Genomic DNA, 461,373 nt, shown 5'->3' with positions numbered 1-461,373 from the left:
CGCGCTGGAGTACCCGGCGTGCGCACAGCACGAGGCGCTGATCAACGCGGCCTTCGAGGGCCGCGCGGTCACCATCCTGTGCCCCTACGACGAGGAGCACCTGGACGAGAGGGCCCTCGCCGACGCGGCGGTCACCCACCCGGTGATCGTGTCCCGTGACGGACGCCGGACCAGCGACGTCTACGACTGGCGCTCCGTCGTCGACCGCTACAACGAGGCGCTGGAGCCCGCGGCGGACGCGGCGGTGCTCTCCTTCGACGCCGCGAACCTGTACACGGCCCGCGCGTTCACGGTCGAGCAGGCCGGCCGGCTCGGCCTCGGCGGGCAGCGGCTCCAGGACGCCGAACTGGCGGTGGCGGAGCTGACCACGAACAGCGTGGTGCACGGCGGCGGACACGGGACGCTCGCGGTCTGGGCCGAGGCGGACCGGCTCGTGTGCGAGGTCCGCGACACCGGCCGGCTGACGGACCCGCTGGCCGGCCGCAGGCCGCCCGCCCGGGGCCAGATCGGCGGGCGCGGCCTGATGCTGGTGCACTACGTGGCGGACCTGGTGCGGCAGCACACCGGCGACGACGGCACGACGGTCCGCTTCTACCTGACCTGTTGAGCCGCCCCGCCCGTCGAGCCGCCCCGCCCGTCAGTCCTGCGCGCGCAGCGCCGCCCAGGTGGCCTTCGTGACGACGCCGTTGGCCTTCAGCCCCCGGTCGCCCTGGAAGCCGCGGACGGCCGCCTCGGTGTCCTCGCCGAAGGAGCCGTTGACGCCCGAGGCGCCCACGCCGTAGCCGCGTTCGGTGAGCATGCACTGCGCCTGCCGCACCCGCTTGCCGGTGTCGCCGAGGCTGGTGCGGCCACTGCCCGCGTAGTACGCGCAGTGGGCGATCCAGGGCGGCGTGCCCGGCTCGACCGGCGTGGCGTCGGGGGAGGGGCTCGGGGAGGCGGAAGCGGAGACGTCGCCGGCCGGGGCGGAGGGCACGCTCCCCGGACCGGCGGCCGGGGGCGAGGACGCCGGGCGGGACGGCGCGGCGTCCTCCTCGGCCGTGACGACGTCGGCCCGCCCGTTCGACGAGCCCGCGACGGAGGCCCGTTCCCTGGCGCCGGCCGAAGGCGTGCCGCCGCGGACCCCGGTCGTGGGAACACCGCCCGCCTCGCTGCCGTACGGCGACTCGGAGGCCCGTGGCGAGGCGGTCGCCGGGTCGTCGTCGTGCATGAGGGAGAAGGCGCCGGCGGCGACCGCGCACAGGACGGCGACCGAGGCGAGGGCCGCGACCCGCCTGCGCCGCGCCCGTGGCCCGGCCGCGGGCGCGGGCGACGCCGCCACGTCGGCCGGCTCCGTGCCCGCCGGCTCCTTGCCCGCCGGCGCCGGGGCCCCTTCCGGGGAGGCGTGGCCGGACGGCGCCGGGGCCCCCGGCCGGGGACCGCGCCCGGACGGCGGCTCCGCGGGCCCGGCCGCCCGTCCCGCCCGGTGCTCGGCGGGGCGCAGGCCGGCGGCGCGTTCGACGGGAAGGCGGTACAGGGTCTCGTAGGCGTGCTGCCGGGCCAGCACCGCGCCGCGCAGCGGCTCCGGCCAGCCGGTCGCGGCGGCGCGGGCCCCGACCGCGTCGATCAGGTCCCGCGGGGCGGGGCGCAGTCCCGGTTCCTTGGCCAGACAGGCGGTCAGCAGCGCGCCCAGCTCCGGGTCGGCCGCCGCCACCGCGGCCGTCACCTCCGTGTTCGGTTCCTCGAAGGCCACCCGGTGCATCACGTCCACCCCGGTGCCGTCGCCGAACGGGGCCCGTCCGGTCGCCGCGTAGAGCAGGGTGCCGGCCAGCGAGAACACGTCGGAGGCGGTGTCGCAGTGACCCGTCCTCAGGTACTCCGGGGACATGTAGGCCGCGGTGCCCACCCGGTTGCCGGTCCCGGTGATCGCGCTGGCGTCCAGCGCCTTGGAGATGCCGAAGTCGATGACGTACGCGCCCCGAGCCGACACCAGCACGTTGGACGGCTTCAGGTCCCGGTGGACCACCTCCACCGCGGCGAGCGCGGTCAGCGCCCGCGCCAGCTCGGCGGTCAGCCGCCACACGGCGGCCGTCGGCAGCGCCCCGCCGCCGCGCACCGCGTCGGCGAGATCGAGACCGGGGACGTACTCGGTGGCCATCCACAGCAGCCGGTCGTCCCAGCCGGTCCCGCGTAAACCGGGGGCGTGCGGCGGACCGAGCCGGCCGTGCACCGCCGCCTCGCGTTCGAAGCGGCGCTGGAAGCGGACGTCCTCGGCGTACTCCGGACGGATCACCTTCACCGCGAAGAGGCCGGGCGTGTCGTCGGCGGCCCGGGCCAGGTAGACGCGGCCCATCCCGCCGCTGCCGAGGAGCGCCACCGGCACGAAGGGCCCGACCCGGTCCGGGTCGCCGGTCCGCAGGGGTGTGGCCCCGGTCCGGCGGAGCGCGGCGGCCTCTTCCGCCGTGGAGTTCAGTGGGGACGGCAGCTGGTCGGACACGGAACTCCCGAAGTGATGTTCGTCGTAACTCAGTTCGCACAGGGCGGGAGATCGAGGCTAGCCGAGCCGGGCCTCGTGCTCAGCGTTTCTCGCGGTTCCGTCCGCCCGGCGCGGCCGGCGGCGGACCCGCCGCCCGGCACGACGCAGGCGGGTGAAGCCTGAGGCGCCGTCAGCTCCACGGGGCATGCATGAGGATCTCCGCCGTATCCGGCCGGGTCGGCGGAATCGACGCGCTGGAGGCGAACGTGATGAAGGAACGAGAAGAACCGACCGGCCCGCCCGTCCTCAGGGTCCCGGTCCTCATCGTCGGCGGGTCCCTGGTCGGCCTGGCGACCTCGTTGTTCCTGGGCAGGCTCGGCGTGCCGCACCTGCTGGTGGAACGGCACGCCGGCACCTCCATCCATCCCCGCGGCCGCGGGAACAACGTCCGCACGATGGAGCTGTTCCGGGTGGCCGGCGTCGAGCGGGACATCCAGGACGCGGCGGCCACCCTCGCCGACAACCACGGCATCCTTCAGACGCCCACCCTGGTCGGCGACGCGGGCGAATGGCTGTTCCGCGACATCGACCCGGGCGGCGGACTGGCCCGCTTCAGCCCCAGCTCCTGGTGCCTGTGCAGCCAGAACGACCTGGAGCCGGTCCTGCTCGACCACGCGCGGCGGCTCGGCGGCGACCTGCGGTTCTCCACGGAGCTGATGTCGTTCGAGACCGACGCGCACGGCGTCACCGCCGTGGCGAAGAGCCGCGAGACCGGTGAGCACATCACCGTCCGCGCGGACTACCTCGTCGCCGCCGACGGCCCGCGCAGCCCCGTCCGCGAGCAGCTCGGCATCGGCCAGAGCGGGCCGGGCGACCTGTTCCACAACGTCAGCCTGACGTTCCGGTCCCGCCGCCTCGCCGACGTCGTGGGCGACCGCCGCTTCATCGTCTGCTACCTGACCAGCCCGGACGCCGACGGCGCGCTCCTGCCCGTGGACAACCGCGAGAACTGGGTCTTCCACGCCCCGTGGCACCCCGAACAGGGGGAAACCCTGGAGGAGTTCACCGAGGAGCGGTGCGTCGAGCACATCCGGCGGGCGGTCGGTGTGGCGGACCTCGACGTGGAGATCACCGGCCGGGCGCCCTGGCACGCCGCGCAGCGGGTCGCCCGCAGCTACCGGTCCGGCAGGGTGTTCCTGGCCGGAGACTCGGCCCACGAGATGTCCCCGACCGGGGCCTTCGGGTCCAACACCGGCATCCAGGACGCCCACAACCTCGCCTGGAAGCTGGCCGCGGTGCTCGACGGCTGGGCGGGGGAGGGGCTGCTGGACACCTACGACGCCGAGCGCCGGCCCGTCGCGGAGGCCACCAGCGCCCGTGCCGCCGTCAGGTCCGCCGAGCACAGCCACCCCGGGTTCGCCGCGCCGGCCGGCTCCGGCGGCGGCGGCCCGCAGCGCGGCATCCTCAACGTGGCCCTCGGCTACCGCTACCCGAAGGGCGCCGTCGTCGGCGCGGACCCCGAGGTCCCGGTCGTCCCCGAGGGCCTCGACCTGAACGGCGGCCCCGGCAGCCGGGCGCCCCACCTGTGGGTGCGCCGCGGCGGCGAGCGGATCTCCACCCTCGACCTCTACGAGCGGACCCTGGTCCTGCTCAGCGACGCCGGGGAGCCGGGCGGCTGGCACGAGGCCGCGGGACGGCTGGCCGCGGAACTCGCCCTTCCGCTCCGCTCGTACCGGGTGGGGACGGAGGCCGGCGCCGACCTGGTCGCGGAGGACGGCGCCGACTGGGCGGAGCGGCACGGCACGGCCCGCGGCGGCGCCGTGCTGGTCCGGCCCGACGGATTCGTGGCCTGGCGTGCGCAGGGCCCCGACCGGGAGGCCGAATCGACGCTGCGCCAGGTCCTGACCGCCGGGCTCTCGCTCTCCTGAAGCTCCTGCGAGGCCGCGCGCCTCACCCGTGTGAACGCCCCGAGTGGTGCCGCGGAGCACCCTGTCTGACGGTGGATCACGTCCCGGACGGGCCCGTCGAGCTGACGCGGTGTCGGCTGCCCGGCCGTGACGGAAGGACCATCGGATGCGCTCTGCTCGCACCACTCCGGCCACCGCTGCCACCGCTGCCGCCCTCGCGGCGGGCGCTCCCGGCGCCCAGGCGGCCGACGGCGGCCGGGACCACGACGGCTCGTCCCACGGCCCGGAGGACGGCTCCTCCACCGGCACGGGCGGCGGCCCCCGGTCCGGCGAGCACGACCGGCACGACGGCGACGGACAAAGGGGCGAGCACGACGAGTCCCGCGGCCGCACGCACACGGGCGGCGGCGCCCTCGCCGGCCACTCCCTCGCCGCCGGCGGACCCGGCACCCCCGCCCCGACCGGCGCCGGCCCGCCCGCCCTGCGCCGCCACAAGACGGTGAGGGCCGCCGCGGGCGCGACCCCTGCCGGCCGCGACCGCGAAGCCGCGGCCGCCGCGCGCGCCCCGCGCGGCGGCCCGGCCCGCCTCTCGCGGCCCCGCCCCGCACCCGCCGCCGCGCCCGAGTGAGGTAATCCCCGATGGCAGTCCCCCCGTCCTCCTCCCCTTCCCCCTCCGGCCCCTCCGGCGGTGAGCCGGGATCCGCCGAAGAAGGAGGCTCCCGCACCAGCCTGATGATGATCTGCGCCTCGATCGCCGTGGTCGTGGCGCTCGGCCTGGCCGGCGGCAACGACGCCCCCTCCGGCACGGCCAGCCCGCCGCACGCCCCGCCCGCCGCCTCGGCCCCCGCGGACCCCGCACCGGACGGCCCCGCGGGGGACGCGCCGGAGGCGCAGGCCCCGCCGGCGTCCGACGGCCGAGCGGTCGGAAAGCACCTGCCGCGCTCCCGCCCCGTACGCCTGCTCATCCCCAAGATCGCCGTCGACGCCCCCTTCACCGACCTCTCCATCGGCCCCAGCGGACGGCTGAACCCGCCCCCGGCGAGCGACGTCAACCTCGTCGGCTGGCACGCCAAGGGCGCCTCCCCCGGGGAGACGGGCACCGCGATCATCGCCGGACACGTCGACACCAAGACGTCCCCGGCCGTCTTCGTGCGCCTCGGCGAACTGGCCAAGGGCGATCTGTTCCACGTCCTGCGGGCCGACGGCACCCGGGCGACCTTCCGGGTCGACAGCGTGGAGACCTTCGCCAAGGACGACTTCCCCAGCGAACGGGTGTACGCCGACACCGCGCAGGCCCAGGCCCGCCTGATCACCTGCGCGGGCGACTACGACCGGCAGGTCAAGGACTACACGGACAACCTGGTCGTCTTCGCTCATCTCGTCTGACGTTCACCCGGCCGGTCACCCGCGTAGTTCATCCGACTCGCGCGCTTGCGGGGACGGGCACAGGATCGAGGAACGCTGACGTCGCATCACCGCGGCCGACGTTCACTTCCCCCTCCGTGAAGGAGATGTGCGCAGGATGACCACCACGTCCGAACGTGTTGCAGGCTCGCGGACTCGACAGGCGTCGCAACGCGTCTCCCAGTCCGTGTTCGACGGCTCCCGCCTTCGCGTCGTCCTCCTGGTCGACGTCTACGACGGGGCTCAGCAGCAGTTCCTGGAGGCCTACGAGCAGCTCTGCAACCAGGTCGCGTCCGTCCCCGGACATGTCAGCGACCAGCTGTGCCAGTCCATCGAGAACCCCTCCCAGTGGCTCATCACCAGCGAGTGGGAGAGCGCCCCGCCGTTCCTCGCCTGGGTCAACAGCGAGGAGCACGTGCGGATGGTGGAGCCGCTGCACAGCTGCGTGCGCGACACCAGGTCGCTGCGCTTCCACGTCGTCCGCGAGACGGGCGGCCCGGCCCCCGGCGACCAGGGCAAGCGCCGCCTCCAGTCGTCGCCCCGCATCGGCGACGGCATGATCCGGCACGCGCTGACCTTCACGGTCAAGCCGGGCAGCGAAGACATCGTTGCCAAGATCCTCGCCGACTACGCCTCGCCCGAGCCGCAGGTCGACGACACCACCCGGCTGTGCCGCACCTCGCTGTTCATGCACGGCAACCGCGTCGTGCGGGCCATCGAGGTGCGGGGCGACCTGCTGTCCGCGCTGCGCCACGTCTCCCGCCAGCCCGAGGTGCGGGCCGTCGAGGAGGCCATCAACCCCTACCTGGAGCAGGACCGGGACCTCAACGACCCCGAGTCCGCGCGGGTGTTCTTCACCCGGGCCGCGCTGCCCGCCGTCCACCACGTGACGGCGGACCGGCACGACGCGCAGGCCGAGCGGTACGCCCTGTGCTACCCGACCCGGCCGGACCGCGGCATGAAGCTGGCCGAACTGCTCGCCCGGCAGGACGAGGCCGCCGCGGACGACCCGCGCAACCCGGTCCTGCGCAGCACGATCTTCCAGCGCGACGACGTCGTCGTCCGGCTGATCGACGTGCGCGGCGGACTCGGCTCCGCCGACCCCGGCCAGGCCCTGGGCCTCGCCGACCCCCAGCAGGTGGCCGAGCTGACCACGCTCCAGGACGACGCGGCCGCGTCCGGCGGGTCCGCCGCGAAGGACGTCCGGCTCGCGCGGTTCCTGGAGCTGGCGCGCATGGACCTCGTCACCGACCGCCGGTCGCCCGAGGCCTGATCTCCCCTCACGTGGGCGGGGGCGGGCCTCCCGCCCCTCCCACGCCGGCGCAGTACACCATCGGAGGAACGTCGTGATCACATCCCGTCCCAGAGTCGTGGATCTCAGCGAGGTCGAGCCCAACACCCGGCGCGGCGGCGACCTGCGCGCCATGCTCACCCCCGCCACGGTCGGCTCGACCAGCGGTTTCATGGGCGTCGCCCTCATCAAGCCGGGCGACCGCATCGCCGAGCACTACCACCCGTACTCCGAGGAGTTCGTCTACGTGGTGTGCGGGCAGCTGGAGGTGGACCTCGACGGCGAGGCGCAGGCCCTCCAGCCCGAGCAGGGGCTGATGATCCCCGTCGGCATGCGGCACCGCTTCCGCAACGTCGGCAACGTCGAGGCCCGCATGGTCTTCCACCTCGGCCCGCTGGCGCCCACCCCGCCGCTCGGCCACGTCGACACCGAGGAAGCCGACGCCGAGCCGGTGGTGATCGGCTCCGAGGCGGCCGCACGACGTCAGGTGCGGTCATGACCAGACGCGTCGCGGTCACCGGCATAGGCATCGTCGCCCCCGGCGGCATAGGCGTGCCGGCGTTCTGGAAGCTCCTGGCCGAGGGGCGCACGGCGACGCGCGGCATCACGTTCTTCGACCCGGCCGGCCTGCGCTCGCGGATCGCCGCCGAGTGCGACTTCGACCCGGCGGCCCACGGCCTGGACGCCCGCGACGCCGAACGGTGCGACCGCTACATCCAGTTCGCCATGGTCGCCGGAGACGAGGCGGTCCGCGACGCCGGTCTCGACCTCGCGGCCGAGAACCCCTGGCGGGTCGGCGTCTCCCTGGGCACCGCGGTCGGCGGCACCACCCGGCTGGAGAAGGACTACGTCCTCGTCAGCCACGGCGGGCAGCGCTGGGACGTGGACCACCGCGAGGCGGCCCCGCACCTGCACCGCGCCTTCACCCCCAGCACGCTGGCCTCCACGGTGGCGGAGCGCTTCGGGGCGCGCGGCCCGGTGCAGACCGTCTCCACCGGCTGCACCTCCGGACTCGACGCGGTCGGCTACGCCTTCCACACCGTCGAGGAGGGCCGGGCCGACATCTGCATAGCCGGCGCCTCGGACTCGCCGATCTCCCCGATCACCATGGCGTGCTTCGACGCGATCAAGGCGACCTCCTGCAACAACGACGACCCCGCCCACGCCTCGCGTCCCTTCGACGCCGACCGCGACGGGTTCGTGATGGGCGAGGGCGGCGCCGTGCTCGTCCTGGAGGAACTGGAGCACGCCCGCGCCCGCGGCGCCCACGTCTACTGCGAGCTGGGCGGCTACGCCACCTTCGGCAACGCGTACCACATGACCGGCCTGACCAGCGAGGGCCTGGAGATGGCCCGGGCCATCGAGGCCGCCCTCGACCACGCCCGCGTCGACGCCGGCGCGATCGACTACGTCAACGCGCACGGGTCGGGCACCAAGCAGAACGACCGTCACGAGACCGCCGCCGTGAAGCGGGTCCTGGGCGCGCACGCCTACGACACCCCGATGAGCTCCATCAAGTCCATGGTGGGCCACTCCCTGGGCGCGATCGGGGCGATCGAACTCGTCGCCTGCGTCCTGGCGCTGGCCCACCAGGTCGTGCCGCCGACCGCCAACTACGAGACGCCCGACCCCGAGTGCGACCTGGACTACGTCCCCCGCGTGGCCCGCGAGCGCAGGCTGAGCAGCGTGCTCTCGGTGGGCAGCGGGTTCGGCGGCTTCCAGTCCGCGGTGGTCATGAACCGGCCGAGGGAGAAGACACGATGAGCGAACCCCTTCAACGGCGCCCGGTCGTCACGGGAATCGGCGTGGTCGCGCCCAACGGCGCCGGCACGGAGACCTTCTGGAAGTCCACCAGGGAGGGCATCAGCGTTCTGGACCGGGTCACCCGCGAGGGCTGCGAGCACCTGCCGCTGCGGGTGGCGGGCCAGATCCGCGACTTCGACCCGTCCGCCGCGGTCGAGGAGCGCTACCTCGTCCAGACCGACCGGTTCACCCACTTCGCGATGGCCGCCGCCGACCAGGCGCTGGAGGACGCGGGCCTGAGCCGGGCCGAGACCGACGCCGCGCCGTACTCCGTGGGCGTGGTCACCGCGGCCGGCTCCGGCGGCGGCGAGTTCGGCCAGCGCGAACTGCAACAGCTGTGGAGCAAGGGCAGCCGGCACGTCGGCCCCTACCAGTCCATCGCCTGGTTCTACGCGGCGAGCACCGGCCAGATCTCCATCCGCCGCGGCTTCAAGGGCCCCTGCTCGGTCGTCGCCGCCGACGAGGCCGGCGGCCTGGACGCCCTCGCCCACGCGGCGCGGGCCGTGCGCCGCGGCACCGACGTGATCGTCGCCGGGGCGACCGAGGCGCCGATCGCCCCGTACTCGCTGGTCTGCCAGCTCGGCTACGAGGAACTCTCCACGGTCGACGACCCGACCCGTGCCTACCGCCCGTTCACCTCCGCGGCCTGCGGGTTCGTGCCGGCCGAGGGCGGCGCCATGATGGTGGTGGAGGCCGCCGGGACCGCCCGGGCACGCGGGGCGCGGGCGCGGGCCGTCCTCGCCGGACACGCGGCGACCTTCACCGGCGCCTCGCGCTGGGCCGAGTCCCGGGAAGGGCTCGCCCAGGCCGTCCGGGGAGCCCTGGAGGAGGCCGGCTGCGCCCCGGAGGAGATCGACGTGGTCTTCGCCGACGCCCTCGGCGTCCCGGAGGCGGACCGCGCCGAGGCGCTGGCCATCGTCGACGCGCTCGGCCCGCACGGGACCCGGGTGCCCGTCACGGCGCCGAAGACCGGCATCGGGCGGGGGTACTGCGCGGCGCCGCTGACGGACGCCGCGGCGGCCGTGCTCACGATGGAGCACGGTCTGATCCCCCCGACCCCCAACGTCTTCGACGTCTGCCATGACCTCGACCTCGTGACCGGCCGCGCCCGCACCGCCGAGGTGCGCACGGCACTGGTCCTGAGCCGGGGACTCATGGGGTCGAACTCGGCGCTGGTGCTCCGGCACGGCGCCGCCGACGCCTCGTAGCGAGGCGCCGCCCAGCCAGGAGACAACGCTCAGCCAGGAGAGAAGAGGAACCGATGACCGACCGCATCACCGTGGAAGAGCTGGCCGAACTCATGAAGAAGTCCGCCGGCGTCACCGTCGCCCCGGACCGGCTGCGGGAGCCGGAGACCGGCTTCGACACCCTGGGCGTGGACTCGCTGGGGCTGCTCGGCATCGTGGGCGAGCTGGAGAACCGGTACGGCACGCCGATGCCGCCCGACGCCGAACGCTCCAAGACGCCCCGCGAGTTCCTCGACCTCGTCAACAGCGCCCTCATGACAGGAGCCTGAGATGTCCGGACACACACAGAACGAGATCACCATCGCCGCGCCCCTGGACCTCGTCTGGGAGATCACCAACGATCTGGAGAACTGGCCGCGGCTGTTCACCGAGTACGCGTCCGTCGAGATCCTCTCGCGGGAGGGACGCAGGACGACCTTCCGGCTGACCATGCACCCGGACGAGAACGGGACCGTGTGGAGCTGGGTGTCGGAGCGCGAGCCGGACCGCGAGACGCGCACGGTCCAGGCCCGCCGGGTCGAGACGGGCCCGTTCGACCACATGAACATCCACTGGCGCTACGAGGAGGTCCCGGGCGGCACGCGGATGGTGTGGACGCAGGACTTCGCGATGAAGCCGGAGGCTCCGGTCGACGACGACTGGATGACCGACAACATCAACCGCAACTCCAAGGTCCAGATGGGCCTGATCCGGGACCGCATCGAGAAGGCCGCCGCCGAGCGCGGCGCCACTCCCGGACTGACCGACTGAGCCGGACGGAGAACGGTTCCATGCACCAGGCCCTCATCGTCGCCCGGATGGCCCCCGGATCGGCCCCCGACATCGCCAAGGTGTTCGAGGAGTCCGACCGGGGAGAGCTGCCGCACCTCGTCGGCGTCGTCCGGCGCAGCCTCTTCCAGTTCGGCGACGTCTACATGCACATGATCGAGTCGGAGCGCGAGCCCGGCCCCGCCATCGCGAAGATCACCGGACACCCCGAGTTCCGGGACGTGAGCGAGCGGCTGTCCGCGTACGTCAGCGCCTACGACCCCGAGACCTGGCGCTCCCCGAAGGACGCCATGGCGCAGCGCTTCTACCTGTGGGAGCGCGAGCCGGCCGGCTGACCCCGGTCGTCACCGGTCGCCGGGCCCGCGGCGCTGCGGGCCCGGCGACCGGTGGTCTGCGGGGTGCGAGGGACGGAAGGGGGGCGCGTCAGCCGCCGACGTGGCAGTCGAACGCGTGCAGGTAGGGGTTGACCGGGCTGATGTCGTCGATGACCAGGCCCGCGTCGGTCAGCCGGGCGACCATGCTCTCGGTGGTGTGCTTGGCCCCTCCGACGTTGAGCAGCAGCATCAGGTCCATGGCGGTGCTGAACCGCATCGACGGGGTGTCGTCGACGAGGTTCTCGATCACCACGACCCGTGCTCCGGGGCCGCCCGCCTCGCGCACGTTGCGCAGCGTGCGGGCCGTGCTCTCGTCGTCCCACTCCAGGATGTTCTTGATGACGTAGACGTCCGCCTTCACCGGGACCGCCTCGCGGACGTCGCCCGGCACCACGCGCGCCCGGTCGGCGAGGTCGCCGCCGGGGAGCAGCCTCGGCACCGCGTTCTCCACCACGCGGGGAAGGTCGAGCAGCGTCCCGTGCATCGTCGGGTACTTGTCCAGCAGGCTCGCCACCACGTGCCCCTGGCCGCCGCCGAGGTCCGCGACGGACGAGTTGCGCGACAGGTCGAGGAACTGCGCCACGTCCCGCGCCGACTGCACGCTGGACGTCGTCATGGCGCGGTTGAAGACGTCCGCCGACTCCGGGGCGTCCTCGTTGAGGTAGGGGAAGAACTCCTTGCCGTACAGGTCCTGCACGACGTTGCGGCCGGTGCGCACGGCCTCGTCCAGCAGCGGCCAGGCGTCCCACGTCCAGGGCTCGGTGCACCACAGGGTGATGGCGCGCAGGCTGGCCGGGTCGTCCTCGCGCAGCAGCCGCGAGACGTCGGTGTGCGCGAACGTCCCGTCGGCCCGCTCGGCGAACACGCCGTAGCAGGACAGGGCCCGCAGGAGCCGGCGCAGCGGCTTGGGCTCGGTCTTCACCGCGGCCGCGAGGTCCGCCACGGGCATCGGGGCGTCGCCGAGGGCGTCGGCGACGCCCAGCCGGGCCGCCGCGCGCAGGGCGGCGGCGCACGCCGCCCCGAACGCGAGTTCCCTCAGCCGCATGGACGGGGGCGGGACGGGGGGCGCCGCCCCCTGCACCGGCGGGTCCGAGAGCTCGGGAGGCTGAACGGTCGTCATCTGCCGCCTTCTTTCCTGCGTGGGTTCCTGAGTGCCTGAGGTTCCTGGAGCGCGCGGAGTGCGGGGAGCGCGTGGAGTGCCGAAGCCGCCGGTGGCCGGGGTCTCGTGCCCGGTGCCCGGCTGAACGGCGTCGGCGGGCGGCCGTTCAGCACAGGCCGGCGGGCTGCGAGGCCCGGCACGAGTTGCCTTCGAAGGTGTTGCCCTTGCCGGCGGTGTCCGTGTTCACCAGGTCCGCGGGGGAGTTGCCGCGCAGGTCGTTGTCGCTGATGCGGTTGCGGTCGCTGGTGGTGCCCACGAAGCTCTTGAACAGGACGATGCCGCCCGAGAGCGGGGACGTGCCGGCGTTGTCCTCGATCACGTTGTGGGTGATCAGGCTGTCCTCGGCGCCGGTCAGCACGATCCCGGATCCCTGAAGCGCGTCCAGCCGGGCGGTCTTGGGGCACGACTTGTTGTTGCGCACGATGCGGTTGTCGCGCACGGTCACGAGTCCGGCCTTCGGCTTGTTCTCGTCGCCGACGACGAAGACCGCGGCGCAGTTGCCGGTCAGGTGGTTGTGCGCGACGGTCAGGTTGCGCAGCCGGCGGACGGTGACGCCGATCCGGTTGCCCTCCAGCCGGTTGCGCTCGACCACCGTTCCGTCCGTGTCGGTGGCGCCCTGCTCCTGCGAGACGCTGTTGGCGAGGAACAGTCCGGCGTCGCCGTTGTCCCGGGCGGTGTTGCCCCGGAACACGCCCCGCACGGAGCCCTCCTGAGCGATGCCCCAGACCCCGTTCTTCACGGCGGTCACGTTGCGCACGGTCAGGTGGTCGGTCGCCGCGGCGTAGACGCCGTTGCGGGTGAAGCCGGAGACGGTCAGGGCGGCGACGGTGACGTCCTCGACGCGGTCGCCCCCGGTGCCGACGATGCAGATGCCGTTGCCGCCCGCGGCGCAGGCGCCGACGGCCGCGGGCTCGACCGTGCGGGGGGTCTTGGCCGTGCCTGGGGCCTTGGCCGTGCTCGGGGTCTTGGCCGTGCCCGTGGTCTGCGCGGCGTCGGCGGCCGGCTCGAGCACCGTGCGCCCGCCCATGCCGCGCAGGGTCAGCCCGGGCGTGCTGACGGTGACGCTCTCGTGGTGGACGCCGGGGCTCAGCAGCACCGTGTCGCCGGGCTGGGCGGCGTCCACCGCCTTCTGGATCGACTCCCCCGGCTTGACCAGGTGGATCCTGTGCGCGGCGGCGGGCGGGGCCGCGCCGAGGCCCGTGCCGAGGAGCGCGGCCGTGCACGCCAGGTATGCGATATGGCATTTCTTCATATTGCTGACGTTATGACCGGAAGGACCCTCAGGGGGTGTGATGGGCCATCCGGCGGCGTGTCACGCCGCCGGATGCGCCGTCCTCGCGGTAAGGGGAGCCGTGTCGGCGGGGTCAGGGGGAGCGGTGGCCCCGGCCGCCGGGCGCCCGGCGGGGGAGGGGCCGGGGGCGGGCCGCCCTGGGCGGCGGCTCCTCGGCGGGCCGTGTCCCGGCCGGTTCGTCCTGCCAGGCCTCGTAGTCGCTGAACGCGTCGTCGGACCCGGAGCCGCCGCCCAGGGCGGACATCGCGTCGGAGTGGCGGGACTCCGGGACGTTCCTGACCATGGCCAGTGTCAGCGTGTCGGAGTCGGACGGGGCGTCGGCGGGGCGGTGGGCGAGGGTGTCGGGCAGCATGACGAGGGACGTCGTGCCCGACCGTTCGCCGGACGGCCGCAACTGCACGCGGATGCCGTGGTGTTCGGCCAGTCTGCCGACCACGAACAGGCCCATGTGCTGGGCGATGTCGACGTCGACGGTCGGCGGATGGGCCAGCTTGTGGTTGATCGTCGCGAAGTCCTCCGCCGCCAGGCCGATGCCCTCGTCGTGGATCTCGACCATGATCCGGCCGTCGGGCAGCCGGGCCGCGGTCACCCGCACCTGCGAGCGGGGCGACGAGAACACGGTGGCGTTCTCCAGCAGTTCCGCCAGCAGGTGCACGAGGTCGGTCACGGCGCGGCCCTCGATGTGCACCTCGGGCAGGCCGGAGAAATGGATGCGCTCGTACTGCTCCACCTCCGAGGAGGCCGCGCGGATCACGTCGACCAGCGGCAGCGGCCGGTCCCACGCCTGCGCGGGCTTCTCCCCGCCGAGCACGAGGAGGTTCTCGCCGTTGCGGCGCACGCGGGTCGCCAGATGGTCCAGCCGGAAGAGGTTCTCCAGCTGGTCCGGGTCGGTCTCGTTGTCCTCCAGGCTGGTGATCAGGGTGAGTTGGCGTTCGATCAGGGACTGGCTGCGGCGCGAGAGGTTGGTGAAGATCGCGTTGATGTTGCCGCGCAGCCGGGCCTGCTCGGCGGCCAGCCGGACGGCCTCGCGGTGGACGTGGTCGAAGGCCCGGGCCACCTCGCCGATCTCGTCGGTGGTGTCGATCGGGATCGGCGTCACCCGGATGTCGGCCCGGCCCGCGTCGGGCTGCGACATCTGCTCGATGAGGCTCGGCAGGCGCTTTCCGGCGATCTCGATGGCGGAGGCGCTCAGGCGGCGCATGCCGGTGCTCATCGTGCGCGCCACCCAGGAGGCGAGCAGGAAGGCGGCCAGCACCGAGGCGAGCACGAGCGCGGTGTTGGTGATCGCGTCGCGCCGTGCGTCGTCGGCGATGTCCTGGGCGCTCGCCAGCGCGGCGTCGGTGAGGTTCACCTGGACGCTGCGGTAGGCGTCGAAGCCCAGGGTGGACGCGGCGAAGAACGACTCGGGGGTGATGCCCTTCGCGGCGAGTTCGCCGGCCGGCGTCCCGGCGGCGATCGCGGTGATCATCTCGGCCATGGGGGGCGGGCTCACGTAGGGGCGTCCCGCCGCCGACGCCTGCGCGGCGGCCTCGGAGCTCTGCTGTCTGCCGCGCGCCTCGGCGGCGGCCAGCGCCTGTCGCAGCCTCGCCGTGTCCTCGGCGGTTCCGGCGCCGGCGTACTCCTGGAGGCCGACCTGTTCGAGGTAGGCGTAGGAGCGGAACGAGGCGAGCTGGGCCTTCAGCTCTCCCGGTGCCAGGGCGGCGCGGTCCTCGACCAGCAGGTGGGTGCCGATGGAGCGGATCAGGGACTCGGTCGCCTGCGTCAGGGACACGGCGTAGAGCGTGCGGCCGAAGCTCGTCCGGTTGTCGCTGCCGAAGCCGAGCTCGTTCGACAGTTCCATCAGGGGGTGCTGGACGGTGTGGTAGCTCTCCTCCGTCCGCACGCCGGACATCCGCGAGGTGAACGCGTTGGCCCGCACGGCGGCGAGCTGCTTCTCGCCCTCGCGGACCAGTTGCACGCGCCGCGTCAGACCGCCGGTCCCGGGGATCCGGGCGGCCGCGCGGTCGAAGGCCGCGGCGTCCGCGTCGGTCGTGGCACGGGCCCGCACGACCGCGTCCGTGGCCTTCTTCTCGGTCAGCAGCGGGATGACCGAGACGTCGCGTTCGTTGATCGCGTCGCTGGCGTACTTGTTCGCCGCCTGGACGAGTTCGGCCACCCGGACCGCGTCGTCGGCGTCCTGCCAGGTGTCCACCGAGCGTTTCACCCGCACGCCCCCGAGCACGAGGGCGACGAGCACCGGGATGAGCAGGACGGCACGCAGTCGTCGGCCCACGGGCCAGTTGCTGGTGAGGGACCTTCTTCGTCCCTCCGCCGCGGGTGAGTTGTTCGGCACGGTCGTCCTATCGCCTGGAACGCGGCGCACGTGACGCGCCGTTCTTCCCTCACTACGGGGAGACGGCGGCGCTGCGTTCAAAAAGTGGTGCAAGTTTCACCAAAATCGGAACGGCACCACCGTAGACCGCGCGGAGGCACCGCACAGCCGAACGGAGATACTCATGTCCGCACAAAGTCGAGTGTCCGCGCAAAGTCGAGTCCTCGTCGGCGGGCTGCCGCGCGCCCCCTGGGCCGGGCTCCGTGCCCTCCTGGCCGGCCGTGCGCCCGTCAGGCCCGGCCGTGCGCCTCGTGGGAGCGCCGTGACAGCGAGTCGACGACCACGGCGGCGAACAGCACCCCGCCCGTGATCACGAACTGGACGGCCGGGGGAGTGTCCGTGATCGCCATGCCCGAGGCGATCGACTGGATGACCAGCATGCCGAGCACCGCCGACCACGTGGTGCCGCGCCCGCCGAACAGACTGGTGCCGCCGATGACGGCCGCCGCGATGGCGTTGACCAGCAGCACGCCCGACCCCGACGTCTGACTGACCGAGGTGATCCGCGAGGCCAGGAACAGGCCCCCGATCGCGGCCATGGTCCCCGACGTCGCGAGGACCGCCGTCTGCACCCGCGTCACGTCGATGCTCGCCCGCCGGGACGCCTCGATGCTGCCGCCGAGCGCGTACACCTGCCGCCCGTGGTGCGTACGGCGCAGCACGAGGTCGAGGACCGCGACCAGCACCAGGAAGACCAGCAACGCCAGCGGCAGCCCCTGGAACCGGTTGAGCGCGTAGGCGACGGAGAACGCCAGCACGGCGGTCCCCCCGGTGCGCACCAGGACGGCGCGCAGCGAGCGGTGCGGCATGCCGACGGCCCGGCGGCGGCGCCGGGCCCGGTCGGACACGAGGAAGACCGCCGCCGCGGCCACCGCCGCCAGACCGTAGGCCACCGCGTCGTCGGCGAAGTAGTAGCTGGTCAGCCGGGCGACCAGCCCGTTCTCGTCGAGGTTGACGGTGCCGCTGTCCCCGAGCACGGCCAGCATCAGACCGTTCCAGGTGAGCAGCCCGGCGAGCGTGACCACGAACGCCGGCACCCGCGTTCTGGCGATGGAGTAGCCCTGCACCGTGCCCGCCACGGTGCCCACGAGCACCGCGACGATCAGCGCGAGCCACTCCGGCACCCCGTTGTTCACGTTCAGCACGGCGAAGACCGCCGCCGCCAGTCCGCTGATCGACCCGACGGACAGGTCGAGCTGCCCGAGCAGCAGCACGAAGACGATGCCGACCGCGATCAGTCCCGTCCCCACGATGTCCACGCTGAGATTGGACAGGTTGCGCGGCGAGAGGAAGTTCTGGTTGAGGCACTGGAAGGTGATCCAGACGACGGCCAGGACGAGGACGACGGGGAGCGACCCCAGTTCACCGGCGCGCAGCCTGCGCCGGACGGCCTCGGCCGCGCTCCGCGCGCCACGGGAGACGCCCCGCATGCTCTTCACTGCCCCGCCTCCCGGCCGGCCGGCCGGCGGGGCACGTTCTGCGCGGCGCCGGTGATGGACGAGACGATCTGCTCCCGGGACGCGGCGTTCACGTCGGGGGAGCCGTTGCTGCGGCCCGGCCGCAGGATCGCGGCGCGGTCGGCGAGTGCCTTCACCTCGCCAGGGTCGTGGCTGGCGAGCGGGACGCCGGGACCGCGGTCCCGCGACCGGTCTACCAGGTCGAGGACCTCGGTGGTCTCCTCGGAGCGCAGCGCGGCCGTGGGTTGGTCCAGGAGGAGCACCCGCGGGTCGCCCGGGAGTGAGCGGGCGGTGGCGACCGTCCGCCGCCGGCCGCCGGAGAGCGACCCGACCGGGCCGCTCAGGCCGGGCAGTCCTCCGGCCGGCCGTTCCGGCGGCTGCCCGGTGCGGCGCTCCCTCTGCACTTCGTCCAGGAACCCGGACCGGCGCACCTCGCGGCCCAGGAAGGGATTCCCGGGGATGTCGAGGCTCCCGCACGGGGCGAGGTCCCGGTGGACGGCGGCGAGGCCCGGGTCCCGGGCGTCGTGCGGACGCCGGACGCGGACCGGCCGCCCCCGCCGGCCGATGACGCCCTTCTCCGCCGGAGCGACCCCGGAGACGGCCGGCAAGGGGGGATCCGGCACGGGAACCACCTCCTCGGTCGCGGGTCAGGTCAGTCCGGCCCGGGCGCAGGCGGCGCGCAGCCGTGGGACGCAGATCTGCCCGACCGTGTGCAGGCCGTCCTTGACGACGGTGTCCCCGATGTTGTCGGCCGTCACGGACACCGGGGTGAGCAGCACCGAGGCGACGGCCTGTCCGTCGCGCGTCGGCACCTCGCCGGTGGCCACGGGCCCGAGGCTCTGACCGCGCGCCGCCGCCACGGCCATGGCGCCGCCCGCGGCGGCCTCCGGACCGAACGGCTTGAACACGGTCATGTACTGCTCGCCGCCGACGATCCGCCGCAGCGCCGACAGTTCGGCGTCCTGCCCGGTGACCGGCGGCAGTGGGCGGACCTTGTTCGCCTTGAGGGCGGAGATGCTCCCGCCGGCCAGTCCGTCGTTGGCGGCGTAGACCCCGTCCACGGCGTCGTCGCCCAGGGCCGCGAGCGCCCCGGACATGTTCATGTTGGCGGTCTCCGGCCGCCACTGCGGGGTGTCGTAGGCCTTGCCGATCTTCACCTTCCCGTCGAGCACGGACAGCGCGCCGCGCCGGAACGCCCGCGCGTTGGGATCGCCGGGATCGCCGTTCATCATCACGATCCGGGCGCCGGGCACCTTGTCGCCCATCGCCTTCAGCAGCGCGCGGCCCTGGAGCCTGCCCACCTCCACGCCGTCGAAGGAGACGTAACCGGAGATCGGGCCCTCGGCGAGCCGGTCGTAGGCGATGACCGGGACGCCGGCGGCGTGGGCCTGCGAGACCGCGGGGGCGAGCGCGCGGGCGTCCACGGGGACGAGGACGACGGCGTCCACGCCCCTGGTGATCATCGCGTCCATCTGCTCCTGCTGTAGGGCCACATCGCCCTTGGCGTTGGCGTGCTCGACCGTGCAGGTCGCGCACAGCTCCCGGATCCGCTTCTCCAGCAGGGGCCGGTCCTGCGTCTCCCAGCGTGCCGTCGTCGAGTCCGGCAGCAGCAGACCGATGCGCGGTCCGCCCCGACCGGCGGGACCGCCGTCCGCGTCCGCCCCGCACGCCGCCAGCACGAACGCGGTGGAGACGGCCGTCACGGCGGCTGCGGTGTCCCGAATGCAGGCCTTCATATGCGATACCCGCCGTAGACGACAATAAGGTGGATATGTTCGGTTGATCCTTGTATGCGATTCTGGTGGGTGGGTGCCCCGATCTCAACCTGTCGGCACCTGCGGCAGGACGGGAGGTACGGTGCGCAGATGCCTCGACCGGGCCCTGGCCTTCGCCGGAGCGGCACAGACCGCGGTCTACGCGCCCGCCGCCGGCGAGGGGGAACTCCGGCTGATGGACGCCTCCGGAGGCGCTCCCGTCGGCGTCCGGCCGCCGGACCGGCTGGAACTGTCGGGCGACTCGCCCGCCGCACGCGCCTACCGGACCGACCGGGCCCTGTGGCTCACCGCCCGGCCCCCGCTCGGCGTGCTGCCCCTCGACGCGGACGGCCGGCGGTTGGGCTGCCTCGTCGTGCAGGGCGCGGCGGACGGCTTCGACCTCGAGCAGCGCCGGTTCCTCGAACGCTACGCCGACGCGCTCGCCGTCCTCCTGCGACCGGTCGCCGACGCGCCCGCGCCGGTGCCGCTGCTCGTACCCGCCCTGCGCAGCCTGCGCGTCGGCTCGTTCGTCCTGTTCCCGGACACCGGCCTGATCGAGGCCGACGAGACGCTCCTGGACCTGGTCGGCATCACCCCCGACGACTTCGACGGCAAGGTCGACACCCTCCTCGCCCACGCCCTGCCCGAGGACATGCACGCCCTGATGTCCGTCCTGGAGCCGTCCGCCCAGGCCACCGTCCGACGGGACCTGGAGTTCCGGGTCCGCGGCCCCACCGGCGAGATGCGCTGGCTGAGCCTGAGCTGCCGCGTGGCGGGAGGCGCCCCCGACGCGCCCGGAGAGGTGCTGGGCGTGGTGACGGCCACCCCGGTCCTGCGCCGCGGCACCGACGACGTCGCCCGCATCCAGTGGCTGACCGCCGCCCTCGACGACGCCGCCACCGTCCGCGACGTCGGCCGCGTCGTGGTCTCCGCCCTGCGCGAGCCGCTGGGCGCCGACCGGGTGGCCCTCGCCGCCATCCAGGACGACCGGCTCCTGGTCACCGTCCTCGACCCGCCCCAGCCCAGCGCCTGGCCCGAGGTGTGGCGCAGCGAGTGGCGCACCGAGTGGCCCGACGCGCCGCTGCGCGCCCTGCCCACCCTCCAGGCCGCCCTGCGCGACGGCCGGATGGACCTGTGGCCCGCCGGCACCGGCTTCGAACCCGGACTGGCCGGCGTCGGCGACGGCGGACTGGCCGTCCTGCCGCTGCCCGCCAAGGGCCAGGTCGCCGGCGTGTGCCTGGTCGGCTGGGAGCGCCCCCACGAGTTCGTCCCCGAGGAACGCTCCCTGCTCACCGCCACCGCGGCCCTCGTCGGCCAGGCCCTCAAGCGGGCCCACGCCCACGACGCCGAGCAGGAACTCGCCACGATGCTCCAGCGCAGTCTGCTGCCCCGGCGGCTGCCCGAACTGCCCGGCGGCACCGCCGTCGCCCGCTATCTGCCCGCCAAGCGCGGCCTCCAGGTGGGCGGCGACTGGTACGACGTCATCGCCCTCTCCGAGGACCGGGTGGCCCTGGTCATCGGCGACGTCCAGGGGCACAGCGCCGGCGCCGCGACGATCATGGGCCAGATGCGCACCGCGGTCCGGGCCTACGCCATGGAGGGCCACCCGCCCGACGTGGTCGTCTCACACGCCAACCGGCTCCTCGTCGCCATGGAGACCGACCTCTTCGCCACCTGCTGCTACGCCGAACTCGACATGGAGGAGGGCAACACCCTCTTCGTGCGGGCCGGTCACCTCGCCCCCCTGGTCCGCGGCCCCGACGGCGTCACCGAGGAGATCGAGGTGGCCGGCGGGCCGCCGCTGGGCATCCTCGCCGAGGCGGACTTTCCCATGACCGCCGTCGAACTGGCCCCCGGCGCCGTCCTCGCCCTGGTCACCGACGGTCTGGTCGAGGCCGCCGACCTGCCCCTGGACGAGGGCATGCGCCGCACCCGCGCCGCACTCGCCGCCGCCGATCCCGCGGACCCGGGCGCCATGGCCGACGAACTGCTCGGCGACGTCGGCCGCCGCGAGGACGACGTGGCGCTGCTGCTCCTGCGCTACGACGGCATGAAGACCCGCCCCATCCGGGCCGGATGGATGGTGTGGCGGCTGCCCGACGCGGTCATGCACGCCCGCCGCTTCACCGCGCGCACCCTGCGCCGCTGGAAGGTCCGGGAGGCGGCCGACGCCGTGCTGCTCGTCGTCTCCGAACTCGTCACCAACGCCCTGGTGCACACCCAGGGACCGGTCCGGCTCGACCTGGTCCTGCGCGGCGACCGGGTCCGCGTCTGCGTGAGCGACTCCTCGCCGCGCGCGCCCGCCAAGCCCGTCATCGTCGACTGGGAGTCGACCGGCGGCCGTGGCCTGCTGCTCGTCGACGCCATGTCGGACTCGTTCGGCTCGGTGCCGGTGGCCGGCGGCAAACAGGTGTGGAGCGAGATCACCGTCGCGGAGGGAGCGCCGTGACCATCCGCCGGCAACAGGTCCTCGCCGTGCTCGCCGCGGCCCTCGTCGCGATCGCCCTGGCCTCCTGCTCAGGCGGCGGGCGGCGGGAGGCCCGGGACGGCTTCACCGTGGGCCTGCTGCTGCCGAGCCGCGCGGTCCCGCGCTGGGAGCACTCGGACCGCCCGCTGATCGAGGCGCGGGTGCGCAGGCTGTGCCCCGGCTGCACGGTGGAGTACGCCAACGCCGAGAACGACGTGACCCGGCAGCGCCAGCAACTGGAATCCATGGTCACCAAGGGGGCCAAGGTCATCGTCCTCGACGCCGCGGACACCCGGGCGGTCCGCTCCTCCGTGCAGGAGGCCGACCGGGCCGGCGTCAAGGTCATCGCCTACGACCGTCTCGCCGAGGGCCCCGTCACCGGCTACGTCGGATTCGACGCGCTGCGCATCGGGCGGCTCCAGGGCGAGGCGCTGCTCAAGGGCATGGGGCGGAGGGACGGGGGAGGCGACGTCGTCATGATGAACGGCGACCCGTCCGGCCCCAACGCGGCCCGGTACAAGAAGGGCGCGATGTCCGTCCTGTCCGGCCAGGTGCGGGTCGCCCGCTCGTACGACACCCTCGACTGGAGCACCCAGAACGCGCACGGCAACATGTCCGCCGCCATCGCGGCCCTCGGCCCGGACCGGATCGACGGGGTCCTCGCGGCCAACGACTCCATCGCGGCCGGCGTCGTCGCCGCCCTGAAGAGCGCCGGGGTCACGAGATTCCCGCCCGTCACCGGCCAGGACGCCGACCTCGACGCCGTGCGACGCATCGTCAAGGGCGAGCAGTACATGACGGTGTACAAGCCGTTCAAGGACGAGGCGGCCGCGGTGGCCGCGATGGCGGTCGCCGTCGGACGGGGCGAGGATCCGCGCGACAGCGCGACCACCACCACCGACAGCCCCACCACCGCCCGCATCCCGTCCGTCCTGCTCACCGCGGACGCGGTGACCGTCGACGACATCCGGCGCGTCCTGGTCGACCGCGGCGTCTACACCGTCGCCCGCATCTGCACCCCCCGGCTCCGGGCCGCCTGCGAGCGGGCCGGGCTCACCCCGTGAGGGCGCCGCGCCTCAGTGCTGGTGCGGCTGCTGCTGCGGCGAGCCGTACTGCTGGCCGTACGGCTGGCCCGCGCCCGCGCCCTGGACGAGCAGCTGGTCCGCCTGCTCCTTGGTCACGCTCTGCTCCGCGCCGCAGAAGGTGCACTGCGTCGCGTACTTCGTCGAGATCGGGAACAGCGGCACGAAGAACAGCGTGAACTTCGTGACGCGCTTCCTGAGCGTGTGAGCGGCGGGGTTGCCGCAGCGGCCGCACACCAGCGTCAGTATCGCCAGCTGGTAGAGGTATCCCTTGGTGCCGAAGATGATCACGCTGTGCTTCCTTCTGGGAGGGGTGTCGGTCTGTACGGCCCAGTCTGCTGCATCCCCTCACCCGCGTGAGCGGCAGCCGGGTTTTTGCCGTGGGCCACGCGGGCGACCTCCCGGCCACGACTGCGCCGGGCGCCGCCGCGCCGAGGGATGGTCGTCTGGCCGCCGCCCGGCGGAGTGCCCCACTTCGCAGCAAGGAAGGGCCCCATGCCACGAGTTCCCCGTCCGGCGGTCGCCGCCGCCGTTCTCGCCCTCGGCACGCTCGCCGCCGCTCCCGCCGCGGGAGACGGACCGGCCGTCACCGCTCTGCGCGTCGCCGCCCACTTCGACCTCGCCCGGGGCCAGTCCCCCGAGAACGTCGCGCTCGCCCCCGACGGCTCCGCCGTCCTGACCCTGTCCAACGCCCGGCAGGTCGTGGACGTGAACTGCCAGGGCCGGACCCGGCTCCTCGCGACGCTGCCCGCCGTGGCGAACCCGCACACGCCCGTCGTCGGCGCGGCCGTCGTCCTGGGCATCGCCCGGGCGCAGGACGGCACCCTGTTCGTCAACTACGCCACCGGCACCGCCGCGACCGGCATCTGGCGCATCCCCGCCCACGGCGGAAGGCCCCGCCAGATCGCCAAGCTGCCGCCGGCCGGCTTCCCCAACGGCCTCGCCCTGGACGAGCGCCGGGGCGTCCTCTACGCCGCCGACTCGGTGCTGGGCACCGTCTGGCGCGTCCCGCGCGCCGGGGGAGCGCCCACGGCATGGGCCACCGGCGCCGCACTGGAGCCGCGCAACCCCCGGCCCGCGGCCAAGGTCGGCGCCAACGGGCTCCGGCTCCACCGCGGCGCCGTGTGGGTGTCCAACACCAACGCCGGCACGCTGCTGCGCGTCCCCGTGCGCGAGAACGGGTCGGCCGGCGCGATCCAGACCCGGGCGACCGGTCTCTACGCCGTCGACGACTTCGGGTTCACCGAGCGGCACCGCGACACCGTCCTCGCCGCCATGACCGGCGGCAGCGAGGTCGAGCTGGTCCGCCCGGACGGCACCCACCACGTCGTTCTCACCGCGGCCGACGGACTGTCCAACCCCACCGCCGTGGCCGTCCGCGGCCGGACCGTGTACGTCACCAGCGCCGGGTACTTCACCCAGCGGGACCCGAACCTGCTGCTCGCCCGCGTCGACCAGCGCGACCGCGACTAGCCGGCCCACCCCGCACGCCACGTGTCCCGGGGGCGACGCCCTCGGGACACGTGGCGTGCGGACGGGCCGGCTCCGCCGGAGCCGGCCCGTCCGCGCAGCGCCCCCGACGCGTTCACGACCCGACGGTCGTTTCAGCGGCCGGGATTCCCCCGGTCGTTCAGCCCTTGTTCACAGCCCCGATCCCAGGCGCTGCGTGGTGTAGGCGCATTCCGTGTAGACATAGCCCGACCGCAGCTCGGCGGTGTCCGAGGCGGGCGTGGCGAGACTGTCGCCCATCGGTTTGTGCAGGAAGTACGTGGTGCCGACGGGCAGGCTGATGGTGCGCTCCGGATAGTTCTTCCCGCTGTCGCCGCACGGCTTGAAACGCGGATTGAGAGTCGTGCCCAGGGAGTACCCCTTGCAACCGCCGCAGGCCTTGAGGGTGAAACTCCCGGTGACCGGGCCCGTGTAAAGGACGGTGATCTCGTCGGGGCTGTCGTTCTGCACCGTCACCGAGATGCTCCCGCCCGTACGGGTGGTCGGCAGGGTCCGTCCGGCGGCCGGCACGGTCCGGGCGATCTCCGCCGCTATCGCGATCTTCTTCGCCCGCGGGGCGTTCTTCGCGGTCTTGTGGGCCGAGGCGTAGTCCGTCAGGGTCGTCTGCGCCGCGTCGAAGTCGCCGTCCCGGTACTGGTCCACACCGCAGGTGTACGCACCCGCGTCGGCGCTGCCGGCGGCCCGCCGCGAGTCCTTGCCGAGGGCGTCGGCCACGCCCGGGCCCCCGCCCGTCAGGCCGTCGATCCGGGTCCCCAGAGTGCGCAGCCGCTCGACCGCCGTGCAGGGATCCGCCCCGGCCAGCTCCTTCTCCGTGCGGACCACGGCGGCCGCGACGGCCGGTTCGACCTTCGCCGCCTGCGCGGACCCGGGGAACGTGGTGAGCAGCTCCCCGAACTGCGACGGCCAGGTGGCCTCGCCGGACGTCAGCGCCGCCGACGCGCACGCGTACAGCGAGGTGGCCAGCCGGTCGTCGGGCCAGGTCCTGAGGTCCCCGAGGTCCGTGCCGGGCAGGCTCTTCGGAACGGTGCGCAGGTACTTCAGCGGCGCCGTCGCCGCGCAGTAGTCACCCCGCGCGAAGGGCGCGCCGACCGTCGTGTAGAAGGTCTTCATCCGTGACGGCACCCGCTGCGCCGCCCGGGAGTCCGGGTGGTCCGCCCGCAGGCCGGAGTACACCGACAGGGCGCCGTCGTAGTCGGCCTGGGCCGTGCTGAAGGCCTTCCCGCCCGCGGCCTCCACCGCGCGGTCGGCCTCGTCGAGGCGGTCGAGGAGCATCTGCTGCGTCGCCTCGTCCCGCGCGCCGTCGTACAGCACCACGCCGCCGGCCGGCGCCACGAGCAGGACGAGACCGAGCCCGAGCGCGAGCGGGGCGTGGCGCAGTCCGGCGAGCCGGGTGCGCAGGCCCACGCGCGCGCCGTGCGCCGCCGCCGCGGCGAGGAACGCGGCGTACAGGACCAGGGCGAGGACCGGGACGCCGTCCGGGTCGGCGGGCAGGGCCACGAGGAGCAGGGCGGCGGTGGCGGCCCAGCACAGCGCCATCAGGACCCAGCGGCGCACCAGCGCGTAGCCCAGGCCGAGCCCGCCGAGGTTGAGCACGGCCACCGCGACGGCCCGCACCCCGTCCGCGGGCGCCGGCGGCGGCGCCGAAGGCATCGGTGGTGCTTGGATCGTGTAGTCGTGTCTGCCGTACTGGTCCCCCGACATGGCGGCTCCCCCCGGTCAACTGCGCTCGCCCATCTGCGATTTGTCAGTGTACGGGCGCGGAGGGGGCGCCGACAGGGGCGGCCGGGCCCGCCCTGCGCCCGGCCGCGCGAGCGGCTCGCACCGGGGGGCGGGCCGGACGGCCGCTCGCGGGCCCGGACGACGCGGGACCGACCGGACGGAAAGCCGGCCGGGCCGCCACGCGCAGGGGCGTGACGGCCACGGCTGCTATCGCGTCAGGCATGGTCAGGCCACACCCCCGGCCGTCTTCACCGTCCTCTTGCGGCGCAGGGCGTACAGGCCGGTGCCGGCGAGGGCGAGGACGCCGAGTCCGCCGGCGGTGAGGGAGGGGCCGGCGAGGGCGCCGCCGCCGGTGTGCATGCCGCCGCTGGGCTTGTCGTGCTCGCCCTTCCAGCCGCCGCCGTCCTCCTGGTGTCCGCCGCCCCAGGAGCTGTCCTCCTGGCCGGAGGCGTCCTGGCCCTGCTCACGGCCGTTGTCGTGGCCGTTGTCCTGCTCCTTCTGCCAGTCCTTGTCCTTGTAGGTCTCGGGGTCGAAGCGGGGGTCCTTGGCGGCGGAGCCGTCGCGGTCGCCGCCCTGGGTGAGGGCGGTCAGCGCGCCGCCGCCGGTGTGCATGCCGCCGTGGGGCGAGTCGTGGTCGCCGCGGTCCTCCTTGTCGTGCTTGCCGGACCAGGAGCCGTCGTCCTTGCCGGTGGAGGAGCTGTCCTCCTTGCTGTGGGACGAGCCGTCGTGGTCCCAGCCGCCGTCGGCCGCGTAGGCGCCGGGAGCGCCCACCGCGAGAGCGGCCGTCGCGGCCGCGGTCGCCAGGATCATGCGAGCAGAACGCATCTGAGGGTCCTTCCGTCACGACCGGGCAGCCGACACGACGTCAGCTCACCTGACCCGGCCTGACGTGATCCACCGTCAGCCAGGGCGCGCGCCGCCACCACTCGGGGCGGTCAGCCGGGTGAACCCGGCCGCCCTGCCCCCACTCCGGGCACCCGACTCCTGCCCGCGAAAAGGATCACTCCTACGGCGTAGCGGAGAATCGTTTCGCGGGGTGAACGGCCCGTGACGTCCGGGCAGTTCGGCGGTTCCGCGACGATCCTGGTGCAGCCATTCCGCCGATCGGCGGCCCCGGAGCCTCCCGGTTCCGGGACCGGTCCCGATCCCCACCCGGCAAGGAGTTCTGCTGTGCGTGTTCGTCGTACGGTGCTCGGCACCCTCGGTTCCGCCGCTCTCGTCTTCGCCTCCCTCGGCGCGGTGACCGCCACCGCGGGTCCGGCCGCCGCCAACCCCTGCGGCTTCTACGAGACCGGTTCCGACGCCTTCTACAACCACTGCACCTCCGACGGCTCACGGGTGGTCATCAAGGTCGAGGTGGCCCGCGCGCCCGACCACGAGTGGTGCGTCGGACCGGGCACGACCTGGCTGGGCTCGGCGTCCAGGATCCAGGGCGCGCACTACACCGGCCGCCTCTGCTGACACCCGCCGGGGTTCACGACGCACAGGGCCCGGGACGAAGTCGAAGCCGTCCCGGGCCCCGGCGCACCCGCCCTGGATACGCGACGGGGGCGGACAACGGCCCGCGCCGGACGGTCACTCCACCCCGCACGTGCACCCCGTGGCGCCCGGCGTCGGCGGTGGCCGTGTCCTCGCCGGGGGCGGTCACCGGCCCGATCCCCGACGCGGTGCGCGCGATGGTCCGTCGCCCGCGGAAACCCCGTGACGGCCGCACGGCCGCGACCCCTGTGCACGCCCCGCACGTCCGCACGGCTGGGCACGGTCGCCGGGTCGCTCGCAGCCGCGCGGTTCGTTCGTGCTCGCGTGGTCCTCGGGTTGGTTCGCGTGACGGCCTCATCCCGCGCGGCCGTGTCCCGGCCGGAGGCGGTCACCGGCCCGATCTCCGACGCGGTGCGCGCGATGGTCCGTCGCCCGCGGGAGCCGCGTGACGGCCGCACGGCCGCGACCCCTGTGCACGCCCCGCACGTCCGCACGGCTGGGCACGGTCGCCGGGTCGCTCGCAGCCGCGCGGTTAGTTCGTGCTCGCGTGGTCCCCGGGCGGGTTCGCGTGACGGCCTCACGCGGTTACCGGGACGGCCGCCGTCAGCGGGCGCGCACGCGTCGTACGAGGTCGGCGGCCGCCCGCGGCCACTCGGGGCGGTCGAAGGCGAAGCCGGCGTCGAGCAGGCGGCCCGGGACGACGCGCCGGCTCTTGAGGAGCAGTTCGGTGTCGGAGCGCAGGGCGAAGGCGCCGAGTTCGGCCATCCATCTCGTCGCGGGCAGACCTGCCGGGACGCCCCAGGCGTGCCGCAGTTCGCGCATGAAGGCGCGGTGCGGCAGGGGAGAGGGGGCCGCGAGGTTCACCGGCCCGTCGAGGTCGTCCCGCGCGACGAGGAACTCGACGGCGCGGACGAAGTCGTCGTCGTGGATCCACGACACGTACTGCGCGCCGCCCGCGACCGGCCCGCCCAGTCCGAGCCGGACCAGCCGCAGCAGGACGTCGAACACCCCGCCCCGGTCCGGGCTCATGACCATCGCGGACCGCAGCGCCACCTTGCGGGTGCGGGGGGTGTCGGCCCTCTCCTGCTCCGCCTCCCAGGCCCGCGCGATGTCGACGCTGTAGCCCCAGTACGCCGGGACGCCGGGCTCGGCGCCGCCGATCACGCCGGTGGCCTCGTCGTTGGGGGCGTCGAAGCGGTGGGCGTAGATCGTGGCGGTGCTCATCTGGAGCCACACCTTCGGCGGCCGGGCGGAGGCGGCGATCGCCTCGCCCACGGCCCGCGCGGAGTGCACCCGCGAGTCCATCATCGCCTTGAGGTTGGCCGGCGTGTAGCGGCAGCTCACACTGCGGCCGGCCAGGTTGACGACGACGTCGCTGCCGTCCACCGCGTCGGTCCACGGCCCGGGAGTCCTGCCGTCCCAGGCGATCTCGCCGCGGCCGGCGGGCCGCCTGCTCAGCACCACGACCTCGTGTCCGGCCGCGGCCAGCGCACGGCGCAGCACGGTCCCCACCTGTCCGGTCCCGCCGGGCAGCACGATCTTCACGGGTAGGCCCCCTCCCTGTCGGAAGAGGACACTACCCCCAGTTTGAACGTGTTCAAAACACCGCCGGGCACTGCTCGGGGTCGGTGCGCGCGGGCGGGGGAGCCGGGAAGCGCTCGGCGGGACCGCGTCCGGACGCGGGGGCGCGCCCGCCGGAGCCGGGAGCCGTTGAGCCCGGAGCCGGGAGGCGGGAGGCGGGAGCCGGGAGTCGGGAGAGGCGGGGGCCGTGCGGGCGGCGGCCGGTGTCCGGGCAACCGGCGGGCGGGCGCGGGGATTTCGGGCCGGCGTCGCGGTTATCAGGTCAAGCGTCCCGGACTCTTGACTCGGAAGGAGTCTGTCGCGATCCTCGACCCACAATCTTGCGCCGGTCATGACAACCGGGGGAGTGGGCGGAACGCTCCCCCCGACCGCGCCTTCCCCCGACCGAAGGACGTGGGCCGTGACCGTGACCGGACGCCCGTACCGCAGACGCCGCGACGCCACCGTCGTCTCGCTCCTCCTCCTCGTCCTCGCGGCGGTCCTCGGCCCCACGCCCAGCTCGGCGGCCGGCTCGGACTGGTGGACGCCCACGGCCAGGCCGAACCCCGACTCGCAGATCGGCGTCACCGGCGAGCCGTTCACCGGCACCGACGCCGCGGGGAACGTGCGCGGGTTCGTCGACGCCCACAACCACCTGTTCTCCAACGAGGCCTTCGGCGGACGCCTGATCTGCGGCAAGGTCTTCTCCGAGGCCGGCATCGCCGACGCCCTCAAGGACTGTCCCGAGCACTACCCGGACGGCACCCTCGCGATCTTCGACTACATCACCCACGGCGGCGACGGCAAGCACGACCCGGTCGGCTGGCCGACCTTCAAGGACTGGCCGGCCTACGACTCCATGACCCACCAGGCGAACTACTACGCCTGGGTCGAGCGGGCCTGGCGCGGCGGACAGCGGGTGCTCGTCGACGACCTCGTCACCAACGGCATGATCTGCTCCGTCTACCCCTTCAAGGACCGCAGCTGCGACGAGATGACCTCGATCCGGCTCCAGGCGAAACTGGCCTACGACCTCCAGGCGTACGTCGACAAGCAGTACGGCGGCGCCGGCAAGGGCTGGTTCCGCATCGTCCTCGACAGCGCCCAGGCCCGCGACGTCATCAAGCAGGGCAAGCTCGCCGTCGTCCTCGGCGTCGAGACCTCCGAGCCGTTCGGCTGCAAGCAGATCCTCGACATCGCCCAGTGCGGCAAGGCCGACATCGACAAGGGACTGGACGAGCTGTACGCGCTGGGCGTGCGCAGCATGTTCCTCTGCCACAAGTTCGACAACGCGCTGTGCGGCGTCCGCTTCGACGAGGGCGGCCTCGGAACGGCCATCAACGTCGGGCAGTTCCTGTCGACGGGCACCTTCTGGCAGACCGAGAAGTGCACCGGCCCGCAAGCCGACAACCCCATCGGCACCGCCGCCTCCGCGGCCGAGTCCGACCTGCCCGCGGGCACCCGCGTCCCGTCCTACGACGCGAACGCGCGCTGCAACACCCGCGGCCTCACCGCGCTCGGCGAGTACGCGGCGCGCGGCATGATGAAACGCAAGATGATGCTGGAGATCGACCACATGAGCGTCAAGGCCGTCGGCCGGGTGCTCGACATCGCCGAGGCCGCTTCCTACCCCGGCGTGATCTCCTCGCACAGCTGGATGGACCTCGACTGGACCGAGCGCGTCTACGCCCTCGGCGGCTTCGTCGCCCAGTACATGCACGGCTCGCAGGGGTTCGTCGCGGACGCCGGACGCACCAAGGCGCTGCGGGACAAGTACGGCGTCGGCTACGGCTACGGCACCGACTTCAACGGCATCGGCGACCACCCCGCCCCGCGCGGCGCCGACGCCGCCGACAAGGTCACCTACCCGTTCCGCACCGCCGACGGCGGCTCGGTCGTCGACCGGCTGACGACCGGCTCGCGCACCTTCGACGTCAACACCGACGGAGCCGCCCACGTCGGCATGATCCCCGACTGGATCGAGGACATCCGGCGCGTCGGCGGCCAGGACGTGGTGAAGGACCTCCTGCGGGGCGCCGAGTCCTACCTCGGCACCTGGGGCGCCTCCGAGCGGCACCAGGCGGGCGTCAACCTCGCCAAGGGGGCCGCGGCCACGGCCAGTTCGTCGGAGTCCAACCCCTTCACCAGCTACCAGCCGGGCCGGGCGGTGGACGGCGACCCCGGCACCCGCTGGGCCAGCGACTGGAGCGACGACCAGTGGCTGAGCATCGACCTGGGCGCCACCGGCCTCGTCCGCCGCGTCACCCTCGACTGGGAGCGCGCGTACGGCAAGGCGTACCGCATCGAGCTCTCCGCCGACGGCACGAACTGGCGGACCGTCTGGTCCACCTCGTCGGGCGACGGCGGCCTGGACACGGCCTCCTTCGCCGCCGCCCCGGCCCGCTACGTCCGGGTGCACGGTCTGGGCCGCGGCACCGACTGGGGATACTCGCTGCACGAGGTGGGCGTCTACAGCAGCTGACGGCCACCGCAGCGACGAACGCGAAGGACACGCTCATGCCACGGATGCCGTCGGCCGAACGGCGCCGTCAGCTGACCGAAGCGGCCATCAGGGCCATGGCCCGGGACGGCGTCGCCACGACGACGACCCGGGCGATCGCCGCCGAGGCGGGCGTGTCCCTCAGCGTCTTCCACTACTGCTTCGACTCCAAGCAGGCCCTGGTGGAGTCCGTCATCACCACCATCACCGACCACTACGTGACCCTGGTCAAGGAGGCGCTGCGCCCCAGGGCGACCCTGGAGGACACCGTCCGGGCCGGCTTCCAGGCGTACTGGGAGCATGTGCGCACGCATCCCGACGAGCACATGCTGACCTACGAACTCACCCAGTACGCCCTGCGCCGGCCCGGGTTCGAGCACCTGGCGCGCCGTCAGCACGAGATGTACCGCGAGGCCTACACCGACCTCATCGAGCAGCTCCGCGCCGACATGGACCTCGGACTGCGGGTGCCCGTCGCCGTGCTCGCCCGCTACCTGGCCGCGATGACCGACGGCCTGACCCTCAACTACCTCGTGCTGGGCGAGGAGGAGGCCTGGAGCGGCGTCCTGGACACGGTCACCGCCCACGTCGCCTCCCTCGTCACGGCCGGCGGGCCGGTCGGCGCCCCGCGGCCGGCCGAGGGCGCCGCCCGGTGAGCGGCCGGCCCCCGTCCCGTCAGGGGGCGGTGGCCCGCGCCACCAGGAGGGCGACGTCGTCGTGGTCCTCGGGGTGGCGCAGCCCGTACAGCAGGAGGTCGCAGATCTCCTCCAGCGGGCGCTCCGGCTCGTCCAGGAAGCTCAGCAGGACCTCCAGCCGGTCGTCGATGGAATGGTGCCGGGTCTCGACGAGACCGTCCGTGTAGAGGACCAGCAGGTCGCCGGGGGCGAGTTCGGTCGTGGTGGCCTCGAAGGGCACGCCGCCGACGCCCAGCGGGGCCCCGGCGGGCAGGTCGAGCAGCCTCGGGCGCCGGCCGGGGCGGGCCAGCGCGGGCGGCATGTGCCCGGCGTTGGCCGCCAGGCACCGCCCGGTCCGGGGGTCGAACACGGCGTACAGGCACGTCACGATGTAGTGCTCCAGATCGCAGGTGATCTTGTCCAGGTGCTGGAGCACGGCCGCCGGTTCGAGGTCGAGGTCCGCGTACGCGCAGGTGGCGGTGCGCAGCCGGCCCATGGTGGCGGCCGCGTCGATGCCGTTGCCCATCACGTCCCCGACGACCAGCGCCGTCTTGTCGTCGGTCAGGGGGATGACGTCGTACCAGTCGCCGCCCACCTCGCTGGTGGCCTGGGCGGGCTGGTAGCGGGAGGCCAGCTCGAGGCCGGTGTGGCGGGGCGCGTGGTCGGGCAGCAGGCTGCGCTGGAGGGTGAGGGCGGTGTTGCGCACGCTCTGGAACCAGCGGGCGTTGTCGATGGCCACGGCGGCCCGGCCGGCCAGCTCCGCCGCGAGGATGACGTCGTCCTCGTCGAACGGCAGCGGATTGCGGGTGCGTTTGAGGTCGAGCGCGCCGAGCACCTCCCCGTGCGCGATCAGCGGCACCGCGAGGTACGAGTGGACGCCGGCCCGGGCCAGCAGGGCGCCCGCCTCCGCGTCCCGGGCGATCCGCGGCAGGTCGCGGTCGCCGACGTGCGGCACCAGCACCGGGCGGCCGGTGTGCACGCACAGGGTGACCAGGCGGTCCCCGTCGTAGGCCGCGAGATCGCCGGGCGAGTCGGCAGCGCGCACCGCCACGGTGGGATGGCCCGCCTTCAGGGCCAGGGCGCGGAACAGCTCCGGGCCGTTGTCCGGGCGGCGCGAACGGCGACAGGCCAGCGCGGAGTCCAGGACGTCCACGGCGACCACGTCGGCGAGCTGGGGAACGGCGATCTCGGCCAGTTCGAGAGCGGTCTGCTCCACCTCCAGGGTGGTGCCGACCCGCGTGGACGCCTCCGCGATGAGGGCCAGCCGGCGGCGGGCCCGGTCGGCCTCGGCGGCCGCGCGATGCCGTTCGGTGACGTCGACCACCGAGGCGGCCGCGCCCAGCACCCGGCCGCCGGGGTCCTCCAGCCGGTAGAACGACAGCGACCAGGCGTGCTCGCGGTCGGGGTCGGTGGGCGGACGGCCCACGTGGTACTGGTCCAGCAGCGGCGTGCCCGTGGTGAGCACCTGGCGCAGCGCGGACTCGATGGTCTCGACGTCGGGCAGCAGCAGGGTCTCGCCCAGCAGGCGGCCGACGTGGTCCTCGGCGGGGACGCCGTCGATCGTCGCGAGCGCCGGGTTCACCAGGAGGTAGCGCAGGTCGGGGTCGAGCAGGGCCAGCCCGATCGGGGACTGGTTGATCAGCCGCTCGCACAGGGCCAGGTCGGTCTCCACCCGCTGGAGCAGGGTGTGGTCGGCGGCGATGCCCAGCGCGTACACGTCCCCGAGGTCGTCCTGGAGCCGCATGTTGCGGAACTCCATCAGACGGGTGCTGCCGTCCTTGTGCCGGATGGGGAAGGCGCCCGCCCAGCTGCGGCCGGTCTCCAGCACCTCCGCGAACAGCTTCGCCACGGCCTTGAGGTGCTCGGGGTGGATGAACAGCCGCGCCGCGTACTTGCCCAGCGCCTCCTCGGCGGTGTACCCGATGAGCTCCTCGGCCTGCGGGGTCCAGAACACGATGCGCCCGTCGGAGTCGACGACCATCGCGGAGACGCTCAGCACGTCGAGCAGCCCGGTGGGCGGGGGCGTCCTCGGACGGTACACGTCGCCGTCGGACATGGGGTCGGATGTCATCGGATCCTCCTCCGGCCCTTCCATGCTGCCTCCCGGACGGCGTGTGCGGTAGCCGGGCGGCCCGTGGCGGGCGCGGTCCGGCGCCGTGCGCATCGGGCGGACTAGCAGGACCATGGTCCTGTGGAGGACGGCACCCATGGATTCTGCGCGAGAAGCTTTCGAGGTCCCGACGCCCGCAGGTCCAGGCGATCTCCTGGACGCGTCCACCGACGCGGCGGCGATCCTCTCGGCCGGCGGCGTCGTGAAGGGCTGGACCCGGCAGGCGGAGGCACTCCTCGGCCGGGCGGCCGCGGACGTCGTCGGCCGGTCCGCGGCGGAACTGGTGGCGATGGACCGCGACCCGGCACGGGTGGCCGCCGTCGCGGAGCGGTGCCGGGCCGGCATGGGGTGGAGCGGCGTCGTCTCCCTGCGCCGCGGTGACGGCCGCACCCTCGACGCCGACCTGCGCGTGTCCGCGTCGTTCCACGTGGGCGGCGCGGAGTGCTTCCTGGTCTCGGCCCGCGAGCGCGGCCACCGGTGGGCGGTCGGCCAGTCCGTCCTCGACGGGTTCCTCACCCGCTCCCCGGTCGGGATGGCGGTGATGGACCTCGAACTGCGGTACGTGTGGCTCAACGACACCCTGGAGCGCTTCGGCGGCGTGCCCCGCGAACAGCGGCTCGGCCGCCGGCTCAGCGACCTGCTGCCCGGTCTTCAGGGGGTCGCCCTCGAGAAGCTCATGCGCAAGGTCCTGGAGACCGGCGCCCCGGTCACCGACTACGAATACGTCGGCTGGAGTTGGGCGGACCCCCACCGCCGGCACGCCTACTCCACGTCCTTCTTCCCGCTGGAGGGCGCCGACGGCTTCCCCGCCGGGGTCTGCTACATGGTCCAGGACGTCACCGAACGGTGGACCGCCCGGCAACTGCTGTCGCTGGTCAACGAGGCGGGGACCCGCGTCGGCACCACCCTCGACGTCATGCGCACCGCGCAGGAACTCGCCGACTTCTGCGTCCCGCGCTTCGCCGACTTCGTCATCGTCGACCTCCTGGAACCCGTCCTCAGCACGGAGGGACACGGCACCTGGCTCACCGACGCCGGGCCGCCCCCCGACCGGCCCGTGATGCGCCGGGCCGGGATGGCCTCGGTGCGCGAGGGCTGCCCGGAGGCCGTCGCTCAGGTCGGGGACAGCGTGGACTTCGTCCCCCCGCCGCACGGCGCGAACCTGCTCATCGACGGCGAGCCGATCCTCATCCCGGTGCTCGACGGGTCCGACGAGCTGTGGACCGCCGCACAGCCCGAACGGGCGGCGCACATCGACGAGTTCGGACTGCACTCGCTCATCTCCGTGCCGATGCGGGCCCGCAACACCGCGCTGGGCCTGGCCACGTTCGTCCGGTCCCTCAACCCCGTCCCGTTCCAGCCCGACGACGTGCTGCTGGCCCGCGACCTCGTGGCGCGCGCGGCGCTGTGCGTCGACAACGCCCGGCGGTACACCAGGGAGCACACCGCGGCCGTCACCCTCCAGCGCAGCCTGCTCCCGCACGCACTCGTCGGCGGCACGGCGCTGGAGGCGGCCTCCACCTACCTTCCGGCCGATCCCACGGACGGCGTCGGCGGCGACTGGTTCGACGTGATCCCGCTGTCCGGGGCGCGCGTCGGCCTCGTCGTCGGCGACGTGGTGGGGCACGGCATCGCCGCCGCGGCCAGCATGGGGCGGCTGCGCACCGCGGTGCAGACCCTCGCCGACATGGAGATGCCCCCGGACGAGCTGCTCGCCCACCTCGACGACCTGGTCCTGCGGCTCAGCGCCGAGCGCACCGACGACTCCTCCGCACCGCAGGGCTCGACCGGCTTTCTCGGGGCGACCTGTCTGTACGCCGTCTACGACCCGGTCACCCGCCGGTGCACGATGGCCCGCGCCGGGCACCCGCCCCCGGTGGTCGTCGCCCCCGACGGGCGCGTGTCCTTCCCCGAACCGCCCGCCGGGCCGCCCCTGGGACTCGGCGGCATGGCGTTCGAGGCCGCCGAGATCGAACTCGCCGAGGACAGCCTCATCGGCCTCTACACCAACGGCCTCATCGGCGGGGCCGGCCAGGACATGGAACAGGGCATGACCCGGCTCGGCGAGGCGCTCGCCGGACCCCACGGCGACCTGGACGCCCTGTGCACGTCCGCGGTGCGCCGGCTGGTGCCCGTGCCCCGGTCCGACGACATCGCCCTGCTGCTGGCCCGCACCCACGCCCTGGCCCCCGACCGCGTCGTTTCCTGGGACGTGCCCGCCGAGCCGGCCGCCGTCGCCGACGTCCGGGCCCGCGCGACCCGCCAGGTGGCGGCCTGGGGGCTGGGCGACCTCGCCATGACCTCCGAACTCATCGTCAGCGAGCTGGTGACCAACGCGGTCCGCTACGCCACCCCGCCGATCCGGCTGCGCCTGCTCCGCGACGCGCGCCTGACCTGCGAGGTGTCCGACGCCAGCAGCACCGCCCCGCGGCTGCGGCACGCCCGCATCACGGACGAGGGGGGCCGCGGACTGTTCCTGGTGGCCCAGCTCGCCCATCGCTGGGGGGCCCGGTACACGGCCGACGGAAAGATCATCTGGGCCGAGCAGGAGATCCCCTGAGCGGCGCGGAAGCGGGCGCACCGGCGCGGAGTTGCCGGGCCCGGGGCCCGGGCGGAGACTGGTGACGGAGCCCTCCTCGACCCACGTCGCACGCCGTTCTTCGCCGGCGCAACACCACGGAGGATCAGTTGGCGTCTCCGCCCCGGTTGCGGTTGCTCGGCGGTTTCCGGCTGGAACTCGCCGACGGGACCGCCGAACCGTGCCGCAACGGCCAGCGTCTCCTGGCCTTCATGGCACTGCGCCACAGGGCGACCCGCACCGTCCTCGCCGGCACCCTGTGGCCCGAGGTCACCGAGGAGCACGCCCGCGGCAGTCTGCGCACCGCCCTGTGGAAGCTGCCCCGCGCCGAGCCGCCCCTCGTCGACTGCCGGGGGGACTCCCTCCAGATCGCCCCGGCCCTGCACGTCGACGTCCACCTCCTCGTAGGGACCGCGCTCGCCGTGGTGCGCGGCTGCGGCCCGCCGCCCGACGCCCTCTCCCCGCCGGGCCCGCTGCTCGGCGAGGACCTGCTGCCGGGCTGGGACGAGGAGTGGGTCCTCGTGGAGCGCGAACGGCTGCGGCAACTGCGGCTGCACGCGCTCGACGCCCTCGCCGAGGCGCTCGTCCGGCAGGACCGGCCCGCTCTCGCGCTGGAGGCGGCCTGGGCGAGCGTGCGCGCCGAGCCGCTGCGCGAGAGCGCCCACCGGGCCGTCGTCTCGGCGCATCTCGCCGAGGGCAACCTCAGCGAGGCGGTGCGCCATTACCGCGCGTTCCGCCGTCTGCTGCGCGAGGAACTGGGCGTCGAGCCCTCGCCCCGGTTCACCCGCATGCTCCCCGAACGGCTGCCGGCGCCGCCCACCGCGTCCGCCCCGGCCGCCCGTGACGCATTCCTCACCGGTCCCCGGTGCGAGGCAGTGGACCCGCCCCCCGGGCCGGGCCGATCGTGGACGCCATGAACGATCACCCCACGCTTGCCGCCGGCCCCGACCACGCCGCCGGCGTCGAGGCCGCCGAGGTCCGCCGGTTCTGGAGCGGGCTCGGCCTGCCCGGACTCGTCGACGTCCACACGCACTTCATGCCCGAGAGCGTCCTGCGCAAGGTGTGGGAGTACTTCGACGCGCTCGGACCGCTGACCGGCGGTCTCTCCTGGCCGATCACCTACCGCCACGAGGAAGCCGAACGGGCGCAACTGCTGCGGGAGTTCGGCGTGCGGGCCTTCACCTCGATGCTGTACCCGCACAAGCCGGGCATGGCCCGCTGGCTCAACGGCTGGGCGGCCGGCTTCGCCCGCCGCACCCCCGACTGCCTGCACACCGCAACCCTCCACCCCGAGCCGGGCGTCGAGGCCTACGTCCGCGAGGCCGTCGAGGAGGGCGCGCGCGTCTTCAAGGCGCACGTGCAGGTGGGCGCCTACGACCCGGCCGACGAACTCCTCGACCCGGCCTGGGGGCTGCTGGCCGAGGCGCGGGTCCCCGTGGTGATCCACTGCGGCTCCGGGCCCGCGCCCGGCAAGCACACCGGCCCGGAGCCGATCGGCCGGGTGCTGGCCCGGCACCCCCGACTGCGCCTGATCGTCGCGCACATGGGGATGCCCGAGTACGAGGAGTTCCTGGACCTCGCCGAGCGGTACCCGGAGGTGCGCCTGGACACGACCATGAGCTTCACCGACTTCGCCGAGCGGCTCGCGCCGTTCCCCGCGGCGGCCCTGCCCCGGCTGGCCGCCCTCGGCGACCGCATCCTGCTCGGCTCCGACTTCCCCAACCTCCCCTACCCGTACATCCGTCAGCTCCAGGCCCTGCAGCGGCTGGACCTCGGCCCGCGGTGGCTGCGCGCGGTGTGCCACGACAACGGGGCCCGCCTCTTCGGACTGTGACCCCGGTGCCCCCGCCCAGCCACGCAGGGCGGGACGCCGCGAGGCCGCGGTCCGGGCCGCGAGGCCGCGGTCCGGGCCGCGGGGCCGCCGGCGGGTCCGCCACGAGCCCACGAGGAAGCGCACGCCCATGACGAACGTGAACACCTCCGCCGCCGGACGACGCGAACGCGTCCTGCGCGCGGCCGTGCGGCAGGGGCTCCTCGCACCCGACCGCGCCGTCCTGGCCGCCTTCGTCGACCTCGACGGCGTCGCCGCGAGCGTGCGGGCGCTGCACGCGGCGTTCCCCGGCGCCGTGAGCGTCCTGCACACCTTCGCGGCGAAGGCGAACTGCCTGGTGCCCGTGCTCAGGGAACTGCGCGCCCTCGGCATGGGCTGCGAGGCCGCGAGCGCCGGCGAACTGGCCCAGGCCCTGGCCGCCGGCTTCGCCCCCGACCGGATCGTCTTCGACTCCCCGGCCAAGACGCGCCCGGAGCTGGCGCGCGCACTGGAGCTGGGGGTCGCGGTGAACGCCGACAGCTTCGAGGAACTCGACCGCATCGACGCGGTCCTCGCGCGCGGTCCGTCCTCCTCGCGGATCGGCGTGCGCCTCAACCCGCAGGTCGGAGGCGGCCGCATCGCCGCGATGAGCACGGCGACCGCGACGTCCAAGTTCGGCGTCGCGCTGGACGACGACGGAAACCGCCGGCGCCTCCTCGACGCGTTCCGCGCCCGCCCCTGGCTGACGTGGGTCCACACCCACGTCGGCTCGCAGGGCTGCCCGCCGGAACTGCTCGCCGAGGGCGTCGCCAGGGCCGTGGCCTTCGCCGACGAGGTCGGCCGCACCACCGGCCGCCGGGTGAGCGGCATCGACATCGGCGGCGGGCTCCCGGTCGACTTCCGCGGCGACGACACCGGCCCCGGCTTCGACGCCTACGCACGGCGCCTCCAGGAACGTGTGCCGCGCCTGTTCGGCGGCGAGTACCGGGTCGTCACCGAGTTCGGCCGCTCCCTGCTGGCCAAGAACGGGTTCACCGCCGCCCTCGTGGAGTACGCCAAGACCTCCGGCGGACGCTCCGTCGCCATCACCCACGCCGGCGCCCAGGTGGCCGCCCGCACCGTGTTCATGCCGTCCGACTGGCCGTTGCGGATCACCGCCCACAACCCCGACGGCAGCCCCAAGGCGGGCGAACCGGTACGGCAGGACATCGCGGGCCCGTGCTGCTTCGCCGGCGATCTGCTCGCCCGGGACCGCCCCCTTCCGCTGCTCGCGCCCGGCGACATCGTCTGCCTCCTCGACACCGGCGCGTACTACTCCTCCACCCCCTTCCACTACAACAGCCTTCCCGACCCCGCCGTCCACGGCGTGCGCGTCGGCCCCGCGGGCGACATCGCGTTCGAGCCGCTGCGCCGTGCGGAGACCCTCGAAGACGTCCTCGCCCGCACGGGAGGCTGACGCCCCGGCGGACGCGGGCTCACCAGCCGGTCGGCGGCATCTCGCCATATTCGCCGCGAGGTGGCGCCGCCCGCGGCAGCTTCATGACACGGGCGGCGCCACCGGTCCCGTACGGTCCCGCGCGCCGCGCACCCGGGCCGACGCGGACTCCCGCCCGCCGTGCGCGAACCTGCGAGGAGGCCCGACGGACGCGGGGAGTCCGGTGACCGGTGCGCGCTCGCGCCCACGGTAGGCCGGACGGCCCGCGGTTCCGGCGGAGGGACCCACCGCGTCACGACTTCGTAAGACTCCGCAGGGCGTTCGAGGGGGACGGGCACGGTCCCCCTCGAACGCCCGCGAGCGGCTCACCAGCGGATTCTCGCCCGCGGACGGTAACGCCTTGCATGAGGCTGACCTGTGGAAATAGCCTCTGCTGAAGCCGGTGGAGGGTTGCCGGCCCGGGAAGGTCCGGAATCACCGTCGGAGACATGCTCCGTCCGGTGTCCGCAGTCCGCTTGGGCAGCAGAACCCCATTCCGGGTCCTCCACCGATACCGGAGCGGTTCAGTGCATGATGTCGGCCTCCTGGCGCTGACGCGGTCAACGGGTTGCGCGGTACGCGCGGTGCGGCCCCACGCCCACACCGCCGCGACGGACGGGAGACGGACCGACCGGAACCGGCCGCACGACGAACCCGGCCCGGCGCGCCCGCCGCGCGCGCAAGCGCGACGGACGGAGGAGGCCGGGGTGTGACGCCCGCGCGCGTCCGCCGGTTCCGGAAGGCCTCAGGGCCACGGATCCCCCGGCGGACCCGTCCGGCGTCCGTACCGCACCGGGAAAGTCGATATGTCCGTACAGTCCTCCACCCTGGCAGTCCCCACCGCCCTGCGCCCCTCTCCACCGCCGCTGCGCCGGCCGCGACGGCCGCGCTGGTCGTTCGCCTCGGCGAGGCACCGCGTCCCGCTCCTGGCCGTCGCCGTCGTCCTCCCGCTGTACTGGGGGTGGGACGCCTTCCTCGCCACGGGCGGCGGCGACCTCGCCGCCCAGTACGCGTGGGCGGGATTCGTGGGCAGGCACCCGGACACGCCCTACGGTCTGTTCTGGTTCGGCGGCACCCACACCGTCAACTACAGCGTCATATCGCCCCATCTGATGGCACTGCTCGGCGTCCGCGCCGTCTCCGTGCTGTCCGGGGTCAGCGCCACCTGGATGCTCGCCGCGCTCCTGGACCGCACCCTGGCACGGGTGGCGCTGGCGCCCGCGCTGGTCGGCGCGCTGGCCCTCTGGTACAACGTCGTGCTCGGCCGCACCACGTTCGCCCTCGGCCTGGCCTTCGCGCTCGCGGCCCTGCTCGCCGTGGCGGACCGCGCCCCCCGTCCCGCCCGGCTCACCGCCGCCGCGCTCGGGGCGCTGTTCGCCACCATGGGCAGCCCGGTGGCCGGACTCTTCCTGCTGGTGGCGGGCGCCGGATACCTGATCGCCCGGCAGTACGCCAAAGGGCTCGCCCTGGTCGTCCCGCCGGTCGTGGTCGTCGGTCTGACGACCGTGCTGTTCCCCTTCCAGGGCGAACAGCCCATGGCGGCGGGCCGCATGATCCTGCCCGTGCTGCTCTCCGCCGCCGTCATGTGGGCGTCCCCGCGGGAGTGGCGGGTGGTGCGGGCGAGCAGCGCCCTGTACGCCGCCGGCGTCGTCCTGACCTGGCTCATCCCCTCGCCGATCGGCAACAACGTGGAGCGGCTCGCCCTGCTCTTCGCCCCCGCGGTGCTGCTCGCGGCGGCGCTGCACCGCCGCTCCCGGCGCATCCGCCACGGCGTCCACCGCTCCCGGATGCGCGCGATGGCGATGGTGACCGCCCTCTCCGTCTCCTATCTGTGTGTGACGTCGCTGATGCATCTGCGCGGCCCGGACCCGGTGCCGGGCTGGGTCACGCACACCGACGGAGTCCTCGCCGCGCTCGACCGGCTGGGCGCCGACCGCGGCCGCGTCGAGCTGCCGACGGACCGCGACCACCGCGGGGCCACCCTCCTGGGCCCGCACGTCGAGCTGATGCGGGGCTGGAACCAGCAGCTGGACGTCGAGCGGGGGCGTCTCTTCTACGAGGGGAAGCTCGACGGGCCGAGCTACCACGCCTGGCTGCGCCACTGGGCGGTCGGCTTCGTCGTCCTGCACGACGGCACACCCGACCGGTCCGCGGTGCAGGAGACCGCGTTGATCAAGGCGGGCCAGGACTGGCTGGAGCCCGTCTGGCAGGACCGCTACTGGAAGATCTACCGCGTCCGCGACACCCTGCCGCTGGTCTCCGCCCCGGCCGAACTCCAGCACGCGGGTGAGGCGGAGCTGACGCTGAGGATGCCGCACGCCGGGACGAGCACCGTGCGGATCGAGTACTCGCCGTGGCTGCGCGCCGAGGGCGCGTGCCTCAGCGCGGACGGCCAGTGGACCCGGCTGACCGTGGCCAAGGCGGGCGTGTACCGCCTGACCTCCGACTACGCCGGCGGCCCCGTCGACGAGCGCGGCTGCTGGCTGGACGACTGAGGGGCGTCCACCGGGAACGCCGAAACCGCTGCCCCTCCGGGCCGTTGTCGACGCGCTGGGAGCGGCCCGGCTGCGGCCGCAGATCGAGGTCGAGCAGACGCCGGCCGCAGCGGGACGCCGCCGGGCCGCACGGAGGCCGTCACGCGTTCGGCGCCTCAAGCAACGCCTGGGCGCCGGTCCCGCGGCCCGACGGGAGGCCGGGGCGAACCGCTTCCACGCAAGCGCTTCGACGGGAGCGGCAGGACCGGCGGTCGACGCGCTCGACGGCGCCCACGCGCTCGATGCCGCGCCGCGCGGCCGGAGAGGCGCGGCGACGCGGACCGGACGGCCGCCATGCCGTGCCGTGTCGGCGCCCGCCCGGTCGGCGGTGTGCCGGGGGAGCCCCGCGGCCACGCCCCAGCTCACCGGCCTGACGGGCGGTCACCCCCCGGCTGCGGGCCGGTCACCGAAGACGCCCCCGAACCCGGCCACTGCCGCCGGCGGGCGAGGATCAGCGGCCGTCCACCCGCTCCACAGGGGGTGTTGTCCGAGGGACCGAACCGGCCTGGGACGGCGGAATTCGGCCGTCGAACCCAACCGTCGAACCGATTCCGCGACAACGTTCCCCGCGGAAGCCTCCCCACCCTTGACAGCGCGGGGAGCCCGGAGCACCGTCTCCCCCCGGACGTCTCCGCAATCCCCCTGTGAACACGGCGCCTTGCAGCGCCTCCGGTCTGTCCGCGCCACGACGCGCCCCGATCGCGTCGTCCGGCACGGGAGGGAGATCAGATGGGCACCACGCGTACCCGACGCCGCCCGCCGTCCCTGAGCGGGGGCGTGCGCCGGCTGATCGCGGCGTCACGACGCCGTGGCGGCGCCGACGACGCGCCCGGCCGGACCCCCGCCCCGCGCCCGGCCCGCCCGCCCGGCTCCCGGCCCGAGACGCTCGCCTGCGCGGGGGCGGCCGCCGTGCTGGACCCGCACATCCTCCGACCAGCCGGCCGTCTGGAGCAGTGGAGTCCCGGCTGACGCGCTCCACGCACCCCGAACGGCTCCGAGCACCCGAACGCCCCGGCCCGTGACCGGCCCGCCCGGCTCACGGGCCGTTCGACGCACCCGCTGTCCCCCACCGGTGAGGAACCCCATGAAGTCGAGGAAGACGCGCCCGGCACTCCTGGCCGCGGCGCTGACGACCGCGCTCGGATTCGGCGGCGCACTGCCCGCGGCCGCCGGCACCGGCGGCGAGTCACCGCCCGCCGCCCCGCCCTCCGCCGTGCGGACCGCGGCAGTGCCGACCGCTCTGCGGCTGATGCCGCTGGGCGACTCGATCACCTGGGGAGTCGGAAGCCCGTCCGGGAACAGTTACCGGGACTTCCTCGGGACTCGGCTGGCGGCCGACGGACATGCCCTGGACTTCGTCGGCTCGGGCCGCAACGGCACCATGTCCGACCCGGACAACGAGGGCCACTCGGGCTGGCGGATCGACCAGATCGACGGCATCGCGGACTCCGTGCTGGCCCGTCACCGCCCGAACGTGGTCACCCTGGAGATCGGCACCAACGACCTCAACGGCAACTACCAGGTCCCGACCGCCCCGGACCGGCTCCGCTCGCTCATCGACCGGATCACCCGTGACGTGCCCGGCGTGACCGTCCTCGTCGGCACCGTCATCGTCTCCACCAGCGCCGCCGAGGAGGCCCACCGGGCCGGCTTCAACTCCACGCTTCCCGGCATCGTCCAGGCCCAGCAGGCCGCCGGCAGGCATGTGCGCCTGGTCGACATGAGCGCGCTGACCGCCGCGGACCTGTCCGACTCCCTGCACCCCAACGACAACGGCTTTCGCAAGATGGCGGACGCCTTCAGCGCCGGCGTCCGGGCCGCGGACGCTGCGGGCTGGATCGAGCCGCCGGCCTCCGCGGGCGGACAGGTGCGCTCGGGGATCGCGGGGAAGTGCCTCGACGTCAAGGGCGGCGCCGGCGTCAACGGGACGGCCGCGGACATCTGGACGTGCAACGGCTCCGCCGGGCAGCAGTGGTCCGCACGCTCCGACGGCACCCTGCGGGCCCTCGGCAAGTGCCTCGACGCGGCGGGGCTCGGCACGGCCAACGGCACCAAGGTCCAGATCTGGGACTGCAGCGGCGGCGCGAACCAGAAATGGCAGTCCTTCAACGGCGGTTACCGCAATCCCGCCTCCGGGCGATGCCTCGACGACCCCGGCGCGTCCGCCGCCGACGGCACCCAACTGGTCCTGTGGGACTGCAACGGCCGCGCCAACCAGCAGTGGACCTCTCTGCCCGTCACCTGACGCCCCCGGTGAGGTGACGGGGAACCACCCCTGCCGGGCCCTGGTCCGGCCCGCCCCGGCCGGGGGCGAACCACCCGCGCCCGCGACGGCAGCCGTCGCGGACGCGGGTCTCGGCATGCCCCGCGGCGGTGCTTTGACCAGGGGAAACATGGGACGGTTCGGTTTCTGACGGGGCGTGACATGTGTATTGACAGCGCGCCCGGCACATGGGATCACTGACGACATGGGATGTCTGAGCGCGCTCCCCGTGGGCGCGCTCCGCGAGTGCTCTCGGTGAGCGCTCTCCGGCACGCGGCGGATCCGGCCGCCGACGGCAGAAACCCACCGTGACCGTTCGCGGGTCCCGAGTGCCGCGCACCGCGCGCACGTTCACCACGAGCGGGGACACGGGATCACCGACCACGGATCACCGATGACCGCTGACTGATGACCGCTCACTGATGACCAAGCACCAATCACCAAGCACCGATTACCGATGACGGAAGAAGGCTGCATGAAACACAAACCGTTCTTACTGTCCCTCGTGGCCGCGCTCCTCCTCGTGCTGACGGCCGCGGGCACCTCGTCCGGCAGCGGTCTCGGCCCCGGCACGCATGCGCCGGCCGCCACGACAGCCGCCGCCGCGGCGAGCGCCGGCTGCGGCAGGGCTCCGGCGCTGACGAGCGGCGCCCACACGATCCAGAGCGGCGGCCAGAACCGCAGCTACCTCCTGCGGGTGCCGTCCGGCTACGACAGCAACCGCCCCTACCGGCTGGTCTTCGGCTTCCACTGGCGCGGCGGCACGGCGGGCGACGTCGACTCGGGCGGAACGGACGGCTACAACTGGTCCTACTACGGCCTGCGCCGCCTGGCCGACGCCGCGAACAACGGGACGATCTTCGTCGCCCCCCAGGGCAACGGCAACGGCTGGGCCAACCCCGGCGGCCAGGACATCGCCTTCGTGGACGCCCTGGTCGGCCAGATCGAGTCGGGCCTGTGCGTCGACACCACCCAGCTGTTCGCCGCGGGCTTCAGCTACGGAGGCGCGATGTCGTACGCCCTCGCCTGCTCCCGGGCGACGGTCTTCCGCGCGGTGGCGGTCTACTCCGGCGCCAACCTCAGCGGGTGCAACGGCGGCACGCAGCCCATCGCCTACATGGGGCTGCACGGGCTCCGGGACAACGTGCTGCCCATCTCGGCGGGACGGGAACTGCGCGACACCTTCGTCCGGGCCAACGGCTGCACGCGGCAGAACCCGCCCGAGCCGGCCAACGGAAGCCTGACCCACATCATCACCACGTACTCCGGCTGCCGGTCCGGCTACCCCGTCGTGTGGGCGGCGTTCGACGGAGCGGGCCACGACCCCGGCCCGGTCGACGGCTCCACCGGTGACGGCTGGCGCACCTGGACGTCGGCCGCGGTGTGGCAGTTCTTCAGCCAGTTCGGCTCCGACCCGAAGCCGCCGCTCCCGTCCGGCGGCCAGGTCATCGGCCAGGCGTCGGGACGCTGCCTCGACATCGGCAACTCCAGCACGACCGACGGCACCCAGGCGCAACTGTGGGACTGCAACGGCGGCGTCAACCAGCGGTGGACCTACACCGCCGCGAAGCAGCTCGTCGTCTACGGCGACAAGTGCCTGGGCGTCGGCTCGTCCGGGGGCGACGGCGCCCCGGCGGCGATCCGGGGCTGCGGCGGCCAGGCGGACCAGCAGTGGAACGTCAATCCCAACGGCACGATCACATCGGTGCAGTCGGGGCGCTGCCTGGACGCGAGCGGTCTGGGCACCGCCAACGGGACGAAGATCCAGGTGTGGAGCTGCTCGGGCGGATCGAACCAGCTCTGGCGCCTGGCGAGCTGACCCGACGGGGGCGGGCACGGCGGGGGGCCGGGCACGACGGGGGCCGGGCGCGGCGGGGGCCCGGCCCCGGCCCCTCCGGTCCGCCGTCTCCGGCCGGACGTCGAACCAGGGCGACCGTATATCTGTCACCGCGAAGCGAGAATTCCGCCGACCGGGCCCTGAGGGTTTTAGGATTGACGGGCGGACGCGAAATTGTGTTCCGTGCACGGGCCGTTTCGGCGTGCTACTGTCGATCTCAGTTGCAGTTGTGGTTCCCGAGACTTCAAGTGCCCCACCGGAATTTCGCGGTGCGGAGCGCTTTTGTATTTCCGGTCTTTTCCGGGTGGGTGATCAATTGCGGCGACACGGCATCCGCGCAGTGCGGACGCCGATGCACTGCCCCGAAGGAGAATTGACATGGCTGCTGGTACCGTGAAGTGGTTCAACGCGGAAAAGGGCTTCGGCTTCATCGAGCAGGACGGCGGCGGCGCCGACGTCTTCGCCCACTACTCGAACATCGCGACGCAGGGTTTCCGCGAGCTGCTCGAAGGCCAGAAGGTCACTTTCGACATCGCCCAGGGCCAGAAGGGCCCGACGGCCGAGAACATCGTTCCGGCCTGACGTCGCGCACACACGTAGCTGGGGCCCGCATCCTTCGGGGTGCGGGCCCCAGCTGCATGCTTTCCGCTTTTCCCGCTCCGTCGTCGCCCCGCATTCCGGGCTTCCCCTGCGGCTCACGTTGCGAGAATTGCCCGTCGGACCGCTCTCCCCTTCTCCTTTGTGAGGCCCCATGCGCTGCGTCATCGCCCGTTTCCCGTTCGAACTCACCAAGGGCGGGGTCCTGGATTCGATGAAGGGCGTCAAGCCCGAGCCGGTCACCGGCGAATCCGTGACCATCGGCCGCCGCCACTACCCCGTCAAGCAGGTCGGCCAGGTCCTCACCCGCCAGGACCGCCGTGACTTCAGCGCCGCCGAGGTGACCCGCGCCATGGCCCAGCTCGGCTTCACCTGCCGCAGCGTCCCCGGTGCCGCGCCCGCCCCCGTGGGCGTCCTCAGCTCGCTGCAACGCGCCTCCGCGATGCTCGGAGCCCCGGCCCCCGCCTCCGCGACGGCCTGACGAAGCGGCTGCCCGTACCGCACGGGCTGGCCGCACTGACGGCTGTCGCCACGACGCCCCCGCAACCGTGAGGCGGATTCTCGGGGTCCTCGCAACACCTGATGGCTTATGCGGCCGTCAGTAGATCACGCAGGCGCTCGGCTGGGGTTCTCCAGCCGAGCGTTTTGCGTGGCCGGCCGTTGAGTTGCTGGGCAACGTGTTCGAGGTCTGCGGGACTGTGCGCGGAGAGGTCGGTGCCTTTGGGGAAGTACTGCCGCAGCAGGCCGTTGGTGTTCTCGTTCGATCCGCGCTGCCAGGGCGAGTGGGGGTCGCAGAAGTAGACTGGCACGCCGGTGGCCACGGTGAACTGCTTGTGCGCGGCCATCTCGCAGCCCTGGTCCCAGGTCAGCGAGCCACGCAGGTGCTCGGGCAGGGTCTGGATCAGCGGCACCAGCACATCGCGGACTTCCTCGGCCGTGTGCCCGCCGGGCAGATGTCCGAGCAGGACGTAGCGGGTGGAGCGCTCGACCAGGGTCACTATCGCGCTCTCGCTGCGGGGGCCGACGATCAGATCGCCTTCCCAGTGGCCAGGAACAGCCCGGTCCTCGACCTCCGGCGGCCGCTCGGAGATCATCACCATCTCGTCGACGAAGCGGCGAGTGCGCTGCTCCGGGCTGCGGTGGGGCTTGCGGCGGGTGCGTCCGGTGCGCAGCGCCAGGGCGACCTCGCGGCGCAGTCCGCCGCGGGCCTGGACGTAGACCGCCTGGTAGATCGTCTCCGGACTCACGCGCATGCTCTCGTCGTCGGGGAACTCGATGAGCAGAGCGTGGCAGATCTGCTCGGGCGACCAGCGTTCCTGGAGCTTGGCCGTAGCGAAGTCGCGCAACGCTCCTTCCCGGGCCAGCTTGGAGTCCTTTGGACGCGACCGGCTCTTCGCCCATGCCCGCTGGGCTTGGTGCGGCCGGTAGACGCCGTTGACCGCACGGGCGTCGATCTCACGCTTGACGGTGGAGGCCGGCCGGCCGAGTGCCCGTCCGATCGCGCGCAGCGAGCGGCCCTCACGGCGCATGTCGGCGATCAGCTCCCGCTCGGCCACGGTGAGGAAACGGGGGTGCAGCCCGGCCTCGACCGCGGCAACGGACGGCTTCGACGCGGCAGTAACGATGGTGATCACACCGGTCGTATAGTCGATCAGGCGGCCGTCTGCATGCAGGCGCGAGTGGCCGATCTGCCGGATCCCTTGGTCCCAGTCCCGAGCGGTGCGCTCGTGGACGCCGACCTGCGCGGCGGCATCGCGGCGATGGACTCCGGCCGCACGCAGCCGCTCGTACTCCGCCCGACCGGGATGCCCGGATGTGCCGGGCTTGCCGCGACCTCGGACACCAGCCTGACGGGCCCATCCGAACGCCGTATTGCGGTTCACTCCGACTGCGCGAGCGGCAGCGGTGATGCCGCCGTCCTCCCGATCCAGCGCCTCGAAGAACTTCGCCTTCAGCACCTCAAAATCCACGATCCCCGCAACTCCCTGAACTCCAGGGTGTTGCGGGGATCAATAGAACCCGCCTGACCGGTTCCGGGGGCGTCGTCCGCTGTGCCGCCGTGCGGCCGTGTCTCAGGCGTCGATGATGACGGGGATGATGAGGGGCTTGCGGCGGTAGGTGCGGAACGCCCAGTTCGCCACGGCGCGGGCGACGAGCTGTTCCAGCTGGCGTGCGTCCCCGACGCCCTCCTCGGCCGCGGTGGCCAGGGTCTTCTCGATGACGGGGATGACGGGCTCGAAGGTGGCCTCGTCGTGGACGAAGCCCCGGGCCAGGAAGTCGGGGGCCTCGGCGAGCGCGCCGGTGTCCGCGTCGACGATCGCCACCACCGTGACCACGCCCTCGGAGGCGAGCGTGAGACGGTCCTTCAAGGACGCCTCGGTGGCTCCGCCGACCTCCATGCCGTCCACGTAGACGTTGCCCGCGGGGACCTTGCCGGTGATGGACGCCTTCCCGCCCACGAGGTCGACGACGACGCCGTCCTCGGCGATGACGACCCGCTCGGGGTCGACACCCGTACGGATGGCGAGATCGCCGTTGGCCCGCAGATGACGCCATTCGCCGTGCACGGGCATCACGTTGCGCGGCTTGACGATGTTGTAGCAGTAGACGAGTTCGCCGGCGCTGGCGTGACCGGAGACGTGCACCTTGGCGTTGCCCTTGTGGACCACATGGGCGCCCCACCGGGTGAGTCCGTTGATCACGCGGTAGATGGCGTTCTCGTTGCCCGGGATGAGGGAGCTGGCGAGCAGGACCGTGTCGCCCTTGCCGATGCGGATGACGTGATCGCGGTTGGCCATCCGCGACAGCGCCGCCATCGGCTCGCCCTGGGACCCGGTGCACACCAGAGTGATCTTGTGGTCCGGGAGCTTCTCCAGCTCCTTGGTGCTCACCACCAGACCGGACGGAACCTTCAGATAGCCCAGGTCACGGGCGATGCCCATGTTGCGGACCATCGACCGGCCCACGAAGGCGACCTTGCGGCCGTGCTGGTGGGCGGCGTCCAGCACCTGCTGGATGCGGTGCACATGGCTGGCGAAACTGGAGACGATGACCCGCCGCGGCGCGGTGCGCATCACCTGCTCGATCGCCGGGTTCAGCTCCCGCTCCGAAGTGGTGAAGCCGGGCACCTCGGCGTTGGTGGAGTCGGTGAGGAACAGGTCCACGCCCTCCTCGCCCAGACGGGCGAAGGCGCGCAGGTCCGTGATGCGGTCGTCGAGGGGGAACTGGTCCATCTTGAAGTCGCCGGTGTGCAGCACCATCCCGGCGCCGGTGCGGATCGCGACCGCGAGGCTGTCCGGAATGGAGTGGTTGACCGCCACGAACTCGCAGTCGAAGGGGCCGAAGCGCCGCCGGTCGCCCTCCCGCACCCGTACCGTGCGGGGCCGGATGCCGTGCTCCTTGAGCTTGGCCTCCAGGAACGCCAGCGTCAGCTTGGAACCGACCACGGGGATGTCGCGCCGCTCGCGCAGCAGGTACGGCACGCCGCCGATGTGGTCCTCGTGGCCATGGGTGAGGACGATGCCCACGATGTCGTCCAGTCGGTCCCGGATCGAGGTGAAGTCCGGCAGGATCACGTCCACGCCGGGCTGGGTCTCCTCGGGAAACAGCACGCCGCAGTCGACGATGAGCAGTTTGCCGGCGTACTCGAAGACGGTCATGTTGCGGCCGATCTCACCCAGGCCGCCCAGGGCGATGACCCGCAGCCCTCCTTCGGGAAGGGGAGGGGCGGCTTTCAGTTCGGGGTGCGGATGACTCATACCCTGACGGTACCCGGAGTGCGGGACGGAGTGATCCATTGCCCCGCCTTCCACGACCCGGCGGACGGCCGGCCGGGGGAGGAACCCGGGCGTCTCGGTCCGCCGCCGGCGTCCGGCGTCGGTGTGACCCCCTCCTGGTCGATCCGCATACGTCCGCTGCGTCCCCTTGAACGCGCCGCTGTCCGGTTGTCGCCGGTCCGCCGTAAATGCGTGGACCCGGAGCCTCCGCGAACGGGACACTTCCGACTTCCGACCTCCGGGAGTGTGATGGGCACCACAGAGAAACCAGGACCGACGCCGGACAGGAGCGCGGTGCTTCTGGCGCTGCGCCACTACGGCCGCGAACTGCTGCGACTACGCCGGCTGGCGCTGCCCGCGCTGCTGCTGCCGGCCCTGGGCAACATCGGCATCCGCTACATCGCCCCTCTTCTGATTGCCAAACTGGCAGGTCAGGCCGCCGACGCGGGCGGTCTCACCCTCGGCACGGCACTGCCCTACGTGCTGGGCTTCGGTGTGACGCTGCTGCTCGCCGAAGCCGTGTGGCGGGTCGGGCAGCACTGCCTGAACCGCGTGGACGCCCTCGGCATGGAACACCTCTACGTGAGCGGCATGGACGAACTCCTCGCCAAGGACGCCGCCTTCTTCCACGACAACTTCGCCGGATCCCTCACCAAACGGGTGCTGAGCTTCGGCAAACGCTTCGAGGACTTCGTCGACACGGTGACGTACCGGATCGTCGGCAGCCTCGTCCCGCTGGTGTTCGGCGCCGTCGTGCTGTGGAGCTACGAGCCGATGCTCGTCGTCGGCCTCCTGACGATGATCGCGCTGACCGTGCTGGCGGCGACGCCCCTGATCCGCCGTCGGCAGAGGCTCGTCAACGACCGTGAGGCGGCGATCGCCCGGGTCTCCGGTCACGTCGCCGACAGCCTCGTCAACATGGAGACCATCCGCGCGTTCGCCGCCGAGGACCGCGAGGCCGACGAGCACCGCCGCCGCGTGGCGGACTCCCGGCGCCTGACGCTGACCTCGTGGGACTACGGCAATCTGCGCGTCGACACCCTGATCGCTCCCCTGTCCGTGCTGACCAACGTGCTCGGTCTGCTGGTCGCCGTCGTCCTCGGCGGCCCGGGCCAGGGGGTGGAGGAGGTCGTCGTCGCGTTCACCTACTACTCCAACGCGACCCAGATCATGTTCGAGTTCAACCAGATCTACCGGCGGCTGGAAAGCTCGATGACCGAGGCGGCGCAGTTCACCGAGCTGCTGCTCGACCCGCCCACCGTGCTCGACCCGGGCGAACCCGAACCCCTCGCGCCGCGGGACACCGGCGTCCGCTTCGCCGCGGTGACCTTCGCCCACGCGGGCGCCGAGCCGATCTTCCGGGGGCTCGACCTGGACGTGCCCGCGGGCGCGCGCGTCGGCCTGGTCGGCAGGTCGGGCGGCGGCAAGACCACGCTCACCCGGCTCCTGCTGCGGATGTCGGACATCGACGGCGGACGCATCCTGATCGGCGGCCAGGACATCAGCCGGCTGCGCCAGAGCGACCTGCGCTCCCTGATCGCCTACGTCCCGCAGGAACCCGCCATGTTCCACCGCAGCCTGCGCGACAACATCGCCTTCGCCCGGCCCGGCGCCACCGACGAGGAGATCCACGCCGCGGCGGCCGCCGCACACGTCACGGAGTTCGCCGGCCGGCTCCCCGACGGCTTCGGCACCCTGGTGGGCGAGCGGGGGGTGAAACTCTCCGGCGGCCAGCGCCAGCGCGTCGCCCTCGCCAGGGCCATCCTGCGGGACGCCCCGATCCTGCTGCTCGACGAGGCGACCAGCGCGCTGGACTCGGAGAGCGAACTCCTCGTCCAGGACGCCCTGTGGCGGTTGATGGACGGCCGTACGGCCCTCGTGGTCGCCCACCGTCTGAGCACGGTCGCCGGAATGGACCGCCTCGTCGTCCTCGACCACGGGCGGGTCGTCGAACAGGGCACGCACGAGGAACTCCTCGACGCCGACGGCGCCTACGCCAGACTCTGGCAGCACCAGTCGGGCGGCTTCCTCGGCGAGAGCACCCCGCAGCCTGCCGGACCCCCGGCCCCGGAACCCCGCTCCGGCGCACTGCCCGGACCGCCGCCCCGGACGCCGCACGACGACCGTCGGACGCCGTCGGCGGCCCGCACCGGCCCGTCGTGACGGCCCCCTGAGCCACCCCGCACCCGCCCGCCCCGCCAGGTCGGGGGCACCGGCGCCGGACAGCCGGACACCGCCCGTGCCCTCGACACCCTCGGGACCGCCTGTCCGGCGACCGGCCGGGGGGCCGGGTTCGCGGGAGGTCGCGGGCAGCAGCCGTGCCGGGGAGGGCGGGTGTCAGCCGTGGTCGGTGCCCGCGCTCATGCCGGCGATCGTGTGGGCCCTGATACCGGGGTGCGGTCCCTCCGGGAGCCGTCCCGCCACGGCGCGCACGTGGTCCTGGGCCGGCCGGACCAGGCCGTCGTACACCGCGACGCAGACCTCACGCGCCTGCGACCGCGGCCACTCGGGCGGCAGCAGCCCGATCGGGAGCAACGGATCCAGGATGGGGAAGTGGCGGTAGGCGTGCATCACCTCGGTGCGTGCGCGCACCGCTTCGGCTCCGGAGACGTCCCCGGCGTCGATGCGGGGAAGCAGACTGCTCCACCGGCTGACGAACGTCCGGTAGTGCGCGGCGATGCCGGCGAGGTCCCATGCCTCGACCGGGTTGCGGTTGGCCTCCGTCTCCAGGTTCTCCTGCCGCGCGCGGAACACGCTCACCGCTCCCCGCGCCAGATCGGCCACCTCGGTCCGCCCCTTCGGCGTCAGGGGGTGCGGCGACACCCAGACCGCGTCGTAGAGCGGCGCGAAACCCCGCCACCGCAACGCCGTCCGCAGTGCGCGGCGCCGTGTGCTCTGCGCTTCCGGAACGGAGAAGGCGATCAGGGTCCACCAGCCGTCCCACGAGTCGGGCCGGGTGGTGAACGCGGCGATCGAACTGCCGCCGCTCCACAGATCCTCGGCGGCCCGCGACGTCAGCCGGTATGAGCTGTACCGCCCCTGCCGGCTGCCCTCCAGCACCCCACGACGAGCCAGCCTGCTGATCGTCGTACGGGCGGCGCCTGCGGCCACCTGGAACTCGCCGAGCAGCGCCACGATCGCCGCCGACGGCAACCACGCGCGGTCGGGGAAGGTGTAGTCCGCGATCAGGGTCACCGTCAGTCCCTGCGGTGACATGCTGCTCTGCCAGCCGGGGGAGCGCACCGGACCACCGGCGCCGCCCTCGTCGGAGAAGAGTTCTTCCAGGTGGGACAGGTTCGGCAAGGTCAGCTCCGACACGATCGAAACGGCGTCCACCACACTACCGGCCGGGGAATCACCGGAACGGGTCAACAGCGGATCAACGGCCGGACGACACGTCGTGGCCCGCGACCGTTCCGGGAGCCCGGGGACGGGGCCGCGAGAACTTCCGGATTTCGTGCGCGAGGGATGTCGAGAACGTCGGGCAGGCTCCGTCCCAGGGACACGAGCGGCCACCCACGTGCCGCCGGACGAACGACGCCGACGGAGGAACGATCACCATGCGACCGAACGAGATCGCCGAGGTCCTGAACCGCCCGCTCAGCCGCGAACTGCTGGCCCGCGACCTGACCCGACTGGCATACGTCGCCAAGGACGGCACACCGCGCAGCATCCCGATCGCGTTCACCTGGAACGGTTCGGAGATCATCCTGTGCACCACGAAGAACGCCCCGAAGCTGCACGCGCTGCGCCGGAACCCCATGGTCGCCCTGACCATCGACACGGAGGCTCATCCACCGAAGATCCTTCTCATCCGCGGGCGGGCCGAACTGGACGTCGTCGACGGCATCCCGGAGGAGTACCTCCAGATGAACGGCAGCTACGAGATGACGCCCGAGCAGCGCGTCGCGTGGGAGGCCGAGATCCGCTCCCTCTACGACGGCATGGTCCGGATCGTCGTCACCCCGACCTGGGCGAAACTCATCGACTTCGAGACCACCCTGCCCTCCGCGGTCGAGGAACTGGTCCGGCGACGGGCCGAACGGGAGCAGTCCTGACAGCGCCGCCCGTGGCGCGACCCGGGCGGGCCCGGCCTTCGGGCCGAGCCCGCCCCGCCGTCCCCCACCCAATGCCGATGTCGAAACATTCGGAAACCTCTCCGAACCTTTGACGCCACAAGCTAGGAATGCGGAGCCGTCAGGTCAAGGTCTCTCGCTGATCTGTCCACAAACAGCCCTTCCCTCGTTCTTCGCGGGCTCGCGTCAAGGCCTGCCGTTTCAAGGGCTTCTGGCACGGGAGAGGGTGAGCGGGTGAGGCTTGCCGGGCGTCAGGGGTTTCGAAAGATTCGGAAATTCATCGGAAACTTTCCCTGCGCCGAGTATTGACGATCCACCGTCAATCCCTCAATCATCCCTCTCTGGGTGGCCGACGGCGGTTCGATATTCCGAACCGCGTTGCCCGTAGGTCGCCCCCGACCGCCGCGGCCCGGCGCCCGACCCCCCGGCCCGTCCGTCCGCCGCACGGGAGCGGATGACGCACGCCGCTGCGCTTCAGTCCTTCCCTGATGTCTATCTTGGAGGCACAGACATGGGCTCCTACGCCCTTCCCAGACCCGGCGTCCGCCGGAAGATCCGCGGCCTGTTGCTGGCGCCGGCCGTCTGCGTCCTGGCCACGGTCGCCGCACTGGTCGTCCCGCCGCCGAGCGCGCACGCCGCCGAGAGCACGCTCGGCGCCGCGGCGGCGCAGAGCGGCCGCTACTTCGGCACCGCCATCGCCTCGGGCAGGCTGGGCGACTCGGCCTACACGTCGATCGCGGGCCGTGAGTTCAACATGGTCACGCCCGAGAACGAGATGAAGATCGACGCCACCGAACCGCAGCGGGGCCAGTTCAACTTCTCCGGCGGCGACCGCGTCTACAACTGGGCGGTGCAGAACGGCAAGCGGGTCCGCGGGCACACCCTGGCCTGGTACTCCCAGCAGCCCGGCTGGATGCAGAGCCTCAGCGGCGGGACGCTGCGCCAGGCGATGATCGACCACATCAACGGCGTCATGGCCCACTACAAGGGAAAGATCGCCCAGTGGGACGTCGTGAACGAGGCCTTCGCCGACGGTAATTCGGGCGCCCGGCGCGACTCCAACCTCCAACGCACCGGCAACGACTGGATCGAGGTCGCCTTCCGCACCGCGCGCGCCGCCGACCCGGCCGCCAAGCTCTGCTACAACGACTACAACGTCGAGGACTGGACCTGGGCGAAGACCCAGGCCATGTACTCCATGGTCCGCGACTTCAAGCAGCGCGGCGTGCCGATCGACTGCGTCGGCTTCCAGTCGCACTTCAACAGCGGGAGCCCCTACAACAGCAACTTCCGCACCACCCTCCAGAACTTCGCCGCCCTCGGCGTCGACGTGGCCATCACCGAACTCGACATCCAGGGCGCGTCTGCCTCGACCTACGCCAACGTGACCAAGGACTGCCTCGCGGTCTCGCGCTGCCTCGGCATCACCGTCTGGGGCGTGCGCGACACCGACTCCTGGCGATCCGAGCAGACACCGCTGCTGTTCAACGGCAGCGGCGCCAAGAAGCCCGCCTACACCGCCGTCCTCGACGCACTCAACGGCGGCACCACCACCACGCCCCCCACGGGTGGCGGCACGATCAAGGGCGTCGGCTCCGGCCGCTGCCTCGACGTGCCCGGCGCCGGCACGGCCGACGGCACGCAGCTCCAGCTCTGGGACTGCCACAGCGGCACCAACCAGCAGTGGACGTACACCTCCGCCGGCGAACTCAGGGTCTACGGCGACAAGTGCCTCGACGCCGGCGGCACCGGTAACGGCGCCAAGGCCCAGATCTACAGCTGCTGGGGCGGCGACAACCAGAAGTGGCGCCTCAACTCCGACGGATCCATCGTCGGCGTCCAGTCCGGCCTGTGCCTCGACGCCGTCTCCAGCGGCACCGCCAACGGCACGCTCGTCCAGCTCTACTCCTGCACCAACGGCAGCAACCAACGCTGGACCCGCACCTGAGACGCCCTGTCACGGCGAGGGCGCACCGAAGGCCGACCCGATGACGACCTGGACGACTCAGGCGACTTGGACGACCTGGACGACCTGGACGACCTGGACGATCTGAAGTGCGGTGCCCCTCCCGCTCCACCGTGCGGACGCCCACCGTGCGGTCCCGGGCCGCCGCCCGCCGCGGCGGCCCGGCCGATCCCTCACCACAAGCGGCCCGACCGCCGGACCGGCAGGCCCAGCGGCCGGGCCGCCCGGCGGTCGGGTCATCTCGTGGTCGGGCTGCCCGGCGGTCGGGTGATCCGGCGGTCGGGCTGCCCGGCGGCCGGCGACACGGCACCGTCGGGCGGCCCGACTTCGGGCTCCGGCTCCGGAAGGACCAGGCTCTAGAAGAACCCGAGCTTCTTCGGACTGTAGGAGACGAGGAGGTTCTTCGTCTGCTGGTGGTACACGCACGGCGCCTGCTTTGATCTGCGGAAACGATAATGCTGTCGGTGGAAGCCGCCAGCTTGGTCCGGGAATGGCCCGGACGGTGATCGACGGAACACCTCCCATCGCGCGAAGGTGTTCTGTGGAGCCGGGCGGCGGAGATGGTGGCCCGGCTAATGGAGCGCTTGGAGGACCGGGGCTGGTGCCCCGGATCTGTCCGCTTCCGGGATGGTGCATCGGTCCGGGCGGGTCCCTACCGTCCGCCGTGACTGGCACCGAGCCGGAGCGGGGGTGTGTGGCGCAGCAAGAAGTTCTGCGGGCGTTTCAGTTCGAGCTGGACCCGGCCCCGGCTCAGGTGGAGGTGCTGTCGCGGCACGCGGATGCCACTTGGGGGGCGTTCAACCGTGCGCTGGGGGGATGAAGGCGGCCGCGTATCGGCAATGGCGGCACGTCGTTGACCTCATCACCCATGAGCTGGGCTTGCCCTGCTGACCTGACTTGGCCGCTCTGTACGCGACACCGTCCAAGATGCTTGTTAACGCGCTGAGGCTGCCTAACCGGAGACCTGCCCGCCGAGCCCCCATGACATGGATGAGCTTTGGAAGGGCGTCGGCCTCTGGCGCCCTCTCCGGCAGGCTACCTGAAGGCAGTTACGCGTCGGCCGCACCCAATCCACAGCAGTCGAAGAGGGCGATGTCGAAGCGTAAGTCTGCCAGGTAGGCGAGCGGTTGGTGAGTACCCCGCAGCCGCACATCAGTCTGCTTCTGAGCTCGGTCGTCGCATGTCGTGCGACGTGGTCCTTTCTGGGATTTCGCTCGTTCGGGAGGAACCAGTGGGCGCGGCTCGCGCGTGCTCCGGGATGGACGAAGTCAAACCGGGGGTGATGATCTCCTGAAAGGATGCTCAAGGACGCGAAGGCGAAAAATAGTTGATGGATGAGGAGCCGCGTGTGACTGGCATGATCAACGGCCGGTTTCATCTGCTGCCGCAGGCGGAGAAGCGCCAGGGCGGTATGTCCGAGGTGCGCAAGGCAGTGGATGTCTTGAGCCCGGAGGGCGCGTACGCGGCGGTGAAGCTGCTCAAGCGGCGCGACGACGAGGAGAGCACGCGGATCTTCCTCGACCGTGAGACCGCCTCGTTGCGGGCGCTGACCCATCCGAACATCGTGCGGATGCTGGATTCGGGCTGGGACGAAGGACTCGAGCAGTACTTCATCGTCCTGGAGTGGGTCGACAGGAGTCTGAAGGACGAGATGAGCGGGGGCCGTCCGCTGGACTGGCCGGCCTACTTCGCTCGGATCGGGCGGCCGTTGGCATCTGCTCTCGCCTACGCTCACGAGCAGCGGGTGGAGCACAGGGACATCAAGCCCGGAAACGTCCTCTTGACCAGTGATGGCACGGTCAAGCTCGCCGACTTCGGGATCGCCAAGGTCGTGGAGACGGCGGCGGCGCCCGCGACGGACCACACGGTCGCTGACTACGGTTCCAGCCTGTACAAGCCGTTGGAGAAGAGCAGCGTCGGCTGGGTCAGGGACGTCTACGCGTACGCCGTCCTGGCCATCCAGGTCCTGTCCAACAGCAAGGCCCGCGACTACCCCGGACTGCTGTCCGCGCTGGACGAGCTAGAGATGGACACCGATGTCCGCGCGATTCTGAAGTCCTGCATCGACCTCGAACCGCAGAAGAGGCCAGCCAACGCCATCGTGCTGGAGCACCAACTGCTGGAGGCGGAGCGACGTTGCGGCAACCGTGACGCGCGGCAGCGCAACTCGGTGTGGCTGAAGATGACCAAGAGCGCCGCAGAGAAACTCGTCACCGTGCCGGAGGGGGAGGAACTGAGCCTCGACCAGGTCATGGCGCGCGCCAAGTCAGAGGTGATGTCCGATATATCGGGCACGGTGCATGTCGACTACGGCTGGAACCCGGCCACGAAGGAGGTCGACACCGGGACGGTGCGGGTCTTCGGTCGGAAGCTGTTCCTGCGCATGGTCGGCGACGACAATAACTCCGACCGGTGCGTCATCGTGTCCGCAGAAGAGCGGCCGGAGGAATGGTTGGCGAAGCGCCGGGATTCTGCACTCAAGCTTGATCCGATTCTGAGCTGGAGCTTCTACGATCCGGGCGAGGACCCGGCCAACCGCGGCCTGAACGTGCTGCTGGCGGCCCTCAACACGCATGTCGAGGCCCGCGAGGAGAAGGGCCGCGAAGACCGGCGGCAGAATCTCGGGGACCTCTTCGATGGCTGGCGGCACGTCCTGGAAGCCCGCGAGGAGATCGCGGCGAACGGGCGGCAGCCCGTCGCCTACGACAGAACGGAGGGCACCTCGTACACGCGGTCCTTCAGCCTGGGCGCCACCGAAACGGTGATGGAGATCGGCGACGAGTGGTCGGTCGTGGAGTACCCCTACAGTCGGCCCATCGACCGGGGGGTCGTCACCAGTCGGACCGAGGACACCGTCCAGCTCCGGATGACTCGTGCCAAGACGGCGCTGCCGCGCTGCGGTTACTTGCTGCCCTTCCTCGGCCCCAGCCAGAGCGCCATCAACCGGCAGCGCGACGCGCTATCCACGGTCGCCGCCGAGCAGAGCAGTAACCCCCATTTGGGCAAGATCATCGAGAATCCGCAGGAGATGCCGGTCCTGCCTCCGGTCGAGGTCACCTCCTGGGTCCGCGCCGACCTCGACCAGAGCAAACGGGATGTCGTCGTGAGCGCGCTGGGGACGCAGGACCTAGTGCTGGTCGAGGGCCCGCCTGGCACCGGTAAGACCACGGTGATCGCGGAGATCGTCGAGCAGACCCTCAGCCGCAAGCCGGACGCACGAATTCTCATCGTCAGCCAGACCCACATCGCCATCGACAACGCGCTGCGCCGTCTGGAGGAGGCGGGTATCGACGGTCTGGTGCGTCTGGGGCGCCCGGACGATCCGCGCATCGATCCCGCCGCGCAATCGCTGCTGTTGGACCGGCAGGTCAAGAGGTGGACGCAGAGTGTTCGGGCCCGGGCGGAGAGGCATCTAGAAGCGGTCGCGATCCGACAGAAGCTGGAGACACGGCACCTGAAGGCGGCCCTCTTGCTGGAGGAGGCGGCCGCCGTCGCCACCGACCTCGCGCACGTCGAGGGCCGGCTCGTGGAACTGACCGCTCAGCCTTTGCCCGACCGCACCACCTCCGCGCGGGAACTGGGAGAGGAAGCGGTCACCGTCGGCGCCCGCCGGGAGACGCTCCTCGAACAGCGAACGGCCCTGGTCGCCGAGATCCAGAGTGCCCTGGACGGTGACCTCACCCTGCGCGAGGCCATGACCGCGCGGGAGTGCCGGGACGCCGTCGAGGCCCTGTTTCCGGCAGCTGGTCCCGGACAGGACCTCATGCGGCTGCTGCGCTTGCAGGGCGAATGGCTCAAGCGGATCGGCAGCGACCCGCACCTGATCGCCAGTTTCCTGCGGACCCGGAACGTGGTGGGCGGCACAGCCCTGGGCTTCCTGGGGCATCCGGCGGCACGTGCCCTGGACTTCGACCTGTGCATCTTCGACGAGGCGTCGAAAGCGACCGCGACCGAGGCACTGGTCCCGCTGGCGCGCGCGAAGCGGTGGGTGCTGGTGGGGGACACCAGGCAGCTTCCGCCGATCGACGAGGACCTGCTGCGCAACGGCAAGGCCATGGAAGATCACCAGCTGACCCCGGAGATCGTGCAGACGACGCTGTTCCAGCACCTGGTGGACAATGCACAGCCGCCGGTTAAGCACCTGCTGCGCGAGCAGTACCGGATGACGCCCGCCATCGGCAACATGATCAGCAGCTGCTTCTACGACAACGAGCTGCTCTCTCCCAATCCGCACGAGCTGCCGGGGTACGGGGGCATCAACCGGCCTGTGCTCTGGATGGACACCAGCTTTCATCCGGGGCGGCGTGAGACGGAGCGGTCCGGCACCGAGACCAGCGTCTCCAACCGGCTTGAGGCCCAGATCGCGGAGAAGCGTCTGGAGGTCATCGACTACGCGATCGGGAAGGGGGCGGTCCAGCCGCCCGGCGGCAAGCCCCTGGAGGTTCTGGTCATCGCGCCCTACGGCCGTCAGGTCGAGACGCTCAAGAAGCAGCTGGCCAAGAAGAAGCTGAGGCACTTCACGCCCGAGGTGCTCTCCGTCGATGCCGTGCAGGGCCGCGAGTGCGACCTCGCGGTCTTCTGCGTCACCCGCAGCAACTCCGACGGCCGGTTCGGGTTCCTGGGGCAGCCCTACTGGCGGCGCATCAACGTCGCCCTCTCCCGCGCCCGGTTCGGGCTGATCATCGTCGGGGACGCCGGCTTCTGCCGCAGCAAACCCGGCGCCCTGCGCAACGTCCTCGACTACATGAGCAGCCACCCGGAAGACTGTGAGATCCGCGATGCCAACGTTCAGTGAGGACAGCCTGCTGGCCGTCCGCTTCGGAAATGCCCGCACCGGCTTCGACCTCGTCGGCATCGTCGACGCGGCCCTGCCCGTCGCCCGCATCACCGCCGAGGTCCTCGCCCAGGACAGCAAGGACATCCCCCTGCTGGAGGAGTACGTCCTGCGGCTGGTCGACCAAGGGGAGAGGGCACCGGAATCCATCGCCGGGTTCCTCGGCCTGGACGTCGCCATGGTCAACCAGACCGTAGCGGTCCTCTTCGGCTCAGACGACTTGCGCTGGACCGCTCCCGTGCCCGGCACAGCGCCCGTTCCGCGGCTACGCCTGACCGAGAAGGGCCGCTTCACCGCGACGAAGGCGGCTGCCATCGTTCCGGTCCGGGTCAGCCAGTCCCTCGTCTTCGATCAGATGCTATGGCGGGCCTCCCCCTACAGCCGCCGCAGCACCATCTCCCGGGACGTGGCCACCGAAGCCGGAATGATCATGCTGCCTGCCGCGCGGTCCGGTCCAGTCGAGGACGGCGAGGTGACCGCCGAGGAGATCACTACCCTCCTTCAGGAGAACGGCACCACCACCCGCGAAGTCCTGCAGGTAAAAAGCATCGTGCAGACCCGGACCCGTCACGTCCTGCCGGTCAAGCTCCTCGTCTACGCGGACGCTGAACGCGTGGACATCGAGCTCGGTGTCGTCATCGATGGCGAACTGAGCGACCGCCACGAGATCGAACTGATCGGCCTCGGCGGCGCCAAGGGCCTCGGCATCAACGTAGAGCGCGAGCCTGAGCGCCCCCTGCTGGAACCCGACATCGAAGAGGCCCGGATCCCCCTGCAGGAGGTCACCCAAAAGCGCGCAGAGCAGGCCGCCGTCCAGCTCAACTCCCCGGCACCCCTACCCCTCCCCGCAAAGCCGAAGGCCCTAGAGTCGCAGGCAGAGGAGATCCGCGCAATCGGTGTCTTCGAGCACCCGGAGCTCCTCGACGAAGCCCTCACCAGCGCCCGGAAACGCATCCTGATCATCTCGCCGTGGATCACCGGCGCGATCGTCACCACGGCGTTCGTCGGCAAACTGGAACGCCGGCTGCAGCGTGGCGTGAAGGTGGACATCGCTTACGGCTATGACGACAGCGAGAATAGGACCGACCCGAATGCCATCAGAAGGCTGAACAACCTCGCTGCGCGATACCCCGAGAAGCTGCACGTGGCGCGCCTCAAGAGCAACCATGCCAAGATCCTCCTCTTCGACGATGCCTGGGTGACCACCTCCTTCAACTGGCTCTCCTTCAAAGGTGATCCGGACCGCACCTACCGGGTGGAGGAGGGCACCCTGATCCGGAATCGGGAAAAATCTGACGTCTACTATGCCCGCTACCTCGAACTCATTGGCGACAACCGCCGATAGGCCAGCACCGTTGAGTCCTGCCTGCTTCGAGCCGGCTCCTCGGCCCTTGGGCCGGGAGGGCGGGAGAGGTGGCCCGCCTGGAGGCCCTGTGGGCGCAGCAGGGTGGCGCGCCGCGGGTGCTGGCCGACCGGCGGGCGGAGATCCACGGTGGGCCCCGGAACTGGCCCGCACGCGTGGCTGGTTCGGCGGGGCTTGGTGCATTGGCCGTCCTGTTCCGATCCCCGGTTTCACCTCCCACTCACGCGGAGCAGCTTCGGGCACTAGCCGTCCTTGACGAGAGGCGGGGGTCCATCCATCTACGCGCAGGGATGGACCCCACGAACGGCGCTTCTCAGTGGCCGCGCACACGAACCGAGGCACGGGAGGCAAAGAACCAACTGACTGTTTCCGCCGCTAGCCAAGGCCCGCTGTACCTATCCGTGACTTCTGGTGGCCGGCCAGACGGTGGCCGTGTCGATCACGAAGCGGTAGCGGACGTCGTTGGCCTGGACCCGGTCGTACGCCTCGTCGGTGCGGATAATCGCGATCTCCGCGCCCACGGCCTGAGCATGAGGTTCACCGTCGTGAACAGGTTTGAGATCCAACTCTGACGGACCCTGAAATGGGCGGTCTAATGCTTCCCCCATGGCAGGTTCCCATGGTCAACGACATGCGAGGCAGGCTACTGGTTACGCGTCGTCTGACGGCTGGGGCCTCGCTGGGTTCGGAGTGATGAACACTGCGAGGCAGCGGAACTCGCTACTTGGGCCCTCCAGCTGGGTGTATGGACGCCAGGCGAGCATGTAGGCACCCCGCAGCACTCGGGTGTTGTCCGGGAAGGAACCGTCGGCCCACAGCAAGGTGCCGCTCAGTTCGCGGCCGTGGTGGAGGCGGAACTCCTCGTCCCTGGTGGGCATCCTGCGTTGCCTGGGGCGCCACAGGGCCGCCTCGTTTGTGATGAGCAGGGCCAGCCCGTTCTGGTCCTCGCGGTCGCAAAAGCGTTCCAGCCTTCCTACATCCCGCAGGAATTCCCTACGCGCGACGTCCGGCGCGTTGTGTCCGCGCAAGTCGTACTCCTCGGGAGGGATCCCTGCTGTACCCGACCACTGTCGGGTCACATACTTGAACTCTATTGCCGTACGGCCCGCGGGTCCAAGGCACAGTAGGTCCAGGTACTCCGAGGCATCGTTCCCGCGTACCGGGACTTCGAGACGGCACCTGACCTCCGGTGCGACCTCGCCTACCGCGAGGGCGAAACTGTGCTGGAGATCGGCCTCGGAGTGGAACACCGGCCGCCGTGCGCGTAGACACGCCAGGACTTCGTCCAGCGCAGCGCTACCCGCGATCGTCTCCGGGGTGGCGGGCGGGCGCGGGGGCATGGGTATCGGTGTGGCCACGACGCCATTCAAGACTGTGCGGCCTGTCCTTGTCAGCTGGTGGTGGATCACAGTCGACAGGAAGTCGGCCACATCGTTGGACGCCGAGGCGCTCGTGGTCCGCCGAACGCATCTTTAAAGGGGGGGCGATACACAGGATGCCGTCAGGCGGCAGCGATCTCCTAAAGAAGGTTCGTGCGACGGGACCCCGGCTTGCTCGACTACTCCGTGTCAGCGGCGGCGTGCATCGTGACTGACGGTTATCGTGCCGTGTCTCGGGAGCACGTTCCGTACGCGGTACGGCCTCCTCTGATGCTGGTCAGGGTGAGGGGGATGGCCGTGCTGCACCTGCAGCGGCAGCGCCACCGGTCGGTGGTCTTCCCCGGATAGGGCTCCAACGGCTCGAACCCGGCGGCGCGTGCCTCCGCGGCGGCTGCCGCGGGATCGGTTCGGCCACCGGATCGGGGGCACTTCTTGCAGCCGGTGGTTCCGGCCGGACGGATGACAGGCGCGCCATGACCTCGTTTCCGCAGGAACAGCGGCTGCGCCAACGGTCCGTGGTACGGCCGGGGTACGGCTCCAGCGGCTCGAACCCGGCCGCTCGCATTTCGGCAGACGCACGCTCGTCGGTTGCCGAGTTGAGGGCACAGAACCGGCAGCCCTTCGACCCGCTGTTGTCGTTGGAGTAGGTGGGGCTGGTTTCCCAACCGCACGTGGTGCAGCGGCACCGCCACGGCGTCCGGCTGCCCGGGTAGGGTTCCAGCGGTTGGAGTCCGGCCGTGCGCATAGTTTCTTGGGCCGGCTACAGGACGCATGCCGCCGGGAAGCGCCCTGGCTGGCTGGACTGGAGGATTTCGTTCCGTCCGATCCCCGTCAGGTCGTGCTCACACGGCTCGGTGATGAGGTACTGCGGCTGGCTCCCGGCCAGGTGGAGAGGCGACTGGCCGACGTCACGCGGTGGAAGACGGTGGCTCAGGCGACGGATTCGGTACTGGTGCCCGAGCTGGGGTTCGGGATCTCCGAATACGTCGAGGTGGGATTGCGGTACGCCGATCTTGCCATTCGGGCATTGGCCTCATCGTGGCCCGATGGAGACGTGCCGACGGAAGGTCCCGCAAGGTTGACCGACCAGGAACTGGCGGCGCCAGAGGTCCTTCTGAGCATGCCGGTGGAGGCGATGGTCGCCCCCTCCGAAACACTGCGGGCCGCGCTCAACTGGGCTACCGCAACTCGATCCCTGCACTGGCCGAACAGCGCGAGCGATTCCGCCACGAGCGACGGGGCGGCGAACGCCGCCGGCACGCGGCGCGGGCGCCAAGGACAAGCTCTCCGAAGCCGATCGGATCCTGGCCACCGTGCTCTACCTGCGCAAAATCGGTACCCACGGCCTGCTCGCCCAGCTCTTCGGCGTCACCGGAAGCACCCTCACCCGCGCTATCCAGGAAGTGCAGCCCCTCCTCGCCGAGTCTGGCCCCGCGGTCCCGCCGTCAACAGCCAGATTCCGCACACCCGCAGACGTCGCTGCCCGCCTCGACAGGTACGGCAATCAGCAGCCAAGGAAGATCAAACCAGCATGTTAATTCTCTGCGCGCCCTTAGATAGCGGTTGGTGCCGGAAGACGCAATCCCGTGCGGAGTGTGTACTCCCCACACCCGCTCGGCCCTCAACGCCCAGGCCGGCCACATGCGGCCACGTTCAGGCCGTACCCGAGAGGGATGAACATCAGGCGGGCGGTGAGCTCCACCATCGTGAGCCCCGGAAGGATCAGGCCACCGGGGCGTAGTCGTTCACGCGTCGGTCCTCTGCTCCGGCGCCGGCACACCGGTGGTGTCCTCCTCCGGCATGGTCGTCGGCGCGGTCTCGGCACTGGCGCGGCGGACGCGCCTCTTCTCGTGGACCACGGCTCCGATGACGCCGAAGCCGGTGGCGGCGGCGCCGATGATGACGCCCTCCGTTCGGCCCTTCCATCGGCCGAGAGCGACGCCCTCCGCAAAGCCCTCCAGCCGGCCGCGGGCGACGCCCTGTGCTACGCCCTGCAACCGGTAGAAGGCGCGTAGAGCGGCGGGGCCACCACGGCGTCCGGCTTCCTTCGTGAGTTCCGTGTAAACGCTGGTCATGCTCTGCCTCGCTATGTGTCGCTCGTTCTAGGGACAGGCCGATGGTCGCAGAAACGTCCCCGGCGGGTGGGGCAGTTCGGGAACATCTGGGCTGACGTTGCGTCGGCGTACGCGCTGGCCCACCCCCTCCCGTATGACCTGGCCGCCTTCCGTCCACCCGGTGCGGTGGCCCGCGGCCATGACCCTTCGCCCCACTGCCCACCGGCCGGACAGTTCCACGTCATCCACCGGCGCACAGGGCAGAACGTGAGGTCAGCTGGCAGGTTGCCATGGACGTAGCAAGAAAAACGGGACAGCCAATCCCATCGGGAACGTCTGTGTGATCACGGGTAACCTGTCCTCGCACAACAGCGTGTTCACCCGCACCTGGCTAGAGGACTACCCCCGAATCCGGCACGTCTTCATCCCCGTCGGCGCCTGCTGGCTCAACCTTCACGAGAGCTGATGGCGCATCTTCCGTAAAGCCGCCCTCGCCGGGCAATCCTTCGCCGGGCCACCCGAGATCGAGCACGCCACCCGCCTGGCAACATCGCAGCTCAACACCCGAGCCTGGCCCTGGGTATGGGAACGACCCACACCACCAACCCGCGTCCTACGACGACGATATGTGTACACCGTTTGAGGAATCCAGCACTAGGTGGTGAGGTCCCAAACCGTCGCTGTGAGCCTCATGGTGTGCCCACCCGGTGCGGCCGACACGACACGCACGAACGCAATACGCCCCTCGGTGGTCTGAACACAGAACTGCGCATCCTGAGGCGGGTCCTGCAGCATGGGGTCGCCGTTGCTCCGCAACGCCTTCGCGCACTGCGCCTCGGTTGGATCAGCATCACTTCCCGAAATCGGCGCAATGAGCGCCGCGAGCCGGGGGCCACCATGAAAGTTGGTAGAACCAGCCGTTCCGCTTCCGTCAGTGACGGCCGACAAGTCAGCGCCCTTGAGGTCATTCGCAACAAGCGGCTTGCGCGTGTCGAAGTCGATATCAACCCCGTAGGCGCTGGTCCGGAACTGAATGTCGTGTGGACCGAACATGGCGCGGGAAGCCGTGTTCTCCGGGCTGGCCGGATCTGCTGATGCGGCTGGCTTGGCTTGATCATGTGTGGCAGACGGTGCCCCCGCGACGTTGGGTGGCTTCGAGTCGTCAGCAGAGCTGTGTCGGTTGTTGACGAACACCGTGGCTGCGATGCCAACGACGGGCACGACGATGCCTACAACCCACCAGGCCCAGCGCGGCTGACCCGGCGCAGACGTGCCCGGATCCGCTGCCGACGGATTGCTGCCGCTGCTGTTCGTCACAACTTCCCCACCACTTCACTGGCATCCCGGCCGTTCCCACTATGACGGACTCCGTAGCCCGGTGATCAGTTCCCAGCTGTGCCACGGAGTCGAAGGTCGCACTCGGGCGGCGGAGGCGGGGGCGACTGGATCTTTGAGATTCGACTACTGGTCCACGGCTGGGCCGGGATGATGTCACCTAAGGGTCGTGTGGTGGCGCAAGGTGTTGAACTTGTTGCTGAGCGTGCTTGTCGTGCTGGGTGGTCTGGAGAGCAACAGTGCCTTCAGACCACCCACTTGAAGGTCTAGAAGAAGCCAAGCTTCTGAGGGCTGTAAGAACAAAGAATGTTCTTCGTCTGCTGGTGGTACAGCATTCATGGCGTTGTGACCAGGGGGAATGAAGATCGTACTCACTCTGACGGGGGTCTTGGCCCGTGTATGGTCCGGATCTTGGTCTTGATGGGTTGGGCGGGCGTAACTCGCGGAGAAGTGCTGCACTTCAGGCGCTCATGGGAGAGCGAAGGCCAGCTCGCGGTTGTGGCGAGCCCGGATTGGCGGCGTGGCGGTCGCCTGGGGGCGAGGGGATCGCAATCGCCGTCCTTGGGCGCGGGCAGTGATCCGTGCGGGTTCCGCGCGAGTGTGGGTGAGTCGAACGGCAGTGTGGCGTCGTGCCTGGGTAAGGGCGACGTACAGGGAACGATGCTCTTCGCCTTCGAGGACGAGGCTGCTGTACATCGGGTGTGGGGAGCAGATGGCTGCGCCTGCCTGGCATGCAGGCCGAGATGGGAGCATTCCCGCGGGTGCGGGGATGCTCCCGCGCAGAAGGCCCGCCGGACTGCCAGGCTCGGCTGCTCCTCGCGCCCGCGGGGATGGCCCCCGAAACGGCGTTCAGGATGAGTCTGGGGCTGTGCGTTCTCTACAGCGTGGTCATGGTCCTGAGGCGGAGGGGTTGAGGTAATGGCGAGATATACGGTGGCTCTGCACGGTCACGCGGCGCTGCGCGTCGAGGCGGAAGCGGAGTCCGTGCAGGAGGCCAACCGCCTGGCGGTCGCGAAGGCGCCGAAGGTGAAGTATGTGCAGAGCCGGACGCCGGTGACGACGAGCAGGCTGGAGGGGCCGAAGTGAGCGAGATCAGGCGCGACGAGTGGGTTGGGATGACCAAGTCGGCCAGGAGATACGAGCCGTTCTGGGAGAGCGTCCGGGAGGCGGAGGCGCAGGGGCGTCCGGTGATGCACGTCGTTAAGGTCGGCAAGTTCATCATGCAGGCGTCCACGGACATCGAGCTGGCCAAGCTGTTCGCGGAACACCAGGTCTTCGACCAGGATGAGGTCGGCGAGTTCGACTGGGTGCCGGACGAGTTCGAGGTGCTGCATCTTCGGTTCAAGAACACGCGGACCGGGGAGTGGGAGTCCACCATCCAGTCCATCTCGACGGTGCCGGCGCTGCCGGAGGCGCCGAAGTGAGTGAGCCGCAGGTCGATTGCGTGCGCTGGAGAGCGGCCTGCTGCGGCGGGCTCTTTTAGAGGTATGTGATTCCGTGCTGCTTGGGGGTGACCGTGGCACGGCGGAAGCCGTGGGAGTCAGTGACGAGCTGTGGGCGGTGATCGAGCCGTTGCTGCCGAAGCATGAACGACGCCCCGGCGCAAGCCCCGCACCTTGTGCGGCCGAGACGAGCAAGGGCGATCTCGACCTCGCTGGTGAGCGGTGACGTCGGTCGGGGATCCTCTGGGAAATCCGCACCACTCTCGGCGCCCTCGGTGCAACCGGGGAGGCTCTATCGTCGCCCCGGACAGGCCACACCACCATCGTCGACATTCGCATCGACCTGGTGGAGTCACCACGTTGGGCTGTCCGGCGAAACTCGTGTCGCCGGACCGACGGGGACAAGCCGATCTACACAGCGCGTGGATCGGGACAGCGCCTGACAGGCCCTCGGCGGCGTCCACACCGCGGCGGTGAATCTGCAGCGGCCGTAGGGTGCCCGGCGGCCGTCCATGCCTCAGCCCTCGAGGAGATCACCCTGGGGGAGGATTCCCGGCATGTAGCCCCTGGCAGGGGACAGATCCCGCCAGTCGAGGTCCCCCTCCTCCACAGACGCCACTCGCCAGTCGTCCTCCTCGTTCATGCTACGGAATGCCTCGTGCAGGAAGTCGGGGAGCACCTCGCTGTCCCGACGGCCCGGGCGGCGCCGGTCCTCAGGAACCGTCCAGTCTGCCGCGAAAAGAGTGCCGTCGATGTAGAGCGTGCGCTTCTCGCGAGGCCGGTGGCGGGCGAGCAGGCCCAGGATGTCGTCGCGAAGGCCCGAGATTTCGTTGCGTCGAGCCGCCCGCTCCACACGCTGCAGCACCGGCGCCAAGACCCCGAGCGTCACGCCGAGCGCCGCGAAGCCAGCCACGACGTAGTCGCCCAGAATGAGTGGTTCCTGATGGGCGAAGGCGTCCAGGAACGGCGTGTAGTAGGCCAGCACATGTAGGTCCGGGTCGACGGGAAGGTCTACGGCGCGAGGGTCGGCTGTGTCCGGGTCGATCGCCGTCAGACGCATGGGGCTATGAGGGGAGGAGAAGTGCACCGCGCTCGCGTATGCGATCTTCGGCACTACGCCCTTGATGGTCTTGACTGTCCTCTTCTGTTCCTCCATGGCTTCGCGCAGCTTCTTCGTCAGCGGGCCTGAACGGCCCTTGGCTTCCGCGACGACATAACCGCCGACGGTCCGCTCTCCGAAGAAGTCCGCCCGGCTCGGGCCGGGGGCGAAGGTGAGGTTGTAGGCGGAGGCGTAGCGGGCGACGTGCATGAAGAACCGGACGGATAGCTGCCTCTCGGCGAAGATCTGGCACATGGCCTGCCCCAGGGTGTAGGACAGCATGCCCTTCTCGGAGGGGTCGAGTTCGCGGGCGAGGTCGGTACGTGTGATGCGACGGATCGGATCATCGCTCCAGCTGAGATAGGCGGGCAGTACCGCCACCCTGTGGCACCACTCGTACGCCGATGACCTCCCGTGCTTGGTTTGGTCGTACGGGGCTCTGCCCGTGATGAACAACGCGCGCGCCAAGTCTTGCGGCAGGACTGGCAGATCCTGCTCGACGGGGACTCCGGTACTGGCCGGGAAGAGCGTGGCATCGGTGCGCACGTGCGCGGGGCCATTGAAGAACATCGTCGCCGCTTTCCGGGTTCAGGGCCGTCATACACAGACCGTGAGGATCGTCGTACCGGCATCTCTCTATCACCCCGGTCCGCAGTCCGCCCCGGCATCAGCGGAGACGGAAGTGATCCCCCGGGAACTCTGGCTCGCCGCATGGCTCCGGCCACGCCAGGCGCCTGTGTCCGCGTGCCGCCCTGATGGCGACGGGCGCGTCGGACCGCGCCGGCCATCAGTCACCGAAGCGACCCACGACAGCCGCATGTTGCTGGAAAGTGAGCGTCGGCGTGGGCCACCACATCATCCGGATCTGTGAGCGACAAGGCGTCCCTGTCCTCGCCGACCGCGCCTATACCGGCGCCGGCCCCCCACGTCGCCGCCGGCCTCAAACGACCACCCGGGGGCGAACTCACCCGACGTTGCGCTACCGCGGTCCTCCAGCGAAGACAGCGGTGTCCGAGTCCCGATCCGGGAACCGGAGGCCAGTTGTAGGCTCCCGCCATGCCGATCTTTGAATACCGGGGCGAAGCCGCCAACTTGAAGGTGCTGGCACGGGAAATAGAGGCGGATCAGCACCTCGCCGGAAAGTGCTCCCTCGCCCTCACGCCCCTGCAGCAGAACAGGCGCGACTCCTTACGCCACGCCCACTGGGCGGAGATCTCCATCTCCGTCGCCGCCGGACTGGCCACGAACACCCTGTATGACGCCTTGAAGGCACTGGTCGAGCGGGCGCGTGACCGGGGGCCCGTGGAGGAGGCGCCTCCTCGACCGGAAGACGACGACCAGGGTGCGGACGGCTCGGAAGGGGTGAACCGGTGACCGTCCACTCTCCACGTCTACGGAACTCGAGCGGCGCCGAGTTGAATCTGCGCAGCCAGATCCTCTTCCAGGATCAGACCCGCACGCGCACCAGCGATCTTGTGACGGCGGTCGGCTCCTGGCACAAGACCTACGTCCACGAGAGCAGCCACTGGGCGCGATATCACGGATCCACTGTCGGCATTCTTCTGAGCCTGCTGCGGCGCACGAGGGACCAGTTGGCCGCGTATACGATCTCTCACCTGCCCCGGCAAGACGTTGAGCATCTCCACGAGGACCGGAGCAGCGGACTCCCCTTTTTCTCCTTCGAGCGCTACCCCAAGCACGCCCAAGGGGAACTGAAATACAGCGAATTGGATTGGCTCAACCTCTACTTCGCCTACTATCTCCTCTTGGACCCGGAGGGTCTGACGGAGTTCGACACCGCCACCTGGGACATGCGGGCGGCAATGGAGCACTCCCTCGAAGACATGTGGCGCCAGGGTGCGGGCACGGAGATGGTCGAGTGTCCCGATGACGTACGCGTCGGCATCGACGGGCCTCTGAAGCTCGTGCACACCTCCGAGGGCCCGCTCACCACTCGCGTCCTCTTCGAGTGCGCGGCGGTGCTCGACGAACTCTTCCAGTTCGAGGGCGCCTTCATACGGAAATCTGACCCGGCGCTGCGCGAGTTCTTGCTCGAGGTGCTGAACGGCGAGTATGGGATGCCGTGTCGCCTGGCACGTGCTCTCGCAGGGCGCACCCTCGGCGGAAGTACCGTCCTGGCCCTCATCGACTTCGCACTGAACCCTGTGGTGCCGGGCTTGAACTCCGACGACCCGTCCGTCGACTGGAAAGAGCTCTACCCTCCCTACCGGTTCGTGACGGCAGCCAAGGCGATGACGAGCTGGGAGACGGACCTGGAGTTCCAGTATCCGAGCCACGAGGCGACGGTCCACTTCCAGCACATGCTGGCCAAGCGCAGTGGGCTCCGGATGGGAAGCGTGGCTTCCCGTCTGTCCGACCTCTCGACCCTCCGGGAAGCCGCCACGACCCCCATGCACCTGTCCGCGCGTACGCCTGCCGTGTCCCTCATGTGCGCTTCACGTCTGCTTGCCCTGCGGGAAAGAGACGTCTGTTCAATCTCGCACTACGGCGTCAATTTCCTGGGCGAGAGAGCGACCCGGCTCATCAAGCCCGACCGGGACATGCAGTGGCTGTTCCCGGTGTTCCAGGTGAGTCAGGGTGAGTACCGGTGGCCGGCGGAGCACGTGGGCCTCGATGAGGCGACGGACCTACTGATAGGTGCCGCCGTGGCGTCGGCGTACGACGACATCCTGCACGGCGTCGGCCCTCTCGCTCACGACCACCTTCCCCGCAGCCTCTTCGACGACGTCGGACAGGTCGAAGCGCTGAACCAGGTCCTCAAGGACTCGACGGGACTGGACATGGGCTGGCATCGGACCTGATGCGGACCCATTCACCGCTCCTGGCGCAACGCCTTCGCTGAGCACCGGTCAGGCTGTGCGCCTCGTACATGGCCATCCCTCACCCGGTCCGTCGGCCTATGAGGTGGTGGCCGCACGGGTGCCGTATGTCGAACATTCGGGAGTGAATTCAGATCGATAGGCGACCGAAACTGAATCAAATGCGACCGCTGTGCATTTAGAGAATTATGGTGACAAGATGCGGCTCCAGATCCTGAGGGGGTGACGGCATCTCATGGGGCTTGTGGCTTCCCCTGCTGTGTGTTCCCGCCGGGCGTCCCAGGGTGTGTACGAGCGCAGCAAGGAGCCGCGATGACCCAGCCCAGTGATCCGCGTGCCATCCCAGGCCCGCGAGACGGCTCCGCCGAACCACACGGGACCGTAGTCCCGGTGCCGCCCCGGCTCACCAAGGCGGTCATCCGCAACTTCCGGCTGCTCCGCAGAACCGAGCTTTCCTTCACGGACAAGGTGACACTGTGCGTCGGCCGCAACAACACGGGAAAGACCTCGCTGGCAAAACTGTTCGAATTCTTCGTGGCGAGGAAGAAGGCCGCGCTGCGCATCGAGGACTTCTCCGCCGACTGCTACGAGGAGTTCCTCGCCGCCCATCGCCTCTTCGCCTCGGGTGAGGCGGAGCAGGCGCGCGACACGGTTCCGGCAATCACCCTCACCCTCCACATCTCCTACGACAAGGACTGCGGCCAGTACGGACCCCTGGCCCCCTTCGTGGTGGACCTTGACCCCGACTGCTCCGAGGTGGTGATCAGGTTCGCCTTCGCGTTGGGGGACGGTGCCCTGAAGGAGTTCTTCGGCGGCGTGCCGGCGGGGCCGGATGCCACGGCCACGCTTGAGCAGCTGGGCAGAGGTATCCCGAAGCACTTCGAGATGTCGGTGATGGCGGTCGACCCGACCGATGAGGCGAACGTCCGACCGGTCGACCTCGCGGATGTGCGCACCCTGGTGAGGGTGGACTTCGTCGAGGCGCAGCGAGGGCTGGACGACGAGAGCGACGGGCATGCCGCACCAATCGGAGCGGTCTTCGAGCAACTGCTGACCGCGGCGGAGAAGAGTCAGAACGCGACGTGGCTGGAGGAGCTCGCCGCGAACATCGACAGGACACTCGTGGACACCTCCGGCAGTCTCGACTGCAGCCTCCAGAAGGTCCGCGAACGGGTGGCGCCGACGTTGAAGGCATTCGGCTATCCAGGTCTGGCCAACCAGGAGTTCGTCACGGCCGCCCGGCTGGACTCCAAGAGGCTGCTCAGGAACTTCGCGCGCATTCACTATCCGGGAGTGGCCGGTGTGCGGTTCCCGGAGTCGTACAACGGCCTCGGTACGCGGAACTTGGTGATGATTCTGCTCAGGCTCTTCACCTGCTACCGCGATCACACGGCGACCTCTCCGGAGTCGGGGATCCATCTCGTCTTCCTGGAGGAACCGGAGGCCCATCTGCATCCGCAGATGCAGGAGGCGTTCATCCAGCGACTCACGTACTCCGTCAATCTGTTCCCTCGGATCGACGCGCAGATGAGAGCGACGATGCCCGGGCAAAAGGGAGCGGTCGAGGAGAGCAGCACCGCAATCGACAGCAGCCCCCGGTGGAACGCTCAGTTCGTGGTGACCACCCACTCGGCACACGTGGCCAACCGGGGACACTTCTCCGACATCCGGTACTTCCGGAAGGAGGAGGACACCGTGGAGAGCGGAAGCGAGCCGGGGCCGGCTCGCACCGTCATCAAGGACCTGTCCCAGGTGACCGGCGACGAGAGGTTCCTCCGCAAGTACCTGACCCTCACCCGGGCCGACCTCTACTTCGCGGACAAGGCCATCCTCGTCGAGGGCGCCAGCGAGCGTATCTTCGTCCCGGCTGCGGAGGAGAAGCTGGCGGCGAGGAGGCCCGAAGAGACGCCCCAGCACCAGTACGTGACCTTGATGGAGGTCGGCGGGGCGCATGCCCACAGGTTCTATCCGCTGCTGAAGGTCCTCGGGATCCCAGCCCTGATCATCACGGATCTTGATCCCGTCGACGACAGTGAGCCCAAGATTCGCAAATGTCTGGTGTCCGAATCCGGACGCACGTCCAACCAGTCCATCAGGGCGTGGTCCCCCGAGATGTCCGACATCACGGTGGCCGAGCTGCTGCAGCGGGCCGAGACGGACCCGCCGATCGCCGGCGGCAGCATGTGCCTCGCCTACCAGGTGCCGGAGGAGCCCGGCGGTCCGTGCGGCCGCACTTTCGAGGACGCCTTCGCGCTGGCCAACCGGGCCCTGTTCGGTATTTCCACGGGTGCCGCTCCCGCCGAGGAACTGGAACAACAGGCCCGTAGCAGCGTAGAGACCAGGCACAGCAAGGTCGACTTCGCCCTCGACCATGTCCTCGGAGACCACGACTGGCAGGTCCCGAAGTACATCAGGCGCGGCCTCGAGTGGCTCATGGCACAGGACGGGACGGCGACGAAGGCGGACGTCCAGTGACGACGGAGGCGGAAGATGTCACGCACGCGATCCTGACGGCTCTCCAAGCGGGCCGTCACTTCAAGGTGGAGGCCGGTGCCGGTGCGGGCAAGACCAGCTCACTGATCGAGGCGCTCCAGAGCATCCTGGCTGACCGCCCCCGCTACCTCCCGCGGCCCCACCAGCGCATCGCCTGCGTCACCTACACCAATGTCGCCCGCGACGAGATCATCAGCCGTACCGACCGCAGCCCGTACGTGTTCGCCGAAACCATCCATGGTTTCCTGTGGCAGCTGCTCTCCCCTTTCGGCAAGCACCTGTTGCGCCACATCGTCGAGCTGGACCTCATGCTGTCGAAGATGGAGGGCCACACCTCACTGGACGGCTACACCGTCGAGTACAGCACCGGCTTCCAGAAGGTGGACCACGACAGCCGTCGGGTGCAGTTGGGTCACAACGATCTGCCCGTCCTCGCGAGGGCGTTTTTCGCCCTTCCCAAGTTCCGGGCTCTGGCTGCCGACCGGTTCCCGATCGTCTTCGTGGACGAGTACCAGGACACCCCCGCCGGTCTGGCGGAGGCCATGCTGGGCACGCCGGGCGATGAGGCCACTGCGCGCGGCCCCCTCTGCGGCTTCTTCGGGGACCATTGGCAGCAGATCTACGACAACGCGTGCGGGGCACTTGAGGACGCCCGCCCGACATCGGTCTTCAGACGGCGCAATCGGCGCTCGCAGCGCGCCGTCGTGAACCTCCTGAACACGATGCGTCCCGAATTGACGCAGACCATGGCGTCAGGAGTTGGCGAGGGCACCGTCGCCGTCTATCACACCAACGAATGGGCCGGGACGAGGCTCACCCACCACCGGAAGGGTCAGCTCGGCTGGGACGCGGCCCACGCGGCTCGGAAATGGGTACTGGACGACGTCCGCGACCGGTTATGGAGCACCGGGGCATCCGGTCACGATGCCCAGGGGCGGGCGGAGGAGCCCAGCACGAAGATCCTCATGCTCACGCACGAGACGATCGCCGGCGAACTGGGATATCAGAAGCTCCACGGGGCCTTTCGGCGTAACGATTCCTACGTGAGGAAGGAGGACCACGCCATGGCCTTCTTCATGGACACGCTGGAACCGGCCCTGCTCCACCACCGGAACAAGCGCTACGGCGCGATGTTCGACGCACTCGACCCCCGTGGCCGCCCACCCATCAACTCGTCGGCCGACAAGCAGGAATGGATGGCGTTCCTGACGAAACTGGGGGAGGCCCGCAAGACGGGCACGGTCGGCGACGTCCTCGACCTCTGTCTTGAGCAGCAGCTCTTCGACGGCCTGGGGAAGGTGCGCGAGCGTCACCGGAAGGCCGTGTCACTATCCGGCACCGACCCGCAGGCTGTGAGTGACGATAAGGCCGAAGCCCGGGCGGCGGCGCGGTCGAAGGAGTACCAACAACTGCGCCAGGTGCCGTACGCGGAGTTGCTGGCGTTGAGCGAGCACCTCGGCGGCGGCACGCCCTTCGCCACACAACACGGAGTCAAGGGACTGGAGTTCAACCGGGTTCTCGCCGTGGTCAGCAAGGGACACTCCCGCTTCCAGATCCCCGAGATGCTGGCTAACTTCTCCCGGCGCGACGAACTGATGGACAAGGAACTGGAGGCGTTTATCAGGGCACGCAACCTCTTCTACGTGGCATGCTCACGGGCCAGAGAGCATCTGGCCATCCTCTTCACCACGAAACTTGAGCCCGCTGCACTGGACACCCTTCGGGAGTGGGTCGGCGAGTCGCGGATCACGTTGCTGCGGTTCGACGGGGATACGGTGGTGGGTGGCGAATGAGGGACGATGCAGGCCGGACGGATCCCCGGGCCAACCCCAACAAGGGATGCCCTGGGTTGCTGGTCGCCCGGATGCGATCGCCTCATGACGACCTCGGGCAGCTCCCAGCCGCCAAAGATCAGGGAGGAAGTGGGCGAAGGTCGGAGCGCCCCGCAGTCGCTCAGCCGTGAGCCCGTGTATCTCGACCGGCCCCGGGCCGCATCCAGGGTTGAGCAGGGTCGAGAACTCTCCGGACCGTTCGCCTTCCGGGCTGATCGTCACCACCGCGACGGACAGCACTCGGGTCCCGGCCACCGGCGTCACGGTCCGCGACGACATGCGTCAGGAGGTCTTCCGCCCGCTCCCCATCCACCTCGGCGCGCTGGACGAGACCCTGAAGTGGGGCGGCGAAGCCGTCGAGGCGACCGATGCCCGCATCGACGTCGAGCTGACGGTTCAGGACGGCACGCTGCACCTCTGGCTCGGCCTCGACAGGGTGGACGTCCGGGCGGCTTGCGACGATTTCGCCCGCCTGCTGCACACCCTTCCGTACACCGACTGCCAGGTCGGTGACGACCATGTACTGCTGCGCCTGCACGGCGATCTCGAGACCGATCCCCTTTTCCCTTGGCCGCCGTAGGCATGGATGCCTACGCCTCCGGGCCGAAGGATCGGCGACGGCTCATTGAGCAAGTCACCGATGGGCCTGCGGAAGCACAGGCCAAGCAGCCGTATTCGTGAGCCCGTAACGCGAGCCGGGCCACGTTCTTCGCTCCGCTTCAGGCTGGCAAGGGCGTGACAGGAATGGCGCTGCAGAGCCCCCGCTGGCTCTTTCAGGAAACGGCTGCCCCTGGCTCACCGAAGGCCCGGCCGACGCCGGGACGGCGAAAAACTTGGTATGCGGAGCCGACGGGACCAGGTAACGTCTTGCTCATGTTCTTCCAGACGCCGATTTACGAGTGAGTGCGTGATGGGCCCCTGCTGACGTCCTTCGACGTCGCTGTGCCGTTCCCCACCGATGAATCCGTAGATCACTTCACAACATTCCGGGAGAACCCGTGAGCAAGAACATCAACAACCCCGTGGGCATGGGCGGCGGCCAGCGCAAGAAGCTGTCCCGCGCCGAACGGCAGAACAACGGTCCGCACCGCAACCTCGACCGCCAGGGTGCCGCCGACCAGAAGGCGGAGCTGGTGCGCAAGATGCGCGAAAAGGCCGGCACAGCCGAGGGTGCCGGGCAGACCGGCGACAACACCGCACAGAGCTGACGCACCGCCACCGCAGGGCGGCACCGCACGGGGCAGGGTCCGGACCGCGACACGTGGCCCGGGCCCTGCTGCCGTACCGAGCGCGACCTGCCCCGCTCAGGTTCCGGCCGAGCATCCGCGTCTCAGCTGGCCAACCGGGGCAGCCGCAGATTCAGCAGCCTCGTCACCGCCACCACCCCGAGCTGCACCAGCAGCGTCACCACCAGCGCGTTCCCCGTGCACAGCCCGGGCGACACCGCCTCGCTGAGTTGGCCAGCGTCGACGCGCGCCAGGGGGCTCTTCGAGTCTGAGTCGGGTGCAGTAAGCCGTGGAGAGAGGTTCGAGTGCCTCCGGCGGCAGGCCCGTGGGCGGATGGTCGAATCGGGTTCAGTGTATGAATTTCACCATGTCGCTGACCTGCGAAATCGCATCCCAAAGTTCGAGTAGCCGATACGCCGAGTTGGTGCAGCCCGGTGCCGCTCATTCGCTTTCGTCGTTGGTGACGATCTCGAAAGTCGTCTTGGCACAGGCATCGCCACGCCTGATCGTCAGCGGAGCGCTGGATGCGGTCGGGCCTGACTGTCAGTGGTGCCGCATACCCTGAATGAGCACCTCGGCCGGCTACTTGCCGACGGGTCGTGTCCAGCAAGGAGGATGAGGCGATGGCTGATCGCAAGACGGTGACGCGCCAGACGTTCATCGGTGAGAAGGGCATCGCCCTGATCGAGCGACGCTGCCTGGAGATGGGCCACCTCTTCCATCCCCGGCGCGTCGATCACGGCATCGACGGACACATCGATCTGGTCGACCCCGACAGCCGCGCCGTGCTGAACCTGACCCTGCTGGTCCAGAGCAAGGCGCAGGACCGGCGTTTCTCTGGCGAGACGGACGACGGCTTCCACTATCTCTGCGACCAGCGCGATCTTGATCACTGGCTGTCCGGTAACTCGCCGGTCATCCTGGTCTTTTCCCACCCCGAGAGTCATGAGGCGTGGTGGGTGGAGGTCAAGGCGGCGTTCCCGGACGCGGTCAGCCGTGCTGCCCGCCGCGTGGACATCGACAAGCACACCCAGCGCTTCGACCGGGACGCCGCCCAGGCACTGCTGCGCTTGGCGATGCCGCGGACGACGGGCCTGTACCTGCGGCCCGCGTCGATCACCGAAGTGCTGACCACGAACCTGCTGCCCGTCATCGAGATGCCGCCGACCGTGCATCTGGCCCCGACGACCTTCACTGACTACCGCGCGGCCGGTGGCGCACTGGAGACGCAGGGCCGGCGTGAGTCCGGCTGGATCCTGCGGGACAACCTGGTCCTGTCGTTCCACGACCTGCGGGACTCGCCTTTGCGGGTGCTCTGCGACGGAGATCCCGAGCGGCACGAGACCAGAGAGTGGGCGGACAGCGACGACCTCGACACCCAGCACCGCTTCGCTGACCTGCTCTCCCGGACCGTTCAGGGCTCCTATCCGGAACTGCGGTGGCACAAGGACCGCAAGCACATGCACTTTCGCGCGACCTCGCACCTGGGGCCTCGCAAGGCGGGCAAGGGACCCGGATCACGCGGCCGGACCGTGTTCGGTCCGCACACCTCGAAGTCCGACCCACAGCGCGTCGGCTACTACCACCACGCTGCACTGCGCATGAGATTCCGGCGCCTGGACGGTGTCTGGTACTGCCAGCTGGAACCGGACTACTGCTTCACCACCGACGGGTACACCGAATACCCTTTCGCCGACCGGCTCCTGGCGGGGATCAAACGTCTCGACCGGCATCCGGCGGTCCGAGGCTGGACCCGCATGTGGGCCAACTACCTGCGCCAGGAGGCCGACTTGTTCACGGAAGCACGGCCCGTCCAGTTCGGCGAGCTGGCCACCATGACGGTCGAGCGCGGTATCGACGACCTGTTGTGGGGGCCGGCGCCGTCCGGGGCCACACCCGAGGACGACCAGGACCCGTCCGCCGGAGGGCAGGAAAGTCTGGACGCTGTACTGGCTGCCGCGGATGCGGACACCCAGGATCTCCTCAGCCTGCTCCAGGACGGCGAGAGCGACGAGGGTGCTCCTCGGCGAAGAAGCCCTGGAAGCAAAGCCAGGTCTGCAGGACTGCGGACGCCCCGTCAGGGACGGGCGAGCGGTGCGAGGCGAGGCCGGTGATCAGCTCGGTGATCCTTGACGAACCAGAACTGGAATTCGGGGGAGCGGCCCGGCACATCGATCCACGGTTCGGGATCACGAACTACGGTCCCGCTGATCTCGGCGTGGCCGACGCGCCCAGGGCGATCCGCGTCGGCCTTGTCGGTCCTGCGGACCAACTCGACGGGCTGCGCCAATGGCTAGAGCGCTGCCGGGAACCCATAGCGGCCAAGGACGAGAAGTACCCGCATCTCTTCCCGGAATTCCCCGGCTGCGACACCGACCGCGGTCTGCACACCACCCTTGTCTTCAGCGACCGCAACACGCGGGCGATCAGCAGCCGCGACCTGCGCGCCATCGAGACCGCCGGCCAGCCGGCAGCCCTGACCAAGGCCGTGAGCATTTACGCGGAAGAGATCAGGACCCTGGCTGACGAGAACCGTGTCGACGTCCTCCTGGTCGCCAGACCCGAGCAGCTCATCGACACCGCCAGCCGATCAGCCCGCGGCCCGAAGGAGGCCGACAAGCTTCCAGCCCGGGACACGCTCGACGAGCCGCCCCCGGCTCCGTTCGCCAACTTCCACGACCTGCTCAAAGCCCGGCTGCTGCACCTGCGCCAGCCCATCCAGATCATCCGACGCAGCACCTGGGAGGAAGCCACCCGGCCTCCCGAGGGCCACAGTCGCCAGGACGAGGCCAGCCGGGCCTGGAACCTGCACGTCGCCCTTTACTACAAGGCCGGTGGAGTCCCGTGGCGCCTCCTGCGCAGTCCCGCTGACCTCACGACCTGCTACGTCGGTGTCGCCTTCTACCGCAGCGACGACGGGAGCTCTCTGAGCACCTCCGTCGCGCAGGTATTCAACGAACGCGGGGACGGCGTGATCGTGCGCGGAGGGCCGGCGAGGATCAGCCGCACCGACCGCCAGCCCCACCTGGTCCGCGCCGACGCGCACGCCCTCCTGGTCCACGCCCTGGGCGCCTACCGGCGCGAGCACCACACCGCACCCGCGCGCATCGTGCTGCACAAGACCTCGGCCTTCACCGACGACGAGGCAGGCGGCTTCCAAGACGCCGCGGACGAACGGTTCATCGACACGCTGGAGATGAGCTGGATCACCAGCAGCGAAGGAGCCGCAGCCTTCCGTCCCGGAGACGCACCGCCCCTGCGCGGCACCCTCGTCACCCTCGGCGAACGCGAACTCGCGCTGTACGCCACCGGCAGCATCGAGTTCTACCGAACCTACCCCGGCATGTACATTCCGCGCCCGATCGGCATCAGGCCCGTGACCCCCACCCGCAACCCCCGCGAACTGGCAGCCGAAGTCCTCGCCCTGACCAAGATGAACTGGAACCAGACCCGCCTCGACGGCCGCCTGCCCGTCACCCTGCGCACGGCCAACCAGGTCAAATCCGTCCTGCGCTTCTGCCCGCCCGACCAGGCTGTCGCCACCCGCTACGCCCACTACATGTAGTCAGCCGACCGGGCGATTCGCTTTCCGCTGGCCGGGCTCACACGCTGATCCGTTCCGGCGCGTCGCACGCCCGTGGTGCGGGTGCGCGGCCGGTCCTGGCGGGCTGGTCGATCGCCGCTATGTGCTACTACCGGGCGGGCGACTCCTCCCGGTTGGTCTACCGGCCGCGCAAGCACCGCAAGCACTGCAAGCACCGGGGTGCAGTACGCAACAGCCTCGCTTGGACCGACTGTCGCGACTTGGTCCTGCGCCCCACATCCAGCTCAAAGCCCCTATCGTCCTAATCTGGGACGAGCTCAACACCCACTGGTCCGCCGGGATGCGCGAGTACGCGAACAAGCTCGACTGGTTCGCTATCGCCCAATTACCCTCTTGCGTACCGGATCTGAAACCGGTGGAGGTGTTTGGCCGCTGTTACGGCGCGGTCTGCTGGCCAACACCGCCTTCACCGACGACGACCATCCCGAACGCACCCTCCGCTGGGGTGTGCGTCATATTCAGCTCCGCCCAGACCTGAGCGGCGGGTGCCTTGCCGGCACTGGACTCAAGCTCACGCATCAGCCGACAACACTCCAAAGAGTTCAGTGACTCAGGCACCAGGGGACAAGTAACTCGCTGGTACTGGTCAGGGCCGTCACGCTCCGCCCATACGATCGACCCCACACGGACATTGAGGGGGATGCATGAACCCGATAGCGCGGAGCCCGTTTGGCCCTGCAGCGGAGCAGCGCTGCAACATCAAGGCCCATGCTGAGCTGGTGTTGCTCGACGAGAACGTTAAGAATTTGTCCAAGGCACTCGTGGAGGAATGCAGGAAGGAGACCGCGAAGTACCAGCACCTTGCTGAAATAGAAAGGGACGCGCGCCGCGAGGCCGAGATTAGGGCAAGGTCCTACGCCAAAGTGATCGACCAGCATGATGACCTCAAAGCGAAACTCGAATCGATGATCCCTGACTTGGTGCAGGAAGTGCAGTACCTGCCGAAAGAACCCGAGGTCGCTGAGTTGGAAGCTCAGCTCAGGGCGGCGGAGAAGGAGCGGGACGGCCTCACTGAGCTGCTCAGAGCTGCAGAGGAGGAGCGAGACGCAGCCCTACGCGCCCGTGACACTGCCATCGCACGCCTGCGACCCCGGCAGGCGGACGGCATTGTGGTGGGAGACGCGGAGGCCCTCCAGCTGAGGTTGGATGCACCCACCCTTTGCGGCGTCCTCGAACAAGCGAAGCGCTACTGCACGCTGCTCGTGATCACCGCTGACCCTGACGAGGCCGAGCGGCTGGAGCACCATCAAAAGGCGTCGCTCTGGAGGGATCGCCTTGCAGACGCCCTCGCGATGATCCAGGCGTACGCCGAAGATAAGAATCTGACCAGGGCGCGCGGCCGCGGGGCGGGCCCTGACTTCGCCAATCTGAGGGCGTACTGCGGCAGCCGCCCATCGCCGTTGCTCTCGCCAGTCAAGGTGATTCTGAACGAGGGGAAGTTCGCCAGCAGCAGCCCTCGCGGCAAGGCTGACAGGAGACTCCCGGTCCCCGAGGGTATTGACCCGTCGGGATACGCGGCAATGCTGGAACACATTCGCATCGGCGACGGAGCGCCACCTGCGCCCCGCTTGCACTACCTCGATGACACGGATCAAAGCGGCCTGATCGTCGTGGGATTCTTCGGTGAACACCTGCACAACGCCAGCACCAACTAACAGGGGCGACCAGAAAAACAGGCCCCGAACTCCCCTGGACGGTCTCCTCCCGGGCGTCGTAGAGCTGCTGGGCGAGCTTGGCCTGGTGGGGAGTGAGCTTGGGCTCGGGCTCCCGCACCGGCCGCGGGCCCTCGCGGAGGCGAGCCCGTCGTTGGTGTTCGCCACGATCAGCTCGCGCTGGGGTCTGGCGAGCACGGACAACATCCCGAAAATCGCCTGCCCTTCCATAGTGGAGATGACGATGCTGCCCTGCTCGATGACGTGCAGAACTCACCAGCCCGCTGGCTGGGCTGGACCCGCGATCGACAATCGACCACGCGCGCGGAAGCTGGTGGACGTATGTGGGCGGCGCTGCCCGGCCGTGCTGGAAGGCCGGAGGCAGGACCAACGAGAGTGAGTTGGTGTCAGAGGCGTCGCCGATACTCGGATGGTTAATCAGGGTGAGAGGGTGTCGGCGTGAAGGAGCTACAGGACGGCATAACCCGCCTACTGCCTGACGTGGTCAAGGCGGAGATTGAACCAGAGAGCTGTCCGACCTGGTTGCGGCGGCCAGGGCGGACCGAGTGCGTCGGCATGTGGGAGACGGTCGCGGCCATCTACGGCGCACTCACTGGGCTGGTCCTGCCGGAGCAGGCCCCTTCTCGCGAACGGCGGAGCCTGGACGTCCTGCTGACCTACGAGAACGGGCAGCAGCAGATCCTGGAGGTTGACGAGAAGCAGCACTTCACCGCAGCCCGCGCTCTGACGCTGGAGCACTACCCGGCAGGCGTGAAGCTCGGCTTCGATGCTTCTCGATGGTTGGCCCGCTCGCAGGCTCTGACTGGGCGTGAACCCGGCGGCGGCTTCGGCAAGTCAAAGCCGCCGTTATTCCCTGGCGAGGGCGGGCGCCATCGGCAACGCGCCTTCAGGGACGCACTGGCGGATCTGCTGCCGCCCGTGCACGACTGGCTCCCGACCATCCGGATCAGTGATAGGGAGGTCACCGCCATCACCGCCGCACCGGATCCGGTCTCGTCGCTCAGAACACTGCTTGGTGAACGCGGGGTACCGGCTGCGTGTCTCGCCTCTGAGTGAGACGGCGCGGCGGCCCCCGCCGTTCATGGTAGAAGCGAAGCGCCCGGCCAGCTCATCTGCCGGCCGGGCGCACTGCTACCCCCTGTGGGACGACGAAGCCCGCCGGAAAACTCCGGCAGGGCGTCTGCGCACGCCGGGCTACGACGGCGTGCAGTGTCCGGCGAGGGCACCGTTGTTTGTTGGCGATGCAGCTCGGGTGGGTAGGCGACGCCTGGTTCTCACAGAGAGGCTCCGGAAGGCCGCTCTGCGAGACGTCAGGAAATCCGTTCGTACAGGGCGCCCTCCGCCTCGCGCAGCTCGCGCTCGACGGCTTCGGCAAGGTTCGGGTTGTCGATGAGGACGCCGAACTCGACGTTGTTGTTCTCCGCGCTCCAGGAGAAGTTCGCGCTGGTCACCAGGAGAAGGTGGTGATCGATGGCGAGGAACTTGGCGTGGTTGCGGACGTATGTGCCGTCGAACTGCTTGGTTCGCCAGACCTCGGCCGGCGCTAGGTGCGCAGCGACTTCTGCAGTCGTCGGGGACCGTTGCTGTCCGACGCCGTCCGCGGCCCGGGCGTCCATATAGACGCGGACGGCGATGTCGTCACGCTGTGCGGCTTCTCGTAACGACTTCCAAAGCGCTGAACTCCGTTGGAAGTTGAAGGTCGAGCACGTGATTGCGTGGCGTGCGCTGTCCACGAGGCGGGTCACCGAGGTGGTGAGCGGCCCGCTCTGGACGAGGTGTCCGGGCATGGTCCAGAGCGGTGACAAAGTAGTCGGCAGAGCCCGTGCCCCCTCGATTGCGCGCAGGGCCAGGACCTGTTGGCGCCTTGGCCCGGTGCCGCTGGCAACCGCCTCCAGAAGGCGTCGGACCTCTGCCCGCTGGCCGACCGCGACGACCTTGAGCGCTGCGGTGAGGGTGTCACCGTCGGCGAGCCGGTCCGCGATGCCTTTGGCCTCGGTCCCGGTGAGGAGTTGGCCAAGGCGTCGTGGCGCGTCCGCCTCACTCATGGATCTGGAAGAACCCGAGGTTGCTGCCGGGCAGGTCGAGGAGGAAGCGGCGGTCGAGGAAACGGTTGGCGCGTTCGCAGGAGGTCTCCGAGGCCATGACACAGCAATGGCAGGCGGCACCGTGGAGGAAGTCCTCAGGGTCCTGCGGGGTGCGCTTCGAGCAGATGGGGTCGGAGGAGCATCGGGCGGCCTTGCGTAGCGCGCTGTCGACGACCCTTTGGAGGCGGGAAGGCTCGCTGAGTTGGACGAGGCCGCCGAGGGTGCCGTCGCTGTCGGACGCCGTTGTGCAGATCAGAAGGCCGGCCGACGGGTCTCGGCCCTCCGCGGCGGGCCAGGCGTAGAGGCGTTCGCTGAGACTTGCCGCCGAGTAGCCGCAGGTGAGGGCGAGTTCGCGGATCAAGATGTGGGCGAATGTGTGGATGAGCCAGTAGCGCGGGGGCTTCAGGCGGGTATCGGGGTCGACCTGGTCGGCGGTGTCGGAGAAGCGGCGTCGGAAGTTTCTGACGTGTGCCTCGCGGTGGAACTTCCACATGTCGGTGTCAAGGACGCGTTTTTCCCATGCGGCGACTGCGTTCTCGTCGAGCTGGAGGAAGATGCCTTCGCCCCGGTCCTCGGTTGCTACGGTCCAGGCCGGTCGTGGTGTACGGGTCAGTGGGGCCAGGCGGCGCGGGAGGTCGCCGACGCGGTCCATGTCATCAATGCGGGTGAAGCCGACCAAGGCATTCACCTTGCGGAGACGTTCGACCGCGAGGACGCGGGTGATCTCCGGCTGCAGGGTCTCGCCTCGCTCGCGGGTGGCGAGGGTGAGGCCGCTCTTGGGGTCCTCGACGCGGGTGCCGACGATGTCGCGCAGCAAGTAACGCCATTCAGGTACGAGAAGGTCGACCGGATCCCAGTCGCGGAGCTTCTCTTCCTGCTCCTCCGGAGTGTCGGTGGGTGCGGAGGCGGCCTGAAGGATTTGTTCCAGGTCGTGGTCAGACAGGCCGGTTACGTCTACGCCGCCGTCCATCCCCAGCAGGTCCCTGATCAGGTCGAGGCTGGCGCGGTACTTGGCGAGCTTGTCGCCGAGCGCGGTGCGGACCCGGTCGGCCAGGTCACTGGCTTTTTCTTCCTGGGACTCCGGCATGACGATGATCGACTGGGTGGCCGGGAACCACAGGTTGGAGGCCCCGACGAGCATCAGCCGGGTGTCGTTGCCGCACCCCCTGGGCTCGAAGGCGTCCAGGTGCGGGTGACGTCCGCGACACTTCGGCAGTTTCGCCTTGCCGGCCTCGCCCTGTGCCTCGTTCATCGGGCGCCGCAAGTCGCAGGATGCGCACTGGATGACGGCCGAGGCACCCTTCCCGGCCGTCCGGTCGACCATCTTCAGGGCGGGCAGTTCTGCCTTGCTGCATGGCTGCCCGCGATGCACCCACAGGTCGTACGGGAACTCGTCCAGGTGCCCGTCGACGCAGGCCAGCAGATAACGGGCCGGGATGGCGGTGCGCCGCATCGGCTTGCGGGTGCGGCCACCCGCGCGCCCCGTGCACTTGGCATGCTCGAAGACAGCCAGGTCGGTGCGGAAGGGATGCGTATTGCGGTAGTCGAACTGGGCGAGCAACCCGAGCATGTCGCAGCCAGTGCACCGTAGCCACTGCGGGAAGACCCGGGACGGGACGCCGAGGTCGTTGCCCTCGGCGGACCGGCTGTGCTTCTTCGGCTGCCAGGGATACGGCCGCAGCTGCACGTCGGGGGAGCGCAGCATCATCCGGACCACGTCACGCAGCCGTGGAGCGTGGATCTGAGGAGGCGCGGAGTCACGCCGCTGCCAGATGCGGTCCCACTCGTCCAAGCCAGTGGGCATGATCGTGAACTGTGGCAGGTCCATGATCGCGCCGGGACCGTAGGTGTAAAGCAGGGAGGAGGGGCGGGCTGAGCCGACCTTGGCGCGGTTGTGCTTGGTGGCCTTCTCCGCCTCCTGCTCCAGATCGCCCAGTGGGTCGACGGCGTGAGTGACGTCGTAGACGAACCGCGTCTCGTCACTCATGAATTGTCCTCCGGCATCTGCCACTTCGGGGCATAGTCAGGTGCTCGGTACACCAGTCGTTCCTTGATTGGGCTCACCAACAAGTTGATCTCTGGCTGAACCTCACGCATCGAGTTCGCCACGATGAACGGCGGCGCGTCCCGTGTGTCAAGGCCCGCCTTCGCGTTCTCCGCGCTCATCATCAGGGCATCGTGCCGGCTGTCGTCCAGAACCCTCTCGTACACCAGTGACTTACGCAGCTCTACGAGGTGCTTGCGACGCTTGCCCCACTGATCAAGGCGGTTTTCCAAGCGCAGGCGGGCGCGGTTGGACGCGTCCTCGTCGCCGGCCCGCGCAATCCGGCGCACTAGGGCGTCGATGAGCTCACCGGCGAAGTGCTGCTCGGCCTCGATACGGGCCGCGCCGTCCTCCGGGGACAGCCCTTGGCCGGGGCCGGCCTTTGGGGCCTGCAAAACCCTGGCCGCGCTGACCAGCACACCGTCCAGACCGCGTTCCAGCGAGGTCACCGAGAAGGGAGTCACGGACAGTGCCTCGACCTGCGCGTAGAACGTCTCGTGGTAGTGGCGGAACTGCTCGAAGTGGGCGAGGTCCCTGGGGCGCGCCCAGTTCCCCAGCGCGAGGACCAGGCCCGGCCGGTCTGCTGCCCGGCCGACGCGGGAAGACGCCTGGATGTACTCGGCGGTGTTTTTCGGCTGGCCTACAACGAGCATCAGACCGAGCCGGGTCACGTCGACCCCCACCTGCAGCATGGAGGTGGCCAGTACCACGTCGTACGGGTTCACCTCGCGCGTGGGCTCAGGGTTCTTCGCCTCCCGCAACGCGCGCCGGTTCCGCTTGCCCGCGGTGGAGTCGAAACCTGGATCGAATGACACCGCCATCTGGTCGAGGGTCGCGGTGATGTCGGCGCTGGCCACACGTGACGTCAGCTCGGCGACGTGCAGCGACCCGTAATTGGTACCCGTGCGGCGGGGAAGCTTCGACCAGGGGCGGCCCTTGGCGAGCGCGGTCTGGATGTCGTCGCTCATATACCGTGCCATGCCGGCCAATTCACGGGTAGCGCTGAAGTAGCCGACCAGGCTCATGTACGGATCGGCCACGCTGCCGGAGCGGTCAAGAAGCAGTTGCCCGCCGGCCATGAGAACCTCGGCAACCCGGATCTCCGCCGTGGTCAAGCGCACCCCGGTCGTACTGATCCCGACGTACCGGCGACCCGGCTTGTCCTCGGAGACCGGGATCTCCTTGGAAAAGAAGGTGTTCCCGGCATCCAGGACCTGCGGCGGGAAGATAGTGACGTCCCGCCCGTACAACGCATGTACCTGGTCGGACGCGTTGCGTGCGGTGGCGGTGGAGGCGACAAGGAGCGGACGAACCGGGCGCCCGTCCTTCGTACGCCAGTCGGACATCACGTCGATGGCCACCTCAAACAGGCCCACCGTGGTGCCAAGGGCTCCCGTGATCAGGTGAAGCTCGTCCTGGATGACCAGATCCGGGGGCCGGAGCCGGGTGGCCGGGTGCACGGGAGCGGCCGGATGGCCGTCCTTCTTGGGGTGCTTGCTGCCGTTCTTGATATCGCACTGCTGATAGTCGGGGTGCACGAAGCCGTGCCGCTCGCAACGTCGCGAGACATGCCCGAAGAGCGAGGCCGCCTCGCCCTCCCGCGCCAGACGGGCGAACTTGTCCACTGTGGCGATGACGAACGCCGGCGCGAGCCGGTAGATCTCCTCGTCGACCGTGAGGACCGGCAGCCCGTCGGGGACCTCACCGCCGTCAGAGAACGGGCACTCGGCCAGCTCGTCACCGCAGTACACGTACACCCGACGCAGCGCGGGCTCCGTGCGCACATCCCGCGCCTCGACCCGCGTCCCGCACCACGGGCAGCGCTGGATCTGCAGCACCGTCAGCCGATACCCGCGGCCCCCGTGGGCCTTCTGCAACTGCTCGGCAGCCTCGTCATACCGCTTCGGGCTCACATCGGTACCGACCCACAGCCCGATCCGGAACGGCTCGTCTCCCCAGGTCGCCACATCATCGCGCCGCGCCATCTCCGCTGCGCACACCAGGGCGGTGGCGCGCTGGAACTGCTGGGCGGTGAGCAGACGCAACGTGTACCGCATGAGAACGGCCACCCCGGACCGTCCGTCCAATGGCCCCTCAAAGGCATCCACGACGCCTTGGCGGCGCCGGATCGCGAACGTGTACGCGGCCAGACCCAGATACGCCTCCGTCTTGCCACCACCGGTCGGGAAGAACAGCAGCTGCGCCTTGGCCAGATCCCCCGACCGCTTCTCGGCCGCCGGGTCGGACAGCAATGGCAACTGCATGAGCACGAAGGCGAGCTGGAAGGTACGCCACGAATGCGCCAGGGCTCCCTTCTCCGCGAGGATCGCCTCGCGAGCCTCGTCGATGCTCTCCTCCGGGCGACTCGCTCGCCGCTCCGCGACTTGGGACTGCACACGCTGATCGGCCATCACCCGGTTCATGAACCGGAAGCAGCGCAGCGCCTCCTCATCCCTGAGGAGATGCTTCAGACCCTCCTCAAGCTGGCGCTGCACCCGACGCGCCTCGGTGACCGCGTCCAAACCCTCGGACCGCAGATGCTCCGGAAGCACCTCGGCCCGCTGCTCCTCGCCATCCAGCCAGGCCGTGTAACCCGCGACGATCGGCTCAAGACCCGTACGCAGTTCGTCGGTCGACGCCTCCTGGAGCTTGCGCATGTCCAGCAGGGCCGCGCCGATCTCCTCGGCGGCCGTCTGAGGCGTCTCACTCACCGGCAGCCACGTCGTCCAGACCTCGCTGGCCCTGCGCGCTCCCTCGGCTACCTTCCAGTCCACCGAGCAGGTCCGGCCATGGGCGAACTCCAGACGGTTGCGGTACTGAAGCCGCAGCCGCCGCAGTTCGTCGTCCGGCTCCTGGCGGGTGTCGAGGAGTACGTCATTGACCGGCAAGAACACCTCAGCGCCACTGGCCGACACCGATAGCTTGGTCTGGTACAGCCACGCCTCGACGGGGATCTTGCGGGGGGTCTCTCGGTCGTTGCAGAGCGCCACCTCGATCAGCCGACAACCTCGCTCGGCATCGTCGTAACGATCCACGCGCAGTACGACCTTGTCCTTGAGCGGGATCTCGGAAGTACGGGACGGCTTTAGATCGGCGATCTTGATCGTCTTGGCGATGGCGTGCGGGGTGCGCTGGAAACGACGGAAGGCAGGAGGGGGCGCATCGCCCTCGGACCCGTCCGCACCCTCCCCGCGCTTCTCCTTCACCGGCTCGTACGTTCCCCACGAGGCGGTCACCGTGAACTCGTCCAGATCGTCGGGGATCTGGCACCGCAGCCCCATCGACGCCGGGATCATCAGCCCGCGCTTCTGCGGCTGGTCCTCGACCTCGTCCTCATCCGAGCTGGCACTGCTGTCGTCGACGGCGGTCAGTGGCACGCCCCGGCTCTCGGCGGCGTCCACTGCATCGCCTACGTCGCTCGCGGCCTCGTCCGAGCCCGCCTCGCCGGGGTCGTCGCGGCCGGCGGTTAGCCGCACGGGCGCAATCCGACCGATCAGGTACGCCGAGTCGGGGACGCCTTCGAGGATCTCATCGGGGCCATTGGCCGGGCCAAGGAGCTCACGCTCCAGGATGTCGACCAGGTTCTCGCGCACCGTCCAGGAACGGTCGTCCGGGTCGCGGGCTAGACGGTAGGGCGGGGCCTGGGCGGCGGCTGCCGGCTGGTCGCTCTTCCGCTGGGGGGTGGTCACTCGTCGCCCTCCTCTTCCGCGATGGCTTCATTGTTGCCGGTGGGGCTGACAACGCCTTGCGATGCAGCACGGCGATGGTTCTCTGCGAGGAGGCGGTCGAGGATCTCTACCCGGGCGGCAGGGCTCACTGTCCAGCGTTGCACCTGGCGGTAGGTGTGGAAGTCGTGTTCCAAGGGGACGTCGTCCCAGCCGTAGGCGACCATGACGGCTCGGTCGAGCTCGACGTGGATCTCGCGGAGGCGAGCGACGTCAGCGTCCAGAGAGTCATTTATGTTTGAGTCGTTCACCAAATGGTAAAGCTTAGTCAGCCCCAGGCCGCGGCGGACCATAATACTTCGCCGCTCCGCATTGAGTATGCTCCCGACTTCGGAAAGTCTATCGCTATGCGCGGGGCGCGGGAACGTTTCGAATACGTCTGACGGGGTGTAGCGAATATCGGCCCGCATGGTCGACCCGTACGTGATTGCCCACAACTGATGCAGACTTGAAGACAGCACTGCCTGATCAGAGAAGGAATCTGTGGCAAAGATGACGGTAGCCTCGCTAGGGATGGGACCCTTTTTGACCCTGCAAGGCATCACGGTCACGGAGTGTCTTGTCAGGACGAGCATCTCACTCAACTCTGAAATTGCCGCCCTCATGGCCGGACGTGCCCTAAAAAACAACCACCATGGCGCGTCTCTGACTGCCTTAGATTTCCGTGCCCGCTCCCCTTTAACTTCTTCCAGGATTCGAGCAAACGGTAGTGTGTACTCCCGAGCAGAAGATTCCGCTCGGTCGTTGAAATCGATGATCCAACGAGAAGGTGACGAATCTGGGCGAGAATTCAAGTCTTCGCCGTTAAGGTAGGGGAACAAGACCTCGGCGTTCTTTGGGTCCGCCTTGATCCAGTCTGCAGCCTCCTCCTGCGTGATTACGAAACCGCTACCATAAGGTTTACATCCTTCAAATGTTACGCCTCGATTCTCGATCAGTTTGACTGGATGTCCCTCGATTCGACCGCTTGCCTCCAGGAGGGTCGAGATCCGCCTGACCGGGACGTCATCCGCCATTCGCGGCACTTCTGGTGAAACCTCGCCCAGGCTTCCCCATACTGCTGCATATTCCAAGTTGGCGCTTACGGCAGGCCAAGGACGACTCTGCGTCGCCCGGGTAATAGTGAACCCGTTGCTAACGATGAAGTCGAGACCCGTCTCTCGGGTGTCACCCTGAGCAATAGTATTGGTTGCAATGAGGCCGAGATTGCCCTTCGGTGTCAAGAGTTCCGTGGCGCGAAGGAAAAAATACGCCACGATATCTGCGCGGCCACCACCTTGACCAACTGCAAGTACGTGGCTGAACCAATCCCGAACGTTTCCGCCCAAGGCTCCGGAAATCTTGGTCCCGCCCAGGAATGGTGGGTTCCCGATCACCGCGTCGAACCCACCTCGTTCCATCACATCCGGCACCGCCAGAATCCAGTGCAGCGGCTTCCATCGCGCGTAGTCCGTCGTCACCGTCGGAGTAAGCCCGGTCTCCTGGATGCCGTTGAGCATCGTCCGTTCACGGTCCGTCTCGTCGCCGCCAGCGGGGTACGCGCTCTCCACGGCGATGCGCAGGTTCTCGTACGCCGCCTTGAGCTGCTTTCCAGGCTTGCCGCCCCACTGCAGCCCGGCCGCGATCACCCCGTCCGCGACGTCGGCGAGTTGCTCGGTTAGCTCCTGGTACCGGCGCCACTGCCGTCGCTTCGTGGCAGCCGAGCGTTGCGGGTCGTTGTCGTCGACCTCGGTGGCGAGCTGGCGGCGGAGGCGGGCTGCTTGGTCCAGGATGTCGTCCACGTCCAGGGCGAAAACGCTGAGCTGGTTACCGGCCGCGGCGGGGTCGATGTGGAGGCGGCGCAGTTGGTCGGCGCCGGTCAGGCCGAGCAGCGCGTTGCCGTGCAGGACCTTGTCGTCGACGAAGGAGAACGGGAGTTTCGGGTCCAGGGAGACCAGCCAAAGCGACAGCTTGCACATCTCCACGGCCATGCCGTTGATGTCGGCGCCGTGCAGGCAGGTCGCGACGACGGTCCTTATGGCGTGGACGTGCAGGTCGTGGGGCGTTCGCCCATATGCCACGTCATCGCGCTGCCACGCCTCGACGAGCCGGTCGGCGAGGTATCGCGCAGCAGCCACGAGGAAGGCCCCCGAGCCACAGGCGATGTCAGCGATGCGGAGATCGAGGATCTGGTCGGCTTCGATCAGCCGCCACGTGTTCTGGTCCGCGGTCTGGTGCGGTCCGGGAGAGTAGACCAGAGGTTCCAGTGCGTACCGGACGACTTCCTCGGCCAGTGAGCGGGGCGTGTAGTGCGCGCCAGCTGAGGCGCGCGAGGGGGTCTCCACCAGCAGAACGCCGCCGGGCTCGACCACCAGTGGGCGACTGCGCAGGTCGCGGCGGATGATGCCAATGAACGGGCGCAGCCGGTCGCGCAGGTCCGGGTCGTCGGTGACGTCGCGCAGGGCGATCTCGGCGTCATCAAGCGTCTCGCCCGCCTTCAGCGCCTTGGTGAGGGCGGCCTTGCTGGACGGCTTCGCAGCCGGCTGATGCTGCTTGATCCAGACGAGGATCGCGTCGGCCAGCGCGGTCTCGGTGCGCTTGGCCTGGCTGAGTTCTTCCAGGGTGGCGAGGGGGATCTCGGGTTCGGATCCCGCGCTGCCAGTGAGGCCGACGATGATCTCTTCGGCGGGTTCGCAGGAGTAACCGAGCAGGCCCTCGTAGATGTAGCCGATCTGTTCGACGTCGATGTCGCGGAAGGAGATCCGTCGTGCTCCGCCGGGCAGCTGGGCGATCTGGACGGCGCGCAGGACTTCGAGCATGACGCGGTCGCTGACCGTGATGGCCAGGGTGTCCTGGGAGTCGCAGGCGGTGAGGAAGGGGAAGCGGGCCGGGTCGAAGAGGGAGCCGCCGTACTCGGGCAGGCGCAGGTCCTCGAAGCTCGCGCCCCGGTACAGGGCCTGGGAGGTGGCCAGGAGCCGGTGCCAGGTCAGAAACGTGGCGTCGAGGGCCTGTTCGCCTTCCTCCTTCTCGCGGGCGTCGAGGAGGTCGAGTTCGTCGCTGATGCCGTATCCCATGGCGAAGAGGCGGCTCTGGGGCAGCAATCCGCGTTCTTCGGCGAAGAGGAGGAAGACGACGCGCATCATGACGGTGACGGCGGCCTCGTAGACCTCGCCCCTTGCCGTCGGCAGCGGGTCGTCCTCGCCGCGTCGCTGTGTGTCCAGGGCGCCTTCGGACAGAGCCTGGACGATGAGTTCGACGGCGCGGCGGACCTGGGTGCCGAGGGCTTCGGTGATCTTCTCGGCGGCGGTGACGGACTCGCCGAAGAGTTCCGTAAGCCGGTCCTGCTGTTTGCCGCCGACCAGGCGGCGGCGCTGGAGGAGTTCGATGAAGGCGTTGCGGGTCTGGGGCTCTTCGATCCAGGTCTGGGCGTCGACGATGCCGGAGGCGACCATGGTCTGCGGGCGGGCGCTGACGATCGCCCACCAGCGGCCGTCGGTGACGACGCCGATGGGGACGCCGGAGGCGCGCAGCAGCTCTTCCATGCGGTCGATGGGGCTGGCCGACCAGCCGTCGGTGAGCGGGTCGCGAAGGGAGTCCGTGGGGTCGGTGATCAGGACGAGAGCCCCGGTGGTGTCGCCGTGGACGAGGGCGCCGTCGGCGCACACGGTGACGGTGTAGTCGGGTGAGCGGACCTCGACGGCGGCCGGGGCGGGAACGGTGTAGGAGGCACCCCAGCGCAGGCCCTGGCGCAGGACAAGGTCGACCCAGGTGTCGCGGGCCTCGCGGTACAGGTCGAGGGCGGCTTCGTCGCCCGGGTGCTCGTCCCAGTTCTCCCATGCCTTCTCGAAGGCGGGCTTGGCGTCCTTGATGGCGTCGAGCGCCCGGGAGTCGGGCTGGGGAATGCCTTCGCGGTAGACGCGTTCCAGGGCGGGGATGGCGAGGAAGGGGCCGTCGGTGTCGACGAGTTCGAGCCAGGCGCGGTGCAGGTCGGCGGCGGTCGGGGGGTAGCGGCGGCTCATGCCTTGACCATTCCGTTCTTCGCGTCTTCGGGAGTGAGGGCGAACACGACCGCGGCGGCGGATACGTAGGGTCTGATGTCGCTGTAGCGCTCCTGGATCGAGGCGATCTCGCGCGCTTCCTCGTCGTCCAGGCTGTCCAGGCGCTCGTTCATGTGGTGCAGGTCCCGGCGGCGCTGCTTCTGCTGGTCGTCGGTGAACAGCAGCTCTTCCTCGGCACGGATGGCCTGCTCCAGGCGGTCACGGGACTCGCGCAGGTTGAGCCGGAAGGCGCCGAAGATCTCGTGGGCGCGCTTGATATCGGAGTCCCGGCGCTGGGTGAGCGCCTCGGTGACCTTCTCCTGACGGCTGGCGCTCTTGCGGTCCATTGCGGTCAGCAGGCGTGTACGCAGCCGGGAACCGTTGTCGTTCCATTGCTCGGCGAGATGAGCACGCACCTTCTCATCGGCGAGGAACAGATCAGCGGAGTCGAGGGTCTCGTCGAGGACCTGCTCGACCTTGGACTCGGCAAGGGCCTGACCACGCAGCCGGACGCCAGTGAGGAACACCTCCTCGTGCAGGCGCAGCCCGCCGCGTCCGACCAGGACGAGCCGGGAGACGGCGGCGACACAGGATTCGGGGAGGCCGGGGGCGATGACGGCGGTGACCCGGTGTACGGGGGAGTCCGTGCTGAACAGCGCGGAGCGCAAGGTGCGGGTGGCGCGCTGCATGAGGGCGTGCCCGAGGTGGATATGGACGAGGTCGGTGCGCTTCTGGGCCGCCTGGTCGTCAAAGGTGATAGGGCGCGGGACACCCGGCTCCAGGCGGGTGTCCAGGCCACGCAAGGCCGGCTGCCAGGAGCGGCCGAGGTTCGGAATCTCGAAGACCTGTGCCTCGGTGCGGTCGTCGCCAATCTCGACGAGCGGGGGCTGGGAGGTGAGGGTAAGGGCGGTGTCCACTACCCGGCGGGCGTTGGCGGGCGTGAGATGCATGGCGGCCTTGTGCTCGTTGTACGTCTCCGACAGCCGGGTGAGCTGGCGGTTCAGCTCCATCCCGCCGGCCAGCACGCGGGTGATCACCTCGTTGCCGTCGTCCGGGGCCGTCAGCCGGGACTTGCGCGCCGTACGAGTGGGAGCGAAGTGCTCCTGCACTTCGGCGTCGATGACCTGGTTGACCTTGCCGAGGTCCTCGGTGGCCCGCCCGACCTTGGTCGCGATGATCCCCATGAACTTCATGTCCGCGTCGTATGTCGTGGAGCCGGAGACTGGTACGAAGTGGAAGATCTTCGGGACCTCCGTCTGTCCGTACCGGTCGATCCGGCCGATGCGCTGCTCCAGACGGGACGGATTGAAGGGAATGTCGAAGTTGACCAGGCGATGGCAGTGGGTCTGCAGGTCGATGCCCTCGCCGGCGGAGTCGGTGGCGAGCAAAACGCGGACCGGGTGCTTGTCCGGGCTCTCGGTGAAACGGGCGCGGATCTTCTCCCGCTCCTCGGTCGGGGTCGAACCCTGGATGACCTCCAGCACGTCCTTGTAGCCGCGCTGCCGCAGGACGCGGTCGATCCATTCAAGGGTGGCCGCGTACTCCGTGAACACCACGACGCGTTCGTTGGTCCAGTGGGTGCCGTCCGGCCGGCAGACGGCGTTGAGGAAGGTCAGCAGTTCTTCCAGCCGCGAGTCCGGCTTGTGTTCGTACCTGCGCCCCCACTCGATGAGTGAGGCGATCTCGCTACGGGTGGCCGCGACCAGAGGGTCCGAGCCCTTGGAGTGACGCAGCGCAGTGAACTCGGGGTGCTCGGCAGCACCCTCCTCCTCGTCCGACTGACCGCTGCCCAGCACCTCCGTGTAGTACTCGTCTTCGTCGTCCACCCGCAGCTGGCGGTCACCGCCATCCGCGCCCTCATAAAGCTCAAGGGTGCGGGCGAACGACCACGGGCTGGACAGGAAGCGCTTCTTCAACAGCATCGCGACGATGTCGCCGCCCGATCTCTTACCGTTCGCCCGGGCGCTTTCCGCCAGCAACCGTTCTAGTCGCGCGAACTGCTGCTGCTCCTCCTCCGACGGGGCGAAGGGGAGAGTCTTCAGCTCCCGGGTTTTGAACCCTTTGCCTGGGAGGTCGGTTTTCAGCCACCGCACCATCACCTCCTTGAGGGCACGCTCATCAATGTCCGCACCGCGTGTGAACCGGCGGCTGTCGATCATTTCCAACAGGGCGGTGAACGACTCCGAGTAGCCGTTGTGCGGCGTCGCGCTCAAGAACAGCCGGTGCTCGCACGCCTCCGCAAGCTTCATCGTTGCGGTGGTCCGCTTGCTGTCCACCGCGTAGCCGCGCTGCCCTGGCGCCGTCGTCGGGCTGGCCGGCGCCACATGGTGCGCCTCGTCGACCACCAGCACGTCGAACGCGTAGCGCTTGGCCGTGCCCGCGCTGCGTACATCGGCCAGAACGTCGCGCAGCAGGCGTTGCGCCCGCAGTGACGGCAGCCACGCCATGCTCACGATCACGCGTGGGAAGAGCCGGAACGGGTTGGCGTTCAGCCCGTGGCTCCGCCGCACCTTCGCCATCAGCTCACTGTTGACGATCACGAAGTCGAGGCCGAACTTCTCCCGCATCTCGTCCTGCCACTTCAACGACAGACTCGGCGGGCAGACGATCACCACGGACCGCGCACGGTGCCGCAGCAGCAGTTCCTGCACGACGAGCCCGGCCTCGATGGTCTTGCCCAGGCCGACATCGTCCGCGAGCAGCAGGTTCGTACGCGACGACTGCAGGGCCCGGCTCAGCGGCACCAGCTGGTACGCCTCCACATTCGCGCCGCTGCGGAAGGGTGCCTGATAGGAGTTCGCGTCCGCCGAGGTGACCGCACCCCAGCGGACTGCGTCCACGAACGCGGCGAGCGTGTTCGGATCGTCGAACGCTTCCGCCCGCACGGTCTCCGGCAGCCCCTGGTCCGGCGCGACGGTGTGCCCGACCTCCAGCTCCCAGACCACCGTCAGCTCCTGCCCGAGCCGGTCCTCGTCCAGCGACTGCAGGCTGACCACATGGGCAAGGCCCGGCACGCCCTCATCTGCGGGGCTACGTGGAAGCCCCTGCTTACGGACATCAGACACGGCCCAGGTCGAGCCCCGGACCTTGACGACCTGCCCGGGCTCCGGGACCGGTGGAAGGGCAGTCGCGCTCGCGGTACTGCTCGCTGATCCCTGCGGATGCTCCGTAGCGGTCGCCACCTGGGCGGACTCCTTCACTGATGCCGTCATTGCCGGACTGAGATCCCCTATGCGCTTCGCGCCGCCACGAGGCGCTGGAGGATCACGAAAGCACCAGTATCTACGACCTTGGGCGCGGCCTGCTTCGAGTCGCGCGAACTCGCTGACAGCGCTGGTCAGCCGGGTGCAGGAGTGCCCTAACAGACTGTCCCGGGAGGCGTTGGCAGCCACGGGCTCCTGGGACCGGACTCCGCTCGATCTCGGGTCAATGGTGATGCGATCCTCCAGTTGAAGCTGGTGTCTCTGGCTGGAGAGCAGTACAGGTTCGACACCTGGGGATCGTCTGCCATGCGCCTTGAGAACTGGGCAGATGGCGGACTACTGTCCACGGGTGTCCAGCATCTCCGATCGCGTGAGAAGCCTGATCGACCAGTCGGGCTTGAGCCTCCACGATTTCGCCGACCAGGCCGACCTCGACGCCGAGCAGTTCCGTGAGTGCCTCAGCGGCACGAGCCCCTTCTCAACTGTTGATCTCGCGGTCATTGCCGATGAATTCCACGTCTCCATGGACTGGCTGCTCACCGGAGCCGAGCCCCCACTGGCCGTGGCAGCGAGAACGACCACTGGAAAGGCGGCCGAGGCACTGGCAGCCGCCCGGGACTACGTTGCCCGACGCGCCGACCTGGACAAGCTCGGCTATACGCAGCCCTGGCGGCCCGTCTCCCCGGCAGCGCCTGCTGGCAGTACCTACGCTGCCCAGGGAGAGGCACTGGCGAAATCAGCTCGGAGGGCGGTGGAGCTCCAGGGACGATTGGTGCTCCAGGGCGGCTTGCCGGAACTGATCGAGGCGGTCTTCGGGGCCGATGTGGCTGTCGAGCCGCTGGGCGACGGCTTTGACGGCCTCGCTGCCACGGGTCAAGGTGCCAAGCTCATCCTCCTGACCACGACATCTAACCCGGCACGTCAGCGCTTCACTCTCGCGCACGAACTCGGGCACCTTCTCGCCGACGACGACCAGGACGTCCACCTCGATCGCGATATCTTCGAACGGGCCCAGAAGATCGACCCGAGCGAGCAGCGAGCCAACGCCTTCGCTTCCGTCTTCCTCTTGCCCGAGCAAACGCTGCGCGAAGCAGTCGGTGCAGTGAAATTGACCCGGGAAAGCTTTGCCGCGCTCTGCTGCGACTTCATGGTCAGCCCTGCGACCCTGGCCTACAGACTGCTCACGCTTCGTGTGATCGACGCCGGCGCCTGCGACTACTACAAGCGCATGACCGTGCGCGAGGCCGCAGTCGTCGCTGACCGCGTGGAAGTACTCGACCGGCAAGTCGCGGCCTCGCAGGAGAAAAGGCTCCCCGGACTTCTTGTACGCGACACGCGCGCTGCCTACGAGGCCGGCAAGGCGACCTTGCGTCCGTACGCGTCGCTACTCGGCGTTGATGTCGACGAGCTCAGAGACCAGTTAGCGTCCGGACAGGACAACGGCGGTACAGCATGAGCGACTTCCTGTTCCCGGACAACACCGTGCTGTGCAACTTCGCCGCCGTTGAACGCCTCGATCTGCTTCGCGCGGTCCTGGCAGGCCGCGGCAAGTGGACCGCGGCTGTGTCGCGGGAGGCCCGCAAATCGGCCGAACAGCTGCCCGCTCTTCACGACCTGAGAGAACAGGGCTGGCTCGGCGAAGCAATCCGAGTAACGGCTCCGGATGACGTTGAGAACGTCGGGCACCTTCGCACAGCTGTGTTCGGCGGCCAAGCCGACCGGTACCTGCAGCACCTCGGCGAGGCCGAGACCTGCCACATCATCCAACGCTGGCCCCAGTTCTCCGGTGCATGGTGGATATCGGACGATAAATCCGCTCTTGAGTATGCAATTGGGCAGGGCATCATGACGGCGGAGACGCTCGACGTGATGCAGCTTGCCGTGAAAGCGGGATTCGTCGCGGCGGAGGACGGCTTCGCCCTGATGCAGAAGATGCGCCAGCTGAACCGCTATCCGCGGCTTCCCCAGTCCGTCGCCGACCTCACCGTCCTCCCATGGTCGCTCGCTGAACTTTTACCTGGTCAGGGCGACGACGAAGCTACCGCGCACACCACCTAGCAACTGCCTCCCCAGTCCGTAGGACGGCCCCTGCGCAAGGAGGCAGGCCCATGCTAAGCCCCGCCAGCGAGAGTCACGGCGAACAATTGCCGAAGGGGAGGCTCACCATCGCCAGTCTGGATCGAGACTGAGTTCGTTCCGGTTGGTTGCTTCCTGCGCGATGCGTTGCCCTTTGGTCAGCAGGACGTGCGCTGCCTCCCGGAGTTCCTCGGGGAGCCATGCCGTCAGGCTGTGGGCCCGGTCGCTGGCGATGATGTCGCCGGCGTTGGGTTCGCGGCCCAGCAACAGGCGGTACAGCCCCGTCGCCGGTTCGATAGGTGGCAGTCCGTGCTGGACGCCGTTGATTGAGGCTCTGGCTGGGATGGCGATGCCTTCGGCGTCGAGGTCGCCGTAATAGACGATGCGGTGGATGCCAGGGAGCTCAGCGATGTTTTCTACGGATGCTTCGAAGGCTCTTCCGGAGCCGAAGGCGATGTATCCGATGGGGCCGGGGGCGGCCTTGAGCAGGTTGTGCAAGGTGGCGTAGGTGTCGCTGTTTTCCACTACGAGCATGGTGTCGCCGTCGCCGAGCCTGCGGTGGGCCAGCGGTGGCGGTTCGCGGTAGGTGGAGAGCTGTTCGAGGGTCAGTCTGCCGGGGGCGAAGAGTGCTCCGGTGATCAGGGTGTCGAGGCGCTTTTCGTAGCGGAAGATCTCGTGTGAGCGCTCGCGTAGGGGGAGGGGAGCGCGGCGGGCTGGTTGATTGTGGGTATCCCGGAACCAGCGGTTGCAGGCGAGGAGGTCTTCGGTTTGGGACGCGGTCAACCGAGTGCCGTAGGCCCAGTTGAGCTCTGGCCGCCATGACACATGCTGGCGTGGGGTAGAGGATTTCGCTGGCGGCGCGGTGGGGATCCGGACCTGTTCCGGAAGGGCCGGGCGGCCGGCGTCCCATTTGGTGGGGGAGGTGGGCAGGGCGATGATGCCGTGTTCGGCGATTTCGTACAGGAGTGTGGCGAGCGTGCTGCGTGCGTTCTCGCCGCTGGCGGCGCCCGGTAGAGCGTCGCGGAATGCCTCGATGAGGGTGGCTCGGCCGACCGTGACGCGGTCGGTGCGGGCCTGGAGCGCGGCGCTGAGTTGTGCTGCTGCGGGGGAGAGCGGCACTTGGAGTTGTCCCGTGGGGGAGGTCATTTAGCGTCGCCCTGCTTCCTGTACAGCCGGGCAGAGGTGAGGACACCGACGGGTTCGGGGACGTCTTGGTCTGGAGTGATACGGGGGGCGGGGATGAGAGCGTTGCGTACCCGTTCGTCGAGCCGGATGAGGGAGAGGCCGCTTCGGGCCTCGGCGTCGTTGCGGAGCTGGATGCGCATGGGGAACCGCGAGATGACGTCCTCGTCACTCAGTCCGGTGGTGTAGATCAGCTGGATTCCGAGGGCGGCGGCCATCTCCATCTGGATGTCGACGAGGTACCCGGCGTTGGCCCGGCCGATGGGGTTGTCGAGCAGGAGCAGTCCGCCGTTGCGGGTGCGGCTGCGAGGTCCGGGTGAAGTACGGAGTGCGGCGAGTGCGCAGTACAGGAGGATGGCCCCGGTCAGTTCCTGGCCACCGGAGAAGACGCGGCTCATTTCCTCGACGGGGACGCGGTCCAGGCGTTGGGAGGCGTTGGGCTTCATGACCTCGGCGGTGAATCCGCGGGGGACGGCTGCTACGAGGCAGCGCATGACGACATCGATGCCCTTGAGCTTGCGAGTGCGTTGATTGCCGGCCAGTGCATCGACGGATTCGTGCATCTGGGCGGCTAGGGCAGTGAGATCCGGTTTCTTGTAGCGGATGTTGAGGAATTTCTGTCCGGACCAGGGAGCGTCCCCCTCAGGGAAGGCGGAGAAGCGACTGGCCTGGTCGAGGCGCTGCAAAAGGTCGGTGACGTGGCCGCTGAGTTGTGAGGCGAGGGCCTCGCGGGCCTTGGCCATACCTTCGAGATCTGAGTTCAGGGCTGCGATGCGAGAGGTCAGTGCATCGGTCCAGGTGGCAGCCATTGCTGGGATGTGGCGGCTGTCCAGGGCGGAGATCTGCGTACGCAGCGGGATGTCGAGTCCTTCGAATCGGACATCGGCGGGTACTTCTTTGAGCCGGCTGACGCTTCCTTCCAGGCTTCGCTCTGCCTGGCGGGCTGCGTCCCGGCACGTGGTGTGTGCGGCTGTCACCTGTCGAGCGGCGAATGCGGCTGCTTCCGCAGTGCCGTCGTAGGGCTCCCGGTCCGGAGGAACGGTTAGGCCATGGACAGCGGTTTCCAGCACCGGGAGGATACGGTCGAATGCCGCAAGCTCCTTGGTGGAACTGGCCTGATCGCGGCGGGCGGTGTTGAAGGCTGCGGCGGCAAGACGTTCCTTGTCCTGAGCCGTGTCGAGTTCGCCCGTGGCCCGGGCCTCCAGCTCGCGGGCCTCAGTAACGGTGGTCGGCGTCCAGGCTGCGGCGTCTTCGTCGTTCAGCGAGACTGCCGAGGTGAGGTGCTTGGAGCGTTCCGCAAGACGGCTCGACTGATCCCGCAGTCGCTGAAGGGCCACGTCGCAGGAGTCGATCTTGGCGGTGAGGGCGCGCAGAATGGCGTCGCGTTGAACGGGGTCACCGGCCCGTCCATCGCGACTGTGGGCCATGGCCAGACCTCGTACCTGTTCGGGGACTTTGTTCCATTCTTCCTGGCTCGCGAGCAGAGCCTTCTGCGCGGTCGTGGCGCGCACTTGCTGGTCCTCGCCGACCTCAACGCCCCTCAGCTCGTCCTGCGCTTGCAGATAGCGATGTTGGAGAGAGGGGAGGGGCAACAGGGTTGCGTTGGAGGCGTCGTGTGCCTGTTGCGCTTGGGACGTGCTGGTGATCTCTTCGCGCGCCCGGGCGTATCGGTCTGCGGCCTGCTCAGCTGATTCGATGGCGCGCGCGAGATACAGGATCTCCTCACCCGCCTGGTCGATCTGGCCCGCCAGTAACTCGAGTTCGTTGGTGCGGGCGACCCTCTCGCCGGCAAGGGCCTTGATCCGGGCCCGTGCTAGGTCGGCAGCGGTCTCCTCCTCCGCCAGGCGAGCCAGATCCTCGGCGATCCTCTGCGCTGCCTTAAGACCTTCGGTACGGCGTTCGCATTCGTCCTCCGCGACCTCCAGCGCAGTCTCCTGCTCACCTGCTGCGGTGCGGGCTGCGGCCAGTGCGGTCTCGGCCTCTTCAGCAGAGGTCTCCAGCAGTTCCAGCTGGCCAAGCAGGTCGGACACAGTCCGCATACCGCAGGCATCACGCCAGTTCGCGATCTGGCGCAGAAGGTCTCGTACAGCGGTGATGCGCTGTCCGAGCAAGTTCAACTCGCGGGTGACCTCGGTGATGCGGGCGTCGACCGCAGCGCGCTCGTGTGCGGCGGCTTCTTCGTCGTGGAGGGCGGGGGTAGGTTCGACCACGAATCGTCCGCCGTCGGACGCTGCATGGGTGCTCAGCATCCGTTCTCCGGTGCCGACGGTGACGGCCGCGGAGGGCAGGGGGCGAAGGTGCACCACAATGCTCTGGGCTGTGTCCAAGCCGTCGAGACCGCCCACGATGATCCCGCCGACCAGGTCGGGGTGTGTACTGATGACCTGCTGGCGCTCCGTGGTCGGGACGTTGTCGCGCATCCACTGCCAGCCGGGCACCGCGTGGATCCCGTGGTCCGACAGTTGGCCGCACAGGTCGCGTACCTCTTCGGCGGCAGGCAGCAGGCCCTCGCTGGTGTCGAGGAGGGAGAGGAGGTCCTGATCGTTCTGCAGGTCGATGTGCTTGCGTGTCAGTGCGGTCTCGAGGCCGCCGGTGCGACGCTCGGCGAGCTGGTGCAGGGCGCCGGCATGGTCACCCAGCCAGCGCAATGCGTCGCCGGCGCCAAGCTCGTCGCTGTTGGCTTCCAATAGCTCGGCACACAGCGGGTTGCTGCGGATGGCTACAGCCTGAGCTCGCAGTTGGCTGCTCTCCTCGTCCGCTGCCGTTGCGGCCGCACGCGCGGACCAGGCCAGTGCTTGTTGCTCCGCCAGTGCGGTGTGGGCGCGGTCCCGTTCGGTTCGGACGCTCTTGCGGGCCTGGTCGGCTTCACGCAGCAGCTGCTTGCTGTGGTGTGCGTGATCCTGGGTGCGGGCGGCGGCATCGGCGGCGCTTTCTTGCGGGGCAAGGAGATCATGTTCCCGGGCGGCGTTAAGGCGTAATGCGAAGGCGTCGGTCTGCTTCTGTAGGGTGCGGGTTTCCTCCTGGGCAGCGCCTGCCGCGGTGAGTAGCTTGTTGCTTCGGGTACGCCATTGTTCGATCTGTTTCTGCGTCTCGGCTGTGGTGTCTTTGTGCGTGCGGATCGTGTCGCGGGCCTCTTTCTCGGCCCGGGTATAGCCCGCGCGTAGAGCTGCCGCTGCGGCGTCTAGGGCTTGGACGAAGGGGGCGGCGGTTAGTTCGGCCTGGACGAGGGCCCGCTGGGCACGGTTGTTGTTGTCCAGTGCCTGTGTGTGACGCAGCGCGATCGGGACGCTCGCCCACGCCGTCCTCTCATCTTGCGCCTGTTGCCTGTTCTTCTGGGTTTCCTGCTCTTGGGCGGTGATCTCGTCCAGTTCGAGGGTGTGGGAACACGCCTGTACGTGCTGGACGCGGGAGTGGGCGAGTTCGCTGGTGCGCTTCGCGGCTTCCAGCGCGCGATGCGTGTCCTTGAGGGTGGTGTTTCTCTCGGCCTCGGTGGCGGTGAGGGCGGTGTGACGTGCCCGGATCGCGGAGGTGAGGTGAACGAGGTCCTTTTCGGCGTTCTTGGCTGCACCGGCATGCCGGTTGAGCGTGTCGTGGAGGCCGGCGACGTCCTCGCATGCGTGCTGCATCTCCACCGCGAACTGCCGCTCCCTTTCCCAGAGGGCGCGTTCGTCATGTGCAGCGGCATAACCGTGGAAGGCCGTGCCCAGTTCGGTGTACCGGTCATCGTCTGTGGCCTTGCGCAGCAGCCATTCGACGAAGGCGTCGGCGGTGTTGGTGGTGAAGGCTGCGGCGGCGTCGCTCTCCTTGGCGTTCATCCTGCGCTGCACGTCAAAGAGTTCGGGCTGCAGGCCGAGGCCGCGCTGGTGTTTCTCCCACTTCTCCTGGCCTTCGACGATGTGCAGTTCGAGCGCTTCCACTCGTTTTTCCCAGTCGCGCAGTTCGGTGCAGTAGTCCTCGTACGGAGTCCAGTGCCCTTGACGGTGGAAGGGAAGCCGGTCGGCGTCCAGGGCTGCAGAAGGGTGGAAGCTGTAGAAGCAGCGGTGCAGTTTGCCGTCGTGTTCGGGGGCCAGGACCTGTGCGGTGACCAGCAGGCGTCCGGTGCGGGCGTCGGCCCATTCGAGTACCACGTGCGACGGCTGGGCCATCGAAACGGTGAAGTTGCGTAGTGACTCCAGATCGCTGTGACGGTAGGGGATGGTGGTGCAGGTGATGCCGGTCAGTAAGACGCCTTTGCCGCCGCCGTTCTGCAGCATCACCAGGCTGGCGGGTGCCGGGCGCTGGGCGACATGTCCGGCGTCGGGGATCAGCGAGGCGGTCTCCACTTCGGCGCCGGCGCCGGAGAAGTCCAGGGGTACGTCTTCGTAGCGGGCATCTCGCGGCCCGAAGTTTCGCAGCAGGATGCGATTGAGCTCATACATGAAAGAGGTCCTTGCAGTAGGGCGGTCAGCTGAACAGGTCGGTTACCGGCGTGTTCTCGGTCGGCGACGGGGGGTCGTCCGGTGATGGCTGGTCGTGGTTGGGTGTGCCGTCCGTGGGGAGCGCTGCGACTCCCAGTGCTGCGAGTTCCTCCAGCATGTCCCGCGCGGCCTGGTCGCGGATCTGCAGTCGGTACTTGACGTTGGTGACATATGTGCCGGCGTCTTCGTCGCTGACCTTGCGTACGAAGCCGTGGCTCTCCAAATGCGCGAACGCCTTTTTCACCAGTGCTCTCGTCGAGGCTCGTGGGGCCCTGTCGGTCTGCGTCTTTCCCGTGGCGTTCCGGCGCAGGTAGGCCCGCCACAGTCCTTCCAGCCCCGGCTGATCGGAGGGTGGATCAACATCTGCGTCACTCTGTGCAAGGCGGCGTTCGATGGTCGACGCCAGGACCCGGACCTCTTCATCGACCTGCTTGACTGAGATCCGGCCGACATGCTCGTCATCGTCGAGGTCTTCGGGACGGGGGAAGACCATGGCGGCGATGGTCAGCTGGGCCAGCAGGTACAGGGGGCGATCGGCGGTCTGCGGGACGAGGTCGGAGACGGACACCCCGAAGTCGGTCTCGGGCGTGGTGCCCAGGACCAACCCGGTCATGGGATGAACTTCCAGCACCGTCAGGTCGAATCCCTGGGCGACCTTGCGCACTACCTGCGCGAAGTCCGGCTCAGTGTCGAAGCGTTGGACGAGTCGGGCGTAGTCGCCAGAGCGAGCGGGCGCTTTGCGGCGGGCCATGGCGAAGGCGACCATCCGGGCAGCCTCGGCAGCATCCTCGTGACGGTTCATGCACTCTCCTGATCAAGCTGGTGGGCGTCAGGGCCTTGCGGGCGGCGCGGTGCTGGGAAAGTGGGCAGTGGCGCGTTCGTCTGTGACTCCTGCGAGGGACCGATGCCCCCGGTGCGGACCAGGAGGAAGTCGCTGCCGCCAAAGAGGACGTCATCCAGGACTGTGCCGTCGTCGACGGCCACCACGGCAGTTTCACCATCGACGAGTTGGCGCACCGGAATGAGCCGGAAGAGCTGCTGGGTGCGAAGCGTGAGCAACTCGTCGGTGCCTGATTCCGGTCCTGTGCCCGGGCCTGGTTGGCGTGTGGCCGCCAGCAGGGTCGAGAGCCGCACGCCCTGGTCCGTGATGGCAGCCAGCAGCGCGTCCACCGCGTAGTGTTGCTCTTCGCTGAAAGCGGGACGGGCGTCGATCTCCGACCAGTCGTACTCGTTCTGAACCGGCACCAGCTCCCCGCCGGCCTCCTCGGCGACCCTGGTGAGCCCTTCCAGGAAGTCGGGCAGGTACATCACACGAGGACGCACGGGCCCCATGACGGCACGAGTGAACGCCTCCAAGGGGCCCAAGCACGCGTTAAGTGAGAGTTCCAGCACCGGCTGAAGGAGCTGCTCATGTAGATGTACGCGGGTGTGAATCGCCGGAGCCACGAACACCTGACGGTCCTGTTGGCGCCGGAACTCCGGACCGACCGTCATCAGCATGTCAATCAGTACCGCGTGACGTTGCCAGCACTCGTGGATGAGCGCCTCCAGGTCTTGTAGCTGTCTGCGCTTGCGTTCATCGGCGGTGGCTTCCAGTAGTTGGTTGACCCGCTCCTTGTGCTTCGTCTCGGCCGCGGACCGGCTGCGCACGTGCTCCAAAGCCTCATCGACCGTGTCCCTGACTTCCGTGTCCCAGTCCACAGCCCGCACATTGCGCTTCATGGCTTCGATGCGCCCATGGATGTCCTTGGCGTACCGGACGCTCTGGATCCGTGCGTTGTGCGCGGCCTGCCACGCCTCGCTGATCCGTGAACGCTTGAGCAGAGCTTCCAGCTTGGCTTCGGCGGCGATCTGTTCCGAGGCAATATCGACGTCGATCGCATGCACCAGCACGGTGATCGCCGCGTCCGTGGCGATGAGAGCTGCCTGCCCCACGTGATCAGGGACTTCCTTGAGGATCTGGAAAGATGCCTCGCGCGTCTCGAACTTGTTGTCTGTCACGTACCCGACGTCGTGACGGAAAGCGCGGTCGCGTTCTTCAGTGTTGATCAGCCGCTCGGTCACCCAGCGGGCGACTGCCCGGTACTCCTCCCCAGGCCGGCCTGGCTGCTGCAGTGCGGCGAACTCGGCCACGTGTTCCACGACCGTCTCCTGCCGCACAGCTGTCCGCATGTCGGTGCGCAGCGTTACGAAGTCAATCGCGGCCAAGGCCAGTTCAGCCATGCGGTACGGGTCCCACCCGCGCTCCTTCTTGGCCTTGCTGGCATCCAAGGCCAGCACCGGATAGACCACCGCTAGGGCTCGCATCCGCGACGTGATGCTTTCGTAGATTGCGGACGGCTCTTCAAAGATCACCAGGTCTTCCCCCAATTCCCGGTCTCGCGTTGTGATTTCAAGCTAGGACACGGCACTGACAATCACTCAGAATCCGAACTGGTGCGCTATTTGTGGATGCGGTGAGGGGCAGCCTGCGATGGCTGGCGTGCCGCTCTCGGGTGACCGTTCCCAGTTCGTGTGGCCGCCATGGCGGCGGATGGGCGCAGATTAGAGCGGCTGGCGCGAAAGTCATGGCTCAAAGACGTTTCCCTGATCTCCTGCTGAGGTGGAGGTCCTCGGCGTCCGGTGGTGTTGCGACGGGGCCGTGCCTCATCCCGGGGCAGATCGCTCCGAAGGTTCGGTAGCGACTGGATGGTGAGGAAGGGGCGCAGGGTCCTGTCCGGTGAGGTGTTTCTTGCGCTCGGCCGGGGCGGTCTATGCGTGGGAAGGCTGGGTATCCCGGCGAAAGGGGCAGCATTCGAGTCAAGGGCCCATGACCTGGGCGAGGGCTGGTCATGAAGAGCGACCAGCGGGCGTTCGCGCCGCGAAATATTGAGGCCCATCGTTCGGCTTCTGCGGCAGACTGACCGAGCTTATGAGCTGGGTGTATCGCCAGGGCGCGTGCGTTCTCAACCGGCGAGATGAGTAACTCGTGCGTGGACATGCTCTGATGGCCTGCTTGTCCGTACTTGAATGCGACGAACGCGACCCCTGATGATCAAGGTTCTCGAAGCCTTTGATCACGAACAGGGGTCGCGTTCGCGTGCCATCCTCCCTGATCGACGTTCTCCAGCGCCATCGCGAGGACGCCGACCTGTTGCACCTGTCTGCCGAGCTGTCCGAACTCGCCGCGCTGTCGGAGGGGTTGGACCGGCTTCCCGATTCACGACGGGTGCGGGGGCGCCGCTACTGGCTGGGGTCACTGCTCGCCCTGTGCCTGCTCGCGGTGCTCGGCGGCGCCACCACGCTGGCCGGCATCGCCCGCTATGCCATCGATACCTCTCCCGAGGCGCGGGCGAGGATCGGGCTGCGGCGTCCGCCACGCGCCACCACGCTGGGCCGCCTGCTGTCACGTCTGGACGGCGACGCCCTCGATGATGCCGTGGGCGCCTGGCTGGCCCGGCACGCGAGTGACCCGGCCGACGAACGCACCGTGGAGCTGGTGGGTGTGGCCGTCGACGGCCACAGCCGTACGCGGCAGCCGCACCGGCGAGAAGACGGCCGTCCACCTCCTCGCCGCCGTCCTGCACGAGGGCCAGGCCGTGGTCTCCCAGCGGCAGATCGCCGCGAAGAGCAATGAAATCCCTGCCTCGCCTCACTGTTGGAACGGCTCGACCTGCGTGGACGTGTCATCACCGCCGACGCGATGCACACCCAGACCGGCCATGCCCAGCACATCATCGCCCAGGGCGGGCACTACATCCTGGCCGTCAAGGGCAACCAGAAGAAGCTCTGCCGACAGCTGCGGCATCTGCCCTGGCGCGAGGTCCCACTGCAGCACCGCACCCGCGAACAGGGCCATGGCCGACGCGAGATACGCCGGCTCAAGGTCTGCACCGTCCAGCTTGGCCTCCTCTTCCCGCACGCCGTGCAGGCCATCGAGGTCAAGCGCCGCCGCACCAGCCGCACGACGGACGAGACCACCATCAAGACGATCTACGCGGTCACCAGCCTCACTCCCGAGCAGGCCACCCCGGAACGGATCGCCGAACTGATCCGCAGGCACTGGCAGGTCGAGGCCCTGCACCACGTGAGAGTCGTGACCTTCGCCGAGGACACTTCCCGCGTCCGCACCGGCAGCGCACCCCGCGCGATGGTAACGCTCCGCAACCTCGCCATCGGCCTCATCCGGCAGGCTGGCTGGACGAACATCGCCGCCGCGACCGACCGCTACCGGTCACGAACCGACCACGCCCTCCAACTACTGAGCTTCAAAGCGTGGTGTCGGCAAGGGCTGACGGCTCGTGATCCCTGCGGTATGCCGACTGCATGAGGGATGCGCAAGGGGGCGGGCTGACCGACGAGCGGCGGGCCTTCCGCGAGAAGTTGAGGATGGAAGCGGCCAAGCGGTTCGCCCAGGGCGACGAGAATGCGGTCATCGCGCACGATCTGCGGGTGAGATCCGGTCGGTGCAGCGCTGGCGCAAGGCATGGTCCCAGGGCGGGCCGAGAGCCCTGACCTCCAGAGGGCCGGCGTCGTTGCCGCTGCTCAGTGACGAGCTGTTCGCCGTGCTGGAGCAGGAGCTGGCCAAGGGACCGGTGGCGCACGGCTGGCCGGATCAGACCTGGACCCTGTCACGGATCAAGACCCTCATCGGGCGCCGGTTCCACAAAAGCTACACCGTCCAGGGTGTTGCCGCGCTGCTCAAACGGCACGGCTGGAGCTGCCAGATGCCGGCTCGCCGGGCGGTGGAGCGCGACGAGGCGGCGGTGGCCGGCTGGGTGAAGGAGACCTGGCCGAGCGTGGAAGGACCGTGGCGGCGCTCGATGCCTAACTGGTCTTCGAGGACGAGGCCGGCTTCTCGATGACGCCGCCGACCGCCCGTACCTGGTCCCGCCGCGGCCGCACTCCCATCGTGTGTGTGCGGGGCCGCTCACGCCGTCGCTTATCCGTCGCAGCCCTGGCCTGCTACAAAGCCGGCGAACGCTCGCGGCTGATCTACCGGCCGTGCCCGGACGCCCGGCCCGACGGACGCAAGAGCTTCTCCTGGAAGGACTACCGAGACCTGATCCAGACCGCGCACCAGCAGCTCGGCGGCCCGATCGTGCTGGTGTGGGACAACTGTGAGACTCATGGGGCGCCGTCCGGGGCCAGGGTCTGACCCGTGGGACAACTGGCCCAGGTTGCCTTGTTCAGGATCTGTCGGCCCGCGGTCCCGGGCGGCGGTTGCTGCCATCGGACCGGCGAGCGTGTCCCGATAGGGGCCTTGCCGCACAAGGCACCGTCACAGTTCTGACCGCTCACCGGCCCGACGTCGGCCATCAGCCCGCGTCGATCGAGGAGCCGCGTGACCATCACCAGCCTGCCCCAGCCGACTTTGCCCGCACAGTCTGAAGAACCGCTGGTGGAGGACGTGATCCTGGGGGTTGACACCCACAAGGACGTACATGTCGCCGCCGTGGTCACCGTGCTCGGGGTGCTCCTGGCCCACCAGGAGTTCCCGGTCACCGCTGCCAGCTATCGCCAACTCCTGTCCTGGGCAAGCTCTTTCGGCGTCCTGCGCCGAGCCGGCGTGGAGTGCACCGGTTCCTTCGGAGCGGCTCTGGCACGCTTCCTGAGCCGGGAAAGTATATGCGTCGTCGAGGTCAACCAGCCCGCCCGCGCCCTGCGCCGCAAGCACGGCAAGACCGATGCCGTCGATGCTGAGGCCGCGGCCCGCGCGGTTTTGTCCGGGCGCGCTGACGTCACGCCCAAGACCGGCGAGGGCCCGGCCGCCGACATGCGCGTACTGCGGCTGGCGAAGGAGTCGGCCGTCAAGGCCCGCACGCAGGCGAAGAACCAACTCAAGGCCGTACTCCTCGGGGTCGATCCCGTGCTGCGCGAGGCACTGTCCGACCTCAGCAACACAACCCTGATCGCCACGTGCGCCGATCTCCCCGACACTGGCGACGCCGCCGTCTTCACGCTCCGTCTGCTGGCCCGGCGCATCCAGCAGCTGACCTCTGAGGTGAAGGAACTCACCAGCCGGATCACCAAGGCCGTTCGTCGGTGCCGCCCGGAGCTTCTGGACATCATCGGGGTTGGGCCCGACAGCGCTGCTGCCCTGTTGATCGCCGCCGGCGACAATCCGGAACGGCTGACCAGCGAAGCATCATTCGCCGCTCTATGCGGCGTCAGCCCGGTCGAGCAGTCTTCCGGAAAGACGCAGCGGCGGAGGCTGAACCGCGGAGGAAACCGGCAGGCCAACGCTGCCCTCTACCGCATCGTCATTACTCGCCTTCGCCGTGACGCCCGCACACGTCTCTACCTCGAACGACGCACCAAGCAGGGCATGTCGAAACGCGAGACCATCCGCTGCCTCAAACGCTACGTTGCTCGCGAGATCTACGGTCAGATCCAGCGGACGCCAGCCCTTGGCACCGCGCTGCTGCCGCTTGACGCAACATAGGGGCATCTTGAACACCCATCTGACGGCCGGGATGCGCCGCTACATCGCCGAACGCGACTGGCTCACCGTCTATCAACTCCCGCCCTACGCGCCGGACCTCAACCCGGTCGAGGGCATCTGGTCGGTACTGCGGCGCACCACCACGGCCAACCGTGCGTTCGCCGACCCTGAGGACCTGATCACCGCCGTCCGGCGGGGCCTACGCCAGCTCCAGTACCGCCACGACGTCCTCGACGGCTGCCTCACCGGAACTGGACTCGTGCTCGCCCCACCATGACGACATCACGCTTTCAAAGCCAGTACTCGATCTTGAAGCCTGAGAAAGCATCAACCCGGCCGCCAGGCCAACTCCGAGCGTCGGCGCGAGCGAGTGGCCGTCGCGATCAAGAACGCCGCCAAAACGGCACCCCGATCAGCGTCTCGGCCATCGCCCTGGAAGCCGGCGTGGACCGCACGTTCCTTTACCGCCACCGCGACCTGCTCGCCCTGGTCCACGCCGCCGAACTCGAACCGGCAACCCAGAATCCGGCCGTGGGTTCGCCGGTGAGCCGGGCCTCGCTGCAAGCCCATCTCGCGAATGCCCAGGCCCGCAACACCCGTCTGGCCGCCCGCATTCAGCAGCTGGAGAGACGGCTGTCGCAAGCGCTGGGTGCTCAGGCATGGCAGGAGTCAGGGATAGGAGCCCCGGCTGACGTCGACGAGCCCCAGCGAAAGGTTACGAGGCTGGAGCAGCAGAACGCCGAGCTGACCTCTGCACTGGAGGAAGCACGGGCCGACCTCGACGCCGCACGGGCGGCCAACCGGGACCTGACGCGGGCCCTCAACCAACACAGCTGAGCTGGTCTGGGGCCGGATCCGGTACCACCTGCAGACTCCGCTGAGCCACAGGGGCGCCACTTCTACCAATGGTTGAAATCTTCATGAAACTGCTAAAAAGGCGCCCTAAAGGTTATCCGGGTAGCCTGGAAGAGAGAGGTCGGCAGCCACCCCCATTCCGTAAAATCCCTGACCAGGTGATCAATATGGTCAACCCCAAAAATGTGAGCGCCATGACCACGCGCGCTCGAAGCGCGGCGCAACGAGCGCGAGCGGCGGCAGTAATCGAGAGACCTCCTGGCGGCCCAGTCGCTCAAGCGGCCCGGCGGGCTGCTCAGGCTGCAGCGGAAGCTGCTGCGGCAACCGATGCCGTCAATGCTCGGGTACGTGCTGGTGAGCTACCCGGCGGCGGACCCTGGGCCCGCATTGCCGAGGAGGCGGCCGCTGCAGCCGACGCAGCCGAAGAAGCTACGCGAATCGTTTGCGAAGCGAAGGGGAATCCCCCTCCATACATAGAGGCAACCAAATCCGCAGAGGCGGCAGCCTCTTATGCGCACTACCTCGCCGGAACTGGGAGCGAGGGCTGGGCGAATAAGGCGGAAGAATACGAGAAGCGCGCAAGCGAAACTTCCCGCGCTGCGTTCGGGGAAGCTATTTTCCTGCTCTAGAGCATCCTCCCATGGCGGATTAAGTCCTGCAGTTGTGATCTACAGGCTTCAAGGCTGGAGCAAGTCGTGTCTAGTGACAAGCCGCTCGCCATCGTCACTCTGGTGGCATATCGGTCTGCACCACCCGGGGTGCACATTGCGCAGAGCCAGGGTGAGGACTGCGTGTTGACGGCGAGAGAACTGATCGTACCCGGTGCGAGATATGGGCGCGTTCCCCTGTCCGATATCGGGGCGGTGCACCATGAGCACGATGTGTCAATCTTCATTGATGCCGTGAGTTACGGTTTTGGACTGGAATGTGGATCGCAAGAAGTTCGCGATCAACTTGCCTTCTGCATCGCTTATGCAGCCAGGTGCAACCTATACGATGCTGACGGACTTGCGAACATGAAGCAGCTTGAGAGGCGCTATCTCCGGTGACAGAAATTAGCGCAGAGGGCTATCAAGGAGTGATTATTTATGAGCAGCGACGACTACGCATCCCTCTCGTGTGAAGAGCTCCGCAAGATCTTGATCTTGGCGGATCATGAGCAAGATGCGGGAACTGTTCAGATAATCCTCAGAATATTGGCCAATCGTCACCAGCCGGTCAAACAGGCGCTCGTAGACTGGGCGCAACAGGATCCGGCCACCAGCAAGTCCATAGCGGTCGTGGTAAATGAAGCGCTGAAAGGGCCCGTGAACTGTCATTAAATGAGGATCTTGCCTCCAGCCTCACCAGGGGTGACGCGTTCTCAGGCTGTGAGTCGGAGCATGACGATCGCGTGCTGAGGTCGTGACCTGTAGTGATCGGCTGCGGCGGCGATGTTGGTCCAGCCTGCTTGGCGCATGAGTCCTATGGCGAGGTTGCGCAGGGTGGCCATGGCGCGGGGTGCGGTGCCGGTGCGTACTCGTGAGGCGTCCTCGCCGAACGTCACGTGACGTGGTGCAGGGCCTCAACCCACCAGTGATTCTGGATGAGTTCGGCGAGTTGCGTCGGGCTGGCCTGTTCGGGCGGGAGGCGGGTGACCGTGTAGACGGTCTTCGTCTCGGCCTTGCCGGTCTTGCGGTGGGTGCGGCGGCGCTTGATCTCCATGGCCTGGACGGCGTGTGGGAAGACCAGGCCGGGTCGGACGGTGCAGACTCCGGCCCCGGTGGTGCGTGCCTGCAGCGGGATCTGGCGCCAGGGCAGGTGCCGCAGGTGCTTGCGCAGCTTCTTCTGATTGCCCTTGACCACTAGGAGGTAGTGGCCGCTGGCGGTGACGACGACTCCGTGCAGGGCGATCCGGTCCAGCGGTGGGGCGAAGGCGGGTATTCGTTGCTCTTCGCGGCGATCTGGCGCTGGGCGATCACGGTCTGGCCGGTGTGGAGCGCGGCGGCGAGCAGGTGGACGGCTGTGCCGTCGGTGCGGGAGCCGCGCACGGTCTTGTCGTCGACGGCAAGACCGACCAGAGTGTCGCCGGGTTCGTTGACCGGGTCGGCGGCGTACCGGGCGAGCCAGGCCCCCACGGCGTCGTCCAGGGCGTCGCCGTCCAAGCGGGCCAGGAGTCGTCCCAGGGTGGAGGCATTTGGCGTGCTGGAGGTCAGTCCGAGTTGTTCGCGCAGGTCGTAGTCGGTATCGGCGGCGAAGCGGGCGATAGCCGCCAGGGACGTGGCTCCGCCGAGGACGGTGACCAGGCACAGCGCAAGCAGGGAGCCTAGGCGGCAGCGGCGACCCCGGACCCGGCGGGGATCGGGGATCCGGCCCAGCACGTCCGCCAGGCAGGTGAGCTGTGACGGTTCCGGACAGGTGGAATCGTGTCCGCGCAGTGCCGCTTCAGGACACCGATCAGGGAGGATGGCACGCGAACGCGACCCCTTTTCGTGATCAAAGGCTTCGAGAACCTTGATCATCAGGGGTCGCGTCTCTCGTTGCTGAACCGGGTGAACCGACCACGGTGACGTATACGCAGGCGGTCAGCTCATCTCACTGAGCCCATTCCAACCTCAGGCGACAGCCGTTCGGCGCTGCGTCACGGGCATCTGGTAGACCCTGGCTATGACGTTCTTGGCGGTGGTCGAGGGTGATGCGGGCGGATGGCGCATCGATCGGGATGCGCTGACAGACGCGATCCGTGACCGGTGGTCTGAGGTCGAGGTCGACTCGGTGCACCGCAGTGAAGCGCGCAGCCTCGTATGGCAATTCGAGACGGGGAACGGTCCGGGTGAGGCGTATCTGCACGAAGACGGGACCTGCCTGTACATGGACGCCTGGGAGGAAGACGCGATCTGGTTGGCGATCGTCTTCCGCAGGCTGGCACCCATAGAACTTGACCTGGTGTTCTGCGATGAGGGTTACACCTTCGACGTTCGTCTGCGGGCTGGGACGACCGAGGCCGAATTGACGGACCTGGTAAATGCTGCGGGTTGATCTCAGCACGTGGCAGCGAGCTGGAGGACGAGGACGGCTTGGACGAGGCTCGTGATGCGGGTCGTCGAGCAGCGGAGTTTGCGGAGGAGGCGCCAGAACTTGAGGGTGGCGATGGCCTGCTCGACCAGCGCACGGATCTTTGCGTGGGACCGGTTGACGGCCTGCTGGCCAGTGGAGAGGCTGTGCCATCGGCCGCGGTAAGGGAGACGGACCGTGCCGCCTGCACCCCGGTAGCCCTTGTCTGCCCAGCAGGTGATGTCGGCCTCGGCGAGTGCCTTGATGATGCCGTGCTCGCGTGCGGCCCGGACGTCGTGGACGGCGCCGGCCAAGGCTGATGAAGCCCACAGCAGACGCCCCTTTGGATCGGCTATGACCTGCACGTTCATGCCGTGCTTCTTGTGTTTGCCCGAGTAGAACGGGCGATCGGCGGCGATTCGGTCGATGGGTAGGAGTGTCCCGTCCAGGATCACGTACGCCTTCGTCGATGCCGCTTGTACGGCTTCGGTGAGGGTGGGGGCGAGGGCGGCCAGGAGGTTGACGGCCTCGGTGATGTATCGGTAGGCAGTGGTGGTGCCGATCCCGAATCCGGCCGCGAGCTGGGCGTAGGGCTGGCCATTGCGCAGGTGGGCGAGGGTGAGCAGGGCCTGTCGGCCTGCGTTCAGGCGTCGCCATCGGGTTCCGAGAGCGCGGCGGTGTTCCCTCAGGCGCGCGGCGAGGAAGCGCAGGGCAGAGCTGGACACGTCGATGCCGGAAGGGTAGACAAGCATGCGAAGCCTCTGGTGGAGAAGGTTCTCTTGGTCGAAAACCCATCTACCAGGGGCTTCATCTGTCTGTCAGGCCAACTGCCCAGCTGGCACGGGAGGTTGGAAAGAGCTCACTGACTGAGAACGCATCAGCCCTGGGTGTATCGCTCCCACGCTTTGAGATCGTTTGGAGGAAGGCGATTGACTGAGTCCGATCAGCCGGCGGCCCAGTGGAAGAGTGAAGCGATGACGACGCGACTCATCGCTGCTGTTCTCGTCACGGATCCTGACAACGGCAGACTCCTCATCCTGCGGCGGAGCAGCCACTTGGATTTCGCGCCTGACGAATGGGACGTCCCCAGCGGGAAGGGCGAACCCCGGGAACCGATCACCGCGACTGCGGTACGAGAACTGAAGGAGGAGACGGGCGTCGTCGTCGCCGAGACGGACCTGCGCCTCGTCCACGTCGTCCATGGCTGCTGGGGAGCGGAGGCCCCAGGGATGTTCATGGCCCTGGTCTTCCACACCGACCAGTGGAGCGGTACTCCTCGCAATGCGGAGCCGCACAAGCACGACACCATCGCCTGGGTGCCTCCGGACGACCTTCCGCGACCCTTTACACGCACCACCCTGGCCGCGGTCAAGCGGTACTTGGACGGGGGCTTGATCCTCTCGTTGGACGGCTGGCCAGAGGGCTGATGACGGTCAGTCCGGGCAGCTGCCGCGGGACCGTCGTCCAAAGTTGTGAAGCTCAGCAATGAGCCGCGCGGCCTCCTTCCTGGCCGGCTCCAGCCGGGGGCCCCTGGGTGCACGTGTGGCCCTGCGACTTTGCGCAGAAGAACAGCGCCATCGGCCGGCCGGACCTGCTCTCCAGGTCCGGCCTGCGCTCGCTCCGCACCCGTTCCGCCAAGGATGGTACGGCGACGGAATGGCCCCATAGCGTTGCCGCGGCCAGCCCTCGTGGCGCCATGCCCCAGAGCTTCCTAATGCTGTCCCCTGGGGCGCGGGGGACGCATGGGGGAACCGTAAATTCCCGGTGACCGAGGGAGGCGACCGCTCTCCGGCCGGGCCGCATGCAGGAGCTCGTATTATCTTTACGCCTCCGCAGCCTCTCGCGGAAACAATTCCGCACCTCATCGGCGTTGGTGATCTCCGAGTCGAGGAGGGGAAGGTGTCGGGCCTGAAGCTGTTCCGCACGGACACGACGAATAGCGGCATGACCGAGGTCACGCCGCGTCTTGCTGAGGCCGAGGCAGATGTGCAAGGTCTCGTCGAGGCGCACATGGAGACGTTGCTGGGTGTCCGGTTCCTGGCGAGCGAGTACGGCACGGGGCCGGTTCACGGGGGCCGCATCGATTCGCTCGGGCTGGACGAGAACGGATCGCCGGTCATCGTCGAGTACAAGCGCGGTGTCGACGCCGGCGTCATCAACCAGGGCTTGTTCTACCTGGCGTGGCTGATGGACCATCGCGCCGAGTTCGAGCAGCTGGTCCGCGACCGGCTCGGGGTGACGGCCGCGGCCCAGGTCCTGTGGAGCGGACCGCGCCTGATCTGTATCGCCGGCGACTTCACGCGCTACGACGTGCATGCCGTGCGCGAGCACCGGAGGTCGATCGATCTGGTCCGCTACCGACTCTTCGGCAGCGACCTGCTTGGCCTTGAGACCGTGGCGTCCGTGAGCGGCGGCATGCAGGTAGCACGCCGGCCGCGCCGCCAGGCGGTTGCCAGGGCGGCGGCCGGCGCCGGGGGCGCGTCGATGGTGGAGCTGGCGAACGCTGTCGACGAGGTACTGCTCGGGCTCGGGGACGGTGTGAACCGCGTCGAGCGTAAGACCTACCGGGCCTATCAGCGGCTGCGGAACTTCGCCTGCCTCTGCCCGCCGCAGCGCAGCAAGCTGCTGGTCTACCTGAAGGTCGACCCGCAGGACGTCGACCTCGTTCCGGGTTTCACCCGTGACGTGTCCGGCCTCGGTCACCACGGGACGGGTGATCTGGAGGTGCAGCTGCGTACGCCGCGAGACGTGGAGCGGGCGCAGGATTTGTTCCGGGCCAGCTACGCGGCGGCGTGATCGTCTGCCAGCCTATGGCTGCTCTGTGGCCGTGGGGTGGCCCCTTTCGACGACCGTGGGGTGTGGGTGGCCCCTTTCGATGTGCGAGTAGGGCGTGGCGGTGGACTACCAATGATGTGCGGGATCGCCGGTTGGGCTAATCGGCGATCCCGCGTTATGTTGCCCCGCTCTTGCGTGCTGACGATCAGCGTGTACGGCTGGCAGCGGGGGTGGCCGCGACCGCGGGGGTGACCGGCGGGCTGGTGACGAGGCTCGTTCTGCGTTCGGGGGTTCCGGTCTGTGGGTGGCGAGTGCCGGTTTTGTGGGCGAGGGCCTCGGAGAGATCGGCCAGCAGCGAACTCGGGGTGTGTGGGGACGCGGTGACGGCCCAGGTGGGCCGGCCAGGGCCGGGACCGGCCCAGACGGTCCAGGTGGCCAGGTTGTGGCTCGGGTGCTGGGCGGTGAAGGCGTCGAACTGGACGCCCGCGTCCCCGGTGGGGGACTTCCAGCGGATCCATCGCCCGTCCACGGTGTGCTTCCATCCGGCGTCGGAGAGGGGCTGCGTGGCCACGGTGACCATCTTCTCGTCCACCGGGGCGCTGATGGCCGCGTCCCAGCCGTCGCCTTCGGCGAGGTGATTCAGCAGCTCCTCCAACATCGGGGCGGGGGTGGCGCCGGTCGCGGTGAGGACCCACATGCGGTCGGATACGGGTGTCTCGTAGGCGGCCACGGTCCACGCTGTTTCGTGAGCGGGCGTTTCGTGGACGCGCTCGATGCGCAGGGTCTGGGACTCGTGGATGGCGTGGGTCGTCTCGTCCGACCAAGTCCGCCACTTCTCCCATTCGCTGTGGGAGTCGATGAACGCGTCGAGGAGCGCGTCGTGGTCACCGGCATCGGCCAGGTAGGCCGGGACGATCTCCGGCTCCGGACGGGCCGGTTCGGCCTTGACTGCGGTGAGGGAGAGCGGGGCGCGGGCCTCGGCAGCGGCGCGTTCGGTGTCGGTCAGGGGTGCCGGGCCGGGACGCATCTCGGCGCCGTGGACCTTCTCGAAGGCGAGCAGGGCCCCAGCGGGTGAGCCGAAGGTGTCGGTGACCTGGCGCAGGTGGTCCTCGCCGTGGAGATAGACGGACTTGCCGTTGCGGTGGAGGTAGGTGCCGACCGCGACGGTGGTGTGGCCGTCGTGGGCGTGGGCGTGGATGAGGAGCTGGCCGTGGCGGATGTCGTCGTGGATCTTCTGCGCCTGATTGGAGACCTCGCGGATTTCGCTGCGGGTGCACCAAGGCATCGGATAGTTCGCCCAGGTCCATTCCTCGTCCATGGCCTCCTGGAGCCGAGGGGTGATCTCCACGGTGATGCCGTCGGCGGACAGATGCTTGGCTGCGTCCTTGGCCCAGTAGGGCTCCTCGTGGTCGATGCGGACCAGGACCAGGAGGTTGTCGGCGACGACGATCCAGTCGGCTGCCTCCAGACTCAGGTGGGCAACGTGGGCCTGGGTGCCGGTCAGGACGGCAGTCACGGCGCTTGGATGGGTGGGGTGGGTGTCGAGGCGAACGTGGGCGTCGATGGTGGGAGTCACGTTGGGGTGTCGTCTCTTCTACCGGTGGCCGGGCCTTCGGGTCCGGCCACCGGCGTGTGCGGGGTGCTATCGGGTTGCTCGCGTGGCGCGGCCGGTGTACGCGGCCGTCGTTGTTGGCGGGCCGGCACGGGTTGTGGGCGCCGGTCGCGGTTGCGGCGTCGGGACCGTTCCGGTGGCGTGCTGCCAGCGGGTGCGGACGGCGCCGATGTCGGCGAGGGAGCGGCGGGCGCCGACGACGAGCTGGAACGGGGTGTTCGCCGTGTCGCCGGCGTACGCCTCGATGCGCCGACCGGTGCGATCGGCGGTGGCCAGGAGGGAGCGCTGCAGTGCGCGCTCGCTCCAGTGCTCCACGGAACCGGCCGGTTCGGCCAGCAGGTGGAGCACGTCGCCCGGTTCGCTTCCGTCGTCGAGCAGGCCGCGCTGTTGGGCCTCCCACAGGACGGTGACGGGGTCGACGGGCTCGCGGCGGCGCGCCAGGGCGGTCAGGCACTGCCACAGGCCGGCGTGCAAGGGCAGGGTGAGGTCGTCGGGTAGTAGCCACCGGACGGACTCGATGTCGGCGGGGTTGGCGGTGGCGGTCGCGAGCAGCATCTGCTCCTCCTCGACCGCCTCCGTGTAGTCGGGCGCGACGGGCGGCGATGGTGCCGCGGTGCGGGGCAGTACGCCTGCGCGGGGCGGGAAGCGGGCTGCGATGTCGTCCACGACCGCGGCGAGCGCGTCGGCCTCGGCGAGCACCGCCTGGACGGGGTGCGGGAGGGAGACGTCGCGGGCGGTCTGGACGAGGCGTTCGGCGGCCGTCTGCAGACGGCGGCGGGCATGTTCGGCCTCGACCATCCGCGCGTAGGCAGGCGCGTGGCGGGACCAGGGACAGACCTGAACGAGGGTGTGCAGGTACGAGGCGGTCAGCCCGCGAGCCTGCTCGCGTCCCGTGGCGAGCACGCGGTCGAGCCACTTGGTGTTCTTTGCGTGCTCGGCAGGGTCGGGCAGTGGCAGGGTGCTGATCGCGGCGTACAGGGCAGCGTGCGCGGCGGTGGAGAACGAGTCGGCGGCGATGCCGCTCACGTCGTACAGGCGGTACGGGTCGAGGAGGAGGGCCCCGAGCAGGGCCTGCTCGACGTGGAACACAGGCTGGGGCGGTGCGATGGCGTCGAGGTCGTCTTCGTCGGGTTCGGGGGCGTGAGGCATCAGGCGGCGAGGGTGAAGTCGTCGGGGTCGAGGGTGACGCCGAGGTGCGGGGCGAGGAGGTGGCCGGCGAGCAGCGGGGGAACGGCGTTGCCGATCTGGGAGAACTGCTGGCCCTTGTTGCCAGCCCAGGGGTAGTCGGCGGGGAAGGTCTGCAGGAGGCCGGCCTCGCGGGCGGTGATCCGGATCGGCTCGGGAACGGTGGGCGCATCGGCTTCTTCGGCCGGCGGTGAGGCGGGCTCGGCGATCCAAGTGCACTCGTTCGCGCGGTGCCCGAAGAACAGCGTGCCAGCCGGCTCGGACAGTGGACGGACAGTGGCGTTTGCCTGGTTGTTGCTGCGCAGGGACCAGGACCAGCGGTGCGCCTCGGCGGTGAACGTCGGCGCCGGAGCGTCGGCGGCTCGGTTCTCGCGTGTGCCGTGCCGGGCCGCCCATCCGGCGCCTTCGCGGCGGGACTGCAGGACCACTCCGTCCGGCCGGGGCATCCAGGTGCCGCGCTCGCGGGCGTCGGACAGTGTCTTGCGGGAGCCCGACGGGAACGGTTCGGGTCCGCCGCCGGGTCCACCGCCCGCGCAGACGGTGGGGACGGGCCGGTCGGTCGCGCCCCATCCCAGAGCCTCGGCCATGCTGACCCAGCGGGCGCGGCCGGGACCGAACAGCGACTCCGGTTCGGCCAGTTGGGAGTGCGTGGGGGTAGGAGGCTGCACCGTACGGACGCGGGAGGCCAGGAGTATCGCCCGCTTCCTGGTCTGCGGGACGCCGAAGTCGGCCGCGTTGAGGATCCCGTACCAGACGGAGAACCCCCACTCGCGCAGGACGGCCGCGTACTGCTTCCACAAGGGCAGGACGTGAGGCACTTCCTCCATGGCGACCCAGTCGGGCTCGCCGACCGTGTTCAGGGCGTACAGATAGCGCATCGGCTCGGCTGCGAGCAGGGAGCGCTCGTCACGGCATGCGGCGAGGAGGCGTTCGCGGGAGTCGCGTCCGGCGGCCAGGTCCGCGACCGCCGCGTACACCAGCGGCTGGTCGAGCAGGCCGAGGCGTTTGCCGGCCATGCTCCACGCCTGGCACGGAGGGGAAGCGATCATTCCGCGTGTGCGGCCGATGAAGGGCCAGGTCGGATACCTTGCCACGTCGGTGCGGATGGTCAACTGCCCAGCCGCGGCCCGGGTCTTGCACGCCCACTCGTCCCATTCCAGCCCGATGTCGCGCACGCCGAAGACGTGCAGCGCCCTGCTCCAGCCGCCCGGCCCCGCGAAGAGGTCGAGTATCACGTGGCCAGCCCGAAGTCGGACTGTGTCGGCGCGTGCTTCGCGACGGCGCGGGCGGTGATCGCTTGCGATGCGCGGGCGGACGCCGCGGACAGTTCCTCCGCGCCGGGCTCCCGATACCACGGCCGGAGGTCGAGCATGGCGGCGCGCATGCCGGTGGCGAAGCAGAGCGCGGTGCCCTTGGGCAGGGCGCGGATCGCGTCGGCGGGCAGGATCCGTTCCTGCCGCATCGACACTGACGTGCTCTTGCCGGACTCCGAGTGCGAGGTGGACGTGGTCTCCACGTCGTGGTCGCCGATCAGGCGGCTGAGCTTGTCTGCGAAGTCCGGGTCGTCAATACCGCTGCCGATCACCTTGACAGTCGAGGCGGACCACATGGCGTCCATGCCCGCGTCTCCCCAGACCTTCTGGCCTTGGCGGTAGGACTGGAGGATCGTGATCGGGATGATCCCGCGGCTGCCGAGGTGGGAGTACAGGTCCGGCAAGTCGCTGATCTTGCACACGTTGGCGGCCTCGTCGAGGATCGCCAGCATGGGCGGATCCAGGCGCCCGCCTGCACGTTCGGCCTGCGCGGTCGCGGCCCGCATCACCGAGTCCGCGCACGCGGCGATCAGCGCCGAGGCTCCGCCGCCACCGTCCTTGCTGAGTAGGAACAGCGTGTCGGTGGACGTGACGAACTGCTCCGGCCGGAATTCCGGAACGTCCCTCTGTGGCGTCACCCACGCGGCGATTTCCGCGTTCAGGAGCGCGGAGGCGTACTGCCGGGCTGTCTCGTAGATACCGTCCCTCGTTTCCGGGGGGCCTTCGACGGTGCCCTTGAGCTGAGCGGCGACGGCGGCGAAGTCGTGGTCGCGCAGGATGTCCAGCGGAGTGCGGTCGGCGGGGAAGGCGAGCCACTGCATGATGTCGGTGATGGGCCGCTCGTCGAGCGCCGCGGCCAAGAGCAGCTGGGACAAGATGTTGCTGCCGGCTTTCGACCAGAAGTCGCCCTGCTGGGAGGCGTCCACCGAGGCCGCGAGGAAGTGTCCGGCCAGACGGTTCGCCCCGTCCAAGGTGGTCGCGCTGGCGAGAGGGTTCCACCACATCTCGCGGGCGGCATGCGCGATCTGCTGTGGATCCATGGTCCACACCGCCCCCACCCGGGCCCTTGCCTCGTAGGCGGTGGTGAAGGCGTCGCCGGCGGCCTTGTTCGACGTCAGCAGGACCGGGCCGGGTGCGCCGAGCATGGACGGGATGGCGAGCGAGGTGGTCTTGCCGGACCGGGGCGCCATGATCGCGACGGCGACGTCCTCGAACCCCATCCGTACCTCGTGGCGGCTGCCCTGCAGGTTGCCGAGAAGGATGCCGGTGTCCTTCGCGTCGATGTGCTTGCTGTCCTTCAGGCTGGGGCGCAGGGAGCGGGCTTTGTCGGTGATCGCCTTGGCCATCAGCGGCTCGATGTCCCGGGCCTTGGCCATGTCGGTGATCTTCTTCCGGCTGCCGCTTCGGTTGTTGTGCCGGGCCCACAGGACGCCAGCCCCTGCCCCGAGAGCGAGCAGCAGGAGAACGGGGACGATGCGGGCACCGATCAGCAGGGACGTTTCTCCTGCGTCGGACCAGACCTGCTCGGGGTGGAGCAGGGCGTTGGTCGGCTGGTAGGGGGCCCAGCTAGTGCCGGTGAGGTAGGCGGTGATGTTGCCGGACAGCCAGGCCAGGTGGGACAGGGGGACGACGACGGCGAGCACCCCGAGGAGGAGGCGCAGGACGAGGTCGTATCCGTCGGTGTTGCTGCTGGAGGAGGAAGGGGGCAAGGGCTATGTGCTTCCGGGCGGGGAGGGAGGGTCGGCTGCGGCCGTGCCTGGGCGGCACTGGCCGTGAAGGGATCGAGGCCGTCGGCGTGGTGGTGTGTCGGGCGGGAGGGAGTGAACGCGGTCTTCCAGCGCGCCGGCGACGTACACGGCGAGCACGTCGGTCGTCCGGCGGATGACGACGTTCGGATCGAGGGTCGGCAGACTGCGCCCGCTGTCGGTGCGGTGCACGGGCTTCGGATCGCCGAGCGCGGCGACAAGGTGTGACGGAGTGTGCGCACCGAAGCGGGCCTGCCAGACCGTCTGGTGCATGCCGAGGGTGACCGTGACGAACCAGGCTTCCGGATCAGCCGGTGTTCCCAGCCGCTCGACGTACGCCGTTTTGTTGGGGAAGCAAGGCCGTTGTCACCGTACGGTGACCAGCTGGCCTGCCGGAGCGCTCCGTACGGGTCGCAAGGCGCGTCAGCGGCTGGGGCCGGGTCGGTGAGGGCGTCGGTGAAGGCGGCGATCAGTTTGACGGCCGTGCGGGCGCCGAAGCTGGCGTACCAGGCGGGCCGGTCCGGCTCGGCGACGTGGTGCAGGATCACTACTGGTCGTCGGGGTCGGGCTCCAGGCGCAGGAGGGCCTTCTGGTCGGGGGTGGAGAGCAGGACGCGTGGCACCAGGGGGTCGTTGCCGTGGCTCCATCCGCAGGCAGGGTGGAGGGGAACGGTGATCCAGGTGGGGTCACCGCCGGCGAGGCGGCGCGGCGTGATGAAGTCGACCTCGACGGTCTCGGGAGTCGGGGCCCTAGTCACTTCCGTGCCGCGGTTCGTCGCACGGGTGCGAGGGCAGGCATGGGAACCAGGGATGAAGGGGCCTTGCGGGCTGCGGTGTTGATCTCCCGGAGGGCTTTGCCGTGGGTGGCCCAGTCGTCGAGGTAGCTCCAGGATTCGGCGTGATGTTCGGCGAGGGCGTCGTCGAATTCGGCGGTGCCGGGCTTGGCGGTGGCGGGCAGGGCCTCGCGGGTGAGCAGCCATTGCTCGTGCAGTTCGTCGAGACGGTCGAGGGCCGTGTGCAGGACGCCCAGCTGGTATACCCAGCGGCTCTGCACCGTGTTCTCCGGCAGTTGGGTCAGCTGTGTCTCGGCGGTCGCCAGCAGGTGCCGGGCGCCGTAGCGGAGCGGCTCGAACGCCTCGGCAGTGTCGGCATCGCGCTGGCTCTTGCGCATGCCGTAGGCGTGGTCGTCGTAGGGCCAGCCGTCGAGGCTGGTGTGCTCGTCGGAGTAGGCGTCCCAGGCGTCCAGGATCTTCTGGCTGTCCCGCACGTAGTGGTCGAGGTGGCGCAGGAAGTCGCGGTGTGCGTGGTGGTCTCGGGAGATGGGGAGGTGTCCTGTCAGGTCAGCGGCGAGCGGCTGGCTGCGTGGTACTGGCGCGCGCCGGGATCGTCGCGGGTTTCGTCTGTTGGCGGCGGGCTGAGCGTGCCTGGGCGCGCAGATGCTTGATGCGCGTGGCGTGGGCGTCGACCACCTTCTGCGGGCGCAGCGGGCTGGGCTCCTGTACGGCGCTGTAGTGGCCGGTGCGTTCGAACATGCCGCGCTGGAGCGGGCTGCGGTCGGTCAGCGCGGTGAGGAACGCGCTGACCAGGTGAGCGGGGGTGTGCTCGTCGAGGTAGGCGTGCCAGATGCGCGGGCCGGAAAACTCCCCGTGGCCGGGCTCGCGGGTCTCGATGTGCCAGGACGACCGGTCGTGGAATTCGCTCAACGGCCGCAGTTCGATGTGGCACATGGAGTCCGGCGAGCGCGCGCCGTCTGGCTCGTGGTGCCATCCTGCCGAGGTCACCTGCTGCCACGGGTCCGGCTGCTGTGGCGGCGGGGCGGTGAGGGCGTCGGTGAAGGCGGCGAGGACCTCGGCGGGCACGAGTTCGCCGAACTCGGCGTACCAGCCGGGCTCGGTGCCGACGGGCTCCGCCCGTAGCCGCCACCACGCCGAGGTGCGGGACTGCGGGTCGAACTGGAGCCGGTGGCGAAGGTCAGGGCTTGCCAGGATGATCTCGGCGCTCAGGGGGTCGGAGACGGCGTTCCATCCGGCGGCGGCCAGGCCGTGGGTGACGTGGCGGGCGTCTCCGGGGCCGGCGAGGTGGCGGGGGCTGGTGTCGTACGGGATCTGCACGGCGTGCTTGTCGGCGAAGGCGGCGAGCTGCCGTTCGCTCAGCGGCACCAGCAGCACCCCTGCTCGCTCGTCGGCGAACTGCCGTACAGGTCACGGAGGTCGTCCAGCACGTAGTGGAGGGTGTGCTGGTCGGCCAGTTCCCACGCGGCCGTGCGCAGCTCGGTGATCAGCAGGTCGCCCTGCGCCGTGCGCGGCGCGTCAGGGCTCTCCTGAACGGCGCGGGCGAGGGCGCGCAGCGTGTCGGCGAACTGGACGGGTAGGCCCGTGTACTCGTCGAGGAGGGGCTCGACGAGGGCGAGGGCTTCTGCGGGGTCGGGGTTCTCGCGCAGGTAGTCGGTGAGGTCCGCGAGCGTTTCGGTCAGGGTACGGATGGTGTCCGGGGTGAGTGCGGGCATCGGGCTCCTCGGGGCGGGCTATTGCGATCAGCGGCGGGTGCGTGTGCCGCCGGCCGGGGTGTAGGGGCGGGCGCTGGTGCGCGGCCTGGTGCTGCGGGCGCTGTTGCGGGTCCAGGTGGCGGCATGGGCGGCAGTGATGCGGGCCTGCTGCCACGCACTGAGCTGGGAGGGCTTCACGGACACCGACCAGGTACGGATCTGCGTGCTCATCGGCACGCGTCCGAGTGGGCGCATCACGGGGTCTGGGCTGGCGAGTTCGGTGGAGAAGGCTTGCACCAGGTGCATCGGGGTGTTCGGCGTGAAGTTGGCCGTCCAGCCGTTGCCCTGCTTGTCCTGCGCTCCGGTCCACCACATCGCCGCCCCGTCGGGGCTCTGCCGGTACTGCACCCACGCGGTGCAGTCGGGGCTCGTCGCCATGTAGTCCTGGCCCTCGAACCGCGTGTGCCATCTCTGCTCCTGCAGAGGGGCCCAGACGTTAGGGGCATGGGCGGAGCGGGGGCGGGTGAGGGCATCGGTCAGGCCGGCGACGATCTCCACCGGCGTTTGCTGGCCCAGGTGGGCGGACCACTCGCCGTTCGCTCCCTCGGCTCTGCCGTGGATGGTCCACCCGCCGGGGAGGACGTAGGGGTCGTAGGCGATGCGGACGGTGCGATCCGGGCTCTCCATGTGCAGGGGGCCGCCCGTCTTGGACCTGTCCCGCCAGCCGGAGGCGCGCAGGAACTCAGAGACGTGCCGGACGTCGCCGCCGCCAGCCAGGGCGCGGGGCTGGATGAGGTAGTGCTGTTCGGCCTGCTCGTCGGGTCCCCAGCCCTGCCACTGCTTCTTCTTCACCGGCGGCGCCGGACGACGAGCGGTGCGGGGGCCGGGAGCTTCGCCGCGGTGGTGGCGGGCTGGGTGCCGACGTGCTGCAGGGTGTCCTTGTGTTCGTCCAGGTCGAGGGTGATGTCGTGCAGTTCGTTCGAGGCGCGGCCCAGGGCGAGCCACACCTCTGCGGGGATGGTGCCTCGTTCGGCCTGGTCCTTGGCGAACACGCTGCCGGTGGCGACGAGGTGGGTGATGCCGCCGAGGACTCCGGTGTCGGGGTCGAGGACGCGGGCGATGACCTGCGCGGCCTGGGGAGGGGGAAGTTGAGAGAGGTGGTCGGCGAGCTGGCCGAGCTGGCGGGTGATCTCGTCGGCCAGTCTCACTGGGTAGGGGGCGGGGTGGGACATGCTCCTCCGGGGCGGGGGTGCGGTCAGTGGTGGTGCCGGTGGCCGACGCGCTGGGTCTCGGCGAGGACGGCCTCCGGGCGGGCGCCGGCCAGCGGGGTGGTGCGGTCGGGGCCGGTCGGGATGCAGGCGCGCAGGTAGCGGCGGAACAAGGCTGTCGCGAGTCGGGGTTGGAGCCGGTTGCTGATGGGTGGGGGTGTGCGGGCTGCTACGGGTTTCTCCGGGATCGAGCGGTGCGGTGGGTGGCCCCGGCGAGGTGCCGGGGCCGCCCAGGGGTTTTACGGGGCGCGCCGGGCCTGTGCGGGGCGCGAGGGGGAGCCGGCCGGTGCCGGGTGCTGTGCGGCAGGGCGGGCCGCGCGGGTACGTATGTCGTGCACGGCCTGCCGGTAGGTGGCTTCCTCGAAGACGTCGGGCGTGCAGTTGACGTCGTACCCGGCCAGGAGCAGGGCGGGGATGGCGCGGGTCGCCAGGCGTTTCTGCTCGTCGGCACCGAGGTGTTCGGGCACCGTGTGCCAGATGTACAGCGGCGCGCCCGTGGGGTATTCGTGGCGTTCGAGGCCGAGCTGCTCCAGCAGGTCATGGAGCTGGGCGGGGGCGCCGGTGGGGGTGTCGGCGTGGAGGGTGGTCGTCAGGGCCTTGATGTAGATCTCGACGTCCGTGCCGTACTCGTCGGCCAGGTTGGCCATGTGTTTCCCTCTGGGATCAACGGTGGCGGGAGGCCGGGGGGTGGGCAGAGCTCGGCGGCGGTGTGAGGGCCGCCGGTTGCGGAGCGCATGCGGCGTGGTTGCGGGCGTGGAGGATCACGCACGCGGCCTGGCTCATGGAGTTCGCGGTGTCCCTAAGCCGAGCGAGGGGTTCGGGTTCCTCGCCGGGGGCAGCCCCCTGGAGGGCACTGGCGGCGATCCAGGCCCGGACGACCACTTCCCTGGTAAGGGGCAGCAGCCCGTTGACCGGGGCGGCGATCTCGGTCAGCACCTCGGCCACCGCACTGCTGGTCTTGGCGGCAGAGGCCCGCTCGGCGAGCTGGGTGAGGAAGCGCAGGGCCGCGTTGTGTTCGCTGTCCGGTGTGGCCAGCGCGTTCAGGGCGGGGTCGAGGTGGACGCTGTGACCGGCGGCAAGCAGGGCGTGCGAGGCAGCGGTCGCCTTCAGGCGCTGGTGCTCGACGGGCAGGCCGTGGGGAAGCCGGTGGTAGTCCCCGCTCGGTCCGGGAGCGGAGAGGAAGCCGCCGGTTCGCTGGAGAATGTAAGCCGCCTTCTCGGTGCCGCCGATGGCGACGACCAGGCCGGTGCGGGGGTCCTTGGTGATGGTGATGTACTCCAGCACCCAGAACTCGGGCTCCCTCTGCTTCATCGAGCCCTGGTGGCCGGCGCACGACTGCCGGCCGGGGAGGGCGGCATGGAGGCTGGGGCGGAGGTGGGCGCGGTCCGGCCTGCGGGGTGCTGGAGGGCGGTGCCGATGCCGAGTGCGTCGAGTTGCGGGCCGATCTCGCGCAGGGCGCGCGCCTGCGCTCTGGTGTCGTCGTTGTTGAGGCGGTAGATGCCGCTCTGCGGGTCCTGGACGAAGCCGTGGGCGACGAGGATCGCGCCGGCACGGTCGTCGGCGGGGGCAGTGGCGACGCTGCCGTCCGGCTGCCAGGTCAGGACGACCCGGTCCGGCTGGGAGGGCTGGATGCCGCCCAGGGCGTTGTGCCGGACCTGGGCGAGCGCGCTGTCGTAGCGGGCGAGCAAGCCGCCGGCTATCTGCTCCGCACTCAGGAACGGGTCGTCCGCCAGGGCGATGCCGTTGGGCGCGGGGACGCCGCGGTACGCCTCGTCGGGCAGGGCGCGGGGGGCGACGGCGGCGATGAGGAATCCGTCGCGTTCGTCGTGCCTTTCCAGAAGGACGAGCTGGGCACCGTCGGGGCGGCTCAGGACGGCTGCCTGCCGCAGCGGGTGCTCGGCGAGGGACGCGGCGACCAGGTCCAAGTCCCAGATGCGGTCGGCCAGTTCGGCGAGGTCGTCCTTGACCTCCGGCGGGAAATGAGTGCTGGTCCAGGTGTCGGGGAGTTCGCCGGCGAGGACGTCGGCGTACGAGGCGAGGCGCTCGGAGGTGTCGTAGTCGTGCATGGTGTCCTTGGGCGAAGTAGGGTCAGCGGCGCAGTCCGGCGGCCACGGGGGGCGGCGGGACCGGGAGCGTGCGCGGCGGGGGCGGGCAGGCGCACACGGCGGAGCGTTCGCGTTCGGGGGCGGAGACCTCCCCGCTGCAGGTGCTGCGGCCCGGGTGCGGGGCGTGCCGGTCGGCGAGGGCGTTGCGGGTGTGGGCGACGTCGGTGCGGATGACGTGCAGGTGCTCGTCGACGAGGTAGCGCAACCGCCGTGCGATGTAGGGGTCGGCCGCCTGGCCGAGCCCGTCGTGGAAAGCGGCGGTGGCGATGAGTACTTCCTCCAGCGCGGCGAGGATGCCGTCGTGGGCTGCGGTCAGCTCGGTCAGGGCGTCGGCCGCCTCTTCCGTGGTGGTGGCTTCGCGTATGCGCTCGGCGATGTGGGCTACGGAGGAGCCCAGCGGGAGGTAACTGGCCGGCCGGTAGTCAGTGTCGAAGTCCTCGTCGCAGTCGACGTGGTACCCGGCGGCCCGGAGGCGGGCGACGGCGTCGATGGCGAGATCGGACTCGCCGTCCTCGGCGAGGCCGGTGGGGGCGCGGTGGTAGGTCTCGTGGACGCGGGCAACGGCGATGAAACCCGCGCGCTGCAGGACGCTGTGCGCCTCGGAGTCGCCGCCGCGGGCGAGGAGTTCGGCGGAGTGCGGGTCACGGCGAATGTCCAGGAAGCGGTCGGTACGGGGCAAGGAGACGTTTCTCCTACGGCGATCGGTGGGCGGTGTACCGGGCGGCGGGTGGTGCGGCGGCGACCCGGTGCTGGACCAGGTGGGCCGCGGTGGTGTCCAGGTCCTGCTGGATGGCGTGGAGGCGGCGGGCGATCAGCTCCAGGCGGTGCGCCGTGTCGGTGCCGGCGGCGCCGGGCTGGCGTGCGACTCGGTGCGCGGTGTGCTCGATGAGTCCGCGGACCGTGGCCAGCGGACCGACTTGCTCGTCGGCGAGCTGCGTGAGGACGCTCGCGAGCTGGGCCGATGCCGTGGGCGCCGGCCGGAGGGCGGGCCGCGCTGTGGGGACGGAGCGCACGGGAATCAGGCGGAGGTCCTGCTCGATGCGGCGCGCCTCGTCCGCAAGGCGCCGCAGGATGTCGGCGGGCGGTGCGTGCCACGCGCCGTCGAGGCTGATCAGATTGGCGATCAAATCGAGGCGTCCGGGCTGCGCCTGAACGGCAATCCACCGGCAGCCGCGCTCCTTGCCGGGAATCTCGATGTCGGCGGCCCGCGCGAGCCGGTGAGCGATTTCAGCCCACTCGGGGCCGGTCAGCTCCCGGTCGTCCGGGTGAAGCCGGATGTCAAGGTGGAGGATCGCCCGCCGGTCGTCGTCCGGGCTGGCGGCGAACGGATGCTCCAGATACGGGTCTTCGAGGTGCTCGGCCCACTGGACGGACGTCCAGATCCTCTGCTCGTCGTCCAGGGTGAAGTAATCCAGGCCCGGACAGTGGGCGACGATCGTGTATTCCGTTAGGCCCTCGTGAGGCGAGACCGGCCGCCCCAGCGCCTCGGCGAGCGGGCCGTGCGGCGTGTGGGTCCGCTCGTGCAGGCGGGGAATCACCGGCCGCCCCGAACGTCGGCGATGTGCACCAACTGGTTGAGGGCGGTGGTGGTGTACCAGCCGCAGTCGATCAGCTCGTTGCGGTCGGCGTACCGCGGCAGGAGGGCGTCTTCCATGGCCCGCAGGTAGATCAGGCAGTCCGGGCAGCGGCGCGAGAGGTGTACGAGGTAGCGGGGGTGGCCGGTGACGTAGGACTGGGCGCCGCCGGTCGCATCACGCAGCCGCCACCCGTTCTCGTCGGTCGGGGTGTGCCAGGACGGGGCAACGATGCGCATCGCGTCGCCCCACAGTTCCCCGCCGGCCACCCCCTTCAGGACGACGACGGTGTCACCGGCCTGGAAGTGCTGGTGCGTGATGTCCCGGGCGGGGGTGAGCGGGTCGGGCGTAGGCGCGAAGGCCGACGTGGGCGGGGGCTGGGACATGGGTTCCTTCCACGCAATCGGTGGCGGGGTGGGAGGAACAATGGTCCGGAGGAACGCCGGTTTGGCTAACCGGCGTTTCCCGGCTATGTTCCCCCGCCGTCAGTGGAACGGGTTCTCCGTACCGCGGTCGTTCTCGCCTGCAGCGTCGAGAAGTTCGAGCAGGTCAGTGCCCTCGGCGTCGCGCTGGTCGATCCACCATCCGGCGGCGGTGATGGCGCGGGCCTTCTCCTCCAGCTCCGCCCAGTCAGCCTCGTCCCAACTCCCCTCCATGACAAGCGCGGTGTGCGCGGCCGTCATCAGCTGGTGGCGGGAGCGCTCGCCCCAGTCCAGGGCCTTGGCCGGGCCTTCCAACTGCGGCATGTCGAACTGCTTCGCCCACGCGACGGCAGCCTCCTGCTCAGCGGCGCGCTTGGCCGCGAGCCACTCCTTGGACTCGGTGTCGGCGTCGCGCGTTGCCTTCCAGCAGTCGGCGCAGTCCTTGGCTGAGAGCCAGCGGGCGAACCCTGCCCGCTTGTCGGAAGGACGGCCGGACAGGTCATGAACCACCTGGTGGGAGCACGCGTGCTCCACTGTCCAATGGGTACGGACGGCCATAAATGGATCTCCTCAAAAGGGTTGGAAAGTGGGGGTGTTGCGCCCGGAGAAGGGCGTCTTGTGCTGGCCTCGGAGCGGGCGGCGGTGCCGGCCGCTCTGCATGTGGCCGGTGGGGCCGAGACGTCGGCGAGCGGCGAGAAGGACGCTGAGAGCGAAGGCCGCGCCGGCGGCGGGGAGCGCAGCGCCGGCGAGAGGCTGCTCGGCGAGGCGTCCGGCGAGGGCGGTGCCGGCGGACTGCCCGGCGCCGATCGCGAGGATCAGCCACGCGTACGCCTCGCTGGTGCGGCCTGCCGGGGTGAAGGCGTCGGTGGTGACGTAGGCGCAGGCGACCACGATGGTCAGGAACGCACCGGGCACGGTGACCGCGGCGGTGGCCGCATACGGGGCCGGAAGAGCAAGGATCGGGAGCCACCCGGCCAGGAACGCGGCTGTGGCGATGATCAGTCGTCTGGTGGTGGTGCCGGTCCAGGTGCGGCTTCCGTAGATGAGGCCGCCGAGGAAGGCGCCGGTGGAGAACGCGGCGGGGATGATGCCCGAGAGCATGTCCTGGTGGTGGTGCTCGGCCATGGAGATGGACCACACGTTCATGGCTCCGATCGCGAACCCGATGCCGGTGAGGGAAACGAACAGCAGCAACACGGCAGGGGTGGCCAACTGCCGAGCGGGGGCCGCGTCCTGCCCCACGAACGGTTCGGGTCGCCAGCGTCGCGACGGCGGAGCGAGGGCGACCGCAGCGGTGCCGGCCAGGCCGAGGGCTGCGGTGACGGCGAGCGCGACGGCGGGGTTGTACGCGGAGGCGAGCGCGGCGGAGAGCAGGGGCCGACGATGTACAGCAGGCCCTGCGTTCCGGTGTCGAGCGCGAGCGCGGCGTGCCGCAGCCGGGGGTCTGGCAGCACGCTCGGCCACAGCGCCCGGAGTCCGGCCTCCAGGGGAGGCGTGGTCAGGCCGCCGACGACGACGATGGCCGTGGCGAGGCCCGGTCCGCCGTACGGTCCGGCCAGGGGCAGAGCCACCAGGAGGGCCGAGTTGAGCAGGGCTGCCGGAAGGTGCACCGCGCTCTGGCCGTGGCGGTCCATGAGGCGTCCCTTGACCGGCTGGGACAGCGCGGAGGACAGCCCGTACAGGGCGCTGAGCAGCCCGCCGAAGGCGATGCTGCTGCCACTCGCGGTGGCCAACAGAAGGATGGCGACGGGCGCCATGCCGTTGGGAAGTCGGCCGGTGAGGCTGCCGCCGAGAAGGCGGGCGACGTACGGGCTGCCCAGCACCGCGCCGTAGGAGATGCGCGGGGCCGGGGCCGGGGATGCGGTCAGGGACAACGGGTGCTTTCTCGGTGCTTAGCGGTGGCGGGCGGGCGTGCTGGCGCGGGGCGGCGGCGTGGGTGGTGCGGTGTCCACGGCCGGACGCGGGCGGACGCGCAGCACGGGGGTGCGGTGCGGCGGCAGGACGGCGACGGTCGCGCCGAGGTCCTCGGCCGCCTCCTCGACTTCGCGGGTGAGGAACTCGATCTGCCGGCCCAGCGCCGAGAGGCGGGCGGCGATCTGGCGGCCCTGCACGGTCTCCAGCGCGCTGGCGAACTGGCTGCTTGTTTCCAGGAGTTCCTGGAGACGGACCATCGGGCCCGGGGTGTAGCCGCGCTGGACGGTGCCGAGGAGAGCTTCGGAGGCGTCTCCTGCGGTCTGGCCTTCGACGACGTCGCGGATGAGTTCCTGCAGCGACACCTCCGGGACGGGCGCCGGGCGGTTGAACCGGGAGACGTCCGCGCGCAGCACACCGGGCGGGACCGGGGCAGGTAGTACCTTCCCTGCCTCGTATTCGTGGGCGTAGTGCCCGATCACCTGCCAGCCCGGTGCGTCCGGGTCGCCTCGCAGCGCGACCAGCGTCGAGTCATCGTTCTCGATGAGGTGGGCGAGGGTGATCGGCTGCCCGTCGGCGGCGTACCACGACTCGGTCAGCTCCAGCTCGCCTCGCTTCTGCGCGGCCTGGGCACTCTCCGACCACGTCTGCTGTTCCTCGTCGGTCAGCGGGGCCCTGTGGTGGTGCTTGTTCTGGTCGGCGAGGTCGCTGGCGATGAAGCTGTGATCCGCCCAGGCCGCGAGGTGCGGCCACAGGGCGGAGTGCTGTGCGCGTTCGGCCGGGGAGCCGGGGGTGTCCGGCCGGTCGAGGGCCCGGTGGATCTCGGCGGCGGAGGCGGCCAGGCCGTCCAGCACGGCCCGCCATCCGGCAACGTGCCGGGCGGGTGGCAGTTCGTCGAGCGCACGGCGGGCGGCGTCGAGCAGAGTGTCGGCGTGCGGGGCGAGGTGTGTGGTGTACGCCTCCACCGCCGCCCTGTTGCGGTGGGCTCGTGCGGCTGCCGCGGCGCCTGCGTGGACGGTGCGACCGTAGCGGTCGCATGTCATGTCGAGCGCGGCCTCGCTCTCGCGGTCGATGACCGCCATCCGCAGCCGGAAGTTGCGTGCACTGTCCGTGAGTTCCGGTGTCACCGGGACGGAGTCGTCTGGGGGCGGATTGCTCGCGGGCGTCATCGGGACCGTCCACTGCCCGAGGCCGTCAGGTGGACGGTCGGTGCGTAGGTGGGCTTCGGTGGGATCGGTCGGGCTGAGGGCGGGGAAGTGGTGGGCGGTGTGGCGCGCTGCGTCGTTCGGCCGGCTGCGGCTTGGGCGAGACGGCTACGGCGTTCCTGGAGCCCGTTCGGCCGGTCCGGGCGTGGTGGGCCGGCGGAGAGGGACGGGTCGGGGCGAATGTCGGCCTGCACGCTGTAGCCGAGGCTGCGCAGGTCATGGACGGCCTGGCGGGTACGGCGCAGCCCATCGCGTTCCGGCTCGGTGAGCCGGTACAGGCCCGGCGAAAAGGGGACGGGCTCGAACTGCTCGCGGACGAGGAACCACTCGGCAAGGTGAGGGGTGAAGCTCGGTGCGGCGGTGGCGACGAAACCGTGTTCGGGATGGGCACGGAAGCGGAAGTGGTCGGACAGAGAAGGATTCCTTCTTTCTGCTGGGCAGCGGCGGGGGGACGGCGGATGGGTCGTGGTACGCCGGGCTGGTCTCAAGGGGGGCGGCTCCGCCGGGGGAGGGCCGGGCGTGCTGTCGCTTCCGTCGTCCCGTTCGGTGAATCCGGCCTGGTCCAAGGCGGTGTTGGCCCACTGGTACTGCTCGCCGTGGGCGATGGCTGCCAGGGCGGCGGCGCGGCTGTAGGCGAGCCGGATCTCGGCAAGAGGGTTCGGGGGCATCCCGGGGCCTGCTGGCGTCGTTCAGTGGCGGTTCGGCTGCCGTGACTGGGCGGCGGCAGCTGGCTGGGTCCGTGGGCCGGTCGTGCGCGGTGTGGACGGCCCAGACGGTGCCGGGGTGAAGGTCGCGCGCAGGGCCGCGGCGGTGTGGTGCAGGCGTGCGCGGGCCGCCACGTACTTCTCGGCCGTCATGATCCGCAGGACTTCGGGGTCGTTGCGCAGAGGCGAGTGGGCGAGATCCTCCACGGACTCGCGCTGGAAGCCGGTCGTGGCGTAGGTCAGGGCTTCGGCGAGTGTGTCCAGACCTCGCGTAATACCGGCGGCGGCCCGGGCGAGCTGGACCAGGGCGACGCGTTCGGGCAGGCAGACCGTCTGCGGTGTGGTGAACCGTTCCTGGGCGTGTTCGATGGTGTGCTGCAGATGGTGGGCCAGCACGCCGATGTCGTCGGTGAGCGTGACCAGGTCGACGGCGTCGGGGCTGGTGGGGAATGAGGAGGCCAGTTCCTCCAGACGCCTGGCCAGATAGTCGAATGTGGCCGGAGTGACGGAGGAAGACATCAGATCACCCCCGCCGCAGCGCTTGTCTCTGTAGGGAGCGCGACTTCGTGAGCACGGGCTCTTGCGGAAACATCGAAATCCGCACGCAGTGAGCAGTGGCGCTGTAGGTGGAGATTGAGCAATCGGTGGTTCTCCTAGCTCGGATAGGTAACAGCGAGTGAGGTACTAATGGCCGCGGTGAACGTTGGTTCCGGTAACCAGGGTCGGCCTTGACGCTGGTGGACCACGTCGTTCTCGGCCCAGCAGGTCGGCGCGGCGGCTAGAGTCCAAACTCCCTTGCGAGGCAGGAGATTGGCTATGAGCGACCTGGCGATGGTGGCCGTCGTTAGCGCGTACAACCTGCGCTTCATCCGGTACTGGGACGCCGAGAGCCGGATTGTCGGGGACGCGGGGCCGAAGGTGACTCGACCCCTGCCCGGTGTTCCCGGCCTGCACATGTTCTATGACCAGTCGGACGTGGATGCTCCACACCAAGATCTCAATGAGGTGGGTCGTCGGGTCGTCGAAGCTTTCGGTCATCCGCGCCAGGACGAGATGCGTGGGCAACTCTGCATCTATCTCACTGACGCAGAGGGTGCCCCGGTGGACATGCCGCCCTGGTTGCGCGACCGCATCCAGGAGGAGGTCGGCCGCGCCCGCGCTGACATCCGGGCTTGAGGCAAGTGGCAACTACTGAACGTTGCCAATGCTCATGATCACCTGGATTTGCTCGGACAGTGCTCATGATCACGCGGAAATGCTCACGAATTCGCGGATCCTAGAGTCTCCCGGGCGCGGAGGGCGGCTCGCAGGCTGCGTCCGTAGTTCCACGCATGCCGCCGAGCCTCCGGCTCCAGGACGTCATGGGCGTCCTGGCGGGTCATCTGGCCAGGGTGTTTGCGGTACCGGTAGACCGGCAGGGGAAGCAGGATCCCGGGGGCGAGGCTGGTGACGCCGAGGGCGGCGCAGTAGTCCTCGCCCTGGACGAGCCCGCCCATCGGAGCGGCGCGCACCAGGTAGGTGCGAGCGAGGATAGTGGTCGGCCCGATGGGGATGGTGTCCGCCGGTGACTTCCAGTACGTCCACACGTCGCCGGCCTCGTGCCGGCCGGGCGGGGCGGGGCAGCGCCACAGGGTGGTCGAGCCGTCGGGGTGCAGGTCCTCGCTCCATCCCGCACACCAGCCGACCCCCGTCGATTCCAGGATGTTCAGCCGTACGGACATGGCGTCGTCGGTGAACTCATCATCGTCATCTGCCCAGTTGGTGTACCGGGTGCGGACATGGGCGAGGGCCAGGTTCCGGGCGCAGGCCGCGCCGACCGGGCGAGGCAGAGCAAACGTGCGGACGCGGGAGTCCTGCGCGAGCGGGTCGGGCAGGCGGTCCGGCGAGGCACCGTCGAGCGCGATCACGGCCTCCCACGGCACGGACTGCCGGGTGAGGCTGGCGTGCATGGCGGTCAGGTAGTCGAGCCGGTCTTCGCGCAGGCGGCTGGCGATGACGACGGTGATCAGGGGCAGGGCGTGCGAGGGCAGGGGAGGCTCCGGGAAGCGAGAGTGAACTAGCGGCGCGTGGCGGGACGCGGGGCGTGGGCCTTCGCCGGGGATGCAGCGGGAGCGCCCGGGGACGGCGTGCTGCGCGATGCCCGGATAACCGGTGCGGGGTCGAGGGAGGACCAGGCCGCCGGGTGGTCGTTGAAGGGGGTGCGCGGGTCGAAGGCCCAGTCCACGACCGGGCCGATGTCCTCGTGGAGGAGGCTGATCACCTCGATGCCCTCCTTGTGCAGGATGTACCCCCACTGCATGTCCTGCTCGTCTGCGGTCTCGTCGGTGACCGACATGCGCCGCGGCGGGGAGCCGTCCGGGGTGATCAGGTGGTCGAGGGTGCGGCTGGGCCACTGCTCGCCGCCGGTCAGCGCGGCCACGAGCGAGGGCGGGGCGCCGTCGAGGAGATCGGTGCCCAGCTCGTCCCAGCCGACGGCGACGTCGTCGATGAGGTGACGGGACATGGCTTCCACGTCGCGTCCGAACTTGTACTGGTAGGCGGCCAGGAGCAGCGGCAGGTGGTGGCTGGGTACGCCGTCGAGCTGGACGTGGATGCCGCTGTATCCCGTGCCGGTGGTGGGGCGGGCGATGAAGGAACGTGTGGACAGGGAGTTCTCCGGATCGAGCAAGGAAGCGGGGACGGGGGCGGCCATCAGGGGCGTGCGGCCCGTCAGGGGCGGGGCGTTTACACGCGGTCCGATCAGGAGGCGACCGGGGGGCCGGAGGCGTCGGTGTGGGCGCAGGTATAACCGATCAGTCGGGACGGTGCGGCCTTCGCGGGGACGATGGCGGCGTCGTTGCACACGAACGTGTACGTGATGGAGGTGCGGGGCACGTCGTGGAGCCAGGCCCGGTCGTCCTTGCCGGGGTTGATCTGCAGGCCGGAGTGCGCGACGGCGTCGGTCTGGATGTGCGTGTGGGAGAAGAGGATCAACGCGCCGCCGTCGGTGGTCCTGAGGGCGTAGGCGTCCGTGTAGCGGTTGGCGGCGCCGGCGAAGACGGTGGTGCCCTGGTTCCCGTAGCGGGTGCCGGTCTTGTCGTGAACCTCGATCTGCCGCTTGCTTGCCTTGGTCGTCGCGAAGACCTTCGTCCCGGTGTCCGTGCCTCCGGTGGCGAAGTTGTCGAGCACGGCTGCGCGCAGCAGGTCGGCGTCCGCTGCCAGCCGCTTGTTGCCGGCGGCGGGAACGGCCGTCGCGTACCCGTCCCGGTCAAGGGCGATGTCCGGCAGCTTCTGGCTGTCCAGGTCGACGACGGAGACCATCTCCCAGCCCTTGTGCTGGGGGCGTTCGGCGAACACCGCCAGACGCGAGGGTGCCTTGCCCTTCTGATCCGAGAGCGCGGCGGCGAACCAGCGGTCCTGCCCCGCTTCCAGGCGCGGGATGTACAGCTCCGCGTTTGCCGAGTCGTAGGACCACGGCTTGTACGGCTTGCGGTCCGCTGCGGGAAGCCCTTCGGTCTCGGTGTACTCCGAGATGGACATCGCGTACAGCGGGCCGTCCTCGACCGTGTCGAGCAGGCGCCGGTCGCGGTCGGTGTTGGCCTCGTTGTTGATCTTGGAGTAGTGGGAGATCTGGGCGAGGGCCTCCTTCTTCGTCAGTGCCGGCTCGGCGGTCGGGGTGGGGGAGGCGCTGCTGCGGGTGGCCCTGGCTGTGGTGTCGGCGTCCGGGCTGCCGGAAGTGGCGCAGGCGGACGCGGTCAGCGCGACGGATGCGGCGGTGAGCAGGAGGGCGGTGCGGCGTGCGGAGGTGTGCAGGGGAATCAGGAGGCTCCGGGAAATAGCGGGTTAGCGGGTACGGGATGCGGTGGCGGATGCCGTCGGCGGGGACGGCGCGGTCACGGCCGGTGCCGCCCGTGTATCGGCGGCGGCACGTAGTTGCTTCGCGGCGCGGGCGAGGCAGGTGCGGCTCTCACCGAGCCGGTCCACGAGACCCGGGTACGTGGAGGCGATCGCCCGGGTGCGGGTAGGACCAGGTGCTTGGTGGGTGAGTTCGGCGAGGAGGCCGAGGTGGTGCACGGCCGAGCCGAGGGCGGCGAGCGCGGCACTGGTGGGCTCGGCCGCTTGGGCGAGCGCGAGCGTGGTGCGGCGATGGGTGGCCGTGACGCGGGTCGGGTAGCGGGCGGCGGCCCGGTGGCGGAAGGCGCTCTCGCCGACGAGGTAGGTCAGCAGGCTGGCCAGGTGGCGGACTTCGTCGTCCAGGATCTCGCTCAGGGCCGGGTCCGGTTGGATCTGGTCGGGGAGCGGGAGGTGGTCGGCCACGGCGTTGAGCCGGTCGGCCACGTCGTGCAGCAGCATCCGCTGGTCAGGATCGGACAGCGGGAACTCCAGGAGGGGTGGGGGCGTCTACCGCCGTGCTGAGGACGGCGTGCTCGCCGTCGGCTGTATGCCGGGCGCTGCTGTGGGCGGGCGGGTCGGTGGGCCCTCGGAGGCGGACAGATCGGTGCGGGACGCGGTCATGGTTTCCTGAGGCGCCGGGCGGCCTGGCGGTAGCGGGGCAGGAGCCGCCGGGAGACCGTGTGCGCGGCGCGGACTGCCTCGGCGGGGACTGCGATCGCGTGCGGGGCGTTGTCGTCGCCGAAGTAGTCGTGGGTGATGCCGTGCAGGGATAGCGCGCCGACGAGAACCTGCCCGCGGTGCAGCGGGCGGTCGATCACGACGAGCTCGAGGCGGTTGGGGCCGGTGAGGATCGCGGCGCGGGGAACGCGGAATTGCATCCAGGCACTGGCCAAAGACGCGTTGTCCCACAGGTCGTCGAAGAAGTCGAGCTGGCTGTCCGGATCGGCGAAGTCGGTGATGCAGGAAGCCCATTCGCCGGGCAGACGGTGACACAGGCCGTGGGCGAGGGACTCCAGATCGCTGCCGGAGGTGGAGATGCGGACGGCCTCACGCTGTGAACGGCGGTACTCCCGTTGCTGGTTGTCGCGCCACAGGTCTTCGACGCGCTTGCCCGCAGCGGGAGAACCGGCGTCCGCGAAGATGCGGGGCAGGTGGTATTCCACGCCGATGCCTTGTCGGTCGGCATCGGCGAGGAACCGCGTGAGGCGGGCCGGAACGTCGTGGTCGTACCTGTCGTGGATCAGGATGGAGCCGAAGACGCCACGTGGGCGCCAGAAGCCGTGGTCGGTAAGGAGGGTGTGGGCTGCAGCGGGGGCGTCGTTGCTGGTGAGGGCGATGACACCGATCTGGTCGTGATCGCCGAGGCTAATGGCGGGCGTGGGCTTGTCTGCAGGTCCGTCAGTGTCGAGCAACGCCAGGCTCGTGCGAGTGGAGTTGATGTCCGACGATGAGGCTCCGGCCGGTGACCCGCCATCGTCCGGGACGTGGCCGGTGTGGTCGAGCAGTTCGAGGGGCTCGGAGGTACTGCGCAGTTCGAGGTTCTGCTGCTGCGACCGGTGCGGCGTCGACTGTTCAGCGGGTTCTGGCACGGGGACCTCGTGGTGTCGGGAGGGCGGGGGCTACATCGCTTGTCGCCGTGGGCGGGTATTTCTTCGATCTCAGGGCAGCCTCGTGACCTGGCGGTACACGTCGTCGGAGGTCTGCTCGCGGAGGCGGAGTCGTCGACGGAGCGTCGGGGGCGGCGAAGGGGTGTGTGCCGCCGATGAGGGAGGGGCGGCCATCGAGTTCGTCGAGCCAGGTCAGGAGTTTGGGCAGGTTCTTGTCGGGCCCGAACGCGAGGTAGGTGCCGTCGGCGCTGTCGCAGCCGAACCACTCGGCTATCCCCAGCCTGATCCGGGAGTTGACGCGGCCCATGTGCACGCCTTTGCCGCGGGCCTTCGCCTCGCGGGCCAGCCGTTCGGCGACGGGGCCGAGTTTCCACTCGGTCGATCCGGCCAGGAACAGGACGTCGAAGTCGTCCCAGGGCAGCAGCCCGGGTGTATCGCAGCCGTCCTGGGCCGCGTAGGCCGCGGGCACGCCGAGTTCGCGGATGCGGGCCAGCCACGGCAGGGACTCGGTGAGGGTGCCGACGGCGTCGAACGGCTGGTCCGGGGCGAGCGCCCACAGGCAGCGATCCGGCCCGTACCGTTCAACGGTCCGGTGCAGCCAGGCGAACCATGCTTGGGCTCCGGGCCAGTAGCGGCCCTTGCGTCGCTGCCGAACTTGGAGTTGTCACAGGCATACAGCGCACCCTCGGGGATCCGACTGCCTTGCGCCGGGGTGGTCATACAGCCGATGCGTCCGGCGCTCATCGCAGCCCGAATCTCAGGCCCCGAGGGAGTGCCGAGATAGCGCACCGTGTACCTCCCCGGAGGCGACGCCGACCGCCGTCCGGGCCACCTGCCTGCCGGGCGGAAGTCCACGACGTGGGGCCTGCGGCTGGTGGACCTCGCCATTTCGGGAAGGCGGCACATTCCTGGTCTTTGAGCCGGGCGAGGGCGCGGCGAGCGTCGGGTGTGCCTGGTTCACCGGGTGCGGCCGGGCACGGCGGTGGTCGCCGTCGGTGGCCCCGGGCTCGGACCCGGCGGGAGACCGGCCCGGGTGGTCCGGCGCGCGGGGGCCAGGGCACGCATGCGGTCGACAGCGGTGTGCAGGTCCTCGCCGAGACTGCGCAGGGTGGCCGCCGCGTCCTGAAGGTCGTAGTGGAGGTCGAATCCGTCGTCCTGCTCGGATTCCTTGGCCTTTTCCGCGGCTGCTTCGAAGAACTCGCCGAGCCGTTCCAGCAGGCCGCTGGTGGGGTCCAGGATCTGGTGCAGCAGGGCGGCGGCGTCCGCAGGTGACTCGGTGGCGTTGAGCCGGTCGGTGAGAGCGAGGAGTGCGTCGCCGTAGACGAAGGTGCGGTCCGCGTTGCCGGAGACGTCCGCGGGCTCGGGGGCGCGGGGCGCCGGCTCGGCTGCGGACACGGGCGTACGGGCGGTGGGCGAGGAGGGAGTTGGCAGCAGTCCGAGCTGATCGAGGCGATGGTCGATCGCCTCGATCAGGGGCTGGGCGCTGCCGCCGTGCCGGGCTTCGGGCCGCTGGGGTGCACCGGGGTCGTCGGAGGGTGCCGAGTCGTAGAGGACCTCGGACAGCGACGGGTCGTCGGGGTGCTCGCGGGTCGCGATCCAGCCCTCCGGACTTCCCGGCGGGCGGTCGGAGGGGGGCTCCTGCGGCGGACCGATGATCAGGCAACTGCCGTCGGGGAGGGATACGCGCACGATGTAGGCGCTGAGGCCGAACTCGATGTCGCACTCCAGCCCGCGCTCTCGCAGTGGCGTGGTGATGTGCGCGTGGCGGCGCCACAGCTCCTGCCACCACGGGGTGTCCACGTTGTGGTGGTCGGGAAGCGGTGCGAGCGCAGCCGCGCGGCGGGCCTCTGGAGTGTTCTCCTGGTCAGCGGCCACGGTTCCTCCTGCGGGAGGCCGACGCGTGGTGGGACGGGGGTGTCCGGCGTGCGGGGTCGGCTTCGGGCTTCGGCACGGGAGCGAAATCGAGTTCGTAGTCGTCGTAGGCGGCGATCAGGTCGTGTTCCATTTGGGCTTCGCGTTCGGCGACTTGTGCGATGAGGTCGTCGTGCTCGGCCTGGCACTGCTGGTAGTCGGCCCAGTCGGCGTCGCTGAGGTGGGCGGGGCGGTTCAGAGGGCTCCTTGAAAGGGTGGGGCCGGTCCGGGTCAGCGGTGGCGACCGCGCGGTTTGGGCGGCGGTACCGGGCTCTGGCGGTGGGAGGGCGTGAGGAAGAAGCGGTGGAAGTCGAGGTGGTCGGTGAGTTCCTGGACTGCGTCACCGAGCGCCTGTGCCGCGCGCCGCAGACAGGCACGCGCCGTCGCGTGTTCGACGACCATGCGGTTGTCACGGACGTAGCTGTCGTTCTCGCTGTGCGGCCGGGGCGGTGAGAGCGCGGTCTGTGCGGTCTCGGCGAAGTGCGGTACGGCCTGGCTCGACAGGGTGACCGCCGACGCCAGATGGGCGAGGACGGCGCTGCCGGCACGGTTCGTACTGGAGGTGGTCCGGGCGAAGTCCGCGGTCAGCTGGACGACATCACGGGCGAGCGTCTGTGCGCCGGTGACGTGCTGGAGAAGCGCGGTGTAGGACGGCGAGGCCGGGACGCGACCGGTGTCGTCCAGCAGCTCCCACTGCTCGAACGCGCCGGAGAGTTTGCCCCTCACGGCGTTGAGCGCGTCGATGAGGTGGAGCGTGGTGGCGCGCGGGATCAGCTCACGCCGGATATCAGGTTTCATGAGTCTTTTACGGCTTTTTTATGCATTCGGGCGTCGGTGTCGAAGAGTGCCAGCTCGTACGCGTGCAGGAGGTGCTGCACGATGAAAGATCGTCCGGCGACTTTCCACAGGCCACGCCCTCGGTTGAGGTGGGCGATGGCGTCCATTTCGACGGAGGTCAGGCCGAGCAGCGAGGCCGCGGCGTGGAGTTGGTCGGTCTCCTGGCGGTAGATGATGCGGGTGCTGCAGTCGGCGAGGAGGCCCTCGGCCAAGGCCCGGCCTTGTGATCCGGCGTCGCCGGCGGTGAGCAGGTCAGACAGCCGGTGGATCACCATGAGGTTGGCGATGCCGAGGCCGCGGCTGAGCTTCCACTGGGCCTGCATGCGCTGCAGCAGGCCGACGTGCCGCATCAACCGCCACGCCTCGTCGTACACGATCCAGCGCCGGCCGCCGGACGGGTCGGAGAGGGCGGACTCCATCCAGGCACTCGCGCAGGTCATCGCCAGGACGAGGGCGGTGTCGTCGCCGGATCCGCCGAGCCGGGAGAGGTCGATGGTGAGCATCGGTGCGTTCGGGTCGAAGGCGACGGTGGAGGGGGCGTCGAACATGCCGGCCAGGTCACCGTGGACGAGGCGGCGCATGGCGTGGGCCAGGTCGCGGGCGGCGTCGCCGAGTTGGCCCGACATCATCCCGGCGGCCTCGTCGAGCGCACTGGGGTTGTTGAGGGTGGCGGCGACATCGCCGAGCAGCGGGGTGCGGCCAGTGTGGACGGCGCGGGTGACGACGGCGTCCAGGGCGACGTCCAGGGCGGTGTGCTCCATGGGCATCAGGTCCCGGCCCAGGACCGTCCGGGCCAGGGAGCCGAGCAGGAGCAGGCGCCGTTTGCGGATCTCGCCGACCCAGTCGTCCTCGGAGACGCTGTGCGGGCGCGGGGCCGCGTCCAAGGGGTTCAGTCGTCCGGGCAGTCCGGGGCCGAGAGCGACGGACCGGCCACCGAGGGCTTGTGCCACCGGCGTCCATTCGCCCTTCGGGTCGCACGGGACGTAGACGCGGTATCCGAAGGCCACCGAACGCAGCGCGAAGGACTTGGCGAGCGCGCTCTTGCCCTGGCCGATGACCCCGGCGAGCAAGAGGTTCGGGTTGGTGAATCCCTCGACCTTGCCGTACAGAGCGAACGGATCGAAGACGAAGCTGGCCTCGGCGTGGACATCGCGCCCGATGTAGATGCCCTCGGCGCCGAGTCCCCCTTCGGCCAAGAAGGGATAGGCACCGGCCGCGACCGCGGTGGTCATGCGGTGGGCGGGCAGCTTCAGCCGGTTGTGACGCGCGGAGGCGGGTCCGGGACGTCCGTTCGCCGGGTAGAGCGCGGTGGGCATCTCGTGGGCGGCGGACGTGCTCTCACTCTGGTGGGCACTGGCTTGCGCGCGGGCCTTGGCGGTGGCCTCGGCGAGCTGGCGACGGGCGGCCTTGCGGCTGGCGCGATCGGTGCCGTGGGGGGTGAAGAGCGGGCTGGCGGAGGCGCGGCGGGCGCGGCGGGCGGGCCGGTGGTTCATCGGTGGCCCTCGTTTCTGCGGGTAGTGCTCATCGCACGCAGGCTGTGGTGTGCGGGCGGAGGTCGGTGGGGGTGGTCTTGCGGCGGATGACATGCCCGGCGGCGAGGTGGCGCTGGCAGATCGTGAGCACGGGCGGTCCCTCAGGAAGCCGCTCCGGATGGCATGCGCTCGACTCGGCTTCTGCTGCTGCGCTGTTGGGCAGCAGGTGGAAGGCGGAGTGGACCTCGCTGGTGGCCTGCCAGAGGCGGGTGTGCGCGGTGGCGAGGTGGCGGCCGGCGGCGGGGTGCGCAGGCCGGGTGTTTTCGGCGAGCCGGTCCATGAGCTGGTGCAGGGCGGTGAGGTGGGCGTGCAGCACGTCAACGTGCACGCGGTCCGCTGGCCGGGGCGGGTTCGCGTCCGACGGTGCCAGGGCCCGGGTGTGGTGGCGGAAGCCGGCGCTTGCGGCGCGGAGGTAGGGGTGCGCGTCGTCCGGACGCGTGGGCGAGGTCAAAGGTGGTGGTCCTTCCTGCCGGCAGGCAGGGGCGGTGACGGATGTTCGAAGAGCGGCGGGCGCCACGGCGCTGACCGGCGGGGACGGGCCCGGCTCACAGGGCGGTCCGGGCGAGTGGGAGCGCGGTGAGGGCGAAGGCGTCCGGCTGCTGGTAGTTGAGCCGTCGCAGATCGACCCCGGAGGTGACGGCGTGGGTCTCGATCTGTGCGCAGGCGGCGTCCAGGAGGGCGTCGGTCTCGGCGGTGACGGTGACCAGGCCGGTCAGGGCCACGTCGGCATGTCCGGCGATGAGCTGGCGCTCACGCTGCTTGACGTCGGCGTACTCGACGGAGTCTTCCTCGCTGTCGACCTGCCCCCGGCGGGCCCTCTCGTTGGCGTCGGCGATGATCGCCGCCTTCTTCCGCTGGACGTCTCGCAGCGCGGACTCGAGTCCCTGCGGCACGTATATAAGGGAGAGGCTGCGCCGCACGCCGGCCGTGAACATGATCCCGTGCAGGAACCCGGCCCCCATCTCCGTCCTCGGCCAGTTCTCCACCCAGTACGTTGCGTGCCGTGCGCTGTCGGTGGCGAGCCGGTCGTACTCCTCGAACTGGACGACGGGCCCGGCGGCTGCGGGGTCGGCCTCGGCGCGGCCGGTCTCGGACCACTGCTGGAGGGCGGCGAGCGCCTTTGGGTCGTAGGCGGTGCGGATGACGGCGGCGATCTCCCTCGCGGTCAGCCATCCGGTGACCTGGAGTCCGGCGTTGCGCGCGGCCTGGGCGATGGATGCGCTGGTCTGCTCCATGACGGTGAACGCGCCGGGCAGCCCTCCGCCGGCCTGGTTGATCAGGCGCCGGGCGGCCTTGAGGTCGAGGGAGATGGCGAGGTAGGTCTCGTGCGGGGCGGCGGCAGGGCCGGCCGAGGAGACCAGCTCGGAGTAGATCTGTCCGGCGACGGGAGTCTGGGGCTGCCCGTTGTGGGTCCAGTGGCGGGTGAGGGTGTCGCCCGAGTCGGGGACGGTGCGTTCCAGCACCTGCACAGTGGCGACGTGCCCGGTGCGGGCGATACCCGCGAGCGCGCGTCCCCAACTGCTCACGTTGTGGTTCTGGGTGGCGGGGTCGAGGAGGGCGAAGGCGCGGCTGGTGACGCGGGCGATGGCGGTCAGGGTCTGCTGTTGCGGGTCGTGCACGGCCGCGGCGCCGTTGACGGAGTCGCCGGGGGTGACCACCTTGAGGGAGGCGGTGGTGCCGGGCAGGTGGAGGATGCCGTCCTGCCGGGGCCGGGTGACGGGCCGGGCGAGCCAGAGGGTCTGGCCGGTGCGGCGGCGGTGTGCGTAGCGGGCGACGATCGGTGCCCAGTCGATGAGGGAGCGGCCGTGCCGGCGGATTGTGACGAGCGCACCGGATGCCGCCCACAGCGGGGCCAGGGCGACGGCGCCGAGCAGTCCGGTGGAGACCACCGTCATCAGCAGGAGCGCCAGTGTGCAGGAGACGAGGATGAGTTGGGGCAGGGAGAGGCCGAGGAGGATGCCGCGGCGGGACCGGTGCGGGAACTTCACCGTGACCGGGGCGACGGAGAGATCAGTCAAAGGGGCGGGTCCTGGAGACGCGGGGGAACCCGGGGGCGGGAGGTGCAGCGCAAGTCCCGCCCCCGGTGGACGGGCAAGGGATCAGAGGCCGGTCGGCGGCGGAGAGGGTGAGGCCGACCCACTGGACGTGGCGTTCTGTGAGCCGGAGGGCGGAGGTGCGCCCTGCGGCGGTGCGGTGGTGGTCGGCGGCGCGGACTGCCATCCGCTGCCCTGGCCGGAGGCGGCGTTCGCTCCGGGCCCGCCCGGCCCTGGGCTGCCGCCCACTTGGCCGCTGGTGTCGTCGGACACGCTCGTCGGCGCGGGCTGGACGGCTTTCTCCAGACCGGACTTGACCGCGTCGCCACCGGGCGAGATGCCCGTACCGCCGTCCTGCGAACCTTCCTTGCCTCCTCCGCCGCCGGTCGGGTTGGCGGCGACGTCGCCGGGGAAACCGCCACCGCCAGCGGCGTCGGGCCCCTGCGGTGCGGCGCCTGCTCCGGCTGCAGCGCCACCGGTTCCGGCGGTGGCCGCAGCCGCGGCGGCCTTGCGGGCGGCGTTCTCGGCATGCGCCTTGGCGATCTGCGCTCCGGCGCCACCGGCACGGTGGATGGACTCGCCGTCGGTCCCGTCGGCCGCCCAGTGCACGAACTTGAAGACGGCGTAGGGGCACAGCAGCACCAGGATCATGATCACGATGCCGGACATGACGTCGGCCAGAGCGGCGATGCCGTCCTTGGCCTCGGTTTTGCCCATGGCGGCGATACCGAGGACGAAGATCACGGTCATCAGGAGCTTGGAGACGACGAGGGTGGCGGTGGCCTCGATCCAGCCCTTGCGCCAGCGCCGCGCGACCTCCCACCCGCCGCCGGCGGACGCGAAGACAGCCAGCGTGACCATGACGAGGATGCCGACCTTGCGGACCATCATCACGCACCAGTAGAGGAAGGCACCGACGGCGGCACCAAGGCCGGCGACAACCGCAACGAGCCAGCCCATCCCGGACAGGCTCGCGATCTGGTTGACCTTCACGATGCGTCGCACGGCCGACTCGATGTTCAGGTGGGCGGTCTTGAACAGGCCGTCGCTGACGGCATCGACCACTTCGACGGCGACCGTGGTGAAGGCGATGGCGCAGAAGGCGAACAGGACGCCGCTCATGGTGCCGGTGAACGCTTGTGCCAGGGCTTGTCCGTCGCGTCGGATGGCGGCCCGGACCAGTTGTGCGCAGAATGTGGCGACCAGCAGGACCAGGCCCAGAGGCAGCAGCATCTCGTAGTTGTCGACGAACCACGACGCGTTGAGGTCGACCTTCGTGGTGGTGTTGACGGCCTCGGCGGCCAGATCGGCTGCGGCGGCGGCCAGTTCACCGGCGGACTTCGCCATCCAGTCACCGATGGCCTTGCCGGGGTCCGAGGCGAAATCGACTGCGTCGCCGACGGCGCACAGCTTGTCTGCCAGGGGGAAATCACAGAAACCCACGAGGAGTTACTCCTCCTTTCTTGTCTCAGGCGCGGGTCACTGCGTGACGCTCGGGGCGATGGCGGCCAGGGTGCAGTCGTGATTCGGGCGGCACTGGACGGCGAGGGTCACGGCCCGTTCCTCGGCTCCGCCGCCGCCCTTTTTCCAGGCGATCTGCTGCGTGCCGTTGACGGTGACGACGTAGATGTACGCCTCGGTGATCGCGGACGGGTCGTCGGCCAGCGCCTGCTTGAACGCGGAGGGGTAGTGGCCCTCGGTGACGCTGGCGGTGGCGTGCTGGTCCTGGTCGGCCATCCGCGACCACAGCACCGGATCGGGCACTTGGCCAGAGACCGAGGCCCAGTCGGTGTACGTGGTCTCCGTGGTCATCCAGGCGCGCATGCCGGCGAGTTGTTGGTCGCGGCTGGTGTCGCGGGTGTCGTAGGACCACAGCATCTGGGCCGCCGCCTTGGCGTAGGCGACCGGTTCGGCGATCTGCGGAGGCTGGGACACCGACCCGGATCCGGAGGAAGGCTTGGGGGCGGCCTCGGAGGAGGACGGGCTGCCACTCGGGGTAGGCGCGGCGGTGCCCGGGGCCTGGTGGCCGTTGCCGCCGCCGGTCAGCAGGGCGACGATCCCGGCGACGGCGAGCAGGACTGCGACGGCGGAGGCGACGATCGCGATGCGCCGGTTGGCCGACCAGCCACTGCCATACGACGACAGGGAGGGGAGTCGTTTCTTCATCAGTGCACCTGCGACCCGAGGGTCGAGAAGAACGCGACGATGCCGTTCGCGGCGCCCAGGCCCAGGGCGGCGCCCGCGGCCACGACCGCGCCCTTCTTCCCGTTGGCCTCGGCCTGGTGACCGCCCGTGTGGTGTCCCCAAGCCCACACGCCGAGCGACACAGCGAGGGCGCCGACGACGGCGATGATGCCGAACAGGTTGATCGAGTTGACGACGTTCTTCAGCACGCTCAGGCCGGGCAGGCCACCGCCCGACGGCGTGATGCCGGGATCGTAGGCCAGGTACTGCACGGTTTCGAGTAGGGGCAAGGAAGCTCCTTGGGCGCGCCGAAATTTGGCGCGCGGGAATCACAGAAGGAAAGGGAGGAACGAGGCAGCGCCTCGTAGAAAGGGAGGGCAGACACCGTGGATGCACGGGCTGGCCGGGCGGCGTCCGCGAAGAGACGGCATCGCTCGCACGAGGACGCAGCAGGTGCCGCGCCGAGGCTGCGGACCGAGCCGGTGCTCCCGGCGAAGGCGCCGGCTCAGGGGCCGAACCGGCAGTGGAAGACCCCTACTTCGGGATCGGCGGCTTCGGAGCGGGGTTGGTCTTGTACGGGTTCGCGCAGTTGTAGATCATGTAACCGCGGCCGATTTTCTTGCCGTCCGACTTCCGGGTGACGGTGCCGCGCGTGTACCAGGTCTTCTCGGCCTTCTTGTAGACCCACTGGTCGTAGACGACCTTGTCGTGCCTGTAGCCGATGCCCAAGACCGTGGACGTCTTCGACGGTGCCTTGCGCACCTTGACCGCACTGCAGCTGATGGTGGTGGTGCCGGTGTCGTACGCCTGTGCTGCGGTGGCGGTGGCGAGGCCGCCGGCGGCGACGGCCAGGCCCAGAGAGGCTGCCGCGAGGGCACGCGGGGCGCGGGGGCGGGTTATCAAGAAGATGCTCCGTACTGTTGGGGGAATCTCGGTCAGAGATGGTGCGCCGGGGCCCTCGCGCCCCGGCCGGCGTCAGAGAACGCGGCGGGCGGCGAGAATCGTCCAGTCCTTGATCGGAGTGATCCGGACCGGCTTGGTGGTGCGCGGCGCCTCGATCACGAGGCCCTCGCCCATGTACATGCCGACGTGCTCAGGGCGGGCGGCGGTGCCGCGGCTGAAGATCAGATCGCCGGGCTTGAGTTGGGCTGGCGAGACCGCCTTGCCCTCGTTGACCTGCGTATACGTGGTGCGGGTGAGAGTGACGCCTGCATGTGCGTACGCCTGCTGCATCAGGCTGGAGCAGTCGCAACGGCCCATCGGGTCAGGACCATGCGCGTTGGTGCAGGTGCCGCCCCACTGGTAGAGCGTGCCGAGCTGGTGCATCGCCCACTCGATGGCCTTGCGCGCCTTCGGATCGGCGTCCTTAGGGATCGCGTAGCCCTTCGGGACGCTTCCCTCGGGGATACGGCCGAAGCCGGAACCGTCCTGGCCCGGAGCACAGCCGCTCGTGCCGGTCGATGCTTGCTCGCCCTGGTCTGCGTCCTCGTTGTCCGCGTCGGTGCCGCCGCCCGGGAAGGTCTTGGCGATGGCATCCTGCAGCGCGGTGGCCAGGCTCTCCCACTGCGCATACGCGTCGGGGTAGGCGGATCTCTGCACGGCTTGGGCGGCCTGGGGGACGGTCATCTGCTGCCAGCCGCTCACCTTGAGCAAGTGCTTGTAGAACTGCTCGGAGGCGTAGACCGGATCGCGGATCTGCTGGGCACTGCCCCAGCCCTGGGAGGGACGCTGCTGGAACAGGCCGAGCGAGTCCCGGTCGCCGTAGTTGAGGTTGCGCAGCCGGCTCTCCTGCATCGCGGTGGCGAGCGCGATGATCTGTCCCTTCCTGGGGACGTCGAGCGAGAGGCCGGCGGCCACGATCGTCGCCGCGTTGGGGACTTGTTCGGCGGGCAGGTCCAGGCCCTCGACGTGGACGTTCTTGCCGGACGCGCCGTCGAGAATCTTGGTGACCTGCTCGGCGACCTCGTCGGTGTCGATGTCGGTGAGGCAGCTGCTGAAGGAGCTGCTGCTCTGCACGGCGTCGGCGGAGGAGGCCAGCATCATGCCGGTGCCGGCGATCAGGATCGGGGAGAGGAAGACGACGCCGATGCCGGCGGCGAGCGCCTTCAACCGGAGCGGATCGCTCGCCGGTCAGGGCTTTCGGGCGTGGGTGGGTGGCGAGACGTCATGAGCGTGTCCTTCGGGGTGCAGTGTCCGGCCGTGCCGCGTGCGCGAGGCGTGATGGGAAGGGCGCGGCGGCCGGGGTGGGCGATCAAGGCGGGCCGGTGTGGCGAGTTGCCGCTCGCTCCGCGTGGCCGGGCGGTGAGCTAGGTGTGCCGGGGCAAAGGGGTACCTCCGTGAGGTGGGGCAGGGGAGTAGTCAGCGGCGGTGTGCGCCGGGCGGTTCAAAAACAGTGAGCGTTTTCAGTGTGGCCACCGATCGGGTGACGGAGCGGTGTGAAGGTCGGGGTGCGCAACGGACAGGGCTCCCGTGCCGTTGAGAGAGGTGTTCAACGTCTCAACTCAGCAGCACAGGAGCCCTGTTGGTTCCGTATCCTGCCGCACTCGACCTGCCTCACGCCCTGGTCGAGTGGGTCACGATGCTCATCGTCACCCGCGAGGGTGACCGGCGGTGCAAACTCCCGCCGCACCGCCGTGCGCTCGTCGCACTCGTGTACCTGCGCCGGCATGACACCCTCGCCCGCATCGCCGCGGCCTTCGGGATATCCGTCGGCACCGCCCACGCCTACATCACCTCCGTCACCGGCTTGCTCGCCGAGCAGGCACCGGGCCTGCTGAAGACGCTGCGCGAGCACGACCCGGACTTCGCCCTCCTGGACGGCACGCTCGCCGAGTGCGACCGCGTCGGCGACGGCCGGGCCGACTACTCGGCGAAACACAAACGGCACGGGGTGAACGTGCAGGTCGTCACCGATCCGGCCGGCGAGATCCTGTGGCTGTCCCCAGCGCTGCCGGGCCGGACCCACGACCTGACCGCCGCCCGCACCCACAAGATCCTCCGGATCTGCGAGCGGCAGGGCGTCCCGGTCCTCGCCGACATGGCCTACATCGGCGCCGGTGACTGGGTCACCACCGCCAAGCGCCGCCCGCCCCACGGTGAACTCACCTTCACCGACCGGACCAGGAACCGGGCCCTCTCCGCCGCCAGGGCACCCGTCGAACGCGGCATGGCCCGGCTCAAGTCCTGGCAGATCTTCCGCAGATCCCGCATCAGCCCCAACCGCATGACCGTCATCGCCAAAGCCGTCCTCACCCTGGAGAGGCAACGCTGAAAAGGTTCAGTAGGCCCAGATCGGCGGTTGACCAAAAAGCTGGCGTGAGGTATCGGAATCCGGCACCTCACGCCAGCTTTTTGGTCGTCGGCGTTTTCGCCTCTACAGTTTTTGGACTCCCCCCTCGCCTTCCTCGGTCTGTGGCCCTGGGCTTCTGCATGCCCACTTCCGGCCCGCGAGGATTTCTGTGCGAGGCGGTGAGTTCTCTCCGCGACTCCGCACCGAATAGGGGTTCCTCTTTGCCTTTTTCCCTGCACCAGGGCGACGCCCTCAATGTTCTCGCCGGCCTTCCGGACGGCTGCGTCGACTCCGTCATTACCGATCCGCCGTACAACTCGGGCGGTAGGACCGCGAAGGAGCGCACCACCCGCTCCGCGAAGCAGAAGTACACTTCCGCCGACGCCCAGCACACCCTGCCGGACTTCACCGGCGAGAACATGGACCAGCGCAGCTACGGGTTCTGGCTGACGCAGATCATGACCGAAGCCCACCGCCTCACCAAGACCGGCGGGACCGCTCTGCTGTTCACCGACTGGCGTCAACTCCCGATCACGACGGATGCGATCCAGGCGGCAGGGTGGCTGTGGCGCGGGGTACTGGCCTGGCACAAGCCGCAGGCCAGGCCCCAGAAGGGCCGGTTCACCCAGAACTGTGAATTCATCGTCTGGGCCAGCAAGGGGGCGATCGACGGCTCCCGGAACCCCGTCTATCTGCCCGGTCTGTACTCGGCCTCGCAGCCCTCGGGGGCGAAGCGTCAGCACATCACGCAGAAGCCCGTCGAGGTGATGCGCGAGCTGGTCAAGATCAGTCCTGAGGGCGGTACGGTGCTCGACTTCTGTGCCGGCTCCGGCTCCACGGGGGTGGCCGCTCTGCTGGAAGGCAGGGACTTCATCGGCGTGGAGAAGACCGAGCACTACGCGGCGATCGCGGCTGACCGGCTCACCGAGACGATCCGCGAGACCCGCACGCAAGACGACGTGGTTCTCACCGCCTGAGCCGCGAGCGCGCTTCCCGTCAAGGCGACCGGCGCCCTAGTCGGCAATCCGGCGAAAGTGGACTTGTCACCCGTCGGCGGTCCGAGCATTGCCGCTTCCGTCTTCCTTACATTCCGCGTCTCGTAGGAGGCCCAACTTCTTCATGCCCGAACCCATAAAACCCCCTGACGATGGGGAGTTGGAGCCGGTACGCATTCCCGATCCACAGCTGGAAGGAATCGAGGCGAGCGTCCGACGGCTCATGGAGCAGTCGGCGCAACAGGCGCAGCAACTCGACCACCTCGCGTCCGCCCCGGAGCCGAGCGGATCGCCGTTCGCCGCGTTCGGCATGCCGGGGCTCGGCGGGCCGCCTGCCGCCGCTCCGCCGGAGCCCCGCCCGATCCTGGAACTCGACGGGGAGGAACGCGAAGACGAACTCGACGCCTTGTCGGACTGGATCGACGACTTCTTCCTCCCGGTGTACGGGCCGGAGGTCACCACCGCAGCGCCCTGGTGCCTGCAGTGGCAGGAGCACGACGACGTCGTGGCCTGGCTCCACGCCCTGTGGCTCGCCTACCAGCAACACAAGGACCCCGAAGCCGGATTGAGCGGCCTGTTCGTGTGGCACCGGGACTTCCTCACCCACGCCCTTGCGGCCGTCCGCGCACCGGGCGGTCCGCTGTCGGCCTGCATGACCTCTCCCGACCGGCCCGCGCACCGCCTTCTGCCCGGCCCGCCGCCGTCCGCGCGCACGGAGACGGCGTCCACGGCGGAAGCCGACGGGCCTGCAGAGCCGACGTCATGACCGCGGGACAGGGACAGCCCGCCTTCGGACTGAGCTTCGACCCCCGCGCGCTGACCGATCTCCTCCAAGCCCCCAGCGATATCCGCGACCTCACCCTCGCCTACCTGCAGGAAGTCGTGAACGCACAGCGCTTCGGACTGCGCCTCGACGGTGACCTGGAGGGCTACCGCAAGTTGTTCGTGGACTCGCGCAAGGACTGGCGCGTCGTCTACGGCGTCCGCCCGGCGCCCGCGGAGTCCGCGCACCCGAAGGAGATCCACGTCGTCGCTATCCGGCCGCGCGCGGGCAACGACGTCTACGACGAGGTCGGCCGCCGCCTGGGGATGACCCGCCGCCCGCTGAGCGCCCGCACCCACGCGGCACGCTCCTGCTCCCCGCAGCTGACCACCCACACTCCCGCGCCCCGGCCCGGTCCACCGCCCACCGCAATGCCGGGTCTGCCCCGTCCCGCACACAACCCCGCACACCACCACACCCGCTGAACGCACGGAACCTCGCCTATGCCCCCTGAACCCGCGCCGACACCAGCCCGGCGTGCGGTCTCCCCGCTCGACCACCGCCTCGAAGCCGCCACAGGCCACGACATCGACACCCTGTGGGCCTACCGCGACCGCGGCATCCTCGACGAGCCACACTCCCACCTGGTCGACCAGCACCGCGAGCTAGCCAAGACCCAGACCGGCGTCACCTTCTACCTCCGCCTCCTCCACTGCCTTTCCAGCGGCGAGTTCGACGTCAACGACGCCCTGTTCACGCGCCTCGACCGCACCGTGGACCAGCTGGAGAAGGCCGCCGAAGCGCGGAACGCCGCCGCCGAGAAGGTACTCGCCGCCCTGGAGCCCATCGAGGCCGCCGCAGCGGCCCCGGCGCCCGGCGCGCAGCAGCTCTCGACGGACGACCAGGCCGCGCTGCTCGCCATCGCCAGTGGCGCCAAGCTCTACGAACACCTGCTGACCGGCCGGATATCCGTCACCGCCGCCTCCGGCACCCGCATCCCACACGCCAAGCTGCAGCGACTGGAGGACGCCGGCCTGGTCGTGAGGGATACCGACCACCCCGTGCACGCCGGCCAGCCGGTCGCACTCACCGACGCCGGACGCGCCGCGCTGTTCGCCGCCCGGCGGACCCCCACGACACGGACACCCACGCTCCCGGCTCGCCCCGGCACATCGCCGTCCACCCCGGTGCAGCGGCGCTGAACTCCACCGAAAGGCCCTTGTTGCCCCCTACCGAACCGGCGCCGGCCCGGAAGCCCATCCCCCAAGTCGACTTCGAGCTGGACGACTTCGATGCCGACGAGGAGATGTACCTCGACTTCTACCGCCAGGTCGCCGTCCACGAGGACATGCTCGTCCCCCTCGCCGCACACCACACTCCCAACGGCGCGCACAGCTACTACGTCCTCTTCGACCGCACCGCCACCTGGGGACACTCTGGTATGCCGCAGCTGCTCGCCGTGCATCTGCAACGGGACCGAGAGAAGCGGACGTTCACCTTCGAGCAGGCCGGCGTGCCGCTGCCCGCGATGGCGCAGTCCTGGCTCGTCCACCGCGGCTGCCCGCAGGACGCCATCGGCCTCGACCCCGAGCTGGGGCCACCGCCGGCAGACGAGGCGACTCGTGCGCTGGAGCGACGCCTTGCGGGCGACGGCGACCACTACGCCATGGGCTACTCCTACACCCGCGACGACCCGGACGACATGGTCACCGTCGTGGCACTGCGCGCCCTGGACGAGCGAGCCCCCAGCCCGTTCCGCGTCGTGGTCGAGGAGGTCGACACCGACGCGTGGACGCACACCCTGCGCGAGGGCGGCTTCGACACCGTGGGCGAAGCCCTGCAGTGGTGCGACGACCGGCTTACCGGCGAGGCCGGCCCCCTGCCGCCGGTCCGCCCGGCAGCCGCAGCCAGCCGCCCGGCCGTCCTGCCGAAGGCCCCTGCTCCACGCCCGCCCGGCCGCTCGCGCTGAGCGCCAAAGCCGACGCTGGCGGCGCAACATAGCCGACGATCGCCGGTTAGCCAAACCGGCGATTCTCCGGACTCTTATACAGCCGCCGGGACAACTCCCGCGGCGCCATTCCACGCAATCCCTATGCCTTCACGGAGGTTTCTTCCGCATGCGCTCCACACGAATTGCCATATCCGCGGCGATGCTCGGCACGCTCGCCCTGCCGGTGCTCTGCGCCACCACCGCCAGTGCGGCACCCGCCGCGGTATCTGCGGCCCCCGCGAGCAGCTGTTCGTCCCTGCCGCCGCTGCCGTACAAGGTCCACGCGTCGGCTGTGACCATCCGGTCCAAGGCCACCACGAAGTCCACCGCGCTCGGCGTGCTTTACAAGAGCCACAAGTTCACCGTGCACAAGAAGAGCGGCAACTGGCTCTACATCACGGACAGGTCGACCGGCGTCAAGGGCTGGGTGTCCGGAACCTACGTCTACCGCGATACCCGTATGTGCCTGGACTGACAGGTATTCAGCAGGTGCCCGTAAGCGGCTGAGCCGCCGGGTACGGCCGCCCCCTCGCATTCCCCCCAGGCACCGGTCTTTCTAGAAAAGGAGTTTCTCTTTTGTCCGACGGCATATCCGATGAGGCTGAGGATGTCGTGGGCGTGCTCACCGAACGGATCGAAGCGCGCTTCGCCATGGACATGGACCAGTTGAAGGCCGCGGTCGCCGCCGCGCCGACCGTGAACCCTGACGCCACCGACGTCGTCAAGTGGCACGGCCTTCTCGTCGAGGCCCAGTCCCTGCTCGAGCGCGCGGAGGACGACCTCCTCGCCGCGCTGGAAACCCAGCCCAGCGAGGTCGACGACCCGACGATGGGCCTTGCCCACAGCGTGAACGCGGCTGTCACCGCACGCGACGGCCGGGCCCTGGTCGTGCGGTGGCTCCTCGACCCGGACGCTCCGGGCAAGAAGGACCTCGCCGCCGAACGGCTCGCCCGCCTTCGCCCCCGAACCGGGCCCGCGGTGCAGACCAGCGCTCCCCACCGACCCGCGGGTACACCCGCGCCGGCGTCGGCGGGGCGGACAGGAAGGCCCGTCCGTTGAGGAGGGTCAAGTCCAGCACGATGGACGGCGACCTGGAGAAAGTCTTCGGGAGCCCCGTTTCGAAGCTGTACGAGGCGGCAGTGGGCCACGATGCCTCTCCCGCCCTCGCCCGTGCCCTGGAACTGCGTTCCTTTCTGGCTCTGACCGAGGAGCAGGTCGCCCGCGTCCGCGACCGCGTGTGCGCGGACATGGATCCGGACCGCGACATGGGCGAGCTGTCGGCCGACAAGCTCCGCTTCGACGCGCAGTGGCTGGAGGCGGCGCTGGACGCCCGCAACGGCTACCGCGCCGCCCTCGGCGAGCTGCTGCGCACCATGCCTCCACCCGACCAGCGGGCCCGTCCCATCCGCACGGCACAACTCAGGGTCACCGCAGCCCTACCCCCGTCCGCCGCCCCGGCACTTCAGCGTGCCAGGGCGGCCCGGGCCCGCCGACCGTGAAAGCCCCCGCTTGTCTCACCTCACGTCCACCGAGATAGCCGGACGGATCGAGGACCTCTACGGCGCGCCGCTCGCCGACCTCGAAGCCCACGCCCAGGACCAGCCGCCCGGCATGCTCTCCGCCCTGCTCGGCATGCACCACGACCTCGCCCTCGCCGAGCGGAGCATCGACTTCCACCGCGACCACCTCGCCCGGCTCATCCACCCCGAGCGGCAGATCGGCCGACACGAGGTCTCCCATCTCCTCGATGGCTCCCGCCAGCTCGCCGAAGCCGTCGCAGTCCGCGACGTCCAGGCCAAGTCGGTCGCCGCCGTTCTGCAGAGCCTGGCCCGCGTCCCGGCCCCAGCCCCGACCCCGCCGACTCCCTCGCCACCCGTTCCGGCTCCACCACTTCCGGCCCAGAGCACCGCACACAGCCGCTGATCCGCTGGCAATTCCCCTTTACTCACCCAGGAGTTCCTCCCCTTGGCCATCACCGCGCTGCCTCCCGACACCGATGCCGACATCGCCCGGGTCACCGAGGCCCTCGCTATGATCACCCCGCGCTGGAACGTGAGGATCCTGCTGGCACTCTCCGGCCCGCCACAGCGTTATAGCGAGCTGGCGGCCAAGGTGTCCTGGTTGCAGAACGGCCAGCTCCATCCCAAGCTCAAGTCGCTGTGCGACGCCGGGCTCGTCGAGCGCACCGAACACACCGCACGGCATGTGACCTACGGCCACACCGAGCGTGGGGTCGCCCTGCTGCCGGTCCTGCCGGTGATCGTCACCTGGGCCGAGGAGCATCTGGAGAAGGCGGACCGCCCGCTGCCCGCGATCGAGCAGATCGAGGACAGCCTCACCCTGCTCACCCGGCGGCACGCCGCCGCCATCCTGTGGGTGCTGAAGTCCCGCGAGGAGGTCAGCGGGCGGGCCCTGGCCCGGATCGTGATGCCCAGCAGCGACTGGACCAACGTGTACCCGCCGCTGCGACAGCTCGTCGCCGACGGCCTGGTCGACACCGAGGGCCTCGGCCTGCCCTACCGGCTGTCCGCGGCGGGCGACGGTCTGAGCCCCGTTCTCGGCGCCCTGTCCGCATGGTGTGCCGGACAGCCCCTCAACCAGGCGGCCCAGCACCCGGTCTGGGGGCATCCGCAGGCGAAGCTCGCGCCGAGGCCGTGGGTCAGCAGCCAGTCCCGGCCGGCCCCCGTAACCCTCCCGCAGGCCCGGACGGGTGAGTCCTCTCCGGCGTGGCACAACCGCGATCTCTTCTCCCATGCCACGGCCGCCCGGCCGAAGGCAGCCATCCCGGCGGGAGGTCCGCGCCGATGACTACCTTTTTCACCTCTGCCGAAGTACGCAACGCGGTCGAGCTGCTGGCTTCGCGTTCCTTGATCCGCCTGGTCACCGAGATCGACGACAACGGGGCGATACCGCCGCGACGGCTGGCCGGTACCCTCCCCGACCTCTCCTCGCACCAACTGCGCCGCGCTGCCGAAGCGGCCCGCGCCCACGGTCTCGTCCGGACCGCGCCCGGCGCCGGCCTGGAACTCACCGAGTTGGGTTCGGAGTTGGCCGACCTGTACGACGCGGCTGCGCGCTGGGCTCGACGCCATGCCTACCCGGCACCGGTTTGCGAGTTCAGCAGTCGTGTCCGCCACGTCCTCGACCTCCTGGCGCCCTCGCTCGCGACCGAGCGCGCCGACGGCCTGCCGCAGCGGGCCGCCGCCGCGCGGCTGCCCAGCGACGAGGCCGAAGCGGACCTTGTCCGTCCCCGCACCCTCCTGATCCAGTGGCTGGCCGGCAACCCCCAGATCACCCAGGTGTCCGAGCCCGAGCCGGCCGCGTGAGCACAGCGGCTGCACCCCGGAATGCACGCCACACCGCCGGGCTGATGCGCAGCATCTACCTGCCGCGCACGGCGGACGCTCTCGCGTTCGCGATGTCCACCTACGGCATCCCGCTGCTGGTCCTGGCCACCACGCGCTCCTCCGCGCTGACGGGCGCCGCGTTCGCCCTGGAGTGGATCCCGCGGCTGGCGGCGTTCGGGTGGGCCGGATCCATCGTCGACCGGCGCGGGGCGGCAGTCGTCTTCCATCTTGCCTCCCTGGGGCGCGCGCTGGCCCTCGCCGCCGGCGCGGTCTTGCTCCACTGCCACCCGTCCGGCACCGTGGCGACCGCAACGGTGTTGGTGCTGGCGGCTACGACCGGCGTGCTCACCGAGTTCAGTTACATCGCGGCCGAGACCGCGGGCGCCGCCGCCGGCCGACGGGCAGGAAAGCGGGCCCACCGCGTCCAGGCGGCCCTGCTCGGCATCGACCAGACCGCGACCCTGGCCGGCCCCGCCCTCGCCGGACTGCTCCTGCTCGCCGGGCCGCCGACGATGCTCGCGGTGATCACGGTGCTCTCACTTCTCGCCGCGATGCTCGCCCTGCGCACACCCCCCTCACCCGTTGCCCCGGCCCGCGCGCCGAAGGGACAGTCCGGCGCCGGACTACTCACCGGGTGGCGCACCATCCGCTCTCTTCCGGCGCTCGGCTGGCTCGTGACCGGGCTGACCCTGTCCAACCTGGCCACCGGGCTCCTCCAAGCGGCCGGTCCGGTAATCGTTGTCAAGCATTTCGGGCAGTCCACCACGGCCGTCGGCCTGGTCTGGTCCGCAGCCGCCGCAGCGACGCTCCTCAGCGTCACGCTCTGCCGCTTCGCGCTCGACCGGCGGGGCCTGTGGCCGGTCGGCGCCGCCTGCGCCGCCCTCGCCTCGCTCGCCTGCCTCGCCGCCGCCCAGGCCCCCGACTACCTGTCCTACCTGGTCCTGGTCGCGGTCCTCATGGCGGCCGACGGCGGCATGACGGTGGTCCTGCGCACTCTGCGCTCCCGCCTGATCCCCCCGGAGAAGTTCGGCAGCACCCTGTCGGCGACCATCCTCGTCCTCCTGCTGCCCTTCCCCGTCGCCGGCGTACTCACCGCGCTCACCCCGCCCGACGCGCTGGGCCACGTCATCACCGTCTGCGCCGGTCTGCAGGCCCTCGGCCTGTTGTACGCGTTCGCCCGCCTGCGCACCGATCCCGCCCTGCGCACCTGACCCTGCCGCGCTTTCCCCAGCCTTGGAGAACCTCATGCCCACCACGATCCTCGGGACGAACCGCGAGAGCGGTCGCACCATCACCGAACAGTTCCACGCCTTCGACGCGCACAATCCGAACGTCTACCGCGCTCTGGAACGCATGGCCGCCCGCCGCCTCGCCGCCGGTGCCACACGGGTCAGCCTCAAGGACCTCTTCGAAGACCTGCGCCGCCAACTCCCGTACGGGGTCGCCGGGCTGAACAACAACTTCACCGCCCTCTACGCCCGCCGCCTGATCGACGACCACCCTCGCTGGGCCGGCGTTTTCGAGCTGCGCCGCCGCCGGGCCGCCTGAGACACACCTTTTCTCTTCCCTCGTCCTGCCGCCTACTGACTCGGAGAACCCCTTCTTGTCCGCTCGCCCCCTCGTACTCGTCGTCTCTGCGGGCGATGAGGCGGATCGCGGCTACTGCCTTGAGCAGGTGGCCTCCGCGTACGACATCGTCCTGCTGACCGGCGCCGAGCCGTCGTGGGAGAAGCCGCACATCGTCGACCACGCCGTCGCCGACCTGAACGACACCACCGCGCTGCTCTCCGCCGGCCGGGCTCTGGCGGAACGACACGCCCTTGCCGGCGTCGTCACCTGGGACGAATGGAACCTCGTCCCCACCGCCCGCCTCGCCCGCGCCCTCGGTCTGGCCGCGAACTCCGTCGAGGTGATGCGGGCCTGCCGCAACAAGGCCGCCGCCCGCACGTTGTTCGCCCGCCACGGAGTGCCGTCGGCCGCCTCGATGAAGGCCCGGAGCTTGCAGGAGGCTGAACTGGCGGCGAGGACTCTCGGTTTCCCCGCCGTCCTCAAGCCCGCCGCAGCGGCCGGCAGCATCGGCGTGATCCGCATCGACCGGCCCGAAGAACTGCCCGCAGCATTCGAGTTCGCCTCAGCCGGCGCACACCGCAGCCGCGAGGACAGCGGCGTCCTGGTCGAGGAGTACCTCGACGGACCGGAGGTCTCCGTCGAATGCGTCACCCACCGCGGCACCACCACCGCCGTCGCCGTGACCCGCAAGCGCCTGGGCCCCGCACCCTACTTCGACGAGACCGGCCACACTGTCGACGCTGCTGATCCGCTCCTCGCAACGGTGGCGCCGACCGCCGCTGCTGCCATCAAGGCCCTGGGAATCACCGACGGCGTGCAGCACGTCGAGATGCGCCTGGTCGGCGGCCGGCCCCGGCTGATCGAGGTCAATGCACGCCTGGGCGGCGACATGATCGGCCACCTCGTCCACCTGGCCACCGGCGTCGACCTCGCCCGGGCCGCCGCCGACATCGCCTGCGGACATACCCCCGACCTGACGCCCACCCGCCGCCAGGGGGCGGCGATCCGCTTCGTCTACCCCGCCTACTCCGGCACCCTCACCGCCCGCCGCCTGAAGGCACACGTCGGGGGAGTGGAGCGCGTGCGCTTTCAGCGACAGGCCGGCGACCCGCTTGTACTGCCACAGGACGGCGGCGATCTGTACACCGCCCGCATCGGCTTCCTGATCACCACCGGGCCGACCGCTGCCGTCGCCGAAGCCCGCGCCCAGGAGGCGTACCGCAACCTCGACATCCAGGTCGCCCCCGTCCCGCCCACGGCCCTGACTACCGGCCAGGGCGCCGCGTGAGGCAGACCGCAGTACCCGAGCTGGTGCGCAGCCGCCGCCTGCTGACCGGGTACTTCGCCGGACTGGGTGTGGTGATGGCCGTCTTCGGCGCGCGTATGCCAGCCGTTCAGAACGCCGCCGAGGTGACTACCGCCGGGCTTGCCCTGGTCCTGCTGGCCGCCGCCCTCGGCATGGTCGCCGGACTCCAGGCAGGCGGACGTCTCGCCCGCCCGGCCCGTCTGCCCGCGCTGCTGACCGGAGGTGCCATAGCCCCCGCCGCCTGTCTTGCCGTCCTCGGGCTCTGCTCCAGTCTGGACAGCCTCCTGGCAGCGGCGTTCGCCTTCGGCATCGCGCACGGCGTCCTCGATGTCGCAGCCAATGCCGCAGCGGTCCGCTGCCAGGACGCCCACGGCCGCCCCATCATGGGCCGGCTGCACGCCAGTTACAGCCTCGGCGCCCTCCTCGGCGCCGCACTCGCCGCCACCACCGCCCACTCCTCACACACCGTTCTGTTCGCCGCGGTGGCAGTTTGCGCCGCTGCTGCGGCAGGCGCGACCACGCGACTCACCCGCACCGTCGCCAGCCCCGCACTCGAGCCCGTCCACCACGGCGCTGCACCGGGCTCATACGAGCAGAGGAGGTTGTCCCGTCGCCGATTGTGGCTGCTGGGCGCGCTTGCTGCCGCCACGCTGCTGGGCGAAGGAGCCGCTGCCGACTGGGCCTCCGTCCACCTGCACGACCTCGGCGCGACGGCCGCGACCAGCGCCGCGGCGTATGGCTGCTACAGCGCAGCCATGGCCGCAGGCCGTCTCGCCGGAGACCGGCTCACCGCCCGCTTCGGCGCGGCCACCGTCGTGCGCACCGGCGCCGCTTTGGCCGCGCTCGGCCTCGCCACCGGACTGGCCGGCTCCACCACCGCCTCTGCCCTCTCCGGCTGGACGGCCTTCGGCCTGGGCCTGTCCGTCACGATCCCCAGCCTGATCACCGCCGCCGGCACCGGCGGACCCCGCGCGGTCGCCACCGTCGCGGTCACCGGCTACGTCGGCCTGCTCGCCGGCCCCGCCCTCATCGGCGCTCTCACCACCGTCACCGCACTGCCGCACGCGCTGCTGCTGCCCGCCCTCCTCGCCGCAAGCGTTGCCGTGCTCGCCCCCAAAGCCCTGGAGAAAACGACCCCTTGACCCGCACCTCCGCCTCTCCGACCGGCGTGGACGCCCTGATCCTCGACTACAACGGAGTCCTCGGTCTCCAGCCCAGCACCGCCATGTGGACCCGTCTCGCCGACCTCGCCGAGTGGCCCGACCGGCATCTCCGCTCGTTCCAGGACGCCTTCTGGGCTCCCCGCAACGCGTACGACGCAGGGGAACTGAGCGATCTGGCCTACTGGGCCAAGGTCCTCGGACACCATCCCGGCCCACGGTGGCTGCGCACCCTGCGGGCAGCCGACACCGCCATGTGGACCCGCACCGACCCGCGCGTCCTCGATGTCCTGTACCGCGCCCGGGCCGCGGAGCTGCCGATGGTGCTGCTCTCCAACGCCCCGGCCCACCTCAGCGACGTCCTGGACGCCACCGTCTGGCGGCGCGAGCTGATGGACGACGCCTTGTACTCCGCCCGCCTGGGCCTGTGCAAGCCCGACCCTGCCGTGTACGAACACGCCCTGGCCGCCACCGGCGTCGCCGAGCCAGCACGCGTGCTGTTCGTCGACGACCGCGAGGACAACTGCCGGGCCGCCGCCCAGCTGGGCCTGCGCACCCTCCACTGCACCGGCCAACCCGCCCACCTGGAACGGCAGTTGCTGCCCACCCTCGCGGGCAGCACCGGTTCCTGACCGCGCACCGCGCCGCTCACCCCCAGGCCCCAACCATCAGGACTTTCGTGCCCGACACAGAAGAGATCGACGGCGACGTCTACGTCTCCCCCCGCTACCTCGCCGCCAGCACTTACACCGGAGACCCGGCTCTGGAGCCGCTGCTCGCGCTCGGCTTCGACCTGCGTCACGACGACCTCGGCAACGTATATGTCACCGCGCCCGACCACCGCGTCCGACTCGGCTATCTGCCCGAGGGAGACGACGACGGGCTGTGGCGCATCAACGCCTACAAGGACTCGTTCGGCCCGCCAGTGTGGGGTGTCTGTTTCAATGACCGCGTCCCCACCGAGTTCGTCCGCGCCTTCACCACCGCGCTCGCCGAGGCGTACGAGCGTGGCCCGGACGCCTACCTCGCCAGGCCGGCCGCAGGGGGCGACGAACACGATCCCTTTCTGGCTGTCGTGCCCCTGCTGAAACAGAGCTGGGAGATCGACCACCCACGCTGGGGCGTCTTCGCGGTCCAGTCCCCCGACGGGCTCGCCGGCCTGGAGTTCACCACCGGCGACCTCGATCCGGAAACCGAGCTGACTACACGCGACGCCCGGTGGCAGATGTGGGCGGGCAAGTCCATCGACCGGTCCGTCTGGTACGCCACGGCCAGTACCGACACTCCCGTCGCCCTGCTCACCGCCGTCACCCAGTGCGTCGCCGATCGGGCTCCGCTGCCCCGGTGGCGCGAGGAGACCTTCAGCTACATCAAGGGCATGGCCCAGCTCACCCCGATCCTTCCGCCCGGACCGCCGGCCCCCACCCCGCTCGACGTGGCGCGGGCCGCCGCGTCCCGCCGCCCGGCCGCGCTCCCCGCGGCCAGCGTCCCGCGCTGGAGCACCACCAGCCGACCGGCCCTGCCCGGTCCACGCCGATAGGACCAGCCCGACCCCTACCGGAGACCCCTCTTTGTCCCTGCAGGCCCCCGAGTTCTTCGCCGAGTTGTGCCTCCCCTTCGACAGCACGGTCGTGGGCAACACCTACTTCGCCGCTCCCGTCCCCGGCGCACCGCTGCGGCTGCGCATCGACTTCACCCGCACCATCCACGCGGACACCTACGGCGGCCTACGCCTGGCGGTCGTCCACCCGGACCGCGGCGAGATCGACGCCGTCGCCCTCGGCTTCCTCGACCACGGCACCTTCCACCGCCGCGACGAAGCGACCAACACCCGGCCGAACACCAAGCAGCACGGCACCTTCGACACGTACCACCGCCCCGGCCGGCCCCCGTGGGAGGGAGCCGTCACCACCGGACTGCGCGACGCCATCGAGCAGTACACCACCGTCTGGTTCCCCGGCGCCTGGACCGCGTCCGCGCCGAGCCGCGCCGCAGCCCGGACCGCGCACACGGCTCCCGCCATGCCGGTCACCCGCAGCGGCACCCGCGCCCGCTGAGCCGCGCCCCCACCGCCAGCCCGGCGTCCCGCACTCTTCCAGCAGGAGCCCTGCCCGTGATGAGCCACCCCTTTGAAAACCTCGACCCCGCCCAGACCGTGCAGGTCCTTCCCCGCCACCTCGCCGGGCCCGGCGCCGTCGACCCGCGTACCGCATGGGCCTTCCCCTACGACGAGGGCTGGCCGTTCGCCCAGACCGACGACGGCACGGCCGCCGCGTTCAGCCCGTGCCTGCGACTGCAGACGACCTACGACCCCCAGCCCGACCAGCGCGGCAAGGGCACGTGGACCGTCAGTGCGCACCGGGCCCCGTTCACCCCACCGGCCTGGCGGATCACCTTCGACGCCGCCACCCCTGTCGAGCTGCTGCACGACGTCCACACCGAACTGCTCGACCTCTACCTCGAAGACCGGCACAGCGACCACGATCGGCTGTTCCGGGACGAGACGGCACCGCACGAGGTGTACGTGCCGCTGCTCACCCGAGGGTGGAGCCACGACGTCAAGACCGACGGCACACAGACGTTCCTCACCCCGGAGGGACTCGGCGGCCTACGCCACCGCTACGCCATCAGCGGCTCCAGCGGGCCGGCCTGGCGGGCCTGGGGTGGGCACCCCAGCGAGCCGCACTGGACGGCGCGCTTCTCGTTCGGCACGCCCACCACGCTCGTCGCGGCCTTCACTGCCTCGCTGATCTCCACCGAGCCACTGCACCGCACCGTCCAGGACGTTCCCGTCCACACCCGCAGCGCCCTCTACATCGCCACCACGGCACCGAAGCAGCCTCACGGCAGCACACCTATCGCCCCGCCACCTCCCGCCCCGGTTGCCGGCCGAACCCGCTGACCTTCCCCACCCTCTGATCCAAGGAGTCCTCCCTTCGTGCACGCACGCTTCGTTCGATCCGTCGCCGTCGCCGTCGCGGTGACCGGCACCCTCACCTGGGCGCCGGCCGCGAGCGCCCAACCCTCCGAACCGACCCCCTCGGCCTCCGCCAAGACACCAGCCCCGGAAGCGGGAAGCGTCGAGATCACCACCAAGGACCCGGCCGGGGACGCGCTCCCCGGCGCCACCTTCCTCCTGCTCGACTCCGCCGGCCAAGAAGCCGGACGCGGCAAGACCGACGCACAGGGGAAACTGACCTTCTCCGACCTCGCGCCGGGCGTCTACCGCCTCAAAGAAATCTCCAGCGGCAGCAGCCTTCACGACACCGCCGATGACCAGGACGTCATCGTCACCCCGGGCAACGCCACCCGGCTCACGGTCGTCGACCCGTTCAAGGCCGCCTCGGTCCTGCTGAAGGGCAAGGACGACAAGACCGGCAAGCTGCTGCCCGAATCCACGGTCAACATCGGCAGCGGCGACAAAACCATACTGACGCTGACCACCGGCGCCGACGGAACGGCCAGCGGCAAGCTGCCCATCAACTCCCGTACCGGCACGGACTTCTGGGTCAAGCAGGTCAAGGCACCTGCCGGCTACAACATCTACAAGCCCTCGAAGGCGTTCAAGGCCAAGCCGGGCGATCCCGTGACCGTGACCGTCACCAACGCCAAGACCGCCACCACCCCGCCGCCCGCGGAGAAGCCGACAGACAAGCCCACCGAGAAGCCAAGCGACAAGCCCTCCCCGGACAAGCCCGGCAAGGACGAGGACACTCCGGCGCCGTCTGCCTCGGGTACTCCGACCTCCAACGAGACCGCCTCGGCCGCTCCCTCCGGCTCGCTCGCGCACACCGGCGCCGATGCCACACCGTGGCTGATCGGCGGCGCCGGAGTCCTGATCGTCGCTGGCGGAGGCGCTCTCTTCGCGGCCCGTCGCCGACGCACGGACAACTCCACCGACGACGGCTCCTCCGCGAGCTGACCCACCCACGGCCCTCCGCAAAGCCCCTGGAATTCACCCACTGATTCCGGGGGCTTTGTCATGGGCGCGTGTCCGATGCGAACGGAGGCGGGGCGCCACCCGCCGCACACGCGTGACCCTTGCGCAGAGCGACGCCGAACCGTGAAGGCCCGTACGGATATTCGCCTTCAAGAGTGGACTCGCCACCCCGTGGGGGTCGGCCGGTGTCGAACGCCAGCGCGATATCGCCTGGGTGCGGCACACTGCCGCCGGTATCAGCTTTCCCGGACCAAAGGAGCCGTCCCTGTGGCCGAACGAATCGTCGTCCCAGACCTGTGGACTGGGCGTTGCCAGTGTGGCGATCACGCGTACGAGGCGTCCGGTATTCCGGACGACCCGCACTTGTGCTCGTGCGAGCACTGCACGCGCCTGTCCGGTTCTCCCGCGATGGCCTGGGTCGGATTCCACAGGGACGCCCTGAAGTGGACGGGCCCGGCAGGAGAACCGGCCTACTTCTCCACTTGGCCGACTCTCCACCGAGGATCCTGCCAGCGCTGCCGCACCCAGCTCACCTCTGTCGCGGACGGCTCGGACATGATCATGGTGACGATCTTCAGCCTCACCCGCAGCGCCGAACTGGTCCCGGTCGGACACAGCTACCGCGAGGCGGCGGCGCCCTGGATGACCATCACACTCGCGCCCGACCCGCAACGCAGCACGTGACGGTCGGCGGCTAGCCTCCACGCTTGACTCACGCGCTCATGGGATTGGCGGATCTGATAACCGACCCCCACGACTGTGACCACCACTCACGAAGGCATACCGCCGTGTTGTGGTTCGAGCCCTGCGCCGGTTCCGATGACGGCCGCCGCTTCTACGCGTGCGATGGTCACGCGGGGCTGTTCGCCCGGAGCGTGGCTTTCGCGTCGGCCGCAGGCGGAAAGGTCGTCTGAGAGAGGCTTTCCGTGCTCCCCGCCCTACTGTGGAAGGGCAACGATCTCTCCTGGGAGCACAACGAGTGACAGCGTCAATGGAGCGACTCTGCGACTGGGTCGTCAATAAGGACAAGGTCTGGGTGCACGGCGACCGGATCACCGACGGCCACGTCGCTCTCGACATGCGCCTCACGCCAGGGCTCGACCCTGCCGAGGTCGACAGGGACGGGCAGTGGGTCCTCCGCAAAGCGCAGCCCTCGCGCTGGGTGGCTGAGCAGCACCCCGACCTCTCAGACGTCATTCCTGACCAGGCCGACGGCGCGGACTGGAGGGAGGTCGCCTGGTCGGCCTGGGTGACCCGCGGCCTGCGTATCGGCGCGCTGCGCGGCGCCGCGGTGGCAGTGGACCACGGATGGCTCTCTCGCCTCCAACCCGGCTACCGGATCGAGGGGGCTCCCGGACACGGGCTCCTGCGGATCGTGACCAAGAACCCCGAGCCGTCGCTGCTGTCGGGCGGTGCCGTGCACAGAACGGTGATCGGTGCCGTGATGCCCACGCCCATCGAGGGTTCGGGTGCTGTCCTTGAAGCCATCGTGCAGGACCTTGCCGGGTGAGTAAGCGGCCTCAGCTTCCAGGGGATCCCTCCGACCTGTACCTGCGCATCTCCTACGACGACGAGCTCTGGGATACCCCGCAGGCCGACACGCTGGAGCGGTGGAGTGTGTCCGTCCTCCATCGTCGGCGTATGCACGACGGAGGCCAGGGGCCGGCGGCCACGGGCAACTGCGTCACCGTAGGGTGCCCCGCGTGCACGGTCGAGGACGCCACCGTGGGGTCGATGACGTTCTACCGGGTCCACCTCGACCGCGGCCGGAATGCGTTCCGGGCTATGGAGCAAGAGTCGGAGGAGCTGTATTAGACCGCCCAGGTCCTCCTCGATCCCGAGACGGGCTCCTTCACCAGCGAAGTCAGCGAGCTGCTTGAGTACGTCGGCTCCGGGCTGCTCGTCGTGGACCGGGTGACCTTGGATCCACCATGGCGTGGGCACGGCCTGGCGGCCGTATTCGGCTGTGAGGCAAACTCGGCGGATTTGCCAAATACCTCCAGCGCCCGCCCACCGCGAACAGTGTCGCCTTCGGCGCACTGGAGGACGCGAGCGGCATGGTTAGCCTCGTCTTCTCCCCCACCCGTGCGGGAACGCTTCCGCCGCATCCTGCTGGAAGCCTCCGTCGTCTTCCTGGACGGGCACGTGGAGCGGTCGTACGGCGCGGTCAACGTCATCGTCCACCAGGCCGAGGCCATGGCGGTAGCGACGGCATCCCGCCCCCGTCCCCGACGGCGATAGACCCGGGCGGGACTTCTCACGTCAGGGCGAGGCGGCGACCGACCGGGGAGCCATCAGGTCGGCGAACGGGGTGCGCACGTCGGGCGTCGTCAGCGGACTAATGTCGGCGCCGGCATCCCGCGCGGCTCGGAGGACCGTGACGAGGTCTCCGCTGGCGATGGTTTCCACAGGGCACCGCTCGCACTCTCCGGTCTGGTCATGCCCGTTTGCGGCAGTCGACGCGGCGCGCGCGTGTGCGAACACCTCGGCCGGGCCGTCGGCGCGGACCGCGTACCAGGATCCCTGCTGCTCCGCGGGCAGGAGCGCCGCGGCGACGCCTGGGTACATCGGAAGGTGGATGCGGTCGTCGTGGACGCGGATCACGAAGACCTGGTCCAGGCTGTCGCAGCTGTCCGGCTCGGGCGCTTCCTGCTCAAGCCAGGCGATGGCCTGCGTGCGGCTGCCGGGGCCCCACAGGTACTCCGCCGGAAAGTGCGTGGTGGCGTTCCGGGCGTCGTACTCCATCAGATTGGGATCCTCTCGCTCCCCGGGCCAGAAGACCGCGCGCACGAGTACGAAGGTGAATCCGTCCTCCTCCTCTTGCTCCTGCTGGTCGGCGAGCTGGGCTGCGTGCCCGGCCCTCACGGAGCCGGTGGTGGTGTTCCACCGGATGGCGACCACGTCGCGCGGGATCGGTGCCGGGTAGAGCCGGCCTCCCGGTGTCGCGTGGCCCCACAAATGGTTGATGATCTCCGCGAGGTCGGACAGATCCCTGTATACGTCGACGGGAGTGAGGAGGTGGAACATGCCGTGGGCGGTGACGTTCCGCAGGTTCTTCTTCGCCCTCTCGATCCCGCGGTTTCGCTGGCCACGCAGCAGGCCCTCTCGCCGCGCCCACTTCAGCAGTCCGTCGAGCATTCCGTTGAACGGGGTCCAGGTGTTCGAACTGCCCATCCGTATCTCGGGCTTGCGGAGCCTCTTGTACTGATCGTGGAAGTCTGCATAGCTGGTGTAGGCGATCTGGCGCTCGCTGCCTGCCTGGTTCCGGGCGGTGATGGTGCCGTTGTAGTGGGCGGCGAACCGGTCCCGCAGCGCCTGCTCCAGCGTCAGTTTGGCGGCGTCCGAGACCAGCGTGAACAGGTCGTAGCACAACAGGCCGTGGGCGTAGCCGGCGCACAGCTGCTCGAACTTCTGGCGGGTCGTCTGTGCCACGTCGTCGGCGAGGACCAGGTTGCTGATCAGGCGCTTCTGATAGTCCGCGGCGTCCTGGGGCCGCATGGGTCCGCCGAGGCCGAACGGCGTGAAATGCAGGACGCGCGGGTCCACGGCCTGGAGCGCGGCGAGGGGGTCGTTGGTCGTCGAGGTCACCGGTGCGGCCCTTCAGATGTGAATGTGGCGAACCTAGAAGGATCGGGCAGGGAAAGGGGACCGCGCAACCCGATTGGTTCGGCTCGCCGACCACGGACGGGAGGGACCGGCCTTGCCGTGGCCGGACGTAGGATCCTTCGACGTGACCGCTATTTCGTTCGATGACCTGATCGACCTGGAGCGCGCTGCCGTCGAGGCGAACGACGCGGTCAAGGACCTGCCCTACAGCGCGGAGTCGTGGAAGCCCTGGTTCGACGCCTCCGCGGAGTTCCAGATGAAGGTGACGGCGTACGCAAAGGCGGGGGGCAAGGACCGGGTCTCGGTCGAGATGGACGTGAAGAAGGCTGTCCGGCACCCGGTGTCGATCGGGGATGCCGCGTAGACCAGCGCGTTGCAGGGTCCTACGGAACCAGAGGTCCGCACCGGCGGATGGCGGCCATAGGCTTCCCCCATGAGTACGGTGCGTGCCCGGGTGTGGCGTTTCACGGTTGAGAAGGGCATGGCTGGCGCTGACGCTGTCCAGGCCGTCGAGATCGGGCAGGGCTCTCTGCCGGTGTCGTTGGCTGCTGTGGTCAACATCAACGCCCTTGCCTGCGACCTGCGCAAGACGGTCGATCAGCGTGTGCGCGACCACGAGATCAGCCTCCTGCTCAGCTATATCGCCGGCAGCCCGGGTACTGGCCCGCTCGGGGTCGACTGCCCCGCCCTCGACTCCAGCTCCCTCCACATCCGGCGCTTCGTCAGCGAGTGCACCGGCCTTGGGGTGATGACCGCTGTCAGCGAGGCCCTTTTCGACTGGGAGCCGGGGGCCAACGGGCTCAGCAGCTTCGACGTCCTGCCCGGGAAACTAGTCGGCACCTACGCGAAGAAGGGTGTGCGGCCGGACCTGCTGTACAACCTTGCCGCCGGTCCGCTCGCCGGAGAGGCGCGGGGCCGCCGCCGCGACCACCAGCAGATGTTCCCTGCCGGCAAAGGCACCCAGCCGCAGAAGACCCGCTTGGAGAAGCTCGCGCAGTGGTCCGTCGACCACGACGATCACGCCTACTTCATGAGCTGGGTCTGGCTCGGCACGGGCGGCGTCTACGTCGACATCTTCCTCCCCGACGACTCCCCGGCCACGGCCGGGCTCAGCACTGGGTGGATCGACACCCCGGGCGGCGCAACTCCCTGGCGATTCCGTGTTCCCCGGCCCGATCCCCGCCGACGCCCGAACCTGGAACCGGAGGAACCCCTCCTGAACTGGCCTGATGACATACCCGAGTCCAGCGGTGAGGGTCCGGCCGATGGAGCCGGCGCCTACCCCGAGGGGGCGATCAGGCGGGCCGAACCGCTGGTCGAAGCAGCCATGAACCGGTCCTTCGGCCGTGAGGACACACTCGGCACGTTCTCCGGCGTCGAGGTCCGCGGCCGGTGGATCCGCGGCGATGCTGTCGGCCCGGCACGCCAAGAGGTGCTGCTCGGCGTCCTGGGAGAGCGCCTGCCCCTGGACCACAGGGCCCAGCGCCGCCGGCTGGACTCTCCAACGGCTGACCGGCTCGACGCGTTCCTCGAAGGCCGCCTCCTCACCATCGTGCATCCGGTCGACAGCCCGCGGCCGAGCTGGGACCGGATCCAATCAGAGTTGCTGGAGTAGACAGGCCGCAGGTCCGGCCCGACGTCGCGAGGCTCGCGGAGGCGGTCAAACGCCCATAACGCGGTCGGGGCCGCCCCGCGGCCAGGAGACCTGGATTCAGTGGGCCCGCCGCACGCGCGTCGCCCTCCGTCACTCCAGCGGCCGCAGCAGCGTCGACGCTGCTGCGGCCGGGCAGGAGCTTCTCCGCGCACGCGACGAAGCGCTGGTCGGGGCAGGGACAGCCTGGCAGGCCCGGATCCAGGTCATGAATCTCCATCAGACCAAGGGCCGGGAAGCCGACACCACGATCTTGTTCCTCGGAAGCAACGAGTTCCAGGGCTCCGAAGGGGAGCCGTACCCGACCGGCTCCGAGCTGCTGTACGTCGTCTTGACCCGCGCCAGGAACGGACACACCGCGTTGTTCCCCACCTGGTCCACGGTCTCTGGGAACCACTTGTCGCGGCTCTGCGATTGAGGCGGCCGACGCGCACTGGTGACTCGGGTGAAAGGGACTAGAGAACGGCGCTCACTCAAAGCAGGAGGGGTGAGCGCCATCGCACGTCACGACCGGTCAGCCCCATTAGGTCCAACGGGGGCAACTCGGTGACGAGTGAGGTGTCAACGCAGGCGGTAGCCGAGGAGGGCGAGGCGGGCGGCTGCCGCGCGGCGTTGGTAGGCGCGCAGTCCGGGGGCGCCGGGGGGCGAGGGCCTGCGGGCGTTGCGGTGCCAGTGGCCGGTGAGCGCAGCGAGGAACGCCGTGGTGGTGTCGGGACTGCTGGCGGTGGCGGGGTGGTCACGGAGCAGACGGGCGATGTCTGCGGGCGCGTGTCCGGCGAGGACGAGCTGCGGCGCGAGGGAAGCGGCGTCGATGCAGGCCGGGCCGGTGGTGGCGTGCGCCCAGTCCACGAAGGTCACACCTTGGTCGTGGTCGCGGACCATGTTGTCGGCCCGCAGGTCGCCGTGGACGATGCGGGTGCCGCAGGCCAGGGCGGGCCAAGTCGCTTCCAGTTCGGCGAGCTGCGGCAGGTGGACGCGGGCGGCGGGGGCGAGGTCGTCCGGCGGATCGGCGGCAAGCTCGTCCCAGCCGTGCAGGGCCGCCGCCGTGGAGGGCACGGCGCTCACCGCCGCGGTGTACGGCGCGGGGGCGGGGCTGGAGGTGAGCTTGGCCAGCAGGTCCCAAGTCTGTTCGGCGTCGCCGGAGGCCGCAGAGAGGTCCGGGTGGGGTCCGTCGAGGTGGGCGATGACGACGGCGGTCCAGTCGGCGGCGCGGTGGATGCCCAGCAGGTCCGGGGCCGGAGCGCCACGCGGCAGAGTGTCGAGGACGGCCGCCTCGTGGAGGTTGGCGGCAGTGAGCGGGTCGTCGTCGGGGGCGGCCTTGACGAAGACCCGTCGGCCGCTGTCCAGGCGGAGGGTGGCGGCGAGCTGGTGGCCGAAGCCGCCGCCCGGGGTGACCGCGTCGGTGACGGGTGCGCCGAGGGCGGTTTCGAGGCGAGCGCGCAGCGGCGGGGGGACGTCAATCCATTGCAGCCGGCCGCTGGTGGGCGGTACAGGCATTAGGCGATGGGGATGGCGTAGGCGCGGGCGAAGTGGGTGCCGACGACGGCTTCGTGGAGGTGTCCGGCGATGGCGCGGTCGCCTTCGACGCCCATGACGACGTGGAGGTGGACAAAGCCGTTGCGGATCTCGCCGGTGCCGGTCATTTCGCCGGGCAGGTCGTACTTCGTGATGTTGTCCTTGAGGGCGTCGCCTTCGGGCATGGTCGAGACGGTGAAGGAGTCGGCGGCCCCGATCAAAGAGACGATTGCCGCATCGGTGATGCCGGCCTCGGCGGCCTGGCGGCTCAACCCGTCGACTAGCTCACCGGAGACTTCAAAGACGATCACGCGTGACTCCGTCCGATCATGGGGCTCAGCTCCCGCAGCATGACTGAGGAGCACCAGCGGGCGCCAGCGGCACGGGGGTCGAGGCGCCTCTCTCGCAAAGCGAGTGGCGAGGAACTCCGCGCGGTGCGTGGTGTCTTGGGTGAAAGGGACTGAGGAATCCGCTTGTATCCGTCCACTAATAAAGCACCCGCTGACGTGCAGTGATGTCTCGAAGGGGAGATTGAGGGGTCGGACGCCTTGAAGCGAAACCTCTGGACACTTGCACGCGAGTTACCAGGCCCTGCCGACGGGGGTGACACCGTGCACGAGGCCGGTATGGAATTCATAGCGGTGCGCAACGCGTTCCTCGGCATGGCTAGGAACGCGCTGGACGACGTGGCCAGGCATGGCCAAAGCCTTCCCTTGTCCTGGTCCGATGCCCGTGATCAAAGATCAAGCTAATGTCCCGCCCCACAAGTGCGTTGAAGAAGTCCAGCGAGGTGTCGGCGCCGAAGCCCCCTCGACGGCGGACGTGTTCGCGCCCCTCCCAGCGGAAAACCACGGGCGCACGCCGACGGCACGCGGGATCATGAGACATGAGTCCGGATGACTGGCACCTCACCGAAGACCTCGACGACTTTCTCGCTCGCGCCGGAGACTTCCTGCAGTCGCGTCCCGCCCTGCACACCGTCCCGCTGACGGTGACCGAGGCACTGCGTACGCGCGGGGCGGACGCGTACGGCGCGGACGCCCCCATCTTCGGCCTGCTGGAACGGGCGGGCGAGGTCCGTGCGACCTTCTTCCGTACCCCGCCCCGCCGCCTGACCCTCACCCCCTCACCCCCGAAGAGGCCGACAGCCTCGCCGCTCAACTAGCCGGCCTCGGCCATCCCCTCCCCGGCGTCAACGCGGACCACGACACCGCCAGCTTCTTCGCAGAGGCTTGGCAGCGGCGCACGGGCGCGATACCGACGCTGCACGAGCGGGAGCGCCTGTACCGCTTGGGCACGCTCACGCCACCAGAACCGTTCCCTGAGGGCCGGGGGCGAGTCGCGGGCGAGCAGGACCGCGAGCAACTCATGCTTTGGCACCGCGAGTTCGTCACCGACATCGGAGGAGCCCCCTCTGCGGACAACAGCTCGTGGGCGGACACGCGCATCGCCCACGAACGCGTCACGCTCTGGGAAACCCCGGACGGCACCCCCGTCTCCATGGCGGGCAGGACGCCCATGGTCGCGGGCCAGATCCGGGTGGCCCCCGTCTATACCCCGGCACACCTGCGCGGTCGCGGTTACGCCAGCGCCGCGACAGTCGAGGTGAGCCGGGCCGCTCTAGCCGCAGGCGCGGCGGAGGTCCTGCTGTTTGCGGACCTGGCCAACCCCACCAGCAACGGCCTCTATCAGCGGATTGGGTACCGCCCGATTACTGACTTCGCGCTGTACGACTTCTAGCATGCCGCGCCAGAGATCCGGCGAAGAACTCCGGAGCGCCCCGTGGCGGGCACCACAGCGAACACATCTCTCAGCAGGGGACTTCTCCGCCGAACCGCGCTGGACTTCTTCGACGAACTTGCGGCGCAGGACACTAGATCCGCGACTTGCGCAGCGAATGCCACGCAGCTCCCGACAGGGCCAGCGTCGACCGAGGAGCCGAGAGTCGTTCGTGATCGCGGTAGAGCTTCCAGTTGTAGGGAATGAGCGCAAGCTCGGTCGGGCCGCCCTGCACGCAGCCGTCATGTACCCAGGGCTTCGGCGTAGGCGGTAGGGGGACGGAGTCACCAACATCGCCGCTGGCCTCCGCCACGACGATCGAAACCCGAGCCGACCCCTTCAGCTCCCCGGGCTCACATGATCACGAAACAGACGTCAGCGGACTTCGCCGAAGCCCTGCGCGCTGACCTGCGGCGACTAACTTGATTGGCAACGGTGTTGGTGAGGCCGTCCCAGGGCGAGGAACTGGTGCGCGCCGCGCAGCGTGGTGCGCAACTTGCGCTGTGTCGAGCGGCTGTCCAGGCGGATGTCGAGGGGCCCGGGCAGGGGGCTGTCGGCCCGTAGGCCGGCGGGCAGTCGCGATGCGTCGAGTCCGTCGCGTCGGGCGATGAGCACGCCCAGCTCGTGCCGGCTGAGAGCCTGGTTCCCGCCGAGGTGGTGGACGCCGGTCGTGTCGCCCGACGCGAGTTCGAGGAGCGCTGCGGCCAGATCGCTCGCGTGGACCGGGCATCGGAAGTCGTCTGTGAAGAGGACGCCATCGCGGGTGCCGGTGGCCAGTGCGTGGACGGTGCGTTCGTGCTCGGACTGGCCGTCGCCGATGATCAGCGAGGTGCGGGCCACGACGGCGTCCGGATGAAGCAGCAGCACCGTTTCCGCGGCGGCCTTCGCCGCTCCGTACGGGGTGATGGGGTCGGGCCTGCAGTGTTCGTCGTAGGGAACGTGGCTCTTGCCGGAGAAGACGGCGTCGGTGGAGACCTGGATCATTCTGCTTCCGGCCTTCGCCGCGGCGATCGCGAGGCGGACGGGTCCCTCGGCTGTGACTGCCCAGTCGGCCCCGCCGCTCGACGCATTGACGATGACGCGAGGGTTCACCTCGGCCACGACCGCTTCCACGCTCCCGGGATCCCGCAGGTCGAGACTGCGCCAGGTAATCCCCGGAGCACTGCCGGGCCTGGTCGTATAGGTCGCGGCTGTCGGGCGCCCCGCCAATACAGCTTGCCGGACCAGCTCGGTGCCCAGGAACCCGGACCCACCTACGATCAGCAGCGTCATGAGGCGACACCCTAGATCGGTCAGGGCCCGGTGATGGCGAGAATGTGGGCAGAGGCATCGGTGAGGGCCGCGTGCGGTTCCGCGATGCGGGCCGCGGCGAGGGCCGCTTCGTACATGTCCGTGCCCATGAGGTTGGCGCTGGTGTACTTCTCGATGGCCTTGACCGCCACCCAGCCGGGTCCTTCGATTCCGTAGAGGCTGGGGTCGGTAAGTCCGGCCTCCGTGACCTCCGCGCGCAGCTCGGTGGAGGTCTGGAAGTAGGCGACGGTGAAGCCGCGCTGTCCGGCGTAGCGGCCCTGGGCCAGGGTGTCACGGACCCCGTCCTGGATCGCGGACTCGGTGATACCGGTGGTCGCGATGTAGTCGAGGAGGGGCGAATAGCGGGAGATCGCCGCCGCGGCGATGAGTCCGCGAGGCCGGGCCACGCGGGCCGCCTCCGTCAGCGCGGAGATCCGGTCGGTCTTGTCGTGGAGGTGGTAGAGCGGGCCGAGAAGCAGAACGACGTCGTACGTCCTGTCCGCGGCGGTGAGGCAGCGGGCGTCGCCCAGCTCGGCCGTCACGCCGTCGATGGCGGCTGCCTGGGTGACGTGCTTGGGGACGGGGTCCACGACGTGCACCGTGTAGCCGTTGTCGGCCAACCATCGGGCGTGCGTTCCGGGACCACCGCCGACATCGAGCACGCGGGCCGGTGCCGGTGGGAGGTGGCGGCGCAGTAACTCGCGGGTGCGCGCGAACTCCAGGGTGCCTGTGGCGGTGGTCTGCAGCCGTGCGGCTTCGTCGGACCGGCTGTAGAAGTCGATGATCTCCGGGCGCACAGCGGGGTTGCTCGTCATCGGACCGTCCTTGTCAGGAGGGGCTGTCGGTGTCCGGCAGGGTAGGGGAGACCAGGAAGTGATCACTTTGATTTTCGGAGCCCTGTGACGGTCCGGCCCCCACCGCCGCTGCCACAGTGCCAGGGGATGCCTGCGGAGGGTGTGGGGTGGGTGGCGGCCGAAGTCACCGCGAGACGGTCAGGCGGCGGGCTGCCGGCCCTGGTGGTCGAGGTGGCAGCGGGCGGTCAGGCGTCAAAGTTGACTTCGGGGTGCGTGAACCGCACGGGCTTGCCCAGCGACCGGGCGTAGGCGATTTCGGCTCGGGTGCTGTCTCCGATGTAGTCGCCGACTACGAGCACCTCATCAGCGAGCCGGATCTTCGCCCGGTGCAGATCGTCGAGTCGAACCTTCAGCGCCTCGGCCTCGACAGGATCGGACCAAAGTTCGTGCGGCGACTTCATGTCACAGCCCGGTTTGACGACAATCTTTCCGGCTTTGGTCTCCCGCAGATCGGCCTCGTTCATCTCGGTCATGAAGCGGGTGGAGCCGCAGATCGCGACGATACGCGGGAGGCTCAACAGCTCCTTCGCGTCGGCGAGCTTCTCCTCGGGGGTGAGCAGTTGCGGGTATGACACTGGTTCCTCCTGGTGGTGTGGTCCAAGGGCGACTCCGACTTCAGGGGAGCCTGTTCAGATCCTGCAGGCACCCCTCGTCGCCATCATGTCTCTGAGCCCTCCACGGGAGCCGGCCATATGCCGTCGATGAGCCAGGGTCGGACAACCGGCTCCAGGCCGCGGGAGAACTGGTCCCCGCCGCCACCTGCCATCCACTGCGCCCACTGGCGCGTCGCGCCCGCAGCCCAGTCCGCCACCTGGAGCTGCGGGTGGTCCTTGCTGTCCGCGAACTCGATGCCGCCCATGAAGGGGTTCATGAACTCGCCCGGCCGCGCGGGATCGGGGAGGAAGTGCACGGTGTGCAGGCGGGTGGTGTTGCGGTCGACTACTTTCGATGCGTCGTGCACCAGGCGGAACTTGCCCAGGGTCTGACCGAACGTGGTGGCGAGGCAGTACAAGCTTGGGATAGCCGGATCCAGCTCGTCCCGATGCCCCTGGGATGCGATCTCCGCTGCGGTCTCGTCAGCGACGGGCCGGCCGTATTCCAGGACCTCCACGTACTCGGCGAACTGCTGGCTTTGCACGGAGGTCTTGAGGGCGGCTATGGCCGCGTACAGCTCGTCGGTCGTGGCCTTCTGCCGGACCCAGTTCACGAACGCCTGGAGCATCCGGTCGTAGGCGTCCGCATCCCCCATGACCGGGCCGGCCAGGTGCAGCATGTTCGCCAGGGCGAGGGTTTCCTTCCCCTCGTACAGGTTGTAGCCGTCCCGGTGCGCCATGGGTTCCACGATGACGTCGACCATCTTGGTCATCACCATGAATCGCTTGTGGACCAGGTACGTCCGCACGCTCCCCTCGGGCAGGCGCGCGAAGGCGTTCATCAGCGCCTTCCGTCCGCCGCTGGAACCCGCCAACGACGTGTACTTCGGCTCGCGCAGATTGCGCGGGAGCTGCCCACGGACCTCGTCGACGATGGAGGCGGCGAGGTAGTCAGGGAGGTGAACCCCGGCCACCGTGAAGACAGGTTGGTGCGGGTCGAGGAGGTTCTGGCCCGAGTTGGCGGACTCGTCGACGTAAACGACGGGGCGCTCCATGGGTGAAGTGGACATGCATGGAGGATGCCCGCCAGCGTCGGGGCGGGCCAGCCGCAGTCGGCGCTGGCACCCGCGGCGGTCGGCTATCCCCTCAACCTCGATCGTGCCGACCGGTGAACATAGCCACAAGGGAAGCAGTTGTCCGCCGACATCGAACCAGGTCCGTGGAGTTCCTTGCCATCCAACGTAGTCGTCGCAGGTCATAGCGGTGGTGAGCGGGGACGGCCTCACCGACGCCCTTGTCAATCAAGTTAGTCGCCGCAGGTCAGCGCGGGGCGGACGACTGGATTCGCTGTCCAAGGACAGCAGTTCGCCGGGGGCAGACAGGAAAGATCGCGGAATGACTGGCCAACGTGCGTGAGGGCATGTCAACCTAGACGACCTTGCAAAAAACCCCAGGTCAGAGAGGTGATTGCCCGTGACCGTAGCGCCCGTGGGCTCCGGTTTCGCTACCACCGTTGAAGCCCTGCGGCTGCGTGAGTGGCAGCTCGGACCCGGCCAGCCCACGCTGGTGATGGACCAGTTCTCCGCAGAGGACTTCCACCTGATTGTGGACGACCGTGCGGACGTGCACGTCAGCTCGAAGGACGGCCGGTTCTACCTCGGCTGGTTCCCGCTCGGCCGTCCCGGTACGGACGGTGAGGGATGGAAGATCGCTGTGTCCGGCACGGCCAAGGTGCGTGGTTACCACCTGTCGTTCGACATCGAGACGCCGGCCGACATCGTCGCCGCCGCCGTGGCGCGTGTGCTGGAGACCTCACGTCGTGTACGACAGCGCGCCCACGAGTAATTCTCGCCCGGGCGGCCGGTCAGATGTCGGGCCCCGCCCTTTTCGCCGCTCACTGTTTCCGCTCACCCCAGGAGGCTGTTCGTGACGACCCCGGAGATGACCGTCGGTGATCTCATCGACCTGCTGTCCGCCTGCGACCGGGATACTCCGGTCCGACAGGCCATGAACCCCTTCTTTCCGATGGCGCACCGCCTGGCGCAGGTCGTGCAGTCCGTGGATGAGACCGGCCGGACCGTCGTCTACCTCGCCGAGGGGCGGGACGAGGACGCACAGCTCGGACATCTGCCGCCCGAGGTCGCCATCGCCCTGACCTGGCAGGGCCCCGTCCAGGCACCCCCGCGCCGCCCCCGCCGCCGTGCCGGCGGCAACTAGACCCGCACCGACCCCTTGGAGGCGCCCCTGTACCCCGACTTCCCGCCCGACCCGTCCATTCCGCCCGGCGGCCAGCCCGCGTTCTGGGTCGGCCCCCGGCATCTGGCCGGTGACGACGGGTGCCTTTACGACGGCGTTGCCGACACGCTCTCCGGTCTGGGCTGGACGAGCCTGACGATTGTCCGCGGACGTCATGAGCCGGACGAGGAACCCCAGGACCGCCAGGTCCTGCGCAGCACCGTTCTGCACATCAGCTCCGACACCCTCCGATGGGCGCAGTGGAGCCTGGCGGACGAGCCGTTCCACCTGGGAGACCTGCCGATCGCCTCGCAGATCTCCGCCCGCGCGGACACCAGCAGCCCGCTCGCGTCGTGGTCGTGCTACTTCACCACCGACGTCCCAGGCGAGGCTGTGGCCGACTTCCTCGTCGCGCTCGACGCCCGAGACCAGCCCGCCGTGCCGTTCGCCGGACCCGAACTGGTCCTCGACGCCGTAGCCGCACACGGCTGGCTCCGCGACATCGACCAGCCCGACGCGGCAGCGACAGACCCGACGTTCACCTCGCACATCAGCCTCGGCGAGGTACCGCCCCTCATCCAGGACGCCGACCCGCGCGCCCTGACGACCGAGGCCGACGAGCCAGGACCAGTCGGATGGCAGGCATGGGCCGAGCCCGCGCTCGGCGCCCCCTGCCTGTGGGCGGCCTCCTTCGGAGCCAGCGCCCCGCACGACCTCGTGGCAGCTTTCGCCACTTCCCTCAGCTCGACCGCACCGGTCCTGCGCCGGGTGCTGCCCGAGGCCACCCGGGAGCGACTGCTGCGGGCGTCGGCCTAGCCATCGACGGCGCACCTAACCAGACGGAAGAAACCCGGTCCCCGAACAGGGGCCGGGCTTCTGGTATTTCCCTCCGGGGCTCGGGCGAGCCATCGAGTCGGAGGACGGCGACCGGGGCGACGAGTACAGGGTGTCGGGCCTGCCCGGCACCGGTGATCGTCTCCGGCCCCAAGGCGGGGAAGTGCGGTGAAGCGGGGGTCTGCTCGGTGTATTGAAGCGGATCGGGTGATGTCGGTTGATTGCCTGACAGGTAGCGGCTGGGTCCGATAGATGTGTGCACATGGACGACTCCACGCCTGGTGAACGCACTCCCGCAGATGGCGAGCCCGCGCCCTCTGACGAGAAGTCGAAGAGCTGGTACGCGAAGCACAAGCCGAAGATCCGCGTCATGGGCGGCGTGACTCTGAGCGTAAGTCTGGCCGTGGTCGCTTACCTCGCAAGGCAGGGCTCCACAAGGCATGAGGTCGAGGACATCGCGGATTACGAACCGGCCTCCGACGATGAAGCTACGGAGCAGCCTCGCCAGTCCTCGCCTGCCCCTGACCGCGACCCCTTCCTCCGAAGGCTCCCTCCCGGGCAGCACGCCAGCGAAGAGGCCAAGGCGAGGTATAGGGAGTTGACGGGGAACGAGCTTCCTGACGGTTACACCGTGGTTCGCCGGTGGATGTACGGAACCGCAGCCTGACCATCGCACTGGTGTCCGTCAAAGCGGAACAAGCACAGCACTGCTGCCCGCGACCGTCCTGGTCGGGGGCAGCAGTGGTGTCGGGGCCTGTCAGCTGGCTGCCGTGGCCTTGGTGAGGGCCTTGTCGAGGTGGTGGTCGACGAGGGCCGGGGAGCCGGAGACGATCAGCAGCAGGCTGCCGTCGCGGATCGCGGTCTGCTTGACCACGGTGCTCCGTCCTCCGGCGGAGAACGTCAGGAGCTGGCTCCACTGCTCGTCACCGAGGCCGTGGGGCGCGGGCAGCTTCTGCGAAGCGATGTCGATCGGGGTGCCGCCCGCGACGACCTGGTAGGTAGGGCATCCGGTCATGGCGTCGAAGATCCGGCCGATGCCGTCGGACAGCTTGGTCGCGCCGTCGCTGTACAGCTCCTCCGAGAACTCCGAGGAGCTGCCGCCGTAGGTGAAGGCCGTCTTCGCTTTGCGGGGGAAGGTGAGCGTGGCGCCGGTGGCCGCGTCGCCGCCCAGTTCGCTCAGGGCTGGGCAGCCGATGACGGTGACGTCGTCGTGGTGGGCGGGGCGCTCCGGATTGCGCAGGTAGCCGCTGCCGAGGTCGCGCTGGTCGAGCAGGCGCGTCTCCAGCGCGGCCGACGTCAGCGGAGCAGCCTGGGTTGTGTCGGCCGGCGACCCGGTACGGGCGGTGGCGTGCTTGGCGCCGGTGGTGTCGGTGGAGCAGGCGGACACGGTGAGGAGGGCGGCGGTGATGCCGAGGACGGTGGTGGCGACGCGAACGCGCATGACGGAACTGACCCCTTGGTGCTGGACGATGGGTGGTCAGTGCGGGCCCGGGGGCCCGGTGGGGTCGTAGGAGTGGAGGTCAGTGCCCGAGGTGGCGCAGGCATTCCTCGAACGTGGCGTGCGTCGCGTCCGCCGGTCCGCGGTTCCGGTTGAACCAGGCGGTGTCGAGGCGGGTTTCCTGCTGCTGGTGGCCGACCCGGCACCGCAGCCAGATCTGGTCGCGGGTGGAGAGGATGAGCCAGTCCCGGTACGCGCCGCACTCGGCGCAGGCGACCATCTCGCCGTCGAGGACGAGCGGCTGCTTCCACGGCATCATGGTGCCGTCGACCTGGTCGTGGCTGGGTACCCGCAACTCCGGCGGAAGGAAGTCGTCCACCACCGCGGTCGGCTCGATGTGTTCCGGCTCGGCCGGCGGCACCCCGATCCCGGGCGGGACCTCGTTCTGCAGCCGCGCCGACAGCTCGAAGAACCGTCGCTGTTCCTCGCTGGGCTCCTTGGCCCGGCGGCGTATTCGCTGAAACACCCTGGCGTCCTCCTGTGCCTCGTCCTGCTCGCTTCATGATCGTGCCGTACGCCCCTGGCGGTTTCAATTCACAAAGTCCACAGTCGCCTTCGAGCAGGTCATCAGGCGTTTTCCGCCTCCTGGGGGCGCGGATGACGAGTGGGCACGGCGCGTGTCTCCGAGCGGATGAGTGCTGTCCCCTCGGCGTGCCCGAACACGCCACGTCGGCTTCGACCGCCCAACTTCGCGTCGCCAACTGGCTCGAGTCGCCGCACCTGCGCCCTTGCGTTCCTCCTGAGTGTGCGCAGCGCCCGTGACCCACAACGCGGGCCTGAACGCCGCCGGGGTCCGCTGTGGCGTATGGCCATGCTGGGTCGCGAGCGGGGCGGTGGCGGTACGCCTGCTCCTGGTCGTGCGCTGAGGCTGCACCCCGGCTGGCAGGGCTCACCGGGCTTTGCCCGATGTCTCCTCCCCGCTGCGGCGGCGGCCGGGCGCGGAAGTCTGGGTGGCCGTCCTGCGCGTTGCGGACTGGACCCCAGCGGCGCCGCTCTCGGACAGGGGCGAGGCGTCGGCGGGCAGATCGGCCGTCCGCCGCATCCGCCACACCAGCACGTCGCTCACCGACTCCGCGGTGCCGAGTTCACGACGCCCGACCGCAGCGGACAGAAGAGCGGCGGGATCGTGGCCGGCGGCTTCGGCTTCCGCGATGGTCGCGGCCAGGGCGTACCAGCCGGGCTCGGCGAGGATCCGCTCCGCGAGCCCCGGCAGCGCTTCGCGCAGCAGCACGGTCCGCCGCTGGAGCACCGGCCGGCTCAGACGTCGGCCCCGCTGGTAGAGCACGCCGAGCGGCTGAGCGGCGGCGGCCCGGTAGGCGGTGCGCAGATGCCCGGCCGCCTGGGCGGCGGCTTCGGCCTGCTGGGCATGGCCCTTTCTCGCGTGCCAGTGGGCGGCGGCGGTGATGAGGAAGAACAGCATGTCGATCGCCATCGCGGTGGTGGCACCGTCCTCACCACGGCCGAGGGCGGGCCCGCCGTGGACGAGGTCGCGGGCGGCCTGCCGCATCGCGCGGTCGTGCCCGCGTACGGCGCGCACGTGGGAGCGGGAGGCCCGCTCGAACGCTGTTGCGGCGTCTCGCAGTTCGCGGCGGGTGTGTGCGGCGGAGGTCTTCGCGAGCGCGTCCAAGACCTCGCCGGCGGCGGCGATGTGGGCGGCGGCGACCGCGTCGTCGCCGTGCTCGACGATGAGCACGGCCTGCCACGCGGCCGATGCCGTCCCGCGGCGGGCGGAGGCCGGTGCACCGGGCCCCGTACGGACCATGTCCTCCTTCCGTGGAGTCGGCTCGGCCCCGGTGCCGCCGGACCAGCGCTCCCGGATCCGGGGCAGCGACAGGTCGGGGGCCAGGCGCGCGCCGGGGTAGAACACCGGCTCGCCGTCCTTGTTCAGGTCGTCGGGCAGAGCGACCTTGTATCCGAGGAGGTCTCCGGAGGGCGCGGCGCGCTTACGGATCAGGAGACCGGCGGCGGCGAGCCGGTCGAAGAACTCCTCGTCACTCCTCGCACCGGACACCGCGCGCCGTACCGTCTCGCGCAGCTCCTCGCGGGCGGTGCGCTCGCGACCCTGGCGTTCGGCCTTGTGGCGTTCGGCGCTGGTGGGCCGCTGGGCGGCGGTGCCGTCGCCGGAGGCGACCTGGTGGAGGCCGAGTTCCTTCTCGATGAGGCGGCACTCGGCCTGGGCGCGTTTGCCGGAGCGGAAGTCGTCGGGGCGGCTGCCGTCCTCGCACACCAGGGTGGCGACGATGTGGATGTGGTCGTCGGCGTGGCGTACGGCGGCCCAGCGGCAGCCGGGCTGCCCGTCGCCGGGGTCGATGCCGGTGGCGGCCACGATCCGCCGGGCGATCTCACCCCATTCCTCGTCGGACAGGATCCGGTCGTCCGCCGTCGCGCGCACGGAGGTGTGCCAGACGTGCTTGGCCGGGCGGGCATGCTTCGGCAGGGCCATCACGGGCTGGTCCAGGAGCTGCTGCAGGTCTTCGAGGGTGGCGTTCGGGTCGCGGCCGGGGTCGGGGGCCATGCCGTCGAAGGAGGCCACGAGGTGGGGGTCGGTGTGGTCCTCGTACTTGCCCGTGTCGTAGAGGTACTTGAGGAGGCCGAAGGTCCGTGATCCGAGGTTGTTGACGCTGGGGATCATGCGCCGTGGCGTTCGATCAGGCGTGTGGCGGCTGCATGCGCGGTGTCGGCGGCCCGCCGTACGGCGGCGACGGCCGCATCGAGCTGGGGAGCGTCCGCGCCGGAGTTGAGTGCCTTGACGGCCTGGTTGAGGTTGCTGCCGGCCCAGCCGAGCCGACGCCGGCTGTCGAACAGGGCTGTGATCACTTCGCGTTCGTCGGCTATCTCGGCGCTGGTTCGGTCGAGGTCGCGGGCTGCGGCGAGCGCGGCGCGGGCGAGGAACCCGGCGACGGACAGGTTGCATCGGGCGGCGGCGGACTTGATCAGCGCGAACTCTTCTTCGTTGAAACGAGTGTTGGGCTGGTGCAGGCGCTTCGTGGCGCGAGGCTGACGCGGACGCTGACGAGCGCGCACAGCGCGCTCGCGGTGGCTGCGGCTCTCGGTCGGCCTCTTCTCCTGTCCCGGCTTCGATCCGCCCTCGGTCGAAGCCTCCTGGACCTGCGCCCCCCGGTGCAGGTCCTCCCCGTCCCACTTGGGGGCGGGGTTGGCGGAAGCTACGCTTCCGCCCCAACTTGCTCGCCCCGAGACCGAGTTGGAGTCGGGATCAGGTTCCGGGGCGGTGCCGTTCTTGCGTGCGTTCGTCATCGGGATTCGGGCCTCGTGGAGCGGGTGCGCTGCTGGATGGTTGCGGCCAGCGCGAGGACATCGGCCGGGCCGGCAAGGACGCCGACCGGTCCGTCGGGCCGGTCCTGGACGAGCCACTGCCCGGTCGGCGTGAGGACGACGGCGTGTAGGAGTTGCTGGCGGACCAGGACGTCCGCCCAGGCATCGGCCTCGGTGACGGTGGGCTCGGAAGAACGAGGGGGACGCGGAATCACGGCGTACCTCCTAAGCGGGACGGTGGCCCGGCACGGAGCCGGGCCACGTTTGCGGATACGTGCTTTGAGCTGGGGTTTTGCCGGTTCAGCCGCACTCGGGGCAGCGCCCGACGTGGCTGTTGAGCGCGCGGGCCATCCGCTGTTTCGCGGAGGCAGCTTGCTTCGCGCTGGACTTCGCTGCCGGCCTGCCCGCGTGCCGCTCGGAGTGAGCGAGCATGAATCCGATCTCTCGCTCGTACTCCGCGCGGACGGTGTCGAACTGGTGGCAGGTCTTCATCGGGCGGTGCTCCTCGTCGTCGTGATGTCCTCGTTCCGCAGCTCCTGGAGGACGAGGCCGAGTCGGTCGTTCCCGACACCCGTCAGGCCCTGGCGGCGGATGATTTCGCGCAGCTGCACCCGGGTGATCGCTCCGTTGCCGTCCCGTTCGAGCAGGGCGGGAACGTGGGGGCGTACCTCGTGGACAAGCTGGCGCTCGGACTCGCCCAGCTCGCGTGCCGGGCGCTCCGTCTGCGGAGAGCGGGACCGGGTACGGTTGTCCTTGTTCTTCGTCCGGGACTTCCTGGCCGGCTTCCGGCGGAGTGGGACCTTGTGTCCTCGGTCCTGGGTGGTCTCGGTCCCGGACTCGGTGGCGGTCGGTCCTCGGTCCTCGGTGCTCTCGGTCCCCGACTTCGCGAGGCTCGGTCCCCAATGAAAATCTGGGTCCTGAGCTGCTACTTCTCGCGCGTTGCGGTCGGTCCTCGTGGCCGCTGTGTCCCGCGCTGCGGCTTCTGGATCGGCGGGACCGGTCCCCGGGACCGCGCCGTCTTCAGGGGAATTGGTCCCCGCGGTCGCTCCCGTTTCGTCGCCCTCGGTCCCCGCGCCGACCTTGGCTTCCGGGTCTGCCTCCTCGGGGATCGGTCCCCGAGGAGTCCTCGGTCCCCGGTCCGGGACCGGCTCGTCGGAACCGGGGACGGGGACCGGCATATTCGATGTCGGCTGTGCGGGGACCGTGGCCGCCGATGCGCTGCTGTGCGCAGGGGACCAGGGAGAAGGGAGCGGGACCGTGGCGAGCGCGAGCGCGTGTCGCCGGGCGGCGAGCTGGTCGAGCAGCTGTGCCCGCTGGAGGGGGTCGGTGCCGACCGAGGCCCTGCCGACCGCCTTCGACAGGCGTCGGGTCAGCCGCCGGCCGCGACGGTTTCGCTGCTGCTCGGGTGTGCGCTCGGCGAGGCGGGCGGCGAGGGTGACCGCACGGGCGGTAGCCCGGTCTCGGGTGATCTGCGCGGCGTCGCGGTCTCGCGCGGCGATGCCCAGGCGGGACAGCAGCCGCTCGCGTGCCTCCCGGCCCAGGACGGCGATCAGTCCGTTCGAGGCGGCGCCGGGGGTGCGCAGCCGCAGTTCGATGCCCATGGCCAGGTGCCACAGCATCGCCGCCATGACAGGTCCGACGAAGGCCCGGACGGTACCGCCGATGGGGCCGCTCTCGGCGTAGGCGGGGATCACCTGCACCGTGGTGATCACCCAGACCAGCGTGCCCGGCAGTCCAGGGGCGCCCTGGACGGCGAGGTTCTGCCGGGCCATCAGCGCGGTGGCGAACAGGGCGAGTTCGGCGGCGGCGAACATGCCGGCTCGCTCGGCGGTGCCGGCCATGTCGAGGTAGTCGGCCGCGAACCGCCACGAGGTGTCGGCGCTGTACGCGGTGCAGCCCAGGGCGGCGACGGCGGCGACCTTGACCGCGGGGCCGCCGAGACGCTTCTGCGAGCGAGATCCCCAGCGCCGGATGGTCCAGGCGGTCAGCACGAGCGCGAGGGCGGCGGGCACGACGGCGGCCAGGAGGAGAGGTAGGTCCGAAGTGGCACCGAAGGCGAGGACGGGGTGGGTCATGCTGCCTTTCCGAGAGGGGCGGGCGCCGGGTTCGACGCTGCCGGGCGGCCTGTCGGCTGCTGAGTGACGGGAGCTGCGGGCGCGGGGGTGCCCTGGGGCTTGGGGGCCTTCTTCCGCTTCTTCTTGGGGCGGGGCACGCCGTAGTTGCGGTCGCGGTCGAAGACCTTGTTGGCGGCCTGCCGGAGCAGGTCACGGGCGTGCTTGGGGCTGATCTGCAGGGCGGCGGCGAGCCGGTCGGGCCGCCAGCCCCGGACGTAGGCGTGGTCGATGGCGACCTGCCGCTCGGCCTCGGTCAGGTGCACATCGCGTCCCTGGAAGAAGGCGGTCACGCGCCGGTAGTCCAGGCGCTGGTGCAGGTTGTCGTGCAGCGGGCGCCGCTCGGCTTCGGTCAGGCCGCCCCAGATGCCTTCCTTGAGGACGTTCTCCAGGGCGAAGTCCAGGCACTCGCGGCGTACGGGGCACCAGCCGCACAGCTCCTTCGCCTCCGCGATCTCCTCGTGGTCCCGAGGCCCGGGGAAAAAGACGGTTTCGGCGTCCTCGACGTCCATGCCGTGGCACGCTCCGCGGGTGTGCCAGCTGGTGTCTCCGATGCCGCGCAGGCCCGTGGCCGGGGCGTCGTGGGTGGTGATGTGGCGCAAGGCGGGTCTCCGATGTGCTGCCGCGCCGACCGACGGGCGCGTGCTCGGCGGGTGCGGCGTCGGGTGCCGGCTGCGGCGCGTGCGCCGCAGCCGGTGCGGGACGGTGGCGTCGGGTGGCGGTGCAGCGGACGGGGTGCACGCGCCGGGTACGCCGGTCAGGTCAGGGCGGCCTGCTGGGCCTGCTCGGGGCGCTGGGCCTGCAGGGCGGCGGCGAGGTCGAGGCGGCCGGGGTGCGGGGTCGCGCGCGGGGCGGTTCCACGAGCTCCGCTGTCGGGACCGATCCTCCGCCGACGGCACGGCTCGCCGGGCTGGGCCAGGCACCACTCGCACCGCACGCTCAGGGCGTCGGGCTGCCCCTGCGCGACAGCGGCCTCTCGGGCTGCGCGGGCGGGACGGTAGGGCGCGAGGGCCGCTCGGGTGGCGGGAGGTATGCAGGAGCCGATCTCCCGCAACCGCGCCTCCAGCTTCGGGTCGACTCCGTCGCGACCGCTGGTGATCGCTCGGGCCTGCGCGGGCTGGGCGGTACCGGCGGCGACGGCGCGGCGGGTGCCGGCCAGCTCGGCGGTCCAGGCGGCCTGGTCGTCCGGGTCGACGGACGGTGTCGGGTCGGAGTGCCTCGCCAGGCGGTCGCGACGGTAGCTCTCCCAGGGACGGGCCAGGTCCGCGGGCAGGATCTGGTACGGCGAGGTGCGGATGTGCTGGCGGGCTGCAACGCGGACGTCCCAGCCGTGCGGGGTGGCCATCGGCACGTCGCCGAGCAGTTCGTGCCACTGGGCGAGCTGGTCCCGCGCCTCGCCTTGGTCGGTGCGGATGGTGCGGGGGTCGAGTCGGCCGATGTAGGCCAGCAGAGCGGCGATTTCGCGGCGGTCCACGGTCAGCCCTCCGTTCCGGTCGGCTCGTCCAGGGCGGCCAGCAGGGCGGCGGTGTGGGCCTGCGTCCGCGTCATGCCCCCCGGTGCGGCGGTGTTCTTGCCGGGCACGGCGTAGAGGTTCGGTCGGCTGGGGGCGTGCTCCCGGGCGACCCAGGAGCGCCAGTCGGCAGCCCAGGCTTCCGCCGCCCTCGGGGTGTGGCCCGCCCGGTGGGCACGCCACTTCGCGTCGGCGGCTCGCAGACCCTGCTCGCCGAGGCGGTCGAGGTGTCCCTGCTGGCGGGCCCAGGTGTGGGTGGCGGGGTCGACCTGCCACTCGGCAGCCGAGAGGACGGCAGCACCACTACTGCTGTACCTCCGGTTCAAATCAGGTTCACTACGGTTCTGTGTGCCGGTAGCCGGTACATCGCCGTGCCGGTGGCCGGTACGTCGCTGTGCCGGATTCCGCCTCGACCTGCCGGTTTCCGGTACTGCCGGTTTCCGGACCCTCGCGGGGGATTCCGGCACCTCACGCGGGCGGATTCCGTACCGCCGCAGAGCCGAGAGCCGGAGCTTCGCGGGGCCGGCGGGCTCCTCTGCCACCGCCATGTCGCTGCCCTCCTGCTGGCACTGGGTCTGGGCGACGGCTTCGGCGGCGAGAGGCATGCGGTAGACCGTGCTGCGCTGCGGGCCGACGAGGTCGTCGAGCTGTTCCAGCTCGCCGGCCAGGAGCAGGCGCTCGACGGCTTCGCGCACCGTGGAGACCGAGGCGCGGGTGCGCTTGGCCAGGCTGGACAGCGAGGCCCAGGAGATGCACTGCTCGTCGGCCACCCGGTCGGCGATCGACAACAGGACCAGGCGCGCGGCCCCTCGGCTGGAGCTGTGCTCCCACACCCACTCGCGGGCTTCGCTGCTCATCGGCCGCTCCCGAGGAGCGGGCGGGTCAGGCGGCTCGCCGGGGCCAGGATGGTGCGGTCCGGCTCGGGGCGCTGAGGCGCCGAGGTGGAGGTGGCTGCCGCGCAGGCCAGGCGGAAGGGCCTTTTGCGCAGGGCAGGAGGCATGCGATACTCCCATTTGCAGTGTTGCCACGCTGGTGCGCCCGTCGGAAGGACTCAGCGTGGTGATGGTGGGCAATCGCCGCCCTTGCCGGGGCGGGTATGCCGCTTAGCGTTCGGCGTCCGTGAGTTACCGCTCCCGGGCGCCGTCGCTGTTTGCGGACCTTCGCGGTCCGGTCCGTGCTCGCGGTCTCCTCACGTTCGTCGCCGCAGGCGGGCTGCCCGGGGACGACGAACATACGCACGGACCCGCGTCAAGATCCAGACTTGGTCCTTAAACTCTGTACTGGTTGCAGAGAGTCACCGAATGATCGGGTGCCGCAGCTGTCCGCACAGGGCCTGCCGGGGTGCTTCCTTGCGTTGAAGCACACCGTTGCGGCGGTTGCCCCGTACGCCGAGAGCGTGCCATTGTGTCCGAATTGGAGCAGGAGTCTGGCATTCCCCGCAGCAGAAATGCGATGTGGATGAGGTGTTTCCACGGTCGCCTCCGCGCTTTCCGATCGAAGATCAAATACGGCCTGCCAGACGCGACGTATGTCGCTGGACGAATGTGGCTTGCGCCACGTCGCCCCGCGTACTCCTGCCGGTAGAAACGGACAGGCCGACCTGAAACGGGCGGTACGTGCCACGCGGAAACGTGCTGGTGAGGAAGAACTTTCCATACGCGGGATCACGCCGTCAACTCATGTTTATGGCGAGGTAGGGTGGCTGAAGTGATGACGAAGTCCACCCAGGAAAGGATCATGAAAGAGTCGACCGAAGGTCAGGTGAACCCCAAGGGGCTCATGGATCGCCTTAACCGCCTGTTCGACACGGTGCACCCGCCCGACCGCGGCCCCTTCAGCAACGCTGAAGTGGCCGAACTCATGGAGAAGCGTGGGCTGGGCAAGCTGTCGGCGCAGTACCTGTGGCTTTTGCGGACCGGGCAGCGCGATAACCCGACGAAGCGTCATCTCGAAGCGCTCGCAGGGTTTTTCGGTGTGGATCCCGCTTACTGGTTCGATGACGCCGTCGCCGAAAAGACAGTGCAGGAGCTTGAGTTGCTCGCACTGCTTCGCGACGCAAAGATCAAGAACGTTCTTCTTCGCCTATCCGACGTCTCGGCGGACGGAAAGGATGCCGTCCTGGGAATCGTCGAGAGCGTACGAAAATCCGAGGGGCTGCCACCCTCAACTGGCGTGTAGAACGGCCATAGTTCAGTAAGTGATCAAGGAAAAGCAATGTGGTCCGCACGTAGGCTGCGCCGGCCCGACCTCTTGGCCGAGCTGCAGCTCCCGCACGTCACCAATATCCGCGATCTCAGCGACGAGGTCTCTCGCCGCACGGGAAGAACGGTGGTCCTAGCCTCGAAGTTTCGTGACGGGCCGCCGACGGAGTCGGTGGCCCGTTTTCGTGCCGTGAGTTGGGGGTGGGCAGGCCGAGGGCCCGAGTGTCGTCTCGGGGCGGCGCCGGGTTCCACTGCTCCGGGGAGTGAAGGGCTGTCGTAGGGATGGGTGAATCCGCTGGTCAGCCGGGGTTCGGCAGGAGTGCGAGCCGTTCGAGGGCGGCGGTGATGTGGCCGGTCCAGGGCCAGTGCCGGGCCAGGCGGAGGATCCGCTGGCGGCCGGTGGTGACGAGTTGTCCGGCCGCGGTGAACAGGCGGAGCCGCAGGCGGCGGGGCTCCCAGAGCCTGGCCTTGCCGGTGAGTGCGAGCATGGGCATCCAGGCCAGCAGGTCGAGGGCGATCTGGACGATCTCGAGCCAGACCTTGTTCTGGGCTGTGGTGTGCAGGGGCAGGTTGCGCAGGCCGGTGGCCCGGGCGGCCCGGATCCGGTCCTCGGCCCGGGCCCGCAGCCGGTGGCGGAGCTCGAGTTCGGCGATCGGCCGGCCGGCGGTGTTGGTGGCGAAGCACGTGATCCGCATGCCGTCCGCGTCCGTGATCCTCAACTGGGCTCCGGGGTGGGGTCGTTCCTTTCGGACGATCAGTCGCATGCCCTCCGGCCAGCCGTCCAGCAGCTTGCCGGTGAGCTCGGCGACCCAGGCCCCGTCACGGACCTCACCATTGGTCTCGACGGCCGCCGTCCAGGCCGGGGCGGGGACCTTCAGCACGTGTTCGTGGATCGCCTCGGTGACCGTCATGCCGACCGAGTAGGACAGCCATCGTCCTCGCCTGGCGAGCCAGGACACGAAGTCGTGGGTGCCGCCGGCGGAGTCCGTGCGGATCAGCGTCTGCCGCCCTCGCCGGTAGCGCTTGGGCAGCTGGGCCAGGGCGAGCTGGGCGGTGGTGATGTGGTCGGCTGCTGTGTTCGAGCCCGCGTTCCCCGGCCTGAGGAGGGCCGCGACCGGCTCGCCGGTTCCGCCCGGGCCGTGGTCGACGAAGGCTGTCAGCGGATGGTGGCCGTAGGTCTTCTTCCAGGTCGCGGCCGCGTCCTCCTTGTCGGAGTGCGCGATCACGAGGACGCCGTCAAGATCGACGACGACCTGACCATTGGTGTCCGGGGCATTCTCACCGGCCAACGACCAGACACGGTCACGGACTTCGGAGCGTGCGGACCGGATCGCCTGCAAAGCTTTCTCGCCGGAGGCGGCGAGGGTGTCGATCAGGCGGGAGACGGTCGGGTCGGAGGCAACCGGACCGAAGACGGCCGGCTCGGCCCGCAGCATGGCGACATCCGCGAGGCAGTCCCCGCCCAGTGCGACCGCCAGGGCGACATCCAGGAGGACCTTACCGGGATCGTGGACGGCCCGCGGCTTGCGCCACGGCGCCAGAGCTGCCGATATGACCTGGTCAAGACCGGACTTGCGGGCCGTTTCGACGAGCAGGACCGTCCCGGCCTGGGAGACGACCTGGCGGCCGTCGTCCTGGACGCGGACACGGGGATAGGACCCGATAGAGTGCTTCACCTGGGAAGTGCCTCCGGCGGTGGCAGGAACAAGGACCTCGACAATCCTCATTCTTGCTGGTCAGAGGCACTTTCTGCTTTCCTGACCGCCTGCCGGACAGCCCGCTTCATGAAAGCGCGAGGCTAGTGCCCCGAGAGCAGGCGCCCTCGGTGTGCGGGGCCTGCGCCGTCACGGAGAGTGCCGTCCATGTGTTCTACGACCCACGGACCAGCGTCCTGCACCAAGACCACATCATCGCCCACGAGTTCAGCCATCTGCTGCTCGGCCATCACGAGAACCGCCCGGCGTCCGCGCTCTCCTCAACGGTCTTCACCAGCGTCGGCTCAGCCACCGTGCAGATGATGCTGGGCCGCACCAAGTACGACGAGGACGAGGAGCGGGACACCGAACAGCTCGCCTCGCTGCTTCAGCGTCAGATCATTGACCGGTGGCTGCGCAGCGACGAGTCCTCCGGGGATGAAGTGCAGGACCGGGTCACACACACGCTGCTGCGCCGACGGGAGGCCCGGCCGTGAAGGACCTGCTCCACCCGATCAGCCTCGTCGTCGCGACTCTCGGCTTCCTCTGCCTCCTGCGGGACGTGCCCACCCGGCGCCGTGACCCCGCCTCGGCCGCGCTGGCCGCCGTCTTCCTGCTGTCAGGGCTCTCGTTCCTGTTCTCCATCACGCCGATGTGGAACTACCTCGACCGTGTGCTTGGCACGGTCAACATCTCCGTGCCCCTCGCGCAGGGCTGCGTGGTCGCGCTCCTGGCCTGCCAGCAGGTGGTCCTCACCTACTGGGGATCCCCGCCTGAGGCAGCCCGCCGGCGCAGTCGCCGCTGGCTCTGGGCAGGCTTCGCGGTGATCGCCGGGCTACTGGTGCTGTTCGCCCTGCTGACGCCCAGCGCGCCGCACCCGATCGACTTCACGCTCTACTACGCGCACGACGACTGGTACGCCGCGTACCTCACCCTGTACGTCACGGCCTACACCATCGGCGAAGTCTTCCTCGCCCGCGCCTGCTGGCGCCTGGCCCGCCGCAGCACTCGCGGGTCCGTCCGCGTCGGCCTGCGCATCGTCGCCCTCGGCGCGACCGTCACCCTCGGATACAGCGCCGTCCGCATCGGCAACGTGATCGCCGGTGCCTTCGATACCTCCCTCGCGGAATGGGAGGGCTTCGCCTGGACCTGCGGCGATGTCGGCGCCATGCTCACGCTGGTCGGCTGGCTTGTGCCCACGATCAGCGACCAGGCCCAGAGCGTCCGGTACCGGATCAAGCAGTACCGCAGCTACTACGGCCTACGCCCCCTGTGGCTGGCCTTCTACAGCGAGGCCCCGGAGATCGAGCTGCCGATCGACAGGGTTGACCCGGCCCAGAGACGCCGCTTCCGGCGCATTTCGATCCGGCTCTACCGCCGAGCCGTCGAGATCCGGGACGGCCGCTTCGTGATCCGCCGGTACCTCGACGCCTCCGTCCGCGAGGCCAGCGAAGCCCGTCACCGAGCCCGGGGGCTTCACGGACAGGAGCTTTCCGCGGCCGTCACGGCGGACCAGATCCTCGCCGGAATCGCCGCCCGGGCCGCAGGCGCCCGCCCAGAGCCTGACCAGCTCACCGAGTTCGCCGACTCCGAACGCCAGACCACCAGGCCCATGGACGACATCTACGCTCTCCTCGACGTCGCGCGCCACCTGCCCCGCCAGCCCGCACGAGCCCCCCACCTTGAGCGAGTCTCCGCATGACGAACGACCTCACCCATCAGCCCGCCCACGTCCAGCTTCAGGCACTGGACCGCGGCGAGATCTCCAGCCGCGAACTGCTCGACCTCCACCTCGCCCAGATAGACGCCAGCCAGATCAACGCCGTCGTCACCCGCGACGACAGCGCGTCCCGCGCCGCCGCGCACGCGGCCGACGAACGCCGCGCCCGCAACAAGAGCACCGGCATCCTCGACGGGCTTCCCCTCACGATCAAGGACAGCTTCGAGACGGTCGGCCTGCGCACCACCAGCGGCGCCGAAGACCTCGCCGACCACGTCCCCGCACGCGACGCCGACGCGGTCGCCCGGATCCGCTACCAGGGTGCCGTCATCATGGGCAAGACCAACACCCCGGCGTACTGCCAGGACCTGCACACCGACAACGCCCTGTTCGGCCCCACGCTCAATCCGCACGATCCTAAGCGCACCACCGGAGGCTCCTCCGGCGGCCCCGCCGCAGGAGTCGCCGCATACCTGACCCCCGCCGACCTTGGAAGCGACCTCGCCGGCTCCCTGCGGCTCCCCGCTCACTACTGCGGCGTCTACGGCCTGCGCCCCACCCACGGACTCGTTCCAGCCCGCGGCCACATCCCCCGACCGCCGGGGTGGATCACCAGCAGCGACATGGTCACCCCCGGCCCCCTGGCCCGCCACCCCCGCGACCTCGACCTGCTCCTCGCCGCGCTGACGACACCGTCACCCGACGAGAACACCCCCTGGAGCGTCACGCTGTCCACGGCGCAGCGCCCGCTCGGCCACCTCCGTGTGGCGGTGTGGGCCGACGACGCAAGCGGCCCCGTCGACCGCAACACGGCCGACGCTCTCGCCGCCCTCGAAGGGACACTCGCCTCCGCCGGCGTCAGTGTCCATCGCACCGCGGGGCCGGTCGGCTTCGCCGAGTCCCTCCGCCTCTTCGAGCAGCTCCTCCACGCCACCACGACGGCCACCACCGACGATGACGCCGGAGCGGCCGAACTCGCCGCCGCCCGTGACCTGCACACCGACGACGCGAGCCCACGGGCCGCCATCCTCCGCCACCGCACGCAGACACACCGCACCTGGCTCCGCGCCAACGAGGAGCGCCTCCGCCTCCAGCAGACGTGGCACCGGTTCTTCGCCGACGGCCAGTACGACGTCCTCATCACGCCCGCCGCTCCTACTGCGGCAATCCCGGCCGGGAGCCGTTCTCTCACGGTCGACGGCGTCGAACGGAGCTTCTTCGAGCAGACCGGCTGGGCCAACCTCACCAGCCACGTCGGTCTGCCCAGCCTGGTCATGCCTATTTCGCACGGCGCCGACGGCCTCCCGATCGGGGTGCAGCTCGTAGGACCGGCCTATTCGGACCGGACCTTGCTCGTGATGGCCGAGCACCTGGCGCCCCTGCTCGGAGGGACGGTCGAGGGTGTCATCGCACCATGGAGCGGATGACCTCTGCGTCAGCGTTGTAGGTGACTGCGCCTTCAGCGTCGGTAGGCGGTTCGAACCGAGCGAAGGAGTCGGCACTCTGGGCGGCTCACGCCCGGGGAACGGCCACGCCGGTGAGTGATGCGGCATGGAGCCTGAGCGGAGTAGCCAGTTCCGGGTGACCGCCGCGGTGCGCGACTTGCAGGAGCTGGCCCACGGCGACGAGTTCGCCGACCCGGCCCTCGGGCGAGTTCAGCGTGCTGTGGAACTCCTGGCGGATCCGGCGCGCGGTGGCAGGGCAGGTGAGGCTGTAGGCGTGCAGGAGGCCAGCGTCGAAGCCGGCCGGCATGCGCCCCCAGCCCTCCCAGTCGAGGAGCACCAGCGGTGGCCCGGTGATGTTCGCCCAGTGCAGGTCGCCATGCCCGGTCTGGGTGGCGGTGATCTGGACCGGTGGGATCCCGAGGAACCGCCTGAAGCTCTTGTCGACCCATCCCTGCCGGACGGAGATCCGTGAGGTGGGCGTCGTCGATGTGTGGGCGAGCGCCTTCTTGAGGTCGCGCCACCACGCGTCCGGAAGGTCCACCTCGCGTGTCAGCACGGGGCCGCGGGCCTCCAAGGGCCGGGTGGAAACGTACTCGGTGAGTTCCGCCTGGTAGGCGTGTTCGCCGGCTGTCCAGTCCAGCACGTGGTGCAGGGCTGGGCGGGGGACGCCGCGGGGCAGTGCCGCCTGCGCGGTCGCGGTCCCCTCCCACAGATGCCCGCCCTCCTTCTCCAGGGGCGAGCAGAGCAGGCGGAGCCAGTACCGGTCGGCCCGTCTGCTGAGTGTGCGTCCCTGCCAGCCCCACACGAAGGAGCCGGAGGCCGTGACGTTCAGTGCGCGGGCCGCCGCGGCGTGGGCGCGCACCATGCGCTCGTGGTCGATGCGCTGGGCTGGGGCGGTGAATACGGCACCCGTCATCTCGGGCTTCCTTCCCGGATCGTTACTGTCCGGCAACCGTGGCGCCTGCGGCTCAGGCGGGGTCGCGTGGGCCGTAGAGGGCTGTCTGCTGACTGGAGTGGAGCGCCCAGTACCGGTCTCCGTAGCTGAAGTGCCACCATTCCGTCGGATAGTTCACGAAACCGGCTTCCGACATGGCGCGGCAGAGCGTCTCGCGGTGAGCGCGAGCCCTTGGGTTGATCGGTTCCGCGTGGGTGTAGCAGTCGCCGCCGCTCTCCTCCGGGGAGGCGTTCATCCTCGTGCCCATGTCCACTTCCTGGCCGTCCTGATCGGCGAGGGTGAGGTCGACAGCCGCTCCGGCACTGTGCGGCGCGATCTGCGGCGGAGAGACGTAGCGGCTCGCGGCCTCGTGGATGAGACTGTCGCTCCAGCCCGGGTTCGCGTGACGCAGCTCGGTCGCGTACTCCTGGAAGTAGGCGCGCTGGAGCGTGGGGGGCCGGTAGCCCTCGACGATCAGCAGCCGGAGCCCTGACGGCAAGAGCTGCTGGGCGTGCTGGAGGCGGTCGAGAGCCCCCTGGCGCAGGTGCGCGTAGTGGCCGTTCGGGTCGTGCTTGCGCTCATCGACGAGGAATGCGCCGGATACACGGATATCGACGAGGTCTTCGCCGCAGTCCTGGACGGGGATGGCCGCGACGCGGGGGTCGGACATCAGGACGATGCTCAACTGCTGCTCCCTGGAGTGGGTGTGTCGGACGGTGGATAGCGGTGGCACGATGCTGTCGCGCGCCCGGAGGTGCTCTCGGATGGGGAGCGGGTCAGGATGTCCCGGGTGAGGACGGTGCTGGGAAGTGGGTCATGCGCATCAGTGCGGGGTTGCTCGCGAAGCCGAGGCCGGCATACAGCGGTGCGGAGCCTTCACTGGCGTAGAGCTCGCAGAGGGTGACGCCGTCTCGTTCCAATCGGTCGAGGAGGGCGGCGAGGGTGGCTTTGCCGCATCCGCGGCGTTGGAAGGCCGGTTCGGTGGCGACGGCGTGTATGTGTGCCGCGCGGCCCTTGGCGTAGTTCGGGGCGGGCAGTACAGGGTGGATGAGGCCGAGCGAGCAGGATGCGAGTCCGCTGGTCGGGGCGTCGATGACGTAGGCGCGGGCATCGCCGCCGGGCGCCAGCCGCTCGGCCAGCATCGTGGCGCAAGGGGGCTAGCCAGTGATCGTCGAGAGGCTCGGACAGGATGAGGTCGGAGCGCAGGCGGGCTATCTCGGCGGCGTCATCCGCGGTGGCCATGTGTGCGCGTTCCATGGGTATCTCCTTGTGGTGTGCGGCCCGGGTCCGGGTGGGCTTGGTCAGGCGGTAGGGGCGAGGCGCAGGGCGCGAATTGGTGTGAGGGCGAGGCGTATTGGTGTGAGGGCGAGGCGTATTGGTGGCAGGAGGAGCAGGCATGCGCCGATGGCCAGGGTGGTGCGCAGGCCCAGGGTGGTGCCGGCGTAGCCGGCGAGGAGGGCGGCGAAGGGGCGGAGCCCGAACGCGGTCCATTGGCCGGTTGCTTGCATGCGGCCTTGCATGTCGGGCGAGCAAGCGTGTTGGCGCACGGTGCGCTGGGTCAGTCCGTGGGTGACCGCGCCGAAGAGCTGCGCGAAGAGTCCGCAACCGATGGCGAGCTGTCCGGCGGCCCCCGGGTGGGCCAGCAGGAGCGGCAGTTGGCTGACCGGGGCCAAGGTCAGCGCGCTGATCATGACGGGGCCCGCTCCGTAGCGATCCGTGAGGCGGGGTGTGGTCAGCGAGGCGAGGAACCCTCCGCTCGCCCCGATGCTCAGGACGAGGGCGAACACCTGCGGTGACCAGTGGAGTTGGCGGACCAGGAACACAATCCAGATCGCGTTGGTTCCGGCCAGGACGGTGGAGGTGATCGCGTCCGTGGTCACGAGCGGGCCGATCACGGGGTGGCATCAGGTGTAGGCGAGGCCGGCCCGGATCTCCCGGCGCAGTGACGGGGTTTCTGCGCGCGGGTGCGGGGCGGCCTCGGGGGTGCGGATGCGCAGGGTGCACCAGGCGGTGACGAGGTAGGAGGCGGAGTCCGCGACGACCGAGCGGGCGGCGCCGATCACTCCGGTCAGTGCTCCTGCGAGGGCCGGGCCGCCGATGTCGGCCAGAGTGTTGGCGCTGGCCAGTTTGGCGTTGGCTTCCAGAAGCCGGTCCGTCGGCAGGAGCTGGGGGATGTAGGACAGGCTCGCCGACATGCCCACCACATGGCAGGAGCCGACCACGAAGGCCGCCCCCCACAGCTGGGCGAGCGTCAGCCTGTCGCAGGCGGCTGCCAGGGGAATGGATCCCATCACCACTGCGCAGACCAGGCTGGTGGCGACCATCAGGGGGCGCTTGCGGACGCGGTCGCACCAGGCTCCGGCCGGCAGTGAGAACAGCAGGGGCGGCGTCTTCTGTACGGCTGCGAGGATGGCGGCTTGCCACGTCGTGGCGTGCAGCGTGATGACTGCGACCAGTGGGATGGCCACAGAGCTGAGCGAGGAGCCGAGCACGTCGCTGGCCTGGCCCGTCCAGTAGAGGCGGAAGTCGCGGTGCCGCCACAGGCTCGTACGCGGGGGCGGGTTCATGTACCTGCGCGTCCCGAGTCGGACGAGGGTGTCGTATGGCGGACGTAGGGGGTGAAGTGCGCCGGGGGATGGTCGATGGGCAGGTCGGGGCGCCAGGCGGCGAGGATCTGGGCGCTGCACTCGAACAGTCCGTCGGGCAGTTCGTCGAGCGGCCACCAGGCCCAGTCGCCGATGCTCTCGTCCGGCTGGGTATCGGGTTCACCCTGCCAGGCGGTGACGAGGGCGCCCACGGTGACGCGTACGACGTCTCCGACGCGATCGACGAGGGTGCCCAGGAGGGTGACGTCCTCGGGACGCGCGGACAGGCCGGCCTCCTCGGCCAGCTCACGCACGACCGTCTCCTCCAGTGATTCGCCGGCCTCAACGGATCCGCCCGGCAGCTCAAGGGTGCCGCGTTGGTGGCGGCCCAGGAGCAGACCGCGGGCGCCGAGGACAATGGCGCCCACGCCGATCGCCGCGTGCGGGACGGGCGGGCGATGCGTGCGGGGGCGGCTGGTGATCTGCGTGGGGAGGAAGGTTCTGCGCCGGGCTTGGATGAGCTGGCAGATCACGGGGTTGTCCGGCTCGGGCGCACGGAGCTGAGTGATGGCCTCCACCGTGAATCCGTAGTCCGTCAGGAGGTCTTCCCACACCTGTGCGGTCAGTACCCAGGTCTGCAGCGGTAGCGGCTCCATTCCCTTGAGGCCGACCGTCTCCTCGCGCGGGGCCACGGTGGCGGAGGGACCGTGGCCGTGCCAGTTGGTGTGCAGCGTGGAGAAGACGAGCGGGGCGCCGGGGAGCAATCCGTCGCGCAGCGCGGGCAGTGCGATGTGCGGGTCGATTCCGGCGAGCGTGCAGATGCCGTACGCCGCGTCGTACGGCTGCGCCTGCTGAAGGTGCTCGATCACGTCCGCGTTCAGGAACCGGACGCCGGGTACTTCGCCGAAGTGTCCGGTGGCGCGTTGATGTTGGGTGGGCGAGAGTTCGACCGCATCGACGACTGCGCCGTGGGCCTGAGCGAGGTGGACGGCGTAGTGGCCGGCTCCGGATCCGATGTCCAGGACTCGCTTTCCGGCCAGTGGGCCGAGCACGTCGTCTCCGGGGCCGACACCGTCCCAGAAGCCCCAGCGCAGCTGTTCGGGTAGGGGCGGCATGTAGGACCGGTCGAGCTGAAACTGGCCGTAGGCAGTCCAGGTCTCGGGGTTGGGGGACGCCTCGACGGACATGGAAACTCCAAAGGGGAGGGGTGGGGTCAGGCGGGACCGGTGACGAGGTACTGCGGGCCGCTACCGGCGCGAGCCCGTTCGACGGCCTCCAGGCGGGCGAACGCCTCCTTGCCCATCAGGCGTCGCCACTCGTCGAGGCCGTGGATCGCCCAGAGGTCGTGCTCGGCCGGATCGAGGCGAATCTGCCGCAGCTGTTCAGCGGTGAGGGTGCCGCCGTCGAAGATGAAGCCGATCTTGCCCATGGGCCAGCGGGGCCCGGGGTGGAGGTAGTGCGTCAGCAGCAGACGGAGCTGGCCCCGGCCGAGGTGGAGCCCGGTTTCCTCGGCCGTCTCGCGGCGCGCGGTCTCCAGGGGATCCTCGCCGGCATCCGTGTTCCCGCCGGGAAACTGCCAGGGTCGACCGCCGTACACCGAACGCAACTGGACGGGCCGATCGTGGTCGTCGCGTACGTAGAAGCAGCCGTACACCGTGTGGTGCGGAACGGTCTGGACGTACGCCTCGGCGGACAGGGACATGGGCTGCCCCGCGAGTGCCGGCCGGTGGTCGAACTCGATCGCGAGCGGCCCCAGCGCCTCCCTCTCCGGCGGGTAGATACGGCGCAGGTTGACGAGCTGCTCCGCGCGAGTGCTGTCAGGGTCGATGCGGGCGACGTCCTCGGCGGCGAGCAGCTCGGCGAACGAGGCGTACGGCGTGATCCGGGAGGCCCTCACGTCGAGTTCGCGCCCCGACTCTTCGCCGTGGAACACAAGCACGTCGCCGACCGCGACGCCTGTTATCCGGGGCGTGCGCACCCGGACTTCGATGGTCTTGCGGCCGGATTCCACCTGGGCGTAGTAACGCTCGTACAGGCCCAGCCGGTGCTGCGGCTCGACCGGGTCGGGTACCGGATCACTCATGGGCGCTCACCTTCTCCGGTTCAGGGCCGGGGTGTCGGCGGCGTCGGAGCGCCACGTCCACACGAGCCGGCTGTGGGTCTTGCCCAGCACGTGGCCTGCGGGCAGCTCGGCGTCCGGGGTTCCGGCAGGATGCACTTCCAACTCGGGGTATCCGTGCGCTCGTTCTCGGATGTCCCAGCGGCGTACGGCGGCCGCGAGCTGTTCGGCAAGAGCGGGCCCGGATGGACCGAAGCCGTGGGCCAGGAACTCCGAGCGGCGCTGATCGGGTGTGGGGCCGTCCTGGACGAGGATGTGGGTCAGGTAGGCGAGGGAGCCGTCGGCTGTGATCGCGGCTGCGTCCGAGCCCTTGGGCAGTGCGGTGATGCCGCTGTCCCTTTCACGGTTGCGGGCGAGGCGGCAGAAGCCGGGCAGCGTGGTGGCGAGGAAGAGCTGCAGAGTTTCGAACGACTCGTTGCCGGCCATGCTCACGCCCGTGGCCACTTCGTTGCGCGGGCCCGCGAGGGCATCGTCCAGACCGGTGGTCTCGGCGGGTACGCCGTCGGGAAACTGCAGTTGCGGTTCGCCCTCGGCGAGGTCGACGGTGGGGACCGTGCGGGCGGCGGGCCCGCGGTCGCGGACGAACCCGCAGAATTGGAAGTCCGTGGCACGTAGCACCGGGCCGTGCTTTTGGAAGGCGATGGCGCGGGTGTAGCCGTGGACTTCCAGCGGGAGCACGAGATAGCGGCCGTCGGCGAGCTGGTCGCGCCAAGCGGGGGCGATGTCCCAGCAGTTGTAGGTGATCACCGAGGCGTCGAAGCCGCCGCGGGGCATGTGCTCGGCTGCGCCGTCGCTGGCAGAGCCGAGCACTGCGGTGACGCGACCGCTGCCGGCCTCGGCGGTCAGCCGCCGCGTGCGGCGCACGACATACGGGGCGAGGTCGACGGTGATTACGCGCCCGGCCGGGCCGACAATGTGCGCAATCAGCTCGGCGTTGTAGCCGCCCGAGCCGCCCTCAAAAACTGTCATCCCCTCAGCCAGACGCAGGTGCTCGGCCATGTCGGCCTGGAGCCAGGCCGCGGACACGGAACTGGTCGCCTGGGCGAGGTCGTTGTGCTCGGTGACCACGGCCAAGTCGCTGTGGTAGGCGGTCCGCAGCGGGCTCTCGGGGGTGTAGCGGTGGCGCGGCACCGCACGCAACGCCTGCTGGACCGGCAGGGAGGGGGCCCAGCCACCGGCGATGACCCGGTCAGCCATGCGCTCGCGCCGCTCGACCGCCTCTGGCGATTCGCCGGGCACGGGCGGGCAGGTGTTGTCGATCGGATACATGTGCGCGGAGGGCACGTACGGCAGGACCCCCGGCCAGATGAGGTCCAGAGCCCGTGCGGAGGTGGCGGACAGGCGGTCCAGACGGCGCAGGGTGTGCAGCGGTCGCCAGTCCACGTGCCCGAACTCCTCCGGCTTCAGCGGCTGGACCTGCTCGCTGTGAGCCGAGATGCGGACCACGACGCTCGTCCGCGCCAGGCCCTCCGGGGCATCGAGGTGCACTCCGAGGACGTGCGCGTCGGCCGGTTCGGCCGTCACGCCGGTCTGCTCGGCCAGTGCGCGCACCGCCGTGTGCTCAAATCCTTCTCCTGGCTGGGCCAACGCGCCGGGCAGTTCCCATCCCTGTTGCGAGCGGCCCAGAAGGACGCGGCCCTGGGCGTCGGTGACCACGGCGTGCACCTCGGCCACCGAAGTCGGCTGCAGGGACGGTGTGTTCGTGATCTGCACGGCGGGCTTCTTCAGCCCGCGCAGGACCAGGACGGCCATGCCGTTCGCGTCGAAGCGTTGTGCCTGGTCCCACATGCTCATCAGGTGGGCGACCTCGTCCTCGTCGAGGGCGATGGCCCGTCGTTTGGCTGGGGTGGTCGCGACGAGCGGTGTGATGACGACGAGGGCAGCATTCTTGCGCAGCCGCCGGCCCAGAGTGCGGGTCAGGCGCGTGCGGTCGCGCAGGAACGCGTACACCATCCGCAGGACGATCAGGTCGTAGCCGTCCGCCTGCAGTTTCGAGAGGTTGGCACGCTCGATGTCCAGGTGCTGCCAGCGGACGGATCCGTAGGAGGGATCGTCGAGGTGCGCGTCGGTACTGGGGAAGGCGCCGTTGGCCCAGTCCACGGCATCGACGGCGTAGCCCATGGAGGCCAGGTGCAGGGCGAGTTCTCCGGTCCCGCATCCCACGTCGACTGCTCGGCCGCCGTCGGGAGCAGACACGTGCTGGGCGAGCAACGATCGCTCGTCGTCGTCCAGGGGCCGGTAACGGCGGCCTTCGGCGTAGCCGCGATTCCATTCATCTTGCGTGGTGAACAACGGCGCATCCTTACGGCGAGGCCAGGGGCGGGTACACGGATAGAGATCAGGCGGGGTGCCGGCTTAGACGGCCAGTTCCCACGGGCGCAAGGCGAGGATGCAGCGACGGAGGGCCTCGACGAGCTTGCGGCGGTGGCTCATGCCCATCCTGTCTCCGAGTAGAGGTGACCGGCGCGGATGGCTTCGATGACGCCCCGGGTGTAAGGGACGAGGGCTGCCGGGAGTGCGGTCGGGTCCCAGAATCTCCACTCGGTGCACTTGGCCGGCTCGCATGGTTGCGGCTCGCCCCTCCAGGCCCGAGCGCGGAAGAAGAGCCCCAGGCGAGGCTGGTCCCCGACCCGGTCGACGAGGTGGACAACGTGGACGAGTTCGACGTCCTGCGGCTCGATCAGTAGGCCGGCCTCTTCGCGTGCCTCCCTGATCAGGCACGTGATGGCGCATTCCTGCTCGCAGTGGCCTGCCAGGGTGTGCCAGGTGGAGGGTGCGAACGCGGAATCGGGGTGGCGAAGCCCGAGCAGCACTGTTCCGTCGGGGCGCTCCAGATAGAGGTGGACGCCGATCACGTTGGGGACGGTGCCGCTGGGAGAGGCCGGTCGACGCTCGGCTACCGATGAGTGGGCGACGTGCGAGGTGAGAGTGGACGCGATGGCTGGGGAGGTGGCGGCGTGGCGTCGCACGAGGTCGCTGGTGGATGGTGTGATGCGCAGCCGGTGGAGGTCATCGGGAGTGAACCAGGCAAGCATCACTCCTTCCGTCAGGCGGAGTTCGCGGGGGTCGCCGTTCCAGGTGCCGGCGTAGATGGCGATGGGCAGGGTCGCGCCGGCGGCGTCGACCGCTTCCTCGGTGCCGAACGGGGTCAGGTCGGGGATGTGCAGTCCGGCTTCTTCGTCGAGTTCGCGTCGCACGGTGTGTTCCAGGGTGGTGTCCTGGGGTTCTCGGCCGCCGCCGAGGAGCGACCACATGCCCGGCTCCCAGATCTGGCCGGGGAAGTAGTCGCGCAGGTGGAGCAGGTATTCACCGCGGTCGTTGTAGATCAGGGCGGAGGCGTTGGCCGTCTCCGGTTCGACGGCGGGCGTGAGCTTGAGCAGCTTGTCGCGCAGGGAGGGGGAGGCCACCTTGTCTAGGGACCGCCACTCGATGCCGCCGACTTCTTCTTCCTGCAGCACCACGGGCACCTCTGTGGCGGTGCGTAGGCGGAAGAGGAAGCGGAAGTCGAAGTGCTGGTGGCTGGGTTCGCCTTTGCCTGGGTGGGCGTCGATGTTGTGGATGTCGATGTCGAACGGCATGGCCTCGTAGCCGGGCCACGGTGCCACGGCCTGGGGTGGGATCCCGGTCTCCTCGTGCAGCTCCCGCAGGGTCGCCTCTGCCAGGGACTGGTCGTCGGATTCGGCGTGTCCGCCTGGAGCGAGTACCTTCCCGCTCGCAAGGTGCAGCACGTGCAGGACGCGGCCGAGGGGGTCGACGACGATGGCGCCGCAGGTGACGTGTCCGGAGAAGGTGGAGCGGCTGGCGATGTCGGTGGGCCGGTGGAGGGCTTCCAGGAGGCCGGCGAGCTGTGGTCGCTCGTGAGGGTGGCGAGCGAGGTAGGTCTCGACGGTGGTGCGGATGTGGTGGTGCGACAGCGGCATGGGGGTACCTCAGAGGGGCGCGATGCGGGACGAGTCAAGGCGGGGGCGTTTGCTTCAGCTCAGCTGCATCCCCTCCGCCGGGACTTCCTCGATGGCGGTGGGGCCAGCGGTGGGCAGGCCCCAGCGCTCCCTGGCCGTTTCAGTGGCGAGGCGGGCTTGCCGCGCCCCCGGCGGGCCCCATCCGAGCAGGGCGGCTGCCTGGGCGGGGGTGGCGAGCAGGCGTGCGAAGGGGCGGCCGGTGGCGGGGTCGTCGGCTGCCGGCCCGATGCCGGTGACACGGGCGGCCAGTCGGAGCCTGGCATTGGGCCCCACCCCGCCGTAGACCTCGCCAGTCTCGTCGAGCACCCAGCCCAGTCGCACCGGGTCGGTCAGGGTGAGCTGGGCTTCCTCGGCGGCTTCGCGGTGGAGGGCTGCCTCGGGCGTCGTATCGGCCTTCTCCACGGTGCCGCCTGGCAGCATGGGCAGGGCGCCCCGGGGGGCGGGGTCGGCAACGAGGGCGACCCGGCCGTCGGGAACGAAGCACCACGCCCAGGCTTGCTGCACGGGGAGCCGCTCGGGCACAGGGCCACGGTTGAGGGGACTGTCCCACATGGGCCGGTAGCGGACGTGGACGTCATGGCGATCCAGCGCCGGGACGTCGAGGATGTGCCGGCCGTCGGCGAGGTGAGCGGTGGCGGTGTTCCCGAGTCGGGCACGGTAGGCGGCGAGCATGATCTGCCCGTCCACGGGACGCAGCTGCTGCACCGCGTCCCGGGTTTCGAGGAAGGCGTACTCGGACAGCTCCTCGCGAGGCAGGCGGATCACCTTCGCTTGGTCGAGGGTGAGGGTTCCGCCGTCGAAGACGTATCGGATCTCTCCGGGGCAGGGCGCGGCGGGCCTGATGTCTGGGTGGTGCTGTGAGAGGGAGTGGACGGCAAGCACGCCCGACAGGGTCAGGTCCGCCAGGCCCAGTTCCTCGGTTATTTCGCGCTGGCAGGCGGCGTGCGGGTGTTCGCCGGGTTCGACGACTCCGCCGGGCAGCAGCCACCGGTCGTCCTCGCGGTAGGTCGGGTGGACCAGCAGGACGCGGCCGACCTGGTCGGTGATGATCGCGGCGGCCCCGAGCCACACCGCGTGCCGGGTTGCGGCGTGCTGCGCTGCCGACAAGGCGGACTGCGATGCAACTCGTGCTGACGGAGGGAGAGAGGAGGACATGCTCTGCCTTTCGGTCGAGCGGGTCATGCCTGGTCTAAGACGCTGGGCGAAGCAGGCTTCGGGACGTTCGGGGTCGGGGCGTACTGGGCGGCCTGGGTGGCGAACATGGCGGCGTACCGCCCGCCTGAGGCCATGAGGTTGTCGTGGATGCCGTGCTCGACGAGGCGCCCTTGGTTGAGGACGTAGATGTGGTCGGCGTGGCGGACGCCGGACATGCGGTGGGTGACCAGGACGACGGCCCGGTGCGGGGCGGCGAGGCGCCGGATGCGGTCGAAGGCAGCGATCTCGGCTTCGGGGTCGAGGGCGGAGGTGGGCTCGTCGACGATGAGGACGCTGTCCAGTTGCGATGTTGAGCTACGCCAGTGGGTGCGGGCCAGACCCACTTTCTGCCATTCCCCGCCGGAGAGTTCGATGGCTCCGCGGAACATGCGGCCGAGCATGCTGTCCAGCCCGTTGGGGAGTTTGGCGGTGACGGGCCCGGCTCCGGCGTAGTCGACGGACTGCTGCAGGTCGTGGGCCGAGGCGTCGTGGTCGGGGCGGCCGATGCGGATGTTCATCGCGGCCGTGACGGGCCAGCGCTGGAAGTCCTGGGTGAGCAGGGAGACGCGGTGGAAGACCTGAGCCCGTTCCAGCTGGGAGATGTCGGCCTCGCCCCACTTCACCGTGCCGTCGTGAGGCAGCAGCAGACCGGACAGGATCTTCATCAGGGTGCTTTTGCCGGAGCCGTTCTCGCCCACGACGGCGGTGACCGACCCCATGGGGAAGGTGAGCGTGACGTCGTCCAAGGCCGGTGCGTCGCGGTCGGGATACCGGTAGGTGACGTGTTCCAGGGAGACCTGCTTGACCTGGTCAGGGACGGGGTTGCCGGTCTGGGGGATGGCGCGTTGGGCAGCTTCGACCAGGAACTGTCCGTGGTCCCGCACGTAGAGCGACTCTTCGTGCAGCTGGTTGATGTTCATCACCAGTGCGCCCAGGCTCGCCGACCCGGTCCGCACCGCGATCACTGCGGTGCCGGCGACGGCGAGGCTCATGTGACCGGCCATGACCAGCCAGATCATCGTTCCGTAGGTGGCGGCCATCGCCAGCCCGGACAGCGCGGAGGCGACCCATTCGGTGACGGCCTTGCTGGAGGCCAGACGTTCCTGCTCCGCCTCTGCGCTGGCGGCCATGCGCCGGTACCGGTCGAGGAGGAAGGGACCGACGGCGTGGATGCGCACTTCTTGTGAGGCGGTGCGTTCGGTGAGGAGGTTGCCGATGAGGCGGCTGGCCCGCAGATGCTCGATCCAGCTCATCATCGACACGTAGCGCTCCTGCGCCACCCGCATGGCGCCCCAACCGCGGGGCGCGGCGATGACCAGCAGCATGGGCAGCAGCGCTGGATGCAGGACGGTGAGCACACCGGCCGTAGCGATCAGCGAGATGCTGCTGTTCAGCGCGGAGACACAGGCGCCGATCATGCGGCGCGCGGAGGCGGGCCCGTACTGGGCGATGTCGATCAGACGCCGGAACTCCGGGTCGTCGATGGCTTCGAGTTCAACGGTGGTGGCCGCGGCCAGGTATTGCGTGGTGGCGATCCGCTCGACCTTCGGCTCAAGGCGGCCGGCCCGCGAGGTCGACCAGCCGGCCAGGGCGGAGTTCACGACGGCGGCGCCTGCGGCGGCGAGCAGGCCCGGCAGCAAGGCGTGCAGCCTCTCGACAGCGTCTCCGCCCCCTAACAGCGCGTGCATGACCGCGTTGATGGCAAGCAGGCCGACCGCGGCGGCGATGCCCTGGCCGAGTTCGCTGATCGCCACCGCCACGAGCGCGCGGCGATCCGCGCTCCAGGCCATCCGCAGGGCAGCGCCGACGAGTCTGGGCATCTGTCGCAGCGCCGATCGCATGGTCAAGTCCAGGCCCGCGTGCTCGTGTTGGGACCAGCCCATGTCGTAGCGCAACGGCCCGCCGAAGAGCTCGCGTTCTGCCTCGGAGACCTGGGGCTCCGCCATGCGGACCTTGCCGAAGAATCGCTTCACTCGGTGCCTCCCTGCGTCGGCCAGTTGAGAGCCCGGTATGACGGGCCGTGGGTGAGCATGTGGAAGATGGCGGTGGTGTAGGAGTGGCAGTCCGGCGAGGGTTTTTCCATCGACACCCAGAACAGCCCTTCGTACTTGTCCGGCTCGGCGTTGTGCGGCTCGCCCGCCCACGACTGGGCGACGAACACGGCGGTGTCCGATCTGGGCCGTCGCCGGGTACGTGGGTTTCGCCAGTTTCCAGATGGCCACCCACGACGGTGAGTTGTCCTGGTGCGATGGCCGTGTCCGGTCTGCGACATACGCGCAGGGCGGCGCCGCTCGCACGGAGCAGGACCTGGGCCACGTCAGCGATCAGCAGGTGAGGCGCGTCGCTCACAGACGGCCCTCCTGCATCAGGCGTTCGACGGTGCGCTGGCCGCGCGCGGTCACGAGCGGGTCGCCGTGCCGGGGACCGTAGGCGAGAGCGCTGGCGGCGTCAGCTGCTGCGAACGCTGTCAGCGCGTATTCCTCTGCCTCGGACAGAGGCCGGCCGTACCCCTCGAACAGGGCGGTCCGCAGCTCAGGACGATCAGGCCACAGCGAGGTGGCGAGTTTGACGAAGTCGGCGACACAGGGACCCGGTTCGCTGCGCTCGAAGTCGATCAATGCGCAGCGTTGGCCGTTCCAGAGCAGATTGCGCTCCCAGAAGTCCCCGTGCCGCCACCCGGCCGGTAGCGGTCCGCAGCCGGGCAGCGCGCTCACCAGGCGCCGCAGCAGGTCGGCTTCCGTAGCGGCCAGGTGGTCGCCGGCCTCGGCGAGGTGCTTGTCCAGGCCGGCCACCGTGTTCTCGACGACTGCGCCGGCTTCCGGCTGGTCGAGGGTGCCGGTCATCGCGTCGTGGAAGCGGCGCAGGAGCTGGCCGGCCTGCCGGTGGGCCGAGCGGCGGCGCGCGGGTGACTCCTCTTCCTTCAACGGCTCGCCGTCCACGGCGGTCAGGATCAGGGCGAGCAGCTCCGCGGAACTGTCTCGCAGCACCGGGGCATTGCCGTGACCGAGGTGAGAAACGGCCTGCCGGTAGGCACGGGTCTCGCGCGTGTAGAGGATCGGCTTGGGCGCCACTTTCACGTAGTGGTCGCCAGCGGGTCCGGTCACCCTCCATACCTGTGAGTTGTCGCGGGCATGCGAGGCGTCCCGCACATCGTCCAGGGGGCCCAGCACGCTCCCCACCCAGGCGTGGAGCGGGGAGGGAAGGCGAGTGGAGTCCGTCATGCCAGGTACCTCGTATCCGGTCGTGATCCGTCGGAGAGCAGGGCGGCGCGGTCGGAGGCGAGAAGGCTGGCGCCCGAGGAGGTAGCGGTGTTTTCGAACGCAGGACGAACGAGCACAGTGCGGCGTACGGGATGCATGAGGGCTCCTCGGGGTGAGATGCGGACAGGTGATCGGGTAACGGCGGGTCTGCTGTCGCCGTAACGGGTGGAGGCGGGCGAAATCTAGAACCTGATTTCGAATACCGGGCCCTCTCCTTCTGTGGCCGGGCAGGGTGGGCTGTGATGCTGTGTTCGATCACTCATGTGGGTTGCGGTACCTCCTGCGGGGGATTGCCGGAGACCGCCTGGCCGGTCATGGCACAGCGAGGTCCGGGCAGAAGGCGACGGCGTCGCGAAGGAAGCTGCGCTTGGAGTAGAAGGTGTGCTCGGCCGCCCAGCCGTGACTGGCGAGGTACTCGCAGAGCCAGCTGTCGATCCGCTTCATCTCGACGAGGACCTCGTCGTCGTCGTGGTCGAGGATGCTGCGCGAGCGGAGGTACTCCAGCTCGCACTGGGAGAGCACCACGTCGGGCGCCGCGAGGAGGGCGCAGCGGTCGAAGAAGATGCCGTAGACGTGTCCGGTACGCAGCGACTCGCACTGGATGTCGTAACGGACGCGCTGGAAGGGCGGCATGGCCCGGACCTGGAGGCCCAGGTCCTCGCGCAGGAACGTCCCGAAGCGGTCGGGGGCGATGTCGAGGCCGTAGGTGAGTTCCTCGCGGCGGGCGAAGGCGTCCTCGGCGAACCACTTCCGCTTGAGCACGTGCCCGGCGGTGACGGTGGGAATGAAGGAGGCGTAGCCGATCTCGGGCTCGGGGCCGGTGACGTCGAACAGATGGTTCTCGGTGTGGTGGATCTGGAACTCTTCCCGGTACTCCGGACGGCAGCCTTCCAGCTTGCCGTCGCGCAGTGCCTTGAGCAGTTCCATGGACGCGGCCCAGATGTCCGGTGCCGGGTCGAGGGTGTACTTGAACTCCAGCTCGGTGCCGGAGAAGTGCTTGCGGAAGTACCGCAGGTGGTTGTTGAGCGCCGTGCCCGACTCGGCGTGCGCCGTCAGCACGGGCCCGAGCCAGCGCAGCTCCTCGACCGGGCCATGGCCGACTGGTTCTCGGGTGGTGCGGACGAAGCAGGCGTCCTCGGGGTGGAAGCGGATCTGCGCGTACGCGTGGTAGCCGCCGCCAGGGTGTTCGGCCAGGTAGCACAGCGGCACCAGGCTGGGGGCGGCCTCGGTGCCGACCAGGGTGCGCAGGGCGGGGCCGGCGATGGCGTCGGGGAACAGTTCGCCGCCGTCGATCCTGGCCGCCCCGAGCCGGGTCCCGCCGGGGTGCAGCGCTTTGGCCGGGCAGGGCCCCAGCGCGTTCCAGCGGACGACCACGGTGGTGGTCGGCCTGCACACCTCCTGCGGTGGCACCCGTACGAGGACGATCGGCTCGTCTGGGCGCCGTGGCGCGGTGCGGTTGAGGAGGTGGACGCCGCCGAGGACGACCCAGGCTCCCCGGTCCAAGGGCTGCTCATCGTGCACGCTGGACTCCTTCGTGTGAAGCGGGCGCCACGGGTGATCGCCCTGCAGCCCGAAGGGGCCACCGGGTCGGCCGCACACCCCCGGATGGCTGCCTGCTCGTCGCTGCGACGTCCGGCCAGTTCGTCGGCCTAGGGTGGGACGGGTGAATCATGGTGAAGTCGGTCAGGTGATCTTGGACGAGGCTGTTGCGGATGCCCGCCTCGCCGCATGGGAGTTCGACGGTGCACGGGCCTGGCTGGAGGAAGCCCGTCGGCATCTGATGGAGCCGTTGGCGGCCGAGGTGTGGGTCACCGACCCTGCTTTCGAGCACGTCCTGCTGGTCAAGCACCGCGTGCGCGGATGGGTGCCGCCCGGTGGCAAGGTGGAGCCGGGCGAGGCACCGCGTGCGGCGGCGGCACGAGAGCTGCTGGAGGAGACCGGCCTGCGCAGCGTGCTGCTGCCCGAGCCCGCAGCCGTGGCGGTGCGTTCCTACCGGGCCGACTGGTCTCCGACGCTGGGCCTGTCCTACGCCGCGGTCGTCGGACGCGACGTACCGCTCGCCGGGGAGGAGAACCAGCCGGCGGCATGGTTCCGTCTGGACACGAGCTGGGACAGCGTCTTCCCCGAGGACCGCGAGCGGATCCGTGCGCACGCTCGCCGTCTGGCAGCCGGCCGGGCGGTCGGCTCCCGCTGAGGTAGGCCCCTGGCCGCCGTTCACAGGACGGCCTCGATCCGGTCGAGGTCGGCCGAGGGCAGGGTGACGAGCTCAAGGTCGTGCAGGAAGCGGCACCACACCGGCTCCAGGCCGGGTTCGCGCTTGAACTCCTCACGGTCCAGGTATCCGTTGGCGTACGCGGCGGTGCGCAGCGCGTGCTGCTGCAGCTGGTCGGGGTGGATCCACCGAGGGGCGCGGATCTCCCGGGGCGAGGGGCACAGCGCCCCGGAGACCTCGGCCTGGAAGATCCACCAGTGGTGGCCGACCGGACCGCTGGGCGTGCGGTGGCAGTGGTTGGGCCGCCACTGGTCCAGCAGCAGGTGCAGGTGGGTGACGTTGAGGCCGACCTCTTCGGTGACTTCGTCGCGGGCGGCCTGCTCGGGGCCGCCGTGCTCGTCGACGTGACCGGCGACCGGGGCGATTCCGGCTGGAGGGGTCGCCCGCTCGAACACCAGCAGGCCGCTCGGGGAGGAGATCAGTACCCCGACGCTTGCGTGGTCACAGAGGCGGGCCCCGCCGCCGGGAGCCGGGGCGGACGGAGTCATGCGGCGGCCTGTGGCCGTTGGGCGACGACGACGAGCCAGCTCGTCACGGCCGGGGCATCGGGGGTGGTCATGGCGTAGGCGGTGTCGAGGATCTGCATCCGCTGGGCGTGGGTGAAGTCGCCCTCGGGCATCGCGAAGACGGGGATGGACAGCCACGCCTTCTTCTCGGCCATGGTGCTGTGCTGGGCGGTGACCTCGGTGCCGACGACCGTCAGTCCGGCTGCTGACAGCTGCTCGGTAACCGTCTCCAGCGGCAGCTTCGGCGGCCCGTCCGCGTCCTTCGGCGGCGGGGTGTATCCGTGGCACTCAGCGGCGACTTGACGGATGAGGGCGTTCAGGGAAGGCCCGGTGCGGGCGGACAGTTCATCGGGGTGCCGGACGCCGGCGAAGCCGCCACCGATGTTGAAGACGAAGTGTCCGCCTGGGCGCAGGAGGTGGGCGACGGCCGCGAACACCGCGGCGGTATCGGTCTTCCAGATCGCGGAGTTGCACACCACGGCATCGGCGCTGCTGGCGTGGAGGTGGTCGGCGAGCCGTTCGGCCGGGGCGGTGATCCAGGTCAGGCGGGCGTCGGTCAGGGTGCGGCGGCCGACACGCTGCATCGCGGCGGCGTTGTCGATGGAGACGACCCTGGCGTGGTCCGGGATCAGGTCGAGGATCGCGCGGGCGGTCGCGCCGGCGCCGCCGCACAGGTCGACCACCAGGCTGGCGTCGGCCAGATGGCCTCGGCGGGCGAGGTCGCGGCTGGTCGCGTCGTACATGGGGTGGTCGCGGGTGAAGGTGTTGTACGCCTCGGCGTTGGTGTCCTCGTCCCAGCCGAGGATGGCGTCCTGGGGTGCCATGTTGCTGTGGCCTCGCTTCTCAGGGCGGCCCGGCAGTGCAGGCCGGGCGTTCGGACAGGTCAAAAGAGCACGGACTGTACGACGGCGGGCGGTGAGGAGAACTGGGCGCCGAGGACGATGCGGCGGCCCTTGAGGGCGCCGAGGTCGAGTAGGTAGGGCAGTTGTTCACCGTCGCCGTCGAGGGTGGCGAGGACCTGGGAGCCGAGGCAGGAGAGCACCGTCAGCCCGTGCTCACCCGCCCGTGGATCGTGCGGGTACAAGGCGCACCTGGCCTCCGGCGTCCGTAGTAGGTCGCCCTCGCCGGGTGGCGTCCACGGCTCCGGCGTGGCCGGGACGTTCAGGCCGCTCAGGGCCTCGGTGGCGCGGTCGAGGTGCTGCTGGTGGGCGGCGCCGGCCGGGGCGAGGTCGCGCAGCTCGGCCAGGGCCGTCAGCTTGGCCGCGGCTCGCACGGTCTGCGTCAGGCCGAGGCGGCGGGTGAGGGCATCCTCCAGGAACCGCACGGCGCGGCCGTCAGCACTCTGGGCGAGGTAGGTGGCGATCAGCGCGCCCTGCTCGTCGAGGCGGGAGCGCTTACGGGGATCGGCCGCGGTGCCGATCTTGGTGGTGCCGTCGGCGAACGTCGCCAGGTACAGCCAGTGCGGCTGGGCCATGTACGCCGCCAGGGCGTCGGGAACGTGCCCGCCGGAGTGGAACCGGTGGGCGAAGCGGAAGTCGTCCCGCCCGGCGCAGGCCGCGCACTGGCCGCCGGCCTCGGCCGGGGCCCGGTCAGGGCAGGCGACCGCCTCGACGCGGACGCGGTCGGCGAACCGGTACCGGCCGGTGCACCACCGGCCGGTACCGCTCACCTGGTAACCCAGGCGCCTGCCCGTGACCGGGGCGTAGACAAGCGGTCCGCCGGGCACGGGGGCGAGTAGAAGACGGGGGTCTCCGCTTGCCCAGGTGATGCCGTGGCAGACGTATGTCCCACTGGCGGGCAGGTCCTGGTCCATGGTGCGTTCCTTGTCGATCGGGGAGAGAGGGCTGGGTCAGACGGTCAGGTGCAGACGGTCGGCCAGAGCGGCGGCGGCGGCCTTGAAGACCTGGTCGCGGTCCAACTGGGCGACGTCCAGCGTCAGCCAGGCGCCGCGCTGCGCCTGTTCGCGCATCTGGTCCAGCACGGTGTCCTGGTAGCGGATGAAGTCCTCGTCACCGCCGCCGGCGTGGCCGGCCTCCAGGGAAGTGAACGAGCCCTTGCGGACGAGAGCCTCGCGGGCACCGATGTTCAGGAGGAACACCAGGTCCGGCTTCGTCAGATGCGCGAAGACCTGCTCGCACAGGCGGGAGGAGATTTCAGGGTTGACCGCGTACCGGGCGAGAATCTTGTGGTGCGCGTTGTCGAGGATCACGTGGGTGCCCGCGGCGAGGGCCAGCTGGATGACGAGCCGGTCCTGCAGGGTGTACCAGGAGGCCAGGGCCAGCAGCCAGTAGTGGTCGCCGCATGCCTGAGCGACGCGGGCGTCGCGCCGGTAGACCAGCTCGTTGAGGCGGTCGAGGTAGGCGGACAGCTCCGGGTCCTGGGGGACGTCGCTGCTGTGCTTGCCGATGAGGACTGCCGTGTGGCCGGCGTCGTTCAGGGCCTGGTAGAGGCGGGCGGCGAGGGTCGACTTGCCGGCCCCGTCACCGCCGACGAAGGTGATCAGCTTCCCGGCTGCGGGGGTGGTCGGCGCGTTCGCCGTCATCGGGACTCTCCCAGGGTGTGGGTCGGGCTGGAGGTCAGGCGGCCGGTGATGATGGTGCGGATGCGGTCCACCAGGACGGCCCGCTGGCGCAGGACGTCGCCGTGCCGCTCATTGGACAGGTCGGCGGGATAGTGGGTGGCGAGGTTGTTGGAAATGACGTGGAGGTAACCGAATCTGATCCCCGCCTGGCGCGCCGCCGCCCCCATGGGGCCGATCTCCGGGTCGACGAAGGCGTACGAGGCGGTGTGCTGGAGAAGCCAGTCGCGGTTCTCCAGCAGGATCGACGGGGAGGAGACGTGCAGGCCGCTGCGCACCCCTTCGTGGGCGGCGGCGTAGTCGCCGAAGAAGTCGTCCCAGCTCACCATCGCCCCGCGTATCAGGCTGGTGTTGCCGGTCGCCAGCCAGGCGTTCGGTTCGACACCAGGGGTCAGCGAGCCGACCTTGCCGACGTAGACGACATCGCCTGCGCCGAGTTCGGCAAGGCGCGCGACGACCCGTCCGGCCACGTCTCCCCAGATGCTGTGGAGGAACCCGAGGTAGACCACGCGACGGCCGGCGACCTCGGTGCGCTGCCACGCGTAGCCGGGCCCGCGGGTCCACACTCCGTTCTCGGGAGCGAGGTACTGAAGGCCCCAGCCGACGATCACCAGGTCGCCGTCCAGTTCCAGGCCAAGCGCGTCGAGCGCCGTTCGGCACTCCTCCTGCTCGGGCGGCTGATAGGTGACGGTGCCGACGGGGCGGCCGGTCATGGCCAGGTACGTGGCGATGATCAGGGCGTAGTGCTGGACGTAGTCGGCTCCGGGGAACGCCTTGACGACGAGGTCACGGCCGTGGACCTCTGCGGTGGGCCGTTCGATGTTGAACAGCTTCCCGGTCTTCTCGTACCGGGAGACCACCGCCGTGCGGTCGTAGCCGCCGATGACGCGGATGCTGTCCCAGTCATGGTCCTGGATGAGGTGGTGAACCTTGATCTCCAGGTAGCGCAGCAGCCTCGCGTGGGTCATGGTGTGCCCGGCTGGTTCGATCGGGGCGGCGCGCAGGAGTCCGGGGGCGGGGTCGGCCAGTAAGGGGGTCATCGGTGCTCCTCGGCGATCGTCACGGTGCTGCCGGCCGCCGCGCGGACGACGCAGATGTTCTCCCGGATGAGGTCGAACCGGTCTTCGGGGATCGGGCCGAGCTTCTCGATGCGGGGCGTGGAGGGCTTCTCGTAGGGCCCTTCGGGCAGCAGGGCGACGCCCATCGCGCCGAGGATGACCGGGGCCGCGCTGTCCACGGAGGAGATCCACTCGTGCTCGCGCTGCTCGATCAGCTCCAGGTGCCCGGTCCGGCCCAGACCGAGCAGCCGGTAGACGAGCAGATCGTCGAGCAGGCCGTGGTCCTGCAGGTAGGCCGTCGCCACCCAGCGGGTCCGGCACAGCTGCTCGTCGGGATCCGGTCGACGCGAGGCCGGCAGAGCGATGGCCCCGGCCCAGTCGCTGGTCACGAAGGCGTCGTAGGTGCGCAGCCACTCGTCATCGTCCGCGGCGTGCAGCACCGCGCACAGCCGGAATGCATCGCCGGACAGCTCCCGGATCTCGCGCGCGGCCTTCTCGCTAGCCTTCAAGGTCGCGGCCCCGTCCCGCATGACGTCCGGCAGGATGATCTCCCTCGCGGACACCGCCAGCGCGGCTTCGACGAGGCGCTCCGCCGGCAGGGCGTAGCCGAGGTCGAAGAGCCCGTTGTCGACGATGATCTCGGCGCCTCGCTCGGCCTCGCGAGCGAAGAAGGCCCGGTAGATCTCGTCGGACAGCACGTGCTGGGCGGCCACGTGGTGGACGCGGGCCGGCTCCTGGGCGACGAAGTGCTCCAGGTAGGCAGGCGGAGCGATGACGGAGAAGTCGATTCCCGCAGTGGTGATCACGGCGCCCCCCACAGGCCGGTGGTGAGGGTGAGGAACTGCTGGGAAAGGACGGGGTCGGTGCCGAAGCGCCCGCCCGAGTGCACTGTGGTGGTGCGGGCCTCCTCCATCCGTACGCCCCGCATGCTCATGCACAGGTGCACGCCGCGCACGGCGACGGCGACGTCCTCGTGTCCGATCACGCCGTTGAGGTATTCGGCGACCTGGCGGGTGAAGCGTTCCTGGACCTGCAGTCGGCCGGCAAAGTGCTGGGCGATCCGCCCGAACTTCGACAGGCCCACCACCTCGCCATCCGGCACGTATCCGGCCGTGACCTGCAAGTTCATGGGCAGCATGTGGTGCTCGCAGAGCGACCACACGCTCATGCCGCCCACGATGACCAGCTGACCACCCAGCTGGGACTCGGTGAAGCAGGTGGCCGTTGCGGCGCCGTCCGGGGACAGGAAGGCTTTCCACCAGGCCGCGACGCGGTCCGGGGTGCCGGTCAGCCCCTCGCGGGCGGGGTCCTCGCCCAGCTCGGCCAAGAGTTGGTGGATCAGGCCGGCGACCCGGCCGGTGTCGATGACCGCAGCGGGCCCGGGGACGGCGGCGGTCGGCGCCGCCGCAGGGCTGGCGATAGAGGTCGTCATGGGCGTCTCTCGTTTCCGGGGACTGGGGGAACGGATGGGGCGTGGTGGCCCCTGCGGTCAGCGGCCTCGGGCGTCCGCGAAGGCCAACACGTGAAGGCGGGTGGTGAAGTGCCAGTGCCGGGCCGCGACCGCGTCCGCGAGGACCCGGGTGGTCGCGGTGATCACCTCGGGGATGGTGCCCTCCGGCATCACCCACACCGGCGCGAGCCGGTAGGTGTCGGTCAGCTCGGCGATCCGGTCGAGGTCGGCCACCGTGGAAGCGACGAACTTGAACGCCGCCCGCCCGGACGACACGAACGACTCCAGCGCGGCGGGCACGATGCTCTTGGTCTCCTTCACGCCGAAGCTGGCGAGCTTGGGCGAGACGTTGAACCGGACCCCGTCGGCCACCAGCTCGGGAGCGGGCGCGATGGTGCCGTTCGTCTCGAACTCGATCCGCTTGTCGGCTGCTGTCAGTCCCCGGACGAGAGGCACCAGTCGCGCCTGCTGGATCAACGGCTCGCCGCCGGTGATCACGACGAGCTCGACCGGCGAGGACGCGGCCCAGGCCACCAGGTCCGCCACCGACTGCTTCGCCGACTCCTTGCGCGGATCGAACTGGGACCAGTCCCAGGTGTACTTCGTGTCGCATTTCGCGCAGGTGAGGTTGCACCGGGACAGGCGGATGAACAGCGCCGGGTGTCCGCAGCTCGGTCCCTCGCCCTGGAAGGTCGGTACCTCGACGCCGAAGCACTCCGCGACGATCAGGCGGGATTCGCCTTCGTCAGCCGTCGGTTCGTCGGTGATCGGCTCGAATGCGGTCACCGTCCCTCCACATCGAAGCGGGCCCAGCTGCTCTGGGTCTCGCGGACCAGGACGGCGACCAGGCGGCCGGGGATGGCGGGCTGAAGGTTCTGGAGGAACCACCCGGCCAGGAACTGGGCCAGGCGCTCCGAGGTCGGCTCGAAGGGAAGAATCTCGTGCAGGTTGTAATGGTCGAGTTCGGTGTTCAGGAACTCTTTGAACGGAGCGAGCGCCCCGAAGTCGGCGACGAAGCCGGGCTCCTCCAGCGAGGGTGCGGTGAGGATGACCTCGACCTCGTAGCTGTGCCCGTGCTGGCGCGAGCACTTGTGCTCGTCCGGCAGCCCGGGAAGCCGGTGGCCAGCCTCGAAGTTGAACGTCTTCCCGATGGTGAAGTCGCCGGGCGGTAGTGGAACAGCACTGAAGTCCACGGAGTTCCTTCACGAGTTGAGGGCGAGGCAGCCTCTTCTTCAGGCGGCTGCGGTGTGTTCGTGCGAACGGGCTTGAGCGGCCCGGTCCAGAGCGTTCGTGAACCGCTCGGCGCGCTCGTCTCCCTCGGCCTCCTGGGCGCGGAGGTCACCGAACCGCTTCCAGTACCGTCGGCTGACGTCGCTCTTCATGATCCAGGCCGCGAAGAAGGGCAGGTGCCCCTTCGGGACGAAGCCGAGGCGGTCGCGCAGACTGAGCGCGCAGATGAGCCGGTTGGCCGACATGAGCTGCATGTACTCCTCGGCCTCCATGTCCTCCGGCTTCCAGAGCTTGGCGAGATCGGGATTGGTGGACATCTGCGCCAGCCAGTCGATCTGGTTGCCCGCGAGCAGCGCCTCGTTTCGCTCGGCCTGGTGTCGTGCGTCCTGCCGGAGCCGGGCCGCTCCGACCATGGCGGTGGTGAGGGAGACTGCAACACCGGCAGCGAGAACGGCGGTGGTGAGCTTCATGCGTCAACGATCCTTTCGAAGAGCGGAGTTGCGGCCGTGAGACCGACTGGTCGAGAACTTGGGGTTCCGCTTCTTCACGCGGCCCCCGCGAGGACGACGGTCGGGGCCTCATCGGCAGAGCCGTAGGGGGTGTACCGGCGGCGCACTGTCTTCAGCGCGACGGCGATCGGCGGCAGACCGACGGTGGCCCTGCGTGCGTCGACTGACTCCGGCGCGCGCAGCGGGCACAGTTCGATGCCGTCGGCGCGCAGCAGGAGCTGGGTGCCGTACTCCTGGTCTCGCCCGCTGGTGATGAGGGTGCGGTCGTGCAGGTGCGCCCAGTGTTGGACCAGTGCGTCGCCGGCCTGGACCGCACGTCCCAGCAGGGTGGCGGCGGCGCGCTGGAAGTCGGGTTCGTCGTCGCTGTGCAGGGCGATACTCCAGGCGGCGCGGGCCGCGTCGGGGCCGACGAGGCGGTGGCCGGGCCAGTCGTGGTCGGCCAGGATGCGGCGCAGCACCTTGGTGTTGGCGTGGTCGGTGTGCCGGCCTTGTCCGAGTTGGACGGCGTCGAGCTGGTCGCGCACGCGCTTGGCCCGGTGTGCGGCCGATTCCGTGGCGCGGGCGATCAGCTCGCGGGCGAGGTCGGGCCGCTGCGGTTCGTCGGTTGTCACGCGTTGCTCCGAGCATCCGGGGCCTGCTGAGGCGCGTGGACCTGGCAGCTGATCAGCGCGCTGAGCCCGGGACGGGGCTCGGCGGGGAGTTCGAGGCGGGCAACTCGATCACCGTCGCGTCCGGAGCCGGATCCGCACACGTCCCAGCCGGTGTCGGTGAGCCGACGCAGGAGGGCAGCGAGGGGTTCGGCTTCGAGGGCGTGGCGGGCCAGGGTCTCGGCCCGTACGACAGGGAGGTCGAGTCGGGCGGCGAAGTCGGACGCCCACAGGGTGATCAGGCGGGTGATGTCGTCGGACTGGCCGGGCAGGGTGTGGACGCTGTGGAGGAAGAGGCACGGCCCCTGAGCCCATCCGAGGTCGGGGTCGTGCTCGGGGATCATGCAGGCCAGCAGCCTCCCGTCCTCGAACAGTCCGGCGGGCATGGTCTGCGCCTCGCGGAACTGCGCGGGGATGTCGGCCCGGGCGGGTACGGGCAGGCTGTGCAGGGTGAGCCAGCGCTGGCGGTCCTGGACGAGGGCGGCGGCTTCCTCGCGCTCGGCCGCGGTGCTCAGCATGCGCATCTCGTAGATGGCGGCCGGCGGCGTCTGCGTGAACGAGACGGGGACGGACCGGTCCTCGCTGGCCGTGGGGGTCGTGGGGCGGGTCACTGGGTTGCCCCGCTTCGCGTCGCGTGGGCGGCTTGCTCGGCCGGTAGCAGCTGCCAGCTGTGCGCCAGGACCACCAGTTCGGTGGTGTCCTGTGCTCCTGTGGCGGCGTGGAGTTGGTCGAGTGCGTCGCGTAGGTCGGCCGGGGCGAGGCCGGCGGCGAGGGCGATGTCGCGGGGCAGGGTGTGTTCGGCGGCGGCCTTGAGCAGGCTGATCTGCTCGGGGCTGAGATCCGGAGCGGGGCGTGGCGGTGTCGGGGCGGTGACCTGGCCGGAGTCGAGAAGACGGTGGGCGACGACGGCGAGGGAGCAGCGTTCGGGACAGGCCAGCTTCCATCGCACGGTGCGCAGCGTGGAGTGCACGGTGTTCGGCTTGAGCTGGGTGGCGGCTGCGATCTCGCGAGCGTCCAGGCCCTTGATCACGTGCTGGGCGATGCGCTGTTCGGACGGGGTGAGGGGCTGTGTTGGGGCGAGGGCGGTCATGGCAAGGATTCCTCGTTGAGGGCCGGTCAGTCGGTCGTCGTGGGGCGCAGCAGGACGGGGACGCTGGTGTGTCCGTTGCTGATGAGGCTCGGTAGGCGCTGCAGGTCTTCGCGCTTGGTGGCGAGCTGGGCGTCGGGGAAGCGCTCGAAGAACAGGCGCAGTGCCGTGGCGACTTCGAGGCGGGCCAGCGGGGCACCGAGGCAGAAGTGGACGCCGTGCCCGAAGGCGAGGTGCTCCTTGCTGATCCGGGTGGCGTCGAACTGGTCGGCGTCCTGGTGCAGGCCGGGGTGTCGGTTGGCGGCGGCGTAGGAGGCGAGGACGGCGTCGCCGGACCGGATGGTCTGCCCGTCGGGGAGCGGGATGTCGGTGAGGGCGTAGCGCAGGGGCAGGTGCTTGACCGCGGGCTCGTGCCGCAGGGTCTCCTCGACGATGTCCTGCCAGGTGCACCGTCCGTCCCGGACGTGGGCGAGCTGCTCCGGGTCGGACAGCAGGGTGGTGAGGGCCTGGTCGATGACGTTGACAGTGGTCTCGTACCCGGCGCTGATCATCAGCAGGAGCGTGTCGCGCAGTTCGGCGTCGCTGAGGGCGGAACCGTCGCCTTCCTCGTCGCGGGTGGCGATCAGCAGCGAGGTCGTGTCCTCGTCGGGCCTGGTCCGCTTGGTGGCGATGAGGGCGTCCAGCAGGCCGTAGAGGGCGGCGGTGTTGGCCGCCTGTTCCTCGGCGGTGAGGTGGGTGGCGAAGACGTTGTCGACCACGGTGCGGAACTCGGCGCGCTGGTCGGCGGGGACGCCCATGAGCTGTCCGATGACGGCGATCGGCAGCGGGTAGGCGAGGTGCTCGCGCAGGTCGGAACTTTCCCCGGCCGGGAGGGCGTCGAGGTCGTCGAGCAGCCCGGTGACCAGGGTCTCGATGCCCGTCTGGAGGGCGGCGGTGCGGCGGGCGGAGAGGGCGGGGGCGACCATGCGGCGCAGGCGGCTGTGGTTGGCGCCGTAGGCGGTGAACATGTTCTCCACCGCGACCCACAGGGCCAGCGGCCAGGTGGGGACGGTCTCGGCGAAGGCCGGCCAGTGGGCGCGGCCGTCCTTGGAGACGTCCTTACTGGTGAGCAGTTCCTTCAGGAGAGCCGGGTCGGAGACGGACCAGGCGCGCACGCCGAGGATGTCCACGAGGGTGGCGGGGCCGCGCTCGCGCAGGGCCTGGTGTTCGGCGTCCGGGTCGCTGCCGGTGGGGTCGAGGACGAGTATCTGCTGTTCGGGCACGTCGGGGTCTCTTTCAGCTGGTGGGGAAGGTGACCGGGAGGGTCACCAGGGACCGGTGGAAGGGGCCGGGGCGCCAGGTGAGGTCCTCGCGGCGGGTGGCGAGGTCCATTTCGGGCAGGGCGTCGAGGATGTGGAGGATGGCGGCCTCGGCGATGAGGTAGGCGTGAGAGCTGGCCGGGCAGCTGTGCGGGCCAGCGCCCCAGGCGAGGTGGGCGCGGTTGCCCAGCGGCGTGCGCCCGCCGAGATCGGGGTCGTTGTTGCAGGCGGCGTAGCTGATGACCACCGGCTCGTCGGCCGGGAGCAGGTAGCCGCCGACGTCGGCAGGCCGGGGCGGGTAGCTCATGGAGAAGTTCGCGAGCGGGGGGTCGCGGTACAGCACCGTGTCCAGGGCTTCGCGGACGGAGGCGTCGCCGGCGTGCAGGTCCCCGGAGAAATCCGGGTTGGTGAGCATCTCCAGGAGGGTGTTGGTGATCAGGTTGGTCAGCGGTTCGATGCCCGCGCCGTAGAGGGTGATGAGCTGCTGGCCCATCTCCATGTCGTTCAGCCGCGCGACGTGGACGAGGAGCCTGCTGGTCACGTCGTCGCCGGGATGCGCCCGGCGCCGGGAGACGAGGTCGGTGACGGCTTGGGCGAGGATCTGGTTGCCGATGGAGGCGTTGACCCCGTCGAAGATCTTGGACATGCCGTCCGCGATCCGTCGCCCGACCTCGTCGGGGCAGCCGAGCAGGTGGCTGAGCGTGTTGAAGGCGAGCGGCCAGGCGTACTGGGCCAGCAGGTCGGCCTTCCCCTCGGCAGCGAAGACGCTGATGGTCTGGGCAGCGACCTCCTCGACGTGATCGCGCAGCGCGTGCTGGTCGACGGCCTGCAACGCGGCGGTGTTCGCGGCCCGGTAGCGGGCGTGCTCGGCGCCGGCGGAGCGCAGCGCGTTGGGCCGGTACTCCATCATCGGCCGGATGGGGCAGGCGTCCGGGACGGTGGTCTGCCACCGGCGCGGGTCGGCAGGGAAGCGCTGCGGGTCGCCGAGGATACGGCGGGCCGCCTCATAGCCGACGACCAGCGTGGCGGGCACGCCGGGCGCCAGGTCCACCGGGACCAGGGGACCGAACTGCTCGCGCATACGCCGGTAGAAGGCGTGCGGGTCTTGGGCGAAGTCCGGCTCGTACAGGGAGATGCGAAGGGGCGCGGTGCTCACGGTCGGGGCTCCAGACGTGCGAGGTATTCGGTGAGCTGGATCAGGGCCTGCATGCACGACGCCCGCTCGCGGGCGTCGCACACGCTCAGCGGGGTGTTTCCCTCCAGGACGAGCGCCTCGTGGATCTCGGCGAGCGGGTAGAGGGGTGCGCCGTCGAACTGGTTGACCGCGACCGCGTACGCCACTTCGGCCTCTTCGAGGAGGGTGAGGATCTCGTGGGAGGCATCGAGGTCGCGGGGGTCGACCAGGACCAGGGCGCCGAGGGCGCCGACGATCAGCTCCTCCCACAGGAACCGGAACCGGGCCTGGCCCGGGGTGCCGAACAGGTACAGCACCAGGTCGTCGCCGAGGTGCTTGCGCCCGAAGTCGACGCCGACGGTGGTGGTGGACTTCTCCGGCGTGCGGGCCAGGTCGTCGACCAGAGCGCTGGCCCGGGTGATGGTCTCTTCCATGTGCACGGGCGGCACTTCGGAGACGCTGCCGACGAACGTGGTCTTGCCCACGCCGAAGGCTCCGGCGACCACGATCTTCGCGGTCGCCGTCACCGTCGGCGCGACGAACCGGTCAGGCGTGAGCGCGGAGGCCATGAAGGACCCTTTCGATCAGTGAGGCGGGAGGGCGTTCGGCGTCGTGGGCCTGGGCGAGGGTCATCAGCCCGAGTCCGATGAGGTCGGCGACGAGGATGCGGGTGGTCGAGGGCGGCAGAGCGAGTTCGGAGGCGATCTCGGCGACGGCCAGACCGCCGCCGCGGGAGCCGGCGAACAGAGCCAGCAGGCGGCGTCCGTCGGCATTAAGTCCGGGGTGTGTGCCGGTCGCGGCGAAGACCACGCTCTCCAGACGCACGTCCGTGCTGGGGCGGGTACGTCCGCCCGTGCGGACGTAGGGCCTGACCAGGTCGGGATCCTGCCGCGGCCTGCTCATGCCGGCGGTGCTTCCACGCCGCTGGTCACCCGGGTCTTGACGCCCAGATGATCGCCGACGCTTCCCGCCAGCCGCAGGGCGGCCTCGCTGATCACGCCGACGTCGACGTTGGGGCTGCTGGTGCGGACGGCGAGCATCGTGTTCTCCCCGGCCGGGACGAGCAGGGAGATGTGGTCGACCGACTCCATGACGAACTGGCGCACGCCCCCGCCGCCGGTCTCGTGGTCGTAGGCCCGTGACGCCGCCCACAGCGTCGAGGTGATGGCGGCGATCTTCTCCGCCTGCTCCTGCGGGAGGCGGGGCGTGTAGTCCGGGCTCATGCCGTCGGCCGCGACGAGCACGGCGTACTCCACGCCGTCGGTCTCCTCCAGGCGCTCCAGGAACCAGCCGATGTTCTTCTCGCTCATGCCTCGTGTCCTTGCTCGTCAGGGGTCAGGGAGGGGGCGGCGTCAAGTTCGGCGCGTGCCGCCTGGGTGCCGCGGGCCCAGGAGGCGATCACGCTCGCGCGTCCCGGCTCCGCATTGGCCGGGCGGCGGGCTGGAGCAGGTGCCGGGGTGCCGCGCCGGTTGCGCCGCGTCAGCCCGCTGGCCGTCGTCCCGGCAGCGGCCGGCGCATCGAGGCGCTCCTCTGCCGGCGGGTGTGCCGGTACGGCGACGGGCTGCGGTCCTCGCGCGGGCGGGGCCAGTGCCAGGCGGCTCTCCGGGACGGGGGCGAGCGCGCCTTGCGGGACGCTGTCCGCCGACAGCGCGGGTGCGGGTGCGGCCTCGGCCACGGTGGTGAGGAGGTCCTGGGGCAGGGTGAGGAGCGCGCGGGTGCCCAGCAGCGCGTTGGGGGCCTGGACGTCGACCCGGAAGCCGTAGGCGCGAGCGAGAGCGGCGGCGACCCGGAAACCGGTTTTGGGCAGGGCGCCGAGCTGCGTGATGTCGTCGGTGCGCTGGCCGGTGAGGACGTCCCGTGCCTCGTCGAGCTGCTCCGGCGTCATCTGCAGGCCGCTGTCGTCCACGATGACGGTGACCCCGTGGTGGCCCTGCTCGAAGGAGACGTGGACGCGGGACTGCGGCGGGGAGAACCGCAGCGCGTTGTCCAGCAGGAGGGCGAGGGTGTGCACTACGGGCCCGACGACACGGGTCTTCACCGCGAGGGGCAGCTCCTGCGGTGCCACGCGCTGGTAGTCCTCGACGTAGCCCATCGCGGCCCGCACCACATCGGTCAGGGTCGTGGTGGTCCAGTGCCGGGTCAGCTTGCCGCCGGCCAGGACCGTCCAGCCCTGCGCGACCAGCAGCGTCTGCTGGACGGTGCGGTCGATCCCGGTCAGCGTCTCGAAGGCGGCGTCGTCCTGGTGCGCCCGGACCCCCTCGCTGACCCTGCGGCTGGTCCGGGCGGCCATTCCCACCAGCGCCGAAGACACGCTGCGCACCGCGGCCTCGGTCGACCGCACGGCGTTCGCCTGCACGCGGGCGATCTGCGCTTGCGCGTCGGTGTGCGCACGGCGCAGCTCCTCCGCTCCGCGCGTTTTGACCTGTTCGATCTCCTGGTGCGCGGCGTACTGGATGTCACGGACGATGGCCTGGGCGAGGCCGGCGGTGGCCTTGACCGCGAGCTCCAGCCGCTCGCCGACCGCGGTGCCGGTCAGCTCCGGCGACAGAACAGGCGGAGCAGCCCGGCCGCCGACCTTGTGGATCTGCGGCAGCACCTCGTGGACCAGCCGGTCCAGAGCCTGCTCGGTGGCCTGCTGCTCGCGGGCCAGGAGAAGTGCCTGCTGCCGTGCCGCGAGCCAGCGGCGACGGGTGACCCAGACCGCTGCCACGGCGACGACGGCCGCGAGGGTGAGCAGGACGAGTGTGGTGATGGCGAGCGTGTTCATCAGGCACTCGCCGCCACGAGGACGTCCGCCTCCGCCGCAGGCGCACCCGCGCCGAACTGCTGCAGCAGGAGCGCGGATCCGATGACCCCGATGTGGCTGTACGCCTGCGGGAAGTTGCCCAGCTGCCGCCCGGTGGTGGGGTCGTACTCCTCGGCGAGCAGGCCGAGGTCGGTGCGCAGGGCCAGCAGTCGGCTGAACAGGGCGTGGGCTTCGTCCAGGCGGCCGGTCAGGGCGAGCGCGTCGACCATCATGAACGAGCAGAGGAGGAAGGTCCCCTCGTTACCGGTCAGGCCGTCGATCCCGGTGCGCTTCCCGGCGGTCCGGTACCGGTGCACGAAGCCCTCGGGGGTGGACAGATCCCGGCGCACCGCTTCCACCGTTCCGACCACGCGCGGGTCGTCCGGCGGTAGGAAGCCCACCCGGGGGATCAGCAGCAGGGCGGCATCAACCTCCTGCGATCCGTAGGACTGGGTGAAGGTGTTGCGCTCGGCGTCGAAGCCGCGCGTGCACACGTCGTGGTGGATGGCCTCGCGCAGCTCGATCAGCGCGAACAGGTCGGCTTCCATGGCGCCGGCCTCGACCAGGCGGATGGTGCGGTCGACGGCCACCCAGGTCATGATCTTGGAGTGGACGAAGTGCCGCCGCTCTCCGCGGACTTCCCAGATCCCCTCGTCGGGCATCTGCCACCGCTCGGCCAGGTGTTCAACGAGCCGCTGGTGGAGGACCGCGGTGTCCCCGCACGGTGCGACGCCGCTCGCGTGCGCGAGGTAGAGGGTCTCGATCACGTAGCCGTAGACGTCGAGCTGCACCTGGTCGGCCGCGCCGTTGCCGATCCGGACCGGTGACGAGTTCTCGTATCCGGGCAGCCATCCCAACTCCCGCTCCGACAGGTCCCGCTGGCCGGTGATGCCGTACATGATCTGCAGGTTCTCCGGATCGCCGGCCGCCGCCCGCAGGAGCCACCGGCGGAAGGAGTCGGCCTCCTGGCGGAAGCCGGACCCGAGCAGTGCGGCCAGGGTGGTGGAGGCGTCGCGCAGCCAGGTGTAGCGGTAGTCCCAGTTCCGTTCGCCGCCGAGTTCCTCGGGCAGCGACGTGGTCGGCGCGGCGACGATGCCCCCGCTGGGCGCGTACGTCATCGCCTTCAAGGTGATGAGCGAGCGGAGGACAGCGTCGCGGTAGGGCCCGGTGTAGGTGCACTGGCTCGCCCAGTCTTCCCAGAACGCCAGGGTCGCCTCCAGCGCCGCCTCGGGCTCAGGGATCTCGGGCGCGCAGCCGTGGGACGGACTCCAGCTCAGCACGAAGGCCACGCTGTCGCCGACGGCGACCGTGAAGGAACCCACGATCGCCCCGTCCTTCTCCCGCTGCTCGGTGGCCGTGTCCAGCCACAGCGCGTCCTCGCCGCCCTCGGCCACCATGCGTCCGCCCACCTCATGGACCCACGGACTGATGCGGCCGTACCCCGGGCGGGCGCGCAGCGCGGACACCATGGAGACCTGACCGGCCGTGCCTTCCACGATCCGGATCACCTGCGGCGCTCCGTTGCGCGGCGGCATGAAGTCGGTGACCGTCACGCTGCCGGAGGAGGTCGTCCACACCGTCTCCAACACGAGGGACTCGCCGACATAGCGCCGCTCGGCGCTCACCGCGGCGCCCTCCTGGCAGGCGGCGGCGGGGGCTACGCGCCATGCCCCGTGCTTCTCCGAACCGAGCAGGGCCGCGAACGGGGCCGACGAGTCGAAGCGGGGCAGGCACAGCCAGTCGATCGAACCGTCATCGCAGACGTGGGCGCTGGTCTGCATGTCGCCGATCAGGCCGTACTGCTCGATGCGCGGAAGCCGTTTCATCGTGTGGATCTCCGTGAGCCCCGCGGGTCCGGGGTGGTTTCGGGGCCGCCGCAGCGGCCGGGAACGGTGGGTAGAAGGCAGGTCGGTGGTCACCGGGGTGAGGGGGACCGTTGCCGGGCGGCGGCAGGTCCTCGACGGCTCGTGCAGGGCCGGCCGCCCGCTCGCCGCGAAGCACCAGCCAGGCCGTCGGCCCGAGGATCAAAGCGATGACGACGGCGCCGGTCACCGTCATGTCCGCGGCACCGAAGCGGCGAAGACCAGGCAGGCCAGGGCGAGGGCGAAGACGGCCCCGCGCAGCACGTTGACCGTGGGCTTCCGCCAACGCCGCCCGCCCTGCACGCTGATCGGCCCGGGACCGCCGCGTTCCACGTGTGCCATCAGCTCCTGGGTGGCCTCGGCGAGCCTGACCAGGTACACCCGGCTCGGCATGTAGCCCTCGGGGACGCTGTCGGAGCAGAGCCGCTGCGCGCGCAGCAGGGCGGGAATCCCGGGAGCGGTCTGTGCGCCCAACTGGGCAACGTGGCCGCGCAGAAGGCGAACGAGGTCCTCCACATCGGCAGCGCTGTCGGGCAGTGGCGAATCCTCGCCCAGCACCAGCGTCACCGTCTCCAACGTGGCCACCACGTGATCGCGCGTCGGCGCCGGCGCCTCAGTGACGGGCGCTCGCCGCCCGCGCTCTCCCACGGGCTGGCTGCCGTCTCGGTGAGGGTCCAGCGAAAGGCGCATGACGCAACTCCTGTTCGGATCAAGCCAAAGTGAGCCGAGATCGTCGGTCGGAGCCGACGGCTGGCGTGCGAAGTGAGTGACCTGGCAGCTACGTTGAGCGAACCGTGAATCCCGTCCGAGGGGTATGCCTGCGCGGACGGGAAGGCCGCCAAAGGCGCCAAAGATCATTTCGGAACTGAGGGGCAGTCCATGGCCCGTGAACGAAACGTCGCCCTCGCCGCACTCCTGCGCGAAGCAGGCTGGTCCCAGCCGCAAGCAGCCGCCGCTGTTGCCCGCGTGGCCGCGGAGTGCGGAGTGCGCGAGCTGGAGGCGATCTCCCGCTCGCACATCTCCATGTGGGTGCTCGGCACGAAGCCGAGTGGCAGAGCGCCGCATATCCTGCGCGAGACGCTGTCCCGCAGACTCGGCCGCCGCCTCTCCCTGGCCGACCTCGGGCTGGAAGAAGCGCCGACAGGCACGACCGACACCGGATCCGACTGGAGCGTCGACCCTCTGACCGCACTGGCCGAGCTGGGAAGCGACGATCTCGACATGCACCGACGCAAGCTGCTGGCCACCGCCGCCTACTCCGCGGTCGGCCTTGCCCTGCCCACAACCTCGTGGTGGGCAGCCGCCCCCGCTGCAGCGACGAACCGCCGACCGGCCTCCTCGCGCCCGGTGACTCAGGCCGACGTCGACGACGTCCGCGACCTCACGGTCTACTACTCCGCGCGCGACCAGCAGCGAGGCGGCGCATCCGGCCGCAAGGCCCTCGCCAGCCACCTGCTCGACGGTGCGGTACCGCTGCTTGGCGGCCGATTCCGTACAGATCAGCTTCGCCGCGACACGTACTCCGCCGTGGCGGAGATGACTTACCTCGCCGGTTGGATGGCCTTCGACGCCAGTGAACACCGCACTGCTCAGCGCTACCTCACCATTGCCGCCCGCATCGCGGCGGAAGCGGGAGACGGACCGCTCGGTGGTCATGTCCTGCGCGCCCTCGCCCACCAGGCCGTGGACCTCGGGCATCCACGCCGGGCGCTGGCCCTGGCCGACGCCTCGATGTCCCGCGACCGCTACGGCCAGGCCAGCCATCGTGAAAAGGCGCTGCTGGCGATCGTCCATGCACGCGCCCTCGCGTCCGATGGCGACCGGGCCGGCACCCTCGCGGCCATTAGCCGCGCGGAGCGGGACCTCGCCCGCGCCGACGCCACCGAGGCACCGGCCCGCGTCGGCTTTTTCCAGGAAGCCTCCCTCGCCCACGAGACGGCCTGCGCTCTGCGCGACATGGGCCAGCCTCGCGACGCGGAGATCCACTTCAAGCGCAGCGTGGCCACGCGCCGACGCCAGCAGTTCGCCCGTACCCACAGCGTGACCCTCGGCTACCTCGGCGCAGTCCAAGTCCAGCAGGGACGCCTCGACGAGGCATGCGCGACCTGGAACGAAGCACTCGACGCCATGGCCGGTATCCAGTCCGGGCGAGCCCGCGACGTCATCGTCCGCATGCAGAGCGACATCTCGCCCGTCCGGCAGCGCGGTGGTCTCCACGTCGCCGAACTGGACCGTCGCGCGCGAGGCATGTTGCGCGCCATAGGCTGACCACAGAACGGTTTCGCGGCGCCGACCGGAGGCCGCCGCGCACGCTACGCCCAGGGAGAGGAACGAGCGCTGATGCCGACCTACGAGGTCAAGTCGATCGCAATGGTCGTCGGCGGCCACACCCGCGTACAGGACGACTACCAAGGCGGGGTCGAATCGATCATCCGGCTCGACGATGCCTATCCCCTCGAAACGCTGCAAGGAATCGAGGAGTTCTCCCACCTGACCGTGACCTGGCGCTTCCATCTGGCCCGACCCGAAGACGTCCAGCTCCACGCACGCAGTCCAAGGGGAAACCAGAACTGGCCGGCGACCGGTACGTTCGTCCACCGCAACCACCGGCGCCCCAACCAACTGGCGGTCAGCTACCCGCGGTTGCTCAAGGTCGAAGGCAGGGACCTGCTGGTCACCGATCTCGACGCCGTCGACGGGACGCCCGTGATCGACCTGGCACCGTACTTCGAACAGATGGGGCCTCAGGGCCCGGTCCGTCAGCCCGCATGGCCTGGCGAGATGCTCGAACCGAACTACTGGGCGAAGGCAAGCGAACGCCCCTCGGAGCGTCCCTTGTAGGGGAGGTGACTGAGCTGCCCGAATCGACAACCGCATGGCCGGGAACCAGTTGGAGGTCTGGCTCAACCCGCAGCCCTCGCGTACCGGAACTCACACCACGTCTCTTTGCCGCTGCTCTCCCAGGCGTCTGAGATCGCATCGACAAGCCGGATCCCTCGACCGGATTCACCGTCGGGTCCGGCTTCCTTGAGTACAGCTGGGGCCGGATGGTGATCGGTGACCGAGACGCGCACCACGTCGACGGCCACCGTGATCCGGAGCACGACTTCTCCCTCTCCGTGAACCACGGCGTTGGTGACCAGCTCCGAGACGGCCAGTACGACGACCCCCACCACCGGCTGCGAAACACGGCACCGCCGCAGGAACGCCCCGGCTGTCTGCCGCATCTCCCCAACTCTCGCGAGATCAGGGAGAAAGGCCGCCTGACAGCCATGGGATGCCGCCGGTATGCCTGCCCTTGCCGATGTGCTGTGCCGGTCTTCGTGAACCGACCTCGCGCATGACACGCATGCTGTGGCGGCAAAGCTACGGATGCCCCCGCCGGGCGGGGTCTCCTCTTGGAGCCTGGTCATAGGGGCTATCGCACCGCGTGGCGACGCCGTCGACCAGGGGAATCCAGAGGGGGAAAAATCTGTCAAGGGGGAAAGCTGGAGGGGGAATTAGGGCCATGATTGGATTCCGCCCACCGACAGAGGTCACACTCATGCCAGATCCCTTCGCCGACCTGCTTCTCCGGCTTCGGCAGGACGCAGGCAGGACGCAGGAGGAGCAGGCAGACGCGATCAACGCTGTCTCCGGCCGGGACACCATGACCCGCCGAGAGATCAGCCGCTATGAGAACTTCGAAAACATCCCTACCAATCACACAATCGGCCACATCGCGGCGGCCTGCGGTGTCCCCTTCGAGGAGCTACAGCGGGAGGCCAAGGCTGCCCGCGCTCGGAAGAGAAAGGGGCATGCCAATGCAGGGGAGGACCAGGACGCCGTGAAGCGTCGCACGCTGCTGGGTGGCGCCGCTGTCGGCGTGAGCGCGGCTGCCGAGCCCTGGGGGCGCCTCGCCTTCGCCCTCAGCAAGGGGTCCAAGATCGATTCGCCCTCCGCTGTCGCGCTCATCGACCGGGCCGCTGAACTACACGTCCAGGAACTCAATCTCAGCGCCCGGCGGCTACAAAGCACGGTCGAGTCGCATCTTGACGCGATCACTGCGGCTCTGCCCCGTGCCGGCGAACACGAGCGGGCTCTCACCATCGCCGCCGGAGAAACCGCTGCCCTGGCCGGTTGGGTTGCCTGGGACCTAGGTGAGCACGACAAAGCCGACGCCTACTACAAGGTCACGTCGCAGTGCGCGACGACCGCCGGGCACCCTCCGCTCCGAGCCCTGGCCCTGACCTACAGCAGCTACGGCGCCTCGACGCCGAAGGCGAAGTTGGAGTTCCTTTCCCAAGCGGCCAGCGATGTGCGAGGCCACGGCAACGCTACTGCTGCCGCCTGGGTCCTCGGCAGGCACGCGGAGGAGGCTGCGGCGGCCGGCGACGAGATGGGGGCGCTCCGGGCGTTGGAGCGAGCGCGCTTCGCCTACGACTTCGCGGATCACACCAACGAGCAGGCGTGGGTCCGGTTCGTGACCCCGTACCGCATGGACTCGCTGGCCCTCTCTGTATACGGGCAGTTGAGGCGTCCCGAACTCACCGCTACAGCAGACACCGCAGTCGACCGACTCGGAGACGAACTCCCGGACGGAGGCGTCGTGGTCCTCGGTGATCTCGCTTCGGCCCTGCTGCGTGGAGGCGACGTCGACCAAGGGGTCTACGTGTCACGACAGTTCGCCGCCGCGGCACAGGCCAAGCCCAACACGATGGGCAAGGAGCGCGCATCGACAATCGCAGCGTCGCTCCCCGACAGCGAGCAGGAACTCAGCCGCCATCTGAAGCAGTTCGCATCCTGAGTCCCTGCGCGGCACGCGGACAAGCCCAGGACGCGAACGCGGTCGTACGGCCGGTCCGTCGCTCCGCAGACCTATGCCGTCTCCGCGACAACCCAGGACAGGTACGCCTCCGAACCGCCGGTCACGGGCAGTGTGATCCACTGGGGGACGTCGTATGGGTGCTTCTCGTGCAGCCACGCCTCCAGTGCCGGTAGACGGTCCGTCGTCGTCATGTACGAGATCCGCCACTCTTGCGCCGTCTCGACCTCCCCCTTCCACCAATAGAAGGCGGTGATTGGCGCATCGATGTGAACGCCCGCTGCCAGCTTGCTCTCGACCGCGCCTCGGGCCAGCGCCTTCGCCTGATCCTCGTTGTCGCTGGTCGTCTGCGCGATCACAATCTCGTGGGCCATGCATCTACCTCTCCAGCTCGGATACCGCGACCCTACCCAGCCGTTCAGCACACGCCGAGACAGTCGGTCGCTACCGGTCAAGATGGGCGGGACTCACCCACCGGCCCCGGTCAGTCAGTCGGCAGCCTGTCTTCCAGGGTGGCGCGACGTTTTCGGCAGCACGGTGAAGGTCCTCTTGTCGACGAGACACGGGCAGCGACTTCATGACGAAGGCGGCGGCATGTCTTGCGCCTCAACCCCCCGTGACAGAAGGGCTCCACGCAGCTGTCGGCATGCATTCGCCGACCGCAGACAAGAAAGAACTCCAAAGGACTGGAAACCTCCGCCGGGAGCATGTCAACGTACAACGTCCCGGAAAACACCAGGTCAGAAGTACCGCCCACACCGGGCTCCTTCTGGCGTCGTCCCTTGCTAGGAGGTTGGTCTGTCGGATTTCGCTATTTGCTCCGCTCGCTTCCCTTCCCCTGTTCTCTTCGCGCTAGGCGCACTGAGCGCTTGGTCCGGCCACGGCCGGTGACCACGGCACCGTGTCTACTGGGCTGGGCGTTTGCGCCTTTGCGGCCGGACGGTTCGGCGAGGATCTACTGCAACGCAGCCATCGCCGCGACCGAGCAGTGCACCCCGGATCTGCAACTTGGCACGTGGCCCCGGCCATTAGGGCTCCTGAGCGTGTCGTAGCGCGAAATCTTGACAGACTCACTGATGAGGGTCTGCTGGTAATCGTCACGGACGGCGCGACCCCTGCGCTGCGCTCATACCGGTTGGCTTCCTAGCTGAAGCCAGCGCGGGAGCAACCGGACTCTGGCGATGCGGCACGCAACATAGACCACGATCGCCGGTTAGCCAAACCGGCGATCGTCGCGACCATTGAGGAGTTCGCGGCGGCTGCGCTTGGCGGTGGAGCTGTGCGGATGCGGTGAACTTCCATGCCAACGCTCAACTGAGTTAGCTCTGTTGTACCGCCCAGCGTCTGGCGACTCGTTCAAATCTTCAGGGGAAAAATGGCTCGCCCTCCTGCGCTCAAACTCGCCGAGGTCCTGGCGGAAATCCGAATGAGCCCGTCAGCGTTCTACCGCTTGCGCGCTCGTGGTCAAGCGCCCCGAATGATCAAACTTCCGAATGGTGAACTCCGCTGCCGCCGCGTCGATCTAGACGCGTGGTGGGAAGCGTGTGAGAGGGATACGCCTGAATGGCGATGAGTTACAGAGTTCGATTTTGGGACACACGTGAGCGGCCCGACCGTCGCAAGGGGTTTGAGGTTCGATGGACGGTCAATGGGCGGGAGAAATCCGAGTCCTTTCTCACGAAGGGGCTTGCGGAGAGCCGACGTTCCAAACTCGTGACTGCCGCGCGCGACGGCGAGCCGTTCGACACAAGGACGGGCCTGCCGGCCTCCGAGCTCCGGGCACTGAAGCAGCGCACCACCTGGTATGTCCTGGCGCAGGAGTACATTGAGCAGCGTTGGGACCGTACGCCGGGAAATACACGTCGAACGCTTGCCGATGCTCTCGCGACCATCACTCCAGCCTTCGTCGAGCCAGAACACATGTCCCGGGCACCTCGTGAACTGCGGAGGGCACTGTATTCATGGGCTTTCAACAAAAAAGCCTGGAGGGAGGATCCACCCGAGGAGTGGCAGGCAGCACTGGATTGGCTGCAGCGCCATTCGCTGCCCGTGGGCGAGTTGGCGGAGCCCGATGTTCTGCGCCGGGGACTCGATGCTCTGTGCCGCAAGGTTGATGGGGCAGCCGCTGCAGCGAAGACCGTGAAGCGCAAGAAAGCTGCCGTCAACGAGGTGTTCGGAGTCGCAGTGGAACGTGGGTACTTCACCCAGAACCCGCTGAGCGGCTTGCGGTGGTCTGCGCCGGAAGTTGCCGACGAAGTCGATCCGGACTGCGTGCCCAATCCGGCGCAGGTGGGCCGCCTGCTTGCTGCGGTCAGGGCGCTGCCCGGTCGAGGCCCACACCTGTACGCCTTTTTCGGGTGTATGTACTACGCCGCGATGCGTCCTGCTGAGGTTATTCACTTGCAGAAGTCTCAGTGCCGACTGCCAGCGAGCGGATGGGGGCTCCTCAACCTGAAGGGCGGGGTGGTCACGGCGGGGAAGGAGTGGACGAATGACGGTGCCGTTCACGAGGTCCACTCACTGAAGCGACGGGCGGCCAAGGCGACGAGGCCCGTGCCCATCCCGCCTGTGCTGGTGCGCATGCTGCGCGAGCACATAGAGAGTTTCGGTGTCGCGCCCGATGGACGTCTGTTCCGCAATGCAGCGGGAAACTACGTCGATCCTTCCGCGTACGGCATCACATGGGGACGTGCGCGTGAGGCCGCACTGACTCTCGATGAACACGCCCTTGAGCTTGCGAAACGCCCCTACGACCTGCGCCACGCAGGAATCTCATTCTGGCTTGCCTCCGGTGTCGACCCGGCAGAGTGTGCGCGCCGCGCCGGACAAAGCATCCAGGTTCTCTTCCGCTACTACGCCAAGTTTCTGGCCGAGGCGCGGAACCATGCCAACAGCCTGATCGAGGAGTCGATGCGAAGGTGGGAGGGGCAGGACGGCAGCGCAGAGGACGCGTGAGCCGGGCCTTGGCCCGGAAATGCCCCGGAACAGCTGGTCAGAGATGGGACAGCAGTGGGACATATCGGGAGTTACTCTGCACTTCACCCCGTGACTTAGATGCACGCTGGGAAGGGCGCCTGACAGGTGAAGTGCCTGGTCAGGCGCCCTTTTTTGACGTCTAGAAGAAGCCCAGTTTCTTCGGCGAGTACGACACGAGGAGGTTCTTCGTCTGCTGGTAGTGCTCCAGCATCATCTTGTGCGTCTCGCGGCCGATCCCGGACTGCTTGTAGCCTCCGAACGCCGCGTGTGCCGGGTAGGCGTGGTAGCAGTTCGTCCACACCCGGCCGGCCTGTATCGCCCGGCCCGCGCGGTACGCCGTGGTGATGTCACGGGTCCAGACACCGGCTCCCAGGCCGTACGACGTGTCGTTGGCGATCTTGACGGCGTCGTCGAAGTCGTCGAACGAGGCGACCGACACCACCGGGCCGAAGATCTCCTCCTGGAAGATCCGCATCCGGTTGTCGCCCTCGAAGATCGTCGGGCGGACGTAGTAGCCGCCCTTCAACTCCCCGTCGTATTCGGCGCGTTCGCCGCCGGTGAGGACCTTGGCGCCCTCCTTCCGGCCGATGTCGATGTACGAGAGGATCTTCGCGAGCTGCTCTCCCGACGCCTGCGCGCCGATCATCGTGTCCGTGTCGAGGGGATGCCCCGGCTTGATGAGTTCGGTGCGGGCCACGGCCGCCTGGAGGAAGTCGCCGTAGTTGCCGCGCTGGATCAGGCCCCGCGACGGACAGGTGCACACCTCGCCCTGGTTGAGGGCGAACATGGTGAAGCCCTCCAGGGCCTTGTCGCGCAGGTCGTCGTCCTTGTCCCACACGTCGTCGAAGAAGATGTTCGGCGACTTGCCGCCCAGTTCCAGCGTGACCGGCTTCAGGTTCTCGGCCGCGTACTGCATGATCAGCCGGCCCGTGGACGTCTCGCCGGTGAAGGCGACCTTCGCCACCCGCGGACTGGAAGCGAGCGGCTTGCCCGCCTCCGGGCCGAAGCCGTTGACGATGTTCACCACGCCCGGCGGCAGCAGGTCGGCGACCAGACTCATCCAGTAGTGCAGCGAGACCGGCGTCTGCTCGGCCGGCTTGATCACCACCGCGTTGCCCGCGGCCAGCGCCGGGGCGAGCTTCCATGTGGCCATCAGGATCGGGAAGTTCCACGGGATGATCTGCGCCACGACCCCGAGGGGCTCGTGGAAGTGGTACGCCACGGTGTCGCCGTCGACCTCGCTGAGGGAGCCCTCCTGCGCGCGGACCGCGCCGGCGAAGTAGCGGAAGTGGTCGATGGCCAGCGGAATGTCCGCCGCCAGCGTCTCGCGCACCGGCTTGCCGTTCTCCCAGCTCTCGGCGACCGCCAGCGGCTCCAGGTACGCCTCCATGCGGTCGGCGATCTTCAGCAGGATGTCGGAGCGCTCGGTCGCCGACGTGCGGCCCCAGCCCGGCGCCGCCGCGTGCGCCGCGTCCAGCGCCCGCTCCACGTCCTCGGCGGTGCCGCGCGCCACCTCGGTGAACGTCTCCCCGTTCACCGGCGACGGGTTCCCGAAGTACCGGCCGCGAGCCGGGGGCACGTACTCGCCGCCGATGTAGTGGTCGTAGCGCGCCTGGTAGGAGACGATCGCGCCCTCGCTCCCCGGCGCCGCGTAACGGGTCATCCTGGTCGGCCTCCTTCGGCAGCGCTGCCCGCCGTCGGACAGCTCTGCGCGCGACGCTAGGCGGGCGGACGTTGCACTCACGTTGCGCCTCCCGCCGTGTTCACGGACGCCGCCGCTCGCCCGGTGCCGTCAGCTCGCGCTCCAGCGACGCGAGGCGGGCCAGCGTCGCCGCCGTCGGACGCGCCGCCGCGAGAGCCCGCCACACGTCGAGGTCGTCCTCGCCCCACGGCGCGTGCGCCCAGTCCGCCAGCAGGTCCGGGTCGCCGCAGGCGACCAGCGCCGCGCGCAGACCGTCCGTGAGACGCCGTCCGAGCCGTGCCACCGCAGGCGCGCGGGACCCCGGCAGCGGCGGTCCGGTGTAGGCGGTCAGCGCCGCCGTCACCGCGCCCGCCGACAGCCGCCGTTCGACGACGTCCAGGTCCGACTCGACGGCCACGGTGAGCCGGTAGGGCCGCGAAGCCAGCGATCCGGGACCCAGCACCCCGCGCAGCCGGGCCAGTTCGGCCCGCAGCGTCACCGGGGTCACCGACTCGTCCTCGTAGAGGGCGCACAGCAGTTCGTCCCCTGTCAGGCCCTCGGGGTGACGGGCCAGCAGCAACACGATCTCGCTGTGCCGACGACTCAGCCTGATGTTCCGCCCGTCGGCGGTCATACGCGCCTCGTCCCGGCCCAGCACCGTCAGGCGCCACGTCCCGGCGGTCGGCCGCTCGGGGGCGAGCAGAGCGAGATGGGCCTCCGCGGCCCGGGCGACGGCCTGCACGAACCCGAGGCTGTGCGGGTGCGCCAGCCCGTCGCCGCCGGTGATGTCCACGGCGCCCAGCACGCGCCCGGTCCGTGGATCGTGCACCGGAGCGGCCGCGCACGTCCACGGCTGCACCTGGCGGATGAAGTGCTCGGCCGCGAACACCTGCACCGGTCGGTCCAGGGCGACCGCCGTGCCGGGCGCGTTCGTCCCCACCGCGCTCTCCGCCCAGCGCGCGCCGGGCACGAAGTTCATCCGGTCCGCCTGCCGCCGGGTCGCCGCGTGCCCCTCCACCCACAGCAGCCGCCCGCGCGCGTCGCACACGGCCAGCAGGTGCTCGCCGTCGGCGGCGAACGTGCCCATCAACTCGCGGAACAGCGGCATCACCCGTGCCAGCGGGTGCTCGCACCGGTAGGCGCCCAGCTCGCCGTCGTCCAACTCGACGCGCGCGGCGCCGTCCGGGCCGACTCCCGCCCGCGCGGAACGCCGCCAGGAGTCGGCGACGACGGCACGCACCGGCCGCGGCACGGTGCCCGCCGCGGTGAACGTCTCGTGCGCCCGGCGCAGGAGCCGCACGCGCTCGGCGGGGTCGGCCCCGGGTTCCAGGGCCACCCAGGGATCGGTCAACTGGTCCTCCCGGAAGGCGTCACGGCCGTGAGCGGGTTCGGGTGCGGCTGCGGACATCGTCACGCCGGGGGCGTGGGCCGACAACCGTCCGGACGACGCTCGGCCGAAACGTCGCCGCCCGATCACGCTACGGTGCCCGCCGGACGGGCCGGGGGACGCCGCCGAGATCCGTGGACGAACCCGCGCTTGGGGACAACTCGCCCACCCGAACGAGGACTTCCGGTCGCACGACGACCGGTTCGGCGGCGCGGCGAGGCGGGCTCGGGCCCCGCCGTCGCTCTCGGCACCCTCGTGCCTGTCGGCACCCTCGTGCCTGTCGGCACCCTCGTGCCTGTCGGCACCCTCGTGCCTGTCGGCACCCTCGTGCCTGTCGGCACCCTCGTGCCTGTCGGCACCCTCGTGCCTGTCGGCACCCTCGTGCCTGTCGGCACCCTCGTGCCTGTCGGCACCCTCGGGACCGTCAGGACCCTCGTGCCTGTCGGCACCCTCGTGCCTGTCGGCACCCTCGGGACCGTCAGGACCGCCCCGCCACCGTCGAGGGGTCGTCGAGCACGGACCGGACCACCGAGTGCGCGGCGCCCAGCAGGGGGCCCTCGGGGCCGAGGCCGGAAACGGAGACCGGGCAGGCGGGGCCGGCCGTGCGCCGGGCCAGCTCGGCCTCCAGCGACGGCAGCAGCCACGGCGCGAGCCCGGACAGCGCTCCGCCGAGCACGACGCCCTGCGGATCCAGCAGGTTGAGCGCTCCCGTCAGGGCGATGCCGAGGGCGGTCCCGGCCTCGCGCAGAGCGCGCCGCACCTGCGGGTCGCCGTCCGCGGCCCGTCCCGCGAGGAGGCCGACGCGGTCCTCGCCCGGCTCCAGGCCGGCCGAGCGCAGCACCGCCTCCTCGCCGGCGTACTGCTCCAGGCATCCGCGTCCGCCGCACCCGCACGCCGGGCCGTCGGGATGCACCGGCACATGGCCCAGCTCGCCCGCGAAGCCACGGGTGCCGCGCAGCAGGGTGCCGTCCACGACCAGCGCGGCGCCGATGCCGATCTCGGCGGACACGTGCAGGAAGTTGTCCGGAGTGTCCGCGCCGAGCCAGAGTTCGGCGAGCCCGCCGAAGTTGGCCTCGTTGTCGACCGTCAGCGAGAACTCGCGGGGCAGCAGCGCCCCGAGGTCGACGCCCTGCCAGTCGAGGTTCGGCGCGCGGACCACCGTGCGGGCGTCGCGTGCGATGAGACCGGGGACGGCGACCGCGAGCCCGGCCGGCCACAGGCCCTCCCGGTCGGCCTCGGCGACGACCCGGCGTACGAGGTCGGTCAGTTCCTCGACCACCGGCCCGGGGGAGCGGCCCCGGTTCGCGCCGTGCCGCTCGGCGCGCGCCCGCACCTCGCCGCGCAGGTCGACGGCGCAGACCGCCAGGTGGTCGACGCCGATCTCGGCGCCGATGCCCGCGGGGCCGTGCCCGCTGACCGCGAGCGCCGATCCCGGCCGCCCCACCCGGCCGGGGCGCTCCGGGCCCAGTTCGTCGAGCAGGCCGGTGCGTATGAGCTCGTCGACGAGGGTCGAGACGGCCGCCCGGGTCAGACCGATGCGTGAGGCGACCCCCGCGCGCGAGAGCGGCCCCTCGGCCCTGACGGCATGCATCACCCTGGCCAGGTTGCGGCGGCGCATGCCCTGCTGGGTGTCGGGCAGCGCGCGCCCAGGGCCGGTCGGCCGGGCCTCGTGCGGCGGTGCGGTCATGCCTCCGTCGATTCGTCGGTTCGTCTGTTCATCGAGTGGCGCTGCGCCGTCGTGCGTGACGCCCGGGCGCCGACGTCGGGTGGTCGAGGGTCAGCGGGCGTCCGTACTCCGTTCGAGCAGCGGGGCCGCGTCGGAGAGTACCCCGGCGATCCTGGCCAGCGTCGACTCGTCCCGCTCGACGGCGTCGAGGACCGGCCCCCGGGCGGTGTTCCAGCGGCGGGCGACGGCGGCCGGATCCTCGCCCGTCAGCAGTCCCGCGGCCTGTGCCGCGGCCCCCAGCGCGACGAGTTCCTCGGCCTCGGGCACCTGGACGGGCCGCCCGGACAGCCGGCGCACGGTCTGCTGCCAGGCCTGGCCCCGGGCGCCGCCGCCGATCAGGAGCAGGGGGGCCGAGCGGTCGGCGTCCTCGTCCAGGACCAGGTCGAGCGCGCCGAGCAGCGAGTGCACGGCGCCGTCGTAGGCGGCCTGGAGGAGCTGGCCGGCGGTCGTGTCATGGCGCAGTCCGTGCAGCAGGCCGGAGGCGTTCGGCAGGTTCGGGGTGCGTTCGCCGTCGAGGTAGGGCAGCAGGGTGAGGTGTGCGGTGGGCTCGACCGCCTCGCGGTCCAGACCGAGCAGAGCGGCGACCCGGTCGACGGCGAGCGTGCAGTTCAGGGTGCACGCCAGCGGCAGCCAGTCGCCGTGGGCGTCGGCGAAGCCGGCCACGGTCCCGGTCGGGTCCGTGGGGCGCTGCCTGGCGACCGCGTACACGGTGCCGGAGGTGCCCAGGCTCAGGACCGGCGTGCCGGGGCGCAGGCCCAGGCCCAGCGCCGCGGCCGCGTTGTCGCCGGTGCCCGGGGCGACCAGCGTCCCCTTGGCGAAGGGCAGGTCGTGACCGTCACGCACGGTGCCGGCGATCTCGCCGGGCCGCACCACGCGCGGGAGCAGCGCCGGGGGGAGACCCACGTGGGCGAGGATCTCCTCGTCGTACGCCTCGGTGGCCGAAGCCCACCAGCCGGTGCCGGAGGCGTCGCCGCGGTCCGTGGTGCCCTCACCCGTCAGCCACTCGGTGAGGTAGTCGTGGGGGAGGCGCACCGCCTTCGTGGCGCGCAGGGCCTCCGGCTCGTTCTCGGCCAGCCACGCCCACTTCGTGACCGTGAAGGAGGCCGCCGGGACGGATCCGGTGCGTTCCGCCCAGAACTTCGCGCCGCCCAGCTCCTCGGTGAGCCGGCGGGACTGCGGGGCCGATCGCACGTCGTTCCACAGCAGCGCCGGACGCACCGGCTCGCCGCGCCCGTCCAGCGTGACGAGCCCGTGCTGCTGCCCGCCGATGGACACCGCGGCCGCCTCGCGGGCCGCGTCGCCGCACTGGTGCAAGGCCTCGCGCAGGGCGTCCCACCACTGGCGCGGGTCGCTCTCGCGGCCCGCGCCGGAGGACACCGAGTGCGGCGCCCGGCCGCTCGCGACGACCTCGCCGGTGGCCGCGTCGACGACCAGCGCCTTGGTGGACTGGGTGGACGTGTCCACGCCGACGACGAGCGGACCCTCGGCTGCTGACATCGGGCTCTCCCTCAAGTTTTTCCGCGGCTCTGCGGGATCTGTCTTCCCAGAGATGCGTTGGCATACTAATTTGTAAACGGCCATGACGAAATAGTTCGCCACGGACCGAACCGACAGATCCGTACAGCAAGGAGCCGCGGCATGAGCTACCAGCCCACCCCCGACGACAGGTTCACCTTCGGCCTGTGGACCGTCGGCTGGCAGGGAAGGGACCCGTTCGGCGACGCCACGCGGCGTGCCCTGGACCCGGTCGAGACGGTGACGCGCCTGGCCGAGCTGGGCGCCTACGGCGTGACCTTCCACGACGACGACCTGATCCCCTTCGGGTCCTCCGACAGCGAGCGCGAGGAGCACATCAAGCGCTTCCGCCAGGCGCTGGACACCACCGGCATGACGGTGCCCATGGCCACCACCAACCTGTTCACGCACCCCGTCTTCAAGGACGGCGCGTTCACCGCGAACGACCGTGACGTGCGCCGCTACGCCCTGCGCAAGACGATCCGCAACATCGACCTGGCCGCCGAGCTGGGCGCGAAGATCTACGTCGCCTGGGGCGGTCGTGAAGGCGCGGAGTCCGGCGCCGCCAAGGACGTGCGCGTGGCGCTCGACCGCATGAAGGAGGCCTTCGACCTCCTCGGCGAGTACGTGACCGCCCAGAGCTACGACATGAAGTTCGCCATCGAGCCCAAGCCGAACGAGCCGCGCGGCGACATCCTGCTGCCCACGGTCGGCCACGCCCTGGCCTTCATCGAGCGCCTGGAGCGCCCGGAGCTGTACGGCGTCAACCCCGAGGTCGGCCACGAGCAGATGGCCGGGCTGAACTTCCCGCACGGCATCGCCCAGGCGCTGTGGGCGGGCAAGCTCTTCCACATCGACCTCAACGGCCAGTCCGGCATCAAGTACGACCAGGACCTGCGCTTCGGAGCCGGCGACCTGCGTGCCGCGTTCTGGCTGGTCGACCTGCTGGAGAGCGCCGGCTACGCGGGCCCGAAGCACTTCGACTTCAAGCCGCCGCGCACCGAGGACCTCGACGGCGTGTGGGCCTCGGCCGAGGGCTGCATGCGCAACTACCTGATCCTCAAGGAGCGCGCGGCCGCCTTCCGCGGCGACCCGGAGGTCCAGGAGGCCCTGCGCGCCTCGCGCCTCGACGAGCTGGCCCAGGCCACCGCCGACGACGGCCTGCAGGGGCTGCTCGCCGACCGCGCCGCCTTCGAGGACTTCGACCCCGAGGCGGCCGCCGCCCGCGGCATGGCCTTCGAGCGGCTCGACCAGCTCGCCATGGACCACCTCCTCGGCGCCCGGGGCTGAGCCGGCGCCCGCACACGCGCGCGTGTGTGCTGTCAGGGGCCGCACCCACGCACGCGCCCGGCGGCGGGAGCCGCACAGGCGCGTGCAGGGTGGGGCCGCACACGCGCGTGCCGCCGGACGCACCTGTCCGGCGGCGGACGGGTACCTCCGCGCGCAATGCGCCGGAATCATGTCCTCCGTGACCTGAACCGGTATCAACTCGCGCGCGGAGGTCGCGTTCCGCACGCCTCCGCGGTCACGCTGGGCGGTATGGCCCAACCGCCCGTACCGCCTCAGCCGCCCGTACCGCCGGGCGGCATGCCGCCCTCCGGCGGCTTCGGACCGCCCACCACCCCGTTCACCGCAGTCGGCCCGGGCGACCCCGGGAACTCCGGCGGCCCCGGCCGGCGCAGGAACCCGCTCCTCGTGGTGCTCGTCCTGCTGGTCGTGGCCGGCGCCGTGCTCGCCGTCGTGCTGCTGGCCTCACGCGACGGCTCCTCGGACGACACGCCGGGCACCGGAAAGAGCGCCACGACGTCGCCCGAGCCCTCCGCCAGCCTGCCCGTGGAACTGCCCAGCGGGTTCCCGAGCGAACTGCCGTCCCAGCTGCCGACCGGGCTGCCCACAGAATGGCCGACCGAACTGCCGAGCACCCTGCCCACCGACCTGCCCAGCGGACTGCCCTCCGACCTGCCGAGCGCGCTGGAGTCGCTGCTGTCCCAGGCGGGCGAGCCGGCGTCATGACCTGCCGACCGGCCTCCCGCCCCCGTCGCTGCCCACGCGCGTGACAGCCACACGCGCGTGACCGTCGTCCCGTCGCCGCATGAGGGGACACCGGCCGGCGGCGGGACGGGCGCTGAACGACGGGCGCTGAACTACGGGCGTCGAACTACGGGCTCGAACTACGGGCGGCGGCCTTCGGGTGAAACCGGAGGCCGCCGCCCGTACGTCCGGCGCTTCGGCGGCGGCGACAGGAAACGGACCGTCTAGGAGGACGCTTCCTCGGTGCCGCCGGTCCACACGGTGGCCCACGCCGTCGCAGGGTCTTCGGCGGCTTCACCCGCCGGAGTCCAGCGACCGCCCTCCTCGCGGTACGGCCACCAGCGCCCGTCCCGTCCCAACCGCAGCTGGACGCCGGTCCCCACGGCCGTCCACCGGTTCCCGCGCACACGCAGAACGGGGCGCTCGTCCTCCTCCCAGGCCGAGTCCAGTGCGGCACGCGCGCGTGCGAGCACCTCGCCCCCGACGACCCACTCCTCCTCGAGCACCGACAGCGCGTCCGCTCCTGCGTACGTCCAGGCGCGTACGGCCGAGGCCAGGCGCCGCCGGTCGCGCCCCGACCCCGCCGCGAGCCGACCGATCACGGCCGCCATCGGGCCGTCCACCTCGGGACGGCCGCCGAGGACGCCCGCCGCCAGCCGCACCGCGTCCTGGGACAGCGTCCACCGCCCCGCGACAGCCGCGCCCCCTCCGGCGTCCTCCCGCAGCGCCTGCGCGAGCATCAGACGCGCCTCGACGGCCGTCACCGCCGCAAGGATCTCCAGCGCCGCCGGATCCAGCCCGGCCGGGACCGGCGCATCCGTGTCCAGCGATGTGTCCAGCGACGGCGGACGGCCCGGTTCCCGGGGAAGTCCGGGCGCCGCGGGCAACGGGGGGAGGAATTCCGCGGCCGCATAGGCCTCCGCCGCGTCCACGCCCCCCGCGCGCTCCGTCTCGCGCACGACGGCGGCCGCGGCTCCCCGCGTCTGGAGATCGCCCAGCAACACGGCCTCGGGGCGACCTCTGAGCAGCAGCAGGAGGAACGGATCCTGGTCGAGCAGCCTCGCCACCTGGTAGCAGACCGCCGCGGTATGACCGCAGTGGTCCCAGGCGCCGCAGTCGCACTCGGCCTCCAGGTCGCCGAGCGCCGGGAGGAGGTCCACGCCCGCCGTCCCGGCGTCCTCGACCAGATGGGGCGGCATGTCCCGGTCGAGCAGCGCGGCAACGTGTCCCGAGCGCTCCCCGGCCAGATCCAGGAACCGGTCCCACTGGGCGTCCGTCAGCACGTCCAGCAGGACGTCGGCCCGGTGAGCCGTGCGATCGCGGTCCCGGACGACGGCCGTGACCCGTCCGGGCCGCACCGACACCGCGCCCACGGCGCCCGCGCGCGCCAGCCGACGGCCCGCCTTCACCTGTGCCCCGTCCAGTGCGCCGTCCTCCAGGGCGGACAGCCAGGCGCGGCCCCACCACGTCTGTGCGAACGCCCGGCCCGGCGCGGGAGGCAACGCCGCGAACGTCCGCTCCCCGACGTCCTCGCGGCCGCCCTGGCCGCCCTTGCCGTCCTGGTCCTCGCGGCCGCCCTGGCCATCCTGGTCCTCGCGGTCGGCGCGCCTGTCGTACCCGCTCATCGTGCGTCCCCCCGCAGTTCCACCAGCTCCGCCAGCTCGGCGTCCGTCAGCTCCGTCAGCGCCGCCTCTCCGGCCCCCAGAACGGCGTCGGCGAGGTCCTGCTTGCGGCGCAGCATGTCGGCGATGCGATCCTCGATCGTGCCCTCCGCGATCAGCCGGTGCACCTGTACCGGCCGGGTCTGGCCGATGCGGTACGCGCGGTCGGTGGCCTGCGCCTCGACGGCCGGGTTCCACCATCGGTCGAAGTGCACGACATGCTCCGCGCGCGTGAGGTTGAGACCGGTGCCCGCCGCTCGCAGCGACAGCAGGAACACGGGCACCTCACCGTCCTGAAAGCGCCCGACCATCGCCTCGCGCTCCGCGACCGGGACACCGCCGTGCAGGAACTGGGTGGGCACCCCCCGTACCGCCAGGTGCTGTTCCAGCAGACGCGCCAGGCGGACGTACTGCGTGAAGAGCAGCACGCTCGCGCCCTCGGCCAGGAGCGCGTCGAGCAGCTCGTCGAGGAGGTCCAGTTTCCCGGAGCGTCCGGCGGTCCTCGGCCGCTCCTCCTTCAGGTACTGCGCGGGGTGGTTGCAGATCTGCTTGAGCGCGGTCAGCAGCTTCACGACCAGTCCGCGCCTCTCGATGCCGTCGGCAGCGGCGATCGCCGCCAACGTCTCGCGCACCACCGCCTCGTACAGGCCCGCCTGCTCCTCCGTGAGGGCCACGGGGTGATCGGTCTCGGTCTTGGGCGGCAGTTCCGGTGCGATCCCGGGGTCCGACTTACGACGACGCAGCAGGAACGGACGCACCAGCCGGGCCAGACGCTCGGCCGCGGCCGGATCACGCCCGCCCTCGACCGAGCGCGCGTACCGGTTCCGGAAACCGCCCAGACGGCCCAGCAGCCCCGGCGTCGTCCAGTCGAGAATCGCCCACAGCTCCGAGAGATTGTTCTCCACGGGCGTGCCGGTGAGCGCCACGCGTGCGCGTGCGCCGATCGTGCGCAGCGCCCGCGCGGTCGCCGAGGAGGGGTTCTTGACGTGCTGCGCCTCGTCCGCCACGACCAGCCCCCACGACGTGCGGCCGAGCCGGTCCGCGTCCAGCCGGAGCGTGCCGTACGTGGTGAGCACGAACTCGCCGTCGCCCAGGTCGTCCAGATCGCGCCGGGTGCCGTGGAAGCGGCGCACCGGCGTGCCGGGCGCGAACCTCTCGATCTCCCGCTGCCAGTTGCCCATCAGGGAGGTCGGACAGACCACGAGCGTGGGACCCGCCGAGGACGGGTCCGTCTGCCGGTGCAGGTGGAGTGCGATGAGCGTGACCGTCTTGCCGAGCCCCATGTCGTCCGCCAGGCAGCAGCCCAGTCCCACGGACGTGGTCCGGGCCAGCCAGGTCAGACCGCGCCGCTGGTAGTCGCGCAGGGTGGCGTCGAGCGCCGCGGGCTGCTCCACCGGCTCGTGCGCCTCGGGGTCGGCCAACCGCTCGCGCAGGGCCGCCAGCCACCCCGTGGCCCGCACCTCCACCCGGTGGCCGTCCACCTCCGTGGAGCCCGTCAGGGCGGCGCTCAGGGCGTCCACGGGCGTCATCTCGCGGTCTGGCCCGCCCTTCCCGTCCTGCCGGTCGCGGAGCCGGCGGACCTCCACGGGATCGATCAGCACCCACTGGTCGCGCAGTCGCACCAGCGGCCGGTCCGCCTCGGCGAGACGATCCAGTTCCGCGCACGTCAGCTGACGGTCGCCCAGCCCGAACCACCAGGTGAAGCTCACCAGGGCGTCCGCCGACATGAAGGACGGCGTGTCCGAGCCGCTGCGAGCGGGTCCAGGGTCTTCGTCCGCCGGTCCCACGACCGCGCGGGTCGTCAGCGTGCGGGCGAGTTCCTTCGGCCAGTGCACCTCCACACCGGCGTTCGCGAGGGCTCGTGAACCCTCCGTGAGGAGTTCGACGACCTCTTCGTCGAGGAGCTCGACCGCCTCCGGGACGGTGGCGGACAGCAGCGGGGCGAGCGGTGGCCAGGCCCGGGCCGCCCGGCGCAGCGCGAGCAGGGCTTCCCTCCGCGCGTGGGGGCCGAACGTCCCGGGCAGGCCACCCGGGCCGGCCCAGAGAGCGGCGGCATCCGCGGTCAACGCGGGATCGCTCACGCTGTGCACCTGGGGCACGACCCGGAACCGCGGCGCCGGCCCGCCCCCGTCGCGAACCGCTGGAGCAGCCGTCGCCCCGCTCACCTCGCTCCCCCCGCCCTCGGACCCGGGCCGGTTGAGTGAGGGCCGGCCGGAGGCGGGCATTTCGGGGGCTGATCGGTCGGAGTCGGGCAGGTCCAGCGCGGGCCGGTCGGAGGCGGGCGGGTGGGGGGAGGTCAGGTCGAGCCCCGACACCTCGACCCGCAGCGAGATCCGTACGCCGGCGTCGTGTGCTCCGCAGACGTCGGCGGCCCACGCGCGAAGTTCCGGCACGCGCTGCGGGGGAAGTGCGGCGTAGGCCGGGGCGCCCGTCACGAGCTCCGCGGCGGGCGTACGGGGAAGGGCGTCGGCGACGGCGTCCAGGAAGGCCCGCAGCAGACGCTCGGGATCGGGAAGCCGCAGCGGTGTGCTCTCGTCGACCGGTACGGCATGGGCTTCCGGCGGCATGGAGGCGGCCAGCCTGCGCACCAGGTCGACGTCCTCCGCGCCCAGGGGGCCCATGCGCCAGGCGTCGTGGTCCTCCGCTGACAGCCCGGGAAGGAGCAGGCCGCGCGCGGCGCACCGCAGGGCCAGCAGGGCGGCCGCGCCCCAGAAGGCGGTGGACCGGTGGGCGTCGGGCTCGACCCGCGCGCGGGTGAGGACGGGCAGGGCGTCGCGCAAGGGGACCAGTACGGCCGGCACGCGAGTGAGAGTCACGCCGACGCCGACCGGTCGGACCAGGCGCAGCGGGCGTACGGACGCCGGTGGGACGGCGGGAGGAGCCTCCTCGTCGGCGGGGCGCCAGAAGGCGACGCCGCCGGTGCGGGCCGGAACCCCGGGGATGAAGACGGCACTGCAACGAACCAGTTCGCAGACGTCGGACGGTGCTTCCACGGAAACCTTCTGCGCGGAGATGAGGCCTCTCCTCAAATTTGACTACGTGGTGGGTGGTCGCCGAGGGTACAGCACCGAACCGAGAACACGCACGCCTTTTGCAGCGGCTCGGCGGCCCCCGGCGAGGGCCGTCACGGGTGGGCGCGTCAGGGGTTCTCAGGGGAGTCTCGGGGGTGTACCTCAGGGACGTCTCAGGGTCGGGTTCGGAACCGCGGGCGGCGCGAACCCGTTTTCATGGCAGAGAGCGGCAACGGCCGCGAAGGAGGCGAGGCAGATGTCGAGAAACGCGAAGATCGCCGCGGGGGGTGTGGCGGTCGGGCTTCTCCTGCTGATCTGGCTGCCCTGGTGGGCGGCCCTGCTGATCGTGGTGGGGGTTCCGGCGGCGGCCTACCTCACGCTCGATCCGTCACAGCGACGCAGACTGCGCCGTGTGAGCCGCAAGGAAATCGGCCGCTGAGGCGAGGGCGCCGCGGCTGCGACGGCACGACCGGTACGGCGCCCCGCCGCGGACGTACCCGCCTGCGGTGACCCGACACGGTCACCGCAGGAACCGAAGGCCACCGCGGGCGTCACGGGCGGATGCCGCCGGCGGTGGTCGTCGAGGGGAGGACGGGCGGCCTCACAGAGGCCGCACGGCCATCTTGTCGAGTGCCTCCAGCAGTCCGGGCAGTTCGGGGCCACGGCCCACCGGCAGAACCTCGCCGGGCGCGTCGTCGAGGAGGACGAACGCGATGTCGTCGGTCCTGGCCACCAGCGACCAGCCCGGCCCGTCGGCGCGCAGGGTGCGCGCGTCGCCGGGAGCGAACGACGAGCGCACCCGCCCGAGGGGAGGAGGGGTGTCCACGTAGGCGCGCACTTCGGCCAGCACACGGCGGATGCCGCTGCGCCCCTTCGGCGCGTCCCCTCCGGCCCCGGACACCGCGACGGCCTCCCCGGTCGGGGCGGCCCCGGCCTGAGCGGTCACTGCGCCGGCCTGAGCGGCCACCGCGTCCGCCCGGCCCGCTCCGACGGCGGTCGCGTGCGTGTCGGCCGAGTGCGGGTCGCCCGCGTGCGTGTCGGACTCGCTCTGCGCGGAGGGCGCGAACTCCGTGTCGTCGATCTGCTCGCGCCACAGCGCCCACTGCAACGCGATCTCGTCCGCCCCCAGCCGCCGCTGGGCCGGACCCCAGGTGCTCGTGTCCGGCGGGCACAGGGCCGGGCCGTCCGTCACCTCGGGGGCGGGATCGTGCGGCGCGGGCACGCCGGGGGCCGCGACGGCGACCGCCAGCGGCCAGCCGGGCAGCGCGGCGACCACCGTCCGCTCGTTCGGCGACAGGTCGTACTCCATGCCGCAGTCCCACGACGCGATGGCGACCGCCACCAGCGACACGTCGTCGATGACGACGGTCCAGCGCGCGCCCTCGCCGTCCTGTCCCAGCACCAAGCCGTAGCCGTCGGCGAGCGGCGGGAGGCCGAGCGCCGCACAGGCCTCCGGATAGTCGTCGCCCAACGCACTCGGGAACTTCGCCGGCGTCAACAGCACCGCCGTGAGCACATAGAGCGCATCGTCCGCGGCGGCGACGGCGTCCTCGTCCGTCCCGGCCATCCCAGCCTCCCCATCGGTTCGTCCAACGGCGCGCACCCTAGTGCGGTGGGAAGGCGCTTGTCACGGCCGGCCGACACAGCCGGAGCTGCAGCTTTCCGGTCGGACGGGGCGAATCGACCACCTCGGGCAGTCGGACGCGTCACGTCGCCGGCAGCCCGAGGAGCGCGCGAGCCACGGCACGGGGCGACTCGTCGCGCTCTCGCGCGAGGGCGAGGACGGCGCGGCAGGCCAGTTCGTTGACCCCGAAGGACAGGGCCTCGGGCGACACCCAGCCCGCCGCCTCGTCGATCCTGTCCTGGTCGTTCTCGGCGCAGGCCGAGACGTAGGAGGCGGCCGCCTCGAAAAGGTTCGGGGCGCGTTTCCTGGCGGGGCCCGGCGTCCCGTCCGGACCGGCCGTGCCGTCCGCTCGCGAGGACGCGCGCTTCGCGTCGAGAAGTCTTCCGAACGCCGTGCGGATCTTGCCGATCATGCCGACCGCCTTCCCTGGTCATGACCCCGGATCAACGTTCATCTGCTGCTTCTCAACCTAGAGTTGGCACTCCGGCGGCAACAGAGGGGACGCAGTGGTGAAGCGCTTCGAACGTCTCGAACGGATCCGTCGGCTGGACCCGCACGAGGACGCCTCCGAGATCTACCGGCTCATGGCGGCCTTCGAGTTCCCGTGGGACGTCACCCGGGCTCTCGGGACCGTCTGCTCGGGTGCCGCCGGAACTCGGATGAGCAACCGGGGGTCAATCTTGCCCTCCACCAGGAGCGGAGGCAGCGGGTACAGGTCAGGCAGGGGAGTGCTCTCGCACTCCGCAAGCACGTCCATCGCCTGCTCGAAGAGGCCGGAGGCGACCCACCGCTGGTAGCGGGTCGTCAGGCCCGTGGTCTTCCCGAAGTGCTCGGGAAGCTCCTTCCAGGTGATGCCCTCACGGGCCTTCATGAGGACCGCTTCGAGCACCTGACGGTGCGGGATCCGGTCGGCCCGTGCGCGGCGCTCAGAGGCCTTGAAGAGGGGCTCCACGAGAGCCCAGGCGCTGTCGTCCAGGACGGGGACGCCGCGGTCCCGCTCACGGAACCAGGCCGTGAGCGTGTCGTCTGCCCGGACCTTCTTCGGCACCGGGCCGGCGAGCGTGACCTTCAGATCCAGCAAGTCGCACACCTCGGCCTTCTCGGCCGCGGTCATGTCCCTCATGCGGGTCTTGGCCACGTCGGCCAGGGCCTGAAGATCGTGGGCCCGCTGCTGGGCCAGCTCGCCCTCCGCCTTCCAGGCGAGGGCCTCTTCCCGGAGTTTGACCAGCTCCTCGCGCTCGTCCTCCAGGGCCTTGATCGCCTTGGCGGCAGCGCCCGGAGACTTGCTCTTCGCGGCCACGATCATCATGTTGGTGATCGCCTCGTCCTGGTCCTGGATCTTCGAATCCAGCTCGGCCACGCGCTTGTCGTGGTCGCCCTGCTGGCCCGTGGCCATGTCCAGCCAGTCCATGGCCATCAGCGTGAGCCGCTCGGGGTCCTGGAGAAGGGCGCAGACCTCGTCCCACAAACGCCCTTCCAGGGCGTCGGCGTCCACCTGTGAGCAGGTGCAGACCTTCGCGCCCGGATGACTCTCGATCTTGCCCGAGCAGCGGTACATGCGGCCGGGGCGATCGCAGCGGTCAAGGCCCGTGTAGTACTTCCCGCACGAGCCGTAGACCCGCTTTGACAGCGGGTGGACGTTGCTCTCGGCCTTACGGGTGCGGGCGTTGCGCTCCAGCGCCTTGTTCAGTCGCTCGACCTCCGCCTCGGAGAAGAGGCGGGGCAGCTCGATGACCACGCTCTGGCCGTTGGCCGGCTGGCCGTGGACGTCCAGCTTGGTGCCGTTCTTGCGGCCCGCGGTCTCGGGGTTGCGGTACAGCATCCGGGCCTCCTGGACAGCCCGTGACTGGAGCTTGCGCCGCAGGTTCCCCGCGGCCCACAGCCTGCCGCGGCGCGTGCGCAGCCCTTCGGCGTTCAGCGCCATGGCCGCCTTGCGGCAGTTCTTGGACTCGACGACGATCAAGTGCCAGGCACGCTCCAGCACGTCCGTCTCATGGACGACCGTGCAGTGCCCGTCCGCGGGACAGACATCGAGCGTCAGGCGGGACTCTCCCCGCCGGCCCTGGTCCTGGATGCGCCACCCGTACGGCGCGACGCCGCCGGGATGCCCGCCCTCCTCGGCCTTCTCCTGAATGCCGGACTGCGTCCGGACCTTGATGCGCGTGTACTCCTTGAAGGCGTAGTTCGCCTCCTCGCGCATCGCGGCTTCGCCGTCTTCCGTGGTGTTGTCAATGCCCTTGTCCACCACGGCGACGAAGACGCCGAGATCTTGCAGTTCCCACACCCAGCGCCAGAAAGCCCGGTCCCGGCGGCCGATGGCGCGGGTCTCGGAGACCACCACCACGTCGAAGGGGCGCGGCTCCTGCCGTACCAGCTTCATGAGGCGGGGAAGGTCGTCGCGCTCCTGCCAGGGCAGGGAGCCGGAGACGCCCTCGTCCTTGAACGTGTCGATGTGCGCCCAGCCTTTGGACGCGATGTACTTCGCCGTCTTCTTGGCGGAGTAGCTGATGCCGTAGCCCTGCTTCTGCTGCTCCGTCGACACCCGGAGGTAGTCGACGGCCCTGAGCGTGGCCGTGAGAGTCTTGGTCACAGTCAGTCCCTTCGCGACTGATCAGACACCGGTCAGCGCCTGTCCGCGCGGCCGGTGTCGTCGTGTACGGCTGGATCTTAGGCCGTACCGCTGTCAGCGCGTGGGCTGAACAGGAGTCTGAGCAGGCGCCCACTTGCGGTGAGGGTCATACAACAAGGGGGGCACCTCCCTTCCCACGCTTCCGAGCCGCAGCGCAGGCCCGACAGTTCCGAGCGGGTCGACCGCGCCGTAGGTACCGGTACGTGTTCTTCTCATCGAAGGCATGCCCCCGATGGCAGTGGGTCTTGGCTGCATGAATTGCAGGCAGGCCCCGGCTGCGCAGTACGTTCTCCGCCTGCGTCACGGCCTCAAGGTGCGCCGGTGCCACGCAGTTTGTGTTCGTGCAGCCCTTGGCGCGCACGTGGTCAATGACCAGCCCGTCAGGGATAGGCCCGTAGGCCAGTTCGTACGAGACGCGGTGGGCCCGACGCTGGCCCGAGGTCGTCCCGAAAACCCCATAGCCGTCCTTGTCCGTGGCCTTCAGCCACAGCATGCAGCCCTGCTCGTTGGGCAGGGCGACCTTGGACCAGAAGCGAGCCTGATCTTTCTCTCGCATCAGCGGGCCCTCAGGTACATCGCCACGAGGAACAGGCCGACGATCCCGCCGACCACTGCTTGCACCGTGGCCCAGAAGAGCCAGACGGCGAAGCTCTTGACGTGCTCCTTCATCGAGGCACTCCAGAAATGAAGAAGGCCGCCGTGAAGGCGGCCAAGAGGATGATTCGTTGAAGTCGGGTCACGATGCCGCCCCTTCGGGCGTCTCATCCGCAGATGCAGTGGACCCGGAGGCACCGATGGCAGACAGGCACGTCGGACACACCTCCTCTCTTCGCTTGCTCTGCTGCGCCAGTCCAAGCTCGCGGCGCAGACGCTCGTTCTCCTGGACCAGGCGGTAGTTCATGCGGGACGAGCCCGCCTGCTCGCCGCGCTGGTAAGCGGCGTCGAGCGCCTCGAAGACCGTCGACTCCAGACCCTGGCGGCCATAGTCGATGCCGCCCTGGATCGAGCTTCCGCGCTCGATCGTGCTTGCGGCGTCGTCCAACTCCGAGCGCAGCTCGGTCTTCCAACTCGGCTCGGACATCATTCCTCCAGGTCAGGCGGCCAGCTCCATACGAAAACGAATGACACTCGGAGTGACGGTCACGCTTGAGATGGCTCTGTACCGCACCTACGCGGTGCCCTCCATCGGGCGCCTGCTCGCGGAGACCGCGGAACTCACCGACCGCTCCCAGAAGCGCTATGACGACACTTCGCTTCTGCTCGACGCCGTCGTCGAGCACGGCTTCGACAGCGAGCAGGGGCGCACCGCCGTCCGCCGCATCAACCGGATGCACCGCAGCTACGACATCAGCAACGACGACATGCGGTACGTGCTGTGCACGTTCGTCGTGATGCCCAAGCGGTGGATCGACGCCTACGGCTGGCGCAGGCTGTCGCGCCACGAGATCGTCGCCTGTAGCGCGTACTACCGCACACTGGGCCAACGCATGGGGATCAAGGGCATTCCGGGAACCTACGAGGAGTTCGAGGCCTGTCTCGACGCCTACGAGGAGGCTCATTTCGGCTGGGACGAGGGTGCGCGGCGCGTCTCGGACGCGACGCTCGACCTGATGGCCTCGTGGTACCCGCGGCTGCTGGCGCCTCTTCTGCGCCGTGCCACACTCGCCCTTCTCGACGCACCGCTCCTGGAGGCCTTCCGCTATCCGGCACCCGGTACCGTCACCCGCGCTCTGGTGCGCGGAGCGCTCCGCGCGCGTGGACGAGCGGTGCGGCTGTTCCCGCCGCGCCGTGCCCCGCACCACGCCCGGCAGAACCGGGAGATCAAGGGCTACCCGAACGGCTACCGACTGGAGGAGCTGGGCACTCGTCCGACTCCGGGAACGGCAGGCTGCCCCGTACGGCGGCCGGGCGAGTCAGCCGGACAGTGAGTCGAGCGTCTCGCGCAGCCAGCGCAGCTCGGCCCGGGAGGTGGCCCGCGCGATGGTGAGGACGCCCCGCCGGAACGGATCCCCCAGCTCCTCGGCGCGCAGCGGCCGGTCGCCGTCGTAGAAGAAGCTCGCCGGCTCCTCCAGGAAGGCCAGCCGTCGCCGTAGGACGGCAGCCTGGGCCTCGGCGTCGTCCAGGTGCCTGAGGAACGCGAGCAGCGTGAACCAGCGGTTCTCGTCGGTGATGTCGCGCTGGTCCGGATCCGAGAGGCGTCCGCGCAGTTCCGTCCTGCCTTCCTCGGTGAGGCTGAGGACGTGCCGGGGAGCGGCCACCGCGCCCGGCTCCGTGGTGCGTACCAGGAAGCCCGCCTTCTCCAACCGCTTGATCGCCGGGTAGAGAGTGCTCTCGGCCACGGGACGCACGTGCCCGGTCAACGCCGAGATGCGTTTGCGCAGCTCGTAGCCGTGCAGCGGGGCGTCGTACAGGAAGCCGAGGATGGCGAGCTCCAACATGGCCGCATTGTGCCGCACGACAGTGCCACCTCACCTCTTGGCCCAAAGTACGTCGATCGGCGGCTGCATCGATCGGCGGCTGCATCGATTGACGAATACATCGTTGACGGAATACTACGTAGCCGATGTATCTTCGGTCGGGTCCGGTCAGTCGAGTCCGGTCGAGTCCGGTCGAGTCCGGTCGAGTCCAGTTCGGTCGAGTCCGGTTCGGTCCAGTGCAGTTCGGTCCAGGGCGGTCCAGGCGGCGTCAAGCCAAGTGACGTCCAGTCAACTGAAGTCAAGTCCAGTGATGACGATCAAGTACGGACGCCTCGCGTCGGGTCCGTCTCCTGGTGACAGTCGTGCTGAGGTGAAGGGGAAGCGATGCGGCAAGTCGAGTTCGACGGCGGCGGGAGTCAGATCCGCTGGACCGAGACGCCGGGGGAGGAGCCCGCGCGCGTGTACGTGCACGGTCTGGGAGCGGCCTCGACCGTCTACCACGCGCACGTGGCCTGCCGTCCCGAACTCACTGGGCGGCGCAGCCTGTTCGTCGATCTGCCCGGACACGGCATCAGCGATCGTCCCGCGGACTTCGGTTACGCGTTGGACGACCACGCCGACGCGCTCGCGGCGGCGCTGGACGCGGCGGGCGTGAGAGGGGCCGAGCTGGTCGCCCACAGCATGGGGGGCTCGGTGGCTCTCGTGCTCGCTCACCGCCGCCCCGACCTCGTGTCGCGGCTCGTGCTGACGGAGGCCAACCTCGACGCGTTTCCGCCGGCCGCGGCGGGCAGCAGCGGCATCGCCTCGTACACGGAGGAGGAGTTCGTCGGCGGCGGGTACGCGCGTGTGCTGGAAAAGGTGGGGTCCGTGTGGGCCGCCACCATGCGTCTCGCGGACCCGCGCGCGTTGCACCGCAGTGCCGTGGGGCTCCGCCGGGGATCGGAGCCCGTCATGCGCGAGATCCTTCTCGGGCTGAAGACGGTCGAACGCGTCTGTCTGCAGGGCGCGCTCAGCGGGGAACTCGACGGAGCGGACGCGCTGGAGGCGGCGGGTGTGCGGGTGGTGACCGTTGCGGGGGCGGGCCACAACGTGATGTTCGACCGGCCCGACGCGTTCGCGAGCGCGGTCGCCGGACGGGCGTGAGTCCTCAGCCCTCCCGGACGGTGAGCGCTGGGAAACAGGAGGACGGACGACTCACTCCTCCCGGACGGCGAGCGCGAGAAAACGGGACTCCTCGTCGGCGTACGAGGTCATGCGCCAGCCCGTACGGGCCAGGAGAGGAGCGAGGTTGGGCTCCGCGCGCAGGTCGTCCGGTGTGATGCTCCGGCCTTGACGGGCCGCGAGGGCAGCCCTGCCGATCGGGTGGAAGAGCGCCAGCGTGCCGCCGGGGCGCACCACCCGGGCCAACTCGCGCAGGCCGTCCGCCGGGTGGTGCAGGTGGGCGACGAGTCCGGCCGCGAACACGGCGTCCAGCGAGGCGGAGCGCAGCGGGAGAGCGGCGACGTCGGCGAGCAGCAGCAGCCCGTCGCGGTCCCGTCCGGCCCGTACGGCGGCCTCCAGCATGGCCGGGGTCAGATCCACCCCGACGACCGTTCCGGAGGGCCCCACGACCGCACGCAGCGGCGTCAGGGCGCGTCCGGTGCCGCACCCGGCGTCGAGCACGCGGTCCCCCTGGCGCAGACCGAGTGCGCCTGCCGCGGCCTCGTAGGCGGGACCGTCGTCGGGGAACCGGCTGTCCCAGTGCGCGGCGCGCGCCGCGAAGAACTCCTGGACGTGTGTGTGGTCGTCGCTCATGTTCCGCATGATCTCTCACCGGCACGGGTGATGCTTTGGTGCGCATGTTCGAGCGTGACCCGGTCGTTCCGTCGCACTTCCCCGTCATATTCCAGCAGCTTTCGAAATGCGCCCCCCTTGTGCTTCCGTGCTCCGGCTAGCGTCCCTGGCCCATGGGACACCTGGACCACGCCGCCTTCGGCTGGCTGACCCCCGTGCTGTCGTATGCGATGGCCTGCATCGGCGCCGCCCTCGGGCTGCGCTGTACCGTGCGCGCTCTCGGCGCCACCGGACGCTCGCGCCGCAACTGGCTGATCACCGCCGCCTCGGCGATCGGCACCGGCATCTGGACCATGCACTTCGTGGCCATGCTCGGCTTCGCGGTGCGTGGCACCGACCTGCGCTACGACGTTGCGCTGACCGTGCTCAGCCTGCTCGTGGCCATGGTCGTCGTCTGCGCCGGCGTCTTCGCCGTCGGCTACAGCCGTGACCGCACGCGCGCGTTGCTGATCGGCGGTCTCACCACCGGTGTGGGCGTGGCGAGCATGCACTATCTCGGCATGGCCGCGGTCCGGCTGCACGGCGACATCAGCTACGACCCCGTCAAGGTGGGCCTCTCCGTGCTGATCGCGGTCGCCGCCGCCACCGCGGCGCTCTGGGCCGCGCTCAACATCAGCTCGCCGATCGCCGTCGGCGTCGCCTCCCTCGTCATGGGAGCGGCGGTCAGCAGCATGCACTACACGGCGATGTTCGCCGTGAGCGTCCATGTCAGGCCCTCCGGGGCGCCGCTGCCCGGGGCCACGGCGATGCAGTTCGTCTTCCCCCTCGCCGTCGGCCTCGGGTCCTACCTCTTTCTGACCGCGGCCTTCGTCGCGCTGTCGCCCACCGCGGGGGAGAGCGAGGCGTCCGCGTCCGCCCAGCGGCCGGGGGAGAGCTCCGCCGACCGACAGCAGGCCAGGACCGCCTGACACGACCGGCGAGCCCCGCCCCACCTTCCGAGCGAGGAGGCCATGCGCACACCCCGTAGGACCCCCATGGCAGGCGCCGAAGCGCCGCCCCCCACACGCGGGCGCCGCGCCCACGCCGGACCCCCGGCCGACGAGGCGCATCCGCCGGCGGATCTGCCGGCGGACGCCACGCCCCCGCGCACGGATCGCCGGCGGCTGAGGCCGCGCACGGTGCGCGCCAAGATCGTCTGCCTCCTGATGGTGCCGGTCGTGTCCCTGCTGGCCCTGTGGGCGTACGCCACCGTCAGCACCGCCCAGGACGTCTCCACGCTGCGCCGGCTACAGCGCGTGGACGCCGAGGTCCGCGCTCCTCTCTCGGACGCGGTGACCGCCCTTCAGACGGAGCGGGCGGCCGCCGTGCGGTACGCGGCCGCCGACCCCGACGCCGGGCGGGACGGCGGCCTCGGAGTCCTCGGCGCACGCACGGACCGCGCGGTCGCCGAGCTCAAGGTCGACCACGGCACGGTCGCCGACGGCCGGGAACTGCCCGCGGAAGTGGCCCGGCGGCTCCAGCGGTTCGTCGCCGGCGCCGAGGCGCTCGCCCCGCTGCGGACCTCGGTGCTCGGCGGCGATGCGGGCTGGAAGGAGGCCTACGACCGCTACACGAGCACGATCTCCGCGGCCTTCTCGGTGAGCGGAGCCCTCTCCGACGTCCACGACGCCGGCCCCGGTCCGCACACGCGCGTACTGCTGGAGTTCTCCCGCGCGGGCGAGGCGCTCGCACGGGAGGACGCCGTCCTGTCCGGCGCACGCCCGACCGGACGCCTCGACACGGAGCGCCTGCGCCTGTTCGCCGGGGCCGTCGGCAGCCGCCGCATGCTGACGGAGACGGCCGTCGCCGATCTGCGCGGCCCCGAACGCACCGGCTGGCGGCGTCTCGCGGCGGGCGGCGACTACGCGGCCCTGTACACGGCCGAGGACAAGGTGCTGGCGAACGGACCCGGCGCCCGGGCGATCGCGGCCGCTCCGCCAGGGGCCTGGAATGCGGCCCACGCGCGCGTGCAGCACGGGATGCGGAGCCTCGAGACGGGCGCCGGACGCGAGGCGGCAGGCCGCGACGACCCGCTCGTGCGCGGCCTGCTCAGCGCGCCCGGCGCAGCCGTCCTGCTCGGCCTGGCAGCCGTAGTCGCCTCGCTCGTCATCTCGGTGCGCATCGGCCGCGGACTCGTCGTCGAGCTCGTCAGCCTGCGCAACGACGCGCTGGAGATCGCCCGGCGCAAGCTCCCCGAAGCCATGCGGAGACTGCGCGCCGGAGAGGACATCGACGTGGACGCCGAGGCCCCGCACGGACAGCCGGCCGAGGACGAGACCGGGCAGGTCGCCGAAGCGCTGAGCACCGTGCACCGCGCCGCCCTGCGCGCTGCCGCGGAACGTGCCGAACTGGCCGGCGGGATCTCCGGGGTCTTCGTCAACCTCGCCCGGCGCAGCCAGATCCTCGTCCACCGTCAGCTGACCCTCCTGGACAGCATGGAGCGCCGCTCCGACGACCCGAACGAACTCGGCGACCTGTTCCGGCTCGACCACCTCACCACGCGCATGCGACGCCACGCGGAGAGCCTGATCATCCTCTCCGGCGCCGCGCCCGGCCGGGCCTGGCGCATGCCGGTCACGCTCACCGACGTGATCCGAGCCGCCGTCTCCGAAGTGGAGGACTACGCGCGCGTGGAGGTGCGCAGGCTCCCGGAGACGGCCGTCATCGGCACCGCGGTCGCCGACCTGACGCACCTGCTCGCCGAGCTCGTCGAGAACGCGGCCCAGTTCTCGCCGCCGCACACGCGTGTGCGCGTCACCGGCGAACCCGTCGGCAACGGATACGCCGTCGAGGTGGAGGACCGGGGGCTGGGCATGGGCAAGGAGGTCCTTGCCGACGCCAACCGGCGCATCGCGCAGTCGGAGGCCCTCGACCTGTTCGACAGCGACCGGCTCGGCCTGTTCGTGGTCAGCAGGCTCGCCGCCCGGCACGGCGTCAAAGTGCACCTGCGGACCTCGCCCTACGGCGGCACCACAGCCGTCGTCCTGCTGCCCACGCCCCTGCTGCACGACGGCGGGCCGGAACGTTCCGCCGTCGAGACGGCGCCCCTGCGGCGGCCCGTGGAAGGCGAGTACGCGCACGTGCTTGTCGACCGCCCCGCAGCCGGCCCTCGCGCCGTCGACCGTGGTACCGCCGACCGCGAGAGCGCCGACCGGCAGGTCCCCGACCGGCAGAGCGCCGGACGTCGGGCGGACGACGGGCAGTTCCCCGACCGCCGGTCCGGCGAGCCGTGCCAGGACGCCGTCCCCGCCCCCGCCGACCGTCCCGCTCTGGCGGCCCCCCGGCGGGCAGCCGCCGAACCGACGGCCGCCGACCCACCGCCCCCCGGAGTGACCGCCTTGCGCCTGCACCGCCCCCCGGACGACATCGAAGACTCGGACGACCTGCCGCGCCGGGTGCGGCAGGCCAGCCTGGCCCCCCAGCTGCGCCGCTCACACGCCGAGGAACCCGCTCTGGCCGCAGCCCCGAGCGGCGACGAGAGACGGACTCCCGAACTCGTACGGGACCGGATGGCCGCCTACCGGGACGGCTGGGCCCGGGGCGGCGGAAGGCAATCCGGCCGTGGAGCCGGACCGAAGCCCGAACCGGGCAGCGACAGCAGTGAAGGAGACCCCGCATGATCCAGGACCCGAGTACGCGGTCGGCCCGGCGGTCGGGTGAACTCGACTGGCTGCTGGACGACTTGGTGATGCGTGTGACCGAGGTGCGCCATGCGGTGGTGCTGTCCAACGACGGCCTCGCGGTCGGCGCGTCCACCGACCTCAGACGCGAGGACGCCGAACACCTCGCGGCCGTCGCCTCCGGCTTCCACAGCCTCGCCAAGGGGGCGGGCCGGCACTTCGGAGCAGGCGGAGTGCGCCAGACCATGGTGGAGATGGACGACGGTTTCCTGTTCGTCGCCGCCGCCGGCGACGGCTCCTGTCTCGCCGTTCTCACCGCGGTGACCGCCGACATCGGCCTGGTCGCGTACGAGATGGCGCGACTGGTCAAACGGGTCGGAGAACACCTCTACACGCCGCCGCGCCTCGGCGCGCGACCGCCCGTCGGATGAGACCCGAGAGCGACCCGCGCAGATGACCGAGGACAGGACCGCCGCCCCGCGCGCGGGGGGCAGCCAGTGGTACGACAACGACGCCGGCCCGCTGGTGCGCCCGTACGCCATGACCGGCGGGCGCACCCGGCCCGGCCCCACCGGAGTGCGCTTCGACCTGATCGCCCTGGTCGCGCTGGATCCGGGCGCACCCGGCACGGACGGCATGGCGCTCGGGCCGGAACACCGCGCTCTCGTCGGCCTGTGCCGTACGGAGACGCAGTCCGTCGCCGAACTCGCGGCGGGCGCAGATCTTCCCCTGGGCGTGGTCCGCGTGCTCCTCGGCGATCTGCTGGAGCTGGGCTGCCTCACCGTCAGCCGTCCGGTGCCGCCCGCGCGGTTGCCCGACGAAAGGATCCTGCGCGAGGTGATCGAAGGCCTGCGGGCGCTGTAGACGAACGCCGGGGACCGACCCGGACGCGGACGGGCCCGGGCGGTACCGATTCGAACACCGCTCGGACACCGGCGTTCAGGAGTCGGTCACATCGGCCGGAACCGGTCGAACCGCTCGAAGGGGGACCGTGATTGTCATGATGCTGGCTTCAGCACAGCGCGCCGGGCCCCGCGCGATCTCGTGTCGGGGCGCGGCGTTCTCGTACCGGCGCAGCCCGTTGCGCCCGGCACACCTCTGTACCGACGCAGACCGCCACCGGCACTCCCGAGAGAAGTGATCCATGGTCTACGAGCACTCCGACGCCACCGCCGAGACGGCTCCCCTGGCGTTGAAGATTCTGGTCGCCGGCGGGTTCGGCGTGGGCAAGACCACCATGGTGGGCGCGGTCAGCGAGATCAAGCCGTTGCGCACCGAGGAACTGCTCAGTGAGGCCGGGCAGTCGGTGGACGACACCGAGGGCGTCGACCACAAGGTCACGACCACCGTCGCGATGGACTTCGGCCGCATCACCATCCGCTCCGGCCTCTCCCTGTACCTGTTCGGGACCCCGGGCCAGGACCGGTTCTGGTTCCTGTGGGACGAGCTGTCCCAGGGCGCTCTGGGCGCGGTGGTCCTCGCCGACACCCGGCGTCTGGAGGACTGCTTTCCCGCGGTCGACTACTTCGAGCACCGGCACATTCCGTTCGTCGTCGCCGTCAACTGCTTCACCGGCTCGCGGAACTACGACGCCCGGGACGTCTCACGCGCGCTCGACCTCGACGGCGGCACCCCCGTCGTCCTGTGCGACGCCCGCGACCGTGCCTCGGGCAAGGAGGTCCTGATCAGACTGGTCGAGTATGCCGGGCGGGTGCACACCGCCCGGCTGCTCGACTCCGTGGGCTGACGGCGCCGTACGAAGCCCCGCGTCAGTCCGCGATGCGCTTCTGGGCCAGAACCTTGGCGACGGTGACACGGACGAGGAGTTCGCCCGGTACGCCGTTACGGGCACCGAACTCCTCGGCCCGTTCCTCGCCCATGTACCGGGCCGCGATCCGGGTCGCCCAGTGCCGAAGCTCGTCGAGATCCTCCGAGAGGTGCGCCCGGCCCTGAAGGACCACGAAGTCGAACGGCGGCCGGTCGTCGTCCACGCACAGGGCGACCCGGCCGTCCCGGGCCAGGTTGCGGCCCTTCACCGTGTCCTTTCCGGTGTTGAAGACCACGTCGTCGCCGTCGAGCACGAACCAGATCGGCGCCACGTGCGGGCTGCCGTCGGCCCGCACGGTGGACAGTTTTCCGGTGCGGGTCCCGTGCGTGACGAACGCCCGCCATTCCTCATCGGTCATCTTCTGTGCCATGCCGCCATCCTCCTTGCTCCGGCGCCCGGTCCTGCGCAAGGCTGGCGAACAGATGCTCCGGTGAGGCGGAGGATCGCACGGGGACTTCACACGGGGACGTCACACGGGGGAGTGGGGCATGGCGGGGAACGAGGGCCTGGACCGGCTGCTGGACGATCTGACCGAGCGCGTCGAGCCGGTACGCCATGCGCTGGTCCTGTCCAACGACGGGCTGGTGGCGGGCGCGAGTTCGAGAATGCGCCAGGAGGACGCGGAGCACCTCGCCGCCGTCTCGTCCGGTCTGCACAGCCTCGCCAAGGGGGCGGGACGCCACTTCGGAGCGGGCGGCGTGCGGCAGACCATGATCGAGTTCGACGACGCAGTGCTCTTCGTCACCGCCGCGGGCACCGGCAGCTGTCTGTGCGTGCTCAGCGCGGCGGACGCCGACATGGGCCGGATCGCCTACGAGACGACCCGGCTCGTCAACCAGATCGGCGAGCATCTGACCGTCGATGCCCGGCACCCGGATCGCGACCCATTAACCGACCTCTGACCTGCGCTTTCTCTCCCTCGCTCAAAGTTATCCACAGGCTCGTCGCGCTCTGTGGCATTGCGGCTACGGTTTTTCCCGAGGTCACCGCGAAGGACGCGGCCCTCGCTCCGTACCACTTCACTCCACGGGGGAGACGACGATGTCCCGCACCACGATCCGCACGAACGCCACCTGCGCCACCACCGCCACCGGCACGAACGCCAACACCACAACCGCCGCGACCGCCGTCACGGCCACCGTCGCGGCCGCCGCCACCGTCCCGAACGCCACCGCCACGATCACCGCCCGCACCCCCCTCCCTCATGCGCGCGACTCCGCCTCCTCCCGCACGCCGAGCCGCGCCGCCCGCGAACTGAACCTGAAGCGTGCCGAGTTCGATCTCGCCGTGCACCTCGGGCGCGTCAGGACCGTGCCCGACGAAGCAGGCGGCGCATGCAGGGTGCCGCGCGCCGAGATCGATCGCCAGCGGGCGCAGCCCGGTTTCCCCGAAGCGCTGCGCGACGGCGTGCGGGCCGTGGGGACCGCCGAGGGCGCCGCCCTGCTCGGTGTGCCGCCGACCCGCTTCACCCGGCTCGCACGTCTGGGGCTGGTGGTGCCGGTGAGGTTCTATCTGAACCGCTACCGGGCCGTCGTCTGGCTGTATCTCGCCGACGAACTGCGCCAGTTCGCCGCGGACCGAACCAACGCGTTCCTGTTCACCGGCCGCACACCCGAGGCGCTGCGGAGCCAACTGGCCGCCGGCGTCGACCTGCGTCCCCGGAACTGGCGCGGACGCCACCTGGGCTTCCTCCTCCGCCAGGCCCGGGAACCGTGGCAGCGCGCCGGAGCCCTGGCCGGGTTCCTCGACCCTCTCCGGGTCGCCGAGATCGTCACGGATCCCTATGAACGCTCGCACCTGAACCGGTTCCGGCCCGGACCGCCCGCCCACTGCGCCCCCGGCACACCGGCCGCACACCTCGTCGAGAAGATCATGACGGCGGAGGACGCCGACGAGATCGGCTGGCTGACGTACGACCTGCGACGCACCCTGGACGAGGCGCGCGCCCATCAGCCCGCACCGCGCCCCGCGCCGAAACGAGCTCTGCCACCCCCACCGGAGCAGCGGAACGCGACTCGACCGGCCGATCCGGACCGTCCCAGGCGTGGCCTGCTGAACCGGTTGCGCCGTCGCGGCGCGTGACCTCCGGCGCCGACGACGACTCCGCCGACGCTAGAGCGCCCGGAACAGGCCCTCCTGGACGACCGACACCAACAGGCGACCCTCCCGGTCGTAGATGCGCCCCCGGGCCAGTCCGCGACCGCCGATCGCGATCGGCGACTCCTGGTCGTACAGGAACCACTCGTCCGCGCGGAACGGCCGGTGGAACCACATCGCGTGGTCCAGCGACGCCATGTCGAAGTTGCGCTGCCCCCACAGGGGCTCGATCGGAAGACGGACGGCGTCCAGCAGAGTCATGTCGCTGGCGTACGTGAGCGCGCAGGTGTGGACCAGCGGATCGTCTCCGAGCGGCCCGACCGCGCGCATCCACACCGCGCTGCGCGGTTCGGCCTCCTTGAGGTCCTCGGCGCTCCAGCGCAGCGGATCCGCATAGCGGATGTCGAAGGGCTGGCGGCGCGCCATGCGCTCCAACTGCTCGGGCAGTGCGCCCAGATGCGCCCGGATCTCCTCCGTCACCGTCGGAAGGGACTCCGGGTCCGGGACCTCGCGCGCCGGCGGCAGCTGGTGCTCGAAGGGACCTTCCTCAGGCTTGTGAAAGGAGGCGGTGAGAGTGAAGATCGTGCGCCCCTGCTGCACGGCGGTGACCCGGCGGGTCGTGAACGACCGGCCGTCGCGCACCCGCTCGACCTGGTACACGATCGGCACACCCGGCCGGCCCGGGCGCAGGAAGTACGCGTGCAGCGAGTGCACCGGCCGGTCGCCTTCGGTGGTCCGGCCGGCCGCGACCAGCGCCTGGCCCGCCACCTGGCCGCCGAAGACGCGCTGTAGCGACTCGTGCGGGCTGCGGCCCCGGAAGATGTCGACCTCGATCTGCTCCAGGTCGAGCAGGTCGACGAGCCTCTCGGCCGGATTCGTCGTCATCGGTGCGTTTCTCCTGTGCCCTCTGCTGTGGCTGTTTCTGCGTCTCGGCCCGCGCGTGTCGCGCTGTCCGGTCCGCCTGCGCCGCCGGTCCCGCCCGGCAGGCCCCCTCGGCCGGCCTCGCCCGTTCCGGTCCGTACCCGCGAACCGCCGCCCGGCATCCCTGGCATCACAGTTGACCGACGGAGGTGACGCGGACGACCGCACGGCCCTCGGCGTCGGACGCCGTGAGGTCGACCTCGGCGCTGATGCCCCAGTCGTGGTCGTCGTTCGGGTCGTCGAAGATCTGACGTACCCGCCACAGCGCGTTCTGCGGCTCCTCCTGGATGACGAGCAGCTTCGGCCCCCGGGCGTCGGGACCGGTGCCGAGGTCGTCGTACTCGTCCCAGTACTTGTCCATCGCCTCACCCCACGCGTCGGCGTCCCACCCGGACTCGCCGTCCAGCTCGCCGAGTTCGTCGACACGGTCGAGAGCGGCCAGCTCGACCCGGCGGAACATCGCGTTGCGGACCAGGACCCGGAAGGCGCGGGAGTTGGCGGTGACCGGCTTGACCTCGTCGGCCTTCTCCTGGGCCTCCTCTGCGGTCATCTCCTCCGGGTTGGCGAGCTGCTCCCACTCGTCCAGGAGACTGGAGTCGACCTGGCGCACCATCTCGCCCAGCCACGCGATCAGATCCTGGAGGTCCTCCGACTTGAGATCGTCCGGGACGGTGTGGTCGAGCGCCTTGAACGCGCCGGCCAGGTACCGCAGCACGATGCCCTCGGTGCGGGCCAGCTCGTAGTGCGAGACCAGCTCGGTGAACGACATCGCCCGCTCGTACATGTCCCGGATGACGGACTTCGGCGACAGCGGATGGTCGCCGACCCACGGGTGGCTCTTGCGGTACGTGTCGTACGCGTGGAAGAGCAGCTCCTCCAGAGGCTTCGGGTACGACACGTCCTGGAGGCGCTCCATGCGCTCCTCGTACTCGACGCCGTCGGCCTTCATCGTGGCCACCGCCTCGCCGCGCGCCTTGTTCTGCTGCGCGGCCAGGATCTGGCGCGGGTCGTCCAGCGTGGACTCCACGACGGAGACCATGTCGAGCGCGTAGGAGGGCGACTCCGGATCCAGCAGTTCGAACGCGGCCAGCGCGAAGGTGGACAGCGGCTGGTTCAGTGCGAAGTCCTGCTGGAGGTCGACGGTGAGGCGGACGATCCGGCCGCTGGCGTCCGGCTGGTCGAGCTTCTCCACGACGCCGCCGTCCAGCAGCGAGCGGTAGATCGCGATCGCGCGCCTGATGTGCCGCAACTGCTGCTTGCGCGGCTCGTGGTTGTCCTCCAGCAGGTGCCGCATCGCCTCGAAGGCGTTCCCGGGCCGGGCGATCACCGACAACAGCATCGTGTGCGTGACGCGGAAGCGCGACGTCAACGGCTCCGGGTCGGAGTCGATCAGCTTGTCGAAGGTGTTCTCCGTCCAGCCCACGAACCCCTCGGGCGCCTTCTTGCGCACCACTTTGCGACGCTTCTTCGGGTCGTCGCCGGCCTTGCTGAGGGCCTTCTCGTTCTCGATGACGTGCTCGGGAGCCTGGGCGACCACCAGACCCGCAGTGTCGAAGCCGGCCCGGCCCGCCCGGCCCGCGATCTGGTGGAACTCACGCGCGCGCAGCGTGCGCACCCGGTTGCCGTCGTACTTGGTCAGCGCCGTGAACAGCACCGTGCGGATGGGCACGTTGACCCCGACGCCGAGGGTGTCCGTCCCGCAGATCACCTTCAGCAGTCCGGCCTGGGCCAGCTTCTCCACCAGACGCCGGTACTTCGGCAGCATGCCCGCGTGATGGACGCCGATGCCGTGCCGCACGTAGCGCGAGAGGTTCTGGCCGAACTTGGTGGTGAAGCGGAAGTTGCCGATCAGTGCGGCGATCCGCTCCTTCTCCTCACGCGAGCACATGTTGATGCTCATCAGCGCCTGCGCCCGCTCCACCGCCTGCGCCTGCGTGAAGTGCACGATGTAGACGGGCGCCTGCCGGGTGTCCAGCAGGTCGGTCAGCGTCTCCGTCATCGGCGTGTACCGGTACTCGTAGGACAGCGGCACCGGGCGGGTCGCCGAACGGACCACCGCCGTGGGCCGGCCGGTGCGCCGGGCCAGGTCCTTCTCGAAGAACGACACGTCCCCGAGCGTCGCCGACATCAGCACGAACTGCGCCTGGGGAAGCTCCAGGATCGGAATCTGCCACGCCCAGCCGCGGTCGCCCTCCGCGTAGAAGTGGAACTCGTCCATGACGACCTGGCCGACGTCGGCGTGCCTGCCGTCGCGCAGCGCGATCGAGGCGAGCACCTCGGCGGTGCAGCAGATCACCGGCGCGTCGGAGTTCACCGACGCGTCGCCGGTCAGCATGCCGACGTTCTCCGTGCCGAAGATCTTGCACAGCTCGAAGAACTTCTCCGACACCAGCGCCTTGATCGGCGCCGTGTAGAAGGTGACCTCGTCCCGAGCGAGAGCCGCGAAGTGGGCGGCCGCGGCGATCATGCTCTTCCCGGACCCCGTCGGCGTCGAAACGATCACGTTCGCCCCGGAGACCACCTCGATCAGCGCCTCCTCCTGGTGGGGGTAGAGCGTCAGACCGCGCTCCTGCGCCCAGGACTCGAAGGCTTCGTACAGGGCGTCGGGATCTGCGGTCGTCGGCAGCTGATCGATGAGGGTCACGACCCCATCTTGCCTGCCGTCACCCCCGAGGGGGGAATCGGCTGCCGACCCGAAGATCACGGCGGCTACGCTGTGACGCCGACGGAGCGTCATCGCACCCGGTCAACTGGACAGCGGCACACGAGGAACAGGGCGGGCAACGGCCATGATGGGACCAGCACACTCACTGTCGGGCGCCGCCGCCTGGCTCGGCGTCGGTGCGGCGGCCGCGGCAGCGGGGCACACGATGCCCTGGCCGGTCCTGCTCGTCGGCGCGCTGATCTGCGCCGGCGCCGCGCTCGCCCCGGATCTCGACCACAAGGCCGCCACCATCTCCCGGGCCTTCGGCCCCCTCTCCCGCTGGCTGTGCGAGATCGTCGACAAGCTCTCCTACGCCGCCTACAAGTCGACGAGGAAGCAGGGCGACCCGCGCCGCTCGGGCGGGCACCGCACGCTCACGCACACCTGGCTGTGGGCCGTCATGATCGGCGCGGGCTCCTCGGCGCTGGCGATCACCGGCGGCCGCTGGGCGGTCCTGGCGATCCTGTTCGTGCACATGGTGCTCGCGATCGAGGGTCTGCTGTGGCGGGCGGCCCGGGGCTCCAGCAGCGATGTGCTGGTGTGGCTGCTCGCCGCGACCAGCGCGTGGATCCTCGCCGGCGTCCTCGACAAGCCCGGCAACGGCTCGGAGTGGCTGTTCACCGAGCCCGGTCAGGCGTACATGTGGCTGGGACTGCCCATCGTGCTGGGCGCCCTGGTGCACGACATCGGCGACGCCCTGACCGTGTCCGGCTGCCCGGTCCTGTGGCCCATCCCGATCGGGCGCAAGCGCTGGTACCCGATCGGGCCGCCCAAGGCGATGCGGTTCCGGGCGGGCAGCTGGGTCGAGCTGAAGGTGCTCATGCCCGTGTTCATGGTGCTCGGCGGGGTGGGCGGGGCAGCGGCCCTCAACTACATCTGACGGCCGGGGCGGACCGTCCCCGGCCAAAGGCCGGCTCAGGTCATCGCGCCGCCGTCGCCGTAGCGCCGCTCGAAGCGGGCGACCCGGCCCTCGGTGTCCACCGTGCGCGCCTTGCCCGTGTAGAAGGGGTGGCTCTCCGAGGAGATCTCCACGTCGACGACCGGGTAGGTCTCACCGTCGTCCCACTCGATGGTCTGGTCGCTGGCCGCTGTCGATCGGGTGAGGAAGGCGAATCCGGCGGCGCGGTCGCGGAAGACGACCTCGTGGTAGTCGGGCTGCTTGTCCTGCTGCATGAATGCTCCTCGTGCGGTTCAACCGGACAGGGCGTCCTCGTCGACGATGTGCATCGCGGCCTCCTCCGCGGAGGCGGCCGCGCCGTCGATCCCGACGTCCGTGGCGATCAGCGCGCTCTCCTCGTCCTCGTGGACCCCTTCGTCGGGAGCCACGAGCCGTCCGGAGCGCATGGCGCCGACCTCGTTGTCGAGGAGTTCCCCGTCCGTGCCGTCGCAGTCGCCCAGACCGTCGCCGTCGGGCGTCCCGGGATCCGGCAGCTCCTCGGCGAGGCGCTGGTCCAGGCTCTCCCCCTGCCGGCGCTCCGCGGCGGTCACACCGATGTGCTCAACGGCCCAGGGGCGGTCCGGCGGCGACCAGCCGCGGTCGAGGGGGTCCTCGACGCCGTCGTTCTCCAGCGTGTCCTCGCCGTCGAGCAGCCCCGCGTCGTCCTGGATGTCCGAGGCGTCGGGCTGGTAGACGTCGTCTCCCCATCCGTCGGCGCTGTCCACGGCTACCTCCAGGGGGTGACGGGCCGCTTCCCTGCGCGGTCGGCGGCCGGGTGCCGCCGTACAGGGCGTCGGCCGGGCGCGGCGTGTGCCGGATGGATTCCGACGGTCTCCCGCGCGGGTGCAGATATCCAGCGTTCCACCCTGCTTCGGTACCGCGCAACGCCAGAGGCCGCGCGAACGCCCGGCCCGCTCCCTTCCGACGCGGCGCCGCCGCCCCTTCCCGGCCTGCGGACCGTGCGTCGCGCCGACCGGCGGTCACGGCCGTCGCCCTCGTCACGCCCTCGTCCGGAGCCGGAAACGGAGACCCGCCGGGGCACCGCACCCTGCCGCGCCACGGCCGTCCGTTGCCGCCCACCTCTCCCGGCCGGCGCCGGCGAGGGCGGCCATGGCGCAGCAGTCGCAGCCGCCTGCTGCCTCCGGACCGGGACGGCCGCCCGCACCGGCGCTTCCGCCCGTCGAGGGGGCCGCGGGATCACGCCCGCAGCCGCTTGCTGCCTCCGGGCCGGGACGGCCGCCCGCACCGGCGCTTCCGCCCGTCGAGCGGGCCGCGGGATCACGCCCGCAGCCGCTTGCTGCCTCCGGGCCGGGACGGCCGCCCGCACCGGCGCTTCCGCCCGTCGAGCGGGCCGCGGGATCACGCCCGCAGCCGCTTGCTGCCTCCGGGCCGGGACGGCCGCCCGCACCGGCGCTTCCGCCCGTCGAGCGCACCTCGGCATCCCGCGCGGGATGCCCCTTCCGCCGTGCTGCTCAGCCGTGCCACGACCTCCAGAGAGCCGCGTAGGCTCCCTCCGCCGCCACCAGCTCGGCATGGCTGCCCAGCTCGCTGATGCGGCCGTTCTCGACGACGGCGATCACGTCGGCGTCATGGGCGGTGTGCAGCCGGTGGGCGATCGCCACGACCGTGCGGCCGTCCAGCACACGGGCCAGGGACCGTTCGAGATGGCGCGCGGCACGAGGGTCGAGGAGCGAGGTCGCCTCGTCCAGGACCAGCGTGTGCGGGTCGGCCAGCACCAGCCGGGCCAATGCGATCTGCTGGGCCTGCGCCGGGGTGAGCGCGACGCCGCCGGAGCCGACCTCGGTGTCGAGGCCGTCGTCCAGGGCCCGTGCCCATCCGTCGGCGTCGACCGCGGCCAGGGAGGCCCACAGCTCGGCGTCCTGCGCCGTCGCCGAGGCCCCGTCGCCCGCACGCAGCCGGGAGTGGGGGAGCGCGAGGCGGAGGTTGTCGCGCAGGGAGCCCACGAACACGTGATGCTCCTGATTGACCAGTGCCACATGGGAACGGACCCGCTCGGCGGTCATCCGCGACAGTTCCGCGCCGCCGAGGGTGATCCGGCCGTCGCGGGGCGCGTAGATCCCGGCGAGCAGCCGCCCCAGGGTGGACTTGCCCGCGCCCGACGGGCCGACCAGGGCCAGCCGGGTGCCGGGGGACACCTCCAGGGACACCTTGCGCAGGACGTCGACCCCCTCCCGGTAGCCGAAGTGCACCCGGTCGGCGAGCACGTCGTGTCCGTCCGGAGCCAGCTCGCGGTCCCCTCCGTCGGGCTCGATGTCCCGCACACCGACGAGCCGGGCCAGCGACACCTGGGCCACCTGCAGCTCGTCGTACCAGCGCAGCACGAGGTTCACGGGGTCGACCAGCATCTGCGCGAGGAGCGCCCCCGTCGTCAGCTGCCCGACGTCGATCCAGCCCCGCAGCACGAACGCCCCGCCCAGCATGAGGACCGAGCCGAGCACCGTCACATGCACCATGTTGATCACGGGGAAGAGCACGGACCGCAGCCACAGCGTGTAGCGCTCCCAGGCCGTCCACTGCCGGATCCGCTGCTCCGAGAGCGCGATGCGGCGGCCGCCCAGGCGGTGCGCCTCGACGGTGCGGCCCGCGTCCACCGTCTCGGCGAGAGCGGCGGCCACGGCCGCGTAGCCGGCCGCCTCGGAGCGGTAGCCGGTCGGCGCCCGTTTGAAGTACCAGCGGCAGCCGACGATCAGCAGGGGCGCCGCGACCAGTACGGCCGGCGCGAGCGGCGGCGCCGTGACGACCAGTCCGCCGAGCAGCAGCAGCGCCCACATCACACCGATGGTCAACTGGGGCACGGCCTCGCGCATCGCGTTGGCCAGCCGGTCGACGTCCGTGGTGATGCGGGAGAGCAGGTCGCCCGTGCCGGCCCGCTCCAGCACGCCCGGAGGCAGGCGAACCGACCGGACGAGGAAGTCCTCGCGCAGGTCGGCGAGCATCTGCTCGCCGAGCATCGCTCCACGCAGCCGCACCTGGCGTACGAACGCCGCCTGGACGACCAGAGCGACGACGAACAGCGCGGCGGTGAGCCCCAGATGGACCTGGCGCGCCCCGTGCGACAACCGTTCCACCAGGTCGCCCAGCAGCCAGGGACCCACCATCGACGCGATCGTGGCGACCGTGTTGACGAGGAGGAGGAGCAGAAAGGCGCGGCGGTGCCGGCGCAGAAGTTCGGCCACGTAGGCGCGCACGGTCGCGGGGGCGCCGACGGGCAGCGTGCCGGCCGTCTTCGGTGCCGCCGGGTCATATGCGGGTGGCGCCACGCCGATCATGCCGTCTCCTCGATCTCTTCGCGCTCCTCGCGCCCCGTCCGGACGAAGTCCCGCTCGGCGGCTGTCAGGTCGTCCTCGACGGTCACGAGTCCGTTCGTCTCCAGGGGTCCGGGCGTGCCGCTCGCAGAGGTCGTCCCGTCGTGGAGAGCCGTGCTCCTGGTGCTCTCCTCCTCGGTCTCCCTGGTCACCACGGCCCGGTACCGCGGCTCGTCGTGCAGCAGTTCGCGGTGCGCTCCGGCCGCGACGACCGCGCCCTCGTGGACGAGCACGACGCGGTCGGCCCGGTCGAGCAGCAGCGGGGACGAGGTGAACACGACCGTCGTGCGGCCTTCCCGCAGCTCGCGCACCCCTTCGGCGATGCGGGCCTCGGTGTGCGAGTCCACGGCCGAGGTGGGCTCGTCCAGGACGAGGACCTCGGGGTCGGTGTACAGCGAGCGGGCCAGCGCGAGCCGCTGTCGCTGGCCGCCGGACAGGGACCGGCCCCGTTCGGTGATGCGGGCGTCCATCGGGTCCGCGGCCTCCAACGACCCCTGGACGAGCGCCTCGAGAACGTCGTCGCACTGGGCGGCGGCCAGCGCCGCACCCGCGTCGACCTCCCCCGAGGCGGGCACGTCGAGCAGCTCGCGCAGCGTGCCGGACAGCAGAACGGGATCCTTGTCCTGGACGAGGACGGCCGCGCGGGCGCAGTCCAGCGGGAGTTCGTCCAGGGGGACGCCGCCGAGCAGGACCGAAGGCCCGTCCTCCGCGGGGTGGCCGCCCAGCCGTTCGGCCAGGACTCCCGCCGCGTCGGGATCGCCGCACACCACCGCGGTGAAGCGGCCCGACGGGGCGAGCAGGCCGGTGGCGGGGTCGTACAGGTCGCCCGAGGGAGCCTCGGCCGCGAGGGACCCGCCGGTGTCGGTCGCCCGCTCCAGGGACAGCACACCCGCGGCGCGATGGGCCGACGGACGCGAGAACGAGTAGGCCATCGCGATCTCCTCGAAATGCCTGAGGGGATAGGTCAGGACCATCACGGAGCTGTATACGGTGACCAGTTCACCCACCGTGATGCGGCCTTCGCGCGCCAGATGGACGCCGTAGCAGACGACCGCGACCAACAGCAGACCCGGCAGCAGCACCTGGATGGCGCTGATCAGCGACCACATACGGGCGCTGCGCACCGCCGCGTGCCGCACCTCCTGCGAGGCGCTGCGATACCGGTCGAGGAAGAGTTCCTCACCGCCGATCCCGCGCAGCACCCGCAGGCCGGCCACGGTGTCCGAGGCGAGTTCGGTGGCCCGTCCGGCCTTCTCGCGCTGGACGTCGGCGCGGCGGGTGGCCCGCGGCAGCAGCGGCAGCACCGCCAGCGCGAGGACGGGCAGTCCCACGGCGACCACGACGCCGAGCGCGGGCTCGTACACGACCAGGCCCACGCACACCAGGAGGACGGTGACGGCGGCGGCGGTGAAACGGGACACCGCCTCGACGAACCAGCCGATCTTCTCGACGTCGCCCGTGGAGACGGCCACTACCTCGCCGGCCGCGACCCGCCGGGTCAGCGCGGAACCGAGCTGCGAGGCCTGGCGGGCGAGCAGTTGCTGCACCCGGGCGGCGGCGGTGATCCAGTTGGTGACCGCGGCCCGGTGCAGGAACGTGTCACCGACGGCGATGGCCACGCCGCACAGAGCCATCACCACGCCGGTGAGGGCGAGTCGGGCGCCGGAGCGGTCCACGACGGCCTCGATCGCGAAGCCCACGCAGAAGGGCTGCGCCGAGACGGCGACGAAGTGCAGCAGCCCCCAGGCCAGGGCCTTGAGTTGACCGCCGAGCTGATTGCGGCCCAGCCACCACAGGAAGCGGGGGCCCGAGCGGGCGTCCGGCACACCCGGGTCGGGGTACGGGAGGTCTTGGATCTGCATGGCGTCCCAGTGGTTCGAGTCAGGGGAGGAGAGGGGAAAGGCGGGCGGGGAGGGAGCGAGGGGGCGAGAGGTGAGGGAGCGGCGGCGGACGGAAGGCCCGCGGACCGCGGCAGCAAACCGTGCAAGGTTCGCGTCGGGACCTGGTCGGAATCAACCGGTTTTCCGTGGCGTCGGCGGGATCCGGGCACCGCCCGACCCGGCTCGGTGTCCTGAAACGGCGTGAGAAGTCCGGAAAGCGATGCGAGCATGGTCCGATGCGACTCGGCGATGAGCGGCGTGCGGCAGCCGCGGCGGTGGCGTCCGTTTTCCTGTTCGCGGCCCTGGCCGCTTGCGGCGGAGCGAGCGCGGAACGCGGAAGTGACGGTGTGGCAGGTGCCGCAGCAGGGCGCGCTGATGGCGGTGGGACGGGGGACGGTGCGCTGGGCGCCGGACATTCACCGGGAGCGACGGCGGCGGCGGAGGAGGAAGCAGGCGCGGGCGCGGGCGTGGTGACGAGCCTGCCCGGTCTCGGCGACCGGATGCGGCGACGGATTCCCGTGGCCGCGCGACAGGTCGTGGCGGTGTACGGCGACGGGAAGGACTCCGCGCGGGCCACCGTGGTGCTCTACGCCAGACGCGGTCCGCGCTGGGAGCGTGTCCGTGCCTGGCCGGGACACAACGGCAAGAGAGGCTGGACGGCCCGGCACCGGGCCGGCGACAACCGCAGTCCGGTCGGGGTGTTCACGCTCAGCGACGCGGGCGGGGTGCTCGCCGACCCCGGGGCCCGGCTGCCCTACGCGAGATCCGCGTCCTTCGCGGCGCCGCGCTGGTGGGCCAAGTCGCACTGGCACGACTTCGACTACGTCATCGCCATCGACTACAACCGCGTCAAGGGAGCCCCGCCCGACGATCCGAGACGGCCCGAGGGCGAGGACAAGGGCGGAGGCATCTGGCTGCACATGGACCACGGCAGCGGCACGTCGGCCTGCGTCAGCGTGTCCCGGGAGGCGATGGAGCACCTGTTGCGCACCTTGGACCCGGACGAGCATCCCGTGGTGGTCATGGGAGACAGGGCCGCGCTGAGGTCTTGAGGTCTTGAGGGTGCGGGGTCTCGGGGGGCTGGGGCCTCGAAGGGCCAAAGGGCCAAAGGGCCAAAGGTTCAAAGGGCTCGAAGGGCTTGAGGCGCCTGAGGGGGTTGAGGGATCTGAAGGACTTGAGCGTTCGGGTCGATTCCGTCCACGACGTATCGCCCGGGACGGGATCTGCCCGGCCGGGATTTACCTGACGGAAACACGGCGGTTTCGCGGACGATCAACGGCGGCTGCACAGTGATGGGCACGGAAACCGCTTTCCGTATGGCAGAAGTCCCCTTCGGTTTCGCCGTGCCGCCAAGTCCCGTACCCATGCCCGTGCCGTCGACTCCGGTGCCGTCAACTCCCGTGCCGTCAACTCCCGTGCCGTCAAGTCCCGTACCGCCCTGTCCGGTGCCCCCGTGCTCCGCACCGCTGGCCGTCCCCCTCAGGAGTGCCCGTGCAGCCGTCCGCCCCGTCCGCCTCGCGACGCGTCGTACGCGTACTGCGTACCTCGCTCTTCGCCCAGGTCGCCGTCGCGCTGGTCCTCGGCGTGCTCGTCGGAAGACTGTGGCCCGGCGTTGCCACGGATCTCCAGCCGCTCGGCGACGGGTTCACCCGGCTCATCAAGACGATCATCTCGCCCCTGGTGTTCTGCGTGGTCGTCGTCGGCATCGCCAAGGCCGGGGATCTGAGGGCCTTCGGCCGGATCGGCGTGAAGGCGCTGGTCTGGTTCGAGGTCGCGAGTACCTTCGCCCTGGTCATCGGGCTGCTGGCCGCCAACATCGTCCGGCCGGGCGCCGGCATGGACGTGGACCCCGCCACGCTCGACACCGCCGCGGTCGACGCGAAGACCGGCGGCGGTTCGCTGCCCTCGACGGCCGAGTTCGTCGTGAACGCGCTCCCCACCAGTTTCGTCGGCGCGTTCGCCGAGAACTCCCTGCTCCAAGTGCTCGTCCTCGCCTGTCTGGTGGGAGCCGCGCTGCTGCATCTCGGCCCCACGAGGGTGCCCAAGGTGCTGCCGGCCGTCGAGCAGGCCCAGGAGATCGTCTTCGCCGTCGTCGGGTTCGTCATGCGGCTGGCGCCGATCGCGGTGTTCGGCGCGACGGCCGTCCTGATCGGCAACTACGGCCTCGGGGTGATCGAGACCTACGGCAAACTGATCGCCCTGTGCTACGCGGCGGCGGCCCTGTTCATCGCCCTGCTCGCCGTCGCCCTGCGCATGGTCACCGGGTTGAGCCTGTGGAAGTTCCTGCGCTACATCCGTGCGGAGATGCTCCTCGCGCTCGGTACGGCGTCCACCGAATCCGTCATGCCCCGCGTGATGCAGAAGCTGCGCAGGGCCGGAGCCCGCGACGACGCCGTGGGCCTCGTGCTGCCGACGGGCTACTCCTTCAACCTGGACGGCGCCTCGCTGTATCTGTCGATCGGCACGCTGTTCATCGCCCAGGCGGTGGGCGTGGACCTGAGCCTGGGCCAGCAGGTCACGGTGGTCCTGGTGCTGATGCTCACCAGCAAGGGCATGGCCGGGATCCCCGGCTCGGCCTTCCTCGCGCTGTCGGCGACCGCTTCCTCGCTGGGGGCCGTGCCCGCCGGCGCGGTGGCGCTGCTGCTGGGCGTGGACCGGATCATGGACTCGATGCGCGTCGTCACCAACCTGCTGGGCAACTGCGTCGCCGTCTTCGCCGTCTCCCGCTGGGAGGGTGCGCTCGACCTGGAGCGGGCCAGGAGGGTGCTGGACGGCGACGTCCCGGAGGGGACGGAGGGGGAGCCCGAGGGCTCAGGGGGCTCCGAGGTCTCCCGGGACCCCGAGGTCTCCCAGGGTCGCCCCGACGATTCCCAGGGGGCCGGTACGGTGGCCGGCGCCGTGGGCGGGATCCCGGTTCAGCCCACCAAGGAGTCCGCTACCGAGGTCGCCTGACCGCCCCCGACCCGCGCCCCGAGCCGAACCTCGATCCTGACCCGAACCCTGACCCCGATTCACACGCCGTGCCCGCTCCTCCGGCATTTTGCGGAGGGGCGTGGCACGGCCCGTTCGCGTGCCGCTCAGCAGGCGTGGCCCGGTTCCCCCGAACCTTCCCCTGCCCGCTCCCGGTGCTGCGCCCGTTCCCGTTCGCGTGCCGGCTCGTGGTCCGCCGGCTCGCCGCCGACCAGGGCGTCCAGCAGACCGCTCAGCACCTCGCGCTCCAGGGTGGTCAGCGGGTCGAGGATCTCCTCCGCCGCCGACACGCGGGCGCCGCGCAGTTCGCGCAGCGCCCTGCGTCCGCCCTCGGTCAGCTCGATCCGGATCACCCGTCGGTTGGTGGGGTCGGGCGCCCGCCGCGCCAGGCCGCTCGCCTCCAGGCCGTCGACCAGGGTCGTCACCGCCCGCGGCACCACCTCCAGCCGGGCGGCCAGGTCGGCCATGCGCGGCGGTGCGGCGCAGTGCGCCAGGGTGCGCAGCAGCCGGGCCTGGGCCGGCGTGACACCCAGCCCGCTCTGCTGCAGATGGCGCTTCTGGATGCGGTGCACCCGGCGCGTGAGCCGCAGCAGTTGCTCGGCGAGCAGACTGTCGGAATCCGGGGTGGTCATGCGGGAACAATATCAGGATGCCGTTCATTGTGAGTATAGGTAACAATGAGCTACGCTCCGCCCGTCCTCCTCGTCACACCCTCCGTAGGAGCCATGCCCCGAGATCACATCGAATGGACCCCCACGCCCGGCGCGTCGGCAGACGAGCCCCGCCAGGTGCGCCGCATCCTCGCTCTCTTCAAGCCCTACCGTGCGCGGCTCGCGGTCGTCGGCCTGCTGGTCGCCGCCTCGTCGCTGGTCGCCGTGGCCACACCGTTCCTGCTCAAGGAGACGCTGGACGTCGCGATCCCCCAGGGACGCACCGGCCTGCTGAGCCTGCTCGCCCTGGGCATGATCCTCAGCGCCGTGCTCGGCGGCGTCTTCGGCGTGCTCCAGACGCTCATCTCCACCACGGTCGGCCAGCGAGTCATGCACGACCTGCGGACGGCCGTCTACGGGCGCCTGCAGCGCATGTCCCTGGCGTTCTTCACGCGCACGCGTACCGGCGAGGTGCAGTCCCGCATCGCCAACGACATCGGCGGCATGCAGGCCACCGTCACCTCCACCGCCACCTCCCTGGTCTCGAACTTCACCAGTGTGGTCGCCACGATCATCGCGATGGTGGCCCTCGACTGGCGGCTGACGGTCGTCTCGCTCCTGCTGCTGCCGGTGTTCGTGTGGATCAGCCGCCGTGTGGGCAACGAACGCAAGAAGATCATCACCCAGCGCCAGAAGCAGATGGCCGCGATGGCCGCGACGGTCACCGAGTCGCTGTCCGTCAGCGGCATCCTGCTCGGTCGCACCATGGGCCGCGCCGACTCGCTCACCCAGGCCTTCTCGGACGAGTCCGAGCAGTTGGTGGATCTCGAGGTGCGGTCGAACATGGCCGGACGCTGGCGCATGGCCGTGATCGGGATCGTCATGGCGGCCATGCCCGCGGTCATCTACTGGACGGCCGGCATGGCGCTGCAACTCGGCGGCCCCGATGTCTCCCTCGGCACGATCGTGGCCTTCGTGTCGCTGCAACAGGGCCTGTTCCGCCCGGCCGTCAGCCTGCTGTCGACCGGTGTGCAGATCCAGACCTCGCTCGCGCTCTTCCAGCGCATCTTCGAGTACCTCGACCTCCCGATCGACATCACCGAGCGCGAGGACCCGGTCCACCTCGATCAGATCAAGGGCGAGGTGCGCTTCGAGGACGTCGTCTTCCGCTACGACGACCCCGACGGCGTTGACGACGGCGGCGGTCTCGACGGCCGCGGCGGCGACGACCGTCACGGCAGCGGCGACCGTGAGGGTGACGGCCGCAAGCGTGACGGCAGGGGTGGTGCGGCGCTCAGGCCGGTGCTCGACGGCATCGACGTCACCGTCCCGCCGGGCGGCAGCCTGGCCGTCGTCGGATCGACCGGCGCGGGCAAGTCCACGCTGGGCCACCTGGTGCCGCGGCTGTACGACGTGACGGGCGGCCGGGTCACCATCGACGGCGTCGACGTGCGCGACCTCGACTTCGACACCCTGGCCCGCGCGGTCGGCGTCGTCTCGCAGGAGACGTACCTCTTCCATGCGACGGTCGCCGACAACCTGCGCTTCGCCAAGCCGGACGCCACCGACGAGGAACTGCACGCGGCGGCCCGGGCGGCGCAGATCCACGACCACATCGCCGGACTGCCCGACGGCTACGACACGGTGGTCGGCGAGCGCGGACACCGCTTCTCGGGCGGGGAGAAGCAGCGTCTGGCCATCGCCCGCACCATCCTGCGCGATCCGCCGGTGCTCATCCTGGACGAGGCGACCAGCGCCCTCGACACCCGCACGGAGCAGGCCGTCCAGGACGCCATCGACGCGCTCTCGGCGAACCGGACCACCCTCACCATCGCCCACCGGCTGTCCACGGTTCGGGACGCCGACCAGATCGTGGTCCTCGACTCCGGCACGGTCGCCGAACGCGGCACGCACGAGGAGCTGCTGCGACGGGACGGCCGGTACGCGGCCCTGGTGCGACGAGACGCCCGACTGGAGCCGACAAGATGAAAGTATGCCCGGTTATGTCAGATTTGTAATGGTCTGGGGGTTACCGTGCCCCCATGCAGATGAACACTCCGCCTCGGAGCACGATTCGACTGACGCGCCGGGGCCGTCTCGTCCTGATCGCGACCGGAGCCGTCGTGGCCGGCACCGCCGTGGCGGTGCCGCTGCTGACTCTGGGGAACGCCGAGAAAGAACCGAAGCCGAGGACCCTGGTCGTCCCCGAGGGCTGGCGCGCGAGCCAGGTCTACGCGGCCATCGACAAGGCACTCGCCCTGCCGTCCGGCACCACCAGGAAGGCGATGCCGACGGCCGGCCTGAAACTGCCGGGCGACGCCAAGGGCAACCCGGAGGGGTACCTCTTCCCGGCGACCTATCCGCTGGACGAGAAGGCCACGCCGCGGACGCTGCTGGCGTACATGGTCGACACGGCCGACAAGCGGTTCAACGGCGCGCCCGTGACCGCGGGCGCCCAGCGCAACGCCCTGAACGTCTATCAGGCGGTCACCGTCGCCAGCCTCGTCCAGGCGGAGGCGGCCACCAAGGCGGACATGGGCAAGGTGGCCCGGGTGGTGTTCAACCGGCTGGAGCGCGGGATGCCGTTGCAGATGGACTCCACCATCAACTACGCGTTGAACCGCTCCACGCTGAGGACGACGGAGAGCGACACCCGCGTCCAGAGCCCGTACAACTCCTACCAGCGCATGGGGCTGCCCCCGACGCCCATCGACAACCCCGGCGAGGACGCCATGCGCGCCGTCGTCAACCCCACTCCGGGCGACTGGCTGTACTTCGTCACCGTCAAGCCGGGCGACACCCGCTTCACGGCGAGTCTCGCGGAACACCAGCGCAACGTCGCGGAGTTCAACCGCCACCAGAAGGCCCTCAAGCGCCCGCCCGCCGCTGCCGGATGAGCCGCCGGGGCCCTCAGGCGGCGAGCGTCTCCCGCGCGAGCAGCCGCCTGATGTCCCGGACGGCCGCCCGCCCGGCCCGGTTGGCGCCGATGGTGCTGGCCGACGGCCCGTAGCCGACGAGATGGACGCGCGGGTCGGCGGCCGCGCGCGTGCCCTCGATCCGGATCCCGCCGCCCGGCTCGCGCAGCCGCAGCGGCGCGAGGTGGTCGACGGCAGCCCGGAAGCCCGTGGCCCACAGGATGACGTCGGCGTCGACCCGTCGGCCGTCGTTCCACTCCACGCCTTCCGGGGTGATCCGGTCGAACATGGGCAGCCGGTCCAGGACCCCGTCGGCCAGTCCCCGGCGGATCGCGTCGTTGAGCGGCAGACCCGTCACGGAGACCACGCTCCGGGGCGGGAGTCCCTGGCGCACCCGTTCCTCCACGAGCGCGACCGCCGCACGGCCCGCCTCCTCGTCGAAGGGCCCCTCCCGGAAGACCGGAGGCCGGCGTGTCACCCAGGTGGTGGCGGCCGCGAGAGGCGCGATCTCCAGCAGATGCTGGGTGCCGGACGCGCCGCCGCCCACCACGACCACCCGCGCCCCGGCGAACGCCTCCGGACCCGGGTACTGCGCGGTGTGCAGCTGTCGTCCGCGGAAGGTCTCCTGGCCCGGATAGCGGGGCCAGAACGGCCGGCCCCAGGTGCCGGTGGCGTTGATCAGCGCCCGCGCGGACCAGGCGCCGTCGGAGGTCTCCACCAGAAGGCGCCCGTCGTCGCCCTCCCGGACGGCCCGCACCCCGACCGGCCGCCGCACGCGCAGATCGAACTCGCGCTCGTAGGCGGCGAAGTACGCGCCGATCACCTCGGACGACGGCCGGGCGGAATCCGCGTCCGTCAGCTCCATGCCGGGCAGCGCGTGCATCCCGTGCACCTTGCCGTACGTCAGCGAGGGCCAGCGGAACTGCCAGGCGCCGCCCGGAGCCGCGGCCCGGTCGAGGACCACGAAGTCGCGCTCCGGGTCGAAGCCGGCGCGCCGCAGGTGATAGGCGCCGGCCAGACCCGCCTGACCCGCGCCTATGACGACCACCTCGACCTCACGCACATCGTTCACGCTTCTACCAACGCCCGGGCGGACAGGGATCTTCCCGAACGCCGAGGGCTCACGACCGCCGAGCGGGGCGGCCGGGAGGTCGAGGGACGCCGACCCGCCGTGGTCGCCGGGCCCGGCACGGGCGCCTGCGGGGGTGTGGAGCGCGGCATATGGGTCAGGATGGTGGCATGTCAGATGCGTTCACCACCCGAGTCCTGTCCGTCGCCTCCGGTTCCCGGGAGAGGGTCGTCGACCTCACCGGCGACTGCGAGACGTTCCTGCGCGAGGTGGCCGCCGGTCGCGACGGCCTTCTGAACGTCTTCGTCCCGCACGCGACGGCCGGCATCGCGATCATCGAGACGGGCGCGGGGAGTGACGACGACCTGCTCGCCGCCCTGCACACGCTGCTGCCCGCGGACGACCGCTGGCAGCACCGGCACGGCAGCCCCGGTCACGGCCGCGACCACGTCCTGCCGGCCTTCGTCCCGCCCCACGCGACCCTGCCCGTGGTGGACGGCAGGCTCGAACTGGGAACGTGGCAGTCGGTGTGCCTGGTGGACACCAACAAGGACAACCCCGACCGTCAGGTCCGGCTGAGCTTCCTGGGATGACCAGGAACCCACCCGGCGCCTGACGGTCGAACCCGACGTCTGACGGTCGAACCCGACGTCTGACGGTCGAACCCGGCGCCTGACGGTCGCATCGGGGCCTGACGGTCGCGTCCGGCCCCGGGGTTCACGGCGCCCGGTGTCAGCGGCGCGGGCGTTCCAGGGTGAGGAGCAGGCCCTCGACAGCGCCGGGACCGATACGGCCCTTGACGTCGGCGGAGGTGATGGCCTTGAGGGCCCATCCGTCCTCGGCGTGCTTGTTCAGGACCTTCTCCAGTTTGTCGCTGTCCAGCGCGTCTCCGATCAGTGACTCGCGGAAGGTGACGACCTTGTATTCGAGGGCGTGCGGGTTGCTCATGTCTGGGGCCTTCCCGTGGTTGGACCGGCTGACGGAACCGGCACGGCACAGCCAACCACCGACCGGCCCTCCCGCGCGCGGCGGGGTCGACCCCCCCGGCCGGGCGGGCCCGTTCCACGACGGCGCACCGGAAGCCGGCCGGCGGAACCGCGGAAGCCGCGGCGCATCGCGGACGCGGCCCGCAGACGTCCACGACCGGCCTCTGTCAGAGGCATTCGCCCGCCCTCCGTCCGGCGTCCTGAGACGTCCCCCGTCGTTCACCGCGGGCCGGGCCTGGGATAGGGTCCCCCCGGTCCCGGCTACCGATCGAAGACACGCCGGTACGGGGAGTGTCGGAGGGGCGGCGAGCGATGGAATCCCAGGTGGGCGAGGGCGCGACCGTGGACCTGGACGGTGCGCGGCTGGAGACGTTACCCCTCGAACCGCTGCTGACCCGGGACTACGAGACGCGCCCCGCGCTCGTGTACGAGAGGTTGCGCCGCACTCATGGTCCGGTCGCGCCGGTCGACCTGCTCGGCGTGCCCGCCTGGCTCGTGCTGGGCTACCGCGAGGCGCTCGACGTGCTCCAGGACGACGCCGCGTGGCCGAAGGGCCTGGAGAACTGGCGGGCCCGCACGGACGGCGAGGTCCCGGCCGACTGGCCGCTCGGACCGTCCCTGGAGGTCAACCACGTCCTGATCCAGGGCGGCCCCGGCTACCGCCCGCTGCGCCAGGCGTGGGACGCGGCCCTCAAGCCGTTCCAGGACCCGCGTCACGCGCAGGCCAAGCGGCTGAAGAACGCCGTCACCGCCTACGCCGACGAACTCATCAGCCTCGTCGGACAGGCGGGCGGCACGGGCCTGGCGGACCTGTCCGCCCAGTTCTCCCGTCCGCTGCCGCTGATGGTGGCCAGTCATCTGCTCGGCTTCCCCGGTTCGCAGGGCGACGACGCGCTCATGGACATGTGGCGGGTGCTGGACGCCGGTCCGGACGCCGAGCCCGCGCTCCGGCGGCTGCTCGCCGCGCTGGCCGAACTCGCGGCCGTCAAACTGGAGAAGCCGGGGGACGACTTCCCCTCCTACCTGCTGGCCGCGCACCCCGGACTGTCGCTGGACGAGCTGGCCCGCGAGCTGTTCATGCTGCTGGGCATGACCTCGGACCACGTCGGGATCCTCATCTCCAACACGGTCGTCGACGTCGTGTCCGGGGAGGGCGGCGTGCGGGCGAGCCTGTCCGCCGGCATGGTCAGGGAGAGCATGAATCGGGTGGTCATGCGCAAGCCGCCCCTGGTGAACTTCGTGCCGCGGTTCGCGGCGAAGGACACCCGGCTCGGGGACTACACGATCCGGGCGGGCGATCCCGTGTGGATCTCGTCCGCCGCGGCGCACGCCGACCCGCTCTTCGCCGGCAACGTGTGCCCGGACACCACGGTCAGCACCCGCGCCCACCTCTCGTGGGGCGCAGGCCCGCGCCAGTGCCCGGCACGCGAACTCGCCTCGACGGTCGCGGCGGTCGGCGTGGGGCGGCTCTTCGAGCGGTTCTCCCACCTGGAACTCGCCCTGCCCGCCGACCAACTGCCCTGGCGTTCCTCGCCGTTCATGCGGGGCCTGCGCTCGCTGCCGGTGCGCTACGAGCTCGTGCCGACGCCGGTCCCGCCGCCCGCGCGGTCCCGGGCCGAGGAGTCGGCGCAGGACCCGGCCGAGACGGTGCTGCCGGATCCGGCCGTCCGGCAGCGCTCCTCGCTGTGGCGCTATCTGACGGGCCTGATCGGCGTCGGCCGCTGACCCGGCCGAGGCCGTCCCTCCGGGGGGACGGTGCCTGCGCGCCCGGCCCGGCCCTCGCGACGGGGGCCGGGCCGAAGCGGCCGGGCCGCGGTCGTCGTCCCGTGTCACGACCGTCCGGCCACCACCCGGCCAAGCTCGACGCGGGCGATGTCCGGGGCCGGGCCGGTGGCGTTGGCGAAGGTCACGCTGTTGACGCCCTGCTCCAGGTCGACGGGGACCCCCAGCGTCCAGAAGTCGTGGGCGCTCCAGGTGTTCTTGAAGGCCACCCTGCGCGGTGTCGCGGCGCCGACGGTGATGTCCGCCGTACGGGACACGATGTCCGTGTTGTAGGCGTGACCGTTGTCGCGGCGTTCGTCGTGCGCGTAGTGCACCACCAGCACATGGCGGCCGGAGACGGGGGCGAACACCCCGAACTCCGCCGTGCCGGGACCGCCGCCGAGGCCGCCGAGGCCGCCGAGGCCGCCGATGCCGCCGATGTGAAAGCCGCCGGGGGCGTGGGCGTCGGGGACGAGCTTCGCGCCGCCCCTCAGCACGGCCGACGCGGCGTCGCAGGACAGGACGCCGTCGGTCGAGCCCGTCCCCGAGACGTCCAGCGAGCGCACCGCCGCGTCCTGGGCGGTCACGGCGACACGGTTGTTGCCCGCCACCAGGTAGAGGCGCGACGGCCGGTCCGGCGCCGCCGTCGTCCACGCGCCGTGCAGGGCGAGCCGGACGGGCGCGGAGCCGCGCACGATCACCGTGTAGTAGCCGTCGCGCGGGGCGTACACGTCGAACACCGCCCTGTCGCCCCCGCGCAGGACGAGGGCGCCCGTGCCGACGCCCGCGGACGAGGAGTAGTCGTACGACGGCTGCCCGGTGAGGTCCGCGAGCGCGGCCTCGTACGACGCGGACGGGACCCCGGTGCTCGCGGTCAGGTCGACGCGGTCCAGGGTGACCTCGGCGTCGCCCTTGGCGAGCGTCAGCACATGGGCGCCGGCGGTCAGTTCGACGCCGAGGTCCTTCCGGGCGCGGTGGGCGTCGTTCTGCGTGGAGGGATACGACACCGTGGCCGCCTCGGCGCCGTCGACGAGCAGTCGCTGCGTGGCGGGGCCGCCGGACCCGTTGCCGTACAGGATCGCCAGGTCATAAGGGCCGTCCGCCGGGACGGTCACGGTGAAGTCGACCCTGCTGTCGGGGGTGCCGAGGGAGCCGACGTCCCTCGTGCCCGAGGCCGCGTAGCCGTTGGCGTCGCTCACCGTGCCGTGGGTGCGCACCTCGCCGCCGGTCACGACCGCGTCCTCGGCCTCGTACGAAGCCGACCAGGGCACGCGGGCCGCGGCCGGAACACCCGTGCCCGCCGGAGTCAGGACGATCCGGTACGCCGACATCCGGCGCAGCCCTCGCAACGGCACGGTCGCCGAGCCGTCGTCCGCCACGTCGACGATCGCGCGGGCGAGGACCGCCGGAGCGGCGTGCGGGCCCTCGTAGCCCGACCAGGCCGCCTCGGCGACGGTCGCGGTCACCGCGCGCCCGAAGACGGACCGCGGCACGTCACGCAGGACGACGTCCACGTCGCCGTCCGAGCCGCCGAGCAGGACCTGGACCTGACGGCGTGAGGCGTCGAGCGAGGCGAGGCCCTGAAGGGTGTCCACGGCGTCGGCCGGCGGCGGGGCCACCCGCACGGTGTCGCCGGTCAGCCCCGCGTACCAACGGAACAGCCACCAGGCGCCGTTGGGTATGCCGTTGCGCACCACCACGCCGCTCAGGTCGCCCGCCGCGTCCCAGTAGGCCTGGTTGGCGTGGACCTTGTTCCGCTCGAACATCGAGACCCACTGCACCAGTTGGCCCGGCACCGACAGATCGCGCCGGTTGGCGTACTCGTCGATGCTGATCCTCAGCGGCGCGATGCCCAGCCGGCGCTCGATCGAACGGCAGTCGTCGATGTGCCCCTGGAAGTCCCGCAGCGCGTCGGGACTCAACTCGTGCCAGGTCAGGACGTGGGGCAGGACGTCCTCCCGCTGGGCGAAGGCGAGGAAGTCGGCCATCAGCCGGTGGTGGTAGCCCGTCTCGTTGGGACCGGCGATCCTCGCGGCGGGGTCGATCGCGCGGATGCGCCGGTACACCGTCCGCCAGTCGTCGAAGAACCGGTCGCGGTTCGCCTCGTAGCGCTCGCGGTCCTCGACGCCGAGGTCGTACCAGATCTGGTCCGGCTCGTTGAACGGGATGTAGACGAACCGGTCGCCGTTCGGGTCCGCCGACACCTGCGTGACGACGTCGTCGACGCGGGCGAGGTACTCGTCGAGGCCGGGGTTCTCGTACGGCCATCTCGCGAAGACGTCCTGGAGCAGCACGTTGATCTCGCCGCCGCCGTTGCGGAACAACGACCGGGACACCGAGAGCGCGTCGCCGTTGGGATGCTGCGCGCCGCCCTCCGGCTTCTGCGAGATGCTCGTGATCTTCAACGGCTCCAGCACGGCGTCGCCCGGCACGCCGTCGTCACTGAGCCCGTACAGGGCTCCGTTCGCGCCGAGCAGCACGGGACCTTCGGGGACGGCGAGTTCGACGGTGAGGCGCTGCGGGACGGTCGGGAGTGCCGGGGAATCTGCTGGGGGGAGGGTGCCTGACATGGCGGTTGACTCCAGATGCGACGGCGACGAGAGCGGTTCCCGTGCGGGGGGTGGGGGAGGAGGCGAGGGCGTGGCGTGCGGTGCGGGGGGTGCGGTGGCCGGATCCGCGGCCAGGGCGGGCGCCGGGAGCGACCTTCACCACCTGGGGGCATGCGTAGGCGAGGGCTTCAGGACCGTTCGGGGCTGCGGGGCTGCGGGGAGGGCTGTGGGGGTGCGGATGTGTGTGGGGGCGGAGTGCGGGGGAGCGAGGGCGCGGATGGGGGGCGAGCGGCTGAGCGGGCGTTCAGTCGTGGGTCGGCGCCACCCCCGAGCTTTCGCGCACGATCAGTTCGGGCGCGGCCACGGGGTGCGGGGCGACCCGCTCCGACTCCTCCAGCGCGCCGTGCAGCAGCGTGAACGCGGACCGGCCGAGGCCGGTGAAGTCCAGGCGCACGGTCGTCAGGGACGGCGTGAGACAGGCGGCGTGCGGGGCGTCGTCGAATCCGGCCACGCTGACCTCGCCCGGCACGGACCGGCCCGCCTCGTGCAGGGCGCGCAGCACACCGACGGCGAGGTCGTCGTTGCCGCACAGGATCGCGGTGACGGCCGGGTCCGCGGCCAGCGCGAGGCCCGCCGCGCGACCGTCCGCCGGGCTCCAGCCGCCCCGCACCGGCCGGGGCAGGGGCGCTCCCGCGGCGCGGAGCGCGTCGCGCCAGCCGGCGCTGCGGGCCCCGGTGCGCCGGGTGCTGGACGGGATCGCCACGTAGTGCACCGTCTCGTGGCCCAGGGACAGCAGATGCGAGGTCGCCTCGAAGGCGGCCTCGCGGTCGTCGGTCCAGACCCAGGGGCGGTCGGCGGCGGGCGGACTCGCGGGGGTCTCGACCACGCCGACGACGGGCAACCCGGCGGGGACCGCGCTCAGCGCGCGCACCCCGGCCGGATCGTAGGCGATCACGATCAGCCCGCCGCCCGTGTCCGCGGCCCGCTGGACCGCATCGGCGACCGCGGACTCCGCGGCCGACTCCAGGACTCCGATCCCCACGGAGTAGGCGGCGGCACGGGCGGCCTCCTCGATGCCCCGGAGGATGGAGGCGTGACCGTAGTGGGTGGTGTCGGCGGTGAGGACGGTCACGGCGCGGTTGCGACCGCGGGCCAGGGCGAACGCGGTGGCGTTGCGCCGGAAGCCCAGGTCGCCGATGGCGGCGAGCACGCGCTCGCGGGTCGTCGCCTTGACGCTGGGATGGTCGTTGATCACGCGCGAGACGGTCTGGTACGAGACCCCGGCCGCCGTCGCCACGTCCCGGATGCTCGCGGGACGCTTCGTGTGACCGGTCGCGTTCATGATCCGATGGTGACCGGTCACACCGAGGAGGGTCAAGAGACCGGGGGAGCAGGCCGCCCCGGACACGCACGCGCACGCCCCTGGGCGTCCGGGGCCGAACGCCGTGGGGCGTGCCCGAACATCAGGACGCCCGGACGCCCGGACGCCCTGGCTGACGGTCGTGCGTCGTGCCCGGGCGGCCGCGGTGGGCCGGTGCTCAGCCCATGCTCTTCGAACCGTCCAGCGCCTCACGGATGATGTCCGCGTGACCGGCGTGCTGGGAGGTCTCCGCGATGACGTGCAGCAGAACCCGGCGGGCGGACCACTGCGCTCCCGGCTCGAACCACGGAGCCGACGGCAGCGGGTGCGCCGCGTCCAGGTCGGGCAGGGACCTGATCAGGGCGTCGGTGCGGTCGGCCACCTCGTCGTAGGCCTTGAGGACGTCCGCCAGCGTCTCGCCGGGCAGCATCCGGAACTCGTCGGCCCGCGCGGCGAAGTCGGCCTCCGTCTTGGCGCTGAAGTCGCCCATGGCCGAGGGGCCGTCGACGATGAAGTCGGCCCAGCCTCGTTCGACCGCGCTCACGTGCTTGATCAGCCCGCCGATGCACAGCTCGCTGATCGTGGCCCGTTCACCGGCCTGCTCGTCGGTCAGGTCGCGGGCGGTGAACCGCAGGAAGTGACGGTGCTTGGCGAGGGTCTCCAGCAGGTCGGCGCGCTCGCGGCTGACGGCCGGCGCTGCGGCGGTCTCGTCGAGGGGGGTGGGCTTGCTCATGGTTCGCCTTCTTCCGTGAGTGCTGTTCCGCGGTCGTAGGACCACCATAGGAGCCATAGAGGTCAGATCCTGACCTACTTCGGGAGGTGGCTGGAGTGCGTCGGAAGTACGGCTGGTTGAGGGAGGGCGGACCGTCCGGTTCCACGCCGGGACGCCCTTCTCCCGGCGTGTTCCGGCTGCGCTTCTGTCTTGGCGGGCGGGCCGCTCGCGTTTCTGCCCAGTCCCTCCGCCCGTCCCCCGTCCGCTCGTCCGGTTCAGCGCGACGCCGTCACCGCGGCGTCCGAGCCCCATGCGGCGGCGCACAGGGCCCGTTCGGTCTCCGCGGTGTACACCGACGAGGCCAGCCAGGCACGGGCGAAGCGGCCCGTGTCGGCCGGGAGCAGCCGGCCGAAGGCGTCGCGGGAACGGTCCGCCGCGGCCGCGTGCAACTCGTCGAGCAGGTCGGCGGCGGTGCCGAGGCCGACACGGCGCAGCCGCGCGCCGTCGCCGGCCGCGCCGCCCGGGAACGCCAGCACCCGGCGGCCCCCGGAGACCGCCTGGTGCACCCGGCGGCGCAGCAGGTGCAGCGGCGCCTCGTCCACCGGGTGGGGCACGACGGGCGTGCCGGTCGGCGTGGGCAGGTCCGCCTGCTGGAGACGGTCCAGACCCAGATCGACCCGGGCGGCGGAGTCGGCCGGGTGCTCGGCGGCGAGCAGCAGCGCGCGCGGCAGTGGTCCGGGGGCGAGCCGGGCCACGATCCGCAGCCGACTGCCCCGGGCGGCGGCCAGCAGTCGGAGGTTGTCGCGGTAGGGGAGCGTCGGGTCGTCGTGCGCCGTCGCCAGGCGCAGCGCGAGTCCGTCGCAGTCGGCCAGCAGACACTCGCCCGTCGCCGCCCGGACCGAGCCCGCCAGGGTGACGTCGAGGAACAGCAGGTCATGGCCGCCGTCGAGGGCCCGCGCGACCTGTTCGGCGACCGGCGTCGCCCACAGCCGGGCGAGCGGTTCGGCGTTCCAGGCGACGCCCGCGGCGCGCACCGCCCGCACCCCGGCCCCCGCGCCCAGCCGGCCGGTCGGGGAGACGGTCGCACCGGAGACCGCCAGCCCGGCGCGCGACAGTTCACGGTGCGTCAGAGCGGTGTCGCCGATACGGACGGCGCGGTCGGCGGCGCCGGTCGCCCGGCCCGGCCCGCCCGGCGCGACGTCGGAGACCGTGTAGAGGCGGCCTTGGGCGTCCGCGGTCCAGGTGACCGCGCCCGCGTAGCCGGTCGCGGTGAGGACGGGCTCCGAGAACAGTCCGTACAGGCGCAGGGAGCCGTCCGGCGCGTAGGGCTGCCGTACCGTTCCGCGCAGTTCGGCCAGTTCCGGGCCGCGCGCCGACGGCAGCCGATGGGCCACGCCAAGGACCTCGCGCAGGGCTTCCACCAGATCGGGCAGCCGGTGCGCGGGATCGGCCGAGCGGGCCGCCCGCACCCCGTTGACCACCGAGACCGCAGCCCCCGCGGCCCGGGGGAGTCCCGCGAGCCGCGCGGTGTGCGCGGCGCGCAGGAGTTCGGCCTGGAGGACGGCTCCCGCCCCGTCCGCTCCGGCGTCGAGCACGGCGGCGGCCGCCTCGAACACGGCCCGCGCGGCGGCGATCCGGACGGGGCCGGCGGACTCGTCCACCGCCGGTCCCGGCGCGCCGTCGGCCCCCGCCTGCTGCGGTCCGTTGCCGTGGCTCCTCACGCCCTCGGCCCGGGCGTCGGCGGACGCGGGGCAGGCAGGAGCGACGGAAGCAGAGCCGCAGGCGGAGGCGGAGTGGGAGGCGGAGGGAGAGGGGGAGGCGGACAGGGAAGCAGGATCGGAGCCGGAGCCGGAAGCGGAAGCCGAGGCCGGGGCGGAGACGCGGGCCGGGGCAGAGTCGGCTTCAGGGCGGGAAGGCGACGCGGACTCGGCTTCAGGGTGGGACGGGAACGGGGACTCGGCTATCGGCGCTGCCGAGGCGGCGGCCGCGCGGTGCAGGCAGTCCGGGGCGAGCAGGCACCCGCAACGGATCGCGTCCGCGCTGCTCACCGCACCGTCCACGACGAGCAGTTCCAGCTCGGTGTCGTCGTCGAGGGCGATCCGTACCGTGTCGCCCTCGCGGACCACCGGACGGGCCGCCAGCTTGGCGACCCCCGCGTCCAGCCGCTTGCGCAGCCGGGGCGAGAGAGCCTCGACGAGTTCGGCGGTCACGGACGGCGCGACCGGCGGCAGCAGGTCCTGGCTCATGCGATCTTCTCCCCTACCCAGCGGGCGAGTTCGAGCGGGCTGAGAGCGGCGACGGGCATGCCGGCGGCGACGAGCCGGCCCGCGACGCCCGTGGAGTAGCGCGGCCGGCCGGAGTCGTCGAGGCTCGCGCAGCCCAGCACATGGCAGCCGGCCCCGACCAGCGCACGCACCTCGGCGAGGAGCCCGCCGAGCGGGTAGCCCTCCTCGAAGTCGCTCACGACCACGACCAGGGTGCGCGACGGCACGGTGACCAGCTCGCGGGCGTGCCGCAGGCCCGCGGCGATGTGCGTGCCGCCGCCGACGCTGACTTCCAGCAGCAGGGACAACGGATCCTCGACATGGCCGGTGAGATCGATGACCTCGGTGGAGAAGGCCAGGAAGTGGGTGGACAGGGTCGGCACCCCGGCGAGCACCGAGGCGGTGAGCGCCGCCCACACGGTGGACGCCTCCATGGAACCCGACACGTCCGTCACCAGGATCAGCCGCCAGTCGGCCGACCGCCGGGAGCGGGCACGGAACACCGGGTGCTCGGGGACGACCCGGACCGTGCCGTCGGGCCCGCGCCGGGCGCTCGCCAGGTTGGCGCGCAGGGTGCGGGGCAGGTCCAGACCGCCGCCCGGACGGCGGCCGGGGCGCGGTGACGCCGCCCCGTGCAGGGCGGGACGCAGCCGGGTGGCCAGTTGCCGGGTCAGCGACTCCACCAGCCGGCGCACCAGCGGGCGCAGTGCGGCCAGCCGGGCCTCGGGCAGCCCGCCCGCGTGCCGCAGCACGGTGCGCAGCAGATCGACCGAGGGACGCACGCTGTCGGCGTCCAGCTCGGTGAGCACGTCGTCGCGGCCCGCCGCGGCGGCCGCCGCCAGCACCTCCTCCCGGATGCCCGGCCCGAAGAGCGCGGCCAGCTCCCGCGACCATTCGCGCACTCCCGGATACGGCGCCTCCCGGCCGCCGTGGCCGCCCCGGCCCGTGAGGTCCCCCCGGCTCCCCTCTCCGCGCCCGCTGCCGTACAGCTCGTCCAGGGCCGTGGCCAACGAGCGTGCGGAGGGCGGGAGTTCGTCGCTGCGTCGCCCGAGGACGAGCCGCCAGCGGTCGGCGGGCGCGAGGACCCGGTCCTCTCCCGCCTCCCCGACGGCGTCCACCGCGCGCGCGGAGGCGGGTCCGGGGGCGGGCGCGGAATCGGAGGACGCGGCTGCCGTGGCCGTGGACGGGGGCGTGGACAGGACGGCCGTGGGTTCTGCCGCCCCGGTCCGGCCCGCCGCCGGTTTCGTCGTGGTCGTGGGGTGAGCGGCCGGGGGCCGGGTGGCCGTCGGGAAGGGGGACGCGGATCCGTCCGCCGCCGTCGGTCGTGGGGACGCGGAGTCCGTGGCCGTGGGGACGGGGCAGGCCGTGGCCGTGGGGACGGGGGAGGCCGGTTCGTGCGCGCCCCGCGCGGGGAGCAGACCCAGCGCTCGCAGGGTGGCGCGGGCGGCCAGGTCCGCGCCCGCCCAGACGGCCAGGGCGGCCGGGTCGTGGCCGTCGGTGTCGGCCACGCGCCCGGTGCCCAGGCGCTCCTCCACGGACGCCAGCAGACGGTCGCGGGCCGCCGGGCTGAGGGTGTCGAACCCGCCGCGCAGCGCGGGCAGCCGGTCCAGGAACCGCCGGTCGGGCAGCTCCGACACCAGGTCGAGCAACGGCTCCAGGGCGGCGGTCGCGGCCTCCAGCAGGGGACCGGCGGCGGTCAGCACGCCGCTCAGCCGGGCGGTCAGCGCCGACCGGGACTCCGCGTCGACCGCGCCGTCGACCCAGGACGCCACCCGGTCGCCGAAGACCCGGGGATCCTCCTGCCCCAGCAGCACCCGGACGGCTCCCGCGGCGCCGCGCATCAGGGGAGAGCCGTCCGCGGCCAGCCGGGCGAGGGCGTCGGCGAGCCGGATGCCGCCGGACAGGTCGGCGCGGTGGGCGAGTTCGAGCAGAGCGTGCGCGTCGGCCGGGTCCTCCGAACCGGTCAGGCCGTCCACCTGGCGCACCGCGGCCGCGGTGAGCAGCTCGGCGACGGCGCCCGCCCGGACGGTGCGTCCGGCGTCGGTGCCCAGACCTGCCACATGTCCGGCCCGCAGCCGGTCCGACAAAGCGAGCGCGGCGAGCAGTTCGGGCAGGGCGCCGGCCCGCGGCAGAACCTCGGCGACGTCGTCGAGCCGCTCGTCGGTGAGTGCTCCGAGCCCGCACTCCGCGGCCTGCGCGAGCCCCGTCAGGACCTGCGCGGCCGTCGGGCCGCCCTCCTCCAGCTCCGCGCGGCGCCGTTCGCGCAGGACGCCTTCGGCGGCCTGGGCCGGGGTGACCCCGCGTACCCCCGCGGCGGTCAGCACGGCAGCCGTGGCGGGCGTCCAGCGCGCTTCCCAGCGGGACGTGAGGGCCTCGGCGCCGCCCGCGCCGACGACCTCCTTCGGCTCCCCGTACGGCACCCCGCACACCGTCAGTCTGCGCAGCAGCAGCTCACGGCGCCGGTCGAGGTCGGAGCGCAGAGGGTCGAGCCGCAGTTCCCGGCCGGCGGCCGAGGGGCCGTCCGGTCCGGGCAGACCCAGCGCGGCGACCTCGGCCTCGACGGCCGGGGCGAGCCCGCTGCGCGGCGCGTCCGGCGCGGGCCGTCCGGTGCGCGTGCCGACCAGCACCCGTTCCATCGCCCGCGCGACGGCCCGGCCCCTTCCGTACGGTTCGCCCTGCGTGAGGACCGTCTGCACCGCCTCGACCAGCTCGCCCCGGCCGGCCGCCGGTAGTCCGCGGAGCCGGGCCAGGTCCGAGGCGAGCCGGCTGATCTCGCGCGCGTCCGCGGGTCCCGACGGATGTCCCAGACCGCGCAGTTCCGCGCAGACCCGCACGGCCGCGCGCGTCAGCGCCTCCTCCAGGGCGACGGGGTCGCCCGCGGACCGGAGCACCATGTCCTGCCACTCCGGGTCGCGGATGCCGGCCGGATAGCCGGAACGCTCGTCCAGCAGGGGGTAGGCGTACGGGATGAGCGAGGTGATCCAGGAGACCGTTCCTGCCCCGGCGGCTTCGCCCCGCACGTCTTCGTGCCGTGACGTGGCGCGGGCGTCGTCCGCCGCCGTCGGATTCGTCTTCGGATTCGTCCTCGGAGTCGTTCTCGGATCCGTCCTCGCCTCCGGCCCCGATTCCGGGCCCTGGTGCGGCCCGGAATCCGGGTCCCGGTGCGCGACCGGGTCGGGCTGCGGTGCGGGGGCCCGGTCCGTGGCTCCGGCCGTCAACGCCGGTGCGTGGAAGGCGCCGACGAGCACGGCGGCCCGCCCGCCGCCCGCGGTGGCCTCGGCGATCCGGGACCGCATCCACCGCTCCCGCCGCAGGTCCAGTTCGGCCACCCCGCCCGAGGCGGCCGCGTCCGCGCGCAGCGCCCACCCCGTCAGCAGCGCGGCGCGGCGCAGCGCCTCCGGGGGCGAGCCCGGCGCGGTCGCCTCGACCAGCCGGTCCCACAGGTCGTCGCCCGGACGGCCCGTGAGCCGGGAACGCAGCGCCCCGGCGAGCCCGGGGGCCGCTCCCGGCACCGGGCCCTCGCGCCCCTCGCCCCACGCCCGGTCGGCGAGAGGCAGGTCGCAGGCGATCACGGCCACTCCGTGCCGGTCGGCCCAGCGCACGGCGGCCAGTTCGGGCGAGAAGTCGGCGAACGGATAGAACGCCGGGCCCGCGCCGCTCCCGAGGCCGCCCGGAACGGCGGCGAGCGCGATGGGGGCCCGCGTCTGCGCGTGCCCGAGCCAGGGGAGCCACTCCTGCATCTCGGCGGGCAGCTCCACGAGCAGCACGTCCGGCTTCGCCTCGTCCAGCAGCGCGGGCACGGCGGCGGCCAGCGAGGGCGCGTGGTGCCGTACGCCGATGAGGTACGGTCCCGCCGGGTCGGTGAGGGCGGCCAGCGCCTCGGCGGGGGCGGCGGGCGGCTCGTCCGGGGCGCCCGGCATGGTGGGGTGCGGGGACAGGGACACGGCCGTCAGCCCTCCAGCACCGTGCGCAGCTCCCACAGGGTGCGCCAGGTGGCGGAACCCTGCTCGGCGCGGCGGCGGACCGGGCCGTCCCAGTAGCCGCGCAGCCGGGCCGCGTCCGCGGGGTCGTCCTTGCGGACCACGCCGAGCAGATGGCCGGGCAGCAGGCCCAGGACGTCACGGTCGCCGGGGAAGTAGGCGGCCGCGAGCGCCAGCGCCCCCGCGACGGAGACGGCCTCCGCGGTGCTCATCACCGTGGACGGCCGCTCCACCTCCCAGCCCTCCGCGGACCGTCCCTCCCGCAGGTCGCGGAAGGCGGTGACCAGAGCCTCCAGGACGGCGTCGTCGACCTGGAAGGGCGCCCCGGACCGCTCCACCGAGGCGCGGGCCTGGCTGCGCACCAGCGCGGTCTCCGCGTCGAGGTCCGGGATCGGGCCGACCGTCTCGAAGTTGAAGCGGCGTTTGAGGGCGGCGGACATCTCCGAGACGCCCCGGTCGCGCAGGTTGGCCGTGGCGATGAGGTTGAAGCCGGGCGCGGCGTGCGCCAGCGCCTCCGGCGTGCCCGTCAGTTCGGGCACGGCGATGCGCCGCTCGGAGAGCAGCGACACGAGGGAGTCCTGCACCTCGGGCAGGCAGCGGGTCACCTCCTCGACCCGCGCGACGGCGCCCCGGGACATGGCGGCCAGCACCGGCGAGGGAACCAGCGCCTTGGGGCTCGGCCCCTGTGCCAGCAACAGGGCGTAGTTCCAGCCGTACTTGAGCTGGTCCTCGGTGGTTCCCGCGGTGCCCTGCACCACCAGGCCGCTGGTGCCGCACACGGCGGCCGACAGCAGCTCGGACAGCATCGACTTGGCGGTTCCGGGCTCGCCGACGAGCAGCAGCCCCCGCTCGCCGGCGAGGGTGACCACGCAGCGCTCCACCAGGGCCCGGTCGCCGACGAACTTGGCCTCGACGACCAGCCGGCGCGGCACACCCTCGGGCGTGCCGGCGCCCTCGGGCAGCTTCAGGGCGCGGCCGCCGCTGCCCATCACGAACGTGACGACGGCACGCGGGGTGAGCCGCCAGGCCGGCGGTCGCGGCCCGTCGTCGTACGCGGCGAGGAAGGCCAGTTCGGCGGCGTAGCGGTCCTCGGGCGGAACGATCTGCCGTTCCGGGGCCGGGGCCGGGGCCGGGGCCGAGGCGGGGGCGGTGGCGGTGGCTGTCATCGGCGCGGGCTCTTCCAGGGGTGAGGGGGCGGTGGTCATCGGCGGCGGCCCTTGCGGGTGGCCCGGGTGGTGAGCTCCTCGTAGGCGGGCGCGTCGCCGGAGCGCACGCGGTCCCACGCGCGCGTGAACAGCTCGGGCACCGGGACCAGAGGCACGGCGCGGACCCGGTCGCGCACCGGGTACAGGGCCTCCTTCCAGGTCTCCACCGGCAGGGCCGGGGACTTCAGGTCCAGCCAGCCGCAGGGCAGGAAGAGGGTCCGGCCGGCGCGCGCCCGCTTGGCCTCCACCACGAGGCCGGTCGCCGCGAGTTCGGCGCGGGCCTTCTTCGCGCGGGCGGGCCGCCACCCGGTCCAGCGCACGCAGTTGCGGTCGGTGGGATCCGGGAGGGCGAGGATCTGGAGGTAGAGCGCGGCCGCGTCCGCTCCGAGACCGTGCCGCGCGGCGACCTCGGCGACCAGTTCGGGCACGCTGAAGGCCGGGTCCTGCGCGTGCCCCGAAGCGCCGCGCGGATCGGTCCCCTCGGCGACGGCGTCGCCGAGGTCCTCGCCCAGGAGCGTCCGCAACGCGCGCATGCCCTGGCCCCGATGGGGCCCCACGAGGCCTTCGACCAGTCCGAACACCGGGTCGTCGGGACCGTCGAGCGCCCCGGGCCGCACCAGTACGGTCTCCTGTTCGCCGTACCACGGCCGCAGCACCAGCGACTCGCCCACGGCCGTCAGACCGTGCGCGTCCGCGCCTCCGGTCGCGGGCAGCCCGTAGGCCTTGCGCAGTTCGGCGGCGGTGGAGGAGCCCTTGTCGGTCCACGCGACGTCCAGGTCGAGCAGCAGCCCGGCATCGGCGACGCGCCGGCGCACGGCGGCCAGGCTCTCCGGCAGGACGGCCCGCAGCGGGTGCCCGTACGGCAGGGAGTAGGCGAGGCCGGCCAGGGCGGCCACGGCCCGCGTCAGGTCGTACCGGCCGGGCAGCGCCGCGGGGTCCTCCGCGACGAGGTTGCCGTCCTTGTCGGGCCGCTGCACGGTGGTGCGGTGGATCCAGGGGGTGAGCCGGGGGTTGAGGACCTCCTCCGCGGAACCCGTCGGCAGGCCGTCGAGCGCGAGTTCCCCGGCCAGTTCCTCGGGCAGCCGGACGACCCCGGCGAGCCGCTCGGCCCACATCCGTCCCGCGGCCCGCGTGTCCGGCCCGGACGTCCACAGGTCCCCGGGGGCCTCGGGCAGCAGCGCGCCGACGAGCGCCGCCCGGTCGTCGGCGTCCACGGACGCGAGCAGGCCGTCGCCGAGCTGTTTCTGACGGGGCTTCAGTCCGGTGGCGGCGATCACCTCGTCGGTGAGCTGCGGCGGGTTGCCGGCGAGCAGCAGCGCGGCCTGGAGGGGACCCAGCCCGCCGAGCGTCGCGGCCGCCAGGGCGTCGGGCGCCTCCGGCTGCCAGGGGGCGGGACCCTTGTCGCGGACGAGCCGGGCGACGGCCGCCGACGCGTCGGCCGGGTACACCGCCGGGTGCGCGCTCTCCCGCACCAGGGTGAAGTGGGCGGTCGCGCCGAACCGGCCGGTCGGATCGTGGTCGAGGGCGAGCCAGTTCACCCGGGCGTTCTGCCGGTCGATGCTCTGGCACCCGAGGACGACGACGGTACGGCCGTCCCGGCGCAGCACCTGCCCGGCACGCTCCTGCTTCTCGTACGGCTCGCTCAGGACGACCTCCCGCAGCCCGACCTCGGGCGCGGCCAGCGGCCCGTCGGCGATCGCCTCCAGCAGCAGGAGCAGCGCCTCCCGGTGCTGCACGGTCGTCGTCGGGCAGGCCGCCCGGTAGGCGAGCGGACGCAGCACGTCCAGCACGGGCGTCCAGACCGGGCCGATGCCGGGAACGGTGAACTCGTCGCTGCGCCAGCCTTCGGAGACGCCGGCCGCGCGGCAGGCCTCGGGCAGGGCCTTGCCGTCGGCGGGCTTCCCCGACAGCACATGGTTCACGGCGCGGATCTGGCGCAGGGTGGCCCAGCGCGCCTCGCCGCCCCACCACCCCTGCAACGGGGAGAGGCCGGTGACGGCCTCGCGCAACGTCTGGTCGTCGCCGTGCTCGGGCTTCAGGTCGGCGAACATGCCGTTGATCCGGTTGCTCTCCGCCTTCGGCCGGGCGACCGGCGGCGTCACGAACGCGGCGGTCGACTCGGCGAGCCGCAGCACCGCGCGCACGATCGCGCCGACCCCGGTGACCAGCCTGTCGTCGCCCAGCGCCGGCAGGAGGCGGGACACGGTCTCCCGCACGACCTCGTCCGCCGTGGGGACGTCCGAGCGGCTCTGGGAGGTGCCGTCGACCGCCCCGGCCGCGGCCAGGGCGGCCTGCCGCTCGGCCAGCGCCCGCGAGGCGGCCCGCACGATCGCGTCCGCCTGCTCGTCGGTCAGCGCGCGCAGCGCGGCCGACCCCCGCTCGTCGCGCGGACGCAGCGCGTGCCAGTACTCGGCAGGCACGACGAGCCGGGTGCCCGCGGCGAACTCACCGCCGCGCTCCATCGGCGTCAGCCGGCCGAGTTCGCCCGCGCCACGCGTGTCGTCGCCCGAGTACAGGGCGATCTGGCGGTGGAGACGGACGGCGACGGGCTCCGCCCCGCCGGGCAGCCGCAGCGCGCCGAGCGGAACGCCCGGAGCCCGGCCGCCCGACCAGGGCAGGGTGACGGTCCGGCCGTCCGGCGTGCCGGCGACCGTACGGGCCTCGGCGCCCTCGCCCTCGGCGCGCACCCACCGGCCGAGCACCGCGCCGTCGGTCCCGAAGGGCGTCTCCTCCAGGCCCGGTTGCAGCGGAAGCAGCTCGCAGTTCTCCTGCACCAGCGTCGCCCCCTCCCGGATGCCGGACCGCAGGAACGCGGGCAGCGAGGCACGCCCGTGCGTGCCGGTGGCCGGGTCGTACTCGAGCCAGACCTGCTGCCGGCCCTGACGGCCCTGGCGCCAGTAGGAGGCCCCGTCGCCCAGGACGCGGCGGCCGGCGGGCAGGACGGTGTCGCCGGCGTGCAGGGTGCGCCCGCCGGTCGCGCGCCCGCCGCCGGGCAGCGGGATCGACGGCGCGCCGGCCTCGGAGGAGCCGTACCAGTAGGCCGGGACCTGTTCGCCGCCGAGCGGGAAGACGTCGGCCGGGCGGGTGGACCAGTAGCCGAACTGCTTGCCGTCCTGCCGCCACATCACCAGCAGTTCGCCGTCCGTGTAGCGGAACGACGGACGCTGCCAGCGGTTCGGGGGCACGGGCATCCGCAGGTCGTGCTCCAGCAGGATTTCCCGCGGGCCGACGACGAACACCTTGTGCTCGCGCGAGACGACGAGCGCGGGCCACGCCTCCTGCACGGTCAGCGGGTTGTCGTGATCACGGCCGGGCTTGGTCTCGGCGTCGATCCTGCGCAGTGCCTCGTCGAGCGCCGGCCAGCCCAGTTCGTCCGGCACGCCCGCGCGCAGGGTCTGCCCGAGCAGCGGCGCGACCTCGCGCGCGGCGACGCGGGCCACGGCCGCCGGGCTGACCCGGGCGGCCACCGTGCGGAAGGGCCGCAGCCGTTCCAGCGCCGCGCGTGCGGCGGGCAGGCCGGCCGCCGCGGCCAGATCGCCCGCCGCGTCGTCCAGCCACTCCCGCAGCACGTCGCCGAGCACCGGGTGGGCGGCCAGGCCCTCCAGCACCTCGGCGCCGGGACGGGAGCCGCTGACGGCGCCGATGCCGGCGTACAGCAGACGGCGGGTGCGCGGGTCGGCGGCGGCCGCCGTCAGATCGCGCCGGCCGTCGCGGGGCTCGCTCAGCCAGCGGTCCAGGGCGAGGTGCACGACCCGGTCGGCGCCGGGCAGGGCCAGCGGCACCCCCTGGGCCACGCACAGGTCCAGCAAATCCAGGTCGGCGCCGGGGTGCCAGCGTCCCGAGCACAGGTCGACGGGCCGGCCCAGCTCGCGCAGTCGGGGGGCCATGCGTTCCACCAGGGCGAGAGTGGCCGGGGAGCGGCCGCTGACGGCGCTGCCGTGCTTGCGGTGCAGCGCCCACCGGCCGAGCCACTCCGCCGCGTCCACGTCGGACGCCGTCTCACCGGTGAGGAGCAGGTCCGCGCCGCACTCCGCGAGCAGCGCGAGCCAGAACTCGTCGTCCTTGACGGTGCGGCCCAGGCCCGCGGGCATGATCTCCAGCAGCCTTGCGCGCACCTGCGGCCGCTGCCCGGCGAGGACGGCGAGCGTGGCGCGGTAGGAGTTCCAGAAGGACGCGGGAGCCCGGACCGCGGCGGGCGAGGCGAGCAGATCGGCGACCAGCGCGCACTCCTCGGCGACCCGGTCCAGGCCGGCCGACCGGAGCAGTCCGCGCGCGTCCTGCGGCAGGGACGCGTACGGCGGCATGCCCGCCGCGCAGCGCTCCACCGTCAGCTGCCGGAACTGCGCCCAGGCGGTGACCGGGTCCAGCCGCGCGGCGAGCGCCCTGACGTGCTCCTTGAGCGCCTTGACCGTCAGCGCGCCGGCGAAGGCGAACTCCAGGAACACCGCCCGCTGGCGCTCCTCGTCGACCGCCAGCGCGTGCACCCGCTCGGCCTCACGTGCCTTGCCGAAGAAGGCGGAGGCGTACGTCGTGTTCTCGTGCTGGAGGAAGACGCGGGCCGCGTGCTCGTAGTAGGTCGGCAGGAAGTGCGGCACGGTCCGGCCGAGCCGGGCGCCCAGCTCCTCGAAGCCCTCCTTGGCGTTCCCGGGGCGGGACTTGGCCTGCCGGGCGAGGCGCTCCACGTCCTTGACCAGGGCGAGCGCGTGGTGGCCGTTGGCCGGGTCGTTGACCAGCGCCCAGGCGGGGAAGCCGAGCGTCTCCCGCCGCACCTGGCCGACCTCGGGCGTCGGCGCCTCGCGGGTCAGTCCGAGGAATTCCAGGGCGAGGTCCTCGGCGTCGCCGAGGGTGCCCGGCACGAGGCGCACGATCCTGCGGTCGTCCAGCGCGGGATGACCGTAGGTGCGCACGGTGAGCGTGTCGGCGTCCTCGCGGGCGGTGCTGCCCGGGGGCAGGACGGCGCCCGCGTCGAGCAGAAGGGCGGTGGTGTTCTCGTCGTGGGTCGTCATGCCGCCCGCTCCTCGTCCTCGATGTCGCGTCCGGCGTACAGCGAGGCCGCCATGCGCATGCCCTCCGACCAGGCCACCGGCCCGACCTGACCGAGCCTCAGCGCCCGGCCCGCGGCGTCGGTGAACGTGAGCGGGCCGGTCTCGGCCTCCTCGTAGCCCTCGTAGTCGCCCACCCACACGCGGGCTTCGACGGTGCGGCCGTCCTCCAGGACGGACGTCACGGCGTTGCCGCCGCGCACCCGGTAGCCGAGCTGGGTGACGCGGCCGTGCAGGAACCGCTGCTCCTTGAAGGCGCCGCCCGCGTACTCCTCGACGGACGAGTCCTGCGCGTCGAGGGCGGCGGGCCGTCGCCACACCTCGCGGAAGAGCTGCTGGGCGCGCTGCTGGACGCCGAGTTCCACGGCGAACTCCCGCAGCTCCTCCAGGTCGTCCAGGAGCACCGGGTGCGGGAGCCGCACCAGTCGGGGGGCGATGCGCACGGTGTCGCCGTCGAGGTCGACCAGGCCGAGGCCGCGCTCCGGGTCGGCGTCCCGCAGGAATCCCGCGACCTCGCCGTCGTCCCCGGTGACCACGAGGTCGCGCAGGGCGGCCTGCCAGGCCGGGTCGGGCCACACGTGGGCGATGACGGCGAACGGCACCGGCAGCGAGCGCACCATCCACCGCTCGACGTCGGCCAGGCAGCGCTGTTCGTGCCGTTCCAGCCACTCGACGAGCCGGCGCAGCCCCACCACCGCCGGCTCGTCGGCGATCTTGGGCGGCACGGACTTCAACCGCCGCCCCGCCGCGTTGCGGCACACCACCTTGCCGTCATCCAGAGCGACTTCGTAGTCGCCGGCCGACACCCACCCCATGTGTGCCTCCCGCACCCGCTGTGATCAAGTGCCGGGAACTGTAGATCAGGCCACTGACAACGGGGGCGGGGAGGCGGCGGGGGAGCGGTGGCCCGCTGACCGGGACGCGTGACTTCCGCAGGTCACGGCGAGGGTGCGACGACGCGGGGCCGGGCGCCATGCGGCCGGCGTGCGGCCGCATCCGGCCACGCGGGACGTGACGGCCGGCACGCGAGAGGTGACGGCTGCCGTGCGGGAAATGCGACGGCTGCCGCGCGGGAGACGCTCCGGGTCAGCCCTCTACCCAGCCGTGGTTCTTCGCGAACTGCGCGAGCCCGGCGCGCACCTGGAGGATCTGCTCGCCCGTGAGCGTGGGCGCCGCCGTCAGCAGCGCCTCGGTGACGTCCCTGGTGAACTCGTCCGTGCTGAGCACGTCGCACAGGACGTCGTCGTCGGCGGCGAGGGGCTTTCCGTCCGCCCCGCGCGCGAGCCGCACCCCGGAGGCCTTGGGACCGCGTTCGCCGTCCTCGATCTCGAACTCCACCACGATGCCCCGGCGGACCTGGGACTCGGGCATCAGCATGTCGTTCACGTGCAGGAAGACGTCCTCCCCGCCGTCGTCGGGCGCGATGAACCCGTAACCGCGCTGACTGTCGAAGCGCACCACACGACCAGCGACCATCCCAACCCCCAGCAACCTCGAAACACCACGTCGGTGAACTTGCTCAGATCGTAGTCAAGGCGACGGTCCCGGGCGACCACGGATCGCGGGCCGGACACGCGCGGCGGCGTCGGCTCCGCCACCGGGCCCGCGCAACCCCTCGAGCCCTGAAGCCCCTTTGCGGAGCCCGCCGGGTCAGGACTCCGCGCGCTCGGCGTTGCGCTTCTTGATCCGGACCGTCTCCTTGCGGACCTCGGCCTGCGTGGCGCGCTCCTTCTGCAGCCACTCCGGAGCGGCGTCCTTGATCGCCTCGATCTCCTCGGTCGTGAGCGCCCCGGTCACCCCGCCGCGGGCCAGGCCCGCGATGGACACGCCCAGCTTGGCCGCGACCACCGGGCGCGGGTGCGGTCCGTTCTCGCGCAGCGTGACCAGCCACTCGGGCGGGTTCGCCTGGAGCTCGTTCAGCTCGGCGCGCGTGACGACGCCCTCCTGGAACTCGGCGGGCGTGGCGGGGAGGTACACACCCAGCTTCTTCGCCGCGGTGGCGGCCTTCATCGTCTGGGTGTTCGCTTGCGACTTCATGCGGTCCAGGGTATCGGCCGCGGCGGAGGGCCCCGACCACAGCCGGTAGCCTGGCGGGATGACCGACTCCGCGGACACCCCCTCGTTCCGGCTCGCGTACGTCCCCGGAGTGACGCCCGCGAAATGGGCGCGGATCTGGGCGGAGCGCCTGCCCGACACCCCCCTCGTCCTCCTGAAGAGGTCCCCCGCCGAGGCCGACGGCCTCCTGCGCGAGGGCGGCGCCGACGCGGCCTTCGTGCGGCTGCCCGTCGACCGCGAGGCGTTCAGCGCGATCCCCCTGTACACCGAGACGACGGTCGTCGTGGTGCCCAGGGACCACGTGATCACCGCGGCCGAGGAGATCACCCTGGACGACCTCGCCGACGAGGTGGTCCTGCACCCCCTCGACGACGTCATCGGCTGGGAGCGGCCGCCCGGCGAGGCCGCCTTCGAGCGACCGGCGACCACCGAGGACGCGATCGAGCTGGTCGCGGCGAACATCGGCGTCCTGGTCGTCCCGCAGTCGCTGGCCCGGCTGCACCACCGCCGCGACCTGACCTACCGCACCCTCGTCGACGCCCCGCAGTCGGAGGTCGCCCTGGCCTGGCCGCAGGAGTCGACCACCGACCTGGTCGAGGACTTCATCGGCATCGTCCGGGGCCGCACGGTCAACAGCACCCGGGGCCGCGCCGGCCGGACCCCGGCGGCGGAGCCGAAGAAGGACGAGCGCCGTAAGCCGCAGCAGGGCGGCGCCCCGCGCCGGAGCACGGCCGCCGGAACCCGGGGCCGCGGCGCGGGCGCGAAGGGCGCCGGCGGAGCGAAGGGCTCGGGCGCGAAGGGCGGCGGAGCGAAGAGCGGGGGCGCGAAGAGCGGCGGCAGCAGGCGCGCCGCCGGCGGCGGAAAGCCCCGCCGCAGGTCGTAGGTCCCCGTCGGTCGGTCTTTCGAAGGTCGGCCTTCGTCGGCCGACCTTCGCCGGTCGGCTTTCCGGACGCCCACACCCGGCGAGCGGTACGGCCCGGAGCGGAGCGGTGCGGAGCGGGAGGCTACTTCGCGGCCGCCCGCCCGATCGACTCCACCAGCGGCAGCAGCCGGTGCGGGACGCGTTCGCGCAGCGCCACCTCGGTGCGGGTGCGCACCACGCCGGGCAGGCTGATGAGCTTCTGGACCACGTCCTCCAGATGCTCGTTGTCGCGCGCCACGACCCGGGTGACGAGATCGCCGCCGCCGGTGACGGAGAACGCCTCGACGATCTCCGGCACGGACGCCAAGGCGTCGCCCACGTCGTCGAGGTGGCCCTGGGTGACCTCGATGTGCACGAACGCGAGCACGGGATGGCCCAGCGCGGCCGGGGACAGCGACGGCCCCATGCCGGTGATCACGCCGTCGCGCTCCAGGCGGTCGAGGCGGGCCTGGAGGGTGCCGCGCGCGATGCCGAGGAGACGGGCGTACTCGCGCACGCTGGTGCGCGGCTGCTCCAGCAGCAGACGCAGGATGCGGGTGTCCAGCTCGTCCACGGTCACGTTCGTCGCCCCGTTCCTTCCCTCGCCCGTGCGTCCTCGGCCCCGCCGCCGGGCGACCGGCCCGCCCCTGCGAGACCGGCCCGCCCCTGCTGATCAGCGTGACAGTACCAACGCCGTGATGTGGCGCGAGCGGACGAGGCGGCCGAACGGCCGGGGACGCGGGTGTGCCGGGGGCCGCCCCGCCCGGTGGGCCGATGGCCGAACGGCGGTCCGCCTGCGGCCGCCCTGACTGGGCCATTGGCCCATCGCTGACCGACCCGGTTGAACCACTCGCCCATCAGATGCTGAGATGGACCGGTCGATGGCGCTGCGGACTCCGCGGCGCCTTTCTCATGTCGTTCGGCGGGTCGTGCTCACATCGCGCGCGGGCGCGGGGCGCATCAGGGTGGGGAAAGGGCGGGGCAGCTTGCTGAAGAGGGCGTTCGTGGCACCGGATCCGGGGCGGGTGCGACTGCGGTTCGCCGCCCGGGCGGTGCTCGGCATCGGGCTGGCCGTCGCGCTGTGCGCGGCGGCCGGGCACACCCTGACCGCGGCCGTCACGGGTGGCTTGGCCGCACTGCTCGCACTGTTCACGGTGACCGACGCGACGGTGCGCGGGCAGGCCGTGACGACCGCGCTGCTGCCCGTGGTCGGGCTTCCCGTGCTCACGCTCGCGGCCTTCCTGCACGACGTCCCCGTCGCCCGCGACCTCGCGTTCCTCGCGGTGGTCGGCGCGGGAGGCTATGCGCGCCGGTGGGGCCCGCGCGGACACTCCCTCGGGGTGTTCGCCTTCATGACCTTCTTCGCCGCGCAGTTCCTGCACACCGTCCCCGGCCGGCTGCCGGAGCTCTACGCGGCCGTGGCGCTCTCGCTCGCGGCGTCGTCGGCCGTGCGGTTCGGGGCCTGGTGCTACGAGCGGCGTATGCCGCCGCCGGCCGCCCTCGCCCCGCCGTCCGGCGGTACCGGGCTGGCGCGCATCACCACCCGGCAGGCCGTGCAGGCCACCGTGGGCGCGGGGATCGCCCTCGTCGCCGGACAGGCGCTCTCCGACCAGCGCTGGTACTGGGCCGTGGGCGCGACCTGGTGGGTGTTCGTGAACACCGCCTCACGCGGCGAGACGCTGGTCCGAGGTTTCCGGCGGTTCCTCGGCACCGTCCTCGGGATCGCCCTGGGCTTGGTGGTGACCGTGCCCCTGCACGGTGAGCCGGTGGCGTCCGTCCTGGTCGTCGCCGTCGCCGTCTTCGGCATCTTCTACACGGCGGCCGTCTCCTACACCTGGATGATGCTCGCCGTGACCGTCATGGCCAGCGCGCTGTACGGCCTGCTCGGCGTGCTCGACCCCGCCCTGCTCGCCCTGCGGGCGGCGGAGACGGCCGTGGGAGCGCTGGGCGCGGTGCTCGCGGTGCTGCTCGTGCTCCCGGTCACCACGCACTCCGTGACGGACGCGTGGGTGGAGCGCGCGCTGCGCTGCGTGCACGTCTGCACGGCCGAGGCCGCCGCCCGGCTCGCCGGGTCGGTCACGGCGGACCCGGCCCTGCGGGTGGCCGAGCTGGAACAGATCCTCGCGCGGGTCCGCCTCTCGCTGGCCCCGCTCGTGCATCCGCTCACCCCGCTGCGGGCCCGCAAGGAGCGGGCGCGCAGCGTGCTCGCGCTGCTGGACGACTGCGCCCGCGAGGTGCGCGGGCTCGCCGCGGTCGCCGCGGACCCGGAGGCCTCGCACGACGCCCGGCTCGTCGCCGCCTGCTGGCGGGTGGAGACCGCAGTCGAGGCGCTGACCGGCCCCTCGTCCGACGGCGGACGGGACGCGGTGCGGGCCGCCGCCGAGCCGCACGGCGCGCCCGCCGAGCCGGTCCTGGCTCATCTGCACGCCCTGGAGCACGCGCTCCTCGAACTCGCCGGACCGCTGCGCGGCTCGGGCCGCGTGTCCGTCGGTACCTGAGCGTCCCGTCCCGGCGGCCCGCCGACAGGGGACGCCGGGAGGGGGCGCCGGGCGAGCGTGGCTGGTCTAGACCGCTCGTGATCGACTGCTACCGTCACCCCGAGCAACAGCGTCAGCAGCGGCAGCGGCGACCCGGAAGGGGACAGCGGTGGCAGACCTCGGCGGACGGAGACGGCGCGCGTTCATCGGCTCGTTCACGGCGGCCGGAGGGCCCGGCATCGTGGCCGCCGCCGTGGACCCGGCCAGTGGGGCCCTGACCGTCCTGAGCAGGGTGAACAGCATCCCGGACCCTTCCTATCTGGCCCTGTCCGCCACCGGCGGGACGCTGTACGCGGTCAGCGAGACCGCGGACGGCGCGGTGGCCGCCTACCGGGTGAGCGGCGACGTGCCGGAGCCCGCGGGCCCGCCGGTGCCGGTGAACGGCAGCGGACCCACCCACCTCAGCGTGTTCGACGGCCACGTCCTCACCGCCAACTACGGCTCGGGCAGCGTCACCGCCGTCCCGGTCCGCGCGGACGGAGCCCTCGCCCGCGTCGCCTCCGGCGTCCTGCGGCACTCCGGGTCCGGCCCGCACACGCGGCGCCAGCAGGGGCCGCACGCCCACCAGGTGCGGCCCGATCCGAGCGGCCGCTGGGCGGTCAGCGTCGACCTCGGCACGGACTCCGTACGGGTGTGCTCCCTGCGGGACGGCAGCCCCGTCCTGCATCGCGAGCACGCGCTGCGCCCCGGCTCCGGCCCGCGCCATCTGGCCTTCCACCCCGGGGGCCGGTACGCGTACGTCGTCAACGAACTCACGCCCACCGTCACGGTGTGCCGCTGGGACGCCGCGGACGGCGCCCTGAAGCCGCTCGCCGAGGCGGCGGTCCTGCCCGGCGCGCCCGCCGGCGACGCCTACCCCTCCGGCCTCGCCGTCTCACCGGACGGCCGGTTCGTCTGGACGGCGACCCGCGGCGAGGACGTGCTCTCCGTGTTCGCGGTCGGGGGGGACGGGGAAGCGCTGCGGTTGGTGGGCACGGTGCCCTGCGCCGGGCGCTGGCCCCGCGACCTGACCGAGTCCGGGGGCTTCCTCTACGTCGCGAACGAGCGCTCCGGCGACGTCACCTGGTTCGCCCTCGACCCGTCCACCGGCCTGCCCCGGCGCGGCGGTTCCCTCGCGGTCCCCGCCGCCTCCTGCGTCGTCCTCGGCTGAGCCGCCGCCGGCCGTCGCGGCCGCAGGGCCCGCCCCGGACGAGGTCGCCCCGCGACGGCCCCCGCCGCGCCCCGAGGCACGCCTCAACGGGGCCTGAGGCGAGTGTCCGGAGGCCGAGTGTCCGGAGGCGGCGTGACAGACGCGTAGGGCCCGCTCCTCACCCGGAGCGGGCCCTACGCGTCTGATGGCGTCCTAACGGCTGTGTCAACGGACCGGCGCGCCCTGCGGCTGCGGCGGCGCGATGCCCAGGGCGGTCGTGTACTTGCCCAGCGCGAGCTTGCCGATGGCCGGGTACGGGCCGAGCGCCTCGGCCGCCGGGCAGCCGGCTTCCCTGGCCGCCTCCTCGATCAGCGTGGCGTCGATCTCCGGGCCGATCAGGTACGGCGCCAGCGCCAGCTGCTGCGAACCGGACGAGCGCAGCTGCTCCGCGACGGAGGCGATCGAACCCTCCTGGTCGAGGGCCGCGGCCATGACGGGCACGGCCAGACGCGCGGCCAGCAGCATGCCGGTGATCCCGGCGGCCTGCACGGCCTCCTCCCCGCCCACGGAGGCGAGGATGATGCCGTCGGCGGCGGTCGCCACGGTGAACAGACGGGCGCGGTCCGCGCGGGCCAGGCCCGCCTCGGACAGCCGCACGTGCAGGGCCTCGGCGAGCAGCGGGTGCGGGCCGAGGACGTCGGTCAGCTCGGCCGCGATGCGGCTCTCCATGACCGCCTGGCGGACCTGGCGCAGCAGCGCGCCGTCGGGGCCGGCCAGCAGCGGCACGACCACGGCGACCGGGCCGTCGGGCTCCTTGACCTCCAGGCCGGCGGCACGGGCCTGCTCGAAGCGGGCCGTGCGCTCGTCGGCGGCACGCACCAGGACCGACTGCAGGGAGGGGAACTCGGAGTCGTCCCCGTCGAGGTAGCCGATGCGCGCGTCCAGGCCGGGAAGCTCGGAGCGGGCGATGCTCACGACCTCCTCGGCGAGGCCGCGGGTGGCGGCGCCGGGCGCGCCCGGAACCGCGAGGACGAGCGCCGGCGCGCCCTCGGGAGCCGCCAGAGGCTCGGGTCGGCGGTGCCGCCCGGGCTGGCGAGGTCGCGGCATTCGTACTGGCAGGCCGGACGCGGGCCCAGTGGGGGAGCTCATGGCGAGGCATGTTACTGGCTTCTTGGGCTCCCCTGTTCGGGGAGGGTGCACGTGAGCGGTATCCGTCCGCTTTTGTCTGATGAGTTACGTACGGATCAGAAGTGATCAGCGTGTTTTCCGGACGACTTGCCCTCCAAGGGAGTAATCCCCCTTTTGCGGGGTGACGTACGGTCCCTGCGCACGACGCATCAGGGGTGGTGCGCCACCGAGAGCAGGGTCTCCTCGTACGGCCAGACGAACGTGTCCGTCGTGAGCGCCACGGCAATGCGCACGGCCCCCTCCAGCGGGTCGCCCTCGGCAGGCGTCCGCCGGGCCTGCGGCAGTGCTCGCGCCATCTCCTCCTCCAGGGGGACGAGAAGGGGAGCGCCGATGTCGAACAGGCCCCCGGTGAGAGCGATCAGGGGTTCCCCGGCGGGCGGGCACACCGCGGCGGCCGACTCCACGATGTGCCGGGCCGCCGTGCGCAGCACATCGCCGGCGACCGGGTCGTCCTGCGCACAGGCGGCCACGGCCGGAGCGAAGGAGGCCACGACGGCCGCACGGTCGGAGCGCGGGTACAGCAGCCCCGGCAGCCCCGGAAGGGGGCCGAACCGCTCCCGCGCGCGGGCGAGCAGCGCGGCCGAACCGCCGGGACGCCCGTCGTACGCGCGCAGGGCGGCCTCCAGCCCGGCGCGCCCGATCCAGGCGCCGCTCCCGCAGTCGCCCAGCAGGTGCCCCCAGCCGTCCGCCCGCCGCCACGACGTCAGATCCGTGCCGATCGCGATCACACCGGTCCCCGCGGCCACGACGGCCCCGGGCCGTGGACCGAGGGCGCCGGCGTAGGCGGTGACGGCGTCGGCGGCGAGCGCGGTCGTACGCACCCCGAACTCCCGGACCAGCGCGGCGGGGAGTTCGGCTCGCAGCGCCTCGCCCAGCGTGCTGAACCCCGCCGCGCCCACGACGGCCGTGGCCGGCGCCGGCGCGCCCGTCTCGGCCGCCAACGCCCGTGCCAGCGGGGCAAGTCGCGCCATCAGATCGCCGGGATCGATGCCCCGCGCGCCGGTGCGCACGGGTTCCGGGGACGAGCGCCGGCCCAGTACGCCCCGCCCGACGGTGCCCACGGCGACCCGCAGCCCGGAACCGCCCGAGTCGACGGCCAGGACACCGACGTCGCCCACCGGGCCGACGTCCGAGGAGTGCCGCACACGGCCAGGCGGCTCGGTCATGGGATGCAGCGGACTCCCCGTTCTTCCGGTGAGCGGACGTCAGGCGGGCACGGAGCGGGTGTGGGACGGGCGCGGGGCCGAACGCGACGGCGCGGCGACCTCGAGGACCTCGACGACTCGACGACCTCGACGAGGGGGAAGACTAGCGTCGCCGGCGGTGCCCGGGCGGGGAGGATCGGTGCCGGTGCGCGGGTGGGTGAAGTGCCAGTAGGGTGACGCGTTGTGGCACCACGACCTCTGTATGAACTTGTCGAAGCGGGCTGGGCGAAGGCCCTCGAACCCGTCGCTGAACGCGTCGCCGCCATGGGGGACTTCCTGCGGGCCGAGATAGCGGCCGGCCGGACGTATCTCCCGGCCGGGGCGAACGTGCTGCGCGCTTTCCAGCAGCCCTTCGACGACGTCCGTGTCCTGATCGTCGGCCAGGATCCCTACCCGACGCCGGGGATGGCCATCGGGCTGAGTTTCGCGGTGGCGCCCGAGGTGCGGTCGCTGCCGGGCAGCCTGGAGAACATCTTCCGCGAGATGCACTCGGACCTCGGCGTGGACAGGCCGTCGAACGGCGATCTGACGCCCTGGACCCGGCAGGGCGTGCTGCTGCTCAACAGGGCCTTGACCACCGCTCCGCGCAAGCCCGGCGCGCACCGGGGCCAGGGCTGGGAGGAAGTCACCGAGCAGGCCATCCGGGCGCTGGCGGCACGGGGCAAGCCGCTCGTGTCGATCCTGTGGGGGCGTGACGCACGCAATTGCCGGCCGTTGCTGGGGGATCTCCCGGCGATCGAGTCCGCGCATCCGTCCCCGATGTCGGCGGACCGCGGCTTCTTCGGCTCACGGCCGTTCAGCAGGGCCAACGCCCTGCTCGTCGAGCAGGGCGCGCAGCCGGTGGACTGGCGACTGCCGTAGTCCGGCCCCGCCCGCCGCGACGGTACCGCGCGACGGCGGGCGGTGACCGCAACCGCGAACGGCCCCGGCCCCGGACCCGTTGGGCGGGGACGCCCGAACCGGCGGCGGGGCCTCCGGAGGCGCTCCGGCATGCGAGCGCCGACCGGCCCACACCGTCGGCCTGCACCGTCATCCGGGCCCGCGCCGCCGGACAGTCCGACGCACCACGCACCACGCGCCACGCCTACGGGCCGAACCCGGCACCCGAAGCCGGCGCCCGTGCCCGCCGCTCCACCCCGCCCGCGACCGGCCCGCGCCGGACGGCCACGCGACGCGGGCCGTCATCGGCTCGGGCTGCTCGGGCTGCGCACGCAGCGCGCGCTACCGGGGTCGGTCCCGCCGCGGATACGGGCGGTTCGGGCTCATCCGACCACGGCGGCCCGTACGCACAGCACGTCGGGCAGGTGCGAGGCCAACTGCCGCCAGCTGTCGCCGTCGTCGGCGGAGGCGAACACCTCGCCGTTGCGGTTGCCGAAGTACACGCCGGCCGGGTCCGCGTCGTCCGTGCACATCGCGTCGCGCAGGACCGTGCCGTAGTGGTCCTCCTGCGGCAGCCCCGCGGAGAGCGGCTCCCAGCTCTTCCCGGCGTCCGCGGTACGGAAGACCCGGCACCGGCGGTCGGCCGGCACCCGGTCCGCGTCGGCGTTGATGGGGAACACGTACGCCGTGTCCCCGCGCGAGGGATGCGCGGCGACGGCGAAGCCGAAGGTGGACGGCAGTCCCTCGCCGATGTCGGTCCACTGTGCGCCCGCGTCGTCGCTGCGGTAGACCCCCCAGTGGTTCTGGAGGTAGAGGCGGTCCGGGTTCGCCGCGTCCCTGGCGACCTTGTGGACGCACTGGCCGAACTCCGGGTCGGGATCCGGCAGGAACACTGCCGACACACCGGAGTTGGACGGAGCCCAGCTCGCCCCGCCGTCCGTCGTGCGGAACACCCCGGCGGTCGACACCGCCACGGTCACCGCCCGCGGGTCGCGCCGGTCGGTGAGGATGGTGTGCAGGCCCTCGCCGCCGCCGCCCGGCACCCAGCGGGAGCGGGTCGGGTGCTCCCACAGCGGGCGGACCAGTTCGAAGCTCTCGCCCCGGTCCTCCGAGCGGTACAACGCGGCCGGCTCCGTGCCCGCGTACACCACGTCCGGTTCGGCCGCCGCCGGGTGCAGCTGCCACACCCGCTCCAGCGACGCCCCCGTGTCCTGCGGGAACCTGACGGCCGGGCTGGCCGGTTCGGTCCAGGTGCGGCCGAGGTCGTCGGAGTGGAACACCGACGGCCCCCAGTGCGCGCTGTCGCCGCCGGCCAGCAGCCGCGGGCGCTCGCCGCGGGTGTCCACGGCGAGCGAGTAGATCGCCTGTGCGTTGAAGTAAGGGGTCTCGTCGAACTCCCACACGCCGCCGCGCCGACGCCCGATGAACAGGCCTTTGCGCGTGCCCACGGCGAGCAGTACCTCGGTCATGCCGATCACCTCCGCTGTGTCCTCGACATCGTCGTCCCGGACACCGGCCAGTCTGCACCCCGCCACTGACAGTCACCTCCGGAAACGCCGTCGACGCAGGTCGCGGCGGGTGTGGCGGGCCGGCGCCGCGCGACTTCGGCCGCCTCGCCGATGAGCACCGGACGCGTGCGGCGCGTATGGGAGGGAGCCGGGATGTTCATGTGCTCACGAGGAGGCGGCCTTCGATGGCGTTCCGTGGTCCGAAGGTGTGGCTGTGGCGCTGGCGGCGCAACCCGCTCAAGCGTCGCGCCGACACGGTGGAGTCCTGGGTCGTGCTCGGCGTCTGGGCGCTCACCGTCCTCGCCGGGACGCTGGCGGCGTCCGCGACCGCGGACTCCGTGGGACAGGGGCTGGCGCGCGAGCGTGTCGAGTGGCGTCCCCTCGTCGGACGACTGACCGAGCGCGCCCCCGGCAAGACACCGTCCGGCGGTTCCTCCAGCGGTGACAAGGTGTGGGCGAAGGTCGGCTGGACCGGACCGGACGGCTCCGCCCACACCGGCCAGGTCCGGGTCGGCCCGGGCAGCGCCGCGGGCACCCCGGTCGAGGTCTGGACGGACCGCCGGGGTCGCCTGGTGACCCGTCCGGTCAGCGCGTCGCAGGCCAGGCTGCGCGCATCCCTCGTCGGAGCCCTGGCCGGAGTCGGTGTGGCGACCCTGCCCCTCGCGGGCGGGCGCGTGGTGCGCGCCGGACTGGAACGCCGCCGCATGGACCAGTGGGACGTCGAATGGGCCCGCTTCGCCGTGCTCTGGGGCCGCCCGACGAGCTGACCGAAACCACCGAGCGGCGAGACATCGCCGAGCCCCGGCGCGACAGGCCTGGGCGGCGAGCCGGGTCGGGCCGGCGCGACGGCTCCGAGCGGTCCGTCGCGTCCGACGGGGGTCCGAGCGGTCCGTCGCGTCCGACTGACCCGTGCGCCGGACCGGTCAGGCCCGAACGCCCACCCGGCCACGGTCGGCCGGCCGCCCGGCACAACTGTGCGCTCGCTTCTCAGTGGCGGTGCGTGGGCTATCGGCGCGAGGTCCGTCGGTTCGCGACGGCGGACACGCTTCGGGTGGCCCCCTCGGGAAGCGCGCGTTCCAGGATCCCGTCCACGTCGGCGGCGTCGGGGAGGGTGCCGAAGGAGTGCCCCCAGTCGCCGCCCAGCCGGGTGGCGCAGAAGGCGTCGGCGACAGCGGGCGGCGCGTGCCGCACCAGCAGGGAGGCCTGGAGGGTGAGCGCCATCTCCTCCACCAGCCGGCGGGCCCCGGACGGCGTGGCCGTGGTCAGCCGTGACGTCAGCCGGACGACGGCCGCGTCCAGCCGGGCGTCCGCGCCGCGCGCGTGGGCGAGTTCGGCGAACAGCGCGTCCGCGGTCGCCGGCTCGCGCGTCAACGCCCGCAGCACGTCGAGGGCGTTGACGTTGCCCGAGCCCTCCCAGATCGACAGCAGAGGTGCCTCGCGGTAGTGCCGGGGCATCCCCGAGTCCTCGACGTAGCCGTTGCCGCCGAGGCACTCCAGGGCCTCCGCGGTGAAGGCCGGCCCCCGCTTGGTGACCCAGTACTTGCCGATGGCGGTGGCGATCCGCCGGAAGGACCGCTCGTCCCCCTGGCCGTCGTCCCCGCGCACCGCCCGGTCGGCGGCCCCGGCCAGACGCAGCGTGAGCGTGGTGGCGGCCTCCGACTCCAGCGCCAGGTCGGCCAGGACGTTGCGCATCAGGGGCTGGTCGAGCAGGCGGGCCCCGAACGCGCTGCGGTGGCGCACATGGTGTCCGGCCTCCACGAGTGTCTTGCGCATCAGGGCCGCCGACATCATCACGCAGTCGAGCCGCGTGCAGTTGACCATCTCGATGATGGTCTTGACGCCCTGCCCCTCGGGCCCGACCAGCCAGGCGACGGTCCCGTCGAACTCCGGCTCGGAGGACGCGTTGGAGCGGTTGCCGAGCTTGTCCTTGAGCCGCTGCACACGGAACGTGTTGCGCACGCCGTCGGGCAGCACCCGCGGCACGAGGAAGCAGGACAGGCCGCCGGGAGCCTGCGCCAGCACCAGGAACACGTCGCACATCGGCGCCGACGTGAACCACTTGTGCCCGCGCAGCGTGTACACCCCGGGCTCCGCCGTGGGCGCGGCCGCGGTCGTGTTCGTCCGGACGTCGGACCCGCCCTGCTTCTCCGTCATCCCCATGCCGGCGAGCAGGCCGCGCTTGTCCGTCGGCACCCGCAGTCCCGGGTCGTACTCCCGGCTGGTCAGCAGCGGCTCGTAGACGGCGGCGAGTTCCGGCTGCCGGCGCAGCGCGGGGACGGCCGCGTACGTCATGGACGTCGGACAGCCGTGCCCGGCCTCGGTGTGTCCCCAGGCGAGACCGCCCGCCGTGCGCGCCACATGGGCGCCGGGCCGGTCGTCGGCCCAGGGCGCGCCCGCCAGGCCCTCGGCGACCGCCACCCGCATCAGCTCGTGCCAGCTCGGGTGGAAGTCGACCTCGTCGAGACGGTGACCGTACCGGTCGTGCGTGCGCAGGACGGGCTCGTGCCGGTTGGCCAGGTCGCTCCACTCCTGGGCCTCGGCGCTCCCGGCCAGCAGTCCGGTCCTGCGGACGTCCGCCTCCGCCCAGCCGGCGCCCTCCCGCCGCAGCCCCTCCAGCAGCGCGGAGTCCTCGGCGGCGTCGTAGGGGGCCAGCGGCGGCGGCTGGTTGGTGACGTGGTGCGTCCCACTCGCCGACGCCGAGGAGAGGAACTGCGGCGACGGCGGGGACGACGGGGACGAGGGGGAGGGCGAGGGGGACGAGGAGTGCGCGAGCGTCGGGGCCATGCCGACCATGTTGCACTCTGTCTGCGGCCGCAGCAATAGTGCAACATGGCCGGCGCACGTACAGTACGTGCCCATGCGGATGAACGTGCCGGCGCGGCCCGGCGAGGTCGACCTGCCCCCGCTGTCCGCCCGGTCGGTGGTGCTGAGCCTGCTGCTGGGCGCGCATCCGCCCGAGCTGACGGCCAGGGATCTGGTGGCGGGGGTGGAGCGGTTCGGCGTCGGCGGATCGACGGTGCGGGCCGCGCTGAGCCGGATGGTGGCGGCGGGCGACCTCCGCAGGGCCGACGGCGTCTACCGGCTCAGCGACCGGCTGCTGGAGCGCCGGCGTCGGCAGGACGACGCCGTGCACCCGCACACGCGCGCGTGGGACGGCGACTGGGAGATGCCGGTGATCACCGCGACCGGCCGCGACCCCGCCGACCGCGCCGGACTGCGCACCCGGCTGAGCGACCTCAGACTCGCCGAGCTGCGCGAGGGCGTCTGGCTGCGCCCGGCCAATCTGGGCCGTCCCTGGCCCGCCGACCTGGACGGCGTCGTCCGGCGTTTCACCGCCCGGCCGGACGCGCCCGCCCGTGAGCTGGCCGAGAGCCTCTGGCCGCTCGACGCGTGGGCGCGGACGGCACGCGCCCTCCTGGCCCATGTCGAGGGGGCGCGACAGCCCGCCGACCGTTTCACGGGCCTCGCGGCGGTCGTCCGGCACCTGCTGGTCGACCCCGTGCTGCCCGCCGTCCTGCTGCCCGACGACTGGCCCGGCGCCGAACTGCGCGCCCTCTACGACCAGCACCGCCGCGAGCTCTCCGCGGCGGTGCTGGGGACGGCTCCCTGACCCTGGGCGGCCGTGCGAAGCGCTGGGTGGGGGACGCTCGGCACGGCCGCCTTCTCACCGTGGGGGGACCGGGGAGCGACCGCCGGCAGGTGGCGCGCACCCGCCGGTCCGCCCGGCGGAGTACGGGAGAGCCACCCGCTGCCGGGCGGCCACGCGCTGCCGGGCGGCGAAGGGCCTATTTGTAGGTGATGTCGGACGACGCGTACTTGCAGTAGGTGCCGTCGGCGCCCGCGCCGTTCTTGGGCGGCTCCGCGCCCGTGCTGTTGCCGATGTACTTCTGGCAGGGAACGATCTTCTTGCTGCTGTCCCCGACGATGGTGATCTTCTTCAGGGTCGCGCTGTCGCCGTAGTTGGTGTTGATGCCGACGAGCCGGCCGCCCTTGTACGTCGCCTCGATGGTGTTGAGGTTGATCGTGCGCTTGTACTGGCCGCTCTTGCAGTTGCCGCAACTGCGCACGAAGGTCCCGAAGTTCTTCACCGCGAAGTTGGAGACGTTGAGCGTGCCGCCGCCGTTGAACTGGAACACCTTGTCGCTGGCTTCCTTCGCCCCGCCGCCGGAGACGGTGTAGACGTTGGACGACGAGGACCCGAGGAAGGTCGCCGCGTCCTCGCCGACGTCCTCCCACCAGACGTTCTGCAGCGTGCAGTTGCCCAGGCAGTGGATGCCGTCCGCGGCGGGCGCGCCGATGATGACGTTCTTCAGGACGGCGCCGGCCTTGAGCTCCAGGATCGGGTCCTGGTCCTCGTTCTGGCCGCCGCTGCCGAGGTCGCCGCTGCCGTACAGGCGCTGCATCCCGTAGTCCTTGGTGCCGGAGACGGAGATGGTGGCGGTCACCGGCTTGCTGCTGGTCGGGGTCGGCCAGGTGGCGGCGCTCGCCGGCGTGAGCGCGCCACTGGTCATGATCATGCCAACAGTGAGGCCGACCGCGGCCAGTCCGCCGGTGAGGGCGCGCCCGTGCGACCGGCCACCGGGCCGGGCCGTCGACGCCCGCGCCGCCGGGGGCGTGTGCGGAGTTGCTGATGAAGTCGCTGGTGAAGTCATGTCCCGATGCCTTCTTCCGGATGGGGGACGGGGGACGGGGAAACGAACGGTGAGACGAACGGACGGGAGCTGAGGGGTACTTGCAGGAACGGCGGGACCGCGAGCGACGGACGGGAAGCGGCTCCGCAGGGTCAGAGCTTTCCCGCGCCCGCGCCGGACGTCACCGAGGCGACGACCGAGGAGGCGGGCTCGGCGGTGTAGCTGTACGGCGGCTTGGTGAACGTCCCGACGCGGGACAACTCGGTCGCGGCTCCGCCGAGGTCGTTGCCGGTCAGGTTGGCGTAACCGTCCACGTCGCTGTCCCGGCTCGTCGTGACGGCGACCAGGGTCGAGCGGAAGACGTTGTTCTCGACGAGCATCTGCGCGCCCATGCGCGAATGGACGGCCGTCTCGGCGCCGACGACGTAGTTGTCGTAGAAGTGACCGGTGCCGAAGCGCAGGCTGGGGATGCGCGAGTAGACGTCGGTGAACCGGTTGTGGTGGTACGTCACCCTCAAGTGGCCGGTGTCCTGGCTCGCGTTGTTGTCGCTGTGGCCGACCAGCGAGCCCTTGTAGTGGTCCCTGAAGGTGTTCCACGACACCGTCACGAAGTCCGAGGCGTGATTGATGTCCAGCAGGCCGTCGTAGTAGTCCTTGTCGTGGTCGCGGTCGGCCGAGAAGGAGTTGTGGTCGATCCACACCTTGGTCGAGGCCTGGACCTCGATCCCGTCGGCGGGCTTGAGCGGCTTGCTGATGTTCAGGTTGCGGATGACGACGTTCGTCACCTTCTTCAGCCGCAGCCCGCCTCCGGTGAACCCGGAGGACGAACCGACGCCCAGCACCGTGGTGTTGGAGCCGATGTCGACCTGACCGCTGAGCGTGATCAGGCCGTTGACCTTCACCACCTTCGCCGTGCTGCCGGTCACCGCGGTCTTGAAGGCGGACAGGGTCGACACGGTGACCGCGCCGGCTCCGCCGCCCCCGGTCGTGCCGGCGCCGAAGCCGACGGGCGCGCTCTCGGCGGCGGCGACGGCCGGCGGCGGAACGGTCAGGACCGCCGCGGCGGCGAGCGCGGCGGACACCGCGACGAGAACGGACCTTCGCGCAGGTGTACGTGGGGGACCTGTACGCATGGGGTGCGCCCCTTCGTGAGGAAGGAATAGGTACAGACGGGGATTCAGATATGTGTCTGTTGTGCGACTTGCTGAACTCAATGCAGAGGCGGTGCGTTCATTTGTGGGGTTCTGGGAGCGGGTCGGTCACACTGCTGAACGGAACGTAGGGGGAAAGCGCTTTCTCGTCAACGCCTCGCGCAGAAGACTTCCCGCCGCGCCGAAGCGTCCGGCCGGATCGGCAAGGGCTTGCCGCCCGATGGCGTGGGAGCGCTTCCATGGTGGGCGTGTGCATGCCACCATGCCAAGCGGACCGTCACCGTGAGGCCGTCCGCGAGTGGCCGTCCGCGTGCGGACCGTCCGCCTGCGGACCGTCTCCGGGAAACCGGGCCCGCAGCCGCCGTCCCCCGCTCACGCACTCGTTCGCCGTCGTCAGAGCAGCCATCGAGAAGGGACCGAACGTGTCGACCACCACCCCCCGCACGACCGCTCCGGCCAGAAGAAGGCCGGCCCCCGCACTCCTGGCGCTCCTGGCGGCACTGGTGTCGTTACTCGCGGCCGCCGCCCTCACCGCACCCTCCGCCTCCGCGCGGACGCGGGCGCTCGGTCCGGTCCCCGCCGCCACGCTCACCGAGGTCGCCGGCTTCGGCACGAACCCCAGCAACCTCCAGATGTACGTGTACGCGCCGGCGAACGTCACCGCGCACCCGGCCGTCCTGGTGGCCGTGCACTACTGCACGGGTTCCGGACCGGCCATGTACAACGGGACCGAGTACGCGCGACTGGCCGACCGGTACGGGTTCGTCGTGGTCTATCCGTCGGTCACCCGCAGCAGCAAGTGCTTCGACGTGTCCTCGCCCCAGGCGCTCAGGCGCGGCGGAGGCAGCGATCCCGTCGGCATCAAGTCGATGGTCGACTGGACCGTCCGCACGTACGCGGCCGACACCGGACGGATCTTCGTGACGGGCATCTCGTCCGGCGCGATGATGACGAACGTCCTGCTCGGCGACTATCCCGACGTGTTCGCGGCGGGCGCCGCGTTCGCGGGCGTCCCCTTCGGCTGCTTCGCCACCGGCGACGGCTCCGAGTGGAACAGCCAGTGCGCCGGCGGCAACGTGATCCACACGCCGCAGGAGTGGGGCGCCCTGGTGCGCAACGCCTACCCCGGTTACACCGGCCCGCGCCCGAGGATGCAGGTGTGGCACGGCACGCAGGACGACACGCTGCGCTACCCGAACTTCGGGGAGGAGATCAAGCAGTGGACGGACGTGCTGGGCGTCGGCCGGACCCCGGCCGCCACCGACTCGCCCGCGGCCGGCTGGACCCGCACCCGCTACGGCGCCACCGGTGACCGCGCCCCCGTCGAGGCCGTCAGCCTCCAGGGCGTCGGACACAACGTGTACGACGGCAACGGCATGGGCGCCCGGGTCCTCACGTTCTTCGGCCTCGACGCCTCCGTTCCCGGGCCCGACCCCGAGCCGCAGCCCGGCCCCTGCCGCGTCACGGCCTCCACCAGCGCCTGGAGCACGGGCCTGACCGCGTCCGTGACCCTCACCAACACCGGCTCCGCCACGATCAACGGCTGGAAGCTGGGCTTCACCCTGCCCGCCGGGCAGACCATCACCAACGGCTGGGGCGCCGGCTACGCGCCGGCCTCCGGGGCGGTGACGGCGACCAACGCCGCCTACAACGGCACCCTCGCACCCGGCGCGAGCGTCACCATCGGCTACCAGGCGAACCACACGGGCGACAGCGCGGCACCGGGCGCCTTCACGCTCAACGGCACCGCGTGCACGAGGGGTTGAGCCCGCGAGGGGTGGCGTCCGCGCGGAGTGGCGTCCGGGAGGGGTCGCGTCCGGGACGGGTCGCGTCCGGGGCGGGTTGAGCCCACGAGGAGCTGGGCCTACGTGGGGCTGGGCGCGGGGCGGGTCGAGCCCGGTCGAGCGCACGGCGGGTCGCGTCCGATGACGGGCGTGGCGGGTCGCGTCCGGTGACGGGCGGGTCCGCGACCGGGCGGGTCTACGACTGGTCGGGTCCGCGACCGGTCGGGTCCGCGAGCGGTCGGGTCATCGTGGGGTGGGGCGGTCCGCGGGACACGGGGGGCCGGCCGGGGGGCGCGCGAGGGGCGAACGAGCGGCCGACCCCGCCGCGGCTCTCAGCGCCGCCCAGTCCGGCAGCTTCACCACGCCCCGCCCCAGCGAGGAGCCCAGCGCCGCCTCGGCCCGCTCGATCGCCAGCCAGCCCGCCCACCCGACGGGCTCGGCCCCGGCCGCGCGCAGCGCATCGAGCGGATCGCCGGGCAGTCGCCGTCGCGCGAGCACCGGGGCGTCCTCCAGCACCGACTCCGCCGTCTCCTTCGCGCAGGGCCGGTTGGTGCCGATGACCCCCGTCGGACCCCGTTTGATCCAGCCCGCCACGTACTCGCCCGGCGCGACCTCACCTCCCCGTACGACCCGGCCCGCCGCGTGGGGCACCGTGCCGCCGCCGGCGTCGAACGGCAGCCCCTCCACGGGCGATCCGCGGTACCCCACCGACCGCAGCACCAACTGGGCCTCGACGTCCTCGTAGCGGCCGGTGCCGGTGACGCCGCCCCGCCCGTCCGGCGCCGTCCGCTCGAAGCGCACCGCGCCCACCCGGCCCTCGACGGCGAGCAGGGCGACGGGGCGCAGGAAGAACCGGAGCCGGATCCGCCGCCGGGCGCCACCGGCCGGCGTCGCCGCCCAGCCGCGCAGCACCTCCACGTTGCGCCGCTGCGCCGCCGGCAGTCCGGACGGGTCGCCGTACGCCGGGTCCGACGCCAGCTCCGCCTCGTCGACGAGCACCTCGGTGTCGGGCAGCGCGCCCAGCTCGCGCAGTTCCTTGGTGGTGAAGCGCGCCTGGGACGGGCCGCGCCGCCCCACCATGTGGATCTCGCGCACGCCGCTCGCGGAGAGGGCGTCCAGCGCCCCCTGCGGCATGTCGGTGGGGCTCAGCTCGGCCGCGCCCCGCGCCAGCATCCGGGTGACGTCCACCGCCACGTTTCCCACGCCCACCACGACGGCCGCGCGGACGTCCCGCACGAATCCGTCGTCGGCGGCGACGGCGTCCGGGTGCGCGCTGTACCAGGACACGAAGTCCGTCGCCGACCGGCTGCCGGGCAGGTCCTCCCCGGGAATGCCGAGACGCCGGTCGGACGCGGCGCCCACGCAGTACACGACGGCGTGGTACAGCTCGCGCAGCCGCTCCACGGGCACCCCGTCCGCGCCGACCCGGACCCCGCCGAGGAAGCGCACCCGCTCGTGTTCGAGGACCGCGCGCAGGCTGTGCTGGAGGGACTTGATCTTCTCGTGGTCCGGGGCGACGCCGTACCGCACGAGCCCGTAGGGGCAGGGCAGCCGGTCCAGGACGTCGACGAGCACCTCGGGGTCCCGCTGGACGAGGCTCTGGGCGGTGTAGACCCCACTCGGCCCCGAACCGACGACGGCGACACGCAGCACGGCGGAACTCCTTGCCCCAGGGGTACGGAGAAGAGCGCTGGCGTCTCCAGCATCGCACCGCCGCCGCTCCGCTGACAGGGGCGTGCCCGCCCACCGCACGCGTGTGCGTTCGTATGCCGGGTCGCCGGGCGTCAGCGCATGCCGCGCATCCGGGTGATCTCGCTCGTCTGCTGCGCGATGACGTCGTCCGCCATCTCCTCGATCTGCACGTTGTTGCCCTGGGCCTTGACCTCCGCGGCCATGGTGAGCGCTCCCTCGTGGTGGGTGATCATCAGGGAGAGGAAGAGGGCGTCGAACGCCTTGCCGCGCGCCGCGCGCAACGCGGCCAGCTGGGCCTCGGTCGCCATTCCGGGCATGGCGGTGTGGTCGTGCCCGCCGCTCGCCGGCTTCTCGCCGTGCGCCGTGAGCCAGCCCTTCATGGCCCCGATCTCCGGTCCCTGGGCGGCGGCGATGCGCAGGGCGAGCCGTTTGACGTCCCCCGACCTGGCGTGGTCCGGCACGAGTTCGGTCATCTTCAGCGCCTGGGCGTGGTGCTGGATCATCCTCTGCGCGTACGACACGTCGGCGGTGTTGGGGGTGTCGTCGTCGGCGCGCTGCTCGGCCGCCTCCTGGGCGGAGAGGGTCCGGTTCGCGTCGCCGGGCCCGCCGGGCGCGATCACCGAAGGCCCTTCGGCCGCAGGTGACGGGTCGTCCGGTCCGGAGTCGCAGCCCGCGAGGGCGAGTGCCAGCAGCAGTGCGACCGAGGCGAGGGGCATGCGACGGACCGGCACAACGACCTCCTGGGATCGGCGAGTTGGGAACGGAATCGCTCCCTGTCTGGATCTATGCACCACGGGTCGCATCAGTGAACGGAAAGATTCATGACGAGTGCGTTGCCAACCTTTGATATGTGCATGATGAAGACGATACTTCGGAGCACCGCGAACCGTTCCCCGTGAACGGTGACAAGGGAGGATGCAGTGACCCTGTTGAACGATCCTCGAACACGACGCAGACGGCTGTCGGTCGCCGCCGCGTGCACCGGTCTCCTCGCCGCACTCCTGACGGCGGTCCCGGCGGCCGCGACCCCCGACCCGGGGGACGGCCCCGCCGCGCAGCGGAAGGTCTCGCAAGGCGCCAGGGCCGATGTGGCCGCGGCGATCGCCGACGGCGCGATACCCGGGCAGGACGAGATCGTCCACTCCGCCAACATCCGGCACCTGGCGAACATCCCCAAGGACGCCTTACCGGGCACCAACTCGGACCTGGCGTTCCAGGGCACGTACGCCTTCGCGGGCAACTACGACGGTTTCCGCGTCTTCGACATCAGCGACCCGAAGTCGCCGAAGACGGTGGCCCAGGTGCTCTGCCCCGGCTCGCAGAACGACGTCTCCGTCTCGGGCGACCTGCTCTTCCTGTCGACCGACTCCTCGCGCAGCGACAGCAGTTGCAACAGCACCACCCAGCCGGTGACCGAGAAGTCCTCCTGGGAGGGGATGAAGGTCTTCGACATCAGCGACAAGGCGAACCCGAGGTACGTCGCCGCCGTCGAGACCGCCTGCGGCTCGCACACCCACACCCTGGTGCCCGAGCGCAAGAACGTCTACATCTACGTCTCCTCGTACTCGCCCAGCGCGGCCTACCCCGACTGTCAGCCCCCGCACGACGGCATCTCGGTCATCAAGGTGCCCCGCAAGGCGCCCGAGAAGGCCGCCGTCGTCGACTTCCCCGTGCTGTTCCCGGGCGAGGGCCCGGACGGCGGCGGCAACCCCGGCGGTCCGGTCAATCCCGGAGTGTCCAAGACCACCGGCTGCCACGACATCACGGTGCTGCCGGACAAGGACCTGGCGGCCGGCGCCTGCATGGGCGACGGCATCCTCTTCTCCATCAAGGACCCGGAGCACCCGAAGGTCATCGACCAGGTGCAGGACAACGTCAACTTCGCGTTCTGGCACTCCGCGACCTTCAACCAGAAGGCCGACAAGGTCGTGTTCACCGACGAGCTCGGCGGCGGCGGTGCGGCCACCTGCAACGAGGCGACCGGCCCGAACCGCGGCGCCGACGGCATCTACGACATCGTCGGCAAGGGCGACAAGCGCAAGCTCGTCTTCCGCGGCTACTACAAGATCCCGCGCCACCAGGCGGACACCGAGAACTGCGTCGCCCACAACGGCTCGCTGATCCCGGTCAAGGGCAAGGACCTCATGGTCCAGGCCTGGTACCAGGGCGGCGTCTCCGTCTGGGACTTCACCGACTCGACGAAGCCGAAGGAGATCGCCTACTTCGAGCGCGGCCCGCTCAGCACCACCACCCTGCAGACCGGCGGCGCGTGGTCGGCGTACTACTACAACGGCTACATCTACTCCAACGACATCGCCAAGGGCTTCGACGTCCTCAAGCTCGACGACAAGCGCACGGACCCGGCGAAGCGGGTGCGGCTGGGCGAACTCAACGTCCAGACCCAGCCGGACTACTTCGACTGATCCCCGGCCGGCCGGTCCGTCGCGAAGAACCGTGACAGATCGGCGCCGGCCCTCCCGCCGGGCGCCTCGGCGTCCGGCGGGGCGCCCTGCTCCCAGTCGAGGCGGTAGCGCGCGAACAGGTCCGCGCGCAGTCTCACGAGCGGCAGCGGCACGTTCGGCAGCACCATCGCGTAGACGGCGCCCATCAGCTGGGAACGCAGCATCGGGTAGTCGTGGGCGGCGTCCTGCGAGCCGTGCCGGGCGGCGGTGTCCCGCAGGAGTTCGGCCAGTCGCTGCTGCTCCGGGCACTGCAGGAAGCCCTCGGCCTGGAGCAGCCCCGCCATGTGCTGACGCATCAGCACCGTGCGGTCCCGGGCCAGTCCCATGATCGCGTCGATGGCCCGGGCCATCCGCTCCCGGCCGTCCTCGGTGTGCGGCTCGCGCTCCAGCGCCTCTTCCAGGGTGCGGTGCATCAGGCGGTGCACCGCCGACTGCACCAGTTGACGCTTGCCGGGGAAGTAGTACGACACCAGGCCACGCGCCGTGCCCGCCCGGTCGGCGATGTCGCCGAGGGTCGTGGCCTCGTACCCGCGCTCTCCCACCAGTTCCACCGTGGCGTGCAGCAGCCGTTCCCGGGAACGCCGCCGCAATTCCTCATTGACCGAAGCGCTGCGCGGGGACATCCTGTAACTCCTGCGTTGACTGGCTGCCAGCCAACTATACTCAGGAACCCGGTCGGCTCCGCCAGGAGTTCGCCGGGCTGCCGCCTGCTCTGGGCGACGCGGGGGATCGTCCAGAGTGGGCGCGCTTCTTCCCCGATGGTGTCCTGAGGCTACCGTCGCCCGTTCACACGCCGTGATTCCCGCCGCTCCGGACGCCGTTGTTCCCGGCGGCCCGCAAGTGGTTCTCCCGTCAGTGGCCTACGCCGTGTCCGCGCCGGTCGTTCGGTCCACGGGTTCCAGCAGTTCCAGCACCGGCCGCAGCCCGTCCGGGCGTTCCGCCGCCGGCAGGTGGTCCACGAAGTGCACCGCACAGCCCAGAGCGGCCGCACCGCCGTCGGCCCACCGGTTGTCGCCCACCATCAGCGTCCTGCGGGGGTCGGCCCCCAGCGCCTCGCACGCGATCGTGAACAGCCGCGCGTCCGGCTTCTGCACGCCGTGCTCGTACGACAGGGTGTACGCGTCGACGTACGCGTCGAGGCCGTGCGCACGGAACACGGGCCGCGGATCCCAGCCGATGTTGCTGACCACGCCCACCCGCACACCGCGCTCGCGTAACCCGCCGAGCACGGCCCGGGCATCGGGGTACGGGGACCAGGCGGCCGGCGTCATGTGCCGGTCGTACAGCGCGTCGTACAACTCCGGTGCGGGCAACGGCACCTGACGGCACAGGGCGGTGTACGCGGCCCGGTGCAGCTCCGCGCTCTCGTCCCGCACCCGCCACAGCGCCGCCAGTTCGCCGGGCACCCGGACCGGGGCCGCCCCGCCCGGCAGCGCGCCCGCCGCCTCCAGAGCCCGCGCCGTCCCGGCCAGCTCCCGCTCCGGCATGGTGAGGCCCGCCGCGCGCAGCACCGAGCGCAGCCAGGACTCGGCGGACTCGATGCGGAACAGGGTCCCGGAGAAGTCGAACAGCACGCTCGTCATACGACCGATCCTACGAACCCCGGCGACCCCGCCACCTGGCACTGCCCTGCCACCCGGCATTGCGCTGCCGCACCCGCCGGGCCTGCCGCGCCTGCCGCACCCGCCGGGCCTGCCGGGCCTGCCGGGCCTGTCGCACCCGCCCGGCCTGCCGCGTCTGCTGCGCCTGCCGGGCCTGCCGGGTGTGCTGCGCCTGCCGCGTTTGATGCGTCGGGACGGAGCGTCGCCCGACTCGCCCGTCGCTTCGTCGGGCGTCCACCGACGTGCCTTCGGTCTCGCCGTCGGATCGACGAGCGGGCCGTCGTCGGGGTGAGCGCGGGCGACGCGGTCGGCAACCCGTGGCGCGCCCGCCGCGGTCGGGGTCGCACGGTACGCCGTTCCGCTCCGTGCGTCCGGTACGCCGGGTCGCCGTGTACGCGGATTCCGCCGGTCACGGGCGGAAGCGCAGGTGGGCCGCGATCGCCAGTGCGACCAGCGCGGCCCCGAGCAGCCAGCCCGCCAGGACGTCCGAGGGCCAGTGCACCCCCAGCCAGATCCTGGTCAGTCCCACCCCCGCCACGGAGATCACCGCCGCCGTCACCGCCGTGCGCCACAGGACGGGACCGGCGCCGTGCCGGCGCAGCAGCCACAGCAGCAGACCGCACACCACCGTGGCGGTCAGGGCATGACCGGAGGGATAGGCGGCGTAGTGCGCCGAGTCGACGGGATCGGGCCAGACCGGGCGGGCGCGGCCGACGGCGGCCTTGAGCGCCTGCTGGATCACGGTCCCCAGCGCGGCCGTGACCACCAGCCATCCGGCGGTCCACCGGTCCGCGTGCCGCCACAGCAGCCACACGGCCACCGCCGCGCCCAGCAGACGCATCGTCACCGGATCCCAGACCCAGTCGGTCAGGATGCGGCAGACCCGGGTGACGTCGGGATCGGCGACGGCCCAGCGGTGAGTGGTGCGGGCGACGTCCCGGTCGGCGGTCGTCAGCGGCCCCCACTCGCCCACGACGAGGGCGAGGAGGAGGACGGAGCACAGGCCGAGGACGAGCGCGACCCGGGCGGCCGTGCGCGGGGCGACGGAACGGGGCGGTGAGCCGACGGACGCGTGGTGCATACGACGATCCTCGCCGATCGGGCCCGCCGAAAGCGACCCCGAACGCCGCGCCCCCACGCGATCCGGCACCCCACTGCCGGACCCCCCGTCCCCGGGGCGCGGATCACATCGTCAGCAGCATGGCCAGCATGCCGATGCCCATCGACAGACGGCACGCCCGCGCCACCTCGGGCCGGTCGCCCCACGCGACGGCGACGCCGCCCGCGCCGGCGGCGGGCAGCAGTCTGACCCCCGCGAGGAGCACGTATCCGGTGAAGTAGGCCAGCAGTGCGCCCGTCAGCAGCGGGACCCCCGAGCCGCCGTGGCCGTGGCCGTGTCCGTGAGCCGGAGCGCCGGCCATCATCGCCGCCATGTAGACCATGGCCCCCGTGCCCACCAGATGGTGCAGGTGGTGGGCGCCCGTCCTGACCGACCACAGGGCACGCAGCGCGGCCGCGCCGAAGACCGCGGCGTAGACGGGCCACGCCCACGGCGGCGGGGTGAACACGGCCGGCGGCACCGCCATCGCGGCCATGCCGAAGCCCATGAGCGCCTCGCCGCCCGCCGCTCGTCTCTGTTCCTCGACCCCGCTGCGCATCCGCAGCAGGCAGTAGGCCCCGGTCGCCGCGCACAACGCGACGAGCAGCCAGCCGGGCGAAGCCGGTCCGTGCACGCGCACCTCCCCGCTCGACGTTCCTCGCTCGACATTCCCCGCTCGGCGTTGCCCGCCGGTGGTCACCCGCCGCCCGTCGGCGGCTCGGTGGCGCTCGGCAGCCGCAGGGCGTCCGCCGTCGAGGAATGCGATGCCCATGTCGTGGCGCGTACACGCGGGCGCATGGGAGTGCACGGGAGCACGGGAGGGAGCGCCGAAATATTTCACGGGTAAAACACATGTTAAATTGATGGGTATGAGCAGTGCGACCCCCCAGCGACCCGGGCCCGGGCGGCGGCCCCTCCCCGAGCCCCGCAAGCGCCCCGGCCGCCGTCTTCCCCTCGCCGGGGCCCTGAGGCTCGGCCGCCCCTCGGACATCTGGTTCAAGCCCGCCCTGAGCGTGATCGCCGCCGTCGCCCCGCCGAACCTGCTCCTGCTGGCGCTCGGACGGCTGGACCTGGCCGTGTACACGATGGCCGGCTCCCTGTGCGCCCTCTACGCCCACAACCGCCCCTACGCGGCCCGGGCCCGCGTGCTGGCGCTGGTGGTCCTCGGCATGACGAGCGGCCTGGCCGTCGCCCTGCTCGCCGCCTCGCTGACCGCGTCGCCCGTGATCCTGGTCACCGTCGGCGCGCTCCTCGCGGCCGCGCAGAAGGCCGTCTGCGACGCGACCCGCCTCGGGCCGCCCGGCAACGTGGTCCTCACCTTCATCAGCTCCGCGTCGCTGTTCGTGCCGCAGACCCTCGGACAGGTCCCCGGCCATCTCGGTCTCGCTCTCGCCGCGGGCGGCTGGGCCTGGCTGGTCGGCATGGCGCCCGCACCGGTCCGTCCGCACGGCCCCGAGCGGCGCGCCACCGCGCACGCCCTGAACGCGGCCGCCGCCCGGGTCGACGCGCACACGGTGGACGAGGGCGAGGACCGGGCCCGCGCCGCGGCGGCCGCCGCCGTGCACGCCGCCTGGCAGACGCTCCTGTCGGCGCCCGCCGGGGAGAACCGCCGCGCGCTGGAACGGCTCGTCGTGCGGGCCGAGATCGCCCTCGCCGCCCCCGCCGACACCGATCCGGCCAGGCTGCGCGACTGGGCACGCGAGCTGCGCGGCACCGCACCCGTCCCCCGCCCCGCCGACCTGGCCGACGACGACGAACTCCTCGGCGTCGACATCGAACTCGCCGCCGACCGGACGCCGTTGAGGCATCGTCTCGGCTCCTTGGCACCCCTCGCGGCACGCACCGCCCTGGGCTGCGCCCTCGCCGGGTACGCCTCCCTCGCCCTCGGCGTCGGCCGCCCCTACTGGGCCCTGGTCACCGCGGCCTCCCTCTACCAGGCCAACGTCACCCTCACCTGGAGCCGCGCGGTGCAGCGCGTCGTCGGCAACATCGTCGGCGTCCTCGCCTTCGCCGCGCTGGTCCCGCTCGCCCATCTCGCCCAGGCCGCGCTCGTCCTGGTCTGCCTCGCCCTCAACTTCGGCGCCGAGGCGCTGATCAGCCGCAACTACTGGCTGGGTACCGTCTGCGTGACCCCGATGGCCCTGCTCATCACCGAGTTCGCGCAGCTCCAGGACCCGGGCCGGCTCATGGCCGAGCGGCTGGTGGACACGCTCGTCGGCGCGGCGGTCGGCTTCGCCGCGGCGGTCGCCGTCACCAACCGGCGGGCCGGCGACCGGCTGGAAGGGGCGCTGACGGCGGTCGAACAGGCCCGGGAGCACGCCGCCCGCCTGGTGGCGGAGCCGCGCCCCGCCCCCGGCGCTGTGGACGCGGCCCGCCGCGCCCTCGCCGCCGCCCTGGTAGACCTCCGCGCGACCGCCGACGCGGCGGCCGGCGAATGGTGGCAGCGCGCCCTGCCCCAGGAGCGGGTCGTGACGGCCGAGCAGTCGGGACACCGTACGCTCGCGACGACGGTACGGCGCCAGGGGCTGCTCCTGGACCGGGACGCGAACGGGAGAGCGGAGGACGTGCGGCGATGACGGCGACGCAGGGACGGGCGGCGGCCGGGAACGGGACGCCGGAGGGCGCCGCGGACGGGAACACCCCGGGGAGGCGCCCCGAGGCGGACGCCCCCGTCGCCGCTCCCGGCACCACGAACCCCGAAACGCCCGACCCCGCAGGCGCCCCCTCGTCAGCCGGCGGCACCGCTGCCTCCGAGCAGGCCGGGGGCGGTGACCCGGCCGCGGGCGGCGGCGCGGCGCGCAACGACACCGTCGCCGCCGTCGTACGGCAGTGGCAGACCGTCCGGCCCGACCTGGACACCGGCCCCATGGAGATCATCGGCCGGGTCAACCGGTGCGCCGCCCTGCTCCAGCAGGCCGAGGACGCGCCGTTGCGGGCGGTCGGGCTGAGCCGGCCCGAGTTCGACCTGCTCGGCGCGCTGCGCCGGACCGGCCACGAGCTGACCCCCGGCGAGCTGGCCCGCGAGACCTTCTCCTCCGGGGCGGCGGTCACCAAACGCGTCAAGCAGCTCACCGAGCGCGGGCTCGTGGAACGGCGCGGCGACACCCGGGACCGCCGGGTCGCCCACCTCCGCCTCACGGACGCCGGCCGGGACCTCGTCGACGGCGTCATGCCCGAGCAGCTCGCCTACGAGAGCGCGGTCCTGTCGGCTCTGGACGGCGGCAGCCAGGGGGAACTGGCCGACCTGCTGGGGGAGTTGCTCAGCCGTCTGGAGGGCCACCTGCGCACGCTGCGCGTCTGAGCGGCGGGCTCGGCCGCGAGGTGGCGCGAGGTGGCGTGAGGCCAGTGGGTCGCGCGCCGCTGCGGCGGCCGCGGGCCGTCGCCTGCCGGGCGGTCGGGGCGGTCGGGGTGTTCGTGGGCTTCACCCCTCGTCGCCCGCGCGGTACACGCCGAAGGCCGCGCCCGGCGGGTCCCGCAGCACGGCGATGCGCGGACCGTCCGGCACCGCGGTCGGTTCCATGAGGACGGTGCCGCCCGCCTCGACGGCCGTCCGGGCGGCGGCGCCGACGTCGGCCACCGCGAAGTACGGCAGCCAGTGCGGCGGCACCTCCGGCGCGAACTTCTCGTCCATGGTGATCATGCCGCCGAAGTCCGCGCCGCCGACGCCCCACTGCACGTAGTTCTCCGAGGAGCCGACGGTCCAGCCGAACACCGTGGTGTAGAAGGTCTCCGCCCGCTCCGGATCGCGGGTCAGCAGCTCGACCCAGCCGAGCGAGCCGGGCGCGTTGAACAGGCCGGCGCCGGGGAAGGTCCGCGCCTGCCACAGCTGGAACGCGGCGCCGGCCGGATCCAGGGCGACGACGAAGCGGCCCGCGTCGAAGACGTCCATCGGACCGACCATCACCTTGCCGCCGGCCTCCGTGACCAGTCGCGCGCTGACGTCCGCGTCGGTCACCGCGAACGACACGCTCCAGGCGCACGGCTGCGCCTGCTGGTGCAGGGGGGTGAGCGCGGCCACGGCCCGCTCGCCGAGGTGCGCGACCGTGTACCCGCCCGCCTCCTCCCGCGGATCCGTCTGCGCGCGCCAGCCGAACAACTCCGCGTAGAACCGCTTCGCCGTCTCCAGGTCACCGGTCCCCAGCTCCGCCCAGCAGGGCCCGCCGGGCACGGGCGCGTCGAGCTTCATGACGTTCCTTCCGACGAAGGGGACCCCTTCCAGCACGCTAAGCCTCCCCCCGGACGACGGCATCCGCTGACCGCCTCGGTACGAAGCCCCTGGTCGGAAGGCCCCACGGAGCGAACGCGGCGGCGCGGGGGCAGCGGACGACGGCGAGGGCCCAGGGCGGAACCGGGAGCCGACGGAACCCGGAACGGGCGGAACCGGGAACGGGCGGAACCGGGACAACGGCCGCCACCACGACCGGCATCCTCATCACGACCGGCATCCTCCTGAGGAGGGCCTGAGGAGGGCCTGGGGCGGACCCGGGCGGACCCGGCCCGGTGGCAGGCCCCGGGGGGCCCGTCGTGCCGGTGACTCAGATGCCCGGGCGGTACCGCATCGGATGGTCCGCGGGCACCTCCACCAGGACGATCGGGGTGCCGTCCGGATCCGCGATCCACATCTCGACCAGGCCCCACGGCTCCCGCACCGGCGGACGGACGATCTCGACGCCCTTCGCCCGCAGCTCCTCGTGCGCGGCCGCCGCGTCCGCCACCTGAAGCCACAGCCGTACCGCGGGGTCGGGCGGCACCGGCGCCGTCGCGCGGCCGGAGAGTTCCAGGAAACCGCCGCCGAGGAAGTAGACGACGCCGCGCTCCGGCCCGGTGCCGAACTCGCGGAAGACGGCCAGGCCGAGCTGTTCCCCGTAGAAGGCGCGGGAGCGGTCGGGATCGGCGGGACGGAGCAGAATCCTGCTGCTGAGCACGTGCACCATGCATCCGGAGCCTACCGGCGCGGAGTTAGGCTCACCCGTGCCCCAGACATGTCAGAGACCGGAGATCGCCCGCATGGACACCGCCGCCACCGACCTGACCTTCCGCGACGCCACCCCCGCCGACGTCGACGCCGTCGTCCGGCTCATAGAGTCCGCCTACCGCGGGGACTCCAGCCGGGCCGGGTGGACCACGGAGGCGGACATCCTCCAGGGGCAGCGCACCGACCCCGACGGCGTGCTCGCGGTCGTCGAGGCCCCCGACTGCAGGCTGCTCACGGCCGAGCAGGACGGCCGGATCGTCGCCTGCTGCCAGCTCGAGCACCGCGGCGACCACGCCTACTTCGGCATGTTCGCGGTCAGCCCCACCGCGCAGGGCGGCGGACTCGGCAAGGCCGTGATGGCGCGGGCCGAGCGCGAGGCGCGCGAGGAGTGGGGCGTCACCGAGATGCACATGACCGTGATCTCCGTCCGCGAGGACCTCATCGCCTGGTACGAGCGCCGCGGCTACCGCCGTACGGGACGCATGACCCCCTTCCCCTACGGCGACGAGCGCTTCGGCATCCCGCAGCGCGACGACCTGGAGTTCGAGCTGCTGGTCAAGGAACTCGTCTGAACGCCGCGGCCCGCCGCCGCTGCTAGGCGGTGAAGCGGCCGGTGCGCCGGATCTCCGGGTGGTCGGTGGTGACGCCGTCGAGTCCGAAGGCGCGGGCGATCCGCAGCTGGTCCTGGGTGTTGACCACCCAGCCGATGATCCGCAGGTCGCGCTTGCGGGCCTCCTCGACGATCTCCAGCGTCAGGCGCCTGAGGCTGAGGCAGAGCGTGGCGGCACCGGCCGTCACGGCCCGGTCCACGACGGCGAGGTCGTAGCGGCCGGCGATCAGCGCGGTGCGCACCCCCGGTAGCAGCCGCCGCATCTCGGCGACCGCCTCGTCGTGGAAGGAGGACACCTCCACCCGCCCGGTCAGGTCCCGGTCCCGGATCACCTCGGCCAGCGCCCGCGCCGCCCGGACGTCCTTGATCTCGGCCTGCAGCGGTGTGCGCACGGCGTCCAGGACCTCCTCGAAGACGGGCACGCGCTCCCCGCGTCCCGCGTCGAGGGCGCGCAGCTCGGCGAGGGTCTGGTCGCCGACGGCCCCGGCGCCGTCGGTCGTGCGGTCCACGTCGGGGTCGTGCATGACCACGAGCGCGCCGTCCTTGCTCAGGTGCAGGTCGAGTTCGATGACGTCCAGGCCGGCCTGCTCGGCGGCGACGAAGGAGCGCAGGGTGTTCTCGGGCTCGACGCCCATCACTCCGCGGTGGCCGATGGTGAGGAAGTTCAAGGCGGGACTCGTTTCCGTCGACGGCTGGGCCGGGGGAGCGCGCGAGCCGCCGGCCGCGCGGGCGGCACGGGAGGCGCGTGCGTCCTCGGAGTTCCCTACCCGTCCTGCCCTCGCGGAAGCGTCGTCTCTTCCATGTCTGACAGGAAAAAGTGCGGTGAAGAAGCGGGCGGGCAGGATAATTTCCCGAGGGTCCACTTGCTGGAGGAAACCTCATATGCATACGGTGTCCTGACGCGAGGTTCTCCAGTGGAGGATGGGACATGACGGAAATTCTTGTGCAGGCAGCTACGGAGGATCGGGTTCCTCCGGCGACCAGGGTGGTGGAGCACCCGGCGTGGCGCGTGCTCAAGGATGCCGTGGAGGAGATCCGGCCCTGGCAGGCCAAGGACGGATCGATCGACTTCACGGCCGAGGACGCACCGCGGCGCGCGGACGCCGAGCAGGCGGTCGAGCGGGTGGTCGAGGCCGTCGAGGAGCTCTCCCCGCTGCTTCCGCACGACGCCGACTACCACCGCGCCCTGGCGAAGGACCTGCGGGTCTGGGCCGACGGCGGCTTCGAGGTGCCGGACTTCCTCGACTCCCTGCTGGCCTTCCAGCCCGCCGCGAACCGTCGCGACGGCCTCCAGCACCTGGTCGTCTTCCCGATGTACACGCAGAACGGCAACCCGGACCGCAACCTGGAAGCCGTCGTGCTGCGCATGGTCTGGCCGGACTGGCTGGCCGAGCTGGAGCGCACCCGCTACGACAACCCGCTGTTCTGCGGCATCACCTTCGAGGACTTCACGGCCGGTTACGACACCAACTCGGCCGTCCTCTTCCCGGAGACCATCGCCGTCCGCGAAGCGCCGGAACGTTTCTCCTGGGGTGGCATCTTCTGCGACCGCGAGGCCGCCCGCTTCCGCCGGGTCACCGACGCCGCCGTGGACGTGCTGGGTCTGGAGCTGCCCGAGGACATCGCCGCCATGGTCCACGACCAGAAGCGCTGCGAGGAGGCCTTCGTGCTCTGGGACATGGTCCACGACCGCACCCACAGCCACGGCGACCTGCCCTTCGACCCGTTCATGATCAAGCAGCGCCAGCCGTTCTGGATGTACGGACTGGAGGAGCTGCGCTGCGACCTCACCGCCTTCAAGGAGGCCGTGAAGCTCCAGGACGACGGCGTCCCGCAGGCCCGTGACGTGCAGTACGCGGTCCTCTTCGACCGCATGTTCCGCTTCCCCGTCACCGGTGAGCGGGTGCGCAACTACGACGGCCTCGGCGGCCAGCTGCTCTTCGCCTACCTGCACAAGCACGACGTCATCCGCTGGACGGACAACAAGCTGCACATCGACTGGCAGCGCGCCCCGCAGGTCACCAACCAGCTGTGCGCCGACATCGAGCAGCTGTACCGCGACGGCATCGACCGCCCCAAGCTGGTCCACTGGTTCGCCGGCTACGAGCTGGTCTCCACCTACCTCGCGCCGCACCCGGGCTCCAAGTGGGCCAAGGGCCCCGACGCGCTGGACCTGACCCAGCCGCCCCGCAGACTCGTCGACGACGTGCTTGCGGACGAGTTTCCGCTGAGCATGTTCTATGAGGCACTGTCCAAGAAGCTGAAGAGCGTGATCGCCTCCACCCGGGGCATCACGGCGGACAGCGCCGAGCGGATCGCCGCGTGAGCGACCTGCGTACCGAGAACACTGCTCAGGAGGCGAAGAACATGGGGAACGGGGCTCTCAGCGGTGCGGTGATCGCGGTGGCCGGCGCGGGCGGACCCGCGGGCCGGGCGGCGCTGCTCAGGCTCGCCGAGGCCGGCGCCACCGTCGTCGGCGCGGACAACGACCCGGAGCGTCTGGCGGAGGCCGTGGACGCGGCCCGCTACGGCGCCGGCGGCGCCACCGTCACCGGTGAGCCCGTCGACCTGCTCGACCTGGACTCGACCCGCGACTGGGCGCTGCGCGTCGAGAAGGAGTTCGGCCGGGTCGACGGCGTGGTCCACCTCGTCGGCGGCTGGCGCGGCAGCGAGACGTTCATCAAGACCAGCCTGGACGACTGGGACTTCCTGGAGCTGCTGCTCATCAAGACCGTGCAGCACACCTCGCTCGCCTTCTTCGAGGGCCTCCAGCGCAGCGACCGTGGCCGGTACGTGCTGATCAGCGCCTCCGGCGCCACGAAGCCCACCGCGGGCAACGCCGCGTACGCCGCCGCCAAGGCCGCCGCCGAGGCGTGGACGCTGGCGCTCGCCGACGCCTTCCGCAAGGCGGGGGGCGCCGACGGCCCGACGTCCGCGGCTGCGATCCTGGTCGTGAAGGCGCTGGTGCACGAGGCGATGCGCGCCGACCGCCCCAACGCGAAGTTCGCGGGCTTCACGGACGTCAAGGACCTGGCCGAGGCCATCGCCGGGGTCTGGGAGAAGCCCGCCACCGAAGTGAACGGACAGCGTCTGTGGCTCACCGAGCAGCCGTGAACCCTCCCAAGACCGACGCCCGGCGCCATCACGACCCCGAGGTCCGCGGCTTCGCCAGCGACAACTACGCCGGGGTGCACCCGGAGGTGCTGGCCGCCCTGGCCGTGGCCAACGGCGGCCATCAGGTGGCGTACGGGGAGGACGACTACACCGAGAACCTCCAGGGGATCGTCCGCAGTCACTTCGGGCCGACCGCGGAGGCCTTCCCGGTCTTCAACGGCACCGGCGCGAACGTCGTCGCGCTCCAGGCGCTCACCGACCGCTGGGGTGCGGTGATCTGCGCCGAGAGCGCCCACATCAACGTGGACGAGGGCGGCGCGCCCGAGCGCATGGGCGGCCTCAAGCTGCTCACCGTGCCCACGCCCGACGGCAAGCTCACCCCCGAGCTGATCGACCGGCAGGCCTGGGGGTGGGACGACGAGCACCGCGCGATGCCGCAGGCCGTCTCGATCACCCAGAGCACGGAGCTGGGCACGCTCTACACGCCCGAGGAGATCCGCGCGATCTGCGACCACGCCCACGCGCGGGGCATGAAGGTCCACCTGGACGGGTCGCGGATAGCCAACGCGGCGGCCTCGCTCGACGTGCCGATGCGGACGTTCACCAACGCCGTCGGCGTCGACGTCCTCTCGCTCGGGGGGACGAAGAACGGCGCGCTGTTCGGCGAGGCGGTCGTCGTGATCAACCAGGACGCCGTCAGCCACATGAAGCATCTGCGCAAGCTGTCCATGCAGCTCGCCTCCAAGATGCGCTTCGTGTCGGTGCAGCTGGAGGCGCTGCTCGCCAGGGACCTGTGGCTGCGCAACGCCCGGCACGCCAACGAGATGGCCCAGCGGCTGGAGGAGGGCGTGCGGGCCGTGCACGGTGTGGAGGTCCTCTACCCCGTGCAGGCCAACGGCGTCTTCGCGCGGCTCCCGCACGAGGTGAGCGTGCGCCTGCAGAAGCGGTTCCGGTTCTACTTCTGGGACGAGTCGGCGGGCGTCGTGCGCTGGATGTGCGCGTTCGACACGACCGAGGACGACGTGGACACGTTCGTGGCCGCGGTCAAGGAGGAGATGGCGCGGTAGCGGCGTCGGTGGGCGTGCGCGGCCACACGCAGCGCGCGCTCTGCATAGATATGCGGTCACCTGAAAAGGCATTGACTCTCGGGTGATCGCTTTCCTATGCTCTCCCGCCATGGAGCTGACCCAGGACAACCCCGACCTGTCCGCCTATCTGTGCGCCGACGAGGCGATCGACCATCGGCATCCGCTGGTGCGGGAGACGGCCGCGCGGCTCGCGAGGGACGCCGAGGACTCGTATGCCTATGCGTCGCTGGCGTTCGCCTTCGTGCGCGACGCCATCACCCACTCGCAGGACGCCGGTGACCCGCGGGTGACCTGGCGCGCCTCGGACGTGCTCGCGCAGGGGACGGGCGTCTGCCACGCGAAGGCCCACGCGCTGACCGCGCTGCTGAGGGCCGAGGACATCCCGACCGCGCTCTGCTACCAGCGGCTCGCCCACGACGACGGCGAGGGTCATGTCGTCCACGGACTCGTCGCGGTCCGGTTCGGCGGCGCCTGGCACCGCCAGGATCCGCGCGGCAACAAGCCGGGAGTGGACGCGCGGTTCTCGCTGGACGGCGAGCGTCTCGCCTTCCGCCCCGACCGCGCGGCGGGCGAGTGGGACTACCCGTCTCTCCTGGCGGCGCCGCACCCGGCCGTCCTGGACGCGCTGCGGTCCGCCCCCGACCGGGCCCGGTTGTGGAGGAGCCTGCCCACCGCGCTGTGAGCGGGCGTGCCGCTCACGGGACGGCGGGGGCGGGCAGGGCCCCGGCCGCCGACGGCGGCCGGGGGTGCGGCAAGGACCTTGCGGGCGTCGGGGCGGGCGTCACCCGGACGCCGCCCGGGTCAGCGGGCCTCGGCCTCGCGGACCTGCTCCGGCGTGGGCGCGGTGCCGCCGAGGTGGGCCGGCATCCACCAGGTGTCGCTCGCGTCCTTGGGGCGCACCGGGTAGGCGCGCTGGGCGGCCTCCAGCAGTTCCTGGACGCGCTCGCGCAGCTGCCGGGTGAGGGCGCCCGCGTACTTGTCGCGCGAGGCCTCCATGGCCTCGCCCACGCGGATGGTGACCGGGGTGTGGCTGCGCTTGAAGTTGCGCGGGTGCCCCTTGGTCCACAGGCGCTGGGTGCCCCACAGCGCCACCGGGATCAGCGGGACGCCGGCCTCCTGCGCCATGCGGGCCGCGCCCGACTTGAAGCTCTTCAGCGTGAACGACTGCGAGATGGTGGCCTCGGGGAAGACGCCGACGATCTCGCCGGAGCGCAGCGACTCCAGCGCGTGCGCGTAGGCCGTCTCGCCCTGGCCGCGGTCCACCGGGATGTGCTTCATGCCGCGCATCAGCGGGCCGGAGATCCGGTGGCGGAACACGGACTCCTTCGCCATGAAACGAACGAGACGTTTCTGCGGGAGGGCGGCCAGACCGTCGAAGATGAAGTCGAGGTAGCTGATGTGATTGCTCACCAGCACGGCACCACCTGAGCGCGGGATGTTCTCCGACCCCTTGCAGTCGATCTTGAGGTCCCAGGCCTTGAACAGGATCTGGGCGAGGCCGACGACGGGGCGGTAGACAAGCTCTGCCATGGGCGGGGCGAACCCTTCCTTCTCTTTGCCGGGGATGCCTCCCGGCGGCAAAGTTACGCAGCCGTAGGTTTACGGCATGTCGCAGATCGTGCCCGAAGAACGGCCGGGGAGCCAGCCCTGGTGCCCGGCGGCGGCGAGATCCTCGTCACTTCACCCCTTGATCCACCTCGGCCTTTTATATGGTCTTTACTCCACGCGCACCGCCGCCCTCCGCATGAGCAGGTACAACTCGCACCCCAGGCAGTACCCGAAGGCGGCGTTGAGGAACGCGGCGGCCAGCGCGGCGCCCGTCGCCGCGAGGCCGAGCCAGCCGGGTCCGAGGGTGAGACCGACCAGGCCGAGGCCCGCGAACGCGAGGCCGACGGCCTGGGCGAACCGCGGCGGCTCCGGGGCCTCGAACGCGACCGGCGGCCCGAGCCGCGGGCGTACGGCCCGGCGGAACACCCAGCCGTACGGCGAACGCCCCGCCGCGCCCAGCGCGAACGCCAGCGTCTGCCACGCCAGCAGCCAGGGGTTCCCGGTGATGAGGACGACCGCGAGCACCACGGTCGTCACGACGGCCCCGATGCGCGGGCCCCTCACGTCGATGTCCATGAATCAAGCATTCCGCATCCGGCGGGATCCCCGGGGCCGGGAATCTTTGCAGTCTCGTGAACGCTGCAACAGCCGATGACCGGACTGATGGTGTGCGTGGCGGTGCTCGCGGCGGCGAGCGCCTACGGAGTGCTGCAACGGCGGCGGAGCGGGAGAGTCAGGGTGCGCGGGCGCGACGACGGCAGGCGGCTGGGAGCGGACCGGCTCGGCGGCGCACTCGGCGAACGGGCCACGCTCGTGCAGTTCTCCAGCGCCTTCTGCGCACCCTGCCGGGCGACCCGCAGAGTGCTGGGCGAGGTGGCCGGCCTGGTCCCCGGAGTCGCCCACGTCGAGATCGACGCCGAGGCACGGCTGGACCTCGTGCGGGAGCTGGGCATCCTCAAGACGCCGACCGTGCTGGTCCTCGACGCCGAGGGCCGGATCGTCCGGCGCGCGACCGGCCAGCCCCGCAAGGCGGACGTCATCGCGGCCCTGGGGGAGGCGGTGTGACCTGCGGCCGGGGGACGGTGAGGCATCTCCCAGTCGCCGGGACGGACTTGACTGTGCGTGCCCGCCGTCGTCAGCCTGGCGGTATGTCTGAGGAACCCCTTCTCCGCGGACCGGCCCACGGGGACCCGCTCCGTATCGCGAGCGCGCGCTGTCCGGTCCGTTGAGCGCCCACGGCCCGACCCGCGACTTCCCACACAAGGACGACCTCATGACGGCCCCGCCCGGCCTCGGCCTCGCCCAGCAGGCCTCTCCCGACCTCCTGCGCTCCGTCTTCCGGCGGCACGCGGCGGGAGTCGCCGTGATCACCGCCGCGGGCGAGAGCGGCCCGGTCGGCTTCACCGCCACCTCCCTCAGCTCCGTGTCGGCGGAGCCCCCGATGCTCTCCTTCGGCATCGGCACCGGAGCCTCCAGCTGGCCCGCGGTGTCCCGGACGGACCACGTCGGGGTCCACATACTCGGCGAGCACCAGCAGGCGCTGGCCGCCACCTTCGCCCGCAGCGGTGCCGACCGCTTCGGCGCGCCGACGGTGTGGCGCGAGGGGCCCGAGGGAGTGCCGGTCCTGGACGACGTGCTCGCCTGGCTGGTGTGCCGTGTCGTCGCGCGCGTGCCCGCGGGGGACCACCGCATCGTGGTGGCCGAGGTGGTCCTCGGCGACCCCACGGGCGCGGGCCGTCCGCTGCTGTACCACCAGGGGCGTTTCACGGCTCTGCGGGATTGATCACTGGGCGGCCGTCCTGCGCGTGCGCCGGGTTCCGATTACGCTGCGTTGCACAGGTCACAGTTCAAAGCGCTTGCTTAGCGGGAACCAACTGGGTGTACTGGCGAGTAATATTTCGGTCGGAGCGCAGGCCGCCCCAACCGGGATCGGCCGCTTGAGACGCCTATGCTGCCTGGAAGAAGGCAGCCAGAACTGACGATGCAGTAGGAGAGCCGGCGTGAGCTTGAGGATCGTTGTCACTGTGAAGTACGTGCCCGACGCCACCGGCGACCGGCACTTCGCCGATGACCTGACCGTCGACCGGGACGACGTGGACGGTCTGCTCTCCGAGCTCGACGAGTACGCGGTCGAGCAGGCGCTGCAGATCTCCGAGAACTCCGACGACGACGTGGAGATCACCGTCCTGACGGTGGGCCCCGAGGACGCCAAGGACGCGCTGCGCAAGGCTCTCTCCATGGGCGCCGACAAGGCGATCCACGTCGAGGACGACGACCTGCACGGCACCGACGTCATCGGCACCTCCCTGGTGCTCGCCAAGGCCATCGAGAAGGCCGGCTACGACCTGGTGATCTCCGGTCTGGCCTCCACCGACGGCACCATGGGCGTCGTCCCGGCCCTGCTGGCCGAGCGCCTGGGCGTCCCGCAGGTCACCCTGCTCTCCGAGGTCTCGGTCGAGGGCGGCACGGTCAAGGGCCGCCGCGACGGCGACGCCGCCTCCGAGCAGCTCGAGGCCTCCCTGCCGGCCGTCGTGTCGGTCACCGACCAGTCCGGCGAGGCGCGTTACCCGTCCTTCAAGGGCATCATGGCCGCCAAGAAGAAGCCGGTGGAGTCCTGGGACCTGTCGGACCTCGACCTGGAGGCCGGGGAGGTCGGCCTGGAGGGCGCGTGGACCAAGGTCGACTCCGCGACCGAGCGTCCCGCCCGCACCGCGGGCACGATCGTCAAGGACGAGGGCGAGGGCGGCAAGCAGCTCGCCGAGTTCCTCGCGGGCCAGAAGTTCATCTAGGCCCCACGCCGACCGCCCCTCAACTTCGTTTCGCAGGAGAGCAATCCCATGGCTGAAGTCCTCGTCTACGTCGACCACGTGGACGGCTCCGTCCGCAAGCCCACCCTGGAGCTGCTGACGCTGGCCCGCCGCATCGGCGAGCCGGTCGCCGTCGCCCTCGGCGCGGGCGCCGAGAACACCGCCGCCGCGCTCGCCGAGCACGGTGCCGTCAAGGTCCTCACGCACGACGCCTCCGAGTACGCCGACTACCTCGTCGTACCGAAGGTGGACGCGCTCCAGGCCGCCGTCGAGTCGGTCTCCCCGGCCGCCGTCCTCGTCCCGTCCTCCGCCGAGGGCAAGGAGATCGCCGCCCGTCTGGCGCTGCGCATCGGCTCCGGCATCATCACCGACGCCACCGACCTCGAGGCCGGCGACGAGGGCCCGGTGGCCACCCAGTCGGTGTTCGCCGCGTCCTTCACCACCAAGTCCCGCGTCTCCAAGGGCGTTGCGGTCATCACCGTCAAGCCGAACTCGGCCGCGGTCGAGGCCGCTCCGGCCGCCGGCGCCGTCGAGTCGCTCAGCGTCTCGTTCTCGGCCCAGGCGACCGGCACCAAGGTCACCGGCCGCACGCCGCGCGAGTCGACCGGCCGCCCGGAGCTGACCGAGGCCGCGATCGTGGTCTCCGGCGGCCGCGGCGTCAACGGCGCCGAGAACTTCGCGCTGATCGAGGCCCTCGCGGACTCCCTCGGCGCGGCCGTCGGCGCCTCCCGCGCCGCCGTCGACGCCGGCTGGTACCCGCACACCAACCAGGTGGGCCAGACCGGCAAGTCGGTCTCGCCGCAGCTCTACATCGCCAACGGCATCTCCGGCGCCATCCAGCACCGGGCCGGCATGCAGACCTCGAAGACGATCGTCGCCGTCAACAAGGACGCCGAGGCCCCGATCTTCGACCTGGTCGACTACGGCGTCGTCGGCGACCTGTTCGACGTCGTCCCGCAGCTCACCGAGGAGATCAACACCCGCAAGGGCTGATCCCCGCGGTCCCCGACCGCCCGAGGCCCCCGTACCTCGCTTGGGTTCTAGTGGTCGTCGCAACACCCCAGTTCAAGGGGTGCGATGGACTTCGAGATCCGCAAGATCCGGACGGCTCAGGGCCGCAGTCAGCTGGTCCGTGAGCGGGAGGAATACTTCCGGCTCATGGACCAGGGGCTGAGCAGCCGGGAGGCATGCCGACGCGTCGGAATCAACATCCGGACGGGAAAGCGATGGCGTAACGGCCGCAATCCGTCGGGCAGGAGTAAGGCGGCACCACCGGCGAATGCGGTGGTGCCGCCTTCTGGTCCGTCCCGGTACCTGCGCGAGGCCGACCGGATCTACATCGCCGACCGGCTGCGTGAGAAGGCGTCGGTCCGTGCGATCGCCGCCGGACTGGGCCGCAGCCCGTCGACCATCAGCCGGGAGATACGCCGCAACCGGCACCCCGAAAACGGCCAGTACCGGCCCTTCGCCGCCCAGGCACGCGCCGATTCCCGCCGGCCAAGGCCCAAGCCCGGCAAGATCGGCCGGACGCCTGAGCTTCGGAACTTCATCCAGGACCGCCTGGACCTTCGGTGGAGCCCGGAGCAGATCTGCCAGGCTCTGCGGATACGGTTCCCTGAGCGGCCGGAGATGCAAGTGGTCCACGAAACGGTCTACCAGGCCCTCTACGTCCAGGGCCGCGGTGAACTGCGCCGCGAGCTGGCCCGCGTTCTGCGCACCGGACGCATCCGCCGCAAGCCGCACCGCCAGGCCGCCTCCCGACAGCCGCGGTTCGCCACCCCCATGGTCATGATCAGCGAGTGCCCCGCCGAAGCCGACGACCGGGCCGTGCCGGGCCACTGGGAGGGCGACCTGATCATCGGCAAGGACAACGCGTCCGCCATCGGCACCCTGGTCGAGCGCGCCACACGCTACGTGATGCTCCTGCACCTGCCCGACGGCCGCAGCGCGGAACACGTCCGCGACGCCCTGGTCACCACTGCCCAGACCCTGCCCTCCCACCTGATCCGCTCACTGACCTGGGACCAGGGCAGCGAGATGGCTGCCCACGGCGCCTTCACTCTGGCCACCGACGTTCCGGTCTACTTCTGCGACCCGGCCAGCCCCTGGCAGCGCGGCTCGAACGAGAACACCAATGGCCTGCTGCGGCAGTACTTCCCCAAAGGCACCGACCTGTCGAGCCACACCCGCGAACACCTCGACACCGTTGCTGCCGAGCTGAACGGCCGACCACGCAAAACGCTCGGCTGGGAAACCCCAGCCGAGCGCCTGCATAAACTGCTCAAGGCCTGATCAACACGACCACGTGTTGCAACGACCCCTAGAAACCGCCCCGCTCAGGTCACGGGGGCCTCGGCCGTCACAGGCTCACGGTCGCCCGCACCGGGAGATGATCGCTCGGGTACCGGCCGTCGACGGCGAACGTGTCGGTCCACGCCCGGTGGACCGTGACGCCGGGCGTCGCCAGGATCCAGTCGATGCGGTCCCCGCCCGGAACCAGCGGCCCGTACCCGTGGAACGTGGCGTACGCCCCCTCCCGCGCGCGTGCCGTGTCCCAGGTGTCCACCAGACCCGCGGCGAGCAGCGTGCCGTGGACCGCGCCGTCGTGCGCGACGGCGTTGAAGTCCCCGGTCAGCAGCAGCGGCAGCGCCGGGTCGAACCGGGCGATCCGCTCGGCGATCAGCGCGGCGGCGCGCACGCGCGCGTACCGGCTCGCGTCGTCGAGATGGGTGTTGAGGACGACGAACTCCCGTCCCGCATCCCACAGGTCGCGGAAGCGGACCCAGGTGACCATGCGGGGATGGCCGCCGCCCCAGGTGTCGGAGCCGCGCACCGCGGGGGTGTCGGACAGCCAGAAGTGCTCGTGCGCGGTCGGGACGAGGCGGCGCGTGTCCCAGAAGACGGCCACGGCCTCGTCGTCGCGCCCCGCGCGGGGCACGCCGATCCGGTCGTAGTGCGGCCCGAGATCGGCCCCGACGTCGCGCAGCTGACGCCGCCGGCCCTCCTGGGTGCCGATGACGTGCGGGGCCGCGCGGTGCAGCAGGGCGCTCATCACCGGCCGTCGCGCCGCCCAGCCGTCGGGTTTCCCGCGGGACGCGCGGCGGAGGTTGAAGGTCATGACCTCCAGCGGGGGCGCGGGAGTCGACGGAAGCGCTCCGAGCGACGCGCTCTCCCGCCGTCCCGCCGGGTCTGCCGCCCTGCCGAACAGCCGGAGTGCGGCCGTGACGACCGCGGCGGCCCCCGCGGGTCTGCGCCCCGCCCGCCGGTCCGAACCGCTCGTGCCTGTCATATGTCCTCCTTGTCTCGTGCGTCAGGATGAAGGGGAAGGACCCGCGGGCGGAAGAGGGCCGGGCTCGGCGGCGGACCGCGGTGAGCGGAAGGGACCACGCGGTGGACGGGGTGTTGACCCGCCGGAAGCCGCACGGATAACTTCACTGTGCGGATTGTTGATTCCGTACAGCGGAAAACAGGAGGGTGTGGCATGGGTCAGGGCCAGCAGGAGACGGTGGCGACGAGTCTCGCGGGCGCCGTCAGCGACGGGATCAGCGCCTCCCTCGCCCCGGTCGACGCCGAACTGGAGCGCCGCTACCCCGGAGACCCCGGCACCCGCCAGCCCGTCCACACCGTCTACGTCCCCGGTGACGTCTTCGACGCCGGCACGATCCGCGCGTGGGGCGACCGGGCCCTCGCGGCCCTCGACGAACACGCCCCCGACGCCGCCTCCTTCGCCGCCTGCCTCGGCCTGTCCGACGACCTCGCCGAGCCCGTGTACACGCGCGTGCGGGCCAAACTCGAGCGGGAGCCCGTGGAAGACCTCCGCGTCGACTTCGAGGACGGCTACGGCCCCCGCCCCGACGCCGAGGAGGACGCGGCGGCCGCCCGCGCCGCCCGGCTGATCGCCGGGGCCTGCGCCGAGGGCAGCGCCGCCCCCTGGATGGGCATCCGCATGAAGTGCCTGGAGGCCGCGGTGCGCGACCGCGGCATCCGCACGCTCGACATCTTCCTCACCGGTCTGACGGAGGCCGGCGGCCTGCCCGACGGGCTGGTCCTCACCCTGCCGAAAGTCACCTACCCCGAGCAGGTCACGGCCATGGTCAGGCTCCTGGAGGCCTTCGAGAAGGCGCGCGGACTGGACGCCGGACGGCTCGGCTTCGAGATCCAGATCGAGACCAGCCAGGCCATCCTGGCCGCCGACGGCACCGCGACCGTGGCCCGCATGATCCAGGCGGCCGAGGGGCGGGCCACCGGTCTGCACTACGGCACCTTCGACTACAGCGCCTGCCTCGGCGTCTCCGCCGCCCACCAGGCCAGTGACCACCCGGCGGCGGACCATGCCAAGGCGGTCATGCAGGTCGCCGCGGCCGGCACCGGCGTACGGCTCTCGGACGGCTCCACGAACGTGCTGCCCGTCGGCCCGGCCGAGAAGGTCCACGACGCCTGGCGGCTGCACTACGGCCTCACCCGCCGGGCCCTCGCCCGCGCCTACTACCAGGGCTGGGACATGCACCCCGGCCACCTCCCCACCCGCTACGCGGCGGTCTTCGCCTTCTACCGCGAGGGCTTCGCCCAGGCCGCCGACCGACTCTCGCGCTACGTCCAGCGCGCCGGCGGAGACGTCATGGACGAACCGGCGACCGCCAAGGCCCTCAGCGGCTATCTGCTGCGCGGCCTCGACTGCGGCGCCCTCGACCTCGCCGAGGTGACCGGGGCGACCGGACTGTCCCGCACCGCCCTTGAGGGCTTCGCCGCACCGCGCCGGGGCGACCTGACGGCGTCCGCGGGCTGACCCGGGCCCGAGCGGCGACGCCGGGCGGGAAGGGTGCGGCGTCCTGCGGAGGCCGACGGCCGGACCGTGGGCCGGACGCCCCGGTCCGGCCGCCGGCCGTCAGCGACGGCTACGCCGGGAACGTGTACGGGGTGGTGATGATCTCCATCCCGTGCCCCGACGGATCCATGAAGTACAGACCCCGGCCGCCGTGGTTGTGGTTGATCTCGCCCGGCCGCCTGCCCTGCGGATCCGCGAAGTACGTGATCCCGGCCCGCTCGATCCGCTCGAAGGCCGCGTCGAACTCGTCGTCGGACACGAGGAACGCGTAGTGCTGCATGACGATGGACTCCGCCGGGACGGTGGCGAAGTCCAGGCTGACCTTGTTGCTCGTCCCGACGGGGACGAACGGGCCCCACTCGGCTCCGACTGCGAGTCCCAGAACGTGGGCGAGGAACTCCGCCGCCTCCCGGTTGTCACGGGAGTGGACGATGGTGTGATTCAGCTCGACTGACATGTGTGGAATGCCTCCGTAAGGCAAACTCACGGGCGCCTCCATGCCTCACCCGGCCGGTGACCGACACGCGACGCCGTCCCGTCACACTAACGGACGCGCAGATGCTCCAGACCGGAGACGGTCACCCGCTTCTCCTGCGCGAACAGTCGCGTGCCCCTGTCGCGCAGGCCCGCGTCGGACCGGGCCCGACGGCAGAACTCCTCCGGCGTCCCGCCGAACAGCTCCCTCAACGCCACTGATTCCGCGAGGAGTTCGGCGATGAGGGCACGCTGGTCCCGATGGCGGCGAGGGGCGCCCGAACCGTCGTGCAGAACCCCGTGATGATTCACATAGGCGAAGCAGCCCAGCAGCGCCTCGCCGTTCTCCTGCTCCACCCGCACCTGCGGCGCGGGCAGCAGGACCCGGTCGAAGTTCGGCTCCGTGGCGTCCATCGTGGCGAGTTGCTCCGGGTCCAGCCAGATGACGAACAACTGCCGTGCCGTGCCCGGAGAGCCGACGGGAGACGCGGAGACGTATCCGTGCCGGCTGATGTGCGCCGACACGCCCACGTCGATGCCCGTCACCCGCGCCCGCACCATCGGGACGGGCGAGGAAACGCCGGACTCGGCCATCTTGTGCCGGAGCTGGGCGGGACTCGCGTTGGAGCCGACGGCGACCACCGGGGTCCGGCCGGGGTGCGCGAGGCGGTCCAGCGGCAGCAGCCGGTCCCCGTCGAGCAGCCCGGAACCGCTCGGCCGGACGCCGGGATAGCGCAGCGGATGGTCGCGGGGCGCGTCGGCCAGCCCCAGCGCCTCCAGGGTGAGGTGCTCGTCACGGGCGTCCACGGGCGCCTCAGTCCGCCGGCGGCAGCTCGCCCGAGCCGCGGGTGATCAGCCGGGTCGGCAGCTCGATGCGTTCGGGGACCAGCAGCGTGCCGTCCAGCTGCCGGAACAGGCGCTCGGCGGCGGTCCGGCCGAGCGCGGCCGCGTCCTGCGCGACGACGGTGACCCCCGGCTGGAGCAGATCGGCGAGCTCCAGGTCGTCGAAGGCCACCAGGGCGGTCCGGCGGGTGTGCTCCGCGAGGACCCGGATCACGGTGACCGTCACCCGGTTGTTGCCCGAGAAGACGGCCGTGACCGGCGCGTCCCCCGACAGCATCTCCTCGGCCGCGCGCCGCACCCGCGCCGGGTCGGTGGCGCCCAGCGACATCCAGGCGTCCTCCACCGCTATCCCCGCGTCCTCCATCGCCGCCCGGTAACCCCGCAGGCGCTCCACGGCGGTGTGGATGCGGGGCATGTCACCGATGAAGCCGATCCGGCGGTGCCCTTGGGCCACGAGATGGGCCACGCCCGCGCGGGCACCGCCGAAGTTGTCCGAGAGCACGCAGTCGGCGTCGATGCCGCCCGCCGGCCGGTCCACGAACACCGTCGCGACCCCGGCCCTGATCTCGGGCTCCAGATACCGGTGGTCGTCGCCGGCCGGGATCACGACCAGGCCGTCCACCCGGCGCGCGCACAGCGCCAGCGCCAGCTCCTGCTCGCGGTCGGGGTCCTCCGCGCTGGAGCCGTTGATCAGCAGCGCGCCGTGCGCGCGGGCGATCTCCTCGACGGCCCTGCTCAGCGGCCCGTAGAACGGGTCGGCGAGGTCCTCCAGGACCAGGCCGATGCTGGCGGTGCGGCCCTTGCGCAGCACACGGGCGCTGTCGTTGCGCCGGAAACCGAGCGCGTCGATGGACTCCTGGACCCGGCGCTCCGTCTCGGGCGTCACCCCCGGCTCGCCGTTGACCACGCGGGACACCGTCTTGAGGCCGACTCCGGCCCGCGCCGCCACGTCCTTCATCGTCGGACGGTTGCCGTAACGGCTCTCGGGGCGGCGCTGCGTCTCCGGCACGATGCTGTGTCCTGTCCTGTCGTCCGCGGGAGGCCGGCATGCCCGCCGTCCCGTCGGATTCCGCGGACGGGGTGCGGCGCCCCGGGGTTTGTATGAGGATGTGGCGTCGAGCATAGAGCCTGGACAACGTTGTCAGATGCGGGAGAGACTGTCCACCGCAATCCGGCCCGCGTCCCCCAGCCGCAGGACCGGACAGCCCATTTCCAGGTGGACGGGGAGAACCCAGACCTATGCACACCGACCTAGTGGCCGCGCTCGACATCGGCGGCACCAAGATCGCCGGAGCGCTGGTGGACGGCGACGGCACGATCCTGGCCCGCGCCCAGCGTCCCACGCCCGCCCGGGAGGACGGCGACACCGTCATGCGGGGCGTCGAGGAGGTGCTGGGGGAGCTGACCGTCTCGCCGCTGTGGGAGCGCGTCCACGCCGTCGGGATCGGCAGCGCCGGGCCGGTGGACGCGACGACCGGCACCGTCAGCCCCGTGAACGTGCCCGGCTGGCGCGCGTATCCGCTGGTCGACCGGGTCCGGGCGGCGACCGGGAACCTGCCGGTCGAGCTGATCGGCGACGGCGTGGCGATCACGGCGGCCGAGCACTGGCAGGGCGCGGCCCGCGGACACGACAACGCGCTGTGCATGGTGGTCTCCACCGGCGTCGGCGGCGGCCTCGTCCTGGGCGGACGGCTGCATCCCGGCCCCACGGGCAACGCCGGTCACATCGGCCACATCAGCGTCGACCTCGACGGCGACCCGTGCCCGTGCGGGGCGCGGGGCTGCGTGGAACGCATCGCCAGCGGCCCCAACATCGCCCGGCGGGCACGGGAGAACGGCTGGCTGCCCGGCCCCGACGGTGACGCCTCGGCCGCCGCCGTGGCCGCAGCCGCCCGCGCGGGCGACCCCGTCGCGCTGGCCTCCTTCGAACGCGCCGCCCAGGCCCTGGCCGCCGGCATCGCCGCGACGGCGACCCTCGTCGAGATCGACATCGCGGTGATCGGCGGCGGCGTGGGCAAAGCGGGCGAGATCCTCTTCGCCCCGCTGCGCCGGGCCCTCCGCGACTACGCGACCCTCTCCTTCGTCCGGGGCCTGACGGTGACGCCCGCGCAGACCGGCACGGACGCCGGACTCGTGGGGGCGGCCGCGGCCGCACTGGCGAGAGGCCCGGCGGCCGGGGTCTGAGAACGCGAGGGCCCGGGAACGTCTGAAGGAACGTTCCGCCAGGCGGGTCGTCCGTCGGCTGGCTGGCCGGCTGGCCGGCACGCTGGCCGGCTGCCCCGCCCGGTTGGTCGGCTGTGCCGCCTGGCTGTCGTGTGCATCGTGCGCACCAGGGGCATCGCAGGGACCTCGCCCACCGGATGGACCTCGCGCACCGGGCGTCCCCGCGCACCGGGCGGACTCCGCGCATCGCACGGACCGCGACAACCGTGCGGAACCGGTGGGCCTCGCGGACCTCGCGCGTCTCACGCACCGTGCGGATCGGGCGGATTCGGCGGATGAGGCGTGACCCCGCGCGTGTGCGCGCAGTTGATCCGCACATGAAGAAGCGCAGCATGCTCGCCATCGCCTCCCTCGCCACCGGCTTCGTCGTCGCGGCGATCACCCCCTCGCACGCTCTGGGCGCCGAGGACCTCGACGGACTGAACGTCGGCGACACCCTCAGCGCGCTCGACCACACCGTGGCCAGCGACAGCCTGGCGGTCGACGACGGCGCCCTGGGGCAGAACGACTGACGGCACGCCACCCGAGTCACGGCGCCGGCGCCCCGCCCAGGGGTGCCGGCGCCGTCACGTCCGGACGCCCTCAACGGGAACTGGTTTCCGTGGCAGGGTGGAGCGGGCAAGCCACAGGGGGCCAACAGAAGAGGGGGAACCGTGACCGTCGTCTGGATCAACGGCGCGTTCGGTGCGGGGAAGACCACCACCGCACGGGAATTGATCGACCTGATCCCGAACAGCACGCTCTTCGACCCCGAGGTCGTCGGGGCCGCGCTCCCGCACCTGCTGCCCGCCAAGCGCCTGGCCGAGGCCGGCGACTTCCAGGACCTGCCGATCTGGCGTCGGCTGGTGATCGACACGGCGGCCGCGCTCCTCGCCGAGCTGGGCGGCGTCCTCGTCGTTCCCATGACGCTGCTGCGCGAGGAGTACCGCGACGAGATCTTCGGCGGTCTCGCCGCCCGCCGGATCCCCGTCCGGCATGTGCTCCTCGCCCCGGCGGAAACGATCCTGCGCGAGCGAATAGCCCGGCGGGAGGTCCCCGCCGACCTCCCCGACGGCGAGATGCGGGTCCGCCAGTGGTCGTACGACCACATCGAGCCCTACCGGACCGCCCTCGCGACCTGGCTCACCGCCGACGCCCATCCGGTCGACAACGGCGCCCTCACCCCTGGGGAGACGGCCGCCCGGATCGCCGAGGCCGTCGGCAGCGGCGCCGTCGCCGCGTGCGACATCGTGCAGACCCCCGAGCCCACCGCGGAGACGGTGGCCGCGGGGGTGCTCCTCTTCGACGAGCACGACCGGGTGCTGCTGGTCGACCCGACGTACAAGCCCGGCTGGGAGTTCCCGGGCGGGGTGGTGGAGCCCGGCGAGGCGCCCGCGCGCGCGGGCATGCGCGAGGTGGAGGAGGAGACCGGGATCCGGCTGGCGGACGTGCCCGGCCTGCTCGTCGTCGACTGGGAACGTCCGGTGCCTCCCGCCTACGGCGGTCTGCGCCTGCTCTTCGACGGCGGTCTGCTCGCACCGTCGGCCGTCGCCGGGCTCCTGCTGCCCGGCCCCGAACTGCGCGCGTGGCGCTTCGTGACGGAGGAGGAGGCCGCCGATCTCCTCCCGCCGGTCCGCTACGAGCGGCTGCGCTGGGCGTTGCGAGCCCGCGAGAACCGGTCCGCGCTCTACCTGGAGGCCGGCGTTCCGCAGGGCTGAGCGCTCCGGACCAGCCGCCCCCGGACCGGGAACCGGCCGCACGGACCTTCACCCACGCGGGACGCATCGGGGGCCATCCGCGGGACGCCCGTGGGCCGCCCGTGAGACGCCGGGGACCTCCGTGAGACGCCCGGGTGCGGGTCGTTCACGCATCCGCCCGCTTCGGCGCCGGCTCCCGCCCCGGCCCGCGCTCGCGCCGCCGCCGACCACTTCGGCCCCCCCTGCCTCTGGCCTCCGGGCCCCGCTCCTTCGCCGACGCCGTCCGAGGAGGGAATGTGCGCAGGGCCCCGTCCGTCGGACGGGGCCCTGCGCTGACGCGGATCGGGTGACGGTGCGGTCAGCTCGCCGCGTAGGTGCGCAGGAACAGCGCCTCGGCCACCGACAGCCGCTCCAGTTCCTGCGGGGAGACGCTCTCGTCGACCGCGTGGATCTGCGCCTCGGGCTCGCTCAGGCCGATGAGGAGGATCTCCGCTTGCGGGTAGAGGGAGGCGAGCGTGTTGCAGAGCGGGATGGAGCCGCCCTGGCCCGCGTACTGCATCTCCTGGCCCGGGTAGGCGACCGCCATCGCCTCGGCCATCGCCGCGTACGCGGGGCTGCCGGTGTCGGCGCTGAACGGCTGCCCCTGGCCGACCTGTTCGGTGCTCACCCGGGCGCCCCACGGGGTGTGCGCCTCCAGATGGGCCTCCAGCAGCTTGGTCGCCCGCGCCGCGTCCACGCCCGGCGGCACCCGCAGGCTGATCAGCGCGCGGGCGCTCGCCTGCACGGAGGGCGTGGCGCCCACGACCGGCGGGCAGTCGATGCCGAGGACGGTCACCGCGGGGCGGGCCCAGATCCGGTCGGCGACCGCGCCGGAACCGATCAGCGAGACGCCGTCCAGCACCTTGGCGTCCTGGCGGAACTGCGCGTCGTCGTACTGAAGCCCGTCCCAGCGCGAGTCGTCGCTCAGACCGTCGACCGTCGTCGAGCCGTCCTCGGCGCGCAGCGAGTCCAGGACGCGGATCAGCGCGCCCAGCGCGTCGGGGGCGGCCCCGCCGAACTGACCGGAGTGCAGGTTGCCCTCCAGAGTGTCGATCCGGACCCGCATCATGGTCATGCCGCGCAGGGTGGAGGTGACCGTGGGCAGGCCCACCCGGAAGTTGCCCGCGTCGCCGATGACGATCGTGTCGGCCGCCAGCAGGTCGGGGTGCTGCTCGGCGTACCGCTCCAGCCCGCCGGTGCCCTGCTCCTCGGACCCCTCCACGATCACCTTGACGGTCACCGGGACGCCGCCGTGGGCCTTCAGGGCGCGCAGCGCGAGCAGGTGCATGATCACGCCGCCCTTGCAGTCGGCGCTGCCCCGCCCGTACCAGCGGCCGTTCCGCTCGGTCAGCTCGAAGGGGGGAGTGGTCCAGGCGGCCTCGTCCAGCGGGGGCTGCACGTCGTAGTGCGCGTAGAGCAGGACGGTCTTCGCGCCCGCGGGGCCGGGCAGGCAGCCGTACACCGACTGGGTGCCGTCGGGCGTGTCGAGGACGGCCACGTCCTGGAAGCCCTCGGCGCGCAGCGCGGCGCAGATCCAGCCGGCGGCCGCCTCGCTCTCGCTCCTGGGGAACTGGTCGAAGTCCGCCACCGACTTGAAGGCCACCAGTTCGGTGAGCTCCTCCCGCGCCCTCGGCATCAGCGAGGCGACGGTCTCGGCGATCGGATTCGACGGCATGGGCACGCTCCTTGTGGGTGCGACGTTGTACTGGGTGGCACTGGTCCGTTCGAGGGACCGTGCGAGCGTACGCGTTGCCGGGTGGGGGCGCGCACGCCGCCGATCCTGCCACAGCGGACCGTCATCGGGCCGTGGCGATCTCCGCCGTAGGATGCGGGGGACAGGTGCGGCAAGCAGCTTGATCGGGAGCAGTAGACCATCGTGAGCAGCGAGAACTCTTCGGCGGACGACGAGAACTCTTCGGCGGACGCCCGGCAGGTGTGGGACGTCGTCGTGGTGGGCGCGGGACCCGCGGGGGCTTCGGCCGCCTACGCGGCGGCGGTGACCGGGCGGCGGGTGCTGTTGCTGGAGAAGGCGGAGCTGCCCCGCTACAAGACATGCGGCGGCGGCATCATCGGCCCCTCGCGCGACGCGCTGCCGCCGGGCTTCGAGCTGCCCTTCCGCGACCGGGTGCACGCGGTGACGTTCTCTAACAACGGGCGCTTCACCCGGACGCGCCGCTCGCGGCAGATGCTGTTCGGGCTGATCAACCGGCCCGAGTTCGACCAGCAGCTCGTCGAGCACGCCCAGAAGGCGGGAGCGGAGCTGCGCACCGGCGCGACCGTGCAGCGCGTCGAGCAGCACGGTTCGTCGGTGCCGGACCGGCGCTCGGTGGCGGTGGTCCTCCAGGGCGGGGAGACGCTGCTGGCGCGCGCGGTGGTGGGTGCGGACGGCAGCGCGAGCCGCATAGGGGCGCACGTCGGCGTGAAGCTCGACCAGGTGGATCTCGGCCTGGAAGCGGAGATCCCGGTTCCCGACACGGTCGCCGAGGACTGGAAGGGGCGCGTCCTCATCGACTGGGGGCCGATGCCCGGCAGTTACGGCTGGGTGTTCCCCAAGGGCGACACGCTGACCGTGGGCGTGATCTCCGCGCGCGGCGAGGGCGCGGCGACCAAGCGCTACCTGGAGGACTTCATCGGGCGGCTCGGCCTCGCCGGTTTCGAGCCGAGCATCTCCTCCGGCCACCTCACCCGGTGCCGGGCGGACGACTCCCCGCTGTCGCGCGGGCGGGTGCTGGTCTGCGGGGACGCGGCCGGTCTGCTGGAGCCGTGGACCCGCGAGGGCATCTCCTTCGCGCTGCGCTCGGGGCGGCTCGCCGGTGAGTGGGCGGTGCGCATCTCGGAGGCCCACGACGCGGTGGACGCCCGGCGCCAGGCGCTGAACTACGCCTTCGCCGTCAAGGCGGGCCTCGGCGTGGAGATGAGCGTCGGCAAGCGGATGCTCGCCGCGTTCGAACGCCGTCCCGGACTCTTCCACGCGGCGCTCACCGGGGTACGCCCGGCCTGGCGGGCGTTCACCGACATCACCCGCGGCCGGACCACCCTGGGCGAACTCGTCCGCTCGCACCCGATGGCCCAGCGGGCGCTGACCGCGATGGACCGGCGGCAGAAGGCGGCGTCGCCGTCGACGCAGCAGCCCTCGCCGTCGCCCTCGCGGTCCCGGTCGTCGTCGCAGCCTGCGGCGGAGTCGCCCGCGGAGGAAGGCGAGTCCTGACGCGGCCCCCGCCCAGGTCCCCCGTCCAGGTCCCCCCGCCCAGGTCTCCCGCCCGGTCTCCTGCCGGACACGTGACTGACTGACGGGCGGCGGCGGAGCCCCGGCCGTCGCCCGTGCCCGCCCCCGAGGGACGGCGGTCCGCTGAAGTCCCTCCGTCCCATCCCCCCTTTCCCCGTCCGCCCTTTGCCGGTGGCGACACGGCGGTCGCTCCGGGCGTCCACCGTCCACGCGTACGTCCAGGGGAGTACGGCCGCGCACCTCGTCCGGCGGACGTCCGGGCCGGTCCGGGGCGTCTAGCGTGGCCCGCATGGACGATGAGCGGGTGCACGGGCCGGGCGGCCAGCAGCGGTGGCCGCGGCGCCGGCCGTTCCCGTGGCCGCCCCCCAGGGCGAGCCGGGAGGGCGCGGAGCCGGACGCGGGACGCCTGCCCTGGCGGTCCACCGCCCTGATCACCGTGCTGGTGCTCGCCGGGTCGGCGTTCGCCGCCCGCGCGCAGGAGGACCAACGGGCCCCGCTGGACCTCTTCGCGCGGGTGCTGCTGCTCGTCGCCTGCGCTCTGCTGCTGTGGCGGCTGCGGCGGCCGGTGGCCGTGGTGTTCGGCACGGCCGCCGTCGTGGCGGTCTACCTCGGCGCGGGGTACGCGTACGGGCCGGTCTTCCTCACCGTGGCGGTGGCGTGCTGCTCGGCCGTGGTGGCGGGACACCGCCGGGCCGCCTGGACCGCCCTGGGCACGCTGTGGGCCGTCCGTCTGCTGGTGGCGCACTGGCTCTACCGGTGGCTGCCGCCCGCCGGGGACGACTCGGCCCCCTTCTGGCAGGAGATCGTCGTCGCCGGTTGGGCCGTGGCGATCGTGGCGATCGCGGAACTGGCCCGGATCCGCCGCGAGCAGTGGGCCAGGGAGCGGGCCGAACGCGCTCAGGCGGCCCGGCGGCGCGCCGGTGAGGAGCGTCTGCGCATCGCGCGCGAACTGCACGACGTCCTCGCCCACAGCCTCTCGGTCATCAACGTGCAGGCGGGCGTCGGCCTCGCGCTCCTCGACTCCGACCCGGAGCAGGCGCGCACGGCGCTCACCACCATCAAGTCCGCCAGCAAGGAGGCGCTGGGCGAGGTGCGCCAGGTGCTGGACACCCTGCGCACGCCGGGCGACGCCCCGCGCGCTCCGGCCCCCGGGCTGGACCGGCTGCCGGAGCTGGTGGAACAGGCGGCGCGCGCCGGGCTCACGGTCGACGTCACCGGCCGTGCGCCCCGGCTGCCGCCCCACACCGATCTCGCCGCCTTCCGCATCGTGCAGGAGGCCCTCACCAACGTCGTGCGCCACTCGGGCTCGCGTCACGCGCGCGTGCGGCTCGAGGACCGCGGCTCGACGCTGCGCCTGCGGATCGACGACGACGGACCGGCGACCGGCGCGGAGGCGGGCGGCAGCGGCAACGGTCTCGCCGGGATGCGGGAGCGGGCCGCCGCGCTCGGTGGCACGATCGAGGCGGGGCAGCGGCCCGACGGCGGGTTCCGCGTGCTCGCCGTGCTGCCGACCGGGGCCGGAGGGAACCAGTGAGCGAGGGAGGACCGGTGATCCGCGTACTGCTGGCCGACGACCAGTCGTTGGTCCGGGCGGGGTTCCGGGCGCTGCTCGACGCGCAGCCGGACATCGAGGTGGCCGGCGAGGCCGCCGACGGGGCGGCGGCGGTGCGCGCGGTGCGGGAACTGCGGCCCGACGTCGTGCTGATGGACATCCGGATGCCGCTGCTCGACGGACTCGCCGCCACCCGCCGGATCACCGAGGACGACGCTCTCGCCCAGGTCAAGGTGGTCATGCTCACCACCTTCGAGCTGGACGAGTACGTCTTCGAGGCGATCCGCGCGGGGGCGTCCGGCTTTCTGGTCAAGGACACCGAGCCGGAGGAACTCCTGCGTGCGGTGCGGGCGGTGGTCGCCGGGGACGCGCTGCTCTCACCGGGAGTGACGCGCCGGCTCATCGCCGAGTTCGCCGCCCGTTCCAAGGAGCCGGCCGCCGCCGGCGCGCTGGCCCGGCTCACCGAGCGGGAGCGGGAGGTGATGGCGCTGGTCGGGATCGGCCTGTCCAACGAGGAGATCGCCCGCCGCCTGGTCGTGAGCCCGCTCACCGCCAAGACCCATGTCAGCCGCACGATGGTGAAACTGGGCGCGCGGGACCGGGCCCAACTCGTGGTCCTGGCCTATGAGTCGGGGCTGGTCCGGCCGGGCTGGCTCGGCTGACCGCCGCCGCGGAAGCGGACCAGGACGGAAACCACCCGGACCGCGAACACCACGGGAGCGAGCACCAGTCCGGCGCGCAGTGACAACTTCTCCGCCACGGACGGCAGTTCGAACAGCAGCGCCGGTCCGGCCACCGCCCCGAACAGCACCGCCGCCGCGAACGCCGCGCTGAACAGCGCGTATCCGATCTCGACGGTGATCGCGTCCCGCTCGGCCTGCGACCGCCGCCGCTCCCCGTGACCGCTCATGGGACGAGTGTCACAGGGCTGCGCCCGGCAGGCCAGTCCGGCCCGCCGGACGCACGCGCCGGGCAACGACGCGCGGGGCTCCGTCAGTCGCGGGCCCCGGCGGCCGCCGTCAGCCGGGGGAGCGGCGGGTGCGCAGGCCGGGGAGGGTGATGAGCAGGCCCGCGGCGGCGATGACCGTCACCACCGCCAGCCCGGGCCGGTAGCTCTCGAGGACGGCCTGCGGGGTGGGGTCGGCGGGGGCGCCGGCGGTCGCCACGGCGGTGACGACGGCGAGAAAGATCGCGCCGCCCACCTGCCCCGACGTGTTCAGCAGACCCGAGACCATGCCCTGTTCACGGTCCGCGACGCCGTTGGCGGCCTGGATGTCGAGCGAGGGAAGACCAGCGCGCAGGATGGACGCGCAGGAACCCGCGTCGCGCCGACCGCCAGGGGCCGCGCCCTGCACGCCGACGTGCAGCCCGTGCAGCGCGCCGTGTCGGCGCGCACGCTCGCCGACTGGCGTCCAGGGCCGCTCAGTTCACGCCGGACGTCTCCCGCCACAGCGCCGCGAGCGAGGCGTCGCCGGACACGGCGGGCAACGGAAGCCGGTTCCACAGCGACAGACAGAGCGCCGCCGCCGGACCCGACACCTCGCAGTCGGCCGTGCCGTGCGCGCCGCGTTCCGTCACCGGCGGTCCGGCCGACAGGCGCACGGTCCACACGGCGTCGGCGAGGTCGGTCGCCCGCACCCTCAGGACCGCGGGTTGCGGTGTGCGCACCCGGCTCTTGGGGCGCGCGTGGAAGCCGCGCAGCAGTTCGTCGATCCCGTCGGCCGCGAACCCGGCGTCCGTCTCCCGCGCGATCTCCGCGACGTCACGGCCGCGGGCCGCTTCGGCGTCCACGCGGTGCACGGCCGTCTCGTGCGCTTGCCGCCGGGCCCAGAACGCGAGCGGCGACGGAGCGGGCAGGAAGTGCCAGCACTCCACGTCGGGCGACGCGCCGGACAGGGTGTCGACCAACCGCAGGAGCCCGTCGCGGTACCAGTCCAGCAGCGGCTCGCCGTCGAGGTCCGGCTCCTGCCCGAACGGCAGGAACGAGGTGTGGCCCCCGGCGACGAACGAGGTCGCCCAGCGATGCACCGTGCCGGTGTGCCGCAGCAGATCCCTCACCTGCCATTCCGGGCAGGTCGGCACCTTCGCGTCGGGCCCGGCCTGCGCAGCCGCGGCGGCCAGCGCGCGCCCCTCGCGGTCCAGGGCGCGTATGAACTCGGCAGTCTCCATGGGGGGAGTCTGCCGGACGGAGCGCGACCGCGAGCGGGATTTCCGCCCCGGCCGGCGGCCGCGCGCCGGGGTGCGGCCACGACGGGCACGCCGCGCAGTGGGATCATCGGGGGATGCGGATGAGCGGACACCGGCTGCGGGCCCGGGCGGGAGCAGTCCTGGCGGCGGGCGCGCTGGCGGCGTGCGGCGCGCCGGAGGGCGGCGCGGCCGCCACGCCCACCGCGACGGCGGCCCGGGTCTCCCCGCATCCCTCGCCGGCGCCCCGGTTCGACGCGGAGATCACGCTGTCCGACGGCCGTCACGTGGGCGTCGCCTACGTCGCCGGACGCGGCCTCGTGGAGCGGCACCGGAGCGCCACGGGCAGGTGGAGCCCGCCGCACCTCGTGTACACGACCGGGACGGACCGGCAGCGTCACCCTGAAGGCGTTCGGCGACACCGTCGCCGTCATCGCGGACTGGGGCGACTACTGCTACGACGGTGAGCCGCCCACCGAGTCGCTCGCCGCCGTCGGCACGGACGACCTCACCCACTGGGACACGCACCTCACCGCGGACTTCGACGGCTGGACGAAGGTCCACGCCGCCGGCGACGCACGGCGCCTGCTGTTCACCAGGGACGCCACCGGGTCGTCCACCCGCCTGCGGTGGAGCCGTGCCGACGGGTTCGCGCGGGTGGAGGAGATTCCGCGCTGATCCCGGCGTATCCCCGGCGCACCCCCGCACGGCCACTAGGATTCCGCGACGCGTCTCCATGTCAGCGCGACCCGGGGGAACCGAACTCATGAACGCCTGGAACCAGCAGGGCGGCCGACCGCCCTACGACCCGTACCACCCCTACGGCCCGTACGGACCTCCACCGCCCGTGCCACGGGTGGGGTGGGTGCGCCGGACGTGGCGGGCCGTCGGCCCCATCGCGGCCGGCCGCAAGGTCTTCCGTCCCTCGCGCCCCGGCCGCGTCGACGATCCGGCGGTCGCCCGCATGCAGCGCGTGCGCACCGCCGTCGGACTGGCCGCGGTGGTGTGGGTGACGTTCTCCTACAAACTCGCCGCCTCCGTCGCGGACCTCGCGGACGACCGCCTCGACCAGTCCTGGAACGCCGTCCTCGTCCTGGCGGTGACGTTCCCGGTGGTCGTCGGCGCGCTCATCGGCATGGCCCGTCCGCCGGCGCGGCGCGAACTGCTGCGCCGGGCCCGCAGGCCGCTCGGCTCCATCCTGGCGCTGATCGGCAGTGTGGCCCTCTTCCCCGCCGCCGTGCTCACCGGCCTCCTCGACGGCAAGCTCGCCACCGACGCGGTGACGACCGTGCTGACCGTCGTCGTCGCCGTGCTCATGCTGGTGTGGGTCCTGCCGTTCGTCGCCTACGGCATCGGGATGTCCCTCGTGCACGTCTTCCGCACCGCGGACATCCACGAGACGGTCCCGCCGCTGCTGGCGCTGGTCCTCGTGTGGGAGATGGCGCTCGTCGACGTGCTGACCGGGGCGTACGAGGGCGTGCCGGGGCCGCTGCGGATCCTGCTGGTCCTGGGCGCCCCCTGCTCCGTGACCGCGGTCGCCCTGTGGGAACTGCGACGGCTGCGCGTCGGCTACGGCCTCACCCTGCGCGGCGCGCTCATGCGCTGACGGCCGCCGGCCGGCGCCGCCGGCCACCGCGGCGAGAACGCCGGTCGGCCCGCCCTGACTTGGTGTTTTACAGTGGCTGTCGCCAGTCCAGGAGACTCTCGGAAGTGTGAGGTACACGCCCATCATGTCGACCGAAACGTTTGAGTTCCAGGTTGAGGCCCGCCAGCTGCTCCAGCTGATGATCCACTCGGTCTACTCGAACAAGGACGTCTTTCTCCGCGAGCTCGTCTCCAACGCCTCCGACGCGCTGGACAAGCTGCGCCTCGCCGCGCTGCGGGACGACACGCTCGACGCCGACGTCTCCGACCTGCACATCGACATCGAGACCGACCCCGAGGCCCGCACGCTGACGGTGCGCGACAACGGCATCGGCATGTCCTACGACGAGGTCGGCCGGCTGATCGGCACCATCGCCAACTCCGGCACCGCCGCGTTCGTCCAGGAACTGCGCGAGGCGCAGGACGAGGCCGGCGCCGAGGGGCTCATCGGACAGTTCGGCGTCGGCTTCTACTCCGGCTTCATGGTGGCCGACGAGATGACGCTGCTGACCCGGCGGGCCGGCGAGGGCCACGGCACCCGCTGGTCCTCGCGCGGCGAGGGCACGTACACCCTGGAGCGGGTGGACGACGCCCCCCAGGGCACGACGGTGACCCTCCACCTCAAGCCCGCCGACTCCGACGACCAGCTGCACGACTACACCTCGGAATGGACGATCAGGGAGATCGTCAAGCGCTACTCCGACTTCATCACCTGGCCGATCCGGATGATCCCGAAGGCGGCCGCGGGCGACACCCCCGAAGGGTCCGACGACGAGACCGCGGCCCCGCGCGAACCCGAGACGCTGAACTCGATGAAGGCGCTGTGGGCGCGCTCGCGCGAGGACGTGTCCGACGACGAGTACCACGAGCTGTACAAGCACATCAGCCACGACTGGCGCGAACCGCTGGAGACGATCCGGCTCCAGGCGGAGGGCACCTTCGAGTACCAGGCGCTGCTCTTCGTCCCCTCGCACGCCCCGCACGACCTGTACAACCAGAACTACAAGCGCGGAGTGCAGCTCTATGTGAAGCGCGTCTTCATCATGGACGACTGCGAGGCGCTGCTGCCGCCGTACCTGCGCTTCGTCAAGGGCGTGGTCGACGCGGCGGACCTCTCGCTGAACGTCTCCCGCGAGATCCTCCAGCAGGACCGGCACATCCGCATGATGCAGCGCCGCCTCACCAAGAAGGTCGTCTCCACGGTCAAGGACATGATGACCGCGGCTCCCGAGCGCTACGCCACCTTCTGGCGGGAGTTCGGCGCCGTCCTGAAGGAGGGGCTGCTCAGCGACGCCGACAACCGCGACGCCCTCCTCGCCGTCTCGTCGTTCGCGACCACGCACAGCGAGGACGAGCCGACCACGCTGAAGAGCTACGTGGAGCGGATGAAGGACGGGCAGGACGCCGTCTACTACCTGACCGGCGAGTCACGGGAGAGCATCGAGAACTCCCCGCACATGGAGGCGTTCCGCGCCAAGGGCATCGAGGTGCTGCTCCTGACCGACCCGGTCGACGAGGTGTGGGTCGACGCGGTCGGCGAGTTCGAGGGCAAGCCGCTGCGGTCCGTGGCCAAGGGCGAGGTCGACCTCGGCGGCGAGGACGACGAGAAGGCCGAGGGCGAGCGGGAGAAGCAGGGCGAGGAGTACGCGGCCCTGCTCGGCTGGATGACGGAGCACCTCGACGACGACGTCAAGGAGGTGCGGCTGTCCTCGCGCCTGACCGTGTCGCCGGCCTGCATCGTCTCCGACGCGCACGATCTGACCCCGGCGCTGGAGAACATGTACCGCGCCATGGGACAGGAGGTGCCCCGCGCCCGCCGGATCCTCGAACTCAACCCGGACCACGTCCTGGTGAAGGGCCTCAACCAGGCGTACAAGGAGCGCGAGGACCGCACGGGCCTCGCCGAGACCGCGGAACTGCTGCACGGACTCGCGGTCCTCGCCGAGGGCGGCCGCCCGAAGGAGCCCGGCCGCTTCGTGAAGCTGGTCGCCGACCACCTGGAACGCGCCCTGTAGGCCCCGCGCGCCGAGCCGGGCGGGCGGCGGCCCCGCCCGGCTCGGCGCGTCCGCACGGTTGAAGCGGCGGGAAGCCCGGCTCTACCGTGCAGGCACGACTCCGTCGGCGAGAGGTGGGGCATGACGCACGTCGAGGACGAACTGACCGACCAGCCCGCGTGCTGGAGCCGGGCCGCCGCCCAAGCCGACGCCTGCGCGAAGGAGTTGCCCGAGCCGGGGGAGCGGGTGGCGATCGTGGGCTGCGGCACCTCCTGCTTCATGGCCCGGTCCGCGGCGGCGCTGCGCGAGAGCGCGGGACACGGCGAGACGGACGCCTTCGCCGCCTCGGAGTTCCCGTACGGCCGCCGCTACGACCGGGTCGTCGTCCTGACCCGCTCCGGCACCACCACCGAGATCCTCGACCTGCTCGCCCGGCTGCGCGGACGCACCCGCACGACCGCGATCACCGCCGACCCGGACACCCCGGTGACGACCGCCGCCGACCACGTGATCGTCCTGGACCGTGCCGACGAACGCTCCGTCGTGCAGACCCGGTTCGCCACCACCGCCCTCACCCTGCTGCGCGCCCGCGTCGGGCTGCACACCGACGCCGTCGTCGAGGACGCCCGCACCGCGCTCGCCGAGCCCTTGCCTCAAGGCCTCCTGGAGTGCGGGCAGTTCACCTTCCTCGGACGGGGCTGGACGGCCGGACTCGCCGACGAGGCCGCCCTGAAGATGCGCGAGGCCTCGCTGTCCTGGACCGAGGCCTACCCCGCCATGGAATACCGGCACGGGCCCATCAGCGTCAGCACGCGGGGCACGGCCGTCTGGATGTTCGGGAAGGCGCCGCGCGGCCTGGCCGACGAGGTGCGCGCCACCGGCGCGCTGTGGATCGAGGGCACGCTGGACCCCCTCGCCGAACTGGTGCGGGCCCAGCGCCTCGCCGTCGCCCTGGCCGCGGCGCGCGGCCTCGATCCGGACCGGCCCCGCCACCTCACCCGCTCGGTGATCCTCGCCCCCTGAGGAGGTGCGATGCCCCTCACCACCACCGGCGACCTGGTCACCCGGGCCCACACCGCCCGGACCGCCGTCGCGGCCTTCAACATCGTCGCCCTGGAACACATCGAGGCGGTCGTCGCGGGGGCGGAGGCGGCCGGCGTCCCCGTCGTGCTCCAGATCAGCGAGAACGCCGTCGCCTTCCGGCAGGGGCAGGTGCTGCCGCTGGCCCGCGCGGCCGCCGTCGCCGCCGAACGGGCCCTCGTGCCCGTCGCGCTGCACCTCGACCACGTCCGCAGCGACCTGCTCCTCGGCCAGGCGGCGGAGGCGGGCTTCAGCTCCGTCATGTACGACGCCTCCCGGCTCCCCTACGAGGCCAACCTCGCCGCGACCCGCTCGGCCGTCGAGCAGGCGCACGCCCAAGGACTGTGGATCGAGGCGGAGTTGGGAGAGATCGGCGGAAAGGGCGCCCATGTCGCCGGGGCCCGCACCGACCCGGCCGAGGCGCGCGCGTTCGTCGCCGCATCGGGCGTGGACGCCCTGGCCGTCGCCGTCGGCAGCGTCCACGCGATGACCGACCGCACCGCCGCCCTCGACCACGGGCTGATCGGCCGGCTCGGCGCGGCACTCGACGTGCCCCTCGTCCTGCACGGCTCCTCCGGAGTCCCGGACCACGAACTGCGGGCGGCCGTCGCCGGCGGCATCGCCAAGGTCAACATCGGCACCGCGCTCAACCAGGCCATGACCGGCGCCGTCCGCGCCCACCTGGCGGCGCACCCCGACGTCGTCGACGCCCGCCGCTACCTCGCCGCGGGCCGCGAGGCCATGGCGCGCACCGTGGAGCGGATCGTCGCCGGGGCGGGACTCACTGCGGGCTGACCGCCTTCAGGACCACGAACTTGCGGTCGCCGGCGACCGTCTCACAGGCGCCGAACAGCCGCTTCAGCTTCACGTGGTAGCCCAGATGACGGTTGCCCACCACCCACAGCTCACCGCCCGGCCGCAGCGCGCGCCGCGCCCCGGTGAACATGCGCCAGGCCGTCGCGTCGGTCGTGGCCTGGTGCGAGTGGAACGGCGGGTTGTTGAGCACGACGTCCACACTGCCGTCGGCGACCCCCGCGAGCCCGTCGCCCACCCGGAACTCGGCGTGCCCCGGCACCCCGTTGGCCTTGTACGTGGCCTCCGCCGACGCCACCGCCTGGAACGACTCGTCCGTGAACAGCACCTCGGCGGCCGGGTCGGCCAGCGCCACCGCCGTGCCGACGACCCCGTTGCCGCAGCCCAGGTCGACGACCCGCCGCCGCCCCGTGGTCCGCGGCAGATGCTCCAGGAAGAACCGGGTGCCGATGTCGAGCCGCTCCGCGCAGAACACACCCGCGTGATTGACGACCGGCCGGCCCGCGAGAGCGCCGCCGACGTCGTCGGGCAGGTCGTAGGTGTGCGGCCACGGATTGCGGGGGCGCTTCAGCGACGGGTCCGGCGTGCAGAACACCAGCCGGGCCTTCTGCTCGGCGAGCGAGGTCCGCGTCGGCCCGAGGATCCGCTCGAACAGCCGCAGCGTCGACGTGTGGATCTCCTTCACCATGCCGGCGCCGACGACCACCGTCTCCGCGTGCACCGCGGGCGCGAGCCGCAGCAGCTGGTCCTCCAGCAGCGCGAGGCTCTTGGGCACCCGGACCAGCAGCACGTCGATCCGCTCCGGCACCGGGTCCTGCGTGGTGAGCAGCCCGACGGCGCCGGCCCCGACACCGGCCCGCGCGAGGTTCTCCCGGGTCGCCTCCTGGCCCAGCCACGAGTCCGTGATCTGCGTCGGACGGTGTGCCGCGAGCGCCGTGACCAGCGCGCCCCAGCGGTCGCCGAGCACGACCACGGAACCCGTCCACGGCACCTCGCGCTCGGCGAGGTGTCTGAGCAGGTACGCGTCGGCGGCGTCCCACGCGCGCAGCGTCTCGCGCGGGTCCTCGGGGAAGCGGGCCAGGGAGACCTCGCCCCACGGCGTCCTCATAGCGTCGTTCATCGTGGCCCAGGCTAGCCGAGCCGCAGATCAGGCCGGGTGCCGGAGCCGAGGAGGAGGATGGGCACATGGACACCGGACTGTTTGCGCGGGAACCGGCCCAGGTCGCGCCGGGCGCGGTGCATCTGCCCGACTGGCTGGACGACGCCCGCCAGCGCGAGCTGCTGAAGGCCTGCCGGGAGTGGGCCCGCCCCCCGGCCGGCCTGCGCACGGTCCGCACGCCCGGCGGCGGCGTCATGACCGCGCGCCAGGTCTGCCTGGGGTGGCACTGGTACCCCTACGCCTACGCCCGCACGGTCGCCGACGGCGACGGCGCGCCCGTCAAGCCGTTCCCGGACTGGCTGGGCGAGCTGGGCCGGCGCGCCGTGTCCGACGCGCTGGGCCCGGCGGAGGCCGAGGGCGCCGCCTACGACATCGCGCTGGTGAACTTCTACGAGGGCGACGCCCGGATGGGCATGCACCGGGACGCCGACGAGCGGGCCACGGCGCCCGTCGTCTCCCTCAGCCTCGGCGACGCCTGCGTCTTCCGCTTCGGCAACACGAGGACGCGCACCCGGCCCTACGCGGACGTGGAACTACGCAGCGGCGACCTGTTCGTGTTCGGAGGAGCGTCCAGACTCGCCTACCACGGGGTGCCGCGGGTGCTGCCGGGCACGGCCCCGGCCTCGCTCGGACTGACCGGACGGCTGAACGTCACCCTGCGCGTCAGCGGCTTCCCGGACGCCGCCTGACGAAGCGGATCATGGGAGACTCGCCCTCATGAGCGGCAAGGCGGACCCCCGGTCGGCGGGGGAAGGGACCACCTCGAGGGCGCGGTTGGACCGGGGGCGTGGAGCGCTCGGCCCCGCGTTGGAGCTCGTGCACACCGGACGGGCACCCACCCGGGCCGTGCTCACCGCGGAACTCGGCGTCACGCGGGCCACGGCGGGCGCGGTCGCCGCGGAGCTGGAGGCGCTGGGACTGATCCGGGTGGACGCGCGGCCCGCCGCGGCGGCGGGATCGCAGGGCCGTCCCTCCCACCGGCTGGAAGTCGCCCGCGAGGGGCCGGTCGTGCTGGCCGCCCAGGTCCACTCCGACGGATACCGGGCCGCGCTGGTCGGCCTCGGCGGGCGGATCGTCGCCACGACGCCCAGCTGCGAGACCGTCGACGCCGACCCGGCCAAGGTCCTCGGCGCGGCCGTCGACGCCGGGGCGGAACTGCTGCGGACGACCGGCAGGCGCTGTGTCGGCGCCGGGCTCGCCGTGCCGTCCGCGGTCACCGAGCCCGAGGGTCTGGCGCTGAACCCGCTGCACCTGGCGTGGCCGGTGGGAGCGCCCGTGCGGGAGATCTTCGCCGAGCGGGTCCGGGCGGCGGGCGTCACCGGCCCGGCCTTCGCGGCCAACGACGTCAATCTCGCCGCCCTCGCCGAGCACCGGCACGGCGCGGGACGCGGCGCCCGCGATCTGCTGTGCGTGGCCACCGGGCACCGGGGCGTCGGCGGCGCGCTCGTGCTCGACGGCCGCCTGCACACGGGCAGTTCGGGCCTCGCCCTCGAGGTCGGCCATCTCACCGTCAACCCCGAGGGACGGCCCTGCCACTGCGGCAGCCGCGGCTGCCTCGACGTCGAGGCCGATCCGCTCGCGCTGCTCACCGCGGCCGGCCGCGAGCCCGGCCCGGAAGGCTCCCTGCTGCGCCAGGCCAACGAACTGATCCGCGAGGAACACGGCGATCCGGCCGTCCGCACGGCCGTGGAGACCCTGATCGACCGGCTCGGGCTGGGCCTGGCGGGCCTGGTCAACATCCTCAATCCCGACCGCATCGTCCTCGGCGGCCTGCACGGCACCCTCCTGGACGCCGACCCGGGCCGGCTGCGCGCGGTCGTCTCCGACCGCAGTCTGTGGGGGCACAGCGGAGGGGTGCCGATCCTCGCCTGCTCCCTCGACCACAACAGCCTGGTCGGCGCGGCCGAACTCGCCTGGCAGCCGGTCCTGGACGACCCGCTGGGAGCGCTGCCCGCCGGGTGAGCCGCGGGACGCGGCGACGCGGGCCGCGCGGGGGCACGCCGCCACCCTGCCCGCCGAGCGGCCGAATCGCGGAGCCCGACTGTCCAGCGCGCGAAGCAGGACCGCCTTCTCCGCGCCCGCCGACGTAGGTTGACGGTATGACAGACAAGCTGACCGTGAGCGTCCTCGGCACGGGCATCATGGGCGCCGCGATGGCGCGCAACGTCGCCCGGGCCGGACACACCGTGCGGGCCTGGAACCGCACCCGCGCCAAGGCGGGGCCGCTCGCCGAGGACGGCGTGCACGTGACCGACACCCCCGAGGAGGCCGTCGAGGGCGCGGACGTCGTTCTGACCATGCTCCACGACGGCCCCGCCGCACTGGAGGTCATGCGCCGGGCGGCCCCCGCGCTGCGTTCCGGCGCGGCCTGGGTGCAGTCGACGACCGCCGGGATCGAGGCGGTCGGCGACCTCGCCGCCTTCGCCCGCGCCCACGGCCTGGTCTTCTTCGACGCGCCCGTGCTGGGCACCCGCCGGCCCGCCGAGGCCGGTCAGCTGACCGTGCTCGCGGCGGGACCGCAGGCCGGACGCGCCGCGGTGACCCCGGTCCTGGAGGCCGTCGGCGCGCGCACCGTGTGGACCGGCGAGGACGGGGCCGAGGGCAGCGCCACCCGTCTGAAACTGGTCGCCAACAGCTGGGTGCTCGCGGCCACCGCGGCGGCCGGCGAGGTCCTCGCCCTGTCACAGGCGCTGGACGTCGACCCCCACGCGTTCTTCGACCTCATCGAGGGCGGCCCGCTCGACATGGGGTACCTGAAGGCGAAGTCGGCCCTGGTCCTCGACGACCGGCTCTCGCCCGCCCAGTTCGCCGTGACCACCGCCGCCAAGGACGCGCGTCTGATCGTCGAGGCCGGGCGCTCCAACGGCGTCCGGCTGGACGTGGCGGCGGCGACCGCCGAGCGGCTGGAGCGCGCCGCCGCCCAGGGGCACGGCGACGAGGACATGGTCGCCGCCTATTTCGCCAGCTTCGACGAGCGGGCCGGGTCGGCGGAAGGGGCCTGATCGGCGGACGGGGGCCGGTACGCGGACGGGGCGGGACCCGGTCCGCGGGCGAGGACCGACCCGCACCCGCCGGCCTGTCCGCACCCGGTGGTTTGCCGGTACCTGGTGGCCTGTCGGCACCTGGCGGGCGATCCGGCGACTCGGCCTGATCCGAGGGGCGGCGACGACCGCCCGGAGGGGAGTCCGGCCCGGCCCCCGACCGTGACCCCCGCCGCCCTGCGGGCTGCGGGGCGTCGCCCGGACCTCCGCCGTGACCCCCGCCGCCCTGCGGGCTGCGGGGCGTCGCCCGGACCTCGGCCGTCGGCCCCGCCGCCGCCCTGCGGGCCGCGGGGCGTCAGGCGGCGGTGGCCGCCCGGCGGGGCCGGGGCGTGAGTTCGCCACCGCAGTTGGGGCAGACGTCCCGCAGGGTCTCGGCGCACGGCACGCAGTACGTGCACTCGTAGGAGCAGATCCGGGCCGCCGCGCCGGGCGGCAGGGTGGTCGTCGTGCACCGCTCGCAGTGGTCGCGCATCTCCAGGGCCATGGCCGTCCCGCTCCTCACCTGTGGCTTCGCCGGTCGTCCGGCTTCGTCGGCCATCCTCACCCGGTGTGCCGTACCGGACAGCGTGTCGGCGGGACAGACCTCGACCCGATCGGGCCACGGCGCGTCAGCGGGCCCCGGCGATCCGGCCCGAGCGGCCGCCATCCGTGCCGGGCAGGCCTCGCTCGCGGTGCCGGCGGCTCGTCGCGCCTACTCCCGTGGAGGTAGGCGAACTGCCGCTGACCGTACGACGCCCGGGACCCCCTTGCGGCGGGACTCTCGAAGCATCGCAGTGCACGAGAACTCACCGAGGAGATGACCCGAGATGAACACCCTGGCGAACTGGGGCGGCGGCGGGCCCGGCCCCTGGATCCTGTTCCTTCCGCTGATCTGGGCGGCCGTCGTCGTCGGCGTGGTCACCTTCGTGCGCCGCACGGTCGGGCGAGGCCGTCGCGGGCCCTGGAACCCGATGGACCGTCCCGCGGGCGACTCCCCGCTCGCCGTGCTCGGCCGGCGCTTCGCCTCCGGCGAGATCGACGAGGACGAGTACTGGCGCCGGGTGTCGGTCCTGGACGAGCAGTTCGGCCGGCCCGGCCGCTGAACCGGCGCGGCCGTGCGCGGGAAGCCGACGACGCCCGCCCGGCGGCCGCCCCTCGGGGGCGGGCCGCCTCGGGCGGGCGGGTCCGGCGGCGGTCACCGCCCGGTCAGCCGACGACGGCCGGCCGGGCGGGGGCGTGGGCGGGCACCAGGTCGTCGACGGGGCCGACCTCCGCGAACAGCGGCACGGTCTGCTCCCTGGGGGTGCGCCGGGTCGGCCGCGCCGACACCTCGCGGGTGGCGCTGGGCGCGGGCAGCGTGAACCACACGACCTTGCCGGACTCCCCGTCGGGCCGGGCGCCCCAGCTCTCGCTCACCGCGGCCACCATGGCGAGTCCGCGTCCGCAGGTGGCGAGGGCCTCCTGCTCGGCGGAGCCCATGACGGGCAGTCGCGGATCGCGGTCCCGCACGGAGACGGTGAGCCGGTCCAGCAGCAGCTCCAGCTCCACGACGCACGTCTTGTCGGGCTGGGCGTGCAGGTGGACGTTGGTCAGCAGCTCCGTCACACCGAGCGCGGCCCGGTCTATCAGCGGGTCCATGTGCCAGTAGCGCAGTTGCGCCGATACGATTCTGCGGACCTGTCCGATCCGCGACGGCAGGGCCTGAAGCTCCACCATGCAGTGCCTGCTTGGGTTGGTGATCACGGCTGCGACTCCCCGACTGAGGTCCGGAAGAACACGGAGTTCGGATCGAGCAGGGCGTCTGCGCAAGGCGGCCGCCTGCTGTCATGGCCGGCGGGCTGGTTCGCAGCGTTATCGCCGGTAAACCCAGAGTGACGTGAGACCAGAGTGACGCAGCGGATGCCGTACCGCAACTCGCGGTGACCCGGCCACGGGAACGTCGTCCGGATTCGCGCGGTCTCAGCCGCCGCGACCCGCCGCCCTGCGCACGGCCTCGATGAACCGGCGCGCCGCCGGCGGGCCGGGCTCGCCCGGCGCCGGATCGTGGTCGCCGAGGGTCAGCAGGTACCGCTTGCCGTTGAGGTCGGCCAGCGCCCGGTCCTCCGCGGCGAACCAGGGCCTGGAGGCGCGGACCGCCTGCACGGGCGCACTGTCGATCTCGCTGCCGTAGCTGGTCAGCAGCTCCAGCCTGCCGTCGTTGATCCGGACCTGGCCGGCCCGGGTGAGCGAACGCAGCCGCTTGCCGATACGCACGCCCGTAGCCGTGAACTCCGGCTCCGCCATGCCTTCCCGCCCCCTCGCGATCGGTCTCTCTCCCCTGCTCCGGTGTGCGCCCCCGACCGGGATCCGGCTCCGGGCCGGGGCTGTCGCCCCGTCCGGGGCCGTCGCCCCGCCCGGTGCAGTCTGCCCGCGCCCGGCGTCGAGCACCAGTGCGCGCGACGCCCCCGGCGCGCCCGCCCGGAGCACTCGCGCGAATGCGCCCCCCACCTGCGCCCACCCGCTCCCCAGGCCCGTCTTTGAGGACGTCAAAGGTGTGTTTATGCAGGTGAGAAGCGTGCGCAAGGTGTTTATGATCGATGCGTCGGCCGCGCGGACCACCGTCGGCGCGAAGCCTGAAGGAGCCCCGCCGTGACCACCTCCCCGCCCGCCAGGACCGGCGCCACCCTCGATGTCGACCGCAGCGACAGCGCCTACCGCGACTGGCTGAAAGAGGCCGTCCGCAAGGTGCAGGCCGACGCCAACCGCTCGGCCGACACGCACCTGCTGCGCTTCCCGCTGCCCGAGCGGTGGGGCATCGACCTCTATCTCAAGGACGAGTCGACCCACCCCACCGGCAGCCTCAAGCACCGGCTCGCCCGCTCCCTCTTCCTCTACGGTCTGTGCAACGGCTGGATCCGGCCGGACCGCCCGGTGATCGAGGCGTCCAGCGGCTCGACGGCCGTGTCGGAGGCCTACTTCGCGAAGCTGATCGGCGTGCCCTTCATCGCCGTCATGCCGCGTACGACGAGCGCGGAGAAGATCCGCCTGATCGAGTTCCACGGCGGCCGGTGCCACTTCGTCGACGACTCGCGCACCATGTACGAGGAGTCGGCCCGTCTCGCGGCGGACAGCGGCGGCCACTACATGGACCAGTTCACCTACGCCGAGCGGGCCACGGACTGGCGCGGGAACAACAACATCGCCGAATCCATCTTCCGCCAGCTCGAGCTGGAGCGTTTTCCGGAGCCCGCGTGGATCGTCGCCACGGCCGGCACCGGCGGCACCTCCGCGACCCTCGCGCGCTTCATCCACTACACGCAGCGCGACACCCGCGTCTGCGTCGCCGACCCGGAGAACTCGTGCTTCTTCGAGGGCTGGACCACCGGCGATCCGGACGTCACCTGCGACTGCGGCTCACGCATCGAGGGCATCGGCCGCCCCCGTATGGAACCCAGCTTCGTGCCCGGTGCCGTCGACCGGATGATGAAGGTCCCCGACGCGGCCAGCGTCGCCGCCGTGCGCGCGCTGGAACAGGCCATCGGCCGCAAGGCGGGCGGCTCCACGGGCACCGGACTGTGGAGCGCGCTCAAGATCGTCGCCGAGATGGTGGCGGACGGCCGCCGGGGCAGCGTGGTCACCCTGCTGTGCGACCCGGGCGACCGCTACCTCGACAAGTACTACTCCGACGCCTGGCTCGCCGAACAGGGCCTGGACATCGCCCCCTACACGGCCGCGATCGAGTCACTGCTGGCCACCGGCGTATGGCCGCGGTGACCGCCCGACGGTGCCCCCCCGACAGGTGACGCCCGGCAGGTGACGTCCCGCCGGGTGGCGCGCGGCGCGGTCCTCACCTGGCGAGCTTCCTGTCCAGGGCGGCGACGGCCTCCCGGAACGACCGCCCGAGCCCCGGCCGGGCCAGCCGCGCCCCACCCCGGAACACCGCCGTCCCGTCCACCGCGAACGTCCACCGCACCCGGGCGCCGGCGCCGGCGCCGGCGGGCGCGAGCCGCCACTCCTCGACGAGCGCCCGCATCCCCGGCACGTTGGTGGCGTCCACGCGATACGCGTACAGCTCCGACGGCTTCGCCGCGAGGACCGTCTCCCGGAACCGGGCGCCGCCCCGCAGCCGCACCTCGCGCCCCGCGCCGCCGTCCAGCGCCTCGACGGCGGTCACGGCCGTGAACCATTCGGGCCAGCCGCGGACGTCGTCCGCGAGCGCCCGGTAGACCCGTTCGACGGGCGCGCGCATGTCGCGGGCGAAGACCATGCGCACGGGAGCGGTGTCGACGAAGTCGAGCCCTTCAGGGCGCAGACGACGGACCATGGCGAGACGAACCCCCTCGGTCGGCGGGGGGTCACCCTAGCGGCGGCTCCGTCAGATGTCTGCATCCTCGTCGGGCTCGCCCGCGACGACCAGCCGCCGCAGCTGCTCCGAGATCTCCACGCGCGCCGCGCCCGGCAGCCCCGCGTCGGTCACCAGCGTGTCCACCTGCTCCAGCGCGGCGAACGAACTCAGCCCCACCACACCCCACTTGGTGTGGTCCGCGACCACCACCACGCGCCGCGCCGACTGCACCAGACGCCGGTTGGTCTCCGCCTCCGCCAGGTTCGGCGTCGACAGACCGGCCTCCGCCGATATGCCGTGCACGCCGAGGAACAGCACGTCGAAGTGGAGCGCGGCGATGGCCTGGTCGGCCACCGGACCCACCAGCGAGTCCGACGGCGTGCGCACCCCGCCGGTCAGCACGACCGTGGCCGCGCCCTGCCGCGGACCGGAGGAGCGCTGCGCCACATGGAAGACGTCCGCCACCCGCACCGAGTTGGTGACCACCGTCAGGTCCGGCAGATCCACCAGGTGGTGCGCCAGCGCGAACGTCGTCGTGCCGCCCGACAGCGCGATCGCGCTGCCCGGGGTGACGAGCTGCGCCGCCGCCTTGGCGATGTCCTCCTTGGCGGTCAGCTCCAGGCCCGACTTCGCCTCGAAGCCCGGCTCGTGCGTGCTCGCCTCCATCACCGGGACCGCGCCGCCGTGAACCTTCTCCAGGACGCCCTGGCGGGCCAGCGCGTCCAGGTCGCGGCGCACCGTCATGTCCGACACGCCGAGCTTGCGCGTCAGCTCGTTGACGCGGACGCCGCCACGGCGACGGACCTCGTCCAGGATGAGGGCGCGGCGCTGCTCCGCGAGGAGGTTCTGATTCTCACTCACGTACGCTCCGGTCCTTTCCCTCAAGCCGTCCGACAGGCCCGCTCACCTGCTTCTACGAGGCAGAGCCGACCGACGTCGGTGTGCGGGCGTCCCATCCTCGCACGGCCCGTTCACAGCCATGCCACCACCCCGTCGCGGTCATGTCACCCACGGTGTTCCCGGCCCGCCCGCGCGTGCGCGTCGCACAGCGCGGGGAGATTCCGTGACGGGAGGTGTATCACGCGTCGCGGGCGGCGATCCTTATGCCCGCACGGACACATCGACGGCGTGTCACGGGGGAGGTGCCCACAGTGAAACGTGCCGGTACCGGCGGAGCGGCCCTGGAACTCCTGGTCCACGGCGTGGGCGGCGCCACGCCCGAGAAGATGCTGAAGGATCCGCGCACCGAGCGGATCACCGGCGACGACACGGCGGCCGTCTACCGGCGGGCCGACGACGTCGGCGCCGAGACCTGCCCCGCCGACGACCGCCGCCGCGACGCCCCCGTCCCCGAGGCCTACGTCTGGTCCAACCTCACCTCCGGCGACGGCACTCGCGCCCTGTGGCTGCTCCTGCTGCCCTTCATGGTCGTCAACCTGGCCCACTGGATGCGCCCCGCCGCCCGCGGGCGCGTGCGCACGGTCCGCCTGTACGGCCTCCTGGTGCGGCTGGCGGCGCTGAGCCTGACCGTGCTGCTCGTCGCCGCGGCCTGCGAGGTCGCCCTGGACCTGACCGCCTGGCAGTGCGCGGGCACCTCCGCCTGCGCGCAGCGCCACTCCTGGCTGGGCTTCCTGTCGCCGACGGCCTCGCACGACGGCTGGTGGAGCCTGCCGGGCCGCCGCCTGGCCCTCGCCGCCCTGCTCCCCACCGCGCTCGTCGGCCTCCTGTGGTACCTCGCCCACCGCACCTGGCGGGCCTACGAGTCGCAGGAGCCCCTCGACCGCGCGCCCGAACCGGAGGACGGCCCCTCGGACACCGCGCTCAGCCGCCCCGGCTTCTGGTACGGGCGCCGGCTGGTGGCGCGGCTGCGCGCGGCGCACACCGCGGCGGGCCTGCTGACGGTGGCCGCCGCGGTCGGCGCCGCCGCCGTGCGCCAGGACCGCGGGGCGGGCGGTCCGGCCGTCCTCGACGTCCTGGGCCGGCTGCTGGAGGCCTCCCTGATCGCGGGCGCGCTGGGCACGGTGTGGGTGGTGTGCCGCCGCGGCCGCAGCGAGCACCGGCTCGACCGCCGCCTCGACGCCCACCTGGTGCGCCGGCTGCCGTCGGCGGCCCTCGTGCTGCTCGCCCTCACGCTGGTGTACGCCGGCTGGGAGCGTCCCGGCTGGCATTCCGAGGGCCGCCTGCCGGGCGACGCGACCTTCGGCGCGCTCGCCCTCGCCCAGGGCGCGCTGGTCGTCGCCCTCGCGGTCGTCGCCCGCCTCCTGCACCACTGCCCACAGGAGCGCTCGGCCGCGGCGGGCGGCACGGAGGAATCCGACGCCGGCCAGTGCAAGGCGCCCGGGCCGAGCGCCCCCGAGCCGCCCTCCGTCGTCTCCGGCGGCGCCCCGGCGCCGCGCGGGGAGGACCGGCCCGACGGCGGCCCGTCCGTGCCGTCGCAGCCCACCGATCCGGACGCCGACGCCGGCACCCACCCCGGCAGCGACCCCGACCCCGACCCCGTCGGCGTCGGCGTCGGCGGGCGGAACGAGGTGGGGCCGGAAGGGAGCGCCGTGGCCTGGCTGGAGCGCTGCGCGCTGCACGGGCTCGGCGGCCCGGCCGTCGCGATGCTGGCCTGCGCGCTGGGCGGGGTCATGTCCGGAGGCGTCGCCCAGCGCGTGTCGGACTGGCTGGACGGCACCGGCACCGGACTCGACGGACCCCCGGTCGTGCTGACCTGGCAGGCGTCCGTGATCCCCGTCCTGCTCGTCGTCCTGCTGGTGCTGTGCGCGCTGCTCGGCCGCCAGGCCTGGCTGCTCACCCGCGCGGAGCAGACCGAAGTGCTCCGCGAGTACGGGGTGGAGCACGGCGACCCCGCACGCACCCGCCGTATCGCGCGGGCCCGTGCGATGGCCACCCTCACCGACCGCAGCCCCCTCCTCGTCGCCGTCGTCTCCACCGCGACGCTGCTGCTCGGCGGGGGAGCCGTCGCCGGCGCCCTCGGCACCGCGAAGACGCCGGCCCGGGCCGCGGAGCCGGCCCCGGCCTTCGTGCACGGCGCGGCGCAGACCGCGCAGGCGCTGGGCTCCTGGCTCATCGGGCTCGGCTTCGTCCTGTTCGTCACCTGGGGGCGCCGCGCCTACAAGGACGCCTCCGCGCGGCGCACCATCGGCATCCTCTGGGACGTCGGCACCTTCTGGCCGCGCGCCGCGCACCCCTTCGCCCCGCCCTGCTACGCGGAGCGCGCCGTGCCCGACCTGACCTGGCGGGTGGCGACCTGGACGCGGGCCACCGGCGGCCGCCTCGTCATCTCCGGCCACTCCCAGGGCAGCGTGCTGGCGGCCGCCGCGGCCTGGCAACTCAAGCCCTCCGACCGCAGGCGGGTCGCCCTGCTCACCTACGGCTCACCGATCGAGCGCCTCTACGGCCGCTGGTTCCCGGCGCACTTCGGCCCGGCCGCGCTCGCCGCGCTGCACGAGGACATCGCCTGCTGGCGTAACCTGTACCGGCTCACCGACCCCATCGGCGGACCGGTCCGGCCGCCCGGCGACCGCCGCGGCCCGCGGGTCGACCGGCCGCCCCTCGCGGACCCGCTGGCCTACGGCCGGGACGCGGCGCACCCGCTGCCCGCACCCGTTCTCGGCCACTCCGACTACCAGGCGGACCCCGCCTTCGCGGAGGAACGCGAGCTGCTGCTGGGCCGGTTGCGGTCCGGGGTTCCCGCGCAGCGCGCGTGAGCCGCGGCGGGGCGGGTCAGGGCAGCTGCGGCAGATCCTCCGCGTACAGCAGCGTCAGGTCGTCCTTGGTCGGCTCCGTCACCTGCGCGACCCGGCTCGCGTGCCGCTCGACCATCGCCTCGAAGGTCTGGCGCGCGGTGCGTCCGTTGCCGAAGGCGGGGCCCTTCGGCAGCTCCGTGAAGTACTTCAGCAGCGCGTCCGCGGTGTCCGGTCCGAGCCGGTACTCGTGCTCCTCGGCCTGCTGCTCCACGATCCGCAGCAGTTCGTCCGGCCCGTAGTCGCCGAAGGTGATCGTCCGTGAGAAACGGGACGCCACACCGGGGTTGACCGACAGGAACCGGTCCATCTCCGCCGTGTAGCCCGCCACGATGACGACGACGGAGTCCCGGTGGTCCTCCATCAGCTTGACGAGGGTGTCGATGGCCTCCTTGCCGAAGTCCCGGCCCGCGTCCTCGGGCGACAGGGCGTAGGCCTCGTCGATGAACAGCACCCCGCCGTGGGCCCGTTGGAAGGCCTCCTGGGTGCGGATCGCGGTGGAGCCGATGTGCTCGCCGACCAGGTCGACGCGGGACACCTCGACCAGGTGGCCCTTCTCCAGGACGTCGAGCGCGGCGAGGATCTCGCCGTACAGCCGCGCCACCGTCGTCTTTCCGGTGCCGGGGGAGCCGGTGAAGACCAGATGCCTTTTGACGGACGCGGCCTTGAGCCCGGCCTGCTGACGGCGCCGGCCCACCTCGATCATGTCGATGAGGGCGCGCACCTCGCGCTTGACGCTCTCCAGGCCGACCAGCGTGTCCAGTTCGCCGAGCACGTCCTTGGACGTCCGCACCGACGCCCCCGGCTCCCCCTCGGGCCGGGCCGGCTCGGGGGCGGCGGCGCGCTGCCCGGGGATCGAGCCGAGCAGCCCCGGCGACTGGGCGCTCGTCTGCACCGCCGGCTCCGGCGCCGCCGCCAGGCCCGGGGTGCGCGCGCCCGCGCTCTCGTCGCTGCTGCAGTCCTCGACGACGGGCGCGGACCCGGACGCGGCGTCCGCCCCGGCGTCCGCGAACTCGTAGCCGCCGCGCGCGCAGCGCTCCGTGCGGCACTTGCGCAGGGTCGTGCGGCTGCCGTCTATGACGTGGAAGCCGTAGCCCCCGCTGTTGGTCACCCGGCAGTTCAGGAAGCTGCCCCGGCCGCCGGCCGAGACGTAGAAACCGGCCTCGGCGGGGGAGTCGACCGTGCAGCGCTCCACGGTCGGGTCGGCGCCCTTGGTGACGATCACGCCGGTCTGCGTGGCGTCCACCGTGCAGTTGGCGAGGGTGCCGCCGCTGCCGTGGTCGCGGAACCAGGCGCCGGTCGCCGCGTCGCGGATACGGCAGTCGTCGAGCTGGGCCGTCGCCCCGTCGCTCACGGACACCGCCGTGTTGCGCACCTGGAAGAGGTCGCTGTCGACGACGTCCGCCCGGGAGCCGCGGTCGAGGACGAACAGGGCGTCCGGCACGTCGTGCACCCGGCACGAGTCCAGCACGGCCGTGGCGCCGTCGCTGACCCAGACGGCCGGGTAGTCGCCGGTGCTGTCGAAGATCTCGCACTGGTTGGCGTCCACGCGCGTGCCGGGATCCCACACCGACAGCCCGTTGCGCCCGAACTGACGCACCGTCGTGCGGGTCAGCGTCAGCACGGAACGCGAGCGCAGGTCGACCGCGTTCTCCGGGATGTCGTGGATGCGGCAGTCGGCCAGGGTGAGCACCGCGTCGGTGTCGAGGGTGACGCCGTCGGCGGTCGTGCGGTGCACGTCGCAGTCGGTGAGATGCGCGGTGGCGCGGGCGGTGACCTGCACGCCGCTGCCCCTGATCTCGTAGATCTCGCAGCCGACGGCTTCCAGCGCCGAGTTGTCGCCGGTCGCGCTCAGGCCCGCGCCCGAGGTGTGGTGCACCCGGCAGCGCTCCAGCCGGGGGTGGGCGCCGCCGCGCACGGCGACACCGGCCTGACCGGCCGCGACGATCTCGCACTCCTCGAAGACACCGCCGCCGCCGTCGACCACGGCGATGCCGATGCCGGCCGGGTTGTCGACGGTGCACCGCCGGACCGTGGGCCGGGCGCCGCCGCGCACCTCCACGCCCGCCGAGGACCGGGTCACGATCCGCAGGTCCAGCAGTTCCGGGGCGCCCTCCTCGACGAGCACCGCGGGCGCGGCCGCGTCCTGGCCCTCCACGTGCAGGTCCTGCACCACCGCCGAGGCGCGCACGGTCAGCGGCACGCCGTCCGCGGGAGCCAGCCGCACCGAGCCGGGGGAGCCCTCGGGGCCGCGCAGGGTCACCGACCGCTGGACGACGAGGTTCTCCCGGTAGGTGCCGGGAGCGATGGTGAGGACGTCGCCCTCGGCCGCGGCCTCCAGGGCGGCGGCGAGCGACGCGTACTCACCCGTGCGGCGCCGCCACCGCGATGTGCCGGTGTGCGTCACCTGGACCGTGCCCTGTGCCATGGCGTTGCTGTGCCCCCACCTCGTGGTACGCGGGTTGATGCCGAATGGTTCGGCCGGACCACCGTAGCGTGCGCGCGGGCGGTGGGTTGACCAGAGACGGAAGGCCGTCAACTGCCGGCGCCGGTGCGGCCCCAGTCCGGGCCCGCCCGGTCCCAGGCCCGGTCCCACCCGGCGTACCGGCGCAGCACCATGCGCCACATGACCGCCCGTCGGCCGCCCTCGACGGCGCCCGCGGTGAGCAGGGCCGCGCCGATGCCGGCCAGCACGGCGTGCGTGGTCGCGGTGGCGGAGTCCAGCGGACGGGCTGCCAGACGGCCGTGCGCGTCCGTCCATATGCCGAAACGGTCCCCGCTGCGCGGTCTCTCGAGGCCCGACAGAACGGTGCCGTGCCGCCTGGCGCCGTCCGGAGCCGTCCAGCCCGCGACGACCCTGGTGCGCGCCTCGCGGCCGGTGGCCGTCTCGTAGTCCGCGTCCGGCGACGAGACGCTCGCCCTGCGCAGCACGGTGGCCGTCACCCGGTGGCGGGAGGCGTGCTGTTCGCGGACCGACCGTTGCAGGGCGCCCTGCGCCGCCCCGCCGACGAGGAAGCCCACCAAGGGAGCGACGAGACAGACCAGGACCAGGGCGGACAGCGCCACCCAGGCCTCGGCCAGATCCGTGCCCCGGCGCAGCGGATTGTGCCGCCAGCGCCAGAGTCCGCCGATGACGCCCACCGTGCGCACCCCCCTTCCCCCCGTGCAGATCCCCGTCACGGCCGTCCACGCGCGGGCGCCGGCGACGCGGAACCGCACCACCGGGACCCGGGACCTCTCATGAACGTCCCACGCAGTCCCAACGGCTCACCGCCGGGCGGAGGTTCCCGCGGGCGGACGCGGTCGGCCGGGCGGGGCCGGAACTACGCGACGACGCGCACCGGATCGCCCACCCGGACCGTGCCGCGGGAGAGGGGGACCAGGTTCTGCCCGAAGACCAGCCCGTCGTCGAGGCGCCGGTGACGGCCCAGGGTGGACAGGGGCTCCTTGCCGCGCACCGCGGTGTCCTGGTCGGTGGTGGTCACCACGCACCGCCCCGACGGCTTGGCCACCCGGAACTCGACCTCGCCCACGACCAGCCGCGACCAGTGGTCCTCGGCCCAGGGCTCGGTGCCCCCCACGACGAGATTGGGCCGGAAACGGTTCATGGGCAGCGGCCCCTCGCCGGAGTGGGGGCCTTGCGCGACGAGGGAGTTGAGGGCGTCCAGGGAGGCGGCCGAGACGGCGAGCAGCGGATAGCCGTCGGCGAAGGAGACGGTCTCACCGGGCAGGGCGTACCCGGGATCCACCGGTCTGCGGGCCGCCGGGTCGTCCATGTGCACCAGTCGCACGTCGGCGCCGACGTAGGCACTGCACCAGCGGTGCGCCGCGGCGCCGGCGAGGACCGCCTCCAGCTTGTCGCCGAACAGGTCCATGGACACCGTGCCGACGGCCTCCGGCACCGGCACGGTCAGCGGTTCCCGGCCGGGCGCCGACAGACGGACGCCGCCGCCGGGCACGGGCTCGGCGGCGGCCAGGGCGAGACGCGGCTGCTGGCGTTGGGTGACGACCTTTCCCCCGTCGTCGATCAGCGCCCATCGCCGGTCACCGGCCAGCCCCCAGGGCTCCACGACGGCCTCACGGAGCGCCTGGCCCCGGAACGCCTTGACCGGATGGACGTGTATCGACAGCAGTTCCGCATTCCCCATGGGGTCATCCTGCCAGGCGACGGCGGGAACCCCGGAGCGGTTTTCAGTAACCGCGGTACTGCTGGTTGTTGTACGGATCCTGGTACTGGGGCGCGGGCGGCCGGGGCGCGGCGGGACGCATCGCCTCGTAGCCGGCCGGGGCCGCCGGGCGCATCTGCTGCTGCGCCTGCGGACCCGGATAGCCGCGCGGCGGGCCGGCCTGCGGCGGAATGTACGCCGCCGGGGCCTGCTGAAGCGGTGCGGGCTGCTGCGCCTGCGGATAGCCGTAGGAGCCGTACGAGCCGTAGGAGGCCTGGGAGGGGCCCGCCGGGAGAGCCGGCAGTGCCGAGGGGAGCGCGGGCAGATGGCTCGCGCCCATGTCGTACGCGGCGGGAACCCGGATCGGGGCGATCTGCGGGGTGCCCCGCTCGGCGACGAGCGAGTCGTAGATCGGGGTGTCCGGGAAGGAGGCGGAGTAGTAGCCGCCGCCATAGGTGGAGCGGGGGGAGGTCATGGCACATAAGTTAAGCCCACGATGTGCTGGTTGGGGAGACCGATAAGAGGGTTGATTTCCGTGTCGGCGGTGGCCTTGGATCCCCAATGCGAGCGAACATGGGGAAAAGGGACGGCAAGCGCTCCGTGAATCGTGTAAAGCCCGAGTTCCGAGCGGGTTACCCGCGGTTTGGCGGGGCCGTTCCCGTGCTCCGGATGGGCGTGCGCCGTCCCGCGCAATAGGTTGACGGGTAGACAACCCGAGGAGCGCCGGCGCGCCGCCCGGCGCACCCGACCGACGATGGGGGCGTACATGTCCATGCCGAAGGGCTCCAATGCTCCGGTGCCGACCACGGCACTGCGGGTCGAGCTGGGGTGGCGCCAAGGGCCGGGCGTTCCGGACGTGGACGCCTCGGCGCTGGTGCTCGTGGGCGGAAAGGTCCGGTCCGACTCCGACTTCGTCTTCTACAACCAGTCCGCCCACGCCTCCGGCGCGGTCCGCCACGAGGGCAAGGGCGCCGCCGCCGGCCGGACGACCGACAGCCTGCTCGTCGACCTCGCGCGCGTGGAGCCCGCCGTCGAGACCGTCGTCGTCGCCGCCTCGGCGGACGGCGGCTCGTTCGGCCAGGTCCCCGACCTCTACATCGAGGTGCGGGACGCCGCGCAGGGCACCGTCGTGGCACGCTTCGACAGCACCGGCGCCACCGTCGAGACGGCTTTCGTCCTCGGCGAGTTCTACCGCCGCCAGGGCGCCTGGAAGTTCCGGGCCGTCGGCCAGGGATACGACAGCGGCCTCGAAGGACTGGCCACCGACTTCGGCATCACCGTCGACGAGCCGCAGCAGACCGCCGCGCCCGCCCCGCCCGCGCCGCAGACCTCGCAGACTCCGCTGCCTCCCGCCGCGCCGCCCTTCCCGCAGTCGCCGGCCCGGCCCGCCTTCCCGGCCACGGTCCCCCCGCCCCCGCACCAGGCCCCGCCACCGCCGCCGGCGCCGCCCGCCGCACCGGTACGGCTGACCAAGGTGACGCTCACCAAGGCCGCCCCCTCGGTGTCGCTGACCAAACAGGGCGGCACCTCCGGCACCCTGCGCGTCAACCTCAACTGGGAGGTGCGCAAGCAGTTCTCCGGGTGGGGCGCCAAACGCGGCCGCGCGGTCGCCCTGCACAACGACCTCGACCTCGACCTGTGCGCCCTGTTCGAACTCGACGACGGCCGCAAGGGCGTCGTCCAGGCCCTGGGCAACGCCTTCGGCTCACTGCACCAGGCGCCCTACATCCACCTCGACGGCGACGACCGCACCGGCGCGGTGTCGAGCGGCGAGAACCTCACCGTCAACCTCGACCGGCGCGACGACTTCCGCCGCATCCTGGTGTTCGTCACCATCTACGAGGGCGCCCGCTCCTTCGCCGACCTGCACGCCACGGTCACGCTCCAGCCCCAGCACGGCGCACCGGTCGACTTCTCCCTCGACGAGTGCACCGTCCCCTCCACCGTGTGCGCCCTCGCCCTCATCACCAACCACGGAGGCGACCTCGTCGTCCAGCGCGAGGCCCGCTACCTCGTGCCGGAACGCGGCGTGAGCCCCCAGCGGACCGTCGACCACGCCTACGGGTGGGGCATGAACTGGACGCCCGGCCGCAAATAGCGCCCGCGCCCGCCCCCGCGCGGATCAGCCCTCGTCGGCGACGGCGTCCGGACGCGCGTAGGTGCGGCCCTTCCAGGCCGCACCGCGCCCCCGGTAGTGCTGCACCGCGGAGTCCACCGTCATCAGCAGGTAGAGGAACGCGGTGCACGGCAGCAGGGGAGCGAGCCACAGAGGCTGCCGGTAGTAGCGGAGCATCGGCAGATACGTCCCCGCCATGACCAGCCACGCCAGAGCGCCGCACACCGCCGTCGCCGCGCTGCCGGCGGCGAGCCCGGCCGACAGGGCGAGCGGCGGCACGAGGTACACCAGGGCGAGGCCGAGCACCGTGCCCGCCAGCAGGAGCGGGCTGTGCCGCAACTGCGCGTAGGCGCTGCGCGAGACCATCCGCCACAGGCCGTGCAGCCGCGGGTACGGACGCACGCTGTCCACCCGGTCGGCCAGCCCCAGCCAGACGTGACCGCCCGCCCCCTTCACGGCACGGGCCAGGGCCACGTCGTCGATGACGGCGTGCCGGATCGCGTCCGGGATCCGCGCCCGCACGGCCGCGTCGTCGCGCAGCAGGACGCAGCCGCCCGCCGCGGCCGCCGTACGCGACCCGCGCCGGCCGATCCGGCGGAACGGGTACAGCTGCGCGAAGAAGTAGACGAACGCCGGCACCACCAGCCGCTCCCACACGCTCTCCACCCGCAGCCGCGCCATCTGGGAGACGACGTCGAACCCGCCGGAGTGCGCCGCCGCCACCAACTCCCGCAGGCTGTCGGGCGCGTGCGCGATGTCGGCGTCCGTGAGGAGGAGGTACTCGGGCTCACGCGCGCGTGCCAGCGCCATCCCGTGACGCACCGCCCACAGCTTCCCGGTCCAGCCCGCGGGCGGTTCCCCGGGCGAGTCCACGGTCAGCGCCAGCCCGCCGTGCCGCCGGGCGAGGGCCCGCGCCAGCTCCCCGGTGCCGTCGCCGCTCCCGTCGTCGACGAGGAAGACCTCCGCGCGGCCCGGATAGTCCTGCGCGAGCAGCGTGGGCAGACTCGCGGGCAGGACGGCGGCCTCGTCGCGCGCGGGGACGACGACGCAGACGGACGGCCATCGCTCCGGCGCCGTGCGCGCGGGCAGTCTGACGTCCGTGCGCCAGAAGAAGCCCTGACAGAGCAACAGCCACAGCCACGCGGCCAGGGACAGGGCGGCGATCCACACGATGGCGCTCACGCGCGCAGTCTGCCCCACCCGGCCGGGCCGCCGGGGCACATCGTCTATGGTGGCCGGGTGAAGATCGCGCTCATGGACTCCGGAATCGGCCTGCTGGCGGCCACCGCCGCGGTACGACGTCTGCGGCCCGACGCCGATCTCGTGCTCTCCCTCGACCCCGACGGCATGCCCTGGGGACCGCGCACCCCGCAGGACCTCACCGAGCGGGCCGTGGCCGTCGCCGAGGCCGCCGCGGCCCACCGGCCCGACGCGCTGATCGTCGGCTGCAACACGGCGACCGTCCACGCCCTGCCCGCCCTGCGCGCCCTCCTCGAACCCGCCGTCCCGGTGATCGGCACCGTCCCCGCGATCAAGCCCGCCGCGGCGGGCGGCGGCCCCGTCGCCATCTGGGCCACCCCCGCCACCACGGGCAGCCCCTACCAGCGGGGCCTGATCGACGACTTCGCCGACGGCGTCACCGTCGCCGAGGTGCCCTGCTGGGGGCTGGCCGAAGCGGTGGAGCACGCGGACGAGACGGCGATCGACGCCGCGGTCGCCGCGGCCGCCGCGCTCACCCCCGACGAGGTCACGACCGTCGTCCTGGGCTGCACCCACTACGAGCTGGTCGCCGAGCGCATCCGCGCCGCCGTGAGCGGCCCCGGGCGTCCCGCGCCGGCCCTGCTCGGCTCCGCCGGCGCCGTGGCCGCGCAGGCGCTGCGCAGGATCGGCGCCCGCCCCGAGCCCGACGCGGCCGCGACCGGCGCCGTGACGGTCATCCTCAGCGGCCGCCCGGGCGCCCTGCCCGCCCCCGCCCTGGCCTACGCCGAGGGCCGTCTGCTCCAGGCCGTCGCCCCCGCCCGCTGACCGACCCGTCGGGGCGCTCCGCCCGGGCGGAGCAGTCACTCTGCGCCACGTGGTACCGGCGCAGCGAAACCTGAGTAACCTCATGGATATGAGGGACCACCCCCACGACGAGAGCATCCCGCTTCCCGACGTCCCGCACAGCGACGCGCCCCACCCCGACGTCTGGAGCGGCCGCGCCACCAACCGCGTCCAGTGGCTGCTCGCCCTCGTCGGAGCGGCCTGCCTGGGGCTCGGCGTCGAACTCGCCGTCGACTCGGCCTGGACGTCCGGCGTCGCGCCCCTCGCCATGTCGGTCGTCGGCTGCATCGCCGCCGGTCTGCTGGTCCTCTTCGGCACCCTCGCCTTCGTCCACGTCGACCTCAGACTCGACGGGGAGTGCCTCGAAGTGCGCTGCGGCCACATCGGCCTGCCGCGCCGCCGCATCCCGCTGGCGCATGTCGCAGGGGCCGACTTCGAACCCCTCGTCACCCCGCGCCACTGGGGCGGCTGGGGCTACCGGTGGCGGCCGGAGAAGGGGACCGCGGTCGTCGTCCGCCGGGGCGAGGGCGTGGTGCTGCGCCTCTGGGACGGGCACACCTTCACGATCACCGTGGACGACGCCGAGTCCGCCGTCCGCGTGATCAGGAACCGGCTGCGGACGGGCGCCGCCGACACCGCACACTGAGCGCCCCGCGCGTGGGACCCGCCCTCTGCCCCCTCACGCGGACGGTCGGCCGCCGTGCAGGTCCCGCTCGCACCGCGGTGCGGCCCCCGACGTCCGGGCGGGCTCGCACACCGGGAGCGCCTCCGCGAGCGGCCGCGCCGTGGCCACGCCCGCCAGCAGCCCCGCGCCCGCCGTCACCGTCGTGAAGCTGAGCGCGTTCCCGGCCGAGGCGACGACGGCGAGCGCGGTGAGCGAAGCCCCCGTGGTGAGGACCACCGGCGTCGGGCGCGGCGCACGCCACAGGGCGAACAGCACCCAGCAGAAGACCGCGCCGAGCAGCAGCACGCCCACCACTCCCTGCTCCGCCGCGAGCTGCAACGGCGCCGAGTGGGGCTTGCCGTCCGGCGGCGACGACCGCGCCGCCGTCTCGCTCAACTCCCCGAAACGCCCCGGACCGACACCGAGACCGCTCGCGCGACGGGCCATGCCCAGGGCGTCCCGCCACAGCTCGACCCGCCGCGACGTCAGCACCTCCCGCACGACGCCGGCGAGGCCGCCCGGCAGCGCGCTCCCGGCGACCGCCCAGGTCAGCCCCGTCACCAGCGCGGCGACGAGCGTCAGCCCCGCGAGCACCGGCCCTCGGCGGAACCCCCCGCCCGCGGCCGACGAGCACAGCAGCACGGCGCCACAGGCCACCACGGCCGCCGCCGACCCCAGCAGCGCGCCCGCGACCACGACGACCCCGGCGAGCAGCCACAGCGCGAGCCGCACCGCCGCCACCGGCGTCGTCCAGGCCGCGCAGCACGCGGCGCCCGCCGACAGGATCAGCAGCGCGGCGGCGGCGCCGGCATGGCCGAGCGGCGCGACGGCCTCCGGCCCCGGGTCCAGCCGGGGCAGCAGCACGGCCAGCACGAGCCCGGCCGCCGCTCCGGCGCACGGCGCGGCGACCGGCGTCAGCGCACCGAGAATCCGCCCCGCCGCGTACCCGGCGGCCAGCGCCAGCACGGCGAGCAGCACACCCTCGGGACGTCCGTCGTGCACGGCGGCGGTGACCAGGGACCAGACGGCGCAGGCCGCCAGAACAGCCGCGCCCACCGCGTCCGAAACGTTTCGTCTCTCCCCGTCACCGGCCGTGCCGGCAGACGTCGTGCCCGTGGAACCCACCCCGCCCCCGAACCCGGTCGCCCCCCGACCGTGAGCCTGAACCCGCCGCGGACCTGAACCGCGACGGACCCCGGCCGCGCTCGCGTGCGACCGGAGCTCCGGCACACCGTATCCGCCGATGGGCGGTTTGTGGATGACTTGCGCCGGGTTGTACGACCGCACCGGCCGCCCGGCGTGCGCCCGGCGGCCGGTGCGCCCGCCGGGCAGCGCCGGTGGGCCGGTGCGGCCGGACACCACGGCGCCCAGGCGGACGACAGCCGGACCGGCCAGCCGGACGCCGGACGACGACGGACCGACGACGGACCGACGCCGGACGACGCCGGACGACGCCGGACGACGGACAGCGGCAGGCGGCAGCCGGACGTCGGCCGGACGGCAGTGCGGGGCCGGGACCTCGGCGGGGCGGTCCGCCCCTCAGACCGCGCTGTCGGCCCAAACGTCACCCGCCGTACACTCCCGGAGTGACCGTCACCGCAACTTCCGTCGGCCAGCCGGACCAGCTGGAACCCCCCACCGCGTCCCCCACACGCGGCACGCGCCTCCTGCGTCTCCTCCCGGCCGCCGCCGCGGCGCTCTCCGGAGTGCTGCTCTACGTCAGCTTCCCGCCGCGCACCCTGTGGTGGCTGGCGCTGCCGGCCTTCGCGGGCCTCGGCTGGGTGCTGCGCGGACGCGGCTGGAAGGCGGCCTTCGGCCTCGGCTACCTCTTCGGCCTCGGCTTCCTGCTCCCGCTGCTGGTGTGGACCGGGGTGGAGGTCGGACCAGGTCCCTGGCTCGCCCTGGTGGCGATCGAGGCGGTCTTCGTCGCGCTGGTCGGCGTCGGCATCGCCGCCGTCTCCAGGCTCCCGGCCTGGCCGCTGTGGGCGGCGGCGCTGTGGACCGCGGGGGAGGCGGCACGCGCGCGTGCGCCGTTCGGCGGCTTCCCCTGGGGCAAGATCGCCTTCGGGCAGGCGGACGGCGTGTTCCTGCCCCTCGCCGCGCTCGGCGGCACCCCGGTGCTCGGCTTCGCGGTCGTCCTGTGCGGGTTCGGCCTCCACGAGATCGTGCGGCTCGCCCTGGACCGGCGGCGCACGGGCGAACTGCGGCGGTCGGCGGCCGCGGTCGCGCTGCTCGCGATGGCCGTTCCCGTCGTCGCGGCCCTGGCCGCCCGCGTGCTGGTCAGCGACAAGGCCGAGGACGGCACGGCGACGGTCGCCGTCATCCAGGGCAACGTCCCCCGGCTCGGCCTGGAGTTCAACGCCCAGCGCCGGGCCGTCCTTGACTACCACGCGCGGGAGACCGAGCGCCTGGCCGCCGAGGTCGCGGCCGGCAAGAAGCCCCGGCCCGACTTCGTGCTGTGGCCCGAGAACTCCTCCGACATCGACCCCTTCGCCAACGCCGACGCGGCCGTCGTCATCGACCGGGCGGCCAAGGCGATCGGCGTGCCCGTCTCGGTCGGCGGGGTCGTCGAACGCGACGGCAAGCTCTACAACGAGCAGATCCTGTGGGACCCCGTGAAGGGACCGACCCAGACCTACGACAAGCGCCAGGTCCAGCCGTTCGGCGAGTACCTCCCGCTGCGCTCCCTCATCGGCGCGATCAACAGCGACTGGACGGCGATGGTCCGCCAGGACTTCAGCCGGGGCACCAAGCCGGGCGTCTTCGACATGGACCGCGCCAAGGTCGGCCTGGTCACCTGTTACGAGGCCGCGTTCGACTGGGCCGTGCGCTCCGAGGTCACCGACGGCGCCCAGATGATCTCCGTGCCCAGCAACAACGCCACCTTCGACCGCAGCGAGATGACCTACCAGCAGCTCGCCATGTCCCGCGTCCGCGCGGTCGAGCACAGCCGGACCGTCACGGTGCCCGTGACCAGCGGCGTCAGCGCGATCATCATGCCCGACGGCAGGATCACCCAGAAGACCGGCATGTTCGTCGCGGACTCCCTGGTGCAGAAGGTCCCGCTGCGCTCCTCGCAGACGCCGGCCACGAAGCTGGGGATCCTGCCCGAGATGCTCCTGGTGCTCGTCGCGGCGGGCGGTCTGGGATGGGCCGTCGCCGCCGGTGTGCGCGGCCGGCGGAACCCGGCGGTCTAGCCGCCGGGGGTGCTGCCGCGCCCGGTTAGGGTCGGATGATGGCGACTCCTGACTTCATCACCGACATCCGCGCCTCCGCCGGACACCATCTGCTCTGGCTTCCCGGCGTGAGCGCCGTCGTCTTCGACGACGAGGGGCGGGTGCTGCTGGGCCAGCGCGCGGACAACCGCCGGTGGACCGTGATCGCCGGCATCCCGGACCCCGGAGAGCAGCCCGCCGACTGCGCGGTCCGGGAGGTCTACGAGGAGGCGGGCGTGCACTGCGTCCCCGAGCGCGTCGTCCTGGTGCGCGCGGGCGACGCGGTGGAGTACCCGAACGGCGACCGGTGCCAGTTCATGGACATCACCTTCCGCTGCCGGGCCGTCGGCGGCGAGGCGCGCGTCAACGACGACGAGTCCGTCGCCGTGGGGTGGTTCGCGCTCGACGCCCTGCCGCTCATGCAGGAACGGCAGCTCTTCCGCATCAAGCAGGCGATCGCCGACGAACCCACGTGGTTCGAGACCACGGTCCCCGAGTGAACGGGGTGCGCGGCCCGCACCGCCCTCGCGTGCGCCACCAGGTGTTGCGGAGGCTCCGGCCGTCCCGTGGCCCTACGTCGCGGCGGGCGGTTGCGGGGAGCGGAGTACGAGCAGGGTGATCTCGCTGGGGGCGAAGACGCGGAACGGCGGCCCCCAGAAGCCGGTGCCGCGGCTCGTGTAGAGGAGGGTGCGGGCGCCGTGGCGGCTCAGTCCGGCGACGACGGGCTGGTCGAGGCGGACCAGGTGGTGGAAGGGCCAGATCTGGCCGCCGTGGGTGTGGCCGGACAGCTGGAGGTCGATTCCGGCGGCGGCCGCCCGGTCGACGAACTTCGGCTGGTGGGCCAGGAGCAGAACGGGCAGGCCGGGGTCGGCCCCGGCCAGGGCTCCGGCGAGGTGGGCGCGGTGGCCGGCCAGGCCGGAGGACTCGGCGGTGACGTCGTCGACGCCGGCGACCACGAGGGTGTCGCCGCCGCGTTCGAGCAGCAGATGGCGGTTGCGCAGCGGTTCCCAGCCCAGCTCGTCCATCAGGTCGACCCAGCCCTGGGCCTCGCTGTAGTACTCGTGGTTGCCGGTGACGTAGACCCGGGCCCGGGTGGCCCGCACGGTGCCGAGCGGGGCGGCCTGGGCGCGGCGGCGTCGCGCGGTGCCGTCCGCGATGTCGCCGGTGTGGCAGACCAGGTCGGCCTCCAGGGTGTTCACCGTCTCGCACACCCGTGCCGACCAGCGGGCGCGATCGAGGGGGCCGTAGTGGGTGTCGGTGATGAGGACGACGCGCGTGCCGTCCAGCCCGGCTCCCAGCCGCGGTAGCCGAACGTCGAGCCGGCGCACGCGCGGCACCCGGCGCGCCTCGGCGTAACCCCAGGCGAGCAGTACGACGGTCACGCCGAGGACGGCCCACGTGACGGTGCGGGCCCGGTCCTGGCTCCCGCCGACGCCGGCCACGGTCAGGGCGAGGCGCAGCAGGACGCCGAGCAGAACGGACCAGGTGAACAGAACCCAGCTCGCGCCCAGCAGGGTGTCACCGGCGATCGCGGCCCGGTCCCGCTGGCGCCGGCCGTGGCCGTGCACCATGGCGAGCGGCATGCCGACGAGCCCGAGGACGAACAGCGCGGTGGCGGCCGCTGCGACGGGCGGCGGCCAGTGCTGGCCGGTGTACAGGAGCACCCAGCAGGGCACGGCCCACAGCAGGACGGGGGCGATCATGGGGAGGTAGCGCATCAGGCGGAGCAGCGGACTCCGCCGCGGAGCGTGCGGTGCGCTCTCGGCGGGCCGGGTGTCGCTGGTGTCGGTCACGCTTCGCCTCCTGGCCGGGCTGCCGTCCCGCGCACTCTATCCGGTGGTCCCGGCGCGGGCCGGACCGGTGTTCGGGGCCGCGGCTCCCGCCGGGGGCCGGTGGCGGATACCGGGATGCGGGCCCGGCCGCCCGACGGCGCACTCGGCCGGGCCCGGCAGTGCCCGCCTTCGGTGACGCGCGCTCGCCGAGGACGGTCGCGCCGGCTCGGCCCACCACCCCGGCCTCCGGGACCGGACCCCGCCCCCGCCCGCACCCCCGCCTCCGAGGGCTCCGGCTCCGCATGCGGCGGGGAGGGGATGGAGCGATTCTCTAAGGAGGGAAGCAAGGAGGGATGCAAGGACGGAAGCAGCCCGTCCGGCACGTCGCGGGCTTCCGGAGCGGTCCGCCGTCGGACCCGTGCACCGCGGGGCGCACGCCCTCGTCCACCGTCGTGTCCTCGTGTCCTGACGTTTTCCATCCGCAGCAACGAGACGGAGGCCGCCGCCATGGAACCGGTCGTCACTGTGGGCCTCGACGGCTCACCCGAGAGTCTCGCCGCCGCGCGGTGGGCCGCCGACGAAGCCGCCAGGCGCAGGCTCACCCTGCGTCTGCTGCATGCCTGGCCCCTGCTGTCGCCGGAGCCCGCGCACGCCACCTCCGCGGTCGACCAGAACTACTGGGCCAAGCGCCTCGTGCACACGGCGCGGGCGGAGGCGCAGGCCCGTCACCCGGGCCTGACGGTCGTCGGGACTCTCGTGGCCGACGACCCGCACGCCGCTCTGCTCAAGGCGGCGTCGGAGTCGGAGATGACCGTGCTCGGCTCCCACGGGATGGGGACCGTGGAGAGCTACTTCATGGGCGAGGTCAGCATGCCGGTGGTGGCGCACGCGCCGTGCCCGGTGGTGCTCGTGCGCGGCGCCGGAAAAGGGCGGCACGGGGGAGTGGAGCCCGGACCCGGCGGACGTGTGGTCGTGGCCGTCAAGCTGAACGGCTCCTGTGACGGTCTGCTCGACTTCGCGTTCCATTCGGCGGCGGCCAGGGAGGTGCCGCTGATGGTCGCGCACGGCCGGAGCGTGCCCCTTCACGCGCGGGTGCCCTGGGGGGTGGACCACCAGGTGACCGAGGAGATGACGAAGGACGCACAGCACGAGCTGGACAGGCTGTTGCAGCCCTGGCGGGAGAAGTACCCGCAGGTGGAGGTGGTCGAGAGCATCCGTCTCGCGAGCGCCGCCAAGGTGGGCGTCCAGGCCTCCGAGGGCGCCGGACTGCTGGTCGTGGGCCGGCGTGCGCCCCGGCACAGCGGGGCGACCCACCTCGGTCCGGTCGCCCACGCCGCCATCCACCACGGGCGCTGCCCGATCGCCGTCGTCCCGCACGACTGAGACGCAGCGGGGCGGGGGACGGCTCGACCGATCCGAGACGGCGGCCCCCGCCACCGTCGGCGCCGCCCGCCATCTCCTGATGACCAGCCGACCGGGCGCCCCCGACGCCCGACCTCCGACGCCCGACCTCCGACTCGCTATGACGCGCCTGGTCGCCGCGTCGGCGGAGGGCTGAGCAGCCGGGCGTCGGCGCGCCGGCCCGGCCGACTCCCCGTTGTCCGTCGGCGGCCCCGTGCCGTGCGGTCCACTGATCCCTGCCGCGGACTGCCGTCTGCCCTCTGTCGGTGAGCAGGTCGAGGCCGGTCCCTTTCAGGACGCGGCGGGGAGCAGGGCCGGGAGCCGGCGAGGCCCCCGCCTTCGACGCGCCCGCTGCCCGCCTCCGCCCACTTTCCGACCGGGCCCCCGCGGCCACGGCCGGCTCGTCCCACGCGGACGGAAAAAGGCACCTTTGCACTCTGCAATGGTGGGTACTCGGCGGTCGCGGCGGCAGGGAAGGAGGCCGGCGGAGCCGCGTCGGCGTGTCGTCGCGTCCGGTGAACGGCTTGGGAAGGCGGATCGTTCCATGAATCACCCCCACACCGACGCCCCCGTGTCGGATCTTCCCGGGCTGGAGGCGGCACTGCGCGCGGCCGTGGACGGCGAGGTCCGCTTCGACGCGGGCAGCCGGGGCGCCTACGCCACGGACGGATCGAACTACCGGCAGGTGCCCGTCGGCGTCGTGGTGCCCCGCACCGTCGAGGCCGGGGCGCGGGCGGTGGAGGTCTGCGCCCGCTTCGGCGCCCCGGTGCTGTCGCGCGGCGGCGGCACGAGTCTGGCGGGCCAGTCGACGAACACGGCCCTGGTGATCGACTGGAGCAAGTACTGCCACGCCCTGGTGAGCGTCGATCCCGACGCGCGCACCTGCGTGGTCGAGCCGGGGATCGTCCTGGACGAGCTGAACCGCCGTCTGGCGGACCACGGGCTCCAGTTCGGCCCGAGGCCGTCCACGCACAGCCACTGCGCCCTCGGCGGCATGATCGGCAACAACTCGTGCGGCGCGTCCGCCCAGGCGTACGGCAAAACCGTCGACAACGTGCGCCGCCTGGAGGTGCTCACCTACGACGGCGTCCGGATGTGGGTCGGGCCCACGTCGCGCGCCGAGCGGGCGCGGATCGCCGCCGAGGGCGGCCGCCGCGCCGAGCTGTACGACGGACTCGACCGCATCGTCGCCGAGTACCTCGCCGACATCCGGCAGGGCTATCCGAAGATCCCGCGCCGGGTCTCCGGCTACAACCTCGACTCGCTCCTGCCGGAGAACGGCCTCGACGTCGCCCGGGCCCTCGTCGGCAGCGAGGGCACGCTGGTGACCGTGCTGCGCGCCGAACTCGACCTGGTGCCCGTGCCCGCCTGCCAGTCGCTGCTGGTCCTGGGCTACGACGACATCTGCGCGGCGGCGGACGACGTCGCCCACCTCCTGGAGCACTGCGAACCGGGTCAGCTGGAGGCGCTCGACGGCCGCATGGCCCAGCTGATGCGCGAGGAGCACGCCTACCTGGAGTCGCTCGACGCCCTGCCCGAGGGCGACAGCTGGCTGATGCTGCAGTTCGGCGGCGACAGCCAGGAGGACGTCGACGCCCAGGCCCACGCGCTGCTGCGCGCCGTCGGCCGGAGCGAGAAGGACGCCACGGTCGCGTTCTCCGACGACCCCGAGCGCGAGCAGCGGATGCTCAAGGCGCGCGAGGCCGGCCTCGGCGTCACGGCACGCCCTCCGGACGACCGGGAGACGTGGGAGGGCTGGGAGGACTCCGCCGTCCCGCCCGAACGGCTCGGCGACTATCTGCGGGACCTGAAGAAGCTGTTCGAGGAGTTCGACTACGACCATCCCTCGCTGTACGGGCACTTCGGGCAGGGCTGCGTCCACACCCGGATCCCGTTCGGGCTCAGGACCGCCGAGGGCGTGGCACGCTTCCGGCGCTTCGTGGAGCGCGCCGCCGACCTCGTCGCCTCCTACGGCGGTTCCCTGTCGGGCGAGCACGGCGACGGCCAGGCGCGCGGCGAGCTGCTCACCCGCATGTTCGGCGACCGCCTGGTGACCGCGTTCGGCGAGCTGAAGGCGCTGTTCGACCCGGACGACCGGATGAACCCGGGCAAGATCGTCCACCCCCACCCGGTCGACGGGCAGCTGCGTCTCGGTCCCCACTGGCGCCCCGCGACCCCCGCGACGCACTTCGGCTTCCCCGAGGACGACCACTCCTTCAACCGGGCCGTGATGCGGTGCGTCGGCATCGGCAACTGCCGCGGCCACTCCGGCGGCGTGATGTGCCCCTCGTACCGGGCGACCCGGGAGGAGGAGCACTCCACCCGCGGCCGGGCCCGGCTGCTCTTCGAGATGCTCGGCGGGCACGCCGACTCGGCCGTCCGGGACGGCTGGCGCTCCACCGAGGTGCACGACGCGCTGGACCTGTGCCTGGCCTGCAAGGGCTGCAAGTCGGACTGCCCCACGGGCGTCGACATGGCCACCCTCAAGGCGGAGTTCCTCTCCCACCACTACGAGGGCCGGATGCGGCCGGCGGCGCACTACTCGATGGGCTGGCTGCCCGTGTGGGCGCGCCTGTCCCGCCTGGCCCCCTCGCTGGTCAACGCCGCGCTGCACGCGCCGGGACTGTCCCGCGCGGGCAAGCTCCTGGCCGGCGTCGACGCGGCCCGCTCCGCGCCCGTGTTCGCCGGGCAGTCCTTCGTGCAGTGGTGGCGGGCCCGCGAGGCCGACGCACCCGACCCGGCGGACCCGCGCACCGTCGTGCTGTGGCCCGACACCTTCAGCACCTACTTCCATCCCGCGATCGCCGTCTCGGCCGTGCGCGTCCTGGAGGACGCCGGCTTCCGCGTCGCCGTGCCCGACCGGCCGGTGTGCTGCGGTCTGACCTGGATCTCCACCGGCCAGCTGCCCCGCGCGCAGAAGGTGCTGCGCCACACCCTCGACGTGCTGCGCCCGTACCTGGAGGCCGGCACCCCGGTCATCGGCCTCGAACCCTCCTGCACCGCCGTCTTCCGCTCCGACGCCCCCGAGCTGATGCCCGAGGACCAGGACGTGCGGCGGCTGGCCGGGCAGGTCCGCACCTTCGCCGAACACCTCGTCCACCACGCGCCCGACGGCTGGCGGCCGCCCCGGCTCGACCGGCACGCGACCGTGCAGACCCACTGCCACCAGCACGCCGTCATGAAGTTCGACGCCGACCGCGAACTCATGCGCCGCGCGGGCCTGGACGCCGACGTCCTCGACGAGGGCTGCTGCGGGCTGGCCGGAAACTTCGGCTTCGAGAGCGGCCACCACGAGGTCTCCATGGCCGTCGCCGAACTGGGCGTCCTGCCCGCCGTCCGCGGCGCGTCCCCCGACAGCCTGGTCCTCTCCGACGGCTTCAGTTGCCGCACCCAGATCGAACAGGGCGGGACCGGACGGCGGGCCCTGCACCTGGCCGAGGCACTGGCCCTCGGTCTCGACGGCCCGCTGCCCGGCGAACACCCCGAGCAGTCGGCCACGCGCCCGGCACGGCCCTCCCGGGCGGTCCGCTGGTCGACCACGGCGGCCGCCGCCGTCACCGCGGCCGCCGCCGCCACGGCGACCGGCAGAGGGGCCCTGCGCGCGCTGCGCCGCGCGTAGCCGCCGATCGCACGCCCACCAGGAAGGGCACCCACCAGGAAAGGTTCCGCACATGTCGAAGAAGGTCTCCGACCACATCCTCGAGCGCCTGCGCGAGTGGGGGGTGGAGCACGTCTTCGCCTACCCCGGCGACGGCATCAACGGGCTCCTCGCGGCCTGGGGCCGGGCGCAGGACAACCCCCGCTTCATCCAGGCCCGCCACGAGGAGATGGCCGCCTTCGAAGCCGTCGGCTACGCCAAGTTCTCCGGACGGGTCGGCGTGTGCGCGGCCACCTCCGGCCCCGGCGCCATCCACCTGCTGAACGGCCTGTACGACGCGAAGCTGGACCACGTGCCCGTCGTCGCGATCGTCGGCCAGACCGACCGCAGCGCCATGGGCGGCTCCTACCAGCAGGAGGTCGACCTCGTCAGCCTCTACAAGGACGTCGCCTCCGACTTCTGCGAGATGGTCACCGTCCCCGAGCAGCTGCCCAACGTGCTGGACCGGGCCATGCGCACGGCCATGGCCCGCCGCTCCGTCACGGCCGTGATCGTCCCGGCCGACGTGCAGGAACTCGACTACTCGCCGCCCGGGCACGCCTTCAAGATGGTGCCCTCCAGCCTCGGCATGTCGCCGTACGCGCCCGTGCCCGCCGACGCCGACCTCGAACGGGCCGCCGAGGTCCTGAACGCCGGCGAGAAGGTCGCGATCCTGGTCGGGCAGGGCGCGCGCGGAGCCCGCCAGGAGGTCATGGCCCTCGCCGACCGCCTCGGCGCGGGCGTGGCCAAGGCACTGCTCGGCAAGGACGTCCTCGACGACGACCTGCCCTACGTCACCGGGTCCATCGGCCTGCTCGGCACCCGGCCGTCCTACGAGCTGATGACCGGCTGCGACACCCTCCTGGTCATCGGATCGTCGTTCCCCTACACCCAGTTCCTGCCGGAGTTCGGGCAGGCGCGGGCCGTGCAGATCGACATCGACCCGCACATGGTGGGCCTGCGCTACCCGTTCGAGGTCAACCTGGTCGGCGACGCCCGCGCGACGCTGACCCGGCTGCTGCCGCTCGTCGACACGGCCGCGAACACCGGGTGGCGCGAGAAGGTCGAGAAGGACACCGCGCGCTGGCAGGAGGTCATGCAGCGCCGGGCCGCGGTCGACGCCGACCCCGTCAACCCCGAGTACGTCGTGCACGCGCTGAACGACCTGCTGCCGGAGAACGTGATCCTGTCCTCCGACTCCGGATCGGCCGCCAACTGGTACGCCCGCCACCTGCGGCTGCGCGGCGCCATGCGCGGCTCGCTGTCCGGCACGCTCGCCACCATGGGCCCCGGCGTGCCCTACGCGATCGGCGCCAAGTTCGCGCACGGCGACCGTCCGGCCATCGCCCTCGTCGGCGACGGCGCGATGCAGATGAACGGGCTGGCCGAGCTGATCACGATCGCCAAGTACTACCGGGAGTGGGAGGACCCGAGGCTCGTCGTGGCGGTCCTGAACAACCGGGACCTCAACCAGGTCACCTGGGAGATGCGCGCCATGGAGGGCGCCCCGCGGTTCGAGGCCTCGCAGTCGATCCCCGACGTCGCCTACGCCGACGTGGCCCGTCTGTTCGGCCTGGAGGGCATCCGCGTCGAGAAGCCGGGCGACGTGGTGGGCGCCTGGCAGGCCGCGCTCGCCGCCGACCGGCCCTGCGTCCTGGACTTCGTGACCGACCCCGCCGTGCCGCCCGTCCCGCCGCACGCGAGCCTCGACCAGATCGAGGCGGCCGCCATGTCCGTCCTCAAGGGCGACAGCGACCGCGCGGGCATGGTCCGCCAGGGCTTCAAGGCCAAGGTGCAGGAGTTCCTGCCCGGTCACCGCCACCGCGAGGACCGGCCCGGCGCACAGGACGACACATGAGCGACACCCCCGTCGTGACCGGCGTGGACACGGCCGTCTACACCGTGCCCACCGACGCGCCCGAAGCGGACGGCACCCTCGCCTGGGACAGCACCACGCTCGTCCTGGCCACCGTCCGCTGCGGGGACGCCACCGGCCTCGGCTACACCTACGCGCCCGCCGCCACCGCCCGCCTCGTCGACGACCTGCTCGCCGACGTGATCACCGGCCGCCCGGTCCTGGACGTGCCGCGCCTGAACGAGGCCCTGCGGCGCGCGGTGCGCAACGCCGGACTGCCCGGCGTCGCCGCCCAGGCGATCGCGGCGGTCGACATCGCCCTGTGGGACCTCAAGGCCCGCCTGCTCGGACTGCCCCTCGTCCGCCTGCTGGGCGCGGCCCGCGACGACGTGCCCGTCTACGGAAGCGGCGGCTTCACCACCTACGACGACGACCGCCAGGAACGGCAACTGCGCGGCTGGGTCGAGGAGGACGGCATCCCCCGCGTCAAGATCAAGATCGCGCAGTCGTGGGGGCGCGAGGAGGCACGCGACCGGCACCGTGTCGCCCGGGCACGCGCCGCCATCGGCGACACCGCGGCCCTCTACGTCGACGCCAACGGCGGCTACACGGCCAAACAGGCCGTGCGCATGGCCGAGGCGCTCGCCGACGACGACGTGACGTGGTTCGAGGAGCCCGTGTCCTCGGACGACCTGACCGCCCTCGCCGCCGTCCGCCGCCGTACGACCCTCGACGTGGCGGCCGGCGAGTACGGCTACACCCTGCCCTACTTCGCCCACCTGATCGCCGCGGACGCCGTCGACTGCCTCCAGGCCGACGTCACGCGCTGCGGCGGAATCACCGTCTGGCTGCGGGCCGCCGCACTCGCCCAGGCCCACGGCCTGGAGATCTCCGGGCACTGCGCCCCGCACGCCCACGCGCACGCCGCGGCCGCCGTGCCCAACCTGCGGCACCTGGAGTGGTTCCACGACCACGTCCGCATCGAGCGGCTCCTCTTCGACGGCGTGCTCGCCCCGGACGGCGGAGCCCTCGCCCCGGGCGCCGACGGCAGACCCGGCCTCGGCCTCGCACTCGCCGCCGAGCGGGCCCGCCCCTACCGGGTGGGCTGAGAGGCCGGGACCGGACCGCCCGGGCACCGAGCAGGAGGAAACACCGCCCATGAGCACCACGTGGCATCCCCCCACCCACAGCACGTCGCACCCCGCTCACGCACTGCACGACTACGCCCTGCTGGCCGACGGCGAACGCGGAGCCCTCATCGGCCCCGACGGCGCCGTCGACTGGCTGTGCGCGCCCACCTGGCACGACGACGCCGTCTTCGCCGCCCTCATCGGCGGCCGCGGCGCCTACAGCGTCACCCCGCACGGACGGTACGTCCCCGGCGGCTACTACGAGGAGGGCACGCTGATCCGGCGCAGCCGCTGGGTCACCGCCGAAGGCGTCGTCGAATGCCGCGAGGCCCTCGCCTTCCCCGGCGAGCCGGACCGGCTGGTCCTGCTGCGCCGGCTGATCGCCGTCGACGGCCCGGCCGACATCCGCGTCGTCCTGGACCCGCACGACGACTACGGACGGGCACCGGCCGGCCCGCCGCGCCGCGACGACGACGGCGTGTGGCACATCGACACCGGCCGCACCCGCCTGCGCTGGCAGGGCGCCCCCGGCGCCGCCGCCCGTCCGCAGGGCCTGACCGCGGACCTCCACCTCGACGCCGGCGCCGCACACGACCTGGTCCTGGAGTGCTCCACCACCGCACTGCCGCACCGGCTCCCGGTGGCCGACCGGGCATGGGCCGCCACCGAACGGGCCTGGCGCGAGGCCGTGCCACCGCTGGCGCACACCGTCGCCGCCGGGGACGCCCGGCACGCCTACGCCGTCCTGCGCGGAGTCACCGGCCGCGGCGGAGGAATGGTCGCGGCGGCCACCACCAGCCTCCCCGAACGCGCCGAGACCGGCCGCAACTACGACTACCGGTACGTGTGGATCCGCGACCAGAGCTACGCCGGACAGGCCGCGGCCGCCGCCGGGGCGCCCGACCTGCTCGACGCGGCCGTCCGCTTCGTCAGCGAGCGGCTCCTCGCCGACGGCCCGCGCCTGGCCCCCGCCTACACCGTGCACGGCGACCCGGTACCGCGCCAGCGCGACCTCGACCTGCCCGGCTACCCCGGCGGCTTCAGCCGCGTCGGCAACCACGTCTCCCAGCAGTTCCAGCTCGACTGCTTCGGCGAGGCGCTGCTGCTGTTCGCCGCCGCCCAGCGCGCGGGCCGACTCGACGGCGACGGCTGGAAGGCCGCCGACCTCGCGGTACGGGCCATAGCCGAACGACGGCACCAACCGGACGCGGGGATCTGGGAGTTGGACCCCAGGCGGTGGACCCACAGCCGCCTCGCCTGCGTCGCCGGGCTGCGCGCCCTGGCCGACGCCGCGCCCCGCCACCCCCTCGCCGGCCCCTGCACCCGCCTCGCCGACACCGTGCTCGCCGAGATCGCGGCCGACTGCGTCCACCCCGACGGCCACTGGCAGCGCGCCCCCGACGACCCGTCCGTCGACGCCGCCCTGCTGCTGCCCGCCGTGCGCGGCGCCCTGCCCCCCGACGACCCGCGCACCCGGGCCACCCTCGCCGCCTGCCGCGACCGACTGACCCGCGACCACTTCGTCTACCGCTTCCGCCACGACGACCGCCCGCTGGAGGAGGCCGAGGGCGCCTTCCTGCTCTGCGGCTTCGTCATGGCGCTGGCCGAACACCGGCAGGGCCGGACGACCGAGGCCTTCCGCTGGTTCGAACGCAACCGCGGCGCCTGCGGGGCATCCGGTCTCTACACCGAGGAGATCGACATCGCGCAGCGCCAGCTGCGCGGAAACCTCCCGCAGGCTTTCGTGCACGCCCTGCTGCTGGAGACCGCCGTCCGCCTCGCCCAGGACCCCGACCCCCGCGGCGCCCGCCGCCCGCAAAGGAGCTGACCCCATGTCCGAGACCGTCGTCATCACCGGAGCCAGCGCAGGCATCGGCCGCGCCACCGCCCGCCTGTACGGCGAGCGCGGCGCCGACGTCGTGCTGATCGCCCGCGGCAGGGCCGGACTGGAGGCGGCCGCGAAGGAGATCGAGTCCCTCGGCGGCCGCGCACTCGTCCAGATCGCCGACACGGCCGACGCCCGCCAGGTCGAGGCGGCCGCCGACGCCGCCGAGGAGGCCTTCGGGCCCATCGACGTCTGGATCAACTGCGCGTTCACCAGCGTCTTCGCCCCGTTCGACGAGATCACCGCCGAGGAGTACGACCGGGTCACCCAGGTGACCTACCTCGGCTTCGTCAACGGCACCCGCAGCGCGCTGAAGCGCATGCTGCCCCGCGACCGCGGAACCGTGGTGCAGGTGGGCTCCACGCTCGGGGAACGGGCCATCCCGTTGCAGTCGGCGTACTGCGGGGCCAAGCACGCCATCAACGGCTTCACCTCGTCGCTGCGCACCGAACTGCTGCACCGCGGGAGCAAGGTGCACGTCACGGTCGCGCAGATGCCCGCCGTCAACACGCCGCAGTTCTCCTGGGTGCGCACCCGCCTGCCCCGGCACCCGCAGCCGGTGCCCCCCATCTACCAGCCGGAGGTGGCCGCACGGGGCGTGCTGCACGCCGCCGACCACCCGCGCCGCAAGCAGTACTACGTCGGCGCGACGACCCTGGCGACGATCCTGGCCAACCGGCTCGCCCCCGCGGCGCTCGACCGCTATCTGGCCCGCACCGGCTTCGGCTCCCAGCAGAGCCCGACCCGGCCGCCGACCGGCGAGAGCAACCTCTTCGAACCCGTCGACCGGCAGGAGGGCGACGACCACGGCGCACACGGCGTCTTCGACGGGAAGGCGCACAGCCGCTCCTTCGAGACGGCCCTGTCCCGTCACCCCGCTGCCGTCGCCTCGGTCCTCGCGGCCGGAGTCGCCGTCGCGGCGCGGTCCCTGTCCGTCAGGCGCGGCCACACCTCGTGATCCTCTCCGCCCCCGGACCGGAAGCCGACCAGGACCGCGATCAGGAGCCGGCATGACGAGACACGAGACGCAACCCCGCCCCGGCCCCGAGCGGGAACCCGGCCCCGACCCGGAACCCGGAACGGGCCGCGATCCGGAAGCCGGGACGGTGCGCGGGCCGGCGGACGGCGACAGTCCGTCGTCCCGCGCGGCCGGTCCGGATCAGCACGAACTCGACCGCGCGGCCGAGGAGCTGAGCGCCGTGGTGATGGACGCCTCCCGTCTGTTCGTGGCCATCTCCGCCCGTGCGCTCGCCAGTGCCGCCGAGACGCTCACGCTTGCGCAACTGCGGGCGCTGGTCGTCCTCGACACCTGCGGACCGGTCAGGCTCACCGCGCTGGCCGCGACCCTCGGCGTCAACCCGTCCACCGCCCTGCGCATGGCCGAGCGGCTCACGGCGGTCGGCCTGGTCGACCGCAGGGCCAACCCCGCCAACCGGCGCGAGGTCCTGCTGAGCCTCACGGGCGCCGGGGGCGACCTGGTGACCACGGTGCTGGCCCGGCGCAGAGCCGAGATACGCACCCTCGTCGAACGGCTGCCCGCCGAGGAGCGCGCCGCGCTCGTGCCCGCCCTGAGAGCGCTGACGGCGGCGGCCGGCGAGATGGCGGTGGAGGCGGACCCGGTGACACCCACGGCCGCGGACGTCGTGTGACGCCGGACGCCTCCGCAGCCGGCCGCGACCCGTCCGCCACCGGAGTGAAGTGTCGGACCGGCGTGAGGCCGCCCGCGCCCACGTGGCAGGTATCGGTGCTGGGCGGCCGAGTCGGCGAAGGGCCGGACGAGGCCCGTCGCCCGGCGGCCTCGGAGCGTCAAGGAGTGGAGAACGCATGGGACACGGCGGCAACGTCATCCAGGAACTGACCACGGACCACAGGGAGGTGGACGAGCTCTTCGCGCAGATCGAAGCACTGCCCGGGACCGACCCGCGGCGGCGCGAACTGGCGGACCGGCTCACCATGGAGCTGATCCGCCACTCGGTGGCGGAGGAGGAGCACCTGTACCCGACGGTGCGCCGGTACGTCGACGGGGGCGACGACCTCGCCGACAAGGAGCTGGCCGACCACGCCGAGGTCGAGAACATGCTCAAGGAACTCGAAGGCTGCGAGCCCGGGGACGGCAGCTTCGACACGCTGATCCTGCGGCTGAAGAACTCCGTCACGGCCCATGTCGCCGACGAGGAGAACAGGCTCTTCCCGATGCTGGCCGACGTCTGCTCCGCCGACGCGCTGGAGGAGCTCGGCGAGAAAGTGCGCTCGGCCAAGCGGCACGCTCCCACGCGCCCGCACCCGGCCGCACCGGACACCCCGCCCGCGAACAAGATCCTCGCCCCCGGCGCCGGCATGGTCGACCGGCTGCGCGACATGCTCACCGGGCGCGGAAAGCAGGACTGACCTGCCCCGAACGGCAGCGCGGCCATCCGCCGGAACGCGGAGGTCCACCGGGCCGACGGCTGACGGCTGACGGCGCCGATGGTGTCGACGGTGCCGACGGCGGGGGAACGCCGTCGGCACCGTGCGCGGAGGAAGGTGAGAAGGTGGGAAGGTGACCGACGCCGCGTCCGCCGACCCGGCCGCGGGCTTCGGCCGCGAGGCGATGGAGTCGCTCGCGCTCGACTTCGCGAGCGAGAGCGGCGCCAGCGTGGTCGCGGTCTACCTGCTCGCGCCGGACGAACCCGTGCTTCAGCTGGCGCTGCTCAGCGGGCTGTCCTGGCGGATCGCCGTCCCCTGGGCGCGGGTGGCCCTCGACAGGCCGACCCCGATCGCCGACGCCGTACGGGAACGCCGGCTCGTGTGGATCGGCAGCGAGGAGGAACGGGCGCGCTCCTACCCGAGACTGGCGCTCGTCCTGCCCCACCCCTTCGCCCTGGCCGCCGCCCCCGTCACCACGGGTCCGGTCGTCTGGGGCGGCCTCGTGGTGCACTGGCCCGCCTCGCACCAGGCGGCCCTGAGCCCGCGGGAGCGGGACGCGGTGCACGACGTCGGCAACCGGCTGGGCGTGATCCTGCGGCAGGCCGCCGAGAGCGGACACCGGGTGCGGGCCGGGACCGAGCCGCGGCTCCTGCCCCCGAGGCCGGTCCGCACCGCGACGGACGCGGAGGCGCAGGCCGCGGTCGGCTTCGCCGAACGGCTTCCCGACGGCTGCTGCGCCCTCGACGTGGACGGACGGATCACGTTCATCACCACCGCCGCGGCCGGCCTCCTCGGTGTCGACGTCCCCGAGCTGCTGGGAGCCCGCCCCTGGGAGGCGCTGCCCTGGCTGGACATCCCCGTCGCCGAGGACCGCTACCGCTCGGCGGCGCTCAGCCGTGAGCCCACGTCGTTCACGGCCCGGCGTCCACCCGACCACTGGCTGTCCTTCCACCTGTACCCGGACGCCACCGGCATCAGCGTGCGCGTCGTCCCCGCCGAGGCGGCTCACACGGCGGATCCGCCACGGCTGGTCCACCCGGCGCCGCCCGTCGAACCGGGCCGGGCGACCGCCCTGTACGCCCTCACGCACGTGGCGGTCGCCCTCACCGAGGCCGTGGGCGTGTCCGACGTCGTCGAACGGGTCGCCGACCAGGTCCTCGCCGCGTTCGACGCTCGCGCTCTCGCCCTGATGACCGTGCAGGACGGGCGGCTGCGCATCGTCGGCCACCGCGGGTACGGGACCGGTTTCATGGAGCGCTTCGACGCCGTGCCCGTGACCTCCGACACCCCGGCCGTCCACGTGCTGACCACCGGCATCCCGTCGTTCTTCGCCGACTTCGCCGAGCTGAAACGGGCCCACCCCACAGCCGTCCTCCAGGACGGCATGGCCTCCTGGGCGTTCCTGCCGCTGATCACCACCGGCCGCCCCGTCGGCTCCATGGTGCTCGCCTACGACCGGCCCCACCCCTTCGCCCCGCAGGAACGATCCGTCCTGACCGCCCTGGCCGGACTGATCGCCCAGGCGCTGAGCCGCGCCCATCTCTACGACGCCGAGCACCACCTGGCCCGCAACCTCCAGGCCGGCCTGCTGCCGCACGCCCTGCCCCACGTCCCGGGCCTGGAGGTGGCGGCCCGTTACCTGCCCGCCGGCCACGGCACGGGCATCGGCGGCGACTTCTACGACTTCATCCGCCTCGACGACACCTCCGCCGCCGCGGCCATCGGCGACGTACAGGGCCACAACGTGCAGGCCGCCACCCTCATGGGGCAGGTCCGCACCGCCGTCCACGCCACCGCCGGCGCACCTCCCGGCGAGGTCCTCGGCCGCACCAACCGCCTCCTCACCGACCTCGACCCCGGCCTCTTCACCAGCTGCACCTACGTCGCCCTCGACACCGCCCGCCACCACGCCTGCCTGGCCACGGCGGGCCACCCCCCGCCCCTGCTGCGCCGCCCGGACGGCCGCACCGACGTCCTCCCGCTCACCCCCGGGCTGCTGCTCGGCATCGACCCCGCGGCCGACTACCCGGCCACCGAGGTCTCCCTGCCCCCCGGCACCGTGCTCGCGCTGTACACCGACGGGCTCGTCGAAGCGCCGGGAGTCGACCTCGAGGACGCCGTCCACGGCCTGGCCGACGCCCTGTCCCGAGCCGACACCGCGAGCCTGGAGGCCCTCGCCGACCACCTGGTCGAGCACACCCGACCGTCGGTTCCGCAGAGCGACGACATCGCACTGCTGCTCATCCGCGCGCTGTAGTCGGCGGGGCGGGAGGCAGAATGCGTGAGGGCGCGACCCGCAGCCCCGCCCCCGCCCTCGCCCTCTCCTGAACCACCCCGACCCGACCCGACCGACCTGACCACCGGAAGGTGCGCACACCATGAGCAGCCGACGCGACCGCTGGGCCGAACTGACCGGCGGACAGGACGGAGAGGCGTACGCCCGGCGGTTCGCGCGGCTGGCCGAGGCGGGCCACGACGTCCACGGCGAGGCCGCCTTCTGCCACGCGTTGCTGGAGCCCGCCGCCCGCGTCCTGGACGCCGGCTGCGGCACCGGACGCGTGGCGATCCGGCTCGCCGAGCTGGGCCACCACTGCACGGGCGTGGACCTCGACCACTCCATGCTCGCCGTCGCCCGGCGCGCAGCCCCCGGACAGACCTGGCTGCACGGCGACCTGACCCGCCTGGACGACCTCGGCCTCGACCCCGGGTTCGACCTCGTCCTCGCGGCGGGCAACGTCGTCCCCCTGCTGGCTCCCGGGACCGAGCCGGCCGTCGTGCGCGGACTCGCCGCCGTCCTGCGCCCCGGCGGACTGCTCGTCACCGGCATGGGACTGAACGCCGCTCATCTGCCCCTGCCGGAGCCGACGGTGACCCTGGCGGACTTCGACCACTGGTGCGCCGAGGCCGGGCTGACCCTGCGTCAGCGCTGCGCCACCTGGTCCGGCGAGCCCTACCGGCCGGGCGGCGGCTACGCGGTCAGCGTCCACGCCCGCCCGACCGCCTGACGCCCGCCTGACCGGTCGACGCCGCCTGACGGCTGCCGACCCTGCCCGCGAAAGCCGGGTGAGCGAGGTCGTCGCAGGTGCCATGCGCCCTGTGGGTAGCCTTCGTTGTCATGATGCGCGCCTGGATCCTGCCGGTACTGCTCCTGCTCTGCGGCTCGGTGGCGGCGGCCCGGACGGCGTCCGGCGGGAGCCCCGGCGTCGCCGTCGCGGTCCTGGCGGTGTTCCTGCTGCTCGCGGGCGTGAACTCACCGCTGGTCTTCCCGCGGTCGGTCGGCGCCCTGGAGGCGCGACGCCGCAGCGAGGCCGACGGCCGCCCGATCGTCTACTGGCGGCCCGGCTGCCAGTACTGCGTGCGGCTGCGCCTGCGCCTGGGCCGCACCGCCCGCCGGGCGCACTGGGTCGACATCTGGCGGGACCCGGCCGGAGCGGCGGAGGTGCGGGCGGCCAACGGAGGCGACGAAACCGTGCCGACGGTCGTCGTGGCGGGCCGGCCCCACACCAACCCCGACCCCGCCTGGGTCCGGGAACAGCTCTCCCGCGGCGCCTGACCAGCCCAGACCTGACCTGACCTGACCTGATCCAACCGCCCGGGCGCCCACCGGCGGCCCCGAGGCAGCCCTCCGGGGACGGCGGGCCGCCGTACGCCGGGGGACCGGAGCCGCGGCCCGGCGCCGGGCGACACCCACGACCGGTGGAACCCCCTGCCCTGCACGCCCCGCCCCCTCGCGACCCGGACCGCCGGGACGCGGCGGCGGGGGGCCGCACCGCTCCGTTCGACCTGACGATCCGTCAGGCCGTCGTGCGCATCCGTGCCGCGGTCCGTTGCTCCGGCGGTGTGTGCGGTATCACCCCATTCCGATCCAGCCCAAGTTGTGTGCGTCACAGCGGAAATGTCCCTTTGGCGGCCATGCTCGACACGCGACGCGGACAACGGCTCCCGGACAGGAGCCCGTCGCCATGGGCGTGCGCCGGTGAAGCGGCCCATGGCGCCGTCCTCGTGACGTCCTCCCCCTTCCCCTGGAAAGGTGCCCCAGCATGGCCGCTTACCTCTGCCCCCCTGCCGTGATACACGGTGAGCACGCCGTGGAGACCAGCCAGATCGTGGCGGAGGTGCGCGACCGGCACCCGCATGCGCCGTGGGCGCCGCGCGTCGACGGCATCGCACAGAGCACCGGCATCGGCAGCCGGGGCTGGATGCTGCCGCTGGAGACCGCCGTCGCCCCCGGCAGCGGCGGCGGGCTCGGCGCGGTCGGCGCCGCTCCCGTCCAAGAGGCGCTGGCCCGCGACGGGTTCGCCCAGCAGGACGTGGACCGCGTGATCGCCGCTCTGGAGGCGATACCCGCGCCGCAGACCGTCCAGGAGCGCACCGCCCCGGCCTGGGAGGCCGTGCAGGCCTACGGGGAGCGCGCGGCGCGCGGGGCCCTTCAGATCGCCGGCCTGGACGCCGCGGACGTCGACTGCCTGATCACCAGTCACTCCACCACCCCGGCCCTGCCGGGACTGGACCTCGCCCTGTCCAACCGGCTCGGACTGCGCGGCGACGCGATGCTGCTGCCGGCCACCCAGTGGGCGTGCGTCGCGGGAACCCGCTCCCTGGCCCTCGCGGCGGACCTCGTGGCCGCGGATCCCGACCGGGTGGTCCTGGTCGTGATCTCGGAGGCGCTCAGCACGACCTACCAGCCCGCGGACGACACCCTGGAGTCCCTGATCGTCCGGCTGCTCTTCGCGGACACCGCGGTCGCCGCGGTGGTCACCGGCCGTCAGAAGCGCGAGTCGGTGCTGCGGCTGGACGCCGCCTGGCACCACACGCTGCCCGGCACCCAGGACCTGCACCGCCTGGAAACGCGGGCGGACGGCGCCCACTTCGTGATGGACCGGCGCGGACCGCGCGCCGTGCAGGAGACGGTCACCGCGATGTGGGAGTGGCTGCGCCTGCGCTACCAGGACGACCCCGGCTCCTGGCACCCCGACGTCCTGCTCGCGCACCCCGGCGGCACCCGCGTGCTGGAGTACATGGAGCAGACGATGCCCGACACCTGGCCCGCCGGGCTGCTGAAGTACAGCCGGGACAGCTACACGAGCGGCAACCGCGGCGGCGCGGCCGTGTTCGACATCCTGAGGCGGGCGCACGACGCCGGGCAGAAGCCGGGCGACCACGCCGTCCTGTACGCGGCGGCGCCGGGCCTCACCGCCACCGCCCTGGCGGGGGAGTGGCTGTGACCCGCCCCCACTCCCGAGCCGCCCGAGCCGCTTGAGCCGCGCGTGCCGGTTGAGCCGCCTGCGCCCCTCGCATCACTGACCCCGCCCGAGCCGGCCACGCCCCTCCGCGCACGGCCGGCGCCGGGAACGGTCATCCCGGCACCTCCGCCCACACCACCTTGCCGGTGTCCGTCCACCGCACGCCCCACCGGGTGGTGAGCCGGTGCACGACGTGCAGGCCGCGCCCGCCGTCGTCGAGCAGGCCGCCCGCGCTCAGGCGCGGCCTGCCGTTGCCGGTGTCGCCCACCTCGCACAGCAGCCCGTGCCCCGCCCTGATCAGCCGGACCGTGACCGGGCCGGAGGAATGGCGCACCGCGTTGGTGACCAGCTCGCTGACCAGCAGCGGCACGTCGTCCCGGGTCTCGGCCCGGGTGCGCCACTGCCGCAGCACCGCCTTCACGTGCGCGCGGGCGCGGGCCGGAGCGTCGTCGCGCGCGGGCAGCCGCCAGGTCGCGGTGTCGCCCTTGCGGTAGCCGATCATGCGCGCGAGCAGCAGCGTCACGTCGTCGCGCTGACGCGCGGGCGCCAGCGCCGAGACGACATGCCGCGCCGCCTGTTGCAGGGCGTCCCACGGGTGCACCGCGGACACGACCTCCGCCAGCCTGCCGATGCCCTCGTCGATGGGCAGCGCGGGATCCTCCACCAGACCGTCGGTGTACAGGGCGAGCAGGGAACCCGGCGGCGCGGCGAACGTGTGCACGTCGAACGGCTCCCGCAGCGCGAACTCGGTGCCCAGCCCGGGGTGCGGACGCAGGGCGAGCGGACTCGCGTCGCCGTCCGGGAGCACCAGGACCGGGGGGAGGTGGCCGGCGCTGGAGAGCGTCACCTGATGGCTGACCGGGTCGTAGAGGGCGATGCAGCAGGTGGAGCCGAGCGCGCTGTATCCGGCGGCCAGCCCGGACTCCGCGTCGTCCAGCAGCGTGACGGTCTCGTCCAGGTGCTCCAGCACCTCGTCGGGGGCCAGCCCCGCCGAGAGCAGCGCCCGTGCCTCCATGCTCAGCTGGCCCATGGTCGCCGCGGCTCCCAGGCCGTGCCCGACGACGTCGCCCACCACCAGCGCGGTCCGGCCGTCCGGCAGCGGGAAGCTGTTCACCCAGTCGCCGCCGACGCCCGCGCTGTCGGGGGTGGCGGGCTGGTAGACGCTGGCGATGTCGATCGTGTGGCCGCCCGTCCTGGGCAGCAGCCGGCGCTGGAGCGCGAGCACCTGCGTGTGCTCGCGCTGGTGCTGGCGTGCCAGGTCGACGTGGTGCGCGGTCCTCGCCACCAGTTCCTGGAGGTCGAACAGGTCACTGTCGTGGAAGGGCCGGTCGGCCCGCCGCCAGACCTCCGCCACGCCCAGCACGACGGGCGGCTCGCCGTCCAGGACCAGGGGGATGCAGGCCACGCTCGCCGAGCGGTCGCCGGGCACCAGGGCACGGATCACGCGCGGACTGCCGAGCAGCCGCTCCACCGACTCGCGGTCCGGGATGACGATGGCCTGCGGGGCGTCGTTGCGCCGTACCGCCTGCGCCAGCAGACGGCTCGCGTCGTTCGGAAGGTCGCCGCCCGGAGTCACGTACCCCTCGGGCCACGCCCGATCCGGGACCAGGGCCGCCCGCCGCAGCCGGATGCGTCCCTTCGCCCGCTCGGTGACCCCTTCGCCCGTCCACACGGCGAAGTCGAGGTCGACGGCGGCCACGTCCCCCCAGGCCAGCAGGGACTCGGCCAGTGACTGGGCGGTCTCGCCGATGTCCAGCGAGGTGCCGATCGCGGTCTCCGCCGCGTACAGGTGCAGCCGCCTGGCCATGGCGATCAGGGAGACGGTCAGCCCCTCCTGCGGGGCGGCGGCGGGCAGGATGCTCATCGAGACGACCAGCTCCGAGCCGTCGCCGCGCCGCAGCCGCTGGATCCGGGCGACGTGCGCCTCGCCGATCTCCAGGACCTGCCGCAAGCGCCTGGTCACCGTCGGCACGTCCCCCGGGGGCAGCAGCTCGGCGAAGGGCCGGCCGGGGGCCGCGTCGAGGCCCGCGAACACGGCGGCGTCCAGATTGCTGCGGGTGATCCGCAGCTCCCGGTCCAGGTTGACCACGCCGAGGATCTGGTCCTGACGGTCGGCCACCGGGTCCTCGGGCGCCGGCCCACCCGGCGCCCGCTGCGCCCGCGCGTCCTCACGGCCGGCGGCCGCCGCCGGTCCGCCGCCCGGGACGTAGCGTCCCAGAGCGCTGCTGACCAGGTCGAACGGCGACGAGGACGGGGAGGAGGGCGTGGAGTCCATGCGGCTCTCTCAGCAGTCCCCGGCACAGCACCGGGGCTCGTTACTCGGACCCGTGCGTCGGGACCCCGAGATCCCTGGCGCACACCCCATTGAATAACACGGGGGGTCGCACCGCCCACACCAGCGACCTCGGCGCCCCGGCCCCACGCCCGCGAACCCCGGCCGTGCCTGCGGATCCCGGCGGAAGGGTTCCCGGCTCCGTGCGCGAGGCGTCACGACGGGGCCGGCCGGGCTCCCCGCGACGCGGCGCGGGGACCCCGGCGCCTCACCGTGCCGGGCGCGAGCCGGACCCAAGGGCGGCTGCACCCCTCCCCGCCGGGGCGTGCGGCCACGCCCCCGCCGGGCCTCAGCTCCCGGCGGGGGCGGGGTCCTCGTGCGGGTGACCGCGCTGGGCCGGCGCCGCCGCCCGGCGTCCCGCCGCGTCCGGGGCCGGGCCCGTCGTGTCGTCCGCCGCCGGGCGCAGGCACTCGATCAGGTAGTCGCCCGTGTCCGGATCGACCGTGACGCCGTGCGTCTCGCTGCGGAAGCCGGGGAAACGCCGGTCGAAGGACTCCAGGGCGCCCAGATAGCGCAGCAGCGGGCCGTCCGGGCCGCCGACGCCCTCGCCGGGCATGAGGACGGGGATGCCGGGCGGGGTGACCGTGACCATGGCGGCCGCCACCTGCCCGGCCGCCTCGGCCAGCCGCACCCGGTGCGTGCCTCCCCGCACCAGCCGCTGGTAGCACAGCTGCGGCGGGGCGACCGGTTCCGGCAGCTCTTGGAACGCGGTGTCCAGCAGGTCGACGAGGCGCGCCGCACGCAGATGGTCGTGCATGTCCTGGCACAGCGCGCGCAGGGTCAGACCGGCGTAGCGCCGCGGGTGCTCGGCCACCAGCGCGGGCAGCACCCGGTCGAGGCGGGCGTCCTCGTCGTACAGGGCCTTGAAGTCCATCAGCGCGTCGAGGAGCGTCCCCCACTTGCCCTTGGTGATGCCCATCGAGAACAGCACGAGCGTGGTGTAGCTGTCGGTCTTCTCCACGACGATGTTCCGCGTGGCCAGATAGGCGGTGAGCACCCGTGCCGGGATGCCCCACGCGGCCGTCCGCCCGGTCGCGTCGATGCCCGGGCACGTCACCGTGACCTTGACCGGGTCGAGCATGCAGTAGCCGTCGGCGAGTCCGGGGAACCCGTGCCAGTCGGCACCGGGCTCCAGCTGCCAGCACGACGGCTCGGTGCGCAGCAGGTCGGCGGGGGCGTCCTCGAACGGCAGCCGCGCACCGGTGCCCGGGTCGGTGACCGCCTCGGGCTGCCACACGCCGAAGAACCACGGCGGGCGGTCGCCGGCCTCCTCGACACGGCGCCGGACGCGGACCATCTCCTGCCGGAAGCGGACCGCCTCGGTCACCGCCTCGTCGAGGAGCCAGCGCCCCTGCGGCCCGTCCATCATCGCGGTCGCCACGTCCAGGGAGGCGATCATGGGGTAGAGCGGGGACGTGGTGCCGTGCATCATCAACGCCTCGTTGAACCGGTCGTGTTCGACGGGCGCCCGGGGAGCGGGCCGCACATGGACCATGGCGCTCTGCGACAGCGCGGCCAGCAGCTTGTGCGTGGACTGCGTCGAGAACACCGTCGGCCGGTCCGGACCGGGGAAGGAGTCCTCGTCCACCGACATGCCGTACCGGCCCGCGTACAGCGGATGGAAGCGGGCGTAGGCGAACCAGGCCTCGTCGAAGTGCACCCGGGGCGTGCTCGCGGCGAGTGCTCGGGCCGCCGCCGAGGCGTCGTAACACAGGCCGTCGTAGGTGGAGTTGGTGAAGACGGCGTACTGGGCGCGCGGTGACAGGGCCTGCTCGGTCAGCGGGTTCGCCGCGATCCGGGCGGCGACCGCGTCGGGCGCCAGCTCCGCGGGAGGCAGCGGCCCGGCCAGTCCGTAGCCGTTGCGGGTCGGGACGAGGTACACCGGCCGCGCGCCCGACACGACGAGCCCGTGCAGCACCGACTTGTGGCAGTTGCGGTCCACCAGCGCGATCTCGTCACGGGTGACGCTGAAGTGGCCGACCACGCGGTTGCAGGTGGAGTCCCCGTGCAGCACGAAGTACGTGAGGTCGGCGCCGAACACCCGCGCGGCGTTGCGCTCCGCCTCGCCGATCGGACCGGTGTGCTCGAACAGCGAGCCGAGTTCGCCCACCGAGATCGACAGGTCGCTGCGCAGCAGGCGTTCCCCGAAGTAGTCGTGGAAGGCCCGGCCCGCGGGCGACTTCAGCAGGGCGACGCCGCCGGAGTGGGCCGGCGTGTGCCACGAGTACTCGTGCGCGTCGTCGAAGCGGCGCAGGGCGCGGAAGAACGGCGGCAGGACGGCTTCCCGGTAGGCGCGGGCGGCGGTGGCGATCCGGCCAGCGATGAAGGCGGGCGTGTCCTCCAGCGGCCACACGTACCCCACGACCGACTCCGACACCCACAGCGGCAGCTCGGTGACGCCGTCGCCGGTCATGACCAGGAAGACCGGCAGGTCACGGAAGCGCCGGCCGAGCGCGCGCAGCACCCCGGCCCCGCCGGGCCCCTCCCCGCCGGCGTCGTGGTCCGGCAGCTCCCAGGCGATCAGCGCGGCCGTCAGGCCCGCCTCGGTCCGCAGCACCGCCTGCGCGTCGGCGGCGTCGACCGCCCACCTGACGTCGAACCCCTGGTGCTCGACGGCGTCCCGGATGCGCACCAGCTGCCGGGCGACCGCGCCCTCGTCCCGGGGGTGCTCCGGCACCGCGATCAGGAACCTGCTGTCCGACATGGGCCTCCCTCGTCCCGGCGGCAGCGCGCCGCCCCGGCAAGTCTCCGAGGGGAGCGGACCGCGGCAGCGGCCGCCCGGCCGCAAACCACCCCTGAGACGGAAAGGGAGGCGGCCGCGGCTGACGAAGCCCGAAGCAACAGGCGGGCCCGAAGGAACAGGCGAAGCCCACGGGCCCCACGGGACAGGCGGAGCCGACAGGCCCGGCAGGACGGGCGAATCCGACGGGGCCGGGGCCAGACGGACTCGGCAGGACGGGCGCAGCCGGCGGGGCTCAGTCGGCGGCGGGCGTGCGGATCGCCGCGATGTCGAACTGCAGACGCACCTTCTCGCTCACCATCGCACCGCCCTCGGCCAGCCGGGCGTTGTAGGTGAGTCCCCACTCGGAACGGTCGATCGTGGTGGTGCCGTCGAAACCGGCGCGTTCGTAGCCGAACGGGTCGACGACATGGCCGATGTAGGTGAGTTCGAGAACCACCGGACGAGTGGCGTTCCTGATGGTGAGGTCGCCGGTCATGCGGTAGACGTCCGGGCCGGCGAGTTCCACGGCGGTGCTCGTGAAACGCATCTGCGGATAGTTCGCGGCGTCCAGGAAGTCACGGCCGGTCAGATGGGCGTCGCGCTGCTCCACACCGGTGTCGACGCTCGCCGTGGCCAGCGCGATCTCGGCCCGTGAGCGGGAGGGGTCGCGCCCGTCGAACCAGAGGCGGCTGCGGTACTCGGTGAAGGCCCCGCGCACCGTCGTGACCAGGGCGTGCCGCACGGAGAAGCCGATGCGGCTGTGCGCGGGGTCGATCATCCACTCGCCGGACAGCGCCGCCAGGGCGGGGTCCGGCGAGAAGCCGGGCGTGTCGACGGCGGGGTGCGGAGCGACAGGGGGCGCCTGACGTCGGACGGACGCGCCGCGGGTGAACAGGTTCATGGTGAACCTGGTTACTGCACGGCGGATACCGTCGCAAGCCGTCCCCGTCGGAGGCGACGGACCGAATCCGTACCGAAGGGCCTATAGGCAGGCACCGCGCGGCCTCCGGATACAACACCCACACATCGCCGTCACCGGAACACCAACGCGAAGCGGTGCACGCGGACCTGACGACGTGACTCGCGGGACGCGCCTGACCGACGTCCGAGGGGCCCCGCTCGGCTCCCTCCGCGCCCGCCCCGTCCGTGCCCGCCGGTCCGCGCCCGCCGGTCCGCGCCCGCCCTGCGCGCCGTTCCTGCGCGACATCTTGACGTGTACTCGACGCAATGGCTTCATGGGAGCGCTCCCACATGCACGTCCGTCCCCAACCCTTCCCCCCACCGTCGCCTGGGTCCCTGGGCCTCACTTCCTGGAGTCGCAGTGAGAACGCCGAGAAGCACGTCCCCACGCACGACCGGAAGCGCAACGAGCAGCACGGCGAGCACGAGCAGCACTGCGAGCACGGCGGTCGGCAGCGCGGGCGCAGGCGTGAGCGCCTTGCCCGCGGGTCGCGCGGGCCTGCCCCTGGGCACGCTGCTGACCAGGCTGGCGGCCCTTCTCGGCCTGGTCCTCGTCGGCGCGCTGTGCCCGTCCGTCGCCCACGCGCAGACCCGCTCGCCCGAGGCCCAGGCCGCCGGTCTCCACATCAGCGGCGGCCGCCTGGTGGAGCGCAACGGGAACGACTTCGTGATGCGCGGCGTCAACCACGCCCACACCTGGTACCCGGGCCGGACGCAGCAGTCGCTGGCCGACATCAAGGCGATGGGCGCCAACGCCGTGCGCGTGGTCCTCGCCGACGGCCACCGCTGGAGCGCCAACAGTCCCTCCGACGTCGCGAACGTCATCGCCCAGTGCAAGGCGAACCGGCTCATCTGCGTCCTGGAGGTGCACGACACCACCGGCTACGGCGAGGACAGCGCGGCCGGGACGCTCGACCAGGCGGCCGACTACTGGATCGGCCTCAAGGACGTCCTGGCCGGCCAGGAGGACTACATCATCGTCAACATCGGCAACGAGCCGTGGGGCAACACCGATCCGGCGGGCTGGACGGCGCCCACGACCGCCGCGGTCAAGAAGCTGCGGGCCGCCGGACTCCAGCACACGATCATGGTGGACGCCCCCAACTGGGGCCAGGACTGGCAGGGCGTGATGAAGGCCAACGCCCGGTCGGTGTACGACGCCGACGCCACCGGCAACCTGATCTTCTCGATCCACATGTACAGCGTCTTCGACACGGCGGCGGAGGTCACCGACTACCTCGACACCTTCGTCGACGCCGGACTGCCGCTCCTGATAGGCGAGTTCGGCGGCCCCGCCGACCAGTACGGGGACCCCGACGAGGACACCATGATGGCCGCCGCCCAGCGGTTGGGGCTCGGCTACCTGGCCTGGTCGTGGAGCGGAAACACCGACCCGATCCTCGACCTGACGCTCGACTTCGATCCCGCCCGGCTCAGTTCGTGGGGCAAGCGCATCTTCAACGGCGTCGACGGCATCGCCCAGACCGCGAAGGAGGCCACCGTCTTCGGCGGCGGAACGCCGGGTGACACCCACGCCCCCACCGCCCCCGGCGCCCCGGTCGCCTCCGCGGTGACGGCGACGTCGGCCACCCTGTCCTGGGCCGCCGCCACCGACGACGTCGGCGTCGCCGGCTACGACGTCGTGCGGGTCGACGGGACCACCGAGACCGGCGTCGCCGCGTCGACCGCCACCACGGCCACCGTGACCGGCCTGACGGCGAACACGGCGTACACCTTCGCCGTCTACGCCCGGGACGCCGCCGGCAACCGCTCCGCCCGCTCGGCCGCCGTCGCCGTCACGACCGCGAGCGCGCCCGCCGTGGCCTGCTCCGTCGGCTACCGCGTGGTGGGGGAGTGGCCGGGCGGCTTCCAGGCGGAGATCACCCTGCGCAACACCGGCGCGGCCCCGATCAGCGGCTGGCGGCTCGGCTTCGTCTTCGCGAACGGCCAGAGCGTGGCCAGCATGTGGGGCGGGACCGCCGCCCAGAGCGGCGGCTCGGTGACCGTGACCCCCGCCGCCTACACCTCCACCGTCCCCGCCGGCGGCTCGGTCACCGTCGGATTCATCGGCGGCAAGGGCGCGACCAACACCGCGCCGACCGCGTTCACCCTGAACGGCGGGGCGTGCGCCACGGTCTGACGGGCCGCACCACGGACCGGCGGCCGGCCGGGGCGCCGTAGCCCCGCCCGGCCACCGGACCGGCAGGCCCTGCCGGCGGTCGGCGTGAGGCGTTCGCCGCCTCCGCCGGTCGACGGTCCGCCCCGCCGGGCACGCCGTACTGTGTGGCCATGTCCACGACGCCCCGCTGGCTCAACGCCGACGAACGACGAGCCTGGCTGGCCTACGTCGAGTTCTCCACGCTGCTCGGGGACCACCTCAACCGCCAGCTGCGGCGCGACGCCGGGATGACGCACGCCGACTACAGCCTGCTGGCCTACCTCTCGATGGCGCCCGACGGCACCCTCGGGATGTCGGACCTCGCCGAGCGTCTGAAGATCACCCGCAGCCGGCTCACCCATGCCGTGAACCGGCTGCGCGAGGCGGGGCTCGTCGACCGCCGGGTGGACCCCGCCGACGGCCGTGGACAGCTCGCCTTCCTCACCGACCGGGGCAGGGAGCTGCTGGAGGAGGTGGCCCCCGGTCACGTCGAGGCGGTGCGACGGGCGGTGTTCGACGTCCTCACGCCGGAACAGGTGCGTCAGTTCGCCGAGATCGGCGAGGCGATCAGCCAGGCCCTGCACCGGGCCGAGAGCACCGAGACCGACCCGGCCGCACTGCCCTGGCGCCGCCGGTAGCGGCCCCGGCGCGGCCGGGACGCGGACGGCGCCGGGCTCGGCCCCGGCCGCCGATCGGCTGATCGGCTGATCGCCGGGATCCGCCGGGACCCCGGCGCGTGATCGGCCGGAATCCCGCACTCCGGTGGGCGGGCGGCAGTCAGGCGGCCGTGTTCCGGCGGGGACCGGCCGGCTGTCGTCCGGAGATCAGTCGGGGCTCAACCGGGGACCGGCAGGGGAACGGACGGGATCCGGCGGTGGGTTCCGGGCGGCGGCCGTCCGGGCCAGGTGGGCGGGTGGCGGGCAGGCGGCCGTGTTCCGGCGGGGACCGGCCGGCCGTCGTCCGGGCGTCGGCCGGAGATCGGTCCGAGGTCGGCCGGAGATCGGTCGGGGCCCCACCGGGGAGCGGCGGGCGACGAGCCCGGGATCCCGTTCGCGATGATTCGGCGCGGAATCGAGAAGAACCGGCCGTCGGTCCGTACCTGGGGGTACCGGGGGCCGCCCGCCCCTCCGACCGCGCCATCGATCCAAGGGACGTACCTCGTGAACGCAACCGCCGCCATCGGCGTCACCGGCCTCGGCGTGATGGGCCGCAACCTCGCGCGCAACTTCGCCCGCAACGGCTACACCGTCGCCGTCCACAACCGCAGCGCCGGTCGCACCCGTGCGCTCGTCGAGGAGTTCGGCCACGAGGGCGCCTTCGTCCCCGCCGAGTCGGCGGCCGACTTCGTGGCGGCTCTGGAACGCCCCCGGCGGCTGATGATCATGGTGCAGGCGGGCGAGGTCACGGACGCGGTCATCGAGGAGTTCGCCCCGCTCCTGGAGCCCGGCGACATGATCATCGACGGCGGCAACGCCCACTACGCCGACACCCGCCGCCGCGAGGAGGCCCTGCGCGAGCGCGGCCTGCACTTCGTCGGCGCCGGCGTCTCCGGCGGCGAGGAGGGCGCGCTCAACGGGCCCGCCGTCATGGTCGGCGGCTCCCCCGAGTCGTACGACGTCCTCGGCCCGATGTTCGAGTCCATCAGCGCGAAGGTCGACGGCGAGCCCTGCGCCACCCACATCGGCACCGACGGCGCCGGGCACTTCGTCAAGATGGTGCACAACGGCATCGAGTACGCCGACATGCAGCTCATCGCCGAGGCGTACGACCTGCTCCGCCAGGTCGCCGGGTACAGCCCTGCCGAGATCGCCGGCGTCTTCCGCACCTGGAACGAGGGCCGGCTCGGCTCCTACCTCATCGAGATCACCGCCGAGGTGCTCGCCCACACCGACGCCGGCACCGGACGGCCCTTCGTGGACGTCGTCGTCGACGCCGCCGGTCAGAAGGGCACCGGCCGCTGGACCGTACAGACCGCCCTGGACCTCGGCTCGCCGGTCACGGCCATCGCGCAGGCCACCTTCGCCCGCGCCGCCTCCGGCCAGCGCGAACTGCGCGCCGCCTACGCCGGACTCCCCGGCGGCACCACGCCCCCGCTCAGCCGCACCGAGGCCTCGCGCTTCACCTCGCAGGTCGAGCACGCCCTCTACGCCTCGAAGGTCATCGCCTACGACCAGGGCTGGAAGATGATCCAGGACGCGGCCGCCGAGTTCGGCTGGAAGATCGACCTGGGGGCGGTCGCCCGGATCTGGCGCGGCGGCTGCATCATCCGCGCCTCGTTCCTGGACCGTATCCGCGCCGCGTACGCGGCCGACCCGAAGCTGGTCAGCCTGCTCGGCGAGATGGAGTTCGCCATGGAGATCACCGACGCGCAGGTGCCGTGGCGGGAGACCGTGGCGTCGGCCGCCCGCCGAGGCATCCCCGTGCCGGCCTTCTCCGCCGCGCTCGCCCACTACGACACCCTGCGCTCGGAGCGGCTCCCGGCGGCCCTGCTCCAGGGCCAGCGCGACTACTTCGGCGCCCACACCTACGGCCGCACCGACCGTCCCGGCGCGTTCCACACCCACTGGGCCGAGTCCGGCCGCCCGGAGACGTCCGCCTGACGCGTCCGTCCGCCCGGCGCGGGCCCGCGACCGGCGGGGGCCTCCGTCGGGCGGGAGCCGTGGCGGCGGGGGCGGGGACGCGAAACGGCGGGGGCGGACACTCGTGGAGTGCCCGCCCCCGCCGTCCGGTACCGGCCGGAGCCGGTCAGGCGCTCGTCGCGGGGTACGTCGGGTACTCGACGCCCGAGACGTGCTGGACGACGCGGACGACCTGGCAGGAGTAGCCGAACTCGTTGTCGTACCAGAGGTAGAGGATCGCGTTGTCGCCGTCGACCTTGGTGGCGCCGGCGTCGATGATCGAGGCGTGGCGCGAGCCGATGAAGTCCATCGACACCGCGTCCGGCGCCGTGGTGAAGTCGATCTGACGGCGCAGCGGCGAGGTCAGCGAGATGCCGCGCAGGTATTCGAGGACCTCCTCGCGGTCGGACTCGCGGCCGAGCCGCAGGCTCAGGATCGCGATCGAGACGTCCGGCACCGGCACCCGGATCGAGCTGCCGGTGATGGGCGCCTTGAGCTCGGGCAGCGCCTTGGCGACCGCGGACGCGGCGCCGGTCTCGGTGATGACCATGTTCAGCGGCGCCGAACGCCCGCGCCGGTCGGCCTTGTGGTAGTTGTCCAGCAGGTTCTGGTCGTTGGTGAACGAGTGGACCGTCTCCACGTGGCCGCGCAGCACGCCGTACTCGTCGTTCATCGCCTTCAGCGGCGGCACGATCGCGTTGGTGGTGCAGGAGGCGCAGGACAGGATCTGCTCGTCCGGCTTGATCGTGTCGTGGTTGACGCCGTGCACGATGTTCGGCACGTCGCCCTTGCCGGGCGCGGTCAGCACCACCTTGTCGATGCCGGGCCGCAGGTGCTGCGAGAGTCCCTCGCGGTCGCGCCACTTGCCGGTGTTGTCGATCAGGATGGCGTTGTCGATGCCGTACGCCGTGTAGTCGATCTCGGACGGGTCGTCGGCGTAGACGACCGTGATCTCGTTGCCGTTGGCGATGATGCGGTTGCTGGCCTCGTCGACCGTGATGGTGCCCTGGAACTGGCCGTGCACGGAGTCGCGGCGCAGCAGGGAGGCCCGCTTGACGAGATCGTCGGCGGCCCGGGCCCCGCCGCCGCGCACCACGATGGCGCGCAGCCGCAGACCGTTGCCGGAGCCGGACTTCTCGATGAGCAGCCGGGCGACGAGCCGGCCGATGCGGCCGAAGCCGTACAGCACGACGTCGCGCGGCTCGCGGCGGTCGATCTTGCCGGCGCCGGTGGCGCCCGCGACGGCCTCGGCGGTGAAGTCGAGCACCGACAGGCCGCGGTCGTCGGCGCGGTGGCTCTCGGCGAGGATGCCGATGTCGATCTGGGCCGGACCGAGGTCCAGAGTGGTGAGGGCCTCCAGGAACGGCAGCGTCTCGGTGACCGAGAGCTCCTCGCCCGCGATCTGCCGGGCGAACCGGTGGGTCTTGAGGATGCTGACCACCGACTTGTTCACCAGGGAGCGGCTGTGCAGCAGGACGGTCACGTCCCGCTCGCGGTGCAGCTTCCCGATCATCGGGATCATCGACTCCGCGATCTCCTCGCGGTTCTTCCAGTCAGTGAACGAATCGTCGTTGAGCGTCACGGGCCTATCTTTCGAGCTAGGTGGCGCTCATATGCTAACCCTACGGATTTTCGATCATTCCAGCGGCCCCGCGCTCAGGTGTGCGGGGGAGTGCGAGGGTGCGCACGCGGGCTTGCGAGGGAGCGCGGGGCGGGCCGAGGAGCGGGGCCACGGGGGAGCCGGAGCGGGCGCCGGCCGTCCCCCGTGGCGGGCGCCGGCCGCCTGCCGCCGGTCAGGGGGCGTCGGGGCTGTCCGGCGAGTGGTCCACGGGCTGCTGCCGGCGCGGGATGCCCAGGGCGCACAGGGCGCCGGCGAACACCACCGCGACCCCGACCCACACCGCGGGGTGCAGCCCGTCGACGAACTGCCGGGGGCCCAGCGTGCTGCCGTGGGCCACGAACACGGTGCTCAGCACGGCGATGCCGAGGGCGCCGCCGATCTCGCGGACCGTGCTGTTGGCGCCGGACGCCTTGCCCGCGTGCTCCCTGGCGACCGAGCCGAGCACCACCGCCGCCGTCGGCGCGAACACGAAGCCCATGCCGACACCGGCCACGATCATCGGCCCGACCAGGGCCGAGTACGCCGTGTCGACGTCGGCCACGAGGTTGATCCAGCCCAGGCCGACGCCCTGGAGGAACAGGCCGAGGGCCATCAGCCGACCGCCGCCCACCCGGTCGGTCAGCATTCCGGCGACGGGGGCGACGAACATCGGCATCAGCGTCCAGGCCAGGGTCCGCACACCGGCCTCCAGCGGGGTGCGCGCGGGCACGATCTGCAGGTACTGGGCCAGCAGGAACAGCGAGCCGAAGACACCGAAGTACATGGTCGCCGAGACGATGTTGGTGAGCGTGAAGGACCGCGCCCGGTAGAACGACAGCGGCAGCATCGGCTCGGGCGTCCGCGCCTCCCGGGCGACGAACCCGGCCAGCAGCGCCGCGCCCGCCGTGAACCCGCCCAGCACCCTCACCGACGTCCAGCCGTCGGGCTCGCCGTGCACGATCGCCCACACCACCGCGCACAGACCGGCCGCGGCGAGCACCATGCCGACCAGGTCGAGCCGGACGCCGGGCAGGGAACTCTCCCGCAGGGCGAACAGCACCAGCGGGATCGCGATCACGCACACCGGCACGTTGATCCAGAAGATCCAGCGCCAGTCCAGGCCGTCGACGACCGCGCCGCCGACCACCGGCCCCATCGCCACGGCCAGACCGCTGATCCCGGACCACACGCCCAGCGCCATGCCGCGCAGCCGGTCCGGCACGGCCTGCGCCAGCAGGGTCAGCGACAGCGGCATCACGGCCGCCGCGCCGAAGCCCTGGACCGTGCGGAACGCGATCAGCTGGGCGCTGGTGTCGGCGAGACCGCAGCCGGCGGAGGCCAGGGTGAACACCGCGATGCCCGCGACGAAGACCCGCCGCCGCCCGAACCGGTCGCCGAGCGCCGCGCCGGTCATGAGCAGACAGGCGAAGCTCAGCACGTACGCGTTGACGAACCACTGCAGTTCCTGGGTGTCCGCCTCCAGGTCGACGGCCAGGGTGTGCAGGGCCGTCGAGACCACGAGGTTGTCGAGCGCGACCATGAACATCGGCACGCTCGCGGCGACGACGGCGAGCCACAGGGGTGTGCGGCGGCGTTCGGACGGCGGGGCGGCGGCCGGTCCGCCGAGGACCGGGCTTCTCTCGGACGGCGTCATGACGGTGCCTTCTCTCGGGCGGCGCATGGGAAGATTGGATACCTCTACTCTCCAAGTTGGAGAGTAGAGGTATCCAATGGCCGTCGCAAGACCGAACACCGAACCGGAGCCGACCGCATGCGCATCTCCGAACTGAGCCGCCGCAGCGGCGTGTCCGTGACGACGATCAAGTACTACCTGCGCGAGGGGCTGCTCCCGCCGGGCCGTCAGACCTCCGCCACCCAGGCCGAGTACGACGACCAGCACCTGCACCGGCTCCGGCTGATCCGTGCGCTGACGGGCGTGCGCGGTCTGTCGGTCGGCGCCGCCCGGGAGGTGCTCGACGCCCTCACGGAGCACGCCTGCGACACCCACCGCGTGCTGGGGGTGGCCCTGGGATCCGTGCGGGTGGGCGGCGCACCCGCCGAAGGGTCCGCGGAGGCGGCCGAGGTCGCCGAACTCGTCGACGAGCTGGGCTGGCGCGTGCACGAGACCGCGCCCGCCCGCACGGTCCTCGCCGAGACCCTGAGCAGTCTTCGCGCCCTCGGCGTCCCGCTCGACCGGCACGCCCTCCTGCCGTACGCGCGCCTCGCCGAGCGCACCGCGGTCCTCGATCTCGACCAGCTCGACGGACTCGACGACCCCCTGGAAGCCGCCGAGCGCGCCCTGCTGCTGACCGTCCTCCTCGAACCCGCGCTGATGGCGCTCAGGCGCCTGGCCCAGGAGAACGAGTCGGCCCGCCGTCACATGCCGTGACACCCGGCGCCGGAGCGTCCCCGGGCGCACCGGCCCGCCCCCGGCCGGGGGATTGAGTCCCGCACGGTCGGGTACGCGAGGCCGGACCGCCGCTACCAGGGAGCTTCCATGGAGACACCCGCGCACGACCGCTCGAACAATCCCGCCGCGCTCGCGCTGGACGCGCTGGCCCGGGACACCGAGGACACCGCCGCACTGGACACACTCGCGCACAGCGACGTGCTCGTGCCGGTGCCCGAGGACGCCACCGACGAGGACGTCACCGACCCGACCACGGTCGCCCTGCCGGTCCTGGAACAGCCCGGAGGCGCTCCGGTGGTGCCGGTGTTCACCTCCGAACCGGAGATGGCCGACCTGCTGCCGGAGATCGACCGCTACCGGCTGGTGCCCCTCGCCGCGCTCGCCGCGCAGTGGCCGACCGGCGAACTCTCGCTCTCGATCGACGGGGCCGGCGACCACCCGCTGACGCTGACCTCCGAAGGGGTGCGCACCCTGCTCGTCCGCTGAGGCGACGGCGGGCGAGCCCGTCCGGCGTCAACCGCCCGCCTCGCCCCGGCCCCGCTCACCGCGCCCGTCGCGGCCTACGTTGTCCCGACGGCCGTCACCGCCGGGCGGGGCGTGACGCGGCAGGCGCGCCGACGGTCACCGGCGCACATCGGGGCGAGCGCCGTCCCGGCGACGTCTGCTGAGCGCAGAGCGCCGTCCCGACGACGTCCGCCCAGCGCCGTCCGCCCGCGGCGGTCCCGGAGTCTTGCGCCAGGACTCGTACGCCAGGAGCCGTGCGCCAGGAGTCATGCGCCCGGAATCGTGAGCCGCGAGTCGTGAGCCCGGAGCATGCCGGGCGCCACCGGCCGCCGAACGGAACGCCGGGATCAGGACCCCGTCAGCATCCGCTCCAGCACCTGCCGCTGGAGCGGCAGCACCTCGGCGTGCAGGTCACGGCCCTTGGAGGTGAGGGTGACGTACACCCCGCGGCGGTCCTCCACGCAGACGGACCGCTCCACCAGGCCTTCCTTCTCCAGACGGCCGATCAGCCGGGACAACGCGCTCTGGCTGAGATGCACGCGGCCGACGAGGTTCTGCACCCGGCACTGGTCGCCGTCCCGGGGCGTCTCGGAGGCGAGGATGTCGAGCACCTCGAAGTCGCTCGCGCCGAGACCGTGCGGATGCAGTGCCCGGTCGATCTCGCACATCGTGCGCGCGTGCACCGACAGGATGTCCCGCCACCGCTCCTCGAGGCCGGCCCCGGCCGTTTTCGCTGCCATACCCGCACGGTACACCGATCGGGCTATTCATTGACGGTGCAACTAGTGCGGGTGCAAGCAGTCGGCGCGACCGTGCTCAGGCGACCGGGTCCTGGATCAGGCCCACCAGGTTGCCGTCCGCGTCCTTCACGAAGGCGATGAGCCGGCCGCCGCCCACGTCCTGGGCGTCCTGGAGCAGCTCCGCGCCCGCAGCGAGCAGCGCCGCGAGCCGCCCGCGCAGGTCCGTGACGTGCCAGTACGGCACCGGCCCGGTCATGCCCTTGGCGTGCCCGCTGGGGTCGAGGCCGACGTCCTGCCCGGCGGCCTTGAAACCGACGTAGTAGGGCTCGTCGGCGTACGGCTCGACCTCCAGCAGCGCGCTGAACAGGGCCTTCGCCCGGTCGATGTCCTTGACGGGGTAGATGATGGTCTGCAGGCCGGCGGTCATGGCGTTCTCCTCGTGTGCGGTGCGGGTGAACACGTCCGTGTTCTCGCACCACTCACGCTAGGCCGGGACGATGCCCGACGGCTTCTCCGATCCTGACCGGTCCGCCCGACCGGACGCGGGAATTCACCGCCCGCCCTCCCGGCCCCGGCTGCCACCGGCCGGGAGAGCCCCCGGACCGGCCCACCGACCTACCGGCCACCGATCGGCCGGGCGCGGGCGCCGTCAGGTCGACTCGCGCCTGACCAGTTCCGTCGGCAGGATCACCGCCGCCGGGTCCTCGCCCCCGATCTGGGCGAGCAGCACGCGGACCATCTCACTGCTGATGCGGTCCCAGGGCTGGCGGATGGTGGTGAGGGTGGGGCTGGCCGCGGTCGCGGCGGGGGAGTCGTCGAAGCCGCCCACCGCCACGTCCTGCGGTACTCGCCGGCCCGCCCGGTGCAGCGCCGTGAGGACGCCCTGCGCCATCAGGTCGGACGCGACGAACACCGCGTCCAGCTCCGGCGCCCGCGCGAGCAGCTGTTCGGCGCCGGCCTCGCCGCTGGCCCGGCTGTAGTCCCCGGAGACCACGATCCGCTCGTCGTACTCGACGCCGGCCTCGGCGAGCACCTCCCGGTACCCGGCCAGCCGTTCCACGCCGCCGGGGGTGTCCAGCGGTCCGGTGACCACGCCGACGCGCCGGCGGCCCTGTGCGAGCAGGTGGCGCACCATGTCCCGGGCGCCGTCGCGGTCGTCGGCGGCGACGTAGCTCACCTTGGAGCCGATGCCGATGGGCTTGCCGCACGCGACCAGGGGCACGCCCGCCTCGCGCAGCTCCGTCGCGATCGGGTCGCCGGAGTGGCTGGAGACCAGCAGCACCCCGTCGACGTGGCCGGCGGTGATGTACCGCGTGATGCGCCGCCGCTCGTCCTCGGTCCCGGCCAGCATCAGCAGCAGGGGGACATCGTGCGCGGCCAGTGCCTGGGTGCAGCCGCGCAGCAGGACGTTGAAGTTGGGGTCCTCGAAGAACCGTTCCTGAGGCTCCGTCAGCAGGAAGCCCACGGAGTCGGAACGGCCGGTGATCAGCGAGCGGGCGTGCCGGTTCACGACGTAACCCGTCCTGCGGATGGCGGCGTTGACCGCCTCGGCCGCGGTCGGGCTGACGTAGTGCCCGCCGTTGAGCACGCGCGAGACGGTGCCGCGTGAGACGCCCGCCTCCCGCGCGACGTCGTGGATGGTCGGCGGTCTGCGCCGGCCCCCGGCCCCCTTGTTCATAATCATGACTTTACGGCTCCGGAGAGCAGATCCAGACTCCAGAACCGCTGAACCACCAGGAAGAGCGCCACGAGCGGGATCACCGCGAGGAACGCGCCGGTGATCACCAGGGTGTACAGGGCCGGGGTGTTGGCGCCCTGTTCGAGGAGGGTGAACAGCCCGAGGGTGATCGGGAACCTTTCGTCGTCGCTCAGCATGATGTAGGGCAGCAGGAAGTTGTTCCACACGGCGACGAACTGGAACAGGAACACCGTGACGAGTCCCGGGACCATCATCGGCAGCGCGATCCGGGTGAAGATCCGCCACTCGCTCGCCCCGTCCATGCGGCCGGCCTCGACGACGTCCCCCGGGACGGCCGCGGCGGCGTAGATGCGCGCGAGGTAGACCCCGTAGGGGGAGAGGATCTGCGGCAGCAGCACCGACAGGTACGAGTCCGTGAGGCCGGCCTTCGCCAGCAGCAGGTACTGCGGGACGGCGAGGATGATCGGCGGCATCAGCACGCCCGCCAACAGGATGTTGAACATCGTCTCGCGCCCGCGGAAGCGGTAGGTGGCCAGCGCGTATCCGCTGACCGCCGACACGCACGTCGAGAGCAGGGCGCCCAGGCCGGCGTAGAGGGCGGAGTTGCCCATCCACCGCCAGTAGAGGCCGTCGCGGTAGGCGTTGAGGTCCCTGACGTTGTCGGTGAAGCCCGTGCCCGGCAGGAATGTGAACGTGGTGAACAGCTCGCGCCCGGACTTGGTGGACGCGATCACCACCCATGCCACGGGCAGCAGGCAGTAGAGCGCTCCGAGGAGCAGCGTGAGCGTGGGGACCGGTGCGATCCGGCGGCGCAGCGGCGGACGGCCGCGGACGGCGCCCGCGCTGCCCGCCGCCGCGGGGGCCTTGTGGACGGCAAGAGAACTCATCGTGCTGCCTCCTGCTTGGTGCGACGGTTCGCGCCCCGCAGGAAGCCGAAGGACAGCACCAGCGTGGCGAGCGCGATGATCACGGCCTCGGCGGCCGCCTGGTGGACGTCCCCGGTGCCGAACGCGTCCCGGTACACCTTCATCAGCGGACTCCAGGTCGTGGACACGGAGTTGGTGAGGGGCTTGAGAGTGGTCGGTTCGCTGAACACCTGGAGCGTGGCGATGATCGAGAAGAAGAAGGTCAGCACCAGCGAGGGCGCCACCATCGGGATCTTGACGCGCAGCGCGATCTGCAGCGGGGTGGCGCCGTCCAGCTTCGCCGCCTCGTACACCTCGGCCGGGACGGCCTGGAGCGAGGTGTAGATGACGATCATGTTGAAGCCGGTGCCGCCCCAGACCGCGATGTTCGACAGGGCGAGGTACAGCGGGCCGCCGTCCAGCAGGTCCGGCTGCGGCAGGCTCAGCTTCTCGAGCACGTAGTAGAAGGGACTGACGTCCGGCAGGTACAGGAAGCCCCACAGCAGCGCCGCGACGACGCCCGGAACGGCGTACGGCAGGAAGATGGCGAGGCGGGTGAACGAGGTGAGCCGCACCCGCTCGGAGTCGAGCATCAGCGCGAACAGCAGCGCCAGGCCGAGCATCACCGGGACGACGATGCAGCCGTAGCCCAGGACGCGCAGCGCGCCGTGGGGCAGCTCGCCGTCGGTGAAGGCGTCGGTGTAGTTCTCGACGCCGGCCCAGACCTCCTTACGCGCGCCCGAGCCCAGGCCGAGCCCGGAGACGTGCACCTTGTGGAGGCTGAGCCACACCGCGTATCCGATGGGCAGCGCGAAGAAGAGGGCGAAGAGGATCGTCGCCGGCAGGAGGAAGCCGTACGGCGCCCCCTTGACCCCGTACGGTCTCCGGCGGTGTGCGGTGGTCACTCGGAGACCTCGAAGCCCTGCTTCTTCATGTCGGCGACGGTGGCCGACTGCATCTTCGCCAGCGCGGCCGAGAAGTCCGACCTGTCCTTGGCGGCGGCGCCGAACGCATCGTTGAAGGTCGTGTAGGCGACGTTCACGTTCGGGCCCCAGGCCGACGGGGCCGTCGTCTTCGCGATCCTGGCGGCCAGGGTGTAGAAGTCCGCCTGGTTCGAGAAGTAGTCCGGCGGGGTGGTGAAGGCGCCGCTGAGCTGGGCGGAGGTGGAGGCGGGGTAGATGCCGCCCTCCTTGGCCAGCGCGTTGAGGGCGTCGCCGTCGGTGTTCAGCCAGGCGGCGAACTTCGCGGCGGCCTCCTTGTGCTTCGAGTCCGTCGTCACGCCCGTGGAGGAGCCGCCCCAGCTGCCGGTGACGTCCTGGCCGTTCGACCACTGGGGGAGCGGGGCCATGGCCCACTTGCCCTTGGTGTCGGGCGCGGCGGTGGTCAGGGTGCCGGGGGCCCACACGGCGGAGACCCAGGCGATCTGCTTGCCGGTGTCGAGCGCCTTGTTCCAGGCCGGGGTGTACATGGGCTGGTTGTCGACGACGCCCTCCTTGACGAGACCGCCCCAGAAGTCGGCGACCTTCTTGGTGGCCGCGTCGTCGATGGCGACCTTCCACGTGTCCCCGGAGGTGGTCCACCACTTGGCGCCGGCCTGCTGGGCGAGGCCTGCGAAGAGGCCCGGGTCGTTGGCGGAGAACGTGGTCAGGTCCGTGCCGGGGGACTTCTTCTTCAGTGCGCGCGCGGTGTCGGCGAACTGCTCCCACGTCGTGGGGACCGTCAGGCCGTACTTCTCGAAGAGGTCCGCGCGGTAGTAGAACATCATCGGGCCGATGTCCTGCGGCACCGCGTAGACGGCGTCGGTGCCGAGCGTCGTCTGCTGCCAGACCCCGTCGGCGAATCCGGCCTTCGCGTCCCCGACGTCCTTCGCTATGTCCGCCAGCGCGTCGTTGCTGACCAGCGTCGGCAGCGCCTGGTACTCGGCCTGCACCAGGTCCGGGGCCTTGCCGGCCTTGTGCGCGGTGAGGATCTTGGTGATCAGGGTGTCGCCGGACGCCTGCTTCTTCACCGTGACGGTGATCCCGTCCTTCTTGCCCCGGCCCTTGTTCCACAGGTCCACGACCTTGTCCATGCCGGGCGTCCACGTCCAGTACGTGAGCGAGACCGGGCCGGACGCGTCGGCGTCGTCGTCGGACGAGCCGCAGGCGGTGAGTGCGGTGGCGCCGAGGGTGACGGCGAGAGCGGAGGCCGCGCCTTGGACAAGGAGCCGACGGCGCTTCGAGTTGGGCATGGATCTCTCCCCTGACCTGGGCTTCCGCCCGATGCGGAAACCTGCCATGCGAATCGCACGACCGGGGGCCCGGCCGTCGCCGGACCCCGTCATGCTGTCTGTGAGCGTTCACAGTAGAGAAACATCCCGGACACTTGTCAATGGTTGTTGCTGTGCGGTTATGTTGGCCTCGGAGCGCCGCCATAGTGTGTGCACGTTCCCAAATGATCGATTAAACGGGAGACATCCATGCCGGAGACCAGCCCCAGGGGCCTCACCAGGCTCGCCTTCGGGGGGGACTACAACCCCGAGCAGTGGCCGGAAACCGTCTGGGAGGACGACGTCCGGCTGATGCGGGAGGCCGGCGTCACCATGGTCAGCGTCGGGATCTTCTCCTGGGCGCTGCTGGAGCCCGCGCCGGGCGTCCACGACTTCGGCTGGCTCGACCGCGTCCTCGGCCTGCTGCACGACAACGGCATCCGCGTCGACCTGGGCACGCCCACGGTCGCCCCGCCCGTGTGGTTCTACCGCGACCATCCCGAGGCGCTGCCCGTCACCGCCGACGGCGTGCGCTACGAGTTCGGCTCCCGCGGCGCGATCTGCCACAGCAACGCGCACTACCGCGCGGCCGCGGCGGACATCACCACCCGCCTCGCCGAGCGGTACGCCGACCACCCGGCGCTGGCGATGTGGCACGTGCACAACGAGTACGGCGTCCCCGTCTCCGCCTGCTACTGCGACTCCTGCGCCGCCCACTTCCGCCGCTGGCTGGCCACCGCGTACGGCACCATCGACGCCGTCAACGCGGCCTGGGGAACCGCCTTCTGGGGCCAGCGCTACGCGAGCATCGAGGACGTCAACCCGCCCCGCGCCACCCCCACCGTCGGCAACCCCGGCCAGGCCCTGGACTACAAGCGGTTCGCCGACGCCACCATGCGGGAGAACTTCCGCGCGGAACGCGACATCCTGCACCGCCTCGCCCCCGGCGTCCCGGTGACGACCAACTTCATGACCGCCCTCAGCCAGTGCGACTCCGTCGACTACTGGGCCTGGGGCCGCGAGGTCGACATCGTCACCAACGACCACTACCTGATCACCGACGGCCGCCGCACCCACGTCAACCTCGCGATGGCCGCCGACCTCACCCGCTCCGTCGGCGGCGGCGCGCCCTGGATCCTGCTGGAGCACTCCACGTCGGGCGTCAACTGGCAGCCGCGCAACCCCGCCAAGGCCCCCGGACAGATGGCCCGCAACTCCCTGGCGCACGTGGCCCGCGGCTCCGAGGGCGCCATGTTCTTCCAGTGGCGGCAGTCCCGGCGCGGCGCCGAGAAGTTCCACTCGGCGATGGTCCCGCACGGCGGCGCCGACACCCGCGTGTGGCGCGAGGTCGTCGAACTCGGCGCCTCGCTCGACTCCCTCGTCGCCCTGCGCGGCACCCGCACCGAGGCCGACGTGGCCGTGCTGTGGGACTGGCAGTCCTGGTGGGCGCAGAACCTCGACTGGCGCCCCAGCGAGGACGCCGACCCGCGCGAGCGCGCCGACGCCTTCTACGAAGCCCTCTACGACCGTCACCTCACCGTGGACTTCGCCCGCCCCGAGGCCGACCTGTCGGCCTACCCGCTGGTCGTCGTGCCCGCCCTGTACCTGATGACCGAGGCGGCCGGGGCCAACCTCCGGGCCTACGTGGAGAACGGCGGCACCCTGGTGGTGTCGTACTTCTCGGGCATCGTCGACGAGCACGACGCCGTCCACGAGGGGGCCTACCCGGGGGCGCTGCGCGACGTCCTCGGCCTGACCGTCGAGGAGTTCTCCCCGCTGCTCCGGGGCGAGAGCGTGCGGCTGACCGGCCCCGACGGCGGCGAACTCGACGGCGACGTCTGGACCGAGTTCGTGGTGCCGCGCGGCGCCGAGACCGTCTGGCGCTACGCCGACGGCCTCACCGCCGGCCGCCCCGCCGTCACCCGGCACCGCCTCGGCGAGGGCACCGCCTGGTACGTCTCCACCCGCCTCGGCCAGGACGGCCTGGACGCCGTGCTCGGCCGGGCCGCGGAGGACGCGGGGATCGCCCCCCGCGCCGGCCTGCCCCGCGACGTCGAGGTCGTGCGCCGCTCCGGACCGCAGGGCAGCTACCTCTTCGCCGTCAACCACACCGCCGCCGACGCCAAGGTGGCGCTGGAGACCTCCGGCACCGAACTGCTGACGGGCGAACGCGCCGCGGGCCGCCTGGCGGTCCCGGCCGGAGGCGTCCGGGTCGTGCGACTCGACGGCTGAGCCGACTCCCCCTCCGCCCGTGGAGCCGCGAGCCGCGGGCGGAGAGGGCCCCTCACCCCACGAGGGAACCCCATCCCCATCACGTCGAAGGGACGACGGACGACGATGTTCCATCCCAGACGCACCCTCAGGGCCCTGCTCCTGCCGCTCGCCGCCGGGCTCGCCCTCACCACCCTGCCCGCACACAGCGCGCAGGCGGCCGCCACCCTCGCCAACGCGGGCTTCGAGAGCGACGCGACCGGCACCGCGACCCCCGCCGGCTGGTCGACGTACTCGGCCGCCGGGCAGAACTCCGCCTCCTTCACCGAGTCGGGCGGCCACGGCGGGAGCCACCGCCTCTCGCACTGGTCGGCCTCCGCCTACAAGGTCGAGACGTACCAGTACCTGTCCGGGCTCGCCAACGGCCCCTACAAGCTCACCGCCTGGGTGCGCTCCGGCGGCGGCCAGAAAGCCGCGTACCTGGCCCTGAAGAACTGCGGGAGCCCGGAGCAGCGCACCGACCTGCCGGTGTCGTCCAGCAGTTGGGTGCGGATCGTCACGTCGGTCAATGTGACCAACAGCCAGTGCACCATCAGCATCAACAGTGACGCGAACGCGGGCAACTGGATCAATGTTGACGACCTGACCTTCACACCGGGCTCGACCGGACTGTCCGTCAAGGGCGCGGACATCTCCTCCCTCGCCAAGAGCGAGGCCAGAGGCGGTATATACCGGACCGCCTCCGGCTCCGCCGGTGACGCGGTCACCATCCTGAAGAACGCCGGGATGAACTACGCGCGCCTCAAGGTGTGGGTCAACCCCGCGGACGGCTACAACAACAAGGCGCGCGTCCTGGCCATGGCCAAGCGGATCAGGGCCGCCGGCATGAAACTCCTGGTCGACTTCCACTACTCCGACACCTGGGCCGACCCCGGCAAGCAGACCAAGCCCGCCGCCTGGACGGGCCACTCCTACAGTCAACTGAAGACCGACGTCTATCAACACACCTACGACGTCCTCAACGCCCTCAAGGCACAGGGCACCACGGCGGACATGGTCCAGGTCGGCAACGAGATCAACGGCGGCATGCTGTGGTCCGAGGGCTCCACCGACAACTGGCCGCAGCTCGCCGGGCTCCTCAACTCCGGCTACAGCGCCGCCAAGGCGGTCTCCTCCGGCACCCGCGTCGCCCTGCACCTGGCGAACGCCGGCGACGACGCCACCGTGCGCTGGTGGTTCGACAACGCGAAGACGTACGGCATCGCCTACGACGTGATCGGCCTGTCGTACTACGGCTACTGGCACGGCTCACCGGCCGCCGCCCAGACCACCCTGGACGACGTGGCGTCCCGCTACGCCAAGCCCGTCTTCATCGCCGAGACGGCCTACCCCTTCCGTCTCGACAGCGACGACTCCCTCGTCAACCAGATCGACACCACGGGCGAACTGGTCGCCGGCTACCCGGCGACCGCCGCGGGCCAGCTCGCCTGGATGAACACCGTCGCCGACATCGTGGAGGCCGTCCCCGGCGGCCGCGGCCTCGGCGTCTTCTCCTGGGAGGCGACCTGGACCGCCGTCACGGGCAACGGCTGGGACCCGGCCGACGCCGCCTCCGGCAACGGCTGGGAGAACCAGGCGCTGTTCGGCTACGACGACAGGGCGCTGTCCTCCATGGCCTGGTTCAGCCACCGCTGAGCCGGCGGCCCGACCGGACGGGGCCCGGCCGCAGCACGCGTCCGGGCCCCTGCCCGCCCCTCGCGCACCACGGCGAACAGCCCCGCGCGGCGGGGGAGTTGGATCCCGGCCAAGGCTCCCGGAGTCCGGGACACGGCGGCTTCGACTGCGTCAGAGTGGGAAGGCGCGGTACGAGGAGCCCCGAGCCGGGGCGGAGGGGGGCCGAGGATGCTGAGGACTCCGGTGAGCGAGAGGCGGCTGGACATCCTGGAGTGGCTCAAGGAGCCGTCCCGGCACTTCCCGCCGCAGCGCCGCGGGGACCCCGTCGAGGACGGCGTCCCCGCCGACGTCATCGCGACGAAGCTCGGCGTGCGCCGGCAGGTGGCGGACACCCATCTCGTGCTGCTCGCGCACCTCGGCGTGCTGCGCGCCAAGCGCATCAGGCGCCGCACCTACTACCGGCGCGACGAGATGCGCATCGCGGAAGTGGCCCGCATGTTCGACAAAGGGTGGTAGCCGCGTAGCGCGGCGACGACGAAGCACGGCGGCGGCGAAGCACGACGGCGCCGCCGCACGGAGAGCCCCCGCCGCACGGAGCGCCCCCGTCGTACGGCGAGCCCCGGCGGGTCGCGGGATCCCGTGTTCCCGCCGCTTCCCGCCGCTTCCCAGCGCTTCCCGCCGCTTCCCAGCGCTTCCCAGCGCTCCCAGCGCTTCCCGGCGCTCCCCGCCGCTTCCCGGCGCGGGCCGGCGCGGGCCGGTCCCTCCTCGCCCGGCGGCGCGCCGCGATCCGCAGGGTGACCGGCGTCCGCGGGACCGGCGGCCGGCGGTCCCCGGCGGCCCGGTGGAGCGAGGCCCGGCGGCCGGCGCCGCGCCCGTGGTCCGGGGGAGCGGAGGTTAGGCTGGTGCCCGGCCGTGATCACTCCCAGGCGCTGGAACGGCCTCGGACCGGGTGGGAGACGTACGACATGACAGCTCCGCAGGCCGGACGTCTCCGTACCGGCGTCCCGCGCGGGCCCCGCGCGTCGGGGCAGCTCCCGGTGGTCGCCGTCGTGGCCGCCGGCGGGGGCCTCGGCGCCGCCGCCCGCTACGCCGCCGCGCTGTGGTGGCCCGCGCGGACCGGCGGTTTCCCCTGGGCCACGTTCTGGGTGAACGTCACCGGCTGCGCGGTGATCGGCGTGTTCCTGGTGCTGGTCACCGAGGCGCTGAGCGCCCACCGGCTGGTGCGGCCCTTCTTCGGCACCGGTGTGCTCGGCGGCTTCACGACCTTCTCGACGTACGCCGTCGACGCCCGCGGGCTGCTCGGCGCGGGCCGGCCCGCGACAGCCCTGACCTACCTCGCCGCGACCCTGTGCGCGGCCCTCTTCGCGGTGTGGCTCGCGGCCACGGCGACCCGCCGCGTCCTCTCCCGGAGGCAGCGATGACCAGGCTGACCGGCAGTGCCCTGCGGCTGACCGTCCTCATCGGCGAGAACGACACCTGGCACCGCAAGCCCCTGTACACGGAGATCGTGCACCGCGCCCACGCCGCCGGGCTCGCGGGCGCCAGCGTCTTCCGCGGCATCGAGGGCTTCGGCGCGTCCTCGCGCATCCACACCTCCCGGCTGCTCTCGCTCAGCGAGGACCTGCCGGTGGCGGTGGTCGTGGTGGACACCGAGGAGCGGGTGCGCGCCTTCCTGCCCCAGCTCGACGAACTGGTCACGGAGGGCATCGTCACCCTCGATCCGTGCGAGGTGATCAGGTACGCCGGGCGCGGCGGGAACCCGGACGAACCGGGCACGAAGGGTAAGAACTGGTTGTGAACTGGCTGCTCGTCGTCCTGGGCGGGGCGATCGGCGCCCCGTTGCGGTACCTGACCGACCGCGCCGTGCAGTCCCGCCACGACTCGGTCTTCCCCTGGGGCACCTTCGTCGTGAACGTCACCGGCTGCCTGATCCTCGGCACGCTGACCGGCGCCGTCGGTGTCGCCCCCGACCTGCGGTTGTTCCTGGGCACGGGCCTGTGCGGGGCGCTGACCACGTACTCCACGTTCTCCTACGAGACGCTGCGCCTGACCGAGACCGGGGCCGGCCTCTACGCGGCCGCCAACGCCGTGGCGAGCGTGGTGGCGGGACTGGGGGCGGCGTCCGCGGGGGTCGCGCTCGGCCAGTGGGTGTGGCCGTAGAGGATCGAACCCGCGTCCGATCAGATGCGGGCCTGGTAGGACTGTGCACGACACCGGACCGTCCAGGCCTGTCGTGTGGATCGGCTCGCAGGGCGCAGGCGGCGGCTCGTCGCTGCCGCCCCCGCGTCCGCGAGGTGATCCGGACGGCGGCCCCGCACCGCTGTCGACCGATTCGTCTTCTCAGAACTGGATTCCATGAGCGCCATCTCCGTCGGCCAAGCCGTCGTCCTCGGAGCCGTCGAGGGAGTGACCGAGTTCCTCCCCGTCTCCTCGACCGGCCATCTGAAGATCACCGAAGGCCTGATGAACATCCCGGTCGACGACGACGCCGTCGTCGGCTTCTCCGCCGTCATCCAGGTCGGCGCGATCGCCGCGGTGCTCGTGTACTTCCGCAAGGACATCGTGCGGATCGTGTCGGCCTGGTTCCGGGGACTGCGCGACCGCGAGGAGCGGTACCACCACGACTACAAGTTCGCCTGGTGGGTGATCTACGCGACGATCCCGATCGTCGTCGTGGGGCTGGCCGCCAAACCCCTCATCGAGGGCCCGCTGGCCTCGCTGTGGGTGGTGGCCGGCTCGCTGATCGTCGGCAGCGGTGTGATGTGGGCGGCCGACCAGATGGGCCGGCACAAGCGCGGCGAGGACGACACCTCGTGCAAGGACGCGATGCTGGTCGGCAGTTCGCAGATCCTCGCGCTGCTCTTCCCCGGCTTCTCCCGCTCCGGCGCCACGATGTCCACCGCGCTCATCCTCGACCTGGACCGGGTCGCCGCCACCCGGCTGTCGTTCTTCCTCGGCATCCCCGCCCTGACCGGCGCCGGGATCTACGAGCTGAAGGACGCGCTGGGCACCGGCGCGGGGGCGGCGCCCCTGGCCGTCGGCACGGCCGTGTCCTTCGTCGTCGCCTACGCCTCGATCGCCTGGCTGCTGAAGTTCGTCGCCAAGCACTCGTTCAACGCGTTCGTCGTCTACCGCATCGTCGTCGGTGTGGCGCTGTTCGGCCTGCTGGCCTCCGGGGTCCTCGAAAGCTGACCGGGCGGCCCTCAGGGGGCGGGAAGTCGCCATTCAGGCGCCCGCCCCCTGAATCTGTTCTTTCATCCGTCTTGACAGGGGCCTCGGGCCCCCCGGAGTATCACTCCCGTGAACCTGTCAGACAGCCAGACAGGTGGTCGGGCCCCGAGGCGCGTCAGCGCCATGGAAGCGGTCCTCACCCACCTCCGCGGCGCCATCGAGCGCGGCGAGTACGCCATCGGCGACAAGCTCCCCTCCGAGGCGGAGCTGTGCCGCACCCTGGAGGTGTCCCGGCCCGTCCTGCGCGAGGCCCTGCGGGCGCTGCAGACGATGGGCCTGACCGTCGCCAAGACGGGCAAGGGAACCTTCGTCATCGCGAACACCGTCGAGGACCCCACCTTCGGCGACTACGCGGCCAGCGACCTGCTCGAAGTGCGCCGTCACGTCGAGATCCCGGTCGCCGGGTACGCGGCCCTGCGCCGCACCCCGGAGAACCTGGACCACCTCGCCCACCTGCTGGACCGCATGGAGCGCGAGACGGACACCACCGCGTGGGTCGCGATGGACACCCTCTTCCACCTGGCTGTCGCGGAAGCCGCCCAGAACCCGGTCTTCCGCCGGGTCATCGAGGAGATCCGCGACGCACTGGCGCGTCAGTCGGCCTTCCTCAACGAGCTGGGCGACCGGCGCGAGCAGTCCAACCGCGAGCACCGGGCGATCGTCGAGGCCCTGATCGACGGTTGCGAATCCGACGCCGTGGAGGCCATGAGCCACCACCTCGACCGCGTCGAGACCACCCTCACCGACATCCTGCGCGCCCCGCGCGCGGACACCCCCCTGGAAGGCGGACCCGAGGCGTGAGCGAACAGCACCTCAAAGACGAGACGCGCCCCTCGACCCCGCACGTGGACGCCGGAGACGCCGGCTACAGCAAGTCGCTGAAATCCCGGCACGTCAACATGATCGCCATCGGCGGCGCCATCGGCACCGGCCTCTTCCTCGGCGCGGGCGGCCGGCTCGCCGACGCCGGCCCCTCCCTCTTCATCGCCTACGCCGTGTGCGGCGTCTTCGCCTTCCTGGTCGTGCGCGCCCTCGGCGAACTCGTCCTGTACCGGCCCTCCTCCGGGGCCTTCGTGTCCTACGCCCGCGAGTTCATGGGCGAGAAGGGCGCGTACACGGCCGGCTGGATGTACTTCCTGAACTGGGCCACCACCGGCATCGCCGACATCACGGCGGTCGCCACCTACACCCACTACTGGGGCATGTTCTCCGACATACCCCAGTGGGTGATCGCCCTGATCGCCCTGGCCGTGGTCCTCACCGTGAACCTCATCTCGGTGAAGATCTTCGGCGAACTGGAGTTCTGGTTCGCCATCGTCAAGGTCAGCGCGCTCGTGGTCTTCATGTGCATCGGCATCTTCCTGCTGGTCACCCGGCACCCGGTCGACGGCGCCACCCCCGGCCCCTCGCTCATCACCGACAACGGCGGCGTCTTCCCCAACGGCCTGCTGCCCATGCTGCTGATCATCCAGGGCGTCGTCTTCGCGTACGCCTCCGTCGAACTGGTCGGCGTCGCCGCCGGCGAGACCCGGAACCCCGAGAAGATCATGCCGAAGGCGATCAACTCGATCATGTGGCGCGTGGGCCTGTTCTACGTCGGCTCGGTGGTCCTGCTGTCGATGCTGCTGCCGTGGAACAAGTACACCTCCGGCGAGAGCCCCTTCGTGACGGTCCTGTCCAACGTCGGCATACCGGCCGCGGGCGGGGTCATGAACCTCGTCGTGCTCACCGCGGCCATGTCCTCGCTCAACTCCGGCCTGTACTCCACCGGCCGCATCCTGCGCTCCATGGCGATGTCCGGCTCCGCCCCGAAGTTCACCTCGGTGATGAGCCGCAGCCAGGTCCCGTACGGCGGCATCCTGCTCACCAGCGGTATCTGTGTCCTCGGCGTCGCCCTGAACTTCGTCGTCCCGGCCGACGCCTTCGAGATCGTCCTGAACTTCGCGGCGATCGGCATCCTCTCCACCTGGGGCATGATCATGGTCTGCCACCTCCTCTTCTGGCAGAAGACCCAGAAGGGCGAGCTGACCCGCCCGGGCTACCAACTCCCGGGCTCCCCCTGGACCGAACTCGTGACGCTGTTCTTCCTCGTCTCGGTCCTGGCCCTCATGTACGCCGACGGCGGCGCCGGACGCACCACCGTGCTGTGCCTGCCGCTGATCGTCGCCGCGCTCGTGGCGGGCTGGTACGCCGTCCGCCGCAGTCTCGCGCGCACCTCGTCCAAGGCCGACGCGTGACCCCTGCGCCGGCCCACGCCCACCCACAAGTGATCAGGCAGTGATGTTCAGCAGTTCCCTCGCCGAGGCACCCGCGATCCGCGAACCCCTCCACGCACCCGTCGCCCACCTCGTCCGCGGCGGGGTGACCGAGGGCGTCCACCACGGCTCCGTCGTCGTCCTCGGCGCGGCCGGTACCGTCGAGCTCCAGCTGGGCGACATCGAGGCCGCCATGTACCCGCGCTCGGCGCTCAAGCCGGTCCAGGCGGTCGCCATGGTCCGGGCCGGGCTGCCGCTCGACGGCGAGCTGCTCTCGCTCGCCGCCGCCAGCCACTCCGGCGAGGAACGCCACCTCGCCGGGGCCCGGCGGATCCTGGAACTCGCCGGCGTCGACGAGACGCACCTGCGCAACGTCGAGGACATGCCCTACGGGGCACCGGTCCGCGACGCCTGGATCCGAGCGGGCCGCGCGCCCTCCCGCCTCGCGCAGAACTGCTCCGGCAAGCACGCCGCGATGCTCTACACCTGTGCGCTCAACGGCTGGTCCCTCGACGGCTACCTGGATCCGGCGCACCCCCTGCAACAGGCGATCGCCGAGATCGTCGAGGACCTCACCGGGCAGCGGATCGCCCGGGTCACCGTCGACGGCTGCGGCGCCCCGCTGTTCTCCGTCTCCCTGCACGGCCTCGCCCGGGCCGCCGCCCGCATCACCGCGGCGGCGCCCGGCACCCCCGAGGCGCGGGTCGCCGACGCCATGCGCGAGCACGCCGAGATGGCCTCCGGCTCAGGCCGCGACGTGGCCGCCCTGATGCGTGCCGTGCCCGGACTGCTGACCAAGGACGGCTTCGAGGGCGTCCAGGTCGCCGCCCTCCCGGACGGCCGGTCCGTCGCCGTCAAGATCTCCGACGGCGCCGACCGGGCCCGGGTGCCGGTCACCGCCGCGGCCCTCGCCCGGGCCGGCGTCGACCCCGCCCGGCTCACCGCGTTCGCCGGCCAGCCGCTCCTCGGCGGCGGCGTCCCGGTCGGCTGCGTCCGCCCGGTGCGCGCGCTGGACCCGGTCACCGTGCGGGCCTGCGCCTGACGGCTCCGGTGGCCACCGGGTGTGCGCGGTGGCCACCGGCGGACCCGGCCCGCCCGGCCGGGCACCCACCCCGGCCGGGCCGTGTGCCCGGCCCCCGAACCGCCGTCCCGGTCACCACCGGGCCGGTGCGCGACCGGCTCGGGCGGACGCCATCCCGTACCGCCCGAGCCGGCCGCCCCCTCGCACTCTCCCCGTCCCGCACTGCCCCTCACCTCGCCACCCCGCCCTCAGAAAGAGGCCGCACCCTCATGACCGCCTCCGCCGCCACCCGCAGCGAACACGACCTCCTCGGCGACCGGGACGTTCCCGCCGACGCGTACTGGGGTGTCCACACCCTGCGCGCCACGGAGAACTTCCCGATCACCGGGATGCCGATCTCGGCCTACCCGCACCTCATCGACGCGCTCGCCGCGGTCAAGGAGGCCGCGGCCCTGGCCAACGAGGAGCTCGGTCTGCTGGCCCCCGAGAAGGCCGCCGCGATCGTGGCCGCGTGCCGGGAGATCCGGGCCGGGAAGCTGCACGAGCAGTTCGTCGTCGACGTCGTCCAGGGCGGCGCGGGCACGTCGACCAACATGAACGCCAACGAGGTGATCGCCAACCGGGCACTGGAGCTGCTCGGACACGGCAAGGGCCACTACGGTCATCTGCACCCGAACGAGGACGTCAACCTCGGCCAGTCCACCAATGACGTCTACCCGACCGCCGTCAAGATCGCGACGGTCTTCGCGGTGCGCGGGCTGCTCAAGGCGATGGCCGTGCTGCAGGACTCCTTCGCCCGCAAGGCCGTCGAGTTCCGCCACGTGCTCAAGATGGGCCGTACACAGTTGCAGGACGCGGTGCCCATGACGCTCGGTCAGGAGTTCTCGGCCTATGCCGTCATGATTGACGAGGACCGCAACCGACTTGACGAGGCCGTCCAGTTGATCCATGAGATCAACCTGGGCGCCACGGCCATCGGCACCGGCCTCAACGCCCCCGCCGGATACGCCGAGTCCGCCCGCCGCCATCTCGCCGCGATCACGGGTCTGCCGCTGGTCACGGCCGCCAACCTGGTCGAGGCCACCCAGGACTGCGGCGCGTTCGTCCAGATGTCCGGCGTGCTCAAGCGGGTCGCGGTCAAGCTGTCGAAGAGCTGCAACGACCTGCGGCTGCTGTCGTCGGGGCCACGGGCGGGACTGGGCGAGATCAACCTGCCGCCGGTCCAGGCCGGTTCGTCCATCATGCCCGGCAAGGTCAACCCGGTGATCCCCGAGGTCGTCAACCAGGTCGCCTTCGAGGTGATCGGCAACGACGTCACCATCACCATGGCCGCCGAGGCCGGACAGCTCCAGCTGAACGCCTTCGAGCCGATCATCCTGCACTCCCTGTCGGAGTCCATCACCCATCTGCGCGCCGCCTGCCTCACGCTCGCCGAGCGCTGCGTCGACGGCATCACCGCCAACACCGAGGCACTGCGGGCGAGTGTGGAGAACTCCATCGGCCTGGTCACCGCCCTCAACCCGCACATCGGTTACACCGTGGCCACCGACATCGCCAAGGAGGCGCTCGCCACCGGCCGCGGCGTCGCCGAACTCGTCCTCGACAAGGGTCTCCTCCCCGCCGACCGCCTGGCCGCCCTGCTTCGTCCGGAAGTCCTCGCCGGCAGCGGCTCACCCTTGGCGTGACCCCCGTGACCCTCGTGACCCTCGTGACCCTCGTGACCCCCGTGACCCCGTCGGGCCCGTTCCCCATCCCCTTCGACCCTGCTCGAACGCCGCCGACCAGCGGCGGCGGAAGCGTCAGGATTGGCACGGAGGCAGAATGGCGATCATGACACCGACGTCGTCCCCCGTCTTCCAGCCGGTCCTGGAACGCATCGCCGAGGAGATGGAGCGCACCCCGGGGCGCGGCCGGCCCGCCGACTACATCCCCGCTCTCGCGGTCCGCGACCCGCGCAGCTTCGGCATGGCCGTCGCCGAGCTGGACGGCACGGTGTACGGGGTCGGGGACTGGCGGGAGCCGTTCTCCACCCAGTCGATCACCAAGGTCTTCACCCTCGCCCTCGACCTGGCCCGCGAGGGCGACGAGCTCTGGGAGCACGTGGGCCGCGAGCCCTCGGGCAACCCCTTCAACTCCCTGGTGCAGCTGGAATACGAGCAGGGCATCCCGCGCAACCCCTTCATCAACGCGGGCGCGCTGGTCGTCACCGACCGGCTCCTCACCCGTACCGGGGACGCGGCGGGGGAACTGCTCGGCTTCCTGCGCGCCGAGAGCGGCAACCCCGCGCTGGACTTCGACGAGGACGTCGCCGCCTCCGAGGCCGCGCACGGCGACCGCAACGCCGCCCTCGCCCACTTCATGGCGTCCTACGGCAACATTGACAACCGCGTGCCGGTCCTTCTCGACCAGTACTTCCGCCAGTGCTCGCTGACCGCCTCCTGCGCCGATCTCGCCCTGGCGACCGGGTTCCTCGCCCGCCACGGCATCCGCGCGGACGGCAGCCGGCTCCTCACCCGCAGCCAGGCCAAGCAGGTCAACGCGGTGATGCTGACGTGCGGCACCTACGACGCGGCCGGCGACTTCGCCTACCGGGTCGGCCTGCCCGGCAAGAGCGGCGTCGGCGGCGGCGTCATCGCCGTCGTGCCCGGCCACTGCACGCTGTGCGTGTGGAGCCCGGGTCTGGACGAACGCGGCAACTCGGTGGCGGGAGTGACCGCCCTGGACCGGTTCACCACGCTCACCGGCCTGTCGGTGTTCTGAGTCAGGCCCGGCCGGGCCGGTCCTCGTGGACCGGTCCCCGCTGCCCGGGAACTCGGTCAGCAGCGGGAGCAACACCGTGGTGCGCCGCATCAGGGCCTTGTGCGTGGTCGCCGGCAGCACGGCCTCCCGCGCGCGCGGGACGAGGCGCTGCATCCGGTTGGTCCGCTGGTCGGTGGACGGTCGCTCCGCCGGTCATCTCCCGCTGTTTCCTCGGCTCGTGAGCCGCAGCACCAGGGCCATGGCGGCCCCGCCGAGCGCGGCGGCGCCCACGACGAGCCCCGCCTCGGACCAGCCGTCGCCGTCCCCGCCGACGTCGGCCCGGAGCGTGGCCGCGCTCGCGGCGGCGGCGGCGGCTGGGGCGAGGCGCGTCGGCGGGACTGAGCGGTCCGGCGGCGCGGGGGAGGCCGTCGAGCGGATGGACGGCCCGTGTCCGGGCGCCGGCGGCGGCGCGGACGCCGCTGCGGGTCCGGACCGGGGGTGAGGGCGCGGGCGTGCTCGCAGCGCGTCGAGCGAGCCCACCGGATCGACGTGGCCGGCTGCCGCGAAACCCCAGTCCAGCAGCTTGCGCGCCTCCTCGTAGACCGTGAAGCCGCCGCCCGCCTGAGGGTTCATCACCGTCACGACGAGGGTGCGTCCGCCCCTGTGGGCCGCGGCGACCAGGGTGTTGCCGGCATTGCTGGTGTAGCCGTTCTTGACGCCGATCAGTCCCGGATACGCTTCGACGCCGTCCGCTCCGGTGAGCAGCCGGTTGGTGTTGGCGATGCCGTAGGTCCCGTCTCCGTCGCCGGGGAACTGCGCCTCGGCGGTGGCGCAGTAGCGCGCGAAGTCCGGGTTGCGCAGTCCCTCCCGTCCGAACACCGCCAGGTCGTAGGCGGAGGACACCTGGCCGGGGGTGTCGTAGCCGTCGGGGGAGCGCACCTGGGTGTCCAGCGCGCCCAGGGACCGTGCCTTGGCCTGCATCCGGCCGGCGGTGGCGTCCCAGCCGCCGCTGAGGGAGGCCAGGACGTGCACGGCGTCGTTGCCGGAGTTGAGGAACACGCCTCGCCACAGGTCGGAGATCCGGTAGGTGTGCCCCTCGGCGACACCGACGAGGCTGCTGCCGGGCCCGATGCCCATCAGCTCCTCCGCGCTCACCCGGTGCTGGAGCTCGCCGGGCAGCACCGGCAGCACCGTCAGGGCGAAGAGGGTCTTCAGCGTGCTGGCGGGGGGCAGCGCCCGGTGCGCGTTCGACGCGGCGAGCACCTCGCCGGTCCCCGCGTCGGACACCAGCCACGACAGGGCGGAGACGTCCGGGACCTCGGGCGCGCCGCGGCGCGGTCTGACCTGGGTGCCGGAGCGGTACAGCAGCGCCGGCCGGGGGATCGCCGCGCCCGGGGAGCCGGCTTCGCCCGGCGCGCCGGGGTGCGCCGGGTCCGCGGCGGCCGGGGCGGCGGCCGCCGCGGACCCGAGGGCGAGGACGCCGGTCACGCAGACCGCGCAGACCGTCGATGCGGCCCGAGAAGAGAATCCGATCGTCATATGATCAACGTAGGAACCCGGGACGGCTTCCCCGCGCTGCCCGTGCCGGACGGGCCCGCGCGAGCACCCGGATGCCGCACGCCGCGCGAATCGCAGCCCTCCGGCCGCACACCGCTGCCCCCACCTCTTCTTGCGAGCCGTGTCCGGCACCTGCCGGTCGGCCGTGGCGCCGCGAAGGCCGTCCGGTCGGCGGGTGGCTAGGCGGCGGGCAGCGTGGGCTGGATGCGGCGCAGGAAGGCCGCGTTGTCGGGGGTCGCGCGCATCCGCTCCAGGAGGGTCTCCAGGTTCGCCTGGCCGTCCCGCGTCTGGAGGGCCCGGCGCAGGCCGCGCACGGCGGCTGCCTCGGCCGGCGAGTGGAGGAGTTCCTCCCGGCGGGTGCCGGAGCCGTTGACGTCGACGGCCGGGAAGACGCGGCGGGAGGCGGGTTCGCGGTCGAGGCGCAGCTCCATGTTGCCGGTGCTCTTCAGCTCCTCGAAGTAGAAGTCGTCGGCGCGGGAGCCCGTCTCGACCAGGGCGGTGGCGAGGATCGTGAGCGAACCGCCCTCCTCGGCCGCGCGCGCCGCGCCGAAGAACCGCTTGGGGCCGGTCAGCGCGGTCGCGTCGACGCCGCCGCTGAGGGTACGGCCGCCGGCGGCCGCGGTGTTGTTGTGGGCCCGGCACAGCCGGGTCAGGGAGTCGAGGAGGATCACGACGTCCTCGCCCGCCTCGACGAGCCGCTTGGCGCGTTCGACGACGAGTTCGGCGAGGGCGATGTGGTGTCCCGGCGCCCGGTCGAACGTCGAGGCGTACACCTCGCCGCGCACGGAGCGCCGCATGTCGGTGACCTCCTCGGGCCGCTCGTCGAGCAGGACGACCATCAGCCGGGCCTGCGGGTGGTTGCCCGCCACGGCCGCCGCGATCTGCTGGATCAGCACGGTCTTGCCCGTCCTGGGCGGCGCGACGATCAGGCCGCGCTGCCCCTTGCCGACGGGCGTGAGGAGGTCCGCGACCCGTCCGGCGAGACCCGACGCGCGGTGTTCGAGCCGGAGACGCTCATGGGGGTGAAGGGGGGTCAGGTCGCGGAAATGGCGGCGGCCGTGCAGGCCGTCGGGGGCGCGGCCGTCGACGCGGGTGACCTCGGTCAGGGTGCGCTGGGCGCCGCGCATCCCTTCGACGAGGTCGCCCTTGCGCAGGCCGTGACGGCGGATCAGCGCGGCCGGGACCTGGAGGTCGTCCGGTGTGGGCAGGCAGTCGGCGGCGCGCAGCCGTCCCTTGCCGCTCCCGTCGACGTCGAGGACGCCGAGGGCGGTCCGGGCCGGGGACTGCTGGACCGGGGGGTGTTCGAGAGTGGTGGTCATGGTCGGTGGGTCCTTTCACGGACGGAAAAACATGAGGCATGAGGCATGCGAAGAGGGGGGAGCGGCCGCGAGGGGAGGGCGCACAGCGCGCCTCGGGCGGCGGGAACGGCACCGCGGCACGGCGGAGCAGAGCGAGCCGTGGACGGTGGTGCGGGAAAGCCGCTGCACCGGCCGGAGACGGCGGGTGGGGGACGGCGGTTGGAGAGAGAACGGCACTGGCGCCCAGCGGGGCGTACACACGTGCCAATCGCACTGTAGCACAGGCGTCGGCCGGGACGGCGGAAGACGGCGGTCCCGTCGCCCCCGGAGGGGCGTGGCGCCGGCGTGGCGCGTGGTGCGGGCATGTCTCGGAAGGCGGGAGAGGCGGAGAGGCGGGAGAGGGGGGAGGCGGGAGAGGGGGGAGGCGGGAGAGGCGGGGGAGGCGGGGACGGGATGGGTGGGGTGAGGAATCCGGCCTCTTCGAGGTTTACCGCAGATGTCCGCAGAGAGTAACGATCCGTGACGGCGGCGGACTTGACCGCCATATCTGCCTTATCTTCACGTCATGTCCACGCCGCCTCAGTCTCCGCAGCAGCCGGAGCAGCCGTCCGGGGCGCCGGCCCAGCCGAGCGCGTACCCGTATCCGAATCCGCAGTCGCCGGCCCCCGGCGGGCCGATGGGCTTCCCGCCGGCGGCGCAAGCGGCCCAGACCGGTCCGCAGAGCATCTACGCGCAGCCCACGCTGGTCGGCCATCCCGTCCATCCGCAGCCGGGCAACCCCTACGCCCAGCCGGGCCCGTACCCCGTCGTCGGTCCGCCGCCCACGGGGAGCGGCGGCGGCGCCGGACGGGCGGTCCTGTGGGCCGTGGTCGGGGCGGTGGCGGCGTCGGCCGCGTGGGCGGCCGGGGTCTTCCTGACCGGGGCCGGGGCCGACGCGGACCTGCGCGGCTACACCGCGCCGGTGAACCTGTGCACGTCCACCGACTACTCGTCCTTCAAGGGGGAGTACACGGCCGAGGACAGCGCCCCGACCCACAACGGCATCAAGGACGAGGCCCTCGACGAGGGCCTGTGCAACATCAGCCTGAAGAAGTCCGGTTCGAGCTACTCGGACGCCTACCTCTACACCCAGCTCGACCTGCACAAGAAGACCGACCCCGGGCCCGAGTTCACCGCCGCGTGGAAGAACTACGGCGACAGTCACAAGGGTTACGACGTGGAGAGCGTCACCGGCATCGGCGACGAGGCCTACCTCGTCAGCGAGGACACCACCTCCGGGTCGAAGAGCGGCTCGGTGTACGCGACGCTCGCCGTCCGGGACGGCTGGGTCACGTACACGATGAGCTACAGCGCCTACTACACCTCGTACGACACCGACACCGATCCGCCGACGCTCGCCGAGGTCTCCGGCTACCTGAAGGCGGACACCCGGGCGACCCTGCGCGACCTGCGCGGCTGACGCCCCACGCCCCCCAGGTCCCCCGCGGGCCCCGCGTCCCGCGCGGGCGAGGCCCGGCAGCGAGGCCCTTCGGGGCCGCCGGTTCTCAGGAGGCGGAGGCCGACCGGGCCTCCGCCTCCCGGACGATGTCGTCGAAGCGCGCGCCCATCGCCGCCGCGAGCGCCTGCGCGCCCGACAGGGGTCGCACCATGACGGTCAGTTCGTCGATGAGCCCGTCGTCGTCGAGGTGGATGAAGTCGCAGCCGGTGAGCTGCCGCTCGCCGACCCGGGCGGTGAACACCAGCGCGTGGTCGCGGCCGCCGTTCCCGTCGAGCTCCCGCTCATAGCGGAAGTCCTCGAACACCTGCGACACCGCGCGCAGGATCGAGGCGGTGATCGCCTTGCCCGGATAGGGCTTGAACACGACCGGACTGGTGAACACCACGTCGTCGGCCAGCAGCGCCTCGACGGCGTCGAGATCGCCGGCCTCGACCGCCTCACGGAACGCGCGCATCGGATCACCCCATCGCAGACAGTAAATTTGTTGACTAGGTGCGGATGAGAATAATCATCCCCTGCTACCGTGTCCACATGTCCCTGAAGTACGCCGTGCTGGCCGCCCTGCTGGAGGGCGAGGCCTCGGGCTACGAACTGTCCAAGGTGTTCGACGTCTCCCTCGCCAACTTCTGGCCCGCCACCCCGCAGCAGCTCTACCGCGAACTGGAGCGCCTGGCTCAGGAGGGCCTGATCGAGGCCAGGGTGGTGCAGCAGGAACGCCGTCCGAACAAGCGGATGTTCACCCTCACCGCGGCCGGCCGGGAGGATCTCAGCTCCTTCGCCGCCGCTCCGCCGCGCAGGCCCACCGCCGTCCGGGACGAACTCCTCGTCAAGGTCCAGGCCATGGACGCCGGGGACCCCGGGGCCACGCGCGCGCTGATCGAGGAGCGGATGGCCTGGTCGCGCGGCAAGCTCGACCGCTACGAGCGGCTGCGCGAGCGCCTGCTCGACGGGCGCGGCGAGGACGAGTACCTGGCCGGGGCGGACCGGATCGGCCCCTATCTGACCCTGATGGGCGGCATCGCCTTCGAGGAGAGCAACCTGCGCTGGTGCGAGCAGGCCCTGGCGCTCCTGCGGCGGCGCGCCGCCGTAGGCTGACGCCGATGTTCAGCCCCGAAGGCCCCACCCTGCGCGAACTGGCCGTCCAGGCCCTGTCGTCCGTCGAGCACGGCTACGACCTCCTGGCGCCGAAGTTCGACCACACGCCCTTCCGCACCCCCGACTCCGTGCTCGAAGCGGTCGCCTCGGCCCTGAAGGACTCCGGCCCCTACGAGGACGGCCTCGACCTGTGCTGCGGCACGGGCGCCGGGGTGGACGTCCTAGCCGCGGTGTGCCGCACCGGCGTGACCGGGGTCGACTTCAGCGCGGGCATGCTCGACGTGGCCCGCGCGCGGACCCCCGCGCCGGGCCCGCGCGTGTCCTGGGTGCGGGCCGACGCCCGTGCCCTGCCGTTCACCGCCGCCTTCGACCTCGTCGTCAGCTTCGGGGCGTTCGGGCACTTCCTGCCCCGTGAACTGCCGGGTCTGTTCGCCGGCGTGCACGGTGCGCTGCGACCCGGGGGCCGTTTCGCGTTCCCCGTCCTCGCACCGCCGCCGCCTTCCTCCCCGGTCCACTGGATGCTCCTCGGCTTCGACGCGGCGATGCGCGTGCGCAACGCCCTGTGGCGGCCCCCTTTCGTGATGTACTACCGGGCCTTCCGGCTCGGCGAGGTGCGGAGCGCGCTGGAGGGCGCGGGGTTCTCCGTGTCCCTCCGTGCCCTGCCCGAGTTCGGCGCGAGGCGCGACGGAAGCCCGCGGGTGCGCCTCGTCGAGGCGATGCGGGCGTCCGACGCCGACGTCGTCGCGGACGCCGACGTGGACGGAGCGGCGGAGGTCCGGGCCGGGGGCGTCAGGCCGCCGGGAGGGTGAACGCGTAGACCAGTGCCTCGCGTCGGGCGTCCACCACCAGGTCGGTGATCTCCAGGGGGCGCGCGTACTGGTCGTGCACCTGCCGGGTCACCCGCATCGAGGGGGCGTCGTCGAGCGGGGTGATGAGGTCGCGGTGGTGCAGGGTCAGGCCGGCCCGGCGCATCCAGTCGTAGGCCCGTCGCAGCTCCGGTGCGGCGTCGCCGTCGGCGCGGTCGCGGTAGCGGGCCAGTTCCTCCACCTCGCTCAGCGCCACCGCCGAGAACGACGTGACGGCCGTGCGCCGCCCCCGGCCGTCGGCGCGGGCGGACTCGTAGCGGTGCACGAGCGTCGGCCGGTGCGGGGCCAGCCCCAGCGCCTCGGCGTGGCCGGGCGGGGGCGCCTCCCAGCTCACGGCCGCACGGGCCACCGCCGACGGATCGTCGGCGGGCCGCGCGCCCACGGGGAAGGCGAGGAACGACGGCGTGCCGAGCGGCCCGTCCGGCAGGGCCGCGTAGCTGCCCCGCCGGTCGGTCTCGACCAGCCCGTCGCGGCGCAGGACCTCCAGGGCCTGCCGTACGGTCTCCCGGCTGACGTCGTAGTGCTTCGCCAACTGCCGTTCGCTGGGCAGCCGTTCGCCGGGAGCGAGGGTGCCGTCACGCAGCTCGCCGAGCAGCCGCTGGGCGATCCGCCAGTACAGCGGCCGGTCCTCGGGGCTCGGATGGACGTGGTCGGTGGTGGGGATGGTGCTGCGGGCCATGCCGCGCGCCTCCTGTGAGTGACGTGCCGTGTTCGTGCGGACTCGGTGCGCCACCAGATCTAGCATTGGTCTAAACCACCAGGGAAGGGCGGATCGCCGGATCGGCCGAAACCGGTTTGCCCCGCACGCCCGTCCCGCCCCGTCGCGAGCGCGTCGCGCCCGTCCTCACAGCGAGCGGTAGACGGCGTCGACGAGCGCCGTCTTGCGGGGGTCGTCGGCGATGTGCGGCCCCATCCGGTTCATCACGTACCCCAGGGACACGCCGGCCTCCGGGTCGGCGAGACCGCAGGAGCCGCCGAACCCGTCATGACCGAAAGCGCGCGGGTTGGGGCCGTACGAGCCGTTGGGCCCGCTGAGCCACAGTCCCAGGCCGATCTCCGTCTCGTGGTCGAACCCGGCTCCCAGGACCAGGTCCCGGCAGGCGCCCTGTCCCTCGCGCACCCGCTCGACCGCCTCGCAGGACAGGACGCGATGCCCGCCGTACGCGCCCCGCCCGGCGAGGACGCCGTAGAGGGCGGCCACGGCCCGCGCCGTGCCGTGCCCGTTGGCGGCCGGGATCTCCGCGGCCCGCCATCCGGGCGAGTTGGCCTCGGCCGCGCCTGCCAGGGGGTTGGTCAGCGCGGCGACGGCCGCGGGCGCCAACCGGCCGAAAGCCGCCGCCTGTTCGCTCGACGGCGCGGCCGGCGGATGCACCAGCTCCGCCGCCCTCCCGGCTTCCTTCTCCGCGAGCCCGATGGTGAAGTCGACGCCCAGCGGACCGGTCACCTCCCGCTCCAGGAAGGCCCCCGGCAGCAGCCCCGACACGCGCCGGACGACCTCCCCGACCAGGAAGCCGAAGGTGAGGGCGTGGTAGCCGGACCGGGTGCCCGGCTCCCACCAGGGCTCGGTGGCCGCCAGGCGCGCGGTGGTCAGCTCCCAGTCGTAGAGCTGCTCCAGCGAGTGCGGTTCGCGCAGCCCGGCCAGCCCCGCGCGGTGCGAGAGCAGATGCCGTACCAGCACCCCCTCCTTGCCCGCGGCGGCGAACTCCGGCCAGTACGCGGCCACCGGGGCGTCGAGGTCCAGCAGCCCCCGGTCGGCGAGGACGTGCGCGCACAGCGCCGTCGGCCCCTTCGACGTGGACCACACGTTGACCAGCGTGTCCCGCTCCCACGCGCGCGTGCGCGCCGGGTCGGCCCAGCCGCCCCACAGGTCGGCGACCGTCACGCCGTCGACCGTCACGCTCACCGCCGCGCCCAGCTCGCCCCGGTCGCGGAAGTTCTCCTCGAAGGCGGCGCGCACCGCGGCGAACCGCGGGTCGCAGTGGCCGTGAACCTGGGGAACGTGCTCGGACATGGGCCCTCCGTGGTCCGCCGGAACGCGCGGGCCGCGAGAGTACGGCCCGGCCCTTGAACGTACCGACTGGTCGGACTGGAGGGAAGGCCGCGGGCCCGGATGCCCCGCGGTACCGCCCCGGGGCATCCGGGGCGGCAAGGTCGCGGAGCGCCCGGACCGCCCGGATCGCCCGACCGGCGGCGCGCCGCGTCCGCGGTGGCGCGCGTCGGCGGGCGTCGGGCGTCGGGCGTCGGCGTCAGGCGCCGGGGCGCCGGGCGCCGGGCGGCGGCTCAGATGTACGAGCGGAGCCAGCTCAGCTTGGCCGCCTCCTGGTAAGGGCCGCCGCCCTCATGGTCGTTGAACTCGTACACCTCGATCTGCTTGTCCGTGTGCGCCCACGCGTGGAAGGCGGCGAACACCGTCGAGGGCGGGCAGGTCTGGTCCTCCAGCGCGGCCGAGAACAGGGCCGGGGCCGAACCGCGGGAGGCGAAGTGGACGCCGTCGAAGTAGGACAGGGTGCGCAGCGCGTCCTCGGTGCGGCCGCGGTGCGTCTTGAGGAACAGGCCTATCTCCCGGTACGGGTGACGGTCCGTCAGCGTCGTCGCGCGGGGGAAGTCGCACAGGAACGGCACGTCCGGCGCGATCGCCGCAAGGTCGGGCACCAGGCCGCCCACGGCGATCGTGATGCCGCCGCCCTGGCTCCCGCCGACGGCCGCGGTGCGCGAGGCGTCGGTCAGCGGGTGCGAACGGGCCGCCTCGACCGCGCGGACGCCGTCCGTGAACACCCGCCGGTAGTAGTAGTTCTCGGGGGCGTCGATGCCCCGGGTCATGAAACCGGGGTACGAGGGCGCGCCGCCCACCGGGTCCGCGGTGCCGCCCCCGCCGCCCCACGCGCTGCCCTGGCCGCGGGTGTCCATGATGAAGTGCGCGCGGCCCGTGGACGCCCACAGCAGGTGCTCGTGCGGCAGTCCCCGTCCGCCGCCGTACCCGACGAACTCCACGACCAGGGGGAGCGGCCCGTCGGCCCCGGCGGGCACTGTCAGCCAGCCCTTCACCGGGTGACCGCCGAACCCGGCGAACGTCACGTCGTACACCTGCACCGTCGTCAGACCCGTCTCGACCGGCTCGAAGCGGGCGTCCAGGTCGTGTTCGCGCGCCTCCTGGAGGGTCTTGGACCAGAACGCGTCGAAATCCTCCGGAGCGACGGAGGCGCTGCGGTACTCGCGCAGCTCGTCGCGGGACAGGTCGAACAGGGCCATCGAGGACCACCTTTTGTCAATTGCCCATACGAATGATCACACCGTACGTGGGGCGCGGGAGGCGTCGCCAGAGTGCCGCGGACGCTTCAGGCGGGCCTGCGCCGGGTCCACTGCGGCTCGGTGAGCGCCCATTCGCGCTCCCACTCGGCCAGCCGGTGCCGCATCGCCACGCGGCGGACGGCGGCGTGCCCGAGCAGGACCGTGGCGGCCGAGCCGCCGGCCACGCAGATGCCCAGGGTGAGGGTGTGCTGCCACACCATCGTGTCGTTGGGCGGCGGCGCGACGCTGCGGCCGTGGCGGTCGAACCAGACGTCCACCACGTCTCCCCGGTGCGTGCCCGCCGGCACCCGGGCCGTCGCCGTGCGCGCGTGGCCGCCCGGCGGCGTCCACCGCACGCTCACCGCGACCATCTGCTGTCTGCCGCCCTCGACGCTGGGCACGGTCTCGGGCGGGCGGCCGACGACCTGCGCGCTCACCTGGTGCCGGTCCGCCCGCTGGCGGAGCGCGGCCGCCCGGGCGTCGTCATGGGCCCAACGGCCCGCGAGCGCCCCGGCCAGGGGCGCGACCACCAGCAGCAGCGCGGCGACGACCAAGGCCGTCCACGCCTCGACGACATCCGACCGGCGCCGCAGCGGATTGTCCCGCCGACGCCAGCCGCGCACCCCGCTTCGCATGTCGACCTCCTCGCCGTCACGCGTACGAGTGCCCACCGCAGGGAGGTAGCCCGTCCGGAGTACATCGTTTCACGCATCGTTCACGACGGCCCCTCGGCAGCCGCGGCGGCGGCCGCCTGCCCGCGGCCCGGCTCAGCCGAAGCGTTCGATCCTGATGCGGTCCACCGGCTGCCCGGCCGCGACCAGCAGCCGCGACGCGTGCTCGGCGAACCCGTTCGAGCCGCACACGTACGCCTCCCAGCCGCCCGCCGGTGGTCCGGCGAGCAGCGGCGCCAGGTGTGCGGCGCCGAGCCGCCCCACGGGCGTGCCGCGGGGCGCGGACCGGGTGAACACGCGTGTCGTCTCCGCGCCCAGTTCGCGCGCGTAGATCAGTTCCTCGGGGCCGCGCGCGGAGACCACGAGCCGCAGCGGCACGTCGAGCCCGCGCGCGCGGTGGTGGCGGACCATCGACATCAGCGGGACGATCCCGGAGCCGGCGCCGATCAGCAGGGCGGGCCGGTCGCCGGGCCAGGCGAAGAAGCCGCTGAGCGGGCCGCGCACCTCGATCTCGTCGCCCGGCTCGGCCGTGGTGTGGAACCAGCCCGAGACCTCGCCGCCGTCCACGTGGTCCAGCGTCAGCTCGATGTGCCCCTCGTCGTCGGGCGCGGACGCGATCGAGTAGTGCCGCTGCGCGGTGTAGCCGTCGGCGGCGGTGAGCCGGAGCATCAGGTGCTGGCCGGGCAGATGACCCGCCCAGGCCGGGGCCCTGAACCGGAAGGTGGACGCCCAGGGGGTCTCCCGGCGGATCTCGGTCAGTGTCACCGTCTGCCATGCGGAGGCGGCCTCGTCGGGCACGGGGATACGGCCCGGCACGGCGAACCGCGTCGCGGGCGTGAACGTCCCGGACGGGGGAGCGGCGGGCGGGGCCGGGGCGGCGGAGGTCTCAGTCACCGGAGTACCTCTGTTCCTCCCACGGGTTGCCCCGCGCGTGGTAGCCGTTCTGCTCCCAGAACCCCGGTTCGTCGTGGTCGAGGAGGCGCAGGCCCGCGATCCACTTGGCGCTCTTCCAGAAGTACAGGTGCGGCACCAGCAGGCGGGCCGGACCGCCGTGCTCGGCCGGGAGGGGCCGGCCGTCGTGGTCCCAGGCGATCCAGGCCCGCCCGCCGGTCAGGTCGGACAGCGGCAGGTTCGTGGTGTACCCGGTGTGCGAGTACGCCACCACGTGGGTCGCGGACGGCTCGGGCCGCACGGCGTCCAGGAACGCGTCGAGGCTGACGCCCCCGAACCGCATCCCGAACTTCGACCAGCTCGTGACGCAGTGGATGTCGCCCTCGTAGACGGACTCCGGCAGCGCGTGCGCCTCGTCCCAGTTCCATGTGCGGGGGGCCCGGACCAGTCCGTCGACGCGGAAGGTCCAGTCGGCGGGCGCCAGGTCCGGCGTGACCTCGGCGGAGAGCACGGGCCAGTCGTCGCCGGCGTCGTACTGGCCGGGGGGAAGCCCCGGGTCGGCGACGCGGGGGCGTCCGGTGAAGCCTCGGGTGACGTTCATGGGGTTCCAGCGTGAGGGCGGCGGATGGTCGTGCAGTCCACGGTACGTGCAAGTCAGGGGCGTCCCGCACGGGGTCCGCCCGTCGATCGCCAGGGGCGGGTGAACCCCCTTCCACGGGCGGGCGGTCGGGCGGACGGACGGGCGGTCGGGCCGTGGTCGTGGAGCCGGAGCCGCAGCGGTCTCTCCCGGATCGCGTCGCGGCTCAGTCGGCGTCCGGGGCGTGGCCGGGCCCCGCGTTGTAGCGCACGAGGTACCGCGCGAACCGTTCCAGGTCCCCGGGCGCCCACTCGGCCAGGCGCTCGCGGAAGGCGGTGCGACGGCTCTCGGTGACCTGCGCGAGGATGCGCCGTCCGGCGTCGGTGAGGTCGAGGACCTGGACGCGGTGGTCGTCCGGGTCCTGGCGGCGGGCGATCAGACCGGCGCGTTCCAGGGCGGCGACCTGCCGGCTGACGGTGGACTTGTCCAGCGCGTAGTGCGCGGCCAGGTCGGTGGCCCGGCAGCCGTCGCTCTCCTCCAGGTGGCCGAGCAGCGTGTACGACACCAGCGACAGCTCGGGGTGCAGCCGCCCCGCCGACGCGCGGGCCCGCCGGGCGAAGCTCGTCATCTCCCGCTGGATCGTCTCCACGGCATCGGCTGCTTCCACCGGTCCTCTCCTCCCATGTCCCCGCGCACCCCTCGGTTGCATAATACAACTGGAGCGGTCGGAGCTGTCATGAACAGGGGACGGGTGCTGCGATAGGGTGGCCGACGGCCGTGGAGGGTCCCGGTCGTGCGAGCCCTGGGAGGTGAGACCCATTACCGCTGTGTCAGGTCGGGTGCTCCCCCCTCGTGACGGCGTGGACCGCCGCGCCCCAGCGATCGCGTGAGCGCCCTTCGGCTCCCCGAAAGGCTCTCGGCTCCATGCCTCCCCTCACCCCTCCCGCCTCTTCCCCGTCCTCCGCGCGCCCTCCGTCCTCCGCGTGGCACGCGTCGTCCCGTGACACCCTCGTTCCCGCCCTGCGCGCCGCCGGGTGCGTCTTCGCGGAGGAAGAGGCGGAGCTGATCCTCGACGCCGCCTCCACCGCGGACGAGGCCGCCGCCATGGCACGCCGCCGTGCGCGGGGCCTGCCCCTCGAACACGTCGTCGGCTGGGCCGGGTTCCACGGACTGCGCGTCCACGTCGAACCCGGCGTCTTCGTGCCCCGCCGCCGCACCGAGTTCCTCGTCGACCAGGCGCTCGCGGCCGCGCCGCACGCGTCGGTGGTGGTCGACCTGTGCTGCGGCTCGGGGGCGGTGGGCGCCGCCCTGGCCGCCTCGCTCGGGCCGGTCGAGCTGCACGCCTGCGACATCGACCCGGCGGCGGTCGCCTGCGCGCGCCGCAACCTCGCCGGGTACGGCGGACACGCCTACGCCGGCGACCTGTTCGGGCCGCTGCCCGCGCGGCTGCGCGGCCGCGTCGACATCCTGGCCGCCAACGTGCCGTACGTCCCCAGCGACGAGGTGCCGCTGCTGCCGGCCGAGGCGCGTGAGCACGAGCCGCTCACCGCGCTGGACGGCGGCGGCGACGGGCTGGACGTGCTGCGCCGGGTCGCCGCCGGGGCGGCGCTCTGGCTCGCCCCCGGCGGCTGCCTCCTCGTCGAGACCGGCGAGCACCAGGTTCCGGCGGCCGTGGAGGCGTTCACCCGCGGCGGTCTGACGGTGCGGGTGGCGCGGGACGACGAGCGGTCCGCCCAGGTGATCCTGGGGACCAGGCTCAGGTAGCGGAGCCGCCGGCCGTGGGGCCGGGGGAGCGGCCGTGGCCGCCGCGGTCCCACGGCCCGTGGCCCGGGAAGCCGTCGCGGCGGTCGTGGCCGTCGTCGTTGCCGTGGTCATTGCCCTGATCGTCGTCGCGTCCGTGCTCGCCGAAGGAGCCGGACAGCACCCGGTCGGCCGTGTTCGTGTCACCGGCACGGGTTCCGACGACGAGGACGGTGTCGCCCTTCTTCGGCGCGGCGGCCCCGGACCCCGGGGCGCCGTCGGCGAGGACGCGTGTGTCCTTGCCCAGCGTCCACGTCCACGAGACGCCGTCCTCGCTCTTGACGGTGAGACGGGCGTCGTCCGCCTTCTCGACGGCGCCCCGCTGCCAGACGCGCACGACCCAGTCGCCGGTGCGCGGATCCTTGACGGTCGCCTCGCCGTGGGCCGCGTCGCCGCCGAGGCCGGACCAGGGGCCGCCCCGGCCGTGCCGTCCGCCGGGCCCCTCGGAGGAGGAGGCGGACGGCCCCGCGGACGGCGAGCCGCCGCCCGAGCCGTTCGACGTGGCGGCGTACGCGACGGTGCCGCCCAGGGCCAGGACGGCGACGGCCGTGGCCGCGACCAGCGCCCGCGCGCGGGCGGAACGGCGAGTCCGCGGATCCCGTTCCCCGTACGGCCCTTGCGGGCCTTGCGGCCCTTGCGGTCCCAGCGGTTCGTGCGACTCCCGCGGCTCCTGCATGGCGGCTCACTCTCCTCGGCGACGAACGGCTCCGCTCCTGTCACGCCTGTCTGCGATTGTCCGGGGCGCCGGTTAAGGAAGAGGTAACGGGAACCTGTGAAGCGGTGCGCCCACCCGTTCCTCCCCGCGGCTCAGCCGCTCGGCTGCTCAGCCGTCCGGGTCGCCGGGGGTCAGCGCCCGTGCCACCAGCAGCGCGACGTCGTCCTGGTTGTCCGGGTGGTGCAGCGCCCGCAGCAGCAG

413 protein-coding genes and 11 pseudogenes (2 of these 424 running past the window's edge) are annotated in these 461,373 nt (G+C 71.7%); 200 read left to right on the top strand and 224 right to left on the bottom strand.

All coding sequences use genetic code 11. The features are described from left to right. Window positions 1-607, top strand: partial view of an anti-sigma factor RsbA family regulatory protein gene (locus OG802_RS04745; protein ID WP_329407479.1) — the 3' portion only. The gene continues 323 nt to the left of window position 1, outside the view; the window shows 607 of its 930 coding nt (coding positions 324-930); its start codon lies beyond the left edge, outside the window; it ends in the stop codon at window positions 605-607. A gap of 30 nt (window positions 608-637) precedes the next feature. On the opposite strand, the gene OG802_RS04740 is transcribed toward OG802_RS04745, so the two are convergent. Next, complete coding sequence (locus tag OG802_RS04740) at window positions 638-2,473, bottom strand: protein kinase domain-containing protein (RefSeq protein ID WP_329407478.1); 1,836 nt, start codon at window positions 2,471-2,473, stop codon at window positions 638-640. 248 nt (window positions 2,474-2,721) lie between these two features. Between OG802_RS04740 and OG802_RS04735 the strand changes: the two genes are divergently transcribed. The 10 genes from OG802_RS04735 (at window position 2,722) to OG802_RS04690 (ending at window position 11,207) form a co-directional block, all read left to right on the top strand. Further along, window positions 2,722-4,380 (top strand): FAD-dependent oxidoreductase, encoded by a 1,659-nt coding sequence (locus OG802_RS04735; RefSeq protein WP_329416936.1) that lies wholly within the window; start codon window positions 2,722-2,724, stop codon window positions 4,378-4,380. 145 nt (window positions 4,381-4,525) lie between these two features. Then, complete coding sequence (locus OG802_RS04730) at window positions 4,526-4,987, top strand: hypothetical protein (protein WP_329407477.1); 462 nt, start codon at window positions 4,526-4,528, stop codon at window positions 4,985-4,987. A gap of 11 nt (window positions 4,988-4,998) precedes the next feature. After that, the gene (locus OG802_RS04725; RefSeq protein WP_443055181.1) at window positions 4,999-5,745 is read left to right on the top strand and encodes a class F sortase; all 747 of its coding nucleotides are present in this window, start codon (window positions 4,999-5,001) and stop codon (window positions 5,743-5,745) included. Between the two features lie 136 nt (window positions 5,746-5,881). After that, entirely contained in the window at window positions 5,882-7,036 is a 1,155-nt protein-coding gene (locus OG802_RS04720) for a SchA/CurD-like domain-containing protein (RefSeq protein ID WP_329407476.1), read from the top strand. Between the two features lie 73 nt (window positions 7,037-7,109). Further along, window positions 7,110-7,553 carry a cupin domain-containing protein gene (locus OG802_RS04715; RefSeq protein ID WP_329407474.1) on the top strand — a complete coding sequence of 148 codons (444 nt, stop codon included), beginning with the start codon at window positions 7,110-7,112 and terminating at the stop codon, window positions 7,551-7,553. After that, window positions 7,550-8,818: a beta-ketoacyl-[acyl-carrier-protein] synthase family protein gene (locus OG802_RS04710; RefSeq protein WP_329407473.1), complete on the top strand. Its 1,269-nt coding sequence runs from the start codon at window positions 7,550-7,552 to the stop codon at window positions 8,816-8,818. Before OG802_RS04715 ends, OG802_RS04710 begins: the two co-directional genes overlap by 4 nt. Continuing rightward, window positions 8,815-10,065, top strand: coding sequence for a ketosynthase chain-length factor (locus OG802_RS04705; protein ID WP_329407471.1), 1,251 nt, complete (start codon window positions 8,815-8,817; stop codon window positions 10,063-10,065). Before OG802_RS04710 ends, OG802_RS04705 begins: the two co-directional genes overlap by 4 nt. Window positions 10,066-10,118: 53 nt before the next feature. Continuing rightward, complete coding sequence (locus OG802_RS04700) at window positions 10,119-10,373, top strand: acyl carrier protein (protein ID WP_069772250.1); 255 nt, start codon at window positions 10,119-10,121, stop codon at window positions 10,371-10,373. A 1-nt stretch (window position 10,374) separates the two neighbouring features. Further along, complete coding sequence (locus tag OG802_RS04695; RefSeq protein ID WP_329407468.1) at window positions 10,375-10,854, top strand: SRPBCC family protein; 480 nt, start codon at window positions 10,375-10,377, stop codon at window positions 10,852-10,854. Between the two features lie 20 nt (window positions 10,855-10,874). Then, window positions 10,875-11,207, top strand: a complete 333-nt coding sequence (locus OG802_RS04690) for a TcmI family type II polyketide cyclase (RefSeq protein ID WP_069772252.1) — start codon at window positions 10,875-10,877, stop codon at window positions 11,205-11,207. A gap of 88 nt (window positions 11,208-11,295) precedes the next feature. Here the strand turns inward: OG802_RS04690 and OG802_RS04685 are convergent, their stop codons facing one another. The 6 genes from OG802_RS04685 to OG802_RS04660 form a co-directional block, all read right to left on the bottom strand. Next, window positions 11,296-12,366: a methyltransferase gene (locus OG802_RS04685; protein ID WP_443055180.1), complete on the bottom strand. Its 1,071-nt coding sequence runs from the start codon at window positions 12,364-12,366 to the stop codon at window positions 11,296-11,298. 145 nt (window positions 12,367-12,511) lie between these two features. Further along, entirely contained in the window at window positions 12,512-13,657 is a 1,146-nt protein-coding gene (locus OG802_RS04680; RefSeq protein ID WP_329407465.1) for a right-handed parallel beta-helix repeat-containing protein, read from the bottom strand. Window positions 13,658-13,769: 112 nt separating this feature from the next. After that, window positions 13,770-15,968, bottom strand: a complete 2,199-nt coding sequence (locus tag OG802_RS04675; protein WP_329407463.1) for a sensor histidine kinase — start codon at window positions 15,966-15,968, stop codon at window positions 13,770-13,772. Between the two features lie 329 nt (window positions 15,969-16,297). Beyond that, entirely contained in the window at window positions 16,298-17,497 is a 1,200-nt protein-coding gene (locus OG802_RS04670; protein ID WP_329416933.1) for a sugar ABC transporter permease, read from the bottom strand. Window positions 17,498-17,502: 5 nt separating this feature from the next. Then, entirely contained in the window at window positions 17,503-18,147 is a 645-nt protein-coding gene (locus tag OG802_RS04665) for a sugar ABC transporter ATP-binding protein (RefSeq protein ID WP_329407461.1), read from the bottom strand. Between the two features lie 24 nt (window positions 18,148-18,171). Beyond that, window positions 18,172-19,260 (bottom strand): sugar ABC transporter substrate-binding protein, encoded by a 1,089-nt coding sequence (locus OG802_RS04660; protein ID WP_329407459.1) that lies wholly within the window; start codon window positions 19,258-19,260, stop codon window positions 18,172-18,174. A 121-nt stretch (window positions 19,261-19,381) separates the two neighbouring features. Here OG802_RS04660 and OG802_RS04655 point away from each other — a divergent pair, with 121 nt between their 5' ends. Then, complete coding sequence (locus tag OG802_RS04655) at window positions 19,382-21,727, top strand: SpoIIE family protein phosphatase (RefSeq protein WP_329407457.1); 2,346 nt, start codon at window positions 19,382-19,384, stop codon at window positions 21,725-21,727. Continuing rightward, window positions 21,724-22,809, top strand: a complete 1,086-nt coding sequence (locus OG802_RS04650) for a substrate-binding domain-containing protein (RefSeq protein ID WP_329407456.1) — start codon at window positions 21,724-21,726, stop codon at window positions 22,807-22,809. The genes OG802_RS04655 and OG802_RS04650 overlap by 4 nt, the downstream gene beginning before the upstream one ends. 12 nt (window positions 22,810-22,821) lie before the next feature. Here the strand turns inward: OG802_RS04650 and OG802_RS04645 are convergent, their stop codons facing one another. Beyond that, entirely contained in the window at window positions 22,822-23,118 is a 297-nt protein-coding gene (locus OG802_RS04645) for a zinc-ribbon domain-containing protein (RefSeq protein WP_329407455.1), read from the bottom strand. Between the two features lie 204 nt (window positions 23,119-23,322). On the opposite strand from OG802_RS04645, the gene OG802_RS04640 reads away from it, so the two are divergent. Next, window positions 23,323-24,300: an SMP-30/gluconolactonase/LRE family protein gene (locus OG802_RS04640; protein ID WP_329407453.1), complete on the top strand. Its 978-nt coding sequence runs from the start codon at window positions 23,323-23,325 to the stop codon at window positions 24,298-24,300. A 168-nt stretch (window positions 24,301-24,468) separates the two neighbouring features. On the opposite strand, the gene OG802_RS04635 is transcribed toward OG802_RS04640, so the two are convergent. Then, a complete protein-coding gene (locus OG802_RS04635; RefSeq protein ID WP_329407451.1) occupies window positions 24,469-26,037 on the bottom strand; it encodes a hypothetical protein in 1,569 nt (522 codons plus the stop codon). Window positions 26,038-26,280: 243 nt separating this feature from the next. After that, window positions 26,281-26,880, bottom strand: coding sequence for a hypothetical protein (locus OG802_RS04630; RefSeq protein ID WP_329407449.1), 600 nt, complete (start codon window positions 26,878-26,880; stop codon window positions 26,281-26,283). Between the two features lie 345 nt (window positions 26,881-27,225). Here OG802_RS04630 and OG802_RS04625 point away from each other — a divergent pair, with 345 nt between their 5' ends. Beyond that, complete coding sequence (locus OG802_RS04625; RefSeq protein ID WP_329407447.1) at window positions 27,226-27,516, top strand: DUF6355 family natural product biosynthesis protein; 291 nt, start codon at window positions 27,226-27,228, stop codon at window positions 27,514-27,516. 621 nt (window positions 27,517-28,137) lie between these two features. On the opposite strand, the gene OG802_RS04620 is transcribed toward OG802_RS04625, so the two are convergent. Further along, complete coding sequence (locus tag OG802_RS04620; RefSeq protein ID WP_329407446.1) at window positions 28,138-29,079, bottom strand: TIGR01777 family oxidoreductase; 942 nt, start codon at window positions 29,077-29,079, stop codon at window positions 28,138-28,140. Between the two features lie 436 nt (window positions 29,080-29,515). Between OG802_RS04620 and OG802_RS04615 the strand changes: the two genes are divergently transcribed. Together OG802_RS04615 and OG802_RS04610 are read left to right on the top strand one after the other, a co-directional pair. Continuing rightward, window positions 29,516-31,576 carry a discoidin domain-containing protein gene (locus OG802_RS04615; protein WP_329407444.1) on the top strand — a complete coding sequence of 687 codons (2,061 nt, stop codon included), beginning with the start codon at window positions 29,516-29,518 and terminating at the stop codon, window positions 31,574-31,576. Window positions 31,577-31,611: 35 nt separating this feature from the next. Further along, window positions 31,612-32,250, top strand: a complete 639-nt coding sequence (locus tag OG802_RS04610; RefSeq protein ID WP_329407443.1) for a TetR/AcrR family transcriptional regulator — start codon at window positions 31,612-31,614, stop codon at window positions 32,248-32,250. A gap of 19 nt (window positions 32,251-32,269) precedes the next feature. Here the strand turns inward: OG802_RS04610 and OG802_RS04605 are convergent, their stop codons facing one another. Next, a complete protein-coding gene (locus OG802_RS04605) occupies window positions 32,270-34,339 on the bottom strand; it encodes a SpoIIE family protein phosphatase (RefSeq protein WP_329407441.1) in 2,070 nt (689 codons plus the stop codon). Window positions 34,340-34,475: 136 nt separating this feature from the next. Here OG802_RS04605 and OG802_RS04600 point away from each other — a divergent pair, with 136 nt between their 5' ends. From OG802_RS04600 to OG802_RS04555, 10 genes are all read left to right on the top strand, one after another. Next, window positions 34,476-36,938 carry a SpoIIE family protein phosphatase gene (locus OG802_RS04600; RefSeq protein ID WP_329407439.1) on the top strand — a complete coding sequence of 821 codons (2,463 nt, stop codon included), beginning with the start codon at window positions 34,476-34,478 and terminating at the stop codon, window positions 36,936-36,938. A 128-nt stretch (window positions 36,939-37,066) separates the two neighbouring features. Further along, window positions 37,067-37,873: an AfsR/SARP family transcriptional regulator gene (locus tag OG802_RS04595; RefSeq protein ID WP_329407437.1), complete on the top strand. Its 807-nt coding sequence runs from the start codon at window positions 37,067-37,069 to the stop codon at window positions 37,871-37,873. Beyond that, window positions 37,870-38,790: an amidohydrolase family protein gene (locus OG802_RS04590; protein WP_329407435.1), complete on the top strand. Its 921-nt coding sequence runs from the start codon at window positions 37,870-37,872 to the stop codon at window positions 38,788-38,790. Before OG802_RS04595 ends, OG802_RS04590 begins: the two co-directional genes overlap by 4 nt. Window positions 38,791-38,917: 127 nt before the next feature. After that, window positions 38,918-40,222, top strand: a complete 1,305-nt coding sequence (locus tag OG802_RS04585) for a diaminopimelate decarboxylase (RefSeq protein WP_329407433.1) — start codon at window positions 38,918-38,920, stop codon at window positions 40,220-40,222. An 824-nt stretch (window positions 40,223-41,046) separates the two neighbouring features. Next, complete coding sequence (locus tag OG802_RS04580; protein ID WP_329407432.1) at window positions 41,047-42,735, top strand: hypothetical protein; 1,689 nt, start codon at window positions 41,047-41,049, stop codon at window positions 42,733-42,735. A 768-nt stretch (window positions 42,736-43,503) separates the two neighbouring features. After that, entirely contained in the window at window positions 43,504-43,743 is a 240-nt protein-coding gene (locus OG802_RS04575; RefSeq protein WP_329407430.1) for a hypothetical protein, read from the top strand. Between the two features lie 115 nt (window positions 43,744-43,858). Continuing rightward, window positions 43,859-45,019, top strand: coding sequence for a ricin-type beta-trefoil lectin domain protein (locus OG802_RS04570; RefSeq protein ID WP_329407428.1), 1,161 nt, complete (start codon window positions 43,859-43,861; stop codon window positions 45,017-45,019). A gap of 493 nt (window positions 45,020-45,512) precedes the next feature. Further along, window positions 45,513-46,856, top strand: coding sequence for a ricin-type beta-trefoil lectin domain protein (locus tag OG802_RS04565; RefSeq protein WP_329407426.1), 1,344 nt, complete (start codon window positions 45,513-45,515; stop codon window positions 46,854-46,856). Window positions 46,857-47,252: 396 nt separating this feature from the next. Then, entirely contained in the window at window positions 47,253-47,456 is a 204-nt protein-coding gene (locus OG802_RS04560) for a cold-shock protein (protein WP_030404051.1), read from the top strand. 169 nt (window positions 47,457-47,625) lie between these two features. Continuing rightward, a complete protein-coding gene (locus tag OG802_RS04555; protein WP_329407423.1) occupies window positions 47,626-47,952 on the top strand; it encodes an SCO5918 family protein in 327 nt (108 codons plus the stop codon). A gap of 106 nt (window positions 47,953-48,058) precedes the next feature. Here the strand turns inward: OG802_RS04555 and OG802_RS04550 are convergent, their stop codons facing one another. Both OG802_RS04550 and OG802_RS04545 read right to left on the bottom strand, forming a co-directional pair. Next, the gene (locus OG802_RS04550; RefSeq protein WP_443055435.1) at window positions 48,059-49,252 is read right to left on the bottom strand and encodes an IS30 family transposase; all 1,194 of its coding nucleotides are present in this window, start codon (window positions 49,250-49,252) and stop codon (window positions 48,059-48,061) included. Between the two features lie 291 nt (window positions 49,253-49,543). Further along, entirely contained in the window at window positions 49,544-51,229 is a 1,686-nt protein-coding gene (locus tag OG802_RS04545; RefSeq protein WP_329407421.1) for a ribonuclease J, read from the bottom strand. Window positions 51,230-51,496: 267 nt separating this feature from the next. Here OG802_RS04545 and OG802_RS04540 point away from each other — a divergent pair, with 267 nt between their 5' ends. After that, window positions 51,497-53,410: an ABC transporter ATP-binding protein gene (locus OG802_RS04540; RefSeq protein ID WP_329407418.1), complete on the top strand. Its 1,914-nt coding sequence runs from the start codon at window positions 51,497-51,499 to the stop codon at window positions 53,408-53,410. A gap of 174 nt (window positions 53,411-53,584) precedes the next feature. On the opposite strand, the gene OG802_RS04535 is transcribed toward OG802_RS04540, so the two are convergent. Further along, entirely contained in the window at window positions 53,585-54,583 is a 999-nt protein-coding gene (locus OG802_RS04535; protein WP_329407417.1) for a PaaX family transcriptional regulator, read from the bottom strand. A 224-nt stretch (window positions 54,584-54,807) separates the two neighbouring features. Here OG802_RS04535 and OG802_RS04530 point away from each other — a divergent pair, with 224 nt between their 5' ends. From OG802_RS04530 to OG802_RS04515, 4 genes are all read left to right on the top strand, one after another. After that, on the top strand, window positions 54,808-55,305 hold the full coding sequence (locus OG802_RS04530) for a pyridoxamine 5'-phosphate oxidase family protein (RefSeq protein ID WP_329407415.1): 498 nt from the start codon (window positions 54,808-54,810) through the stop codon (window positions 55,303-55,305). A 529-nt stretch (window positions 55,306-55,834) separates the two neighbouring features. After that, window positions 55,835-57,271, top strand: a complete 1,437-nt coding sequence (locus tag OG802_RS04525; RefSeq protein ID WP_329407414.1) for an endo-1,4-beta-xylanase — start codon at window positions 55,835-55,837, stop codon at window positions 57,269-57,271. 1,375 nt (window positions 57,272-58,646) lie between these two features. Further along, a complete protein-coding gene (locus OG802_RS04520) occupies window positions 58,647-62,084 on the top strand; it encodes an AAA domain-containing protein (RefSeq protein WP_329416930.1) in 3,438 nt (1,145 codons plus the stop codon). Next, the gene (locus OG802_RS04515) at window positions 62,068-63,468 is read left to right on the top strand and encodes a phospholipase D-like domain-containing protein (protein WP_329407411.1); all 1,401 of its coding nucleotides are present in this window, start codon (window positions 62,068-62,070) and stop codon (window positions 63,466-63,468) included. The genes OG802_RS04520 and OG802_RS04515 overlap by 17 nt, the downstream gene beginning before the upstream one ends. A gap of 413 nt (window positions 63,469-63,881) precedes the next feature. Here OG802_RS04515 and OG802_RS04510 read toward each other — a convergent pair. Next, window positions 63,882-64,007, bottom strand: a pseudogene (locus OG802_RS04510) (hypothetical protein); the annotation flags it as partial. Between the two features lie 2,058 nt (window positions 64,008-66,065). Between OG802_RS04510 and OG802_RS04505 the strand changes: the two are divergent. Continuing rightward, window positions 66,066-66,403: pseudogene (locus OG802_RS04505) on the top strand (helix-turn-helix domain-containing protein); the annotation flags it as partial. Window positions 66,404-66,610: 207 nt separating this feature from the next. On the opposite strand, the gene OG802_RS04500 reads toward OG802_RS04505, so the two are convergent. Beyond that, window positions 66,611-66,940 carry a hypothetical protein gene (locus tag OG802_RS04500; RefSeq protein ID WP_329407410.1) on the bottom strand — a complete coding sequence of 110 codons (330 nt, stop codon included), beginning with the start codon at window positions 66,938-66,940 and terminating at the stop codon, window positions 66,611-66,613. A 319-nt stretch (window positions 66,941-67,259) separates the two neighbouring features. Here OG802_RS04500 and OG802_RS04495 point away from each other — a divergent pair, with 319 nt between their 5' ends. Next, window positions 67,260-67,385, top strand: a complete 126-nt coding sequence (locus tag OG802_RS04495; protein ID WP_329407408.1) for a hypothetical protein — start codon at window positions 67,260-67,262, stop codon at window positions 67,383-67,385. Window positions 67,386-67,573: 188 nt separating this feature from the next. Here OG802_RS04495 and OG802_RS04490 read toward each other — a convergent pair whose 3' ends face one another. Next, window positions 67,574-68,236, bottom strand: a complete 663-nt coding sequence (locus tag OG802_RS04490) for a hypothetical protein (RefSeq protein WP_329407406.1) — start codon at window positions 68,234-68,236, stop codon at window positions 67,574-67,576. Window positions 68,237-69,172: 936 nt separating this feature from the next. Here OG802_RS04490 and OG802_RS04485 point away from each other — a divergent pair. Next, a complete protein-coding gene (locus OG802_RS04485; protein WP_176740195.1) occupies window positions 69,173-69,340 on the top strand; it encodes a hypothetical protein in 168 nt (55 codons plus the stop codon). Next, a complete protein-coding gene (locus OG802_RS04480) occupies window positions 69,337-69,678 on the top strand; it encodes a hypothetical protein (protein WP_052845190.1) in 342 nt (113 codons plus the stop codon). Before OG802_RS04485 ends, OG802_RS04480 begins: the two co-directional genes overlap by 4 nt. A gap of 535 nt (window positions 69,679-70,213) precedes the next feature. Here OG802_RS04480 and OG802_RS04470 read toward each other — a convergent pair. Further along, window positions 70,214-71,365 (bottom strand): hypothetical protein, encoded by a 1,152-nt coding sequence (locus OG802_RS04470; protein ID WP_329407403.1) that lies wholly within the window; start codon window positions 71,363-71,365, stop codon window positions 70,214-70,216. Window positions 71,366-71,643: 278 nt separating this feature from the next. Between OG802_RS04470 and OG802_RS35920 the strand changes: the two are divergent. From OG802_RS35920 to OG802_RS04415, 10 genes and pseudogenes are all read left to right on the top strand, one after another. Then, window positions 71,644-71,764: pseudogene (locus tag OG802_RS35920) on the top strand (IS5/IS1182 family transposase); the annotation flags it as partial. 87 nt (window positions 71,765-71,851) lie between these two features. After that, window positions 71,852-72,169, top strand: a complete 318-nt coding sequence (locus tag OG802_RS04460; protein WP_030944093.1) for a hypothetical protein — start codon at window positions 71,852-71,854, stop codon at window positions 72,167-72,169. Then, window positions 72,166-73,617: a hypothetical protein gene (locus tag OG802_RS04455; RefSeq protein ID WP_329407401.1), complete on the top strand. Its 1,452-nt coding sequence runs from the start codon at window positions 72,166-72,168 to the stop codon at window positions 73,615-73,617. Before OG802_RS04460 ends, OG802_RS04455 begins: the two co-directional genes overlap by 4 nt. 330 nt (window positions 73,618-73,947) lie before the next feature. Beyond that, window positions 73,948-76,110, top strand: a complete 2,163-nt coding sequence (locus OG802_RS04450) for an ATP-dependent nuclease (RefSeq protein WP_329407399.1) — start codon at window positions 73,948-73,950, stop codon at window positions 76,108-76,110. Further along, the gene (locus OG802_RS04445) at window positions 76,107-77,921 is read left to right on the top strand and encodes a UvrD-helicase domain-containing protein (protein ID WP_329407397.1); all 1,815 of its coding nucleotides are present in this window, start codon (window positions 76,107-76,109) and stop codon (window positions 77,919-77,921) included. Before OG802_RS04450 ends, OG802_RS04445 begins: the two co-directional genes overlap by 4 nt. A 208-nt stretch (window positions 77,922-78,129) precedes the next feature. Continuing rightward, window positions 78,130-78,540, top strand: coding sequence for a hypothetical protein (locus OG802_RS04440; protein WP_329417642.1), 411 nt, complete (start codon window positions 78,130-78,132; stop codon window positions 78,538-78,540). A gap of 418 nt (window positions 78,541-78,958) precedes the next feature. Further along, on the top strand, window positions 78,959-79,168 hold the full coding sequence (locus OG802_RS04435; RefSeq protein ID WP_093896585.1) for a DUF6243 family protein: 210 nt from the start codon (window positions 78,959-78,961) through the stop codon (window positions 79,166-79,168). A 617-nt stretch (window positions 79,169-79,785) separates the two neighbouring features. Next, complete coding sequence (locus OG802_RS04430) at window positions 79,786-81,300, top strand: DUF4365 domain-containing protein (protein WP_329407395.1); 1,515 nt, start codon at window positions 79,786-79,788, stop codon at window positions 81,298-81,300. After that, window positions 81,297-82,751 carry an argonaute/piwi family protein gene (locus OG802_RS04425; RefSeq protein WP_329407393.1) on the top strand — a complete coding sequence of 485 codons (1,455 nt, stop codon included), beginning with the start codon at window positions 81,297-81,299 and terminating at the stop codon, window positions 82,749-82,751. The genes OG802_RS04430 and OG802_RS04425 overlap by 4 nt, the downstream gene beginning before the upstream one ends. 683 nt (window positions 82,752-83,434) lie before the next feature. Beyond that, window positions 83,435-84,445, top strand: coding sequence for a hypothetical protein (locus OG802_RS04415; protein WP_329407391.1), 1,011 nt, complete (start codon window positions 83,435-83,437; stop codon window positions 84,443-84,445). Window positions 84,446-84,622: 177 nt separating this feature from the next. On the opposite strand, the pseudogene OG802_RS04410 reads toward OG802_RS04415, so the two are convergent. Further along, window positions 84,623-84,673 (bottom strand): annotated as a pseudogene (locus OG802_RS04410) (hypothetical protein); the annotation flags it as partial. Window positions 84,674-84,901: 228 nt separating this feature from the next. Between OG802_RS04410 and OG802_RS04405 the strand changes: the two are divergent. After that, entirely contained in the window at window positions 84,902-85,519 is a 618-nt protein-coding gene (locus tag OG802_RS04405; protein ID WP_329407390.1) for a hypothetical protein, read from the top strand. A gap of 254 nt (window positions 85,520-85,773) precedes the next feature. Here the strand turns inward: OG802_RS04405 and drmC are convergent, their stop codons facing one another. From drmC to drmD, 5 genes are read right to left on the bottom strand one after another with little or no spacing between them, the layout of a single operon-like run. Beyond that, entirely contained in the window at window positions 85,774-86,508 is a 735-nt protein-coding gene (gene drmC / locus OG802_RS04400) for a DISARM system phospholipase D-like protein DrmC (protein WP_329407388.1), read from the bottom strand. Next, window positions 86,501-88,534, bottom strand: coding sequence for a DUF1998 domain-containing protein (locus OG802_RS04395; protein WP_329407385.1), 2,034 nt, complete (start codon window positions 88,532-88,534; stop codon window positions 86,501-86,503). The genes drmC and OG802_RS04395 overlap by 8 nt, the downstream gene beginning before the upstream one ends. After that, on the bottom strand, window positions 88,531-92,280 hold the full coding sequence (drmA, locus tag OG802_RS04390; RefSeq protein ID WP_329407383.1) for a DISARM system helicase DrmA: 3,750 nt from the start codon (window positions 92,278-92,280) through the stop codon (window positions 88,531-88,533). Before drmA ends, OG802_RS04395 begins: the two co-directional genes overlap by 4 nt. Further along, the gene (locus OG802_RS04385) at window positions 92,277-96,314 is read right to left on the bottom strand and encodes an Eco57I restriction-modification methylase domain-containing protein (protein WP_329407381.1); all 4,038 of its coding nucleotides are present in this window, start codon (window positions 96,312-96,314) and stop codon (window positions 92,277-92,279) included. Before OG802_RS04385 ends, drmA begins: the two co-directional genes overlap by 4 nt. Continuing rightward, complete coding sequence (gene drmD / locus OG802_RS04380) at window positions 96,311-99,544, bottom strand: DISARM system SNF2-like helicase DrmD (protein ID WP_329407379.1); 3,234 nt, start codon at window positions 99,542-99,544, stop codon at window positions 96,311-96,313. Before drmD ends, OG802_RS04385 begins: the two co-directional genes overlap by 4 nt. 340 nt (window positions 99,545-99,884) lie before the next feature. Here drmD and OG802_RS04375 point away from each other — a divergent pair, with 340 nt between their 5' ends. Together OG802_RS04375 and OG802_RS04370 are read left to right on the top strand one after the other, a co-directional pair. Next, a complete protein-coding gene (locus tag OG802_RS04375) occupies window positions 99,885-100,991 on the top strand; it encodes a helix-turn-helix domain-containing protein (RefSeq protein ID WP_329407378.1) in 1,107 nt (368 codons plus the stop codon). After that, window positions 100,988-101,593 (top strand): hypothetical protein, encoded by a 606-nt coding sequence (locus OG802_RS04370; RefSeq protein ID WP_329407376.1) that lies wholly within the window; start codon window positions 100,988-100,990, stop codon window positions 101,591-101,593. Before OG802_RS04375 ends, OG802_RS04370 begins: the two co-directional genes overlap by 4 nt. Before the next feature lie 102 nt (window positions 101,594-101,695). Here the strand turns inward: OG802_RS04370 and OG802_RS04365 are convergent, their stop codons facing one another. From OG802_RS04365 to OG802_RS04350, 4 genes are read right to left on the bottom strand one after another with little or no spacing between them, the layout of a single operon-like run. Next, window positions 101,696-102,757 carry a Wadjet anti-phage system protein JetD domain-containing protein gene (locus OG802_RS04365; RefSeq protein WP_329407374.1) on the bottom strand — a complete coding sequence of 354 codons (1,062 nt, stop codon included), beginning with the start codon at window positions 102,755-102,757 and terminating at the stop codon, window positions 101,696-101,698. Next, window positions 102,754-107,211: a hypothetical protein gene (locus OG802_RS04360; RefSeq protein ID WP_329407372.1), complete on the bottom strand. Its 4,458-nt coding sequence runs from the start codon at window positions 107,209-107,211 to the stop codon at window positions 102,754-102,756. Before OG802_RS04360 ends, OG802_RS04365 begins: the two co-directional genes overlap by 4 nt. 25 nt (window positions 107,212-107,236) lie before the next feature. Next, window positions 107,237-108,052, bottom strand: a complete 816-nt coding sequence (locus tag OG802_RS04355) for a hypothetical protein (protein ID WP_266405101.1) — start codon at window positions 108,050-108,052, stop codon at window positions 107,237-107,239. Continuing rightward, window positions 108,049-109,605, bottom strand: a complete 1,557-nt coding sequence (locus OG802_RS04350) for a hypothetical protein (protein WP_329407370.1) — start codon at window positions 109,603-109,605, stop codon at window positions 108,049-108,051. The genes OG802_RS04355 and OG802_RS04350 overlap by 4 nt, the downstream gene beginning before the upstream one ends. 724 nt (window positions 109,606-110,329) lie before the next feature. Here OG802_RS04350 and OG802_RS04345 point away from each other — a divergent pair. From OG802_RS04345 to OG802_RS04315, 7 genes and pseudogenes are all read left to right on the top strand, one after another. Next, a complete protein-coding gene (locus OG802_RS04345; RefSeq protein WP_329407368.1) occupies window positions 110,330-110,866 on the top strand; it encodes a transposase family protein in 537 nt (178 codons plus the stop codon). A gap of 21 nt (window positions 110,867-110,887) precedes the next feature. Further along, window positions 110,888-111,559, top strand: coding sequence for an ISAs1 family transposase (locus tag OG802_RS04340; protein WP_329407366.1), 672 nt, complete (start codon window positions 110,888-110,890; stop codon window positions 111,557-111,559). After that, window positions 111,556-112,360: pseudogene (locus OG802_RS04335) on the top strand (IS630 family transposase); the annotation flags it as partial. The gene OG802_RS04340 and the pseudogene OG802_RS04335, both read left to right, overlap by 4 nt. Before the next feature lie 219 nt (window positions 112,361-112,579). Then, window positions 112,580-113,674, top strand: coding sequence for an IS110 family transposase (locus tag OG802_RS04330; RefSeq protein WP_443042262.1), 1,095 nt, complete (start codon window positions 112,580-112,582; stop codon window positions 113,672-113,674). Window positions 113,675-113,681: 7 nt separating this feature from the next. Beyond that, window positions 113,682-113,951 (top strand): annotated as a pseudogene (locus OG802_RS04325) (transposase); the annotation flags it as partial. Between the two features lie 167 nt (window positions 113,952-114,118). Next, window positions 114,119-114,511 (top strand): hypothetical protein, encoded by a 393-nt coding sequence (locus OG802_RS04320; protein WP_329407363.1) that lies wholly within the window; start codon window positions 114,119-114,121, stop codon window positions 114,509-114,511. Window positions 114,512-115,617: 1,106 nt separating this feature from the next. Then, window positions 115,618-115,851, top strand: coding sequence for a hypothetical protein (locus OG802_RS04315; RefSeq protein WP_329407361.1), 234 nt, complete (start codon window positions 115,618-115,620; stop codon window positions 115,849-115,851). A 220-nt stretch (window positions 115,852-116,071) separates the two neighbouring features. Here the strand turns inward: OG802_RS04315 and OG802_RS04310 are convergent, their stop codons facing one another. Further along, window positions 116,072-116,374 (bottom strand): hypothetical protein, encoded by a 303-nt coding sequence (locus OG802_RS04310; RefSeq protein WP_329407359.1) that lies wholly within the window; start codon window positions 116,372-116,374, stop codon window positions 116,072-116,074. Continuing rightward, window positions 116,374-117,030 carry a transposase family protein gene (locus OG802_RS04305; RefSeq protein WP_329407358.1) on the bottom strand — a complete coding sequence of 219 codons (657 nt, stop codon included), beginning with the start codon at window positions 117,028-117,030 and terminating at the stop codon, window positions 116,374-116,376. The genes OG802_RS04310 and OG802_RS04305 overlap by 1 nt, the downstream gene beginning before the upstream one ends. 145 nt (window positions 117,031-117,175) lie before the next feature. Between OG802_RS04305 and OG802_RS04300 the strand changes: the two genes are divergently transcribed. Further along, entirely contained in the window at window positions 117,176-117,547 is a 372-nt protein-coding gene (locus OG802_RS04300) for a hypothetical protein (protein ID WP_329407356.1), read from the top strand. Window positions 117,548-117,549: 2 nt separating this feature from the next. Here the strand turns inward: OG802_RS04300 and OG802_RS04295 are convergent, their stop codons facing one another. Next, window positions 117,550-118,314, bottom strand: a complete 765-nt coding sequence (locus tag OG802_RS04295) for an IS5 family transposase (RefSeq protein WP_329407354.1) — start codon at window positions 118,312-118,314, stop codon at window positions 117,550-117,552. Between the two features lie 222 nt (window positions 118,315-118,536). Between OG802_RS04295 and OG802_RS04290 the strand changes: the two genes are divergently transcribed. Together OG802_RS04290 and OG802_RS04285 are read left to right on the top strand one after the other, a co-directional pair. Further along, window positions 118,537-118,989, top strand: coding sequence for an NUDIX domain-containing protein (locus tag OG802_RS04290; RefSeq protein WP_329407352.1), 453 nt, complete (start codon window positions 118,537-118,539; stop codon window positions 118,987-118,989). 472 nt (window positions 118,990-119,461) lie between these two features. Continuing rightward, window positions 119,462-120,358, top strand: coding sequence for a DUF5655 domain-containing protein (locus OG802_RS04285; protein ID WP_329407350.1), 897 nt, complete (start codon window positions 119,462-119,464; stop codon window positions 120,356-120,358). Between the two features lie 184 nt (window positions 120,359-120,542). Here the strand turns inward: OG802_RS04285 and OG802_RS04280 are convergent, their stop codons facing one another. From OG802_RS04280 to OG802_RS04265, 4 genes are all read right to left on the bottom strand, one after another. Continuing rightward, window positions 120,543-121,913 (bottom strand): DUF317 domain-containing protein, encoded by a 1,371-nt coding sequence (locus tag OG802_RS04280; RefSeq protein WP_329407348.1) that lies wholly within the window; start codon window positions 121,911-121,913, stop codon window positions 120,543-120,545. A 66-nt stretch (window positions 121,914-121,979) separates the two neighbouring features. After that, on the bottom strand, window positions 121,980-123,098 hold the full coding sequence (locus OG802_RS04275) for a DnaB-like helicase N-terminal domain-containing protein (RefSeq protein ID WP_329407346.1): 1,119 nt from the start codon (window positions 123,096-123,098) through the stop codon (window positions 121,980-121,982). Next, on the bottom strand, window positions 123,098-124,369 hold the full coding sequence (locus tag OG802_RS04270) for a DNA cytosine methyltransferase (protein ID WP_329407344.1): 1,272 nt from the start codon (window positions 124,367-124,369) through the stop codon (window positions 123,098-123,100). The genes OG802_RS04275 and OG802_RS04270 overlap by 1 nt, the downstream gene beginning before the upstream one ends. Then, window positions 124,366-126,156 (bottom strand): type IV secretory system conjugative DNA transfer family protein, encoded by a 1,791-nt coding sequence (locus OG802_RS04265; RefSeq protein ID WP_329407343.1) that lies wholly within the window; start codon window positions 126,154-126,156, stop codon window positions 124,366-124,368. The genes OG802_RS04270 and OG802_RS04265 overlap by 4 nt, the downstream gene beginning before the upstream one ends. Before the next feature lie 111 nt (window positions 126,157-126,267). On the opposite strand from OG802_RS04265, the gene OG802_RS04260 reads away from it, so the two are divergent. After that, on the top strand, window positions 126,268-126,420 hold the full coding sequence (locus tag OG802_RS04260) for a hypothetical protein (RefSeq protein WP_329417640.1): 153 nt from the start codon (window positions 126,268-126,270) through the stop codon (window positions 126,418-126,420). Window positions 126,421-126,459: 39 nt separating this feature from the next. Here the strand turns inward: OG802_RS04260 and OG802_RS04255 are convergent. The 21 genes and pseudogenes from OG802_RS04255 to OG802_RS04155 form a co-directional block, all read right to left on the bottom strand. Then, a pseudogene (locus OG802_RS04255) lies at window positions 126,460-126,516 on the bottom strand (hypothetical protein); the annotation flags it as partial. 149 nt (window positions 126,517-126,665) lie between these two features. After that, window positions 126,666-126,740, bottom strand: a pseudogene (locus OG802_RS04250) (hypothetical protein); the annotation flags it as partial. Further along, window positions 126,740-126,949 (bottom strand): hypothetical protein, encoded by a 210-nt coding sequence (locus tag OG802_RS04245; RefSeq protein WP_329407342.1) that lies wholly within the window; start codon window positions 126,947-126,949, stop codon window positions 126,740-126,742. The pseudogene OG802_RS04250 and the gene OG802_RS04245, both read right to left, overlap by 1 nt. Then, window positions 126,946-127,458: a hypothetical protein gene (locus tag OG802_RS04240; protein ID WP_329407341.1), complete on the bottom strand. Its 513-nt coding sequence runs from the start codon at window positions 127,456-127,458 to the stop codon at window positions 126,946-126,948. The genes OG802_RS04245 and OG802_RS04240 overlap by 4 nt, the downstream gene beginning before the upstream one ends. Window positions 127,459-127,531: 73 nt before the next feature. After that, on the bottom strand, window positions 127,532-128,350 hold the full coding sequence (locus OG802_RS04235) for a DUF317 domain-containing protein (protein ID WP_329407339.1): 819 nt from the start codon (window positions 128,348-128,350) through the stop codon (window positions 127,532-127,534). Then, complete coding sequence (locus OG802_RS04230) at window positions 128,341-128,697, bottom strand: hypothetical protein (protein WP_102913825.1); 357 nt, start codon at window positions 128,695-128,697, stop codon at window positions 128,341-128,343. Before OG802_RS04230 ends, OG802_RS04235 begins: the two co-directional genes overlap by 10 nt. Window positions 128,698-128,724: 27 nt before the next feature. Beyond that, window positions 128,725-129,528, bottom strand: a complete 804-nt coding sequence (locus OG802_RS04225) for a DUF317 domain-containing protein (RefSeq protein ID WP_329407337.1) — start codon at window positions 129,526-129,528, stop codon at window positions 128,725-128,727. Next, window positions 129,525-129,908, bottom strand: coding sequence for a hypothetical protein (locus tag OG802_RS04220; RefSeq protein WP_329407336.1), 384 nt, complete (start codon window positions 129,906-129,908; stop codon window positions 129,525-129,527). Before OG802_RS04220 ends, OG802_RS04225 begins: the two co-directional genes overlap by 4 nt. A gap of 23 nt (window positions 129,909-129,931) precedes the next feature. Then, window positions 129,932-130,057, bottom strand: a complete 126-nt coding sequence (locus OG802_RS04215) for a hypothetical protein (RefSeq protein WP_329407334.1) — start codon at window positions 130,055-130,057, stop codon at window positions 129,932-129,934. Between the two features lie 126 nt (window positions 130,058-130,183). Then, window positions 130,184-130,591, bottom strand: a complete 408-nt coding sequence (locus tag OG802_RS04210; RefSeq protein WP_319322155.1) for a hypothetical protein — start codon at window positions 130,589-130,591, stop codon at window positions 130,184-130,186. A gap of 16 nt (window positions 130,592-130,607) precedes the next feature. Further along, window positions 130,608-131,255 carry a hypothetical protein gene (locus tag OG802_RS04205; protein WP_329407331.1) on the bottom strand — a complete coding sequence of 216 codons (648 nt, stop codon included), beginning with the start codon at window positions 131,253-131,255 and terminating at the stop codon, window positions 130,608-130,610. Beyond that, the gene (locus OG802_RS04200; protein ID WP_329407329.1) at window positions 131,252-132,010 is read right to left on the bottom strand and encodes a hypothetical protein; all 759 of its coding nucleotides are present in this window, start codon (window positions 132,008-132,010) and stop codon (window positions 131,252-131,254) included. Before OG802_RS04200 ends, OG802_RS04205 begins: the two co-directional genes overlap by 4 nt. A gap of 22 nt (window positions 132,011-132,032) precedes the next feature. Further along, window positions 132,033-132,728: a hypothetical protein gene (locus OG802_RS04195; RefSeq protein WP_329407328.1), complete on the bottom strand. Its 696-nt coding sequence runs from the start codon at window positions 132,726-132,728 to the stop codon at window positions 132,033-132,035. A gap of 13 nt (window positions 132,729-132,741) precedes the next feature. Further along, the gene (locus tag OG802_RS04190; protein ID WP_329407326.1) at window positions 132,742-133,587 is read right to left on the bottom strand and encodes a relaxase/mobilization nuclease; all 846 of its coding nucleotides are present in this window, start codon (window positions 133,585-133,587) and stop codon (window positions 132,742-132,744) included. Further along, a complete protein-coding gene (locus OG802_RS04185; RefSeq protein WP_329407325.1) occupies window positions 133,584-134,009 on the bottom strand; it encodes a hypothetical protein in 426 nt (141 codons plus the stop codon). The genes OG802_RS04190 and OG802_RS04185 overlap by 4 nt, the downstream gene beginning before the upstream one ends. Before the next feature lie 99 nt (window positions 134,010-134,108). Then, a complete protein-coding gene (locus OG802_RS04180; RefSeq protein WP_329407323.1) occupies window positions 134,109-134,603 on the bottom strand; it encodes a hypothetical protein in 495 nt (164 codons plus the stop codon). A gap of 12 nt (window positions 134,604-134,615) precedes the next feature. Continuing rightward, the gene (locus tag OG802_RS04175) at window positions 134,616-135,191 is read right to left on the bottom strand and encodes a hypothetical protein (RefSeq protein WP_329407321.1); all 576 of its coding nucleotides are present in this window, start codon (window positions 135,189-135,191) and stop codon (window positions 134,616-134,618) included. Further along, the gene (locus tag OG802_RS04170) at window positions 135,188-135,919 is read right to left on the bottom strand and encodes a hypothetical protein (RefSeq protein WP_329407319.1); all 732 of its coding nucleotides are present in this window, start codon (window positions 135,917-135,919) and stop codon (window positions 135,188-135,190) included. The genes OG802_RS04175 and OG802_RS04170 overlap by 4 nt, the downstream gene beginning before the upstream one ends. Before the next feature lie 18 nt (window positions 135,920-135,937). Next, a complete protein-coding gene (locus OG802_RS04165) occupies window positions 135,938-137,125 on the bottom strand; it encodes a hypothetical protein (RefSeq protein WP_329407317.1) in 1,188 nt (395 codons plus the stop codon). Continuing rightward, window positions 137,122-137,574, bottom strand: coding sequence for a hypothetical protein (locus OG802_RS04160; RefSeq protein ID WP_319648467.1), 453 nt, complete (start codon window positions 137,572-137,574; stop codon window positions 137,122-137,124). Before OG802_RS04160 ends, OG802_RS04165 begins: the two co-directional genes overlap by 4 nt. Window positions 137,575-137,850: 276 nt before the next feature. Beyond that, a complete protein-coding gene (locus OG802_RS04155; RefSeq protein WP_329407316.1) occupies window positions 137,851-138,384 on the bottom strand; it encodes a hypothetical protein in 534 nt (177 codons plus the stop codon). A gap of 297 nt (window positions 138,385-138,681) precedes the next feature. Here OG802_RS04155 and OG802_RS04150 point away from each other — a divergent pair, with 297 nt between their 5' ends. Beyond that, a complete protein-coding gene (locus OG802_RS04150; protein WP_319320060.1) occupies window positions 138,682-139,041 on the top strand; it encodes a hypothetical protein in 360 nt (119 codons plus the stop codon). A gap of 83 nt (window positions 139,042-139,124) precedes the next feature. Here the strand turns inward: OG802_RS04150 and OG802_RS04145 are convergent, their stop codons facing one another. From OG802_RS04145 to OG802_RS04065, 17 genes are all read right to left on the bottom strand, one after another. Further along, complete coding sequence (locus OG802_RS04145) at window positions 139,125-139,874, bottom strand: glycosyltransferase (protein ID WP_319320065.1); 750 nt, start codon at window positions 139,872-139,874, stop codon at window positions 139,125-139,127. Window positions 139,875-139,921: 47 nt separating this feature from the next. After that, a complete protein-coding gene (locus OG802_RS04140) occupies window positions 139,922-140,557 on the bottom strand; it encodes a hypothetical protein (protein ID WP_329407313.1) in 636 nt (211 codons plus the stop codon). A 47-nt stretch (window positions 140,558-140,604) separates the two neighbouring features. Continuing rightward, on the bottom strand, window positions 140,605-141,384 hold the full coding sequence (locus OG802_RS04135; RefSeq protein ID WP_329407311.1) for a hypothetical protein: 780 nt from the start codon (window positions 141,382-141,384) through the stop codon (window positions 140,605-140,607). 303 nt (window positions 141,385-141,687) lie between these two features. Then, window positions 141,688-142,197: a hypothetical protein gene (locus tag OG802_RS04130; protein WP_269648197.1), complete on the bottom strand. Its 510-nt coding sequence runs from the start codon at window positions 142,195-142,197 to the stop codon at window positions 141,688-141,690. A gap of 158 nt (window positions 142,198-142,355) precedes the next feature. After that, entirely contained in the window at window positions 142,356-143,327 is a 972-nt protein-coding gene (locus OG802_RS04125; RefSeq protein WP_269648196.1) for a hypothetical protein, read from the bottom strand. Beyond that, the gene (locus tag OG802_RS04120; protein WP_329407310.1) at window positions 143,311-143,814 is read right to left on the bottom strand and encodes a hypothetical protein; all 504 of its coding nucleotides are present in this window, start codon (window positions 143,812-143,814) and stop codon (window positions 143,311-143,313) included. Before OG802_RS04120 ends, OG802_RS04125 begins: the two co-directional genes overlap by 17 nt. Window positions 143,815-144,302: 488 nt before the next feature. After that, window positions 144,303-145,220: a hypothetical protein gene (locus OG802_RS04115; RefSeq protein ID WP_329407308.1), complete on the bottom strand. Its 918-nt coding sequence runs from the start codon at window positions 145,218-145,220 to the stop codon at window positions 144,303-144,305. Next, window positions 145,210-145,350, bottom strand: a complete 141-nt coding sequence (locus OG802_RS04110; protein WP_329407306.1) for a hypothetical protein — start codon at window positions 145,348-145,350, stop codon at window positions 145,210-145,212. Before OG802_RS04110 ends, OG802_RS04115 begins: the two co-directional genes overlap by 11 nt. Before the next feature lie 137 nt (window positions 145,351-145,487). Beyond that, window positions 145,488-146,054 (bottom strand): hypothetical protein, encoded by a 567-nt coding sequence (locus OG802_RS04105; RefSeq protein WP_329407304.1) that lies wholly within the window; start codon window positions 146,052-146,054, stop codon window positions 145,488-145,490. Continuing rightward, the gene (locus tag OG802_RS04100) at window positions 146,051-147,586 is read right to left on the bottom strand and encodes a VirB4 family type IV secretion system protein (RefSeq protein WP_119581275.1); all 1,536 of its coding nucleotides are present in this window, start codon (window positions 147,584-147,586) and stop codon (window positions 146,051-146,053) included. The genes OG802_RS04105 and OG802_RS04100 overlap by 4 nt, the downstream gene beginning before the upstream one ends. Window positions 147,587-147,614: 28 nt before the next feature. Then, a complete protein-coding gene (locus OG802_RS04095) occupies window positions 147,615-148,076 on the bottom strand; it encodes a DUF6238 family protein (RefSeq protein ID WP_329407301.1) in 462 nt (153 codons plus the stop codon). A 94-nt stretch (window positions 148,077-148,170) separates the two neighbouring features. Then, a complete protein-coding gene (locus OG802_RS04090; protein ID WP_269648192.1) occupies window positions 148,171-149,643 on the bottom strand; it encodes an SCO6880 family protein in 1,473 nt (490 codons plus the stop codon). 81 nt (window positions 149,644-149,724) lie between these two features. Further along, complete coding sequence (locus OG802_RS04085; protein WP_329407297.1) at window positions 149,725-151,101, bottom strand: SCO6881 family protein; 1,377 nt, start codon at window positions 151,099-151,101, stop codon at window positions 149,725-149,727. Between the two features lie 36 nt (window positions 151,102-151,137). Then, a complete protein-coding gene (locus OG802_RS04080; RefSeq protein ID WP_329407295.1) occupies window positions 151,138-151,824 on the bottom strand; it encodes a hypothetical protein in 687 nt (228 codons plus the stop codon). Beyond that, on the bottom strand, window positions 151,824-152,132 hold the full coding sequence (locus tag OG802_RS04075; protein WP_061334899.1) for a DUF6112 family protein: 309 nt from the start codon (window positions 152,130-152,132) through the stop codon (window positions 151,824-151,826). The genes OG802_RS04080 and OG802_RS04075 overlap by 1 nt, the downstream gene beginning before the upstream one ends. Window positions 152,133-152,376: 244 nt before the next feature. After that, entirely contained in the window at window positions 152,377-152,745 is a 369-nt protein-coding gene (locus OG802_RS04070; RefSeq protein WP_329407291.1) for a hypothetical protein, read from the bottom strand. 72 nt (window positions 152,746-152,817) lie between these two features. Next, window positions 152,818-153,951, bottom strand: coding sequence for a C40 family peptidase (locus OG802_RS04065; protein ID WP_329407290.1), 1,134 nt, complete (start codon window positions 153,949-153,951; stop codon window positions 152,818-152,820). A 412-nt stretch (window positions 153,952-154,363) separates the two neighbouring features. Here OG802_RS04065 and OG802_RS04060 point away from each other — a divergent pair, with 412 nt between their 5' ends. The 25 genes from OG802_RS04060 to OG802_RS03940 all read left to right on the top strand — a co-directional run bounded on the left by OG802_RS04060 (window position 154,364) and on the right by OG802_RS03940 (window position 172,442). Beyond that, window positions 154,364-155,113, top strand: a complete 750-nt coding sequence (locus OG802_RS04060; RefSeq protein ID WP_329407288.1) for a transposase family protein — start codon at window positions 154,364-154,366, stop codon at window positions 155,111-155,113. Window positions 155,114-155,352: 239 nt separating this feature from the next. Further along, the gene (locus tag OG802_RS04055) at window positions 155,353-156,108 is read left to right on the top strand and encodes a DNA-methyltransferase (RefSeq protein WP_329407286.1); all 756 of its coding nucleotides are present in this window, start codon (window positions 155,353-155,355) and stop codon (window positions 156,106-156,108) included. A 241-nt stretch (window positions 156,109-156,349) separates the two neighbouring features. Beyond that, window positions 156,350-156,892: a DUF4913 domain-containing protein gene (locus OG802_RS04050; protein ID WP_329416929.1), complete on the top strand. Its 543-nt coding sequence runs from the start codon at window positions 156,350-156,352 to the stop codon at window positions 156,890-156,892. Next, complete coding sequence (locus OG802_RS04045; RefSeq protein ID WP_329407284.1) at window positions 156,889-157,374, top strand: hypothetical protein; 486 nt, start codon at window positions 156,889-156,891, stop codon at window positions 157,372-157,374. Before OG802_RS04050 ends, OG802_RS04045 begins: the two co-directional genes overlap by 4 nt. 18 nt (window positions 157,375-157,392) lie before the next feature. After that, on the top strand, window positions 157,393-158,091 hold the full coding sequence (locus tag OG802_RS04040) for a hypothetical protein (protein ID WP_329407283.1): 699 nt from the start codon (window positions 157,393-157,395) through the stop codon (window positions 158,089-158,091). 17 nt (window positions 158,092-158,108) lie between these two features. Beyond that, window positions 158,109-158,858: a hypothetical protein gene (locus OG802_RS04035; protein ID WP_329407281.1), complete on the top strand. Its 750-nt coding sequence runs from the start codon at window positions 158,109-158,111 to the stop codon at window positions 158,856-158,858. A gap of 181 nt (window positions 158,859-159,039) precedes the next feature. Next, the gene (locus OG802_RS04030; protein WP_319648464.1) at window positions 159,040-159,354 is read left to right on the top strand and encodes an SH3 domain-containing protein; all 315 of its coding nucleotides are present in this window, start codon (window positions 159,040-159,042) and stop codon (window positions 159,352-159,354) included. A gap of 101 nt (window positions 159,355-159,455) precedes the next feature. After that, a complete protein-coding gene (locus tag OG802_RS04025; protein WP_061334511.1) occupies window positions 159,456-159,938 on the top strand; it encodes a hypothetical protein in 483 nt (160 codons plus the stop codon). After that, window positions 159,935-160,378 (top strand): hypothetical protein, encoded by a 444-nt coding sequence (locus OG802_RS04020; protein WP_329407279.1) that lies wholly within the window; start codon window positions 159,935-159,937, stop codon window positions 160,376-160,378. Before OG802_RS04025 ends, OG802_RS04020 begins: the two co-directional genes overlap by 4 nt. Window positions 160,379-160,388: 10 nt before the next feature. Beyond that, window positions 160,389-160,802, top strand: a complete 414-nt coding sequence (locus tag OG802_RS04015; protein ID WP_329407277.1) for a hypothetical protein — start codon at window positions 160,389-160,391, stop codon at window positions 160,800-160,802. A 42-nt stretch (window positions 160,803-160,844) separates the two neighbouring features. After that, window positions 160,845-161,687, top strand: a complete 843-nt coding sequence (locus tag OG802_RS04010) for a winged helix-turn-helix transcriptional regulator (protein ID WP_319648380.1) — start codon at window positions 160,845-160,847, stop codon at window positions 161,685-161,687. After that, window positions 161,684-162,205 carry a regulator gene (locus OG802_RS04005; RefSeq protein WP_329407275.1) on the top strand — a complete coding sequence of 174 codons (522 nt, stop codon included), beginning with the start codon at window positions 161,684-161,686 and terminating at the stop codon, window positions 162,203-162,205. Before OG802_RS04010 ends, OG802_RS04005 begins: the two co-directional genes overlap by 4 nt. Next, a complete protein-coding gene (locus tag OG802_RS04000; RefSeq protein ID WP_329407274.1) occupies window positions 162,202-163,437 on the top strand; it encodes an MFS transporter in 1,236 nt (411 codons plus the stop codon). Before OG802_RS04005 ends, OG802_RS04000 begins: the two co-directional genes overlap by 4 nt. Window positions 163,438-163,471: 34 nt before the next feature. Next, on the top strand, window positions 163,472-163,774 hold the full coding sequence (locus OG802_RS03995) for a hypothetical protein (protein ID WP_329407272.1): 303 nt from the start codon (window positions 163,472-163,474) through the stop codon (window positions 163,772-163,774). 55 nt (window positions 163,775-163,829) lie between these two features. Beyond that, a complete protein-coding gene (locus OG802_RS03990; protein ID WP_329407270.1) occupies window positions 163,830-165,083 on the top strand; it encodes an ATP-grasp domain-containing protein in 1,254 nt (417 codons plus the stop codon). Further along, window positions 165,080-166,243: an MFS transporter gene (locus OG802_RS03985; RefSeq protein WP_329407268.1), complete on the top strand. Its 1,164-nt coding sequence runs from the start codon at window positions 165,080-165,082 to the stop codon at window positions 166,241-166,243. Before OG802_RS03990 ends, OG802_RS03985 begins: the two co-directional genes overlap by 4 nt. Next, window positions 166,240-166,893, top strand: coding sequence for an HAD family hydrolase (locus OG802_RS03980; protein WP_329407266.1), 654 nt, complete (start codon window positions 166,240-166,242; stop codon window positions 166,891-166,893). Before OG802_RS03985 ends, OG802_RS03980 begins: the two co-directional genes overlap by 4 nt. A gap of 47 nt (window positions 166,894-166,940) precedes the next feature. Next, window positions 166,941-167,801, top strand: a complete 861-nt coding sequence (locus OG802_RS03975; RefSeq protein ID WP_329407265.1) for a DUF317 domain-containing protein — start codon at window positions 166,941-166,943, stop codon at window positions 167,799-167,801. A gap of 31 nt (window positions 167,802-167,832) precedes the next feature. Continuing rightward, complete coding sequence (locus OG802_RS03970; RefSeq protein ID WP_329407263.1) at window positions 167,833-168,318, top strand: hypothetical protein; 486 nt, start codon at window positions 167,833-167,835, stop codon at window positions 168,316-168,318. 59 nt (window positions 168,319-168,377) lie between these two features. Further along, complete coding sequence (locus OG802_RS03965; protein ID WP_329407261.1) at window positions 168,378-169,163, top strand: DUF317 domain-containing protein; 786 nt, start codon at window positions 168,378-168,380, stop codon at window positions 169,161-169,163. Window positions 169,164-169,199: 36 nt separating this feature from the next. Continuing rightward, window positions 169,200-170,183, top strand: a complete 984-nt coding sequence (locus tag OG802_RS03960; RefSeq protein ID WP_329407259.1) for a SpaA isopeptide-forming pilin-related protein — start codon at window positions 169,200-169,202, stop codon at window positions 170,181-170,183. A 60-nt stretch (window positions 170,184-170,243) separates the two neighbouring features. Then, entirely contained in the window at window positions 170,244-170,885 is a 642-nt protein-coding gene (locus OG802_RS03955; protein ID WP_329407258.1) for a GFA family protein, read from the top strand. Window positions 170,886-171,192: 307 nt separating this feature from the next. Beyond that, window positions 171,193-171,711, top strand: a complete 519-nt coding sequence (locus OG802_RS03950; protein WP_329407257.1) for a hypothetical protein — start codon at window positions 171,193-171,195, stop codon at window positions 171,709-171,711. Further along, window positions 171,708-172,016 carry a hypothetical protein gene (locus OG802_RS03945; RefSeq protein ID WP_329407256.1) on the top strand — a complete coding sequence of 103 codons (309 nt, stop codon included), beginning with the start codon at window positions 171,708-171,710 and terminating at the stop codon, window positions 172,014-172,016. The genes OG802_RS03950 and OG802_RS03945 overlap by 4 nt, the downstream gene beginning before the upstream one ends. A 270-nt stretch (window positions 172,017-172,286) precedes the next feature. Then, a complete protein-coding gene (locus OG802_RS03940; RefSeq protein ID WP_329407254.1) occupies window positions 172,287-172,442 on the top strand; it encodes a hypothetical protein in 156 nt (51 codons plus the stop codon). A 21-nt stretch (window positions 172,443-172,463) separates the two neighbouring features. Here the strand turns inward: OG802_RS03940 and OG802_RS03935 are convergent, their stop codons facing one another. Further along, window positions 172,464-173,789 (bottom strand): hypothetical protein, encoded by a 1,326-nt coding sequence (locus tag OG802_RS03935; protein ID WP_329407252.1) that lies wholly within the window; start codon window positions 173,787-173,789, stop codon window positions 172,464-172,466. A 142-nt stretch (window positions 173,790-173,931) separates the two neighbouring features. Between OG802_RS03935 and OG802_RS03930 the strand changes: the two genes are divergently transcribed. The 3 genes from OG802_RS03930 to OG802_RS03920 all read left to right on the top strand — a co-directional run bounded on the left by OG802_RS03930 (window position 173,932) and on the right by OG802_RS03920 (window position 175,876). Continuing rightward, window positions 173,932-174,171 (top strand): hypothetical protein, encoded by a 240-nt coding sequence (locus tag OG802_RS03930; RefSeq protein ID WP_329407251.1) that lies wholly within the window; start codon window positions 173,932-173,934, stop codon window positions 174,169-174,171. Between the two features lie 69 nt (window positions 174,172-174,240). Beyond that, entirely contained in the window at window positions 174,241-175,422 is a 1,182-nt protein-coding gene (locus OG802_RS03925; RefSeq protein WP_329407249.1) for a hypothetical protein, read from the top strand. 244 nt (window positions 175,423-175,666) lie between these two features. After that, window positions 175,667-175,876 (top strand): hypothetical protein, encoded by a 210-nt coding sequence (locus OG802_RS03920; RefSeq protein ID WP_061334539.1) that lies wholly within the window; start codon window positions 175,667-175,669, stop codon window positions 175,874-175,876. Window positions 175,877-176,019: 143 nt separating this feature from the next. On the opposite strand, the gene OG802_RS03915 is transcribed toward OG802_RS03920, so the two are convergent. Next, complete coding sequence (locus tag OG802_RS03915; protein ID WP_329407247.1) at window positions 176,020-176,955, bottom strand: phosphotransferase family protein; 936 nt, start codon at window positions 176,953-176,955, stop codon at window positions 176,020-176,022. Next, entirely contained in the window at window positions 176,955-177,284 is a 330-nt protein-coding gene (locus OG802_RS03910) for a PCC domain-containing protein (RefSeq protein ID WP_329407245.1), read from the bottom strand. The genes OG802_RS03915 and OG802_RS03910 overlap by 1 nt, the downstream gene beginning before the upstream one ends. Window positions 177,285-177,859: 575 nt before the next feature. On the opposite strand from OG802_RS03910, the pseudogene OG802_RS03905 reads away from it, so the two are divergent. Next, a pseudogene (locus OG802_RS03905) lies at window positions 177,860-178,713 on the top strand (GNAT family N-acetyltransferase). 456 nt (window positions 178,714-179,169) lie between these two features. On the opposite strand, the gene OG802_RS03895 reads toward OG802_RS03905, so the two are convergent. The 4 genes from OG802_RS03895 to OG802_RS03880 all read right to left on the bottom strand — a co-directional run bounded on the left by OG802_RS03895 (window position 179,170) and on the right by OG802_RS03880 (window position 182,559). Beyond that, a complete protein-coding gene (locus OG802_RS03895) occupies window positions 179,170-180,024 on the bottom strand; it encodes an SDR family oxidoreductase (protein ID WP_329407244.1) in 855 nt (284 codons plus the stop codon). A 20-nt stretch (window positions 180,025-180,044) separates the two neighbouring features. Then, complete coding sequence (locus OG802_RS03890) at window positions 180,045-180,857, bottom strand: class I SAM-dependent methyltransferase (protein WP_329407242.1); 813 nt, start codon at window positions 180,855-180,857, stop codon at window positions 180,045-180,047. Between the two features lie 224 nt (window positions 180,858-181,081). Then, the gene (locus OG802_RS03885; protein ID WP_329407241.1) at window positions 181,082-181,471 is read right to left on the bottom strand and encodes a hypothetical protein; all 390 of its coding nucleotides are present in this window, start codon (window positions 181,469-181,471) and stop codon (window positions 181,082-181,084) included. A gap of 83 nt (window positions 181,472-181,554) precedes the next feature. Further along, a complete protein-coding gene (locus OG802_RS03880; RefSeq protein ID WP_329407240.1) occupies window positions 181,555-182,559 on the bottom strand; it encodes a DUF3800 domain-containing protein in 1,005 nt (334 codons plus the stop codon). A 403-nt stretch (window positions 182,560-182,962) separates the two neighbouring features. On the opposite strand from OG802_RS03880, the gene OG802_RS03875 reads away from it, so the two are divergent. The 4 genes from OG802_RS03875 (at window position 182,963) to OG802_RS03860 (ending at window position 185,225) form a co-directional block, all read left to right on the top strand. Continuing rightward, window positions 182,963-183,334 (top strand): DUF317 domain-containing protein, encoded by a 372-nt coding sequence (locus OG802_RS03875; protein WP_057608361.1) that lies wholly within the window; start codon window positions 182,963-182,965, stop codon window positions 183,332-183,334. A gap of 81 nt (window positions 183,335-183,415) precedes the next feature. Next, window positions 183,416-183,706 carry a hypothetical protein gene (locus OG802_RS03870; protein ID WP_061334550.1) on the top strand — a complete coding sequence of 97 codons (291 nt, stop codon included), beginning with the start codon at window positions 183,416-183,418 and terminating at the stop codon, window positions 183,704-183,706. Between the two features lie 15 nt (window positions 183,707-183,721). Beyond that, entirely contained in the window at window positions 183,722-184,540 is an 819-nt protein-coding gene (locus OG802_RS03865; protein ID WP_329407238.1) for a DUF317 domain-containing protein, read from the top strand. Window positions 184,541-184,820: 280 nt separating this feature from the next. Further along, complete coding sequence (locus OG802_RS03860; protein WP_061334554.1) at window positions 184,821-185,225, top strand: hypothetical protein; 405 nt, start codon at window positions 184,821-184,823, stop codon at window positions 185,223-185,225. A 90-nt stretch (window positions 185,226-185,315) separates the two neighbouring features. On the opposite strand, the gene OG802_RS03855 is transcribed toward OG802_RS03860, so the two are convergent. From OG802_RS03855 to OG802_RS03810, 10 genes are all read right to left on the bottom strand, one after another. Then, window positions 185,316-185,999: a hypothetical protein gene (locus tag OG802_RS03855; RefSeq protein ID WP_329407234.1), complete on the bottom strand. Its 684-nt coding sequence runs from the start codon at window positions 185,997-185,999 to the stop codon at window positions 185,316-185,318. A 79-nt stretch (window positions 186,000-186,078) separates the two neighbouring features. Beyond that, on the bottom strand, window positions 186,079-186,522 hold the full coding sequence (locus tag OG802_RS03850) for a hypothetical protein (RefSeq protein ID WP_329407233.1): 444 nt from the start codon (window positions 186,520-186,522) through the stop codon (window positions 186,079-186,081). A gap of 423 nt (window positions 186,523-186,945) precedes the next feature. Beyond that, a complete protein-coding gene (locus tag OG802_RS03845; RefSeq protein WP_329407231.1) occupies window positions 186,946-188,688 on the bottom strand; it encodes a relaxase/mobilization nuclease domain-containing protein in 1,743 nt (580 codons plus the stop codon). Next, window positions 188,685-189,311, bottom strand: a complete 627-nt coding sequence (locus OG802_RS03840; protein WP_329407230.1) for a plasmid mobilization protein — start codon at window positions 189,309-189,311, stop codon at window positions 188,685-188,687. Before OG802_RS03840 ends, OG802_RS03845 begins: the two co-directional genes overlap by 4 nt. Next, window positions 189,308-189,544, bottom strand: coding sequence for a hypothetical protein (locus OG802_RS03835; RefSeq protein WP_266405268.1), 237 nt, complete (start codon window positions 189,542-189,544; stop codon window positions 189,308-189,310). Before OG802_RS03835 ends, OG802_RS03840 begins: the two co-directional genes overlap by 4 nt. Before the next feature lie 85 nt (window positions 189,545-189,629). Then, on the bottom strand, window positions 189,630-189,821 hold the full coding sequence (locus OG802_RS03830) for a hypothetical protein (RefSeq protein ID WP_057608355.1): 192 nt from the start codon (window positions 189,819-189,821) through the stop codon (window positions 189,630-189,632). Next, a complete protein-coding gene (locus OG802_RS03825; RefSeq protein WP_329407228.1) occupies window positions 189,818-191,404 on the bottom strand; it encodes a hypothetical protein in 1,587 nt (528 codons plus the stop codon). The genes OG802_RS03830 and OG802_RS03825 overlap by 4 nt, the downstream gene beginning before the upstream one ends. After that, window positions 191,401-192,042 carry a WhiB family transcriptional regulator gene (locus OG802_RS03820; RefSeq protein WP_329407227.1) on the bottom strand — a complete coding sequence of 214 codons (642 nt, stop codon included), beginning with the start codon at window positions 192,040-192,042 and terminating at the stop codon, window positions 191,401-191,403. Before OG802_RS03820 ends, OG802_RS03825 begins: the two co-directional genes overlap by 4 nt. 155 nt (window positions 192,043-192,197) lie before the next feature. Continuing rightward, on the bottom strand, window positions 192,198-192,914 hold the full coding sequence (locus tag OG802_RS03815) for a zinc finger domain-containing protein (RefSeq protein ID WP_329407225.1): 717 nt from the start codon (window positions 192,912-192,914) through the stop codon (window positions 192,198-192,200). 2 nt (window positions 192,915-192,916) lie between these two features. Continuing rightward, window positions 192,917-193,807 (bottom strand): helix-turn-helix domain-containing protein, encoded by an 891-nt coding sequence (locus tag OG802_RS03810; protein ID WP_329407224.1) that lies wholly within the window; start codon window positions 193,805-193,807, stop codon window positions 192,917-192,919. An 853-nt stretch (window positions 193,808-194,660) separates the two neighbouring features. Here OG802_RS03810 and OG802_RS03805 point away from each other — a divergent pair. Further along, window positions 194,661-195,128, top strand: coding sequence for an XRE family transcriptional regulator (locus tag OG802_RS03805; RefSeq protein ID WP_329407223.1), 468 nt, complete (start codon window positions 194,661-194,663; stop codon window positions 195,126-195,128). 322 nt (window positions 195,129-195,450) lie between these two features. Here OG802_RS03805 and OG802_RS03800 read toward each other — a convergent pair whose 3' ends face one another. After that, complete coding sequence (locus tag OG802_RS03800) at window positions 195,451-196,827, bottom strand: IS1380 family transposase (RefSeq protein WP_329405949.1); 1,377 nt, start codon at window positions 196,825-196,827, stop codon at window positions 195,451-195,453. Between the two features lie 188 nt (window positions 196,828-197,015). Here OG802_RS03800 and OG802_RS03795 point away from each other — a divergent pair, with 188 nt between their 5' ends. From OG802_RS03795 to OG802_RS03785, 3 genes are read left to right on the top strand one after another with little or no spacing between them, the layout of a single operon-like run. Continuing rightward, complete coding sequence (locus tag OG802_RS03795; RefSeq protein ID WP_329407221.1) at window positions 197,016-197,342, top strand: secondary metabolite protein; 327 nt, start codon at window positions 197,016-197,018, stop codon at window positions 197,340-197,342. Beyond that, window positions 197,339-198,547 (top strand): MAB_1171c family putative transporter, encoded by a 1,209-nt coding sequence (locus OG802_RS03790; RefSeq protein WP_329407219.1) that lies wholly within the window; start codon window positions 197,339-197,341, stop codon window positions 198,545-198,547. The genes OG802_RS03795 and OG802_RS03790 overlap by 4 nt, the downstream gene beginning before the upstream one ends. Further along, entirely contained in the window at window positions 198,544-199,992 is a 1,449-nt protein-coding gene (locus OG802_RS03785; protein ID WP_329407218.1) for an amidase family protein, read from the top strand. The genes OG802_RS03790 and OG802_RS03785 overlap by 4 nt, the downstream gene beginning before the upstream one ends. Before the next feature lie 85 nt (window positions 199,993-200,077). Here OG802_RS03785 and OG802_RS03780 read toward each other — a convergent pair whose 3' ends face one another. The 14 genes from OG802_RS03780 to OG802_RS03715 all read right to left on the bottom strand — a co-directional run bounded on the left by OG802_RS03780 (window position 200,078) and on the right by OG802_RS03715 (window position 215,582). After that, window positions 200,078-200,926: a hypothetical protein gene (locus OG802_RS03780; RefSeq protein WP_329407216.1), complete on the bottom strand. Its 849-nt coding sequence runs from the start codon at window positions 200,924-200,926 to the stop codon at window positions 200,078-200,080. 52 nt (window positions 200,927-200,978) lie between these two features. After that, window positions 200,979-201,614, bottom strand: coding sequence for a M15 family metallopeptidase (locus tag OG802_RS03775; protein WP_329416926.1), 636 nt, complete (start codon window positions 201,612-201,614; stop codon window positions 200,979-200,981). A 106-nt stretch (window positions 201,615-201,720) separates the two neighbouring features. Next, window positions 201,721-202,086 (bottom strand): GNAT family N-acetyltransferase, encoded by a 366-nt coding sequence (locus OG802_RS03770; RefSeq protein ID WP_329407214.1) that lies wholly within the window; start codon window positions 202,084-202,086, stop codon window positions 201,721-201,723. A 159-nt stretch (window positions 202,087-202,245) separates the two neighbouring features. Further along, window positions 202,246-202,839, bottom strand: a complete 594-nt coding sequence (locus OG802_RS03765; RefSeq protein ID WP_329407212.1) for a hypothetical protein — start codon at window positions 202,837-202,839, stop codon at window positions 202,246-202,248. 9 nt (window positions 202,840-202,848) lie between these two features. Continuing rightward, the gene (locus OG802_RS03760) at window positions 202,849-203,511 is read right to left on the bottom strand and encodes an MFS transporter (protein ID WP_329407209.1); all 663 of its coding nucleotides are present in this window, start codon (window positions 203,509-203,511) and stop codon (window positions 202,849-202,851) included. Continuing rightward, window positions 203,508-204,716: a bifunctional class I SAM-dependent methyltransferase/NUDIX hydrolase gene (locus tag OG802_RS03755; RefSeq protein ID WP_329407208.1), complete on the bottom strand. Its 1,209-nt coding sequence runs from the start codon at window positions 204,714-204,716 to the stop codon at window positions 203,508-203,510. The genes OG802_RS03760 and OG802_RS03755 overlap by 4 nt, the downstream gene beginning before the upstream one ends. Window positions 204,717-204,742: 26 nt before the next feature. Next, window positions 204,743-205,612, bottom strand: a complete 870-nt coding sequence (locus OG802_RS03750; protein WP_329407206.1) for an NUDIX domain-containing protein — start codon at window positions 205,610-205,612, stop codon at window positions 204,743-204,745. Window positions 205,613-205,618: 6 nt separating this feature from the next. Further along, complete coding sequence (gene fxlM / locus OG802_RS03745; RefSeq protein ID WP_329407204.1) at window positions 205,619-207,940, bottom strand: methyltransferase, FxLD system; 2,322 nt, start codon at window positions 207,938-207,940, stop codon at window positions 205,619-205,621. Between the two features lie 137 nt (window positions 207,941-208,077). Beyond that, entirely contained in the window at window positions 208,078-209,568 is a 1,491-nt protein-coding gene (locus tag OG802_RS03740; protein WP_329407202.1) for an NUDIX hydrolase, read from the bottom strand. A gap of 54 nt (window positions 209,569-209,622) precedes the next feature. After that, complete coding sequence (locus OG802_RS03735) at window positions 209,623-210,714, bottom strand: NUDIX hydrolase (protein WP_329407200.1); 1,092 nt, start codon at window positions 210,712-210,714, stop codon at window positions 209,623-209,625. 71 nt (window positions 210,715-210,785) lie between these two features. After that, window positions 210,786-212,774 (bottom strand): ABC transporter ATP-binding protein, encoded by a 1,989-nt coding sequence (locus OG802_RS03730; protein WP_329407198.1) that lies wholly within the window; start codon window positions 212,772-212,774, stop codon window positions 210,786-210,788. After that, window positions 212,771-212,962 (bottom strand): hypothetical protein, encoded by a 192-nt coding sequence (locus OG802_RS03725; RefSeq protein WP_319648332.1) that lies wholly within the window; start codon window positions 212,960-212,962, stop codon window positions 212,771-212,773. The genes OG802_RS03730 and OG802_RS03725 overlap by 4 nt, the downstream gene beginning before the upstream one ends. 184 nt (window positions 212,963-213,146) lie before the next feature. After that, a complete protein-coding gene (locus tag OG802_RS03720) occupies window positions 213,147-214,022 on the bottom strand; it encodes an aminoglycoside phosphotransferase family protein (RefSeq protein WP_329407195.1) in 876 nt (291 codons plus the stop codon). A gap of 351 nt (window positions 214,023-214,373) precedes the next feature. After that, window positions 214,374-215,582 carry a hypothetical protein gene (locus OG802_RS03715; RefSeq protein WP_319648330.1) on the bottom strand — a complete coding sequence of 403 codons (1,209 nt, stop codon included), beginning with the start codon at window positions 215,580-215,582 and terminating at the stop codon, window positions 214,374-214,376. 142 nt (window positions 215,583-215,724) lie between these two features. Here OG802_RS03715 and OG802_RS03710 point away from each other — a divergent pair, with 142 nt between their 5' ends. Beyond that, window positions 215,725-216,255 (top strand): NUDIX domain-containing protein, encoded by a 531-nt coding sequence (locus tag OG802_RS03710; RefSeq protein WP_329407193.1) that lies wholly within the window; start codon window positions 215,725-215,727, stop codon window positions 216,253-216,255. Between the two features lie 20 nt (window positions 216,256-216,275). Here the strand turns inward: OG802_RS03710 and OG802_RS03705 are convergent, their stop codons facing one another. The 21 genes from OG802_RS03705 to OG802_RS03605 all read right to left on the bottom strand — a co-directional run bounded on the left by OG802_RS03705 (window position 216,276) and on the right by OG802_RS03605 (window position 233,102). Further along, window positions 216,276-216,821, bottom strand: a complete 546-nt coding sequence (locus OG802_RS03705; protein WP_319648328.1) for an NUDIX hydrolase — start codon at window positions 216,819-216,821, stop codon at window positions 216,276-216,278. Continuing rightward, window positions 216,818-217,663, bottom strand: a complete 846-nt coding sequence (locus OG802_RS03700) for a class I SAM-dependent methyltransferase (RefSeq protein ID WP_329407191.1) — start codon at window positions 217,661-217,663, stop codon at window positions 216,818-216,820. The genes OG802_RS03705 and OG802_RS03700 overlap by 4 nt, the downstream gene beginning before the upstream one ends. A 59-nt stretch (window positions 217,664-217,722) precedes the next feature. Next, on the bottom strand, window positions 217,723-218,652 hold the full coding sequence (locus tag OG802_RS03695) for a DUF2797 domain-containing protein (protein ID WP_329407190.1): 930 nt from the start codon (window positions 218,650-218,652) through the stop codon (window positions 217,723-217,725). Between the two features lie 36 nt (window positions 218,653-218,688). Continuing rightward, complete coding sequence (locus OG802_RS03690) at window positions 218,689-219,381, bottom strand: dTMP kinase (protein ID WP_329407188.1); 693 nt, start codon at window positions 219,379-219,381, stop codon at window positions 218,689-218,691. Continuing rightward, window positions 219,378-220,457, bottom strand: a complete 1,080-nt coding sequence (locus tag OG802_RS03685) for a hypothetical protein (RefSeq protein WP_329407186.1) — start codon at window positions 220,455-220,457, stop codon at window positions 219,378-219,380. Before OG802_RS03685 ends, OG802_RS03690 begins: the two co-directional genes overlap by 4 nt. Continuing rightward, window positions 220,454-221,281 (bottom strand): hypothetical protein, encoded by an 828-nt coding sequence (locus OG802_RS03680; RefSeq protein WP_329407184.1) that lies wholly within the window; start codon window positions 221,279-221,281, stop codon window positions 220,454-220,456. Before OG802_RS03680 ends, OG802_RS03685 begins: the two co-directional genes overlap by 4 nt. Further along, window positions 221,278-221,907, bottom strand: coding sequence for a GTP cyclohydrolase I (gene folE, locus OG802_RS03675; protein ID WP_329407182.1), 630 nt, complete (start codon window positions 221,905-221,907; stop codon window positions 221,278-221,280). Before folE ends, OG802_RS03680 begins: the two co-directional genes overlap by 4 nt. 57 nt (window positions 221,908-221,964) lie before the next feature. Beyond that, entirely contained in the window at window positions 221,965-222,711 is a 747-nt protein-coding gene (locus OG802_RS03670) for a 7-carboxy-7-deazaguanine synthase QueE (RefSeq protein WP_329407180.1), read from the bottom strand. After that, complete coding sequence (locus OG802_RS03665; protein ID WP_329407178.1) at window positions 222,708-223,118, bottom strand: 6-pyruvoyl trahydropterin synthase family protein; 411 nt, start codon at window positions 223,116-223,118, stop codon at window positions 222,708-222,710. The genes OG802_RS03670 and OG802_RS03665 overlap by 4 nt, the downstream gene beginning before the upstream one ends. A 39-nt stretch (window positions 223,119-223,157) precedes the next feature. Beyond that, window positions 223,158-223,625 (bottom strand): DUF6082 family protein, encoded by a 468-nt coding sequence (locus tag OG802_RS03660; RefSeq protein WP_329407176.1) that lies wholly within the window; start codon window positions 223,623-223,625, stop codon window positions 223,158-223,160. A 74-nt stretch (window positions 223,626-223,699) separates the two neighbouring features. Continuing rightward, window positions 223,700-224,275, bottom strand: a complete 576-nt coding sequence (locus OG802_RS03655; RefSeq protein WP_329407175.1) for a DUF6624 domain-containing protein — start codon at window positions 224,273-224,275, stop codon at window positions 223,700-223,702. Continuing rightward, window positions 224,272-224,844, bottom strand: coding sequence for a hypothetical protein (locus tag OG802_RS03650; protein WP_443042260.1), 573 nt, complete (start codon window positions 224,842-224,844; stop codon window positions 224,272-224,274). Before OG802_RS03650 ends, OG802_RS03655 begins: the two co-directional genes overlap by 4 nt. A 74-nt stretch (window positions 224,845-224,918) precedes the next feature. Beyond that, window positions 224,919-225,401, bottom strand: coding sequence for a LuxR C-terminal-related transcriptional regulator (locus OG802_RS03645; RefSeq protein WP_329407173.1), 483 nt, complete (start codon window positions 225,399-225,401; stop codon window positions 224,919-224,921). A 26-nt stretch (window positions 225,402-225,427) separates the two neighbouring features. Continuing rightward, window positions 225,428-226,660: a cytochrome P450 family protein gene (locus OG802_RS03640; RefSeq protein WP_329407171.1), complete on the bottom strand. Its 1,233-nt coding sequence runs from the start codon at window positions 226,658-226,660 to the stop codon at window positions 225,428-225,430. 13 nt (window positions 226,661-226,673) lie between these two features. Next, window positions 226,674-227,852 (bottom strand): cytochrome P450, encoded by a 1,179-nt coding sequence (locus OG802_RS03635; protein WP_329407169.1) that lies wholly within the window; start codon window positions 227,850-227,852, stop codon window positions 226,674-226,676. Next, window positions 227,849-228,439 carry a GTP-binding protein gene (locus OG802_RS03630; RefSeq protein ID WP_329407167.1) on the bottom strand — a complete coding sequence of 197 codons (591 nt, stop codon included), beginning with the start codon at window positions 228,437-228,439 and terminating at the stop codon, window positions 227,849-227,851. Before OG802_RS03630 ends, OG802_RS03635 begins: the two co-directional genes overlap by 4 nt. Beyond that, the gene (locus OG802_RS03625; RefSeq protein WP_329407165.1) at window positions 228,417-228,773 is read right to left on the bottom strand and encodes a DUF742 domain-containing protein; all 357 of its coding nucleotides are present in this window, start codon (window positions 228,771-228,773) and stop codon (window positions 228,417-228,419) included. The genes OG802_RS03630 and OG802_RS03625 overlap by 23 nt, the downstream gene beginning before the upstream one ends. Then, the gene (locus OG802_RS03620; RefSeq protein WP_319648311.1) at window positions 228,770-229,180 is read right to left on the bottom strand and encodes a roadblock/LC7 domain-containing protein; all 411 of its coding nucleotides are present in this window, start codon (window positions 229,178-229,180) and stop codon (window positions 228,770-228,772) included. The genes OG802_RS03625 and OG802_RS03620 overlap by 4 nt, the downstream gene beginning before the upstream one ends. Then, window positions 229,177-230,637 (bottom strand): sensor histidine kinase, encoded by a 1,461-nt coding sequence (locus OG802_RS03615; protein WP_329407161.1) that lies wholly within the window; start codon window positions 230,635-230,637, stop codon window positions 229,177-229,179. Before OG802_RS03615 ends, OG802_RS03620 begins: the two co-directional genes overlap by 4 nt. Then, entirely contained in the window at window positions 230,637-232,481 is a 1,845-nt protein-coding gene (locus tag OG802_RS03610) for a glycoside hydrolase family 15 protein (RefSeq protein WP_329407159.1), read from the bottom strand. The genes OG802_RS03615 and OG802_RS03610 overlap by 1 nt, the downstream gene beginning before the upstream one ends. Before the next feature lie 228 nt (window positions 232,482-232,709). After that, entirely contained in the window at window positions 232,710-233,102 is a 393-nt protein-coding gene (locus OG802_RS03605; protein WP_329407157.1) for a DUF6415 family natural product biosynthesis protein, read from the bottom strand. A 294-nt stretch (window positions 233,103-233,396) separates the two neighbouring features. Here OG802_RS03605 and OG802_RS03600 point away from each other — a divergent pair, with 294 nt between their 5' ends. Together OG802_RS03600 and OG802_RS03595 are read left to right on the top strand one after the other, a co-directional pair. After that, a complete protein-coding gene (locus OG802_RS03600; protein WP_329407156.1) occupies window positions 233,397-234,785 on the top strand; it encodes a Tat pathway signal protein in 1,389 nt (462 codons plus the stop codon). A 72-nt stretch (window positions 234,786-234,857) separates the two neighbouring features. After that, window positions 234,858-235,358 carry an SAM-dependent methyltransferase gene (locus OG802_RS03595; protein WP_329009085.1) on the top strand — a complete coding sequence of 167 codons (501 nt, stop codon included), beginning with the start codon at window positions 234,858-234,860 and terminating at the stop codon, window positions 235,356-235,358. Window positions 235,359-235,420: 62 nt separating this feature from the next. On the opposite strand, the gene OG802_RS03590 is transcribed toward OG802_RS03595, so the two are convergent. Further along, window positions 235,421-235,807 (bottom strand): ATP-binding protein, encoded by a 387-nt coding sequence (locus tag OG802_RS03590; protein ID WP_329019488.1) that lies wholly within the window; start codon window positions 235,805-235,807, stop codon window positions 235,421-235,423. A gap of 254 nt (window positions 235,808-236,061) precedes the next feature. Between OG802_RS03590 and OG802_RS03585 the strand changes: the two genes are divergently transcribed. Next, window positions 236,062-237,303 (top strand): helix-turn-helix transcriptional regulator, encoded by a 1,242-nt coding sequence (locus OG802_RS03585; RefSeq protein WP_329407154.1) that lies wholly within the window; start codon window positions 236,062-236,064, stop codon window positions 237,301-237,303. Between the two features lie 71 nt (window positions 237,304-237,374). Here OG802_RS03585 and cutA read toward each other — a convergent pair whose 3' ends face one another. Further along, window positions 237,375-237,695, bottom strand: a complete 321-nt coding sequence (cutA, locus tag OG802_RS03580) for a divalent-cation tolerance protein CutA (RefSeq protein ID WP_329009081.1) — start codon at window positions 237,693-237,695, stop codon at window positions 237,375-237,377. Window positions 237,696-238,696: 1,001 nt separating this feature from the next. On the opposite strand from cutA, the gene OG802_RS03575 reads away from it, so the two are divergent. After that, window positions 238,697-238,894: a helix-turn-helix transcriptional regulator gene (locus OG802_RS03575; RefSeq protein ID WP_093896588.1), complete on the top strand. Its 198-nt coding sequence runs from the start codon at window positions 238,697-238,699 to the stop codon at window positions 238,892-238,894. After that, entirely contained in the window at window positions 238,885-240,276 is a 1,392-nt protein-coding gene (locus OG802_RS03570) for a tyrosine-type recombinase/integrase (RefSeq protein ID WP_329407152.1), read from the top strand. Before OG802_RS03575 ends, OG802_RS03570 begins: the two co-directional genes overlap by 10 nt. A 160-nt stretch (window positions 240,277-240,436) precedes the next feature. Here the strand turns inward: OG802_RS03570 and exaC are convergent, their stop codons facing one another. The 4 genes from exaC to xylB all read right to left on the bottom strand — a co-directional run bounded on the left by exaC (window position 240,437) and on the right by xylB (window position 246,588). Then, window positions 240,437-241,960, bottom strand: a complete 1,524-nt coding sequence (gene exaC / locus OG802_RS03565; protein WP_329407150.1) for an acetaldehyde dehydrogenase ExaC — start codon at window positions 241,958-241,960, stop codon at window positions 240,437-240,439. Window positions 241,961-242,060: 100 nt separating this feature from the next. Further along, window positions 242,061-243,329 (bottom strand): GAF domain-containing protein, encoded by a 1,269-nt coding sequence (locus OG802_RS03560; RefSeq protein WP_329416925.1) that lies wholly within the window; start codon window positions 243,327-243,329, stop codon window positions 242,061-242,063. A gap of 514 nt (window positions 243,330-243,843) precedes the next feature. After that, complete coding sequence (locus OG802_RS03555; RefSeq protein ID WP_329407148.1) at window positions 243,844-245,052, bottom strand: ROK family transcriptional regulator; 1,209 nt, start codon at window positions 245,050-245,052, stop codon at window positions 243,844-243,846. A gap of 90 nt (window positions 245,053-245,142) precedes the next feature. Beyond that, the gene (gene xylB / locus OG802_RS03550; RefSeq protein WP_329407147.1) at window positions 245,143-246,588 is read right to left on the bottom strand and encodes a xylulokinase; all 1,446 of its coding nucleotides are present in this window, start codon (window positions 246,586-246,588) and stop codon (window positions 245,143-245,145) included. Between the two features lie 141 nt (window positions 246,589-246,729). Here xylB and xylA point away from each other — a divergent pair, with 141 nt between their 5' ends. Together xylA and OG802_RS03540 are read left to right on the top strand one after the other, a co-directional pair. Further along, the gene (gene xylA, locus OG802_RS03545; protein WP_329407145.1) at window positions 246,730-247,896 is read left to right on the top strand and encodes a xylose isomerase; all 1,167 of its coding nucleotides are present in this window, start codon (window positions 246,730-246,732) and stop codon (window positions 247,894-247,896) included. A 249-nt stretch (window positions 247,897-248,145) separates the two neighbouring features. Next, window positions 248,146-248,619 carry a hypothetical protein gene (locus OG802_RS03540; RefSeq protein ID WP_329407142.1) on the top strand — a complete coding sequence of 158 codons (474 nt, stop codon included), beginning with the start codon at window positions 248,146-248,148 and terminating at the stop codon, window positions 248,617-248,619. Between the two features lie 242 nt (window positions 248,620-248,861). On the opposite strand, the gene OG802_RS03535 is transcribed toward OG802_RS03540, so the two are convergent. Beyond that, window positions 248,862-250,262, bottom strand: coding sequence for an SWF or SNF family helicase (locus tag OG802_RS03535; protein ID WP_329407140.1), 1,401 nt, complete (start codon window positions 250,260-250,262; stop codon window positions 248,862-248,864). After that, window positions 250,259-253,291, bottom strand: a complete 3,033-nt coding sequence (locus tag OG802_RS03530) for an SNF2-related protein (RefSeq protein WP_329407137.1) — start codon at window positions 253,289-253,291, stop codon at window positions 250,259-250,261. Before OG802_RS03530 ends, OG802_RS03535 begins: the two co-directional genes overlap by 4 nt. Window positions 253,292-253,565: 274 nt before the next feature. Between OG802_RS03530 and OG802_RS03525 the strand changes: the two genes are divergently transcribed. Then, complete coding sequence (locus OG802_RS03525; protein ID WP_329407134.1) at window positions 253,566-253,748, top strand: hypothetical protein; 183 nt, start codon at window positions 253,566-253,568, stop codon at window positions 253,746-253,748. Between the two features lie 162 nt (window positions 253,749-253,910). On the opposite strand, the gene OG802_RS03520 is transcribed toward OG802_RS03525, so the two are convergent. Together OG802_RS03520 and OG802_RS03515 are read right to left on the bottom strand one after the other, a co-directional pair. Then, window positions 253,911-254,876 (bottom strand): hypothetical protein, encoded by a 966-nt coding sequence (locus tag OG802_RS03520; RefSeq protein ID WP_329407130.1) that lies wholly within the window; start codon window positions 254,874-254,876, stop codon window positions 253,911-253,913. Window positions 254,877-255,015: 139 nt separating this feature from the next. After that, entirely contained in the window at window positions 255,016-255,345 is a 330-nt protein-coding gene (locus tag OG802_RS03515) for a hypothetical protein (RefSeq protein ID WP_329407128.1), read from the bottom strand. 97 nt (window positions 255,346-255,442) lie between these two features. Here OG802_RS03515 and OG802_RS03510 point away from each other — a divergent pair. Next, window positions 255,443-255,559, top strand: a pseudogene (locus tag OG802_RS03510) (oxygenase MpaB family protein); the annotation flags it as partial. On the opposite strand, the gene OG802_RS03505 reads toward OG802_RS03510, so the two are convergent. The 3 genes from OG802_RS03505 to OG802_RS03500 all read right to left on the bottom strand — a co-directional run bounded on the left by OG802_RS03505 (window position 255,508) and on the right by OG802_RS03500 (window position 258,643). After that, the gene (locus OG802_RS03505; RefSeq protein WP_329407126.1) at window positions 255,508-257,523 is read right to left on the bottom strand and encodes a recombinase family protein; all 2,016 of its coding nucleotides are present in this window, start codon (window positions 257,521-257,523) and stop codon (window positions 255,508-255,510) included. The pseudogene OG802_RS03510 and the gene OG802_RS03505 sit on opposite strands and share 52 nt — an antisense overlap. Before the next feature lie 145 nt (window positions 257,524-257,668). Continuing rightward, window positions 257,669-258,055, bottom strand: a complete 387-nt coding sequence (locus tag OG802_RS35915) for an HNH endonuclease signature motif containing protein (RefSeq protein WP_443055434.1) — start codon at window positions 258,053-258,055, stop codon at window positions 257,669-257,671. A gap of 243 nt (window positions 258,056-258,298) precedes the next feature. Further along, window positions 258,299-258,643: a hypothetical protein gene (locus tag OG802_RS03500; protein ID WP_329407124.1), complete on the bottom strand. Its 345-nt coding sequence runs from the start codon at window positions 258,641-258,643 to the stop codon at window positions 258,299-258,301. Between the two features lie 70 nt (window positions 258,644-258,713). On the opposite strand from OG802_RS03500, the gene OG802_RS03495 reads away from it, so the two are divergent. Next, on the top strand, window positions 258,714-259,490 hold the full coding sequence (locus tag OG802_RS03495; RefSeq protein WP_329416924.1) for an oxygenase MpaB family protein: 777 nt from the start codon (window positions 258,714-258,716) through the stop codon (window positions 259,488-259,490). Here the strand turns inward: OG802_RS03495 and OG802_RS03490 are convergent. Continuing rightward, window positions 259,476-260,000, bottom strand: a complete 525-nt coding sequence (locus OG802_RS03490; protein ID WP_329407121.1) for a PadR family transcriptional regulator — start codon at window positions 259,998-260,000, stop codon at window positions 259,476-259,478. The genes OG802_RS03495 and OG802_RS03490 overlap by 15 nt on opposite strands. A 363-nt stretch (window positions 260,001-260,363) precedes the next feature. Here OG802_RS03490 and OG802_RS03485 point away from each other — a divergent pair, with 363 nt between their 5' ends. Beyond that, complete coding sequence (locus OG802_RS03485) at window positions 260,364-261,122, top strand: alpha/beta fold hydrolase (protein WP_329407118.1); 759 nt, start codon at window positions 260,364-260,366, stop codon at window positions 261,120-261,122. A gap of 51 nt (window positions 261,123-261,173) precedes the next feature. Here the strand turns inward: OG802_RS03485 and OG802_RS03480 are convergent, their stop codons facing one another. Next, window positions 261,174-261,773, bottom strand: coding sequence for a class I SAM-dependent methyltransferase (locus tag OG802_RS03480; protein ID WP_329407116.1), 600 nt, complete (start codon window positions 261,771-261,773; stop codon window positions 261,174-261,176). Between the two features lie 152 nt (window positions 261,774-261,925). Here OG802_RS03480 and OG802_RS03475 point away from each other — a divergent pair, with 152 nt between their 5' ends. The 5 genes from OG802_RS03475 to OG802_RS03455 all read left to right on the top strand — a co-directional run bounded on the left by OG802_RS03475 (window position 261,926) and on the right by OG802_RS03455 (window position 267,158). Continuing rightward, window positions 261,926-262,720: an MHYT domain-containing protein gene (locus OG802_RS03475; RefSeq protein ID WP_329407113.1), complete on the top strand. Its 795-nt coding sequence runs from the start codon at window positions 261,926-261,928 to the stop codon at window positions 262,718-262,720. Between the two features lie 42 nt (window positions 262,721-262,762). Then, a complete protein-coding gene (locus OG802_RS03470; RefSeq protein WP_329407111.1) occupies window positions 262,763-265,411 on the top strand; it encodes a sensor histidine kinase in 2,649 nt (882 codons plus the stop codon). Continuing rightward, window positions 265,408-265,842 (top strand): roadblock/LC7 domain-containing protein, encoded by a 435-nt coding sequence (locus tag OG802_RS03465; protein WP_329407108.1) that lies wholly within the window; start codon window positions 265,408-265,410, stop codon window positions 265,840-265,842. The genes OG802_RS03470 and OG802_RS03465 overlap by 4 nt, the downstream gene beginning before the upstream one ends. Before the next feature lie 22 nt (window positions 265,843-265,864). After that, the gene (locus tag OG802_RS03460) at window positions 265,865-266,275 is read left to right on the top strand and encodes a DUF742 domain-containing protein (RefSeq protein WP_329407105.1); all 411 of its coding nucleotides are present in this window, start codon (window positions 265,865-265,867) and stop codon (window positions 266,273-266,275) included. 280 nt (window positions 266,276-266,555) lie between these two features. Then, window positions 266,556-267,158 carry a GTP-binding protein gene (locus tag OG802_RS03455; protein ID WP_329407102.1) on the top strand — a complete coding sequence of 201 codons (603 nt, stop codon included), beginning with the start codon at window positions 266,556-266,558 and terminating at the stop codon, window positions 267,156-267,158. Between the two features lie 22 nt (window positions 267,159-267,180). On the opposite strand, the gene OG802_RS03450 is transcribed toward OG802_RS03455, so the two are convergent. Further along, entirely contained in the window at window positions 267,181-267,609 is a 429-nt protein-coding gene (locus tag OG802_RS03450) for a PPOX class F420-dependent oxidoreductase (protein ID WP_329407100.1), read from the bottom strand. A 118-nt stretch (window positions 267,610-267,727) separates the two neighbouring features. On the opposite strand from OG802_RS03450, the gene OG802_RS03445 reads away from it, so the two are divergent. After that, window positions 267,728-268,141, top strand: coding sequence for a roadblock/LC7 domain-containing protein (locus OG802_RS03445; protein WP_329407097.1), 414 nt, complete (start codon window positions 267,728-267,730; stop codon window positions 268,139-268,141). 139 nt (window positions 268,142-268,280) lie between these two features. Then, window positions 268,281-269,321: a DUF6397 family protein gene (locus OG802_RS03440; RefSeq protein WP_329407094.1), complete on the top strand. Its 1,041-nt coding sequence runs from the start codon at window positions 268,281-268,283 to the stop codon at window positions 269,319-269,321. A gap of 30 nt (window positions 269,322-269,351) precedes the next feature. Here OG802_RS03440 and OG802_RS03435 read toward each other — a convergent pair whose 3' ends face one another. Both OG802_RS03435 and OG802_RS03430 read right to left on the bottom strand, forming a co-directional pair. After that, on the bottom strand, window positions 269,352-270,221 hold the full coding sequence (locus OG802_RS03435; protein WP_329407091.1) for an acyl-CoA thioesterase: 870 nt from the start codon (window positions 270,219-270,221) through the stop codon (window positions 269,352-269,354). A 166-nt stretch (window positions 270,222-270,387) separates the two neighbouring features. Continuing rightward, window positions 270,388-272,901, bottom strand: coding sequence for a DEAD/DEAH box helicase (locus tag OG802_RS03430; protein ID WP_329407088.1), 2,514 nt, complete (start codon window positions 272,899-272,901; stop codon window positions 270,388-270,390). Between the two features lie 145 nt (window positions 272,902-273,046). Here OG802_RS03430 and OG802_RS03425 point away from each other — a divergent pair, with 145 nt between their 5' ends. Further along, window positions 273,047-273,841 (top strand): metal-dependent hydrolase, encoded by a 795-nt coding sequence (locus OG802_RS03425; RefSeq protein ID WP_329407086.1) that lies wholly within the window; start codon window positions 273,047-273,049, stop codon window positions 273,839-273,841. A gap of 35 nt (window positions 273,842-273,876) precedes the next feature. Here the strand turns inward: OG802_RS03425 and OG802_RS03420 are convergent, their stop codons facing one another. The 4 genes from OG802_RS03420 to OG802_RS03405 all read right to left on the bottom strand — a co-directional run bounded on the left by OG802_RS03420 (window position 273,877) and on the right by OG802_RS03405 (window position 279,086). Beyond that, on the bottom strand, window positions 273,877-274,134 hold the full coding sequence (locus OG802_RS03420; RefSeq protein ID WP_069772314.1) for a type B 50S ribosomal protein L31: 258 nt from the start codon (window positions 274,132-274,134) through the stop codon (window positions 273,877-273,879). Window positions 274,135-274,152: 18 nt separating this feature from the next. Further along, window positions 274,153-274,623, bottom strand: a complete 471-nt coding sequence (locus tag OG802_RS03415; RefSeq protein ID WP_329407081.1) for a DUF5709 domain-containing protein — start codon at window positions 274,621-274,623, stop codon at window positions 274,153-274,155. A gap of 747 nt (window positions 274,624-275,370) precedes the next feature. Further along, window positions 275,371-277,188, bottom strand: coding sequence for an ABC transporter ATP-binding protein (locus OG802_RS03410; RefSeq protein ID WP_329407079.1), 1,818 nt, complete (start codon window positions 277,186-277,188; stop codon window positions 275,371-275,373). Continuing rightward, the gene (locus OG802_RS03405; RefSeq protein ID WP_329407076.1) at window positions 277,185-279,086 is read right to left on the bottom strand and encodes an ABC transporter ATP-binding protein; all 1,902 of its coding nucleotides are present in this window, start codon (window positions 279,084-279,086) and stop codon (window positions 277,185-277,187) included. Before OG802_RS03405 ends, OG802_RS03410 begins: the two co-directional genes overlap by 4 nt. A 254-nt stretch (window positions 279,087-279,340) precedes the next feature. Here OG802_RS03405 and OG802_RS03400 point away from each other — a divergent pair, with 254 nt between their 5' ends. Then, complete coding sequence (locus tag OG802_RS03400) at window positions 279,341-280,156, top strand: L,D-transpeptidase family protein (protein ID WP_329407073.1); 816 nt, start codon at window positions 279,341-279,343, stop codon at window positions 280,154-280,156. A gap of 439 nt (window positions 280,157-280,595) precedes the next feature. Continuing rightward, the gene (locus OG802_RS03395) at window positions 280,596-282,056 is read left to right on the top strand and encodes a cation:dicarboxylate symporter family transporter (protein ID WP_329407071.1); all 1,461 of its coding nucleotides are present in this window, start codon (window positions 280,596-280,598) and stop codon (window positions 282,054-282,056) included. 125 nt (window positions 282,057-282,181) lie between these two features. Here OG802_RS03395 and OG802_RS03390 read toward each other — a convergent pair whose 3' ends face one another. Continuing rightward, complete coding sequence (locus tag OG802_RS03390; protein ID WP_329407068.1) at window positions 282,182-282,706, bottom strand: MarR family winged helix-turn-helix transcriptional regulator; 525 nt, start codon at window positions 282,704-282,706, stop codon at window positions 282,182-282,184. Window positions 282,707-282,799: 93 nt separating this feature from the next. On the opposite strand from OG802_RS03390, the gene OG802_RS03385 reads away from it, so the two are divergent. Both OG802_RS03385 and mltG read left to right on the top strand, forming a co-directional pair. Then, window positions 282,800-284,713, top strand: coding sequence for an ABC transporter ATP-binding protein (locus tag OG802_RS03385; protein ID WP_329407066.1), 1,914 nt, complete (start codon window positions 282,800-282,802; stop codon window positions 284,711-284,713). A 53-nt stretch (window positions 284,714-284,766) separates the two neighbouring features. Beyond that, window positions 284,767-285,621: an endolytic transglycosylase MltG gene (gene mltG / locus OG802_RS03380; RefSeq protein WP_329407064.1), complete on the top strand. Its 855-nt coding sequence runs from the start codon at window positions 284,767-284,769 to the stop codon at window positions 285,619-285,621. A 13-nt stretch (window positions 285,622-285,634) separates the two neighbouring features. On the opposite strand, the gene OG802_RS03375 is transcribed toward mltG, so the two are convergent. Further along, complete coding sequence (locus tag OG802_RS03375) at window positions 285,635-286,711, bottom strand: NAD(P)-binding domain-containing protein (RefSeq protein WP_329407062.1); 1,077 nt, start codon at window positions 286,709-286,711, stop codon at window positions 285,635-285,637. 167 nt (window positions 286,712-286,878) lie between these two features. On the opposite strand from OG802_RS03375, the gene OG802_RS03370 reads away from it, so the two are divergent. After that, window positions 286,879-287,301 (top strand): secondary thiamine-phosphate synthase enzyme YjbQ, encoded by a 423-nt coding sequence (locus OG802_RS03370; RefSeq protein ID WP_329407060.1) that lies wholly within the window; start codon window positions 286,879-286,881, stop codon window positions 287,299-287,301. Between the two features lie 139 nt (window positions 287,302-287,440). On the opposite strand, the gene OG802_RS03365 is transcribed toward OG802_RS03370, so the two are convergent. After that, window positions 287,441-287,656 carry a DUF4177 domain-containing protein gene (locus OG802_RS03365; RefSeq protein ID WP_057582602.1) on the bottom strand — a complete coding sequence of 72 codons (216 nt, stop codon included), beginning with the start codon at window positions 287,654-287,656 and terminating at the stop codon, window positions 287,441-287,443. Between the two features lie 350 nt (window positions 287,657-288,006). Here OG802_RS03365 and OG802_RS03360 point away from each other — a divergent pair, with 350 nt between their 5' ends. Next, window positions 288,007-289,419, top strand: coding sequence for a cytochrome P450 (locus OG802_RS03360; RefSeq protein ID WP_329407054.1), 1,413 nt, complete (start codon window positions 288,007-288,009; stop codon window positions 289,417-289,419). Window positions 289,420-289,523: 104 nt separating this feature from the next. Here OG802_RS03360 and OG802_RS03355 read toward each other — a convergent pair whose 3' ends face one another. The 10 genes from OG802_RS03355 to OG802_RS03310 form a co-directional block, all read right to left on the bottom strand. Beyond that, window positions 289,524-292,025: a CBM35 domain-containing protein gene (locus OG802_RS03355; protein WP_329407052.1), complete on the bottom strand. Its 2,502-nt coding sequence runs from the start codon at window positions 292,023-292,025 to the stop codon at window positions 289,524-289,526. A 283-nt stretch (window positions 292,026-292,308) separates the two neighbouring features. After that, window positions 292,309-293,346: a LacI family DNA-binding transcriptional regulator gene (locus OG802_RS03350; protein ID WP_329407050.1), complete on the bottom strand. Its 1,038-nt coding sequence runs from the start codon at window positions 293,344-293,346 to the stop codon at window positions 292,309-292,311. Between the two features lie 196 nt (window positions 293,347-293,542). Further along, on the bottom strand, window positions 293,543-294,097 hold the full coding sequence (locus OG802_RS03345) for a DinB family protein (protein ID WP_329407047.1): 555 nt from the start codon (window positions 294,095-294,097) through the stop codon (window positions 293,543-293,545). 254 nt (window positions 294,098-294,351) lie between these two features. Next, a complete protein-coding gene (locus OG802_RS03340) occupies window positions 294,352-296,322 on the bottom strand; it encodes a hypothetical protein (protein ID WP_329407044.1) in 1,971 nt (656 codons plus the stop codon). Then, window positions 296,319-300,260, bottom strand: coding sequence for a DUF5682 family protein (locus tag OG802_RS03335; protein ID WP_329416923.1), 3,942 nt, complete (start codon window positions 300,258-300,260; stop codon window positions 296,319-296,321). Before OG802_RS03335 ends, OG802_RS03340 begins: the two co-directional genes overlap by 4 nt. Window positions 300,261-300,289: 29 nt before the next feature. Next, window positions 300,290-301,486: an ATP-binding protein gene (locus tag OG802_RS03330; RefSeq protein ID WP_329407041.1), complete on the bottom strand. Its 1,197-nt coding sequence runs from the start codon at window positions 301,484-301,486 to the stop codon at window positions 300,290-300,292. Between the two features lie 35 nt (window positions 301,487-301,521). Beyond that, window positions 301,522-306,531 carry a hypothetical protein gene (locus OG802_RS03325; RefSeq protein ID WP_329407039.1) on the bottom strand — a complete coding sequence of 1,670 codons (5,010 nt, stop codon included), beginning with the start codon at window positions 306,529-306,531 and terminating at the stop codon, window positions 301,522-301,524. After that, entirely contained in the window at window positions 306,528-307,382 is an 855-nt protein-coding gene (locus tag OG802_RS03320) for a DUF4132 domain-containing protein (protein ID WP_329407038.1), read from the bottom strand. The genes OG802_RS03325 and OG802_RS03320 overlap by 4 nt, the downstream gene beginning before the upstream one ends. A 271-nt stretch (window positions 307,383-307,653) precedes the next feature. After that, window positions 307,654-308,043 (bottom strand): cold-shock protein, encoded by a 390-nt coding sequence (locus OG802_RS03315; RefSeq protein ID WP_329407036.1) that lies wholly within the window; start codon window positions 308,041-308,043, stop codon window positions 307,654-307,656. A 174-nt stretch (window positions 308,044-308,217) separates the two neighbouring features. After that, window positions 308,218-308,604: a DUF5997 family protein gene (locus tag OG802_RS03310; protein ID WP_329407034.1), complete on the bottom strand. Its 387-nt coding sequence runs from the start codon at window positions 308,602-308,604 to the stop codon at window positions 308,218-308,220. Window positions 308,605-308,662: 58 nt separating this feature from the next. Here OG802_RS03310 and OG802_RS03305 point away from each other — a divergent pair, with 58 nt between their 5' ends. Further along, entirely contained in the window at window positions 308,663-309,505 is an 843-nt protein-coding gene (locus tag OG802_RS03305) for a LysR family substrate-binding domain-containing protein (protein WP_329407032.1), read from the top strand. A gap of 121 nt (window positions 309,506-309,626) precedes the next feature. Here the strand turns inward: OG802_RS03305 and OG802_RS03300 are convergent, their stop codons facing one another. Next, a complete protein-coding gene (locus OG802_RS03300; RefSeq protein ID WP_329407030.1) occupies window positions 309,627-310,103 on the bottom strand; it encodes an Lrp/AsnC family transcriptional regulator in 477 nt (158 codons plus the stop codon). Window positions 310,104-310,509: 406 nt separating this feature from the next. On the opposite strand from OG802_RS03300, the gene OG802_RS03295 reads away from it, so the two are divergent. Both OG802_RS03295 and OG802_RS03290 read left to right on the top strand, forming a co-directional pair. Beyond that, window positions 310,510-312,021 (top strand): FUSC family protein, encoded by a 1,512-nt coding sequence (locus OG802_RS03295; protein ID WP_329407029.1) that lies wholly within the window; start codon window positions 310,510-310,512, stop codon window positions 312,019-312,021. A gap of 148 nt (window positions 312,022-312,169) precedes the next feature. Next, window positions 312,170-313,210 carry a lactonase family protein gene (locus OG802_RS03290; protein ID WP_329407027.1) on the top strand — a complete coding sequence of 347 codons (1,041 nt, stop codon included), beginning with the start codon at window positions 312,170-312,172 and terminating at the stop codon, window positions 313,208-313,210. A 204-nt stretch (window positions 313,211-313,414) separates the two neighbouring features. Here OG802_RS03290 and OG802_RS03285 read toward each other — a convergent pair whose 3' ends face one another. Both OG802_RS03285 and OG802_RS03280 read right to left on the bottom strand, forming a co-directional pair. Further along, window positions 313,415-314,338, bottom strand: coding sequence for a sirohydrochlorin chelatase (locus OG802_RS03285; protein WP_329407025.1), 924 nt, complete (start codon window positions 314,336-314,338; stop codon window positions 313,415-313,417). A 188-nt stretch (window positions 314,339-314,526) separates the two neighbouring features. Beyond that, window positions 314,527-315,543, bottom strand: a complete 1,017-nt coding sequence (locus tag OG802_RS03280; RefSeq protein WP_329407022.1) for an N-acetylglucosamine kinase — start codon at window positions 315,541-315,543, stop codon at window positions 314,527-314,529. Window positions 315,544-315,765: 222 nt separating this feature from the next. On the opposite strand from OG802_RS03280, the gene OG802_RS03275 reads away from it, so the two are divergent. Further along, window positions 315,766-316,443 carry a uracil-DNA glycosylase gene (locus OG802_RS03275; RefSeq protein WP_329407019.1) on the top strand — a complete coding sequence of 226 codons (678 nt, stop codon included), beginning with the start codon at window positions 315,766-315,768 and terminating at the stop codon, window positions 316,441-316,443. Between the two features lie 401 nt (window positions 316,444-316,844). On the opposite strand, the gene OG802_RS03270 is transcribed toward OG802_RS03275, so the two are convergent. Next, window positions 316,845-317,996 carry a WD40/YVTN/BNR-like repeat-containing protein gene (locus tag OG802_RS03270; RefSeq protein ID WP_329407016.1) on the bottom strand — a complete coding sequence of 384 codons (1,152 nt, stop codon included), beginning with the start codon at window positions 317,994-317,996 and terminating at the stop codon, window positions 316,845-316,847. A 158-nt stretch (window positions 317,997-318,154) separates the two neighbouring features. On the opposite strand from OG802_RS03270, the gene OG802_RS03265 reads away from it, so the two are divergent. Beyond that, window positions 318,155-318,736, top strand: coding sequence for an Rv1733c family protein (locus OG802_RS03265; RefSeq protein WP_329407013.1), 582 nt, complete (start codon window positions 318,155-318,157; stop codon window positions 318,734-318,736). A gap of 238 nt (window positions 318,737-318,974) precedes the next feature. Here the strand turns inward: OG802_RS03265 and OG802_RS03260 are convergent, their stop codons facing one another. Beyond that, window positions 318,975-320,753 carry an acyl-CoA dehydrogenase family protein gene (locus OG802_RS03260; RefSeq protein WP_329407011.1) on the bottom strand — a complete coding sequence of 593 codons (1,779 nt, stop codon included), beginning with the start codon at window positions 320,751-320,753 and terminating at the stop codon, window positions 318,975-318,977. A 73-nt stretch (window positions 320,754-320,826) separates the two neighbouring features. Between OG802_RS03260 and OG802_RS03255 the strand changes: the two genes are divergently transcribed. After that, the gene (locus tag OG802_RS03255; protein ID WP_329407009.1) at window positions 320,827-321,579 is read left to right on the top strand and encodes a PaaX family transcriptional regulator C-terminal domain-containing protein; all 753 of its coding nucleotides are present in this window, start codon (window positions 320,827-320,829) and stop codon (window positions 321,577-321,579) included. 175 nt (window positions 321,580-321,754) lie between these two features. On the opposite strand, the gene OG802_RS03250 is transcribed toward OG802_RS03255, so the two are convergent. Together OG802_RS03250 and OG802_RS03245 are read right to left on the bottom strand one after the other, a co-directional pair. Continuing rightward, entirely contained in the window at window positions 321,755-322,486 is a 732-nt protein-coding gene (locus OG802_RS03250) for a pectate lyase (protein WP_329407007.1), read from the bottom strand. 266 nt (window positions 322,487-322,752) lie between these two features. Continuing rightward, window positions 322,753-323,733: a pectate lyase family protein gene (locus tag OG802_RS03245; RefSeq protein WP_329407005.1), complete on the bottom strand. Its 981-nt coding sequence runs from the start codon at window positions 323,731-323,733 to the stop codon at window positions 322,753-322,755. Window positions 323,734-324,173: 440 nt separating this feature from the next. Here OG802_RS03245 and OG802_RS03240 point away from each other — a divergent pair, with 440 nt between their 5' ends. Next, complete coding sequence (locus OG802_RS03240) at window positions 324,174-325,517, top strand: extracellular catalytic domain type 1 short-chain-length polyhydroxyalkanoate depolymerase (RefSeq protein WP_329407003.1); 1,344 nt, start codon at window positions 324,174-324,176, stop codon at window positions 325,515-325,517. Window positions 325,518-325,778: 261 nt separating this feature from the next. Here the strand turns inward: OG802_RS03240 and OG802_RS03235 are convergent, their stop codons facing one another. Together OG802_RS03235 and OG802_RS03230 are read right to left on the bottom strand one after the other, a co-directional pair. Beyond that, the gene (locus tag OG802_RS03235; protein WP_329407000.1) at window positions 325,779-327,188 is read right to left on the bottom strand and encodes an FAD-dependent oxidoreductase; all 1,410 of its coding nucleotides are present in this window, start codon (window positions 327,186-327,188) and stop codon (window positions 325,779-325,781) included. A 131-nt stretch (window positions 327,189-327,319) separates the two neighbouring features. After that, complete coding sequence (locus tag OG802_RS03230; protein ID WP_329416922.1) at window positions 327,320-327,943, bottom strand: DUF305 domain-containing protein; 624 nt, start codon at window positions 327,941-327,943, stop codon at window positions 327,320-327,322. Window positions 327,944-328,147: 204 nt separating this feature from the next. Between OG802_RS03230 and OG802_RS03225 the strand changes: the two genes are divergently transcribed. Then, window positions 328,148-329,650: an LVIVD repeat-containing protein gene (locus OG802_RS03225; protein WP_329406999.1), complete on the top strand. Its 1,503-nt coding sequence runs from the start codon at window positions 328,148-328,150 to the stop codon at window positions 329,648-329,650. Here the strand turns inward: OG802_RS03225 and OG802_RS03220 are convergent. The 4 genes from OG802_RS03220 to OG802_RS03205 form a co-directional block, all read right to left on the bottom strand. Beyond that, the gene (locus tag OG802_RS03220; protein ID WP_329406998.1) at window positions 329,638-330,312 is read right to left on the bottom strand and encodes a TetR/AcrR family transcriptional regulator; all 675 of its coding nucleotides are present in this window, start codon (window positions 330,310-330,312) and stop codon (window positions 329,638-329,640) included. The genes OG802_RS03225 and OG802_RS03220 overlap by 13 nt on opposite strands. A 237-nt stretch (window positions 330,313-330,549) precedes the next feature. Then, window positions 330,550-331,272 (bottom strand): HAD family hydrolase, encoded by a 723-nt coding sequence (locus OG802_RS03215; RefSeq protein ID WP_329406997.1) that lies wholly within the window; start codon window positions 331,270-331,272, stop codon window positions 330,550-330,552. Window positions 331,273-331,699: 427 nt separating this feature from the next. Continuing rightward, entirely contained in the window at window positions 331,700-332,371 is a 672-nt protein-coding gene (locus tag OG802_RS03210; RefSeq protein WP_329406996.1) for a phosphatase PAP2 family protein, read from the bottom strand. 103 nt (window positions 332,372-332,474) lie between these two features. Beyond that, on the bottom strand, window positions 332,475-333,023 hold the full coding sequence (locus tag OG802_RS03205; protein WP_329406994.1) for a DUF5134 domain-containing protein: 549 nt from the start codon (window positions 333,021-333,023) through the stop codon (window positions 332,475-332,477). Window positions 333,024-333,258: 235 nt separating this feature from the next. On the opposite strand from OG802_RS03205, the gene OG802_RS03200 reads away from it, so the two are divergent. After that, window positions 333,259-334,965, top strand: coding sequence for an FUSC family protein (locus OG802_RS03200; protein WP_329406993.1), 1,707 nt, complete (start codon window positions 333,259-333,261; stop codon window positions 334,963-334,965). After that, entirely contained in the window at window positions 334,962-335,690 is a 729-nt protein-coding gene (locus OG802_RS03195) for a MarR family winged helix-turn-helix transcriptional regulator (RefSeq protein ID WP_329406991.1), read from the top strand. The genes OG802_RS03200 and OG802_RS03195 overlap by 4 nt, the downstream gene beginning before the upstream one ends. A gap of 120 nt (window positions 335,691-335,810) precedes the next feature. On the opposite strand, the gene OG802_RS03190 is transcribed toward OG802_RS03195, so the two are convergent. Continuing rightward, the gene (locus OG802_RS03190; RefSeq protein ID WP_329406988.1) at window positions 335,811-336,575 is read right to left on the bottom strand and encodes a VOC family protein; all 765 of its coding nucleotides are present in this window, start codon (window positions 336,573-336,575) and stop codon (window positions 335,811-335,813) included. A gap of 349 nt (window positions 336,576-336,924) precedes the next feature. Then, a complete protein-coding gene (locus OG802_RS03185) occupies window positions 336,925-337,323 on the bottom strand; it encodes a VOC family protein (RefSeq protein WP_329406986.1) in 399 nt (132 codons plus the stop codon). A 73-nt stretch (window positions 337,324-337,396) separates the two neighbouring features. Between OG802_RS03185 and OG802_RS03180 the strand changes: the two genes are divergently transcribed. Next, window positions 337,397-337,936, top strand: coding sequence for a GNAT family N-acetyltransferase (locus OG802_RS03180; RefSeq protein WP_329406984.1), 540 nt, complete (start codon window positions 337,397-337,399; stop codon window positions 337,934-337,936). Between the two features lie 22 nt (window positions 337,937-337,958). On the opposite strand, the gene OG802_RS03175 is transcribed toward OG802_RS03180, so the two are convergent. Beyond that, window positions 337,959-338,642, bottom strand: a complete 684-nt coding sequence (locus tag OG802_RS03175) for a glycerophosphodiester phosphodiesterase (protein ID WP_329406982.1) — start codon at window positions 338,640-338,642, stop codon at window positions 337,959-337,961. A gap of 260 nt (window positions 338,643-338,902) precedes the next feature. Here OG802_RS03175 and OG802_RS03170 point away from each other — a divergent pair, with 260 nt between their 5' ends. The 4 genes from OG802_RS03170 (at window position 338,903) to OG802_RS03155 (ending at window position 342,858) form a co-directional block, all read left to right on the top strand. Further along, on the top strand, window positions 338,903-340,300 hold the full coding sequence (locus OG802_RS03170; RefSeq protein ID WP_329406981.1) for a DUF6421 family protein: 1,398 nt from the start codon (window positions 338,903-338,905) through the stop codon (window positions 340,298-340,300). A 41-nt stretch (window positions 340,301-340,341) separates the two neighbouring features. Then, window positions 340,342-341,088, top strand: a complete 747-nt coding sequence (locus OG802_RS03165; RefSeq protein ID WP_329416921.1) for an SDR family oxidoreductase — start codon at window positions 340,342-340,344, stop codon at window positions 341,086-341,088. Further along, window positions 341,085-342,155: a threonine aldolase family protein gene (locus OG802_RS03160; RefSeq protein ID WP_329406980.1), complete on the top strand. Its 1,071-nt coding sequence runs from the start codon at window positions 341,085-341,087 to the stop codon at window positions 342,153-342,155. Before OG802_RS03165 ends, OG802_RS03160 begins: the two co-directional genes overlap by 4 nt. 109 nt (window positions 342,156-342,264) lie before the next feature. Further along, window positions 342,265-342,858, top strand: a complete 594-nt coding sequence (locus tag OG802_RS03155) for a transglutaminase-like domain-containing protein (protein ID WP_329406978.1) — start codon at window positions 342,265-342,267, stop codon at window positions 342,856-342,858. 119 nt (window positions 342,859-342,977) lie between these two features. On the opposite strand, the gene OG802_RS03150 is transcribed toward OG802_RS03155, so the two are convergent. Together OG802_RS03150 and OG802_RS03145 are read right to left on the bottom strand one after the other, a co-directional pair. Continuing rightward, complete coding sequence (locus tag OG802_RS03150; RefSeq protein ID WP_329406977.1) at window positions 342,978-343,706, bottom strand: lysophospholipid acyltransferase family protein; 729 nt, start codon at window positions 343,704-343,706, stop codon at window positions 342,978-342,980. 186 nt (window positions 343,707-343,892) lie between these two features. Beyond that, window positions 343,893-344,300 (bottom strand): DUF4395 domain-containing protein, encoded by a 408-nt coding sequence (locus OG802_RS03145; RefSeq protein WP_329406974.1) that lies wholly within the window; start codon window positions 344,298-344,300, stop codon window positions 343,893-343,895. 75 nt (window positions 344,301-344,375) lie between these two features. Between OG802_RS03145 and OG802_RS03140 the strand changes: the two genes are divergently transcribed. The 5 genes from OG802_RS03140 to OG802_RS03120 all read left to right on the top strand — a co-directional run bounded on the left by OG802_RS03140 (window position 344,376) and on the right by OG802_RS03120 (window position 348,823). After that, window positions 344,376-344,789: a TlpA family protein disulfide reductase gene (locus tag OG802_RS03140; RefSeq protein ID WP_329406971.1), complete on the top strand. Its 414-nt coding sequence runs from the start codon at window positions 344,376-344,378 to the stop codon at window positions 344,787-344,789. Between the two features lie 208 nt (window positions 344,790-344,997). After that, a complete protein-coding gene (locus tag OG802_RS03135; protein WP_329406968.1) occupies window positions 344,998-345,507 on the top strand; it encodes a flavin reductase family protein in 510 nt (169 codons plus the stop codon). A gap of 217 nt (window positions 345,508-345,724) precedes the next feature. Further along, on the top strand, window positions 345,725-346,513 hold the full coding sequence (locus OG802_RS03130; protein WP_329406965.1) for an electron transfer flavoprotein subunit beta/FixA family protein: 789 nt from the start codon (window positions 345,725-345,727) through the stop codon (window positions 346,511-346,513). Window positions 346,514-346,561: 48 nt separating this feature from the next. Continuing rightward, window positions 346,562-347,524 carry an electron transfer flavoprotein subunit alpha/FixB family protein gene (locus OG802_RS03125; protein ID WP_329406963.1) on the top strand — a complete coding sequence of 321 codons (963 nt, stop codon included), beginning with the start codon at window positions 346,562-346,564 and terminating at the stop codon, window positions 347,522-347,524. An 84-nt stretch (window positions 347,525-347,608) separates the two neighbouring features. Then, a complete protein-coding gene (locus OG802_RS03120; RefSeq protein WP_443055176.1) occupies window positions 347,609-348,823 on the top strand; it encodes an IS30 family transposase in 1,215 nt (404 codons plus the stop codon). 67 nt (window positions 348,824-348,890) lie between these two features. On the opposite strand, the gene OG802_RS03115 is transcribed toward OG802_RS03120, so the two are convergent. Further along, on the bottom strand, window positions 348,891-349,820 hold the full coding sequence (locus tag OG802_RS03115; RefSeq protein ID WP_329406962.1) for an endonuclease/exonuclease/phosphatase family protein: 930 nt from the start codon (window positions 349,818-349,820) through the stop codon (window positions 348,891-348,893). Between the two features lie 192 nt (window positions 349,821-350,012). Here OG802_RS03115 and OG802_RS03110 point away from each other — a divergent pair, with 192 nt between their 5' ends. Next, window positions 350,013-351,317: a DUF6986 family protein gene (locus tag OG802_RS03110; protein WP_329406961.1), complete on the top strand. Its 1,305-nt coding sequence runs from the start codon at window positions 350,013-350,015 to the stop codon at window positions 351,315-351,317. Between the two features lie 109 nt (window positions 351,318-351,426). On the opposite strand, the gene OG802_RS03105 is transcribed toward OG802_RS03110, so the two are convergent. The 3 genes from OG802_RS03105 to OG802_RS03095 form a co-directional block, all read right to left on the bottom strand. Beyond that, the gene (locus tag OG802_RS03105) at window positions 351,427-351,813 is read right to left on the bottom strand and encodes a VOC family protein (RefSeq protein WP_329406958.1); all 387 of its coding nucleotides are present in this window, start codon (window positions 351,811-351,813) and stop codon (window positions 351,427-351,429) included. Window positions 351,814-351,899: 86 nt separating this feature from the next. After that, window positions 351,900-352,637 (bottom strand): hypothetical protein, encoded by a 738-nt coding sequence (locus OG802_RS03100; RefSeq protein ID WP_329406956.1) that lies wholly within the window; start codon window positions 352,635-352,637, stop codon window positions 351,900-351,902. A gap of 7 nt (window positions 352,638-352,644) precedes the next feature. Beyond that, window positions 352,645-353,682, bottom strand: coding sequence for a LacI family DNA-binding transcriptional regulator (locus OG802_RS03095; RefSeq protein WP_329406954.1), 1,038 nt, complete (start codon window positions 353,680-353,682; stop codon window positions 352,645-352,647). Between the two features lie 230 nt (window positions 353,683-353,912). On the opposite strand from OG802_RS03095, the gene OG802_RS03090 reads away from it, so the two are divergent. The 3 genes from OG802_RS03090 to OG802_RS03080 all read left to right on the top strand — a co-directional run bounded on the left by OG802_RS03090 (window position 353,913) and on the right by OG802_RS03080 (window position 356,593). Next, on the top strand, window positions 353,913-354,857 hold the full coding sequence (locus OG802_RS03090; protein ID WP_329406951.1) for an ROK family protein: 945 nt from the start codon (window positions 353,913-353,915) through the stop codon (window positions 354,855-354,857). Window positions 354,858-355,213: 356 nt separating this feature from the next. After that, window positions 355,214-355,408 carry a hypothetical protein gene (locus OG802_RS03085; RefSeq protein WP_329406948.1) on the top strand — a complete coding sequence of 65 codons (195 nt, stop codon included), beginning with the start codon at window positions 355,214-355,216 and terminating at the stop codon, window positions 355,406-355,408. A gap of 141 nt (window positions 355,409-355,549) precedes the next feature. Beyond that, the gene (locus OG802_RS03080) at window positions 355,550-356,593 is read left to right on the top strand and encodes an NUDIX hydrolase (protein ID WP_329406946.1); all 1,044 of its coding nucleotides are present in this window, start codon (window positions 355,550-355,552) and stop codon (window positions 356,591-356,593) included. A 337-nt stretch (window positions 356,594-356,930) separates the two neighbouring features. Here OG802_RS03080 and OG802_RS03075 read toward each other — a convergent pair whose 3' ends face one another. Next, window positions 356,931-358,286 carry a dipeptidase gene (locus tag OG802_RS03075; RefSeq protein WP_329406945.1) on the bottom strand — a complete coding sequence of 452 codons (1,356 nt, stop codon included), beginning with the start codon at window positions 358,284-358,286 and terminating at the stop codon, window positions 356,931-356,933. Between the two features lie 201 nt (window positions 358,287-358,487). Between OG802_RS03075 and OG802_RS03070 the strand changes: the two genes are divergently transcribed. The 3 genes from OG802_RS03070 (at window position 358,488) to OG802_RS03060 (ending at window position 362,051) form a co-directional block, all read left to right on the top strand. After that, entirely contained in the window at window positions 358,488-359,819 is a 1,332-nt protein-coding gene (locus tag OG802_RS03070) for a geranylgeranyl reductase family protein (RefSeq protein WP_329406942.1), read from the top strand. Between the two features lie 307 nt (window positions 359,820-360,126). After that, the gene (locus OG802_RS03065; RefSeq protein ID WP_329406939.1) at window positions 360,127-361,371 is read left to right on the top strand and encodes a sensor histidine kinase; all 1,245 of its coding nucleotides are present in this window, start codon (window positions 360,127-360,129) and stop codon (window positions 361,369-361,371) included. A 14-nt stretch (window positions 361,372-361,385) separates the two neighbouring features. Beyond that, window positions 361,386-362,051, top strand: coding sequence for a response regulator transcription factor (locus OG802_RS03060; protein ID WP_329406938.1), 666 nt, complete (start codon window positions 361,386-361,388; stop codon window positions 362,049-362,051). Here the strand turns inward: OG802_RS03060 and OG802_RS03055 are convergent. The 3 genes and pseudogenes from OG802_RS03055 to OG802_RS03045 form a co-directional block, all read right to left on the bottom strand. Then, a complete protein-coding gene (locus OG802_RS03055) occupies window positions 362,012-362,299 on the bottom strand; it encodes a DUF6332 family protein (protein ID WP_329406936.1) in 288 nt (95 codons plus the stop codon). The genes OG802_RS03060 and OG802_RS03055 overlap by 40 nt on opposite strands. A 109-nt stretch (window positions 362,300-362,408) precedes the next feature. After that, window positions 362,409-362,692 (bottom strand): annotated as a pseudogene (locus OG802_RS03050) (MFS transporter); the annotation flags it as partial. Window positions 362,693-362,811: 119 nt separating this feature from the next. After that, window positions 362,812-363,558, bottom strand: coding sequence for a maleylpyruvate isomerase family mycothiol-dependent enzyme (locus OG802_RS03045; RefSeq protein ID WP_329406934.1), 747 nt, complete (start codon window positions 363,556-363,558; stop codon window positions 362,812-362,814). Window positions 363,559-363,671: 113 nt separating this feature from the next. On the opposite strand from OG802_RS03045, the gene OG802_RS03040 reads away from it, so the two are divergent. The 5 genes from OG802_RS03040 (at window position 363,672) to OG802_RS03020 (ending at window position 369,086) form a co-directional block, all read left to right on the top strand. Continuing rightward, complete coding sequence (locus OG802_RS03040) at window positions 363,672-364,040, top strand: hypothetical protein (RefSeq protein ID WP_329406933.1); 369 nt, start codon at window positions 363,672-363,674, stop codon at window positions 364,038-364,040. Window positions 364,041-364,339: 299 nt separating this feature from the next. Then, complete coding sequence (locus tag OG802_RS03035) at window positions 364,340-365,179, top strand: hypothetical protein (protein WP_329406932.1); 840 nt, start codon at window positions 364,340-364,342, stop codon at window positions 365,177-365,179. A gap of 124 nt (window positions 365,180-365,303) precedes the next feature. Then, complete coding sequence (gene htpG / locus OG802_RS03030; RefSeq protein WP_329406931.1) at window positions 365,304-367,232, top strand: molecular chaperone HtpG; 1,929 nt, start codon at window positions 365,304-365,306, stop codon at window positions 367,230-367,232. Between the two features lie 120 nt (window positions 367,233-367,352). Next, window positions 367,353-368,234: an SIS domain-containing protein gene (locus OG802_RS03025; RefSeq protein ID WP_329406930.1), complete on the top strand. Its 882-nt coding sequence runs from the start codon at window positions 367,353-367,355 to the stop codon at window positions 368,232-368,234. Window positions 368,235-368,243: 9 nt separating this feature from the next. Further along, window positions 368,244-369,086 (top strand): class II fructose-bisphosphate aldolase, encoded by an 843-nt coding sequence (locus OG802_RS03020; RefSeq protein ID WP_329406929.1) that lies wholly within the window; start codon window positions 368,244-368,246, stop codon window positions 369,084-369,086. Here the strand turns inward: OG802_RS03020 and OG802_RS03015 are convergent. Continuing rightward, on the bottom strand, window positions 369,073-370,212 hold the full coding sequence (locus tag OG802_RS03015) for a methyltransferase (protein WP_329416919.1): 1,140 nt from the start codon (window positions 370,210-370,212) through the stop codon (window positions 369,073-369,075). The genes OG802_RS03020 and OG802_RS03015 overlap by 14 nt on opposite strands. Before the next feature lie 77 nt (window positions 370,213-370,289). Between OG802_RS03015 and OG802_RS03010 the strand changes: the two genes are divergently transcribed. The 3 genes from OG802_RS03010 to OG802_RS03000 all read left to right on the top strand — a co-directional run bounded on the left by OG802_RS03010 (window position 370,290) and on the right by OG802_RS03000 (window position 373,265). Then, window positions 370,290-370,952 (top strand): alpha-ketoglutarate-dependent dioxygenase AlkB family protein, encoded by a 663-nt coding sequence (locus OG802_RS03010; RefSeq protein WP_329406927.1) that lies wholly within the window; start codon window positions 370,290-370,292, stop codon window positions 370,950-370,952. Between the two features lie 28 nt (window positions 370,953-370,980). Continuing rightward, a complete protein-coding gene (locus OG802_RS03005; RefSeq protein ID WP_329406925.1) occupies window positions 370,981-372,225 on the top strand; it encodes an ROK family protein in 1,245 nt (414 codons plus the stop codon). Window positions 372,226-372,362: 137 nt separating this feature from the next. After that, window positions 372,363-373,265 (top strand): NAD(P)-dependent oxidoreductase, encoded by a 903-nt coding sequence (locus OG802_RS03000; RefSeq protein WP_329406923.1) that lies wholly within the window; start codon window positions 372,363-372,365, stop codon window positions 373,263-373,265. A gap of 334 nt (window positions 373,266-373,599) precedes the next feature. On the opposite strand, the gene OG802_RS02995 is transcribed toward OG802_RS03000, so the two are convergent. Next, entirely contained in the window at window positions 373,600-373,788 is a 189-nt protein-coding gene (locus OG802_RS02995) for a DUF1272 domain-containing protein (protein ID WP_329406921.1), read from the bottom strand. Window positions 373,789-374,110: 322 nt separating this feature from the next. Here OG802_RS02995 and OG802_RS02990 point away from each other — a divergent pair, with 322 nt between their 5' ends. Next, window positions 374,111-374,386: an SHOCT domain-containing protein gene (locus tag OG802_RS02990; protein WP_329406919.1), complete on the top strand. Its 276-nt coding sequence runs from the start codon at window positions 374,111-374,113 to the stop codon at window positions 374,384-374,386. Window positions 374,387-374,489: 103 nt separating this feature from the next. Here OG802_RS02990 and OG802_RS02985 read toward each other — a convergent pair whose 3' ends face one another. Together OG802_RS02985 and OG802_RS02980 are read right to left on the bottom strand one after the other, a co-directional pair. Further along, window positions 374,490-375,026 carry an ATP-binding protein gene (locus tag OG802_RS02985; RefSeq protein WP_329406917.1) on the bottom strand — a complete coding sequence of 179 codons (537 nt, stop codon included), beginning with the start codon at window positions 375,024-375,026 and terminating at the stop codon, window positions 374,490-374,492. Window positions 375,027-375,242: 216 nt separating this feature from the next. Further along, window positions 375,243-375,566 (bottom strand): hypothetical protein, encoded by a 324-nt coding sequence (locus OG802_RS02980; RefSeq protein WP_329406915.1) that lies wholly within the window; start codon window positions 375,564-375,566, stop codon window positions 375,243-375,245. 345 nt (window positions 375,567-375,911) lie between these two features. Here OG802_RS02980 and OG802_RS02975 point away from each other — a divergent pair, with 345 nt between their 5' ends. Then, window positions 375,912-377,036 (top strand): PLP-dependent cysteine synthase family protein, encoded by a 1,125-nt coding sequence (locus tag OG802_RS02975; RefSeq protein WP_329406911.1) that lies wholly within the window; start codon window positions 375,912-375,914, stop codon window positions 377,034-377,036. A gap of 73 nt (window positions 377,037-377,109) precedes the next feature. On the opposite strand, the gene OG802_RS02970 is transcribed toward OG802_RS02975, so the two are convergent. Both OG802_RS02970 and OG802_RS02965 read right to left on the bottom strand, forming a co-directional pair. Further along, window positions 377,110-377,586, bottom strand: a complete 477-nt coding sequence (locus tag OG802_RS02970) for an SRPBCC family protein (RefSeq protein WP_329406908.1) — start codon at window positions 377,584-377,586, stop codon at window positions 377,110-377,112. 51 nt (window positions 377,587-377,637) lie between these two features. Beyond that, entirely contained in the window at window positions 377,638-378,468 is an 831-nt protein-coding gene (locus tag OG802_RS02965) for a DeoR/GlpR family DNA-binding transcription regulator (RefSeq protein ID WP_329406906.1), read from the bottom strand. A 242-nt stretch (window positions 378,469-378,710) separates the two neighbouring features. On the opposite strand from OG802_RS02965, the gene OG802_RS02960 reads away from it, so the two are divergent. Further along, complete coding sequence (locus OG802_RS02960) at window positions 378,711-381,320, top strand: hypothetical protein (RefSeq protein WP_329406904.1); 2,610 nt, start codon at window positions 378,711-378,713, stop codon at window positions 381,318-381,320. Between the two features lie 16 nt (window positions 381,321-381,336). Here OG802_RS02960 and OG802_RS02955 read toward each other — a convergent pair whose 3' ends face one another. From OG802_RS02955 to OG802_RS02940, 4 genes are all read right to left on the bottom strand, one after another. After that, window positions 381,337-383,784, bottom strand: coding sequence for a right-handed parallel beta-helix repeat-containing protein (locus OG802_RS02955; protein WP_329406902.1), 2,448 nt, complete (start codon window positions 383,782-383,784; stop codon window positions 381,337-381,339). Window positions 383,785-383,891: 107 nt separating this feature from the next. Then, window positions 383,892-384,497 carry an Rv1733c family protein gene (locus OG802_RS02950; RefSeq protein WP_329416917.1) on the bottom strand — a complete coding sequence of 202 codons (606 nt, stop codon included), beginning with the start codon at window positions 384,495-384,497 and terminating at the stop codon, window positions 383,892-383,894. A gap of 182 nt (window positions 384,498-384,679) precedes the next feature. Next, window positions 384,680-385,504 (bottom strand): MOSC domain-containing protein, encoded by an 825-nt coding sequence (locus OG802_RS02945; protein WP_329406899.1) that lies wholly within the window; start codon window positions 385,502-385,504, stop codon window positions 384,680-384,682. A gap of 43 nt (window positions 385,505-385,547) precedes the next feature. Then, window positions 385,548-385,997 carry a DUF6643 family protein gene (locus tag OG802_RS02940; protein ID WP_329406897.1) on the bottom strand — a complete coding sequence of 150 codons (450 nt, stop codon included), beginning with the start codon at window positions 385,995-385,997 and terminating at the stop codon, window positions 385,548-385,550. Between the two features lie 297 nt (window positions 385,998-386,294). On the opposite strand from OG802_RS02940, the gene OG802_RS02935 reads away from it, so the two are divergent. Next, window positions 386,295-387,620, top strand: a complete 1,326-nt coding sequence (locus OG802_RS02935) for a TerD family protein (protein ID WP_329416916.1) — start codon at window positions 386,295-386,297, stop codon at window positions 387,618-387,620. A gap of 24 nt (window positions 387,621-387,644) precedes the next feature. On the opposite strand, the gene OG802_RS02930 is transcribed toward OG802_RS02935, so the two are convergent. Further along, window positions 387,645-388,838 carry a glycosyltransferase gene (locus OG802_RS02930; protein ID WP_329416915.1) on the bottom strand — a complete coding sequence of 398 codons (1,194 nt, stop codon included), beginning with the start codon at window positions 388,836-388,838 and terminating at the stop codon, window positions 387,645-387,647. 39 nt (window positions 388,839-388,877) lie between these two features. Between OG802_RS02930 and OG802_RS02925 the strand changes: the two genes are divergently transcribed. Together OG802_RS02925 and OG802_RS02920 are read left to right on the top strand one after the other, a co-directional pair. Then, window positions 388,878-389,663, top strand: coding sequence for a glutamate racemase (locus OG802_RS02925; RefSeq protein ID WP_329406895.1), 786 nt, complete (start codon window positions 388,878-388,880; stop codon window positions 389,661-389,663). Window positions 389,664-389,751: 88 nt separating this feature from the next. Continuing rightward, on the top strand, window positions 389,752-390,327 hold the full coding sequence (locus OG802_RS02920) for a hypothetical protein (protein ID WP_329406892.1): 576 nt from the start codon (window positions 389,752-389,754) through the stop codon (window positions 390,325-390,327). A 33-nt stretch (window positions 390,328-390,360) separates the two neighbouring features. Here OG802_RS02920 and OG802_RS02915 read toward each other — a convergent pair whose 3' ends face one another. Continuing rightward, complete coding sequence (locus tag OG802_RS02915) at window positions 390,361-391,401, bottom strand: O-antigen ligase family protein (protein WP_329406889.1); 1,041 nt, start codon at window positions 391,399-391,401, stop codon at window positions 390,361-390,363. A gap of 530 nt (window positions 391,402-391,931) precedes the next feature. Here OG802_RS02915 and lnt point away from each other — a divergent pair. Both lnt and OG802_RS02905 read left to right on the top strand, forming a co-directional pair. Continuing rightward, on the top strand, window positions 391,932-393,542 hold the full coding sequence (lnt, locus tag OG802_RS02910; protein ID WP_329406886.1) for an apolipoprotein N-acyltransferase: 1,611 nt from the start codon (window positions 391,932-391,934) through the stop codon (window positions 393,540-393,542). A gap of 38 nt (window positions 393,543-393,580) precedes the next feature. Further along, window positions 393,581-394,060: an NUDIX hydrolase gene (locus OG802_RS02905; protein WP_329406883.1), complete on the top strand. Its 480-nt coding sequence runs from the start codon at window positions 393,581-393,583 to the stop codon at window positions 394,058-394,060. 72 nt (window positions 394,061-394,132) lie between these two features. On the opposite strand, the gene OG802_RS02900 is transcribed toward OG802_RS02905, so the two are convergent. After that, a complete protein-coding gene (locus OG802_RS02900; protein WP_329406881.1) occupies window positions 394,133-395,353 on the bottom strand; it encodes a metallophosphoesterase in 1,221 nt (406 codons plus the stop codon). A gap of 486 nt (window positions 395,354-395,839) precedes the next feature. Here OG802_RS02900 and OG802_RS02895 point away from each other — a divergent pair, with 486 nt between their 5' ends. From OG802_RS02895 to OG802_RS02840, 12 genes are all read left to right on the top strand, one after another. Continuing rightward, window positions 395,840-396,715 carry a universal stress protein gene (locus OG802_RS02895; protein WP_329406879.1) on the top strand — a complete coding sequence of 292 codons (876 nt, stop codon included), beginning with the start codon at window positions 395,840-395,842 and terminating at the stop codon, window positions 396,713-396,715. 562 nt (window positions 396,716-397,277) lie between these two features. Then, complete coding sequence (locus tag OG802_RS02890) at window positions 397,278-400,352, top strand: FAD-binding and (Fe-S)-binding domain-containing protein (RefSeq protein WP_329406876.1); 3,075 nt, start codon at window positions 397,278-397,280, stop codon at window positions 400,350-400,352. A gap of 52 nt (window positions 400,353-400,404) precedes the next feature. After that, complete coding sequence (locus OG802_RS02885; protein ID WP_329406874.1) at window positions 400,405-402,228, top strand: thiamine pyrophosphate-requiring protein; 1,824 nt, start codon at window positions 400,405-400,407, stop codon at window positions 402,226-402,228. Continuing rightward, window positions 402,225-403,334 carry an enolase C-terminal domain-like protein gene (locus tag OG802_RS02880; RefSeq protein WP_329406871.1) on the top strand — a complete coding sequence of 370 codons (1,110 nt, stop codon included), beginning with the start codon at window positions 402,225-402,227 and terminating at the stop codon, window positions 403,332-403,334. The genes OG802_RS02885 and OG802_RS02880 overlap by 4 nt, the downstream gene beginning before the upstream one ends. Window positions 403,335-403,383: 49 nt before the next feature. Next, window positions 403,384-405,183 carry a glycoside hydrolase family 15 protein gene (locus OG802_RS02875; RefSeq protein WP_329406869.1) on the top strand — a complete coding sequence of 600 codons (1,800 nt, stop codon included), beginning with the start codon at window positions 403,384-403,386 and terminating at the stop codon, window positions 405,181-405,183. 4 nt (window positions 405,184-405,187) lie between these two features. After that, a complete protein-coding gene (locus OG802_RS02870) occupies window positions 405,188-406,198 on the top strand; it encodes an SDR family oxidoreductase (RefSeq protein ID WP_329406868.1) in 1,011 nt (336 codons plus the stop codon). Between the two features lie 247 nt (window positions 406,199-406,445). Next, window positions 406,446-406,889, top strand: a complete 444-nt coding sequence (locus OG802_RS02865) for a MarR family winged helix-turn-helix transcriptional regulator (RefSeq protein ID WP_329416914.1) — start codon at window positions 406,446-406,448, stop codon at window positions 406,887-406,889. Between the two features lie 175 nt (window positions 406,890-407,064). Beyond that, entirely contained in the window at window positions 407,065-407,628 is a 564-nt protein-coding gene (locus tag OG802_RS02860) for a hemerythrin domain-containing protein (protein ID WP_329406866.1), read from the top strand. A 151-nt stretch (window positions 407,629-407,779) separates the two neighbouring features. Further along, window positions 407,780-409,903, top strand: coding sequence for a SpoIIE family protein phosphatase (locus OG802_RS02855; protein ID WP_443055174.1), 2,124 nt, complete (start codon window positions 407,780-407,782; stop codon window positions 409,901-409,903). Between the two features lie 121 nt (window positions 409,904-410,024). Further along, on the top strand, window positions 410,025-410,651 hold the full coding sequence (locus OG802_RS02850) for a class I SAM-dependent methyltransferase (RefSeq protein ID WP_329406863.1): 627 nt from the start codon (window positions 410,025-410,027) through the stop codon (window positions 410,649-410,651). 110 nt (window positions 410,652-410,761) lie between these two features. Beyond that, entirely contained in the window at window positions 410,762-411,199 is a 438-nt protein-coding gene (locus tag OG802_RS02845; protein WP_329406861.1) for a glutaredoxin domain-containing protein, read from the top strand. 487 nt (window positions 411,200-411,686) lie between these two features. Then, window positions 411,687-412,871, top strand: a complete 1,185-nt coding sequence (locus tag OG802_RS02840; RefSeq protein ID WP_329406859.1) for a type III polyketide synthase — start codon at window positions 411,687-411,689, stop codon at window positions 412,869-412,871. Window positions 412,872-413,001: 130 nt separating this feature from the next. Here OG802_RS02840 and OG802_RS02835 read toward each other — a convergent pair whose 3' ends face one another. From OG802_RS02835 to OG802_RS02825, 3 genes are all read right to left on the bottom strand, one after another. After that, window positions 413,002-415,164: an ATP-binding SpoIIE family protein phosphatase gene (locus tag OG802_RS02835; protein WP_329406858.1), complete on the bottom strand. Its 2,163-nt coding sequence runs from the start codon at window positions 415,162-415,164 to the stop codon at window positions 413,002-413,004. Window positions 415,165-415,510: 346 nt separating this feature from the next. Further along, window positions 415,511-417,925 (bottom strand): Orn/Lys/Arg decarboxylase N-terminal domain-containing protein, encoded by a 2,415-nt coding sequence (locus OG802_RS02830; protein WP_329406856.1) that lies wholly within the window; start codon window positions 417,923-417,925, stop codon window positions 415,511-415,513. A 271-nt stretch (window positions 417,926-418,196) separates the two neighbouring features. After that, window positions 418,197-418,844, bottom strand: a complete 648-nt coding sequence (locus tag OG802_RS02825) for a YceI family protein (RefSeq protein ID WP_329406854.1) — start codon at window positions 418,842-418,844, stop codon at window positions 418,197-418,199. A 528-nt stretch (window positions 418,845-419,372) separates the two neighbouring features. Here OG802_RS02825 and OG802_RS02820 point away from each other — a divergent pair. The 3 genes from OG802_RS02820 to gndA all read left to right on the top strand — a co-directional run bounded on the left by OG802_RS02820 (window position 419,373) and on the right by gndA (window position 423,661). Further along, window positions 419,373-421,043, top strand: a complete 1,671-nt coding sequence (locus OG802_RS02820; protein WP_329406852.1) for a cellulase family glycosylhydrolase — start codon at window positions 419,373-419,375, stop codon at window positions 421,041-421,043. A 149-nt stretch (window positions 421,044-421,192) separates the two neighbouring features. Continuing rightward, entirely contained in the window at window positions 421,193-421,699 is a 507-nt protein-coding gene (locus OG802_RS02815; protein ID WP_329406850.1) for a MarR family winged helix-turn-helix transcriptional regulator, read from the top strand. A gap of 522 nt (window positions 421,700-422,221) precedes the next feature. Then, window positions 422,222-423,661 (top strand): NADP-dependent phosphogluconate dehydrogenase, encoded by a 1,440-nt coding sequence (gene gndA / locus OG802_RS02810; protein ID WP_329406847.1) that lies wholly within the window; start codon window positions 422,222-422,224, stop codon window positions 423,659-423,661. A gap of 145 nt (window positions 423,662-423,806) precedes the next feature. On the opposite strand, the gene OG802_RS02805 is transcribed toward gndA, so the two are convergent. Both OG802_RS02805 and OG802_RS02800 read right to left on the bottom strand, forming a co-directional pair. Beyond that, window positions 423,807-425,261 carry a glyceraldehyde-3-phosphate dehydrogenase gene (locus OG802_RS02805; RefSeq protein WP_329406844.1) on the bottom strand — a complete coding sequence of 485 codons (1,455 nt, stop codon included), beginning with the start codon at window positions 425,259-425,261 and terminating at the stop codon, window positions 423,807-423,809. 211 nt (window positions 425,262-425,472) lie between these two features. Further along, window positions 425,473-426,933, bottom strand: coding sequence for an MFS transporter (locus OG802_RS02800; RefSeq protein ID WP_329406842.1), 1,461 nt, complete (start codon window positions 426,931-426,933; stop codon window positions 425,473-425,475). 117 nt (window positions 426,934-427,050) lie between these two features. Here OG802_RS02800 and OG802_RS02795 point away from each other — a divergent pair, with 117 nt between their 5' ends. Beyond that, entirely contained in the window at window positions 427,051-427,668 is a 618-nt protein-coding gene (locus tag OG802_RS02795; RefSeq protein ID WP_329406839.1) for a MerR family transcriptional regulator, read from the top strand. A gap of 108 nt (window positions 427,669-427,776) precedes the next feature. Next, on the top strand, window positions 427,777-428,175 hold the full coding sequence (locus OG802_RS02790; RefSeq protein WP_329406837.1) for an SseB family protein: 399 nt from the start codon (window positions 427,777-427,779) through the stop codon (window positions 428,173-428,175). A 365-nt stretch (window positions 428,176-428,540) separates the two neighbouring features. Here OG802_RS02790 and OG802_RS02785 read toward each other — a convergent pair whose 3' ends face one another. The 6 genes from OG802_RS02785 to OG802_RS02760 form a co-directional block, all read right to left on the bottom strand. Beyond that, entirely contained in the window at window positions 428,541-428,933 is a 393-nt protein-coding gene (locus OG802_RS02785) for a MarR family winged helix-turn-helix transcriptional regulator (RefSeq protein ID WP_329406834.1), read from the bottom strand. Between the two features lie 76 nt (window positions 428,934-429,009). After that, a complete protein-coding gene (locus OG802_RS02780) occupies window positions 429,010-429,360 on the bottom strand; it encodes a VOC family protein (RefSeq protein ID WP_329406832.1) in 351 nt (116 codons plus the stop codon). A gap of 222 nt (window positions 429,361-429,582) precedes the next feature. Then, window positions 429,583-430,617: a LacI family DNA-binding transcriptional regulator gene (locus tag OG802_RS02775; protein ID WP_329406830.1), complete on the bottom strand. Its 1,035-nt coding sequence runs from the start codon at window positions 430,615-430,617 to the stop codon at window positions 429,583-429,585. Further along, window positions 430,614-431,519: a carbohydrate ABC transporter permease gene (locus OG802_RS02770; protein ID WP_329406827.1), complete on the bottom strand. Its 906-nt coding sequence runs from the start codon at window positions 431,517-431,519 to the stop codon at window positions 430,614-430,616. Before OG802_RS02770 ends, OG802_RS02775 begins: the two co-directional genes overlap by 4 nt. Further along, window positions 431,516-432,442, bottom strand: a complete 927-nt coding sequence (locus tag OG802_RS02765) for a carbohydrate ABC transporter permease (protein ID WP_329406825.1) — start codon at window positions 432,440-432,442, stop codon at window positions 431,516-431,518. Before OG802_RS02765 ends, OG802_RS02770 begins: the two co-directional genes overlap by 4 nt. Next, the gene (locus OG802_RS02760) at window positions 432,439-433,767 is read right to left on the bottom strand and encodes an ABC transporter substrate-binding protein (RefSeq protein ID WP_329406823.1); all 1,329 of its coding nucleotides are present in this window, start codon (window positions 433,765-433,767) and stop codon (window positions 432,439-432,441) included. Before OG802_RS02760 ends, OG802_RS02765 begins: the two co-directional genes overlap by 4 nt. A 228-nt stretch (window positions 433,768-433,995) precedes the next feature. Between OG802_RS02760 and OG802_RS02755 the strand changes: the two genes are divergently transcribed. From OG802_RS02755 to OG802_RS02700, 12 genes are all read left to right on the top strand, one after another. Then, complete coding sequence (locus OG802_RS02755) at window positions 433,996-436,017, top strand: beta-galactosidase (RefSeq protein ID WP_329406821.1); 2,022 nt, start codon at window positions 433,996-433,998, stop codon at window positions 436,015-436,017. A gap of 105 nt (window positions 436,018-436,122) precedes the next feature. Next, complete coding sequence (locus OG802_RS02750; RefSeq protein ID WP_329406819.1) at window positions 436,123-437,691, top strand: glycoside hydrolase family 53 protein; 1,569 nt, start codon at window positions 436,123-436,125, stop codon at window positions 437,689-437,691. A 207-nt stretch (window positions 437,692-437,898) separates the two neighbouring features. Then, window positions 437,899-438,186: an ArsR family transcriptional regulator gene (locus tag OG802_RS02745; RefSeq protein WP_329406817.1), complete on the top strand. Its 288-nt coding sequence runs from the start codon at window positions 437,899-437,901 to the stop codon at window positions 438,184-438,186. Window positions 438,187-438,635: 449 nt separating this feature from the next. Next, window positions 438,636-439,091: a fluoride efflux transporter CrcB gene (crcB, locus tag OG802_RS02740; RefSeq protein ID WP_329406815.1), complete on the top strand. Its 456-nt coding sequence runs from the start codon at window positions 438,636-438,638 to the stop codon at window positions 439,089-439,091. Next, the gene (locus OG802_RS02735; protein WP_329406812.1) at window positions 439,088-439,468 is read left to right on the top strand and encodes a DUF190 domain-containing protein; all 381 of its coding nucleotides are present in this window, start codon (window positions 439,088-439,090) and stop codon (window positions 439,466-439,468) included. The genes crcB (OG802_RS02740) and OG802_RS02735 overlap by 4 nt, the downstream gene beginning before the upstream one ends. After that, window positions 439,465-439,830 carry a fluoride efflux transporter CrcB gene (gene crcB / locus OG802_RS02730; RefSeq protein WP_329406810.1) on the top strand — a complete coding sequence of 122 codons (366 nt, stop codon included), beginning with the start codon at window positions 439,465-439,467 and terminating at the stop codon, window positions 439,828-439,830. The genes OG802_RS02735 and crcB (OG802_RS02730) overlap by 4 nt, the downstream gene beginning before the upstream one ends. Before the next feature lie 195 nt (window positions 439,831-440,025). Beyond that, entirely contained in the window at window positions 440,026-440,862 is an 837-nt protein-coding gene (locus OG802_RS02725; RefSeq protein WP_329406807.1) for an undecaprenyl-diphosphate phosphatase, read from the top strand. Between the two features lie 162 nt (window positions 440,863-441,024). Continuing rightward, a complete protein-coding gene (locus OG802_RS02720; protein WP_329406804.1) occupies window positions 441,025-441,702 on the top strand; it encodes a FadR/GntR family transcriptional regulator in 678 nt (225 codons plus the stop codon). Then, window positions 441,699-443,138 carry an amino acid permease gene (locus OG802_RS02715; RefSeq protein ID WP_329406800.1) on the top strand — a complete coding sequence of 480 codons (1,440 nt, stop codon included), beginning with the start codon at window positions 441,699-441,701 and terminating at the stop codon, window positions 443,136-443,138. The genes OG802_RS02720 and OG802_RS02715 overlap by 4 nt, the downstream gene beginning before the upstream one ends. A 43-nt stretch (window positions 443,139-443,181) precedes the next feature. Continuing rightward, window positions 443,182-444,198 carry an asparaginase gene (locus OG802_RS02710; RefSeq protein ID WP_329406797.1) on the top strand — a complete coding sequence of 339 codons (1,017 nt, stop codon included), beginning with the start codon at window positions 443,182-443,184 and terminating at the stop codon, window positions 444,196-444,198. A gap of 248 nt (window positions 444,199-444,446) precedes the next feature. Then, entirely contained in the window at window positions 444,447-445,862 is a 1,416-nt protein-coding gene (gene aspA / locus OG802_RS02705; protein ID WP_329406794.1) for an aspartate ammonia-lyase, read from the top strand. Window positions 445,863-445,998: 136 nt separating this feature from the next. Beyond that, window positions 445,999-446,937 carry a glutaminase gene (locus OG802_RS02700; RefSeq protein ID WP_329406792.1) on the top strand — a complete coding sequence of 313 codons (939 nt, stop codon included), beginning with the start codon at window positions 445,999-446,001 and terminating at the stop codon, window positions 446,935-446,937. A 192-nt stretch (window positions 446,938-447,129) separates the two neighbouring features. On the opposite strand, the gene OG802_RS02695 is transcribed toward OG802_RS02700, so the two are convergent. Further along, entirely contained in the window at window positions 447,130-448,455 is a 1,326-nt protein-coding gene (locus OG802_RS02695) for a D-alanyl-D-alanine carboxypeptidase family protein (protein ID WP_329406790.1), read from the bottom strand. Between the two features lie 197 nt (window positions 448,456-448,652). After that, window positions 448,653-449,792 (bottom strand): transcription termination factor Rho, encoded by a 1,140-nt coding sequence (rho, locus tag OG802_RS02690; protein WP_329406788.1) that lies wholly within the window; start codon window positions 449,790-449,792, stop codon window positions 448,653-448,655. A 544-nt stretch (window positions 449,793-450,336) separates the two neighbouring features. On the opposite strand from rho, the gene OG802_RS02685 reads away from it, so the two are divergent. Continuing rightward, a complete protein-coding gene (locus OG802_RS02685; protein WP_329406785.1) occupies window positions 450,337-451,230 on the top strand; it encodes a hypothetical protein in 894 nt (297 codons plus the stop codon). An 85-nt stretch (window positions 451,231-451,315) separates the two neighbouring features. Here the strand turns inward: OG802_RS02685 and OG802_RS02680 are convergent, their stop codons facing one another. Then, window positions 451,316-451,723 (bottom strand): nuclear transport factor 2 family protein, encoded by a 408-nt coding sequence (locus OG802_RS02680; protein ID WP_329406783.1) that lies wholly within the window; start codon window positions 451,721-451,723, stop codon window positions 451,316-451,318. Between the two features lie 77 nt (window positions 451,724-451,800). Here OG802_RS02680 and OG802_RS02675 point away from each other — a divergent pair, with 77 nt between their 5' ends. Together OG802_RS02675 and OG802_RS02670 are read left to right on the top strand one after the other, a co-directional pair. Then, window positions 451,801-452,364: a PadR family transcriptional regulator gene (locus OG802_RS02675; RefSeq protein ID WP_329406781.1), complete on the top strand. Its 564-nt coding sequence runs from the start codon at window positions 451,801-451,803 to the stop codon at window positions 452,362-452,364. Between the two features lie 5 nt (window positions 452,365-452,369). Then, complete coding sequence (locus OG802_RS02670) at window positions 452,370-453,173, top strand: class I SAM-dependent methyltransferase (protein ID WP_329406778.1); 804 nt, start codon at window positions 452,370-452,372, stop codon at window positions 453,171-453,173. Here OG802_RS02670 and OG802_RS02665 read toward each other — a convergent pair. The 7 genes from OG802_RS02665 to OG802_RS02635 form a co-directional block, all read right to left on the bottom strand. Beyond that, on the bottom strand, window positions 453,154-453,909 hold the full coding sequence (locus OG802_RS02665; RefSeq protein ID WP_329406776.1) for a GntR family transcriptional regulator: 756 nt from the start codon (window positions 453,907-453,909) through the stop codon (window positions 453,154-453,156). The genes OG802_RS02670 and OG802_RS02665 overlap by 20 nt on opposite strands. Before the next feature lie 165 nt (window positions 453,910-454,074). Continuing rightward, window positions 454,075-455,241, bottom strand: a complete 1,167-nt coding sequence (locus tag OG802_RS02660; RefSeq protein ID WP_329406773.1) for a serine hydrolase domain-containing protein — start codon at window positions 455,239-455,241, stop codon at window positions 454,075-454,077. A gap of 269 nt (window positions 455,242-455,510) precedes the next feature. Next, window positions 455,511-456,479 (bottom strand): acetylxylan esterase, encoded by a 969-nt coding sequence (locus OG802_RS02655; RefSeq protein WP_329406772.1) that lies wholly within the window; start codon window positions 456,477-456,479, stop codon window positions 455,511-455,513. A gap of 86 nt (window positions 456,480-456,565) precedes the next feature. Beyond that, window positions 456,566-457,153, bottom strand: a complete 588-nt coding sequence (locus tag OG802_RS02650; protein ID WP_329406770.1) for an Rv1733c family protein — start codon at window positions 457,151-457,153, stop codon at window positions 456,566-456,568. A gap of 132 nt (window positions 457,154-457,285) precedes the next feature. Continuing rightward, window positions 457,286-458,083, bottom strand: a complete 798-nt coding sequence (locus tag OG802_RS02645) for a ferredoxin reductase (RefSeq protein ID WP_329406769.1) — start codon at window positions 458,081-458,083, stop codon at window positions 457,286-457,288. Continuing rightward, window positions 458,076-458,681, bottom strand: a complete 606-nt coding sequence (locus OG802_RS02640; RefSeq protein ID WP_329406768.1) for a sulfite oxidase-like oxidoreductase — start codon at window positions 458,679-458,681, stop codon at window positions 458,076-458,078. Before OG802_RS02640 ends, OG802_RS02645 begins: the two co-directional genes overlap by 8 nt. A 202-nt stretch (window positions 458,682-458,883) precedes the next feature. Further along, a complete protein-coding gene (locus OG802_RS02635) occupies window positions 458,884-459,324 on the bottom strand; it encodes a MarR family winged helix-turn-helix transcriptional regulator (RefSeq protein ID WP_329406766.1) in 441 nt (146 codons plus the stop codon). Between the two features lie 257 nt (window positions 459,325-459,581). Here OG802_RS02635 and OG802_RS02630 point away from each other — a divergent pair, with 257 nt between their 5' ends. Continuing rightward, window positions 459,582-460,421: a putative protein N(5)-glutamine methyltransferase gene (locus tag OG802_RS02630; RefSeq protein ID WP_329406764.1), complete on the top strand. Its 840-nt coding sequence runs from the start codon at window positions 459,582-459,584 to the stop codon at window positions 460,419-460,421. Here the strand turns inward: OG802_RS02630 and OG802_RS02625 are convergent. Next, window positions 460,414-461,133 (bottom strand): hypothetical protein, encoded by a 720-nt coding sequence (locus OG802_RS02625; RefSeq protein ID WP_329406761.1) that lies wholly within the window; start codon window positions 461,131-461,133, stop codon window positions 460,414-460,416. The two genes, OG802_RS02630 and OG802_RS02625, sit on opposite strands and share 8 nt — an antisense overlap. Window positions 461,134-461,280: 147 nt before the next feature. Beyond that, window positions 461,281-461,373, bottom strand: partial view of a SpoIIE family protein phosphatase gene (locus OG802_RS02620; protein ID WP_329406759.1) — the final stretch only. The gene runs 1,986 nt beyond the window's last position; only the last 93 of its 2,079 coding nucleotides appear in the window; its start codon lies off the right edge, out of view; it ends in the stop codon at window positions 461,281-461,283.

The sequence above is a fragment of the Streptomyces sp. NBC_00704 genome (assembly GCF_036226605.1).
GTDB lineage: Bacteria > Actinomycetota > Actinomycetes > Streptomycetales > Streptomycetaceae > Streptomyces.
This window is presented reverse-complemented; position numbering and strand designations above follow the sequence as displayed.

Coding starts and splice junctions, on each gene's coding strand:
- OG802_RS02840 (WP_329406859.1), top strand. CDS start 411,687: ATGGCCGCTTACCTCTGCCCCCCTGCCGTGATACACGGTGAGCACGCC.
- aspA (WP_329406794.1), top strand. CDS start 444,447: ATGACCGCCTCCGCCGCCACCCGCAGCGAACACGACCTCCTCGGCGAC.
- OG802_RS03385 (WP_329407066.1), top strand. CDS start 282,800: ATGCCCCGAGATCACATCGAATGGACCCCCACGCCCGGCGCGTCGGCA.
- OG802_RS03620 (WP_319648311.1), bottom strand. CDS start 229,180: ATGAGCGAGAAGAACATCGGCTGGTTCCTGGAGCGCCTGGAGGAGACC.
- OG802_RS02960 (WP_329406904.1), top strand. CDS start 378,711: ATGCCCGCACGGACACATCGACGGCGTGTCACGGGGGAGGTGCCCACA.
- OG802_RS04725 (WP_443055181.1), top strand. CDS start 4,999: ATGGCAGTCCCCCCGTCCTCCTCCCCTTCCCCCTCCGGCCCCTCCGGC.
- OG802_RS04210 (WP_319322155.1), bottom strand. CDS start 130,591: ATGGCCAACCTGGCCGACGAGTACGGCACGGACGTCGAGATCTACATC.
- OG802_RS02660 (WP_329406773.1), bottom strand. CDS start 455,241: ATGTCCGAGCACGTTCCCCAGGTTCACGGCCACTGCGACCCGCGGTTC.
- OG802_RS03040 (WP_329406933.1), top strand. CDS start 363,672: ATGCGGATGAGCGGACACCGGCTGCGGGCCCGGGCGGGAGCAGTCCTG.
- OG802_RS03540 (WP_329407142.1), top strand. CDS start 248,146: ATGGCCCAACCGCCCGTACCGCCTCAGCCGCCCGTACCGCCGGGCGGC.
- OG802_RS03585 (WP_329407154.1), top strand. CDS start 236,062: ATGCCAGATCCCTTCGCCGACCTGCTTCTCCGGCTTCGGCAGGACGCA.
- OG802_RS04080 (WP_329407295.1), bottom strand. CDS start 151,824: ATGAAGAAACGACTCCCCTCCCTGTCGTCGTATGGCAGTGGCTGGTCG.
- OG802_RS03830 (WP_057608355.1), bottom strand. CDS start 189,821: ATGAAGACCTGCCACCAGTTCGACACCGTCCGCGCGGAGTACGAGCGA.
- OG802_RS02640 (WP_329406768.1), bottom strand. CDS start 458,681: ATGAACGTCACCCGAGGCTTCACCGGACGCCCCCGCGTCGCCGACCCG.
- OG802_RS03660 (WP_329407176.1), bottom strand. CDS start 223,625: ATGAAGCTCACCACCGCCGTTCTCGCTGCCGGTGTTGCAGTCTCCCTC.
- OG802_RS02785 (WP_329406834.1), bottom strand. CDS start 428,933: ATGGCAGCGAAAACGGCCGGGGCCGGCCTCGAGGAGCGGTGGCGGGAC.
- OG802_RS02825 (WP_329406854.1), bottom strand. CDS start 418,844: ATGAACCTGTTCACCCGCGGCGCGTCCGTCCGACGTCAGGCGCCCCCT.
- OG802_RS02990 (WP_329406919.1), top strand. CDS start 374,111: ATGAACACCCTGGCGAACTGGGGCGGCGGCGGGCCCGGCCCCTGGATC.
- OG802_RS03135 (WP_329406968.1), top strand. CDS start 344,998: ATGACGGCCCCGCCCGGCCTCGGCCTCGCCCAGCAGGCCTCTCCCGAC.
- OG802_RS04540 (WP_329407418.1), top strand. CDS start 51,497: ATGGGCACCACAGAGAAACCAGGACCGACGCCGGACAGGAGCGCGGTG.
- OG802_RS03625 (WP_329407165.1), bottom strand. CDS start 228,773: ATGAGCAGGCCGCGGCAGGATCCCGACCTGGTCAGGCCCTACGTCCGC.
- OG802_RS03500 (WP_329407124.1), bottom strand. CDS start 258,643: ATGTCCGAGCCGAGTTGGAAGACCGAGCTGCGCTCGGAGTTGGACGAC.
- OG802_RS03695 (WP_329407190.1), bottom strand. CDS start 218,652: ATGGACCAGGACCTGCCCGCCAGTGGGACATACGTCTGCCACGGCATC.
- OG802_RS03460 (WP_329407105.1), top strand. CDS start 265,865: ATGACCGAGGACAGGACCGCCGCCCCGCGCGCGGGGGGCAGCCAGTGG.
- OG802_RS04165 (WP_329407317.1), bottom strand. CDS start 137,125: ATGACGCCCGCGAGCAATCCGCCCCCAGACGACTCCGTCCCGGTGACA.
- OG802_RS02905 (WP_329406883.1), top strand. CDS start 393,581: ATGGCGACTCCTGACTTCATCACCGACATCCGCGCCTCCGCCGGACAC.
- OG802_RS03265 (WP_329407013.1), top strand. CDS start 318,155: ATGGCGTTCCGTGGTCCGAAGGTGTGGCTGTGGCGCTGGCGGCGCAAC.
- OG802_RS03215 (WP_329406997.1), bottom strand. CDS start 331,272: ATGACGAGCGTGCTGTTCGACTTCTCCGGGACCCTGTTCCGCATCGAG.
- OG802_RS02795 (WP_329406839.1), top strand. CDS start 427,051: ATGCGCATCTCCGAACTGAGCCGCCGCAGCGGCGTGTCCGTGACGACG.
- OG802_RS03170 (WP_329406981.1), top strand. CDS start 338,903: ATGACGGAAATTCTTGTGCAGGCAGCTACGGAGGATCGGGTTCCTCCG.
- OG802_RS02815 (WP_329406850.1), top strand. CDS start 421,193: ATGTCCACGACGCCCCGCTGGCTCAACGCCGACGAACGACGAGCCTGG.
- OG802_RS04560 (WP_030404051.1), top strand. CDS start 47,253: ATGGCTGCTGGTACCGTGAAGTGGTTCAACGCGGAAAAGGGCTTCGGC.
- OG802_RS04200 (WP_329407329.1), bottom strand. CDS start 132,010: ATGCACGACTACGACACCTCCGAGCGCCTCGCCTCGTACGCCGACGTC.
- OG802_RS04555 (WP_329407423.1), top strand. CDS start 47,626: ATGCGCTGCGTCATCGCCCGTTTCCCGTTCGAACTCACCAAGGGCGGG.
- OG802_RS03210 (WP_329406996.1), bottom strand. CDS start 332,371: ATGCACCACGCGTCCGTCGGCTCACCGCCCCGTTCCGTCGCCCCGCGC.
- OG802_RS03120 (WP_443055176.1), top strand. CDS start 347,609: ATGGACTTCGAGATCCGCAAGATCCGGACGGCTCAGGGCCGCAGTCAG.
- OG802_RS03840 (WP_329407230.1), bottom strand. CDS start 189,311: ATGACGAACGCACGCAAGAACGGCACCGCCCCGGAACCTGATCCCGAC.
- OG802_RS04565 (WP_329407426.1), top strand. CDS start 45,513: ATGAAACACAAACCGTTCTTACTGTCCCTCGTGGCCGCGCTCCTCCTC.
- OG802_RS04600 (WP_329407439.1), top strand. CDS start 34,476: ATGGATTCTGCGCGAGAAGCTTTCGAGGTCCCGACGCCCGCAGGTCCA.
- OG802_RS02890 (WP_329406876.1), top strand. CDS start 397,278: ATGAATCACCCCCACACCGACGCCCCCGTGTCGGATCTTCCCGGGCTG.
- OG802_RS04710 (WP_329407473.1), top strand. CDS start 7,550: ATGACCAGACGCGTCGCGGTCACCGGCATAGGCATCGTCGCCCCCGGC.
- OG802_RS02970 (WP_329406908.1), bottom strand. CDS start 377,586: ATGGTCCGTCGTCTGCGCCCTGAAGGGCTCGACTTCGTCGACACCGCT.
- OG802_RS03490 (WP_329407121.1), bottom strand. CDS start 260,000: ATGTTGGAGCTCGCCATCCTCGGCTTCCTGTACGACGCCCCGCTGCAC.
- OG802_RS03195 (WP_329406991.1), top strand. CDS start 334,962: ATGACGGCGACGCAGGGACGGGCGGCGGCCGGGAACGGGACGCCGGAG.
- OG802_RS03775 (WP_329416926.1), bottom strand. CDS start 201,614: ATGTCCGACCCCCGCGTCGCGGCCATCCCCGTCCAGGACTGCGGCGAA.
- OG802_RS04105 (WP_329407304.1), bottom strand. CDS start 146,054: ATGAAACCTGATATCCGGCGTGAGCTGATCCCGCGCGCCACCACGCTC.
- OG802_RS04110 (WP_329407306.1), bottom strand. CDS start 145,350: ATGGAACACGACCTGATCGCCGCCTACGACGACTACGAACTCGATTTC.
- OG802_RS03345 (WP_329407047.1), bottom strand. CDS start 294,097: ATGAGCAAGCCCACCCCCCTCGACGAGACCGCCGCAGCGCCGGCCGTC.
- OG802_RS04585 (WP_329407433.1), top strand. CDS start 38,918: ATGACGAACGTGAACACCTCCGCCGCCGGACGACGCGAACGCGTCCTG.
- OG802_RS03125 (WP_329406963.1), top strand. CDS start 346,562: ATGGCTGAAGTCCTCGTCTACGTCGACCACGTGGACGGCTCCGTCCGC.
- mltG (WP_329407064.1), top strand. CDS start 284,767: ATGCAGATGAACACTCCGCCTCGGAGCACGATTCGACTGACGCGCCGG.
- OG802_RS03440 (WP_329407094.1), top strand. CDS start 268,281: ATGTCCCGCACCACGATCCGCACGAACGCCACCTGCGCCACCACCGCC.
- OG802_RS04450 (WP_329407399.1), top strand. CDS start 73,948: ATGACCCAGCCCAGTGATCCGCGTGCCATCCCAGGCCCGCGAGACGGC.
- OG802_RS03245 (WP_329407005.1), bottom strand. CDS start 323,733: ATGCGTACAGGTCCCCCACGTACACCTGCGCGAAGGTCCGTTCTCGTC.
- OG802_RS04415 (WP_329407391.1), top strand. CDS start 83,435: ATGAACCCGATAGCGCGGAGCCCGTTTGGCCCTGCAGCGGAGCAGCGC.
- OG802_RS04500 (WP_329407410.1), bottom strand. CDS start 66,940: ATGACCAGCGTTTACACGGAACTCACGAAGGAAGCCGGACGCCGTGGT.
- OG802_RS03340 (WP_329407044.1), bottom strand. CDS start 296,322: ATGAGCCAGGACCTGCTGCCGCCGGTCGCGCCGTCCGTGACCGCCGAA.
- OG802_RS02875 (WP_329406869.1), top strand. CDS start 403,384: ATGAGCACCACGTGGCATCCCCCCACCCACAGCACGTCGCACCCCGCT.
- OG802_RS03335 (WP_329416923.1), bottom strand. CDS start 300,260: ATGCCGGGCGCCCCGGACGAGCCGCCCGCCGCCCCCGCCGAGGCGCTG.
- OG802_RS03250 (WP_329407007.1), bottom strand. CDS start 322,486: ATGATCATGACCAGTGGCGCGCTCACGCCGGCGAGCGCCGCCACCTGG.
- OG802_RS03480 (WP_329407116.1), bottom strand. CDS start 261,773: ATGAGCGACGACCACACACACGTCCAGGAGTTCTTCGCGGCGCGCGCC.
- OG802_RS03280 (WP_329407022.1), bottom strand. CDS start 315,543: ATGACCGAGCCGCCTGGCCGTGTGCGGCACTCCTCGGACGTCGGCCCG.
- OG802_RS03330 (WP_329407041.1), bottom strand. CDS start 301,486: ATGACAGCCACCGCCACCGCCCCCGCCTCGGCCCCGGCCCCGGCCCCG.
- OG802_RS03015 (WP_329416919.1), bottom strand. CDS start 370,212: ATGAGGACGCCGTGGGGCGAGGTCTCCCTGGCCCGCTTCCCCGAGGAC.
- OG802_RS03925 (WP_329407249.1), top strand. CDS start 174,241: ATGAGTACGGTGCGTGCCCGGGTGTGGCGTTTCACGGTTGAGAAGGGC.
- OG802_RS02940 (WP_329406897.1), bottom strand. CDS start 385,997: ATGACCTCCCCCCGCTCCACCTATGGCGGCGGCTACTACTCCGCCTCC.
- OG802_RS03085 (WP_329406948.1), top strand. CDS start 355,214: ATGAAGAAGCGCAGCATGCTCGCCATCGCCTCCCTCGCCACCGGCTTC.
- OG802_RS03285 (WP_329407025.1), bottom strand. CDS start 314,338: ATGAGCTCCCCCACTGGGCCCGCGTCCGGCCTGCCAGTACGAATGCCG.
- OG802_RS03915 (WP_329407247.1), bottom strand. CDS start 176,955: ATGCCTGTACCGCCCACCAGCGGCCGGCTGCAATGGATTGACGTCCCC.
- OG802_RS02670 (WP_329406778.1), top strand. CDS start 452,370: ATGTTCAGCCCCGAAGGCCCCACCCTGCGCGAACTGGCCGTCCAGGCC.
- OG802_RS03145 (WP_329406974.1), bottom strand. CDS start 344,300: ATGGACATCGACGTGAGGGGCCCGCGCATCGGGGCCGTCGTGACGACC.
- OG802_RS02655 (WP_329406772.1), bottom strand. CDS start 456,479: ATGGCCCTGTTCGACCTGTCCCGCGACGAGCTGCGCGAGTACCGCAGC.
- OG802_RS03305 (WP_329407032.1), top strand. CDS start 308,663: ATGACCGACTCCGCGGACACCCCCTCGTTCCGGCTCGCGTACGTCCCC.
- OG802_RS03995 (WP_329407272.1), top strand. CDS start 163,472: ATGCCCACCACGATCCTCGGGACGAACCGCGAGAGCGGTCGCACCATC.
- OG802_RS04640 (WP_329407453.1), top strand. CDS start 23,323: ATGCCACGAGTTCCCCGTCCGGCGGTCGCCGCCGCCGTTCTCGCCCTC.
- OG802_RS04605 (WP_329407441.1), bottom strand. CDS start 34,339: ATGACATCCGACCCCATGTCCGACGGCGACGTGTACCGTCCGAGGACG.
- OG802_RS02775 (WP_329406830.1), bottom strand. CDS start 430,617: ATGATTATGAACAAGGGGGCCGGGGGCCGGCGCAGACCGCCGACCATC.
- OG802_RS04135 (WP_329407311.1), bottom strand. CDS start 141,384: ATGTCCATCTCGGAGTACACCGAGACCGAAGGGCTTCCCGCAGCGGAC.
- OG802_RS03350 (WP_329407050.1), bottom strand. CDS start 293,346: ATGAACGCGACCGGTCACACGAAGCGTCCCGCGAGCATCCGGGACGTG.
- OG802_RS02680 (WP_329406783.1), bottom strand. CDS start 451,723: ATGCGCGCGTTCCGTGAGGCGGTCGAGGCCGGCGATCTCGACGCCGTC.
- OG802_RS04515 (WP_329407411.1), top strand. CDS start 62,068: ATGCCAACGTTCAGTGAGGACAGCCTGCTGGCCGTCCGCTTCGGAAAT.
- OG802_RS03445 (WP_329407097.1), top strand. CDS start 267,728: ATGGCGGGGAACGAGGGCCTGGACCGGCTGCTGGACGATCTGACCGAG.
- OG802_RS04300 (WP_329407356.1), top strand. CDS start 117,176: ATGACGTTCTTGGCGGTGGTCGAGGGTGATGCGGGCGGATGGCGCATC.
- OG802_RS04370 (WP_329407376.1), top strand. CDS start 100,988: ATGAGCGACTTCCTGTTCCCGGACAACACCGTGCTGTGCAACTTCGCC.
- OG802_RS03575 (WP_093896588.1), top strand. CDS start 238,697: ATGGCTCGCCCTCCTGCGCTCAAACTCGCCGAGGTCCTGGCGGAAATC.
- OG802_RS03010 (WP_329406927.1), top strand. CDS start 370,290: ATGGACACCGGACTGTTTGCGCGGGAACCGGCCCAGGTCGCGCCGGGC.
- OG802_RS03185 (WP_329406986.1), bottom strand. CDS start 337,323: ATGGTGCACGTGCTCAGCAGCAGGATTCTGCTCCGTCCCGCCGATCCC.
- OG802_RS02710 (WP_329406797.1), top strand. CDS start 443,182: ATGTTCAGCAGTTCCCTCGCCGAGGCACCCGCGATCCGCGAACCCCTC.
- OG802_RS03555 (WP_329407148.1), bottom strand. CDS start 245,052: ATGACCGCACCGCCGCACGAGGCCCGGCCGACCGGCCCTGGGCGCGCG.
- OG802_RS02665 (WP_329406776.1), bottom strand. CDS start 453,909: ATGGCCCGCAGCACCATCCCCACCACCGACCACGTCCATCCGAGCCCC.
- drmD (WP_329407379.1), bottom strand. CDS start 99,544: ATGACGGCATCAGTGAAGGAGTCCGCCCAGGTGGCGACCGCTACGGAG.
- OG802_RS04130 (WP_269648197.1), bottom strand. CDS start 142,197: ATGCTGCTGCACGACGTGGCCGACCGGCTCAACGCCGTGGCCGACCAC.
- OG802_RS03880 (WP_329407240.1), bottom strand. CDS start 182,559: ATGTCCACTTCACCCATGGAGCGCCCCGTCGTTTACGTCGACGAGTCC.
- OG802_RS03045 (WP_329406934.1), bottom strand. CDS start 363,558: ATGGAGACTGCCGAGTTCATACGCGCCCTGGACCGCGAGGGGCGCGCG.
- OG802_RS02630 (WP_329406764.1), top strand. CDS start 459,582: ATGCCTCCCCTCACCCCTCCCGCCTCTTCCCCGTCCTCCGCGCGCCCT.
- OG802_RS03055 (WP_329406936.1), bottom strand. CDS start 362,299: ATGAGCGGTCACGGGGAGCGGCGGCGGTCGCAGGCCGAGCGGGACGCG.
- OG802_RS02735 (WP_329406812.1), top strand. CDS start 439,088: ATGACCAGGCTGACCGGCAGTGCCCTGCGGCTGACCGTCCTCATCGGC.
- OG802_RS04395 (WP_329407385.1), bottom strand. CDS start 88,534: ATGAGTGACGAGACGCGGTTCGTCTACGACGTCACTCACGCCGTCGAC.
- OG802_RS02790 (WP_329406837.1), top strand. CDS start 427,777: ATGGAGACACCCGCGCACGACCGCTCGAACAATCCCGCCGCGCTCGCG.
- OG802_RS03895 (WP_329407244.1), bottom strand. CDS start 180,024: ATGACGCTGCTGATCGTAGGTGGGTCCGGGTTCCTGGGCACCGAGCTG.
- OG802_RS02780 (WP_329406832.1), bottom strand. CDS start 429,360: ATGACCGCCGGCCTGCAGACCATCATCTACCCCGTCAAGGACATCGAC.
- OG802_RS02955 (WP_329406902.1), bottom strand. CDS start 383,784: ATGGCACAGGGCACGGTCCAGGTGACGCACACCGGCACATCGCGGTGG.
- drmC (WP_329407388.1), bottom strand. CDS start 86,508: ATGAGTGAGGCGGACGCGCCACGACGCCTTGGCCAACTCCTCACCGGG.
- OG802_RS04720 (WP_329407476.1), top strand. CDS start 5,882: ATGACCACCACGTCCGAACGTGTTGCAGGCTCGCGGACTCGACAGGCG.
- OG802_RS03165 (WP_329416921.1), top strand. CDS start 340,342: ATGGGGAACGGGGCTCTCAGCGGTGCGGTGATCGCGGTGGCCGGCGCG.
- OG802_RS02880 (WP_329406871.1), top strand. CDS start 402,225: ATGAGCGACACCCCCGTCGTGACCGGCGTGGACACGGCCGTCTACACC.
- OG802_RS04530 (WP_329407415.1), top strand. CDS start 54,808: ATGCGACCGAACGAGATCGCCGAGGTCCTGAACCGCCCGCTCAGCCGC.
- OG802_RS03630 (WP_329407167.1), bottom strand. CDS start 228,439: ATGGCCTCCGCGCTCACGCCTGACCGGTTCGTCGCGCCGACGGTGACG.
- OG802_RS03420 (WP_069772314.1), bottom strand. CDS start 274,134: ATGCAGCAGGACAAGCAGCCCGACTACCACGAGGTCGTCTTCCGCGAC.
- OG802_RS04570 (WP_329407428.1), top strand. CDS start 43,859: ATGAAGTCGAGGAAGACGCGCCCGGCACTCCTGGCCGCGGCGCTGACG.
- OG802_RS02725 (WP_329406807.1), top strand. CDS start 440,026: ATGAGCGCCATCTCCGTCGGCCAAGCCGTCGTCCTCGGAGCCGTCGAG.
- xylB (WP_329407147.1), bottom strand. CDS start 246,588: ATGTCAGCAGCCGAGGGTCCGCTCGTCGTCGGCGTGGACACGTCCACC.
- crcB (WP_329406815.1), top strand. CDS start 438,636: ATGACAGCTCCGCAGGCCGGACGTCTCCGTACCGGCGTCCCGCGCGGG.
- rho (WP_329406788.1), bottom strand. CDS start 449,792: ATGACCACCACTCTCGAACACCCCCCGGTCCAGCAGTCCCCGGCCCGG.
- OG802_RS04365 (WP_329407374.1), bottom strand. CDS start 102,757: ATGACCTCCCCCACGGGACAACTCCAAGTGCCGCTCTCCCCCGCAGCA.
- OG802_RS03450 (WP_329407100.1), bottom strand. CDS start 267,609: ATGGCACAGAAGATGACCGATGAGGAATGGCGGGCGTTCGTCACGCAC.
- OG802_RS03190 (WP_329406988.1), bottom strand. CDS start 336,575: ATGAAGCTCGACGCGCCCGTGCCCGGCGGGCCCTGCTGGGCGGAGCTG.
- OG802_RS03065 (WP_329406939.1), top strand. CDS start 360,127: ATGGACGATGAGCGGGTGCACGGGCCGGGCGGCCAGCAGCGGTGGCCG.
- OG802_RS03615 (WP_329407161.1), bottom strand. CDS start 230,637: ATGAACACGCTCGCCATCACCACACTCGTCCTGCTCACCCTCGCGGCC.
- OG802_RS02850 (WP_329406863.1), top strand. CDS start 410,025: ATGAGCAGCCGACGCGACCGCTGGGCCGAACTGACCGGCGGACAGGAC.
- OG802_RS02895 (WP_329406879.1), top strand. CDS start 395,840: ATGGAACCGGTCGTCACTGTGGGCCTCGACGGCTCACCCGAGAGTCTC.
- OG802_RS03535 (WP_329407140.1), bottom strand. CDS start 250,262: ATGAGCGGGTACGACAGGCGCGCCGACCGCGAGGACCAGGATGGCCAG.
- OG802_RS02860 (WP_329406866.1), top strand. CDS start 407,065: ATGGGACACGGCGGCAACGTCATCCAGGAACTGACCACGGACCACAGG.
- OG802_RS03485 (WP_329407118.1), top strand. CDS start 260,364: ATGCGGCAAGTCGAGTTCGACGGCGGCGGGAGTCAGATCCGCTGGACC.
- OG802_RS04175 (WP_329407321.1), bottom strand. CDS start 135,191: ATGAACGTGTGGTCCATCTCCATGGCCGAGCACCACCACCAGGACATG.
- OG802_RS02755 (WP_329406821.1), top strand. CDS start 433,996: ATGCCGGAGACCAGCCCCAGGGGCCTCACCAGGCTCGCCTTCGGGGGG.
- OG802_RS04700 (WP_069772250.1), top strand. CDS start 10,119: ATGACCGACCGCATCACCGTGGAAGAGCTGGCCGAACTCATGAAGAAG.
- OG802_RS03750 (WP_329407206.1), bottom strand. CDS start 205,612: ATGAGTGATCCGGTACCCGACCCGGTCGAGCCGCAGCACCGGCTGGGC.
- OG802_RS02770 (WP_329406827.1), bottom strand. CDS start 431,519: ATGAGTTCTCTTGCCGTCCACAAGGCCCCCGCGGCGGCGGGCAGCGCG.
- OG802_RS03140 (WP_329406971.1), top strand. CDS start 344,376: ATGACCGGACTGATGGTGTGCGTGGCGGTGCTCGCGGCGGCGAGCGCC.
- cutA (WP_329009081.1), bottom strand. CDS start 237,695: ATGGCCCACGAGATTGTGATCGCGCAGACGACCAGCGACAACGAGGAT.
- OG802_RS02675 (WP_329406781.1), top strand. CDS start 451,801: ATGTCCCTGAAGTACGCCGTGCTGGCCGCCCTGCTGGAGGGCGAGGCC.
- OG802_RS03525 (WP_329407134.1), top strand. CDS start 253,566: ATGTCGAGAAACGCGAAGATCGCCGCGGGGGGTGTGGCGGTCGGGCTT.
- OG802_RS03360 (WP_329407054.1), top strand. CDS start 288,007: ATGGAATCCCAGGTGGGCGAGGGCGCGACCGTGGACCTGGACGGTGCG.
- OG802_RS03455 (WP_329407102.1), top strand. CDS start 266,556: ATGGTCTACGAGCACTCCGACGCCACCGCCGAGACGGCTCCCCTGGCG.
- OG802_RS02760 (WP_329406823.1), bottom strand. CDS start 433,767: ATGCCCAACTCGAAGCGCCGTCGGCTCCTTGTCCAAGGCGCGGCCTCC.
- OG802_RS04275 (WP_329407346.1), bottom strand. CDS start 123,098: ATGCCTCACGCCCCCGAACCCGACGAAGACGACCTCGACGCCATCGCA.
- OG802_RS04355 (WP_266405101.1), bottom strand. CDS start 108,052: ATGAACCGTCACGAGGATGCTGCCGAGGCTGCCCGGATGGTCGCCTTC.
- OG802_RS03005 (WP_329406925.1), top strand. CDS start 370,981: ATGAGCGGCAAGGCGGACCCCCGGTCGGCGGGGGAAGGGACCACCTCG.
- OG802_RS02625 (WP_329406761.1), bottom strand. CDS start 461,133: ATGCAGGAGCCGCGGGAGTCGCACGAACCGCTGGGACCGCAAGGGCCG.
- OG802_RS03760 (WP_329407209.1), bottom strand. CDS start 203,511: ATGAACCCGCCCCCGCGTACGAGCCTGTGGCGGCACCGCGACTTCCGC.
- OG802_RS03740 (WP_329407202.1), bottom strand. CDS start 209,568: ATGCCGCTGTCGCACCACCACATCCGCACCACCGTCGAGACCTACCTC.
- OG802_RS02920 (WP_329406892.1), top strand. CDS start 389,752: ATGAGGGACCACCCCCACGACGAGAGCATCCCGCTTCCCGACGTCCCG.
- OG802_RS03355 (WP_329407052.1), bottom strand. CDS start 292,025: ATGTCAGGCACCCTCCCCCCAGCAGATTCCCCGGCACTCCCGACCGTC.
- OG802_RS03920 (WP_061334539.1), top strand. CDS start 175,667: ATGAATCTCCATCAGACCAAGGGCCGGGAAGCCGACACCACGATCTTG.
- OG802_RS03495 (WP_329416924.1), top strand. CDS start 258,714: ATGGCTCTGTACCGCACCTACGCGGTGCCCTCCATCGGGCGCCTGCTC.
- OG802_RS03950 (WP_329407257.1), top strand. CDS start 171,193: ATGGAGCGACTCTGCGACTGGGTCGTCAATAAGGACAAGGTCTGGGTG.
- OG802_RS03435 (WP_329407091.1), bottom strand. CDS start 270,221: ATGACGACGAATCCGGCCGAGAGGCTCGTCGACCTGCTCGACCTGGAG.
- OG802_RS03150 (WP_329406977.1), bottom strand. CDS start 343,706: ATGGCAGAGCTTGTCTACCGCCCCGTCGTCGGCCTCGCCCAGATCCTG.
- OG802_RS02650 (WP_329406770.1), bottom strand. CDS start 457,153: ATGCGAAGCGGGGTGCGCGGCTGGCGTCGGCGGGACAATCCGCTGCGG.
- OG802_RS03785 (WP_329407218.1), top strand. CDS start 198,544: ATGACGAACGACCTCACCCATCAGCCCGCCCACGTCCAGCTTCAGGCA.
- OG802_RS03770 (WP_329407214.1), bottom strand. CDS start 202,086: ATGCTGGCCGAGCGGCTGGCGCCCGGCGGCGATGCCCGCGCCTACGTC.
- OG802_RS03230 (WP_329416922.1), bottom strand. CDS start 327,943: ATGCCCCTCGCCTCGGTCGCACTGCTGCTGGCACTCGCCCTCGCGGGC.
- OG802_RS02935 (WP_329416916.1), top strand. CDS start 386,295: ATGCCGAAGGGCTCCAATGCTCCGGTGCCGACCACGGCACTGCGGGTC.
- OG802_RS04610 (WP_329407443.1), top strand. CDS start 31,612: ATGCCACGGATGCCGTCGGCCGAACGGCGCCGTCAGCTGACCGAAGCG.
- OG802_RS04155 (WP_329407316.1), bottom strand. CDS start 138,384: ATGTCTTCCTCCGTCACTCCGGCCACATTCGACTATCTGGCCAGGCGT.
- OG802_RS03325 (WP_329407039.1), bottom strand. CDS start 306,531: ATGACGACCCACGACGAGAACACCACCGCCCTTCTGCTCGACGCGGGC.
- OG802_RS03600 (WP_329407156.1), top strand. CDS start 233,397: ATGGCCCGTGAACGAAACGTCGCCCTCGCCGCACTCCTGCGCGAAGCA.
- OG802_RS03720 (WP_329407195.1), bottom strand. CDS start 214,022: ATGACGGACTCCACTCGCCTTCCCTCCCCGCTCCACGCCTGGGTGGGG.
- OG802_RS04695 (WP_329407468.1), top strand. CDS start 10,375: ATGTCCGGACACACACAGAACGAGATCACCATCGCCGCGCCCCTGGAC.
- OG802_RS04305 (WP_329407358.1), bottom strand. CDS start 117,030: ATGATCAAGGTTCTCGAAGCCTTTGATCACGAAAAGGGGTCGCGTTCG.
- OG802_RS04470 (WP_329407403.1), bottom strand. CDS start 71,365: ATGTTCTTCAATGGCCCCGCGCACGTGCGCACCGATGCCACGCTCTTC.
- OG802_RS03315 (WP_329407036.1), bottom strand. CDS start 308,043: ATGGTCGCTGGTCGTGTGGTGCGCTTCGACAGTCAGCGCGGTTACGGG.
- OG802_RS04735 (WP_329416936.1), top strand. CDS start 2,722: ATGAAGGAACGAGAAGAACCGACCGGCCCGCCCGTCCTCAGGGTCCCG.
- OG802_RS03075 (WP_329406945.1), bottom strand. CDS start 358,286: ATGCCGTCGAATCCGATCGCCGAGACCGTCGCCTCGCTGATGCCGAGG.
- OG802_RS04680 (WP_329407465.1), bottom strand. CDS start 13,657: ATGAAGAAATGCCATATCGCATACCTGGCGTGCACGGCCGCGCTCCTC.
- OG802_RS02865 (WP_329416914.1), top strand. CDS start 406,446: ATGGACGCCTCCCGTCTGTTCGTGGCCATCTCCGCCCGTGCGCTCGCC.
- OG802_RS04005 (WP_329407275.1), top strand. CDS start 161,684: ATGACTACCTTTTTCACCTCTGCCGAAGTACGCAACGCGGTCGAGCTG.
- OG802_RS03805 (WP_329407223.1), top strand. CDS start 194,661: ATGACGAAGTCCACCCAGGAAAGGATCATGAAAGAGTCGACCGAAGGT.
- OG802_RS03855 (WP_329407234.1), bottom strand. CDS start 185,999: ATGCGCGTTCGCGTCGCCACCACCGTCCTCGGCATCACCGCCGCCCTC.
- OG802_RS03255 (WP_329407009.1), top strand. CDS start 320,827: ATGCGGATGAACGTGCCGGCGCGGCCCGGCGAGGTCGACCTGCCCCCG.
- OG802_RS04660 (WP_329407459.1), bottom strand. CDS start 19,260: ATGAAGGCCTGCATTCGGGACACCGCAGCCGCCGTGACGGCCGTCTCC.
- OG802_RS03155 (WP_329406978.1), top strand. CDS start 342,265: ATGGAGCTGACCCAGGACAACCCCGACCTGTCCGCCTATCTGTGCGCC.
- OG802_RS03475 (WP_329407113.1), top strand. CDS start 261,926: ATGGGACACCTGGACCACGCCGCCTTCGGCTGGCTGACCCCCGTGCTG.
- OG802_RS04050 (WP_329416929.1), top strand. CDS start 156,350: ATGGAGCAGTCGGCGCAACAGGCGCAGCAACTCGACCACCTCGCGTCC.
- OG802_RS04295 (WP_329407354.1), bottom strand. CDS start 118,314: ATGCTTGTCTACCCTTCCGGCATCGACGTGTCCAGCTCTGCCCTGCGC.
- OG802_RS02800 (WP_329406842.1), bottom strand. CDS start 426,933: ATGACGCCGTCCGAGAGAAGCCCGGTCCTCGGCGGACCGGCCGCCGCC.
- OG802_RS04045 (WP_329407284.1), top strand. CDS start 156,889: ATGACCGCGGGACAGGGACAGCCCGCCTTCGGACTGAGCTTCGACCCC.
- OG802_RS04575 (WP_329407430.1), top strand. CDS start 43,504: ATGGGCACCACGCGTACCCGACGCCGCCCGCCGTCCCTGAGCGGGGGC.
- OG802_RS03025 (WP_329406930.1), top strand. CDS start 367,353: ATGACGCACGTCGAGGACGAACTGACCGACCAGCCCGCGTGCTGGAGC.
- OG802_RS03595 (WP_329009085.1), top strand. CDS start 234,858: ATGCCGACCTACGAGGTCAAGTCGATCGCAATGGTCGTCGGCGGCCAC.
- OG802_RS04460 (WP_030944093.1), top strand. CDS start 71,852: ATGCCGATCTTTGAATACCGGGGCGAAGCCGCCAACTTGAAGGTGCTG.
- OG802_RS03845 (WP_329407231.1), bottom strand. CDS start 188,688: ATGATCCCCAGCGTCAACAACCTCGGATCACGGACCTTCGGCCTCCTC.
- OG802_RS02750 (WP_329406819.1), top strand. CDS start 436,123: ATGTTCCATCCCAGACGCACCCTCAGGGCCCTGCTCCTGCCGCTCGCC.
- OG802_RS02945 (WP_329406899.1), bottom strand. CDS start 385,504: ATGGGGAATGCGGAACTGCTGTCGATACACGTCCATCCGGTCAAGGCG.
- OG802_RS03410 (WP_329407079.1), bottom strand. CDS start 277,188: ATGATCGGCGTGGCGCCACCCGCATATGACCCGGCGGCACCGAAGACG.
- OG802_RS02835 (WP_329406858.1), bottom strand. CDS start 415,164: ATGGACTCCACGCCCTCCTCCCCGTCCTCGTCGCCGTTCGACCTGGTC.
- OG802_RS04485 (WP_176740195.1), top strand. CDS start 69,173: ATGGCGAGATATACGGTGGCTCTGCACGGTCACGCGGCGCTGCGCGTC.
- OG802_RS03610 (WP_329407159.1), bottom strand. CDS start 232,481: ATGAAACGGCTTCCGCGCATCGAGCAGTACGGCCTGATCGGCGACATG.
- OG802_RS04635 (WP_329407451.1), bottom strand. CDS start 26,037: ATGTCGGGGGACCAGTACGGCAGACACGACTACACGATCCAAGCACCA.
- OG802_RS04315 (WP_329407361.1), top strand. CDS start 115,618: ATGAGCAGCGACGACTACGCATCCCTCTCGTGTGAAGAGCTCCGCAAG.
- OG802_RS03570 (WP_329407152.1), top strand. CDS start 238,885: ATGGCGATGAGTTACAGAGTTCGATTTTGGGACACACGTGAGCGGCCC.
- OG802_RS03035 (WP_329406932.1), top strand. CDS start 364,340: ATGAACGCCTGGAACCAGCAGGGCGGCCGACCGCCCTACGACCCGTAC.
- OG802_RS03090 (WP_329406951.1), top strand. CDS start 353,913: ATGCACACCGACCTAGTGGCCGCGCTCGACATCGGCGGCACCAAGATC.
- OG802_RS03260 (WP_329407011.1), bottom strand. CDS start 320,753: ATGGCCCCGACGCTCGCGCACTCCTCGTCCCCCTCGCCCTCCCCCTCG.
- OG802_RS04690 (WP_069772252.1), top strand. CDS start 10,875: ATGCACCAGGCCCTCATCGTCGCCCGGATGGCCCCCGGATCGGCCCCC.
- OG802_RS03220 (WP_329406998.1), bottom strand. CDS start 330,312: ATGTCCCCGCGCAGCGCTTCGGTCAATGAGGAATTGCGGCGGCGTTCC.
- OG802_RS03810 (WP_329407224.1), bottom strand. CDS start 193,807: ATGAGCAGCGAAGCCCGCGAGTGGGTGTGGGAGCACAGCTCCAGCCGA.
- OG802_RS02830 (WP_329406856.1), bottom strand. CDS start 417,925: ATGTCGGACAGCAGGTTCCTGATCGCGGTGCCGGAGCACCCCCGGGAC.
- OG802_RS03200 (WP_329406993.1), top strand. CDS start 333,259: ATGAGCAGTGCGACCCCCCAGCGACCCGGGCCCGGGCGGCGGCCCCTC.
- OG802_RS03515 (WP_329407128.1), bottom strand. CDS start 255,345: ATGATCGGCAAGATCCGCACGGCGTTCGGAAGACTTCTCGACGCGAAG.
- OG802_RS03365 (WP_057582602.1), bottom strand. CDS start 287,656: ATGAGCAACCCGCACGCCCTCGAATACAAGGTCGTCACCTTCCGCGAG.
- OG802_RS02745 (WP_329406817.1), top strand. CDS start 437,899: ATGCTGAGGACTCCGGTGAGCGAGAGGCGGCTGGACATCCTGGAGTGG.
- OG802_RS03825 (WP_329407228.1), bottom strand. CDS start 191,404: ATGACCCACCCCGTCCTCGCCTTCGGTGCCACTTCGGACCTACCTCTC.
- OG802_RS04230 (WP_102913825.1), bottom strand. CDS start 128,697: ATGCCCGCACTCACCCCGGACACCATCCGTACCCTGACCGAAACGCTC.
- OG802_RS03860 (WP_061334554.1), top strand. CDS start 184,821: ATGGACGACTCCACGCCTGGTGAACGCACTCCCGCAGATGGCGAGCCC.
- xylA (WP_329407145.1), top strand. CDS start 246,730: ATGAGCTACCAGCCCACCCCCGACGACAGGTTCACCTTCGGCCTGTGG.
- OG802_RS04520 (WP_329416930.1), top strand. CDS start 58,647: ATGATCAACGGCCGGTTTCATCTGCTGCCGCAGGCGGAGAAGCGCCAG.
- OG802_RS03370 (WP_329407060.1), top strand. CDS start 286,879: ATGTCAGATGCGTTCACCACCCGAGTCCTGTCCGTCGCCTCCGGTTCC.
- OG802_RS03755 (WP_329407208.1), bottom strand. CDS start 204,716: ATGTCCGTCGAGGCGTCCCCCAACCCCGAGACCTGGACTGCCTACGGC.
- OG802_RS04730 (WP_329407477.1), top strand. CDS start 4,526: ATGCGCTCTGCTCGCACCACTCCGGCCACCGCTGCCACCGCTGCCGCC.
- OG802_RS03690 (WP_329407188.1), bottom strand. CDS start 219,381: ATGACGGCGAACGCGCCGACCACCCCCGCAGCCGGGAAGCTGATCACC.
- OG802_RS03645 (WP_329407173.1), bottom strand. CDS start 225,401: ATGACCGCCCTCGCCCCAACACAGCCCCTCACCCCGTCCGAACAGCGC.
- OG802_RS03700 (WP_329407191.1), bottom strand. CDS start 217,663: ATGGCACCCCAGGACGCCATCCTCGGCTGGGACGAGGACACCAACGCC.
- OG802_RS04590 (WP_329407435.1), top strand. CDS start 37,870: ATGAACGATCACCCCACGCTTGCCGCCGGCCCCGACCACGCCGCCGGC.
- OG802_RS04705 (WP_329407471.1), top strand. CDS start 8,815: ATGAGCGAACCCCTTCAACGGCGCCCGGTCGTCACGGGAATCGGCGTG.
- OG802_RS04100 (WP_119581275.1), bottom strand. CDS start 147,586: ATGAACCACCGGCCCGCCCGCCGCGCCCGCCGCGCCTCCGCCAGCCCG.
- OG802_RS02845 (WP_329406861.1), top strand. CDS start 410,762: ATGATGCGCGCCTGGATCCTGCCGGTACTGCTCCTGCTCTGCGGCTCG.
- OG802_RS04525 (WP_329407414.1), top strand. CDS start 55,835: ATGGGCTCCTACGCCCTTCCCAGACCCGGCGTCCGCCGGAAGATCCGC.
- OG802_RS02700 (WP_329406792.1), top strand. CDS start 445,999: ATGGCGATCATGACACCGACGTCGTCCCCCGTCTTCCAGCCGGTCCTG.
- folE (WP_329407182.1), bottom strand. CDS start 221,907: ATGACGACCTCTATCGCCAGCCCTGCGGCGGCGCCGACCGCCGCCGTC.
- OG802_RS03400 (WP_329407073.1), top strand. CDS start 279,341: ATGCGACTCGGCGATGAGCGGCGTGCGGCAGCCGCGGCGGTGGCGTCC.
- OG802_RS04140 (WP_329407313.1), bottom strand. CDS start 140,557: ATGGCCGCCCCCGTCCCCGCTTCCTTGCTCGATCCGGAGAACTCCCTG.
- OG802_RS03310 (WP_329407034.1), bottom strand. CDS start 308,604: ATGAAGTCGCAAGCGAACACCCAGACGATGAAGGCCGCCACCGCGGCG.
- OG802_RS03105 (WP_329406958.1), bottom strand. CDS start 351,813: ATGTCAGTCGAGCTGAATCACACCATCGTCCACTCCCGTGACAACCGG.
- OG802_RS03955 (WP_329407258.1), top strand. CDS start 170,244: ATGGGCGCGTGTCCGATGCGAACGGAGGCGGGGCGCCACCCGCCGCAC.
- OG802_RS03020 (WP_329406929.1), top strand. CDS start 368,244: ATGCCCCTCACCACCACCGGCGACCTGGTCACCCGGGCCCACACCGCC.
- OG802_RS03965 (WP_329407261.1), top strand. CDS start 168,378: ATGAGCCACCCCTTTGAAAACCTCGACCCCGCCCAGACCGTGCAGGTC.
- OG802_RS04205 (WP_329407331.1), bottom strand. CDS start 131,255: ATGAAGCAGAGGGAGCCCGAGTTCTGGGTGCTGGAGTACATCACCATC.
- OG802_RS03685 (WP_329407186.1), bottom strand. CDS start 220,457: ATGACCCCCTTACTGGCCGACCCCGCCCCCGGACTCCTGCGCGCCGCC.
- OG802_RS02995 (WP_329406921.1), bottom strand. CDS start 373,788: ATGGCCCTGGAGATGCGCGACCACTGCGAGCGGTGCACGACGACCACC.
- OG802_RS03780 (WP_329407216.1), bottom strand. CDS start 200,926: ATGACGGGTGCCGTATTCACCGCCCCAGCCCAGCGCATCGACCACGAG.
- OG802_RS03000 (WP_329406923.1), top strand. CDS start 372,363: ATGACAGACAAGCTGACCGTGAGCGTCCTCGGCACGGGCATCATGGGC.
- OG802_RS04220 (WP_329407336.1), bottom strand. CDS start 129,908: ATGTCCCACCCCGCCCCCTACCCAGTGAGACTGGCCGACGAGATCACC.
- OG802_RS03465 (WP_329407108.1), top strand. CDS start 265,408: ATGATCCAGGACCCGAGTACGCGGTCGGCCCGGCGGTCGGGTGAACTC.
- OG802_RS04150 (WP_319320060.1), top strand. CDS start 138,682: ATGAGCGACCTGGCGATGGTGGCCGTCGTTAGCGCGTACAACCTGCGC.
- OG802_RS04685 (WP_443055180.1), bottom strand. CDS start 12,366: ATGACGACCGTTCAGCCTCCCGAGCTCTCGGACCCGCCGGTGCAGGGG.
- OG802_RS03390 (WP_329407068.1), bottom strand. CDS start 282,706: ATGACCACCCCGGATTCCGACAGTCTGCTCGCCGAGCAACTGCTGCGG.
- OG802_RS02870 (WP_329406868.1), top strand. CDS start 405,188: ATGTCCGAGACCGTCGTCATCACCGGAGCCAGCGCAGGCATCGGCCGC.
- OG802_RS02685 (WP_329406785.1), top strand. CDS start 450,337: ATGTCCACGCCGCCTCAGTCTCCGCAGCAGCCGGAGCAGCCGTCCGGG.
- OG802_RS03115 (WP_329406962.1), bottom strand. CDS start 349,820: ATGACAGGCACGAGCGGTTCGGACCGGCGGGCGGGGCGCAGACCCGCG.
- OG802_RS03890 (WP_329407242.1), bottom strand. CDS start 180,857: ATGACGAGCAACCCCGCTGTGCGCCCGGAGATCATCGACTTCTACAGC.
- OG802_RS04180 (WP_329407323.1), bottom strand. CDS start 134,603: ATGGCCGTCCGTACCCATTGGACAGTGGAGCACGCGTGCTCCCACCAG.
- OG802_RS02980 (WP_329406915.1), bottom strand. CDS start 375,566: ATGGCGGAGCCGGAGTTCACGGCTACGGGCGTGCGTATCGGCAAGCGG.
- OG802_RS04630 (WP_329407449.1), bottom strand. CDS start 26,880: ATGCGTTCTGCTCGCATGATCCTGGCGACCGCGGCCGCGACGGCCGCT.
- exaC (WP_329407150.1), bottom strand. CDS start 241,960: ATGACCCGTTACGCGGCGCCGGGGAGCGAGGGCGCGATCGTCTCCTAC.
- OG802_RS04670 (WP_329416933.1), bottom strand. CDS start 17,497: ATGCGGGGCGTCTCCCGTGGCGCGCGGAGCGCGGCCGAGGCCGTCCGG.
- OG802_RS04360 (WP_329407372.1), bottom strand. CDS start 107,211: ATGTATGAGCTCAATCGCATCCTGCTGCGAAACTTCGGGCCGCGAGAT.
- OG802_RS35915 (WP_443055434.1), bottom strand. CDS start 258,055: ATGCTGTGGCTGAAGGCCACGGACAAGGACGGCTATGGGGTTTTCGGG.
- OG802_RS03110 (WP_329406961.1), top strand. CDS start 350,013: ATGGGTCAGGGCCAGCAGGAGACGGTGGCGACGAGTCTCGCGGGCGCC.
- htpG (WP_329406931.1), top strand. CDS start 365,304: ATGTCGACCGAAACGTTTGAGTTCCAGGTTGAGGCCCGCCAGCTGCTC.
- OG802_RS04290 (WP_329407352.1), top strand. CDS start 118,537: ATGACGACGCGACTCATCGCTGCTGTTCTCGTCACGGATCCTGACAAC.
- OG802_RS03405 (WP_329407076.1), bottom strand. CDS start 279,086: ATGCAGATCCAAGACCTCCCGTACCCCGACCCGGGTGTGCCGGACGCC.
- OG802_RS02885 (WP_329406874.1), top strand. CDS start 400,405: ATGTCGAAGAAGGTCTCCGACCACATCCTCGAGCGCCTGCGCGAGTGG.
- OG802_RS03470 (WP_329407111.1), top strand. CDS start 262,763: ATGCGCACACCCCGTAGGACCCCCATGGCAGGCGCCGAAGCGCCGCCC.
- OG802_RS03180 (WP_329406984.1), top strand. CDS start 337,397: ATGGACACCGCCGCCACCGACCTGACCTTCCGCGACGCCACCCCCGCC.
- OG802_RS04545 (WP_329407421.1), bottom strand. CDS start 51,229: ATGAGTCATCCGCACCCCGAACTGAAAGCCGCCCCTCCCCTTCCCGAA.
- OG802_RS03425 (WP_329407086.1), top strand. CDS start 273,047: ATGATGGGACCAGCACACTCACTGTCGGGCGCCGCCGCCTGGCTCGGC.
- OG802_RS04580 (WP_329407432.1), top strand. CDS start 41,047: ATGTCCGTACAGTCCTCCACCCTGGCAGTCCCCACCGCCCTGCGCCCC.
- OG802_RS04385 (WP_329407381.1), bottom strand. CDS start 96,314: ATGAGCCGCCGCTACCCCCCGACCGCCGCCGACCTGCACCGCGCCTGG.
- OG802_RS03320 (WP_329407038.1), bottom strand. CDS start 307,382: ATGGGGTGGGTGTCGGCCGGCGACTACGAAGTCGCTCTGGATGACGGC.
- OG802_RS04030 (WP_319648464.1), top strand. CDS start 159,040: ATGCTCGGCACGCTCGCCCTGCCGGTGCTCTGCGCCACCACCGCCAGT.
- OG802_RS03705 (WP_319648328.1), bottom strand. CDS start 216,821: ATGACTCCGTCCGCCCCGGCTCCCGGCGGCGGGGCCCGCCTCTGTGAC.
- OG802_RS04040 (WP_329407283.1), top strand. CDS start 157,393: ATGCCCCCTGAACCCGCGCCGACACCAGCCCGGCGTGCGGTCTCCCCG.
- OG802_RS02720 (WP_329406804.1), top strand. CDS start 441,025: ATGGAAGCGGTCCTCACCCACCTCCGCGGCGCCATCGAGCGCGGCGAG.
- OG802_RS04185 (WP_329407325.1), bottom strand. CDS start 134,009: ATGTCCCAGCCCCCGCCCACGTCGGCCTTCGCGCCTACGCCCGACCCG.
- OG802_RS03520 (WP_329407130.1), bottom strand. CDS start 254,876: ATGGCCGGGACGGACGAGGACGCCGTCGCCGCCGCGGACGATGCGCTC.
- OG802_RS02695 (WP_329406790.1), bottom strand. CDS start 448,455: ATGACGATCGGATTCTCTTCTCGGGCCGCATCGACGGTCTGCGCGGTC.